At 35.5% G+C, this 461,373-nt stretch carries 465 protein-coding genes, 1 tRNA gene, 11 pseudogenes, 6 riboswitches and 6 other annotated features (2 of these 489 only partly in view); of the genes and pseudogenes, 156 read left to right on the top strand and 321 right to left on the bottom strand.

The features are described 5' to 3' along the window. On the top strand, positions 1–222 hold the 3' end of the coding sequence (gene mprF / locus AC3EMB_RS07720) for a bifunctional lysylphosphatidylglycerol flippase/synthetase MprF (RefSeq protein WP_000010853.1). Its footprint begins 2,358 nt before the window's first position; only the last 222 of its 2,580 coding nucleotides appear in the window; its start codon lies beyond the left edge, outside the window; it ends in the stop codon at positions 220–222. A 4-nt stretch (positions 223–226) separates the two neighbouring features. On the opposite strand, the gene AC3EMB_RS07715 is transcribed toward mprF, so the two are convergent. Continuing rightward, positions 227–1,015 carry a hypothetical protein gene (locus AC3EMB_RS07715; RefSeq protein WP_000232602.1) on the bottom strand — a complete coding sequence of 263 codons (789 nt, stop codon included), beginning with the start codon at positions 1,013–1,015 and terminating at the stop codon, positions 227–229. Between the two features lie 176 nt (positions 1,016–1,191). Between AC3EMB_RS07715 and deoD the strand changes: the two genes are divergently transcribed. From deoD to AC3EMB_RS07695, 4 genes are all read left to right on the top strand, one after another. After that, positions 1,192–1,899: a purine-nucleoside phosphorylase gene (gene deoD, locus AC3EMB_RS07710; RefSeq protein WP_000110707.1), complete on the top strand. Its 708-nt coding sequence runs from the start codon at positions 1,192–1,194 to the stop codon at positions 1,897–1,899. Between the two features lie 309 nt (positions 1,900–2,208). Then, the gene (locus AC3EMB_RS07705; protein WP_069355308.1) at positions 2,209–4,023 is read left to right on the top strand and encodes a sensor histidine kinase; all 1,815 of its coding nucleotides are present in this window, start codon (positions 2,209–2,211) and stop codon (positions 4,021–4,023) included. Positions 4,024–4,130: 107 nt separating this feature from the next. Next, positions 4,131–4,661, top strand: a complete 531-nt coding sequence (locus AC3EMB_RS07700) for a tyrosine-type recombinase/integrase (protein WP_000806236.1) — start codon at positions 4,131–4,133, stop codon at positions 4,659–4,661. 121 nt (positions 4,662–4,782) lie between these two features. Further along, positions 4,783–4,977: a DUF3924 domain-containing protein gene (locus AC3EMB_RS07695; protein ID WP_001094860.1), complete on the top strand. Its 195-nt coding sequence runs from the start codon at positions 4,783–4,785 to the stop codon at positions 4,975–4,977. A 214-nt stretch (positions 4,978–5,191) separates the two neighbouring features. On the opposite strand, the gene AC3EMB_RS07690 is transcribed toward AC3EMB_RS07695, so the two are convergent. Then, on the bottom strand, positions 5,192–6,037 hold the full coding sequence (locus tag AC3EMB_RS07690) for a DUF72 domain-containing protein (protein WP_053564898.1): 846 nt from the start codon (positions 6,035–6,037) through the stop codon (positions 5,192–5,194). Between the two features lie 139 nt (positions 6,038–6,176). On the opposite strand from AC3EMB_RS07690, the gene AC3EMB_RS07685 reads away from it, so the two are divergent. The 3 genes from AC3EMB_RS07685 (at position 6,177) to AC3EMB_RS07675 (ending at position 10,141) form a co-directional block, all read left to right on the top strand. Next, complete coding sequence (locus tag AC3EMB_RS07685; RefSeq protein WP_053564899.1) at positions 6,177–7,442, top strand: ATP-binding protein; 1,266 nt, start codon at positions 6,177–6,179, stop codon at positions 7,440–7,442. 248 nt (positions 7,443–7,690) lie between these two features. Then, positions 7,691–9,517, top strand: coding sequence for a Gly-Xaa-Xaa repeat protein (locus AC3EMB_RS07680; RefSeq protein ID WP_488517610.1), 1,827 nt, complete (start codon positions 7,691–7,693; stop codon positions 9,515–9,517). A gap of 195 nt (positions 9,518–9,712) precedes the next feature. Then, positions 9,713–10,141: a hypothetical protein gene (locus tag AC3EMB_RS07675; RefSeq protein WP_064531936.1), complete on the top strand. Its 429-nt coding sequence runs from the start codon at positions 9,713–9,715 to the stop codon at positions 10,139–10,141. Positions 10,142–10,220: 79 nt separating this feature from the next. Here AC3EMB_RS07675 and AC3EMB_RS07670 read toward each other — a convergent pair whose 3' ends face one another. Next, positions 10,221–12,263 carry a transglycosylase domain-containing protein gene (locus AC3EMB_RS07670; RefSeq protein WP_088022038.1) on the bottom strand — a complete coding sequence of 681 codons (2,043 nt, stop codon included), beginning with the start codon at positions 12,261–12,263 and terminating at the stop codon, positions 10,221–10,223. A gap of 311 nt (positions 12,264–12,574) precedes the next feature. Here AC3EMB_RS07670 and AC3EMB_RS07665 point away from each other — a divergent pair, with 311 nt between their 5' ends. The 3 genes from AC3EMB_RS07665 to AC3EMB_RS07655 all read left to right on the top strand — a co-directional run bounded on the left by AC3EMB_RS07665 (position 12,575) and on the right by AC3EMB_RS07655 (position 15,123). Beyond that, entirely contained in the window at positions 12,575–13,195 is a 621-nt protein-coding gene (locus AC3EMB_RS07665; protein ID WP_000231445.1) for a DUF47 domain-containing protein, read from the top strand. 11 nt (positions 13,196–13,206) lie between these two features. After that, positions 13,207–14,205, top strand: a complete 999-nt coding sequence (locus AC3EMB_RS07660) for an inorganic phosphate transporter (protein WP_000380276.1) — start codon at positions 13,207–13,209, stop codon at positions 14,203–14,205. Positions 14,206–14,322: 117 nt separating this feature from the next. After that, on the top strand, positions 14,323–15,123 hold the full coding sequence (locus AC3EMB_RS07655) for a sulfite exporter TauE/SafE family protein (protein WP_053564902.1): 801 nt from the start codon (positions 14,323–14,325) through the stop codon (positions 15,121–15,123). Positions 15,124–15,416: 293 nt separating this feature from the next. Here AC3EMB_RS07655 and AC3EMB_RS07650 read toward each other — a convergent pair whose 3' ends face one another. After that, on the bottom strand, positions 15,417–15,644 hold the full coding sequence (locus AC3EMB_RS07650) for a hypothetical protein (RefSeq protein WP_000883009.1): 228 nt from the start codon (positions 15,642–15,644) through the stop codon (positions 15,417–15,419). Positions 15,645–15,814: 170 nt separating this feature from the next. On the opposite strand from AC3EMB_RS07650, the gene AC3EMB_RS07645 reads away from it, so the two are divergent. Next, the gene (locus AC3EMB_RS07645; protein ID WP_000600585.1) at positions 15,815–16,327 is read left to right on the top strand and encodes a Crp/Fnr family transcriptional regulator; all 513 of its coding nucleotides are present in this window, start codon (positions 15,815–15,817) and stop codon (positions 16,325–16,327) included. A 32-nt stretch (positions 16,328–16,359) separates the two neighbouring features. Here AC3EMB_RS07645 and hmpA read toward each other — a convergent pair whose 3' ends face one another. From hmpA to AC3EMB_RS07630, 3 genes are all read right to left on the bottom strand, one after another. Further along, the gene (hmpA, locus tag AC3EMB_RS07640; RefSeq protein WP_069355305.1) at positions 16,360–17,568 is read right to left on the bottom strand and encodes an NO-inducible flavohemoprotein; all 1,209 of its coding nucleotides are present in this window, start codon (positions 17,566–17,568) and stop codon (positions 16,360–16,362) included. 159 nt (positions 17,569–17,727) lie between these two features. Next, positions 17,728–18,246 carry a hypothetical protein gene (locus AC3EMB_RS07635; RefSeq protein ID WP_053564903.1) on the bottom strand — a complete coding sequence of 173 codons (519 nt, stop codon included), beginning with the start codon at positions 18,244–18,246 and terminating at the stop codon, positions 17,728–17,730. Positions 18,247–18,360: 114 nt separating this feature from the next. Then, complete coding sequence (locus tag AC3EMB_RS07630; RefSeq protein ID WP_064531931.1) at positions 18,361–19,458, bottom strand: site-2 protease family protein; 1,098 nt, start codon at positions 19,456–19,458, stop codon at positions 18,361–18,363. A gap of 150 nt (positions 19,459–19,608) precedes the next feature. On the opposite strand from AC3EMB_RS07630, the gene AC3EMB_RS07625 reads away from it, so the two are divergent. Then, positions 19,609–19,806 (top strand): hypothetical protein, encoded by a 198-nt coding sequence (locus AC3EMB_RS07625; RefSeq protein ID WP_488517609.1) that lies wholly within the window; start codon positions 19,609–19,611, stop codon positions 19,804–19,806. Positions 19,807–20,003: 197 nt separating this feature from the next. On the opposite strand, the gene AC3EMB_RS07620 is transcribed toward AC3EMB_RS07625, so the two are convergent. Further along, the gene (locus AC3EMB_RS07620) at positions 20,004–20,855 is read right to left on the bottom strand and encodes a YhfM domain-containing protein (RefSeq protein ID WP_053564905.1); all 852 of its coding nucleotides are present in this window, start codon (positions 20,853–20,855) and stop codon (positions 20,004–20,006) included. 108 nt (positions 20,856–20,963) lie between these two features. Here AC3EMB_RS07620 and AC3EMB_RS07615 point away from each other — a divergent pair, with 108 nt between their 5' ends. Then, positions 20,964–21,740, top strand: a complete 777-nt coding sequence (locus AC3EMB_RS07615) for a class I SAM-dependent methyltransferase (protein WP_488517608.1) — start codon at positions 20,964–20,966, stop codon at positions 21,738–21,740. A gap of 40 nt (positions 21,741–21,780) precedes the next feature. On the opposite strand, the gene AC3EMB_RS07610 is transcribed toward AC3EMB_RS07615, so the two are convergent. Beyond that, the gene (locus AC3EMB_RS07610) at positions 21,781–21,990 is read right to left on the bottom strand and encodes a hypothetical protein (protein WP_000880630.1); all 210 of its coding nucleotides are present in this window, start codon (positions 21,988–21,990) and stop codon (positions 21,781–21,783) included. A gap of 272 nt (positions 21,991–22,262) precedes the next feature. Continuing rightward, positions 22,263–22,521: a binding site (T-box leader), on the top strand. A gap of 56 nt (positions 22,522–22,577) precedes the next feature. Between AC3EMB_RS07610 and brnQ3 the strand changes: the two genes are divergently transcribed. Continuing rightward, a complete protein-coding gene (gene brnQ3, locus AC3EMB_RS07605; RefSeq protein ID WP_488517607.1) occupies positions 22,578–23,933 on the top strand; it encodes a branched-chain amino acid transport system II carrier protein BrnQ3 in 1,356 nt (451 codons plus the stop codon). 24 nt (positions 23,934–23,957) lie between these two features. On the opposite strand, the gene AC3EMB_RS07600 is transcribed toward brnQ3, so the two are convergent. The 9 genes from AC3EMB_RS07600 to gltP form a co-directional block, all read right to left on the bottom strand. Further along, positions 23,958–24,296, bottom strand: coding sequence for a DUF3922 domain-containing protein (locus tag AC3EMB_RS07600; RefSeq protein ID WP_072939635.1), 339 nt, complete (start codon positions 24,294–24,296; stop codon positions 23,958–23,960). 81 nt (positions 24,297–24,377) lie between these two features. After that, entirely contained in the window at positions 24,378–25,010 is a 633-nt protein-coding gene (locus AC3EMB_RS07595; protein WP_000598707.1) for a response regulator, read from the bottom strand. Further along, positions 25,007–26,062: a sensor histidine kinase gene (locus AC3EMB_RS07590; RefSeq protein ID WP_000744326.1), complete on the bottom strand. Its 1,056-nt coding sequence runs from the start codon at positions 26,060–26,062 to the stop codon at positions 25,007–25,009. Before AC3EMB_RS07590 ends, AC3EMB_RS07595 begins: the two co-directional genes overlap by 4 nt. After that, entirely contained in the window at positions 26,062–26,802 is a 741-nt protein-coding gene (gene liaF, locus AC3EMB_RS07585; protein WP_000716094.1) for a cell wall-active antibiotics response protein LiaF, read from the bottom strand. Before liaF ends, AC3EMB_RS07590 begins: the two co-directional genes overlap by 1 nt. A gap of 106 nt (positions 26,803–26,908) precedes the next feature. After that, a complete protein-coding gene (locus tag AC3EMB_RS07580; RefSeq protein ID WP_000814127.1) occupies positions 26,909–27,571 on the bottom strand; it encodes a PspA/IM30 family protein in 663 nt (220 codons plus the stop codon). Between the two features lie 47 nt (positions 27,572–27,618). Next, positions 27,619–27,975: a lmo0954 family membrane protein gene (locus tag AC3EMB_RS07575; protein WP_000808640.1), complete on the bottom strand. Its 357-nt coding sequence runs from the start codon at positions 27,973–27,975 to the stop codon at positions 27,619–27,621. 182 nt (positions 27,976–28,157) lie between these two features. Continuing rightward, positions 28,158–29,474 carry a Na+/H+ antiporter NhaC family protein gene (locus tag AC3EMB_RS07570; protein ID WP_000665496.1) on the bottom strand — a complete coding sequence of 439 codons (1,317 nt, stop codon included), beginning with the start codon at positions 29,472–29,474 and terminating at the stop codon, positions 28,158–28,160. Positions 29,475–29,568: 94 nt separating this feature from the next. Then, a riboswitch (SAM riboswitch) is annotated at positions 29,569–29,674 on the bottom strand. Positions 29,675–29,794: 120 nt separating this feature from the next. After that, the gene (locus tag AC3EMB_RS07565; protein ID WP_000824654.1) at positions 29,795–30,313 is read right to left on the bottom strand and encodes a ribonuclease FAU-1 family protein; all 519 of its coding nucleotides are present in this window, start codon (positions 30,311–30,313) and stop codon (positions 29,795–29,797) included. A gap of 68 nt (positions 30,314–30,381) precedes the next feature. Further along, positions 30,382–31,656, bottom strand: a complete 1,275-nt coding sequence (gene gltP, locus AC3EMB_RS07560) for a glutamate/aspartate:proton symporter GltP (protein WP_000821126.1) — start codon at positions 31,654–31,656, stop codon at positions 30,382–30,384. 495 nt (positions 31,657–32,151) lie between these two features. On the opposite strand from gltP, the gene AC3EMB_RS07555 reads away from it, so the two are divergent. Both AC3EMB_RS07555 and AC3EMB_RS07550 read left to right on the top strand, forming a co-directional pair. Next, entirely contained in the window at positions 32,152–33,426 is a 1,275-nt protein-coding gene (locus tag AC3EMB_RS07555; protein ID WP_088022042.1) for a murein hydrolase activator EnvC family protein, read from the top strand. 101 nt (positions 33,427–33,527) lie between these two features. Beyond that, the gene (locus AC3EMB_RS07550; RefSeq protein WP_001095997.1) at positions 33,528–33,686 is read left to right on the top strand and encodes a hypothetical protein; all 159 of its coding nucleotides are present in this window, start codon (positions 33,528–33,530) and stop codon (positions 33,684–33,686) included. A gap of 27 nt (positions 33,687–33,713) precedes the next feature. Here the strand turns inward: AC3EMB_RS07550 and AC3EMB_RS07545 are convergent, their stop codons facing one another. The 12 genes from AC3EMB_RS07545 to AC3EMB_RS07490 form a co-directional block, all read right to left on the bottom strand. After that, positions 33,714–35,069, bottom strand: a complete 1,356-nt coding sequence (locus AC3EMB_RS07545; RefSeq protein WP_000665433.1) for a sodium-dependent transporter — start codon at positions 35,067–35,069, stop codon at positions 33,714–33,716. 111 nt (positions 35,070–35,180) lie between these two features. Continuing rightward, positions 35,181–35,429 (bottom strand) — a binding site (T-box leader). Between the two features lie 64 nt (positions 35,430–35,493). Next, positions 35,494–36,108 (bottom strand): NAD(P)-binding protein, encoded by a 615-nt coding sequence (locus AC3EMB_RS07540; protein ID WP_053564909.1) that lies wholly within the window; start codon positions 36,106–36,108, stop codon positions 35,494–35,496. After that, entirely contained in the window at positions 36,083–36,838 is a 756-nt protein-coding gene (locus tag AC3EMB_RS07535) for a sirohydrochlorin chelatase (protein ID WP_000648881.1), read from the bottom strand. The genes AC3EMB_RS07540 and AC3EMB_RS07535 overlap by 26 nt, the downstream gene beginning before the upstream one ends. A 1-nt stretch (position 36,839) precedes the next feature. Then, positions 36,840–37,616 (bottom strand): uroporphyrinogen-III C-methyltransferase, encoded by a 777-nt coding sequence (cobA, locus tag AC3EMB_RS07530; protein ID WP_000521256.1) that lies wholly within the window; start codon positions 37,614–37,616, stop codon positions 36,840–36,842. Positions 37,617–37,700: 84 nt separating this feature from the next. After that, positions 37,701–37,901 carry a DUF3906 family protein gene (locus AC3EMB_RS07525; RefSeq protein ID WP_000366918.1) on the bottom strand — a complete coding sequence of 67 codons (201 nt, stop codon included), beginning with the start codon at positions 37,899–37,901 and terminating at the stop codon, positions 37,701–37,703. Between the two features lie 10 nt (positions 37,902–37,911). Then, positions 37,912–39,534: a nitrite/sulfite reductase gene (locus AC3EMB_RS07520; protein WP_000119611.1), complete on the bottom strand. Its 1,623-nt coding sequence runs from the start codon at positions 39,532–39,534 to the stop codon at positions 37,912–37,914. A gap of 148 nt (positions 39,535–39,682) precedes the next feature. Continuing rightward, positions 39,683–40,294: an adenylyl-sulfate kinase gene (gene cysC, locus AC3EMB_RS07515; protein ID WP_029441817.1), complete on the bottom strand. Its 612-nt coding sequence runs from the start codon at positions 40,292–40,294 to the stop codon at positions 39,683–39,685. Positions 40,295–40,306: 12 nt separating this feature from the next. Further along, complete coding sequence (gene sat / locus AC3EMB_RS07510) at positions 40,307–41,443, bottom strand: sulfate adenylyltransferase (RefSeq protein WP_064531921.1); 1,137 nt, start codon at positions 41,441–41,443, stop codon at positions 40,307–40,309. A gap of 38 nt (positions 41,444–41,481) precedes the next feature. Continuing rightward, complete coding sequence (locus AC3EMB_RS07505) at positions 41,482–42,186, bottom strand: phosphoadenylyl-sulfate reductase (RefSeq protein WP_098852291.1); 705 nt, start codon at positions 42,184–42,186, stop codon at positions 41,482–41,484. A gap of 87 nt (positions 42,187–42,273) precedes the next feature. Further along, positions 42,274–42,417 (bottom strand): YezD family protein, encoded by a 144-nt coding sequence (locus AC3EMB_RS07500; RefSeq protein WP_000538896.1) that lies wholly within the window; start codon positions 42,415–42,417, stop codon positions 42,274–42,276. A gap of 72 nt (positions 42,418–42,489) precedes the next feature. Then, positions 42,490–42,598: riboswitch (SAM riboswitch) on the bottom strand. 115 nt (positions 42,599–42,713) lie between these two features. Then, positions 42,714–44,030, bottom strand: coding sequence for a diaminopimelate decarboxylase (lysA, locus tag AC3EMB_RS07495; RefSeq protein WP_254488933.1), 1,317 nt, complete (start codon positions 44,028–44,030; stop codon positions 42,714–42,716). Between the two features lie 180 nt (positions 44,031–44,210). Further along, positions 44,211–44,392: riboswitch (Lysine riboswitch) on the bottom strand. An 89-nt stretch (positions 44,393–44,481) separates the two neighbouring features. Further along, positions 44,482–44,877, bottom strand: a complete 396-nt coding sequence (locus AC3EMB_RS07490; protein ID WP_001228820.1) for a DUF3888 domain-containing protein — start codon at positions 44,875–44,877, stop codon at positions 44,482–44,484. Between the two features lie 254 nt (positions 44,878–45,131). Here AC3EMB_RS07490 and AC3EMB_RS07485 point away from each other — a divergent pair, with 254 nt between their 5' ends. Both AC3EMB_RS07485 and pssA read left to right on the top strand, forming a co-directional pair. Next, entirely contained in the window at positions 45,132–47,018 is a 1,887-nt protein-coding gene (locus AC3EMB_RS07485) for an LTA synthase family protein (protein ID WP_454500523.1), read from the top strand. A gap of 188 nt (positions 47,019–47,206) precedes the next feature. Then, on the top strand, positions 47,207–47,908 hold the full coding sequence (gene pssA / locus AC3EMB_RS07480; RefSeq protein ID WP_000285417.1) for a CDP-diacylglycerol--serine O-phosphatidyltransferase: 702 nt from the start codon (positions 47,207–47,209) through the stop codon (positions 47,906–47,908). A 30-nt stretch (positions 47,909–47,938) separates the two neighbouring features. On the opposite strand, the gene AC3EMB_RS07475 is transcribed toward pssA, so the two are convergent. The 20 genes from AC3EMB_RS07475 to ilvE form a co-directional block, all read right to left on the bottom strand. Further along, positions 47,939–48,910, bottom strand: coding sequence for an NAD(P)-dependent oxidoreductase (locus tag AC3EMB_RS07475; protein ID WP_053564912.1), 972 nt, complete (start codon positions 48,908–48,910; stop codon positions 47,939–47,941). A 144-nt stretch (positions 48,911–49,054) separates the two neighbouring features. Further along, on the bottom strand, positions 49,055–49,222 hold the full coding sequence (locus AC3EMB_RS07470) for a DUF4025 domain-containing protein (protein ID WP_095691170.1): 168 nt from the start codon (positions 49,220–49,222) through the stop codon (positions 49,055–49,057). A 68-nt stretch (positions 49,223–49,290) separates the two neighbouring features. Beyond that, positions 49,291–50,307, bottom strand: a complete 1,017-nt coding sequence (locus AC3EMB_RS07465; RefSeq protein ID WP_000861843.1) for a histidinol phosphate phosphatase domain-containing protein — start codon at positions 50,305–50,307, stop codon at positions 49,291–49,293. A gap of 12 nt (positions 50,308–50,319) precedes the next feature. Continuing rightward, a complete protein-coding gene (gene hisE, locus AC3EMB_RS07460; RefSeq protein ID WP_000426355.1) occupies positions 50,320–50,643 on the bottom strand; it encodes a phosphoribosyl-ATP diphosphatase in 324 nt (107 codons plus the stop codon). A gap of 10 nt (positions 50,644–50,653) precedes the next feature. Beyond that, positions 50,654–50,959, bottom strand: coding sequence for a phosphoribosyl-AMP cyclohydrolase (gene hisI / locus AC3EMB_RS07455; RefSeq protein ID WP_000803964.1), 306 nt, complete (start codon positions 50,957–50,959; stop codon positions 50,654–50,656). After that, a complete protein-coding gene (gene hisF, locus AC3EMB_RS07450) occupies positions 50,956–51,714 on the bottom strand; it encodes an imidazoleglycerol phosphate synthase cyclase subunit (RefSeq protein WP_023521478.1) in 759 nt (252 codons plus the stop codon). Before hisF ends, hisI begins: the two co-directional genes overlap by 4 nt. Continuing rightward, positions 51,708–52,427: a 1-(5-phosphoribosyl)-5-[(5-phosphoribosylamino)methylideneamino]imidazole-4-carboxamide isomerase gene (gene hisA / locus AC3EMB_RS07445; protein ID WP_000402295.1), complete on the bottom strand. Its 720-nt coding sequence runs from the start codon at positions 52,425–52,427 to the stop codon at positions 51,708–51,710. Before hisA ends, hisF begins: the two co-directional genes overlap by 7 nt. Then, positions 52,400–53,029, bottom strand: coding sequence for an imidazole glycerol phosphate synthase subunit HisH (gene hisH, locus AC3EMB_RS07440; RefSeq protein WP_053564913.1), 630 nt, complete (start codon positions 53,027–53,029; stop codon positions 52,400–52,402). Before hisH ends, hisA begins: the two co-directional genes overlap by 28 nt. After that, positions 53,030–53,614, bottom strand: coding sequence for an imidazoleglycerol-phosphate dehydratase HisB (gene hisB, locus AC3EMB_RS07435; RefSeq protein WP_053564914.1), 585 nt, complete (start codon positions 53,612–53,614; stop codon positions 53,030–53,032). Next, on the bottom strand, positions 53,614–54,903 hold the full coding sequence (gene hisD / locus AC3EMB_RS07430) for a histidinol dehydrogenase (protein ID WP_000692518.1): 1,290 nt from the start codon (positions 54,901–54,903) through the stop codon (positions 53,614–53,616). Before hisD ends, hisB begins: the two co-directional genes overlap by 1 nt. 11 nt (positions 54,904–54,914) lie before the next feature. Next, a complete protein-coding gene (hisG, locus tag AC3EMB_RS07425; RefSeq protein ID WP_029441809.1) occupies positions 54,915–55,550 on the bottom strand; it encodes an ATP phosphoribosyltransferase in 636 nt (211 codons plus the stop codon). Continuing rightward, a complete protein-coding gene (locus tag AC3EMB_RS07420; RefSeq protein WP_000170292.1) occupies positions 55,526–56,788 on the bottom strand; it encodes an ATP phosphoribosyltransferase regulatory subunit in 1,263 nt (420 codons plus the stop codon). Before AC3EMB_RS07420 ends, hisG begins: the two co-directional genes overlap by 25 nt. A 310-nt stretch (positions 56,789–57,098) precedes the next feature. After that, on the bottom strand, positions 57,099–57,680 hold the full coding sequence (gene leuD, locus AC3EMB_RS07415; protein ID WP_000433187.1) for a 3-isopropylmalate dehydratase small subunit: 582 nt from the start codon (positions 57,678–57,680) through the stop codon (positions 57,099–57,101). After that, positions 57,658–59,052, bottom strand: a complete 1,395-nt coding sequence (gene leuC, locus AC3EMB_RS07410; RefSeq protein ID WP_488517606.1) for a 3-isopropylmalate dehydratase large subunit — start codon at positions 59,050–59,052, stop codon at positions 57,658–57,660. The genes leuD and leuC overlap by 23 nt, the downstream gene beginning before the upstream one ends. Continuing rightward, positions 59,052–60,116, bottom strand: coding sequence for a 3-isopropylmalate dehydrogenase (gene leuB, locus AC3EMB_RS07405; RefSeq protein ID WP_053564917.1), 1,065 nt, complete (start codon positions 60,114–60,116; stop codon positions 59,052–59,054). The genes leuC and leuB overlap by 1 nt, the downstream gene beginning before the upstream one ends. A gap of 77 nt (positions 60,117–60,193) precedes the next feature. Further along, the gene (leuA, locus tag AC3EMB_RS07400) at positions 60,194–61,714 is read right to left on the bottom strand and encodes a 2-isopropylmalate synthase (RefSeq protein WP_000809597.1); all 1,521 of its coding nucleotides are present in this window, start codon (positions 61,712–61,714) and stop codon (positions 60,194–60,196) included. A 1-nt stretch (position 61,715) separates the two neighbouring features. Then, positions 61,716–62,726: a ketol-acid reductoisomerase gene (gene ilvC, locus AC3EMB_RS07395; protein WP_001151744.1), complete on the bottom strand. Its 1,011-nt coding sequence runs from the start codon at positions 62,724–62,726 to the stop codon at positions 61,716–61,718. A 26-nt stretch (positions 62,727–62,752) separates the two neighbouring features. Continuing rightward, entirely contained in the window at positions 62,753–63,262 is a 510-nt protein-coding gene (gene ilvN, locus AC3EMB_RS07390; protein WP_000822952.1) for an acetolactate synthase small subunit, read from the bottom strand. Beyond that, positions 63,259–64,959: an acetolactate synthase large subunit gene (gene ilvB, locus AC3EMB_RS07385; RefSeq protein ID WP_098678625.1), complete on the bottom strand. Its 1,701-nt coding sequence runs from the start codon at positions 64,957–64,959 to the stop codon at positions 63,259–63,261. Before ilvB ends, ilvN begins: the two co-directional genes overlap by 4 nt. Positions 64,960–65,031: 72 nt before the next feature. Continuing rightward, positions 65,032–65,259, bottom strand: a binding site (T-box leader). Between the two features lie 15 nt (positions 65,260–65,274). After that, complete coding sequence (gene ilvE, locus AC3EMB_RS07380) at positions 65,275–66,171, bottom strand: branched-chain-amino-acid transaminase (RefSeq protein ID WP_001005486.1); 897 nt, start codon at positions 66,169–66,171, stop codon at positions 65,275–65,277. 414 nt (positions 66,172–66,585) lie between these two features. Here ilvE and AC3EMB_RS07375 point away from each other — a divergent pair, with 414 nt between their 5' ends. Further along, positions 66,586–66,825, top strand: coding sequence for a DUF3911 family protein (locus tag AC3EMB_RS07375; RefSeq protein WP_064531907.1), 240 nt, complete (start codon positions 66,586–66,588; stop codon positions 66,823–66,825). Between the two features lie 82 nt (positions 66,826–66,907). Continuing rightward, entirely contained in the window at positions 66,908–67,147 is a 240-nt protein-coding gene (locus tag AC3EMB_RS07370; protein ID WP_000101021.1) for a YkuS family protein, read from the top strand. A gap of 352 nt (positions 67,148–67,499) precedes the next feature. Here AC3EMB_RS07370 and AC3EMB_RS07365 read toward each other — a convergent pair whose 3' ends face one another. Both AC3EMB_RS07365 and ytfJ read right to left on the bottom strand, forming a co-directional pair. Then, a complete protein-coding gene (locus tag AC3EMB_RS07365; RefSeq protein ID WP_000608227.1) occupies positions 67,500–67,589 on the bottom strand; it encodes a hypothetical protein in 90 nt (29 codons plus the stop codon). 108 nt (positions 67,590–67,697) lie between these two features. Beyond that, complete coding sequence (gene ytfJ, locus AC3EMB_RS07360; RefSeq protein WP_002093915.1) at positions 67,698–68,165, bottom strand: GerW family sporulation protein; 468 nt, start codon at positions 68,163–68,165, stop codon at positions 67,698–67,700. A 128-nt stretch (positions 68,166–68,293) separates the two neighbouring features. Between ytfJ and AC3EMB_RS07355 the strand changes: the two genes are divergently transcribed. Continuing rightward, a complete protein-coding gene (locus AC3EMB_RS07355) occupies positions 68,294–68,668 on the top strand; it encodes a hypothetical protein (RefSeq protein ID WP_000136546.1) in 375 nt (124 codons plus the stop codon). A gap of 35 nt (positions 68,669–68,703) precedes the next feature. On the opposite strand, the gene AC3EMB_RS07350 is transcribed toward AC3EMB_RS07355, so the two are convergent. Beyond that, on the bottom strand, positions 68,704–70,047 hold the full coding sequence (locus AC3EMB_RS07350; protein ID WP_064531905.1) for a TrkH family potassium uptake protein: 1,344 nt from the start codon (positions 70,045–70,047) through the stop codon (positions 68,704–68,706). A 1,187-nt stretch (positions 70,048–71,234) separates the two neighbouring features. Between AC3EMB_RS07350 and AC3EMB_RS07345 the strand changes: the two genes are divergently transcribed. Continuing rightward, positions 71,235–72,470, top strand: a complete 1,236-nt coding sequence (locus AC3EMB_RS07345; protein WP_488517605.1) for a dicarboxylate/amino acid:cation symporter — start codon at positions 71,235–71,237, stop codon at positions 72,468–72,470. A 445-nt stretch (positions 72,471–72,915) separates the two neighbouring features. On the opposite strand, the gene AC3EMB_RS07340 is transcribed toward AC3EMB_RS07345, so the two are convergent. The 3 genes from AC3EMB_RS07340 to AC3EMB_RS07330 form a co-directional block, all read right to left on the bottom strand. Beyond that, positions 72,916–73,926: a phosphotransferase enzyme family protein gene (locus AC3EMB_RS07340; RefSeq protein WP_488517604.1), complete on the bottom strand. Its 1,011-nt coding sequence runs from the start codon at positions 73,924–73,926 to the stop codon at positions 72,916–72,918. Between the two features lie 264 nt (positions 73,927–74,190). Further along, positions 74,191–74,676, bottom strand: coding sequence for an 8-oxo-dGTP diphosphatase (locus AC3EMB_RS07335; protein WP_199689238.1), 486 nt, complete (start codon positions 74,674–74,676; stop codon positions 74,191–74,193). 437 nt (positions 74,677–75,113) lie between these two features. Then, positions 75,114–76,544 carry an IS4 family transposase gene (locus AC3EMB_RS07330; RefSeq protein WP_488517603.1) on the bottom strand — a complete coding sequence of 477 codons (1,431 nt, stop codon included), beginning with the start codon at positions 76,542–76,544 and terminating at the stop codon, positions 75,114–75,116. A gap of 191 nt (positions 76,545–76,735) precedes the next feature. Here AC3EMB_RS07330 and AC3EMB_RS07325 point away from each other — a divergent pair, with 191 nt between their 5' ends. The 4 genes from AC3EMB_RS07325 (at position 76,736) to AC3EMB_RS07310 (ending at position 80,707) form a co-directional block, all read left to right on the top strand. Then, on the top strand, positions 76,736–77,089 hold the full coding sequence (locus tag AC3EMB_RS07325) for a PadR family transcriptional regulator (RefSeq protein WP_144465344.1): 354 nt from the start codon (positions 76,736–76,738) through the stop codon (positions 77,087–77,089). Then, a complete protein-coding gene (locus tag AC3EMB_RS07320; protein ID WP_186313191.1) occupies positions 77,073–77,744 on the top strand; it encodes a permease prefix domain 1-containing protein in 672 nt (223 codons plus the stop codon). The genes AC3EMB_RS07325 and AC3EMB_RS07320 overlap by 17 nt, the downstream gene beginning before the upstream one ends. Beyond that, positions 77,741–78,292, top strand: coding sequence for a hypothetical protein (locus AC3EMB_RS07315; protein ID WP_144465343.1), 552 nt, complete (start codon positions 77,741–77,743; stop codon positions 78,290–78,292). Before AC3EMB_RS07320 ends, AC3EMB_RS07315 begins: the two co-directional genes overlap by 4 nt. Before the next feature lie 486 nt (positions 78,293–78,778). Then, a complete protein-coding gene (locus AC3EMB_RS07310) occupies positions 78,779–80,707 on the top strand; it encodes an AAA family ATPase (protein ID WP_488517602.1) in 1,929 nt (642 codons plus the stop codon). A gap of 315 nt (positions 80,708–81,022) precedes the next feature. Here AC3EMB_RS07310 and AC3EMB_RS07305 read toward each other — a convergent pair whose 3' ends face one another. The 6 genes and pseudogenes from AC3EMB_RS07305 to AC3EMB_RS07280 all read right to left on the bottom strand — a co-directional run bounded on the left by AC3EMB_RS07305 (position 81,023) and on the right by AC3EMB_RS07280 (position 86,677). Beyond that, on the bottom strand, positions 81,023–81,679 hold the full coding sequence (locus AC3EMB_RS07305; protein ID WP_488517601.1) for a uridine kinase family protein: 657 nt from the start codon (positions 81,677–81,679) through the stop codon (positions 81,023–81,025). Positions 81,680–81,936: 257 nt separating this feature from the next. Then, positions 81,937–82,332, bottom strand: a complete 396-nt coding sequence (locus tag AC3EMB_RS07300) for a DUF6262 family protein (RefSeq protein ID WP_322471184.1) — start codon at positions 82,330–82,332, stop codon at positions 81,937–81,939. Beyond that, positions 82,325–84,463 (bottom strand): annotated as a pseudogene (locus tag AC3EMB_RS07295) (tyrosine-type recombinase/integrase). Before AC3EMB_RS07295 ends, AC3EMB_RS07300 begins: the two are co-directional and overlap by 8 nt. An 83-nt stretch (positions 84,464–84,546) precedes the next feature. Next, positions 84,547–85,701 carry a tyrosine-type recombinase/integrase gene (locus AC3EMB_RS07290; RefSeq protein ID WP_488517600.1) on the bottom strand — a complete coding sequence of 385 codons (1,155 nt, stop codon included), beginning with the start codon at positions 85,699–85,701 and terminating at the stop codon, positions 84,547–84,549. A gap of 245 nt (positions 85,702–85,946) precedes the next feature. After that, entirely contained in the window at positions 85,947–86,102 is a 156-nt protein-coding gene (locus AC3EMB_RS07285) for a hypothetical protein (protein ID WP_000184928.1), read from the bottom strand. Between the two features lie 155 nt (positions 86,103–86,257). Further along, the gene (locus AC3EMB_RS07280; protein WP_000081434.1) at positions 86,258–86,677 is read right to left on the bottom strand and encodes a MarR family winged helix-turn-helix transcriptional regulator; all 420 of its coding nucleotides are present in this window, start codon (positions 86,675–86,677) and stop codon (positions 86,258–86,260) included. A gap of 161 nt (positions 86,678–86,838) precedes the next feature. Between AC3EMB_RS07280 and AC3EMB_RS07275 the strand changes: the two genes are divergently transcribed. Both AC3EMB_RS07275 and AC3EMB_RS07270 read left to right on the top strand, forming a co-directional pair. Continuing rightward, a complete protein-coding gene (locus AC3EMB_RS07275) occupies positions 86,839–87,270 on the top strand; it encodes a YrvL family regulatory protein (protein ID WP_095691173.1) in 432 nt (143 codons plus the stop codon). 33 nt (positions 87,271–87,303) lie between these two features. Further along, positions 87,304–87,891, top strand: a complete 588-nt coding sequence (locus tag AC3EMB_RS07270) for a thioredoxin family protein (RefSeq protein WP_002040836.1) — start codon at positions 87,304–87,306, stop codon at positions 87,889–87,891. 31 nt (positions 87,892–87,922) lie between these two features. Here the strand turns inward: AC3EMB_RS07270 and uppP are convergent, their stop codons facing one another. Beyond that, positions 87,923–88,714 (bottom strand): bacitracin resistance undecaprenyl-diphosphatase, encoded by a 792-nt coding sequence (gene uppP / locus AC3EMB_RS07265; protein WP_000796253.1) that lies wholly within the window; start codon positions 88,712–88,714, stop codon positions 87,923–87,925. 186 nt (positions 88,715–88,900) lie between these two features. Between uppP and AC3EMB_RS07260 the strand changes: the two genes are divergently transcribed. The 3 genes from AC3EMB_RS07260 to AC3EMB_RS07250 all read left to right on the top strand — a co-directional run bounded on the left by AC3EMB_RS07260 (position 88,901) and on the right by AC3EMB_RS07250 (position 90,677). Continuing rightward, on the top strand, positions 88,901–90,259 hold the full coding sequence (locus tag AC3EMB_RS07260) for an MATE family efflux transporter (RefSeq protein WP_029441800.1): 1,359 nt from the start codon (positions 88,901–88,903) through the stop codon (positions 90,257–90,259). A gap of 76 nt (positions 90,260–90,335) precedes the next feature. Next, positions 90,336–90,509, top strand: a complete 174-nt coding sequence (locus tag AC3EMB_RS07255) for a hypothetical protein (RefSeq protein WP_000341062.1) — start codon at positions 90,336–90,338, stop codon at positions 90,507–90,509. Between the two features lie 18 nt (positions 90,510–90,527). Next, positions 90,528–90,677, top strand: a complete 150-nt coding sequence (locus AC3EMB_RS07250) for a hypothetical protein (RefSeq protein ID WP_000744623.1) — start codon at positions 90,528–90,530, stop codon at positions 90,675–90,677. Positions 90,678–90,758: 81 nt separating this feature from the next. Here AC3EMB_RS07250 and AC3EMB_RS07245 read toward each other — a convergent pair whose 3' ends face one another. After that, positions 90,759–91,277: a hypothetical protein gene (locus AC3EMB_RS07245; protein WP_029441798.1), complete on the bottom strand. Its 519-nt coding sequence runs from the start codon at positions 91,275–91,277 to the stop codon at positions 90,759–90,761. An 84-nt stretch (positions 91,278–91,361) separates the two neighbouring features. Between AC3EMB_RS07245 and AC3EMB_RS07240 the strand changes: the two genes are divergently transcribed. After that, a complete protein-coding gene (locus AC3EMB_RS07240; protein WP_366986910.1) occupies positions 91,362–92,264 on the top strand; it encodes an aminoglycoside phosphotransferase family protein in 903 nt (300 codons plus the stop codon). A gap of 2 nt (positions 92,265–92,266) precedes the next feature. Here the strand turns inward: AC3EMB_RS07240 and AC3EMB_RS07235 are convergent, their stop codons facing one another. The 5 genes from AC3EMB_RS07235 to AC3EMB_RS07215 form a co-directional block, all read right to left on the bottom strand. Continuing rightward, positions 92,267–92,428 (bottom strand): hypothetical protein, encoded by a 162-nt coding sequence (locus AC3EMB_RS07235; protein WP_000651086.1) that lies wholly within the window; start codon positions 92,426–92,428, stop codon positions 92,267–92,269. 152 nt (positions 92,429–92,580) lie between these two features. Continuing rightward, on the bottom strand, positions 92,581–93,354 hold the full coding sequence (locus AC3EMB_RS07230; protein WP_000544579.1) for a hypothetical protein: 774 nt from the start codon (positions 93,352–93,354) through the stop codon (positions 92,581–92,583). Between the two features lie 24 nt (positions 93,355–93,378). Then, positions 93,379–93,825, bottom strand: coding sequence for a flavodoxin (locus AC3EMB_RS07225; RefSeq protein WP_000041153.1), 447 nt, complete (start codon positions 93,823–93,825; stop codon positions 93,379–93,381). Next, complete coding sequence (locus tag AC3EMB_RS07220; RefSeq protein WP_000929009.1) at positions 93,818–93,994, bottom strand: hypothetical protein; 177 nt, start codon at positions 93,992–93,994, stop codon at positions 93,818–93,820. The genes AC3EMB_RS07225 and AC3EMB_RS07220 overlap by 8 nt, the downstream gene beginning before the upstream one ends. 224 nt (positions 93,995–94,218) lie before the next feature. Continuing rightward, positions 94,219–95,388, bottom strand: a complete 1,170-nt coding sequence (locus tag AC3EMB_RS07215; RefSeq protein WP_053564927.1) for an amidohydrolase — start codon at positions 95,386–95,388, stop codon at positions 94,219–94,221. Between the two features lie 337 nt (positions 95,389–95,725). Between AC3EMB_RS07215 and AC3EMB_RS07210 the strand changes: the two genes are divergently transcribed. From AC3EMB_RS07210 to dltD, 5 genes are all read left to right on the top strand, one after another. Beyond that, positions 95,726–95,872 (top strand): teichoic acid D-Ala incorporation-associated protein DltX, encoded by a 147-nt coding sequence (locus AC3EMB_RS07210; RefSeq protein ID WP_000440293.1) that lies wholly within the window; start codon positions 95,726–95,728, stop codon positions 95,870–95,872. 12 nt (positions 95,873–95,884) lie between these two features. Further along, positions 95,885–97,399, top strand: coding sequence for a D-alanine--poly(phosphoribitol) ligase subunit DltA (gene dltA, locus AC3EMB_RS07205; RefSeq protein WP_053564928.1), 1,515 nt, complete (start codon positions 95,885–95,887; stop codon positions 97,397–97,399). Next, positions 97,396–98,571 carry a D-alanyl-lipoteichoic acid biosynthesis protein DltB gene (dltB, locus tag AC3EMB_RS07200; protein WP_089170677.1) on the top strand — a complete coding sequence of 392 codons (1,176 nt, stop codon included), beginning with the start codon at positions 97,396–97,398 and terminating at the stop codon, positions 98,569–98,571. Before dltA ends, dltB begins: the two co-directional genes overlap by 4 nt. Before the next feature lie 68 nt (positions 98,572–98,639). After that, entirely contained in the window at positions 98,640–98,879 is a 240-nt protein-coding gene (gene dltC, locus AC3EMB_RS07195) for a D-alanine--poly(phosphoribitol) ligase subunit DltC (RefSeq protein WP_000807310.1), read from the top strand. Beyond that, positions 98,876–100,051 (top strand): D-alanyl-lipoteichoic acid biosynthesis protein DltD, encoded by a 1,176-nt coding sequence (gene dltD, locus AC3EMB_RS07190; RefSeq protein ID WP_089170676.1) that lies wholly within the window; start codon positions 98,876–98,878, stop codon positions 100,049–100,051. The genes dltC and dltD overlap by 4 nt, the downstream gene beginning before the upstream one ends. Positions 100,052–100,072: 21 nt before the next feature. Here the strand turns inward: dltD and AC3EMB_RS07185 are convergent, their stop codons facing one another. Beyond that, the gene (locus tag AC3EMB_RS07185) at positions 100,073–101,161 is read right to left on the bottom strand and encodes an NAD(P)H-dependent flavin oxidoreductase (RefSeq protein ID WP_488517599.1); all 1,089 of its coding nucleotides are present in this window, start codon (positions 101,159–101,161) and stop codon (positions 100,073–100,075) included. Positions 101,162–101,276: 115 nt separating this feature from the next. Here AC3EMB_RS07185 and AC3EMB_RS07180 point away from each other — a divergent pair, with 115 nt between their 5' ends. After that, a complete protein-coding gene (locus tag AC3EMB_RS07180; protein WP_098680115.1) occupies positions 101,277–102,197 on the top strand; it encodes a S66 peptidase family protein in 921 nt (306 codons plus the stop codon). Positions 102,198–102,230: 33 nt separating this feature from the next. Here the strand turns inward: AC3EMB_RS07180 and AC3EMB_RS07175 are convergent, their stop codons facing one another. The 3 genes from AC3EMB_RS07175 to AC3EMB_RS07165 form a co-directional block, all read right to left on the bottom strand. Further along, complete coding sequence (locus AC3EMB_RS07175) at positions 102,231–102,629, bottom strand: SseB family protein (protein ID WP_000435265.1); 399 nt, start codon at positions 102,627–102,629, stop codon at positions 102,231–102,233. 86 nt (positions 102,630–102,715) lie between these two features. Further along, positions 102,716–103,270, bottom strand: coding sequence for a cysteine hydrolase family protein (locus tag AC3EMB_RS07170; RefSeq protein ID WP_000184436.1), 555 nt, complete (start codon positions 103,268–103,270; stop codon positions 102,716–102,718). A 10-nt stretch (positions 103,271–103,280) separates the two neighbouring features. Next, positions 103,281–103,691 carry a carboxymuconolactone decarboxylase family protein gene (locus AC3EMB_RS07165; RefSeq protein WP_016082359.1) on the bottom strand — a complete coding sequence of 137 codons (411 nt, stop codon included), beginning with the start codon at positions 103,689–103,691 and terminating at the stop codon, positions 103,281–103,283. Positions 103,692–103,817: 126 nt separating this feature from the next. Here AC3EMB_RS07165 and AC3EMB_RS07160 point away from each other — a divergent pair, with 126 nt between their 5' ends. Beyond that, positions 103,818–104,270, top strand: coding sequence for an Lrp/AsnC family transcriptional regulator (locus AC3EMB_RS07160; RefSeq protein ID WP_001175498.1), 453 nt, complete (start codon positions 103,818–103,820; stop codon positions 104,268–104,270). Positions 104,271–104,370: 100 nt separating this feature from the next. Then, positions 104,371–104,553 (top strand): DUF3913 family protein, encoded by a 183-nt coding sequence (locus tag AC3EMB_RS07155; protein ID WP_000707107.1) that lies wholly within the window; start codon positions 104,371–104,373, stop codon positions 104,551–104,553. A 28-nt stretch (positions 104,554–104,581) separates the two neighbouring features. Here AC3EMB_RS07155 and AC3EMB_RS07150 read toward each other — a convergent pair whose 3' ends face one another. From AC3EMB_RS07150 to AC3EMB_RS07100, 11 genes are all read right to left on the bottom strand, one after another. After that, a complete protein-coding gene (locus AC3EMB_RS07150) occupies positions 104,582–105,595 on the bottom strand; it encodes a CPBP family intramembrane glutamic endopeptidase (protein WP_098250411.1) in 1,014 nt (337 codons plus the stop codon). A 201-nt stretch (positions 105,596–105,796) separates the two neighbouring features. After that, positions 105,797–106,573 carry an ABC transporter permease gene (locus AC3EMB_RS07145; protein WP_366988327.1) on the bottom strand — a complete coding sequence of 259 codons (777 nt, stop codon included), beginning with the start codon at positions 106,571–106,573 and terminating at the stop codon, positions 105,797–105,799. Continuing rightward, positions 106,573–107,475 carry an ABC transporter ATP-binding protein gene (locus tag AC3EMB_RS07140; RefSeq protein WP_069355280.1) on the bottom strand — a complete coding sequence of 301 codons (903 nt, stop codon included), beginning with the start codon at positions 107,473–107,475 and terminating at the stop codon, positions 106,573–106,575. Before AC3EMB_RS07140 ends, AC3EMB_RS07145 begins: the two co-directional genes overlap by 1 nt. 14 nt (positions 107,476–107,489) lie before the next feature. Then, on the bottom strand, positions 107,490–108,272 hold the full coding sequence (locus tag AC3EMB_RS07135) for a hypothetical protein (protein ID WP_048538168.1): 783 nt from the start codon (positions 108,270–108,272) through the stop codon (positions 107,490–107,492). Next, positions 108,269–108,967: an ABC transporter ATP-binding protein gene (locus AC3EMB_RS07130; RefSeq protein WP_000137741.1), complete on the bottom strand. Its 699-nt coding sequence runs from the start codon at positions 108,965–108,967 to the stop codon at positions 108,269–108,271. The genes AC3EMB_RS07135 and AC3EMB_RS07130 overlap by 4 nt, the downstream gene beginning before the upstream one ends. Next, a complete protein-coding gene (locus AC3EMB_RS07125; RefSeq protein ID WP_000687512.1) occupies positions 108,964–109,344 on the bottom strand; it encodes a GntR family transcriptional regulator in 381 nt (126 codons plus the stop codon). The genes AC3EMB_RS07130 and AC3EMB_RS07125 overlap by 4 nt, the downstream gene beginning before the upstream one ends. 216 nt (positions 109,345–109,560) lie before the next feature. Further along, on the bottom strand, positions 109,561–110,529 hold the full coding sequence (gene nrdF / locus AC3EMB_RS07120) for a class 1b ribonucleoside-diphosphate reductase subunit beta (RefSeq protein WP_001203029.1): 969 nt from the start codon (positions 110,527–110,529) through the stop codon (positions 109,561–109,563). Between the two features lie 81 nt (positions 110,530–110,610). Beyond that, positions 110,611–112,695, bottom strand: coding sequence for a class 1b ribonucleoside-diphosphate reductase subunit alpha (nrdE, locus tag AC3EMB_RS07115; protein WP_366987033.1), 2,085 nt, complete (start codon positions 112,693–112,695; stop codon positions 110,611–110,613). Then, entirely contained in the window at positions 112,682–113,041 is a 360-nt protein-coding gene (gene nrdI, locus AC3EMB_RS07110) for a class Ib ribonucleoside-diphosphate reductase assembly flavoprotein NrdI (protein WP_000959447.1), read from the bottom strand. Before nrdI ends, nrdE begins: the two co-directional genes overlap by 14 nt. Positions 113,042–113,496: 455 nt before the next feature. Beyond that, positions 113,497–113,814, bottom strand: coding sequence for a hypothetical protein (locus AC3EMB_RS07105; protein ID WP_000502199.1), 318 nt, complete (start codon positions 113,812–113,814; stop codon positions 113,497–113,499). A gap of 99 nt (positions 113,815–113,913) precedes the next feature. Continuing rightward, a complete protein-coding gene (locus AC3EMB_RS07100; protein WP_000356686.1) occupies positions 113,914–114,108 on the bottom strand; it encodes a hypothetical protein in 195 nt (64 codons plus the stop codon). 334 nt (positions 114,109–114,442) lie between these two features. On the opposite strand from AC3EMB_RS07100, the gene AC3EMB_RS07095 reads away from it, so the two are divergent. Beyond that, positions 114,443–115,021, top strand: a complete 579-nt coding sequence (locus AC3EMB_RS07095; RefSeq protein WP_000619547.1) for a GNAT family N-acetyltransferase — start codon at positions 114,443–114,445, stop codon at positions 115,019–115,021. Positions 115,022–115,056: 35 nt separating this feature from the next. Here AC3EMB_RS07095 and AC3EMB_RS07090 read toward each other — a convergent pair whose 3' ends face one another. Further along, positions 115,057–115,659, bottom strand: coding sequence for a histidine phosphatase family protein (locus AC3EMB_RS07090; protein WP_423098415.1), 603 nt, complete (start codon positions 115,657–115,659; stop codon positions 115,057–115,059). An 88-nt stretch (positions 115,660–115,747) separates the two neighbouring features. Further along, positions 115,748–115,903 carry a hypothetical protein gene (locus AC3EMB_RS07085; protein WP_176545674.1) on the bottom strand — a complete coding sequence of 52 codons (156 nt, stop codon included), beginning with the start codon at positions 115,901–115,903 and terminating at the stop codon, positions 115,748–115,750. A gap of 261 nt (positions 115,904–116,164) precedes the next feature. On the opposite strand from AC3EMB_RS07085, the gene AC3EMB_RS07080 reads away from it, so the two are divergent. Further along, complete coding sequence (locus tag AC3EMB_RS07080) at positions 116,165–116,350, top strand: YkvS family protein (RefSeq protein WP_001165082.1); 186 nt, start codon at positions 116,165–116,167, stop codon at positions 116,348–116,350. Positions 116,351–116,398: 48 nt separating this feature from the next. On the opposite strand, the gene queF is transcribed toward AC3EMB_RS07080, so the two are convergent. The 4 genes from queF to queC are packed head-to-tail and all read right to left on the bottom strand — an operon-like array spanning position 116,399 to position 118,777. Then, positions 116,399–116,896, bottom strand: coding sequence for a preQ(1) synthase (queF, locus tag AC3EMB_RS07075; protein WP_001986050.1), 498 nt, complete (start codon positions 116,894–116,896; stop codon positions 116,399–116,401). An 18-nt stretch (positions 116,897–116,914) separates the two neighbouring features. After that, positions 116,915–117,631 (bottom strand): 7-carboxy-7-deazaguanine synthase QueE, encoded by a 717-nt coding sequence (gene queE / locus AC3EMB_RS07070; protein WP_000036299.1) that lies wholly within the window; start codon positions 117,629–117,631, stop codon positions 116,915–116,917. Continuing rightward, positions 117,624–118,115, bottom strand: coding sequence for a 6-carboxytetrahydropterin synthase QueD (queD, locus tag AC3EMB_RS07065; protein ID WP_088022503.1), 492 nt, complete (start codon positions 118,113–118,115; stop codon positions 117,624–117,626). The genes queE and queD overlap by 8 nt, the downstream gene beginning before the upstream one ends. Continuing rightward, entirely contained in the window at positions 118,115–118,777 is a 663-nt protein-coding gene (gene queC, locus AC3EMB_RS07060) for a 7-cyano-7-deazaguanine synthase QueC (RefSeq protein WP_000711595.1), read from the bottom strand. Before queC ends, queD begins: the two co-directional genes overlap by 1 nt. Before the next feature lie 93 nt (positions 118,778–118,870). After that, a riboswitch (PreQ1 riboswitch) is annotated at positions 118,871–118,914 on the bottom strand. 206 nt (positions 118,915–119,120) lie between these two features. On the opposite strand from queC, the gene kinB reads away from it, so the two are divergent. Further along, a complete protein-coding gene (gene kinB / locus AC3EMB_RS07055) occupies positions 119,121–120,329 on the top strand; it encodes a sporulation sensor histidine kinase KinB (protein ID WP_488517598.1) in 1,209 nt (402 codons plus the stop codon). A gap of 11 nt (positions 120,330–120,340) precedes the next feature. Here kinB and AC3EMB_RS07050 read toward each other — a convergent pair whose 3' ends face one another. The 4 genes from AC3EMB_RS07050 to AC3EMB_RS07035 all read right to left on the bottom strand — a co-directional run bounded on the left by AC3EMB_RS07050 (position 120,341) and on the right by AC3EMB_RS07035 (position 123,533). Beyond that, positions 120,341–120,457, bottom strand: a complete 117-nt coding sequence (locus tag AC3EMB_RS07050) for a DUF6254 family protein (protein ID WP_000038355.1) — start codon at positions 120,455–120,457, stop codon at positions 120,341–120,343. Positions 120,458–120,559: 102 nt separating this feature from the next. Next, the gene (locus AC3EMB_RS07045) at positions 120,560–121,093 is read right to left on the bottom strand and encodes a DinB family protein (RefSeq protein ID WP_000941977.1); all 534 of its coding nucleotides are present in this window, start codon (positions 121,091–121,093) and stop codon (positions 120,560–120,562) included. A gap of 139 nt (positions 121,094–121,232) precedes the next feature. After that, positions 121,233–122,927 carry a M3 family oligoendopeptidase gene (locus AC3EMB_RS07040; RefSeq protein WP_063546912.1) on the bottom strand — a complete coding sequence of 565 codons (1,695 nt, stop codon included), beginning with the start codon at positions 122,925–122,927 and terminating at the stop codon, positions 121,233–121,235. 159 nt (positions 122,928–123,086) lie between these two features. Then, the gene (locus AC3EMB_RS07035; protein ID WP_000203336.1) at positions 123,087–123,533 is read right to left on the bottom strand and encodes a MarR family winged helix-turn-helix transcriptional regulator; all 447 of its coding nucleotides are present in this window, start codon (positions 123,531–123,533) and stop codon (positions 123,087–123,089) included. A gap of 195 nt (positions 123,534–123,728) precedes the next feature. Between AC3EMB_RS07035 and AC3EMB_RS07030 the strand changes: the two genes are divergently transcribed. After that, a complete protein-coding gene (locus AC3EMB_RS07030) occupies positions 123,729–125,225 on the top strand; it encodes a DUF3149 domain-containing protein (RefSeq protein ID WP_069355275.1) in 1,497 nt (498 codons plus the stop codon). 29 nt (positions 125,226–125,254) lie between these two features. Here AC3EMB_RS07030 and AC3EMB_RS07025 read toward each other — a convergent pair whose 3' ends face one another. Next, positions 125,255–125,536, bottom strand: a complete 282-nt coding sequence (locus AC3EMB_RS07025) for an aspartyl-phosphate phosphatase Spo0E family protein (protein ID WP_000495527.1) — start codon at positions 125,534–125,536, stop codon at positions 125,255–125,257. Positions 125,537–126,016: 480 nt separating this feature from the next. On the opposite strand from AC3EMB_RS07025, the gene AC3EMB_RS07020 reads away from it, so the two are divergent. Further along, positions 126,017–126,787, top strand: a complete 771-nt coding sequence (locus AC3EMB_RS07020; protein WP_001234111.1) for a divergent polysaccharide deacetylase family protein — start codon at positions 126,017–126,019, stop codon at positions 126,785–126,787. Positions 126,788–126,947: 160 nt separating this feature from the next. On the opposite strand, the gene cbpA is transcribed toward AC3EMB_RS07020, so the two are convergent. From cbpA to AC3EMB_RS06965, 11 genes are all read right to left on the bottom strand, one after another. Then, a complete protein-coding gene (cbpA, locus tag AC3EMB_RS07015; protein WP_053564936.1) occupies positions 126,948–127,571 on the bottom strand; it encodes a cyclic di-AMP binding protein CbpA in 624 nt (207 codons plus the stop codon). A gap of 126 nt (positions 127,572–127,697) precedes the next feature. Further along, the gene (locus AC3EMB_RS07010) at positions 127,698–128,327 is read right to left on the bottom strand and encodes a class II aldolase/adducin family protein (protein ID WP_053564937.1); all 630 of its coding nucleotides are present in this window, start codon (positions 128,325–128,327) and stop codon (positions 127,698–127,700) included. Between the two features lie 298 nt (positions 128,328–128,625). Continuing rightward, positions 128,626–130,926, bottom strand: coding sequence for an NEAT domain-containing leucine-rich repeat protein (locus tag AC3EMB_RS07005; protein WP_075718821.1), 2,301 nt, complete (start codon positions 130,924–130,926; stop codon positions 128,626–128,628). Between the two features lie 420 nt (positions 130,927–131,346). Beyond that, a complete protein-coding gene (locus AC3EMB_RS07000) occupies positions 131,347–132,129 on the bottom strand; it encodes a DeoR/GlpR family DNA-binding transcription regulator (protein ID WP_000117666.1) in 783 nt (260 codons plus the stop codon). A gap of 40 nt (positions 132,130–132,169) precedes the next feature. Next, the gene (locus AC3EMB_RS06995) at positions 132,170–133,354 is read right to left on the bottom strand and encodes a saccharopine dehydrogenase family protein (RefSeq protein WP_075718817.1); all 1,185 of its coding nucleotides are present in this window, start codon (positions 133,352–133,354) and stop codon (positions 132,170–132,172) included. After that, positions 133,351–134,448: a 2-aminoethylphosphonate--pyruvate transaminase gene (phnW, locus tag AC3EMB_RS06990; protein WP_366987686.1), complete on the bottom strand. Its 1,098-nt coding sequence runs from the start codon at positions 134,446–134,448 to the stop codon at positions 133,351–133,353. Before phnW ends, AC3EMB_RS06995 begins: the two co-directional genes overlap by 4 nt. A gap of 15 nt (positions 134,449–134,463) precedes the next feature. After that, positions 134,464–135,258, bottom strand: coding sequence for a phosphonoacetaldehyde hydrolase (gene phnX / locus AC3EMB_RS06985; RefSeq protein WP_053564941.1), 795 nt, complete (start codon positions 135,256–135,258; stop codon positions 134,464–134,466). 21 nt (positions 135,259–135,279) lie between these two features. After that, the gene (locus tag AC3EMB_RS06980; RefSeq protein ID WP_423117937.1) at positions 135,280–137,037 is read right to left on the bottom strand and encodes a putative 2-aminoethylphosphonate ABC transporter permease subunit; all 1,758 of its coding nucleotides are present in this window, start codon (positions 137,035–137,037) and stop codon (positions 135,280–135,282) included. After that, positions 137,038–138,039 (bottom strand): putative 2-aminoethylphosphonate ABC transporter ATP-binding protein, encoded by a 1,002-nt coding sequence (locus tag AC3EMB_RS06975; protein WP_000006196.1) that lies wholly within the window; start codon positions 138,037–138,039, stop codon positions 137,038–137,040. It lies immediately after the preceding gene. Between the two features lie 19 nt (positions 138,040–138,058). After that, on the bottom strand, positions 138,059–139,135 hold the full coding sequence (locus AC3EMB_RS06970; RefSeq protein ID WP_000750893.1) for a putative 2-aminoethylphosphonate ABC transporter substrate-binding protein: 1,077 nt from the start codon (positions 139,133–139,135) through the stop codon (positions 138,059–138,061). Positions 139,136–139,363: 228 nt separating this feature from the next. Next, entirely contained in the window at positions 139,364–139,516 is a 153-nt protein-coding gene (locus tag AC3EMB_RS06965) for a hypothetical protein (protein WP_000240799.1), read from the bottom strand. A 148-nt stretch (positions 139,517–139,664) separates the two neighbouring features. Between AC3EMB_RS06965 and AC3EMB_RS06960 the strand changes: the two genes are divergently transcribed. Further along, positions 139,665–140,000, top strand: coding sequence for a DUF3905 domain-containing protein (locus AC3EMB_RS06960; RefSeq protein WP_000726028.1), 336 nt, complete (start codon positions 139,665–139,667; stop codon positions 139,998–140,000). Between the two features lie 38 nt (positions 140,001–140,038). Here AC3EMB_RS06960 and AC3EMB_RS06955 read toward each other — a convergent pair whose 3' ends face one another. From AC3EMB_RS06955 to phaR, 5 genes are all read right to left on the bottom strand, one after another. Further along, positions 140,039–141,388: a TrkH family potassium uptake protein gene (locus tag AC3EMB_RS06955; RefSeq protein ID WP_001204706.1), complete on the bottom strand. Its 1,350-nt coding sequence runs from the start codon at positions 141,386–141,388 to the stop codon at positions 140,039–140,041. Between the two features lie 23 nt (positions 141,389–141,411). Beyond that, positions 141,412–142,605: an NAD(P)/FAD-dependent oxidoreductase gene (locus tag AC3EMB_RS06950; protein WP_000772526.1), complete on the bottom strand. Its 1,194-nt coding sequence runs from the start codon at positions 142,603–142,605 to the stop codon at positions 141,412–141,414. 94 nt (positions 142,606–142,699) lie between these two features. Then, on the bottom strand, positions 142,700–143,785 hold the full coding sequence (phaC, locus tag AC3EMB_RS06945; RefSeq protein ID WP_000206336.1) for a class III poly(R)-hydroxyalkanoic acid synthase subunit PhaC: 1,086 nt from the start codon (positions 143,783–143,785) through the stop codon (positions 142,700–142,702). A gap of 83 nt (positions 143,786–143,868) precedes the next feature. After that, positions 143,869–144,612, bottom strand: coding sequence for an acetoacetyl-CoA reductase (locus AC3EMB_RS06940; protein ID WP_000250407.1), 744 nt, complete (start codon positions 144,610–144,612; stop codon positions 143,869–143,871). A 150-nt stretch (positions 144,613–144,762) separates the two neighbouring features. Next, complete coding sequence (gene phaR / locus AC3EMB_RS06935) at positions 144,763–145,245, bottom strand: polyhydroxyalkanoic acid synthase subunit PhaR (RefSeq protein ID WP_000566941.1); 483 nt, start codon at positions 145,243–145,245, stop codon at positions 144,763–144,765. A 198-nt stretch (positions 145,246–145,443) separates the two neighbouring features. Here phaR and phaQ point away from each other — a divergent pair, with 198 nt between their 5' ends. The 7 genes from phaQ to AC3EMB_RS06900 all read left to right on the top strand — a co-directional run bounded on the left by phaQ (position 145,444) and on the right by AC3EMB_RS06900 (position 150,919). Next, positions 145,444–145,896, top strand: coding sequence for a poly-beta-hydroxybutyrate-responsive repressor (phaQ, locus tag AC3EMB_RS06930; RefSeq protein WP_000939954.1), 453 nt, complete (start codon positions 145,444–145,446; stop codon positions 145,894–145,896). Positions 145,897–145,938: 42 nt separating this feature from the next. Next, positions 145,939–146,463, top strand: coding sequence for a polyhydroxyalkanoic acid inclusion protein PhaP (phaP, locus tag AC3EMB_RS06925; RefSeq protein ID WP_000448592.1), 525 nt, complete (start codon positions 145,939–145,941; stop codon positions 146,461–146,463). A 101-nt stretch (positions 146,464–146,564) separates the two neighbouring features. Further along, the gene (locus AC3EMB_RS06920; RefSeq protein ID WP_001067916.1) at positions 146,565–147,008 is read left to right on the top strand and encodes a MaoC family dehydratase; all 444 of its coding nucleotides are present in this window, start codon (positions 146,565–146,567) and stop codon (positions 147,006–147,008) included. 148 nt (positions 147,009–147,156) lie between these two features. Beyond that, positions 147,157–147,342, top strand: coding sequence for an alpha/beta-type small acid-soluble spore protein (locus AC3EMB_RS06915; RefSeq protein WP_000241212.1), 186 nt, complete (start codon positions 147,157–147,159; stop codon positions 147,340–147,342). 114 nt (positions 147,343–147,456) lie between these two features. Next, entirely contained in the window at positions 147,457–148,776 is a 1,320-nt protein-coding gene (locus AC3EMB_RS06910) for a TrkH family potassium uptake protein (RefSeq protein ID WP_000822356.1), read from the top strand. A gap of 38 nt (positions 148,777–148,814) precedes the next feature. Continuing rightward, a riboswitch (yybP-ykoY riboswitch) is annotated at positions 148,815–148,980 on the top strand. Positions 148,981–149,070: 90 nt separating this feature from the next. After that, positions 149,071–149,865 (top strand): TerC family protein, encoded by a 795-nt coding sequence (locus AC3EMB_RS06905; protein WP_000383326.1) that lies wholly within the window; start codon positions 149,071–149,073, stop codon positions 149,863–149,865. Positions 149,866–150,067: 202 nt separating this feature from the next. Further along, a complete protein-coding gene (locus AC3EMB_RS06900) occupies positions 150,068–150,919 on the top strand; it encodes a formate/nitrite transporter family protein (protein ID WP_366987245.1) in 852 nt (283 codons plus the stop codon). Between the two features lie 27 nt (positions 150,920–150,946). Here the strand turns inward: AC3EMB_RS06900 and AC3EMB_RS06895 are convergent, their stop codons facing one another. The 9 genes from AC3EMB_RS06895 to AC3EMB_RS06855 form a co-directional block, all read right to left on the bottom strand. Then, positions 150,947–151,258 carry a cyclic-phosphate processing receiver domain-containing protein gene (locus AC3EMB_RS06895; RefSeq protein ID WP_001103762.1) on the bottom strand — a complete coding sequence of 104 codons (312 nt, stop codon included), beginning with the start codon at positions 151,256–151,258 and terminating at the stop codon, positions 150,947–150,949. A 14-nt stretch (positions 151,259–151,272) separates the two neighbouring features. Next, positions 151,273–151,995 carry a prepilin peptidase gene (locus AC3EMB_RS06890; RefSeq protein WP_454500534.1) on the bottom strand — a complete coding sequence of 241 codons (723 nt, stop codon included), beginning with the start codon at positions 151,993–151,995 and terminating at the stop codon, positions 151,273–151,275. A 112-nt stretch (positions 151,996–152,107) separates the two neighbouring features. Continuing rightward, positions 152,108–152,818, bottom strand: a complete 711-nt coding sequence (locus AC3EMB_RS06885) for a LutC/YkgG family protein (RefSeq protein WP_423098385.1) — start codon at positions 152,816–152,818, stop codon at positions 152,108–152,110. Further along, positions 152,818–154,239 (bottom strand): LutB/LldF family L-lactate oxidation iron-sulfur protein, encoded by a 1,422-nt coding sequence (locus AC3EMB_RS06880; RefSeq protein WP_000061930.1) that lies wholly within the window; start codon positions 154,237–154,239, stop codon positions 152,818–152,820. The genes AC3EMB_RS06885 and AC3EMB_RS06880 overlap by 1 nt, the downstream gene beginning before the upstream one ends. Before the next feature lie 16 nt (positions 154,240–154,255). Beyond that, entirely contained in the window at positions 154,256–154,975 is a 720-nt protein-coding gene (locus tag AC3EMB_RS06875) for a (Fe-S)-binding protein (RefSeq protein WP_000869147.1), read from the bottom strand. Between the two features lie 168 nt (positions 154,976–155,143). Beyond that, complete coding sequence (locus tag AC3EMB_RS06870) at positions 155,144–155,833, bottom strand: FadR/GntR family transcriptional regulator (protein ID WP_254904515.1); 690 nt, start codon at positions 155,831–155,833, stop codon at positions 155,144–155,146. A 382-nt stretch (positions 155,834–156,215) separates the two neighbouring features. Further along, positions 156,216–157,616 (bottom strand): sensor histidine kinase, encoded by a 1,401-nt coding sequence (locus AC3EMB_RS06865; protein ID WP_053564942.1) that lies wholly within the window; start codon positions 157,614–157,616, stop codon positions 156,216–156,218. Between the two features lie 3 nt (positions 157,617–157,619). Then, the gene (locus AC3EMB_RS06860; protein ID WP_001046397.1) at positions 157,620–158,291 is read right to left on the bottom strand and encodes a response regulator transcription factor; all 672 of its coding nucleotides are present in this window, start codon (positions 158,289–158,291) and stop codon (positions 157,620–157,622) included. Then, on the bottom strand, positions 158,284–159,258 hold the full coding sequence (locus AC3EMB_RS06855) for a YncE family protein (RefSeq protein WP_078401488.1): 975 nt from the start codon (positions 159,256–159,258) through the stop codon (positions 158,284–158,286). The genes AC3EMB_RS06860 and AC3EMB_RS06855 overlap by 8 nt, the downstream gene beginning before the upstream one ends. 136 nt (positions 159,259–159,394) lie before the next feature. Here AC3EMB_RS06855 and AC3EMB_RS06850 point away from each other — a divergent pair, with 136 nt between their 5' ends. From AC3EMB_RS06850 to AC3EMB_RS06835, 4 genes are all read left to right on the top strand, one after another. Next, complete coding sequence (locus AC3EMB_RS06850) at positions 159,395–160,510, top strand: CdaR family transcriptional regulator (RefSeq protein WP_000898640.1); 1,116 nt, start codon at positions 159,395–159,397, stop codon at positions 160,508–160,510. A gap of 117 nt (positions 160,511–160,627) precedes the next feature. Next, positions 160,628–162,040 (top strand): glycolate oxidase subunit GlcD, encoded by a 1,413-nt coding sequence (gene glcD, locus AC3EMB_RS06845; protein WP_000890756.1) that lies wholly within the window; start codon positions 160,628–160,630, stop codon positions 162,038–162,040. Beyond that, positions 162,037–163,365: a (Fe-S)-binding protein gene (locus AC3EMB_RS06840; protein WP_000209624.1), complete on the top strand. Its 1,329-nt coding sequence runs from the start codon at positions 162,037–162,039 to the stop codon at positions 163,363–163,365. The genes glcD and AC3EMB_RS06840 overlap by 4 nt, the downstream gene beginning before the upstream one ends. 465 nt (positions 163,366–163,830) lie before the next feature. After that, a complete protein-coding gene (locus AC3EMB_RS06835; protein ID WP_053564947.1) occupies positions 163,831–164,658 on the top strand; it encodes a CAP domain-containing protein in 828 nt (275 codons plus the stop codon). A gap of 40 nt (positions 164,659–164,698) precedes the next feature. Here the strand turns inward: AC3EMB_RS06835 and AC3EMB_RS06830 are convergent, their stop codons facing one another. The 11 genes from AC3EMB_RS06830 to inhA1 all read right to left on the bottom strand — a co-directional run bounded on the left by AC3EMB_RS06830 (position 164,699) and on the right by inhA1 (position 177,839). Continuing rightward, complete coding sequence (locus AC3EMB_RS06830) at positions 164,699–165,304, bottom strand: DUF1648 domain-containing protein (protein ID WP_000599010.1); 606 nt, start codon at positions 165,302–165,304, stop codon at positions 164,699–164,701. Between the two features lie 91 nt (positions 165,305–165,395). Then, positions 165,396–166,319, bottom strand: a complete 924-nt coding sequence (locus tag AC3EMB_RS06825; RefSeq protein WP_488517597.1) for an RluA family pseudouridine synthase — start codon at positions 166,317–166,319, stop codon at positions 165,396–165,398. Positions 166,320–166,419: 100 nt separating this feature from the next. After that, positions 166,420–166,836, bottom strand: a complete 417-nt coding sequence (locus AC3EMB_RS06820; protein ID WP_000490302.1) for a hypothetical protein — start codon at positions 166,834–166,836, stop codon at positions 166,420–166,422. 102 nt (positions 166,837–166,938) lie between these two features. Then, positions 166,939–169,131, bottom strand: coding sequence for an MMPL family transporter (locus AC3EMB_RS06815; protein WP_423098375.1), 2,193 nt, complete (start codon positions 169,129–169,131; stop codon positions 166,939–166,941). A 111-nt stretch (positions 169,132–169,242) separates the two neighbouring features. Further along, entirely contained in the window at positions 169,243–169,890 is a 648-nt protein-coding gene (locus AC3EMB_RS06810; RefSeq protein WP_053564950.1) for a phosphatase PAP2 family protein, read from the bottom strand. Between the two features lie 59 nt (positions 169,891–169,949). Continuing rightward, on the bottom strand, positions 169,950–170,999 hold the full coding sequence (gene potD / locus AC3EMB_RS06805) for a spermidine/putrescine ABC transporter substrate-binding protein PotD (protein ID WP_000772490.1): 1,050 nt from the start codon (positions 170,997–170,999) through the stop codon (positions 169,950–169,952). A gap of 38 nt (positions 171,000–171,037) precedes the next feature. Then, positions 171,038–171,838 carry a spermidine/putrescine ABC transporter permease PotC gene (gene potC, locus AC3EMB_RS06800; protein ID WP_000714190.1) on the bottom strand — a complete coding sequence of 267 codons (801 nt, stop codon included), beginning with the start codon at positions 171,836–171,838 and terminating at the stop codon, positions 171,038–171,040. A 6-nt stretch (positions 171,839–171,844) separates the two neighbouring features. Then, complete coding sequence (gene potB, locus AC3EMB_RS06795; protein WP_000715500.1) at positions 171,845–172,693, bottom strand: spermidine/putrescine ABC transporter permease PotB; 849 nt, start codon at positions 172,691–172,693, stop codon at positions 171,845–171,847. Beyond that, on the bottom strand, positions 172,690–173,673 hold the full coding sequence (potA, locus tag AC3EMB_RS06790) for a spermidine/putrescine ABC transporter ATP-binding protein PotA (RefSeq protein ID WP_000720333.1): 984 nt from the start codon (positions 173,671–173,673) through the stop codon (positions 172,690–172,692). Before potA ends, potB begins: the two co-directional genes overlap by 4 nt. 239 nt (positions 173,674–173,912) lie before the next feature. Next, a complete protein-coding gene (locus AC3EMB_RS06785) occupies positions 173,913–175,280 on the bottom strand; it encodes an aldehyde dehydrogenase (RefSeq protein WP_416474741.1) in 1,368 nt (455 codons plus the stop codon). A 171-nt stretch (positions 175,281–175,451) separates the two neighbouring features. Then, a complete protein-coding gene (inhA1, locus tag AC3EMB_RS06780) occupies positions 175,452–177,839 on the bottom strand; it encodes a M6 family metalloprotease immune inhibitor InhA1 (RefSeq protein WP_089170655.1) in 2,388 nt (795 codons plus the stop codon). Between the two features lie 342 nt (positions 177,840–178,181). Between inhA1 and AC3EMB_RS06775 the strand changes: the two genes are divergently transcribed. Continuing rightward, entirely contained in the window at positions 178,182–178,316 is a 135-nt protein-coding gene (locus AC3EMB_RS06775) for an anti-repressor SinI family protein (protein ID WP_000276219.1), read from the top strand. 79 nt (positions 178,317–178,395) lie between these two features. Next, positions 178,396–178,719 carry a helix-turn-helix domain-containing protein gene (locus AC3EMB_RS06770; protein ID WP_000578866.1) on the top strand — a complete coding sequence of 108 codons (324 nt, stop codon included), beginning with the start codon at positions 178,396–178,398 and terminating at the stop codon, positions 178,717–178,719. A 72-nt stretch (positions 178,720–178,791) separates the two neighbouring features. Here AC3EMB_RS06770 and calY read toward each other — a convergent pair whose 3' ends face one another. The 6 genes from calY to AC3EMB_RS06740 all read right to left on the bottom strand — a co-directional run bounded on the left by calY (position 178,792) and on the right by AC3EMB_RS06740 (position 183,820). Beyond that, positions 178,792–179,385, bottom strand: coding sequence for a biofilm matrix protein CalY (gene calY / locus AC3EMB_RS06765; RefSeq protein WP_000053713.1), 594 nt, complete (start codon positions 179,383–179,385; stop codon positions 178,792–178,794). A gap of 385 nt (positions 179,386–179,770) precedes the next feature. Beyond that, positions 179,771–180,595: a DUF4047 domain-containing protein gene (locus tag AC3EMB_RS06760; RefSeq protein WP_488517596.1), complete on the bottom strand. Its 825-nt coding sequence runs from the start codon at positions 180,593–180,595 to the stop codon at positions 179,771–179,773. A 134-nt stretch (positions 180,596–180,729) separates the two neighbouring features. Continuing rightward, positions 180,730–181,317: a CalY family protein gene (locus AC3EMB_RS06755; protein ID WP_000172852.1), complete on the bottom strand. Its 588-nt coding sequence runs from the start codon at positions 181,315–181,317 to the stop codon at positions 180,730–180,732. A gap of 64 nt (positions 181,318–181,381) precedes the next feature. Then, positions 181,382–181,951, bottom strand: a complete 570-nt coding sequence (gene sipW / locus AC3EMB_RS06750; protein ID WP_000767792.1) for a signal peptidase I SipW — start codon at positions 181,949–181,951, stop codon at positions 181,382–181,384. 202 nt (positions 181,952–182,153) lie between these two features. Next, the gene (locus AC3EMB_RS06745) at positions 182,154–183,440 is read right to left on the bottom strand and encodes a D-alanyl-D-alanine carboxypeptidase family protein (RefSeq protein ID WP_088024907.1); all 1,287 of its coding nucleotides are present in this window, start codon (positions 183,438–183,440) and stop codon (positions 182,154–182,156) included. A gap of 152 nt (positions 183,441–183,592) precedes the next feature. Continuing rightward, positions 183,593–183,820, bottom strand: coding sequence for a hypothetical protein (locus AC3EMB_RS06740; protein WP_000251856.1), 228 nt, complete (start codon positions 183,818–183,820; stop codon positions 183,593–183,595). A gap of 521 nt (positions 183,821–184,341) precedes the next feature. Here AC3EMB_RS06740 and AC3EMB_RS06735 point away from each other — a divergent pair. From AC3EMB_RS06735 to AC3EMB_RS06720, 4 genes are all read left to right on the top strand, one after another. Beyond that, a complete protein-coding gene (locus AC3EMB_RS06735; RefSeq protein ID WP_366986939.1) occupies positions 184,342–185,097 on the top strand; it encodes a class I SAM-dependent methyltransferase in 756 nt (251 codons plus the stop codon). 167 nt (positions 185,098–185,264) lie between these two features. Continuing rightward, on the top strand, positions 185,265–185,486 hold the full coding sequence (locus AC3EMB_RS06730; protein ID WP_000090211.1) for a hypothetical protein: 222 nt from the start codon (positions 185,265–185,267) through the stop codon (positions 185,484–185,486). A 607-nt stretch (positions 185,487–186,093) separates the two neighbouring features. Further along, entirely contained in the window at positions 186,094–186,561 is a 468-nt protein-coding gene (locus AC3EMB_RS06725; protein WP_069355251.1) for a hypothetical protein, read from the top strand. A 269-nt stretch (positions 186,562–186,830) separates the two neighbouring features. Then, positions 186,831–186,903: transfer RNA gene (locus tag AC3EMB_RS06720), tRNA-Val, on the top strand. A gap of 64 nt (positions 186,904–186,967) precedes the next feature. Here the strand turns inward: AC3EMB_RS06720 and AC3EMB_RS06715 are convergent. From AC3EMB_RS06715 to AC3EMB_RS06685, 7 genes and pseudogenes are all read right to left on the bottom strand, one after another. Next, the gene (locus AC3EMB_RS06715; protein WP_001169496.1) at positions 186,968–187,564 is read right to left on the bottom strand and encodes a DUF4878 domain-containing protein; all 597 of its coding nucleotides are present in this window, start codon (positions 187,562–187,564) and stop codon (positions 186,968–186,970) included. A gap of 158 nt (positions 187,565–187,722) precedes the next feature. Next, entirely contained in the window at positions 187,723–188,268 is a 546-nt protein-coding gene (locus tag AC3EMB_RS06710; protein WP_366986936.1) for a hypothetical protein, read from the bottom strand. Positions 188,269–188,349: 81 nt separating this feature from the next. After that, a pseudogene (locus AC3EMB_RS06705) lies at positions 188,350–188,598 on the bottom strand (hypothetical protein). 16 nt (positions 188,599–188,614) lie between these two features. After that, on the bottom strand, positions 188,615–188,977 hold the full coding sequence (locus tag AC3EMB_RS06700) for a hypothetical protein (protein WP_053564974.1): 363 nt from the start codon (positions 188,975–188,977) through the stop codon (positions 188,615–188,617). Positions 188,978–189,109: 132 nt separating this feature from the next. After that, complete coding sequence (locus AC3EMB_RS06695; RefSeq protein WP_001178302.1) at positions 189,110–189,292, bottom strand: DUF3976 domain-containing protein; 183 nt, start codon at positions 189,290–189,292, stop codon at positions 189,110–189,112. A gap of 28 nt (positions 189,293–189,320) precedes the next feature. Continuing rightward, on the bottom strand, positions 189,321–189,698 hold the full coding sequence (locus tag AC3EMB_RS06690; RefSeq protein ID WP_048564894.1) for a hypothetical protein: 378 nt from the start codon (positions 189,696–189,698) through the stop codon (positions 189,321–189,323). 2 nt (positions 189,699–189,700) lie between these two features. Beyond that, positions 189,701–189,910 (bottom strand): helix-turn-helix transcriptional regulator, encoded by a 210-nt coding sequence (locus tag AC3EMB_RS06685; protein ID WP_000428506.1) that lies wholly within the window; start codon positions 189,908–189,910, stop codon positions 189,701–189,703. Between the two features lie 823 nt (positions 189,911–190,733). Here AC3EMB_RS06685 and odhA point away from each other — a divergent pair. The 6 genes from odhA to AC3EMB_RS06655 all read left to right on the top strand — a co-directional run bounded on the left by odhA (position 190,734) and on the right by AC3EMB_RS06655 (position 201,223). Continuing rightward, a complete protein-coding gene (gene odhA, locus AC3EMB_RS06680) occupies positions 190,734–193,601 on the top strand; it encodes a 2-oxoglutarate dehydrogenase E1 component (protein WP_075718293.1) in 2,868 nt (955 codons plus the stop codon). A 133-nt stretch (positions 193,602–193,734) separates the two neighbouring features. Beyond that, on the top strand, positions 193,735–194,994 hold the full coding sequence (gene odhB, locus AC3EMB_RS06675; RefSeq protein ID WP_098533787.1) for a 2-oxoglutarate dehydrogenase complex dihydrolipoyllysine-residue succinyltransferase: 1,260 nt from the start codon (positions 193,735–193,737) through the stop codon (positions 194,992–194,994). A gap of 123 nt (positions 194,995–195,117) precedes the next feature. Further along, entirely contained in the window at positions 195,118–197,037 is a 1,920-nt protein-coding gene (locus AC3EMB_RS06670; protein WP_488517595.1) for a putative thiazole-containing bacteriocin maturation protein, read from the top strand. Beyond that, entirely contained in the window at positions 197,034–198,983 is a 1,950-nt protein-coding gene (locus tag AC3EMB_RS06665; protein WP_000615607.1) for a TOMM precursor leader peptide-binding protein, read from the top strand. Before AC3EMB_RS06670 ends, AC3EMB_RS06665 begins: the two co-directional genes overlap by 4 nt. Before the next feature lie 15 nt (positions 198,984–198,998). Then, complete coding sequence (locus tag AC3EMB_RS06660) at positions 198,999–200,540, top strand: SagB family peptide dehydrogenase (protein WP_488517594.1); 1,542 nt, start codon at positions 198,999–199,001, stop codon at positions 200,538–200,540. Between the two features lie 92 nt (positions 200,541–200,632). Next, positions 200,633–201,223 (top strand): class I SAM-dependent methyltransferase, encoded by a 591-nt coding sequence (locus AC3EMB_RS06655; RefSeq protein WP_488517593.1) that lies wholly within the window; start codon positions 200,633–200,635, stop codon positions 201,221–201,223. A 30-nt stretch (positions 201,224–201,253) separates the two neighbouring features. On the opposite strand, the gene AC3EMB_RS06650 is transcribed toward AC3EMB_RS06655, so the two are convergent. The 3 genes from AC3EMB_RS06650 to AC3EMB_RS06640 all read right to left on the bottom strand — a co-directional run bounded on the left by AC3EMB_RS06650 (position 201,254) and on the right by AC3EMB_RS06640 (position 203,784). Then, positions 201,254–201,664: a DUF3908 family protein gene (locus tag AC3EMB_RS06650; RefSeq protein WP_000996782.1), complete on the bottom strand. Its 411-nt coding sequence runs from the start codon at positions 201,662–201,664 to the stop codon at positions 201,254–201,256. Between the two features lie 196 nt (positions 201,665–201,860). Beyond that, a complete protein-coding gene (locus AC3EMB_RS06645; protein ID WP_097994907.1) occupies positions 201,861–202,349 on the bottom strand; it encodes a GNAT family N-acetyltransferase in 489 nt (162 codons plus the stop codon). 100 nt (positions 202,350–202,449) lie between these two features. Beyond that, positions 202,450–203,784, bottom strand: coding sequence for a CoA-disulfide reductase (locus AC3EMB_RS06640; RefSeq protein WP_048568779.1), 1,335 nt, complete (start codon positions 203,782–203,784; stop codon positions 202,450–202,452). A 200-nt stretch (positions 203,785–203,984) separates the two neighbouring features. Here AC3EMB_RS06640 and AC3EMB_RS06635 point away from each other — a divergent pair, with 200 nt between their 5' ends. Then, positions 203,985–204,407 carry a hypothetical protein gene (locus AC3EMB_RS06635; protein WP_000332420.1) on the top strand — a complete coding sequence of 141 codons (423 nt, stop codon included), beginning with the start codon at positions 203,985–203,987 and terminating at the stop codon, positions 204,405–204,407. Positions 204,408–204,453: 46 nt separating this feature from the next. Here AC3EMB_RS06635 and AC3EMB_RS06630 read toward each other — a convergent pair whose 3' ends face one another. Both AC3EMB_RS06630 and AC3EMB_RS06625 read right to left on the bottom strand, forming a co-directional pair. Beyond that, the gene (locus tag AC3EMB_RS06630) at positions 204,454–205,689 is read right to left on the bottom strand and encodes a TcaA 3rd/4th domain-containing protein (protein WP_098644955.1); all 1,236 of its coding nucleotides are present in this window, start codon (positions 205,687–205,689) and stop codon (positions 204,454–204,456) included. A gap of 19 nt (positions 205,690–205,708) precedes the next feature. Then, positions 205,709–206,494: a zinc ribbon domain-containing protein gene (locus tag AC3EMB_RS06625; RefSeq protein WP_000650099.1), complete on the bottom strand. Its 786-nt coding sequence runs from the start codon at positions 206,492–206,494 to the stop codon at positions 205,709–205,711. A 196-nt stretch (positions 206,495–206,690) separates the two neighbouring features. Between AC3EMB_RS06625 and AC3EMB_RS06620 the strand changes: the two genes are divergently transcribed. Continuing rightward, a complete protein-coding gene (locus tag AC3EMB_RS06620; protein ID WP_135238328.1) occupies positions 206,691–207,524 on the top strand; it encodes a hypothetical protein in 834 nt (277 codons plus the stop codon). Positions 207,525–207,538: 14 nt separating this feature from the next. On the opposite strand, the gene AC3EMB_RS06615 is transcribed toward AC3EMB_RS06620, so the two are convergent. The 10 genes from AC3EMB_RS06615 to trpE form a co-directional block, all read right to left on the bottom strand. After that, positions 207,539–208,222, bottom strand: coding sequence for a DUF2278 family protein (locus AC3EMB_RS06615; RefSeq protein ID WP_001128613.1), 684 nt, complete (start codon positions 208,220–208,222; stop codon positions 207,539–207,541). Positions 208,223–208,312: 90 nt separating this feature from the next. Beyond that, positions 208,313–209,812, bottom strand: coding sequence for an L-lactate permease (locus AC3EMB_RS06610; protein WP_044584232.1), 1,500 nt, complete (start codon positions 209,810–209,812; stop codon positions 208,313–208,315). A 114-nt stretch (positions 209,813–209,926) separates the two neighbouring features. After that, positions 209,927–210,286 (bottom strand): DUF4029 domain-containing protein, encoded by a 360-nt coding sequence (locus AC3EMB_RS06605; RefSeq protein ID WP_000946131.1) that lies wholly within the window; start codon positions 210,284–210,286, stop codon positions 209,927–209,929. Between the two features lie 73 nt (positions 210,287–210,359). Then, positions 210,360–211,136 (bottom strand): tryptophan synthase subunit alpha, encoded by a 777-nt coding sequence (gene trpA / locus AC3EMB_RS06600; RefSeq protein ID WP_048568776.1) that lies wholly within the window; start codon positions 211,134–211,136, stop codon positions 210,360–210,362. Between the two features lie 3 nt (positions 211,137–211,139). Then, positions 211,140–212,333, bottom strand: coding sequence for a tryptophan synthase subunit beta (trpB, locus tag AC3EMB_RS06595; RefSeq protein ID WP_001105015.1), 1,194 nt, complete (start codon positions 212,331–212,333; stop codon positions 211,140–211,142). Continuing rightward, positions 212,330–212,944, bottom strand: a complete 615-nt coding sequence (locus AC3EMB_RS06590) for a phosphoribosylanthranilate isomerase (RefSeq protein ID WP_061662860.1) — start codon at positions 212,942–212,944, stop codon at positions 212,330–212,332. The genes trpB and AC3EMB_RS06590 overlap by 4 nt, the downstream gene beginning before the upstream one ends. Next, positions 212,941–213,702, bottom strand: coding sequence for an indole-3-glycerol phosphate synthase TrpC (gene trpC / locus AC3EMB_RS06585; protein WP_000536696.1), 762 nt, complete (start codon positions 213,700–213,702; stop codon positions 212,941–212,943). Before trpC ends, AC3EMB_RS06590 begins: the two co-directional genes overlap by 4 nt. A gap of 1 nt (position 213,703) precedes the next feature. Continuing rightward, on the bottom strand, positions 213,704–214,729 hold the full coding sequence (gene trpD / locus AC3EMB_RS06580; protein ID WP_087948072.1) for an anthranilate phosphoribosyltransferase: 1,026 nt from the start codon (positions 214,727–214,729) through the stop codon (positions 213,704–213,706). Then, positions 214,726–215,313 (bottom strand): aminodeoxychorismate/anthranilate synthase component II, encoded by a 588-nt coding sequence (locus AC3EMB_RS06575; RefSeq protein WP_025967017.1) that lies wholly within the window; start codon positions 215,311–215,313, stop codon positions 214,726–214,728. Before AC3EMB_RS06575 ends, trpD begins: the two co-directional genes overlap by 4 nt. Continuing rightward, the gene (gene trpE / locus AC3EMB_RS06570) at positions 215,310–216,728 is read right to left on the bottom strand and encodes an anthranilate synthase component I (protein WP_033667026.1); all 1,419 of its coding nucleotides are present in this window, start codon (positions 216,726–216,728) and stop codon (positions 215,310–215,312) included. Before trpE ends, AC3EMB_RS06575 begins: the two co-directional genes overlap by 4 nt. Positions 216,729–216,780: 52 nt before the next feature. Next, positions 216,781–217,025, bottom strand: a binding site (T-box leader). A 42-nt stretch (positions 217,026–217,067) separates the two neighbouring features. Next, positions 217,068–217,305, bottom strand: a binding site (T-box leader). 453 nt (positions 217,306–217,758) lie between these two features. Between trpE and putP the strand changes: the two genes are divergently transcribed. The 3 genes from putP to AC3EMB_RS06555 all read left to right on the top strand — a co-directional run bounded on the left by putP (position 217,759) and on the right by AC3EMB_RS06555 (position 220,661). Further along, positions 217,759–219,237: a sodium/proline symporter PutP gene (gene putP, locus AC3EMB_RS06565; RefSeq protein WP_000107211.1), complete on the top strand. Its 1,479-nt coding sequence runs from the start codon at positions 217,759–217,761 to the stop codon at positions 219,235–219,237. A gap of 155 nt (positions 219,238–219,392) precedes the next feature. Continuing rightward, a complete protein-coding gene (locus AC3EMB_RS06560) occupies positions 219,393–219,791 on the top strand; it encodes an Ig-like domain-containing protein (RefSeq protein WP_000878734.1) in 399 nt (132 codons plus the stop codon). Positions 219,792–219,992: 201 nt separating this feature from the next. Then, positions 219,993–220,661, top strand: a complete 669-nt coding sequence (locus AC3EMB_RS06555) for a DUF4386 domain-containing protein (protein WP_488517592.1) — start codon at positions 219,993–219,995, stop codon at positions 220,659–220,661. Here the strand turns inward: AC3EMB_RS06555 and AC3EMB_RS06550 are convergent. Both AC3EMB_RS06550 and AC3EMB_RS06545 read right to left on the bottom strand, forming a co-directional pair. Further along, the gene (locus tag AC3EMB_RS06550) at positions 220,654–221,226 is read right to left on the bottom strand and encodes a Crp/Fnr family transcriptional regulator (RefSeq protein ID WP_070757200.1); all 573 of its coding nucleotides are present in this window, start codon (positions 221,224–221,226) and stop codon (positions 220,654–220,656) included. The two genes, AC3EMB_RS06555 and AC3EMB_RS06550, sit on opposite strands and share 8 nt — an antisense overlap. Before the next feature lie 76 nt (positions 221,227–221,302). Next, complete coding sequence (locus tag AC3EMB_RS06545) at positions 221,303–222,214, bottom strand: DMT family transporter (RefSeq protein ID WP_000806941.1); 912 nt, start codon at positions 222,212–222,214, stop codon at positions 221,303–221,305. A gap of 203 nt (positions 222,215–222,417) precedes the next feature. Here AC3EMB_RS06545 and AC3EMB_RS06540 point away from each other — a divergent pair, with 203 nt between their 5' ends. The 6 genes from AC3EMB_RS06540 to exsF all read left to right on the top strand — a co-directional run bounded on the left by AC3EMB_RS06540 (position 222,418) and on the right by exsF (position 227,633). Further along, positions 222,418–223,149, top strand: coding sequence for an alpha/beta hydrolase (locus AC3EMB_RS06540; RefSeq protein ID WP_000084013.1), 732 nt, complete (start codon positions 222,418–222,420; stop codon positions 223,147–223,149). A 93-nt stretch (positions 223,150–223,242) separates the two neighbouring features. Beyond that, entirely contained in the window at positions 223,243–223,761 is a 519-nt protein-coding gene (locus AC3EMB_RS06535) for a YjcG family protein (protein ID WP_000765863.1), read from the top strand. 1 nt (position 223,762) lies between these two features. Then, positions 223,763–224,185, top strand: coding sequence for a GNAT family N-acetyltransferase (locus AC3EMB_RS06530; RefSeq protein WP_000543307.1), 423 nt, complete (start codon positions 223,763–223,765; stop codon positions 224,183–224,185). A gap of 100 nt (positions 224,186–224,285) precedes the next feature. Continuing rightward, positions 224,286–226,352: an ATP-dependent helicase gene (locus tag AC3EMB_RS06525; RefSeq protein ID WP_000191204.1), complete on the top strand. Its 2,067-nt coding sequence runs from the start codon at positions 224,286–224,288 to the stop codon at positions 226,350–226,352. A 142-nt stretch (positions 226,353–226,494) separates the two neighbouring features. After that, a complete protein-coding gene (gene cotY / locus AC3EMB_RS06520; RefSeq protein WP_001277719.1) occupies positions 226,495–226,962 on the top strand; it encodes a spore coat protein CotY in 468 nt (155 codons plus the stop codon). 167 nt (positions 226,963–227,129) lie between these two features. Then, positions 227,130–227,633 carry an exosporium protein ExsF gene (exsF, locus tag AC3EMB_RS06515; protein ID WP_000492943.1) on the top strand — a complete coding sequence of 168 codons (504 nt, stop codon included), beginning with the start codon at positions 227,130–227,132 and terminating at the stop codon, positions 227,631–227,633. A 75-nt stretch (positions 227,634–227,708) separates the two neighbouring features. Here exsF and AC3EMB_RS06510 read toward each other — a convergent pair whose 3' ends face one another. Further along, positions 227,709–227,894 carry a hypothetical protein gene (locus AC3EMB_RS06510; RefSeq protein ID WP_021727509.1) on the bottom strand — a complete coding sequence of 62 codons (186 nt, stop codon included), beginning with the start codon at positions 227,892–227,894 and terminating at the stop codon, positions 227,709–227,711. 101 nt (positions 227,895–227,995) lie between these two features. Further along, positions 227,996–228,355 carry a DUF1360 domain-containing protein gene (locus AC3EMB_RS06505; RefSeq protein ID WP_000899664.1) on the bottom strand — a complete coding sequence of 120 codons (360 nt, stop codon included), beginning with the start codon at positions 228,353–228,355 and terminating at the stop codon, positions 227,996–227,998. A gap of 125 nt (positions 228,356–228,480) precedes the next feature. Here AC3EMB_RS06505 and exsY point away from each other — a divergent pair, with 125 nt between their 5' ends. Continuing rightward, on the top strand, positions 228,481–228,945 hold the full coding sequence (gene exsY, locus AC3EMB_RS06500; RefSeq protein ID WP_001277743.1) for an exosporium assembly protein ExsY: 465 nt from the start codon (positions 228,481–228,483) through the stop codon (positions 228,943–228,945). Positions 228,946–228,993: 48 nt separating this feature from the next. On the opposite strand, the gene AC3EMB_RS06495 is transcribed toward exsY, so the two are convergent. From AC3EMB_RS06495 to AC3EMB_RS06450, 10 genes are all read right to left on the bottom strand, one after another. Next, the gene (locus AC3EMB_RS06495) at positions 228,994–229,536 is read right to left on the bottom strand and encodes a spore coat CotO family protein (protein ID WP_002196304.1); all 543 of its coding nucleotides are present in this window, start codon (positions 229,534–229,536) and stop codon (positions 228,994–228,996) included. A gap of 141 nt (positions 229,537–229,677) precedes the next feature. Further along, on the bottom strand, positions 229,678–230,448 hold the full coding sequence (fabI, locus tag AC3EMB_RS06490) for an enoyl-ACP reductase FabI (protein ID WP_000421885.1): 771 nt from the start codon (positions 230,446–230,448) through the stop codon (positions 229,678–229,680). Positions 230,449–230,556: 108 nt separating this feature from the next. Further along, on the bottom strand, positions 230,557–231,411 hold the full coding sequence (rfbD, locus tag AC3EMB_RS06485) for a dTDP-4-dehydrorhamnose reductase (protein WP_048568771.1): 855 nt from the start codon (positions 231,409–231,411) through the stop codon (positions 230,557–230,559). A 15-nt stretch (positions 231,412–231,426) separates the two neighbouring features. Further along, the gene (gene rfbB, locus AC3EMB_RS06480) at positions 231,427–232,395 is read right to left on the bottom strand and encodes a dTDP-glucose 4,6-dehydratase (RefSeq protein WP_001024163.1); all 969 of its coding nucleotides are present in this window, start codon (positions 232,393–232,395) and stop codon (positions 231,427–231,429) included. 15 nt (positions 232,396–232,410) lie between these two features. Continuing rightward, a complete protein-coding gene (rfbC, locus tag AC3EMB_RS06475) occupies positions 232,411–232,956 on the bottom strand; it encodes a dTDP-4-dehydrorhamnose 3,5-epimerase (RefSeq protein WP_000869415.1) in 546 nt (181 codons plus the stop codon). A gap of 8 nt (positions 232,957–232,964) precedes the next feature. Then, the gene (locus AC3EMB_RS06470; protein ID WP_000676160.1) at positions 232,965–233,702 is read right to left on the bottom strand and encodes a sugar phosphate nucleotidyltransferase; all 738 of its coding nucleotides are present in this window, start codon (positions 233,700–233,702) and stop codon (positions 232,965–232,967) included. 14 nt (positions 233,703–233,716) lie between these two features. Further along, positions 233,717–234,397 (bottom strand): glycosyltransferase family protein, encoded by a 681-nt coding sequence (locus AC3EMB_RS06465; protein ID WP_000651529.1) that lies wholly within the window; start codon positions 234,395–234,397, stop codon positions 233,717–233,719. A 14-nt stretch (positions 234,398–234,411) separates the two neighbouring features. Next, positions 234,412–235,098, bottom strand: coding sequence for a glycosyltransferase family protein (locus AC3EMB_RS06460; protein WP_001271187.1), 687 nt, complete (start codon positions 235,096–235,098; stop codon positions 234,412–234,414). Next, a complete protein-coding gene (locus AC3EMB_RS06455; RefSeq protein WP_053513441.1) occupies positions 235,095–235,784 on the bottom strand; it encodes a class I SAM-dependent methyltransferase in 690 nt (229 codons plus the stop codon). The genes AC3EMB_RS06460 and AC3EMB_RS06455 overlap by 4 nt, the downstream gene beginning before the upstream one ends. Positions 235,785–235,995: 211 nt before the next feature. Further along, positions 235,996–237,093 carry a glycosyltransferase gene (locus tag AC3EMB_RS06450; RefSeq protein ID WP_000932913.1) on the bottom strand — a complete coding sequence of 366 codons (1,098 nt, stop codon included), beginning with the start codon at positions 237,091–237,093 and terminating at the stop codon, positions 235,996–235,998. 165 nt (positions 237,094–237,258) lie between these two features. On the opposite strand from AC3EMB_RS06450, the gene AC3EMB_RS06445 reads away from it, so the two are divergent. From AC3EMB_RS06445 to AC3EMB_RS06415, 7 genes are all read left to right on the top strand, one after another. Continuing rightward, positions 237,259–238,164 carry a BclA C-terminal domain-containing protein gene (locus AC3EMB_RS06445; protein ID WP_070183672.1) on the top strand — a complete coding sequence of 302 codons (906 nt, stop codon included), beginning with the start codon at positions 237,259–237,261 and terminating at the stop codon, positions 238,162–238,164. Positions 238,165–238,286: 122 nt separating this feature from the next. Continuing rightward, a complete protein-coding gene (locus tag AC3EMB_RS06440) occupies positions 238,287–239,132 on the top strand; it encodes a TylF/MycF family methyltransferase (protein ID WP_000444386.1) in 846 nt (281 codons plus the stop codon). Between the two features lie 183 nt (positions 239,133–239,315). Beyond that, a complete protein-coding gene (locus AC3EMB_RS06435) occupies positions 239,316–240,068 on the top strand; it encodes a class I SAM-dependent methyltransferase (RefSeq protein WP_098279295.1) in 753 nt (250 codons plus the stop codon). 13 nt (positions 240,069–240,081) lie between these two features. Continuing rightward, positions 240,082–241,008 carry a glycosyltransferase family 2 protein gene (locus AC3EMB_RS06430; RefSeq protein WP_087876123.1) on the top strand — a complete coding sequence of 309 codons (927 nt, stop codon included), beginning with the start codon at positions 240,082–240,084 and terminating at the stop codon, positions 241,006–241,008. 238 nt (positions 241,009–241,246) lie between these two features. Beyond that, positions 241,247–242,407, top strand: coding sequence for an FtsW/RodA/SpoVE family cell cycle protein (locus AC3EMB_RS06425; RefSeq protein WP_000654700.1), 1,161 nt, complete (start codon positions 241,247–241,249; stop codon positions 242,405–242,407). Between the two features lie 76 nt (positions 242,408–242,483). Beyond that, on the top strand, positions 242,484–243,224 hold the full coding sequence (gene prpE / locus AC3EMB_RS06420) for a bis(5'-nucleosyl)-tetraphosphatase PrpE (RefSeq protein WP_000872701.1): 741 nt from the start codon (positions 242,484–242,486) through the stop codon (positions 243,222–243,224). 123 nt (positions 243,225–243,347) lie between these two features. After that, complete coding sequence (locus tag AC3EMB_RS06415; RefSeq protein WP_053565013.1) at positions 243,348–244,736, top strand: peptidase G2 autoproteolytic cleavage domain-containing protein; 1,389 nt, start codon at positions 243,348–243,350, stop codon at positions 244,734–244,736. 48 nt (positions 244,737–244,784) lie between these two features. On the opposite strand, the gene AC3EMB_RS06410 is transcribed toward AC3EMB_RS06415, so the two are convergent. From AC3EMB_RS06410 to AC3EMB_RS06395, 4 genes are read right to left on the bottom strand one after another with little or no spacing between them, the layout of a single operon-like run. Next, the gene (locus AC3EMB_RS06410; protein ID WP_366986572.1) at positions 244,785–245,678 is read right to left on the bottom strand and encodes an RluA family pseudouridine synthase; all 894 of its coding nucleotides are present in this window, start codon (positions 245,676–245,678) and stop codon (positions 244,785–244,787) included. A gap of 14 nt (positions 245,679–245,692) precedes the next feature. After that, a complete protein-coding gene (locus tag AC3EMB_RS06405; RefSeq protein WP_000673190.1) occupies positions 245,693–246,490 on the bottom strand; it encodes an NAD kinase in 798 nt (265 codons plus the stop codon). 18 nt (positions 246,491–246,508) lie between these two features. After that, positions 246,509–247,147 (bottom strand): GTP diphosphokinase, encoded by a 639-nt coding sequence (yjbM, locus tag AC3EMB_RS06400; RefSeq protein ID WP_001081482.1) that lies wholly within the window; start codon positions 247,145–247,147, stop codon positions 246,509–246,511. 30 nt (positions 247,148–247,177) lie between these two features. Further along, a complete protein-coding gene (locus tag AC3EMB_RS06395) occupies positions 247,178–247,549 on the bottom strand; it encodes a UPF0738 family protein (RefSeq protein WP_001180005.1) in 372 nt (123 codons plus the stop codon). Positions 247,550–247,693: 144 nt separating this feature from the next. Between AC3EMB_RS06395 and AC3EMB_RS06390 the strand changes: the two genes are divergently transcribed. The 4 genes from AC3EMB_RS06390 (at position 247,694) to AC3EMB_RS06375 (ending at position 250,135) form a co-directional block, all read left to right on the top strand. After that, on the top strand, positions 247,694–248,272 hold the full coding sequence (locus AC3EMB_RS06390) for a CYTH domain-containing protein (protein WP_000191118.1): 579 nt from the start codon (positions 247,694–247,696) through the stop codon (positions 248,270–248,272). A 168-nt stretch (positions 248,273–248,440) separates the two neighbouring features. Beyond that, positions 248,441–248,839, top strand: a complete 399-nt coding sequence (locus tag AC3EMB_RS06385) for a globin domain-containing protein (protein WP_000043386.1) — start codon at positions 248,441–248,443, stop codon at positions 248,837–248,839. Next, entirely contained in the window at positions 248,839–249,732 is an 894-nt protein-coding gene (locus tag AC3EMB_RS06380; RefSeq protein ID WP_053565015.1) for a ClpXP adapter SpxH family protein, read from the top strand. Before AC3EMB_RS06385 ends, AC3EMB_RS06380 begins: the two co-directional genes overlap by 1 nt. Before the next feature lie 229 nt (positions 249,733–249,961). Next, entirely contained in the window at positions 249,962–250,135 is a 174-nt protein-coding gene (locus tag AC3EMB_RS06375) for a hypothetical protein (protein WP_000750354.1), read from the top strand. 130 nt (positions 250,136–250,265) lie between these two features. Here AC3EMB_RS06375 and pepF read toward each other — a convergent pair whose 3' ends face one another. The 4 genes from pepF to mecA form a co-directional block, all read right to left on the bottom strand. Further along, a complete protein-coding gene (gene pepF, locus AC3EMB_RS06370; protein ID WP_366987347.1) occupies positions 250,266–252,092 on the bottom strand; it encodes an oligoendopeptidase F in 1,827 nt (608 codons plus the stop codon). A gap of 50 nt (positions 252,093–252,142) precedes the next feature. Beyond that, positions 252,143–253,387, bottom strand: coding sequence for a competence protein CoiA (locus tag AC3EMB_RS06365; protein WP_000612280.1), 1,245 nt, complete (start codon positions 253,385–253,387; stop codon positions 252,143–252,145). Positions 253,388–253,467: 80 nt separating this feature from the next. Further along, positions 253,468–255,012 carry a cardiolipin synthase gene (locus AC3EMB_RS06360; protein ID WP_000799191.1) on the bottom strand — a complete coding sequence of 515 codons (1,545 nt, stop codon included), beginning with the start codon at positions 255,010–255,012 and terminating at the stop codon, positions 253,468–253,470. A gap of 72 nt (positions 255,013–255,084) precedes the next feature. Continuing rightward, a complete protein-coding gene (gene mecA, locus AC3EMB_RS06355) occupies positions 255,085–255,768 on the bottom strand; it encodes an adaptor protein MecA (RefSeq protein ID WP_000350715.1) in 684 nt (227 codons plus the stop codon). Between the two features lie 345 nt (positions 255,769–256,113). Here mecA and AC3EMB_RS06350 point away from each other — a divergent pair, with 345 nt between their 5' ends. Continuing rightward, the gene (locus AC3EMB_RS06350) at positions 256,114–256,788 is read left to right on the top strand and encodes a TerC family protein (protein ID WP_069355211.1); all 675 of its coding nucleotides are present in this window, start codon (positions 256,114–256,116) and stop codon (positions 256,786–256,788) included. Between the two features lie 49 nt (positions 256,789–256,837). On the opposite strand, the gene spx is transcribed toward AC3EMB_RS06350, so the two are convergent. Then, a complete protein-coding gene (gene spx, locus AC3EMB_RS06345; protein WP_000258267.1) occupies positions 256,838–257,233 on the bottom strand; it encodes a transcriptional regulator Spx in 396 nt (131 codons plus the stop codon). A gap of 593 nt (positions 257,234–257,826) precedes the next feature. Here spx and AC3EMB_RS06340 point away from each other — a divergent pair. Then, positions 257,827–258,030, top strand: a complete 204-nt coding sequence (locus AC3EMB_RS06340; protein WP_000559971.1) for a hypothetical protein — start codon at positions 257,827–257,829, stop codon at positions 258,028–258,030. Between the two features lie 29 nt (positions 258,031–258,059). Here the strand turns inward: AC3EMB_RS06340 and AC3EMB_RS06335 are convergent, their stop codons facing one another. Next, on the bottom strand, positions 258,060–259,706 hold the full coding sequence (locus AC3EMB_RS06335) for a peptide ABC transporter substrate-binding protein (RefSeq protein WP_423098292.1): 1,647 nt from the start codon (positions 259,704–259,706) through the stop codon (positions 258,060–258,062). A 352-nt stretch (positions 259,707–260,058) separates the two neighbouring features. On the opposite strand from AC3EMB_RS06335, the gene AC3EMB_RS06330 reads away from it, so the two are divergent. After that, the gene (locus tag AC3EMB_RS06330) at positions 260,059–261,504 is read left to right on the top strand and encodes an MATE family efflux transporter (protein WP_003291568.1); all 1,446 of its coding nucleotides are present in this window, start codon (positions 260,059–260,061) and stop codon (positions 261,502–261,504) included. Positions 261,505–261,621: 117 nt separating this feature from the next. On the opposite strand, the gene AC3EMB_RS06325 is transcribed toward AC3EMB_RS06330, so the two are convergent. The 5 genes from AC3EMB_RS06325 to AC3EMB_RS06305 form a co-directional block, all read right to left on the bottom strand. Then, a complete protein-coding gene (locus tag AC3EMB_RS06325; RefSeq protein ID WP_016082471.1) occupies positions 261,622–262,557 on the bottom strand; it encodes an ABC transporter ATP-binding protein in 936 nt (311 codons plus the stop codon). Further along, positions 262,550–263,593, bottom strand: a complete 1,044-nt coding sequence (locus AC3EMB_RS06320) for an ABC transporter ATP-binding protein (protein ID WP_000854346.1) — start codon at positions 263,591–263,593, stop codon at positions 262,550–262,552. The genes AC3EMB_RS06325 and AC3EMB_RS06320 overlap by 8 nt, the downstream gene beginning before the upstream one ends. An 18-nt stretch (positions 263,594–263,611) precedes the next feature. After that, positions 263,612–264,628 carry an oligopeptide ABC transporter permease gene (opp3C, locus tag AC3EMB_RS06315; protein WP_000974103.1) on the bottom strand — a complete coding sequence of 339 codons (1,017 nt, stop codon included), beginning with the start codon at positions 264,626–264,628 and terminating at the stop codon, positions 263,612–263,614. Beyond that, positions 264,625–265,554: an oligopeptide ABC transporter permease gene (gene opp3b, locus AC3EMB_RS06310; protein WP_000534166.1), complete on the bottom strand. Its 930-nt coding sequence runs from the start codon at positions 265,552–265,554 to the stop codon at positions 264,625–264,627. Before opp3b ends, opp3C begins: the two co-directional genes overlap by 4 nt. 127 nt (positions 265,555–265,681) lie before the next feature. Further along, the gene (locus AC3EMB_RS06305; RefSeq protein ID WP_053565022.1) at positions 265,682–267,313 is read right to left on the bottom strand and encodes a peptide ABC transporter substrate-binding protein; all 1,632 of its coding nucleotides are present in this window, start codon (positions 267,311–267,313) and stop codon (positions 265,682–265,684) included. A 319-nt stretch (positions 267,314–267,632) separates the two neighbouring features. On the opposite strand from AC3EMB_RS06305, the gene AC3EMB_RS06300 reads away from it, so the two are divergent. Together AC3EMB_RS06300 and trpS are read left to right on the top strand one after the other, a co-directional pair. Then, entirely contained in the window at positions 267,633–268,013 is a 381-nt protein-coding gene (locus AC3EMB_RS06300; protein ID WP_001044985.1) for a DUF3899 domain-containing protein, read from the top strand. Positions 268,014–268,118: 105 nt separating this feature from the next. Beyond that, positions 268,119–268,335: a binding site (T-box leader), on the top strand. 75 nt (positions 268,336–268,410) lie between these two features. Continuing rightward, the gene (trpS, locus tag AC3EMB_RS06295; protein ID WP_063546790.1) at positions 268,411–269,400 is read left to right on the top strand and encodes a tryptophan--tRNA ligase; all 990 of its coding nucleotides are present in this window, start codon (positions 268,411–268,413) and stop codon (positions 269,398–269,400) included. A gap of 71 nt (positions 269,401–269,471) precedes the next feature. Here trpS and AC3EMB_RS06290 read toward each other — a convergent pair whose 3' ends face one another. The 7 genes from AC3EMB_RS06290 to AC3EMB_RS06260 all read right to left on the bottom strand — a co-directional run bounded on the left by AC3EMB_RS06290 (position 269,472) and on the right by AC3EMB_RS06260 (position 275,718). Continuing rightward, positions 269,472–270,218, bottom strand: coding sequence for a YjbA family protein (locus AC3EMB_RS06290; protein ID WP_000966129.1), 747 nt, complete (start codon positions 270,216–270,218; stop codon positions 269,472–269,474). Between the two features lie 144 nt (positions 270,219–270,362). Further along, the gene (locus tag AC3EMB_RS06285) at positions 270,363–271,151 is read right to left on the bottom strand and encodes a DUF2268 domain-containing putative Zn-dependent protease (RefSeq protein WP_053565023.1); all 789 of its coding nucleotides are present in this window, start codon (positions 271,149–271,151) and stop codon (positions 270,363–270,365) included. Between the two features lie 106 nt (positions 271,152–271,257). After that, entirely contained in the window at positions 271,258–272,496 is a 1,239-nt protein-coding gene (gene fabF, locus AC3EMB_RS06280) for a beta-ketoacyl-ACP synthase II (protein WP_488517591.1), read from the bottom strand. Between the two features lie 31 nt (positions 272,497–272,527). Next, complete coding sequence (fabH, locus tag AC3EMB_RS06275) at positions 272,528–273,460, bottom strand: beta-ketoacyl-ACP synthase III (protein WP_001100533.1); 933 nt, start codon at positions 273,458–273,460, stop codon at positions 272,528–272,530. A gap of 390 nt (positions 273,461–273,850) precedes the next feature. After that, entirely contained in the window at positions 273,851–274,027 is a 177-nt protein-coding gene (locus AC3EMB_RS06270) for a ComZ family protein (protein WP_001986215.1), read from the bottom strand. Positions 274,028–274,081: 54 nt separating this feature from the next. Beyond that, positions 274,082–274,954 (bottom strand): NAD-dependent epimerase/dehydratase family protein, encoded by an 873-nt coding sequence (locus AC3EMB_RS06265; RefSeq protein WP_488517590.1) that lies wholly within the window; start codon positions 274,952–274,954, stop codon positions 274,082–274,084. Positions 274,955–274,983: 29 nt separating this feature from the next. After that, positions 274,984–275,718 (bottom strand): lipase family protein, encoded by a 735-nt coding sequence (locus tag AC3EMB_RS06260; RefSeq protein WP_000028712.1) that lies wholly within the window; start codon positions 275,716–275,718, stop codon positions 274,984–274,986. Positions 275,719–275,874: 156 nt separating this feature from the next. Here AC3EMB_RS06260 and AC3EMB_RS06255 point away from each other — a divergent pair, with 156 nt between their 5' ends. After that, positions 275,875–276,057: a YjzD family protein gene (locus AC3EMB_RS06255; protein WP_001211116.1), complete on the top strand. Its 183-nt coding sequence runs from the start codon at positions 275,875–275,877 to the stop codon at positions 276,055–276,057. Positions 276,058–276,095: 38 nt separating this feature from the next. On the opposite strand, the gene clpB is transcribed toward AC3EMB_RS06255, so the two are convergent. Next, on the bottom strand, positions 276,096–278,696 hold the full coding sequence (clpB, locus tag AC3EMB_RS06250; protein WP_488517589.1) for an ATP-dependent chaperone ClpB: 2,601 nt from the start codon (positions 278,694–278,696) through the stop codon (positions 276,096–276,098). A 210-nt stretch (positions 278,697–278,906) separates the two neighbouring features. Continuing rightward, the gene (locus AC3EMB_RS06245; RefSeq protein ID WP_488517588.1) at positions 278,907–279,086 is read right to left on the bottom strand and encodes a YjzC family protein; all 180 of its coding nucleotides are present in this window, start codon (positions 279,084–279,086) and stop codon (positions 278,907–278,909) included. A gap of 492 nt (positions 279,087–279,578) precedes the next feature. Between AC3EMB_RS06245 and AC3EMB_RS06240 the strand changes: the two genes are divergently transcribed. The 3 genes from AC3EMB_RS06240 (at position 279,579) to AC3EMB_RS06230 (ending at position 280,832) form a co-directional block, all read left to right on the top strand. Further along, positions 279,579–280,388: a Cof-type HAD-IIB family hydrolase gene (locus AC3EMB_RS06240; RefSeq protein WP_001041231.1), complete on the top strand. Its 810-nt coding sequence runs from the start codon at positions 279,579–279,581 to the stop codon at positions 280,386–280,388. A gap of 105 nt (positions 280,389–280,493) precedes the next feature. Beyond that, positions 280,494–280,634, top strand: a complete 141-nt coding sequence (locus AC3EMB_RS06235; RefSeq protein WP_000516816.1) for a hypothetical protein — start codon at positions 280,494–280,496, stop codon at positions 280,632–280,634. Continuing rightward, complete coding sequence (locus AC3EMB_RS06230; protein ID WP_000527408.1) at positions 280,635–280,832, top strand: DUF3813 domain-containing protein; 198 nt, start codon at positions 280,635–280,637, stop codon at positions 280,830–280,832. Positions 280,833–280,857: 25 nt separating this feature from the next. Here the strand turns inward: AC3EMB_RS06230 and AC3EMB_RS06225 are convergent, their stop codons facing one another. Next, positions 280,858–281,715, bottom strand: coding sequence for a YitT family protein (locus AC3EMB_RS06225; RefSeq protein WP_000364431.1), 858 nt, complete (start codon positions 281,713–281,715; stop codon positions 280,858–280,860). Between the two features lie 100 nt (positions 281,716–281,815). On the opposite strand from AC3EMB_RS06225, the gene AC3EMB_RS06220 reads away from it, so the two are divergent. Together AC3EMB_RS06220 and prsA (AC3EMB_RS06215) are read left to right on the top strand one after the other, a co-directional pair. Beyond that, positions 281,816–281,947 (top strand): DUF3941 domain-containing protein, encoded by a 132-nt coding sequence (locus AC3EMB_RS06220; protein WP_001120851.1) that lies wholly within the window; start codon positions 281,816–281,818, stop codon positions 281,945–281,947. A gap of 128 nt (positions 281,948–282,075) precedes the next feature. Beyond that, positions 282,076–282,933, top strand: a complete 858-nt coding sequence (prsA, locus tag AC3EMB_RS06215; protein ID WP_069355207.1) for a peptidylprolyl isomerase PrsA — start codon at positions 282,076–282,078, stop codon at positions 282,931–282,933. Positions 282,934–282,972: 39 nt separating this feature from the next. On the opposite strand, the gene AC3EMB_RS06210 is transcribed toward prsA (AC3EMB_RS06215), so the two are convergent. The 9 genes and pseudogenes from AC3EMB_RS06210 to AC3EMB_RS06170 all read right to left on the bottom strand — a co-directional run bounded on the left by AC3EMB_RS06210 (position 282,973) and on the right by AC3EMB_RS06170 (position 294,547). Continuing rightward, entirely contained in the window at positions 282,973–283,236 is a 264-nt protein-coding gene (locus AC3EMB_RS06210; RefSeq protein WP_488517587.1) for a hypothetical protein, read from the bottom strand. Positions 283,237–283,363: 127 nt separating this feature from the next. Continuing rightward, on the bottom strand, positions 283,364–283,606 hold the full coding sequence (locus tag AC3EMB_RS06205; RefSeq protein WP_488517586.1) for a hypothetical protein: 243 nt from the start codon (positions 283,604–283,606) through the stop codon (positions 283,364–283,366). Between the two features lie 9 nt (positions 283,607–283,615). Beyond that, positions 283,616–284,274: pseudogene (locus tag AC3EMB_RS06200) on the bottom strand (RHS repeat domain-containing protein). A 120-nt stretch (positions 284,275–284,394) separates the two neighbouring features. Next, entirely contained in the window at positions 284,395–284,736 is a 342-nt protein-coding gene (locus AC3EMB_RS06195) for a hypothetical protein (RefSeq protein ID WP_000241493.1), read from the bottom strand. Continuing rightward, positions 284,730–285,614: pseudogene (locus tag AC3EMB_RS06190) on the bottom strand (RHS repeat domain-containing protein); the annotation flags it as partial. The gene AC3EMB_RS06195 and the pseudogene AC3EMB_RS06190, both read right to left, overlap by 7 nt. 525 nt (positions 285,615–286,139) lie before the next feature. Continuing rightward, positions 286,140–286,280: a hypothetical protein gene (locus AC3EMB_RS06185; protein ID WP_229699485.1), complete on the bottom strand. Its 141-nt coding sequence runs from the start codon at positions 286,278–286,280 to the stop codon at positions 286,140–286,142. A gap of 182 nt (positions 286,281–286,462) precedes the next feature. Next, positions 286,463–286,705, bottom strand: coding sequence for a hypothetical protein (locus tag AC3EMB_RS06180; protein ID WP_000426143.1), 243 nt, complete (start codon positions 286,703–286,705; stop codon positions 286,463–286,465). A gap of 9 nt (positions 286,706–286,714) precedes the next feature. Next, entirely contained in the window at positions 286,715–293,407 is a 6,693-nt protein-coding gene (locus tag AC3EMB_RS06175; protein WP_488517585.1) for a DNRLRE domain-containing protein, read from the bottom strand. A gap of 285 nt (positions 293,408–293,692) precedes the next feature. Further along, positions 293,693–294,547 carry a CvfB family protein gene (locus tag AC3EMB_RS06170; protein WP_078400953.1) on the bottom strand — a complete coding sequence of 285 codons (855 nt, stop codon included), beginning with the start codon at positions 294,545–294,547 and terminating at the stop codon, positions 293,693–293,695. Between the two features lie 230 nt (positions 294,548–294,777). On the opposite strand from AC3EMB_RS06170, the gene AC3EMB_RS06165 reads away from it, so the two are divergent. Next, entirely contained in the window at positions 294,778–295,269 is a 492-nt protein-coding gene (locus tag AC3EMB_RS06165; RefSeq protein ID WP_001040146.1) for a YajQ family cyclic di-GMP-binding protein, read from the top strand. 767 nt (positions 295,270–296,036) lie between these two features. Here AC3EMB_RS06165 and AC3EMB_RS06160 read toward each other — a convergent pair. Next, complete coding sequence (locus AC3EMB_RS06160; protein WP_000397875.1) at positions 296,037–296,933, bottom strand: helix-turn-helix domain-containing protein; 897 nt, start codon at positions 296,931–296,933, stop codon at positions 296,037–296,039. A 226-nt stretch (positions 296,934–297,159) separates the two neighbouring features. Next, positions 297,160–298,461 carry an alpha-amylase family glycosyl hydrolase gene (locus tag AC3EMB_RS06155; RefSeq protein WP_078400954.1) on the bottom strand — a complete coding sequence of 434 codons (1,302 nt, stop codon included), beginning with the start codon at positions 298,459–298,461 and terminating at the stop codon, positions 297,160–297,162. A gap of 213 nt (positions 298,462–298,674) precedes the next feature. Here AC3EMB_RS06155 and AC3EMB_RS06150 point away from each other — a divergent pair, with 213 nt between their 5' ends. After that, positions 298,675–299,907, top strand: coding sequence for an ammonium transporter (locus tag AC3EMB_RS06150; protein ID WP_001055850.1), 1,233 nt, complete (start codon positions 298,675–298,677; stop codon positions 299,905–299,907). A 270-nt stretch (positions 299,908–300,177) separates the two neighbouring features. On the opposite strand, the gene katB is transcribed toward AC3EMB_RS06150, so the two are convergent. From katB to asnB, 3 genes are all read right to left on the bottom strand, one after another. Further along, complete coding sequence (gene katB / locus AC3EMB_RS06145; protein ID WP_001069184.1) at positions 300,178–301,644, bottom strand: catalase KatB; 1,467 nt, start codon at positions 301,642–301,644, stop codon at positions 300,178–300,180. Positions 301,645–301,703: 59 nt separating this feature from the next. Further along, on the bottom strand, positions 301,704–302,663 hold the full coding sequence (gene hemH / locus AC3EMB_RS06140) for a ferrochelatase (RefSeq protein ID WP_406651865.1): 960 nt from the start codon (positions 302,661–302,663) through the stop codon (positions 301,704–301,706). Positions 302,664–302,849: 186 nt separating this feature from the next. Further along, positions 302,850–304,697 (bottom strand): asparagine synthase (glutamine-hydrolyzing), encoded by a 1,848-nt coding sequence (asnB, locus tag AC3EMB_RS06135; protein ID WP_000333991.1) that lies wholly within the window; start codon positions 304,695–304,697, stop codon positions 302,850–302,852. 238 nt (positions 304,698–304,935) lie between these two features. Here asnB and AC3EMB_RS06130 point away from each other — a divergent pair, with 238 nt between their 5' ends. Then, positions 304,936–305,490 (top strand): DUF2777 domain-containing protein, encoded by a 555-nt coding sequence (locus AC3EMB_RS06130; protein WP_078400957.1) that lies wholly within the window; start codon positions 304,936–304,938, stop codon positions 305,488–305,490. A gap of 59 nt (positions 305,491–305,549) precedes the next feature. On the opposite strand, the gene AC3EMB_RS06125 is transcribed toward AC3EMB_RS06130, so the two are convergent. Continuing rightward, on the bottom strand, positions 305,550–305,915 hold the full coding sequence (locus AC3EMB_RS06125) for a YisL family protein (protein ID WP_000233494.1): 366 nt from the start codon (positions 305,913–305,915) through the stop codon (positions 305,550–305,552). 150 nt (positions 305,916–306,065) lie between these two features. On the opposite strand from AC3EMB_RS06125, the gene rocD reads away from it, so the two are divergent. Continuing rightward, complete coding sequence (gene rocD, locus AC3EMB_RS06120; protein ID WP_000616660.1) at positions 306,066–307,256, top strand: ornithine aminotransferase; 1,191 nt, start codon at positions 306,066–306,068, stop codon at positions 307,254–307,256. Between the two features lie 110 nt (positions 307,257–307,366). After that, positions 307,367–307,648, top strand: coding sequence for a hypothetical protein (locus tag AC3EMB_RS06115; RefSeq protein WP_000926859.1), 282 nt, complete (start codon positions 307,367–307,369; stop codon positions 307,646–307,648). 34 nt (positions 307,649–307,682) lie between these two features. On the opposite strand, the gene AC3EMB_RS06110 is transcribed toward AC3EMB_RS06115, so the two are convergent. Beyond that, positions 307,683–308,582 carry a fumarylacetoacetate hydrolase family protein gene (locus tag AC3EMB_RS06110; protein WP_064532885.1) on the bottom strand — a complete coding sequence of 300 codons (900 nt, stop codon included), beginning with the start codon at positions 308,580–308,582 and terminating at the stop codon, positions 307,683–307,685. A gap of 247 nt (positions 308,583–308,829) precedes the next feature. On the opposite strand from AC3EMB_RS06110, the gene AC3EMB_RS06105 reads away from it, so the two are divergent. The 7 genes from AC3EMB_RS06105 (at position 308,830) to gerPF (ending at position 311,091) form a co-directional block, all read left to right on the top strand. After that, positions 308,830–309,009 carry an aspartyl-phosphate phosphatase Spo0E family protein gene (locus tag AC3EMB_RS06105; protein WP_000462857.1) on the top strand — a complete coding sequence of 60 codons (180 nt, stop codon included), beginning with the start codon at positions 308,830–308,832 and terminating at the stop codon, positions 309,007–309,009. Positions 309,010–309,105: 96 nt separating this feature from the next. Then, positions 309,106–309,327 carry a spore germination protein GerPA gene (gerPA, locus tag AC3EMB_RS06100; RefSeq protein WP_001111187.1) on the top strand — a complete coding sequence of 74 codons (222 nt, stop codon included), beginning with the start codon at positions 309,106–309,108 and terminating at the stop codon, positions 309,325–309,327. A gap of 14 nt (positions 309,328–309,341) precedes the next feature. Then, positions 309,342–309,548 (top strand): spore germination protein GerPB, encoded by a 207-nt coding sequence (gene gerPB / locus AC3EMB_RS06095; protein WP_001012508.1) that lies wholly within the window; start codon positions 309,342–309,344, stop codon positions 309,546–309,548. Positions 309,549–309,615: 67 nt separating this feature from the next. Beyond that, entirely contained in the window at positions 309,616–310,230 is a 615-nt protein-coding gene (gerPC, locus tag AC3EMB_RS06090) for a spore germination protein GerPC (protein WP_089170592.1), read from the top strand. 6 nt (positions 310,231–310,236) lie between these two features. Then, positions 310,237–310,431 (top strand): spore germination protein GerPD, encoded by a 195-nt coding sequence (gerPD, locus tag AC3EMB_RS06085; RefSeq protein ID WP_001052807.1) that lies wholly within the window; start codon positions 310,237–310,239, stop codon positions 310,429–310,431. Between the two features lie 15 nt (positions 310,432–310,446). After that, a complete protein-coding gene (locus AC3EMB_RS06080) occupies positions 310,447–310,833 on the top strand; it encodes a spore germination protein GerPE (RefSeq protein WP_095691237.1) in 387 nt (128 codons plus the stop codon). Between the two features lie 42 nt (positions 310,834–310,875). After that, positions 310,876–311,091 carry a spore germination protein GerPF gene (gene gerPF, locus AC3EMB_RS06075; protein ID WP_001141570.1) on the top strand — a complete coding sequence of 72 codons (216 nt, stop codon included), beginning with the start codon at positions 310,876–310,878 and terminating at the stop codon, positions 311,089–311,091. Positions 311,092–311,227: 136 nt separating this feature from the next. Here gerPF and AC3EMB_RS06070 read toward each other — a convergent pair whose 3' ends face one another. The 6 genes from AC3EMB_RS06070 to AC3EMB_RS06045 form a co-directional block, all read right to left on the bottom strand. Next, positions 311,228–311,506, bottom strand: a complete 279-nt coding sequence (locus AC3EMB_RS06070; RefSeq protein WP_488517584.1) for an RNA polymerase alpha subunit C-terminal domain-containing protein — start codon at positions 311,504–311,506, stop codon at positions 311,228–311,230. Positions 311,507–311,529: 23 nt separating this feature from the next. Next, positions 311,530–315,255: a helicase-exonuclease AddAB subunit AddA gene (gene addA, locus AC3EMB_RS06065; protein ID WP_488517583.1), complete on the bottom strand. Its 3,726-nt coding sequence runs from the start codon at positions 315,253–315,255 to the stop codon at positions 311,530–311,532. Then, a complete protein-coding gene (gene addB, locus AC3EMB_RS06060) occupies positions 315,252–318,767 on the bottom strand; it encodes a helicase-exonuclease AddAB subunit AddB (RefSeq protein WP_406651857.1) in 3,516 nt (1,171 codons plus the stop codon). Before addB ends, addA begins: the two co-directional genes overlap by 4 nt. Positions 318,768–318,883: 116 nt before the next feature. Further along, positions 318,884–319,447 carry a signal peptidase I gene (lepB, locus tag AC3EMB_RS06055; protein ID WP_000751897.1) on the bottom strand — a complete coding sequence of 188 codons (564 nt, stop codon included), beginning with the start codon at positions 319,445–319,447 and terminating at the stop codon, positions 318,884–318,886. Between the two features lie 56 nt (positions 319,448–319,503). Continuing rightward, positions 319,504–320,097 carry a TVP38/TMEM64 family protein gene (locus tag AC3EMB_RS06050; protein ID WP_071714132.1) on the bottom strand — a complete coding sequence of 198 codons (594 nt, stop codon included), beginning with the start codon at positions 320,095–320,097 and terminating at the stop codon, positions 319,504–319,506. 435 nt (positions 320,098–320,532) lie between these two features. Continuing rightward, positions 320,533–321,114, bottom strand: coding sequence for a competence protein ComK (locus tag AC3EMB_RS06045; protein WP_000444443.1), 582 nt, complete (start codon positions 321,112–321,114; stop codon positions 320,533–320,535). Positions 321,115–321,398: 284 nt separating this feature from the next. Here AC3EMB_RS06045 and AC3EMB_RS06040 point away from each other — a divergent pair, with 284 nt between their 5' ends. Further along, positions 321,399–321,584, top strand: a complete 186-nt coding sequence (locus tag AC3EMB_RS06040) for a hypothetical protein (RefSeq protein ID WP_000391373.1) — start codon at positions 321,399–321,401, stop codon at positions 321,582–321,584. A gap of 347 nt (positions 321,585–321,931) precedes the next feature. Then, positions 321,932–322,084 (top strand): hypothetical protein, encoded by a 153-nt coding sequence (locus tag AC3EMB_RS06035; protein ID WP_071740672.1) that lies wholly within the window; start codon positions 321,932–321,934, stop codon positions 322,082–322,084. Between the two features lie 249 nt (positions 322,085–322,333). Here AC3EMB_RS06035 and cspA read toward each other — a convergent pair whose 3' ends face one another. After that, positions 322,334–322,537: an RNA chaperone/antiterminator CspA gene (gene cspA / locus AC3EMB_RS06030; RefSeq protein WP_000301522.1), complete on the bottom strand. Its 204-nt coding sequence runs from the start codon at positions 322,535–322,537 to the stop codon at positions 322,334–322,336. Between the two features lie 282 nt (positions 322,538–322,819). On the opposite strand from cspA, the gene AC3EMB_RS06025 reads away from it, so the two are divergent. Together AC3EMB_RS06025 and AC3EMB_RS06020 are read left to right on the top strand one after the other, a co-directional pair. Further along, entirely contained in the window at positions 322,820–323,314 is a 495-nt protein-coding gene (locus tag AC3EMB_RS06025; RefSeq protein ID WP_098125803.1) for a DUF6584 family protein, read from the top strand. Positions 323,315–323,333: 19 nt separating this feature from the next. Further along, positions 323,334–324,125: a phosphotransferase gene (locus AC3EMB_RS06020; protein WP_366986332.1), complete on the top strand. Its 792-nt coding sequence runs from the start codon at positions 323,334–323,336 to the stop codon at positions 324,123–324,125. 108 nt (positions 324,126–324,233) lie between these two features. Here AC3EMB_RS06020 and aceA read toward each other — a convergent pair whose 3' ends face one another. The 11 genes and pseudogenes from aceA to AC3EMB_RS05965 all read right to left on the bottom strand — a co-directional run bounded on the left by aceA (position 324,234) and on the right by AC3EMB_RS05965 (position 334,436). Further along, complete coding sequence (aceA, locus tag AC3EMB_RS06015) at positions 324,234–325,511, bottom strand: isocitrate lyase (protein ID WP_082188049.1); 1,278 nt, start codon at positions 325,509–325,511, stop codon at positions 324,234–324,236. 23 nt (positions 325,512–325,534) lie between these two features. Further along, a complete protein-coding gene (gene aceB, locus AC3EMB_RS06010) occupies positions 325,535–327,124 on the bottom strand; it encodes a malate synthase A (RefSeq protein ID WP_053565044.1) in 1,590 nt (529 codons plus the stop codon). A gap of 219 nt (positions 327,125–327,343) precedes the next feature. Further along, positions 327,344–328,111, bottom strand: a complete 768-nt coding sequence (locus tag AC3EMB_RS06005) for an S-layer homology domain-containing protein (RefSeq protein WP_141241103.1) — start codon at positions 328,109–328,111, stop codon at positions 327,344–327,346. Between the two features lie 138 nt (positions 328,112–328,249). Beyond that, entirely contained in the window at positions 328,250–328,906 is a 657-nt protein-coding gene (locus tag AC3EMB_RS06000) for an S-layer homology domain-containing protein (RefSeq protein WP_141241104.1), read from the bottom strand. A gap of 281 nt (positions 328,907–329,187) precedes the next feature. Then, a pseudogene (locus tag AC3EMB_RS05995) lies at positions 329,188–329,468 on the bottom strand (EamA family transporter); the annotation flags it as partial. Between the two features lie 59 nt (positions 329,469–329,527). Further along, positions 329,528–330,319: a methyl-accepting chemotaxis protein gene (locus tag AC3EMB_RS05990; RefSeq protein WP_404978265.1), complete on the bottom strand. Its 792-nt coding sequence runs from the start codon at positions 330,317–330,319 to the stop codon at positions 329,528–329,530. A 156-nt stretch (positions 330,320–330,475) separates the two neighbouring features. Continuing rightward, a pseudogene (locus tag AC3EMB_RS05985) lies at positions 330,476–331,255 on the bottom strand (MCP four helix bundle domain-containing protein); the annotation flags it as partial. A gap of 134 nt (positions 331,256–331,389) precedes the next feature. Then, complete coding sequence (locus AC3EMB_RS05980) at positions 331,390–332,658, bottom strand: M48 family metallopeptidase (RefSeq protein ID WP_001233315.1); 1,269 nt, start codon at positions 332,656–332,658, stop codon at positions 331,390–331,392. A gap of 240 nt (positions 332,659–332,898) precedes the next feature. After that, positions 332,899–333,198 (bottom strand): DUF2101 family protein, encoded by a 300-nt coding sequence (locus tag AC3EMB_RS05975; RefSeq protein ID WP_016082517.1) that lies wholly within the window; start codon positions 333,196–333,198, stop codon positions 332,899–332,901. A gap of 31 nt (positions 333,199–333,229) precedes the next feature. Further along, positions 333,230–333,586 (bottom strand): annotated as a pseudogene (locus AC3EMB_RS05970) (hypothetical protein). Between the two features lies 1 nt (position 333,587). Beyond that, positions 333,588–334,436: a CPBP family intramembrane glutamic endopeptidase gene (locus AC3EMB_RS05965; protein WP_141241105.1), complete on the bottom strand. Its 849-nt coding sequence runs from the start codon at positions 334,434–334,436 to the stop codon at positions 333,588–333,590. Positions 334,437–334,576: 140 nt separating this feature from the next. Here AC3EMB_RS05965 and AC3EMB_RS05960 point away from each other — a divergent pair, with 140 nt between their 5' ends. Both AC3EMB_RS05960 and AC3EMB_RS05955 read left to right on the top strand, forming a co-directional pair. Then, positions 334,577–335,281, top strand: coding sequence for a response regulator transcription factor (locus AC3EMB_RS05960; RefSeq protein WP_095691248.1), 705 nt, complete (start codon positions 334,577–334,579; stop codon positions 335,279–335,281). Positions 335,282–335,290: 9 nt separating this feature from the next. Continuing rightward, positions 335,291–337,033: a sensor histidine kinase gene (locus AC3EMB_RS05955; RefSeq protein ID WP_488517582.1), complete on the top strand. Its 1,743-nt coding sequence runs from the start codon at positions 335,291–335,293 to the stop codon at positions 337,031–337,033. 251 nt (positions 337,034–337,284) lie between these two features. Here AC3EMB_RS05955 and AC3EMB_RS05950 read toward each other — a convergent pair whose 3' ends face one another. Further along, entirely contained in the window at positions 337,285–337,650 is a 366-nt protein-coding gene (locus AC3EMB_RS05950) for a VOC family protein (RefSeq protein WP_000473644.1), read from the bottom strand. Positions 337,651–337,710: 60 nt separating this feature from the next. Next, positions 337,711–338,613 (bottom strand): AraC family transcriptional regulator, encoded by a 903-nt coding sequence (locus AC3EMB_RS05945; RefSeq protein WP_000446842.1) that lies wholly within the window; start codon positions 338,611–338,613, stop codon positions 337,711–337,713. Between the two features lie 118 nt (positions 338,614–338,731). Between AC3EMB_RS05945 and AC3EMB_RS05940 the strand changes: the two genes are divergently transcribed. Then, positions 338,732–339,235, top strand: coding sequence for an RNA polymerase sigma factor (locus AC3EMB_RS05940; RefSeq protein ID WP_254489016.1), 504 nt, complete (start codon positions 338,732–338,734; stop codon positions 339,233–339,235). 5 nt (positions 339,236–339,240) lie between these two features. Next, positions 339,241–340,359, top strand: coding sequence for an anti-sigma factor (locus AC3EMB_RS05935; RefSeq protein ID WP_106822821.1), 1,119 nt, complete (start codon positions 339,241–339,243; stop codon positions 340,357–340,359). A gap of 42 nt (positions 340,360–340,401) precedes the next feature. On the opposite strand, the gene AC3EMB_RS05930 is transcribed toward AC3EMB_RS05935, so the two are convergent. Then, positions 340,402–341,781, bottom strand: coding sequence for an MFS transporter (locus AC3EMB_RS05930; protein WP_488517581.1), 1,380 nt, complete (start codon positions 341,779–341,781; stop codon positions 340,402–340,404). A gap of 135 nt (positions 341,782–341,916) precedes the next feature. On the opposite strand from AC3EMB_RS05930, the gene AC3EMB_RS05925 reads away from it, so the two are divergent. Further along, complete coding sequence (locus AC3EMB_RS05925) at positions 341,917–342,249, top strand: winged helix-turn-helix transcriptional regulator (RefSeq protein WP_064532861.1); 333 nt, start codon at positions 341,917–341,919, stop codon at positions 342,247–342,249. Between the two features lie 39 nt (positions 342,250–342,288). Here AC3EMB_RS05925 and AC3EMB_RS05920 read toward each other — a convergent pair whose 3' ends face one another. Then, positions 342,289–343,266 (bottom strand): HD domain-containing protein, encoded by a 978-nt coding sequence (locus AC3EMB_RS05920; protein ID WP_488517580.1) that lies wholly within the window; start codon positions 343,264–343,266, stop codon positions 342,289–342,291. A 274-nt stretch (positions 343,267–343,540) separates the two neighbouring features. Between AC3EMB_RS05920 and AC3EMB_RS05915 the strand changes: the two genes are divergently transcribed. Next, on the top strand, positions 343,541–344,431 hold the full coding sequence (locus AC3EMB_RS05915) for a CPBP family intramembrane glutamic endopeptidase (protein WP_078400913.1): 891 nt from the start codon (positions 343,541–343,543) through the stop codon (positions 344,429–344,431). 72 nt (positions 344,432–344,503) lie between these two features. Here the strand turns inward: AC3EMB_RS05915 and AC3EMB_RS05910 are convergent, their stop codons facing one another. Next, complete coding sequence (locus tag AC3EMB_RS05910) at positions 344,504–345,610, bottom strand: metallophosphoesterase (RefSeq protein ID WP_050842827.1); 1,107 nt, start codon at positions 345,608–345,610, stop codon at positions 344,504–344,506. 34 nt (positions 345,611–345,644) lie between these two features. On the opposite strand from AC3EMB_RS05910, the pseudogene AC3EMB_RS05905 reads away from it, so the two are divergent. After that, positions 345,645–345,758 (top strand): annotated as a pseudogene (locus AC3EMB_RS05905) (TetR family transcriptional regulator); the annotation flags it as partial. Between the two features lie 143 nt (positions 345,759–345,901). Beyond that, a complete protein-coding gene (gene cytK2 / locus AC3EMB_RS05900; RefSeq protein ID WP_423098280.1) occupies positions 345,902–346,912 on the top strand; it encodes a beta-channel forming cytolysin CytK2 in 1,011 nt (336 codons plus the stop codon). 43 nt (positions 346,913–346,955) lie between these two features. On the opposite strand, the gene AC3EMB_RS05895 is transcribed toward cytK2, so the two are convergent. The 18 genes and pseudogenes from AC3EMB_RS05895 to AC3EMB_RS05810 form a co-directional block, all read right to left on the bottom strand. Continuing rightward, positions 346,956–347,210, bottom strand: coding sequence for a DUF7660 family protein (locus tag AC3EMB_RS05895; RefSeq protein ID WP_197242073.1), 255 nt, complete (start codon positions 347,208–347,210; stop codon positions 346,956–346,958). An 83-nt stretch (positions 347,211–347,293) separates the two neighbouring features. Further along, the gene (locus AC3EMB_RS05890; protein ID WP_488517579.1) at positions 347,294–347,968 is read right to left on the bottom strand and encodes a hypothetical protein; all 675 of its coding nucleotides are present in this window, start codon (positions 347,966–347,968) and stop codon (positions 347,294–347,296) included. 116 nt (positions 347,969–348,084) lie between these two features. Then, positions 348,085–348,549, bottom strand: a complete 465-nt coding sequence (locus AC3EMB_RS05885) for a DUF6882 domain-containing protein (RefSeq protein WP_197242071.1) — start codon at positions 348,547–348,549, stop codon at positions 348,085–348,087. A gap of 267 nt (positions 348,550–348,816) precedes the next feature. Beyond that, positions 348,817–349,134 carry a ribonuclease E inhibitor RraB gene (locus tag AC3EMB_RS05880; protein WP_197242070.1) on the bottom strand — a complete coding sequence of 106 codons (318 nt, stop codon included), beginning with the start codon at positions 349,132–349,134 and terminating at the stop codon, positions 348,817–348,819. 75 nt (positions 349,135–349,209) lie between these two features. Continuing rightward, the gene (locus tag AC3EMB_RS05875; protein WP_088022527.1) at positions 349,210–349,650 is read right to left on the bottom strand and encodes a DUF7832 domain-containing protein; all 441 of its coding nucleotides are present in this window, start codon (positions 349,648–349,650) and stop codon (positions 349,210–349,212) included. A 138-nt stretch (positions 349,651–349,788) separates the two neighbouring features. Then, a pseudogene (locus tag AC3EMB_RS05870) lies at positions 349,789–350,154 on the bottom strand (type IV secretion protein Rhs); the annotation flags it as partial. 141 nt (positions 350,155–350,295) lie between these two features. Beyond that, entirely contained in the window at positions 350,296–350,541 is a 246-nt protein-coding gene (locus tag AC3EMB_RS05865; protein WP_197242069.1) for a protoheme IX farnesyltransferase, read from the bottom strand. A 299-nt stretch (positions 350,542–350,840) separates the two neighbouring features. Next, positions 350,841–351,071 carry a hypothetical protein gene (locus tag AC3EMB_RS05860; protein WP_242806133.1) on the bottom strand — a complete coding sequence of 77 codons (231 nt, stop codon included), beginning with the start codon at positions 351,069–351,071 and terminating at the stop codon, positions 350,841–350,843. A gap of 154 nt (positions 351,072–351,225) precedes the next feature. Further along, complete coding sequence (locus tag AC3EMB_RS05855) at positions 351,226–357,936, bottom strand: DNRLRE domain-containing protein (protein WP_488517578.1); 6,711 nt, start codon at positions 357,934–357,936, stop codon at positions 351,226–351,228. A 475-nt stretch (positions 357,937–358,411) separates the two neighbouring features. Further along, entirely contained in the window at positions 358,412–359,485 is a 1,074-nt protein-coding gene (locus AC3EMB_RS05850; protein ID WP_098251299.1) for a sulfate/molybdate ABC transporter ATP-binding protein, read from the bottom strand. 13 nt (positions 359,486–359,498) lie between these two features. Next, positions 359,499–360,356 carry a sulfate ABC transporter permease subunit CysW gene (gene cysW, locus AC3EMB_RS05845; RefSeq protein WP_000433826.1) on the bottom strand — a complete coding sequence of 286 codons (858 nt, stop codon included), beginning with the start codon at positions 360,354–360,356 and terminating at the stop codon, positions 359,499–359,501. Positions 360,357–360,367: 11 nt separating this feature from the next. Then, positions 360,368–361,195 carry a sulfate ABC transporter permease subunit CysT gene (cysT, locus tag AC3EMB_RS05840; protein ID WP_001227879.1) on the bottom strand — a complete coding sequence of 276 codons (828 nt, stop codon included), beginning with the start codon at positions 361,193–361,195 and terminating at the stop codon, positions 360,368–360,370. Positions 361,196–361,229: 34 nt separating this feature from the next. Further along, positions 361,230–362,285: a sulfate ABC transporter substrate-binding protein gene (locus AC3EMB_RS05835; RefSeq protein WP_029442088.1), complete on the bottom strand. Its 1,056-nt coding sequence runs from the start codon at positions 362,283–362,285 to the stop codon at positions 361,230–361,232. A 174-nt stretch (positions 362,286–362,459) separates the two neighbouring features. Continuing rightward, positions 362,460–362,636 (bottom strand): hypothetical protein, encoded by a 177-nt coding sequence (locus tag AC3EMB_RS05830; protein WP_002195255.1) that lies wholly within the window; start codon positions 362,634–362,636, stop codon positions 362,460–362,462. A gap of 167 nt (positions 362,637–362,803) precedes the next feature. After that, a complete protein-coding gene (locus tag AC3EMB_RS05825) occupies positions 362,804–364,336 on the bottom strand; it encodes a fatty acid--CoA ligase family protein (protein WP_053565058.1) in 1,533 nt (510 codons plus the stop codon). A 161-nt stretch (positions 364,337–364,497) separates the two neighbouring features. After that, positions 364,498–364,926 carry a hypothetical protein gene (locus tag AC3EMB_RS05820; RefSeq protein WP_366987535.1) on the bottom strand — a complete coding sequence of 143 codons (429 nt, stop codon included), beginning with the start codon at positions 364,924–364,926 and terminating at the stop codon, positions 364,498–364,500. A gap of 139 nt (positions 364,927–365,065) precedes the next feature. Next, the gene (gene lplA / locus AC3EMB_RS05815; protein ID WP_029442085.1) at positions 365,066–366,055 is read right to left on the bottom strand and encodes a lipoate--protein ligase; all 990 of its coding nucleotides are present in this window, start codon (positions 366,053–366,055) and stop codon (positions 365,066–365,068) included. A gap of 9 nt (positions 366,056–366,064) precedes the next feature. Then, positions 366,065–366,799, bottom strand: a complete 735-nt coding sequence (locus AC3EMB_RS05810; RefSeq protein WP_000784690.1) for an MBL fold metallo-hydrolase — start codon at positions 366,797–366,799, stop codon at positions 366,065–366,067. 203 nt (positions 366,800–367,002) lie between these two features. Between AC3EMB_RS05810 and yhfH the strand changes: the two genes are divergently transcribed. Continuing rightward, positions 367,003–367,131 (top strand): protein YhfH, encoded by a 129-nt coding sequence (gene yhfH / locus AC3EMB_RS05805; RefSeq protein WP_000567010.1) that lies wholly within the window; start codon positions 367,003–367,005, stop codon positions 367,129–367,131. 39 nt (positions 367,132–367,170) lie between these two features. Here the strand turns inward: yhfH and AC3EMB_RS05800 are convergent, their stop codons facing one another. Both AC3EMB_RS05800 and AC3EMB_RS05795 read right to left on the bottom strand, forming a co-directional pair. After that, positions 367,171–368,184 (bottom strand): LacI family DNA-binding transcriptional regulator, encoded by a 1,014-nt coding sequence (locus AC3EMB_RS05800; protein WP_327905037.1) that lies wholly within the window; start codon positions 368,182–368,184, stop codon positions 367,171–367,173. A 194-nt stretch (positions 368,185–368,378) separates the two neighbouring features. After that, on the bottom strand, positions 368,379–368,888 hold the full coding sequence (locus AC3EMB_RS05795) for a GNAT family N-acetyltransferase (protein ID WP_053565060.1): 510 nt from the start codon (positions 368,886–368,888) through the stop codon (positions 368,379–368,381). Between the two features lie 133 nt (positions 368,889–369,021). On the opposite strand from AC3EMB_RS05795, the gene AC3EMB_RS05790 reads away from it, so the two are divergent. Then, the gene (locus AC3EMB_RS05790; protein WP_053565061.1) at positions 369,022–369,375 is read left to right on the top strand and encodes a PH domain-containing protein; all 354 of its coding nucleotides are present in this window, start codon (positions 369,022–369,024) and stop codon (positions 369,373–369,375) included. 26 nt (positions 369,376–369,401) lie between these two features. Here the strand turns inward: AC3EMB_RS05790 and AC3EMB_RS05785 are convergent, their stop codons facing one another. The 6 genes from AC3EMB_RS05785 to AC3EMB_RS05760 all read right to left on the bottom strand — a co-directional run bounded on the left by AC3EMB_RS05785 (position 369,402) and on the right by AC3EMB_RS05760 (position 376,515). Then, the gene (locus AC3EMB_RS05785) at positions 369,402–369,707 is read right to left on the bottom strand and encodes a DUF2087 domain-containing protein (RefSeq protein WP_016513156.1); all 306 of its coding nucleotides are present in this window, start codon (positions 369,705–369,707) and stop codon (positions 369,402–369,404) included. 34 nt (positions 369,708–369,741) lie between these two features. After that, entirely contained in the window at positions 369,742–369,957 is a 216-nt protein-coding gene (locus AC3EMB_RS05780) for a hypothetical protein (protein WP_071731576.1), read from the bottom strand. Positions 369,958–370,099: 142 nt separating this feature from the next. After that, entirely contained in the window at positions 370,100–373,099 is a 3,000-nt protein-coding gene (locus AC3EMB_RS05775) for a YhgE/Pip family protein (RefSeq protein WP_488517577.1), read from the bottom strand. Between the two features lie 218 nt (positions 373,100–373,317). Continuing rightward, positions 373,318–373,890 (bottom strand): TetR/AcrR family transcriptional regulator, encoded by a 573-nt coding sequence (locus tag AC3EMB_RS05770; protein ID WP_000963378.1) that lies wholly within the window; start codon positions 373,888–373,890, stop codon positions 373,318–373,320. A 271-nt stretch (positions 373,891–374,161) separates the two neighbouring features. After that, the gene (locus AC3EMB_RS05765) at positions 374,162–376,111 is read right to left on the bottom strand and encodes a M56 family metallopeptidase (RefSeq protein ID WP_423117985.1); all 1,950 of its coding nucleotides are present in this window, start codon (positions 376,109–376,111) and stop codon (positions 374,162–374,164) included. Between the two features lie 2 nt (positions 376,112–376,113). Further along, positions 376,114–376,515, bottom strand: coding sequence for a BlaI/MecI/CopY family transcriptional regulator (locus AC3EMB_RS05760; protein ID WP_000184503.1), 402 nt, complete (start codon positions 376,513–376,515; stop codon positions 376,114–376,116). A 229-nt stretch (positions 376,516–376,744) separates the two neighbouring features. Between AC3EMB_RS05760 and AC3EMB_RS05755 the strand changes: the two genes are divergently transcribed. Then, positions 376,745–377,599 carry a hypothetical protein gene (locus tag AC3EMB_RS05755; RefSeq protein ID WP_423117986.1) on the top strand — a complete coding sequence of 285 codons (855 nt, stop codon included), beginning with the start codon at positions 376,745–376,747 and terminating at the stop codon, positions 377,597–377,599. A gap of 85 nt (positions 377,600–377,684) precedes the next feature. Here AC3EMB_RS05755 and AC3EMB_RS05750 read toward each other — a convergent pair whose 3' ends face one another. Both AC3EMB_RS05750 and AC3EMB_RS05745 read right to left on the bottom strand, forming a co-directional pair. Beyond that, positions 377,685–377,984 carry a hypothetical protein gene (locus tag AC3EMB_RS05750; protein ID WP_423117987.1) on the bottom strand — a complete coding sequence of 100 codons (300 nt, stop codon included), beginning with the start codon at positions 377,982–377,984 and terminating at the stop codon, positions 377,685–377,687. Positions 377,985–378,115: 131 nt separating this feature from the next. Next, positions 378,116–380,482, bottom strand: a complete 2,367-nt coding sequence (locus AC3EMB_RS05745) for a DUF6359 domain-containing protein (RefSeq protein WP_488517576.1) — start codon at positions 380,480–380,482, stop codon at positions 378,116–378,118. A 241-nt stretch (positions 380,483–380,723) separates the two neighbouring features. On the opposite strand from AC3EMB_RS05745, the gene AC3EMB_RS05740 reads away from it, so the two are divergent. Further along, complete coding sequence (locus AC3EMB_RS05740; protein ID WP_488517575.1) at positions 380,724–382,076, top strand: DUF4026 domain-containing protein; 1,353 nt, start codon at positions 380,724–380,726, stop codon at positions 382,074–382,076. A 56-nt stretch (positions 382,077–382,132) separates the two neighbouring features. Here AC3EMB_RS05740 and hemY read toward each other — a convergent pair whose 3' ends face one another. The 4 genes from hemY to AC3EMB_RS05720 all read right to left on the bottom strand — a co-directional run bounded on the left by hemY (position 382,133) and on the right by AC3EMB_RS05720 (position 387,865). Further along, positions 382,133–383,554: a protoporphyrinogen oxidase gene (hemY, locus tag AC3EMB_RS05735; RefSeq protein ID WP_488517574.1), complete on the bottom strand. Its 1,422-nt coding sequence runs from the start codon at positions 383,552–383,554 to the stop codon at positions 382,133–382,135. Positions 383,555–383,573: 19 nt separating this feature from the next. Further along, the gene (gene hemH, locus AC3EMB_RS05730) at positions 383,574–384,509 is read right to left on the bottom strand and encodes a ferrochelatase (protein ID WP_182812439.1); all 936 of its coding nucleotides are present in this window, start codon (positions 384,507–384,509) and stop codon (positions 383,574–383,576) included. Positions 384,510–384,523: 14 nt separating this feature from the next. Continuing rightward, positions 384,524–385,570, bottom strand: coding sequence for a uroporphyrinogen decarboxylase (gene hemE / locus AC3EMB_RS05725; protein WP_065482486.1), 1,047 nt, complete (start codon positions 385,568–385,570; stop codon positions 384,524–384,526). A 177-nt stretch (positions 385,571–385,747) separates the two neighbouring features. Beyond that, positions 385,748–387,865, bottom strand: a complete 2,118-nt coding sequence (locus AC3EMB_RS05720) for a transglycosylase domain-containing protein (RefSeq protein ID WP_144465814.1) — start codon at positions 387,863–387,865, stop codon at positions 385,748–385,750. Positions 387,866–387,992: 127 nt separating this feature from the next. Here AC3EMB_RS05720 and hmoB point away from each other — a divergent pair, with 127 nt between their 5' ends. Further along, complete coding sequence (hmoB, locus tag AC3EMB_RS05715; protein WP_000644097.1) at positions 387,993–388,490, top strand: heme-degrading monooxygenase HmoB; 498 nt, start codon at positions 387,993–387,995, stop codon at positions 388,488–388,490. A 211-nt stretch (positions 388,491–388,701) separates the two neighbouring features. Here the strand turns inward: hmoB and AC3EMB_RS05710 are convergent, their stop codons facing one another. The 8 genes from AC3EMB_RS05710 to AC3EMB_RS05675 form a co-directional block, all read right to left on the bottom strand. Further along, entirely contained in the window at positions 388,702–390,120 is a 1,419-nt protein-coding gene (locus AC3EMB_RS05710) for a PH domain-containing protein (protein ID WP_488517573.1), read from the bottom strand. After that, positions 390,113–390,589 (bottom strand): PH domain-containing protein, encoded by a 477-nt coding sequence (locus AC3EMB_RS05705; protein ID WP_488517572.1) that lies wholly within the window; start codon positions 390,587–390,589, stop codon positions 390,113–390,115. The genes AC3EMB_RS05710 and AC3EMB_RS05705 overlap by 8 nt, the downstream gene beginning before the upstream one ends. Positions 390,590–390,815: 226 nt before the next feature. Beyond that, a complete protein-coding gene (locus AC3EMB_RS05700; protein WP_488517571.1) occupies positions 390,816–391,757 on the bottom strand; it encodes a DMT family transporter in 942 nt (313 codons plus the stop codon). Positions 391,758–391,845: 88 nt separating this feature from the next. Next, complete coding sequence (locus AC3EMB_RS05695; protein WP_001208940.1) at positions 391,846–392,592, bottom strand: SDR family NAD(P)-dependent oxidoreductase; 747 nt, start codon at positions 392,590–392,592, stop codon at positions 391,846–391,848. Next, a complete protein-coding gene (locus AC3EMB_RS05690) occupies positions 392,589–393,326 on the bottom strand; it encodes a 2OG-Fe dioxygenase family protein (protein WP_023521378.1) in 738 nt (245 codons plus the stop codon). The genes AC3EMB_RS05695 and AC3EMB_RS05690 overlap by 4 nt, the downstream gene beginning before the upstream one ends. Before the next feature lie 478 nt (positions 393,327–393,804). Further along, the gene (locus AC3EMB_RS05685; RefSeq protein ID WP_144465817.1) at positions 393,805–394,773 is read right to left on the bottom strand and encodes a hypothetical protein; all 969 of its coding nucleotides are present in this window, start codon (positions 394,771–394,773) and stop codon (positions 393,805–393,807) included. Positions 394,774–395,558: 785 nt separating this feature from the next. After that, complete coding sequence (locus tag AC3EMB_RS05680) at positions 395,559–403,748, bottom strand: SpaA isopeptide-forming pilin-related protein (RefSeq protein ID WP_488517570.1); 8,190 nt, start codon at positions 403,746–403,748, stop codon at positions 395,559–395,561. 60 nt (positions 403,749–403,808) lie between these two features. Then, a riboswitch (cyclic di-GMP riboswitch) is annotated at positions 403,809–403,901 on the bottom strand. A gap of 172 nt (positions 403,902–404,073) precedes the next feature. Beyond that, positions 404,074–404,610, bottom strand: a complete 537-nt coding sequence (locus AC3EMB_RS05675) for a TetR/AcrR family transcriptional regulator (RefSeq protein ID WP_000028013.1) — start codon at positions 404,608–404,610, stop codon at positions 404,074–404,076. Between the two features lie 331 nt (positions 404,611–404,941). Here AC3EMB_RS05675 and AC3EMB_RS05670 point away from each other — a divergent pair. Further along, positions 404,942–405,324: pseudogene (locus AC3EMB_RS05670) on the top strand (hypothetical protein). Positions 405,325–405,397: 73 nt separating this feature from the next. Here the strand turns inward: AC3EMB_RS05670 and AC3EMB_RS05665 are convergent. The 9 genes from AC3EMB_RS05665 to AC3EMB_RS05625 form a co-directional block, all read right to left on the bottom strand. Next, a complete protein-coding gene (locus AC3EMB_RS05665) occupies positions 405,398–405,664 on the bottom strand; it encodes a CPCC family cysteine-rich protein (RefSeq protein WP_488517569.1) in 267 nt (88 codons plus the stop codon). Further along, positions 405,661–406,104: a hypothetical protein gene (locus AC3EMB_RS05660; protein WP_078400421.1), complete on the bottom strand. Its 444-nt coding sequence runs from the start codon at positions 406,102–406,104 to the stop codon at positions 405,661–405,663. Before AC3EMB_RS05660 ends, AC3EMB_RS05665 begins: the two co-directional genes overlap by 4 nt. 179 nt (positions 406,105–406,283) lie before the next feature. Next, positions 406,284–406,937 carry a DUF975 family protein gene (locus AC3EMB_RS05655; protein WP_488517568.1) on the bottom strand — a complete coding sequence of 218 codons (654 nt, stop codon included), beginning with the start codon at positions 406,935–406,937 and terminating at the stop codon, positions 406,284–406,286. Between the two features lie 199 nt (positions 406,938–407,136). Continuing rightward, positions 407,137–408,588 (bottom strand): PH domain-containing protein, encoded by a 1,452-nt coding sequence (locus AC3EMB_RS05650; RefSeq protein ID WP_488517567.1) that lies wholly within the window; start codon positions 408,586–408,588, stop codon positions 407,137–407,139. After that, the gene (locus AC3EMB_RS05645; RefSeq protein ID WP_000371358.1) at positions 408,581–409,057 is read right to left on the bottom strand and encodes a PH domain-containing protein; all 477 of its coding nucleotides are present in this window, start codon (positions 409,055–409,057) and stop codon (positions 408,581–408,583) included. Before AC3EMB_RS05645 ends, AC3EMB_RS05650 begins: the two co-directional genes overlap by 8 nt. Positions 409,058–409,136: 79 nt before the next feature. Next, positions 409,137–409,304: a hypothetical protein gene (locus tag AC3EMB_RS05640; RefSeq protein ID WP_000783808.1), complete on the bottom strand. Its 168-nt coding sequence runs from the start codon at positions 409,302–409,304 to the stop codon at positions 409,137–409,139. 2 nt (positions 409,305–409,306) lie between these two features. Continuing rightward, entirely contained in the window at positions 409,307–409,888 is a 582-nt protein-coding gene (locus AC3EMB_RS05635; RefSeq protein ID WP_016082590.1) for a TetR/AcrR family transcriptional regulator, read from the bottom strand. 201 nt (positions 409,889–410,089) lie between these two features. Further along, the gene (locus tag AC3EMB_RS05630) at positions 410,090–410,386 is read right to left on the bottom strand and encodes a hypothetical protein (protein WP_001137435.1); all 297 of its coding nucleotides are present in this window, start codon (positions 410,384–410,386) and stop codon (positions 410,090–410,092) included. Between the two features lie 14 nt (positions 410,387–410,400). Next, positions 410,401–411,645, bottom strand: a complete 1,245-nt coding sequence (locus tag AC3EMB_RS05625; protein WP_488517566.1) for a lipase family protein — start codon at positions 411,643–411,645, stop codon at positions 410,401–410,403. Between the two features lie 133 nt (positions 411,646–411,778). Here AC3EMB_RS05625 and AC3EMB_RS05620 point away from each other — a divergent pair, with 133 nt between their 5' ends. From AC3EMB_RS05620 to AC3EMB_RS05610, 3 genes are all read left to right on the top strand, one after another. After that, entirely contained in the window at positions 411,779–412,021 is a 243-nt protein-coding gene (locus AC3EMB_RS05620; RefSeq protein WP_223259179.1) for a hypothetical protein, read from the top strand. 302 nt (positions 412,022–412,323) lie between these two features. Beyond that, a complete protein-coding gene (locus tag AC3EMB_RS05615; protein WP_488517565.1) occupies positions 412,324–412,644 on the top strand; it encodes a DUF1433 domain-containing protein in 321 nt (106 codons plus the stop codon). A 110-nt stretch (positions 412,645–412,754) separates the two neighbouring features. Then, positions 412,755–413,075 carry a hypothetical protein gene (locus AC3EMB_RS05610; protein ID WP_488517564.1) on the top strand — a complete coding sequence of 107 codons (321 nt, stop codon included), beginning with the start codon at positions 412,755–412,757 and terminating at the stop codon, positions 413,073–413,075. A gap of 129 nt (positions 413,076–413,204) precedes the next feature. Here AC3EMB_RS05610 and AC3EMB_RS05605 read toward each other — a convergent pair. Continuing rightward, positions 413,205–413,492, bottom strand: a pseudogene (locus AC3EMB_RS05605) (lipase family protein); the annotation flags it as partial. Positions 413,493–413,605: 113 nt separating this feature from the next. Here AC3EMB_RS05605 and AC3EMB_RS05600 point away from each other — a divergent pair. Beyond that, positions 413,606–413,929 (top strand): hypothetical protein, encoded by a 324-nt coding sequence (locus AC3EMB_RS05600; RefSeq protein ID WP_001220548.1) that lies wholly within the window; start codon positions 413,606–413,608, stop codon positions 413,927–413,929. A 538-nt stretch (positions 413,930–414,467) separates the two neighbouring features. Continuing rightward, a complete protein-coding gene (locus AC3EMB_RS05595; protein ID WP_488517563.1) occupies positions 414,468–414,779 on the top strand; it encodes a DUF1433 domain-containing protein in 312 nt (103 codons plus the stop codon). Between the two features lie 111 nt (positions 414,780–414,890). Here AC3EMB_RS05595 and ecsC read toward each other — a convergent pair whose 3' ends face one another. Genes ecsC through ecsA form a run of 3 tightly spaced genes read right to left on the bottom strand, consistent with a single transcriptional unit; the run spans position 414,891 to position 417,559 of the window. Further along, positions 414,891–415,598 carry an ecs operon protein EcsC gene (gene ecsC, locus AC3EMB_RS05590; RefSeq protein ID WP_000634129.1) on the bottom strand — a complete coding sequence of 236 codons (708 nt, stop codon included), beginning with the start codon at positions 415,596–415,598 and terminating at the stop codon, positions 414,891–414,893. Positions 415,599–415,611: 13 nt separating this feature from the next. After that, on the bottom strand, positions 415,612–416,823 hold the full coding sequence (ecsB, locus tag AC3EMB_RS05585; protein WP_488517562.1) for an ABC transporter permease EcsB: 1,212 nt from the start codon (positions 416,821–416,823) through the stop codon (positions 415,612–415,614). Then, positions 416,816–417,559 carry an ABC transporter ATP-binding protein EcsA gene (ecsA, locus tag AC3EMB_RS05580; protein ID WP_001292598.1) on the bottom strand — a complete coding sequence of 248 codons (744 nt, stop codon included), beginning with the start codon at positions 417,557–417,559 and terminating at the stop codon, positions 416,816–416,818. Before ecsA ends, ecsB begins: the two co-directional genes overlap by 8 nt. Positions 417,560–418,120: 561 nt before the next feature. Between ecsA and AC3EMB_RS05575 the strand changes: the two genes are divergently transcribed. From AC3EMB_RS05575 to AC3EMB_RS05565, 3 genes are all read left to right on the top strand, one after another. Next, positions 418,121–418,555, top strand: coding sequence for an HIT family protein (locus AC3EMB_RS05575; protein ID WP_001016835.1), 435 nt, complete (start codon positions 418,121–418,123; stop codon positions 418,553–418,555). A 180-nt stretch (positions 418,556–418,735) separates the two neighbouring features. Beyond that, a complete protein-coding gene (locus AC3EMB_RS05570; protein ID WP_000030302.1) occupies positions 418,736–419,098 on the top strand; it encodes a YtxH domain-containing protein in 363 nt (120 codons plus the stop codon). 298 nt (positions 419,099–419,396) lie between these two features. Beyond that, a complete protein-coding gene (locus AC3EMB_RS05565) occupies positions 419,397–419,954 on the top strand; it encodes an HTH-type transcriptional regulator Hpr (RefSeq protein ID WP_000834924.1) in 558 nt (185 codons plus the stop codon). 5 nt (positions 419,955–419,959) lie between these two features. Here the strand turns inward: AC3EMB_RS05565 and AC3EMB_RS05560 are convergent, their stop codons facing one another. Beyond that, positions 419,960–420,295: a DUF1878 family protein gene (locus tag AC3EMB_RS05560; protein WP_000383655.1), complete on the bottom strand. Its 336-nt coding sequence runs from the start codon at positions 420,293–420,295 to the stop codon at positions 419,960–419,962. Positions 420,296–420,410: 115 nt separating this feature from the next. On the opposite strand from AC3EMB_RS05560, the gene AC3EMB_RS05555 reads away from it, so the two are divergent. Together AC3EMB_RS05555 and prsA (AC3EMB_RS05550) are read left to right on the top strand one after the other, a co-directional pair. Beyond that, positions 420,411–420,605, top strand: coding sequence for a hypothetical protein (locus AC3EMB_RS05555; RefSeq protein ID WP_000172690.1), 195 nt, complete (start codon positions 420,411–420,413; stop codon positions 420,603–420,605). 424 nt (positions 420,606–421,029) lie between these two features. After that, a complete protein-coding gene (gene prsA / locus AC3EMB_RS05550; RefSeq protein ID WP_000710064.1) occupies positions 421,030–421,899 on the top strand; it encodes a peptidylprolyl isomerase PrsA in 870 nt (289 codons plus the stop codon). A 203-nt stretch (positions 421,900–422,102) separates the two neighbouring features. Here prsA (AC3EMB_RS05550) and AC3EMB_RS05545 read toward each other — a convergent pair whose 3' ends face one another. Further along, the gene (locus AC3EMB_RS05545; RefSeq protein WP_000417115.1) at positions 422,103–422,348 is read right to left on the bottom strand and encodes a hypothetical protein; all 246 of its coding nucleotides are present in this window, start codon (positions 422,346–422,348) and stop codon (positions 422,103–422,105) included. Positions 422,349–422,626: 278 nt separating this feature from the next. Here AC3EMB_RS05545 and helD point away from each other — a divergent pair, with 278 nt between their 5' ends. Continuing rightward, a complete protein-coding gene (gene helD / locus AC3EMB_RS05540) occupies positions 422,627–424,963 on the top strand; it encodes an RNA polymerase recycling motor HelD (RefSeq protein ID WP_488517561.1) in 2,337 nt (778 codons plus the stop codon). Positions 424,964–424,969: 6 nt separating this feature from the next. Here helD and AC3EMB_RS05535 read toward each other — a convergent pair whose 3' ends face one another. Genes AC3EMB_RS05535 through AC3EMB_RS05525 form a run of 3 tightly spaced genes read right to left on the bottom strand, consistent with a single transcriptional unit; the run spans position 424,970 to position 427,175 of the window. Then, positions 424,970–426,223, bottom strand: coding sequence for an FtsW/RodA/SpoVE family cell cycle protein (locus AC3EMB_RS05535; protein ID WP_488517560.1), 1,254 nt, complete (start codon positions 426,221–426,223; stop codon positions 424,970–424,972). A gap of 6 nt (positions 426,224–426,229) precedes the next feature. Continuing rightward, complete coding sequence (locus AC3EMB_RS05530; RefSeq protein WP_016124238.1) at positions 426,230–426,637, bottom strand: PadR family transcriptional regulator; 408 nt, start codon at positions 426,635–426,637, stop codon at positions 426,230–426,232. Positions 426,638–426,641: 4 nt separating this feature from the next. After that, a complete protein-coding gene (locus tag AC3EMB_RS05525; RefSeq protein WP_488517559.1) occupies positions 426,642–427,175 on the bottom strand; it encodes a sigma-70 family RNA polymerase sigma factor in 534 nt (177 codons plus the stop codon). A 613-nt stretch (positions 427,176–427,788) separates the two neighbouring features. Between AC3EMB_RS05525 and AC3EMB_RS05520 the strand changes: the two genes are divergently transcribed. Next, the gene (locus AC3EMB_RS05520; RefSeq protein ID WP_000561154.1) at positions 427,789–427,953 is read left to right on the top strand and encodes a hypothetical protein; all 165 of its coding nucleotides are present in this window, start codon (positions 427,789–427,791) and stop codon (positions 427,951–427,953) included. A 441-nt stretch (positions 427,954–428,394) separates the two neighbouring features. On the opposite strand, the gene AC3EMB_RS05515 is transcribed toward AC3EMB_RS05520, so the two are convergent. The 15 genes from AC3EMB_RS05515 to AC3EMB_RS05445 all read right to left on the bottom strand — a co-directional run bounded on the left by AC3EMB_RS05515 (position 428,395) and on the right by AC3EMB_RS05445 (position 442,406). Next, on the bottom strand, positions 428,395–429,171 hold the full coding sequence (locus tag AC3EMB_RS05515; protein ID WP_016082602.1) for a VanZ family protein: 777 nt from the start codon (positions 429,169–429,171) through the stop codon (positions 428,395–428,397). Beyond that, the gene (locus AC3EMB_RS05510) at positions 429,164–429,496 is read right to left on the bottom strand and encodes a PadR family transcriptional regulator (RefSeq protein ID WP_000356630.1); all 333 of its coding nucleotides are present in this window, start codon (positions 429,494–429,496) and stop codon (positions 429,164–429,166) included. Before AC3EMB_RS05510 ends, AC3EMB_RS05515 begins: the two co-directional genes overlap by 8 nt. A gap of 121 nt (positions 429,497–429,617) precedes the next feature. After that, a complete protein-coding gene (glpD, locus tag AC3EMB_RS05505; protein ID WP_029442064.1) occupies positions 429,618–431,300 on the bottom strand; it encodes an aerobic glycerol-3-phosphate dehydrogenase in 1,683 nt (560 codons plus the stop codon). A 133-nt stretch (positions 431,301–431,433) separates the two neighbouring features. Next, on the bottom strand, positions 431,434–432,924 hold the full coding sequence (gene glpK / locus AC3EMB_RS05500) for a glycerol kinase GlpK (RefSeq protein ID WP_063546700.1): 1,491 nt from the start codon (positions 432,922–432,924) through the stop codon (positions 431,434–431,436). A 13-nt stretch (positions 432,925–432,937) separates the two neighbouring features. Beyond that, a complete protein-coding gene (gene glpF, locus AC3EMB_RS05495; RefSeq protein ID WP_001272200.1) occupies positions 432,938–433,759 on the bottom strand; it encodes a glycerol uptake facilitator protein GlpF in 822 nt (273 codons plus the stop codon). A 227-nt stretch (positions 433,760–433,986) separates the two neighbouring features. Further along, positions 433,987–434,547 (bottom strand): glycerol uptake operon antiterminator GlpP, encoded by a 561-nt coding sequence (gene glpP, locus AC3EMB_RS05490; RefSeq protein WP_000394286.1) that lies wholly within the window; start codon positions 434,545–434,547, stop codon positions 433,987–433,989. Positions 434,548–434,644: 97 nt separating this feature from the next. Further along, positions 434,645–435,094 (bottom strand): helix-turn-helix domain-containing protein, encoded by a 450-nt coding sequence (locus AC3EMB_RS05485; RefSeq protein ID WP_488517558.1) that lies wholly within the window; start codon positions 435,092–435,094, stop codon positions 434,645–434,647. Between the two features lie 383 nt (positions 435,095–435,477). After that, positions 435,478–436,674 carry an oxalate decarboxylase family bicupin gene (locus AC3EMB_RS05480; protein ID WP_488517557.1) on the bottom strand — a complete coding sequence of 399 codons (1,197 nt, stop codon included), beginning with the start codon at positions 436,672–436,674 and terminating at the stop codon, positions 435,478–435,480. Between the two features lie 339 nt (positions 436,675–437,013). After that, positions 437,014–437,244: a hypothetical protein gene (locus tag AC3EMB_RS05475; protein WP_001093032.1), complete on the bottom strand. Its 231-nt coding sequence runs from the start codon at positions 437,242–437,244 to the stop codon at positions 437,014–437,016. A gap of 215 nt (positions 437,245–437,459) precedes the next feature. After that, a complete protein-coding gene (locus tag AC3EMB_RS05470; protein ID WP_000449223.1) occupies positions 437,460–437,660 on the bottom strand; it encodes a sporulation YhaL family protein in 201 nt (66 codons plus the stop codon). 78 nt (positions 437,661–437,738) lie between these two features. Beyond that, entirely contained in the window at positions 437,739–438,611 is an 873-nt protein-coding gene (locus tag AC3EMB_RS05465; RefSeq protein ID WP_070179910.1) for an alpha/beta fold hydrolase, read from the bottom strand. 241 nt (positions 438,612–438,852) lie between these two features. Further along, positions 438,853–439,101 carry a hypothetical protein gene (locus AC3EMB_RS05460; protein WP_098126494.1) on the bottom strand — a complete coding sequence of 83 codons (249 nt, stop codon included), beginning with the start codon at positions 439,099–439,101 and terminating at the stop codon, positions 438,853–438,855. After that, positions 439,101–440,189 (bottom strand): response regulator aspartate phosphatase, encoded by a 1,089-nt coding sequence (locus AC3EMB_RS05455; protein WP_095691291.1) that lies wholly within the window; start codon positions 440,187–440,189, stop codon positions 439,101–439,103. Before AC3EMB_RS05455 ends, AC3EMB_RS05460 begins: the two co-directional genes overlap by 1 nt. 251 nt (positions 440,190–440,440) lie before the next feature. Beyond that, a complete protein-coding gene (locus tag AC3EMB_RS05450; protein ID WP_053565091.1) occupies positions 440,441–441,418 on the bottom strand; it encodes a ring-cleaving dioxygenase in 978 nt (325 codons plus the stop codon). Between the two features lie 43 nt (positions 441,419–441,461). After that, positions 441,462–442,406, bottom strand: coding sequence for a ring-cleaving dioxygenase (locus AC3EMB_RS05445; protein WP_340784551.1), 945 nt, complete (start codon positions 442,404–442,406; stop codon positions 441,462–441,464). Between the two features lie 946 nt (positions 442,407–443,352). Here AC3EMB_RS05445 and AC3EMB_RS05440 point away from each other — a divergent pair. Beyond that, positions 443,353–443,979, top strand: a complete 627-nt coding sequence (locus AC3EMB_RS05440; protein ID WP_000433006.1) for a LysE family translocator — start codon at positions 443,353–443,355, stop codon at positions 443,977–443,979. Between the two features lie 308 nt (positions 443,980–444,287). Here AC3EMB_RS05440 and AC3EMB_RS05435 read toward each other — a convergent pair whose 3' ends face one another. The 4 genes from AC3EMB_RS05435 to AC3EMB_RS05420 all read right to left on the bottom strand — a co-directional run bounded on the left by AC3EMB_RS05435 (position 444,288) and on the right by AC3EMB_RS05420 (position 450,070). Then, entirely contained in the window at positions 444,288–444,620 is a 333-nt protein-coding gene (locus tag AC3EMB_RS05435) for a DUF1904 family protein (protein ID WP_406654524.1), read from the bottom strand. 301 nt (positions 444,621–444,921) lie between these two features. Next, the gene (gene yhaM / locus AC3EMB_RS05430) at positions 444,922–445,866 is read right to left on the bottom strand and encodes a 3'-5' exoribonuclease YhaM (RefSeq protein ID WP_000726652.1); all 945 of its coding nucleotides are present in this window, start codon (positions 445,864–445,866) and stop codon (positions 444,922–444,924) included. Between the two features lie 41 nt (positions 445,867–445,907). Continuing rightward, positions 445,908–448,832 (bottom strand): ATP-binding protein, encoded by a 2,925-nt coding sequence (locus tag AC3EMB_RS05425; protein WP_488517556.1) that lies wholly within the window; start codon positions 448,830–448,832, stop codon positions 445,908–445,910. Next, on the bottom strand, positions 448,829–450,070 hold the full coding sequence (locus tag AC3EMB_RS05420; protein ID WP_366988022.1) for a metallophosphoesterase family protein: 1,242 nt from the start codon (positions 450,068–450,070) through the stop codon (positions 448,829–448,831). Before AC3EMB_RS05420 ends, AC3EMB_RS05425 begins: the two co-directional genes overlap by 4 nt. 208 nt (positions 450,071–450,278) lie before the next feature. Between AC3EMB_RS05420 and AC3EMB_RS05415 the strand changes: the two genes are divergently transcribed. After that, positions 450,279–450,464, top strand: coding sequence for a YhzD family protein (locus AC3EMB_RS05415; protein ID WP_000539552.1), 186 nt, complete (start codon positions 450,279–450,281; stop codon positions 450,462–450,464). A gap of 26 nt (positions 450,465–450,490) precedes the next feature. Here AC3EMB_RS05415 and AC3EMB_RS05410 read toward each other — a convergent pair whose 3' ends face one another. Further along, positions 450,491–450,853 (bottom strand): hypothetical protein, encoded by a 363-nt coding sequence (locus AC3EMB_RS05410; RefSeq protein ID WP_131260106.1) that lies wholly within the window; start codon positions 450,851–450,853, stop codon positions 450,491–450,493. Positions 450,854–451,007: 154 nt separating this feature from the next. Between AC3EMB_RS05410 and AC3EMB_RS05405 the strand changes: the two genes are divergently transcribed. Next, the gene (locus AC3EMB_RS05405) at positions 451,008–451,148 is read left to right on the top strand and encodes a YflJ family protein (protein WP_000273536.1); all 141 of its coding nucleotides are present in this window, start codon (positions 451,008–451,010) and stop codon (positions 451,146–451,148) included. A gap of 59 nt (positions 451,149–451,207) precedes the next feature. Here AC3EMB_RS05405 and bsh read toward each other — a convergent pair whose 3' ends face one another. Beyond that, the gene (gene bsh / locus AC3EMB_RS05400) at positions 451,208–452,194 is read right to left on the bottom strand and encodes a choloylglycine hydrolase (protein WP_071731871.1); all 987 of its coding nucleotides are present in this window, start codon (positions 452,192–452,194) and stop codon (positions 451,208–451,210) included. A 149-nt stretch (positions 452,195–452,343) separates the two neighbouring features. Between bsh and AC3EMB_RS05395 the strand changes: the two genes are divergently transcribed. From AC3EMB_RS05395 to AC3EMB_RS05380, 4 genes are all read left to right on the top strand, one after another. Continuing rightward, a complete protein-coding gene (locus AC3EMB_RS05395) occupies positions 452,344–453,315 on the top strand; it encodes a zinc-dependent alcohol dehydrogenase family protein (RefSeq protein ID WP_488517555.1) in 972 nt (323 codons plus the stop codon). Between the two features lie 510 nt (positions 453,316–453,825). After that, on the top strand, positions 453,826–453,954 hold the full coding sequence (locus AC3EMB_RS05390) for a hypothetical protein (RefSeq protein WP_488517554.1): 129 nt from the start codon (positions 453,826–453,828) through the stop codon (positions 453,952–453,954). After that, positions 453,954–455,084, top strand: coding sequence for an RNA-guided endonuclease InsQ/TnpB family protein (locus AC3EMB_RS05385; RefSeq protein WP_488517553.1), 1,131 nt, complete (start codon positions 453,954–453,956; stop codon positions 455,082–455,084). Before AC3EMB_RS05390 ends, AC3EMB_RS05385 begins: the two co-directional genes overlap by 1 nt. Before the next feature lie 284 nt (positions 455,085–455,368). Then, on the top strand, positions 455,369–455,674 hold the full coding sequence (locus AC3EMB_RS05380; protein WP_071731868.1) for a hypothetical protein: 306 nt from the start codon (positions 455,369–455,371) through the stop codon (positions 455,672–455,674). Between the two features lie 95 nt (positions 455,675–455,769). Here AC3EMB_RS05380 and AC3EMB_RS05375 read toward each other — a convergent pair whose 3' ends face one another. From AC3EMB_RS05375 to AC3EMB_RS05355, 5 genes are all read right to left on the bottom strand, one after another. Next, complete coding sequence (locus AC3EMB_RS05375) at positions 455,770–455,916, bottom strand: hypothetical protein (RefSeq protein WP_166504393.1); 147 nt, start codon at positions 455,914–455,916, stop codon at positions 455,770–455,772. Positions 455,917–456,268: 352 nt separating this feature from the next. Continuing rightward, positions 456,269–456,580 carry a YbjQ family protein gene (locus tag AC3EMB_RS05370; protein ID WP_000637511.1) on the bottom strand — a complete coding sequence of 104 codons (312 nt, stop codon included), beginning with the start codon at positions 456,578–456,580 and terminating at the stop codon, positions 456,269–456,271. A 142-nt stretch (positions 456,581–456,722) separates the two neighbouring features. Next, a complete protein-coding gene (locus AC3EMB_RS05365) occupies positions 456,723–456,926 on the bottom strand; it encodes a DUF4028 family protein (RefSeq protein ID WP_004403363.1) in 204 nt (67 codons plus the stop codon). A 139-nt stretch (positions 456,927–457,065) separates the two neighbouring features. Continuing rightward, positions 457,066–457,596, bottom strand: coding sequence for a general stress protein (locus AC3EMB_RS05360; protein WP_088362527.1), 531 nt, complete (start codon positions 457,594–457,596; stop codon positions 457,066–457,068). 36 nt (positions 457,597–457,632) lie between these two features. Then, positions 457,633–457,773, bottom strand: coding sequence for a hypothetical protein (locus tag AC3EMB_RS05355; protein WP_001004571.1), 141 nt, complete (start codon positions 457,771–457,773; stop codon positions 457,633–457,635). A 236-nt stretch (positions 457,774–458,009) separates the two neighbouring features. Between AC3EMB_RS05355 and AC3EMB_RS05350 the strand changes: the two genes are divergently transcribed. From AC3EMB_RS05350 to AC3EMB_RS05340, 3 genes are all read left to right on the top strand, one after another. Then, positions 458,010–458,261 carry a hypothetical protein gene (locus AC3EMB_RS05350; protein WP_000991350.1) on the top strand — a complete coding sequence of 84 codons (252 nt, stop codon included), beginning with the start codon at positions 458,010–458,012 and terminating at the stop codon, positions 458,259–458,261. Positions 458,262–458,465: 204 nt separating this feature from the next. Beyond that, a complete protein-coding gene (locus AC3EMB_RS05345; RefSeq protein WP_488517552.1) occupies positions 458,466–461,156 on the top strand; it encodes an ATP-binding protein in 2,691 nt (896 codons plus the stop codon). A 16-nt stretch (positions 461,157–461,172) separates the two neighbouring features. Continuing rightward, positions 461,173–461,373: the 5' portion of a CheR family methyltransferase gene (locus tag AC3EMB_RS05340; RefSeq protein WP_000429043.1), read on the top strand. 657 nt of this gene lie beyond the right edge of the window; the window shows 201 of its 858 coding nt (coding positions 1–201); it begins with the start codon at positions 461,173–461,175; the stop codon falls past the right edge of the window.

Genomic DNA, 461,373 nt, shown 5'->3' with positions numbered 1-461,373 from the left:
TCAAATGTTGGTTTATCCACACAGTCTTTCTGGTCTGAACGAGTGGCTGCTGCAATCTTTAATAACGTTCGTTATACGTATAGTTTCAGCGGATTACGCCATTTTAAAGAAAAATATAAACCAGCATGGAGCGGTAAATATTTAGCATTTAGGAAGAATCATTCTTTACCAATTACAATGCTCTCTGTAACAAAATTAATAGGAAAAAGAAAAAACAGCTAAATTCTTAGCTGTTTTTTCTTTTTTGAACTTGTACAATAAATTCTTTTTCATACTTCTTACCATTTATATAGAAATTCCCCCACATTTTATACGTGCCCTCGGCAGGAAATGTAATCCGGTATTGTAATTGCTCATCCGTATCTACAGGCATAGCGTATAAAAAGTTCTCCTTCGTTTCATCCACGATATAGAGTGACTCTACTTCTCCTCTCTCTGAATGTAATTTCAATTTTTCACCCTTTTTCGCTTGAAACTGAAATGTTAACGTAACTGGTTCATTCGGATGTAATGCGCCAAATAAAAGAGAAACTTCATACTCTCCTATTTTTTTTGTAAGTACACTGTCGATTGGAAATTTCACTTTTTTCTTATTGTTCTCCTCTTTCGTTCTACCAAAATCTTTCCTAGCGAATGACTCTACGGACTTATTTTTATCTTCGTATAAAAATATTGTATATTCTTCGTCTTTCGCTATTTTGGAAGATAACTTATATGACCCGTTCCCTGCAAATGTAGGTTTAATTTGTTGTATGTGTTTTAACTGTCCATCTACAATCACTGCCCGAATTTGATCATTTACACCACGAATTTCATTATTCTTTTTGTTTAACAACTGAAATACAATATCTACTTTCTCATTTCCCTTTCCATTTGACACATCCCACTTTACTTCCTGAACATCTCCTACAGTCTCTTCGTTTTCTTGATATTTTTTTATGTAAAATCCTCCTGCCACAATAAGTACTAACGCAATAAGTCCAATGACAAGATTTTTCAAAACATCACCTACCATTTTTATTGTCTCTGTTCATACAAAACTTCTTAAGGTATATATTCTAGATTATGATTTATGAAATCCTCCTATTTTGCACATATTACAAATAATAAAAAGATTTTAATTGAAAGGATTCGTAGTGTATAATGCAAATGATATTGATTTCTATCAATACATTATAAGGAGGACTTTTCATGAGTGTACATATCGAAGCAAAACAAGGCGAAATCGCTGAATCTATTCTATTACCTGGTGATCCATTACGTGCAAAATATATCGCTGAAACATTTCTAGAGGATGTTACTTGCTATAATAACGTACGTGGTATGTTAGGTTTCACTGGAACTTATAAAGGAAAACGTGTATCTGTTCAAGGTACAGGTATGGGTGTTCCTTCTATTTCTATTTATGTAAACGAATTAATCCAAAGCTACGGAGTTAAAAATTTAATTCGCGTTGGAACTTGCGGTGCAATTCAAAAAGATGTAAAAGTTCGTGATGTTATTATCGCAATGACGGCTTGTACTGATTCTAATATGAACCGTTTAACATTCCCAGGATTTGATTTTGCACCAGCTGCAAACTTTGATCTTTTAAAGAAAGCTTACGATGCTGGAACTGAAAAAGGATTACACGTTCGTGTCGGTAACGTTTTAACAGCAGATGTGTTTTATCGTGAAAGCATGGACATGGTTAAAAAACTTGGAGATTACGGTGTATTAGCAGTAGAAATGGAAACAACTGCTCTTTACACATTAGCAGCGAAATACGGTGTAAATGCATTATCTGTATTAACAGTTAGCGATCACATCTTCACTGGCGAAGAAACAACATCTGAAGAGCGTCAAACTACATTTAACGAAATGATTGAAATCGCTTTAGATGCAGCAATTCAACAATAATACACTAAAGAACTTGTCATACGTCTGGCGAGTTCTTTTTATGTGACTTTTTATAAATAACTATTTTATAAAGAGACAGATTTCTCCCCTCTACTTTCTTGTAACGTTTGTTATAATAAAGTGAAACTTTAATCAGTGGGGATTTTTCCCATTCTCCATTGATTATTAGTTGAACCAATCAGGATTTTACGGGCAGTTGATCTCCCGCCTAACTCCCTTGTATTTGCCGAATTTTGAAGTAGGAGTCTTATTACCTGTTAAGGCGGGATAAAGAAATCATTTACAGTATTTCTCATAAGAGGTGACGCAGTGAAAAACAGAAGTATCGTCTTTAAACTATTTTTATTAACATCAACTTTATTTACAATAATATTCCTACTTTTTTTCCTAGGACAATCTCTATTTTTAGAGAAATTTTATATTAATAAAAAAGTAAAAACAGTTCAAACTGCTTTTGAAAAATTCGTAGATAATTATGACAAAAGTGATAAAAGTTATGAGAAAGTTAGAAAACTAAAACAAGAATTTCATGATAAAACAAATGCCGATATGCAGTTTTTGGATTCTAACGGTATTATTAAAAGTGATAACAATTACTATATCGATGTATTTAATCCCAACAATAATAAACAGTATTCCATTCCACTCAATAATCTTTTAACACCAGAAGAATATAATAAATTCGAAAATTTAGGTTTAAAAAAAGATGTAATAATTAATGTTGATGGAGTCGTACAAGAGAATAATATAATCACACCACAAAAATTAGGAACGAATTATAATCAATGGCAAAACGAACATTTCTATTCGGATTTTCAGTCAATTAATGGTAATCCTTCCAAAAATAGACTTACAAGCCGATACAAATCTACAACTCGCATCGTCTTTACAGGTGTTATAACTAAGTTACAGCTCCCATCAAAAGCTGAGGTTCGTCTTGCAAATGATATTGAAACATTACAAGCCGTTCAATATTTTGCAGATATTATTAGAGATGGCACTTCTAACTCGAACCAATTAAACACGTTCATATTAGATGGTGGCGAAAATATAAAAAATAGTATCTTTGTAAAACCGATTATAGAAAACGGAAAGATTACAGAATATGCTTTTGCGATAGCATCTTTGCAGCCCGTTAATGAAGCGATGCTCGTTTTAAAAGACTATTATGTTTATGCCTTAATCATCGTGTTTCTCGTTATTATTTTGTTATCCTTCTACTACTCAAAAATCATTGTTAAGCCATTAATTAAAATAAATCGTGTTACAAAAAAAATGGCTAATTTTGATTTCAGCGAGAAATTACCTGTTACAGCTGACGATGAAATTGGCGGGCTTTCTGGCAGTATCAATACATTATCTGTAAATTTAAAAGATCGAATCGATCGATTAAATGTCGCTAATACAAAGTTACAACAAGATATTGAACGTGAACGTCAATTAGAAAAAACAAGAAAAGAATTCATTTCTGGCGTGTCACACGAATTAAAAACACCACTGAGTGTAATTAGAAGTTTTGCAGAAGGAATTAAAGATGGTGTTAGTAAGGATACTTCGTATTATACTGATGTTATTTTAGAAGAAACAGAAAATATGAACAGGCTGATTGTTGAAATGTTAGAATTAGCAAAGTTGGAATCTGGTACTTACAAACTAGATATGACGACGTTCTCAATCGGTGAATTAACGCAACAAGTCTACACAAAATTATTATTTAGCATGGAAGAAAAACATTTACAAGTGAATGTCGATGCAGACCCTTCTATACTTGTTAAAGCAAATCGTAGCCGTATTGAGCAAGTAGTTGTGAACTTACTAAGTAATGCAATCCGTTATACGCCAGATGGAGAAAAAATACAAGTCTCTATTATAGAAGCAGAAGATACCGTAAAAGTCGAAATCGAAAATACAGGAAACCCTATCCCTGAAGAAAGTCTTGAAAAAATTTGGGATCGCTTCTATCGTCTAGATGCATCACGTAGCCGTCACACTGGAGGTACCGGTCTCGGATTATCTATTGTTAAAAACATTTTAGACCTCCATCATGCCGAATACGGTGTGTATAATACGACTAACAGTGTTGTATTCTATTTCAATTTACAAAAAGTAAAAGAAGTCAAATAATTTGTCTTAATTTCACTAGGAGTTCACATGAAATTCACACTCTCCCTTTATAGTAAGAAACAAGTTAATCCTTTCCTTTACACATATAAAAGAGGAGAGTGCGTGAAATGAAACAAGCAGGACAACCTATTCAAAATGAAAAACAATTAGAAACTATCAAAAATATACTTTTACAATCTTCGAAACGTGATGGCTTATTATTCGTATTAGCTGTAAATTCTGGCTTAAAAGTAAGTGAAATCTTACAATTAAAAGTTAGTGATGTAATCGATGAAAATGAAAATGTTCGCCATTCCATTTTATTTTACAATGAAAAAGTGAAGAAACATAAATGGTTTGCTGTAAATGAAGACTTACAGCACGCAATCGAAGACTACATGAAAGAACGTAAAACTTGGAAACGTAATGAACCATTGCTAAAATCTCAAAAAGGAACAAAATCTATTACGAGACAACATGCATGGTACATTTTAAACAAAGCTGCAAAAGAAGTTGGATTAGAAGGGATTAGCTCACATACACTTCGAAAAACTTGGGGTTATTGTGCATACAAATCAGGTGTTGATATTGCATTTTTACAACACTTCTTTGATCACAGTACTCCATCAAAAACTTTAAAGTATATCGGTATTGCTTAATAACTCTTATACATAAAAAAGGTTACCATTTGAAAATTTGGTAACCTTTTTTATATTTCATATTCTCTTTTCTTGTCTCTCCTATACTGTAGTGGTACTCTAATACTAAGGGGGAGAAATTATGAACACACTTACAATTGAATTACCAAAAGAAACGGCTGAAAAACTTGATTTATTAAAACAAGCTTATGAAAAGAAAACAGGTGCTTCTATCTCTGAGAGCACTCTCGTTCAAACACTTATCTCAAAAGAATTTATCCAGGCGATAACTCCTTTTGATTTACAACAATTTGTCAACGGAAAAGAACAGCATTAATGCTGTTCTTTTTTTATCTCTATTTAAAATATACAAAGTTTTTTATATATTTTTAGAAAAACCATTGACAATGATAATGATAACCATTATCATTTATTACGAAGCCAACAATTGATGAATCAACCAAACGCTCAGTAACATTGTTACCCCTCTTTTTCATATAGAAAGGCACTGTACATTCCCCCTGTTTGTACAGTGCCTTTCTTGTTTATTATCATTCAAAAAAATTTAATTGCTCCGGCTTCGGCTCACCATATGTAATGTTCATCATTTTCATAAGCTGTTTCGCATTATCTGCTGCATCCCCACCTGAATTGTTGTTAAACAGTACGTATATATCCTTTGTTTTCTTTTTTAATTGCTCTAGTCGTTCAACCCATTCTTCCAGTTCTTTATTGTTGTAGCGATATAAACAGCGAACCGCTCTCCAATTTTCCCCTTTATCAAGCCAACCATGAACATTTCGACCGTGAAAACGTATTAATGCCATGTCTGAATTCGTAACCTCTAACACGAGTGGCACAGAACCTATCCCAGCCTGTGGTTCATCACAAATTGTATGAACCCATTTCTCCTGTTCTAGAAACTGTAACGTCTTATCTATCATTTCTGGATAAAACCATGTTTGATTTCGAAATTCTATTGCACATGGTAAACCTTCCATTTTTTCTTTCGTATATCGAAGAAAATCTACATTTTTCTTTTTGCAATCAAACCATGGTGGATATTGAAATAAAATTGTTTTTAATTTATCAGCTTCTAATAAAGGAAGAATAGACTGTTTATACACATCAAACATCTCATCGAACGTAGAAAAAGGAATTTCACCTTTCATATGTCCTGTCATTCCTTGATACGCTTTTACGACAAAAGAAAAATCTTTCGGCGTTTCCATTGCCCATTTTATATAATTTCGTGCAGGTTGCATCGCGTAAAATGAACTATCCACTTCCACAATAGGAAAATACTCGCTATATGTTCGTAATTTATTTCTATTTTCATAGGAATCTATGTATAAAGAATTATGATCTCCCCATCCTGTCACTCCAATGAACAGCACATATATCCCTCCCTTTTTAACTTCATCTTCTATTCACTTTCCAAACACTTTGCATCATGTAGCCTTTTCTTTAAGAGTATCCTTATAAAAATATGATATACTATATGGAAGAATTTTTAAAATGAGGGGTTATTTATTTATGCTTCCAAACGATGCTACTGTATCTCATGAAAAACGAATTGAAGAACTAGAAAATAAAGTACGTTTTTATGAAGAACTTGTGAATCAATTACCACATCATTTCACATACAAAAATCCACATATTGGTTTACGAATAAAGAAAACCAGAACAACTCATTCCATTCAAGAAATACCAAAAGAAAATAAAGAAGCTAATTTTCAACTTACTTGTGATTCATTATTTTTATTTGAACAACTTGAAAAACACTTTGTTCATATTTTTGATGCCTTTTCACATCATGTAACCTTTGTCGATAGTAAAGGGAATATTACTTTATGTAATCAAGTTGCCGCAGATGATTTCGGTGTAATACGTAATGATATTATTGGAAAACCAATTCAACAATTACTAAACTTGCCGGAAGAAAAAATTAAAGCAATTGAAACATTAAGAACGGGAACAGAAATATATAATGAAGAAGTTTTAGACAAAAATTACGGTATTATAAATAACCGAATTATTCGTGATTATAACGGTGAGATTTTTAGAGTTATTAGTGTCTTTCATTATTTAAATACAGAACGTGATGCAGAGAAGTTTTCGTTAGCAGGGCGAATCGCAGCTGGAATTGCACACGAAGTACGAAATCCTCTTACAACAGTACGAGGATACTTACAATTTTTACAAGAAAGCGTTTCTACATCAAATCAAGAGTTATTTAAAAACTTGCTTATCCCTGAATTAGATCGTGCAAATAATATTATTACAAAATTTTTAGCTGTTTCAAAAACACGGGAATTTACAAGAGAACCGTTTCCGATCAATACATTTTTACGTGACTATATTCAACAGTTACTAGCTAGTGAAGTCTCCTTGCATAACATTTCAATTGATTATAACTTCTCTAATGAATTAGATGATATTTTAGTCAATATTGATCGACATGAACTTGTTCAAGTGTTTTTAAATCTATTTCAAAATGCCGTCGATGCTCAAGGCGACAAACCTCTTTCTATTCAAATCACTAGTTATCGCCTTGATAACTTCGTTCGGATTACTTTCACAGATAATGGAATTGGTATTCCTCCAGCTATTCAAGAATATATCTTTGATCCATTCTTCTCAACGAAGGATTCGGGAACAGGACTAGGCTTGTCAGTAACAAAAAAAATCATCCAAAATCATAACGGTACGCTCAAAATGACTAGTGCTCCAGACGGTACAACCTTCACTATTTCTATTCCGATTTTACCTAAAGTAAATCGTGAAGCAATTAACTTATAAAATAATAATGCTGTTCTATGAACTCCCTTTAATTGTTAAGCAAACACTAACAATTAAAGGGAGTTTTTTTATGCTAATTTATTCTCTTTAAAACATATAGATTTTTCTCTACTTTTTTATTATTCGTGTTAGGTAGGTAAACTTCTTATTTTTTGAGAAATAGTAGTTTGTCCATCACGAATTTAATTTGAATTTCATTTTAATATATAGTAACGACTATTTATTCTATGAAAGAAAGGAATGAAAAGATGAACAATAAAAATAAAGGAAAAGTATTTTATGGTAATGATTGTTGCGAAGTAAGAGCATGTAGCCATATTAACATCTCTAAGTCAGAACTTACAGAATTTGTTAGACTTCTTCAAGCTCTTGGTCAAGCTATTCAAGCTGTCTTCCAAAACCCTTCTCAAAATAATATTGATAATCTGATTAACGTCTTAAATAATCTCCAACGATTCCTCAATTGCTTAAATTTGTCTCCTGCACAAAAACAAATTGCAAATTCTATTATCGCTAATCTGTTAACTATTTTAAGAACAACACCTTTTTCATGTGGGGCATTATACGTTGAACTACAAAGCCTGCTTAATTATTTATTGTATATCGCTAAGTTATTCAAAATTGATTGCTGTGCTATCGATAATCTCGTTAAACTCATTTCAGAAATTCAAGCTATCTTAGTTCAATATGGATCTGGTTGCCTAGGTGGAGGAACTACTGGTGCTACGGGGGCTACTGGTGCTACTGGACCTCAAGGCGCTACTGGACCTCAAGGACCGGCGGGCGCTCAAGGCGCTACTGGGGCTCAAGGTCCGGCTGGGGCTCAAGGCGCTACTGGGGCTCAAGGACCTCAAGGTGCTCAGGGACCAGCAGGTGCTCAAGGGGCTACTGGACCTCAAGGTGCTCAAGGTATTCAAGGGCCAGCAGGCGCTACGGGGGCTACTGGCGCTCAAGGGCCAGCGGGCGCTACTGGGGCTACTGGCGCTCAAGGGCCAGCAGGCGCTACTGGGGCTACTGGCGCTCAAGGCGTTCAAGGGCCAGCAGGCGCTACTGGGGCTACTGGCGCTCAAGGCGCTCAAGGCGCTCAAGGGCCAGCAGGCGCTACGGGGGCTACTGGCGCTCAAGGTATTCAAGGGCCAGCAGGCGCTACGGGGGCTACTGGCGCTCAAGGCGTTCAAGGGCCAGCAGGCGCTACGGGGGCTACTGGCGCTCAAGGCGTTCAAGGGCCAGCAGGCGCTACGGGGGCTACTGGCGCTACGGGGGCTACTGGCGCTCAAGGCGTTCAAGGGCCAGCAGGCGCTACTGGGGCTCAAGGTGCTCAAGGCGTTCAAGGGCCAGCAGGCGCTACGGGGGCTACTGGCGCTCAAGGCGTTCAAGGGCCAGCAGGCGCTACTGGCGCTCAAGGCGTTCAAGGCGTTCAAGGGCCAGCAGGCGCTACTGGCGCTCAAGGCGTTCAAGGCGTTCAAGGGCCAGCGGGCGCTACTGGGGCTCAAGGTGCTCAAGGCGTTCAAGGGCCAGCAGGCGCTACTGGCGCTACTGGGGCTCAAGGTGCTCAAGGGCCAGCAGGCGCTACTGGGGCTACTGGCGCTCAAGGTGCTCAAGGTGCTCAAGGGCCAGCAGGCGCTACTGGGGCTACTGGCGCTCAAGGTGCTACGGGGGCTACTGGACCAGCGGGTACTCCGATTCCTATAACTACAGCTGTCTTAGGTAACACAAATGCACAAACAGTATCACCAGGAAGCAATATACAATTCAATGAAACATTCGAATTAACAAACCTCTCCTTTAACGGCTCTGATACTCTAACTGTTTTAGAAACTGGTGTATACGATATTAACTTCTCCGCATCTACAACATTCCCAGGCTCTTCACCATTTGGTTTCGGTCTTTCATTTAATGGCCAACCACCTAGTCGTAATTTTTCAACTAACGTTATCGGTAGTGCGGTTTCTTTCTCAACGATTATTACTTTAACAGCTGGTACAACAATCTCTGTACAACCTACAGCAAATACTATCTCTATTCCAAATACAGGTGAAACAACTGCAGTACTAACCGTCTTCCGAATTTACTAATTTTCGTCAAATAATCATATTTATAGTTATATGTTTAATTGATTGTCTATTAAATCTCTCTTTTAATAAAAAGGAGCACTTATTTGGGAGGATAAGTGCTCCTTCTTTACGTTTCTTTACCTCAAATTTACTCTATCTTAATCCTCATTTTGTATGATAAATAATGAAGTCAAAGATATGAAAGAGGGATGAAAAATGAGAGTTATGTCACTGATACGCATTTGGATTGCTCTTATGGTATGCATTATTTTATGTGTAGGATTTTTTTTAACTCTAAAATACTCCACTATTTCAAAAGCAGAGAGAAAAACAGTTCCATACAAACTTTTGTATACGAAACAAAACGACATCCCTTATTCCAATTCCACAAATAATGAAAAAAAAGTTATAAAAGGAATGCTTATTACGAAAGCTTCTAATTACGAAACTCTACTTCATATTGCTGAAACGATTAAAGATCAGTATACAAATAAAGGAATTGATGAAATCACGCTGTCTATCCATAATGAAAATAATGGTAGTTATGAAGAAGAATTACCTTACGAACCGATTAGTAAAGGAACAATAATCGTCACATACGATTCTCAATCCTTTGGCAGTACGAACATTACTCTTAATGAATAGTAGCATTTATCTCACTCATTATGAGCTCACTTTATTTTTCACACGAGAAAGAGGCGAATAATGAAATTCGCCTCTTTTTTTACCATAATGATGGAATCCACTCTTTCACTTTATCAAACCACTCTTGCTGTTCTTTTTTCCTTTGTTGCTCTTCTTCTTGCCTTTTCTTTTCTTCTTCTTTTCTTCGCTTTTCTTCTTCAATTGTTTGCAATTGTTTTTTATAGTCCGCCTCAGATATTAACGACAATTGGAACGCTTTTTGGGCTGGGTTTGCATTTGCTTTTTTCATGATATCCCGGAACATCGTCGTTGTAATTTGGCTACCACCCGGAACATAATGCTCGCTATCTGTTTTGTCATATCCTACCCAAATCGCACCTACTAAATCTGGTGTGTATCCTACAAACCAAGAGTCCTTTGCCCCTACGCTCGGACCATTTACAAGTTGAGTAGTCCCTGTCTTCCCTGCTGTATCAACATTATTAACTTTCGCTTTTTCACCTGTTCCCTTTTCTACAACACCTTTTAATAAATACGTCATCTTTTGAGCGATTTTCTCACTCGTCACTCGTGTCTCTTTCTTATACCATTTCCCTATTATTTCCCCTTCAGCATTTTGAACTTCTCTAATTGCATGAGCCTCTACTTGAACCCCATCATTAGCAAATGTACTATATGCTTGGGCCATTACAAATGGTGATGTCCCTACATGCATCCCACCTAAAGCAATTGGATACGTACGGTCTTCTGGTACTAATGGAATACCAAATCGCTCTAAAGATTTCAATCCTTTATCTAATCCTATTTGTTCTAATAGCCACACAGCAGAAACATTATACGATTTTGCTACCGCTTCATACATTGTCACATTACCATGAAAAGCCTGATCACTATTTTTAGGTTCATATTCTTTAATATGAAATGGTTCATCCTTTAATATATCGTATACCTCATACCCTTGTTCTAAAGCGGGTACATATACAGCTAGAGGCTTTAATGTTGAACCTGGCTGTCTTTTTAATTGCGTAGCATGATTAAATTGTAAAAACTGATATGGTCCTCTCCCCCCAACTAAAGCTGGAACACCGCCTGTTTTGGGATTTATAAGGACTACACCCGTTTGCATAAGTTGATCTGAGCCACTATCTTTGAAATAACTATCATTATTCACAACATCTTCTACAGCTTGTTGTTTTTTCGGATCCAGCTCAGTATAAATACGATAACCACCTGCTAAAATTTCATTTTGTGTTAATTCATACTTATCCATCGCTTCCCTAACTATATAATCTACATATTGGGAGTATTTACCTTTATATTTATCATCAACCCCACGTTTTAATACAAGTCCTGACTCTTTTTCTTTATTGTATTGCTCTTCAGAAATATATCCTTGTTCCTTCATTAAACTTAATACGACATTACGTCGTTCAATTGATTTATTAAAGTTTTTATAAGGCGAATACGCAGACGGCGCTTTAATTAAGCCCGCGATCGTTGCAGCTTCTGAAATTGATAAATCTTTTACCTCTTTATCAAAATAAGATTTAGCTGCCCTCTTTATCCCCCAAGCACCTTCCCCAAAATAAATTTGATTCATATACATTTCAATAATTTCATCTTTTGTATAAGTACGTTCTATTTTTTTCGTTAAAAAGTATTCCTTTATTTTACGAGAAAATGTACGATCTTGTGTCAGAAATACATTCTTCGCAAGCTGCTGTGTAATTGTACTTCCCCCTGCTACAACTTCTCCTGCTGTAATATTTTTAAAAACTGCACTTATAATTCCACTATAATAAATACCATGATGGTTAAAAAATTCCTTATCTTCTACTGCAACAATTGCCTGAACCATAATATCAGGAATATCTTTTCTTTTAACACCTTCTGTTTTCGAAGAAGCTAATTTAGTTGCGACCTCATTATTTGCATCATAAATTAAAGTCGGTTGTGGAACAGCTTGTTTTAATTCAGATATGTCTTGAATGGAAATTATTATATTTACAGCAATAAATAGAGTAACGAGTACACTTCCCAATACAATTAATGAATTACGAAGTTTCTTCCTCTTATTGAACCACTCAAGCATTTTTTTAAAATGAGTGTTCTTCAATTTCATTCGTTCACTTCCTTCATTTATTTACACTCTTCTTTTTAAAAGGAAGAATATACCGCCTTTTAAATTTATTATAATAACGTAGTCATTCCTATAGTGTAAAGCTTTTCTTTTACATTCATACTTTTTGCAAGAAAAGGACATTCTACAAGTAAGATATTCACTATTGGATATTAATATTATTAATAGAACAACGAGAGTTATGTTAAGTTTTTGTAAACTTTTCGATAAAATGTTTTAAAAAACGACAGTTTTTTGTTAGAATTGATTAGCCAATATATTTTACATATATTACTTTTGTGGGGGTAACAATAATGGTCTTTAAATCAAAAAAAGATAAATTTTCTGAAATGTTAATGAATGTTTCCGAAAATTTAAAAGAAGGCGCGCAATTTTTCGTGGAGTATAAAATTAAAAATGCTAGCGATTTAAAAGAGTTTTCTATGCGCATGAAAGAGTATGAGTCAAAAGGTGACTCATTTATTCACGAAATCATTATGGAGTTAAACAAAGCGTTTATTACTCCGATTGAACGTGAGGACATCCTACAACTTGCAATGAGTATGGATGATGTATTAGACGGATTAGATCACAGTGCTGGTCTGTTCGAAATGTATTCTATTACAGAAGCTGATGAATACATGATTAAATTCGTAGAAGCAATTAATCAATGTGCAATTGAAATTGCAAATTCTGTTGAACTACTGTCTAAAAAGAAGTTAGTCGACATTCGTACGAACGCAATCAAGATTAAGGATTACGAATCACAATGCGATGATATTCGTCGTCATGCGATTAAGCACTTATTCTCTCGTGAGAAAGATCCGATTAAGATTATTCAATTTAAAGAGATTTACGAAGAGCTTGAAGAAGTAGCTGATAGCTGTCAAAGCGTTGCAAACGTATTAGAAACAATTATTATGAAGAACGCGTAAGGAGTTTGATCATGGATACACTCTTGATACTGACCGTTTTAGTAGTCATTTGCGCTTTAGCTTTTGACTTTATCAATGGATTTCACGATACAGCAAACGCTATTGCAACGGCTGTTTCAACGAAAGCTCTAAAGCCTAGACATGCAATTATTATGGCAGCTATTATGAACTTTTTAGGTGCAATGACATTTACAGGTGTAGCAAAAACGATTACAAAAGATATCGTTGACCCATTTGCTTTACAAAATGGTTCTCTTGTAATTTTAGCTGCTTTACTTGCGGCGATAGCATGGAACTTAATTACTTGGTACTACGGTATCCCAAGTAGTTCTTCGCATGCAATTATTGGCTCAATCGCAGGTGCAGCCATTGCTGCTGCTGGTATTAGCTCATTAAACCTTAAAGGATTCATTAAAATTCTTGAAGCTTTAATCATTTCACCAATTATCGCTTTCGTTATTGGTTATATCGTATACAGTATTTTTAAAGTGGTCTTTAAAAACTTTAACTTAACGAAAACGAACAAAAACTTCCGTATATTCCAGATTTTCACTGCAGCATTACAAGCCTATACACACGGTACGAATGATGCACAAAAAGCAATGGGAATCATTACGATGGCTCTTATGGCTAATAACTATCATACTTCTAGCGATATTCCGTTCTGGGTACAATTATCTTGTGCTATCGCAATGGGGCTTGGTACTTCTGTCGGTGGATGGAAAATTATTAAAACTGTCGGTGGACAAATTATGAAAATTCGTCCTGTAAATGGTGTAGCTGCCGATTTATCATCATCACTTGTTATTTTCGGTGCAACATTCATTCACTTACCGGTTAGTACGACGCACGTTATCTCTTCTTCTATTTTAGGGGTTGGTGCTTCTCACCGTGTGAAAGGGGTAAAATGGGGAACTGCAAAACGTATGTTAATTACATGGGTTATTACACTTCCTATTTCAGCTTCTTTAGCTGCTCTATTTTACTACCTATTACATTTTGTTTTCTAATCAAAAGTCGTCTTCCTTATTTTTCTAGGAAGACGACTTTTTTGTGAACAAGCCTATTTCTCATTAAAAAGCGTGTATAATAATTGGTGGATAAGTTATTTAGAGGAGTTGGCAATTTTGGAATACATCATGTTACTTTTCATCGGACTAATCGCCGGGACAGTCGGCAGCCTAGTTGGGCTTGGAGGCGGAATTATTATTGTTCCGTTATTAATTGGATTACACAGTTTATCACCACAACTTGCAGTAGGGACTTCTATGGTAACAGTCGTTTTTACAGGGCTATCTTCCACCCTTACTTATATGAAGCATAAACGAGTAGATTATAAAAGTGGACTTATTTTATTTATCGGAAGCGGCCCTGGTGGTATTATCGGGTCATGGGCAAATAAATTTTTAAACCAAGACACATTTTCTTTATACTTTGGGGTTTTCCTTATATTCGTCTCAATTCTACTTATGCTTCGAGACAAATTAAAACCTCTTTCCCTCTCAAATACGTCTGTAATTAAGCGTTCTTTTACAGATAATGATGGAAATACTGTACACTACCAATTCCCACCGTTTCTTGCTATCTTTATTGCCTTTATAGTTGGGTTTATATCTGGGTTATTTGGAATTGGTGGCGGTGCCTTACTTGTTCCAGCAATGATGCTTCTTTTTGCATTCCCAGCACATATTGCAGTAGCAACTTCAATGTTCATCGTATTTCTATCAGCAATTGTAAGTTCTGCAACTCACATCTCACTTGGAAATGTCAGCTGGATTTATGCATTAATCCTTATTCCTGGTGCATGGATCGGCGGAAAAATCGGGGCTTACATTAATACAAAACTAAGTGGTAACGCCGTAATTAATTTATTACGTATTACGTTAATTATTCTTGGAACTAGATTAATCATTATTTCCCTTTTATAACGTATTCTTTTTAGAATGCGTTTTTCTTATACACATGAATATAAAAATCCTCCGAGGAGAACAAATAAAATTAAACAAACACATAATAACATATAATTTGAAATATGTACTTTCTTCAAGTTGACCACTCCTATAACTGCGACTGTTATCTTTATGATAGCGAAAAAATAGTTCACTTGCAGTTACAGAGTGCTAACAATGCAAAATCAATTATTACAAATTTTATCCTTATATTTCATTTCTTTGTATATTCTATCGATTTAATAAAAAAAGATGTCATATTGACATCTTTTTTAGTGAAGAAGTGACCATCCCATAAAGTCTTCATGTACTTGGCACGCCCTCTTATCATTTCGATCATATAATTCAGCATAACTATCTGTTTCTTCATCATAAGCCATCGTATAAATAATTTGGCCGTCTACTTCAACGGATAAAACGACTCCACCTTTCATCTCTTCTACATGAATGATAGCATTCGCCGGAATTCTCATATCCGTCATTCTCATCGCATCTAACAATATACTAAACCCCCTACAGCGTATTCATTGCTAGTACTATTACACACTAAATAGTATACTACTGTAATAGCATACATTTCGTCAATGAAATTGCTGTTGAAATAGCATATTGTCTATATACATATACGCTAAAATAGAAGAAATAGAAACATATTAATGGGGGGCTAACATTGATTCTACACAAAGGAGATGTACTATTCCGTCAAGGCGAGGACGGTCCTTTATACTTTATAAAAACAGGCTTATTAAAAGTAGTTCGGCTAGAGGAAGACGGAACACCATTTTTATTCAACATTATCGTTCCAGGTGAAACGATACCTCATCATTCTTTGATTTCACCGAAAGAATATCACGGTACAGCTATCGCTTTAATAAAAACAGAAGTTGAACCGATCACTAGTAGTGAATGGTATGAGAGACTTCAAGCAAATCCCGAATCATATGCCAACATCGCTATGCAATTGCAATCTAAATTAAGAATGATGCAACAACGAATTGATCAATTGACAACCGTCTCTCCGAAAGAACGTCTTCATCGTTTACAAGAATGGTTCACATTATATTTAGGTGACATTCCTATATATGAAATATTAACACAAACTGAAATTGGTCAACTGATAGGCATACGCCGTGAAACAGTTAACCGTTTATTACGAGAACAAATAAAAAACGAGGTAAAATAAATACCTCGTTTTTTTGTTTATTCTCATTCGTCTTATTGTAAGCTTGTTGCTGGGCCGAAAAATTCATAATGAATATGCTCTTGTTTCACACCTAAATCAGTTAGTGCAGCATTTATATGCTTCATAAATGCTACTGGACCACAAAAATAAAATTCTGCTTCAGTTGTCGGAATAATAGTTTTTAACCATTCGCTTTCAACGAAACCTTCTTTATCAAAGTTCTTCATTTCTATATCTTTTTCAGTCGGTGCAGAATAACAAGTATATGCTTTAACTTGTTCATATTCATTTTCTACTGCCTTAACGTGTTCTTTCATTGCATGTGTATTACTATTTATTGCTGCATGAACAAAATATACATTACGTTTTGAATCTTGTTCAATTAACGTATTTAACATACTCATCATCGGTGTAATCCCTACTCCACCACTAATTAGTACAACTGGTAATGTTGAATCCATATTTAACACGAAATCTCCCGCTGGTGCACTTACTGGTAAAACATCTCCTTCTTTTACATGTTCATGTAAGTAATTAGACACTTTACCGTCTGGTGTATCTACACCTTTTTCTTTCTTTACACTAATACGATAATATTCTTTCCCAGGTGCATCGGATAAACTGTATTGACGATTATGTGTATATGTCTCACCTTCAATATTGATTTGAACCGTTACATATTGACCTGGGATGAATGAAGAAACTTTCCCTCCATCTTCAGGTTTCAAATAAAATGACGTAATAACATCGCTTTCCTTCACTTTTTTAACAATCACAAAGTTGCGGAAGTCTTTCCATCCACCTTCTTTATGTGCAGCTTCTTCATACATCTCTGCTTCAATGCTAATAAATGCATCAGCAATGACACCATATGCTTCTCCCCATGCATTTAAAACTTCATCAGGTGCACCTGCGACTTCTTTAATGGCACGTAGTAAACATGTACCTACAATCGGATAATGCTCAGCTTTAATACCTAAACTTCTATGCTTATGACCAATTTGTTTTACAACTGGAATAATTGCTTCTAAATTATCAATGTACGTTGCAGCTGCATAAACAGCATTCGCTAACGCTTGTTGTTGTCTTCCCTTTTTCTGATTCGTATGGTTAAAAATATTCAATAACTCCGGATGTTCTGAAAATAAAATTTGATAAAATCTCGTTGTAATTTCAACGCCTTTTTCTTGTAATAATGGTACTGTTGACTTTACGATTTCAATTGTTTTTGCACTTAACATTGTATCCCACTCCTCTATTTCCTTAACTGTTTTTAGTTTAACTGAATCTTATAATGCAGATTGTGATTTTAATCACTATTAACACGTTGTTTTTGTGAATAATATATGAACATTGCATTTACAAAAGAAAATAAGCTAACTAGAATTCTAGCTAGCTTATTATTTTGTTTGTATAGCTTGTTCAATTACCTTTCTATCTTTCCCATCACCAAACTCCGTATACCCCCAGATATTCGTTTCACCTCTATATTTATTTACGATAATATCCAAATCATGATATACACGGTGGGCATACACTACATACTCAATATTTTGAAGTTCCACACCTTTTTTTACAATTTCATAGCTTCTATTTACATCGCGTTTTATTTTTTCATTCTTTATTTCCGTATGTATATTTTTTAAAGATGGTTCTTGTTGTTGAAACCATTGCTTAAATTGCTTCCAATCCCCGTCTGTATAATTCTCTGCTTTACCATAATTTAAGAAATTATTATAGCTTTCATGTGTCATTCGAATAAAATCTAGCACTTTTGTCTCTTCTTGCACATCTTCTACTTGAGCTATTGTATTTACCTCAGCAGGCTTATTCGCATAATGTAACAGCACTTTCATAAGACTATAACTCGCAATGATCATTACGATAATAATCCCGAATACACTTAACAATTTCTTCATATACAGAACTCCTTCTCTACTAAAGATATTACAATGTATGACTATACTTGTAACATTCTCTCGTAGAAATATAATTCCTGTATTAATTCTTCCTATCATTTCGACAATATTTTTCTACACATTTCGTCTTGGCAAATGCTCCTGTAAAACAATATAACCTTCATAAGCTGTATAACCAAGTATAGCTATTAATCCGATATAACAAGCAAATACTGTCCATTTCGTTTTCGTATCCACTTTATAATAGTTTTCTTGTTGTTCCTTTTCTGTTTTCCATTCATTTAATTTTCTTTCTGACGCTTCAAATGCTTCTCTTATGTGAATAGTATACTCATCTATTTCATCTTCATATGGAACATAATCTAACGGTTCAAACTTCGGTAAAAGATACTCTAACACTTCCATTTTTTGAAGTTCACCTATTTGTAACTCTTTTTCCCGTTCACTTTGTCTTAATGCATTCATCTCATGATGCATCATGTATATAGTCCGATGTACAGCTCCAGTTTCTTTTAATTCCTCTTCAAGCCTAGCAACATATTCTTTCATTCCATCAATTTTATGCCCTAATTCCTTAATCGGCTCATCTCTCTTTATCACTCTGTATAATTCCATACAACCGATAATAACAATAAATCCTCCCAAAATACTTTTAAAGTAAATTGAATAGCCAAGTAATAAAATAAGGCCTGCTCCCCAAATTTTAGTACTGACAACTGAAATAATTCGCCCACCATCTAGCGGCGAAACAGGAATTAAATTAAAGAAATTAATCATACTTCCAAGCAAAATAACAAGCGCCCAAAACGGCTCTTGCGTCATTATATAAAGTGGGATCGCTGGTAAAAATGAAAGAAGTCCGAAAAGCGGCCCCATATAGGCGATGTAAGCTTCATCTTTCGCATTTTTCGGCATCTCTTTCATTCCAATAAGGGCCCCCATAAACGGAATAAAGATTGCTGGCGATGTTGGGATCCCCTTTCTTTTCGCAGCCCATAAATGGCCCATTTCATGAACAAACAACAAATAAATGAGCGCCACTCCAAATTTCCAACCATATAGAACTGCGTATGCGCCAAGCGATAGAAACATACTAAATACCGTTGAAAACTTTGCTAATTTAAATATTGCAAATACCCACTTTAACTTAGACAGTAAAAATAGACCTATCGCAACAATAATTCCCCATAATCCTTTTTTATTATTTTTCATATTCCTCTCCTTTATCTCTCATTAATGAATCATATTCATTCATCAAAGCTTGTTCTTTTCTCTATTATGACATATTTTTTTCTATTGTTAGAAATAATGTTTATTTAATCCATTTTTAGCCAAAAATATAAATAAAGGAGGTATATACGAATGAATTTACAATCTCTCATAATAAGTGTTTTATCATTTTTAGCTTCAACTCTTATTTTTTATACAGTGAGCTATGTATTATTATTAGATTGGTTGCCATATCACTTACTTATCACTCTTATCATTCTTTCCGCTCTTATGATTTCATTTCTTATTACACGAAAATCAATGAATGAGCCATCTGCAAAAGCAAAATAATAGAGAGGGTGTTCTTCCCCCCTCTCTATTATCATTTCCTAGGAAAGGCTACATACAATTTCAATTCAGCTACAGCCAATAAGGATCTTATCTCAAAATTCAGTTGGAACAAAGAAGTTAAGCGGGAATCAACGCCGAATTGGCAAAGACTATTAATCAACGAAAAATGAGCATCCTCTGCCGATTAAAGTCTCACTTTATCTTTGAAAATTCATTTTTTCACCATACTCTTTAACGATTTGAATTATATTTTGAAACACGCCTATTTTTTCTTTTTCACTGTTTAATATTTTCAAATCATACTTTTCGTAATATGTTTCTAATGATTTTAATTGTGATTCTGAAGCACCTTTTATCGGAACAGTAGCATGCAATTCATATTGCTTATACCCTTCCTTTACTTTTTCACCTAAAATCATTTCACTCTCTTTTGCTCCAATTAATTTTTGAACTTTTTCTGGGAAAGTGAGTTGCAAATAATACTCTCGTTCCTTCACTAACTTGTTATATAGTGATTGTGAAATCGTATACCGTACCATATAATTCACGTTTTGATCGCCCGCTTTAATATGAAACGCAGTAATCTGCAAATCTTTTTTTGTTACTTCCGTTAAAGGACCTACCTGCATCTCATCTTCTTTTTGTTCTGAAACATTTGGAAATATAGCCAAAAGCTTTTCCGTATCTTTTTCATTCAACATATACATAGCTTTCTTATATTGCACCCATCCTCGTCTATCTTCTCCCCTTAACCATGCATAATAAGTTTCTTTTTTCCCATCTCTACTAATTTGTATTTCATATTCAGGTTCACCGAAGCTTCCGGTTATTTCTTGTTTCTCAGCTTTATCCAAAATGTCTATTACTAACTTCGCTTCTGATTCCTGCAACTTTTTCTCTTTATGTTTTTTTTGTATAACGGTTACCCCAATTGTTTCTTTCACTTCATTCACCGTCTCTTCTACTTTTTTTGTTTCTTTTTTTTGCTCAGCTTGACCACAAGCTGCTAGTAACATAACAAATAACAACAATACATATTTCCCTTTCAAATTAATCCTCCTTTTACGATAAGAAATTCTTATAATCTTCATACATAAAACAAAAACGTGACATCCTATTAAATAAGTTATACTAATCATTGAAAGGAGGTCTTTATCATGTCCATTAATTTTCATGATCCAAATAATAAATACACATACGCAACAAGAAACGCTCATATTTCTTGGGCTGAAATGGTAAAAAACATTACAGACATACAAAACAAGCAAATAATTGATATTGGCTGCGGTGGCGGGATTTATACGAAAGAACTTGCTCTTATGGGAGCCAAAAATGTTGTGGGACTTGATTTTTCAAAAGAAATATTACAAGCTGCAAAAGAAAATTGCGGCAACATTCCAAATATTTCTTTCATCCACGGTAATGCACATAATATCCCATACCCTAATGAAACATTCGACATAGTTATTTCTCGTGCAGTTATTCATCATTTACAAGACATTCCTACATTTTTATGTGAAGCTTCTCGTATATTAAATAAAAACGGTGTACTTATTTTACAAGATCGAACGATTGAAGATTGTACAGTTCCAGGAAGTCCCGAACACATTCGTGGATATTTTTTCTCTATATTTCCAAAACTCATTGAAATAGAGTCAAAAAGACGTCCAAAAACCAACACGATACAGAAAGAATTACAAAAACATTCTCTTCACGTGCTTCCCACACAAACACAATGGGAAGTACGAAAAATACATGATTCTGTAGAAGCATTACTACAAGATTTATCTCCTCGAACAGGTCGATCCATTCTATATGAGTTAACAGATGATGAACTTTCTCAACTTCTACAACATATACAGACCGCATTACAAAACGTCTCTCCTATTATTGAAAGAGATCGATGGACAATTTGGAGCGCCATGAAGTTGTAAGGAAGGAAGCCTCACAAAATAATGTGAGGCTTCCTTTCTTTCATAATCTAATTTTGCAACACTCTTGATATCCTCCACTTCTGGCCTGTGCACTTCCACACTTCGGACATACTAAATATCTAGACTGATTTGTCAACAAACTACCTTTTTGAAAGAGTAAAACTTCTGCTTGTTTAAACGAACGCGAATAATATAACCACATAAAACCAATTATAGCAATAATGCCAAATAATACTCCCATCGCAAGCATTTCAGTCACCTCTTTTGGTTTGTTCTTTCCAGCAAGTGGATTGTTGTAATATTCTCTGTAAATTCAAATAATCCCTTCTTTACTCCTATAAATATCAACTTTCTCTATAAATTTTACAATTCTCCACAAATTTTTACTCCCATTTTACAATTCATTATTCCTTTTGCAACAACGAATATTACTTTCGATATTTCCGTATATAAATATATCTTTCAAAAAACATATTGACTTTCTAAAAAAAACATGCAACAATACTGTCAGAATACTTGAATAAAAATTCATTGACGAGAACGAGTACGTTATAGAACTGTTCCCCAGAGAGTTGGCGATTTGCTGAAAGCCAACGTTCAGTGCGTAACCGAAAATCATCTCCGAGAAGTAGAACCGAATGTTACAGTAAGTTCTTACCGGCCGTCCCCCGTTACAAGGAACACGTATCATGTTGTACGTTGCAAAGCCGTATACATATAGATTTATTTCTACATGTGTAAATTAGGGTGGTATCGCGGGTAAATATAACTCGTCCCTTTCTTTAGGGACGAGTTTTTTGTGTTCTTACAAATGAATTTAAAAAAGGAGGAAAAACAATGAACACTGTATCAAAAAAACATATTTTTTTGACGGGTCTTATGCTATTTTCTTTATTTTTTGGGGCAGGTAATTTAATTTTCCCTCCCATGCTTGGACAAAACGCAGGTGAAAATTTTTGGCCAGCAATGATTGGATTTTTACTAACAGGAGTTGGCTTACCACTACTAACTGTTATCGCAATTTCTCTATCAGGAAATGGGATGCAGCAACTTGCAAGTCATGTCCATCCATTATTCGGAATTTTCTTTACAGTAGTTGTATACATTGCCATCGGTCCATCCATGGGCATCCCACGTGTTGCAAATGTTGCTTATGAAATGGGTGTTAGTTCTTTCTTACCAGAAACAATCCGCTCTAGCAGCCTAGTGCTATTTGTATATACAATCATATTCTTTACTTTCGTATTTTGGCTGAGCTTAAATCCATCTAAACTTGTCGATCGTATTGGAAATATATTAACACCTATTTTATTAATCTCAATTTTCTTATTGTTTGTTAAAAGTGTCTTTACACCACTTGGGCAATCAGGACCAGCTATGCAAGAGTATCAAACTTCTCCAATCTTCAAAGGCTTTATGGAAGGGTACTTAACAATGGACACCATTTCAGCACTTGCATTTGGAATTATCGTTGTAAATGCAATTCGCTCTAAAGGTGTGAATGATCGTAAGTCCATTGCCATCGCCACAGCAAAAGCAGGGCTTATTGCCGCTACAGGACTCGTACTTGTATATGGTGCACTCGGCTGGCTGGGGGCAACTAGTGTCTCTCTCGGATATGCAAAAAATGGTGGACAGCTACTTACTGTTATCGTACAACAATTATTCGGTCCGTATGGTTTGCTCCTATTATCTCTTATCGTTACACTCGCTTGTTTAACGACATGCGTTGGACTCGTATCTGCGTGCAGCCAATATTTTTCAACATTATTGACTACATTTTCATACAAAACATTCGCGAGTATCATTTGCGCATTAGGATTATTAGTTGCCAACTTAGGTTTAACGAAAATTATCGCAATCTCTGTTCCAATTCTACTTGTTGTGTATCCAATTGCGATTGTACTCGTACTACTATCGTTACTTCATAAATACTTCGGTGGATATCGCTCTGTTTATGTATGTGCTTTAATCGGATCAGCTGTAGTGAGCGTATTTGATGGATTAAAACAAGGTGGTATTTCAGTTTCATTCATCACACCATATTTTGAATTTATCCCTTTATATAATGAAGGAATCGGTTGGCTAATACCAGCATTAGCAGGAGCTCTTCTTGGCCTTACAATCGCTAAGTTAAGCGGTACGAAAAAAGTTCCATTACTAATCGAATCTAACGAAGTAAAAGCCTCCTAAAAAAACTCCCAAAAGGGAGTTTTTTTACATTTGATAAGCAGTATGATTAAAACTGCTTATTTTATAAGCTTTCGTATAATATTCAATATTTGTATCAACTGTTTCTACCTTGACAACATCATAGCGCTCTTCTTGCTTTACTAAAAATAAATAGTATTCCTCTGTTGCCTCAATAATCGCAATTTTATCTGTTTCAACATTATATTGTTCACAAAGTGCTTGTAATGCGTTCACATACTCCCCTAATTTTTTAGACTTATCCATTCCGAATATAGTTTGAACTAACATATACATTCTCCCCTTTATATGTACTGTTAACACCTTAATGATAACGCTTACATTATTTATCGTCAATAAAAACATTCGATGGTTTTAACGCCAAATCTATATTGTAGCGAGCCAATAATCAGCGAGGAATTCCCCGCCAATTAAAGCTTCACTTTATCACTTCGTTAATTGATGCCTAAATGCATAAATAACTGCCTGAGTACGATCACTTACATTCAATTTATTTAATATGTTACTCACATGTGTCTTTACCGTTTTCAGTGCAATAAATAACTCGTCCGCAATCTCTTGATTACTTTTTCCCTCTGCAATTAATAACAAAATCTCAAACTCTCTTTCCGTTAAGTCATCATGCAAAGGTTGCTCTTTCTTTTGACGCATACGGGACATCATTTTCCCGGTAACTTTCGGCTCTAATACTGTTTCTCCATCATAAGTAGCTCGTACAGCATCGGCAATATCACTTGCTCTTGATGTTTTTAATAAGTAACTGGTCGCACCAGCCTCAATAACAGGGTACAATTTTTCGTCATCTAAAAAGCTTGTTACAACTACAATTTTTGCTTCTGGCCATTCTTGAATAATAGCACGTGTTGCTTCGACGCCATCCATCTCATCCATAACAAGGTCCATTAAAATAATATCCGGTCTTAATTGCAATGCTAATTCTGATCCTTTTCGTCCATTCTCAGCTTCCCCTACTACTTCAATATCTGGCTGTGTAGATAAATATGCCGATACACCCATACGAACCATTTCATGATCATCGACAAGCAATACTTTTATCATACTTCTCCCCCTCTCTCAATCATAATCGGTACTTTTACTTCTATTTGTGTACCTTTGGCCGGGAAACTAAGCACCTTGAGTGTCCCACCAATTTCATGAACACGCTCTTGCATCGATCTTAGGCCATATGAACCTGCCTTATTAACGCCTACTTCAAACCCAACGCCGTCATCAATAATTTTTAAAATCGCATATTGATCAATTTTTCGAAGGCGCACTTCTGTTTTCTTTGCCTTCGCGTGTCGCAACGTGTTTGATAACGCTTCTTGCACAATACGGAATAAATGATCTTCTACACCTTTTTTTAATTCTATTGGCTCAATAAGCCATTCAATTTTCATATGTTGTTTTCGCGATAATTCCGTTAATAATTCCTCTATACCTTCTGTCAGTTTCTTACCTTCCAATTGTACAGGACGTAAATGAAGGAGCAATGCTCTCATTTCTGATTGAGCATTTACAACCATATTTTCAACAAGTTGTAATTGTTTTTTTGTCACATCTGGAAATTCAGTTATTTGTTCATTAATCGCTGACATCATCATCGACATTGCGAAAAGCTGCTGACTTACTGAATCATGCAACTCCCTTGCTAAACGATGCCTTTCTTGAGAAATCGCTTCTTGTCTCATCTCTTCATTCCAATGAGCTCGTTCATTCGTTACTTTTTGAAAGAGTCCAGCTTGCTCCTCTAATCGACGAGCCAAAACGATTACTTTTCGTTCCACTTCATGAAATTCATCATCTGCAGTAAACGAAACATCGCTCGGAAAATTCCCTCGCTCTACTTCAAATAGAAACGTATTTAATCCTTGTATACGCTGCTCTATATAGTAACCGATTGCATATCCTACAATTCCCCCGATAAGTAAACTTGTAGTCATAATAAACAAGCCAATTGGAACAGAAGCGATGGATTCCTTCCATAATAAATCATACACTTGTTGCTCGCTTTTCCATACATATACAATTGTACAAATGAGTGCGATACTAACTGAGGACAACATAGAATAACGAATATACATCCACGAAATATTTTTTTGTTTCTTCATTATACTTTCCTCACTTCCGTGTCGCCTACGACAAGCGAAGAAATAATTTTAATACGACGAGGAGCCTCTTTATACTGCTCTGTTCTAAATGTAACATTGCGGTTAAACCCTGTCTCTTCATGACCTGGCAAGAGCACACGTCCGACAATAACAGAATGATTTAAAGAAAGTTCAATATCATATGGCACATATAAACGAATATTACCAACGACACCCCGAATAACAATTACCGTTTCCCCTTCTGGAATCATAGCAGTAGTTAAATCTATTTCCACATCACAAGCACCGTATTGAACATTAATATCCTCAAGTTCATAAATATGATCCATCATTCGTACATTGCCTACAAACATATTTTTCAAATATGGTTCTGTACGATATATTTGCTTCTCTTCGTCTATAATCCCTTTTTCTTTAATTTCAACCTTCATCGCTTTTTGCTGATGCCCTTGTTGAATCAATTGATAACCAATTAAAGCTAAACAAGCAAATACGACAAGAACAAATGCTGCTGATGAAAATAAGAAGAATAAAAATACGATACCACCAACAAATAAAAATACATTTCCCCGTACATAACGATTCTTTTTACGATAATGCCTTCCAAACATAAGCATAATAAATGCAAAAATGAGACCACCTGGTTCAAAATGTCCAAGTATCATATCAAGAAAAAGACCGAATCCAAATATGATGAGGAGCATCCCCATTAATTGTGTCTTTGAAAAATGTTTCTTCATTTCAGCTCCCCCCTTCTTGTCACATATACATAGAAGAAAAGGCATTGCTTTCCAACACCTTTTCTCCTATCACTATATCATAAGCCTGTTTTATAATATACTACTATTATTTTGTTAACTCTTTCGTTAACGATACATCATTCTTTTCTTTCATTTCACGCTCAAGTTTTGCAATTTTCATATCAAATGTGTCACGCTCATGTTCTTCATTCATACGAGTTTCTAAGTCACGAATGTGATCTTCAATTTCTTCAAATCGTAAGAACGGATTATTTTCATCCATTTTATGCATCGCAGTATTCATACGACGATTTGCATGTGCCATATTTTCACGTGCCATTAGTTCCATACGCTTTGCGTGCATTTCTTTTAATTTATTTTTCATTTCAGAAAGACGACGCTCTAACTCATCAATTTGCTCTACAACACCTGCATACATTTCTTCTAATCGAGTTACTTGCCCTTCATAATAAGCTACCTCTTCTAACGCACGTTCGTGCAATTGTAATTCGCCTGCTTCTTGAGCAATGATAGCTTGCTTTGATCTTTTGTTAACGAAATAACGTGCTTGCTCAAGCTCACGAGCAAAGTTAGATTTTAATGTTTTATGACGTTCAATTAACTTCTCAATTTTTGTTATTTCACGCTCACTATCACGTAAATATTGGTTTAACATCGCAATTGGATTTTTTCTTTCCTTCTCATCTAACACGTTATGAAAATCAGCTAAAATTGCATCGCGTACACGTCCGAATAAAGATTGTTTCATTATAAATCTTCCTCTCTTCTACTTTATTTATAATTTGATTTATTGTTTTAGTTTTTCATTAATTTGTTCCACTCATCTTCAAAGTTGCTATATGGTTTAGAACTTTCTGGAGCAGATTCAACAACTACATCTTTTTCTTTTTTCCACTCGCGGTATCCGTAGTATAAAACCACTAAAGCAGCGATACCGATTAATGCTGGTGAATGAGAAAGCGCAATGGATAAACCGATTAAACCAACAATACCCCAAGCTAACTTTCCAAAAAATGACTTAGCTCGCACAAATGATTTATAGCTCCAATATACAACTCCTGCTCCGATTGCGAATCCTACAATACCAGCAAGACTACCAAGAGCAATTAAAGCCAAAATACCGGCTGCGATAAACGCTAGAAATTGTTTCATCTTGTGCTTGCCTCCCTTCGATTTGATACTCTTATCTTAACTATTTTTTCATCTTTCCATAACGAGCTTAAGAACCGTTTTTAACTCAGACTTAAGACCGAGTCATATTCAGCCCTTTACGCAAAAAAACGTGCAGAGTTTATTCTCTGCACGTTTTTTTAATTACTAACATTCATATTAAATTAAGCTGTTTTATGATACTCTTTTTTCTCAGCTACTTTCGAAAATCTTGGAAATCCAATTAAAATAGAAACAATCCCACATACTCCAACTAAGATTGGATAAAATGCATATGGCAATAATTCAACCGGAGATAACGCTGCAAATCCTGCTGCCGTTAACATTTGGGCACCGTACGGAATTAATCCTTGTACACAACATGAGAAAAGATCTAATACACTCGCTGATTTACGAGGGTCTATTTCATATTGATCTGCAATATTTTTTGCAAGCGGGCCTGTAAAGATAATCGAAATCGTATTATTCGCTGTACACATATTCGTCATACTTACTAAACCAGCAATACCAAATTCTGCACCTTTTTTCGAACGAATATTACGTGTTAATACATTCATTAAATATTGAATACCACCATTATATTGGATTAATTCAACCATACCGCCAATTAATATAGCAAGTAATACTAACTCCATCATACCGCCCATTCCAGTCGTTACACTTTTAAAGAAACTTTCTAACGTGTAACTTCCATCTATAAGACCGATAACACCAGATAATACAGTTCCACCAGTTAATACAATAAGTACATTCCAGCCAAGTAGCGCTGTAATAAGTACTCCTGCGTACGGTAAAATCTTTATCCAATCAAAGCTATGTGCTTTAATTTGCGTGTCACTTCCTGAAGTAACTATTACTAATAATACAATTGTAATAATAGCCGCTGGTAACACAATTAAAAAATTCGTTTTAAACTTATCTTTCATTTCTGTTCCTTGTGAACGAACAGCTGCGATTGTTGTATCTGAAATAAATGATAAATTATCACCAAACATCGCTCCCCCAACAACAGTAGCCATTGCAAGCGCAATTGAGATATCAGTTTGACCACTAATACCTACAGCAATCGGCGCTAATGCTGCAATTGTTCCCATTGAAGTTCCCATTGCTAATGAAATAAATGCACCAATAACAAAGATTCCAGCTACGATAAATCCTGGCGGTAAAATAGTTAACGCTAAATTAACAGTTGAGTCTACTCCGCCCATTCCTTTAGCCGTTTCAGAAAATGCACCTGCAAGCACAAAAATTAATACCATAATCATAATATCCGGATTTCCTGCACCTTTAGCGAACCGCTCGACTTTCACATTAAAACTTTCTTTACGATTCATCACTAAAGCGACTCCTACAGCAATTGAAATTGCTACAAGTATCGGCAATTTATAGAAATCACCTGTAATAATTCCAGAACCAATAAATAGCGCCAAAAATATCCCAAGTGGTAATAAAGCTAAACCATTTCCTCTCGTTTCTTTCAAAGTACCATCTCTCCCTAGTTTCAACCTTTTTCTAATGAATAACAAAAGACCTCTTCCGATGAGAAGAGGTCTTATACATCTATAAGAAACGCTCTTCTCATCTTTCAAGCACATGCTTGCTGGATTTGGCACAGCACTCTGAAATCGAGTCCGCTGCCGAGGCATCGTAGGGCCAGTCCCTCCGCCTCTCTTTATAAGAAGGTTTCATATTTATTTTTTAATAATAATTTCTTCCCTAACTTTACTCGCTTACAAAACAAAAGTCAATTATTTTTTGTATAGATTTTTTTGGTAATTATACAAAAATTTGAATACAATAATCATTTTAACTTTTCGATTTCTTCTTCCAATATTGAAATCCAATAAAATTCACTATTTTTTATTGCTGCTAATATCCATTTCGTAGTGTACCAAGCTAACTCATACTCTTCCTTCGTGACATCGCCACTTTTATAAGCATCCTCTAGCTCCTCTTCATCTAATACATACACCTTACCGCTAGGTAATAATACTACATCTAAATATAAATCATCAAAATACGGTAAACCACGATCGTCTATTTCATATTCTTTCGTCACATCAATATAATATTGCACTAAATTGTGCCTATCATCTAACATAGCTGTAATCGCAAAGTTCTTTCCATTAATGAAATATTGAACCCACGTATACCCATCACTTGCAATACAAATTTCTTTACCATCATATTCTTTACAACTAGGCTCTCTCACCTTTTTTATATCCAGTATTCCGAGCATTCCCTCTTCCACTTGCTTAAGCCTATAACTCTTTTCTATTAGTCTTTTCCACGAAGAACCGTCACCATATTTACGTTTCATTATGTATACTCCTCTTCTATATACAGAAAAGCTCCCACATATTATGTGAGAGCTTGTTCATATTATAATTAAGCAGCTTGACCCTTTTCAGAAATCTCTTTTAAATAAGCTTGTCCTTTTTCAGCGTCATATTGACCTTCCCACTTAGACATAACTACAGCTGCTAAAGAGTTTCCTACAACGTTAACTGCTGTACGAGCCATATCTAAAATACGGTCAATACCAGCAATGAACGCTAAACCTTCAGGTGGAATACCTACTGTACCAAGTGTCGCTAATAATACAACGAATGATACGCCCGGTACACCTGCGATACCTTTTGATGTAACCATTAATACAAGTAATAATGTAATTTGTTGTGTAATAGATAAATCAATACCGTACATTTGCGCCAAGAAAATAGCCGCAATTGCTTGATATAAAGTTGATCCATCTAAGTTAAATGAATAACCTGTCGGAATAACGAAAGATGTAATTGCTTTCGGACAACCGAATTTCTCCATTTTCTCCATGATTTTTGGTAAAACTGTTTCTGAGCTTGCTGTAGAATACGCTAAGATCAGCTCGTCTTTTAAAATCTTAAAGAATTGGAAAATGTTAATTCCAAATATTTTCGCTGTAAGTCCTAAGACAACTACGACGAAGAAGATCATTGCCCCATATACGACAATTAGCAATTTCCCTAATGGAATTAATGAAGCAAGACCAAATGTAGAAACTGTAACACCAATTAGTGCAAACACACCAAATGGTGCAAATTTCATAACTTGGTTTGTTACATAAAACATTGCGTCAGCTACACCTTGGAAAAATTGAAGAACTGGTCTTCCTCTTTCACCAATTGCTGCTACACCTAAACCAAATAGTACAGAGAAGAAGATAATAGCAAGCATATCTCCGTCAGCCAATGACTTCATAATGTTTGTTGGAACAATATTTACAAACGTATCTGCAAATGAATGACTTTGTACTTGCTCTGTCGTATGTGTATATTTCGAAATATCTGTCTTTGTTAACTGCTCCATATTTACGCCTTTTCCTGGTTGGAAAATATTCGCTATTAATAGACCAACAATAATTGCAATTGTTGTAATAATTTCAAAGTAAATAATTGTTTTTCCGCCTAGTCGACCTAGTTTTTTAACATCGCCAACACCAGCAACCCCAACAACAATACTTGCTACAACAATCGGTACAACGATCATTTTAATTAATCGGATGAAAATATCACCAATTGGTTGTAAGTACTTCACAACAGCTGGATTATCAAAGAAAATCGCCCCAACCGCAATACCAAGCGCAAGCCCTATTAATATTTGCCATGCAAGTCCTATTCTTTTCATATTTGTTGTAACCCCCTCTTCGATGTGTCACTCTATCTCTCATTCTATCTCTATAAAACTAAGAAATTAAGAGTATTACATATTATTCGACAATTCACTACATTTTGTCCCTGTTAAAAATCATAAATCAAAATTTAAAATCTGACAACAAAATAACTTTGCCCGAATGCAAATAATTTTCTTGACAAAAAATAAACCCATGTTAGAAAACCTCACATGAGAACGATTCCTTACTAGTGTTTTATTAGCTTTCTAAGTACTATTTCACCCCATAAAAACTATTACTTTCCTCCTGTATTTTACAGATAAATCCCAAAATATACCTTTATTACAGCCATAAATAAAATGTAAGTACTATGACAATTAAAGTTGAAAAATGATAAATTCCGACAAAACTTAGCAATTTTATAAAGTTTTCTTTACATTATGATTACAACGATAGACACTCTTCTTCTTATGATATATAACATTCATAGGGAAAGGAGTCAGACAACTATGAAAAAGAAATTTGCAGCGTTTAGTGTTTTAGCAGCAGGAACGATTTTTGCTTCCCCGTTACTTTCACCCGTATACGCTGAAACAAATCAAGATAAATTATCTAACATTCAATCTGAATTAGAAGGCAAACAAAGTGACTTACAAAATAAATCAGTCGAGAAAGAACAAATAGAAAAAGAAATTCAAGAATTACAGAAGAAAATCGATGAATTAACTACTTCTATTAATAAAAACGAGGCTGAATTAAACGATACAAAAAAAGAAATTAGCAAAACACAACAAGTAATTACTGACAAAAAGAAACATATAGAACAATTACAAACAAACATAGATACACGTCAGGAAGTTATTAAACAACGATTACAATCTATGCAAGAAAAACCGCGTACAAATATCATTACAGAAGTATTAACAAACTCTACAAACATTGCTGATCTTGTTGATAATATGTACTCCGTAAGTTTAATATTAAACAACGATACAGATATTGTAAAAAAACAAACATCTGATCAAAATGCTGTAACTACAGAAAAAGAAGCTGTTGAGAAAAAAGAACAACAACTGAAAGAATCTGAGCAAAAACTAGAACAAAAACAACAAGAATTACAAAATAACCAACAGCAGCAACAGACTCTTATTAACGATCTACATACGAAAGTAGCAAAAGTAGATTCAGAGATTGAAGGATTAGAAGAATCCAAAGGCATTTTAGAAAATCAACGTCAAGCTGTGCAAAAAGCAATTGAAGAAGAAAAACGGGCCGAAGAAGCTCGTAAAGCGGAAGAAGCTCGCCAGGCAGAAGAGGCTCGCAAACAACAAGCTACTAAATCTGCTCAAGCAACTCAAGCAGCTCCAACACCACACGATACAAACATGGGTGGCTTTATCAAACCAGCAGCTGGATCAAAAACTTCCGGATTTGGTGTACGTTCTTTAGATAACCATAAAGGAATTGACATCGCTGCTTCGGGAACGGTTCCAATTATCGCTGCTGCAGATGGCGTTGTTATTCGCTCAGAATTATCATCTAGTTACGGAAACGTAGTGTATTTATCTCACCGTATAAACGGAAAAACATATACGACAGTATATGCTCATATGAATAGCCGTTCTGTATCGAATGGACAAACTGTAAAACAAGGCGATCAGCTTGGATTTATGGGGAACACGGGCCAATCATACGGACAACATTTACACTTCGAACTTCATCTTGGAGAATGGAATGTCGGCAAGACAAACGCAGTCGACCCATCTCCTTATATCGGATTATAAAAAACCTCGGTACCTACCGAGGTTTTTTATTTACACTTCACACAATATAGGCATTCTACATAGACTATAACTAAATGCCTATAGTTTACGAGGTGATCAATATGAATACGCAATTACAACAAAAAATAGAAGAAGCTAGAGCGACATTTATCGGCCGGATATTTACATTTGGCGGATCAGTTTTATTTTTAATCGGTTCATTCCTCGCAGTCACCACAGCCTATAAAGCGTATAATCGTCTATTACATTCAACAACATAAAAAAAGACGGGAGATCCCCGCCTTTTTTTATGCAAACATTTTAAATACACCTATCACATTTAAAAATACAATTATTACAGTTATCGGAATGACATAACGAAGTAAGAAGAACCAAATGTTAAATAACGTTTTCCCCTTCGTTTCCGTCACTTCTAATTCTTTCATCAATAACTCTTTACTCATTTTATTTGGTACAAATAATGAAATAGCTAGTACTCCTAACGGCAGCAATACGTTACTTACCGAAAAGTCGACTAAATCAAAGAATGTTTTCCCAAATATTTTCACGTCACTCATAATCCCAAATGATAACGCTGATGGAATACCGACTGCAAAAATAAGAATACCAATTAATAATGATGCTGACGGACGCTTCTTCTCATTACCTTTCGCAACAGATGCTACTACAATTTCAAGCATTGAAATTGCTGATGTTAAAGTCGCAAAGAAGAATAAAATTAAAAACATAATAAAGAAAAATTGACCAAATGGTATTTTTGCAAATACTGCTGGAAGGACGATAAACAGTAATCCCGGTCCTTCAGTCGGTTTAACTCCTAATGCGAAAATCGCTGGGAAAATTGCTAATCCTGCAAGTACTGTAACAAAAACAGTTAAACTTACAATAGATGTTGCCGATTTCGCTAAATGTTCCTCTTTCTTTAAATACGAACTATACGTTACCATTACCGAGGCACCTACAGTTAGCGAGAAGAAAGATTGTCCCATCGCATATAAAATTGTATCTGCTGTAAGCTTTGAAAAATCTGGTTTTAAGAAGAACTCTACTCCAGCAAAAGCACCATCGAGTGTTAACGCACGAACAATAATCGCAATAAATAAAATAAATAATAGCGGCATCATGTACTTACTTGCCTTTTCTATACCTTTCTCTACACCTTTACTTACAACAAAAATCGTACAAAGCATAAAGATAAATTGCGCTCCAATCGCACTTAACGGATTTGAAATCGTTTCACCGAACAATTGTCCATAATCAGCTACTCCATTCCAGAAACTTCCTGTCACACTATAATATAAATAAAGTAAAATCCATCCACCTACAACACTATAAAAAGATAGTACACTAAAACAAGTAACAACTCCCATACGACCAATCCAAGGATATAATTTGCTATTTGGCACTAGTACTTTATAAGCTGTAACCGCCTCTTTTTGCGTGCTACGTCCAATAACAAACTCCGCTATTAGAAGAGGCATACCTATAAATAAAGTTAGCAGTAAAAATACAAGGAAGAATGCGCCTCCCCCGCCATTACCTGCAACATATGGAAATTTCCATATCGCACCAAGACCTACTGCGGCTCCGGCTGCTGCGAGTACAAAGCCTATTTTCGACGTCCATTGCTGTGTTTCTTTCATCATAAATTCTCCTTTTCTGAATATTTAAACTTTTGTTAATTATACACTTTCATTTCATACTCGCACACCTCCTTTAGAAAATAAAAAAGTCCCCTACACGCAAATATGCATGTAGAGGACGATATATGTAATGTAAATACCGTGGTACCACCTCAATTGGATTGATAAATCCCACTTGTTCAAGTACAGGAATAATTCCGATACTCTATCCTTTTAACGGCGGAACCCGGGTTGCCTACTACAATGTTCAACATACCTCTCGCAAGCCCATTCTGTATAATTTATCGTACCGGGCTCCCACCTAACCCCAGCTCTCTGAACGCATCAAATATACGTACTCTTCTTGCTCATCGATTTCATCTATTGAAGTTACTTGTGATTATAAATTATATTTTTATATTTGTAAAGCGCACTTTATCTTTTATTATTTTAAAACCTTTCCCTCTAATTCTCGCAAAAAACTTTCTCTTTCTCTCTCGTTTTGCACATATACTGATTTCAACACTTCTTGGAGTAATATATTTCGTTCTCTCTTTTCTAACTGTAAATCTTTTAACTTCACCCTTACTTCATATAAAAAATCTAAATACGATTCATATGTCTCATCATATTTATTTGCAATCTCATCTCGAATTTTTTTTGCGAGCTTTGGGCTCGCTCCCCCAGTAGAAACTGCTATATTAAGCAAACCATGATGAATCGCTGCTGGAAAGTGAACATTACCACTTTCCGGATTTGTAATAACATTTACTAATTGATTCTCTGCGGCATCTTCAGCAACTTGTTCATTTAATATTGAATCACTACTCGCTGCAACAACTAAAAAAGCATTTTTAATATCACTTTTTTCATATTCTCTTTGATACCAACGAATTTTCTTTTCTTCCACAAGTTTTACTAAATTCGCATCTAATTCTGGACTGATCACAACTATATCCGCACCTTGTTTGAGTAAAGGAATAATTTTAAATCCTGCAACTTTTCCCCCACCAATAACAACAACGCGTTTCTCATTAACTCGCACTGTAAGTGGATACATACTGATCTCCTTTCAATAACTCCGTCGTTTTCTGAATTAACATATCTTGTAACGCTTCATTCTTCCCTAAATATGGACTGATTTTAATCTCTTCCAATGCATATTGGCGCACTTCTTTCTCAATATGTTTCATAAGTAAACCTGTAAATAACAAATAAGGTAGCACAACGATGTTCTCCACTTCCCGTTCTACAACTTCCTTCAATTTCCTCTCAAATTTCGGCTCCGCAGCCGCTAAATAACAAACCTCAACTTTTTTAATTTTCTCCTCAGCTTGAAATAAAGAGGCGATCCATTTTATATCTTGTAATACTTCAGGATCACTACTTCCTCTTGCAACGAGCAGAAGGGTCACTTCAGCCTTCCCTTCCTTTTCAATACCACTTCCGTTATATACTGATTTGATAAGTGTTTCTGATACACCAAACGGATTACCATAAGTCACTTTAACATTCGGATATTGATTCTTGAGCTTTACCAATTCAAATGGAATATCTTTCTTCACATGACCTGCCGCTAATAAAAAAACAGGGATGGCAATAATCTCCGTGGCCCCACGCTTCACACATGTACGAAAACCATCTTCAATAGAAGGATTCGCTAACTCTAAAAAACAAACTTCTTGAATATTCGCTTCTATACGACTCATACACGATGTAATAAATTGAATCGCCTCTTCTTTCGCTGTCTTCAAACGACTTCCATGACATATATATAAGACGGCTTTCATTTTACAACACTCCACTTACTTGATAAGCATTTTCCGTTTGCTTCTCAAACCAATGGATTTTTTCTCTAAAACGGACAACTTCTCCAATTACAATCATGCTCGGATTTTGAATTTGCTCTTTTTTCGCAACATCTACAATTGTTCCTAATGTCCCAACAACTGTACGTTGCATAGACGTCGTCCCCTGCTCAATAATAGCAGCTGGCGTACTTTTATCTTTTCCATGCTTCATAAGTTGCTCACATATGTAGGGCAAATTACTAACCCCCATATATATCGCTAAAGTCTCTACACCTTTCGCTAAACTTTCCCATTTCACTTCTTCTTCAGCACCTTCTTTCCTATGCCCAGTCACAATAGCAAAACTTGCACTTGCATCACGGTGCGTCACTGGAATACCAGCATAAGCAGGTGCAGCTATTCCAGATGAAATACCTGGGACGATTTCAAATGGTACACCTTGCTTTGCTAATGCTTCCGCTTCTTCTCCCCCTCTACCAAATACAAATGGATCGCCGCCCTTAAGCCTCGTTACTACTTTCCCTTTTTTCGCATACTTAATAAGAAATGTATTAATTGTTTCTTGCTTCATCGTGTGATAATTCGGGAGTTTCCCGCAATAAATTAAATCCGCGTCAGGCTTTGCGTGTGAAAGCAGCTCTTTATTCACAAGGCGATCGTATAAAATAACATCTGCCTTCTCAATACATTTCAACCCTTTAACAGTAATTAAATCTGGATCGCCAGGACCCGCTCCAACAATATAAACCTTCCCCATCATCTCTCCTCATTTCTACTATTAAAATGAAACTTCCATTCGTATATAAGAATGGAAGTTTTTATTTTTTCGTATTACTAATCTCTACTCATGAATAACAAATGCTGCACCTTTTCGAATCTTCTTTTTTTCAAACAAAGAAATCTCTTTTACCTCTGGCAACGGTAAAAAATGTTTTTCAAGCTCAATCTCCGCAAGCTTAAATGCCTGTTCTTCACTTTGAGCAACAACAACAATCGGAACAATATCACTCACTAATACAGCTTCAAATCGATATAAATCCATATTGTCCCCCCTAAGACGCTATGACTTCTTCTAACACGTTATTTAACGCTATTTGTAATGTGTCTACACCAACACGACCTACAAAATCATAAAATGTTTCGGCTGGTAATTTATTCTCTTTGAAATAACTTATAAATGATGCGAGTACATCAGGTAAATCCTCGCCATCTATTTTTCCTTTTAACTTTTGATTGTAGGCACCGCCATCTAACAACGTTCCACCTACATATATCTCAAATGCTTCAACAATTCCCTTTTCCTTCGTTTTCATTTTCACCCCTTGTAACCCAATGTCAGCAATTTGACGTTGACCACATGAATTCGGGCAGCCTACCATATGAATTCGAACTGGAACATCGAGTGCAATTTGTGTATCTAAGTATTCTGCAATTTTTCGTAATCTTTCTTTCGTTTCTACTAATGCAAGATTACAATATTCAATACCGGTACATGAAACCGCATGACCAATAAATGATTTTGGGCTTGCAGATATCGCTTCAAACAACGGTTCACTAAGTAATCCTTTTACATTTTCCGGAGGAACGTTCGGAATAATGAAATTTTGTGAATTACATGTACGAATTTGTCCATTTCCATATTGCTTTGCGATTCTTGCAATCTCAAACATTTCTTCTGCATGTAAACGACCTACCGGTACATTAAAACCTACATATTTTAATCCCTCTTGTTTTTGGTCTTGAACACCATAAAAATAGCCTGCATTCCATCCTTTGAGTGCACTTTCCCCTTTACTTTGTAAAGGCCCTGTATACTCTATTAGTTTCTCTTTAAATTTCTCTGCTCCCCAGTCCGCAACAAGAAATTTCAAACGGGCTAAATGACGTTTCTCACGATATCCAAAATCACGGAATATAGTAGCAATCGCAATTGCCACTGCCTTCACTTCTTCTGGTAAAACGAACACATCTAATTCATCAGCTAAATATGGACGGGCTGATAATCCTCCGCCTACTTTTATATGAAAACCAACTTTTTTCTCACCATCTATTTCTTTCGTAGCAGGTGTAAATGCAACACAGTTAATCTCTGCGTTTGCTGAGTTATAAATATTAGAACTAATAGACATTTTAAATTTACGTGGCAAATTAGAAAACTCTTCATTATGTTGGAAATAGTCATATACCTCTTTCACAATATGTGTCGTATCAAATAGTTCATTTGCATCAATTCCAGCAAGCGGATTACCTGTAATATTCCGCGTTATATCACCACAAGCCCCCGCTGAAGATAATCCAACTCTTGCTAATCTTTTAAAAATATCTGGTATTTGCTGAATTTCTAACCAGTGAAACTGAATCGCCTGTCTCGTAGTAATATCTATTACATCACGTCCATAATCCTCAGCGATAGAAGCAAGTACTTCTGCCTGCGCATTTGTAATAATCCCTGACGGAATATTTACCCGCATCATAAAATAACCAGCTTCTTTTGGACGTTGTAAATACAATCCCGCCCATTTAAAGGCATCCCACTCTTCTTTCGGAATAGATTCAAATCCATTTTCCGCATAGTAAGGAATATCATTAAAAATTTCTAATCCATCTTTTTCTAATTTATTTTTCTCCGTTTGATTTAGTTTTTCATTGTTAGCCCATACTTTTTCATAACTCATTTTTAAATCCCCCTATATAAAGTGAAACTTTAATCAGTAGAGTTTTGTTCATCCCACGCTGATTATTAGCCTTAACCAATCGGGTATTTACGGGCAGCCCGACCCCCACCTAACTTCCTTGCCCCAATCGAACTTTGAGGTAGGAATTTTACTTCCCGGCAAATAGCGGGATAAAACTACGCTCTTGTAAGTACTTCACGATTTGTTCTGCACATTCTTCAATAGAATATTTGTGCGTTTCTACAATTAATTCTGCTTGCTCTGGCTCTTCATAAGGCGAATCAATACCTGTGAAATCCTTAATATCACCTTTTCTTGCCTTTTTATAAAGCCCTTTCGGATCACGTTTCTCACACTCTTCAATCGGACACTTCACAAAAATTTCAATAAATTCATCTGCCGCTAATAAATCTCTTACTTGTTTGCGGTCTACTCGAAATGGTGAAATAAATGCTGTAAGGACAACTGTTCCTTGATCTACAAATAACTTTGCCACTTCGCCAATACGTCTTATATTTTCCATGCGATCACTTTCAGAAAATCCTAAGTCTTTATTTAAACCGTGGCGAATGTTATCCCCATCCAGCACATAATTTCCAATATTCTTTTCAAACAGTTTACGAGCGACCGCATTCGCTACTGTAGATTTACCCGAAGCTGATAAACCAGTAAACCAAATTACAAAACTGTGATGTCCATTCTTCACTCTTCTCTCATCTTTTGAAACCGAAGCTGTATGCCAAGTAATATTCGTATCCATCTCGTTCTCTCCCTATTCTGTTACTACTTCTTTTTTTAAACCTTTAATTAGCACTTCTACTACTTCTTTACGACTAAATGTACTTGGCGGAATCTCACCGTTTCTTAATAATTCTCTTACTTTCGTACCTGATAAAATAACATGATCTTCTTTTCCGTGCGGACATGTTTTTGTTGAAGCCATCGCTTCACATTTCGTGCAGTAAAAACTATGTTCAAAGAATAGTGGTGTAATGCCTAACTCTTCTATCGTAAAATTCGTGAAGATTTCTTGCGCTTCGTATGTTCCGTAATAATCTCCTACTCCGGCATGATCACGTCCTACAATAAAGTGGGTACATCCAAAATTCTTTCTTACTAACGCATGAAATATCGCTTCTCTTGGTCCTGCGTAACGCATTGCAGCAGGAAATACACTTAAAAAGACACGATTTTTCGGATAATAGTTTTGAAGGAGTACTTCATAGCTTTCCATTCTTACATCAGCAGGAATATCATCCGATTTCGTTTCTCCAACGAGTGGATTTAAAAAGAGACCATCTACAATTTCAAGAGCAGATTTTTGAATATACTCATGGGCACGATGTACCGGGTTTCTCGTTTGAAATCCGACTACTGTTTTCCACCCACGTTTTTTAAATTCTTCTCTCGTTTCAATTGGGTCTAAATGATAAGAAGGAAATTGATTATTTTCAAAGCGTTTTGTTAGAATAATAGTTCCTCCAACGTAAACGTTTGGTCGTTCATATAATTTTTTCACTCCTGGATGAGCCTCATCCGTTGTTTTATATACAAGTAACGCTTCTTTTTCTTTATCTGGTACGAAAATATCTTCTATTTTAATAGCACCATATATATTTCCATTGTTGACAAGCTTTACTTCCTCTCCGGTCTTCAGGCTTTCTGCGACTTCTTCTGTTACCGGTAATGTAATTGGTATACTCCACACACTACCATTTGCTAAACGAAGCGTTTCTACGACTGAATCATAATCTTCCTTCCCCAAAAAACCAGTAAGCGGGCTATATCCACCTGTCGCCAATAGTTCTAAATCACTTAAAGCAATGTTGTCTAATTTAATTTCTTTTTCAATTTGTGATATATCATATGTCTCATCTATACGGTTTACTAATTCGTTTACTGTGCTCATTTTCTATATCCCCTCTTAGCTTTATTTCAAGATTCATCTTATTGATAATGAAGACCACATTCGGTTTTCACTTTCCCAGCCCATCTACCATCTCTTGAATCGCCACCATCCCCTACAGGTAAAGTACATTTCTCACACCCAATACTTGGATAGCCAACATCATGCAACGGGTTATACGGCAAGCTATGTTTGTATACATATCGCCAAACTTCTTTCCACGTCCAATGAATAAGTGGACAAACTTTAATAGATTGAAAACGATGATCTTGATTTATAAACTTTGTATGCTTACGTGTTTCTGATTGTTCCCTTCTTAAGCCCGATATCCATGCTTTTTCCACGACTAATGATTTTTCTAAAGGTGAAATTTTTCTAATCTTACAACAAAGATTCGGATTGCTCTCCCACAGTTTTTCACCATGCAACTTCGCCTGTTCATCAAGTGTAAGTTCTGGCTGCTTTTCTATAATATTCAATGAAGGAAATCGTTCCCTCACTCTTTGAATTAATTCATATGTTTCTTGAAAATGAACATTTGTATCCAAAAATACAACTTTAGCAGATGGATTTACTTGGTTTATAAGGTGCAGCAATACCATACCTTCCACCCCAAAGCTACATGCGTAGACGATTTCATCTTTATACTCTTCATAAGCCCAATTTAATACTGATAAAGCGCCTTTTGTTTCATCTTCTTCCGAAAACGAAACAACATTTTCTTCCCACGTTTCATACGTCAACATGTTTTTTCCCCCTGTAAAAGCAAAAAGACGGTTTTAACCTAATGAAAATAGGTTAAAACCGCCTCTAGTTTTTCTAGTCAGCGCTTTTCACTTTAAACGTACTTTTTCACTTTTCTCTAACTGAATTACTTTTCCATCTTGCACAACAATTGTAATTGAGCCATATTTCATATCAGCAAGCATCGCTTCAATCTTCTCGGATACTTCATCAAAATGTTCCCGTACACCCACGCGAACAGCCCCCCTTTTTATTCATAAAAAAAATCTTTCCCATTTCGAAAAGACTGTTCGGTAATATATTTTACCTTATCTTTCAAAATGGATTCCATTTTGCTGGATTTAGCACCTTGCTTTCTATAAGCAGGTTGCCGAGCTTCTTCGGGCCAGTTCCCTCCGCTTCTCTTGATAAGCTTTGTATTTGTATTTTATCACAATTCTGATTTTTTTCAATCCTAGTTTTCCGATATATTTTAATTATTTTATTTTACAAAAAAGGAATTGCCCATCCGAACAACCCCTTTTTCTATTTAAACAAGCTCTTTAATACGTATGCGATCGTTCCCAATAATATTTTCATATGTTTCGCGTTCCACAACTACTTGCGATGTTCCGCCTTTTGCAAAGACAACGGCTGGTCTTCGAATCCGATTGTAATTATTCGCCATCGAGTACCCGTAGGCTCCTGTACAGGAAACTGCTAGTAAATCAGCAGAAGCGACTTTCGGTAAATGAATATCCCAAATCAACATATCTCCGCTCTCACAACATTTCCCCGCAATCGAAACGAGTTCCTCATTCTCATCATTCCCTCGATTCGCTAACATTGCTTCATAACGCGCACTATATAAAGCAGGTCTTAAATTATCTGTCATTCCACCATCGACTGATACATATTTCCGAATACCAGGAATATCTTTCACAGATCCAACTGTATAAATTGTTGTCCCAGCATCACCTACAATGCTACGGCCTGGTTCAATCCATATTTCTGGCAATGGATATTCACATACAGTAAATTGTTCTCTCACTGCACTTGTTACAGCTCGCACATATGTCTCAAGAGTTAACGGTGTATCCGACTCTGTGTAGCGTATTCCAAATCCCCCGCCTACATTTAACACTTTTACTACATAGTTTGTTTGCTCTCTCACTTCTTCTAAAAATTGGCGAAGAACTTCAATCGCTCGAACAAAGCCAGCTGTTTCAAATATTTGCGATCCGATATGTGAATGAATCCCTAGCACATTATAATTGGATTTTTGTAAAGCAAATCCAATTGCCTGTATCGCTTGACCGTTTGAAACGCCAAATCCAAATTTCGAATCATCTTGGCCTGTTGTAATATATTCATGTGTGTGCGCCTCTACTCCAGGCGTTACACGAATTAATATGTTCACAAACTTTCCATGTTGCATCGCTAAATCGTGTAAAACTTCTAATTCAAAGAAATTATCTACGACAAAACAACCGATATTCGCCTGAAGAGCCATCACTATCTCTTCTTCTGTTTTATTATTTCCATGAAAATGAATACGTGATGCTGGAAATCCTGCTTGGAGCGCAGTATATAATTCTCCTCCAGAAACAACGTCTAATGACATATTCTCTTCACGAGCTACTCGGCACATCTCCATGCACAAGAACGCCTTGCTTGCATATGCTACTTGATAAGAGAAACCACTTTCTTTAAAAGCACGATGAAATGCTCGGCATTTTCCTCGAATAGACTCTTCATCGTATACATAAAGTGGTGTTCCGTATTGCTTTGCTAGCTGCGTCGTATCGCACCCTCCAATTTCTAAGTGTCCTTGCCCATTAATTCGGCTTGTGCCGTGTAAATACATTTAAATTCCTCCCTTATTTCCTCTAAAACTCATAACCCCAATCTTCTATTCATTGCAGCACGCTTTTAGATAGACAAAAAACGCGCGGAACAATGTTCACACGCGTTTCTTATTAGGAAAAATATATATTGAAAAAATAAACGAGTTGTTATCTCCTCAAAATAAGAAACCGCATCAACATCTCCAAATAGCTCTCCATAAAATAAATCTTATGACAGTACTACATTTATTCAATGTAGTCCCAATATATGAATAAGATGGTTATTCTTATATTTCGGCAATAGTCCCTTTCAGCCTATGATCACAGATTCCATGAAATCTCCCATAGCTTACTCTTTCCTATCGCGGCCTCTACCTTTGAGAGTAGATGAGGTAAGTCTATTTAATTTTCAAACATCTAATTGTTGCTATTAACAATACCAAAGGACCATTTTATTTGTCAAACAATTTTTTATATTGTTTTTTTACAGTTTAATTTTGTATCATTTGGTAAGCGCTTTACTGAAATCTTTGTCACTTCCCATTCGCCTTCTTCGTTATTAAATGTAATCGTTACCTTCTCAAATGGGGGAGCAATTTTCCCAGCAACACGTTCATACTTTGTCACTTCAATACTTGCTTGAAATAAATATGTACCGCTATACACTTTTTTTAAACTAATAATTTTAGGACATTGATACGGTTTCAAACTTCCATATTGTTTTTCAATTGCTTTATTTATTTTTGGAAATAAAACAGAATAAAGTGCATCTTCCATAAGAGGTGCATCATATTGAGCTATTGACACACTCGGTGAGGTAAAAAGTATAACACTACTACATGCTATAAAATATAATAATTTTCGCATTATAACCTCCGTATTATCACGCGATTCTTTCTGCGTACGATAATTATCATACATAGAAATTCTGTTTTATTGTCTCCCACCACTCTTTTTCTACTCGATTATTATAAAAAAGCCCACAACTCTCTTTTATTTTCGTATAATGATACTCATAGTATAATAATCATAATAACAAAGGACTGTTCGTATATATAAAATGAGTCGTTAAGCAAACTGACTCACAAGAACTGTCATGCTTTTTAGGAGAGGAGTATATTATGCTACAACATCTGTTTCCAAAACTGCGATTTGCACTCGTTGCAGTCGTTTTACTATGGATTAAAACATATATTGTGTACAAGCTAGCATTTGATATTAAAATTGATAATTTCTTTGAAGAATTCATGCTTTTTATTAATCCACTAGCTGCGTTACTTTTATTTTTCGGCTTAGCTTTACTTGCATCTAAGCACCGAAACCGAATTATAATTGGAATCAGTTTTATACTGTCATTTATTTTATTTGGAAACGCAATGTTTTATGGGTTCTATAACGATTTCGTTACTTTCCCGGTTTTATTCCAAACAAACAATATGGCTGATTTAGGGACAAGTATAAAAGAACTCTTTACGTACAAAACATTACTTTTATTTGCAGATGCAATTATTTTAATGTTTATTTCGCGTAAATTCCCATCATTTGGCGACAAAACACCACTTTCCCGCTCAGAGAAGCGAACTTTCTTTAGCGGTGTAACAGCTTTATTAGCACTACAAATTGTTGTATCAGTTATTTATAAACCACAAATGTTCTCGCGCTCATTTGACCGTCAAACTGTCGTAAAGAATTTAGGTTTATACACATATCATCTATTTGATATTACACTTCAATCCAAGTCTTCAGCTGAGCGTGTATTTGCAAGTGGGGATGGATTTTCTGAAATCAAAAACTATACAGACTCAAAAGACAAACAAGTTGATAAAAACTTATTTGGAGCTGCAAAAGGTAAAAATGTAATTTTAATTTCAATGGAATCTACACAAAGCTTTGTTATTAATAAAAAAATAAATGGAAAAGAAATTACCCCATTTTTAAATGAATTTATTAAGGATAGTTTCTATTTCGATAACTTCTATCATCAAACTGGACAAGGCAAAACTTCTGATGCTGAATTTATCGTTGAAAACTCACTTTATCCGCTAGATCGTGGTTCTGTATTCTTTACTCATGCAACAAACGAATACACAGCGACACCAGAACAATTAAAGAAATACGGATATTCTTCTGCCGTCTTCCATTCAAATGATAAAACGTTTTGGAATCGGGATGTAATGTATCCTGCGCTTGGATATGATCGTTACTTTAATTTAAATGATTACGCAGGAACGGAACAAATGTCTGTCGGTTGGGGATTAAAAGATAAACAGTTCTTTGAACAATCTATTCCAAAGTTAAAATCTTTACCGCAACCGTTCTATACAAAATTTATTACATTAACAAATCATTTTCCGTTTCTTCTAAATCCGGAAGACCAATATGTTGATGAATTCAACTCAGAAAGTGGTGTTGTAAACCGCTACTTCCCAACTGTTCGTTACACAGATGAAGCTCTTAAATTATTTATTAAACAATTAAAAGAAGAAGGACTGTATGATAATTCCGTTATTGTCATTTATGGTGATCATTATGGTATTTCCGAAAATCATAACGCAGCTATGGCACAGTTCCTAGGAAAAGATACTATTACACCATTCGATTCTATGCAATTACAACGAGTTCCTCTTATTATTCATGTGCCTGGTCAAGAAGGAAAAGTTGTTTCTAAAGTATCTGGTCAAATTGATATTAAACCAACGCTCCTTCATTTACTTGGTATTAAAACAAATAAATCCGTTGAATTTGGAACTGACTTATTTATTAAAGAAAAAGACCCGCTTATGGTAATGCGTGATGGTAGCTTTGTTTCTGAAGAGTATGTTTATACAAAAAATATGTGCTACAAAAGAAGTACGGGTGAAGAAGCTGATATGACGCTATGTCAGCCGTATATTGAAAAAACAAAAACAGAATTAAAACTCTCCGATAAATTAATTTATGGAGATTTATTACGTTTCGATCCTAATAATCAATATAAAACTGGAACGATGACAACGAAATTTGAATAGTAAAGGAAGCAACTTTATACAAGTTGCTTCCTCTTTTTATTTTCACTTAATTTTTAAATCATCCTTCTATGAAATCTTTCACAAATTGGTAATTTCTTTCGTATGAGGAATAAATTTATGGTATGATAAAATAAGTAAACTTTCATACACTAATTAAGAATTTATTACAGAAAGCAAGGGATCAGATTTTGTATAGAGCAGCTATTCCAAACTTATTTACGCTCGGAAATTTATATAGCGGATTTTTATCAATCGGCTATGCATCTTTAGGATATTATAAATCAGCTGCTATTTTAGTACTTATCGGGATGATGTTAGATAGTCTTGATGGTCGTGTTGCTCGTTTATTACGTGTTGATTCACAAATGGGAAAAGAGCTCGACTCGCTTGCAGATGTCGTAACATTTGGTGCAGCACCTGCTGTTTTAATGTATTACACATCTTTCTCAAACTACGGAATCATCGGATTATACATAGCGGGATTATTCCCTCTTTTCGGAGCATATCGTTTAGCACGATTTAATGTAACACCATCTTCTACTTCAATGAAATATTTCACTGGAGTACCGATTACAGCAGCGGGAGGGCTTGTTGCTTTCTTAACATTATTTTCACATACCATTCCAAAAATCGTTCTTATTACCGTATTTGTAACGTTCGCATTTTTAATGGTGAGCCGCATTCGTATCCCAAGTTTAAAAGATGTACCAATTCCACGATATAGCATCATTATTACACTATTTTTAGTTGGAATCATTATTACAATGTATCAAACAGGATTTGGCAATTTTTCTGTTTTCTTATTCATTGCCATTCCACTATATATTTTGTACATGTTATCTCAATTCATTAGACAAAGACCGTCTAAAAAAGCGAATAAAGAAAAATAAGAAAACCTTCCGAGTCCGGAAGGTTTCTTTTTATTTTGTGACTAATACCTTTTGATTTACAGGTGTTACTGGCTCTTCGCCGTTTAATACAGCTAAAATATTTCTGACAGCCATTTCAGCCATCGCATCACGAGTTTCAAACGTTGCATTCCCTACGTGTGGAGCAAGTACTACATTCTTTAACTCTTTTAGCTCTTCTGTAATTTTCGGTTCAAATTCAAACACATCAAGAGCTGCCCCTTCAATTTCATTCGTTTTTAATGCATAAGCAAGTGCTGCTTCATTCATAATTGGTCCACGTGAAGCATTTACAATATACGCTGTTTTCTTCATCATTTTAAACTGCTCTTCATCAATCATATGATGTAATTTCGGATTATAAGCACAGTTAATTGTAATAAAATCTGCTGTTTGTAATAATTTTTCCAACGTCACATACGTTGCTCCCAGTTCACTTTCAGCTTCAAACTTACGATTTGGCCCTGTATATAAAACATCCATTCCAAATGCTTTCGCACGTTTTGCAACAGCCTTCCCGATTTCTCCAAGACCAATAATTCCGATTGTCTTACCGTGGACTTCTCGTCCTAAGAAAAATAACGGTGCCCACCCGTTAAATCCAGTCGTACGACATAACGTATCCCCTTCAGGAATTCTACGCGCCGCTGCTAAAAGAAGTGCAAATGTTAATTCTGCAGTCGCTTCCGTTGATACTTTCGGTGTATTCGTAACTGCAATTCCTTTTTCACCCGCATACGTGTAATCAATATTGTCGTAACCAGCACCATAGTTTGCAACAATCTTTAAATGAGACGCTGCATCAATAACTTCTTTTGGCACCTTTGTCGAAAGTAAACTTAACAATGCATCTTTATCTTTTACACGCTCTGTTAATTCATCTATAGAAATTAATTCCTCTTTATCGTACATTTCTACATCATGATCTTTTAATAGTTCTAATCCAATTTCCGGAATTTTTCCCGCTACTAATATTTTTGCCACTACTAACACCTCTTCTATAGAAAATAAGATATCTCTTATATTTCATTGTAAGAAATCCACATATAAAAACCAAGGAATTTGATTATAGTTTTGAAAATCGACACTTTTCCATGAAAAAAGAGGAGATGCAACTCTCCCCTCTTCTTACGCTTTTTCCTGCGATTCTTTTCCGAGCTTCACATCAATAGTTCCTTCTGCAACCGTATCGCTAATTTGCTCCTCAATAACCGATTGAGATGCAGAATTCGTTTCAGAAGTATAAGCTTGTTGCTGTGCAACTTGTACATTTTGTTTATTTTGTTGTTTCGCCATTTCTTACCCTCCTTTTCATTCTTTCTTATTTTGAACAAAAAGGGTGGTTTTCATCAAAAAATTGCGTTTCATTTTGAATTTGTTACTTCTTCTTCAAGCGACCTCATTACTCTTGCTCGCTTCGTAAATGTTGCAACCTGAGTAACACCGTGCGCTCGTAATGTTTGTACATTCTCTTGTACATAGTTCCCTAAATCATTTGGATAATGGGCATCCGAAGAAATCGTAATTGGAACACCATACTTAGCTAATACTTGTAAATATAGTGGACTTGGGCACATTTCACGAACAGGATAACGATAGTACAATCCTGCATTTATTTCTGTTGCCGTATTCGTTTCTACTAACGCACAGGCAATTTCCTCATAATAAGAAAGCTGTTCATTCTCATCCAATCGATAATTAAATACCTTTATATTATCTAGATGAGCGATAATATCAAATAACTCGGTACGAATCGCACTCTCAACTGTTTTAAAAAACGTATCGTATAATGCGCGTAGGTCATGCACCTCAAAATATTCTTTCGTATCTGGATTATCAAATCCCCAGCCATTTAGAAAATGAACGGAGCCAATTACATAATCAAAGTCTCCTAGCGCTAATAATTCTTTTAACTCTCCTTCACAACCAATAAAATAATCCGCTTCAATTCCAAGTTTAAGTGTGACACCTCTTTTACTCCATCGTTCTTTCGCCTCTTCAATTGCCTTTGTAAAATCATACAGTGAAACTACCCTTACTTGATCTAACCATTCTTTCTGTATACGACCGAGCTTAGAATCACTAATATCTACATATTTTTCATAATATCCTTTCGCTTCATGAAAACGATATAGATGATCAACAATTCCCACTTCTTTTATTCCTTTTCGCACAGCTTCTTCTAAATATAGATCTATCCATTCTGTTGTAAATGGCCCTTCCTTCACACGTTTTTGCAAACGCTCTTGTGTTTTCATAAGCCAATCCATAGAATGCCTTTCTTGAAGCGGTTCATAACATTCCAACGCTTCATTTATTTTAGCAAGCCATCCTATTGAATACGGTCCTTCTTCTAAGTGAAGATGATAATCTACTTTCATATACATTCCCCCTTATAATGTATCTATTTCCCTTCTATCCCCAACTCTCGAAAGCTTTCCATTTCGTTCTTTCACCTCTCGCATGACATCTTCCAATGCGATATTTTTTTCAGCTAATAAAACGAAACAGTGATAAAATACATCAACCATTTCTTTCACTACTTCTTCTTTATCATTATTTTTACATGCGATAATTACTTCAGCACACTCTTCACCAATTTTCTTTAAAATTTTATCTTCTCCTTTTGAAAATAAATAATTTGTATACGATTCAGGAAGTGGGCTTTCCTTTCGTTCTTCAATTGTTTTATACAGCAACTTAAAGGCATTTTCCATATGTATCCCCCTATATAATTTGATAGTGAAAACATGTCTTCTCCCCCGTATGACAAGCAGGTCCTACTTGTTTCACATTCACAACAATTGAATCTTGATCACAATCTAAGTATAGAGATTGCACATATTGAACATTCCCTGATGTTTCTCCCTTATTCCATAACGACTGCCTCGAACGAGAGTAAAACCATGTTCTTTTCGTCTCTAACGTTTTTTCATATGCTTCTTCATTCATATAAGCTAGCATTAAAACTTCTTTCGTACCTTCTTCGATGACAATTGCCGGTATTAATCCTTTTGAAAAATTAGGTTTCATAACCGCACCTCAACATTTGCATCTCTTAATTTTCGCTTTACACTCTGCACTGTCGCCTCACCATAATGAAAGATGGATGCCGCTAATGCTGCATCAACTGTTGTCTTTTGAAAAACTTCTATAATGTGATCCGTATGACCACAGCCTCCTGATGCGATGACTGGAATGGAAACACTTTTTGAAATTTCTTCTGTTAAACGAAGATCATATCCACTTTTCGTTCCATCTGCATCCATACTCGTTAACAAAATTTCACCCGCCCCGAGCTTAACAACACGCTTCGCCCATTCTATGGCATCCATTCCTGTGTCAACTCTTCCGCCGTTGACGTATACGTTCCATTTATCTTCTGCTACTTTTCTAGCGTCAATTGCCACGACAATACATTGTGATCCAAAGTGTTCTGCGCCCTCTTCGATTAGCTTCGGATTTCGCACTGCCGCTGAGTTTATTGAAACTTTGTCTGCTCCAGCTCTTAGTAAATTGTACATATCTTTCACACTTGAAATCCCCCCGCCAACCGTAAGAGGAATAAATACTTTAGCTGCTGTTTTTTCTACAACATCTATAATCGTTTTTCTTCCTTCATGAGTCGCTGTAATATCTAAAAATACGATTTCATCTGCCCCTGCCACGTTATATGCTTCAGCTATTTCAACCGGATCACCGACATCTTGTAATCCTATAAAATTTACACCCTTTACGACTCGCCCTTCTTTCACATCTAGACATGGAATAATTCGTTTCGCTAACATAACTTCGTTACCTGTAACACTTCTTCTAAATCAATCGTTTTCTCGTAAAGCGCCTTTCCAATTATGACACCATATATATTCATATCATTTAACTTTTTCACATCTTGAATAGATGCCACTCCTCCAGAGGCAATGAGACGAATGCCCACACTTTTTTGAAGTAACGCCAATTGTTCAAAATTTGGCCCTGCAAGCGTCCCGTCTTTCGAAATGTCTGTAAACACAATCGTTTGAACATCTAAACTTTCCATTTGTTTCGCTAAACTAATATAAGAAATTTCAGACAGATCAAGCCAACCTCTCGTTGCTACGAAGCCATTTTTCGCATCAATTCCAACAATGATTTTCTCTTTATATAGACGAACTGCTTCCTCTAAAAATGACTTATCATAAAGAGCTGCTGTTCCTAAAATCACTTTTTCTACACCTACTGACAATAACTTCTCCACCGCTACAAGTGAACGAATTCCTCCTCCCACTTGCACAGGAATACGTACCGCCTTACAGATTTTTTCAATGACGGGCAAATTTAAAGACTCGCCAGCAATTGCACCGTCTAAATCAACAATGTGTAGTATTTCCGCTCCAAGCTTTTCAAATATGATTGCCTGCGCTACCGGATCTTCATTCATCACCGTTTCTTTACTAAACTCTCCTTGATAAAGTCTAACGCATCGTCCTTCTTTTAAATCGATAGCTGGGAAGATTTCCATGCTTCTACCACCCCTTGAAAATTTTTTAATATTTGCATGCCAATTTCACCACTTTTTTCTGGATGAAACTGTGCACCAAATACATTTCCTTTCGCTACAAACCCTGGTACTTGCATTCCATAATCACTTACTCCGCATACAATTTCATCTGGACAATCCGCGTAATATGAGTGAACATAATAAACGAAAGAACCATCCACTAATCCATTCCAAAGCGGAAATTCTCTTTCCTTCCTTAATTCATTCCATCCCATATGAGGAATTTTATACGAAACTTTTAACTTACGAATTTCCCCTGGTAGTAAACCTAACCCGCTACAATCTTTTAGTTCCTCACTTCGTTCAAATAAAAGCTGCATGCCCAAACATATACCGAGGAGAGGTTTTCCTATATCACAAACCTCTTTTAGTACACACACTAAATCTCTTTCTTCTAATACGTCCATCGCTTTCGGAAATGCACCTACTCCCGGTAAAATCACGCCATCGCTTCTCAATATCTCTTCTTTATCACTCGTTACAATGTACTCTGCCCCAATATATTTTAACGCTTGCTCTACACTGCGAATATTCCCCATTCCATAATCTATAATGGCAATCAATTACAACATCCCTTTCGTTGAATTTACACCAGTAATGTTGGCATTTTTTTCGACCGCTTCTCTAAGCGCTCTACCAAAAGCTTTAAATACTGCTTCAATTTTGTGATGCGTATTACTTCCGTATAGAACGCGCGCATGTAATGTAATATTGGCAGCATGTGCAACTGCTCTAAAAAATTCTTCCGTCAATTCTGTATCAAAATCCCCAAGCTTCGGATTTGTTAATTCCCCTTGAAATACACAATATGAGCGTCCACTTATATCAATTGCGACAAATCCTAAAGATTCATCCATCGGTACGTACGCTGAACCGTAACGATTAATTCCCTCTTTGTTTTGCAATGCTTCTTTCAAGCAATTTCCGAGTACAATTCCAACATCTTCAACGGTGTGATGTGCATCGACAAATGCATCCCCTTCTGCTTCAACTTGCAATCCAAATCTTCCATGTCTAGCAAATAAAGTAAGCATATGATCGAAAAAACCAACCCCTGTTTGAATAGATACATTTGTACTTTCATCAAGCTGCAAATTTAATTTAATTTTTGTTTCTGTCGTCTCACGTACTTGACTGGACTGACGCATTATTTTTCCTCCTCAAACCTTATTTGGATTGCTCTCGCATGTGCATGTAACCCTTCTTTATTTGCAAGCTCTACAATGTGATGCTGTACATTTTTTAATGCTTCCTCCGTATAAGAAATAAAACTTGATTTTTTCACGAAATCATCGACTGATAACGGAGAAAAAAATCTTGCCGTTCCGCTCGTTGGTAATACATGATTCGGTCCCGCTAAATAATCCCCGAGCGGTTCAGGTGCATATGACCCAAGGAAAATAGAACCTGCATGTTTCACATAATCTAGAGCATTCATCGGTTCTTTTATATGTAACTCTAAATGTTCTGGAGCAATTTCATTTGATAACTTTAGTGCCTCCTCTAAAGAAGGAACGATAAAGATGGCTCCATTTCTATTTATTGATTCACGTGCAATTTCACTTCTTGGTAACATTTCTAACTGTCTTTCTATCTCTTTTTCTACTTCTTTAGCTAGTTCCATATTCGTTGTAATACAAATCGCCGTTGCTCTCTCATCATGCTCTGCTTGCGATAATAAATCCGCTGCGATATATTTTGCATTACCTGTTTCATCCGCGACAACTACAATTTCTGATGGACCAGCAATCATATCAATATTTACTATTCCGTATACTTCTCGCTTCGCTAGAGCGACATACAAATTTCCCGGTCCAACTATTTTATCCACTTTCGGAATCGATTCCGTCCCGTATGCTAAAGCAGCAATTGCTTGCGCGCCACCTATCGTATAAATTTCATCTACTCCCGCAAGATTTGCAGCAGCTAATATATGCGGATCAATTCCTCCTTTCCTCGGCGGTGTTACCATTACAATCTTTTTCACACCTGCGAGTTTCGCCGGCAATACATTCATTAATACTGAAGAAGGATATGAGGCTGTCCCACCCGGTACATATACACCTACATTTTCTAACGGCCGAATGAGTTGCCCTCTAATTATGCCTTTACTTTCACAATCGAATATTGAGTGCTTCTTTTGCTTTTCGTGATACGAAACAATGTTTTTCTTCGCCTCTTTTAAAGCTTCTAAAAATGAATTCGTTACAAACATACTCGCTTGCTGTATTTCTTCTTCACTTACACGAAAATCTTTCATCTCTACACCATCAAACTTTTTTGTATAGAAAGATAAAGCTTCATCTTTCCCTTCCCTTACATTTCTAATGATTTCTCTTACACTTCTTTGAACAGTTTCTTCTATTATATTAGCGTTTTCTCTTAGCACTTTTACTTTAGATAATGCCTCCTTAAAGTCTTCATAAATGATTTTCATTTTAAGTCCTCCTATTTCCCTGATAAGATTTCTTGCTCCATCATATTTATAATACTGAATATTTCGTCTTTTTTAGTTTTTAAGGCTGCCTTATTTACAATCATCCGAGCCGATATAGAGTGCATTTCCTCAAATACAATAAGTCCATTCTCTTGTAATGTTTTTCCTGTTTCAACAATATCTACAATCGCATCTGCCAATCCAAGAAGAGGAGCGATTTCTACAGAACCTTCTATTTTAATTATTTCTACATCCTCTCCCTTATCATGAAAATAAGTAGAAGTAATATGCGGGTATTTCGTAGCAATTCTTTTCTTCCGGTAACTCTTCGGATTATACGTAGGAATAGAAGCAACACAAAACTTACAAATCCCCACTCCTAAATCCAGCATTTCATAAATATCTTTCTCGTTTTCCATTAAAATATCTTTTCCAACGATCCCAATATCAGCTACCCCATGTTCTACATAAGTAGCAACATCAACCGCTTTTACTAAAATAAATGAAACATTTGTATTTTTACTTTGAAATACAAGCTTCCGACCTTTATTTTTGAGATCGGAACAATCAATTCCAATCTGCTCAAAAAGTGGAATGACATGTTTTTCTAACCTTCCTTTCGTTAACGCAATTTGAATGTTACGCATGAAGCCTCTCCTTCTTTCTGGACTACCCATTTCTCATTCCATACATATTCCACTAAATATTCATTCTTTGCCTCAACGACCGTTCCTATTTTATTTTTTCTTGCAAATTGAAAGGTATCGCTTAAATTAGAGAATAGAGATAACCAAGCATTTTTCCCATCCTTTCGAAGTAAATTTCGTAACCTTTCTGCTTCCGCTAATCTATTTAACTCATAATGAATCACAATATCAATTTGATTTCGTTCATATGGTTCTTGCTGCTCTTGCAGGGCCTTCACAATTTGATTTACTTGTACCGCGAGTCCAACAGCTGGCAGCATTTCTCCAAAATTCCCAATTAGCTCATCGTATCTTCCGCCACTAACGATTTCTTCTCCAATTTCATATATATATCCTTTGAAAATAACACCCGTATAGTAATCTAAGTGTTGAATCATGCCCAAATCAATTGATATGTAAGAACCATATCCTAACGTTTCAATTGTTTCATACATTTCTTTTACTCTTGCAATTGCCATTTTCATTTCATTACTTGAAGCAAGCTTTTCTGCCTCCTCAATAACTTCTAAATTTCCAAATAGCCTTGGTAATTTCTCAAGTAATCTTACTGTCTCATCGCATCGATCTAATTTCTTTTCTCCGATAAAATTTGAGAGGGCAGCATAATTTTTACTTTCTATATACGTTCTAAGTACCCTTTCTTCTTCATCATGGATGGAGAGCTTTTTTACAATACATTTATATAACTGTACTTGCCCAATCTCAATTGTAAAAGATTGCACCTTCAACTTTTGAAGTGCTTGAATGACACTTATTACACATTCAATTTCAGCTCTTACATTATCAATCCCGATAACTTCAATACCACTTTGTACGATTTCATTATATTTTCCAGAATGGGATTCATTCGCTCGAAATACATTCCCGCTATACGTCACTTTAAGTGGCGTATCCCATCTCTGTGTTCCAATCACTCTTGCTAAAGGAATTGTCATATCTGGACGTAAAACGATAATCCTTCCCTTTTCATCAAAAAATTTATACATCTTCTCTTCATCTATCGGTCTATTTTGAAATGCAAAAACATCATAAAATTCAATTGTAGGTGTTCTTATTTCCTCATAACCTCTCTCTAAAAAAGTAAGCCTTAATTTTTGCTCCACTTCTTCAATTAACGTACATTCTTCGAATAAATAATCTCTCGTTCCATTCGGGTTCGCCCGTTTCCATTTTGTCATCTAAATTTTCACACCTTTCCCCTTCTAATGTATGCCTATTTCATTCACCTAAGCCGAAAATAAAAAGAGCCTTGTAGACAAAATACCTACAAGGCTCTTCAGTAGAGTGTAGGTACAACGGGAATAACCCTTGTACCTACACGTTTTCACGCTAGGTTCAAGGGTTTCATGTATGATGATGTAGTTGTGTAAGCATTGTAATAGATTTTATTGTATTCATAATACTTACTCCCTTTCTCCTCTGATTTTCACATAGTATATAACAGTTAATTTTGAATGTAAATACATTTTTAATATTCCGTCACTTTTTTTAATGTAAAGCCACTTTTCTTTCATACTCTTTTATTTCTTGTTCATATTGCATTGTAATACTAATTTCATCTAAACCATTCAATAACTTCTCTTTCCACATTTTCTCGATTGTAAAATGGAATCTGTGCATATTCGTTATAATTATTTCATTTTCTAAATCAACTGTGATTTGTTCCCTCGCATCTGTTTTTGCAAGTTGTTCACGCATATCTTTGTCCATTACAATCGGTAACATGCCATTCTTCATACAATTCATATAAAAGATATCGGCAAATCCTCCAGCGATAATAACGCGGAAACCATAATCAGCAAGCGCCCATGGAGCATGTTCTCTAGAAGAGCCACATCCAAAATTATCACCTGTGATTAATATGCTGGCTCCTTTTCTTTCTTGCGCATTAAGCGGGAAATTAGGGTTTTCTTGGCGATTATTATCATATCGCCACTCATCAAATAAAAACTTCCCAAACCCAGTTCTTTCAATTCTCTTTAAATATTGCTTCGGAATAATTTGATCTGTATCAATGTTATCATTCATCAGTACTGCGGCAGTACCTTTATGAATACGAAATGGCTCCATCATAACTCTCCTTTCTAATATCAACAAAATGACCATGTAACGCAGCCGCTGCCGCCATTGCCGGGCTAACTAAATGCGTTCGTGCTCCCTTTCCTTGTCTTCCTTCAAAATTGCGATTTGACGTAGAGGCACAATGTTCTCCTTCAGGCACTTGATCTGGATTCATACCTAGACACATTGAGCATCCGGGCTCTCTCCATTCAAATCCAGCTTCTTCAAATATGTGATGTAATCCTTTATGCATCGCTGCTTCTCTTACCCTTTGAGATCCAGGTACAACAAGTGCTCGCACACCTTCTTTTACTTTTTTACCTTTCACGACAGATGCAGCAATTTCTAAATCAGAAAGCCTAGAATTTGTACAAGATCCAATGAAAACATGTTGAACTGGAATGTCATACGTACTTTGTCCGGGACTCAACCCCATATAAGAAAACGCTCTTTCGTCATTTGCATCATGCTTTTCTGGCAATTTCTCATTAATCCGAACACCCATACTAGGATTTGTTCCCCACGTAACGTACGGCGCTAAATCCATAACATCTACTAGAATATGTAAATCATAAGCTGCATCTAAATCTGTATAAAGTTCTGACCATTTTTCCTTAATAGATTCATAGTCTTTCGGCGCATATTTACGCCCTTTTACGTAAGCAACCGTTTTTTCATCTGGTGCAATAATGCCAGCCTTTGCTCCCCCTTCAATTGCCATATTGCAAAGCGTCATCCTCTCTTCCATATCCATAGCATGAATGGTCTCTCCGTAAAATTCCATTACGTAACCTGTTCCAACTGCTACTCCGTACTTTGAAAGAAGGTGTAAAATAATATCTTTCGCATAAACACCTTGCGGTAACTTTCCTTTTAACTCAATGCCCATCGCTTTCGGCTTTCGTTGCCATAACGTTTGCGTTGCCAATACATGTTCCACTTCACTCGTACCAATACCAAACGCTAGTGCGCCAAAAGCACCGTGTGTTGCTGTATGACTATCACCACAAACAATCGTTTTTCCTGGCTGTGTGAGTCCAAGTTCTGGTCCTATAACATGAACGATCCCTTGCTCTTCATCTCCGATATCCGCTAATGGCACCTGAAATTGTTTACAGTTTTCCCGAAGTGTATCTAGTTGCTGCTTCGCAATGCGGTCGGTAATATTCCAAACATCTTTCGTTGGAATATTATGATCCATCGTTGCAAATGTTAAATCTGGTCTGCGGACTGTTCGATTTGTAAGCCGCAAGCCTTCAAAGGCTTGCGGTGACGTTACTTCATGAACAAGATGTAGATCGATATATAATAAATCCAATCCATTTTCATTTGTCGCAACTACATGTCTTTCCCAAAGCTTATCTAGTAACCTTTTCCCCATTATCTTCCTCTCCCTACTAACGCTTGCTCTTCCATTTCTTGAATAACTGCCTTTGTAAATGAAGTTGTCGTTTCAGTCCCCCCGATATCTGCTGTACATTTTCCAGATTTAAGGACTGCAGAAACTGCTTCTTCAATTGCACATCCTTCTCTCGTTAATCCGAACGATTGCCCAAGCATCATTGCAACAGAACGCATCATCGCAATTGGATTCGCCTTATTTTTCCCCGCAATATCCGGTGCTGATCCGTGAATAGGCTCGTATAATGAAGGCCCCTTTTCAGCGTGACTTGCTGATGGAAGCATTCCTAATGATCCAGCTAATACTGAAGCCTCATCACTTAAAATATCACCAAATAAATTTTCCGTTACAATAACGTCAAATCTTCCTGGATTCCGAATTAATTCCATAGCCGCTGCATCTACTAAAATGTGTTCTACTTCCACATTTGGGTAGCGAAGTGCTACTTCTTCTGTCACATTTCTCCATAGTTTACTAGACTCTAAAACATTCGCTTTATCAATAGATGTTACTTTTTTCTTCCGCTTATTTGCTAATTGAAAGGCATACGAAACGATACGTTCAATTTCATGTCGATGATACGTAAGTGTATCTGTCGCCACTTCTTCCGTTCGCTCTTTCGGATAAGAAAAATAAATTCCGCCTGTTAATTCACGAACGACAACGAAATCAATTTCATCAGCATTTTTTAATGGTGATAAATGTGCAGTTGCACTTTCTACCGTTACAGGGCGAACATTCGCAAATACACCGAGTCCTTTTCTTAATGCTAATAATCCTTTCTCAGGCCTTTCTTTCGCACTATCCCACCTTGGTCCACCTACTGCTCCAAGTAAAACCGCATCACTCGCTAAACAGGCGGCAAGTGTTCGCTGTGGTAATGGTTGCCCAGTTAAATCGATAGCAACACCACCAAAGTACTCATCTTGCAAATGAAAATGATGTCCATATAGCCTTTCTACCATATGCAATACTTCCTTCGCACTTTCCATAACTTCTGGACCAACACCATCACCAGCTAAACAAACGATACGTTTTTCCATTTTTAACACTCCTTTTAACTAAATTTTCAGAACCTTGATTTGATAGGTGAGGAAAGCTTCTCTCACCTATCAAATATTTATTTCACAAGCGCTATAAGAGATTTTAATTTCCCTGCTGCATGGACATAAGCTCTCGCCGACGCTTCCAATACGTCTTGCGCAACTCCGAAACCTGATATTTGGTGACTACCTTCTTTTAATTCAACATGAACGTGAGCAAGTGCATCTTGACCTTGTGTAATAGATTGTATGCGATAATCTGCCAATTCACATTCTAATCCTAAAATTCTTTGAATCGCATTGTATATCGCTTCAATACTACCAGAACCAGTGGCTGCATCTTCATATACATTTCCTTCCTCATCCTTCAGCACAACTGTTGCGCATTGTGTACTATTTGATACGAAATGCACTTGTAATTGCGTAATGTTATATTGCTGGGCTGCAAATGCTGCTTCACCAAGCATAATTGCGCGTAAATCTTCCTCAGTAATTTCCTTTTTACGATCCGCCAATTTTTTAAATGCTTCGAATGCCGCATCTCGCTCTTCATTTGTAAATTCATAACCAAGCTCTTTCATTTTTTCCGTAAACGCATGACGGCCAGAATGTTTCCCAAGTACAAAGAGATTTTGAGATTCTCCTATAAGCGCTGGTTCGATAATTTCATAAGTTGTTACTTCTTTTAGAACCCCATCTTGGTGGATGCCTGATTCATGAGCAAATGCATTCGCTCCAACGATTGCTTTATTTTTCGGTACAACCATACCCGTTAACCTGCTTACTAATGTACTCGTTGCCTTAATCTCTTTTAAAGTCATCGAAGGTTCTGCTTTATAAAAATCTTTTCTAATATGAAGAGCAACCGCAACTTCTTCTAACGCTGCATTCCCTGCTCTTTCTCCAATGCCATTAATCGTTCCTTCTACTTGCACTGCTCCGCCTTCAACCGCAGCTAACGAATTTGCTACTGCCATACCAAGATCGTCGTGACAATGACAAGAAAAAATCGCTTTTTCATATGATGGAACGGATTCTTGTAAGTATCTAAAAAGAGAATAATATTCTTCCGGATTCGTATATCCAACTGTATCCGGAATATTAATTACATTCGCTCCTGCGCGAATCGCAGTTTCTACTGCTTCAGCTAAAAATGCTCTCGATGTTCTTGTCGCATCTTCTGCAGAAAATTGTACTGTCGGAAATAATGATTTTCCAAGCGTAACCGAACGATGAATACTATTTAACACATCTTCTTTTGACATACAAAGTTTATATTTCATATGAATATCACTCGTAGCTAGAAATACGTGTAGACGAGGAGATACAGCACCTTTCACAGCTTCATATGCTCTTCGAATGTCACTTTCTTTCGCTCTAGCTAAACTCATAACCGTAGCATTTTGAATTGTATTCGCGATGCGTTTTACCGATTGGAAGTCACCTTCGGAAGCTGCCGCGAATCCAGCTTCCATTACATGAATACCAAGCCTCTCTAATTGCCTAGCAATTTGTAACTTCTCTTGTTCATTTAAATTTACTCCTGGTGATTGTTCGCCATCACGAAGCGTTGTATCCATGAACAAAATCTGCTTCATATTATTTAATCCCTACCTTTACTCGCGGCTGTACGAAAGGCATCATTTCACGTAATTTACGTCCTACTACTTCGATTTCATGTTCATTCTCTTTCTCATTTGTCGCGTGGAAATTTGGTCTTCCTGCTTTATGCTCTGCAATCCAGCCTCTTGCAAATGTACCATCTTGAATTTCTGCTAATACTGCCCCCATCGCTTTCTTCGTATCTTCAGTAACAACGCGTGGTCCTGATACGAAGTCTCCCCACTGCGCTGTATCTGAAACTGAATATCTCATATTTTCAAGTCCACCTTCATACATAAGGTCAACGATTAGCTTCAGTTCATGTAAACATTCAAAATATGCAAGTTCAGGCTGGTATCCCGCATCAACTAACGTTTCAAATCCTGCTTTTACAAGTGCAGTCACTCCGCCGCAGAGTACAGCTTGCTCTCCAAATAAATCTGTTTCTGTTTCTTCTTTAAACGTCGTTTCTAATACACCAGCTCTCGTTGCTCCAATTCCGTCAGCATAAGAAAGTGCTTTTTCAGTCGCAACTCCTGTTGCATCTTGATATACTGCAAATAATGCAGGAACAGCCCCTCCCTCGGTGAACGTACGGCGTACGAGATGCCCCGGTCCTTTTGGCGCTACTAGAAATACATCTACATTAGCTGGTGGTTTTACTTGATCAAAGTGAACATTAAATCCATGTGCGAACACGAGAGAGTTTCCAGCCTGTAAATTTGGTGCAATTTCAGCTTCATATACTTCTGGTTGTAATTCATCAGGTAATAGAATCATTACTACATCAGCTTTTTCCGCTGCTTCTGCTACTGTATATACAGAAAACCCATCTTCATTCGCTTTATCCCAAGACTTACCTTTTCTTAAACCTACTACTACATCAAATCCGTTATCACGTAAATTTTGCGCATGCGCATGACCTTGCGAGCCATATCCGATGATTGCTACTTTCTTTTCCTTTAATACATTTACTGTTACATCTTTCTCATAATAAACTTTTGCCATTTTCATTTCCCCCTATATTTAAATGATTATTGAATTAACATAACTTGCTTATCTTGTTTTTTCATACTACGTGTAAATGCTGTTACACCTGTTCTAGCAATTTCTTTTAAACCGTATGGACGAAGTAATTCAATTAACGCTTCTACTTTATCTTGCGTACCTGTTACTTGCACAACTATGGAATCCTTCCCAACATCTATTACAGCGGCTCGAAATGGTTCAATTAAACTATATAATTCTGCCCTCGCTACAGAAGTTGCTACTTTAATAAGAGCAAGCTCTCTAGCAATCATTGCTTCTTCTGTAATATCTGATACTTTCAGAACATCGATTTGCTTATGAAGTTGTTTAATTAACTGCTCAACTTGCTGTTCACTTTCAACGTGTACAACAATCGTCATTCGCGATATATCTGATGATTCTGTATGACCTACTGAAATACTTTCAATATTAAAATGTCTTCGTGTCATAACCCCTGTAATTCTGTTTAACACACCACTTTGATTTCGAACTGTCGCTGTAACAATTCTCTTCACCCTTTTTCCACTCCCTCCATTTGGTGAACACCTTTTCCTGGTGCAACCATCGGCATAACCTTCTCTGATTGAAGTACACGACAATCGATTACGACTGGCTCTTGTAATTCGATCGCATGCTGGATTTGCTTCTTTGCAAGAAGTGGATCGTCAATACGAACACCTTTTATACCATACGCATTCGCAAGAGCGACGAAATCTGGTTGGCATGGCAATAAAGAATGTGAATATCTTTGATTGTAAAATTCATCTTGCCATTGTCTTACCATTCCTAAAGCTTCATTATTTAAAATAAATACTTTAACGGGTAAAGCGTGTTCTTTTAATACACTTAATTCTTGCAGAGTCATTTGAAACCCAGCATCACCAACAATTGCAATAACTAATTCTTCAGGCTTTGCAATTTGCGCACCGATTGCTGCTGGAAATCCGAACCCCATCGTTCCTAATCCGCCAGAAGTTACCCATTTATCTGGATTTTTCAACGGATAGTATTGTGCTGCCCACATTTGATGTTGCCCAACGTCTGTTGTTACAATCGCTTCTCCTTTCGTGATTTCATATAGCATATCAATCGCGTATTGAGGTTTAATACTTTCAGAATTTCGTTTATAAGAGAATGGGTACTTTTCTTTTCTACTCTTTAATAAAGAGAGCCATTCATGATGATTTTCTTTCTTTCCTTCTGATTGAAGCAATACTTCTAACGCCCGCTTAGCACTTGCAACAATAGGAATCTCTGTTGACACATTTTTCCCGATTTCTGCTGGATCAATATCGATATGTGCAACAGTCGCCCCTTTAGCAAAAAAAGCTAAATTCCCAGTAAGACGATCGTCAAATCTCGCACCTATATTAATGAGTAAGTCGCATTCATATAACGCCATATTGGCTGTGTAAGAACCGTGCATTCCCCCCATCCCTAGAAATAGCCCATCATCTGGCGGAAAACCACCAAGTCCAAGTAACGTATGCACAACAGGGATTTCATATTTACGGGCAAAACTTGTCAATTCTTTCGAAGCTTTCGCATGCAGTATACCTGCTCCAGCTAAAATTAACGGTTTTTTTGCGGTTTCAATTGCTTGTAGTAATTTGTTTATTTGAAGTAGATTCGGTTCATAATTAGGGTTATATCCTGGTAAATCCATTTGTACATTGCTACATCGCTCACCTTTCTCGACTACCATATCTTTCGGAAGGTCAATAACGACTGGTCCTGGTCTTCCTGTTTTAGCAATATGAAATGCTTCTTTAATAATTCGAGGTAAATCTGAGGCCTTTCGCACTTGATAGTTATGTTTTGTCACTGGCATCGTAAGTCCCATAATATCCGCCTCTTGAAAAGCATCGCTCCCAATTAACGTTGTTGCTACTTGGCCTGTAAATACAACAAGTGGCAATGAATCAATCATCGCATCCGCTAGACCCGTAATTACATTTGTAGCACCTGGTCCACTCGTTGCAATTACAACCCCTGGGTTCCCTGTAATTCTGGCATACCCTTCAGCAGCGTGAATTGCCCCTTGCTCATGCCTTGTTAAAATATGCGGAATTTCACAATCATACAGTGCATCATAGAGAGGTAAAACGGCACCACCCGGATAACCGAAAATCACTTTTACGCCTTCCTTTTCTAGCGCTTCTAACAATAGCTGTGCACCAGTTGCCAGTTTCTCTTCCGTTTTTGAAGACATTGTTCTTATAAGCCCCCTTTTTTAAACTTTTATACAATAAAAAAATCCTACGTCCACACTCCAGCTATGTGCTGAAGGGACGAAAGATTTCGCGGTACCACCCTTCTTTGCAAGAATACTCTTGCCTCAGTGATCCATAAATGGATCTAGCTAATAACGGAGCTACCGTCTAAGCCTAGACAAATGCTTTAGCTTAGCACTCAAGGGCGATGTTCGTCGACGTGAACCATCGGTTTTCAGCAACCACCGACTCTCTGTGAGGCTTCACAATCAACTACTCCTCCCTATCAACGCTTTCTTATGTTAAAAAAGTTGTTATCCAACTTTATTTTCTTCGTAAATTTTCTCTCCATCTTCTACAACTAACTTACGAAACTCTTCTAATAAACGGTTCGTATGTGGACCTGTTTGCCCTAAGCCAATCGTTCTACCATCTACTGTCGTAACAGCAATAACTTCAGCAGCTGTTCCTGTTAAAAACACTTCATCAGCTACATATACATCATGTCTTGTAAATAACTCTTCTCTTACGTCATATCCAAGTTTTTCGCCGATTTCTAAAATGGCGTTTCGTGTAATACCTTCTAACGCTCCAGCAGAACTTGGTGGTGTAATTAATTTATTTCCTTTAACAATAAACACGTTATCTCCTGAGCCTTCAGCTACATATCCTTGATCATTTAACATAAGTGCTTCTTGTACTCCAGCTAATTTCGCTTCAATACGAACTAAAATATTGTTTAAGTAATTTAAAGATTTTACTTGAGGGGATAAAACATCGGGACGATTTCGGCGCGTTGCAACTGTTACAACTGGAATCCCTTTCTCATAATATTCTTGTGGGAATAAAGATAATTGTTCTGCAATTACTACTACATTCGGCTTCTTACATGAATCGGGATCCAATCCAAGATTTCCTGCTCCTCTTGATACAACAAGGCGAATGTATCCATTAGATAATTTATTTTGTCGAATCGTCTCAACAACAATATTTGTTACTTCATCTAATGAATATGGAATTTCTAAAAGGATTGATTTTGCTGATTCATACAACCGGACAAGATGCTCTCTCAAACGGAAAACATTACCGCTATAAACTCTAATTCCTTCAAACACTCCATCGCCATATAAATAGCCATGATCATATACTGAAACTTTTGCCTCATCTTTTGGAACAAATTCTCCATTTAAGAAAATCCATTGCTCATTCACTAGAAGCGCCTCCTATGTTCTATGAATTTTTTATTGTTTCCTAGTTTACTCTCCTTTCTAAATAAATCAAGTGAATTTTTAGAAAATTTATAATTTTTAATCGTACGTACTTCTTTACTTATATTGATTTAACAACATTGTTAACGTTTACAAAAAGTCAAAAAATTTTTTTCGCCAATTTCCACTAAAAAAATATTTGTTTAAAAGAAGGATTTTCATCAATTGATACGAATCTATTGTATTCAATAAACGGACGTCCGATTTTATAAATCCGGGAATATATAACGACTTTTGCTGAAAAAGGGGGGAAATAACAAAAATAGCGCTGTCTAAAAATAACATTCATATTTTTCATTTCGTAATCATAATCCTATTTTTAAAAAACAATTTGTCAAAATGAAGGAGGAAATAAATATGGCGTGTGTACAAATTAAAGGAACAAGACAAGAGGTAGTAGAAATGCTGCAATTATTTGATCTAATGGATACGAAAGGTTTTTGTAAATTCGATAATTACGTAGAGGTAGAACCAAATACGCAAGAACATAATCATTTTACTGCTTCAATCGACATCCATTCAAATACTTCTTCTGCCCAAGATACATTAAACGATCAATTCGTTAGTCAAATGCTTACTGGCGTATATAACGACTAAACAAAGATTTACTTCCTACCGTCTTTTCATAAATGCAGTGAACTTGAGCATACTAGCAATTAGATGGTAGGAGGTGAGAATTATGGCTAGAATTGGCGTTGAAAACTCATTAACAGACGTTCAACAAGCTCTTCAGCAACAAGGTCATGAAGTTGTTACACTTAACTCAGAACAGGATGCACAAGGGTGTGATTGTTGCGTTGTAACTGGGCAAGATTCTAATGTGATGGGCATTGCAGATGCATCAATTAAAGGATCAGTCATTACAGCTCACGGTTTAACAACGGATGAAATTTGTCAACAAGTTGAAAGTCGCACTTAAAAAATGAAAGAGGACTCCTTTTAAAAGGAGTCCTCTTTTTTATATTCACCTAACGGGAAAGTAACATATACTGGATGAAAGCCCTACCTCTCTCTCATCATTACGGTTCCACTGACCGCTCCTTGATTCACTAGTATACATATATAGCTTACAAATACAATTTATAGGGTTTGTTCACAAAAGTTGTTGATAAAATTACCCGATCTTTCGCAAACTTTTCGTATTGCATTCATAAGAGATATTTACTTTACACTAGCTGTAACCGAGACACGAATTAAAATTCTAACACCAATACAATAGCTTGTCAATATTTTTCCGCAAATTAAAAACAGACATTAACGGTTTGTCTGTTTTAGAATGGAGCTTTTTCTTTTATTACATATACAACAAAGCCGCTTACTAACATAAATAAGCCAACTACTAAGTTTTTGATATTAATCATAAATTCCTCTCCCTTATTTCACACATCATATATATTTACATTTCAATTATTCCGATCATCCTAAAGCGCACTTTTTCTAATATATCATAATTCCTAAAAAATGCAAGTTCACTTTTGACGACCATTCACAAATTTATCTACAGTGCTTGGTACAGTATTTAAAGCCTTTTCAATTAAATGTGTACTGCTGTTGAGATGTAATACTTGCACCCCATTAGAACCAACTACTAAAAAAGCTACTGGACTAATAGAAACCCCAGCCCCGCTTCCTCCTCCAAATGGATGCCCTTGCTTGTTCTCTTTATGCTGATTTTGCCCACCGTTATGTTTTTCAGTAATGAAACCCCCTTTAAAATCACTTCCACCAGCTCCAAAACCAAAAGCCACTTGAGATACTGTTAATACAACGTTTCCGTCAGCTGTTGAAACCGGGCTCCCAACAATTGTATTTACATCTACCATCTCTTTTAAATTTGTCATTGCCGTTTTCATTAAATTTTCAATTGGATGTTCCATTATGTATTGCACCCTTTCCTCATTATTCCTTTTTATACTTTCCAAAATAGAGGAAGTCATACTAACTTTTCCTATTTCAAGAAAACATTTTCCTCCTTTTAATAGATATTACTGCCCGTTAATGCGGGATAAAAAAGAAAAAGAGATACATACTACTATTGAACCTTGTTATGAAAGGAGCCATGACTTTGACTGAGAAATTTGATGATTATAAAAGAAGAGATAGAATAGATAGTGATTATAGTGACTATAAAGAAGAGTATGCCGCTGAGGTTGCACCACAACGCATTGATTATGATTACGATGATAAAGACGATAAAGATGTTGTAAAATCGTCCGCTGCTGGATCAACTGCTGGTTTTATCGCTCTTGCGCTATCTATCTTATCGCTATTTACATTCCCAACACTATTTGGTCTTGTTTCTGTTTTACTCGGTATTTACGCTTATAATCGCGGAGCTACTGTAACTGGCGGTATCGCTGCAGTTGTCGGTGGGATTGCTGCACTTATCGCAATTTTATTCCGAGTAGCACTTATTGGTTTATTGTTCTCCCTTTTCTAAAAAAGAAAAAGGTATCTCGCTTAACGCGGGATACCTTATCCTGTAAACACATCTTCCGATGGATATTTTATTTTTTGTTTTGCTGGTCGCGCTAAAGAGAACACAAGTGTTAATGGTCCAATTAATCCGCAGAACATAACAAACATAATAATACATTTTCCGAATGCCGATAGCTTTGCAGTAATTCCCATCGTTAATCCGACTGTACCAAACGCTGATATTGTCTCAAATAATAATTGAATAAAGCTGAAGTTTTCTGTAAGCATTAATATAAATACCGCTGCCAAAATAAGTATTTGACTGGCAACAGCAATCGCTAAGGCCCTCGTTACTGTCGACATTTTAATTGTACGCTGAAATAAAACAATTTCCTCCTTTTTTCTAAAGAAAGAAAGGACAGATGTAATTAAGATAACAAACGTTGTTAATTTAATTCCTCCACCTGTTGATACACTTCCTGCACCAATAAACATTAAAATCATCGTAAATAATATAGATGATTCTTCCATACCTCCATAGTCAACCGTATTAAATCCAGCTGTCCGCGGGGTAATACCTTGAAAGAAGGAAGCCCATAGTTTTTCATTTAAAGATAAATTCCCTAACGTCTTCACATTATTATATTCCAATACAAAAATTACAATCATTGCTATAACATTTAGCACTACTGTTCCAATAATCATTATTTTTGAGTGAAGTGATAATTTTCGAAAACTGCGACTATACCATATATCAATTAATACGGTAAAACCGAGTCCACCTATTACAATTAAAGAGCAAATCCCAATATTAATAATGGGATCTCCTACATATCTTGTTAAATTATCTGGCCATAAAGCAAAGCCTGCATTATTATAAGATGCAATTACATGAAAAATACTATAGTATAAACCTTTTCCAAAACCAAACTCTGGAATAAAGCGAAACGATAAAAAGATGACCCCAATAAGCTCAATACAAATCGAAAATATAAAGACACGCTTTACTAATTTTACAAGACCACCTATATTTGTTTGATTAAACGCTTCTCCAATTAATAAACGATGGCGTAATCCGATTTTTTTGCCTAATACCCAAACAATTAAAATGGCAATTGTCATAAGACCTAGACCACCTGTTTGAATTAAAAACATAATAACAATTTCGCCAAACATCGTAAATGTACTTGCTGTATCCACTACTCCCAAACCAGTTACGGTCGCTGCTGACGTTGCTGTAAAGAAAGCATCTACCCAACTAATATGTGCTTTCGTTGCGAATGGTAACTTTAATAACAAACCGCCAACCACAATTAAGCAGAAAAAACCTAACGCTAATATTTGTGGTGGGTTTAATCGTATAAGACGATTATACAGCCCTTGTTTTTTTGTTACTTCCATATCACTAACTCCCTTATTAAAGTGAAGCTTTCCCCTCATAAATAAAAAGCTTTTTAAAAGCCCTTAAAGAATTGGGACAAACCTTATATTCTTATAATATAGTTGAGCATAATCCTTTTTTTCATAGATTACAACTTTTATTTATATTCAGACTTCTTTTTTCTTTTATGCTGGAAAACTATATATCCTAACTCAATATTGCTAGCAATAACAATTTCATATGTACTATTTTTCAAATCCCCATATCTTTCACTCTATGTTCACATAGAGGTCACATTCACCTTTTATAGTATATGTATCGAAGCTGTTCCTCCCTAATTTATAAGACATTCCCCAGTGTCTTTGAATAGCTTCCATCCCTAATTAAATTGACATAAATTGTCCCCTTCCCTTGACCATCTTATATGTGATGGTCTTATTTTTTTGTCTTTCTATCTTTTATTTAAAACTTCCTCTCTCTTTCACTCGATGTTCACACAGAGGTCACATCCACCTTTTATAGTATATATATCGAAGCTGTTCCTCCCTAATTTATAAGACATTCCCCAGTGTCTTTGAATAGCTTCCATCCCTAATTAAATTGACATAAATTGTCCCCTTCCCTTGACCATCTTATGTGATGGTCTTATTTTTTTGTCTTTCTATCTTTTATTTAAAACTTCCTCTCTCTTTCACTCGATGTTCACACAGAGGTCACATCTACCTTTTATAGTATATGTATCGAAGTTGTTCCTCCCTAATTTATAAGACATTCCCCAGTGTCTTTGAACAGCTTCCATCCCTAATTAAATTGACATAAATTGTCCCCTTCCTTGACCATCTTATAAATGATGGTCTTATTTTTTTGTCTTTCTATCTTTTATTTAAAACTCCCTCTCTCTTTCACCCTATGTTCACATGAGAGTCACACCTATCTTTTATAGTATATGTATCGAAGTTGTTCCTCCCTAATTTATAAGACATTCCCCAGTGTCTTAAAGCAACTTCCATCCCTAATTAAATTGACATAAATTGTCCCCTTCCCTTGACCATCCTATGTGATGGTCTATTTTATTTTCCAAACACAAAATCAATCTATCTGTACTTAAATAAAAACCTAAAAATTCAGAAAATATTGTCAAATTAGGGATTTTTTCGGTATAATTACTTTAGGAAGGAATTTCGCAAAAACAAAAGGGGGGATTTTATTGAAACAAACAAAAGCAATCTTAATCGCATTATTTCTAGGTCTAGTTGTTGGACTCACTCTAAATTTAGCCGCTCCATCTATCTTTGAGCCACTAAATCAATATGTGTTCAACCCAATTGGTCAATTGTTTATTCGACTTATTAAAATGCTAGTTGTTCCTGTTGTGTTCATTTCTATCGTACTTGGTGCTGCCGGCCTTGGAGATCCGAAACAACTTGGAAGAATCGGTTTAAAATCAATTTCATTCTTTCTCGTAACAACTGCGGTTGCCATCTCTATAGCGGTTACATTTGCACTTATTATAAAACCAGGAGCTGGCGGTAATTTTAAAACAGAAGGTCTTAAGTATGAAGGTGCAAAAACTGAAACATCTTTCGTCGACACATTGCTAAATATCGTACCAGATAACCCAGCAAAAGCGATGGCTGACGGAAACATGTTACAAATCATTGCCTTTGCCGTATTGATTGGACTCGGTATAGCTATTTTAGGAAAACGAGTTCAAGGTATCCATTCATTACTTGAACAGGGCAACGAATTAATGATGTATCTCGTTAATCTCGTTATGAAATTAGCCCCAATTGGAACATTCGGTTTGCTCGCTTCATCCGTTGGTAAAATGGGGCTTGCAGGCGTCGCTGCGATGTTCAAGTATATGATTGTCGTTATGTTAGTACTCATTATTCACGGGGTCTTTGTATATGGTGGCTTATTAAAGGTATTAGCAAAAGAAAGTATTGTTCGTTTCTTTAAACATTTCGGACCAGTAATGGCAATTGGATTTAGTACATCTAGCTCTAATGCATCGCTTCCATTTGCAATGAAAACAGCACAAGATAAGCTTGGCGTTCCAAAAGCGATAAGCTCATTTGTACAACCACTAGGGGCAACTATTAATATGGATGGTACTGCCATTATGCAAGGGGTAGCAACTGTATTTATCGCTCAAGTATACGGAGTTGAACTTACATTACCGCAATTAGCTATGGTCGTATTAACCGCTGTACTAGCTAGTATCGGTACTGCTGGTGTACCAGGTGTTGGACTTGTAATGCTTACAATGGTTTTAAATCAAGTAAATCTACCAGTACAAGGTATCGCTTTAATTATCGGTATTGACCGTATTCTAGATATGTCTAGAACAGCTGTAAACATTTCTGGGGATGCAATTTGCGCAATGATTGTCGCAAAATCAGAAGAAAAATATAATACTGATCAATCGGCAGCATCGTAAATCAAAAAAGGAGTGATTATTTTTATATTTAGGTCATAGATGTTAAACTCAATAAAATCAAAGGTAGAAACATATTTGATATGTACAAAATGTTACTATCTTTTTATTATCGGGGTATCGCCACACACCCTTAAGTTGATGGATGTGGGGTAATTAAGAAGCTTAGGTTGATAGCGATGGGGGGTCTGCCACATGCCCACCAATTTAAGCAAACAAATCCACCCCTAACGAAAAAATGAGCTTTTTATTACAAATTAGTACAAAATTTCGTTCTGGGGGTAGTTGTATTTTGTTAGCTTGATAGCGATGGGGTACTGCCAGCATTTCGGAAAAAAACAACGTTAAGCAAAAAAATACAATAAGCTGTCTATATGGACAGCTTATTTACATAAAATTCGAAGTGGGAAGTCAATTACGTGGTAGCATCAACTTATGTTTAGTTCAACTAATTGGTCAAAATTAATGATAAAAGTTTTTCGCCTCGTTGTTTATAAGTCTCTATATGTTTTTTTAGTATGACATTATTATTCGTTTCTAAAATTTCAGTTGTTTTCTTAACAAAATTCCAATTAATACAACCTGATAGCCATATAAGTGAAGATAGTCGATGATAATCTTTTTTACTTAAAAAATCATCAGAATTGTAACCTTTTAAAAAAGAGTTAGCGACTTTAGGTGACATTTCATGAGAATTAATCCCATTTGTTCTAGAATACCATTTTATTAACCATGCTAAGCCTTCAGTTCTATCACTGTATCCAATTGATTCAAAATCGACAATTCCTAATACCCTCTTATTTTCATTCCAGAGGATGTTAAGTGGATTTAAATCTGAGTGTAGGATAAAATCAAATCGTTTCGTATTCGCTTTTTTTATATGATGTTCAGTTATTTCAAGGTATTCCTCTATCATTTTTGAATTTTCTAATGATAGGTTGAGTGTTTTAACTTTATTACGGAGATTGTTAGTAAATTGAGAATACCCAACAAGATGTGATTTTTTTGGGAATATGGAACTCTTATATATACTTGAAATGTCATGAAATCTTCTTGCCACTTTTCCAAATTCCTCTGCAATATACTCATCACAATGAGTGATATGTTGACCTTCAATCCATTCAAACAATATAAAACGATAAACTTCATTTTTCCATTCAACAGTAGTAAATGGTTCATCTTCTGATATTTGGAATAAACGCATGAATGGGACTTTATTATTTACAAGGAATCGACAAAACTTTGTTTGTTCATATAATATTTCATTAGTAATCTCTCCAAATACATTATTAGGTGATCGATTATATCTAATAAACCTTGCGGAATATGGTATTCCATCTACAACAATTTTATAGTGTAAATCACTGTTCCAACTGTTTATATGTAACTCTTTTTCAATAACCAATGTTTTGTTTCCTATACAATAGGGAATGAGAGCCTTTTTTATTAATTGTTCCATTGGTTTTTACGTCTCCTTAGTATAAGTAAAATTACATTAAATCTAGTAGTATTCACCTGATTCTTATTTTTCAAAAGATTGGGATGAGCGACTTAAAACTTTCACTCTGCAATAAAACGATTAAAAGATTTAGTCTAATTCATCTATTGGTACTTTAATTGATCGCCTAATATAAAAGTCGGTTCCTTAATGTACAGGAACCGACTTTTTTTAAGAGAAAATTTACTTAGCTTACAAAATTTCCGAAATGTTGGCGGTACTCCATTAAGTTCTAGTAATTTTGATATCTACTTGCTTATCCAAATCGTCATCCCATAGTCGTTGAATTTCAAAGGTTCCGGGTTCAAGGTACAAATTTAATCTTTCTTTAAACCAGTCTTGCATAGGTAAATTTAAAACTTCATCAATAGATATCCAAAGTAATTCTCCTTCTGGAGGATTTTCAAGTAGTTCTCCTTTAAATGCATCTGTCCAATAGTTAAATACCATATATCTGACATTGGCTTTAGGATTAACATATTCATCTAATCCCTTAAATATTAAGTTTGAAACAGTTAGTCCGGTTTCTTCTTTGACTTCCCTTGCAGCTCCTTCTACTATGCTTTCAGGAAATTCTATTTTTCCACCTGGTGCTAGATACCCAGGGAATCCTAAATGATTTGGCCGGTTTATAAGTAAGATTTTATCTCCATTTTGAATCATACACATTGTATAAATTCTGTGTTCTACACTATTCCAATTTACTGACATGATCTATGTCCATCCCCTTTTTCATTTTAACATATCCAAATTATAACAAATATTTATAAGATGTTTGTTTTGATTTAAAAATGTATATTCTATACATGACCAGTTAACATAACGTCCTATTATCGGTAGCAAGGAAAAAGGGGAATCCTTAATCTCAGAAGGAATACCCTGTTTTATTTTCTATAAAACTATTCATCTTTTTATACATTCCTATTATGGCACGGTTTTAGGTTTCTTGTTTATTACTGGATTAGTCGAAAAACTGTATAAAATCTTGTATATCCTTAGCGTGGGTTTTTTCCGAAATGCTGGCGGTACCCCATGCCCATCAAGCTAACTAAATAAATTACTAGGTACGAATTGATCCTTGTTTCAAAACTAGCAAGTGATAAAAAAGTAGGCATGCTAAAGAAGCCTATTAAAACGCGATTTTTTCGCTAGGCAGCTTGTCTATGCTTCACTGTCGTTTTATACACAATCCCTAGAATATCAAAGACGGTCATCTTTTTATACCGATGACATTTACGACCGTTCTTTTTGAGCAGTTGATAAAGGCGATGCAGAATTTTTAAAAGTTCTTCTGTGCCAACGGCTATCGCTTGAAACAGTAATGGAAAGTAATCTTTAATCATATAAATCGCTTTGTATTCACTCAGCTCCTGCTTTTTCTTTTCAAACAGAAACTGACGCATTTGAAACATCGTAGAAGAACAGAGGAGAATGCCGATGAGTTGTCCATATAAATGGCACTCTAGGCGTTCTCTTTTTATATTTTGACATTCATTAATTTCAAAGAATGATTTCCACGTTTTAAACAAAATTTCAATCTGCCAACGAAGTGAATATAATGAATGCACGTAGTTCGTCGGTACTTCTTCTAGTGACGTATTCGTGATATATACATTCATGCACATTAAACGTTTACTTTTATCCTTCATGATAATGCCTTTTTTCTTTTCACGTATCGCTTGGTTTTTCAGACGTGTTTGTGTTTGATCATCGGTTAAACGATGGATAATGACACGTGCTGGAAGTTTCTGATTTTGGCCAATGTATGCCTCGGGGATTTCCATCGTTTCACCAGGGATTAGACCAGACAGCATTTGTGTCATATCAAGCTGGATGTATTCTGTTTGCTTTTTTAACGTACCATTATTGAAGTATTCTGGTTCAGGGTTCTTGATATAAATGCGTGTATTCAACTTCAACCGCGAGATATAGTAAGCCTCTTTATCATGAATGGCTTGTAAGTCTCCTAAATCGAAGTAACCAAGATCACGTAAACACAAATCGCCTGCTTCTACGGTTTTAAGACAGATGGTACCATATGTTTTATCATTATTTTTTCCTGGTCCAAGCTGCACGTTAAGGAATTGGCCATTAAGTAAATCATATTCCAATTGGATTTTCACGCCTGCCTTATTACTACTCCCACCTGAACCTTGATAGTCAGTGGCGAATTGATCAGGCAGTTGAAACACTGTTGCATCTAGAATACGGATACGATTGAAAGTAGAGATTATATGTGCAGAAAGTGAGTGATTTGAACAGAGTTTTTGTGTGAGAAGAGAAGTAAAAACTTCTCGAAGAAATGCGACAGCTGCTGGATTAAAGCGTTGATTCAGTCCTTCTGGACTTATGAGTGTAGCTGTATTTGCATAAAGCTGACTACATAATTGAGTGAGAGAATCACTTGCTACATGTTGACTAATCCAAATACATAAAGCAGCCAAATCGCGTGCGCCATACTTACTTTTACGTTTTACAAATCCTGTCTCCTGTGCGAATTGTTGAAGAACATATGGAGATAGGTATTGCTGTAGTTCTTCAGCGAATAAATGAAACCCATTTTGAATCGATAGATTCATAAAAGAACGCCATCCTTTCTGTATATTTCTACAAAAAGAATAGCGTTTTTTTCACTTTGTGAATACAAATCCGCTTTAGTTTGATAGAGATGTGGCATGGCTCCTTTATAAACACATTCTACTATTTGTAAAATATTACTTTGACAGACAAAGTAATATTTCGTATTATATACTATAAGAGGTGATATATAATGAGTGTTATATCTACAGACTTAATCCGTGGGCATACGGACATGATCATCTTAAATGTTCTTCGTCAAGGTGATAGTTATGGATATGAAATATACAAAAGGATTATTGAATTAAGTGACAATCAATACGAATTAAAGGAAGCTACTTTATATACAGCTTTTCGTCGATTAGAGAAAGAAGGTCACATCTCTTCCTATTGGGGAGACGAAACTCAAGGGGGAAGACGAAAATATTACCACATAACAGAATCCGGTATAGATTTTTACAAAAATGGTAAAAAAGAGTGGAACATTGCGAAAGAGATTATAGATCGTCTAATTAAAGGAGAGATTACAGATGTTAATGAGAACTAGAAAATTAGATGAAAGAATACAGGATTACATCGATAAACAGTTTATAGATGTAAAAGGAACACAACAACTTTTTGATATGAAGGAAGAATTATTTATAAATCTAAAAGAACGAATTTCAGATATGATTAAAGAGGGTTATACAGAAGAAGACGCATTTAAAAAAGGAGTCATTTCAATCGGGGATTTAAGTGACTTAGTGGAAGAAATGCAATTGTATGGTCAAGATGAAATGAAACAATCTATTGACTCTAAAGAAGCAATGCATATTTCAACAAAAGGATTGATTGGTGGAATATTATTATTTCTTTTTGGGATATTCGCATCCTCAATAGCAACTCATTTACTTGGATCGCAATTGTTTTGGGTTACCTCTTGTCTTTTCACTGTTCCAGGTATGTTGTTGATTATTTATAGTTTATTAATAAAAGAGACACGTAAACGTTATGCAATGAATAAAACTCGTGCTAGACGTCATATTTTAGCAATCGGAACTTTTCTGTATGGTTTGTGTATATCGATTATAGTTTACTCACTTCCACTAGAACTTGTTGCACTAGTCTTATTCATGGTATCTATTTTGATTAGTCTGGCTATCCTTTTACCTCTTCTATTGACTGGAAGAAGTCGCTTAAAAATAGGAGGATATAGGGGATGAATGGATTCAAACGCAAGTCCCTTAGATTTTCCACTATCGGTATAGGTATTGTTTTGGGATTAGGAGGACTAGGACTTTTTCTCACCAATAAAGGTTTAATATCAATTGGTCAAGATAAGATTCATAAACAAGCCGTTAAAAATTCAATCAATTTTAAAGAAGTTGACACGTTTTTGTTGACTACCCATGTACCAGAGGGGCATGAAGCAATTTGGAATCAATTGCAACAGTATGAAAAACAAAAAGATTCTCGTATCAGCATGGTAAGTTTAATAGACACAAGACTTCAACAAACACGAGAAATAAATACAAAAACCTACAGTCCTTTCTTTTATGTATCAAATTATTCAGAAAGCAAAGTTCCTATTAAGGTCACATTATATAAATATCATGAGGTCAAGTATGAAAAGATATTGCAACCAGGTGACATGTTTGCAAGAAACGAACAACTAGGTCGAGGTAACTATAGTCTAATACTAGAATGTATTGGTCAGGGTTATTGTAAAGGTAAAGGAGCTATAACTACTGGAGATATCAATTGGGATTAGGAAGAAACTAAATTACAACCATTAAGCAGTAAGTCAATAACCGGTTCCTTAACGTACAAGGTACCGGTTAATTTGTGTCTAAACGTACAATTTTCCCGAAATAATATGGTAGCCCTATGCCCATCGACTTAAAGATTTTGTAGCACCCCAAAATGAAAAATTCATATTTTCATGGGTGTCCATGAGAATTGAACTCATTTTTTTTGTTTTGGGGTAATTTTGAGTTCTTAAGTTGATGGCAATGGGGTACCGCCACATTGCCATCAACCTAAGAAAACAGGTGACCCCCAAAACGATAAATAGGTTTTTTCGTTACAAAAAAGCCTAAAAATTTCGTTTTTGGGGTGTAATAAAACTTTAGCTTGATGGGCATGTGGCGGGATCTCATATTAATAACAAATAATTATTATTAATTCTTTAATCCTTATTTTTCCTGTATAATTTATTTATGGTAATAATCTGATGATAAAGGGGATAAGGATTAATATGAAGTTGCATTCTATTTGTATTGAAGGTTTTCGTAGACATACTAAAACTGAAATTTTATTTTCAGACACTACTTTTTTGATAGGATCTAATAATGTTGGTAAAAGTTCAATTTTAAAAGCTTTAGATTATTTACTGACTGATAAGAAAAAAATTTCAGAGCATGATTATTTCTGTATTTTAAATGAAAATAAAGAAAATCAAAGATTAACGGATGAAGTTGTAATTACTGCTGAATTTAGAAACGTACCCATTGAAGCCGTGGAATGGAAAGGATTTAATAGACAACGCTTATTTGAGTATGATGTCCCTGAAGATTCTAATGAAACAGGCTTAAAAATCTATTATCGTAAAACATATAAATTAGGATCTCAGGCTCCTATAATAGAAATGCAACAATATAAACTTGAATTGAAAGCACAATTTTTAAATTGTAGTAAAGTTCAAGATTACATAGATGCTGGTTTGAGTGAAGAAGATGCTGAAAAATATTTCATTGGAAAAACTAAAAACCAAAAAATTACAGGTAGTGTGTTAAAAGATTTAGAAGATATTGCTCCCGAAGAGTTGTTTGATATTAATAAAAGTGAAACGATATGGTTTGAAAATCCAGGAGGGATTTCTGGGAATGTATTAACTAAATTACCTAAATTTTTGTTAATACCTGATCAAGCTAAAACTGAGGAACTTTCAGGGAACAAAGGTGCTTTGATAACAACATTGAATAGTTTATTTGAAGATGTAAGAAATTCATCTTCAAATTTCGAGAAAGCGCAATATTATTTAGAGGAATTAGCAAAAGAATTAGATCCTAAAGATGAAGAAAGTGAATTTGCTCAAATGCTTTCTGGATTGAATAAAGTGGTTGGTGATGTATTTCCAGAGACAACTTTTCTTGCTCAAGCAAATCTTTCTAATCCTGATGAAGTTATAACTCCTAAATTTGATATTCAATTAGGAAGTAATGTAAATACTAGTGTTGATAATCAAGGTGCTGGTGTTATTAGATCTTCAATTTTTGCGATGTTAAGATATAGAAGTATGAGGGAAAATAAGCTTAAACGTCAAAATAAAGAGTATGTGAGACCTTTATTAATTGCTTTTGAAGAACCAGAGATTTATTTACATCCTAAAGCTTCTCAACAAATGAGAGATACTATTTATGAATTGTCATCTGATCTTAATAATCAAATTGTGGCGACTACTCACTCTCCTTATATGATCGATTTAAGTAAAAACTCGTCTCAAGTTTTAAATTCTCTTTCTACAGTAACATCAAAGTATAAAGGAACGGATTTCTTCATAGATGAAGTAATAGCAAATCCTTTTAATGTAGGTCAAGCATTTAAAGAATTAGTAAACGATGATAAAAGTTATGTTAAAATGCTACTAAAAGTTGATGATAGTATTGCGAAAGTATTTTTTGCAAAAAATGTTTTGATTATAGAAGGTGATACTGAGGAAATTGTTATTAAAGAAACTATTTCAAGAATGCCTGAGGAATTAAAAAAAATATTTTCATATGATTGGGAGATTGTAAAAGCTAGAGGTAAGGCAATAATTATTTCTCTAGTGAAATATCTGAGAGCTTTAGGAATTAATCCTTATGTTATTCATGATAGGGATATTAATACACCAAGGGCATCTCAATTTAATGATCCTATACTTGAAGCTTTGGGTGATGAAAATAAGCATAAGAGAATAATGTTAGAAGAGTGTATAGAGGATATTTTAGGATATGATTCACCAAGTCGTGATAAACCCGTTAAAGCCTATAAACATATTACTGAAAATTGGGATGATAACTGGGATGGTGTAAATTCACAGTGGAAAAATATAATCGGAGGACTATTAATTCCTAGTGTCCAAAGTGAAGCATTCAAGGAAGTTGCTAGTACCATAGAAGGTTTCTTTGAGAAACAGGAATGACTATTAAGTCATTCCTGTTTGTTTTTTGGCGGTATCAAGTTAAGAAGCACATTCTTCACCAAAAATCATAAAATGAACTTCGGTGCTATAAAAAATTCCATTTAGTGTAAAGTAATAAAAAAGTTATTGAATATTGCCGCCAAAAATACAATAGCCCTCTGTCTATGTAAATGGCAGAGGGCTATTAAAATCATTTGAAAATCTAGTTGTTTCATAGAGAATAGATTTTTGATTGAATAATAATGTTGCTTCATTTGAGAGCCAAATAATGAAAATGAACCCTCATAATTAACATAACAAATAGGGTATTTGCATTTAAACTGCATAAAACTCAAATGTATTTTTTTCTAGACATATTGCTTCATCAGAATTTTTGATAATAATATCAAAACGTTGACTGTATGGATGCATAAACACTTTATACTGAATCCGACGTTCTTCATGAGACTGCCTTAAATAATTGATATCGGCTCCCCTTTCAGCAATATCGCGGCTAGACCTTCTCATTAATTCCGTTTCATCATCTGTATAGAAGTAAATTTTTAAATCAAATAAATCGGGATTAATAAATGCGACACACATTCCTTCTACAATCGTCACTTTCTTTTTTGAAGAAATCAACTCGCTTTTCATATAATGCGTATCTATCGTATAAAAATCTAAGCCAGCTCTTACCATCTGAACATCTCTTTCTAAAGCAGACAAATGATGCGCTGATGGATGACAAGCCGTCATTTTATAATGATGATTTTCTTTTTGGTATGTATAGTGAATAATCGCATGCTTTCGTATGTCCGAACTAACAATATATGGATCTGTATTAATATAATTCACTTCATTTTGATTTAGTAGGTCTACAAGCATATTAGCAAACGTTGTTTTTCCAGCAGCGCCATGCCCTGAAACACCAATAACAACCTGTTCATTAGTCCTACTAACCCAATTTATGATTTCTTGCAATAACTTATCCATCCTTCTCCCCCTTTTACTAATATACTGCCCTTATTTTAATTAGTTGAATAATGAAATATTCCCTTATCTCATTATACATGAAATGAAAAAATGGTATGATTGTCCATCATACCATCTCAATTTTTAAACAACTATATTATCTTTTAAATAACTTCATTATTTTTTTAACATCTTTATTATTTGTGAACATTTAGGGGGTACTTTAAAATCTTAGCTTGATGGGCATGTGGTGATTTCCAAATATGTGTGACCTTACTTTATAACTCCAAAAAATAATCAGTAAGCTTTTCATTTTCTCTTTCACGTAATCGCTTATTTTCCTCTTCGAGATCTTTTTTTCTTTTTTCCAGCTTTTCAATCTTTCTTTTAAGAGATGCAATTATGGCATTTTGATTGCTTTCATCTCGTTTAATTCTAGAGTCTACAAATGCTTTTTCTTGTTGATTCCGTAAGAATTTAATGCGTTCTTTAAGTTCTGGATGATTATAAAGCGTAGCTTTACTTACACCAGCTTCTTCTGCCACACTGTTAAAGTTAATTGCCTTAGAAATCTTTGTTAGGCGTTTAATAGCTTCCTCAACTTTGACTTTTGTTGTTTGTTTTCTTTTTTCGTGTAGTCGCCTCAATTGCTCTTCACGGTTAAAATTATCCACGTTTAACACCTTTCCTTTTCTTGCCCTCTAACTGTCTCTTCACACGTTCAAAACGTCCAAAAATGACATTTCCGTTTTTAATCGTATCGTAAATGTTTTTGTATCTTTCTAAGTTCTTTTCGTTGGCTTCGACCATATCTTGGCGACCATATTGCTTTGAAACTTCAATTATTTTAGTTGTACTTTCTATATGTAGTTCATATTTTTTTATATCAAAGCTTGTCATACCAACTGCTAAGTCAAAACAAGGTTTTCCATCGTTTGCTGTAAGGCAAGGGGGCTCTACTGCTAATGGACAATTACCATTAACTCGAGCCCGACACGTTCCATAAGGATTATCCAATGCATTTAGTTTCTCGTCTTTCCACATCATATCCATAATATTTTCCGGAATATCCTGAGTCTCCGATACCTGATGAATTTCACCATTCAAATCAAAGCTAAAAACGCCTTTTTTAACAATGTCTTCAAAAGCCTTACGCTTTGTGTCGTCTAATAAACGGGCATATCGCAATGTCATTTCGGGTGATGCGTGTGCTAATAATTCCTGGACGGTTAAAATATCAGCTCCACCATTTAACATCTTTACTGCGTAAGTATGTCTAAATTGATGATTTTTAAAGTGAAAAACATTCCCCATTTCATCAGTTATATTCTTTTCGATTATTAGTTGGTTAATTTTATCTTGCACCCACGACTGACTATACGGCTTTCCCTTACGGCGGCCACTATACCGAACGAAAATGTATTTATCAGGGTTATTGTCATCATTGCTGCGCTCCTTGGAATTATGGATTAAAACGGCAACTATATCTGCTAATTGTTCATCAATAGGTACTTTATGGTCTTTTACATAGGTTTTTTCAATATTCGCCACAATCCAATATTTACTATTTAACCTATCCAAAGAATCTTGAGTCAAACCAAGTGTATCACCAATACGCAACCCGGTTTTATAGGCTACCCAAACGATGGGCTGAACATCTGGATGAAGATCGTTAATGTGCGTAAATAATTGCTCCAGTACATAATCAGGAATGTAATCAATATCATCATCGGATTTCTTATCTAATTTTGGATAATCCTCGGAATAAATTAGTCTAGAAATGGATTTCTTAGGTGCAATACTGTATTCAAAACGTTGGGTATCCTGTAAAAAGGTGTGAACTAAAGTTAGATTTGTAATTATATGTCCCTTTGGATTAGCGTCTTTAGTTTTTAAATTATTTTTTGCATGATAATGAAGATACTCTAAATAGTTCTCGATATGTTTTCTTGTAAGAGTATTTAGATTACTCCAGTTAGGTTCTAGTTGACTGATAAAATTTAGAAATTTCGAAACAAATTTCACATAATTCATAGCTGAATTCCACGAAAATTTCTTTCCGCCTAGTAATCTAGTTTTAATATATTTTTTTAAATGCTGTTTAAAAATATCATTATGAATAGTTGTAAAATCCAAATAATAATGAGAACTAGAAGTAATATATGAGATCCCATACTTCTTATGTAACACCCTGACATCCCATCTATCTTTTTCCAATTCTTCCCGTGTATCTGTCAGATAAAGTAATTTCTTATACATATTTCGCAAGAAGTTTGCTTGTGATGATTTAAATTTATACTCAACACCATTCTTGCGATTTTTGCTTGATGCAGAAGTTTTAACGCCGTTATTATCCAACCACCAAATCCACTCTTTCTCAGCTTTCTCAATATTTAAATCAAGTAGGGAATGTAGTTGGGCGTGTTTTTTATTTAGAAATTGAATGAATTTTTTTAAAACCGCGTTGTAGTGTCTAAATATAGTGCTTAAACTTCACTCATCTTTAAAAAGGTAACAATAGAATACAAATTTTAACTCTTGGGATATTGTAATGCGCTCAGTAGTGAACCTTATGTTTTTACCTGTCCCCTTATATTTATTAAAGCGTTCTTCGAAGCCAGGAATTTGACCAATATCATTCATGTTCCATATATCATTGATAAGAAAATAATCATCTTTCACAAGCCTTCTTCTTACTGTTCCATCGCTAGATATTTCCTTCACCTCGTAAGAGGCGAGAGTAGAATTGATTAAGTCCCAATATTCACTTTGCGGAATTAGGTGATTTGCTATATTTTTTTTCAAAGCTTTTCCTCCTACCACACTCGTCTAATTTCAAATTAAAAAGGAAACGCTTCGTCAGGAATACCTAAGGCAAAGTCGTCCTTTTAGTTATCTATTTTGGGTCCAATTTCAAAAGCGTGAGCTGCCTTTTCCCAATCCTCTCGGATTTCATCATCAGAAGGGTGAACATATAGATTAATCGTTGTTTGGACTTGCGAATGTCCCAAACGCTCTTGCACCATTTTAATGTTTTTCGTTTCGAGATAGTAAATAGTTCCGTGAGTATGACGAAATAAATGTGGGGTTATATGAATGCCTGTTTTTCTCTCAATCTCTTTAAACGTAGCATATACATCCGAATAGGTCATTGGTTCACCAGGATTCTTCCCCCAAAGCTTCACAAAAACAAAGTTATGGTCCAGGTTATAGTCATCAACCACTTCATACAAATAGTCATCATATAAGTCCATTAGTGACTGAGAAACTTCTAATTTCCGGGACCCTGTTTTTAACTTACTGCCATTAGGTAATTCCCCTCTATCTTTCAAATTGAGCTTATGTTTTCTTTGTTTGGCATCAAATTGAAAATCTTCAAGGAATAAAGAGAGAGCTTCGCCAATACGTAAACCTGTTTCAAAAAGCAAAAGAACCAGAAATCGATCTCTAATATTCGTAGTTGAATGGTAGATGGTTTCAACTTGTTCTTTTGTAAATATCTTCATTTTTTCTTTGGGTTCTTTTAATTTAAGGATGTTTTTGGAGTAGGGTTTCCCCTCGTTGACGTGATGTAAAAAACTCTTGTATCCATTTGCACCAGCACCAGTAAACATATTTTTCATTAGCTTTTCAACTATATCTGAATCGATTAGCTCGCTACGATACAAATAGTCATAAAAGTTGGTTACGGCACTGATGTAGTTGTTTACTGTTTTCTCAGTAAGTTGTTTGGGTTCTTTTTCTTTATTTTGTTTTTTGGGTGCTTTGTAAGGTATGACCTTGTTGTTCCTATAAGGATTTCTAAGCCAGGCCACATAGTTAGACAGAATCTCAAAATTGACTTGTTGGTAATCAATTTTTATTTGTTGTAAGTATGTAAAATAGTGCTTTAAAGCCGTACAGTAGGTCTTTAAAGTATTGCTTTTACTCTCATTGTTATAGAGATGTTTCATATACTTAGCTACTGATACAACAGGTACTCCATCAGAATTCAGTAAAATGTAAGCCTTTCTATTACCAATGGGTATTTCTTGAACCCTCATTAAAACACTCTCCCATCCTTTGTCTATCTTTAAGAGCACCTCTGATTATTTTTTTAGGTCCTCGTAACGAGGCTTTTTCCTCTTCCCAAAACCAAACAAACAATTCAAATTACATATCTATATTAGACTGATTAAACTAAATATTCAATCTTTATTTAATTCATTCATTATGTAAATAAAAAAGGATAATAAGCCCTCATAATGGACTAACTATCCTGTAATTTATTATCTAAATTTAAATATATTCACTCCTTTTTTGATTTACTCCCTTTTTTAGAACGATATTCTTTCCCTTTATTATCATTACCAGTTTCAAATTCAGTGCTAAATTCCTGATTAAACTGGCCAGACTTTGGTGATCCTTGATTACCGCTCCCTTTACTACCGTTACGATTCGTCATATTTCTCCCTCCCTTCCTTGTATTAGTAGTATGGCGCTCTATCTTTTTTCATACACATTTTATTTTTTAACATCTATTACACACGAAAGAAGACCTTCCATATATAAGGAAGATCTTCTCTTTCATCACGTAAGCGTTTTCTTGTTTATAATCACTTAAATAAGTTTTTTGGAAATCGAAATCATTACATTCATTTCATCTTCTGAAAGTGTAGAGAATCTTTCTTGTAAATATTGTTTTTTCGCATCTTCCATTTTCGCAACTAAATCTTTCCCTTGTTCTGTAATCTCTAAATACACAACTCGGCGATCTGATGTAGAACGTGAACGAGTTACAAAACCTTTATTAATTAATTTTTCTGTAACAGCTGTAATATGACTATTCGACACATTTAATTCATTTGCTACACGCGATACCATTTCTTTATTCGTACGATTTAATATTCTCAGGACGATGAATTCATTCCACGGTATGTAACCACCGAATATTTTTCCGATATCATTACGCAATGTGCGAAACATAGCAAACACATTTGTCGATAGTTCTTCCATTAATTGCTCTCGATTTTGAGACAACTTTGACAGCTCCTTTTATTTCATTTAGTTAAATAAAAACCTTATTAATAATTTTACATGAAATCTTACTTTTTGTCACCTTATTTTCCCATAATTCGTAGTTTTTTAATATGTATTTCATGATAAAATGAAGTTAACTTCCAGAAAAAGGGGGTAATTTAATGCATGAGGAGGAGAAATTCTCAAATCTCAGCCTAAAAGATAAAACGATTATCATTAGTATTATCGCTCTTTTTCTCATTATAATTTTTGCATTTATATTTTTTATATATGTAGGAATCTTTCAAATTACAGGTATAGAGTATAGTTCACGTACTGCGTTACTTCTCTTTTTTTTATTAATCACTTTCTTAGACAGTATTACATTTTTCATCTTCAGTTTCTTCAAAGCGCTGCTATATCCACTGACACAAAACATGCCAAATTGGATTTCTATTACTCTTTTCTCATTCATTGAAATTACACTAGATTGGTTCGTCATTCATACTGCTGATGATTGGATAGAAAGCGTACAAATGTCCAACATAGCTGAATTATGTGTCGTACTATTCTTTTTCCTCTTAAATAAATTATTAAGTGACGAGAAAGAGTAAGAATACAAGCTTTTCTATATAAAAATTGGTACAATGAAAGCAAATCTTACTAAAGAGGTGTTAATTATGAACTTACAACAATGGGCTGATAAAGGTATGTCCTTTGATACATATGTGAATGAAATGCAAGTAAACCAATACGAGCTACTACACATTTACAATAACTTTTTAATTCCAAATGAATTACTTCCTGTATTAGAAGAACGTCAAAATGACGGCTGGCGTGTTATCGTATTAACTGCTGATTGGTGTGGCGATGCTCTTTTATGCGTACCTGTTATGAAACGAATTTCTGAAGTTGCAAATATTGAAATGAGTTTATTAATTCGCGACGAAAACTTAGAATTAATGGATCAATATTTAACAAATGGAACAGCACGTGCGATTCCAATCTTTATTTTCATTGATAAAGATGGAAATGAACAAGCCGTCTTTGGACCACGCGCTCCAAAAGTACAAGAATTAGTAACTTCAATGCGCGCTACATTACCTGAAAAAGAAGATCCAACATTCGAAGAAAAACAAAAAGAAATGTATGCTAATTTCCGTGCTACATTAGCTGATGATACTTCTCTTTGGGAGCATGTAATGGAAAATATGGTGGAAAAAATAGTAAAATAAAAAAACCTGCCGAGCTCGGCAGGTTTTTTTATTACATAATGAAGAAATAGAATACCGCAGCTAAAATGAAACGATAATAAGCGAACGGTGTTAGTTTCACACGAGATAATAATTTCAAGAATGAAACAATTGCAAGCATCGCAACAACGAATGCAGTTACAAATCCTGTTACAAATAGTGTTATATCTGCTGAGCTTAATACATCCCAGCTTTTAATTAAATCTAATCCACTTGCAGCTACCATCATCGGTACCGCTAAAATGAACGTATATTCAGCTGCCGCTGTATGCGACACGCGAGCTAATAAACCACCACTGATTGTAGAACCAGAACGAGAGAATCCTGGCCAAAGAGCTAAACATTGAAACATTCCAATTGTAAATGCCTGTTTATATGTGATTTCATCTAACGTTCTTGCTGTACTTGGTTTTGAAAACTTCTCAGCAACAATCATTAAAATACCACCGGCTACTAAGCTAATAACAACTGGTCCTGGACCAAATAAAACCTCTTTAATAGTGCTATGGAATAATACGCCAAGTATCCCGGCAGGAATCATCCCGATAATAATATGTAATAAATTTAACGATGGTCCGTCTGTTACTTTACCTATTCCAACTAACGACCATAGACGCTTCCAAAATATAACAACAACTGCTAAAATCGATCCCAATTGGATAACAACTTCAAAAACTTTCGCTCTCTCATCGTCAAATCCAATTAAATGTCCTGTTAAAATCATATGTCCTGTTGATGATACTGGTAGAAACTCTGTTAACCCTTCAACAGCACCCATGATTAAACCAATTAACCAATCAGCCACAAGTAGTGCCTCCTTAATAACAAATAATATGTAATTTTTTCACACCTTATCATAATACCTTATCCCTTTTCAAAGTGCATCCTTTTTTTATTGGTTTCATATGTTGTAGGCGCGTATTTCTTTTCTAATCTTTGATTAAATTGTATGATAGTAAGAGTTTGTTTTTTTATATGGAAAGGGGATTTTATGAAAGAAACTACTTCATTTTCACAAAAGTTAAAGCAATTTGTATTACTATTTTTTCCGATTTTCGTAACGCAAATGTCATTATTTGCGATGAGTTTTTTTGATACAACAATGTCAGGACATGCAAGTCCAACTGATTTAGCAGGTGTTGCAATTGGAACAAGTATATGGCTTCCAGTTAGTACGGGATTAACAGGAATTTTAATGGCTACTACTCCCATTGTTGCACAACTCGTCGGATCCAAGAAAAAAAAGGACGTTCCCCACGTTGTCATACAAGCAGTTTATTTAGCAATTTGTGCTAGCTTCGTTGTTATCCTCATCGGTTTCTTCGTCGTTTCACCTATTTTAAACGGCATGCGCTTAGAAGAACCTGTGGAACGAATTGCAGCTCAATTTTTAAGTATTATCGCAATAGGAATTATACCTTTATTCACTTACACTGTTTTACGTGGATTTATTGATGCATTAGGAAAAACTCGCACAACGATGATTATTACATTACTATCATTACCAATTAACGTAATATTAAATTACCTATTAATTTTTGGTAACTTCGGTTTCCCAAAGCTTGGTGGTGTCGGAGCAGCAATTGCTTCCACTGCAACATATTGGTGCATTTTAATTATTACAGTCATTATTATTCAGACGAAAGAGCCTTTTGCCTCTTTCAACATTTTCAAACAATTATATCGCCCTTCTCTTTCGAGTTGGACAACATTCTTAAAGCTTGGCGTTCCTATCGGATTTGCTATCTTTTTTGAAACGAGTATTTTCGCTGCGGTAACGCTCATGATGAGTAATTTTAGTACGACAACTATTGCAGCTCACCAAGCAGCTATGAACTTTGCTTCCTTGTTATATATGACTCCGCTAAGTTTAGCAATGGCAATGACTATTGCAGTCGGATTCGAAGTTGGAGCAAAACGTTACGATAATGCAAAACAATACGGACTGATTGGAATTGGATTAGCCCTTGCCTTTGCTTTATTATATTCAATTCTTCTCTACTTCTTTGATAATCAAATTGCTTCTATTTATACGACAGATGCAAAAGTTCATCATTTAGCAAAAGAATTTCTTATCTTTGCGATTTTATTTCAAATTTCAGATGCAATTGCAACCCCTGTACAAGGAGCTCTGCGTGGGTATAAAGATGTAAATGTTGCTCTAATTATGACTTTAATTGCTTATTGGATAATAGGTCTACCACTAGGTTACATATTAGCAACATATACAGAATGGGCCGCAAAAGGTTATTGGATCGGTCTTATTATCGGTCTAGCATTTGGCGCTGCCTTCCTCCTTATCCGTCTCTTTCAAGTACAACGAAAATATACAACACAAAACAGCCGCTAATAATAAAGCGGCTGTTTTCTTTATGCATATTTTTTCTTGTAACGTATAATATAATGAAAAAGAAAGGTGGGTACATATGGACGACAAAGAAAAAAAGCAATCATTCGATGAAGAATTTGCCCCTGAAATTTCACCTGGATATCGGCAAGATGTACATAAGCCACCTAAATATAAAAACACTTCGTTTTTAATGGGTATTACCATTTTCGCCGCTGTATTACTCATACTTATCATTTTCGTTTATTTTTGATGAAAGGTGGCCTATTATATGAAGAAACAAAATTCCAATCGTTCCAAAAGAACTGTTAAAACACAAAAAGGATATGCAGGCGATTCTGTTCATACACTTAAACAAGTGGAGCAAGGAAATTTATATATTGCTCAAAAAGAACTTGGTCAACAAAATGAAAATCTTTAAAGGTCCTTGATTCCTTGAGGGCCTTTTTATTCCGCATTAAGTAGTACACCCCCAAATGATCTATTGAGCAATGAATTTCCTTTATTGTACGCGCTGCTTTTGTTCTAGCACCATAAATATATTATTAACCTTTACAATTTTCACTTCATAATTCAATTTCATTTCGCTTCTCTTACCATTTTCAGTACCCGCAACGTACGCTACAGCTTGATAGAGAAAACTCTCATCTGTCTCTTCACGTATCTCCTCGTTTGTAAATTTATACTCTAAATCTTGAAAACGATTGGGATAATAATTTTCTATTAATTGTTCATACCCTCTATTTAAAAATAGTTCTTCACCTTTTCGTTTCACATCTTCTTTATTATTAAACTCAAACACGGATAGTTGCTCGGTCACAAAATGCTCTCCTACCTTTTTCATTTCATTATGAGTTAAATTTTCTATACTTTTGTTCTTTAATTCCTTATTTAACTCGTACTGATCAATCGGTTTAAAGGTAGCAAAAACCTCCTCTTTATATGACCAAAACAATACAAAAGCGATACATAGAGAAATGATTAACAGTCTTTTTTTCGTAATACTCCCGCCCTTCTTCATAATGATAGCTATATTTTAACATATAGAAAGAAAATTCTGATATCATAAAGTATGAATAACTTAACTCAGAAACGAGGAACAATTATGGACTCTTACAAACATTATATAAAAGAAGCTTTGCCTAATCTTTCTATACATTCATATAAACAAAATGAAGAAGGTTGGGATAATGTAGCAATTATAGTAAATGATGAGCTACTGTTTCGTTTCCCGCGAAAACATGAATATGCAATGCGAATTCCGTTAGAAAAAGAACTATGCACACTTCTCTCTTGTTCACTACATGAAATTAAAGTTCCAAAGTATCACCTATTCTATAAAAAGGAGACTGATGCTATTCCGCTTTGTAGTTACTATACTCTCATTCATGGTAAACCTTTAAAAACAGAAATAGTTACTACACTAGAAAAACAAGAACGAAAAGCACTTATTACACAATTAGCAACTTTCCTTGCTGCTCTACATAGTATTCCTCTAAAAAGTGTTACAGCGTTAGGATTCCCTATTGAAAAAACACTTACCTACTGGAAAGAGCTACAAACTAAATTAAATCAGTATGTTACTAACAATCTTACTTCGTTCCAGAAATCAGCCTTAAATCGTTTATTCGAGAATTTCTTTGCCTGTCTAGCTACATCTAAATTTCAAAATACAATCATTCACGCTGATTTTACACATCATCACATTTTATTTAACAAGCAGAACAAACGCATTTCAGGTGTTATCGATTTTGGTGATGCGCAAATTGGCGATCCTGCTTTTGATTTTGCAGGACTATATTATGATTTCGGACATGAGTTTACTACATCTGTATATGAACAGTACAGTACACTTATTTCTCATCATGATCCATTACTCATTCACCGCATTACTACCTTTTATCAATATAGTCCTTTACTACATAATATTATTTATAACTTTGAATCAGAGAATGAACTCGAATTCATTACAAGTACAGAACAACTAAAAACGATATTACAGGGATGAGATTACATTCTCTCCCTATATACTCTCTCCTCATACATCATTAACTTTTTATCCATTTCAACAATAACTTTATACAATTGAAATGCCTGTAAGATTTGCAGTTGAATTTCAAAAGGAGCATTTTGTTCTTTTAACCATTGAAATACTTTCGTTTCATCTTTCATTGATTATTCCTCCCTTTATCCCGCTATTTGCCGGTAGCCCGATTGACCCCCACTGATTAAAGTTTCACTTTATTAAAATCTGCTACAAATATACCGTAAATGATGAAAAGCTTTTCATGTCAATAACAAAAAAGGATGCAAAGTTGCATCCTTTAATGAACTATATTTTTCTTCTGTTTCGCTTCTTTCTTTACTTCTTCCCCTTGGCATTCACTACGAAACGCACAACTTATACACTCAGAACGAAAATGACGCTCTGTATAGTGCTCAGGTTGCTGTAACATTTCTTTCATTCTAGATAAATCAGCCATTCCAGTTATAATATCTTCCTGTTTCGGAATGTACTCATACTTAGTTCCTTCTATTAAATTAATAACTTCAATTTTTCCTGGAAGAACGCCGAAAGCTTTATAACTGAATACTGTCATTAGCTTCTGACAAAGAGCAAGCATTTCCTCATCCGCATCGACAACATACTTTTTAATTACAAACGACTCAGCATTCCACTCACCAACTTCAAATGTCAATGACATGTGGACACCTAACTCTTCCATATATGTTTGAAACTTCTCGTATAAAAACAATGGTGGTGTCTGACTATCATCCCTTTCAACAAACTGTAATAAGTGATCCGTTAGCTTCGCTAATACAATATAGTACTCCGTCTTCGAAGCAAACATATTAATCCTTACTTTTTTCCAATACTTTTCTATTAATATTAAAAGTACAATCTTCGTTTGTTGACCCGCAGGTAGCGTGTAATACTCGTTAATAATTTGATTCACAATCATTTGCGCTATTTGTTGCCATTCAAATGAAGAAGGTTCTCTTCTTTTTATATGACGAAAATAAAATTTATGCGGACACCGCATAAAATCATACAAATGATAATCTGTCATCGTTTTGATTGAGATTTTCTCATGCACTTGCTCTTCAGCTCCCTTCTGCCATTAAGAAAGGTGTTTTACAAATTCAGCTCCAAACTGTAAACATTTTTCTACATCTTCATCTTCTGGCGTTAATTCTACTTTTAGTCCTTCTAACACAACTGCTGCTCCGCGCTCTTGTAGCTTTTCTATTAAAATATCAACCGCCACTCCGTATTTCGGATAAGCCGAATCACATGATCCGAATACTGCCGCTTTTTTCCCAGTTAAATCAATAGAATCCATTGCATCATAAAAATCTAAGAAATCATCAGGAAGATCACCATCTCCCCATGTGTATGCACCTAAAATAATTCCATCATACTGTTCCAATATAGAAGCTTCTGGTGAATCCATAATATCAATAACTTCAATTTCATTTTCTGTTTCACGAATTACGCCGGCAATATGGTCAGCCATTTCCTCTGTATTTCCACTCATACTTGCAAAAATCATTACTAACTTACTCAACTGAACCTCTCCCTTTACTTTGTATCTCTTTTTCTGTTTGAATGCTCTTCTTCTCATCTACATATTCAGACCGAATTACATTTCGTTGCCATTCCATATGCTGATCAACATCTTTATTTTTATCTTTTAATCCCCTCCGTAGAAGGTGAAATTTTTTTCTCATTAACATGTCGCATCCATCCTATTGATAATAATTATCAATTTCAACTATATTTAGATTAATTGACATTGATTATCAATGTCAACAACTATTTTTAAAAAAATGATTAAAATGTACAAGCTTGTCCGTTAGCTATTCATATACTATAAATGAGCATAGTTCTTTCTCAGCCCTCTCTGACGGAAAGAAATAAAAGCAACTGCGATAGAGCGCAGTTGCCTTTTTTTGTTTTTCTATGATTTTAGTAATCTTATAGTAGTCTCTAAGAATAGCTCCACTCCACAAATTAATGCTGATTCATCCACGTCAAATTTCGGATGATGATGTGGATAACAAGTATATATATTTTCATTACCTGTTCCTAATTTAATGAAACAACCGGGCGCTTTTCTTAAATATGCTGAAAAATCTTCCCCACCCATAGAAGGTTCAAGCTTCACAACACGCTCATTCCCAAACAAATGTAGTGCACTTTCTTCTACTATTTTCGTAATATATTCATCATTAATAACCGGATCATATCCATATCGATACGTATATGTATACGATCCTCCATGTGCTTCTGTAATTCCTTTCACAATTTTTTCGATTTTCCCTTCTGCTTCCACCCTCAATGCTTGATTAAATGAACGAACAGTTCCCATTAAAGTTGCTGTACTAGGAATAATATTGTCAGCCACTCCCCCATGAAACTGCGTAACTGAAAGGACTCTTTGCATGAAAGCACTTGTATTTCTAGATACGATATGTTGTAGATTTGTAATAATCTGCGCTCCGATAGCGATAGGATCTATCGTTTCTTCTGGCCGCGCCGCATGCCCTCCTTTGCCTTGGATCTCAACTGTAAATACGTCTGGTGCTGCCATCATCGGTCCATATACAATTCCTACATTCCCACTTTCCAAGCCAGACATAACATGTAAACCTATTACATAATCAACACCGTCCATAACACCCGCCTCGACCATTTCTTGTCCACCACCAGGGTATACTTCTTCTGCATGCTGAAAGAATAGACGAATTTCTCCTACAAACTCTTCCTTCATATTATTAAGCACCTCTGCAGTACTTAATAATATAGCTGCGTGAGCATCGTGCCCACATGCATGCATCATTCCTTTATTCACAGATGTATAAGATTTACTTGTCTCCTCTTGAATTGGCAAAGCATCTATATCAGCTCGAATCGCAATTACTTTCCCTTGCTTCACCCCCCTTTTGATTGCTAGTACACTATACTTCGTCGGTCTCGTTACTTCAAAAGAAGAAAATGAGCATAATGTATCATATATAAATTGCGAAGTTTCTTTTTCATGAAATGATAATTCCGGATACTTATGAAAATGCCTTCTCCATTTCACGATATTTTCTTCCGAAATTAGACTCTTCCACACTCTATTCATGATAATTTCCTCCTTTTCAAAAGAACTAGAAATTTTAAATTTTACTCCGTCTTAAATGATTAATAAAAACAAATACTGCATTTTTACGTATTCTTATAGTCCACTTTTATGTATTCACACAATCCACTTTCTATTTACATGTCAAACCCATTACAAATTCATGCTGAATGTAATATAATTGCTAAGTTAGGGATTTTCTTTTTTAGTATTTAGTGCTAATATCAGAAAAGAGCCTTTTGACTTATTTTTACCTAAAATGTGGGATTTTGTTTTTTTCACAATAATGTAGGACATGATACCTACAAAGAGCTATTATTTCATTAAGAGAGGGAAAGACATGGAAAGATTAAAAGAGATATGGTCTCGACCACTCACACAATGGGTTGCAAAGACGGTTTATTATCTTGCAATTTTATTTGCATTACTTTGGTTGTATGGATTCCATGATACAAACACAAGTACATTTATTTACAATGAATTCTAGGGTGGGAACGTTATGAAGTTATTAGAACAAATTGAAAAGTGGGCTGCAGAAACGCCTGATCAAACCGCTTTTGTTTGGCGAGATGCGAAAATTACGTACAAACAATTAAAGGAAGATTCTGATGCGTTAGCACATTGGATTTCTTCTGAGTATCCAGACGATCGTTCACCAATTATGGTGTATGGCCATATGCAACCTGAAATGATTATTAACTTTTTAGGATGTGTAAAAGCTGGACATGCTTACATTCCTGTAGATTTATCTATCCCAGCTGATCGTGTACAACGTATTGCTGAAAATTCTGGTGCGAAATTACTTTTATCGGCAACAGCAGTAACTGTAACTGATTTACCAGTTCGCATCGTAAGTGAAGACAACTTAAAAGATATTTTCTTTACTCATAAAGGGAACACTCCAAATCCTGAACATGCGGTAAAAGGTGATGAGAACTTCTACATTATTTACACATCAGGAAGCACAGGTAATCCGAAAGGGGTTCAGATTACTTATAACTGCCTTGTTAGCTTTACAAAATGGGCTGTAGAAGATTTCAACTTACAAACAGGGCAAGTATTCTTAAACCAAGCACCTTTCTCATTCGATTTATCTGTTATGGATATTTACCCATCATTAGTAACAGGTGGTACGCTTTGGGCAATCGATAAAGATATGATTGCGCGTCCAAAAGACTTGTTTGCTTCTTTAGAGCAATCGGATATACAAGTATGGACTTCCACACCTTCTTTCGCAGAGATGTGTTTAATGGAAGCATCTTTCTCTGAGAATATGCTACCAAACATGAAAACATTCTTATTCTGCGGTGAAGTGTTACCAAATGAAGTAGCTAGAAAATTAATTGAGCGTTTCCCAAATGCAACAATTATGAATACGTACGGTCCAACAGAAGCTACTGTCGCTGTAACAGGTATTCACGTGACAGAAGAAGTACTTGATCAATACAAATCACTTCCAGTTGGCTACTGTAAATCAGACTGTCGCCTTCTTATTATGAAAGAAGATGGTACGATTGCACCTGATGGTGAAAAAGGCGAAATCGTAATTGTCGGTCCAAGCGTAAGCGTTGGATATTTAGGAAGCCCTGAATTAACAGAAAAAGCATTTACTATGATTGACGGTGAGCGCGCCTATAAAACAGGCGATGCTGGCTATGTTGAAAATGGTCTTCTATTCTATAATGGTCGTCTTGATTTCCAAATTAAGCTGCATGGTTATCGAATGGAATTAGAAGAAATTGAGCATCACCTTCGTGCGTGTTCTTACGTAGAAGGTGCAGTTATCGTTCCAATTAAAAAAGGTGAGAAATACGATTATTTATTAGCGGTTGTTGTTCCTGGAGAACATTCGTTTGAAAAAGAATTCAAATTAACATCTGCAATCAAAAAAGAACTCAATGAGCGATTACCAAACTACATGATTCCACGTAAATTCATGTATCAATCTTCTATTCCAATGACACCAAATGGAAAGGTAGATCGCAAAAAATTATTGAGTGAGGTTACAGCATGACCGCATATGGATCATTTTATTTTTTCGCTATAGTGGGCATTTTATTAATACCTACTATCATAGCTGGATTAAAAGGTAAAATGTTGCGTAAATATAATGCCGTTTTAACATTAGTCATGCTTGCTATTATCTTCTCAGATAAACCAAAGCAAGCAATGATGTTAGCTGCATTTATTATTTGGCAATATGTCCTTATTAAAGGCTATTTAATTTTAAGAAAACAAAATAATAGTACATTCACATTTTGCATAGCTGTTATTTTATCGATTTTGCCTCTTATTTTGGCAAAAATCGCACCATTTGCATCGTTATTACCTGAGTTAAAACTTGTTGTTTTTCTAGGTATATCTTACGTAACATTCAGAGCAGTTCAAATGGTATTTGAAGTTCGTGATGGTTTAATTAAAGAGCTTTCTTTCTTTAACTTCTGGGAATTCGTTTTATTCTTCCCTGCGATTTCAACAGGACCTATCGATCGTTACCGAAGATTCCAAAAAGATATTCAAAAGCCACCTAGCGCTGAAGAATATCAAAATTTACTATATACAGGACTAAATCGTATTTTCCAAGGTTTCTTGTATAAATTTATTATTGCTTACTTAATAAAGCAATATTGTATGGATCCAGCATTCGCTCAACACGATACAATCTTTTCAAATATGATTTACATGTATAGCTATAGCTTATATCTATTCTTTGATTTTGCTGGTTATAGCTCTTTTGTAATTGGTGTAAGTTATATGATGGGAATTAAAACGCCAGAAAACTTTAATAAGCCATTCCTTAGTCGTAATATTAAAGACTTCTGGAACCGCTGGCACATGAGTTTATCATTCTGGTTCCGTGATTTTATTTACATGCGTTTCGTCTTTTTTGCAACGAAGAAAAAGTTAATTAAGAACCGTTACACAATTTCGTATATCGGTGCATTTTTAAACTTTTTCATTATGGGAATTTGGCATATCCAAGGAAGCGCTGTTGCGCAGTATGTTATTTATGGTCTATATCATGCCGCACTGTTTATTTTATTCGATATTTTCGAACGAAAAAACAAGAAGCATAAGTTTTGGCCCAACAATAAATTCACACGCATCCTTGCGATTGTAATTACGTTCCACGTTGTATGTTTCGGTTTCCTAATCTTCTCTGGACACCTTAACAGATACTTTTAATGCACCCTTCTTATTCCATTAAGAAGTTGCACATATAATATATTTCGGATATAAAGGAGATTTTAAAAATGGCAGAATTCAAAGAGCAAGTATTAGATATTTTAGAAGAAGTATGTGAAAACGATATTGTGAAAGAAAACTTAGATGTTCAATTATTTGAAGAAGGTATCCTTGATTCTTTCGCTGTAGTATCTTTATTAGTTGAATTCCAAGAGCGTTTAGATATTGAAGTTTCTATTTCTGATTTTGACCGTGACGAGTGGGCTACACCAAACATGGTTATTAAAAAGTTGGAAGAAATCCGATGAACAAAGCAAAATTTGGTCCGATGCTTTTAGCATTGGCCCTTTTTGCTGTATTCTTACTTATTCCAACGCGCTTTCTACTTCCACTTTTAAGTGATGAAAAAGTAGAACAAGCTGCTACTTCTTTAAAAGAAGAAAAAATTCAAAGTATGATTTTACAGCAAAAGATGTTAGCAGATCCAAAATATCTTCCGATGTACGGTTCATCGGAATTCGCACGTATGGATGCTTTCCATCCATCTAATTATTTTAAAGTAAAGCCTGAAGGATTTACGCCATTCCTTCTTGGACGCGGCGGAACACAAGACCTTGTACATGTGTTAAACTTCGCATCTACAATGGATCAATTGAAAGATAAGAAAATGGTATTCGTTCTTTCTCCGCAATGGTTTGTACCACAAGGTATTGACGAGACGCACTTTGCACCTAACTTTTCAAAACAACAAGGTTACCACTTCATTTTCAACAATGATTTAAAACCTGAAATGAAAAAACAAATTGCAAAGCGTTTATTAAACTTTGAGATTGTAAAAAAAGAAACTTTATTAAAAATTTCGCTTGAAGGTATCGCTTATGATGATACGAAGTATAAAGTAAAAGCACTTGCTGCTAAACCTTTCGCTTATATTTATCGTAACATTTTAGATCGTAAAGATTTATTTACAGCTATGTTTAATATTAAACCGCACAAAGAAAAGCTTGATCCTTCATTAAAACAAATGAACTGGGAAGAGGCTCGTAAACATGCGGATCAAACAGGTGCAGTAGAATCTGGATCTAATGAATACGGTATTGAAGATGATTATTTCAATAGCAAAATTAAGAAAAAATTAAAGCAACGTGAAGGTTACTTAAAAAATGATTCTTATGACCAATCGCCAGAATATGAAGATTTACAAATTGTACTTGATTTATTAAAACAATCTGGTGCAAAACCACTCTTCATTTCTGTTCCTGTAAAAGGTCCTTGGTACGACTACGCTGGCTTCCCGAAAGAACGCCGCGAAGCATACTATAAGAAAGTTCATGAGCAAATTGAAAAAGCTGGTTATCCAATTGCCGACTTCTCAAATCATGAATACGATAAATACTTCTTAAAAGATCATATGCACTTAGGTTGGAAAGGCTGGGTTTACATCGACGAAGCCATCCAACAATTTTATAAAGCAAACTAATGAAAAGACCGCTTGAATTACTCAAGTGGTCTTTTTGTATATATTTTGTAATTGCTCGATTGCATTCCCCGCTTCTTTCATAACTCGCTCCACTACATGCTGAGCTGATTCGATTCGTGCCAACGATGCTGCCTGTCCTGCCCAAAGTGACATATATTCTTCCTTATTTTGCTTCGCTGCCTCTTGGCGTATTTTAGAAGTTAATACGTTTTGCACTGGATACATCGGAAGCCCTTCTTCTTTTCCTTCATGTCTCTCTATAAATTCATTCCGGATACCCCGTGCATATTTCCCGGAAAACGCACGAGTTACCGTTGTGCTCGTATCTGTACTATGTAAAACCGCTTCTTTATACACATCGTGCGTAACACTCTCTTCACTTGTTAAAAAGGCCGATCCCATTTGAACACCTTCTGCTCCTAGTGCCAATGCCGCAACAAGCCCTTGTCCGTTCATTACACCACCTGCTGCGACAATTGGGATATGCGGAGCAGCTTCTACTAACTGAGGTACTAACGCAAAAGTACCAATCATAGCATCTCGTTCTTTCCCAATAAACGTTCCTCTATGCCCTCCTGCTTCGCTACCTTGTCCGATAATAATATCTACTCCTAGCTCAGCAAGTACTTTCGCTTCCTTCACATGGGTAGCTGTTCCGATAACTTTTATTCCACTTCTTTTTAAAGCATTTATTTCTTCTTTTTCTAACGTTTGAAATGCAAAACTAACGACCGGTACTTTTTCATCTAATAGCACTTGTAATTGTTCCTTATAGCTTTTTGGAAGCTTTAACGTCCCCTCTACTTCTATACCTAATTCTCTATTCACTCCACTTAGTAATACTTTCGCCTCATTTATCTTCTCTTCTTCTATTTGTATCTCTTTCGTTACAAGTAAATTAACACCGAAAGGCTTATCTGTTAGTTCTCTTATTCTATAAATCGCTTCACGAATTTGTTCTGGGCTCATATAGCCCGCTCCAAGCGTCCCTAATCCTCCGCTATTACTTACTGCTGCAACAAGTTCTGGCGTCGTAATCGTGCCTGCCATACCGGCTTGAACGACGGGATACTCAATTTTTAATATGTCTGTTACTCGACTTGTAAACATCATTTTCCCTCCTATTTCCTTTATATCTTCTTTATTTGATAAGCTTTCCCCTGCTTTTGCAAGGGTTGGACCTCAAATGAAGCGAATATATTGAAAGAGAAGGAGGCTGAGCTTAATGATTTATCCAAATGCATTAAAACAAGGTGATACAGTAATGATTATTGCACCATCTGGTCCACCTACAATCGAAAATGTATTAAAAGGTGTGAATGTATTACAAGAGATGGGGTTATCCGTAATAATCGGGAAGAGTGTTTACGAGAAATATGGATTTTTAGCCGGAAGTGATCAAGTTCGGCTTGACGATATACATGAAGCATTTACAAATAATGAAGTGAAGGCAATTTTTTGTGCACGAGGTGGTTATGGAAGTGCTCGTCTTCTTCCTCACATTCAATATGAAGTTATTAGGCAGAATCAAAAAATCTTTTGGGGATATAGCGACATTACAGCTTTACATACTGCTTTTTCACGTTATGCAAAGCTTATAACATTTCATGGTCCGATGATTGAAGAACTAGGAAAAGGTATTGATTCCCTATCTTTATCCTCTTTTAATCAGCTATTCCATCCGTATTCAACCATTTTATCTGCATCAGAATGTATCGTACCTAGCTCTCACAGTACAGTTACAAGTACGTTAGTTGGAGGAAATTTAGCTGTGTTAACAAGTATAATTGGTTCGCCCTACGAGATAAATACGGACAATACACTTTTATTACTTGAAGACATTGGTGAAGAACCGTACCGCATTGACCGTATGTTAAATCAGCTACTTTTATCTGGAAAGTTTAATGAATGCAGGGGCGTTATTTTCACAAGTTGTCACGACTGCACTCCTTCAAAGCCATCTCAATCATTGCAAACAATATTATATGAATATTTCGCGCCATATCATATACCTGTCCTATTCGATTTACCAATTGGACATATAAGTCCAAACATCGGTATTCCACTTGGAGCTACAGCGACAATAAACACGAATAATAAAACAGTCTCTATTTCTTCTGGTATAGCCACTTCATATTCAAATTAAAAAGTAAAAGGAAAAGCGATTACGCTTTTCCTTTTACTTATAATAATTAAAAATTCGTCCAGATGCGATATCTGCAATTTCTTCTGGAATAAATGTTTTACTTATATCAGTGCCAACATTTAATACAGCTGTAGCATCTTTCTCAATGCTACCAAATAACTCTTTCCCACGTATCGTAATAAGGGGCGTTCCTTCTGGCAACACATCTTTTACAAATTCCATTTGTGTAAAGAACGGAACGATCCATCTACCTTCTCCTTGGAAATGACGCAAACGAAGTATTCCTTCTGTTGCCCCGTCCTCTGCTTCTAGTGAACCAGCAACATAAAACTCAGTAGATAAGAGCAATTCATAAAATTCCTTTTGCTTCTGTTTATCATCCCCTGCTACAACAAGTACCTCTTCTAATTTCTTTACTGAAATTTGCTCCATATGATGCCACCCCTATTTTCAAAATGATTGTACTTAGATTATACGAAATATTCTTATTTTTTTCTACATAATTCGCAATTATTTTCTTAAAATAATTTTAACACTTCTTTTGTCGTCACAATCGTAGCAAACTCTTCATGTAAATTTACAAGTGTCATATTGTGAATATCTTCTGCACTATACTCTTTACCATCTAAACCTATACGGTTAAAAGTAGCCGTTGCATCACTCACTAAATATGTTGTAAATCCTAAATTCCCTGCCATTCGTGTCGTAGTTTCCACGCAATGATTTGTCGTTAATCCTACAACCACTACTGCATTACATTTGTTCTTTCTTAATTGCTCTTCTAAATTTGTCCCAATGAACGCGCTGTTAACGAATTTCTGAATAACCACTTCACCAAGTAGTGGTTGCACTTCTTCTTTAAAGTTTACCGTTTCCGCTCTCTCATAAAACATTGACTGAGCATTTTCTTTATTTACATGTTGAATATGAAAAACTGGTCGTTTCCTTTTTCTCCATTCTTCTAACAAAATTCTCATGTTTTCTTCAGCAAAAATATTATTTCTCTCACCCCAATCAGGTAATTGAAATGCCTTTTGTACATCGATTATGATAAGTGCTATTTGATTTGTCATCATTTCCCCCTTAATTTGGCTGTAATTGAAATAGAAAACCAAGTTGTTGTGACGCGGTAATAAAGCAAACATAGGCGCAAAGCTCTACAATTTCTTTTTCTGTCCAATATTGTTTTAAAGCGTGAAACATAGTATCATCTATTGCTTTTCGGTCATGAACAAATGTATGCGCAAAAGTAACGGCTACACCAATCTCCTCTGCCTTTTGCACATCATCAGGTCTTCCCTTTGCCATACAGTACGGACATTCATTCCCATACGCTAATGTTCTTCTCACTTGCTCCTTCAACTCTGCTGAAAGAGTTCCTTTATTGTACAGTGTATCTTCTAACTTACTCCACGAGTGTAATATATCCGAATTATGCCCTAATAACTTTTGAAACTTTGTATCTCCTACATTTGATAATGAAATTCTCTCCATCATTTCCCCTCCTATTTCCTTCTGTTTTATTGTAAAATAAATAACGTTCACTTTACATTTCATATGAATCTTAATTTATATTTTTCCTTTACAAAAATCATTATTTTACTGGAGGTATATTTACAAATGCAACTAGACCGTGTTGATCGAAAAATTTTAAATGAATTATATAATGATAGTCGCCTTTCTATGCGTGAATTGGCGAAACGAGTAAACTTATCTGCTCCGTCTACTGCAGAACGTGTTCGTAAACTTGAAAGTGAAGGCGTTATTCAAAAATATACAATCGATATCGACTATAAAAAAGCAGGACTAGTTTTAGATTGTATTTTAGAAATCACTTTAAAAAATGGTGATACAACACGTATGCAACAGTTTATTCAGTCTTATCCATCTGCAAGTTTTTGTTACCGAGTAACAGGAAGCTTATGCTACATTGTAAAAATTTCTGTTCCTTCACTCGTTGAACTTGAAGAATTTATCAATGATGTTTCTTCATATGCAACGACAGTTTCTCATATCGTATTATCAGAAGTATCTCTTACTCCTGATATTGAACATATCTTCCCAGAAGATTAATTTATTTTTATTCATAAATTATAAAAAAACCCCTTACAATAAGAATAAAAATAATATATTATGTATTAAAATACATAAAATTCGAGAAAGGGGCTTTACATTGAAAATCTGGTTTTATGAAAAAACGGCACAATTAGATGACTTGCTTGGTATTTGGGACAATGTTCCGACCATCCCGCGAATTGGTGAAAAAGTGGAGATTTTAAAGACAGTCCGCACTGTTACAGATATTAAATATGTCAAGAACGGTAATAATTTTCGTGTAGAAATTATTACAAATTAAAAAGTAGCTCCTAAGAGCTACTTTTTAATTATCTATTATGTGCTTTCTTTATAACGATTTTATCTTCTTCTACAGCTACTGTTACATAATCATTTTCTTCTAACCGAAGCTTATTTACAGCCTCATCTGGTAACTCTATGGCCATCAATCTATCGGTTACGATCACTTGACTATACACTTCATTTTCTTGTGATGAATTCACTACTTTTGGCTCATTTATAAAACGTACTGGTGGCACGCCAACTTCTTTTACTGTACGCCATTGTTTCCAAACATACGGAATTAACCATAGTAATCCAACAACTGTAAGACCGATACCAATCCATAAATTACTTTGCGCTTGTAATTCAGTAATTGAGATTGTACCACTTTCTTCTCCACCGAAAAATTGCATACTTGTTGCAATCAAATTATTTAGAGCGTGCACAGCTATATTCGTCCATATATTTTTTGTCTTTATGTATAAAAGACACATAACGACACCAAACATGAACGCACCAATAACATCAAAATGTCCTAGGCCAAAAATAATTGAAGATATAATTACAGCTTTTTTAATTCCCCATTTATGAGCCATTCGCTGTAAGAAAAATCCCCTAAAAATAACCTCTTCCATAATAGGTGCTAACACACATGCTGAAATGAAAGTAAATATCGTCATATATACGTTACTCGTATTAATAACATTTCCGTCTTCTAGCATAGTAACTAAGAAATTCGGTAACGTATGTGCTAATATGTAAAATTGAATCTGAGATATGCCAACTGAAAAAATCATCCCCATTATCGTTGCTAATACAATTAATCCCCAAGATAAACGTCCTGGCTTATCAAAAAAACTGTTAAATACAATATTATTTTTATTTGTTTTTACGTATAGCCAAAGTAACGGAAATACAAAAAATACAGTTATTTGTGAAATAACCTCCATCGTATTCTCAGAAACATTTGCTAGACCTAATGGTATCATTATAAGGAACACCCCTATAATCATCCATCCAAAAAAGCTACGTAGCCTTATACGTGAAAATGCATAGTGCATATAGAACACCTCCAAAGATAGTAAAAGTAAATGGTCGGATAACTACATTATAATATGAATATAGTTGAAACTCTTCCTATTTTTCTCAATTACTTTCAAACAACATAGCTCTTAAAATACCATATCGCTGTTCTTCAAGTTCAATCCAAGTGAAATTTATGTAATAAAAATCCCCGTTTTTACAAGCGGGGATTTCTTTTATTATAATACGTCACGTTTTTGGAATAATGCACTTGATGCTACAAGTAACACAACAAAGTATGCAGCTACAAGTAATAATGAAGTTGTAAACGTAAATTCTGTAAATGTTGGTTCCATTCCACCATTGATTAATTTATTACTATCGTAAGCTCTTAAATCCAAATGGTTGAATACTACAAACTTCGCTACACCTTTTGCAAACATTATTAATACCATATTAATTGCACCTTGTAAGAAGAATAGGAACATCGTAATAATTAATGGTAATACAGATTTTCTAAAGACATTTGCTAGGAAAAATGCAAGTGTTGCAAAAAAGAACGGTGAAAGTAGTTGATATACAGTGGACTTCATAACGATTCCTAATGTTAATTCTGTTTTACTACCATCCATTACAATACCGCCAATAATCATTGCAATTAGCATACCAGCTAATACGATAAATAACATTGCTAATAACACTGTAATATATTTAGAAAATAAAACTGCAAGTCTTTTTCTTGGACGGATTAACAATTGTTTAATTGTACCTTTTTGGAACTCATCAGTAAGAGTACGGGCAGCAAGTGTAATCCCAAAAATCGTTGTAAATAAAACAATTAAGCCAATCTCTGAGTTTGCATAATCTAAATATGATCCCTTAAACTCATCACCTTTTCCCCACTTCAACATTGCTAAAGTACCTAAAATTTCGAGTGCCGCAATGACACCCATTAAAATATACATACCTTTTTTCGCATGCAACTTTAAAAATTCATTTTGAATTAATTTAAACATTACGCTTTCACTCCCCCAGTAATCGCTAAGAACTCATCCTCTAACGTTTTATTTTGAACAGTAACTCCGTATACAAGCACATCAGCATGAACAAGTTTTTTTACAAGTTGCGGAATGTTGTCTTTTGTTACAGATGCTACAATTACATTCCCTTTTGCTTTACCTTTAATGATTTCATTTGCTTTCTGAACTTCATCTACTTCAAACGCTACAACGACTGCCTCATCATGTTTCACTTTTTCATGTAAGTTGTACTCTTGTACAAACTCACCTTGTTTAATAATAACGACGCGATCACACATTAATTCAATTTCACTCAATAAGTGACTTGATACGATTACAGCAATATTCTCTTCTTTCGCTAAACGTTGTAAATAATCACGAATTTGGCGAATACCAGCTGGATCTAATCCATTTGTCGGTTCATCTAAAATTAAGATTTTCGGCTGATGCAGTAATGCCTGTGCAATTCCTAAACGTTGTTTCATACCAAGTGAATATGTTTTCACCTTTTTATGAATCGCATGCTCTAACTCAACAAGCTTTACAATCTCAGCAATGCGCTCTTTACTAATTGGTGTAATGGCCATGTTCGCAAAATGCTTTAAGTTTTGCATTCCTGTCATATAATCATATAGTTCAGGATTTTCTACAATCGCTCCAATTTGCTCTAGTGCCTTTTCACGCTCCGAGCGAATACTATGTCCACAAATTATAATATCGCCCTCTGTCATTGAAATAAGACCTGTCATCATACGGATTGTCGTCGTCTTACCGCTACCGTTCGGTCCAAGGAATCCGTATACTTCTCCTTCACGAACCTCAAATGATAAACCACGAATAATTTCCGTTCCACCAATCTTTTTTCGAACATTCTCTAACTTTACTACTACGTTTCCCAATGCTGATTCCTCCTTTAGACTTCTAGTTTTTTATCGATAATATAAGCAATTACATATATTATTAGAGCACTAACCATTACCATGAAACTTATATTAAAAATGTTAAATCCATTTTCTTGAAACATATTAATAAACAGACTCTTGCTTTCACCATGATATTCTACTCTTCGCAATACTTGGAAAGCTGGAGCTAATTTTCCTAGCAAGGTTGTCGCTAAAGTAATCGCTATATTTATTACTAGGAAAATAATAACGATTAGTATATTTTGCGCCTTTTTCTTTTTCGTAAGTAACTTTACTAGAGTAATTACTAATATGATTTGTAAAACACTAAACAAAAACTCAAATAAATCGCTTATCGTATATATTAAATTATTAATTATGCCTACTTGCATAATCTCTTTTGCTTCTACATATACAGAAGTCGTAGGAAAAGCTAATACATAACTTACATAGAAAAGAATTCCACATATCCCATACCATATAGCCATTGCGATAAATGAGAAAATAAGCATAGAAATTACATATTGTTTCCCAGATATTGCTGTAAGTCGTAACATTGGATTAGTTAGTAAGCGTGAATATGATTTCATTGTTTGTATAAACATATAAACAATATAAAAGAAAAATATAATCATAATGATTCCAAATATACCCTCTTGTCTACTGATAGCCGCATCACTTTTTCTTACAATCATTTGTGAAAATAACACAGCTTCAATTAGTACAAAGAATAAAAAAGTAACAATATATCTTTTCTTATTTACATTCCATAAATAGGAAAGTACTGAATTCACTTACTAAACACCTCCTTAAACAATTCATGAACTGCTTTTCCTCTCTGAAAACGAATTTCTTCTACATTTTCATATAGAACCATTTCTCCATCTTTTAAAAAGATCACTTCATCAAAAATATTTTCAATTTCATTTATTAAGTGAGTGGAAATTAATATCGTACAATCTTCCCTATAGAACTGTAGAATTAAATCCAATACATGTTCTCTAGAAAGAGGATCAATCCCGCCCAATGGCTCATCCAGTACATATAGCTTCGCTTTTCGAGAAAACGTTAAAATAATCTGCAGCTTCTCAACCATACCTTTTGACAATGCTGTAATTTTTTCTTCTAACGGTATTTTAAATTCTGCAATCGTATCTACCGCTTTTTGAATATCGAAGTCTTTATAAAAATCTCGGTAGAAAAATAAAGCGTCTTTTACAGTCATCCAATCATCAAAGATTGGCTTATCGGACATAAATGAAACAATTTCTTTCGTCTGTAACCCTACCTTTTTACCGTCTATTGTAATACTACCTTCAGAAGGGTGTTGCAAGCCTGCAATCATTTTCAATAACGTCGTTTTCCCGCTCCCGTTATCTCCAACAAGCCCAACGATTTTCCCTTCCGTAATCTCTATGTTTAATTCACGGATCACTGCTTTTAATCCGTATCTCTTCCATAAGTTTTCTATTTTCAATAGCTCTGTCATTGGCTCTCCTCCCTCTTATCATGTAATGAAGAACGAAGAATTGTAAGAATTTCTTCTTCTGAAAAACCTAAATTGTCCATTCCATCTATAAAAGAATGAAGCAATTCTTTCGCCATCTCTTTTCGCAGCTCCATAATTTTCTCCCCTTCATTCGTTACATACCGTCCCATTCCTCTACGTGTGACAACAACTCCATCCCGTTCTAGCTCTTGAAATGTACGCTGAATCGTATTTGGATTCACTTGTAATTCACTCGCTAATTCACGGACAGAGGGAATTTTATCACCAGGTAATAAATGTCCTGTTACGATCTCTTTTTTTATGTATTCCATTACCTGAATGTAAATTGGTGTATTTGGAGAAAACTCTATTTTCATTTCTTCCCTCCTTTTGTATTAGTGTACTAGTTAAATAATACACCGATACAAAAAGTTTGTAAATACCCATTTAATTACAAAAAAGTTCTATCCGTTAAACGAATAGAACTTCCCAAATATAAATCGCTATACAAAAATAATAGTGTTATGTAAACAAAATTATAAAGAAAAACTGTCTTATCAATGAATAAGACAGTTTTTCTTTATAATCCTATATTAAAAGTTAAACACGAAGTCATCGTCAGCTAACTTTTCAACGTTCGTTGCTTTTACGTAACCATTTCCTTTTACAGAGAAGAAATCATGGTTTTTCGTATCTGTACGTAAACCATTTAAAACGATTGGGTTAATTTCTTCTTCTTCAAACTTCGGCTCAAGTCCTAAGTTCATAAGCCCTTTATTCGCATTGTAACGAACGAAACGATTTACATCTTCTACAAGACCGATAGAAGTGTAAATTTCTTCTGTATAGGCCATTTCAATTTCATATAGTTCCATTAATAACTCTTGTGTTTCTTTTTGCACTTCTTGTTGCTCTTCTGCAGAAAGTTCTGCGAAGATTTGTTGTGCTAAAATACCGACGAATACGCCGTGTATTGACTCATCACGAATTATCAAGTTGATAATCTCACCACTTGCTGTTAGTTTTCCTTGACCAGCTAAGTAAAGTGGATAGAAGAATCCGCTATAGAATAAGTAACTTTCTAAGAACACACTTGCTACCATTGCCATGTATAACTCTTTTTTTGTTACTTCAGGCTTTAATAAACGACGATAGTAACTAGTAATAATACCAGCTTTTTTCTCAAGTAACGGATGATTGTCTACCCAGTCAAAAATATCATCAATCTCTTCTTCTGTAGCTAATGTTGTGAAAATGTGACTATAACTTTTCGCATGTACTTCTTCCATAGCTCCCATGAAAGCTAATACACTTTTCGCTTGTAAATTTTCAAGATGAACCAGTACAAGTGGCATTCCTTCGCCACCTTGTTTCGTATCTAAAAGTGTTAAACCACCTAATACACGCTTATAAGCAATTTGCTCTTCTTTCGATAATTGCACCCAAGTATTTTTGTCAGACGAAACCGCAATTTCTTCTTCTGTCCAAAACTGAGCGATGTTTTGCTTCCAAAACATTAAACTAAAATCATCTTCTTTTTTGTTCCAGTTTACCGCACGCATTAAATCGCCCCTTCTCTAAATATGATAACTAAGCATGAGCAGGGTTCAGAAAACCCTGCTCATCATGTCTCACTTTTTATATTAAACGGTACAAGCCACACACTCTTCCACGCTTAATTTACGTGTTCTCGTATAATACAGACTCTTTAAGCCTTTTTTATGTGCATAGATGTAGTAACGTGCTAATTCACGTGTTGAAATATCACTATTAACGTAAAGAATTGTACTAATTCCTTGGTCAATATGTTCTTGAATTTCTGCGATTAAATCAATTAATTTAAACTGATTCATATCGTAAGAAGATTTATAGTACCAGAACGTATCTTTTGATAAATACGGCATTGGATAATATGTTGTCGCATTCGCATATGTTCTTGATTCGATTTGACTTACGATCGGCATTACGCTTGAAGTTGCATTTTGAACGTAACTGATTGATTGTGTTGGAGCAATGGCAAGACGATATGAGTTGTATAAACCATTCTTTTGCACTTGCTCTTTTAAACTTGTCCAATCTTCTTTTGTTGGAATATGAATTCCTTCAAATAGTTGCTGAACTTTTTCAGTTACTGGGCTGTAATCTGTCGTTTCATACTTTTCGAAGTATGTGCCATTCGCATAATCAGATTTATCGAAGTCCTTAAATGTCTCGCCTTTTTCTGTAGCGATTTCCATACTTTTCTCAATAGAGTAGTAATTTAACATCATAAAGAATGTACGAGCGAATTCTTTCGCTTCTGCACTTTCATAAGCGATTTTATTTTTTGCTAAATATCCGTGTAAGTTCATTGCTCCAAGTCCAACTGAATGAAGCTCGTCATTTGCTTTTTTCACGGTTGGTGCATTCGGAATGATTGTCATATCAGAAACAGCTGTTAAAGCTTCCATTCCTGCATGAACCGCTTCACGAATTTCTTTATTTTCCATTACGTTTACGATATTTAACGATCCTAAGTTACAGTTAATATCACGACGGATAATGTCATCTGTACCGTAATCATTTATTTCTGAAGTTTCTTGAAGCTGGAAGATTTCTGTACATAAGTTCGACATCTTCACAGTTCCAATATCCTTCAATGGATGTTGATTATTTGCATTTGATTTAAACATTAAGTATGGGTAACCAGACTCAAGCTGAATCATAGCGATTTTAATAAGCATATCACGTGCACTAATATCTAGTGGCTTCTTCTTCACTTTGGGATTGCTCATTAATTCATCGTACATTTCATCAATATCAATATCATCTAAATGCTTGCCATATTCTTTATAAACCGTATAAGGTGCGAAAACATGGAAAGGTTCATTTTTCTCAGCAAGCTCAAAGAACTTACTTGGAACGATAATTCCGATTGATAGAGACTGAATACGGCTCTTCTCATCGGCATTTATTTTTTTTGTATCAAGGAATTCAATAATATCCCAATGGAAAATGTTTAAATATACTGCACCGGCACCTTTTCGTTGGCCAAGTTGATTCGCATATGAAAACGAATCTTCAAGCAATTTCATAACAGGTACTACACCACTTGCAGCGTTGTCGATACCTTTAATTTGCTCACCACGTGCGCGTAGCTTAGATAAGTTTAAAGCTACTCCCCCGCCGATTTTCGATAATTGCATCGCAGTATTAATGTTAAAGCCGATCGAATTTAAGCTATCGTCCATCTCTAACAAGAAACAAGACACCATTTCTCCTCTTCTGCTTCTTCCCGCATTTAAAAAGGTTGGTGTCGCTGGTTGGTAGTTTTGTTTTACAATCATGCTTGCGAATTGTCTTGCCTTCGAAACATCACCGCGTCCTAAGTATAATGAAACAATTGCTACACGATCTTCATAGCTTTCTAAGTATTGTTTTTGATCATTCGTTTTTAACGCATAATCTTTGTAGAACTTAGATGCTGCCATATAAGATTGGAACTCGAAGTTTTCACCATAAGCGATGCTATATACTTCCTCTACTTCCTCCAAGCTATACTCGTCCAGAACGTTGTAATAGTAATCATGTTCTTTCATATACTCCATTCGCTCTGCCACGCTATTAAAAGGAACGGTATTCTCTCTAGCTTCTTCCATAAAGACTTCTAATGCCTCTTTATCTTTATGAAGCTGATAAAAACCGTCCTGCATTTGCGTGATTTCATTATTCAGTTCAATGTGTCGCAATCTCCCGCACCCTTTCCTTAAAATATTCTACATCGTTATTTGTTCCAGATAACTCAAATTTTGATACAATAGGCACTTCATATTTAGTAGAAATCTTGTCAGCACTTGCACCGAACATGTCTCCCCAGTTACGATTGCCGCTTGCAGATACGCCTTTTAATTTTTCATTATTGCGCTCTAAAAAGTCTAAAACACGTTCTGGTACATTGCCAAAACCTGTTGTATACGTAATAAGAATAAAGTCTTCATCTATTACTAGATCTTCATCAATTTGAACGGCCGGCATATTTAATTTGTGAATGAAACGCTTCACGTTTCCTGTCATAGAATCATATGCAACTAACATTTCCGACCCTCCCTCTCAAATCTATATTCTCTATATATTGTATTACGTTTCAAAATAAGACACAAGATATATGTATAAATTCTTTCTTTTTTTAACTTTTACTTTTCGACATGATAGCCGTTTTTTTTCAATACAATGACTATGAAACAACATTCTAAAACTCATGTCAATAAAGTGCTTTTCAAAAAAGTTGTCAACGAATTTAACCTTATTTTTAAAAAAGTTAACAATATATTTTGTCATAAAACGGTAGATGCTGAAGAAATATATTTCTCCAGCATCACGCAAAAAAGAACAGATATAAAACGATAATCTGCTCTAAAAAACGATTACATTTATCAAATTTACCTTATTAAATATATTATACATATACTTTCGTCTCTCGTTACATACTAAAAGATAACTATTATAGAAAAAGATTATTATTATGGAACTTCAATTTATTTATGAAAAGTTTATTCAGAGTGCTCAATACGCAAAATATCTTTTACAAATATGTGATGTGGATTTTCATCTTTATCAAGCATTGTACATACAGGAGCCTCTTCATCAAAGTATACAATCATTCCTTCTACATACTGATATGTATGTTGAACTTGTACAGTTACTTTAATTTCTATCGCTTCTTCATATGCTCTTTTTATTTTCTGAAGCATTTTTGCTGAACATTTTCGTTTCTCTGGATACATAACCATTCCCATAAATCTATTGCCGGCTCTATCTTTCCACATATAATCCCAATGTGGTAAAATGCCTTGTTTAAAATCGCCCATAATTCCCCTCTCCTTTATCTTTTATTTATCCCGCATTAAACGTCCAGTTGGTGAAGGTTACTAATCAGTGAGGGATGCCCTGCTGATCAAAATTCCCCTTTATGAACGTGGCGTTTCTGAATATGTATAAATCACTTGCCCGCCTCGCTGTGCGTTACCAATGAAATGCTTAAAGTCTTCTCTATTTACAACAACTTCTCTGAACGTATAAAATACATCTTTCGTAACAACATACTCCGTTATTTCACCATTTTTCAGCTGATCTAAAATTGTATTTGCTAATTCTTTATCCATGTATTTCACCTCTCTGCAATATTTTATTCTATCGTATATTCTATAGGTCAACAACTGTAAAATTATCCCGCTATTTGCGGGTAGTCCGATTGGTGTTGACTACTAATCAGTCGTGGAATGAACAAAAAATCTTACTGATTAACATTTCACTTTATCTTGTTGTTATGCCATGATTTTATTTTCGTTATTTCGCAAACAATATCGTTTTACTATATGTCCACTAAATATCATATACTAACATAGCTACTTCTCTATATCAAACATTTCGGCATTCAATTATGCAAAGTTCCATACCACTATGCTACAATATACAAATAGAACTAGGAGGGATACTATGATTCGGAAAGCAAAAAAGACAGATGCAATGGCAATAGCTCCTTTATTGTATAATGCTCTGCATGAAATTGCTGAAAAAATCACAGGTAGCACAGTTGAAGCAGAAGTATTACTAGGACTTGAGACATGGTTCTCAAAAGAAAATAACCGTCTGAGCTACGAAAACTGTTTTATTTATGAACAAGACGAGAGTGCAGTTGGAATTATTGTCGCTTATCACGGTAGTGAAGCAACACAGCTTGACGCACCAATTGTACATCACTTAAGAGAATTACATAAAGATGAATCGATTACGTTAGAAAAAGAAGCTGAGCTTGATGAGTATTACATTGATACATTATCAGTTTCAAGTGCACACGGTGGAAAAGGTATTGGTTCTAAATTAATTGAAGCTGCCGAAATCTATGCAACTGAAAAAGGGCATGAAAAAATCGCTTTACTTGTTAATTTAGAAAACACACGCGCCTATTCACTATACGAAAAGTTAGGTTATAAAAAAGATGAAATTGTTATGCTAGTAGGCGAACCTTATGCTCATCTCGTAAAACCATTAAACGTCAAAATTTCTATATCTTAAAAAGAAAGCACACGATTTATATAAATCGTGTGCTTTTATGTTAAATTCGTATTTAATATATTTCCATCCATCGCCTCGTGAAACGTATATGTTGTACATCCCCATGGCTTTCTATGCAAAATAGGAGAACCAGACCATCCCATTGCCCTCAGCTCCGTTCCAATCATCGAATTAAAATAATTATGACCTACAAGAGCAATACTTCCATGTACGAGAGCATAACGATGTAACAGGTAAGCCGCTTGCCTTGCCCTCTCTCTTACTTCCTTATAAGACTCAACATCTTTATGGTAGCCAAGTATCCATAATGTGCGCCCAATGAACATCCATACCTTAATTGTGCATTTCAACCACTTCGGAGCAAAAAAGTATGAAGGAACTTCAGCTTCTCTAAAAAGAGAGTTTTGCATAAAAGATAAAGAATCCGTTAATTCAGCTGCTGATTGTACAGCACGCCTTTGATCACTTGTTAAGACAAATTTCGCTGCTTCAATTGCCTCTATTGTTTCTATCGGCATTTTAGCTTTTTGTATCATTGACTCGGAATCATACTGTTTCATCCATTCGTGAAATGAATTAATTGTCATCGGTTCTCTTATACAACCTAAACAACCATGACGAATAAAAGAAATCTTCATTCTTTTCACTCTCCATTCATCACTTACGAACTCTATTATGCACTAGTTCTAAACATCATACCACGCAAGAAAAGAAAGTCATATACCTTTACATCTCCCCACCACTATCATGCGGTATCGAAGCATGGATACCATCCATCCCATCAAAATATGTACTCGTATCATATTGACGAATCTTTTTTAAATGCATATAAGAAAATAAAAATAAAATTAAAGCTATAACACTCCCCACAAATTCAAACATCATTTTACCGCCTCTAATTTCTCCCACTTCAGCAGGTTATTCTACTTTTTCATTATACCTCGATATAAAGATTCCCGCATTTTTGCTATTTTTTTCAAATAACATGGATTTTCTACATATTTTCTTACAAAAAGTGAATATTTTTCGAATTTTTACTTTGGAAACATTTACAAAGTAGGAAATATGGTTCAAAATAGGAGGAAATAAAAAAAACCCAAATTTATTCTTTTTTTGGGAAAACTGTAACAAGGAGAGTTGCTTATGCAGATCGCAGAAACTGGAGATATCATCGAATTTAAAGGTGGAATGCAAGGCCGTGTTCAAAAAGTAAATCAAAACTCTGTTATTGTTGATATAACAATTATGAAGAATTTTAGAGAACTAGATATGGAACCTCTTACAGTTGTAAGTCATAAAAACTATACTGTCATTAATCAAAATGCATAATATAATAGAAAGAAAGGGCCTGTATAGTATACAGGCCCTTTCTTTCTATTAACGATTATCAATTGTTTCCGGATATAGATCGTGGTTCATCATGCGGTAGTCAGCCATTTGTTCATACTTCGTCCCTGGGCGACCGTAGTTGCAGTATGGATCAATTGAAATGCCACCACGTGGTGTGAATTTCCCCCATACCTCAATGTAACGTGGATCCATTAATTTAATTAAATCGTTCATAATAACGTTCATGCAATCTTCGTGGAAATCACCATGATTGCGGAAACTAAATAAATACAACTTTAAAGATTTACTCTCTACCATTTTTTGCTCTGGAATATAGCTAATATAAATTGTTGCAAAATCTGGTTGTCCTGTTTTCGGACATAAACTTGTAAATTCAGGACAATTGAATTTTACAAAATAATCACGGTTTGGATGATTATTATCAAATACCTCTAATATTTCTGGGCTATATTCAAATAAATATTTTGTATTTTGATTTCCTAATAATGTTACATCTTTTAAATCTTCATCTAATCTTCCAGTCATTTTAAACATCCCTTCTCGTTATACGCCGCGTTTATTTCCCCATACTAACGCATGAAGCTGAGGCAATACTTTTGCATCATTCATCTCTTTACAATTTACAGCTTTATCAATCAGCCACTCATACTTATCTAATAATTTTTTAATAAGCATCGCATCATCCACTGTTTTTGTATCATCGTTTCCTACTTGCAGGAAAAATGGTACACCTGGATAACGTTCGTGCATCTTAACTGCATATTCAAAATCATGATCATCGAATACTACTACTTTTAAACTAATATCTTTTCCTGCTAGTTTCTGAATAATAGCATCTAACTTCTGAAAATCTGTTTTCATCGTCGAACTTGGTGGTTTTGGAGAAATTGTTACCTCATCAATTTGAAGTAACCAATCTTGCCATTTACTCCCTTGCGTTTCAATTGCCGTTCGCATTCCATTTTCTTTTAATATTGAAAGAAGAAACTCAATATTTTTCAGTAATGCCGGATTTCCACCTGAAATCGTAACATGAGAAAAATTTTCTCCTCCAATTGCAACAAGCTCATCCCAAATATCTTCTGGTGTCATCTGTCTAATTTGATCTTTAGCTGATCCATCCCACGTAAAAGCAGAATCACACCAAGCACAGCTATAATCACAACCAGCTGTACGGATAAACATTGTCTTTTGCCCTACAACCATTCCTTCACCTTGAATAGTCGGACCGAATATTTCTAAGACAGGGATTTTACTCATCAAGCATCCACTCCCGTCTTACTTCCGCATAACTAGTCGGCGTCTCAAATAGACGAACAAATTCAACGCGAGCTCCTTTATATTCGTTCAATCGATTCTCTTTTGTTAGTGCTTCTGCCATCTTTTCATAAATCCAAACGACCATATTTTCAGCAGTCGTATTCATTGCAGGTAACGTTTCGTTTAAATAACGATGATCTAAATAAATTTCGATTTCATTCTTCCAAATTTCTTTTATATCTCCAAAGTCAATTGCAAGACCTATTTCATTTACATATCCACTAATTCCAAATACAACTTTATATGTGTGACCATGTAAGTTTTTACATTTCCCTTCATAACAGTGTAAATGGTGTGCTGCATCAAATGTAAATTCCTTGCTGACCATTACTCTTTTATTATGGTATTTGAGTTGTTTACGCTGAATATCCTTGTCCATTTTTTGCAAATTCTCTACGATGCGAAATCCAAAAAAGTTATCCATTAGTTGTTCGCTCCTTCGCGTTCTTGTAGGTACGTATCTAATCCTGCTTTACGAAGTTGACATGCTGGACATTCACCGCAACCATCACCAATGATTCCGTTATAACATGTTAATGTTTTTTCCCGAACAAACTCAAATGCTCCAAGTTCATCTGATAATTTCCATGTTTCAGCTTTATCAATCCACATAAGTGGCGTGTGAATGACAAACGGGTAATCCATAGATAAATTTAAAGTAACGTTTAACGATTTCACAAACACGTCACGGCAGTCTGGATAACCACTGAAATCAGTTTCACATACACCCGTTACAATATGACGTGCTCCAACTTGTTTTGCCAATACAGCAGCAAATGATAGGAAGAGTAAATTTCGTCCATCTACAAATGTCGACGGCAATTCACCTTCTTCATGTGTAATCTCCATATCCGTTCTCGTTAACGCATTTGGAGCAAGTTGATTTAATAGACTCATATCTAGTACCGTATGCTTTATTCCTAGCTCTTTTGCAATTTCCGCTGCACAATCAATTTCTAGCTTATGACGTTGATTGTAATTAAATGTTACAGCTTCTACCTCTGCAAACTGCTCTATTGCCCAAAATAAACATGTCGTACTATCTTGTCCTCCACTAAAAACAACAACTGCTTTTTCTTTTTTCATTTCACTCATTCTCCTTCTCTACTATAAATAAGAAGAAAGAACGTTCTTGAACTGTCACAATAAAAAAACAAAACAATACCTAAGGATATTGTTGTTTCCATAGTTTTTTATAGAGGGAGTTCGCGAACCTCTCCCGCGCGGTGCACGGAATTTCTTCTTTCATTGACACAGCTTATTGTAACATATTGTATACTAGCGTAAAAATTTCTGATTTTTCCGCTATTTATCATTTCATTTCTTTCATTTTATAGTATGATTAATTTAATATAAGAAGAGAGGAGGCATCCCACTGAAATCCTTTATTATTTATCTCTTTTTAAATATATTATTCATCCTGATTACAATGCTCGTATATCATTTATTTTGGAATCAAAAAGGGAAACGCTCTCCTAAATTAAATTCAGCTATATTCATTGTACTCTGTTGCCTCGCTACCGTACTCTGTATTACATTTGCAGCAAAAACAAATAATGGTTTTCAATTTGATATGCGCCATATTGTATTAATTGTCGGTACATTAACGGGAGGGCCTATTGCTGGTGGTTCTATCTTAGTTGTATTAAACATATATCGCTTATTATTAGGTGGGATCGGTGTTTTCCCATCTCTTATCGGTTCTGTTCTTCTATTTATTGTTCTACTATTAACATATAAATTTTTCAATCGAACTTCTAATCGTATAAAAATAACACTTGCTATTATCTACAGTCTCACATACGGATTTAGTTGGATACCCTTCTTCCTTTCAAAGGTTACAAATAAGACTGATTATATACCGCATATTATTGTGTATGAGTTATGTTCAATGCTTGGTACGATTCTAATTTTATATTTACTACACATATTACAAACTCAAGTTCGTCTCCAAAACGAACTTATAAATGCTGAAAAATTTCATTTAATTGGTGAAATGGCAGCGTCTATCTCTCATGAAATTCGCAATCCATTAACTTCAACAAAAGGGTTTTTACAACTGTTACAATCAGAGACATGCACTGAGCAGGAACGAAAATTATATATCGACATTGCCATTAACGGCATTGAACAAGCAAATCATGTTCTTACAGATTATTTAACCTTTGCTAAACCAAGCATTGAAAAAGAACAAACATTACAGTTAGAAGAAGAATTACTACATGCATTGTCGTTAATTACACCGCTTGCTAATTTAACAAATGTACGTACTCATTATATAAAGCAAAGCACTTCTTTTTTTATCGCTGGAGAAAAGCAAAAACTAAATCAATGTTTATTAAATATTTTAAAAAATTGCATTGAGGCTATGCCAAAAGGCGGTGATCTTTATTTCACATTAGTTCCTGATCATAAGCATATTCAGTTATATATAAAAGATACAGGAGTCGGTATGGATTCAGAACAAGTAAAACGTCTTGGCTCGCCTTTCTATTCAACGAAAGAAAAAGGCACTGGACTTGGAATGATGGTCGTATTCAGTGTTGTTCAAGCTATGAATGGAAAAATTGATATTATAAGTGAAAAAGGAATCGGTACAACCTTTTTATTAACTTTTCCACTCATACAAAAAACGTGATGAAATAATCATCACGTTTTTTCTGTTCCTTCAACTAATTCAGCAAAAGCTTTCACTTTTCCGTGCGGTTGTTGATTTTCTTTACGCGCTTTCCAGGCGCGCTCTTCTTCTCGCTTCTTCTTAGACATATTTTTTCAACTCCTTCTTTTCTTTCTCCATGTAGTATTCCAAAATAAGAAAGAAAACTATGCACGTATCAAAAAAAGAAGTGGTTTCCCACTTCTTCCACTTTAGCGCTGCAAAATTGCATGTTTCGCCTCTTTTAATTGCGTAAGATGTCTTTGTTCATGCAAATCAAGAAATTGAACCCATTGATACAAATTCAGATCATTAAAAACAGGATGCTTTAATCCATTTTCAAATAGATCTTTTTCATCTATAACACTATGAAGCGCATGTAATAGTTCTTGTCGTGAATGTTCTAGTAATTGAATTCCTTGCTGTTTTTTCATTAAAGTTTCTGTTGGTTGCATTTGCTGAGGAGCTTCTCGTTTATGTGTGCGATCAAGCGTAAGTTGGAGGTCTTTAAATGGAGTCATGTTTCTTTCATTTTTTTGTAAAGCATATACAAGGGCAGACGTGACAGATTGTTCAACTAAATGCAAGTGGTGTAAAATTTGAATAATACTCCATTTATCACGGCGTGGCTTTACATTCACTTCTGTATCATTTAACATTTCAATTTCTGATAATAGCGTGCTTCGAGTAGACTGTAATGAGCTTACTAAACTTTCTAAACTCACATCCATATTAGATTGAAGCATACTTCTTTCCCCCCTTTTTGTTGGTGAAAAGAGGTGCTCCTTATTAGAAACACCTCTTTAGTATTCTGAATTTTCTTTTATTATCTCATCATTTTCCCATTATGTCGATGTTAAACATGTGAAAAAAAGCGCATGTTTTTTACAATTTTGTGTCGTCAATCGCATGTAACCATGCTTCAATTTCTGTAATAACACTTTTCACACAGCCTTCAGCAAATGGTGATGTTAAATTTGCAACTTCTACTAATTCTAAGAACGATTTACTTCCACCTTGTTGGCACAGATTCACATAATCTTCCCATGCCTCTTGTCTATTATCTCTTGCACGTTTCCAAAATTGTAGCGCACAAATTTGAGCAAGCGTGTAATCAATATAATAGAAAGGTGAGCTATAAATATGCCCTTGACGTTGCCAAAAACCACCGCGCTCTAAATAATCATTATCCTCATAATCACGATGCGGTAAATATTTCTTCTCTATGTTACGCCACGCTGTCTTACGCTCTTCAGGTGATGCTTCAGGATTTTCATATACATAATGTTGATATTCATCAACAGATACACCATAAGGTAAAAACAGAAGTGCTGAACTTAAGTGAGAGAAGTAATATTTATCTGCATCTTCTTCAAAGAATAGCTTCATCCATGGCCATGTAAAGAATTCCATACTCATAGAGTGGATTTCACATGCCTCATATGTTGGCCAATTATATTCTGGAATTTCAAATTTACGACTTTCATATACTTGGAAAGCATGACCTGCTTCATGTGTTAATACATCAATGTCACCAGATGTTCCATTAAAGTTTGAGAAAATAAACGGCGCTTTATAATTCTCAATATATGTACAATATCCGCCACCAGCTTTTCCTTTTTTCGCAACTAAATCTAATAAATCGTTATCTAGCATGAAATTGAAAAATTCATCTGTTTCAGCCGATAACTCTTTATACATCGTCTTTCCATGATCAACAATCCAATCCGCATCTCCTTTTGGAGTTGGGTTACCTGTAGCAAACTCAAAGTTTTCGTCGTAATAAGCTAACTTCTCTACACCGATACGTGCTTGTTGTCGCTTTCTTAATTCCGTTGTAACGGGAACGATATAATCCAGCACTTGCTGACGGTAATTAGCCACCATCTCCGCATTATAATCTGTACGGTACATTCTTGCATATCCAAGTTCAACAAAGGTTTTGAAACCTAAAGATTTTGCGATTTTCGTTCTCACTTTAACAAGCTCATCATAAATACGATCTAGTTCTTCCTCATTTCCAGCTAAAAATCCGTAGTATGCTTCACTTGCTGCTTTACGTTCGCTTCTTTCTTTTCCTTGCATAAACGGAATCAATTGCGATAACGTTCTTTCTTCTCCAGCAAAGTCAATTTTTGCAGATGCTAATAACTGTGTATATTGCGACGATAATTTATTTTCTAATTGTAAATCTTTCACGACTTCATCTGAATATGTTTTTAAATCACATTCTGCTAGAGCAAATAATTGTTTTCCATAATACGCCTCTAATTCTTCACGAAATGGAGAATTAATAAGTGCCTTATAATATTTTGTACCATATCCTTGTACAACTGGAGAGAATTCATCAAAGAAATCCTGCTCCTCCTTATAAAAAGTATCCGTCGTATCAACAGAATGGCGAATGTAACAAAGGTTTCCCATTGTACCAAAATCGTTGCGAATTTCATTAATTGAATGAATGACTTGTTTTTGTTCTTCTACAGTTTTTGCGTTATCAAACTTCTCTAAAGCAACAGTAAATTTCTCTTTTAACTCTTCAATATTTGGGCGTTTATATTCATAGTCTTTAAATGACATGAACGAGCCTCCTCTCCATTACATACCTTTATTATAATTCAATACGTATTCTCGAATTCCCTCTTAATTTTCAACAAAATTCGGCAGTGACTACTCTGAGTTCATTGCAAATAAAAAAGCCCTGGATTTATTTATCCAAAGCTCCTTTGGAACATATTATTATTTTTCATACTTCCCAATTTTTTTTAATAGATCAAGTAATTCATCTTTTTCATCTTTCGTTAACATTTCAAAAGACTGATGTATAACTTTCTCATGCCCCGGAAAAATAGAAGCAATAAAGTTCTCGCCAGACTCAGTTAATTGCGCGTAAATAACACGTCTGTCATTCGGACATGGGATTCTCTTTACTAATCCCTTTTTCTCCAGCTTATCTACAACATATGTAATGCTGCCACTGGCTATTAAAATGCGCTCACCAATTTGCTGGAGTGGTTGACCGCCTTTATGATATAGCAGTTCTAATACAGCAAATTCAGTTGGATTTAATCCGTTACTTTGTATAGATTTATTTGTAGTATCCATAACAGAACGATGTACACGAGATAATGCAATAAATACTTTTAAAGATTGAGAAATATCTTCTCGTTCATTATTTGATGTCATACAACTTTCAACCCTTCACTTAAATTCTCACCAATAAAAAGAAAATGCCACTTCATACTTCATGTGAATTCCGAATGAGCATTCACTCATCCATTTCCTCTCCCCTAATATATTAAGAATCATTCTTGAATAAAAACATGACAATTTTAACATAGTTTATATATAATGATAATAAAAAAAGAAGGAGTACCACATTTGAAAGTCAAATTCCAAAGCATAATTATATATATATTGCTTGTTATCCTACCGACAATAGGGATTGGTGCTACATTTTATTCGTATCATACATATAAAATGAAACAGGAAAACAAATTATCCGCTCATACAGTTCTCTTTTTATATAGAGATTATTTAGATCATCATCTTGGTGAAGCAATTTCTGCTTTAGACATGCTTGCAAAAGTTGTAGGCACCGAGACTGGTAATATAAACGGCATTAAACAAATTGTACATGATACAGATGGGAACGATGCACGCTTTTCTGGTTTATATTACGCTACACCAGAAGGGGTCATTACAATCGCATCTGAAGATGAATCAAAGCCTATAGATGTTTCAGACCGTAAATATATTCAAGACGTGCTACAAACTAAAAAAACCACTGTATCATCAGTCATTACTGATCGCGTTCTTGGACATAAAGCTATTATGATTGCTACCCCCATATTCAATAAACAGAAAGAGCTCTCAGGATTATTATTAGCTAGTTTACGCTTTGATTACATTTCATCTTCTTTAAATGCCATTAAACCACAATACCATTTTGAGGTAACTGATAAACATGATGTAGTTTTTCTAACCGATGATAATAACGACACAAGTGATACGCATTCTAATATGCTTACTACCCCACTCCAAAAATTAAATTGGAAGGTCTCTGTTTCTCCATTACCTATTCATCAGAAAACCTTATACCAGTGGGTTGCAATAGAGTGTATCGCTACTTTATTTTTAATGTCTATTTTATTTTTACTTGCTCAATATATGTTGTTAAAACGTCAAACAAAACTTGAAAGACAACAAAACGAACTACAGAAAATTGAATTAGTTGGAACTTTTGCAGCAAGTACAGCACATGAAATCCGTAATCCTCTTACTGGAATTAAAGGACTCGTCGCTCTATTAAAAGAGAAATATAAAGATGAACAAGATCAGTTCTACTTTTCCGTAATTGAACAAGAAATAGAGCGAATCAATGAAATTGTAAGTGAATTTCTTATTCTCGGAAAGCCAACCGCCATCATCGAACAAACATATGATGTAAGAACAATTCTAAATGAGGTAGCATTAATTATTCAATCTGAGGCGAATTTACATAACATTGTATTCCATTTACATTTGCCAGACCATCCCGTTCATATCCGTTGTTCGAAAGACCATATGAAACAAGTGGTTTTAAACATTACAAAAAATGCAATTGAGGCTATGACTTCTAGTGATAAACTAACCATTGTAGTAAAAAACAATGAAACACATGCACAATTGCAGATTATAGATACTGGGAAAGGGATTCCACAACATATTCAAAAACACCTCTTTCATCCGTTCTTTACTAATAAAGATACTGGAACAGGTCTTGGACTTGTCATATGTAAACGAATTGTAGAGATGTATAATGGGCATATTTTTATTGACAGTACAGAAAACGAAGGAACGACAGTTCATATCGAAATTCCGTTACACATAGTATAATTATCCTTATCCTATAAGGGTAATTATACTTATTTCATAAAACCAGCGACAAGCATTCGCCAAAAATTATTTGATTTTCCTTCATACCCGATTTGGAAAATAGGTATTTTTATAATTGAAAACCATTTCGGTGTTTGTTTTTCTTTATAACACTGATATTGTAAAATAAGCTTGTCCAATTCTTGACTAACTTGAATTGTCTCCTTACTATTTAGCCCACTTGTTAATCCTAGTTGAATCATTTCTTCACGTTTCATATGAATATCACGTGAAAGCTTTTCTAATGTGTACTTCCTTTTTACAGTAAACATCCATATCCCCCTTATTATACTTCCATGCTCTCAAGTTCACTTCTCCATTGACTTTTTTAACTACTTAATCATATGCAAATTTGAAGAATCAGAAAATTTAACATTTTCTCCCTGTAATTTACAAATCTTTACCCTCACTTTGAGAATTATTACAAATTATTCTATCTTTGTAAATACATTCGCAATAATAGACATTTTTTTCATCTTTTTTTTTTACAAATTCTACGTAAACCGGGGATTCTTAATTTTCCACCTACTTTTCTTCGACATTTTTTGTTTAATTTATATAAAAAAGCAAAACATAATGATGATTGATAAAGTGAAACTTTCATCAGTGTTTTTTGTTCAGCCCCACTGATTATTAGCATTCATCAATCGGGCGTTTATTGGCAGTGAATCTCCCACCTATCCAGCCCAATGTTGAGGTGGGAGTCTTACTACCCACAAATAGCGGGATAACAAGAGAAAGGAAATATTTATATGCGAAAATATACGATTGCATTATTCATCATTGTTTTGTTTTTACCGTCCTTCTTATTTCCTATTCAAGCAACTGCTCATACGAATAAAGTTGCTATTGTCATTGATGATTTCGGCAATAATATGAAGGGGACTAATCAAATGTTGTCACTTCCAATTCCACTAACTGTTGCTGTTATGCCTTTTCTTCCTTCCACAAAAGAAGATGCAATAGCTGCCCATAAGAAAGGCCATGAAGTTATTATACATATGCCAATGGAACCTATTAAAGGTAAAAAAGAATGGCTTGGGCCGAAAGCCATTACAACCGATTTAAGCGATGAAGAAATAAACAACCGACTTGAACAAGCGATTCAAGAAGTTCCGCATGCAATTGGAATGAACAATCATATGGGGTCAAAAGTAACAGCGGATGAAAGAATTGTTCGCCTTATACTTGCTGCTTGTAAAAAACACGGTTTATTTTACTTAGATAGTAAAACGAATCCTAAGAGTGTCGTCCCAAAAATCGGAAAAGAATTAGGAGTTCCTATTATTGAAAACCAACTATTTTTTGATGATGTGTATACAGCAGGACATATTTCAAAACAAGCCCAATTACTCATCAAAAAAATTCAAGAAAAACCCATTATGGTAGCTATCGGGCATGTGGGCCCCCCAGGTGAAATTACATCACGCGTTATTGAAACTTCTATCCCTAAAATTCGTGAGCATGCAGACTTTATTTTTTTATCTGATCTAGCATTATCCCCGCCTCCTGTTTCAAAATAAAGTTCATTACTCACATATAACCAGCCCTCACCAATCGGGCTTTTACGGGAAGCCCCCCATTGCTTTCACTGAATTTTGAGGTGGGGATCTTACCGCCCACAAATAACGGGACAAAAAAGTACCTATCTGTATATAACAGATAGGTACTTTTCTTTTTAACTTAAATATAATCTACATGACTCACTCTGAATCCTTTTTTCTCTATTTTTCCGATTAATTGCTTTAATCTTGTTTCATCTAACTCATCTGATATATTTACAATAACCCGACGGATATATTGATCACCGTTATCGAGTGTAAACAAACCACCGATATTATATGCTTTTAACAATGTCCCAAGCTCTTTAATCGTCCCCTTACAATCTTGTGTTGCAATTGTTAATATATAACCACCTGTTCGCATACCAAATGAATCTTCAATAACATCAAATATATTCGAATGCGTTAACATACCGACAAATTCATTATAATCATTTAGCACGGCTAAAAACGGAAGCCGACGAATTACATAAAAGGCTCTGAAGAAGGAATCCTTTTCAAAAATAAATGCATTGGAATTGTCAAGCATATCTCCTGCACTTACATGATCTAATCCGCTATTGCATTTTTTTTCTAATAAATCTACTTTATAAATAATCCCCGTGAATTTCTTCTCATCTTCTGCTAATACCGGGATGGCTCGAAATCCCGTTTCGTTCATCATTTGCAGTGCCTCTTCACCAGAATCATTTATTTTGCAAAATGTTACTTGCTGCTTTGGCAGAAAATGATATTTAACTCGCAAAATATGTTCCTCCTTACATGTCAACATGTAATCTATATATAATAAGGAGACCTATATTTTATGAGTGAAATTATTTTTAAAACGCTTTCATTTATTTGTTAACTTGTATCCATATCACATACATTTTTATATAACAGAGCTCCTTGCGCCCTTAATCATTAATAACTTTACATGATAGTTCATTAAATATTCTATACCCTCTAGCCATTTTTTCGATTCTTCTGGCGTTTTCCCCCACACAATCATGCCGTAATTATGAACAAGAACTACTCCTCCACCTTCAATGAAATTCGGAACATTACTTTCTAATAAATCAGCGAATTTTTTTTCATCTTCTACAATTGGAATTGTCATTTCTGTTATACCTTCTTTTCCGAAAACACGCTCCACACTGCGTTTATCGAACGTTACTTCTCCTTCTTCTCCATATAACTCTGATATTAAATGACTATCTACAGTCTGCACTTGTAAAATACATCCTGCACTACTTTTTTTATAAATATCTGCATGCATAAATGACTCTGCAGCTGGTTTTTCTTCATTTTCAAATACTGACTCGCACATGCAATTTACGACAATAAAATCTTCTTCCGAAAATAGCCCTTTATCTCTTCCCTCAACATTTACTAAGAATGTTAACGGCTCTTTTGACGTACATAGCGATAAACTAATTTTGGTACCATAAAACCAATCACGAAGTGCCAATTCAGATTTCACATCTTTTAATTCATTCCATTTCTTCAGAAAAAATAACATTTCGTCACCCCCGGCATAATATTGATATAAGGTTCGAATCCTTTCTATGTAAAAGGAATATTTTTTGATTATTCTAAAAATTTAATTGAATTATCACATGAGAACGCTTTTTTGTCAATATAGTTTCGTGGTTCTTCTTTAAAATAGGCTATTCATATGTCTATACTCCTATCTATTTCCTATTTCATTTTGCACATAAAAAAATACGCTATTCTTTAATTAAAGAATAGCGTATTTTCCTCATTTTTTATCCCGCTATTTACCGGGCAGTAAGACCCCCACTGATTAAAGTTTCACTTTATTTCTTTATTGCATTATATAAAAACTGTGCGTATTGTTCACGTGTTACGAAATTATCTCCTAAAAAGTTCCCTTCCCCGTCACCTTTTGATATTTTATTATCTACTAAAGCTTTCACATATCCTTTCGCCCAATGGCCATTTGGTATATCTTTAAAGTTCTCTGCACTATTTTCATTTTCTTTTAACTGAAATACTCTTTGTAGTACTACTGACATTTCATATCGAGTTAATACTCCATCTGGACGGAATGTATCATTTCCATACCCTGTCATAATCCCAGCTTGAACTACTGCATCAATAGCCGTTTCATACATATTTCCTTTCGTATCTGTAAATGTCGTTTTTGGTTTTAGATTATTTTCTAATTTTAAGTACCTTTGTATTAGAAGTGCTACTTGTCCACGAGTAATGTTATCCCCAAATCCAAATTCACCATTTCCATAGCCTATAAATAACTTTTCTTTCGCTAAGTAATTAATTGCTTCTTCTGACCAATGTCCTTTTGGTACATCTTTAAATTCTATCACTTCTGTTTTCTCATCTTCTTTAGATGTATTACCGTCTTTACTTTCTACTACATTTTGAATAACAGATCCTGTAAAGAAGATTCCTGTATCCGCGAATGGATCTTTCACACCAAATTCATATACTTTCTCACCCGGTGTACTCCATTTCACTACACCATTACTATACGTACCGTTATCGCTCTTCAGACGGATTTTCGTAGAAACCTCACCATCTTTTTCATATATAGGTACTTTTACTTCTTTATTTACTTCTGTTTCCTCTAAAAATACTTTTTGATTTTGGACATTAATATAAGCCGTCTTACTTAGTTCTATAACTGGTCGGACATCACGGATTTCATTTGCAACAAAACTTAGAAATACTAATTTTTTCAAATTGCTCACTGGTGATAAGTCTGAAATATAATTCGCTTCTAAATCAAGCTTTTGTAAGTTTACTAGACTTGATAATGGCGTAATATCCTTTAACTCATTGTTAGGTAAGTGTAATTGTTTTAACTGTGTCATCTTACTTAGAGGAGTAACATCTTTTATTTCATTTTTCCCGATCCACAATTCTTCTAATTGCTTCATTTGCTCAATGCCGGATAAATCTTTAACTTTATTACGTGTTAATACTAAATCTGTTAAAGGTAATGAATATAACGCTTTAATATCTTCAATTTGATTACCTGCTAAAGTTAAGTATGTTACATTTTTCAAAGCGCTTAATGGAGCAACGTTCGTAATTTTATTATTTGCTAAATTCAAGTAATCTAGTTGTTCCATTTTCGCTAATGCTGTTACATCTTCTATTTGGTTGCCTGATAGATATAAACTTTTTACATTTTTCATTTCAGTTAGTGGTGCAACGTTTGTAATTTTATTATTACTTAAATCAAGAGATTCTAAATTATCCATCTTAACAAGTGGCGTTACATCTGCAAATTCATTACCACGCAAAGCTAAATGATTTAATTGCTTTAAGTTCGCAAAGAACGACGGGTCTTTTATCTTCGCATTCGCAACTGTTAAAGATTTTAAATTTGGCATATATTTTAATGCACTATAATCAAGTATCTCATTTGTATTTAAAAATAAATCCTTTACTTGTAATAACTCTTCTTTCGTAATTGGTGTATTTAAATCTTTTCTATTAAATACTTTTTTATTCACAAGTTCTCTTAATTTGTTATCTGTTATCATATTTTGATTATCAACTGGATTATCCGTTTCCCTATTGCCTGAATTAGAGTTATCATCTGGTTTCTCTGTTTCTTTGTTACCTACAGTTGGATCTTTAATTTCAAATTGAACTTGATATTTGTGATCATATCCAATAGCTGGAATAAGTATATGCATTTGCATATTGTGCTTCTTCTCAAACTCGCCAATTTCAAATTGGACTACTTTCGTTCCGTTCTTCCTCTTATCTTCTGACAAAACCTTCACATCATGAAATACACCAGGCTGGTTTCTATCTTCTATTCTAAGATATTGAAAATAATCGCTATCTTGCATTGTTACAGTGACAATTTTTTTACCAGCTGCAATCGTTACTTTAGGATCTTTTATATATTGAGAAACCATAGATGGCTCGTCTTTTTGGTCCTTATATATTTTAATTTCAGTATCATACGTGCGATCACTCGCTGCTGCTACCGATTGATTTGCTTCAACTTTTAATGCCGCTAATGCTGGAGTAGAATACGTAGCAAATGGAATTGCTAATGTTGTCGCTACTACTAGCGCCTTCATATAATTTTTTTTCAAAATAATATCCCCTATCATATACAATTTTTATAATTGATAACCCTTATCAATTACCCACAAATAAATGATAATGAATCTCATTATCATTGTCAATGAGAATATTACATTAAATTTATATTTTTAAAGATAAAAAATAAAAAGCCCTTTATTCAAAGGGCTTTTTTACCTATCGTATGAAGAATTTCACTTTTTTCCTTCTCATTGATGACACCAATTTTTTGCAAAATATTCGCGTACAATACAAGTTTATTATATATTCGTTCTGACATGTTCTCCCTTCTTTCCTTCGACCAACTTTTTTTGTATTGGTAAATTATATGAAAGAGATGAGAAAATGTGTCCATTTTTTGCATAAATGCAAATCTTTTATTTTACGATTTGCAGACAATAAAACTCCCTCCTAAAAATTAGGCGGGAGTTTAGGTACTTTCACTTTATTTAACAAACTGTCCACTGAATATTATGCTTCATAAGTTCTTCTTCAAAACTATATGGCATTTTTTTATCACAAATTACATGTTGAATACGTGAAAATGCTGCTATACGATAATTCCCTTTCACGCCTACCTTCGTATGATCACATAAAATATATGTCTTCTCAGCTAATTTCATCATCGCCTCTGACAATTTCGCTTTCTCTAATTCAAAGCTGGAAACTCCAAAACTAGGTAATAACCCATCAATCGAAACGAACGCTTTATGAAAATGGAATTGCTGTATTACTTGCTGAGAAATAGACCCTGATACACGCGAATGCTTTGGAGATACTTTTCCACCTATAAATAAAACTTCACCGTGAAACATCTTTTTATTAATAGAAGAAATTAATTGTGTTGCGACTGGAAATGAACTTGTTACAATCGTTAAGTTTTTACGATGAACAAGGTATGGAACCATTTGAAGCGGTGTACTTCCATCATCAATTGCAATGACATCACCATCTTCTACAAATGTCGCTGCTTTATAACCAATTCTTTTCTTCTCTTCTATATGTAGCATTTCTCTTTCTAACATTGGCGCCTCTACCCCAGCGCCTGGAAGTTGAACAGCTCCACCATACACTTTCTTCAGCTTCTTTTCACGATCTAATTCTTCTAAATAACGACGAATCGTTTCTGTTGATACAGCAAATTCTCTCGCTAATTCTGAAACCTTTACTTTTCCTTTAAATTCTACCTTTTCAAGAATGGTTCGCTTTCTTTCTTCTCCTACTACAGACATAGCTTCACCTCATTTATATCTCCCTCATAAACTTCCTTACTTATACAAAGTTATAATTTTCTTTGTAAGTAGAAACTTCTTCATGAATATGAATACCGCGCTTTGCTAGCTCATCAAAAATTAATTGTGGATTTTCAAAAGCTTCTTCAGGCGTAACAACGCCCACCCTATTTACATTTCCAGTTGCAATTAACTCTGCGGCAATCCCAAATGGAATACCGACGTTTCTCGTATACGCTCTTAATTTTTCCCATCCTACAACAGAACCATCAGATAACGGATGTGTATGATATAACACATGTCTTTGCTTCTCATTATTTTTCATACCTATTACTTCTACATGAAGTGCATAACCATAAAGCTCTGTTTCTTGTCCTTCTTTCGATTGCAATAAATACTGCGAAATACAATCCATAATGCCTATTTCTTTCCCGTTTATTTCAATCTGATCATTACGCAATATGCCGTAATCATATAAAGCACGTACAAGTTGCATATTTTGCTTCGGCCAAGTTCCTCTCGTCTCTATCAGTTTGACACCTTTATTTTCTAGTGCCTTTGCTAACGTAATCGTTTCAGAATGCGGAATGATATACTGCGTTTCCTTACCATAAGGCGCTGGCAATTCTATTTCTCTCGGACGCGCAAACGGAAGTACTTGTTTAAATTCACCATCTTCATACACTGTACGCGATGGTAAATGTGGATCATATTCATATGTCGTTGTCTCTGTAATTGAAGCAGAAAAAGCAATCGGACGATACGAACCGTGACTTACGCGGACAGACTCTACAGTATCCAGTTGATTTGCTGCATGCATTGCCATCATTTGCGTTACACCTGGCGTCATGCCAAACCCAGGCAAACATGTTTTTTCATTTTGAACAAATATAGCATGCGATTCATTTTCTTCACCAAATCCATTTAAGTTCACACCGTGGCAGCCTGCTTCTGCAATACAGCGAGTCGACAATCCGTTTAGCTTTATCGTCGTACCATCCAATACAATGTCATAACCTTTCATTTTTGCAACCGTATCCTCGTGATTCGTTACATCTACTTTTACAAAATCAACACGAGGATCGTTGAGCCATTCTACTACTTTACGGCCTTCTTCCTCGTTAAAATCGGCTACAGTAATCGTCTCAAAAGATGAAAATTGAACTAAATCCAAAATAGCTTCACGACAAATTTTACCTGCTCCACCTAAACAAAATACTTTCACGCAATAACAGCTCCTTTAGCAATACTATCAACTAAGCGATTAATATCTTCTTCATGTACATCACCTATATTTCCAATCCGGAACGTATCTACTTTCGAAATTTTCCCAGGGTAAATAACAAATCCATAGCATTTTAATTCGTTATATAACTGTTGAAACTCGAACTCCCCTTTTGGATAAATGAAAGATGTAATAATAGGAGATTGATATTTCTCATCTACTAGTGGCTTAAATCCGATTTCTCCCATTCTATTCACTAGTAGTTTTTGATTGTTGTAATATCGATTGTAACGCGCTCTTACTCCACCCTCTTTTTCTAGTTCAAGTAGTGCTTGATAAAAAGCATGTACAACATGTGTAGGTGAAGTAAAACGCCATTTCCCATTTTGTTTTTCCATCGTTTCCCATTGATCATATAAATCAAGAGATAAAGAGCGTCCTTGCCCTTTACACTTCAATAATTCATCACGTTTTGCGATTACAAATCCGAATCCAGGAACCCCTTGAATACACTTATTCGCACTACTAATTAAAAAATCAATTTGTAAATCAGCAATGTCTATTTCAATCCCGCCGAAACTACTCATCGCATCAACAATTGTAACCTTTCCATACTGCTTTCCTAATCTACATACATCTACAATTGGATTTATAATGCCTGTCGTTGTTTCACAATGAACAACTGCAATATGCGTAATCTCTTTATCTTCTTGCAATAACTTTTCTACTTCTACAATATTAGTAGGTTCCCACTCTTCTGTTTGGCTGACCACTACATCAATCTGTAACATCTCTGCCATTTGCACAATGCGCTTACCGTACGCACCATTTGTACAAACGAGCAGCTTCCCATTTGTCGGAATAACAGAGCCAATTACCGCTTCAACTGAAAACGTACCGCTTCCTTGCATTAACACTGTTGTATATTTCTCTTCTTCCTTCGTCGCTAGCGATACAAGTTTAGCTCTTACTTCTTGCACCATCGTATTATATTCAACATCCCACGTACACCAATCGTATAGCATAACTTCTTTTACTGATTTTGTTGTCGTTAATGGTCCTGGTGTTAATAATAAGTAGTGATTTTCATTCATGATCCCGTACCCCTTTTATGAAATAATAAGTTCTTGTTTCTCGATATGTTCCATTACGTTTTCGAGCTCCTGCATCGTTTCAATCGTAAAATGAGCCCCATTTTCAACAAACCGATTACGAACTATTTCTATTTTTTCACGAAGCTCTACCGAATCCATACTCTCCACTTCCTCTTCCGTTAAACCGAGCTCACTACTTCCAAGAATTACACCAACTGTCCACATTCCAGCATTTCTACCTTCTTTCATATCTGATACTGTGTCCCCTACTTTTATCATATGGTTCATCGGATACACACCAAGTTCCATTGCATTTTTATAGCACATCCATGGATATGGGCGGCCTGCTGGAACATCATCTGGCGTAACAAGAAAATCAGGTTTATATCCTTGTAACGCTGCTTCCTTTGCTACAATATCTATCATTTCTCTCGTATAACCAGTTGTTGAACCGATTTTAATGCCTCTCTCACGTAAAGAAGCGATTACTTCTTTTACCCCATCAATCGGCTTAGCATAATTTGGCAAAATAGAAAAGAGAATTTCTTCAAACTCTTCATACATCTCATAAATGTCTGCTTCTGTTGGTAAGTGACCAAAGACACGCTTCCACTCATCCGCAATACGAGGCATTTCTGTTAGTGCCCTTACATGATCTATTTTTAATAATCCCATTGGCTTACGTGCTTCTTCTGCTGTAATTTCAACGCCGCGTTTATGAAAAATCTTCATGAATACTTCTAGTGGTGCAAAGCATCCGTAATCAACCGTCGTACCTGCCCAATCAAAAATAACTGCTTCAATTTTCATTCTGTCCATCACCCTTCTTACTTATCTTTTTTGCCATTGTGAAGTTCGGTTACGAAGTGCTTTCGTTCCCCATTCATATACAACTCTCACTACAATATTTGTAACAACAATAAGTACACTCATTGCAGCTGCTGGCGCTACATTTCCTGCATCATCCATATTTACGATTGATACGGCAGCTAGTTTAAAATCAGCTGCATATAGGAACACAACTGCCGATACAGTTACCATTGAATTTACGAAGTAGTACATTACCATTTCTAAAATTGCTGGTAAACACATTGGTACTGTTACTCGGAAGAATGTTTTATAAAACGGAATACCCATCGACTGCGAAACAAGCTCAAACTCTCGGTCTAATTTCTTTAAGGCAGTCGTTGCCGTAACAAATGTTACAGAATAAAAATGAATGATATTTACTAGTACTAATACAGCAATTGTTCCGTATAAAGAATGAAACGGATTCGTTACTGATAGTCCAAGAATTTGAATCGTTGGTTGACTAAAGAAAAAGACATATCCTAATCCGAGTACTAAACCTGGTATCGCTAACGGCACTATAGAGAAAAAGTAACCTGTTTTTCTGAAAAATTGTAGCTGGTCTATTTTCTCAATTGCATATGCGAATACAAATGTTAAGATCGCCCCAATAACTGCTGTAACTGCTGAAACAATTACGCTATTTTTAAATGCTTCAAGTCCATCTCCTGTTAAACTTGAAAATTTAAAATGCTCAAATGTAAAACTCATATTATATGGCCATACTTTCACACTTGCAGCAATACCAACTGCAACAAATAATAGAATGATCATAAGGGTAATCACACTACAATATATGAATGAGATTACATCTCTTTTCTTATTAGCTATTATTCTGTATGGTACTGCTTTTGAAGATAAGAAATTCGCCTGCTTTCTTTGCGTAATACGATCAACTACAAATGCGAATATAGCTGGGATTAATAAAATCATTCCGACAGTTGCACCCATCGGCATATTTTGCTGTCCAATTACTTGTTTGTATACGTCAGTAGCAAGCACATTATATTGCCCACCAACAATTTTTGGTGCCCCAAAATCAGTAAAACTAAGTGTAAACACAACAAACATTGCACTAATTAATCCGTACTTTACACTAGGTAAAGTAACCGTGAAAAATTGCTTTGTTTTACTGGCTCCTAACATATTAGAAGCTTCATATAAACGATAATCAGATCCTTGAAAGGCAATTAGCAATATGAGAAAGGCTTGCGGAAATGTATACATAACTTCAGCTATTACAATTCCTACTGGTCCATATAAAGGGATTTGTATACCTTCAAATAAACCAAACATTCCTTTCGTTACTAGCCCTTGATTACCAAATAAATATGTAAGTGCTATACCGTGCATCATCGTTGGTGCAAACAATGGTAATAACGCTACATACTGAAATACGCGCTTTCCAAAAACATTCGTACGGGCAATTGCATATGCGTAAACGAATGCGATTGCAACTGAAATAATTGTTGTTGCGCCCGAAATCCATACTGTATTTTGTAAAGACTGCACTAAAGTTGGTGTTGTGAAATATTTACTGAAATTCGCTAAACCAATGAAAACTCCATCTTTATTATAAAAAGCTTGTGTAAATAGTTGTAATAGCGGTAATACAAGTATGATAAGGAAGGAAAGAATCATACCGATAATTACGAGCCTTTGGATCCATTCCTCTTTCCCTATACTTCTCTTAATCTTTTTTTTCGTACTTTCTACCTTATAGTTTTCTAACATCTCCATCTATACAATGACCTTCTTTCCATATGACAACATATGATTTTCTGAGAAAGAGATTTGAATCGGCTTTCCTTTTCTAATAGCCGTTGCTTCTACTTCTGATGCTAATATATCCACTACAATTTTCTCATTATAAAGGTGTGTGTTTTCTTCTACGACTCGCACTTCCGTCCGATATACAGATCCGCGAAATTCCATACTTTCCACAACTGTTTTAATACCGTCCTTTTGTACAATTGTTACATGTTCAGGACGAATTGCATGTTCTTCGTTATTTTTCGAAAAGAAATTAATAGAACCAATAAAATCTGCCACAAACGGATTGGCTGGTCTTTGATAAATCTCCTCTGGTGTTCCAATCTGCATAATTTCCGCATGATTCATTACAACAATTTTATCAGCCATCGTTAATGCCTCTTCTTGATCATGCGTTACCATAATCGTCGTTATTCCTATTTTCTCTTGCAAATCACGCATTTCCCTACGTAATTTTTCACGCACTTTTGCATCTAAAGCTGATAACGGCTCATCGAGTAATAAAATATCTGGAGACAGAGCGAGCGCACGTGCAAGTGCTACTCGCTGCTGTTGTCCACCAGACATTTGAGCAGGATATTTATCTTTTACATTCAGCAAATCTACAAGTTTTAACGCATCTAGCGCTTTCTCTTTCACTTCTGCTTTCCCATATTTTTTTGTCTTTAAGCCGTATTCAATATTTTCAAGTGCTGTTAAATTCGGAAATAAAGCATACGATTGGAAAACCATTCCGAAGTTTCTCTTCCCAGGAGGCAATGCTGTAATATCTTTTCCATTCACAGCTATACTGCCAGTCGTTGGTTCCTCTAGTCCCGCTAAAATGCGAAGCAACGTCGTTTTCCCACAGCCACTCGGGCCTAATAAACAAACAAACTCATTTTTGTTCACAGTAAAAGAAATATCTTTTAACGCTGTAAATGCATCAAACTGTTTTTGAATGTGTTGAATTGATAAATATTCGCTCATTTTTCTCTCTCCCACTCACTTACTTTTTCGGTTCTGCTTTTTGGCCAAACTCTTTTTCCCATTTTTCTAAAATTTTGTCACGATTTTCTGCTGCCCATTTAAAGTCATTCTTTTTATATAATTTTTCAGTAACATCTTTCGGGAATCCCTCTGGAAGTTTATAATCATTTTTAATTGTCGCAAATCCATTTTTCTCAAAGTATAACTTCATTACATCATCAGTAATTGCCCAATCTAAAAATGCTTGTGCTAATTTATCATTTTTCGCATTATCTTTCTTAATAAGTGCGTTCGCTTCTACTTCCCACCCTAATCCTTCTTTCGGCAGTACAACTTCAACTGGTGCACCTTTTTGTTTCTCTTTTAAAGCACTATAAACCATTGATACACCGACTGGATATTCACCTGCTCCTGCTAATTTCGCTGGTTTTGATCCTGAATGCGTATAACTTGCCATATTATCATGAAGTTTCTTCATGTAATCCCAGCCTTTATCTTCACCCATGATTTGTAGCCATGCAGAAACTGTTAAAAATCCTGTTCCAGATGATGCTGGATGTGGCATAACAAGTGTTCCTTTATACTCTGGTTTCGTTAAATCTTCATATGATTCTGGCATCGGTAAATTTTTCTTCTTTAACTCTTCTTTATTTACAGCAATCCCCGTCATAAATGCAGTATTTCCTACCCATTTTTCAGGTTGCTTATCATCTTTAAATTGTGGAAGAACACGATCTGCTCCTTTTGGAGAGTATCCTTTTAACATATCTTTTTTATCTAAAGCTAATAGACTTGATGCCGCAGTTCCCCATACAACATCTGCTTGTGTATTTTTCCCTTCAGCTAGCAATTTCGCAGTAATAACTCCTGTTGAATCACGTACAATGTTCAATTTCACATCAGGATATTTCTTTTTAAAGGAATCAAGATAAATTGGTACAAGCTCTTCTTCAATTGCTGTGTAAACAGTTAATGATCCAGATAATTTGTCATCTTTCACTTTCGCTCCAGCACTTTCTTCCTTCTTTGCACCACACCCCATTAATAACGAAAATACCATTCCAGTCGCTACAGCTTTAAAGATTGTTTTTTTCACTGTTTCTCTCTCCTTTTACAAATCTTATGTACAACTCAAATATAAACAACTAGTGTAAAAGCAGTATTAAACCAACATTAATCTTTTGTTTGTTGTTTGTTTTTGTGTAATACGTTGCTACTTCTATGTTTTTTCGCATTTTTCTGCTAATAGAAAACACTAAATTTACAAATAATTAAAAAAACCTTTATAATCCCACAAAAAAATGAGGCGTTTGTAAAAAACGCCTCATTTTTGTTTCCCTTTTTTTGAATTACGATTAGCATACTTTGCGCTATTTTCTCCTTCATACTCTAATGCAAATTCTGCATCTGGTAAGCTTTCTTTCGGAGTTTTATTATTATTAATTGCCGCATTTTGTTTCACTTTTCTTTTTACCAATACATTCACCTGCTCTCAAGAAATCACTTTCTACTCTAGTTTGAAACAACTTAAAATAATTATTACTGGCAAGTGTTAACAAGTACATAAGGGGCGTTAGATGGAAATACTACATATGAAGAAATCATTATAAAAAGGAGCGATAATTTTGAAGAAAAAAGAAAAGATTCAATCACCAATTTTAGACGAAACGCTCCCGCATCAAATGAATTTTCCATCTTTTAAAGGAACAGGAAAAACGATGCAACAACCTTTTGTGAATCAATATAATGTTGTAATTGGAGACAGTAAATATAATTCCGAGAACAGTCCGCTTAACAATTGGAGTGATGAAGTAGATCCTGCCATTATGGCTGGCGATGAGTGGATCCATCCGACAAATGATATTGGGTGGATTTCAGAAGAAAATCAAGAGTTACTAAAAAACGAAGTGGATAATAAAAATGAAGCTTTTATGCATCCACAATTTGGCATTAACGACTAAAAAACCATTCTACCTAACGTAGGTAGAATGGTTTCATACTATCCAATAATAATCCGCTCTTTCGGGTATTTATAGCGAGGTGGTTGTTCCCTTCCACCACTAGCTAAAATAAATGTTAAAATACCAACGCGTCCGATAAACATAAGCACAATGAGTACAAGTTTCCCAACAGTTGTTAAATCAGGCGTAACACCTGTTGATAGTCCCGTCGTTCCGAAAGCAGAACAAACTTCAACAATTAAGCTCATAAGCGGTACATTTTCCGTAATAGATAAAATGAATAGCGCAGTAGCACATAACAAAATCCCCATCGTCATAACGACAGATGCTTTTAGTACATCCTCTTCATGTAGCTGACGTTTGAAGACTCTAACTGTTCTACCGCCCCTTGCAAAGGTGTATAGTGACAATATACTAACAGCAAATGTAGTTGTACGTATTCCGCCCCCAACCGAACTGGGAGATGCCCCTATAAACATTAATATACTCATAAATAAAAGCGTCGGTTGTGACAATTCACGTATATCCATCGTAGCAAGTCCACCACTTCGCGTCGTCACAGATTGGAATAATGTATAAAATACCGTTTCATGCCATGACTTTCCTACTAAAAAGTGATTTCTCTCCAGTAAAAAAATCATAATTGTACCAACAACAACGAGTGCAAAAAATGTTGTTGTCGTCAATTTTGTAAATAATGAAAAACGAAATAATTGTTGTCCTCTTTTACTAAGGAATTGTTTCACTTCCATTAGCACAGGGAAACCAATCGCTCCTAAAATAATTAGTAACATATGGATCATTTGAACAATATAATCTTTTTTATACGGAATTAACGATTGTCCTGTTAAATCAAATCCACCGTTCGTAGTCGCACTAACTGCTGCAAAGAAACCGTGAAAATAAGCTTCTTGCCAAGTCGGAAAGTAAAGTAAAAATCTTGTACCTAATAGGATTGCTCCAATAAGTTCTATCGAAATAATTACAATTAAAATAGAACGCATCAATTCTACAAGACCCGATAAATTTCCTTGATTATGGTCTGCCATAATTAATCTTCTTCTTTGCAAACCAATCTTTTTCCCCGTAATAATCCAAACAAATGTACCAAGCGCCATAATTCCTAAGCCGCCTAATTGTAAAATAAGGGCTAAAACAATAATTCCTGCTGTAGTAAACGTATCTGAAATCGTAATAACAGACAGCCCCGTAACACTTACCGCACTAACCGATGTAAAAAGGGCATCTATAAATGTCCATTTCACACCAGGTTTCGTAACAAACGGTAAACTAAGCAAGATTACCGATACAACTACTGCTAATAAATAAAATAAAACAATGAGTTGTACTGGACGTAATTTTTGTAAAAACTTTTTTATATCTCTCATTCCATCACTTCGCTACCTTTTTTCTATCGATTAAATAAAGAAAAATCTTCCCTTTCTTTATTTGTAAATAACTGTTCAAATAATTTGGCAAAGACCATTCCATATACAGTTCCATTACCTCCATACGGCAATGCGTAAAATAAATTATGTATCTTTTCGTCTTCTTTTAAAATGGGGAGACCATCATGAGTACCACCAAATGCGGCTGCCCAATAGTAGTCTGCCTGTATATTTTTATACTGCGGGAACATCTCTTTTACAATATTAATAAGGATATCACGCTTATGCAATAATTTCGTATCACCGATTGTTTGAATTTGCATCGCTTCATCTAATCCGCCTACAATAATGCGGTTTCGATACGTTCGAAAATATAAGTAAGGCCGTTCCGTTTCCCAAATTAACGATCGCTCATGCCAGCCTTCAAACTGATCTATTTCATTTGTTACAATTGCATAAGAAGTTTCTACTGTTGTATTTTTTTCTTTCTTTCCAAAAAGCGCTTCATAACCTGTCGCCATAATAATATTCTTTGCTACAATTTGATTTCCTGTTTTCGTGTAACAAATTAAATCATTTTGGCGTTTTTTTATATGTATTGCCTCTGTATGTTCATATATATTAGCTCCTATTTGGTTTGCTTTATGCAAAAAACTATGCGCTAATAAATACGGATTCACCTCAGCATCACCTTGCGTATATAACGCTGCTTGTTTTGCAAAAGAATAACGTTTCTTAATATCAGCTTCTGTAAAATATTCAACTGGAAATCCATAATTCTGTAACGTATTATATTCCTCTTGTAAAAATGAGACATCCTCACTTTTACTTGCATAATATAAACTATTTCGCGGAATAAAATGGGGATCAATATCAAGAGTCGGTATAACCTCTTCCATTGTTCTTAGCGCTTCATAACAAAGCTTATATGCTCGTACCCCTTTTTCTTTACCAAATGTATGGATAAGGGAGGTTAACGATTTATCATGAAGGAATTGTAGTAAACCTGTATTAGCAGCTGTGCTACCACACCCAATTGCTCTTTTTTCAATAAGCGTAACACTCATGCCAATTTTCGCTAACGAATGCGCTATATGAGCACCAGCTTCGCCGCTTCCGACTACGAGCACATCACATATCATATCATTTTCTAACAGTGGATAACAAGGTACAGAAACTCCTGTATTCCAAAACAACTTACCGTTCATAAGTTTCATAATTATACTCCTAAAATATAAGTTTCTCCTTTCTATGTTTTGTTATTTTCCATAAAAAAATCCAACTAACATAGGCTAGTTGGATTTTTTATTTTTAATTAGAACGCTCTTCAAGCCAATTTCCAATCGTCGGATATGTTTGTTTTACAGCTGTTCCACCGTAAACGATAGACATATGCCCTGTCGGTAAACATACATATTGTTTATCTGTGCTAGAAATATGGTCTAGTAATGCTTCTACTTGACATGGCAAAGCGATATGATCACGTTTCCCGGAAATATTTAAGACATTCGCCTTAATATTTGCAAGGTCTACCTTTTGTCCGCGAATAACGAGTTCACCCTTAACCAGTTTATTATTTTGATAAAAATCACGAATCCACTGTCTGTATGATTCACCTGGGAACGGAATACCATCACCAACCCACTTTTGAACCAATCTCCAGCTTTCGACGAAGCGCTCATTCTCTGAACGATCTACTAAAGCAACATATGGACCGACAAAGTTCGTAATTGGTTTTAACATTTTGTTTCCGAAATCAATCATTTCTGGCGGAATATTTCCAAATGTATCAACCGCTTTATCTAAATTGAAGTATTTCTCATCTAACAAAGGACCATACAATCCTGTTTCAGAGAAATCAAAAGGACTTGTCATGAAAATTAAATTACGAATTGGCATGTGCGGATGAAGTGCTGCATAAATAGAAGTTAGCGTTCCACCCATGCAATAACCAAGTAAAGAAATCTCGTCCGATTTTGCAGTTCGCATTACTTTTTTTACTGCTTTTGCAATATAATCAAACACGAAATCATCAAATTTCAAATGACTATCTTCTAAACCAAATGTGCCCCAATCAAGCATATACACATCAAAACCACGATCCACTAGATATTCCACTAAACTATTTCCAGGAGTTAAATCCATAATATATGGTTTATTAATAAGAGCATATATTAACAGAATTGGAACTCTTTGTGTTTTTTCTTGTTTTGGAATGTAGCGATAAAGCTTCGTCTTATTCTTCGTCCAAATAACCTCTTTCGGCGTTAATCCTACTTGCGGCTCTGGTTCACGTAATAAAATTTCACTCGCCCTTTTCACTCGGCGGTATGCTTTTCGGTACTCTTCTGGGTATAGCTCTAATTGCTTTTCCCATTCTGTTGCGAATGTAGTCATTTTTTTATCTCCTTTTTGGTCGATTTCCTTCTTAAAAAAAGAAGTGCATTCCTGCTATGGATATGCACTTTTTTCTTACTTCATTACATATATAATCCGCCGTTAATGTTTAATTGCTGACCTGTGATATACGCACCGTCACGGCATAGGTATACTACACCTTTTGCAATTTCATCAGCTTGACCAAAACGTTTTTTCGGGATTTTTGCAACGATTTTTTGACGTACTTCTTCTGGCACTTCTGCTACCATTTCAGTATCAATAAATCCTGGGCAAATTGCATTTACAGTGACATTTGTTTTTGCAAGTTCTAACGCTAATGATTTTGTAAATCCTAACATACCCGCTTTTGCTGCTGAGTAGTTTGTTTGGCCAAATCCACCTGCTTGACCAATAATAGAAGAAATGCTAATAATTCTTCCTTCTTCCGCTTCCGTTATGTATGGAAGAACCGCGCTTGTCGTATTAAATACGCTACTTAAATTCACGTCAATTACGCGCTCCCAATCTTCACGATTTAACTTTTTGAATGTACGATCTCTTGTAATACCAGCATTATTAACAAGAATATCAACTTTACCAAAATGATTCACAGCTTCTTCTACAAGTCGGTTTGCATCTTCTACTTTTGAAACATCCGCTTGCACTGCATAAACGTCATGTCCGTCTTTTCCTAGTTCATTTACTAAGTTTTCAGCTGCTTCTTTACTGCTATTATAGTTAATAACAACTTTAGCGCCCTCTTGTGCTAAAGCTACTGTAATTGCTTTTCCAATCCCTTTTGCTCCACCTGTTACGATTGCTACTTTGCCATTTAATTGAACCATTTCTTTTCCCCCTTAAATGAATTTGTGAACGATTGTTATGAATCATTTTGGTACTCATACTGTAGAGTCCCTATATAATTATGTTTCGCCGTTTACATGTGAAAAGAGATTCTCCCTCTCTCTTTTTCCTGTTATAAACAAGCGCTTTTATCATTTTTTATTTTCCGGCTTATTCGCAGGCTTTATCTCTTCTTTTACAGGTACTTGTAGTTTAGCTAGTACTGCATTTTGCTTTTCTAGCAATTCTAAAATTTGATCTACTTTTGTTTCAAGCGTACGAATATCTTGTTTCACTTTTGTCACATCACGCTTTAATGTAGGAGCTTGTCCTAAAGAATCTACTTTCTCCTCTAGAAACTCCTCAATATTATCTACTTTATTTTCTAAGTTAATAACAAGCGTAGCCACTCTTGCGATATCCTCTTTCGTCGGCACATTTACTTGTTCTAAATAGTTTTTTGTCGTATCATTTAATGCTTTTTGATAAAACAAATTCAAATCTAGAACGCTGCCCATCCAAGCAGAATATTCTTCTGTTTTAATTGTTTCATTGAGCGCTTTTCCCCAAAATGTTTCGGTTTGTTCATAAGCATTTTTCCATGCTTGTAGTGGATCGAATTTTTGATCAATCACTTTACCTACACTCCCTTTTTCTTTTTTGAAACAATTCAACCTATTCACTATTTTCTAATATTCTGAATAAAACTTCAAGTCTATATTTTATTTTTTTCTATTTTCTAACAAATGTGTTGACTTTAAAAACAGATAGGTGTAAATTGCACTTATAAGCAAAAAATTCCATCTAACTGATTCATGAGGTGATGCACAATCATGCTACAAAATGAACCAGAACAACGCGAAAGTTTGGAGAACAACCAAGCGAAACAACCAAACTCCATGCCAAAAAACTTCTTAGTTCCCTTCTTACTTCTCTGTCTAAAAGACTGGAGTCTTCATGGTTACAAACTTATTCAAATGCTAATGGATATCGGCTTTTCTTCTGTTGACCAAGGTAATGTTTATAGAACACTACGCAAATTAGAAAAAGAAAACCTTATTTCTTCTACTTGGGATACAAGCGATGGAGGGCCGGCAAAAAGAATTTATTCTTTAACTGAATATGGAGAGCAATATTTAACAACATGTGCGACTTCTTTTGAACATTATCAAAATATGTTGCGGACGTTTTTCACGTTATACACCAATGCATTCTTTCCATTTTCTACTTCTCCAGAAAAGGATGAAAAGGATTCTTCATCTTCACCTGGTGGTACAGCAGAGTAATCTGCGTTCACAATATGCAAAAAAACATTTGGGGGTCAAACAATGGAAACTAAACCATACGAATTAGTCGATGCATTTTGGAAAAACTGGTCTCAATCACTTTCCCTTTTTTCTTCAGCTGGGAAACAATTAGAGCAACTTACTTTAGAAACATTAAAACAACAACAAGACGCTTTGCATAAATTAACATCAGGAGTAGATGAACTAGAAAAAGAACTACAACAAATCACTGCTCAGTTCAATAACCAATATACAGATTACGTGAAACAATTAACTGGTAACTCCTTAAATGATCAAATTAACGAGTGGCAAGACAAGTGGAAAGAACTTTCTGCTCATATGCAGCAGCTTACTGTTTCTCCTACAAAAACATCTTTGTCAATTCTGACACAAACAAGCGGTCAATTTGAAGAAACAACAAAACAATTTATTGAGCAACAACAATTACAACGTGAAGAGGCTCAAAAACAGTTAGAGGGTTTTTTGGAAGAGTTCAAGTCAAAACAGTTGGAACTCGCAAAAAAGTTCGAGGAAAACTCAAAAAATCTATTTACTTCCATCAAGTAAGAAAAATGTGGGAGCTAACTGCAGCACAAACAAAACTCTTTCTTCCTCCTACTACATCAAGATGGCTAACATTTTTCGATATGGAAAAGAAGGAGGACAAAATGAATCCATTTCAAGAAGCACAAACTGTTCCGGAGCTTCGTTATGATGAGATTCAAGTCGGTGATCAAGCATCCCTTACAAAAACAATTACAGATGAAGATGTTATCAATTTTGCAAAATTGACTGGAGATGTGAATCCTATTCACATTTTAGATTCTTTTGCAAAAACGACAATGTTTAAAGAACGTATTGCTCACGGTATGCTCGTTTCGAGTTTTATTTCTACTATCCTTGGAACGAAACTCCCAGGCAAAAATACGATTTATTTATCCCAAAATGTTTCATTCCGTGCCCCTGTCAAAATCGGTGATACACTTCGTGTTGTGGCAGAGGTTATTAAGAAGCGTGACGATAAAAAAATCATTACGTTGCAAACAAACATATATAATCAATCAGATGATATTGTCGTGGAAGGAACAGCGACAATACTAAAAAAAGAGTAGCAAAGTTGCTACTCTTTTTTTCTATCCAAGAACTTCTAATCGCACCGATTACTTCCGCGTATGAGTATGTCATTTCCACATAAAATAACGTTACCAGTTTAGATAAGAACTTAGCTGAACTGGACTACTCATAAGGATGTGTATCAACATGGTAAAAACAAACAAATTATTAGTTCCAGGTGCAGAACAAGCGCTTGAACAATTTAAATATGAAATTGCACAAGAATTTGGTGTAAGCTTAGGTTCTAATACAGCATCTCGTTCTAACGGTTCAGTTGGCGGTGAAGTAACAAAACGTCTTGTTGCTTTAGCTCAACAACAATTACGTGGATAATTATATAACATATGGCTTAGAGGCAGATATTATCTGCCTCTTTCTATTTTCAACATACATAATAGTGCTTTTTCACATACTAATCAAAGCAAAACGAAAGGAGCAATATGTGACATGAAACGGATTAATATTAGCATGAGCCCTCCCCGCGTTCTTACTTTATCTTTTATTGTATTATCAGTTGTCGGCACATGCTTATTAAAACTGCCAATTGCTACGACAACGTCCATTTCATGGCTCGATGCCTTATTTACAACCGTTTCCGCTTGTACTGTTACTGGGCTTGGTGTTGTGGATACTGGAAAAGTGTTTACTTTATTTGGACAATGTGTCATTTTAACGCTTATACAAGTTGGCGGGCTTGGCATTATGAGCTTTGCGGTCTTAATTGCTATTATGCTCGGAAGAAAAATCGGTCTTCAAAACCGTATTTTATTACAACAAGCATTAAATCAAACGAATATCGGCGGCGTTATCCGTCTTGCCAAAGCATTATTTTTATTCTCTTTTACAGTCGAATGTATCGCTACTTTAATTCTTTCTTTTGAATGGGTACCCAAATATGGGGTTGCCAAAGGGATCTATTATAGTTTTTTCCATTCAATCTCAGCCTTTAACAATGCTGGTTTTTCTGTGTGGAGCGATAATTTAATGTCCCATTCTCATAGCATTCTTGTCAATTTCGTCATTTCCTCTCTCATCATTTTAGGTGGAATTGGTTTTACAGTAATTGTAGACATAAAAAGAAAGAAAAACTTTAAAAACCTTACACTACATTCAAAACTTATGCTCACTTCTACTCTAATCGTCAACATTATTGCTACCCTTTTTATTTTTATATTCGAGTTCCATAACTCCCTTTCTATGAGAGGTTTTACCCCATTTGAAGAAGGAATGGCCTCTTATTTTCAAGCAATTTCAACACGAACTGCCGGGTTTAATACTGTTGATATTTCTACATTGTCAAAACCTTCCCTCCTATTAATGATGCTCCTTATGTTTATTGGTGCTGGTAGTGCTTCAACGGGTGGTGGGATTAAGTTAACAACATTTTTAATCATATTTTTTGGCGTATTTAAATTTTTACAAGAACAAGAGGATATTGTCGTATTTAAAAAATCCATTAAAGATACTCTCATTGTCAAATCATTAACCATTACTATTATTTCCATTTCATTTATCTTTTTTGCTATTTTAATTTTGAGTATTACTGAGCGAGTTCCTCTATTGATGAGTGCTTTCGAAGTATTTTCAGCATTCGGGACTGTTGGCCTCAGTATGAACTTAACACCCCACTTAACTATAATCGGAAAAGCTATTATTATCTTTATGATGTTTTTTGGGAAAATGGGGCCTTTAACATTGGCTTTTTCATTTGCTCGTAAAAAGAACCGGAAAATAAAATATCCTAATGAAGATATTTTAACAGGTTGACAACCGTATCAATTATCCATATAATGAGAATACAATAACATATCTCCAAAGGGGAGTAGCGTCCAAGAATATTTCTTGGAAACAAAGTCGTCATTACGTAGAACTTAGTTCTTCCGGCTTTGTTGGCATTTTTATTACATATGTCTAGCAAGACCTTTGCCTATTAACGGCAGAGGTCTTTTTTGTATTCATTTCCAAATTCTTCCAAAGTTAATAGGCAGGAGTATGGGGAAACTAAATAGTGGGGAAATTCTTCACTTATTTAGAACTTATAGAGATGAGAGGAGAATGTACATGGATGTATCATTATTATTGGAGTATGGTTGGGTATTACTCATCCTAATTGCACTTGAAGGGATTTTAGCGGCTGATAACGCTCTTGTTCTTGCAATTATGGTAAAACATTTACCAGAAGAAAAACGAAAGAAAGCACTATTTTACGGATTAGCGGGGGCATTTGTTTTCCGATTTGGATCGTTATTTATGATTTCGTTCTTAGTCGATGTATGGCAAGTGCAAGCAATCGGTGCCATCTACCTTATGTTTATCGCTGGTAATCACTTATTTAAAACATATGTTAAAAAGAATACAGATGAAGAAACAGAAGAAAAAGAAGCAAAGAAAAAACAAGAGAACTTCTGGTGGACTGTATTTAAAGTTGAAGTTGCTGATATCGCCTTCGCAGTTGATTCAATTTTAGCTGCCGTTGCACTAGCAATGACTTTACCAAAAACAGGATTAGGTACAATTGGTAGTCTAGATACAGGGCAATTCGTTGTTATCTTTGTAGGTGGACTTATCGGATTAATCATTATGCGATTTGCAGCAACTGCATTCGTACAAATCTTAAAACGTAAACCAGGACTTGAAACTGCAGCATTCTTAATTGTAGGTTGGGTTGGTGTGAAGCTAGCAGTTTATACATTAGCACACCCTGCATTAAATGTAATTCCACATTCATTCCCAGAATCCACTCCGTGGAAGCTTACATTCTGGATTGTATTAGTCGGAATCGCAGTTGGTGGTTGGTTCTTCTCAAAAGAAGTAGAAGTAAAAGTAGAAAAGAATTTAGACGAAAAAGCGCTGTAATTACAGCGCTTTTTCTTTTTCCTTTCTTCCTCTCAATGTCCAGAAAAAATTCCATTATACTATCTTTTGTAAACGTTTTCTTAACGTATGTATGTCCTTTTTGTGAAACATTGCACAAACTTATTGAAAGTGAGAACAATTCCATGTACTTTATTCATATAAGGAGTATTTATAGAAGATTTACTAAAGGAGCGTATTACTCATGCTAGAACAAGGACTAGATTATGTTGTCAAACTGGCTAAAAGCAAAAAGAAAATGCTAGATACAAACCCAATGCAATATTTCATTCGTGCTGCACTTGCGGGTATTTATATCGGTTTTATTATTGTACTATGTTTTAAATTAGGTAACTTTTTTCACATTGCAGATTCACCAGCAACTTATTTAACTGCTTCTATGTTTTTCGGGATTGCTCTCGTACTTATTATATATGGCGGTGCTGAATTGTTTACTGGAAACACAATGTACTTTACTGTAGCAACTTTAAGAAAAGAAACAACGATTTCTGATACACTTCGTAACTGGGTTGCTTGTTATGCAGGTAACTTAGCCGGCGCGTTATTCTTTGCCTTACTATTTTACGCAACTGGAATTTTTGAAGCAATTGATCACGGTCACCTAATGAATAAAGTCGTTGAAGGAAAGATGAACACACCTACAATGCAGTTATTCTTTAAAGCCATTTTATGTAACTGGCTCGTATGTCTTGCTTGCTTCTTACCATCTCAGGTTAAAGGCGACACGGCAAAAATAATGGTCATGATGCTACTTGTTTTCACATTCTTCTTATCTGGTTACGAACATAGTATTGCAAACTTGTCACTCTTTGCTTTATCTTTAGTTTCACCACATCCTGAGACAATTTCTTTTTCAGGTGCTATTCATAACTTAATTCCTGTTACAATCGGTAACATTATTGGCGGATCAGTATTTGTCGGTATGGTATACCACTACTTAACAAAAAAAACACCTGAAGTTCAACAGGAAGAAACTGAAATCGCAGCAGCTCAACAAGAAGAGATTATTCCTTTACAAGCACATATGAAACATTAAAAACTCCAAAGTTTTACTTTGGAGTTTTTAGCTTCCCACGTATTTAACAACAAGGTGAGGATTAATTTCTCCTTCTTCCTTTCCCTTATCCATTCTCTGTTTCATCTTGTGCATACCGATGACATCATTCGTATGAAGGTGAATTTCATTTACATATAACCCCTCTGTACAAAAAGCTTCTACAAAATCCAGTCCATTTTTTGCTCCCCATCCCATATTAAAATCAAGGGAAAGAATATTCACATCATAATCCCGAACCATTTGCAAAGCACATTCTACTGTAGTTGCGGGCACATACCCGAACGGGCAACTTCTTTGATCATCCATATATACGTTCATTTTCTATTCCCTCTCTAATTTGAATATACGGCCAATACATAACATATTGCCCCAAGACTAATAAAAGGACCAAATGGAATTGGTTTTCGTACTTCTATACGTTTTAATACGATACCCACCCCAAAGAAACAAAGACTGAAACAAGATGCTAAAAATAAAATGATAAAAACGCCTTTCACTCCTACTATAAACCCAAGTAACGAAAGTAGTTTTATATCACCTCCGCCAAGCCCTTCTGGATATATCTTTTTCATGCAATATAACAAAATGAATATAACACCACTACCAACTATACTATCTGTCCAAGTAACTAATTGTACAAAAACACTTTCAAGAATGAGTAAAACGGCAAACGAAATTAAAATACAATCAGGAATTAACATATATAAGTAATCTGTAACTGAAATAATAAGAAGTAGCGAAAAAAGGGATAAAATGATAATAAGCTCTCGTTCTATTCCAATCATATACACGGTAAGAAGAAATATACTTCCTGTTATACATTCAAATGCTACATACATAATTGGAATTTTCCTCTTACAATTCGTACAACATCCTCTTTGTATATAAAATGAAATGATGGGGATTAGTTCTTTTGGCCTTAGCACATATTTGCAATAATAACAATGTGAACGCGGGGTAATAATAGACGCACCTAATGGAACCCTCATCGCAACTAGCATAAAAAAAGAACCAAACACCATCCCTGCTAACAGTGCATATAAATAAGTGAACATCCCTTCCTCTCCTTTCCCAAAAAACATAGCAAAAAAAGGAGAGAACTTCTACTTCATATTATCCTTTATTCTACTAAAAAGCAGGCCATTTTCTGGCCTGCTTTCCCCTCTTTTATACGATGAAATATACTGCTTTTAATGGTCCATGTACTCCGACAACAAGATTCATCTCAATGTCAGCCGAGTTACTTGGCCCTGTAATAAAGTTAATACAAGATGCCGCTCTCTCCCCATTTTCTACGCGTAAGTTCATATCCTGAACTGCTTGTGTAATACGAGGCACAAGTGTTCCACGTGGAATAATAGCAAAATATACAGTCGGTAAAAAGTGTAAAGAACGTCCTTGCCCTTTATGACTTTGTACAACAATTGTACCAGATTCAGCTAATGTATAATCACTAAATGCAATACCAATATTCGCTTTTTCAGCTAAACGCATATTTTCGTCTTTTCTCTCTGGATCCCATACGTTTACTTCAACGTCTCGCTTTGGAAGTTCTTCTTTAAATAAAGATGTTAAACCATATGCATCAAAACGCTCATCTGCTGATAATAAAATAGGTCCACCGCCGTTTTCCATGATTACTTTTTGAAGGTCTTCACCTAATCGGTCATTTGTCGTTTCTACTACAGTTGTATGAATGTTTGTACATTGCTTTTTAAACACTTCTAGTAATTCTTCTTGTGAACAATCTTTTAACGTTTCTATATTCACATTACTTTTCCATACTGGTCGCTCTATACCTTCTGTTTTACGCGCGCGCCCAAGTTCTTTTGCAATGTTATCTAGAAAGGCATCACGGTTTTGAATTAATCCTGTCATTATTTATCCCCGCCTTTCTTATGATCTTTATACCAATCACGGAATCGCTCTTTACTTGGAGCTGGGAATTCCCGAATATCCGTCCAGTTTTTAAGTGGTCCAACACCTTTTGATACACGATTACCAGATGTAAATGGACTCATTGCCGCTGGTGCCATTTTTGACCCCATTTTATATAAAGCAGCTGAAGAAGCACCCATACTAAACATTTTCATCGCTAGTTTTTCTGCAAGTGGTGCACGACCTTCTTGCTCAACAATAACTTGACGATGTTTTAATAATAAATCATGCAATGGAATTTTTACTGGACAAGCTTCTGTACATGCTCCGCATAAACTAGATGCATAAGGAAGCTCTTTGTAATCATCATATCCACCTAGAAGCGGTGTTAATACCGCACCGATTGGTCCTGAGTAAATCGATCCATATGAATGTCCACCAACGTGACGATATACAGGACATACATTAACACAAGCAGCGCAACGAATACATTGTAATACTGAACGGAATTCAGATCCCAGAATTTGAGAGCGACCATTATCAACAACAACTAAATGGAATTCTTCAGGTCCATCAACTTCCTCTTCTTGAATTGGTCCTGCTACTGTTACATAACTTGTTAATTTTTGACCTACTGCACTACGACATAGTAAACCAACTAAAACATCTAATTCTTCCATTGTCGGAACCATACGTTCCATACCCATTACCGCAATTTGTGTTTTCGGAATTGACATAACAAGATCTGCATTACCTTCATTCGTTACTAAACAAAGAGAGCCAGTATTTGCAACAGCAAAATTACAACCAGTTACACCAATTTCTGCATCCATAAATTTCTCACGAAGTTGTTTACGAACAAACTTTGTCATTTCATACGGGTCATCAGAATTTTCATAGCCTAGCTTTTCTTTAAATACATCGCGAATTTGCGTTCTATTTTTATGAAGTGCAGGTGCAATAATATGTGAAGGTGGATCGTTATCTACTTGCAAGATATACTCTCCTAAGTCACTCTCTAACACTTCACAGCCAATCTCTTCAAGCGCATGATTCATACTGATTTCTTCTGTTACCATCGACTTTGATTTTACTACTTTTTTCGCTTGTTTCTTTTTGGCAACGTCTTGAATATACTTTGCTGCTTCCTCTTTCGTCTTCGCAAAGTACACGTGTCCGCCTCTTTTTGATACATTTTCACTTAACTGCATTAAATAATAATCAAGATTTTCTAACGTATGTTGACGAATTTGTTCACCTAGTTCTCGCCACTCTTCCCAGTTTCCTAATTCATCTGCGGCTTTTAAGCGATTCGTATATAAACGCGTTTGTGCAGAAGAAACTGCTCCGCGCATAAACGAATCTTGAATTCCATCACCAACGCGATCATTAAATTTTTTCTCACTGATTTTCATAGACATAGCTTATGTTCCCCCTTCATGAGCGACTATTCAGTACCTCAGCAATATGCATTACTTTTACTTCTTTTCCTAAACGCTCAATACGTCCGCCAATGTTTAACAAACACCCACAATCTGCACCGATTAAATAATCTGCACCTGTTTCCATTACACTATCTACTTTTTCGTCTACCATTTGCTCAGAAATTGGAGTCATCTTAACTGAAAACGTTCCCCCAAACCCGCAACAATTTTGCACGTTTGGTAAATCTCTCACAGTTAATCCTTTTACATTTGATAATAAAATTCCTGGTGCTTCTTTTATTCCGAGCATACGTGTCATATGACATGATTTATGAATAGTAGCTATCCCTGGTAAACTTGCACCAACATCTGTAACTTTTAAAACATCTACAATAAACTGTGTAAATTCATAGGTTTTATCAGCAACTTTTTGTGCACGTTTAGCCCACTTTGGATCATCTTTGAAAACATGCGGATACTCATGAAACATTGTCGCACACGAACCAGATGGCGTAACGATATATTCTGCATCTTCGAAAGTTTCAATCATATGTTTCATCGCTTCTTTTGCTGCTTCTACATGGCCACTATTATAAGCAGGCTGGCCACAACAAACTTGTGCTTCTGGAAATTCAATTTCACAACCTAAACGCTCCAACACTTCAACTGTTGCTTTGCCGACATTTGTTTCGAACATATCGACTAAACAAGTAACAAATAAAGTAACTTTCATAACTATTACTCCCCCTTTTTACAACTTCGCCAACAAACATATGGTCATCAGATGACCGAGTAGAGAAGAAATAGGCTCAACCATGGCCTATCCTCTCCCTCTTCTAAAGAAAACGCTTACTTAATCTTTCTCTATTTTATCAGAAAATTAAATTTTTAAAAGATTAAATTACGAATTTATATCGTTTTTACCTGTGACAATATGTTCTACATTTGTTAAATGATCTAGCATTGCTTGCTGCGCTAATTCTACATCTTGTTTTAACACCGCATCATATATAACTTGATGCTCTTCTATAAGTCGTTCTGATGTCGTTTGTTCACCATATAAAATAATGCGTCTTGATTCACCAATCGTTTCAGCAATCATCTCTGAAACATGATTCATGAGTTCAAGCAAAATGTTATTATGCGAAGACTCTGCAATTCCCATATGGAATTGAAAATCGGCTTTTTCGCCAGCCTTTTCATCTCCAATGCTCTTTGCCATTTCATCTAACCAATGTTTCATATTTTGTAAATTATCTTCCGTACGTTTTGCCGCCGCTACTCGAACTGCCCCCACTTCAAGCACCTTTCGTACTTCTAATAAATTCAAAATATCTTCTTTCTTCATTAATAATCTATTGTTTAATGATTTCGTTAATGAAGAAGAATCGAAGTTCTTCACATATGTACCTTCTCCTTGTTTCATCTCAATTAAGCCCATCGCTCTTAGCGCACTTAGCGCTTCACGAACAGCAGATCTACCAACTTGAAACTGCTCAGCTAATTGATGCACAGGGAGTAGTTTGTCACCAGGTTTTAACGTACCATTTTTAATCATTGTTAAAATAGCTTCAGATACTTCTTCGTAAATTTTTTTCGGTTTAATAGATTTGTACTCCAGTTAAATCACCTCAGTATCTTCCAAACAACAATTGAAACGATTTATAAGAACTTTGCATCATAACTATTTTAGACCGAATTGATAAGAAGTACAAATGTTTTGTTCATAAAATAGTCAAGTTTTCGATATTTATTACATATTAATTTATATTTTTACGTATAAAGTGAAACTTTAATCAGTAGGGGTTTTGTTCATCCCCCACTGATTATTAGCCCTCACCAATCGGGCTTTTACGGACAGCAGGGCCTCCACCTAACTTCTTTGCTTCCGTTGAATTTTGAGGTGAGGGTCTTACTGTCCGGCAAATAGCGGGATAAATATTTTCTTCAATATAAAGAACATGTCCTAAAAATTAGAACATGCCCCCCTCATCCTGTACATTCAGTTTAATAATAACCGTTGTTCCCTTATCTTTTTCACTTTCAATTTTCCACTGTCCACCATGTATATGAACAATTTGTTTCACAATAGCAAGGCCTAAACCTGTTCCACCGTGTTGACGACTTCTCGCTTTATCAACTCGGTAAAAGCGTTCCCCAAGATTCTCCAAATGCTCTATATCAATGCCAATTCCTGTATCTTTTATTTTCAATTCACAGTAATCATCGATTTGCTCTAAAGTTATAACGATATTTCCGTTTTGATTTGTATACCGTATCGCATTATCTAACACATTATGAAGCACTTGTTGCATACGATCCTCATCAATCATGACAATGATCTCTGGATTTAAATTGGTTGAAATATGAAGTTCCTTTTCTATAAACTTAATCTCATACGTATCTAATACGTCTTCAATCAGCTGTGAAAAAACGATAGGTTGCTTCTTTAACGGAAAGTGCTCACCTTCTAATTGTGCTAAGTCTAACAAGTCATGAACGAGACGCTGCATACGACCTGCTTCTTTATGAATTAGCTGCGTTACTTTTTCCTGCTGCGGTCCCTTGGCAACGCCATCTAAAATAGCCTCGCTATACCCTTTTATATAACTAAGTGGTGTTCTAAGTTCATGCGAAACATTTGCTAAAAATTCCTTACGCTTTACATCTTCTGTTTCTAATGAATTGGCCATTTTATTAAATGCTTTTCCTAGTCGTCCAATCTCATCCTCTGAAGAAACTGTAATCCGCTCCGAGAAATCTCCCGTAGCCAAATGATTTGCAACCCGTTCCATTTGCGAAAGTGGCTTCGTAATTGCAATTATAATTTTTCTTCCAACCCATATCGTAATTAAAATCATAGCAATTGCTAACGGTGCTAAAATAAGACCCATATCATAGATTAAATCTTTTATACTTTTTAAAGGAATATACGAATAGACAATTCCGACTAATTTTTTATTTTCCAATACAGGGATGACAACCCCCATAATATTACGGTCAAAATGTTCTTCATATCCTATTTTTGTCACAGTTTTCCCATCTAATAGCGTTTGCCTATCTCCTTCACTTATAAGGGAATGATGATGCACATCAAAAGGCAAACATGCACTTAAATCACGCGGATTAGACACGAAAATAACGTCTGAACTAGATATTTGATCAAACGATCTTACTTTCTCTTCAAAAGTTGATATTCCTTCGTGCTTATCATATTGGGCAGCAAGATTTTTTCCTTCCATTACTAATGAACCTTTTAAATTATCAACGTATAGTTTTTCATACGAGTATAAAGATACGAAATAAAGAAAGGACACTGTTACACATACTGCACATACTACTGTAAGCCAAAGTTTTTGTACCATTGTAAACATACGTTACACCTCAAATTTATAGCCTACACCCCAAACAGTTTGAATGTAGTTTCCACTTTCTCCAAGCTTCAAGCGCATCGTTTTCACGTGCGTATCTACTGTTCTTGTACTTCCGGCATAATCATATCCCCATACCTTTTCAAGTAATTGCTCCCGGCTAAATACTTGTCCTGTATGCTGGCAAAGAAAATATAGTAAATCAAACTCTTTTACAGTAAGAGAAATCGACTCACCATCCGCCTCGATTCTTCTACTTTTTTCATTGATAAGAATTGGTCCAAATTGAATCTCTTCTTGCTGTTCTTGCTTTGTATATCTTCTTAGCACAGCTTCCATACGGGCAACTAATTCACCAGGACTAAACGGTTTTACAATATAGTCATCTGCTCCCATACGTAAGCCGTTCACCCTATTCCACTCTTCACCTTTTGCGGTTAAAAATATAATCGGCACATCTGACGTTTTTCTAATTTCTTTACAAACTGAAAGTCCATCCATTTCTGGCATCATTATATCTAATACAACGAAATCATAATGATCCGTTTCTAGTTTTTTAAGAGCCTCTTTTCCATTCTCAGCTTCTCCCCACTCATATCCAAAGTTATCCAAATACATTCCAACAAGCTGCCTCATATCACTTTCATCATCTACAACTAGCACTCTATATTTATTCATTTTCCTTCCCTTCCCTCTCTAAGAGTTGAAACGGTCCTTTTCCGACTTTAATTGTTTGTTTTATTTTCAAATTCTTCATATCCATAACGCACACTTCATCACTATCATAACTGGCTACATATCCTTCTGCTCCGCTCTCCAAAAATGCAAATGGATTCGACCCTACTTCTACAGAAGCTATTTCTTTATATGTGCTAATATCAAACTTTCTAAGTGTATTCGATCCATGACTGAGTGCATATACGTACTTACTATCCTTCGTTATATTCACAGGCATAAATGGAGCGTGTAAAGAACGCACCATTTCTCCACTCTGTAAAGAATACACTAACACTTTCTCATTTACTTGATTTCCATCACCATGTCCGCCAATCCATATTTCTTTCCCATCAGGACTAATCGTCGCTCCTGTTGATGCTGGCGGAATCATAAAGGATTGAATAACTTCTTTTTTCTTCGTATCAATTGTCGTTAGTTTCGTATCATAAAAGTTTAGTACAGATAACCGATTATGATACTCTACCATCGTTATAGGCCCTTTTCCTGTTGAAACATTTCCTGTCTCTTTCCCATTTATCGTAAAGAACCTTACCTTTTGAGCATTTTGATCAGCAGCAAATAATTGTTTTTTATCTGCTGATACGACCACATTTACAATGCCTTTTCCAGTTTTATATTTTTCCACTTGCCTTCCTTCCGTTAGTGAATATACATACATATATTCTAATTGCTTACCGTATACAAGTATTTCCTCACCATTTGGAAGCAGTGTGATTCCGGCCATTGGCTCATTTAGTTCCCATGTCGTGATTAACTTTTTATCTTTTTTATCAATAAAACTAATACTGCCTTCTTTTATATTCGTTGTTATAATAACATTTTTATCTTTAGCAATTGGTGTATATGAACTTCCTTGACACCCTACTAATAGAAATAAAAAACAGAGAAGAAAAACATACTTTCTCAAAAGATTCCCTCCATCTTCGGATGATTTCGTTATAATTGTAAAATAACAAATAAATGTGTGGAAAGTGTGAAATTTTCCTTTCTTACTCAATTTACATATATAATGTACAATAAATAGAATTTGAGGTGTGTCAATTATGCTATTTCCTGATTTAGCGAATAAAATTGTACGAGAAGTACGCAGACTAATTACAGAAAATATTATTATCATTAATATAGAAGGCGTTATTATCGCAAGTACAGATACAGAAAGAATTGGTCAATTTCATGAAGGTGCACTCCGCTGCGCCAAACAAAAGAAAACCGTCATCATTACAAAAGAAGATGAAAGGCGATTGCAAGGTGTAAAGGCTGGGATGAATCTTCCTTTATTATTTCATGATGAAGTAATTGGTGTCATTGGAATTACAGGAGAACCTGAAAATATTTCACGCTACGGCGAAATATTGCGTAAGATGACCGAATTATTAATTCATGAAAACTACTTTTTAGAGCAACTAGAACTTGAGCACCGTTCTTATGAAGCTTTCGTCTTTGATTGGCTTCAAAATACAGAGTGGTCCCCGAGTTTTCTTGATCGCGCCAAAACACTTGGCATTGATTTATATAAGAAAAAACAACTTATTTTGTTTTCTATTGGCAAAAATGACACGATGCTCCAGCGTAAAATATGGCAACACATACGTAATATTTTAACAAAAGAGCATCTATTTGTTCGTTGGGGAAATGATCGTTTTATTTTATTTACAGCAACGAGCTCCAAAGAGCAAACTTATCAATTTTTAAAACGGTTAAAACAAGACTGCGAAACTTTATTTTCTATTCCTTTATATATCGGGATTGGACAAACAGTTACCTCAAACAATATGAACATATGTTACGAACAAGCATTACGCGCTCTTTCTGTATCATTGGAAACGAAAAAAATTGTATTTAATGAAGATTTACGTTTAGAAATGTGTTTACAAGATATTTCTGCCGAAACGCGTGAACAATTTCTAGAGCGTACCATCGAAAACTTATTATCATTTCCTGAGCTTATGCATACTTTGCGCTTATTTATCGATTATAACCAATCTTATAAACAGACGGCTAAACAATTACATATACACATTAACACATTACATTACAGGCTAAAAAAGATTGAAGAACATACAGGACTTGATCCAAAACAATTCAAAGACTTAAACGTTTTATACTTCGCACTCCTCCTATTAGATGATCATACAAAAAAGAACGATAAAACAGATTAATCTTTAGATGATTATACATAGAAAGAATCCCTCCACTTTTTTATCATTATAATGAAAGCACTGTTACCACGTTGTTTATTATAACTAAACACGTTAACAGTTTGAGGGGGATTTCCAATGTTAGAAAAACAAATTATTCATTCATTCGTATCTATTGTTGGCGAAGATAATGTAGATACATCCAATATGGGGCGTTTAACTTATAGTTATGATGCCACTCCAAACTTCCAAGCAATGCCTGATGCAGTCATTGCTCCTCGTAATACAAATGAAGTAGCTGAAGTGTTAAAAGTATGTAACACTCACAAAATTCCTGTGTATGTGCGCGGGTCTGGAACAAATCTTTGCGCAGGAACATGTCCACTTGAAGGCGGTATCGTCCTTATTTTCCGCCATATGAACAATATTTTAGAAATTGATGAAGAAAACTTAACAATTACTGTACAAGCTGGTGTCATTACACTTGATATTATTAAAGCGGTAGAAGAAAAAGGTTTATTTTATCCACCAGATCCAAGCTCGATGAAAATTTCTACAATCGGCGGTAATATTAATGAAAACTCAGGTGGATTACGCGGTTTGAAATACGGCGTAACACGTGATTATGTAATGGGGCTTGAACTTGTCTTACCAAATGGCGATATTATTCGCACTGGTGGTAAATTAGCAAAAGATGTAGCTGGTTACGATTTAACTCGGTTATTTATCGGTTCTGAAGGAACACTTGGCGTGGTAACAGAAGCTATATTAAAACTTGTTCCTATGCCTGAAACAAAGAAAACAATGCTTGCACTATATGAAGATATTAATGAAGCTGCACGTGCTGTTTCTTCTATTATTGCAAATAAAATCATTCCAGCAACACTGGAGTTCTTAGACCAACCGACAATTGAAGTAGTAGAAGAGTTTGCGCAAATCGGTTTACCAACTGACGTAAAAGCAATTTTATTAATCGAACAAGACGGCCCGCCCGAAGTAGTCAATCGAGATATTGAAAACATGGCTAACGTTTGCCGCTCTATGAATGCAGTTGATGTTCGCATTGCAAAAGATGAAACAGAAGCAGATGCGCTTCGTACTGCTCGCCGTAGTGCTCTATCAGCGCTCGCACGATTAAAACCTACTACAATATTAGAAGATGCGACTGTACCACGTTCACAAATCGCTCCAATGGTTGAAGCTATTAATGCCATTGCAAAAAAATATAATATTCCTATTTGTACGTTTGGACACGCTGGTGATGGTAACTTACATCCAACTTGTATGACAGATGCTCGTAATGCAGAAGAAATGCACCGAGCTGAACAAGCTTTTGCTGAAATATTTGCGAAAGCAATTGAACTTGGTGGCACAATTACTGGTGAACATGGTGTTGGTGCAATGAAAGCTCCATATTTAGAAATGAAATTAGGTAAAGAAGGTATTGCAGCTATGCAAGGAATAAAGCAAGCTTTCGATCCAAACAACATTATGAACCCTGGAAAAATGTTCGCGAAAGACACTCGAAAAAGAGTGGTGGTTGAGCGATGACCACATTAAATAAAGAAAATATTCAAAAAGAATTTAAAGAACGATTAAGTGAAGATGAGCTACTTAACTGTATGCGATGCGGTTTTTGTTTACCTACTTGTCCTACCTACATTCAATCCGGATATAAAGAGTCACATTCACCACGCGGACGTATCGCATTAATGAAAGCAGTCGTTGATGGTTTAATCGAACCAGATGAAGATGTTGAAAATACATTAAACGTTTGTCTTGGTTGCCGTGCTTGTGAGCCTGTTTGTCCATCTGGTGTAAATTATGGACATTTATTAGAAGAGGCTCGAGATATTATTAATCAAAATAAAAAATTCTCAATGCCAGTGAAAGCTGTTCGAAAAGTCGTTTTTGAAGGATTATTCCCCCATCAAAATCGAATGCGAACATTAACCGGACTAATCGGATTTTATCAACGTTCTGGTTTACAAACGCTAACACATAAAACAGGTATTATGAAGTTATTCCCTGAAACACTTGCAACGATGGATCTCGTTTTACCAAAAGTCCCTAAAATGAAAGCAATGAAAGATCGTCCTTCATTTTTACCTGCAGAAAGTACAAAGAAAAAACAAGTTGCATTCTTCGCAGGCTGTTTAATGGATACGATGTTTTTAGAAACAAATAACGCAACGATGAAACTTCTTCAATTAGCTGGTTGTGATATTGTTATTCCGAAAACACAAAGTTGCTGCGGTGCATTGCATGGACATGCTGGTGAAAAGAGTGGAGCAAAAGAATTAGCAAAGCGAAATATAAAAGCATTCGAAGATTTAAACATCGACTATATTATTACGAATGCAGGAGGTTGCGGAGCTTACCTCGTAGACTATGATTATCTTTTAAAGGATGATCCGGATTGGGCTGAACGTGCTAAGCAGTTTGTTTCTAAGATTAAAGATATTACTGCTATACTAGTAGAACTAGACTTCCATAAGCGAACTGACTTACGACTCACGCCGCAGGTTATTACGTATCAAGACTCTTGTCATTTACGCAATGTTATGCGCACATCTTCTGAACCTCGTATGTTACTAGAGGCTATCCAAGGTGCAACATATCGAGAAATGAAAGATGCGGACCGCTGCTGTGGCTCTGCTGGTATTTACAATATTGTTCATTCAGAGTTATCAATGGAATTTCTAGATTACAAAATGGACCGTGTGCATGAAACAGACGCAGCAACCATTGTTACTGCAAATCCAGGTTGTTTATTACAAATGAAATTGGGCATTGAGCGAGAAGGGCTTTCTCATAAAATGAGAGGAATTCACATTGTGGATTTATTATTAGAAGCAATTGAAACTAACTCGTAATAACTCGTAACATACGTAATAATAGGAAAACGGCTATCTCCTTCGTCTATGTAAAGAGATAGCCGCTTTTTTGTCTGCTACAACATTAAAAATATGTTACTTTATTATAAAAAAGAACAACAGAAACATTACAGTTTTGTAAAAATCAATCCATTATATTCCTCAAAAAATCGCTCAAACCATTGATACAATAGGATTCTTCATTTTCTATTTAGGTAACTTTATCCAAAAATCCCCTCTTAAAACCAAGTATAAAAACACTATAAATTCCTTTTATACTCTATATTTCTCTTATTTTTGCTCCCTTCTTCTCTTAGGATAAATTAGGTAATTTTAAAGTCTATGAATTTTTTTCCATCTTTTTTCTCGCAAATTGTATGCTACGATGAATTTGTCAGTCAGACAGGCTGTCAAAAACAAATCGTGTGAAAACAAATTAAAACTTTATATAGGGGGACACACATCATGAAAAAGCGTGTTTTATTATCTGTAGCTGCTGCAACAGCTCTTACTTTAGGAGTATCTTCTCTAGATGCACAAGCTGCAACAGTACAACCATCTAACATAAAGGTTCAAAATATTCAGCATTCAAAAATGATGATGAAGCAAATGAGCCAACAAGAACTACAAGCATTCTTACAATCTATGGGAGTTGAATCATTAGCACAATGGCAACAAGGAAACTTCCAACCAAACTGCTTCATTCCTGGTCAACAACCTACTGAAAATGTTGTAACTGAGCAACCAACAGCTAAGCCAGAAACTCAAAAGCCTGCTGAGCAAAAACCTGCCGAGCAAAAGCCTGCTGAAGAAGTTCAAAAACCAGAAGCTCAAAAGCCTGCTGAAAACAACAATACGCAAAAACCTGCTGAACAAAAACCAGCTGAGCAAAAGCCTGCTGAAGAAGCAAAATCTTTAAGCGAGTTCGAACAACGTGTTGTTGAATTAACAAACGCCGAGCGTGCAAAACAAGGTTTACCAGCACTAAAAATCGATACTGAATTAAGCAAAGTAGCACGTATTAAGTCTGAAGACATGCAAAAAAACAACTACTTTGATCATAACAGCCCTACATACGGGTCTCCGTTTGACATGATGAAGAAATTTGGTATTTCTTATACATCTGCAGGTGAAAACATCGCTCAAGGCCAACGTACACCTGAAGAAGTGGTACAAGCTTGGATGAACAGCGCTGGACACCGTGCAAACATCTTAAATAACGGCTTCACTCACATCGGTGTTGGTTATGTAGAAAGCGGCAACTACTGGACACAACAATTTATTACAAAGTAAATAGATTAAAAGAGTCTTCTCATAATGAGAAGACTCTTTTTTAAGTTTCATAACTTTCTATTATATATGAATAGAAAATATATAACATAAATAGCATAGATCCACAGCTTATTACACTAAGCAATACATAAAATCCCCACTCTAAGTTCAAAAACAATGAAAACAATATGCCACATGCCATCACTTGAAAAATCCGTCTACTTACTAAACGAATTTTTTGTAATTTAATTGGGTCTTTTTCTTTGCCTTTTATTTTCTTAAATTCTTTACTCAGCATAAAAAGAAACATACTAATCCCAATCGTTAATCCTGTTTGAAAGGATATCAAATCCTCAAAATTAATAAAGAGGATAAGCATATGAATAAACAACATAAATAACGTAATTTTCTTTATAAATCCGTCTATAATACCATGCTCTCTTTCATTAAACTTAAATATATTATGTGAAATAATATACAAAAATCCATATGAAAAAATAATAAAACAAGGAATAAATGCTACAACAACTTGTTTACTCATAAACTCGTTTGGCTCACCATTTACATTCCAATGTACTGCCATACGAGTTGGTAAATAGGGATAGAGACATAGAGTAACTAAAAGACAAGCGAAAAATATTCCAAGTACATACTTATATTTGATCAAGTGATTCTCACCTCTCTTTTCTCTTAACGGCTTCGCTCCTTTTAGAGAAATCCCTGCAAAAATCTACTTTTTTCAAATTAAAACTTATACTTTACGCATTTTCTTTTTGAAATTCTCTTATTTCATTATCTAACTTTGTAGGAAACGGCACATCAACTTCAATCGCTTCTTTCGTAATTGGATGCAAGAAATTTATCTTCATCGCATGCAATGCTTGACTGGACATATATTTTGTTTGTCCACCATATAATACATCCCCAACTAGTGGATTACCATTATGGCTCATATGAACACGAATTTGATGCGTTCTACCCGTTTCTAATTGTAACGTTACGAAAGTCGTGTTTTGCTTCTTAAAATACTTTTCTACTTTATAATATGTGATAGCTTGGTCACCTTTTGGAGAAATACGACGCCTTGTAGCATGATGGCGATCCCTTCCAATAGCAGCATCAATCGTTCCTTGTTTCTTCTTTACTTTCCCTTCAACGAGCGCTGCGTACGTCCTTTTAATTTTTCGTTCCATTAATAAACGATCCATAATTGCACCAGCAATTCTATGCTTAGCAAATACGACACCACCTGTCGTATCTTTATCTAAACGATGAATATGACGCACCTTCGTCTCTAAACCTTGCATTTGAAAATGCAAAGCAACAAGATTTGCAAGCGTCCCGGTTCCACCTTTTTCAGCAGGATGTGTGTCCATTTTCTCTGGTTTATTTACGATGAGTACGTGATCATCTTCGTATACTACATGCAATTCACCATATTCTGGATTCACACCGTACTCTTCCTCCGCAAACATATGAACTTGTAACTTATCGTTCTCTTTTAAAAGCTCGTTCCATCTTCTTTGTTCTCCGTTAACCGTAACACCTTTTTCCATACGAAGCTGATGTAATAGCTTTTTCGGTATTTCCCATTCTACTTTTAATACCGATTCAATACTTATACCATTCCATTTAGCTGGAACGGTAATTTCACACCATTCGCCCTTTTTCTTTGTTTCCATACTGTTTATCACCTTATTTCTATTGATTCTCTCATTGTAACGGAAAACACACTTTGGTGCACCGTCAAAAATAGAGGACAGTCTTATAATAGACTGCCCCTCAAGCTCTAAGTCTTTTCATTTCTAACAATACTTCTTCAGCTTTTTGTTCATATGATAAATCTTTAAAGAAATCCGCCAACCTTTTATAGTCATTGTAAGCATCTAATAAATCGTCCATCCTTTCTATTTTCATCACTTGTTGTTTTTGTTTCATTTTTACTGGATAACGATAACCTGATACTTCTTGTATTTTGTAATACTCATCCTCTACTTGAACGACCTTTACAAGTTCTTCCTCCTCTGCATCCATCGTATACCCGTCAAATTCTCTAAGTAGTTCATAAATGATATGAGTCCATTCATCTTTTGGATAAAATCCCTTTTCTAACCGATAACCGACAATGCGATACATATGCCCATCGTTTTCTGCAAACTGTACTGTATCATTTAACTTAAACTTAAAATAACGAAACATTGCCTTCACCTACTTGTATGTAATGTTCTTATCACATACTATTTGCAAAATGTAGGTCTTGCTATTCATAAAAAAATGCTCATCAATATGATGAGCATTTTTTTACGATGATTTTTCTCGTTTTTTTCGAAATGGTAACCACCAATTCCAGTCTCCAAATAACTTCATTAAGCTTGGAACGAGCATAAGACGAATAATTGTTGCATCAAGAAATATTGCTAATGCCACGCCAAGCCCCATCTGCTTTACTGGTAAAATATCAGTAAATGCGAATGCACCCGTTACAACAATCATAATTAATGCAGCTGATGTAATGATTCTACTTGTTGAAACGAGCCCTTCTAACGTTGCTTGATCGTTATCTCCTGTTTCTTCATAGAGCTCGTGAATACGTGAAATAAGAAATACTTCATAATCCATACTAAGCCCAAATACGAGGCCAAAAATGAAGATTGGTAAGACAAACAGAACCGGACTCGCTTCTAAACCGAAATGACCACCTTCAAATAACCAAACAACAAGTCCAATGGTTGCACTCAAACTAAGTATATTCATAATAATTGCCTTAATTGGAATGAGTATAGATCGGAATGCAAATAATAATATAACAAAGGTCGATCCAAATATAACAGACATACCAATTACAACTTTATCTTTAATTTCATCTTCTAATTCTTGTTGAAACGTCGTCATTCCGCCTAGATAATACGTAACATTCGTTTCTTTATAGTTCTTTTTAAAGTCACGCACCCACTGTTTTGCAGTCTCTGTACGTGGTTTTGTTTTCAAAAAAACTTCTATCGTCGTCTTATTCCCTTTTGTGTATGCTTCAAATACAGGAGTTAGTTTTGCTGCTTCTGGCGACTGCAATATTCCAGCAACTTGATCTGCTTTCATTCCAGTTAACCCGTCGTATAAACTTCTTACTTCATGTACTTTTTTATCATCTTTTAACTTTTGAACGACTTCTTCTATCTTTTGTAGACTTTCTTTTTCTTTCATATCTTTTTTCGTCTCTACAACTAACGTAACATCAGCGTGTGTTTTGACAGTTTTATTAAATGCTTCTTCATACTTTTCATATGCAATCCTTGTATCACTCTTTTCAGGTAAAGCTTCAACACTAGGGAACTGCAAATTAGCTGTACGTAACGGTAATAAGCAAATAACAATAAATGTTGTAACAACAACAATCATTGCAATTGGATGTTTCATCACAAATTGTGCAAATTTACGCCATGCTTTTGCCGGCGTATGTGCTACTTGATTCTTTTTTAATATTTTTTTACCGATTAACGATAATAACGCTGGAAGAAGTGTGAGTGAGAATAAAATACTCATAATCACAACAATCATTCCGCTAATTGCGACAGATTGAATATAATCTATCTTAAAGAAAAACAAACCGGATAACCCAACAAATACGCATAATCCTGAAAATACAATTGCACGTCCTGCCGTCTGATATGTAATTGCTATCGCTTCTTTTACCGTTCGTTTAGCAACTTCCTCTCGAAAACGGTTCACAAATAATAGCGCAAAATCAATAGATAGTGCAAGTCCAATCATCGGTGCAACGTTTAACACGAAAATAGATAGTTCTTTATCCACACCGATGAAATACAATATACCCATCGTGCTAATAACACTAAGCGCTCCATTCAAAATCGGTAAAATTGATGCCAAAAGGCTACCAAACGAAAATAGTAATACAAGAAACGCAATTGGTAATCCAATCATTTCTGCTACTTTTAAATCATTTTGCGTTCTTTCATTAATCTCTTGATTAATTTTCGGAAATCCTGTAGGTGTTACTTTTAATGCTACATTACTTTCTTTCTCAATCTCATTAGCAAATTGTAATGTCTTTTCCATTCTTTCTTTATTTGTTTTCCCGGAAAATAAAATTGTCGCATAACCGATGTCATCTTGTAGCATTTCTTTATTTTGGATTGGGTGATGGAAAGATTCATAGTTCTCTTTCTCTTGAACATTCTTTACAATTTCATCTATTCGCTTTTTAAATTCCTCATGCGAAGCATCTTTATTTTTCTCAAAAACGAGCAGAAGCGTATCTTGAGACTTCTTAAAATCTTTATCTAAAATTTCTTTTGTTTTTTGATAGTCGCCTTCCGTTTGGAAACCGTCACCACCTAATACTCCCGGTAGCTTTGGAGCAAAAATCCCAAGTGCGATTGCAAGCAACAGTAACGCTACAATTACTGTATAACGAAATTGATACAAAAAAGCTCCTAACTTCCCCCACTTATCAACTTTATGAACATTTGTCTTCACACATTTTCACCTACTTTAAATAATTCAATTGTCACTTATACTGTATCATATCTTTATACAAACAAAAAACGCCTAGGAACACTATAATGATAGTTTTTCCAGGCGTTTTTTCTATCTCTCTTTATTAAGCCCCAATCTCTCAGTAAGTAAACGATGATAGTAAATAGCGATAACTAACAAAATACCACCTACGCAGTAACCAGCTAAAATATCAGTTGGGTAATGTACATTTAAAATGACTCTACTTAATCCAATCGATAGGATTACTATACCCATCAAAATCGTTATGACACATTTCCCAGCTATGCTTTTCAAATTAGCAGCAATGATATAAGCAAGAAATCCAAATGTCATAATCGATAGCATTGCATGTCCACTAGGAAAACTATATCCAAGTGCATCTAACGCTTCATTTAATGACGGACGTTCTCTCTTTACAATCTCTTTTATCCCTTTATTCACAAGATGTGTTATTAAAATCCCCATTGGATACACAATCATCGCAGCATAATAACGCTTCTTCCAAAAAACAAGCAAACTTATAACGAGCGTAGCAGCTATCCCAATTGCTGACCCCAATTTTGTAAAGTACGAGAAAAATGTAAGGGAACTTTCCGTTTGTAGCCCTTTTACTAATCCGCGGACATATGTATCCATTACTGTAACGCCACCTGCATGTACGCGCCAAGCAACAATACTAAATACAGCAAATAATAAACCGATACATATTACCTCATACTGATGTAACTTCTTCTTCAAACGATTTCCTCCTACTATGAAAAAATGCGATTTCTACTTTAGAAACCGCATTTTCTTACTTATTTACCTTTTGTTTTTAGCTCTGTCCAGTAACGATCATAGTCTTTTAACTTATCGTCTACATCAACAAGCCATTCTGTACGATCTAACTCTTCTTTCGTTAAGAAAATCATGTGATTATCACGGTATTCTTTACTATGAAGAGGATGAGCTTTTTCATTTGGATTACTGTAACCAATTGACTCATAGTTTTTCACACTTACTTTTTCATCAAGTAAGTAGTTCATAAACTTCTCAGCAAGCTCTTTATGTTTTGCACCTTTTGGAATTGCTAACGTATCAGCCCAAATTGTGCCACCTTCTTTTGGTACAACGTATTCTACATCTTTATTATCTTTTGCGATAAATGCTGCATCTCCAGACCAAACTGTTCCGATCCAAGCATCTTCTGTAATGAATTTTTGTTTAATGTTATCTGTATCAAATGCTAATAAGTTTGGAAGCAGCTTCTTTAAATCATCTGCTGCTGTCTTTAACTCTGCATCTTCTTTTGTACTGTTTGAGAACCCGTGCTTCTTAAGACCCACTCCTAATACTTCACGAGAATCGTTTAATAACGTTACATGTCCTTTATATTTCTCATTCCATAAGTCAGCCCAGCTTGTAGGTGCTTCTTTCACATACTTTTTATTGTATGCAATCCCTGTTACACCCCAAGTGTACACTAAAGAATATTTATTCTCTGGATCAAACGCAGGTGTTTTGAAATTAGAAACCATGTTTTCGATATTTGGGATATTCTTTTTATCTAACGGCGCTAATAAATCCATTTTTGCCATTGTTTTAACCATGTAATCAGATGGTTGAATTAAATCATACTTTGCGCCACCAGCTTGTAATTTCGCAAGCATTTCTTCGTTACTTGCGTACTTATCATAGTTAATTTTCACATTATACTTCTTTTCAAAATCTCTTAGCACTTGCTCATCAAAATTGTCAGCCCAGCTATAAATATTTAATTCTTCTTTCTTTTCACCACAACCAGCAAGCACACCAGCAACAAGGCTAAAGCTAATTGCTGCGCCAGCTATTCTTTTCATTAATTTCATCGGTTTATTACCCCCTCGTACTTTCTATATCGTTCGTATTATAAAGGAAGGTGTCCTCCAGAGTTTTCTTCACCATCTGCACCTTTGTTACGGAAGATTTCAGATAGAACCATTAATCCTACGATAGCAACAATTAAAATTGTAGAAAGAGCATTAATTTCTGGTGATACTCCGCGCTTAACCATACTGTAAATGTATAATGGCAATGTTGTTGATCCTGGTCCTGATACGAAGAAACTAATTACAAAATCATCAATTGATAATGTGAATGTTAATAATGCTGCTGAAATAACTCCCGGTGCAATTGCTGGGAACGTTACAAAACGAAACGTTTGCCAAGGCGTTGCTCCTAAATCATTTGCAGCTTCTTCTAAGTCACGTCCCATACTTGAAAGACGCGCAGCTAAAATAACAACAACAAACGAAATACTAAATGTAATATGTGCAATAATAATCGTTGTTTGTCCAAGTTCCATTCCTAGCTGACTGAAAAGAATTAGTAAAGATAATCCCATTAAAATATCAGGAATTAAAATTGGTAAATATACAAGGCCATTAATAGCCCCTTCGAAACGATATTTATAACGATGTAAAGCAATCGCAAAGAATACACCAAGTACCGTTGTCACAATCGTTGTTATAACTGCAATCGTAATACTATTTACAAATGCATCAATAACATCTTGTTTTTGAAATAAATCTGTATACCAATGGAATGTAAAACCTTCCCACTCCGCATTAATGCGAGAGTCGTTGAAAGAATAGACCATTAAAACCATCATTGGAAAATACAAGAATAACAAAATTAACCAAGAATAAGAAACTAAAAACTTCTTCATCTTTGCCTATTCCCCTCCGTTCTCATTATATTTATATACTTTCGTTGCACGATAATATAAGTAAATTAACAGAACAGAGAATAGAACAACGATAATCGATAACGCAGATCCAAACGGCCAGTCACGTGCACCTAAGAATTGGTTTTGAATAACGTTTCCGATTAATGCTACTTTCGATCCGCCCATCACGTCTGATACAACAAACATTCCGATAGAAGAAACGAATACTAAAATAGAACCAGTCGCAATTCCTGACATTGTCATCGGCACTGTTATATTCCAAAATGCCTTTATTGGTGTTGCTCCTAAATCATAAGCCGCTTCTAGCTTACGCTTATCCAGCTGCTCAATTGCTGCATACACTGGTAAAATCATAAATGGTAATAAAGAATAGACCATTCCGAGTATTACAGAAGGCGTATTATATAATAAATTTAACGGTTCACTAATAATGCCGAGTTTTAATAACAACGTATTCACAAGACCTTGTGAACGTAAAATAACAATCCATGCGTATGAACGAACAAGAAAGTTAATCCAAAACGGGATCGTTGCCAATAATAAAAGAATAGAACGATATTTGCGGTCAACAATTGTAATTGTATACGCAAATGGATAACCAATTAATAAACATATTACTGTAGTAATAACTGCAATCTTAACAGTTTCCCATAACGTTCCTAAGTACAATGGATCAAACACACGGGATATATTCTCCAGCGTAAATTGCATTTCTACTGTCCCGTAAGCTCCGCGCTGCATGAAGGCGAATCCTAATACGAATACGAGCGGGATTAGGAAGAAAATTAACAGCCACGCGACTGTAGGTAGTGCGAGTAATTTCCCTTTTTTCAATTTAAGGTCACCTCGTCCTCTTGCTCCCAGCCTACATATACATTATCTCCAATGCTCCACTGCGCTGCCTCTTCAGCAGTTTGATATGCCATTAGTAATTCTGATGTTTTCTCATCACGTACATAAAGCTTCTCCATATTTCCGACAAACTCGATATCTTCAATATGTCCAAGATGGTATTCTTTTAAAATTGGTTCTTCAACCGAACGTACTTTCACATTTTCAGGGCGAATTGCTACATAGCCTTCCCCATTTTTCACAATATTATTTTCACCGATGAATGTCGCAACGAACAATGTTTTCGGCTTATTATAAATTTCTTTCGGCGTTCCAATTTGTTCGATATGTCCTTTATTCATAACGACGATACGATCGCTCATGCTCATTGCTTCTTCTTGATCGTGCGTTACGTATATAAACGTAATTCCTAAATTACGTTGTAAGTTTTTCAATTCACGTTGCAAGTCTTTTCGTAACTTAAAGTCAAGCGCTCCAAGTGGCTCATCTAATAGTAATACACGCGGATTATTTACAATCGCTCTTGCAATTGCAACACGCTGCTGTTGTCCACCAGAAAGCTTAGCAGGTTTACGATTACGGAACTCAAGTAACTGCGTTAAACGCATTGCCTCTTCAGCACGCTCTTTCTGCTCTGCTGCTGATACCTTCTGCATTTTCATACCAAAACAAATATTCTTCTCTACTGTCATATGTGGGAATAGTGCGTAATGTTGGAACACTAGGTTCATATGACGCTTATATGGCGGCAAATCGTTAATTCTTTCATCATCTAATAAAAGATTCCCTTTAGTTGGAGTTTCAAATCCTGCGATCATACGAAGTAAAGTCGTTTTCCCGCAGCCACTCGGCCCTAAAATTGTTAAAAACTCTCCCTCTTTAATATCTAAAGAAAGAGGTGGGATAATCACTTGATTTCCAAAATGTTTTTCAACTGCTTCAACTTTAATAATCTTTTTCATTTTCCCGTCCTATCTACCTTAAATTTTAAATTTTTATATTCATGAATAAATATTTATGTTCTATAGACTATTTTTTGTTTCGATCCAAACAAAAATGGTTATTTAGCAAGCGTTCGTTTCTATTCTTTATGTAGTATGTTTGATTCATTTTCGCATGATACATAACGTCGAACAGAAAAACCCCTTCCATTGCGAAGGGGCTATTATCATACGGCTACGCCTACTGATAAACACCATCATCATTTTAACAACTTTCGTATGAATTTTAAAGCACTTTTTGTAGAAGAGTAACGAATTTTCATGTCGAATGCTGTAGATTGGGCTAAAATGCTTTTATAATGTGAAAAAGTCCGAAAACTTTCTTCCCCATGATAACCCCCTAATCCACTACTTCCAACACCCCCAAAAGGTAAATATGGCGTGGCAAGATGGTAGACAACATCATTAATACAGCCTCCACCATATGAAATATTACTCGTCACTTTCTTTTGTACTTCTTTATCTTCCGAAAATACATATAACGCTAACGGCTTCGGATGTTGCTGGATTGTGCCAATTACATCTTCTATATTGTCGTACTCTATGATTGGTAAAATCGGACCAAAAATTTCATCTTCCATAACAGCATCTTGCCATGTAACATCCGCTAGTACTGTCGGTTCAATATGTAATGTATCTTTCTCATAGTTTCCACCAATTACGACTTGACCATCTTGTAAAAATCCACATAATCGTTCAAAATGACGCTCACTTACAATACGCACATAATTTTCATTTTGCAAAGGTTCTTTACTATACTGCTCTGTGATTTCATGTCGCAGTGCCTCAACTAGCTGTTCTTTCACGGAAGAATGCACGTACATATAATCAGGCGCTACACATGTCTGCCCTGCATTTAAAAACTTACCCCAAACAATTCTTCTTGCTGTCATCTCTATCTTTGCATCTTTATGTACAATACAAGGACTTTTCCCGCCAAGTTCTAACGTAAGCGGCGTCAACTGTTTCGCTGCTGCTTCCATTACAACTTTTCCAACGCCAACACTACCAGTAAAGAAAATATAATCAATTGGTTCCCTCAGCAAAGATGTACTCTCTTCAACGCCACCTTCTACTACCGCTACAAGCTCTTCTGGGAATAATTCACCTAACATTCTCTTAAGCACTTTTGAAACGCTTGGCGTTAACTCTGACGGCTTTAAAACGATTGTATTTCCAGCTGCAAGTGCTCCTACAAGTGGTGCAATTGCTAATTGAAAAGGATAGTTCCACGGTGCAATAATAAGCGTCACACCATACGGCTCTGGCACTACTTTTCCTTTTGATCCAAAATGAGTGAGTGCTGTTCGAACTCGCTTCGGTTTACTCCACGATGACATATGTTTCAATTGAAAGGAAATTTCTTTTAATACATATCCAACTTCCGTTGTAAACGACTCGTGAACTGACTTATTTAAATCTAATTTCAACGCCTGAAATATTTCTTCTTCAAAATGCTGAATGCCTTCATAAAGCTTCTTCAAATTATTCTTTCTTATTTCGATGCTTCTCGTATGCCCTTTTAAAAAATATTCCTTTTGCCTACTTACAATAGAGGAAATACTCATTCACTCACCTTCTCCCACTATTTTTATCCAATTCTTTCATTATTTATATAGACTTCATATATAACAAATTTCTATTCTTAAAGTTACATTATATATGACTTTTTCAGCTATATAAAATTCATTGCTCACAAAAAAACTACCGAAAGAAAATCTCTCGGTAGTTTTACTGTATTAACGATATAAACGAACAGCACCTGCAGAATTATCATCAGCTTGTCCTACTACTTCAAATTTCAAACCAAGCTTCGGTAAAATACGTCCTGCATCTGGAATCTGTTGATTAATATACGTTTTAGAATCATCAAACTTCGGTACGCCTGCTAAGCCATCATACGTAAATGTTCCACGCGTTGGAGATACAACTTTCCAAGCTGGCGTTTTGTCGAATGAGAACGCAGCATCAGCGATTTGGAATCGTGTACTGCTCTTAACTGTTGGTTTACCATTTAAAGTACCAACAATTGCTTCTGGATGAGAATCAACAACACCAAGGAAACCGTGTCCTGGATGTACACCAACCCAGTTATCTGTATAAGCTGAATCTGCATACCATACAACCATACCAGTGTTAAATACTGGACCGCGAGCAAATTTCAACGCGTTATCTGCCCCAGCATAGTTTCTCCACTCAACATAGTAGTTATGTTTTTTCTTTTCTGTTCCGTTAGATACAACGAAACCATCTAATTTTAATTGTGGTGTACCTTCTGCATCATCAGAGAATACTACTTTACCATCTACTGTTAATGAAGCATTATCAAGAGCGAATCCATTTAATGCTAAACCACCATCAGTAATGTAATCAAATGTTAATTTTACTTTCTTGCCTTTGAATTGACTTAAATCATATGATTTGTCAATCCATTTTCCATTTGTCGAATCTGCATTTCCACTAGTTGCTTTCTCGCCAAGTCTTTCAATTAACGTTTGTTTACCATCTTCTGTTACAGCGTGTACTTCAAGGAAATCATAACCTGCTTCAATCTCATATAATGACTTGAAATCAAATTTTGCATTCGTTGCATTCGTTAAATCAAACAACGGTGTTTCCATCTTCGTATGAAGATCGTCACCTTTTGTGCTGTAATAATATTGTTTACCAAATGCTGGCTCAATTGTTTTAACATCTTTATCTGGTAAGTTAACACGAATCATACCTGGTCGATCTGATTTCGTAACACTTTGATCCAAATATGTCGCTAGACCGATACCTTTATTTAATTTCTCGTAATCTACTTCTACGATATTTGCCCAGTTACCACCAATTGTTTTTTGGAAAAACTCTTTATTTTGTGGTGAGAAACTCGTTGGCGTCGTTCCAGCGATTTTACCAGCCCAGCTTCCGCCACTCATAATAGACCAAGCTTCAATCGGCTCACCTTGACCACTATATTGTGTATCGTACTCATCTGGAAGACCTAAATCGTGACCATATTCATGTGCGAATACACCAACCGCTCCATCTTCTGGTTCAATTGTGTAGTCGAATGCTGCCATCTTTCCGCCCCAATATGGAACTTTCGCTTGTGTACCTTCAATTGGGAATGGCTTTGGTCCAACTGTCCAACGGTGCGACCAAATTGCATCATCGCCTAATTTACCACCGCCTGCTTCTTGTCCAACACCCGCATGAATAATCATTAAGTGATCGATTAAACCATCTGGTTGATTTTTATTTCCATCACCATTTACATCGTATTGATCAAATTGATCGAACTCTGATAAATCAATACCACTATCTACAGCTGCTTTTAATGCATCTTTTACTAAATCACGTGGTCCTTTTGGTCCTTTATTATCATGACCTGTCGCACCATCTGCACCGTAATCAGCAGCTTTACCAGGAACTGTTAACCATTTTGTAACTGTTCCGTCTACTGTATAACTACCGCCAGATTGCTCTTCGTAATATTGTTTAAACGTTTCGATTTTGCTTCCATCATCTAATGCGAATGGCTCATTACCGAATAACATTTTTTCATAATGTTCTTTATTAAAATCGTTAGAATACATATATCCAGGCTCTTTGTCGATATTATTATGTTTAAAGTCAGCGTACTCTACAAGTAAAACGAGTACTTTGTCTTTACGAACTTCACCGTTATAGTCTTTTTGTTTTGCTGGAGAAGTTGGCACTTTACCATTTAGTCCGCCTTTAACTGGGCCTGACGCTGCAGGTGCCCCTGTTGCTGGTTCATTTAATTTTTCTTTCGTGTCTGCTTTCGCATCTTTTACTTTCTTTAAAAAGTCGGATGCATCTTTCGTAAGCTGGTCCCCATTTGCTGCTTCTTTCCCAGGATTTTCACCCTTTTTGTTCTCTACATACTTTTCGACTGCTTTCTTTGTTTCTGTCTCTGAAGCCTTCGAATCAATTACCCCACGTTTTTTTAGCGCATCTGCTAAACGTTCTTCCGGAATTAAATGATCATCCACTGGGCTCGTAGCTGTTTTATTCACAGGCGTTTCAGCATATGCAGATTGAGTGCCAGCTCCGAATGAAAGGCCTAATACAGCTGTCAAAGCGATTGATGACAAAACTTTGAACGGTTTCTTGTTCATCCCATATTTCCTCCCCTAATAAATAATATGTATTACAAATTGAATTTTATTAAAAATTCAATATTTTTTCAATATTTAGTCATATTATGTAATGTTTTTAATATATTTGTAAAAATTTCATAGTTAGCATACGAATATATCACAATTCAACAATGTTTTCTGAAAATATTGAAAGTTTTTATCGAACAATTTATAATTTCCATAGAGGGAGTTTAATGGGGATTTTATCTTTGTTTCATCTACACAATATTTGATAATTCACTATATAAAACACAAAATCCGATTGCATTATCATGTATTTTGTAGCAGCAATTATGACCGATAATTAGGGAGGAATTACATTTGTACAAAGATAAGACAGACGCACTGGATCAAGAATGGATTGATTTAATACTTGAAGCTCTAGATGCTGGTATCGCCATGCAAGACATCGAGCAATTTTTCCAACGTATGAAGCCATCCAGTCAGGCTCAATAGGTTTGTTCTTTTTAACGAAGTTTATGTTATAATAATGACATCATAAGACAACTACATATTGATAGAAAGGTGCGCAAATATGATTGGAGAACGTATAAAACGCCTTCGTTTACAAAAAGGGATTTCATTAACTGAACTTGCCGAAAAAGCTGGCGTTGCTAAATCTTACATTAGTTCTATAGAACGAAATTTACAAAAAAACCCTTCCATTCAGTTTCTTGAAAAGATCGCAGCAGTTCTACAAATTCCAGTTGATACTTTACTTCATGATGAAAAAACAAAGGAAACTAACCTAGACTCCGAATGGACACAACTCGTTAAAGATGCAATGAACTCTGGTGTCTCCAAAGAACAATTTCGTGAATTTCTTGAATTTACAAAGTGGAAGCAAAATCAAAAATAATAATAGAAAGAAGTGCTTACAACCAGCACTTCTTTTTCTTTATAAAAAAAAAGCGGGAATACCCGCTTTTTTTTATTTTTCTTCCCCAGCTTCTTGGTTAGCATTGAATGTCCATTCTAAATTCAATGTATCACCTTGGAAGATATTTTGGTCTTTTCCGTCATCTACAAATTCAAATTGCACCCATAGATAATCCTCTGTACCAGCTGCTAATCCACCCTTTTCTCCCCACTCAGGAGCAAAGATGTCTTTAGCTAAAAGATCTGGATCAACTTTTTGTAAGTCTGCTAAAGTTGTTTCGTATACAGGCTCACTTTGTTTATCCCAGTTCCAAAGGAATTTTACTTTAACGTGCTTACCAAAGTCTTCACCAGCATTATCACCTTTTGCATCTTTAACAGTATACTTTGTTGCTAATTTAACGTCTTTAATAGTTAACGAACCGCTGTTTTGTAATAAGAACTCTTTCTTAACAGAATCCCCTGGTTTTAAATCTTTAATATCTACAAGCGTCTTAGGGTTTAATGTAAGGTCTAACGTCCCAGCTGCAAATGTATTGTTTGATACTTCTTTATCGCTAAAGAATGCAAATGTTCCTCCACCAATTAAAGCTAACCCCAATGCTGCTGATGCAACTCCCATACCTAATTTCTTTTTCAGACTCACAATCAATTCCCCCTAGCTTTTTTTTATATTTTTATCACTTATTTTTCAATAAGAGATGTAAAGAAAACTATATTAGCTTAGCTAATATGTGTTCTTTTTTAAAAACCTTATGTTCATTATAACGAACAAACCTATATAAACACAACACATATTTATTAATATTTTCAGTTATTTTTATTTCTCAATATTATTTAGACTTTTCAGAAAAACGAATGATAATTTATATCTTTTTTCACACTCAAATCATTTAATACTATAAGAAAAAGCAAAACAAAGAGGTGAGGGCTAACTTTCCCTCACACTCGTATAAATATTACTAGTCTTGCTTATTCGTTCACACCCTCTTACACCACATTCTTGTTTTCTGGCTGTTTCACTAAAGCAGTTACTCCGCTTTCTTCTGCTCTTCTACTTTCTTTTGTTCTTCTACTTTCTTCTGTTCTTCTGCTTTCTTCTGTTCTTCTACTTTCTTTTGTTCTTCTGCTTTCTTCTGTTCTTCTACTTTCTTCTGTTCTTCTGCTTTCTTCTGTTCTTCTGCTTTCTTCTGTTCTTCTGCTTTCTTCTGTTCTTCTACTTTCTTCTGTTCTTCTACTTTCTTCTGTTCTTCTACTTTCTTCTGTTCTTCTACTTTCTTCTGTTCTTCTACTTTCTTTTGTCCTTCCGCTTCAATTGCAACGTTTAATTGTTGCTGAAGAGCCTGAATTTGCTCATCAATAGCTTTCAAGCTAATTTCTTTCTCAATATAGTCACGTTTCTCTTTGATACTGCGAAAGCCTTCATTTACATATACGGACACTTGCTGCATCGACTCATCTTTATTTACCTTTAATTCTTCTTGTATTTGATTGTAAGGAGCTTCTATTTCAGTATATACATTTTGCAGAGCTTCCTTCTCAGCAACAATTTTCTCACGCCCTTGTTGCCATACAGAAATCGCCTGTTTTATTTCTTCAATAGAAGTTGCTTTCGATTTTCCCTTCATCGTTCCATACTCACGCTCAATAAACTGTTTATGTTTCTCAGATTGCTCTTTTAACGTATTAACTGTTTTCGGAAATATAATTGCTGTAGAAAGCGTCGCTTCTACTTTCGTTTCATGAATGAACGCCGCTTCTGTATGAGTCATAATTTGAGATCCTAAATAAAACGTAATAGAACACATACACGGCAATATAAGCATCTTTTTAAAATTACGCGGTCTTTTCAGCATCTTAATCTCTCCCATCGAACATTACGTTCTTTATACAGAACATTATCTATATTATAGTAAAGAACTATTAAAATTGATAGACAAATACTAGAAAAATAGAAAAAGGGCTATCCATGTGATAGCCCTTTTTGTTATTATCTTTCTTCACCTGCTGTTTGTTGTGCATCAAACGTCCAATTTAATTGTAACTTATCGCCTTGGAATTGATTTTGATCTTTTCCATTATCAACGAACTCAAATTTCACTTTGAATTTATCAGATTTACCTGCTGAAATACCTTTTTCATCCCAGAACCAAGCCGATAAATCATTATCTACAGCTGTAAGTGTGTCACCTTTTAATTTATCTAAAGTAGTTTGTTTCACAATTGTCTCATGCTTATCTACATTTTTTAAGAATGTTACTTTAATATGTTTACCAAAATCATCTTTATTATCTTTCTTTACATCTTCTACATTATAATCTGTTTTCAGTAAAACCTTTTTAATATCTAAAGATCCTTTATTTTCCAGTTTAAATTCTTTTTCAATTGTATCCCCAGGTTTTAAATTCGATACGTTAACAACTGTTGATGGATTTAATGCTAAATCCAGTGTCCCAGCCGCAAATGTATTGTTTGACACTTCTTTATCACTGAAAAATGCAAATGTTCCTCCACCAACTAACGCTGCTCCTAGTACTGCTGATGTAATACCCATTCCTAATTTTTTCTTTAAAGTCATGTCCATATCCCCTTAATATATATATATTTGTTAACTTCCTAAACGGAAAGTATAACCAAACGAACTAGACGGATTGTTCTACTTTTTTATCTTTCTTTTCTCCGTCAATGCTACGAATAGCCCCAAAAATAGAAATCGCGGAATATCCAAGTAAAAAGACTCCTGGAATAATAAGAAGTAATGCTGCTCCCGCTTTTGAATTCGCATAATTCAGTAAATAACCAACGTACGGAACTGTAATATCTGCATACTTTCCAACTACATTTTCTGCAAGTACTGGCTCTAAATCTGGTCCGTTGTTGTTATCCCCTTTTGTTTCATACATTACTTTTCCATTTGTATCTTTCACACCGATAATACGGTGAGTGATAATTTTTTGATCTTTCTCTTTAAAGGTAATAACATCACCTTTTTGATATTTAGAACCATCTTTGTTTGGTTCTATTGCAATGATTGATCCCGTTAAAAACGTCGGCTCCATTGATCCTGAAAGAACGCTCTTAAATTGATATCCCATCACTGTCGGATCACCACCGCTTGCTTTTGAAGAAATAACTACAAAAGCTAAAAAAACCATCAATGCAAATAAAACAAATGAGATCGCGTTGCTAATTATCTTCCATATTAATTTCATCGTCTCTCTCCCTCTCCGTTGTTTTATATTATTTGAAGTATGCAATGTTCATTTACCCTCGTTCTTTAACAAGAACACAAGTAAATGATATAACGAACTTTAAGTTATTGCAATAAGAAAATTTACAATTATTAGTTAAATATCTTTTTAGCATATAAAAAAGACTGTGACAAAATCTCTCCACAGCCTTTTTACTACTACGTTATTTTTCTTCTGTTTTCATTCCTTTTGTATTTCGGCGTAGTACTACATATAAAATGGCTCCAAATAGTACAAGGGCGCCTATCCCAACACTTATTACTTTCACATCTAACTCTTTTTCTTCAGATGCAATTGTATCTTTTTTAGGCATCGTAAAAGTGACATCTTCTGTCGAAAGAACGTTTACCGTCGCAATTGTTTGATTATTTTTCGTAATATCAACTGCACCAACTACCTCACCACGATGTATTCCTTTATGATATAAAGATTCTTTATCTAATGAAGCCGCCCGGAAAATAGTTTTCACATTTTTCCCTTCATCTTTCTTAAGCATAAGCTCCGCACTTTGTTCCAACTCAGAATTAACATCTTTATTTAAATATGTTGTTTTTTGATGCCAATTATGTTTATCCAGCACCATTTGCTTCGTAAATTGACCGAAAGAATATTCCGCCATCTGCTTCAAATCTTCATAAATTTCAGGTCTTTGAGAAGCCATTACTACGCTTATAATACGGTTTCCATCTTTCTCATTTAATAAAACAAGTGTATTACGCGCTTCATTCGTAAACCCTGTCTTACCGCCAATGCTATATGGATTTTCAAAAAAATTAGATTTATTAAAAATAGACACCGTCTGCCTAGACGTCGTAACTGTCGTTCTTTTCGTATTCATCGCTTGTAAAATTTCAGGATACTTTTGCACACCCTTCGTAATCATAGCCATATCATACGGCGTCGTATAATGGTTCGGATCATGCAGTCCATTCGGTGTTACAAAGTGGCTATCTTTCGCCCCTAATTGCTTCGCTTTCTCATTCATCATATTAGCGAAATTCTCAACACTCCCGCCAATCCGCTCCGCAATCGCATACGACACATCATTCGCACTCAGCACCATTAAAATCATAAGCGCAGTATTTCTATTAATTGTCTCTCCAGGTTGAAACTCAATTTGATAATTACTCTTCTCTTGATCTAATGCTAATTGTGAAAATGTAAATTGATCCTCTGGCTTTGTATGCTCCATGAGTAAAATCGCTGTTAACACCTTCGTCGTACTAGCAGGATATGCTCGGTGATATGCGTTTTTGTCATACAAAACATCTCCTGTTTTCGCATCAATTGTCGTTGCAAACTGACTAAAAACATTCGGTCCTTCTGCAGGTGGTGGTGCAACTTGTTCTGGATTTACTCCAATATTCGTCTCAGCACGCAATGTCATAGGTGTCAACAAAAACAAACAAATAACTGTAATAAAAACCAAAATTTTCTTAAAATTTACCATATGACTCTCCCTTTTCCATTTACTCCTCTAACAAAATAAGAAATCTACCAATCATATGTAATTTGTATTAAACTGGAAGAATTTTCACTATTTTTTACTATATCATATTTTTACGATAAAGAACATAAATATACAATAAAAATAAGAAGGAATTACTCTTTCTTATCCTTCTCATCTATCAACGAATCTATTAACTTTTGACTAGCTTCCTCGGGCGTAATCTCATCGGTTATCCCCATAAACGACCAACCTTTAGAATCGACCCACTCAACAAACTCTTGTAAAAATTCATCATGTGTAACATCCACATCAAGAATCGAGCCATTAATCGAAATCGTTCTATTTTTAGACACGCGCATCTTGAACGTTTTTCTTACCATTACAACTTTTCTCCCTCTACTTCTGAATATTTATAAAGTGAAACTTTCATCAACCCTCACCAATCGGACTTTTACGGCCATCCCAATCCCAACCTAACTTCTTTACTTTTGCTAAATTTCGAGGTAAGGGATCTTACTGCCCGCAAATAGCGAGATAAAATAATCATGTATCTCTGTTATACATGATTTTCAGTAAATTGTAAAAAGGATATATTGGCCAATTTAAATAGCAAAAATGAAAATCTCTTACCTACGTAAACGTAATACGACATACAATCGCTCATAAATTATTAAATAAATCCATAAAAATATACACTTTAAAACATAATTGAGTAAGCCATTCTAGTCTTTTGGAAGATATTATCTAAAATAGTATACTAAACGGATAAAGGATATTTGAATAAAGAAACTGAGGCTTTCTATTTAGCTGGACTCTTAAGTTGTAGACTTAGAGACTGATGCCGGAATTCATATTTAATTTCTATTTCTGTACATAATATCGTAAGAAAGAAGGTAGTACTGTGAAAACAACAGAAAATTTTACTGACAGGGCCGATATATATGCAAAATATCGCCCTAGTTATCCTAATGAATATATTGATTACTTGCTTTCAGCTAACCAACTGAAAGGGAATCGGATTGTAGCTGATATTGGTTCAGGTACGGGGATATTTAGCCGCCAGCTGCTTGAAAGTGGTTTACATGTTATTGGAGTTGAACCAAATGATGATATGAGGAAGATCGCTGAGCAATCGTTAAAACTATATTCTCGTTTTCAATCCATAAAAGCAACTGCTGAACATACCACTTTAAAAGAAAATAGTGTAGATTTAGTAACTGTTGCCCAAGCATTTCATTGGTTTAATAAAGAGGCTTTCAAAATCGAATGCCAACGAATTTTAAAACAAAAAGCAAATGTTGCTCTTGTTTGGAATAGTAGAGATTTAACTAGTCCACTTATTAAAGAGAACGCAGAAATTTGCCAGAAAACCTGTCCAAACTTTAAAGGATTTAGCGGTGGAATAGATGAAACTCCAGAAGTATTTAATAGCTTTTTTAAGGATGGAAAGTATGAGTTTAAAGAATATCAAAATGATTTACTTTTTGATTATGAAGGGTTTTTGGGAAGGAATTTATCAGCATCTTATGCTCCGAAAGAAAATGACGAACAGTATAAAAATTTTATTTTTCTCCTATCAGAGCTATTCGAAAAACACAGTAAAAATGGAAAAATTATTCTCCCGAATTTAACGCGAAGTTATCTAGGCAATGTATAAACAGCCTGATACAAAGAGACTTTGATCGAAATTAAAACAAGCCTAGCCCCTTCCTGAATGTAGAACGTGGTTAGGCTTGTTTTGCATTTTACCACATCAAATTCAAATGACTTTCGTACAATAAAGTAGAATATATTAGAAAACACCTTAAACTGAGGAGGAACTCAATGGCGCGTTGTACGTATTGTAAAACGAAATGGAAAGTAAAAGATGTATGGTCAATACTCTTGGCATTTGAAAAAGATTGTCCGTATTGTTTTGGGAGGCAATATCTATCAAAGAAAACAGTGAACGCTATGCCAGAACTTATAAGCTTACCTTTACACTTCTTGTTCCCTTTTCTTGTTGATTTGAGTGATGAAGGTCCTTTGGATTGGTATCGGAAATAATATAACCTCTACATCCAAAGACTACTTTCTACTAAATTCGCTTCTCATCATTATCCCTTCATACATTACTCTCATAATCGCTTATACTTTCCCTTTTGAAGATCCCGTAGCTCAGCAGAAAGGGCGTCCCCTGAACAAATTTTATCAATTATGACTAAAAAAACAGTGATATATGTATACTGTTAAACATAAAAAATTAGCATTAGGTTCCAATTAAATATTAATTGAAACCAACCACTACTTGTATTCTGTAATTCAGAATACAAGTAGTGGTTTTTATTATGCATTTTTGCATACAGGATTATTTTCTCTTGTAAATAGATAATAATGGTATATAATAAAACCAATGTTTTACCAATAAAAGGTAATAAAAAGTAGTGGGATAAGCAATTAACCAAAACGTATTAACAGATTTGTTCTATGTAAATCATGATACATATATGGAATCAAAACTATGAAATTTTATGTAGAGATTAGATTACTACAAGATGAAAGATTCATAGCGAATGCACTCGAGGAAAAAAGTGTTCGATTAGATTAACGTTATAAAACTACTTAATGTGATATCTATGGAACGAATTGAAAATATACTTAGGGGGAATTTTAAGTGAAAGCATTTGGTAAAGTATTATTAACAGGAGCTTTAGCTTTAGGCGGTTTAACAGCTATGAACATTGATACACCGAAGGCAAATGCTGACGGAGCAAGCGAGTTCTGTCGTTATATTTGTGGTCCTAGCGAAACGTTGAATGGTGTTACAGTTCAAGTACACGCTACAGAATATAGCTTCGGTCAAAACGTAATTGCAAGAATTACAAATGAACGAGCTGAAGATATTCATTACAATGTCAGCATCGAGAAAAAATATGGCGATAACTGGGGAGAATATGATACTTTCTTCCATTGGCAAAATCAATGGGTTCCAGCTGGAAGTAATGATGAAATTTCTACTTTCACAGGATATGGCGAAAACATTTCAGACAATGGAACATATCGCTATAAAGTTGAAGTTGTAAGTGCTGACGGTTCTGTAGATACAATTTACACAGCAGGAATGACAGTTACAGGACGATAACTCATGAACGAGCCCCATTATTTATGATTGTATTCTTGAAAATATCATTGATAATCGCGGTGATATTATTATTAAAATAAGCTCTTCGGGGCTTATTTTTTATATAAAAATTGGAATGATTATATCCAGAAAATTAAATCTTTACACCATTAAAGTTTGTTGTTATTATAGGAATACATTAAATGTTACAATATTCAATAAATTATACAAATCCTTCGATTACACGAATGAAATGAAAACACATTGCTGATCGTAATATTTATAGTTGGGATCCCGTAGCTCAGCAGGGAGAGCGCCACCTTGACAGGGTGGAGGTCGTGAGTTCGAGCCTCTCCGGGGTCATATAAAAAAGAGACACCATATCAACCTTCTACGTGATATAGTGTCTCTTTTTTATCTAATTCAATTACTTCCCACCAAACATCTTCTCCAAAGACTTCGCATTTGCAAACAATACTTCTTTCAAGTTATCGTCAGCAACAATTTTATAGTCGCCATCTTTGTCTTTCTTTAAGTTCAAGGTAACTTCGCGAGTTGCCATTGCTGCATCTTTATCTGCTAAGTTTTTGACGATAGTTGAGGTCATTGTTTTTTCGATAGCTTTTTCAGATTGTTCTTTGTCTTCACTAAAGGCACTAGCGAACGCCATTGGCATAACTTCTCCCACTGCTTTTGTTACAGCAACGGATAGATCAGCAGATGTAATTTTTACTTTCACTTCTGCTTTGTCATCCTTTTTCGATACTTCTTCTAGCTTTTCAAATTTAAAGTTCTTTGTAATTGCACTTAGCATTGCTTTTGCCTCAGCATCATCTGTTTTTTCATTTAGTTTATTAAATTCTTTGTCACTCTCAACAAATGTACGAGCCTTTTCTACATCACCTTTTTGTATCGCTGTTAAAAATTCTTCTGTAGTATCTTTCGGATTTGCACACCCTGCTAAAACACCTGCTGTTAATCCTACTACCATCATTAATAGCAATAATCTCTTTATCTTTTGCACGCTCATTCTCCTCTTATCTTTTCTAGTAAGTCAGCATCATACAATATTATGAAACTGACATTACAAACATTTTTTAGTATAGCATTTATATGATTCGTTTTCTATTAATTCCCAAAAGATAAAGGGCCTTGCAGCATTCCTACAAGGTCCCTCTTCTATCAATCTGTATCCGTAGCACAAATGAACCACATTTTCTGTTCCCTACTATCTAACACCATCCAAGTAACATCCCACGCAACATCGTAAAACCAATCTGTCCAAGAGCGATAGCTTTCGAACACTTTAATATCTTCGTATCGATCTTGGAACATATATTGACATACATTGACTGCTAATTGTTTTGCGATAACTGGTCGTTCCTTAAACCCTTCATATGCTCCGCCCCACAAAATTTGCGCAGCAATGCTACCATCAAGCATAACTGCCAGCTGCTCTTTAAAACGAAACTTATATTTGTCTGATGTATGTATTTTTAACTCTTCTAAGTTATTGATTATATCTAAAGAGTTGAAGATTCTTCTAAAGAAGTGCTCATGTCCATCTTTCGAATGTAGTATTTCTTTAAAAAAATTTTCGTTATGCACTTTAAAACAGCTTATTATTGCTCCACCAATTAAGTTTTGTTCCTTAAACGTGTTTATAAGTTGCTCAACAGATGAGTCATTCGTGTCTATTTTTTCAAACGTTCCCTCTTTCCATCTCATAACGCCCACTACTCTCTATTAAAAATTTGTTTCTTCATTATAAATAGCAAAATAAAAACCAGCAACTTTAAGGTTGCTGGCTTAGCTCTTATTCATATTCGAAAAAACAATAACAACTGCTCCAAACAAATAATGCCCTACTACCATCCACATACTCCAATCAAAAATCATAAGCAATAACCAAAGTGATATATTCATAGCAGCAAATAATAAATATAAAATCTCTCTTTTGTATCGCTCCTCTATTCATCAAAATGTAAACAGCACCGATAGGAGGAAAAAGACAAATATTTTTCTTAACACCCACGGATACGAAATTACTGTCTGCATATGAATCTCCTTTTCATCATAATACTTGCTTCAACATCGGCCTCACTACCCTATATTTATCACTATAAGCTTCCTTTATGATTAAAGGCGGGTAATCACTTTTTTCTTCCTCAATCATTGTGAATACTTCTGTTTTCTCTTGTAATGTATTAGGTTCTTTATTTTTAGTAGGTTTTTTACTTGTTTTAATTTTCTTTGTTACTTCGCCAAGTTTTTGCCCAACTTCTTCTATTTTGGCAGGTTCATTTGTAACATAGTATTCTTGTTCGTCCGATACTAATATAGGTGGCACTTGTTCTCTTTTGTTACATATTATATAAGTAGTACTAGCTACAAGTAGTAGACAAGTTAATAAATAGAAGATAGTTTTTTTATTCATATACTACACTCCTTATCTATCATTTCATTGGATTATATAATATAAGTCATTTACAGTAAATGGATTTAGTGGTAATTTTTAGGTTTAAAAATAAAGAAAAACCTTACCGAAGTAAGGTTCCGTTTTTACATTCTATAGTGACTGACTTATTAAAACGATCATTACAATAATCGCTATAAACATAACAACTAAACAGCCGATCATTTTATAAAATCCTCGTTTCGTTAACGTCCCGCCTTGAACGTCTTTACGAATAAATAAGAATACAGCTAAAAATAATACAAGCCCAATGCCAAAAGCATACATCATTTGCATATGTTAATCTTCCTTTCTCTCTTCCATCTTAATATCTTTTTGCCAAAACAACAAATGAGATAAAGACGGTACTCATTGTAAGTGCCATAAGTATATTCAATAATTCAGTAGCAGATAGTGTAAGTATTTTTAAGTTTAAGCCGATAGAGAAAAGAAGATAATATGCTGTTAATGCAAAAAAGGTTACAAACATTCCTTTATAACGAATAAGTTTCATTCGCTCGTCTTTTTCTTTAAATTGCGGGTGTAAGTAGCTTAGACAGAAACTCATAATCATCATTCCAAGCAATGGATACGTTATAGCTGGTGGTGCAGAATGCGTCATTATACCTGTTAATATCATAAATCCACTCATAAATAGAAAAATAACACCCATAATTACAAAGTACTTTTGTGAATAATTCATCCCTATTCCCCCTCTTCTTTTCCTTCATAAATAAATACATGTTCTATCGTTGTCTGAAATGTTTTCGCTATTTCAAATGCTAGCGGAAGTGATGGATCGTATTTCCCTTTTTCAATTGAGATAATGGTTTGTCTGGAAACCCCGAGTTTCTCAGCCAGTTTTTCTTGAGATAGTCCAAATTTCTTTCGGTATTCGACCATTTTATTTTCCAAGGAAATTTCTCCCTCCTCCCATATATCGAGTATATATGTAAAGTAAACTTTACGTCAAGGTTCCTTTACATTCATCCTAATCATTTTTCACTCTATTTATATAGAAGAAACTTGTTCGATTTCAGCACGTCTATTTTGTAATAAAACATGGAACACTGTATGTAATCGTTACTATATTTCCTCCTCACCTTTTTTTAAATTTAATATCTTCATATTTGTTTTATCCTTTTAAAATATTTCATTCTCTTCTTTATTAGATGAAATGTGTTATTGGTTTTACGGTGTTTTTTGGCATATTTATAGAAACTAACGGGTTATGAACCATTTTTTATGTTTAACAACTTTTTTTGTAGAAATCCTTCATTTTCCTTTCGATAGTTAACACTATCGAAATAAAGTTTACGCTAAATTCATAATTTTTTATTTTTTATACTATATTCCGTTATATTGTTGTATAATATCTATGAAAGCGCTTATTATTTCAATATACATAATTCAAACTAAATTTTATCAAAACATTCTAACTATTATACCTATATTTAAATGCAACAATTATAGCTATTAGTATAGGCATACCAAATATATCCACCCCATTTTTCTGTAAAATTACTTTATAAAGTGAAAGATTAACTTGGGTGATAAGTTATTGTGAATGTTTTTTTACAAAACAGATAAGTAATAGTGTTTGGTATTATGTAAATTATTGTAATAACATAAGAGTAAAGAAAACATTTACATTGATTATTGATTCATTACTTATTGAAAAAGAGCAAAATGCACCTTTGTATGGAAAAGGATTATATGCATTGGGAGGTTTAAACAAATGACGAGGAAGAATACAACGACAAACCCTTGGGCCAAGTTCCACGGTCCGAACCTTGGTTATGTTATTGAGCAGTATGATCTTTACGTAACTGGAGCAGGTTCTGTTGATCCGGAATTACAAGAGCTTTTTGAAATTTTTGGAGCTCCTTCGTTTCAAGATGATGTCGTAACAGGGGACAACACAGCAACACATTTTTCTCCTCAAAACACAGGTAACATTGAAAAGATTCTTAAAGTCGTTCAACTTGTTGAGCAAATTCGTTCTTTCGGGCATACGTTGGCTCACATTAACCCGATGGAAGATGCTGCAAATGGACAATCACTTCTTGAGAAAGCAATGAGTGAACTGAGCGATGCTGACTTGAAAGCGATTCCAGCGAAAACAGTATGGCAAGATGCACCAGAAGGTATTCACACTGCACTTGATGTAATTCATAGATTAAAAGACGTTTATACAAAATCTTTAGCTTATGAATTTTCTCATATACAAGATAGTGAAGAACGCGCGTGGTTGCATCAAATGGTGGAATCAAATTCATTGCGTCAACCACTATCAAATAAAAAACGAACTGCTCTTTTAAAACGTTTAACAGCTGTTGAAGGTTTCGAGCAATTCTTGCATAAAACATTCGTTGGGCAAAAACGTTTCTCTATCGAGGGCGTTGATATGCTTGTACCTGTTTTAGATGAAATTGTTCTAGAAGGTGCTAAGAACGGCGTAGAGGATGTCATGATTGGTATGGCTCACCGCGGTCGTCTAAGCGTACTTGCTCACGTATTAGAAAAACCATATAGTCACATGTTTGCTGAGTTCAAACATGCAAAAATAGAAGGCGCAGTAGCCAATTCTGGCTGGACTGGCGACGTAAAATACCACCTAGGTAGAGAACAAGTCGTTAGTAACGAAGAAGTTAGCACTCGCGTGACATTAGCAAATAACCCGAGTCATCTTGAGTTCGTGAATCCTGTAGTAGAAGGTTTCGCACGTGCTGCTCAAGAGAATCGTAAAAAATCTGGTCTTCCAGATCAAGATACTTCAAAATCATTCGTAATTTTAGTTCATGGTGATGCTGCATTCCCTGGTCAAGGTATTGTATCTGAAACGTTGAACTTAAGCAGATTGAACGCGTATCAAACAGGCGGAACGATTCATGTTATCGCAAACAATGCAGTTGGTTTTACGACTGATAGCTATGATTCTCGTTCTACGAAATATTCAAGTGACCTTGCAAAAGGTTTCGATATTCCAATTGTTCACGTAAACGCTGATGATCCGGAAGCTTGTCTTGCTGCTGCTAACCTTGCGATTCAATATCGCATGTTGTTCAAAAAAGACTTCTTAATCGATTTAATTGGTTACCGCCGCTACGGTCATAACGAAATGGATGACCCAGCAGTTACGCAACCACAAGTGTACAAAAAAATTAAAAATCACCCAACTGTAAGAGCAATTTACGCAGATCAATTACAAACTGCTGGTGTTCTAAATGCAGATGAAGTTGAAACAATTACACAGTTTATACAAGAGCAATTAAAATCCGACTATGCACAAGTACCACCAGCTGATACGGGTGATGCAACAATTCACGTTAAAGTGCCAGATGTTGTTGCAAAAGGTATTCAACCAATCGATACTGGTATTGAACTTGACTCACTTCGTGCAATTAATGAAGGTCTACTATCTTGGCCAGAAGGATTTAACGTATATCCAAAAGTGAAGAAAATTCTTGAGCGCCGTAAAGATGCTCTTGAAGAGAACGGTAAAATTGAATGGGCACTTGCTGAATCATTAGCATTCGCTTCTATTTTACAAGAAGGTACGCCAATTCGTTTAACTGGTCAAGATTCACAGCGTGGTACATTCGCACACCGTCATATCGTATTACACGATACTGATACAAACGAAACATATTCACCATTACACCGCTTACCAAACATTAATGCTTCGTTCTCTGTTCATAACAGTCCGTTATCAGAGGCTGCTGTTGTTGGTTACGAATATGGTTATAACGTATTCGCTCCAGAAACTCTTGTTATGTGGGAAGCGCAATATGGTGACTTCTCAAATACTGCGCAAGCATTATTTGATCAATATGTTTCAGCTGGAAGAGCAAAATGGGGTCAAAAATCTGGTTTAGTTCTTCTATTACCACACGGTTATGAAGGTCAAGGACCAGAGCACTCTAGTGCACGTCCAGAGCGTTTCTTACAGTTAGCTGCTGAGAATAACTGGACAGTTGCAAACTTAACGAGCGCGGCACAATACTTCCATATCCTGCGTCGTCAAGCATCTATCTTAGGAACAGAAGCTGTTCGACCATTAGTACTGATGACGCCGAAGAGTTTATTACGTCACCCACTTACCCTTTCAACTGCTAATCAGTTAAGCGAAGGACGATTCCAACCTGCTTTAGAACAAGAAAACCTTGGTATGAAACCAAATAAAGTAAAACGTCTTGTTTTAAGTACAGGTAAAATGGCGATTGACTTAGCAGCAGAAATCGAGTCTGGTAAACATGAGTACAACTTAGACGAAGTTCATGTCGTTCGTATTGAGCAATTGTACCCATTCCCTGCTGAGAAAGTTCAATCTATTATTAAACGCTTTAAAAACTTAGAAGAAATCATTTGGGTTCAAGAAGAACCTCGTAATATGGGCGCATGGCATTACATGGCTCCAATTCTGTTCGAACTTGCTGGAGATAAAGTGAAAACAGGTTACATTGGACGTCCTGATCGCTCTAGTCCATCTGGAGGCGATCCATTCGCTCACAAAGCTGAGCAAGAACTAATTGTTGCACATGCTTTAGATGTGAAGTATAACTTCCGTCAAGATAAACAAGAAATTGAAGTTTACAGCAACTAAAAAGTAACAATGAAGGTTTCTAGCTTGTTCCTTGGGCAGAATATCTGCCCAAGGCCAGGCTAACAAATGGAGATTACCGAAGACAAAAGAAGAAAAAACACACCGTTAGGCAAATAAGGGGAGGACATTTAAAATGATCGAAATTAAAGTACCTGAGCTTGCAGAATCTATTACCGAAGGAACTATTTCACAATGGCTTATCAACGTAGGCGACAAAGTTGAGAAAGGTGGCAGCGTTGTTGAGCTTGAAACTGATAAAGTCAATGTAGAAATCATTGCAGAAGATTCAGGTATTGTATCGAAGTTACTAGGCGAACCTGGGGATACAGTTGAAGTTGGCGCAACTATCGCAATTTTAGATGCTAATGGAGCACCAGTTGCAGTAAGTACACCTGCTCCAGCTACTGAGCAACCAAAACAAGAAACAGCTGAAGCACCGAAAGCTGCGGCTCCAAATGCTGAACAAACTACGGGTCTACAAGGCTTACCAAATACGAACCGTCCTATCGCATCACCAGCTGCTAGAAAAATGGCTCGTGAATTAGGAATCGACTTAAACGACGTACGTAGCACAGATCCACTTGGACGCGTGAGACCACATGATGTACAAGCTCATGCTGCAGCACCAAAAGAAGCACCAGCTGCTCCAAAGAGCCCAGCTCCTGCTCCAGTTGCAAAAACTGAATTCGAAAAACCAGTTGAGCGCGTGAAAATGTCCCGCCGCCGTCAAACAATTGCAAAACGTCTTGTAGAAGTTCAACAAACATCTGCAATGTTAACAACATTTAACGAAGTTGATATGAGCGCGATCATGGAATTACGTAAAGAACGCAAAGATGCTTTCGAGAAAAAACATGATGTACGTCTTGGCTTCATGTCATTCTTCACAAAAGCAGTTGTTGCAGCATTAAAACAATTCCCATTATTAAATGCTGAAATTCAAGGTGACGAGCTTATCATCAAAAAATTCTATGATATCGGTATTGCAGTAGCAGCTCCAGATGGATTAGTTGTTCCAGTTGTACGCGATGCTAACCAATTAAACTTCGCTGAAATCGAAAGTGAAATTCGTAATTTAGGTATGAAAGCACGCGATAACAAACTTTCATTAAAAGAACTACAAGGTGGTACATTTACAATTACAAACGGTGGTGTATTCGGTTCTCTAATGTCAACACCAATCCTAAATAGCCCTCAAGTTGGTATTTTAGGAATGCATAAAATCCAAGTACGCCCAGTTGCAATTGATAACGAGCGTATGGAAAACCGCCCAATGATGTACATTGCTTTATCTTACGATCACCGTATTGTTGATGGTAAAGAAGCAGTTAGCTTCCTTGTTGCTGTTAAAGATATGCTTGAAGATCCAAAATCATTATTATTAGAAGGTTGATAGATTAAAATCTATCAAAGGCTGTAGAATAAATCATTCTACAGCCTTTTTTTATTGTGTTCATACGGGACAAATTTCATGACATAAAGTAATAATGTATGCCTAAACGTAAGGAGGATTAAAATGAATAACCTTCCAATTCATGCAAAACTTAAAGTAAATAAGGATACTTTTTTCCTTCCCGATTCAAATGGGGGTGTCTATTTTCGAAATAACGCCAGTTCATTTCGCATGGACGGTGATGGAATTTATGACTGGATTGAAAAATTAATGCCAATGTTTAACGGTAATTATTCTTTAGCAGAAATAACTGATGGACTCCCTCTCCCCTATCAAAATCGTGTATTTGAAATTGGAGAGGTTTTATATGAAAATGGTTTCGTTCGTGATGTAAATCAAGATGCACCTCATGAATTAAACAGTACATTACTCGACAGATATGCTTCACAAATTGAATTTTTAGAAGCTGATTCTCATTCAGGTGCTTTAAAATTCGAAACGTACCGCGGGGCAAATGTACTTGTACTTGGTTCTGGGGATATGCTTACTTCCTTAGTTTCTTCTTTGTTAGAATCTGGTTTACCTACATTTCATTACCTCGTTACAGATCGGGATGAAACAAACTATGACAGAATACATGAGCTAATAGAACGTGCATATGAAGTTGATAACAGTGTACTTGTTCAAGAAATCGATACTACAATTGACCGTCCCTTGCATGAAGTATTCGAACCTTTTGATTGGATTTTATATGTTTCCCAAAATGGAGACATTGATGGTTTACAAACAGTTCACACTATTTGTAGAGAAACGAAAAAGAATTTCATACCAGCTATTTGTTTATCTACACTCGGTATAGCTGGGCCTGTCGTAACGGAAAATCGTGATGAATGCTGGGAATCCGCATGGCATCGACTACATGAAACGAATTTACAAAATGAAAATTCATCTGATTCCTTCTCACCAATTACATCTGCCATGTTAGCAAATGTAATCGTTTTTGAATTGTTTAAACATGTCGCGGATGATTCATATCGTGAAAAAGAATCACAATTCTTTTTATTAAACTATGAAACACTTGAAGGAACGTGGCATCCTTTTATAAAACACCCTCTTGCAACTGATGAAAGTTTTACAATTGATACGATAGAAAATATTTCTGAAAAACTTGAGCATCGGTATGGCCAACATACTTCAACTGATGTATTCCGCTTTTTCGATTCATTAACTTCTAAAGAAGCCGGTATATTCCATGTATGGGATGAACAAGATTCATATCAATTACCATTATCACAATGCTATATTCAAGTAGCTACTCCACTATCAGATGGCCCAGCTCCCCTTCTGCCTCTTATGACTCGTAGTGGATTGACTCATAATGAAGCACGCCGAGAAGCTGGTTTAACAGGAATTGAAACATATGTAGCAGAAATCATTCACCGCCTTATTCCTGAACATAACAATATCGGTATCGGTGCTGGAGAAACGATGACAGAAGGATTTTACCGGGCACTACAACAACATTTAAACAATAAACTGTATGAGCGGCAGTCACATATTCTAGAGGAACTTACAACTGTTGATTTAATTGATATTCAAGATAAACATTGTAGATTTTATTACGATGCTCTCTCTACAATCCATGAAACACCTAAAATCGCAATGAGTGAAGAGATTCTCAGTTTTCCAGTCGTTTGGGTTGGTATAAATGATAGATGGTACGGTGCATCTAATATTAATATGACGTTAGCGTTACGAAACGCACTACAACTATCACTCTTTCACGTTCAAAATGAAGAAATTCCTTACAGAGCTAATATCTTGCCTGAATCCTCTATTATTTTATATGACACGGATTCTTTTAGAGTGGAAATACAAGCGGAAGAAGAAATTCCAAGTGTGCAATCTTTACAGCTTGCCTTACAGCATTTAGAAGAACATAATTTTTATCCCTTCGTGTTCGATTTAGCAATCGAACCATTTTTGAAAGAAAACCTAGACGGTGTGTATGGGGTATTAATTGCAAAGGAGGACGGTTTATGATTCAAAATATATTGCTTATAGGAGATGGCCTTCTTGCAGACTATGTACATGATCAATTATGCAAACAATATTCCATCATTCGTCAGCAGACCCTTACAGAAGAACTTCCTGAAAATATTCATCTCGCTCTCGTATTACATGACGGATCTCCTTCTACTATTCATCATGATGCCGAACTTATTTTTCGCTCAAATCATATTCCATGGCTTCGTGGTTTCACTTCATTTGGCGAAGGTATTATCGGTCCTTACATTCATCCTCTTACGCCTGGATGTTCCCATTGTTCTGATGGACGCCGTTTTATCGCTGGCTTTGATCAAAAAGAAATGTGGGAACTACAGCGGAAATATGCCTTTAAAGCAGATAATGTAACGAGACGTGACGTACGTGCCACCCAAAATGGAATGTTGCAAATGTGCCATCTTATTTGCGCAGAAACAGGAAAAATATTAACTCATAACCATTCTTCTTTAGAAAATGAACTTATTTTACTAAACTTACAAACATTACAATGTACGCGGCATTCTTTTCTTCCAGATCCTCTCTGTCCTGTATGTAGTAATTTACCTGATGATACTGCGGATGCGGCGGAAGTTTCTTTACAACCGAGTTTAAAAGTAAGCACCGAAACGTATCGCTGCCGTTCCATTCATGAGCTAAACACATTTTTAACGAGAGACTATTTAGATTATCGGGTCGGTATGTTGAACGGAAAAATGCAGCATTCTGTATTACCATTCGCTGACGTCATTATAAACATGCCATTAATGTTCGGAAATGAAGGTGTTGCGGGACGAACTCATTCATTTGCAGTGAGTGAAGCAACTGCTATTTTAGAAGGTTTAGAACGATATTGCGGTATGTCGCCTCGAGGGAAAAAGACAAATGTGCATGGTAGTTTTCATGATTTAGAGGAACATGCACTAAATCCCCTCACACTCGGTGTCCATACAAATGAACATTACAATCGTGATAACTTTCCATTCAAGCCGTTTGATCCTGATTATGAGCAAAACTGGGTATGGGGATATTCTTTATCACAAAACAGACCGCTTTTAGTTCCTGAATCAATTGCTTATTATAGCCTCGGTCATCGAGATGCTTTCGTGTATGAAACATCAAATGGATGTGCAATTGGCGGTAGTTTAGAAGAAGCGATTTTTCACGGCATTTTAGAAATTGTAGAGCGTGATGCCTTCTTACTCACTTGGTATGCCGAATTACCTCTTCCCCGCCTGGATCTTAATTCAGCAAATGATACAGAATTACAATTAATGATTCAGCGGTTACGTACGATTACCGGATATGAATTACACGCTTTTAACGCGACGATGGAACACGGCATTCCTAGCTTATGGGTAATTGCAAAAAATACGCGTGAAAATGGAATGAACGTTGTTTGTGCAGGAGGCGCTCATTTAGATCCTATTCGAGCCTTAAAAAGCGCCATTCAAGAAATAGCAGGCATGTTACTTATAACAGACGATGAGCTCGAGCACAAAAGAGAATACTACGAAAAATGCTTACAAGATCCTTATTTCGTTAATAAAATGGAAGACCATAGTATGCTGTATGGATTGAAAGAAACAGAAGAACGTCTTCACTTCCTTTTACGGGAAGATGCACCGGTGCAAACGTTCCAAGAAATGAATGTATCACAATCATTTGATATGGATTTAACATCCGATCTCCACCAACTTTTAAATCGTTTGCATCAATCTAATCTTGAAATAATCGTTGTAGATCAAACCGTTCCCCTCATAGAAAAGAATGGATTACATTGTGTAAAAGTTATTATTCCAGGCATGCTACCGATGACGTTTGGTCACCATCTTACTCGAGTTACAGGACTGGACCGGGTATATACCGTACCGATGACACTTGGATATACAGACGAACCTTTAACGAATGAAAGATTAAATCCACATCCACATCCGTTTCCATAGTAAAGGAGGGATTTCATGCAGCTAGATACTTTTTTACATCATCTCCATTTCTCTATCGATGAAATTATGCCGAATCATGAGGTGGACTGGAAAGACGCACCGCTTCCTTATAAATTATATCGAAATTTACCTACCATCCCGCTCTCCTTAGAAATCCCATTATCTTTACCGAACTCTTCTACTACACCTACTTTAGATGAGATTGGTCACTACCTTTGGTATTCATTTGGTGTAACACAATTATGTCAGCTAAATAGCGAGAGAAATGTATTACGAAGATCTATTCCTTCGGGTGGTGCTTTATATCCGAATGAATTGTATATCTATTTAAAGATTGACGATTATCCAGACGGCATTTACCATTATGACGCCGCGCATCACCGACTTATTTTACTTCGCGAAGGAAATTTCGATTCTTATTTGGCAGACGCACTCGGTAATCGCTGTAATATACATGATTGTTTCGGTGCTGCATTCGTATCCACTATGTTTTGGAAAAATTTCTTTAAATACAATAACTTTTCATATCGACTTCAAGGATTAGATAGCGGGGTTCTCATTGGACAATTGCTAGAATGTGCAAAACAGTTCGGTTATACGAACGGCGTATACTTTCAATTTCTAGACCGTGCACTGAACCATTTACTCGGATTGTCAGAAGGTGAAGAAAGTGTGTATGCCGTTATTCCTTTAAGTACAGAACCAGAAACTAATTGGTTTCACAATAATTACCGTGAAAATAAAATAGTTACTTCTCATGAGTTGTTGCAACAAATTCCGCCGCTCGCACATGAACATTTCGTTCGCTCAAAACATGTAGGTGAATATCCGATGATAACAAAAATAAATGAAGCTTCTATGATCGAATCGACAGCACACTTCCAAACGCTACATCATGAAGAGCACTATCAACATAATACGTACGCTGTACAGCTACCGAAAGTAGAACGGTTATCGTATGATTTCCTACAACTTTGTAAAAAACGATATTCTCCTGATGCGGACTTTATTTTAACGAAATGGGATGCAGCCGAGCTCGCTACTTTACTACAAGAAGCGAGCCTCTCCTTCCCCTATTACAACGACCTTGACGGTAAGTATACAAATGAAAATGCACGCGTCTCCTTATATGGATGTTTTTATAACGTGAAAAATATTGAAAACGGAGCTTACGCTTATAACAGTAAAACACATTTCATACAACCAATTCGGTATGGAGACCTTCGCTACCCACTTCAGTCTAGTATGACGATGGATAACGTAAACCTTTTTCAAGTACCACTTTGCTTACATGTAGTCGGACAGAAAGATTACTATACACGTGCATTAGGCTATAGAGGATATCGCATTCACCAAATGGAAGCTGGTATCCTCGTTCATAAACTCGTTTTTGCAGCGACCGCTATGGGGATGGGCGGGCATCCTTTACTTAGTTTTGATACAAATGCATGTGATCAATTGTACGGAATAGATGCTGGGAATGAAACATCTCTTATTCAAGTTCCAGTTGGGGCATATCGGGCGCGGAATTGGTTAAAAGGGGCTTTGCATAGTTAGAAGTACGCCGTCTATCGGCGTGCTTTTTTTAAAGGATTTAATTTATAAAAAGCGAAATGAGTATATATTCTTACATAAAAGGAGAATTTAACTTGAGCATTTTACAACGGTTAATTCAGCAAGCAAAAAATCCTAGCGGAACAATTGGTTCCTCCATGCTTTGTATTATGAACGCTGCACATACGAGATTAATAAATTGGGCATTGCAGAAAGTACATATAAAGACAGATGCAGTCGTATTAGACATCGGCTGTGGTGGAGGCAAAACCATACACACTCTTTCAAAACGAACTCCACTTAGGGAAATATATGGAATTGATTACTCCGATCAAGCTGTGAAAAATTCTATACAGACGAATGCAAAAGATGTTCAAAAACAAAAAGTAATTGTTCAACAAGCAAGCGTTTCTTCTATTCCACATCATACGAACTTCTTCGATCTCATTACCGCCTTTCAAACTCATTATTTTTGGCCTGATGTTGAACAAGATATAAAAGAAGTATTTCGCGTCTTAAAACCGGACGGCTCCTTTTTATTAGTAGCTGAAACTTTCAAAATTCAATATCATATGAAGAATTTTAACACGACCGAAGAACTAATAAATCTCTTTTATAAAACAGGATTTACAAGTGTACAATGTTACGAAGAAAGAGGTTGTCTTTGCGTAATAGGAATTAAATAAAAAGCAGACCTCAAAGGGTCTGCTTTTTCACTAGATTAACTTAAAAATACTCTTAATTTGTCTAGCAAATAACCAATTTTTCGTACCGTAGTTATCATTTAAACTATCTAAATTGATAGATTGTCCGTTAGCAAACTTTAATTCTAACGTAGTATTTTTGTCATTTGTTTTTAAGTTACTATTTGTAATGGCATCATACTTTAATTTTTCAATCTCAACATATTCGTCTTTTTCTTGTCCAATCACGACATGGTCTTGGAAGAAGAAAAAGACTTCTACTTTTTTACCGAAACAAAATACATTTTTCGTATAAATTAATGTCGCGTTATCAAGTCCGACACATACTTCTTTCATTTCTTCCACAACGTGTCCAAAGTCTTCTTCATGTCTTGCATTTGATTCAGCAATCCATTCTTCGATTGTTTTCATATTAATTGCCATACTGCGCCCCCTGGTTCGTTCATTGCTTCGTTTAAAAAATAAATACTATATGAAAATATAAGCGATACGTAATATGTTTTCAAGGGGAAACGGTATATTCAAAATAAAGTGAAACTTTAATCAGTGGGGTCTTACTGTCCGCAAATAGCGGGATAAAGTTAAATTTCAAAGTAATATAAAAGGAAAACCAATTTCATTAAATTTTAAACGTTTGAACGAGACATTCTTCATCATCAATTAACTGCTCTCTCTCATCAAATTCTATGTTCAGTTTTTTATATACTTTCTTCCAAAACGACACTGCTGGTACATTTTTTAGAAGTTCGATAACGAAATATTGTCCTCTTTTCTCTTCTAGTAAATTCTCAACAGCTTGTTTACCTATTCCTTTTCCTTTATATTGATTCAATATGAAAATATCATTAATACCAAAATCATTTTCCTTCTTCAAAAACGGACGTTCCAGTAGTAATAAGAATCCTACAATACTATGATCAACTTTTATAAAATACGGCGTGATTCCGTCATTTTTCCAAAACATATGCAAATCTTTGTATCCAAAAAAACCATCGGCTCCGATAGTTATATTCATAGTGAACTTAGAAAGATCATGAAGATATAATGCGTACAAATTACGTAATATTTCTTTTTCTGATTCTTGAACTTTTTGAAGTGCTACAATCATAAAAAAACTCCCCTTCCTCATATGTAACTATTTCCTGATCCTCTTCATTCGACAAAAATGATAATTCCCCTTTAACAAAAAAATAGCACTTTAAAAAGTGCTATTCTGCTCTCCTTGCCGCTTGTTGAATTGGGTCCCACACGCTGTTATATGGTGGTGCATAACTTAAGTCGACGTCTTCTAAATCATGAATGCTCATTTTATTGAAAAGCGCCATCGCAATCACATCAATACGTTTATCTACGCCTTCTTCTCCAATTACTTGCCCGCCCAATAATTGTTTCGTATCGGAGCGATATAGTAATTTCAAGTAAAGTGGTTTTGCATTTGGATAATAGCCCGCCATATTTGTAGAATCTACTTTGACCGTTTTATACGGAATGTGTAGCCCTTTCGCTTCTTTTTCATTTAAGCCTGTTCTTGCGAGTGTCAAATCCATAAATTTAATAATGCCTGTGCCTAACGTACCTTTAAAAGCTCTTCGTTTATCAAGCATATTCAGTCCAGCAAGTCGCCCTTGCTTATTGGCTGTCGTTCCGAGCGGGATATGATCATGAATTTCCTTTATAACGTGGTAATGTGTTGCGCAATCACCGGCTGCATATACGTCTTGCACATTCGTTTGCATATATGCATTTACTTCGATTGCTCCTTTATGATTCTTACGTATATTTGTCCCTTCAAGAAAATCAGTATTCGGCTTCACTCCAACCGACACTAAAACAAGATCTGCTTTATACGTACCTTTATCCGTTTCGATTGCTTCTACTCGTTCATTTCCTTTAAATGCTTTTACATTTTCATTCGTTAAAATTTCAATATTGTGTTTATCTGCTTCTTTATGTATATATTCAGCCATATCTGCATCATAAATCGTACCGATATGATCATTTCGCTCAATCATTCTTACTTTCTTACCAAGTTCGACGAATGTTTCTGCCATCTCTAGTCCGATTGCACCACCGCCAATAATCGTTACATCTTCAACTTTATTCGTTTCTAACGTTTTTAATATGCGCTCAGCATCAGGAATTGTTTTTAAAAGATGAACGCCTTGTAATTCCCGTCCTTCCCATTCTGGCATAACAGGACGCACTCCAGTCGCAATTAATAATCGATCATATGGAAATTCAAAGACATCCTTCGTCTTCGTATGCTCTGCGTACACCATTTTCTTTTCCGTATCTACTTTCGTTACTTCATGACGCACTTTCGCATCAATTCCATATTTCTCACGAAACGTCTTTACGTTGCGCGCGATTAACTTTTCAGTTGAAGCGATAGCACCACTAATGACATACGGTAATCCACACTGAGCGTACGAATAAATTTCACCTTTTTCTAAAGTTACAACATTTGCATCTTCATCGTTTCTAACAATTTGCATCGCTGCACTCATACCAGCTGCATCTCCGCCAATAATGACATAGTTCACTTTACCACTCCTTCTTTTTTACATACTCTTTACGTTTTCCATATTTTATAGAAATAACACCTACTTCCATTGTAAAGAAAGAGAATTTCATCTTCAAATTTTGTGCACAAACTTATGTATGAATAGGTACCTGTCGTGTCTTATAAACAACATGTTTAATATCCTATAACAGTAACCAGTTGAAAGTAGGTGAAACATACATGTGCGCCGGCCTTCTAGTCCAGCTTCCAGAGGAACCGATAGAACCGAAACCCGCCCTCCCGCTTGAACAGGAGTTTACCGTTAGTGTAACTTTATACAGTGCTCGTGCTTGGTTATCTGACAATGACACTTTCTCACAAACTATTTGGAAAGCTACCCGCTTCGCTTCTGCATCACATGCTCGCAAGGCCATCTTTCCAGTCGGTACTGTTAAAATTTTAAATTTTTCTGACGATACAATAACAGTTACTGCATCCTCAGAATCAGATGATGCTCTTAAAATAATCGTCCCTCCTCATTCTGAAGCTGCTTTAACGTCTAGTTCTTTATCTGATGTGCAAGCCAGTACATCAGGAGGGGCAAGTAAAGTCACATTTCTCTTTCATATCTTTTTCTCTAGGGAACCTCGTCCAGCCAAATAACGATAGAAAAGGTACAGCAATATACACTGTACCTTTTTCACGCGCTCTATTCTCCTGATTTGATTAGTTCAATATTATAAGTTTCGATATCTGTTAACTTTCCTGTAAAATAAGGATTTTCTCTATACCAAGACTGTTTTGCGAAATACACTTGCATATCTTTCGTTTGAAAAATATGTCCATGCCTTGCATATATTTCATTTCTAGCAATTTTCAACTGCTCTTTCGATAAATATGTTAAATCTGCGCTCGTTAATTTTCGAATATCACTATCAGGAAAGATGAAACCATTATATACATACTCAGTCGCGGGCGTTGGAGTAACATTATAAACAACTGGTTTTTCTGTACTTTTCTTTTGAAATGGAAGATTATAAGACGAAAGTGCCGTTACCGTCTCTACTTTTGTCGTTTCCCGTCCACTTTCTCCATTTCGTTCTAAATAAATCGTCGCACTTCCATCAGTCGCTACAGGCCCCCATGTAATTTCTTCTCCTGCCAGCGCTGTAACTGGTTTTTGATTTACGTACAATGTTGCACCAGGCGCGTTCGTTTGAACTGTAATATATTGACCTTGCAACGTTAAATCTACCGTTACGTTATTTTGGCTTTGTTTCATAAGTACAACCTTTTCCTCACGCGATAGTTTTACGTAGTCATTTTTATACTCTGATTGAAACACTTGATTTCCCGGAAGAAATGGCCCATATTGCTTCTCAAACTTTTTGTCATCTGTCTTATCAATTTCTTTTCCGTTCATTTTTAACGATACGTCTTTTTCATTTGTAAGCAAAGTTGTATAGTACGTCTTCGCTTTCAATTTATATCGATCAAATATAAAGAAATACTTTCCGTCTTTCGTTAATGAAAAATCAGCTTTTTCTATTCCGTCCCGTTGTTTTTCACCTTGTCTCAAATATTGTTTTAATTCATTCACGTAAGATGGATTTTCTTTTATATATGAAAATAGAGGCGTTACGCTCTCTCTCGTTATCATAACCGATGGATCATCTGCCGTAACGATCTCAGCTAATTTCTCTCCGTCCCTCTCTTGTAAAATCGTAATCATCCGGTCTACTTGTGCCACCTGCGTATAATACGACGATCCGTACAAATACAATCCAATAATCGCTATAACAAATAGCGCTAACAGTGTAATGCCAACTTTTACACCACCGCTCATGTTCTTCTTTACTACAGAACGTCCCCTCTTCGTCCCGCAGTTTTGACAAAATTGCACACTATCTTCAAACTGAACTCCGCACTTTGTACATACATTCATCCAGTCAACCACCTTTTCATTAGAAGCCAGTTATTCCCTGTGTTAAGGCTTGAATTATCGTGCTAATGTAAGACCAAAGTACAATGAATGTTGCAATTCCAATTAAAACATTTGCAATAATAAGTGTGTAAACGAGATCTAATCCACCATTGTCTAGCTTTAATACGGCTACAGTTATACTAATCCCTATATAAGTTGCAGCTACCGATAATAATATCGGTAAGAAAAAGATTAATAAGAAACTAAAAAGAAAAGAAAGGACTAATATGACAATAGTCGGCGTCGCTATCGTTCCCCATATACCAAATACTTCAAGAAACGAAAAAGATGATTTCATCATCTTGCCACTTACAAAAATAATAAATCCGACAAATAAAGTTAAAATTAATAAAAAGAAAAAGACCGTTATAGATTCTCCAAAAAACGTGGGAGTAGATATATCTGGTGCAAATGTTCTCGTAACTGCTGATGCTGCACTCATCATTCTATAAAAAATACATGCTCCTAAAAAACAAATAAGAACAAGACTTACAATTCCATTTCGCACTTCAATAGCGCCGCTTTTCATAATCGCTGTCGGTGCTTGTAATGCATGTTTAAAAAATTGAAAATAGCCGCTCGCAAACCGCTTCGCTTGCTCTACCGTTTCATTTGGCCGAGCTTCCTTTGCTTGTGCCGCACGTGCTTGTTCCGACCCTTCTTCTTGACCACTACTTGCCACTACCTCTTCCGTTAACGAATGTCCACAATTCCCGCAAAATTTTGCCTCCGCTGCATTTTCTGTATGACATGACGGACATTTCATTCTCTTATCCCTCCTTAAGCATATACCATATAGGGTGTTACAAATTCAATATATGACTTTGGACATAAAACATGACTACAAGAAAAAGATTCTGAAATCCTTCTTCCGAAAGAAAATATATGTGCTAGTAATCTTGAAAAAAAATGCTATTATGAAACAGAATAAATAATATTTTTAACAGATTGGATGACTGGCAATGGAATTGGTAAACTCAATTTTTCAAATACTCCTTACAAGCGTAATCCAATTATTATCTTTAATTGGCGTTATCATTGTAATTGGATTTCTATTAGGCTATTTAGAATCTCTCACACGGATGTATTGGTCGAGAGCTTTTGGACGAAAAGGATTCCTATTAACGGCTTGGATCGGTGTTCCTATTCACGAACTTGGACATGCCATTATGTGCGTGCTGTTCCGTCATAAGATTGTAGCAACGCAGTTCTTCCCGACAGATACAAGTCAAGGGGCTTTAGGTTACGTACAACATCAATACAATCAAAAAAGTGTGTATCAACGGATTGGAAATTTCTTCATCGGCATTGGGCCTATTATTTCTGGTATTACTGCACTAATCCTTTTAATGCGCTATTTCGTACCGAATTCATATTTCTTATTTAATACAACTCTCGAAAAAACAATCGCTTCTACTTCTATTAATATAGAAATGGTTCAAAACATGCTCTTGTCGACGTTTGTATTATTGAAAAGCTTATTTACAATCGGCAATTTATTGAATCCTTCCTTTTGGTTATTTTTATTTATCGCCATTTGCATTTCCGCACATATCGCTTTAAGTAAACCAGATATTAAAGGATCAATAGACGGTGTTATCGTCATGTTTATCGTGTTATTTTTATTCAACATAATAGCAGGACTGTTTCAATACGACAGTAATCAGCTAATTGGACAGGTTATGAAATATAATATGTATCTCATTGCGTTTTCTAGTGTGGCACTGCTGTTCTCTTGTCTTTCTACACTCGTTAGTTTTTCGTTTTATAAAATAAGAAGAGGGCGTTCTTTTTGAACGCCCTCTTCTTATTAATTATTCCCCTTATAATCACAATGCTCAACCGGAACGCGAGCATGCCCTTCTTCATCGGTACACCATGACTGTGATTGGAATGCAAGAAAGATACCAATCCATTCTTCTTCCTTTTCGAAGTGAATGAGTATTCCTCCGTCTTGCCATATGCCATCATCACCTTGCCATTTTTCTACATTCCCTTGATTCATATGAATATCATGTATACCGTTTCCTGGTTTGAAATGAAAATAGGAATCTGGTGTATTTTCTTCTGGTCCCCATCTTTCACCAAACGCGTAAATAATTGCTTTTTCTTCTATTGCTCGTTTTATATAACGTTCTATTTTTTCATTTAAATCATTATCTGCTCCTGCTTTTTCGGGAGGCAAAGGAATCATTTGATTTGAGTCAAATAGATTTCCTCTTACATAATCTAAAGCTACTTTCGGTTCATTGTTTTTTATTTCTGTAAAACCGAATGGTAATGTCGGTAAAATATGAATCGCCTCTGACTTAATATTGTTACTCGCAAAATATAAAACTTCTGACGGATAGCTTTGCGATTTTACGTTAATTGCAATACGATAATTTACTCCTGTCTCGCCCTGTAAATGAACTTGATAATGAGGTGTTTTCCCTTTTCCAATCTTTGATTGTATAACTGTACCTTTTAACACACCGTAGTTTTTTAGGGGCATACATTTCATCTCCTATTCATTTAGTAGAAGCTATTCATATTTAAATCATTATCCACTCATAAAAAAAATCCTCCTATGTTAGGAGGATTTTTAATTTCTCAACATATACCAAACAATAACTTCTACCACTACAAGCAAAACCGCACCAAAGATCATTAACGTCGTCTTCTTTAATAGTTCATTTTCACGGTAAGGGATATTACATAAGTAAGCACCTAGTGTAATCCGTGATGGACAAGCAATTGTCGCTACTGATGATGCGGTGTTTTGAAGTGTTGTGACATATTGCCACGGGAGTGCTACGTTTTGTGCGGTTTGCATTTGTAGTTTTATAAACATTGCATTTGATCCTGCGTTACTACCTGTTAAAAATCCACCAATAGCGCCAATAAACGGGGCAACGAAAACGAAAAAATTTCCAAACGTTTCACCAGCGGTTTTTGCAAGTAATAAATGCATACCAGATGCACCCATTAGTTCTGAAATGGCGATAAACATTGTCGTCGTAATCGCAAATGGAATCCATTGTTTTATCGTTTGCGAGAGTGATTGTTTAATAATATGAGATGGTATCCGGAAGAAAATAATAGTAAATAAGCAAGTCATACCGAGCCAAAATCCTGGTGAATACAGCATTTCTAATTTGTAAGAGTATGATTTTAAATCAAGGACTGCATATGATCTGAACAAATCATGTAATGCTGGAACGAGGCGAGAAAGTAAAATACAAACTGTTAGAAATATATAAGGGCTAATAATTTTTATAATGGATACTTCTCTCTCCGTTGCAGCCGCATGTTCTGTTATAAGATTTTGCCCACTTTTTCCTTTTAATTTAATGATAAAAAAGCCAAAGGTAATCGTAACGATAGAACTTAATATCCCGGCTAGTTCAACACTTACGTACGCATTAGAAAGATAGATTCCGAGAGAAAATAATAGAAAGAACCCTACTCCTTCTTTCCACTTTTCTATAACCGCTTGCCAGCCGCCAACAACGTGTAAAGAAAGAATAACGAAGTAAGCAAACATCGGAATACTTAATAGCGCTGTATTTGTGCCAAGTGTTGTAAGAGGCATATTTATTAGCTGCGAACCGATAATCGTACCAGTTGCCATTGCGCCCCATGAACTAGCTAGTAAGCCGATGAATGAGAGTAGTACAGCTTGAAATGGTTTATATCCTAGTGAAAGAAAAATAGGTGCTGCAACCATGAAGCCAATACCGAATCCACTTACTGATTCAATAAGCGGGCAAATGCCAAAACACATAAGCAGCATTTGTAATAAGCGATCCTGAGTAACTGCTTCTAGAAAACGTGCTACTTGATCGATGTACCCCATTTTGTTCATGAGGTGAAATAAAAAAATACCGAAAAATAAAACGTACCCGACAATAAAACAAATTAACCATCCTTTAATCGTTGCGTGCACAGTTTCACTTATCCCTAATTGAAACATTGGCGAGAGTAAAACGATTCCAACAGACACAGCATAAGAAATTAACGAGGACCTTAATGACGTTTGTTTAAATAAAAATAAACAAATGAAAATCATCATAATTGGGATAAGTGCCAACAATATGGCCATGTTATCATCTCATTTCGTTTAAAATACAATTTTTAACTATTATATAACAGATACTATAATTTTCAATTGTTTTTACAACAGATTCAAAAAAGGAACCAAACGGCTCCTTTTCATTCACTCCCATTTTCTATTATCCTGAAAAACTGTCTGCTTTCCGACTATTTCTTTCAACACAACAAACACAATGTAAGTACATATTGCTTGCAATATAATATTCCAAAATTTCATTAATGTAAATGAATGAATCCGTAGAAATAATTCGTTTAATAATACAATCGAAACGATACTAAATAATTCTATACTAATCGAAAATAGACATATTTCTAAAATAGACTGTTCTTGAATGCGATTTAAGTTGGAAAAGATGAATACATACCCTAAAAATAGAGCCATTAACTCTATTTTCGTCATGCTAATGAGCCAAGCGTATAGCGGTACAGTTAAGAATAGATATAGTAGTTTACGTCTTAGCATGCCTTCTCACCCTCTAAATTATATGTATTTTCTGTATATTTTAACATTTATTACGCAAAACAAAAAGAAGAGACTACGCCTCTTCTTTTTGTTTTGTTGCATATATTAATTCACATATTTCTTCTTGCTTTTCATTTTCTAAAAGCTCAATGATCTTACTTCCAACGACAACTCCGTCGCATATTGTAACCATTTCTTCTACATGTTCTTTTGTTGAGATGCCAAATCCAGCGACTACTGGTAAGTTGACGTGTGATTTTACTTTTTCTAAGTAACTATGAATCTCCTCTTTAAAGTTTTGACGTACTCCCGTTACGCCCGCTACTGTAACAGCATAAACGAACCCTTCTGATTCACTCGTAATTTTTTCAATTCTTTCAATAGGACTCGTTACGGTAACGAGTGGAATGAGCGCAATGTTTGCCTCTCGAAGTAACGGCGCAATAATATTTTGTTCTTCATACGGTAAGTCTGGAACGATAATACCATCCACACCGGCCTCTAAGCACTTCTCTACAAATCGTTCTTTTCCGAATGCAAGTACTGGATTTAAATATGTCATGAGTACAAACGGAATTTGCACTTCTTTCCTTACCTCTATTAATGCTTGAAAAATACCTTTTACTGTTACACCGCTATCTAGCGCTCGTTTCCCTGCTCTTTGAATCGTTGGACCGTCTGCGACTGGATCCGAAAAAGGAATGCCGATTTCAACGATGCTCGCTCCTGCTTCATCTAAAAAACGAATTCTTTCTTTTAATTTTTCAAGACCACCATCTCCGCCCATTACATACGGAATAAATGCTTTCTTACCATTTTCAAACGCTGCTTTAATTTTTTCTACTCCCATTTTTTACACCTCTTCCATATAACGTTTTATACTCTCTACATCTTTATCACCACGGCCAGATAAACAAATAACAAGTCCTTCATCTTCCTTCATTTTCGGAGCTAATTTTAATGCATATGCGACAGCATGTGAACTTTCTAGCGCCGGGATAATGCCTTCTTTTTTCGTTAATAATTGAAATGCTTCTAATGCTTCTTCGTCTGTTATCGAATGATAAGAAACGCGGCCAATATCTTTTAGCAAGCTATGTTCTGGACCAACACCTGGATAATCAAGTCCTGCTGAAATAGAGTGTGCTTCTTGAATTTGTCCTTCTTCGTTTTGCAGAAGATACATCATTGATCCGTGTAAAACCCCAACGCTTCCTTTCGTTAAAGTTGCTGCATGTTTTTCTGTATGAACGCCTTTTCCAGCTGCTTCTACGCCGTAAAGAGCAACTTCTTCATCGTGTACGAACGGATAAAACATCCCCATTGCATTACTACCACCTCCAATACAAGCAACGACTGCTTCTGGTAACTTTCCTTCTAACGCCTCATATTGTTTTTTCGTTTCATTTCCAATTACACTTTGGAAATCACGTACAATTTGCGGGAATGGATGTGGTCCGAGAACAGATCCCATAATGTAGTGCGTATCATGCACATGTGAAACCCAGTAACGAAGCGCCTCGTTTACCGCATCTTTTAATGTACCACTACCTGCCGCTACACTTTCTACTTTCGCTCCGAGTAATTCCATTCGGAACACATTTAATTTTTGACGTCTTACATCTTCTTCTCCCATAAAAATGACGCATTCTAATCCGAGAAGAGCACATACAGTAGCTGTTGCCACTCCGTGTTGTCCAGCTCCTGTTTCAGCGACAACTTTTTTCTTGCCCATTCGCACTGCAAGTAGTGCCTGACCGATTGTATTGTTAATTTTATGAGCTCCTGTATGATTCAAATCTTCACGTTTTAAATAAATCTTTGCACCTCCGCAATACTTCGTCAGATTTTCAGCGAAATAAAGCGGTGTTTCTCTTCCGACGTACGTTTTTAAATAATGATTTAATTCCTTTTGAAATGCCTCATCTTGCATCGCTTCTTTATATGCTTCTTCTAGTTCTAGTACAGATTGCATTAACGTTTCTGGAACGTATCGTCCTCCGTATATACCGTAATGTCCTTTTTCATCTGGATATGCGTAGTTCATTTGGAACACTCCTTCGCTTTTATAATAAATTGTTTTATTTTCTCTACATCTTTCTTTCCTTCTGTCTCTACTCCGCTGCTCACATCGACCATATAAGGCCGAACAGTTCGAATTGCTTCTTCTATATTAAGAGCGTTTAATCCACCAGCTAATATCGTTTTCTTTCGCAATTCTTTTGGCATATGCCCAAGTAGTTCCCATGAAAATGTCTTTCCATTTCCTCCATGAAACTTTTCTTTCGGGCTATCAAATAATATATAATCCGTTTCATACCCTTGAGCGTTTTTCATATCACTTTCTGAAGTTACTCCTAGTGATTTTATAGACAGAATATTCAATCTTCTGATTTGATAATTATCTTCATCTCCATGTAGTTGTACATGTGTTAACCCGCACTCATCTGCAATTTTCTGGATCACTTCTACTGATTCATTTACGAAAACACCGATTTTTAACACGTTGGCTGGAAGCTCCTGAATGATTTCTTCCGCTCTCTTTGGAGTGATTTTCCGCTTACTTTCTGCAAAAACAAATCCGAGTGCATCTGCGCCGTATTCGCAAGCACGTTTTGCTGTTTCCATATCAGTGATGCCGCAAATTTTCACTTTCATATATTCACCTTACAGTCTTCAAAAAAGTTACTAATAGAAGATGATGTCATAAGTGCCTCTCCAATTAATACACCTTTTGCTCCTGCTTTTTTAACACGAATAATATCCTCTTTTAAATGAATCCCGCTTTCACTAATCCAAAGTAGTTTCTCCTCATTCAATCTTTTTCCAAGCTTTTCAGTTTGGCTTAAATCTACTTCGAACGTTTTTAAATTACGATTATTAATGCCAATAACGTGCGGATTTAATACAATCGCAGTTTCTAATTCCTGTTCATCATGAACTTCAACAATCGCTTCCAATCCTTTTTCTAACACGTAGCTATACAACTCTTTTAACTTCTCTTTCGTTAACGCTGCTACAATTAGTAAAATAATATCTGCTCCCGCTTCATACGCTCTATCGATTTGAATCTTATCGATTATGAAATCTTTACATAAAAGCGGAATGTTACTTTCTTCTCTTGCTGTTTGTAAATCGTGAAACGATCCTTTAAAAAATTGACCATCTGTTAAAACAGAAACTGCTCCTGCACCACATTTCTCATATGTTCCCACTTGTTTTCGTACGTCAACGTGTAAATTGATATCTCCTTTTGATGGTGATGCTCGCTTTACTTCTGCAATGACAGTAAACTGCTGTAACGCTTCTACAAGTGAATGTGCCTTTCTTTTTGTTTTTACTGGTGTATATATTTCATATAACTCCGCAACTTCCTTTTTCTTCTGTTCTACAATTTTATCTAAAATCGTCCCCACTTTAGTTCACCCTTTCTAATTTTTCGTTGCTTGCTGCAATTAATAAGTTTAATTTGGTTAATGCTTTTCCAGAGTCGATGCTATGTGCCGCGAGTTTAATTCCTTCTTCAATCGTTTCCGTTTTTCCATTTGCGAAAAGAGCTAGACCTGCATTTAATAAAACGGTATCGCGGTAAACACTCTTTTCTCCGCTCAATACTTCAAGCGTAATCTTTGCATTTTCTTTTGAATTCCCCCCTCTAATTTCTTCATTTTTCACTCTTGAAAAACCATACTTTTCTGGATCAATACTCATTTCTACTATTTCATTATCTTTTAAAAGGACTACGTGATTTTCCCCTTGTAATGATGCTTCATCTAAAAAACCACTTCCATTTACGACAAGCGCTTGTTTCCGGCCTAACTTTTGTAATACTTGTGCAACTGGTAATAACATATCTCGTTTATAAATACCGACAAATTGTGTTTCTAAATTCACTGGATTTGTTAAAGGGCCAATTAAGTTAAAGATCGTCGGCACGTTTAACTCTTTTCTTATTTTCATAATGCGCCTTAGTGCTGGATGCATCGCTGGTGCAAATAAAAATGCAATACCTACATGCTCTAGTAAATAATCAATTTCGTTTGGCGTACTACTAATATTTACACCTAGTTCTTCTAATAAGTCTGCACTTCCTGTTTTACTAGAAACAGCACGATTACCATGTTTTGCAACCTTTACACCTGCTCCTGCCAGTACGAATGCTGATGTTGTGCTAATATTAAACGTTTGAGCACCATCGCCACCCGTCCCGCAATTATCCATTGCTCCTTGTATATGGTTCGAAAACGGCAATGCCTTTTCGCGAAGAGCTCGAACGAGACCGTATATTTCTTCTGCAGTTTCACCTTTCGCTTTCAGTAAGACTAAGAAAGCTGCAATTTCACTTTCTAATATGTTTTCACTTAATAAAAGTAATCCTGCTTTATACATTTCCTCTTCTGTTAAATGTTGACCCTCAACTAATTTACGAAGATAGTTATTCATACTCTTTCCTCCTCTTTTACTTCTGTTAAAAAGGCACGTATTAACTTTCCGCCTTCTTCTGTTGCGATTGATTCCGGATGAAACTGTAATCCGAAGAGCGGATAATAATTGTGACGGACTGCCATTATTTCTCCGTCGTCCATCGCTGTCGCTAATATGTCAAAACACTCTGGCAAGCTCGTTTGCTCTGCAACAAGGGAATGATAGCGCATCGCCGTTAGCGGCTGTGTAGCGTATGAAAAGATTGACATTCCGTTATGTTTCACACGCGATGTTTTTCCATGTTTAATACGTTCTGCTCTAACAATGTCTCCTCCAAATGCAGCTATGATCGCTTGGTGGCCAAGACAAATCCCTAATATGGGAACGTTCTTATAAAAATGACGGATGACGTCGATACAAACGCCAGCATCCTCTGGTTTTCCTGGTCCTGGTGAAAGTACAATTCCTCTTGGATTCATCTCTTCTAACTGTTCTATCGTTATTTCATCATTTCTTACAACTACAATTTCTTCTTCATGTTCGCCTAACAGTTGATACAAGTTATATGTGAACGAATCGTAATTATCGATAAGTACAATCATTTCATTACCTCCAAAAGCGCTCTCGCTTTATTTAATGTTTCTTCATATTCAGCTACTGGATCTGAATCGTAAACGACTCCTGCTCCTGCCTGAACGTATGCTTTTTCATCCTTTACGACCATCGTTCGAATAGCGAGCGCCATATCAAGATTTCCTGAAAAACTAACGTATCCAACTGCACCAGCGTATACATTTCTTTTTTCATTCTCTAGTTCATTTATAATTTCCATCGCTCTAATTTTCGGAGCTCCAGAAACCGTCCCTGCTGGTAAGCAATACGCTAACGCATCAAATCCACCCATTTGTTTTCGCAATGTTCCGTAAACTTCAGATACAATGTGCATAACGTGAGAATATTTTTCTACTTTCATATATTTATCTATCGTAACCGAGCCGATTTCGCTCACTCTACCAATATCGTTTCGCCCAAGATCTACAAGCATCATATGCTCTGCTCGCTCTTTCTCATTGCCTAACAGTTCTTTTGCGATTTCCTCGTCTTCCCTCTTCGTTTTCCCCCTCGGCCTTGTACCAGCAATTGGATTCGTCATCACTTTATCCTCCCTTACTGATAGTAAACTTTCCGGCGAAGAACCGAGTACAACATAATCTTGAAAATCGATATAGAACATATATGGTGATGGATTTGCAATTCGAAGTTTTCGGTATAACCCGAATGGATCCCCAATACATTCACTTTGTAAACGCTGTGATAGTACGACTTGGAATATGTCTCCCGCTCTTATATATTCTTTCGCAATTTCTACCATCTCACAAAACTCTTTTTCCGTTATAGAAGAAGTGAATGATAATGGGGATTGTATTGCATTTACTTCAGCTTCTTCTCCTTGTAGCACTTCCTCTTTGTATACTCGTAGCCTTTCGTATACTTCCTCATAATCTGTTGAATCATCTTCCCTGCATACATATACAAACGACAACTTTTGGCGTAAATGATCGTAAACGATAAACTCACGATATAGTAAAAGGTGTACTTCCGGAATATTTAATGGGTCGTGTAAATCCGCTCCAATGTTTTCATACTGTCGAATGACATCATATCCAATATAACCAACTGCTCCTCCGCAAAATGGAAATGGACTGTCTACTTGTGATGGTACGATTACTTCTTCTAACACTTGCAGTACGTTACCTTGTAACTTTTCTGCCCGGCCGTAAATCGTTCGTTCCACTTCCGTACCAACGCTTTTCACTTCTCCATAAGGATTACATCCTAAGTAAGAATAACGCCCTTTATCTTGATGAAGCTGTGAACTTTCTAATAAGAATTTCTTCTTCCCTTTCATACGTCTATATAAAGAAATTGGCGTAATGCTATCTCCTTCTTCTTCAGTGATTACTAAAAATGTCTTTCTCTCTCTTTTTTGTTTTATAAATTCTTCTTTCGTCATCATGTCCTTCACCTCACCCTGAAAAATAAAAAAGTCCCCTACATATCGAAAATATGTAGAGGACGATAAATATACCGCGGTACCACCTCGTGTTGGATGCAAAAGCATCCCGCTTTGTTCAGGTACAAATTTTATACCTTATCCTTGTAACGGCGGAACCCGGGTTGCCTACTAAAAATAATTGTTCAGCATACCTCTCGTAAGCCCATTCCGTATATGGCACCGTACCGGGCTCCCACCTATTCCCGGCTCTCTGTAACGTCTCCAATATACGTACTCTTCTTACTTAAACGATTTCATTTATTTAATTTTTTATACACAAAAAGGGAGTACTCATCCTATAGAAAGGACGGGTACTCCCGTGGTGCCACCTTAATTCGTTACAAATGTAACGCACTTTACCGTATCAAAAACAATACGTGTCTCTTGTATCGATGAGATCATGTCGCCAAAGCCTACTTCTTTCGTTTCGGTTTGGAAGCTCCGAAGCCCATTCCACATCAATTCCATACTGATTCGCACCAACCATCAGCTCTCTGACATGTTCATCATGTGTACTCTTCTTCATCAACGCTTGCATTTTTTTAAGTTGCACTCATTATAGACCTGACTTTTTTCACAAGTCAATACTTTTTTAAAAATTTTATTTTTCTTTCCTTTCAATATTATATTGACAAAACAACCTCTTTTTATGTAAATATAATAAATACTCTATTAAAAATAAGGTTTTTTGTATGAATATTATATATTAAAAAAGTAAAATGACATCAAAAAACGCTTACATTTCTGAAAATTCGTATTTCTATATGGATTTTTCAGAATAATCATGATAGATTATAAAGTGAAACTTTAATCAGTAGAGGGTGTTCATCCCCACTGATTATTAGTTGAATCAATCGGGCATTAACGGACAGTTGATCTCCCACCTAACTTCCTTGCCCAGCCAATTTTAAGGTGGGAGTTTTGCTGCCCGTTAATGCGGGATAAATATGCATAACGCATCAAAAGACCTGACAAAAGAAAGGGGAACTACATGAGTACGCAGATGTTAACTTTAACTTCTATCTCTATTTACATGCTCGGGATGTTAGTAATCGGCTATTTCGCCTACAAACGAACGTCCAACTTAACAGATTATATGCTTGGCGGGCGTACACTAGGCCCCGCAGTAACAGCATTAAGTGCTGGAGCATCCGATATGAGTGGTTGGCTTTTAATGGGATTACCCGGTGCAATGTTTAGCGTTGGATTAAGTAGTAGTTGGATTGCGATCGGCCTAACACTAGGCGCATACGCAAACTGGCTTTATGTCGCTCCTCGCTTACGTACCTACTCAGAAATTGCAAATAACTCTATTACTATTCCAGAATTTTTGGAACACCGTTTCCACGACAAATCTCATATGCTACGCTTAGTATCCGGACTTGTTATTATGATTTTCTTTACTTTTTATGTAGCTTCAGGATTAGTTTCAGGCGCTGTATTATTTGAAAATTCATTTGGCATGAACTATCATGTTGGATTATTCATTGTTGCAGGCGTTGTTGTCGCTTACACATTATTTGGTGGTTTCTTAGCAGTAAGTTGGACAGACTTCGTACAAGGAATCATTATGGTGGTCGCTCTTATTCTTGTTCCTATCGTAACAATTATGAATTCGAACGGACTTGGACCTGCATTTGATACAATTCGATCTGTAGATCCAACACGTCTAGATATTTTTAAAGGTGCCTCTACTTTAGGAATGATTTCTCTATTCGCATGGGGCCTTGGTTATGTCGGACAACCTCATATTATCGTACGCTTTATGGCAATTTCTTCTGTAAAAGAACTTAAAAGTGCACGAAGAATTGGTATGAGCTGGATGATTTTCTCTGTTGTTGGAGCTATGTTTACTGGTCTTATTGGTATTGCTTACTATTCACAACAAGAGTTGACATTATCTAATCCAGAGACAATTTTCCTTGAACTTGGGAAAATTTTATTCCATCCACTTATTACTGGATTTTTATTAGCAGCCATTCTAGCAGCGATTATGAGTACAATTTCATCACAGCTACTCGTTACTTCTAGTGCTGTAACTGAAGATTTATATCGTACATTCTTCAAACGTTCTGCATCTGATAAAGAACTTGTATTTGTCGGTCGTATGGCTGTACTTGTTATTGCATTAGTTGGGTGCGCATTAGCGTTTAAACAAAATGATACGATTTTAGCTCTTGTTGGATACGCTTGGGCTGGATTTGGTTCTTCATTCGGACCTGCTATTTTATTAAGCTTATATTGGAAACGTATGACGAAGTGGGGCGCACTTGCCGGTATGATTTCTGGTGCCGCTACTGTTATTATATGGACTCAATTCAAATTCTTAAAAGATTTCTTATATGAAATGATTCCAGGTTTCGCTATTAGTTTACTAGCCATCGTAATTGTTAGTTTACTAACACAACCTTCAAAAGAAGTTAAAGAGCAATTTGAGGATTTCGAAAAACAACATCGTCATAATTTATAAAAAAATCTCTGCTGTTATCATAACAGCAGAGATTTTTTACAGTTCGACAATCTTTTTATCAAATTTAACAAATTCTTTATGTTTCGTTAAATTTAACATAACACTACTCCTTTATAGTATGAGTATCAGCACTTATACAGAAAGGGGACTCCAACATGTTAGCAGCTTTCCAGCAACAACAAACACGAAAATTTTCACCTATCACAAATACTTCTGCGTCTTGTTTAAACATGCAACCTAACCCGCCTAAAATTTCAATTGCTCCTTCTGTTATTTCAGTCATCGGTGTTCATATGGAAAAACATAAATTAAAAATAAAAACGGGACAAAACATTGTGTTATCAGCTTCTATTTTACCAATACAAGCAACGAATAAAGAGCTTATTTGGTCAAATATGAATTCTGATATCATCACCATATATCCAAAAGGTGACACCGTGACGATTACTGGAAAAAGTGCAGGTAAAGCAGTCGTAATTGTCACAACTGCTGAAGGCAAATTTCGTGACCTATGTGTCATTCATGTACAACCTTATATGACAAATCCAAAGTAAAAGAGTGGCTTCGTAGCCACTCTTTTACTTGATTTCAATATTTGAGTTTTTACTTTTTACAAGGTTAATAAAAAATTGGATATAACCATACATTTTTTTTGATGGAAATTCTACTAAACTTTCCCCGTCTTGATTTAAGTCAATGAATCTCCTTCTCTTCCCTATTACAATGAAAACAATATTAGAAAAGGAGGACATATTATGACTGAACGAAAGTACGCCTTATTTGCTAGCACATCTCTTCTTGTTATGGCATTCATTGCATTTTTCTCTTACGGTTTTGTTCATGGAAACCTCGTTATACAAGGAGATGCGAGTACAACATTCCATAATATCCAAACTTCAAATTCACTTTTCAAAGCGGAAGTTTTTGGGTGGATTATCATTTTTATCACTGATATTGTCGCTGCGTGGGCTCTTTATTTCTTTCTAAAACCAATTAATACTAGCCTCTCATTACTAGCCGCTTTGCTTCGTCTTATGTATACAGCTATACTTGGGATTGCTATATTCAATCTAATATTGGCATTATTGCTTTCAAAAAATACAATTGCAAATCCAGAAACATATACAATGTTGTTTCTCAGTGCATTCGAATACATTTGGTCTGTAGGATTGATCATTTTTGGATTGCATCTTTTCGTTTTAGGCTATGTAGCTTTTCTCTCTAAACAGATACCAAAGTTTATTAGTAAACTGCTGTTCATTGCTGCTACCGGTTATATGCTAATTCACGTCATGAATACAATGTTTACACAATACGATACAATGATTTCACTCATACAATCACTATTCCAATTACCTATGATTGCAGGTGAATTAGGACTTGCGATATGGCTACTATTGAAAGGTGGTAAACACTCTAATTAAGCCGTTTCTTAATTCTACTTAATGATTCTGGTGTCATGCCAAGATAGCTTGCTAGCTGATATTGTGGAACGCGATGAATTAAATACGGGCGTTTTCGTAACAATGTTTTATATCGCTCTTCTGGTGTCGATGAGATAAATACAGCAAGTTCATCTTGTACTTCACCGAAATTGTACTCGATCATTTTACGCGTCATTTCTTCTAATTGTGAATACTTATTATACATGTCCTTTTCACTATGTAGATCACCAACAACTACAGTACAATCTTCTAAACACGTTAACGTATATGATGAAGATTTATCTTGTTTATGATGGTTGAAATTCGAAATTGCCTGTTCTTCTGTATAAAAATTTGATGTAACTTCTTTCCCTGCTTCATCTATACTATGTTGCCTAACGCATCCTTTTAATACAAAATAACATTTTAACGGAACATTTCCTTGTCTTAGGAGCACTGTTCCTTTTTTATATTCTTCAATTTGTAATTCCCTGAGGATCATTTGCTGCTCTTCTTCACTTAGTGTTGTAAATCTATTCATATACTTCTTTAATATCTCTTCCATTTTCCTCCCCCTTCTACGCCCGCATTTCTATAAAACAAAAAGAGAAGTATCATAACTTCTCTTTTCTTCCCTAACACTATAATTCCTGTGTATACACTGGCTCGTTTACGACATTTTTTGCTGTTCGCTTTTGTTGCTGCATTAAGAAAACAGATACACCAAACAATACGAGCATGCTACCGATCATTTGCATTGCATTTAATTTTTCTCCAAGTAAGAAGAACGCAAGTATAGATGCTCCAACAGGTTCTCCTAAAATACTCATTGAAATTGTCGTTGCATTTACATAATTTAATAGCCAGTTATTAATTACATGTGACACTGTCGGCACAACCGCAAGTAAAAGAAAAACAGTCCAATCCCACTTCGTATAACCTGTAAAGGGTACTTGTAATATAACATTATAAATCCCCATAAAAAGACCTGCGAACGCAAAGACTGTAAAGCTATAAATCCAGTGCGATACTTTCTTCACTGTCGTTTGCCCGATAAATAAATAACCGACAACCGCTATTACACTTAGAAAGGATAATATGTCACCATAAATTGCTTGCTTACTTAAACCTAAATCTCCCCAACCAATGCACATTACTCCTAAAATAGCGATTCCCATCGTTGCAATGGCTGAATATGTTGTTCTTTCTTTAAATAGAAAAAAACCTCCAACTAAAGATACGATTGGTTGAAGTGCCAAAATAATTGTTGAACTAGCAACTGTTGTATGCTTTAAAGATTCAAACCATAAAAGAAAATGCAGTGCTAAAAAGAAACCAGATCCAATTAAAAAGCCCCAATCTTTCATTTGAATCCTATTAAATTCTTCTCTTTTTTTCCATACGATAGGCAGCATAATAAGTACGATAATCCATAAGCGGTACATACTTAATATTGAAGATGGTGCTGAGGACATCTTTACAAAAACTGCTGCAAAGGAAATGGCAATTATAGAAATTGCTAATGGTAGTGCGATTGATTTTTCTTGTTTCAAATCCTGTCTCCCCTCTCACCTGTCAAAAATCCCACTTCATTATATCCGTTTTCTTTCGCAACTTAAATACTAATTTTTTAGATTCTTCGTACCATTATGGTAAAATAGAAATTAAGGCACCAATTAGTGAATATTTTTTTCCTTTTCACTACAAGAGTCGCTCTTACAATCGTTACAGTAAATTTTTATTTAGGGGGATCTACATGAGTCAAACAATAGGGAGAATTGAAGAAATTTCATTTTATAGCGCATCACTTCAAGAAGATGTTACACTTCTCGTTTATTTACCAGTAAATTACACACCACTGCACAAACATACAGTTGTAATTGCACAAGATGGTAGAGATTATTTTCAGCTTGGTAAAGCGCACCGTGTAATTGAGCGCCTTCGTGAAACCGAAGAAATTGACCGTACAATTATTGTCGGTATTCCATATAAAAATGTACATGATCGTAAAGAAAAATATTTCCCAAATGAAGTAAAAAATGCTGCATATATTCGTTTCCTTGCTCATGAACTTGCACCATATATTGATGAAAATTATCCAACGTACCAAATGGGAAAAGGTCGTGTTTTAATTGGTGATTCTCTTGGCGGAACAGTTTCCTTTATGACTGCACTTATGTATCCGCATACATTCGGTAAAGTCGTTATGCAATCACCATTTGTGGATGAGACAGTGATGAACTTAGCAAAAGAATTCAAAGATCCACAGGCGTTAGAACTGTATCACGTCATCGGTACAGAAGAAACGGCTGTAAAGCGTACTGATGGACAAGTATCTGATTTCGTAGGGCCGAACCGTGAGTTAAATACGCTTCTTACAGATAGAAACTTCATCACGCATTATGAGGAATTTGAAGGTAATCATACTTGGAAATATTGGCAGACTGATTTACCGAAAGCCTTCTCTCATATTCTATCAATGAAATAATAGAGAGCAGTATTCAGAATAATTTGATATAATAGATAAAGAGATTTATTTATCTCAAAATCTAACTAGACTTACAAAGGGAGGAATTGGAACATGAAATTAGGCATTGTAATTTTTCCATCTAAAATGATTCAAGATAAAGCGAACGGATTGCGTAAACGTTATGACCCGCACTACGCATTAGTTCCGCCACATATTACATTGAAAACACCCTTTGAGGCGCAAGATGAACAATTAGAGTCGATTGTAAACGAGTTACATACAATCGCAAGTAAAACGAACCCTTTCACCCTTCATGTTGGGAAAGTTGGTTCATTCGCACCTGTTAATAACGTCCTTTACTTTAAAGTAGAAAAAACACCTGAACTTACTTTCTTAAATGAAGAAATGCATAGCGGGTTATTCACGCAAGAACGCGAATATGCTTTCGTACCTCATTTAACAATCGGACAAGGCTTATCAGATGCAGAGCATGCTGATGTGTTGGGCCGATTACGTATGAAAGATTTCTATTACGAACAACCAATTGATCGTTTCCATCTTCTATATCAATTAGAAAATGGAACATGGACTGTACACGAAACATTCCGTCTTGGAAAGGGGAACAACTAATTTGCACGCACAGATTGTACAAACGGACGAACAACTAAGAGATGCATTCTCTGTACGTAAACAAGTGTTTGTAAATGAACAACGTGTCTCTGCTGAAGAAGAGTACGATGAGTTTGAAGAAACTTCAACACACGTTGTTATATATGACAATGATGTTCCAGTTGGTGCTGGACGTTTTCGCACCCTTGATGGTATAGGAAAAATGGAACGCATTTGCGTGCTAAATTCCCATCGCAAAAAAGGGATTGGAAAAATTGTTATGGATTCTCTTGAAGCGTATGCAAAAGAAAATTCGCTACCGAAATTGAAACTTCACGCTCAAACACATGCCGAAGATTTCTATAAAAAACTTGGATATGTAACAAGTTCTGATGTATTTATGGAAGCGAATATCCCGCACGTCGTAATGATAAAAGAATTGTAATTTGAAAGCAGGAGGTGATCCCTCCTGTTTTTTTACATTGCTATTTTCTTTTTCTTCCGCTAAAGTTAAATGTTGATGCTATAGTTTTGAAGGTGAACATATGACACAAGAAAAATTTTCACAAAAATCGTTAACACACGCTGATATTCCGCGTGCGACATATCATATTCCGAAAACATCTACCCATTTAATTATGGAAGAAGATGTAGATGCGGCTTATTTCCGCGCTCTTGAACAACAAAATGTTTTTTTAAACGAAAAACAATTAGAAGCCGTGCGCACAACAGAAGGTCCTGTTCTTACACTAGCTGGTGCCGGAAGCGGGAAAACATCTGTTTTAACAACTCGCGTTGGTTATTTAGTAAATGTAAAACAAGTTCATCCACGAAATATTTTATTACTTACATTTACACAAAAAGCAGCTGAAGAAATACGAAGTCGTGTTGCGAAGTTACCAGGTATGAATCATGCAGCAAGTAGCTACGTAGTTGCTGGTACATTCCACTCTGTTTTCTTAAAATTACTTCGTAGTCAAGGTTATAATCAGCAAATTTTAGCAAATGAAAAACATAAACAAATTATGATAAAGAAAATCTTAAAAGAATTGCGTTTAAAAGACGATTATGATGCTGAAACGATGCTCGCGATGATTTCACTTGAGAAAAACAAATTAAATCGTCCGAAAGATGTAAAAGCGAAAACACCAGTCGAACAAGAATTTAAAGAAGTATACGAACGTTTTGAAGAGGTAAAACAAAGATACAATTATATTGATTTCGATGACATCTTATTGGAAACATATTATATGTTAGAAAATAATGCTCCTTTACTAACTCAATTACAACAACGTTTTCACTACATTGAAGTAGATGAGTTTCAAGATACATCGTATGCACAATATGAAATCGTAAAATTGTTAGCCACGCCAAGAAATAATTTATTTATCGCAGGTGATGACGACCAGGCGATATACGGCTGGCGAGGAGCAAGTCACCAAATTATTTTATCTTTTCCAAAAGAATTTGATAACACAACAATCATTGCACTAAATACGAATTATCGATCCAATCCCTTTATCGTCGGGCTTGGAAATGAAGTTATAAAATTAAATCAAGAACGTTTTGATAAAGAGCTATACTCTGTTCGTGAGGAAGGTGTACAACCTTTTTATGCAAGACCTGCTACGACTCTTGATGAAGCAAATCAAATTTTGCAGCTTATTCAAGAAAAAGTAGAGAGTGGTGAACGTAACTTTAAAGATTTTTGTTTACTGTATCGCACACATTCTGTAAGTCGTTCGTTACTTGATCAGCTTACCATTCATAAAATCCCGTTTATTAAACACGGAGCGAGCCAATCATTTTATGAACATTCTTTAATTAAGCCTGTATTAGATCATTTAAGACTCGTGATTGAGCCGTTTCGACTAGAATCACTTTCAAACATATTGCCGACGATGTATATCGGACGTGATGATTGTATTTCATTTATTGAACGTGAACAATGGAAATATGGTGAGGGGCGCTTCCCTTCTCTTCTTCATTTCTTACTATTAAATCCAAGCTTAAAACCTTTTCAAGTGAAAAAGGTAAATGAGCGCATCGATTTTATTAAGTTTATTAAAGAATTAGAACCGAAAAAAGCATTAAAAGAAATCATTCATGGTAAAGGAAAATATTTAGAGTACTTACAAAGTAACGATCGTTCTTCCTTTACAATGCATAAAGACATACAAGAAGAAATGTTGGAAGAATTAATGGAGTCTGCAACTCGTTTCACCGATATTCCAGCTTATTTACAATTTATCGACGAGGCGATTCAAGGTCAAAAAGAAATGGAAGCATTAAAAACAATGCCGCAAAAAGATGCCGTTTCACTTATGTCAATTCATAACGCAAAAGGCCTTGAATTTCCATGTGTCTTTTTACTTGGAGCGAGTGATGGAATCCTGCCTCATACTTCTTCTTTAAAAGATGCAAATGATCGTGTTACGGAAACTTCTGAAGCGTTAGAAGAAGAACGCCGATTACTTTATGTTGCCATTACACGTGCGAAAGAAGAACTTTACATTTCTTCTCCGCAATTTTTCAGAGGAAAGAAATTAGATATATCTCGTTTTTTATATACTGTGCGAAAAGATTTACCTGAAAAGACATCCACTAAATAAGGATGTCTTTTTTTATATCACGTTATGTACATCCCTCCTATATAAATTCCTTGTTTTTATCGTGAGAATTAACGTAATATCAGCCATATCCCACTCATATTGTAATAGTGTATGTCAGAACTCACGAGAAGGAGTGAACATAATGAGCTGCAATTGTAATGAAGATCATCAACATGAGTGTGATTTCAACTGTGTATCGAATGTTGTTCGTTTTATACATGAACTACAAGAATGTGCAACGACAACATGTGGATCTGGTTGCGAAGTTCCATTTTTAGGTGCACATAACAATGCATCAGTAGCGAATACACGTCCTTTTATTTTATACACAAAAACTGGAGAACCTTTTGAAGCATTTGCACCATCTTCAAGCCTTACTAGCTGCCGATCTCCTATTTTCCGCGTAGAAAGTATAGATGATGATGACTGTGCTGTATTGCGTGTATTAACTGTAGTTTTAGGTGATGGTACCGCTGTACCACCTGGTGACGACCCAATCTGTACGTTTTTAGCTGTACCAAATGCAAGACTAATATCAACCTCCACTTGCATTACTGTTGATTTAAGTTGCTTCTGCGCTATTCAATGCTTACGTGATGTTTCTATTTAAAACTAAATAATGAGTTAAGCATGGATTGGGTGGCAGAGTATTCTGCCACCCAATCCATGCTTAAAGAGTATTCTTATGTAAATTTCTTAAAATTGGGAACTTGTCTAGAACATAGAACCTGTCCTTTTCATTAACTGAAAGTAGAAACAGATAAAGGAGTGAAAAACATGTTCTCTTCTGATTGCGAATTTACTAAAATCGATTGTGAGGCGAAGCCAGCTAGTACACTACCTGCCTTTGGTTTTGCTTTCAACGCGTCTGCACCTCAGTTTGCTTCACTATTTACACCACTATTATTACCTAGCGTAAGTCCAAACCCAAATATTACTGTTCCTGTAATAAATGATACAGTAAGTGTCGGAGATGGCATTCGAATTCTACGAGCTGGTATTTATCAAATTAGTTATACATTAACAATTAGTCTTGATAACGTACCTACTGCACCAGAAGCTGGTCGTTTCTTCTTATCATTAAATACACCAGCTAACATTATTCCTGGATCAGGTACAGCAGTTCGTTCTAACGTTATTGGTACTGGTGAAGTAGACGTATCCAGCGGTGTTATTCTTATTAACTTAAATCCTGGTGACTTAATTCAAATTGTGCCAGTTCAGTTAATTGGAACTGTAGACATTCGTGCTGCAGCATTAACAGTTGCACAAATTAGCTAGTAAAAAGCGGTATTTCTTATACAGAAATACCGCTTTTTATATATAATAAAAAACACTCACAGTAGCATGAGTGTTTCATTCTTCATATTGTTTTATTGTGTTCTTCTTTTTCCCACAATTGCAGCCCTTTTTCTTCACAAATCCTTGTTGTTGTAATTGTTCTTGATATGCCTGTTGTTGTGCTTGGTGTTGTTGCTGTATATGATACCACTGCTGCAGGTCATATGAATTCTGCCTTAGATTATTGCTCACAGCAAACATCTCCTCTACTGTCAATTCTGTCTATTTACTATATGAACAACTCTTTATTTCCGTTCCCTCATTCTTTTAAACTCCGCTTTTTCTCGTATTATGAAAATATATTATTCTCCCATAAAATATCCTGTAATTGTTTCAATGATTGCTGCCGCTCCTGCAATAGCTAATAATGCAAGTAACGGTTCCGCAACGATAGGGATCCAATTATATAAGACTAATAAAAAAGCACTAACCCATACACCTGTACACCAATAACAGCTTAATAATTCGCCAATCCACTTTCTTAATCCATTACCTTTCACTTTTGTAAACGTTGATACACTTCCATCCGGCTCCGTAATCTCTAATTCATCAATAAATGGTCTTCGCAAAAAGGCTGTAATTTTATCATAAACAATTAAACGAGTGAGCCTAAAAGCAGCTAACGCAAAAATAAAAAATAAAAGCCAGCTTGTAAACAGCATAATTCCACCTACCCTTATCCTCTTTCGCCTATTTAAAAAAAAAGGTCTTGAGATTGTGACCAAATCTCCTCGACTCCAATATCTTATTAATGTAAATACAAACAAGAAGATAAGGAGTGACATTAATGAGTTGTAACGAAAATAAACACCATGGCTCTTCTCATTGTGTAGTTGACGTTGTAAAATTCATCAATGAATTACAAGATTGTTCTACAACAACATGTGGATCTGGTTGTGAAATCCCATTTTTAGGTGCACACAATACTGCATCAGTAGCAAATACACGCCCTTTTATTTTATACACAAAAACTGGAGAACCTTTTGAAGCATTTGCACCATCTTCAAGCCTTACTAGCTGCCGATCTCCAATTTTCCGTGTGGAAAGTGTAGATGATGATAGCTGTGCTGTGCTACGTGTATTAACTGTAGTATTAGGTGACGGTACTCCGGTACCACCTGGTGACGATCCAATTTGTACGTTTTTAGCTGTACCAAATGCAAGATTAATATCTACAACTACTTGCATTACTGTTGATTTAAGCTGTTTCTGTGCGATTCAATGCTTACGCGACGTTTCTATCGTAAAGTAAACTAAAAAACTATTGGGGTGGTAGAAGCTTTCTACCACCTTTACATATTTAAAAACCGGCCATACTAATCGATTGGATATCATCTATAGACAACCTAATATCTCTCATACTATTTTGCGGCATAATAGATACAATGCCATGACGATACGATATGATTGATCCAACATATGAGACTGTAGCTGTTTTTATTCTGCATCTTACTTTCGGAATGTAATGAGGGCGGTTTAGTAAAAAATGAATTTTTTCATCATTATTCATATCCTTAAATGATTTATTATACGGGACAGTTCTTACTGGTTCTGGTTCTTGCTCTTCTTGTTCTATGTGTTCTTCTTTTTCTTCTTCTATTTTTTCTTCCACTTGCTGCTCTTCTTGTTGTTCTTGTTCTATTACCTCTTCCACAGCACTTCTTACAATATTTTCTTGTCTATTACTTTTCTCTTTTTGATCTTCATTTTCAAAGTTTGTCAGGATAATTCTTTTTATTTTCGGTGCAGCAAGTTCTAAACTTACTTGCGTGATATATAACAACGGTTTTCCAACTGTTGAACTTTTATTTTTATTCTTCACACTCGTCCCTCCCACTTCCATACGTAGCTGAATAAATCGTGTACTATTATAGTTATATTCATCACATGGTAAGAACTTTCGTTAAAAATCGTTCTTTCTAAGAACAAATAAAAAGGACAATCTCAGCATTTAGAGATTGTCCTTTAAAAATTAATATTATATTTATCCTAGGATATGATACCCTGAATCAACATGAATGTTTTCTCCTGTTACACCGCGTGCTAAATCACTGAATAAGAATACTGCTGTATCCCCAACTTCTTCTGGAGTTGTTGTACGACGAAGTGGTGCGCGCTCCTCAATTTCTCTTAAGATTGAGTTGAAATCGCCTACACCTTTTGCAGATAACGTACGAATTGGTCCTGCAGAAATAGCGTTAACACGAATACCGTGTTGACCTAAATCGTTCGCTAAATATTTCACGCTCGCTTCTAATGAAGCTTTCGCAACACCCATAACGTTATAATTTTTCACAACGCGCTCGCCGCCAAGGTATGTTAATGTTAAAATATTTCCGCCTTCTGTCATTACTTTCTTCGCTTCTCTTGCTACAGCTGTTAAAGAGAATGCGCTAATATTTTGTGCAAGTAAAAATCCATCGCGAGAAGTATCTACAAATTCACCTTTTAAGTCATCGCGATTTGCAAAAGCAATACAATGTGCTACACCGTGAATAGTACCTACTTCTTGTTTAATTGTTTCAAAGCAAGCTGTAAGTTCCTCATCATTCGTTACATCACAAGGTAATACAAGTGATTCTTGTCCTTCTAATGTGTCCGCTAATTCACGAACGTTTCTTTCTAAACGTTCTCCTGCATATGTGAATATTAATTTTGCACCTGCATTATGCAAAGAGCGAGCTATTCCCCATGCAATACTTCTTTGGTTCGCAACGCCCATAACAACAAATGTTTTCCCTTGTAATAGTTCCATGATATATCCTCCCAGAAATACTTATACTTGTTATTAGTACCTGATACTATAATTATAGTACCATAAAACCGCTTAAAGGCAAACAAAAAAGTCATTAACAGAAATTTGTTAATGACTTTTGGTTTCTATAAAAAACCGCTCTAATCCTTCTTCCCAAGACGGCATTTGTGAAAAACCATTTAATCTTAGCATGTTATGTTGAAAAATAGAATATTTGGGCCTCGCAGCTGCAGCCCCGAATTCTTCCGTTGAAACAGGTAATACATTCACTTTCATATTGGCGTACGAAAATATCTTTTGTGCAAATTCAAACCAAGAGCATGAACCACTGTTTGATACGTGGTATGTACCGTATAAAGAAGTATGAATGAGCTTATTAATAACCATATTTAAATCCGCCACATACGTAGGAGAGCCAACTTGATCCGCTACAACGGATATTTCATCTCTTTCTTTTCCTAATCGCATCATCGTTTTCACGAAATTATTTCCATATTTACCATATAGCCACGATGTGCGAACGATAAAATATTTATTATGTAACTCTTTGACGAACTGCTCCCCCGCATACTTAGAGGCCCCATATATATTTATCGGCGCTGGACTATGAAATTCGTCGTATCCATCTGGTCTGGCACCTTGAAATACATAATCAGTACTAATATAAACTAGCTTCGCCCCTACTAATTGTGAAGCAACCGCTACATTTCGAGCTCCGATTGCATTTATTCTATACGCAAAATCCTGTTCTTTCTCCGCATGATCTACTTTCGTATAGGCAGCACAATGAATAATTATATGTGGTTTTATTTCTTGTACCACTTGTTGTATTCGGGATATATTTGTCACATCTAATAACTTTTTATCAAATGGATATATATCATATTCTTCAGAGTCTAACTCTTCAAATAGTTGCTTTCCTAATTGACCGTTTGCTCCTGTTATGATAACCCTCTCTTTCATTTAACATGCCCCTTACTAATCTTTTAGTGGTTTCCACCATTCCTTATTCTTTTCATACCATTTCACCGTCTCTTGTAATCCTTGTTCAAACGTGTATTTCGGTTCCCAATCAAATTCATTCTTCATTTTCTCTGCATCAATCGCATAACGACGATCGTGGCCTAAACGATCTGTAACATATTCAATGTCTTTTTTTGTTTTTCCTAAAAGAGTAATAATTTGTTCCACAACTTCTACATTTGTTTTTTCATTATTTCCACCTATATTATATACTTCTCCTACACGTCCCTTATGCAGAACAACATCAATCGCACTGCAATGATCCGTTACATGTAACCAATCTCTTACATTTAAACCATCACCATATAACGGTAGTTTTTTTCCTTCTAGTGCATTCGTAACCATTAATGGAATTAATTTTTCAGGATACTGGTACGGTCCATAATTGTTAGAACAACGCGTTACTATAACCGGTAATTGATATGTTTTATAGTAAGATAGAGCTATCATGTCCGCGCTCGCCTTACTTGAAGAATATGGACTATTTGGAGCTAACGGCGTTTTCTCTGTGAACTTCCCTGTTTTTCCTAAAGAGCCATACACTTCATCCGTTGATACTTGCACAAGTTTTATATGCGAATATTTTTTAACTAGTTCTAATAAAGTGACCGTCCCAATTACATTTGTATCATAAAAAGGAATCGGATTTTCAATACTACGGTCCACATGTGATTCGGCTGCAAAATTTACAATCACTTGTACGTTTCGCTCTTTTATAACGTGTTCTAATAGCTCTCCATTTTGAATTTCTCCCTTTACAAAAGAGTAATTCGGGTGATCCAGAAGAGATTTTACGTTATTTAAATTCCCGCTATATGTTAAGGCATCGTAATTAATAATTTTATATGTTTCATAACTTTGTAGCATGTAATGAACGAAATTACTTCCAATAAATCCAGCCCCACCTGTTACTAATATATTCATAAACAACGCTCCTACTTAAAAACTATCTTCATATTCCTCTAATAATGGTAATATCTGATCCTTATCGGACAATATAGGATCGGTTACTGGCCAAGGAATTGCTAAATCTTTATCTTCCCAAAGTAATCCTGAGTCATGCTCTGCGCTATAATATTCATCTACTTTATACATAACGATAGTATGCGGAACAAGCGTGCAAAATCCATGCGCAAACCCTTTTGGCACTAGTAATTGCCGATGGTTATCTGCACTTAAAATATATCCTTTCCATTGTTTAAATGTTGGTGATTTTTTTCGTAAATCAACGATAACATCATAAATTGCCCCTTGCATAACTTGAATGAGTTTCGTTTGTGCTTTCGGTTTTTTTTGAAAGTGCAGTCCCCGAATCGTTCCTGCCTTAGCCGAATAAGATACGTTATCCTGTACAAATGAATACGTTATCCCTAATGTTTCTAGCACCTGCTTATTATAACTCTCTGAAAAAAAGCCACGCTCGTCTCCAAACAACCTCGGTTCTAACAATTTTGCATCGGTAAAATTTGTTTCTACAACTTTCATATTCTCACCTATTCTCCGTTAAACTGTTTCCCAAAATTAATATCACGCGCTAACGTATTCGCCTTTTGAAGCGAAGCATGAGTTCCCGCATCAGTCCACCAGCCGCTCATTTCATTATAAGTAAGTACCCCTCGTTTTAAATACCAATTATTTATATCTGTAATTTCAAGTTCTCCCCGTGCAGAAGGTTTTAATTCTTTAATATAAGAAAAGACTTTCGAATCATACAAATAAATTCCCGTAACCGCATAAGAACTTTTCGGCTCTTTCGGCTTTTCTTCAATTTCAACTATTTTTCGGTTTTGAATATGTGCTACGCCAAATCTTTCGGGATCTTCTACAGATTGCAATAGCACTTTCGCACCTTCTTTTTGATTTGCAAACTCTTCAACATACGGAAGAATATCATCTGAAAAAATATTATCCCCTAATATAACTACCATACGATCATTCCCGACGAAATCTTCACAAAGCCCTAACGCCTGTGCGATCCCGCCCGCTTTATCTTGCACACGATACGTAAAGGACACTCCAAATTCATGACCACTCCCTAAAAAGCTAACAACATCCCCCATATGCTCTTTACCCGTAATAATCATAATATCTGTAATATCGCATTGTTTTAGCTTATATACCGCATGATAAATCATCGGATACCGACCAACAGGAAGTAAATGTTTATTCGTTACTTTCGTTATTGGATATAATCTCGATCCAGTACCACCTGCTAAAATAATTCCTTTCACTTTGCATCTCTCCTTTATGATGGAGATAATATATCTTTGTAATGTTCTACAAACACTTTCCGGTACTTCTCATATGTATCCGCATCAAACTCATCCCCGTTGTAATGAATACACCATAAATTTGCTTGATTTGGGATACCGATTAAATAACCAGCCCTTTGAAACTCTAAAGACTGTGACACATCATAAAAGTGAAACCCTTGAAACAAATCTTCTCGCCACGGAATATCATACTGCGTTGCCATGAATAAACCATCAATTGCCTGAACTGACAAAAATGGTTGATTACCATAAAAAACCTGATCTAAATTTAATAATTGATAATTCCGTCTTCTATACTCAATCACTTTCCCTACTAAATTTTTTCCTTCCCACCATATCCCGTTATTCGGTAAAAACTGAGCCCCAGCGACTCCTATTAAACCAAGCTTTTCATTTTCTTTAAAAAGAGATATAAGTGTAGAAAACATGTCTCGATTAATAAGATATGTATCTTGATGTATATACACTTTGTATTTCGCTGGATATGAAAGGGCTCGGTTGTATGCACTTGCCATACTTTGCGCATCTCGTATCGGAAAAATTTGCACGACATAACCAGAGGGAACAAAAATGTTTCTTATTTGGCTCTCACATTGTTTGAAAAGCTCCTCATTATTTACACAAACAACGACTAATATTGTATGATCTTTCATTTTTGTCCCCCCTTTTATTCTTCCTTATTTACATCTGACATATAGTGTTCCACAAATATTTTCCGATACTTTTCATAGTTCGTCATATTCACATCAAAATGATAATGGATACACCAAGCATCGCGCTGTACAGGTACACCGACTGTATATCCTGCTTTTTTAAATTCAAATGATTGGGATACATCATAAAAATCAAATCCGTCAAATAAGTCTTCTCGCCACGGAACATCATATTGTGTCGCCATTAATAAACCATCAATACATTCTACAGGAATAAATGTTTTTGATTCATGATACGGTTGTTCTAAACTTGCCATATAAAACAAATCATTCATATAACCAATGACTTTTCCTACAATTCCACGCCCTTCGTTCCATACGCCAGTCGGAGGAACATATTGCGCTCCAACCATCCCAATCATCCCAAGGTTTTCATGTTCCTCAAATAATTGAAGTAATCCGTATAAAAAAGCCCTATTTATAATAAAAACATCTTGATGTAAATACACTTTATACTTCGCTGGATGCGAAATGGCTTGATTGTATCCACTCGTCATACTTTTCGCATTTCGAATCGGCATAAATTGGACAATATACCCTGGCGGTACTAACAATTGCAATATATGTCGCACGCAGTTTGCATACAATTTCCGATCATTTATGCATGTAACAAATAATATTGTTTTGTCTGCAGCACTCATAATTGTGATTTTTCAGCTTCAATAATATACTGAAATACAACTGTCTCAGCCATGAAGCCACTTCCAAGACGATATTTTTTACAAATTCCATATAACTCCTCAATAAGCGACTCATACATTTTATGATCAACATATACACGATCTACTTTACTAATTGAATATCCTGCTTTTAAAAACATTCTTAGCATTTCATTGAATGTAAAGAAACGAATATGTGTTTTATCTAATAAACCATATTCTGTATACGTCCAATTTCCAGCAAGTAAGGGAGCTAATACTGAAATATGAGCAACGTTTGGTATACTTGCTAAAATCACACCATTTTGCTTTATATATGGCTTAACCTTTTCAATCACAGCCCACGGATCAAATAAATGCTCTAATACATCCCCAAATAGGACGCAATCAAATTGCCCCTCCTCATAAGGAAGATCTATTTTTTCTATATCCCCTAAAATAACATGATCTAGTCTTTCCTTCGCTTTTTCTGCCGCCTCTGGAAATGCCTCTATTCCTGATACACGTGTACCGTTTTCTTTAATAGCTGCTCCCAATGCACCGCTCGAGCAACCAATATCAAGAACTTCTTTCCATTCCTTTTTTATATGCTTTAATAAATTCGGATTCGCTGCATTATAATAATGCTCGGATTTTTCTTCATATAAAGAACTTTTTTCGCGATTCATTTCACACACTCCTTATGCAAATTGAATTAGAAATATAAATCTCATATGAATTCTATAAAGTGCAGATTTTGTTCATCCCCCAATGATTATTAGCCCGCAAATAGCAGTATAAAATCTTTTATTTATATTGGTTACGTTACTGATACTCTAATATATAACCAATCTATTAGAGTTAGAATAGCGATAAATCATTTCTAAAAAACGAAACCTATTACACTTTATATGGTTTATCAAAAACTCCCCGAAAATATTTACGGTTATATTCAATTGCAGCATTATTCGGAACATAAGAAGCTGCTAATTCATTGTAATAATACGCTTTATCCTGCTCCCCTAACCTGCTATAACAAATACACATTTGTAAATAGGGTAGCCATGTGTAGCTAGCTGGACTATGGAAAGGACTTTCCGTTGCCATTGGTACTTCCGTAGCAAGTTTAAACCAAAATATCGCTTCATTATATTTTTCTTGTTCCATATATATATATCCTATTCTTGTACAATTCTCTCCTCTAGGGACGTCATACCGAAACGACTTCACACAAGATTCGATTGCCTTCTCCCACATTCCTAGCTTTGCATAGCAATCTCCTAATTTACCACATGCATAAATTTTCTCTTCATACCATCCTTCGTCTTGATTAAGAAATGTTTCATATAGAAGAACTGCATCATCATATTTTTGGTTATCCGTAGATTCATTTGCGTAATAAAATAAATCTCTCGGACTTAATTCTTCACCTGCCGCTACAGTATTTTGAAAAATTTTCAAATTACGATTTGTTACTTTTTTTTCTTTTTTATGTGTAATAGCAACATTACTACTAAAAACCTCACCAGAAATAGCTAAATACTCATGAACCTTTCCAAACCATTGAAATTGTTTTTCACGCTTTACAAGTCGATTTCTTTTTGTACAATATAAAGGTTTCCCGTTAGAATCCATTGCAAGATGATAAGGCATCGAAACAGCATCAATTTTAGGATCTAATTCTCTTTTTAAAAGTTTCAATGCTTCTTGAGCATCTTCTAATAAGACATCATCTGCATCTAGCCACAATATATACTCTTGCGTCGCTTTTGAAAAAGAAAAATTTCTTGCTGCTGCAAAATCATCAATCCACTGGAAATCATATATGTTAGAAGTGTATTTCTCTACGATTTCTTTCGTTCGATCGACGGAACCTGTATCAACTACTATAATTTCATCCACAATTTTTTCAACTGTTTCTAAACAACGGGCTATTGTCTCCTCCTCATCTCGAACAATCATACATAAACTAATTGTAATTCCTTGCTTGTTCAACATAATCACCCTCTTCCAAATCAATCATATGTTATACATATACTAAACTTTCCATTTTTTTAAATTGTTCAAGTAGTTTAAGATTTCTTTTCAATAATTCAAATGTCCGTGTCATTTTCTTTCGGTTTTGCATCTACTATATAATGAACGCTTTATGGAGGTGAATTTATGTCAAATAATAATTATTCAAATGGATTAAATCCCGATGAATCTTTATCAGCTAGTGCATTTGACCCTAATCTTGTAGGACCTACATTACCACCGATACCACCGTTTACCCTTCCGACTGGGCCGACCGGGCCGACTGGACCTACGGGACCTACGGGGCCGACTGTACCTACCGGGCCAACTGGACCGACTGGACCTACTGGGCCAACTGGACCGACTGGACCTACAGGACCTACTGGACCTACTGGTGGCACTGGGACTACTGGACCTACGGGGCCGACTGGTGGCACTGGGACTACTGGACCTACGGGGCCGACTGGTGACACTGGGGCTACTGGACCTACGGGGCCGACTGGTGGCACTGGGACTACTGGACCTACGGGGCCGACTGGTGACACTGGGGCTACTGGACCTACAGGGCCGACTGGTGACACTGGGGCTACTGGACCTACGGGGCCGACTGGGGCTACTGGACCGACTGGACCTACGGGACCATCTGGACTAGGGCTTCCAGCAGGATTGTATGCATTTAACTCCGCTGGGATTTCTTTGGATATTGGACTTAATGCTCCAGTACCATTTAATACTGTTGGATCTCAGTTTGGTACAGCAATTTCTCAATTAGATCCTGATACTTTCGTAATTAGTCAAACTGGATTCTATAAAATTACCGTTATCGTATACACTGCAGCAGTAAGTCTATTAGGAGGACTTACAATCCAAGTAAATGGGGTATCTGTTCCAGGTACTGGGGCCACTTTAATCTCAGTTGGAGCACCTATCGTTGTTCAAGCAATTACGCAAATTACGACAACTCCATCATTAATTGAAGTAATCGTTACAGGGCTTGGGCTATCATTAGCTGTTGGTACAAATGCATCTATTATTATTGAAAAAATCGCTTAATTTTTTACTTAGCAGTAAAACTGATATCAGTTTTACTGCTTTTTCAATTTCAAATTCAATCATGAAACATTCGCTATCTACATAATCATATTGTTGTATGACATTTTGCAGGAGGCACAAATATGGAAAGTAAATCTGCTGTTCAGCTTTATCTCGAATTGCTAAAGAAGACCATTTTATTTGAAATATGGTTAGAATATGAGGCATACTTACCCGCATCTCTACATATTTCAAAAGAACTAGAATTCGAGCCAGTTACAGTCCCCCTCCCTTTATTCATTAAGCAATATGCTGAAAACCATAACTTAAAAATTGTAAAACCAAATGTTTCAAAAAGTGAACGCCATGATGGAATGGATTGGCCAAGAGCAGCACATAGCATGATCGGTCGAGAACGTATGAACCAATTACAAGAGGCAATGGAAACCGTTGTTCGTGAAAATATAGAGGGAGATTTTATTGAAACAGGTGTATGGCGCGGAGGATCGTGCATTTTTATGAATGGTTTTTTACAAGCAAACAACATTACGAATCGTAATGTGTGGGTCGCTGATTCATTTGAAGGTTTGCCAGCACCGAATCTAGAACAATATCCAAAAGATTACGGTGATTATTTGCACACATTCGATTACTTACGCGTCTCTTTAGAACAAGTACAAGAGAATTTCAAAAAATATGATTTACTAAATGATCAAGTGAAATTTTTAAAAGGCTGGTTTAAAGATACTTTACCAACAGCACCAATTGAAAAAATAGCAATTGCACGGCTTGATGGTGATATGTACGAATCCACAATGGATGGTCTCGTGAACTTATATGATAAAGTTTCTAAAGGTGGCTATATAATTATCGATGACTACGGGCTACCGCCATGCGCTGAGGCTGTGACAGACTTTAGAAACCAACGAAATTTAAAAGCCCCTATTACTAAAATTGATGTATTTGGCGTTTATTGGAGAAAAGAATAAAAAAGATTTAATCTATAGGAGATTTCATTTTCACTCATCCTTCTCTCACTTCTAATCCAATTAAGTATTCTTTTTCGGAATCTCCTTACATATAACAATTGTTTTCCTGTGTTCTCTCAATACAAATTGAAAATTTTATTAATAGATTTACTGCATCTTCTCATACAAGAAAGGGGTATACTCATGAGTGAACTTAACAAAGAAATGACTTTACTCCCCCCTCCTGAACTCGTCCAATATGTAGGTGGCGACTTCAAAAAAGTTGGAAAAGAGTTCCTAAAGCATTTTATTCAAATTGGCGCTTTAAAACCAAATGAAAAAGTATTAGATGTAGGCTGCGGCGTCGGTCGAATGGCTGTACCATTATTGAATTACTTAAATGATGATGGAGCGTATTATGGATTTGATTTGTTTAAAGATGGAATTACTTGGTGTCAAAATAACATTTCAATTATGCGTAATAATTTTCACTTTGAACATGTTGACATATACAATCAATTCTATAATCCAGAAGGAAAAGAAGATGCCTCTCAATATCGTTTCCCCTATGAAGACGGGACATTCGATTTTATCTTTTTAACTTCTGTATTTACGCATCTTCTCCCAAAAGAATTAGAACATTACGTATCTGAAATTGTACGTGTATTAAAAAAAGACGGGAGATGTTTCATTACATTCTTTCTTATAAATCCTGAATCGTCCTATTATTTAAATGCAGGACAAAGTACATTAGGTTTTTATCATCGAATCGAAAATTGCTACGTTGTAAATAAAGATATTCCGAATTTCGCAGTTGCTTATCCTGAGACAGATATTTGCAATCTATTGAATAAGTACGGCCTAGAAATAATCAATAAGCCGCATTACGGTTTATGGTGCGGCAGACATGAATATACAAGTTACCAAGATATTGTTCTTACAAAAAAAAGCTTCTGAAAGGAAGTTATGTATGATGAATGAAAAAAATCCACCTCTCGTTTCCATCCTTATTCCCACTTATAATCGGCCTCATTATTTCAAAATTGCTCTAGAAAGTGCATTGGCACAAACTTATTCTAATATTGAAATCATCATCGGAGATGATAGTACAAATGATGAAACAGCAACTTTAGTACGCGAACAATACTTACCAAATTATAAAAATATAACATACATTCGAAATATCCCTACTCTAGGACAATTTCACAATGACCTTATGCTCATAGAAAAATCAAATGGTGAGTATATAAATTTTTTAATGGACGATGACGTGTTTTATAAGCATAAAATACAAAAAATGATGACCTATTTTGAGCAAGATCCCAATAAAAATCTTGCTCTTGTTACTTCTTATCGAGTACGCATTGATGATCATGGAAATCTAATAGGTGATTCCCATCCAACACAAAGGTTATATAGTGAAGACACCCCATTAAACGGGATATTTTTAGGTAATTGGATGTTAAAGGGTGGACACAACATTATCGGTGAGCCTACAACTACCTTGTTCCGAAAGGAATTGCTCACTGAACCTTTTGGCACCCTTAAAGAGCGACAATATTCTTGTAGTGTTGATATGGCCTCATGGATTTCTTTACTTTCTAAAGGAAATGCAATATACATTTCTGAGCCTTTAAGTCAATTTCGCTACCATGCTGGACAACAAATACACAATAAGCTCCTTCAAGGTTGTGAAGATTTCACACACCTCGTTATAACAGCAAAAGAATATGGCTTTTTACAAAATACTACAGACTATAGAGCAGCTCTACTTAGTGCTTACCAATGGTGTAAAAGTTCCTTAAAATACTATCTTCATCAACTAGATATTTTTCCTGACGCACATGTACGTCTTTCCCATTGTTTGGATATAATTATTAAAGAGTTAAACAATTAAACTACTCTGCAAAATTAAAAGTGTATGGACTATATGTGAATCATTCGTATAGTTCATACATTCTTTCTCATACTATAAAGTGAAACTTTAATCAGCTCTCACCAATCGGGCTTTTACGGGCAGTTGATCCCCCACCTAACTTCTTCGCTTTCGCTGAATTTTGAGGTAGGGGTCTTACTGCCCATTAATGCGGGATAAAATCCATTACTATAAAGAGCAGTAGAAAGGAATACCTACATTGAAAGATCCAAATTCTCAATATCAAATAGACTACGTATTACTATTTATTTTATTTGCCATTGGGATTGTTAGTTGTTGTGCTATTGCAAGTGCGCAAGCCTCTTTACCGCCATTTTTACAAAACGTCAATTTTGTACTAAAGCAAATCCAATGGTATTTCATTGGATTTATAGCCATTGGTGTTATTATGATTATCGACTTCGATCGTTATCAAAAAATTGCTTGGTATTTGTACAGCTTTGCAATGGTACTACTTATTGGACTAGAACTTCAAGTACCAGGTGCCGTTACAATTAAAGGCGCTACCGCTTGGTACAGGCTCCCAGGCATCGGAAATTTTCAGCCTTCTGAAATTATGAAATTATTTTTAATTATCGTCATTGGACGAATTATAGCAAACCATAATGAGAAATATTTTTCCCAAACAATACATGACGATTTTTTACTACTTGGAAAAATATTTGCAACAAGTTTGCCACCACTACTACTCATCGCAAAGGAACCAGATTTAGGAAATACAATGGTCATTTCAGCGATGCTTGCAGCAATGATACTAGTTTCTGGCATACGATGGCGTTTTATCTTCGGATTAGTTTCAGCTACTTTCGTTGCTGGAACTACATTAATATATATTTTTTTTACTCACACAGATTTCTTTAAAGCACACATTTTAAAAGAATATCAATTAAATCGCTTCTACGGATGGTTAGCACCTTACAAATATGATGCACAAGGCTATCAATTAAGACAAGCATTCTTAGCGACTGGATCCGGAGAAATGCAAGGAAAAGGGTGGGAAAATGGACAAGTATATTTTCCAGAACCACATACAGATTTTATTTTCACTAATGTCGCTGAACAATTTGGATTTCTAGGCGCAAGTGTCATTATTTCTCTTTTTTTCTTACTCATTTTTCGAATGATTCATATTGCTTTAGAAAGTAATGATCCTTTCGGTAGTTACATTTGCGCTGGTACAATCGGAATGTTTACTTTCCAAGTATTCCAAAATATCGGGATGACAATCGGATTACTTCCCATTACAGGGATAACATTACCTCTTATGAGCTACGGAGGAAGTTCACTGCTTACATACATGATTGCGATTGGATTCATTTTAAATGTTCGCTCAAGAACGAAAATCTTTATGTTTAAATGAACAACACAAAAACGCTATATTTTTATCTCTATCCTTTTTTAGATATACTAATGAAAAATACGATGGAGGTTTAAATATGAAATATGACATTATAGGAGATATTCATGGATGCTTCCAAGAGTTTCAAAATTTAACAGAGAAGCTAGGATATAACTGGAGTAGCGGTCTACCGGTTCACCCTGACCAACGTAAACTTGCATTCGTTGGCGACATTACAGACCGTGGTCCTCATTCATTACGTATGATCGAAATTGTATGGGAACTTGTCATACATAAAAAAGAAGCTTATTACGCTCCTGGAAATCACTGTAATAAACTATATCGATTTTTCCTTGGACGTAATGTAACAGTCGCTCACGGACTTGAAACAACTGTTGCTGAATATGAAGCACTTCCTTCTCGTAAGCAAAACATTATAAAAGAAAAGTTTACCACTCTTTATGAACAATCACCGCTCTACCACATACTAGATGAAAAAAGAGTAATCGTATGTCACGCTGGTATTCGGCAAGATTACATAGGAAGACGAGATAAAAAAGTACAAACCTTTGTATTATATGGCGATATTACAGGAGAAAAGCATGCCGATGGCTCACCTGTCCGTCGTGATTGGGCGCAAGAATACAAGGGGCAAGCTTGGATTGTATATGGACATACACCAGTAGCAGAACCTCGATTCGTCAATCAGACAGTCAATATTGATACTGGTGCTGTATTTGGTGGCAAATTAACCGGATTACGTTATCCTGAAATGGAGACTATCTCTGTCCCTTCTTCGTTACCTTTTGTCGCTGAGAAATTCCGTCCAATTTCATAACTACCTTACTTAGCATTATTTAGGCAGATATCATATAAAACTAGGTAAAGTAATTAAAAAAAGATGCAATAAAGTGCATCTTTTTTTAATTACCCTACATATAATGTCGCAGGAGGTGACAGAATGAAGAAAAAATCTTCTAAACAAAAAAGAAAATTTCCCCCTTTATATCTGCCCATGTACGGAATTAACAACTGGTGTAGTATTCGAGCTGCAGCGATAGAAGAACTGGAAGAACAAGAGTCATCAAAAAAAAGCAAAGTAAAACCAACATATGTCTCTTTAGAAAATGCTGTGATGAGCCGCATAATCGATCGTAAAAAAATAAAGATGCAACAAAAAAATAAACAGCTCTCAAATCAAGATGAACAGGTACTACATTCTAACCAAACAGAAGAAAAGGCGGAAGAAAATATTTCTGTAGCAATAAATAAAAAAGTGGAACCAGAAATTCCAGCTGCTATTATAAACAAAGTAAAAAAAATAAAAGAAGCATTAGCTTCATCGAATGATATACAAACTGAAAAACCACTCATAATTGAGACACCTACACCTGAAAATACAAAAGTTAAAAGGGGCGGCCGATATGCATATGCGGAGGGGCTTCACTCTCATGCGGAAGGCATGGCAGCACATGCGGAAGGCTTATTAACGCACGCAAAAGGTTCTTTCTCTCATGCAGAAGGATCAAACTCAAAAGCAACTGGACATAGTTCGCATAGTGAGGGAAGTGAAACGACAGCAGGCGGTGCTTATTCTCATGCGGAGGGTAAACAGACGATTGCTTTAGGCGAAGCAGCACACGCAGAAGGAACCGCAACTATCGCTAACGGATCCTCTTCTCATGCGGAAGGTCATCATACATCAACAGCTCATTTTGCAGGTAGCCATATTATGGGGCGCTTCGGCACTGCAGAAGAAGCTTATTCTTGGTTTATTGCAAATGGTGTAAACGACACCGACCATAATATCGGTGCTAAATGGCTTGCCCATAATGGAGAAATGTACATTGAGGGCGCGTCTTACAATGCAAGCGGAACGGATTTTGCACAAATGTTTGAAACAGAAGGTCATAAACCTATTGATGTCGGTTATTTCGTTACATTTAGTAGCGAAGAAAAAATTCGGATAGCTACTTCACACGATTCGTTCATTTTAGGAATATCTAGTGCAACCCCTGCACTTATAGGAAATAGCGGGGCTTTAAGTTGGCAAAAACGCTATAAAACAGATAACTTTGGGAAACGCCAATATGTATGGACGGAAACAGAAGAAATACAACCTCTTTTAAATACAGAATGGGATCCAGCTTGCAAATATGTAGCAAGAAAAGATCGCACCGAGTGGCTTCCTGTCGGATTAATTGGGCAAATGTTAGTACGTGATGACAGCACTTGCGAAACTCATGGATATTGTCGTCCAAATGACAATGGCATTGCTACAAAAGCCGAAAGTGGATTTTTCGTTATAAAGCGTACGGGTGAAAACCAAATTTTAATATTATTCCGCTAAGAAAAAAGGGAACAAAATTCTTTATAATATAAGAATTTTGTTCCCTTTTTAAGCATTCCTAAGTAGCTCTTGCATATCGCTTGGAATTTTTATAGTGAAAGACATTTCTTTCTCTAAAATAGGATGATAAAACGTCAAAGATTTACTATGAAGTGCTTGCCGTTTCATTTCATCCCTTCTTCCTCCATATAAGTTATCACCAAGTAATGGATGTCCTATATGAGCCATATGCACACGAATTTGATGCGTTCTTCCTGTCTCAAGCTCCAGCGCTACATGTGTCTTATCATATGTACTATCAATTACTTTAAAATGAGTAACCGCCCTTTGTCCATCCTCACAAACCGTTCGCTCAATAATGCTATCAGATTTCCGACCAATTGGTGCATCAATCATTCCTTCTCGTTCTACCATCTCACCGTGAACAATTGCTTCATACGTTCGTTTCACAGATTTTTGTTGATGCTGCTTAGATAAAAGATGATGCACAAAACGATTTTTTGCAATAAGCATAAGCCCTGAAGTATCACGATCTAACCGTGTTACAATGTGCACTGTACTTGCAAGATGCTGCTTATCATAATGAGATAAAATCGCATTGGCAACACTCCCTGTCGGATGTTCTCTAGATGGAATCGTTGACATGTTCGCCTCTTTATCAATGATAAGAATCGCATCATCTTCATATACAATGCATAAAGGGATATCTTCTGCCATCATCCCTTCACTTCTTTCCTCGACTGGAAAAAAGACACTTAATTCTTCACCAGCGCGCAACTGATGACGAACACTCGCATGTTGACTATTTACTTCAATTGCCCCGCCGTGAAACTTTATATCCGTTAAAGCGGCTTTAGAAATACCTTTCGTTTTCAAAAATTCCCTAACTAAAGTTCCCTCTTCAGTCAGCCCTATATCCCATTTCAATGTAAATCTTTTCAAATATATAACCCTTTCTATTTATCTGCAACAAACGAGTCACGAACTCGTTTCCAGAACGGGAACGGGCGGAAACGAACAAATCGTACTTTCTCGTTTGCGACACGATACTGGATTGATTTCACATCTTGATGGACCATTGTTAAATGATCCACTGTAATTTGTAAGTTCATTCCTGCAGCCGGCTTTAACACACATGTATGATGCTTCGGCAATACGAGTGGCGATCCTACAGTACGAAACACACGATTGTTAATGGACGCCATTTCTGCAATTTGAATCGCTTCAATAGATGGGTGAATAATTGCTCCGCCAAGTGCTTTATTATACGCAGTACTTCCTGAAGGAGTAGAAATACAAAGGCCGTCCCCGCGGAATGTTTCAAAATATTCTCCGCGTATTTCTACTTCTGTTACTAATGTACCTTCTGCACTTTTTACAGTCGCCTCATTCATCGCTAAATACTGTGACTCTTTACTTCCATTCACATAGCGAATAATAACTTCTAAAAGCGGATATTCCACCACTTGGAATGGTGTTTTTGCAATCGCAATTACTAATTTCTCTACTTCTGTCGGTAACCAATCTGCATAGAAACCTAAATGTCCTGTATGTACACCAACAAATGCTGTTTCATCCAATCGATTATAATAACGATGAAACGCATACAAAAGCGTTCCATCTCCCCCAACAGAAATTACAATATCGGGTTCCTTTTCATCCATTATAAATCCAAAATCTAGCAAGTACTCTTTCATCGTGCTTGCCAGTGTATCTGATGATTGATCTCCCTTTGACATAATTGTAAATTTCATCGCCCAACACCCTTTAGTTTATGATTCGGAATCTTTCGTTTCTTGCTTTCTTGAAAAAGCCTTTTGCGCTTCTTGAATTTCAAGACGAATAGAAGACATTTCTTCATCTAATAAAAACGCCGCTTCAGCTGCACGTTGCAAGCGTATTTTAATATCTTCAGGAAAACGTCCACTATATTTATAATTTAAAGAATGCTCAATTGTTGCCCAAAAGTTCATTGCTAGCGTGCGTATTTGGATTTCTACCAATACTTTTTGTTCACCCTGAATCGTTTGAACAGGATAACTAATGACAACATGATAAGAACGATAACCGCTATCTTTCTTTTGCGTGACATAATCACGTTCTTCCACGATTTCAAAGTCATTTCGTTTTCGAAGATATTCTACAACAGGCTTAATCTCATCAACAAATTGACACATCATTCTAAGCCCAGCAATATCCTGCATATCTTCTCTCAATCGGTCTAGCGGTACATTTCTCTTCTCCGCTTTATCAATAATACTTGCAACCGACTTTACCCTTCCTGTTACAAACTCAATTGGAGAATGCTCTGTTAACATTGCAAATTGAGTACGCATTCCTTTTAGTTTCACTTTCAGCTCTGCCACCGCTTGGTGGTAAGGTGCTAAAAATTCTTCCCAATTTCGATTCATTTCAACCACCACCAAAATCAATCCATTTGCTTATAGAAATACTTTTTCTACAGCAGTTACTAATTCTTCTCCGTAATTTGCATTACCTTCAATATTTTCAACTAAATATTCTACTTCTTCTTTTAATCCTTCTAATTCCATTTCAATGTCATTCACGCTAACGAACATAACCACATCGTTATTCATCGCTTCATGCATTGCTTCCCAGCATGTATGCGGAATACTTACATAAATGAAAGATGATTCATTTTCTAAGATATATAAAAATGATAAATTGTCTGAGTCTACAAGTACGTGATTACGTGCACTTAACTCCTTTACCTCTATTTCACTATTTTCCGCACAAAAAATAAGAGCATTCTCTCTCTTTTCTACGCTCTTAACTTGGATTTTATTTTGCATGCTCTAACTCCTCCATCTCAACTTCCTGTCTTACTTAACAGTATTATTGTATCATAACATGGACGCAAACAAATAAAACATTGAACCAAATTTATGAAAAAGCGATAATGTGTACAGAATTATTTTTCAAAAGGAGATTATACAATGACACAAGAAATTGAAATTGAATTCAAAAATATCGTTACAAAAGAAGAATTCGATACATTATGTAAATCGTTTTCTATTGAAGCATTTACGAAACAAGTGAATCACTACTTTGAAACACCTGACTTCTCGTTAAAAGAAGCTGGCTCTGCACTTCGTATTCGTCATAAAGGAGAAACTTATACGTTAACGTTGAAACAACCTGCAGAAATCGGTTTATTAGAAACGCATCAAGTCGTAACAGAAGACGAAGCAAAAATGATGATGGAATCAAACACAATCATTCAAGGAGCAGTAGTAGATCAATTACACAAATTACAAATTCCTGTTTCTGCTTTAACATATATGGGTAGTTTAACAACAGAAAGAGCAGAAACATTATTTAAAGGCGGAACGCTTGTCTTTGATCATAGTTTCTATTACAATCACGATGATTATGAAATTGAATTTGAAGTACAAGATGAAGAAACAGGAAAAGCTGCATTTATTCATTTATTAACGCAACATAACATACCTGTTCGCCATACAAATAACAAAGTAAAACGCTTTTTCCTTGCCAAACAAAACAAAGCACGCTAAAGTGAAAATTCCACTAGTGAATATGTTTCACTAGTGGATACATCTCACTAAAAAAGTTTACACCCGTAGAATAAGCAAAGAATCTTTGAGAAGGCTGTTTATTTGCCCTCTCGAACATTCCATTGCTACAATAGATATACATTTCATGGAAAAAGGAGTTTATAAAGGATGAGCAAGCAACCGATGACACCATTTGAAGCAATTGGCGGTGAACAATGCATTGCAATATTAGTAGATACATTTTATTCCTATGTCAGTAAACACCCTGACTTATCTCCCATCTTCCCGGAAGATTTAACAGAAACCGCTAGGAAGCAGAAGCAATTTTTAACACAATATTTAGGTGGTCCTAATTTGTACACTGAAGAACATGGTCATCCTATGTTAAGAGCACGCCATCTTCCGTTTGAGATTACTCCAAAACGAGCAGAGGCTTGGCTATCATGCATGGAGCAAGCAATGGATGATACTGGAGTGCATGGTCATATAAGAGAGTTTGTCTTTGAACGTTTAGCATTAACCGCTCAGCATATGGTTAATACTCCAAACGAAACAGGTGAAGTGTAATGGATAAGCAGGAAGCAAAGCATATAAATATGCCATCTCCTTCCGCATGTGAGCATAAGTCTGTAGAAGCATATTTATTTATTGATCCACTTTGTAAAGATTGCTGGGAAATTGAGCCTTTTATTATTAAACTATGGCTTGAATACGGGAAATACTTCTCTATTCGTCATATCGTAACAGGAAAAGTGGATGGAACGAACGCTTCCTCACACAAATGGAATAAACCTGCTAATATTCGATTTGTGTGGGAAAAGACAACAAGTTTACAAGGTTTTTCATGCGATGGAAAGGTACATATGCAAGAAGCATCGTCAACACCATATTTAGTTTCGATGGCAATTAAGGCAGCGGAGTTGCAAGGCCGAAAAGCAGGTTCGAAGTTTTTGCGAAAACTCCAAGAATACATTTTCCTTGAAAATGTATCAAGCCCTGACTGCGAACTATTACTTGCATGTGCGAAAGATAGCAATATTGATGTAGAAGAATTTAAAAAAGATCTACATTCTGCTAGTGCAAAAAAAGCTTTCCAATGTGACTTGAAATTCACGAATGAAATGCATATTACAGAAATACCCTCCCTCGTCTTTTTTCATGCGAACTCAGATGAAGAAGGTATTAAAATCGCTGGAAATTATTCCTACGATGTATACGTACAATTATTGAAAGAACTTGTAAAATGTGAAATTGAGCCAGAACCATTACCACCTTTAGAAGTGCTACTAGAAGCAACACAATTTATATCTTCAAAAGAAGTAGCATTTATTTATGACTGTCCGCAACAAGAAATTGAGCGCGAACTTAAAAAATTACAACTGAAACGAAAAGTACAAATGATAGAAGTAAAATGCGAACGTTATTGGAAATGGATAGCAAAAGAAAAAGACCTGGTGTAAACACCAGGTCTTCTTCTTTACGGCTTATAAAAATATTAAAGGGGATGGGAGAAATTTTCACGTTCAAACAAAGGGGTATATGTTTGTATGTGAATTCGTTCACGCTTATTATATTACAAGATTCGACGTCAGATGACAACCCCTTTTGTCGAATTTCACACTTTTGTCACATTCTAAACGTTTTCATTTTTGAATAAGCTATAAAAAAGGTCATTTAGGGGGTTTATTTATGAAAAAATCTTATATTGCTCTTCTCTTTCTAGCTGTCATCGTTTCTTTTTTCTTGTACATCCTCTCTCTACTACAAGCTTTTCCTAAAATTATTGCCTTGCCTCTTTTATTCGGAATCATTGTTATCACTCTTTCTTATTTCAATCATAAAAAACGATTCAAAGGGTTTTAATTTCAAAAATCAGCCGTAAAACTATCCTTTCAGTTAGAAAAAACAAAGAAATTCACCTTGTTTTTTCGACATATATCGACATTTAATCTATTCAAAAAAAGACGAGGATACAATCCCTCGTCTTTTTTCATTACTTTTCTTCAAATAATAATGCTTCTAATTCATTTAATTTCTCTTCAAATACTTGTAGTGCCTCTTTTACTGGTTCAGGAGATGCCATATCTACTCCTGCTTTTTTCAGCACTTCAATTGGATAATCAGAGCTTCCTGCTTTTAAGAACTCGTTAATATAACGTTCTACTGCTGGTTGTCCTTCTTCTAAAATCTGTTTAGATAGAGCTGTCGCTGCACTAAATCCTGTTGCGTATTGATATACGTAATAGTTGTAGTAGAAGTGTGGAATACGAGACCATTCTAAACCAATCTCTTCGTCGATTACTAAAGCGTCACCGAAATATTTCTTATTTAAATCATAGTAGATTTCCGTTAGCATATCTGGCGTAACAGCATGTCCTTCTTGTACTTTCTTATGAATAATATGTTCAAACTCTGCAAACATCGTTTGACGGAATACAGTACCACGGAACCCTTCTAAATAATGATTTAATAAATATAGACGCTCTTTCTTATCTTCTGTCGTTTTTAATAAATAATCATTTAGAAGCGCTTCATTACAAGTTGATGCCACTTCTGCTACAAAGATGGAATAATCACCATATACGTGCGGTTGTGTTTTTCTTGTATAGTAACTATGCACCGAATGACCAAACTCATGAGCAAGTGTAAATAAGTTATTTACATTATCATGCCAGTTCATTAAAATATACGGATTTGTTCCATATGCACCAGATGAGTATGCCCCGCTTCGTTTTCCTTTATTCTCATACACATCTACCCAGCGATTTTCATATGCCTCTTTCAAAATATCAACATATTCATCACCAAGTACGTTTAAAGATTTTAATAAAAGGTCTTGTGCTTCTTCGTATTTCACATTCATTTTCACTTCTGGTACAAGTGGTGTATATAAATCATACATATGAAGCTCATCAAGTCCTAATGCACGCTTACGAATATCGATGTAACGGTGTAATAAATGTAAGTTGTCATTTACCGTTTCAACGAGTTGATCGTATACTGCTTCCGGAATATTATTATTGCTCAGTGCAGCTTGGCGAGCAGAATCATATTTACGAACACGCGCATTGAAATTATTACGTTTTACTGCTCCACTTAACGTACTTGCGAATGTATTTTTAAATTTCCCATACGTTTCATATACAGCTTTAAATGCATCTTCGCGAACACGAGGATCATCACTTTCTAAAAACTGAATGTAACGGCCATGTGTAATTTCTATTTCTTCTCCGTCTTCACCTTTAATAGATGGGAACTTTAAATCCGCGTTATTCAACATACCGAATGTATTGCTTGACGAACTCATTACTTCAGATGCTTCCGCTAATAAAGCCTCCTCAGCTTCTGATAATACGTGCGGGCGTTGACGTGTAATTTCTTCTAATGCATGTTCATATACACTTAAATCTCTATTTTCCTTCAAGAATGTTTGCAGTGTATCTGCTGAAATCGATAAAATTTCAGGCACAATATACGCTGTGCTACTAGATACTTGTGAATATAAATTTGTTGCACGATCATTTAATGCTTGATATACAGAGTTTGTTGTATCTTGATCGTAACGCATATGAGCATATGTATATAGCTTACCTAATCGCATTGAAATTTCATCTTCATATTGCAATGCCTCAAGTAAATTGTCCGCAGAGTCACCAAGTTTCCCTTTAAATTCAGTTAACTTCGGTAATAGCTCTTTAATAGCCTGGAATTCTTTTTCCCATTCTGCATCCGTTTGGAAAATATCTTCTAATCGCCACGTACTTGCTTCTTCAATCTCGTTGCGATCTGGTAATGCTTTCGTTTTGTTTTGTTCAGACATTCTTTAAGCCCTCCTTTAAATATCTCTACTTAAGTACAATTCGTTTTTTCTTATGTAATTCCTTCACAATCATTCTTTATTATATCCCCTTTTCCTCCTCTCATGTTAAAATTTGCCTCAAATAAAGATAGCGCATGTATTAAGCAAATCTCATCATGTTTCATAATTTCCTCCTCTGTTTTTAACATCACTACATCCCTTATTTTTCGGTACGTATAACTTCCCGCTTTATGCAATACACCTATATAGCATAAAAATGTCATATATTCAGTAACTGCCACTTTCCATGTGTGCTGTGAAAAGTACGGAAGTATCCGCCTTTTCGTATACCTTTTTACATAACTACACACATATTGAAGAGAAATACACTCTCCTACTGCAAGCCCCCCTATACACTTCATATATAGAAAAGCTTGCCATATAAATGGGTTTGTTTGAAAAGCAAATCCAGAAGGGAGTGGAACACCAATTTCAGAAGGAAAACTCGCTGGGGTACATTTAAATTGATATAAGAGGCGTAATAATGACTTATAATTATAATTCCAAATCGGCAGGGCATTTTTGCGGAAGTAGTTCTTTCTCTTCTTCCACTCTTCCCTTAGTATCTCTTTCTCGAAAGGAACGGGAGAAAAAAGCATTTCAAAAGTAGTTTTATCGATTGGTAAATATACAGTATGCGCGAAAAAGATGTTTGTAGAAAATGGAGTGACAAATGCACATTTCATAAATGATTTCTCTTTCGAACAGAAGAAAATAAGAAATGGTTGAGGATAAGATTGTAAGGAGAAAGCCATAAGTGAGGAGAATTTCATCCAATATGCAGATTGCTTTTTCAATTGATTTCCACCAACGATCCAAATGACCTGTATACCAGCTCGCCAATATGAATAGGTTCTTTTGTACAGCTGTTCTATAGCAAGGTTTGCACATTGGTATTCAATTGCAATTTTTCTGCCCGCCCTCTCTACAAAAATATCTGGTCGTTGCTTAATTTCCGGAAGGTAGTACTCTATATCCACCTGAAAGTTTTGACGTTTGAACCATCTATATAACAATTCTTTACCGTGCATATGATACGTTGATTCCGCTTCATAAAAGGCAAGACATGAATCCACTTTTTTATGAGCAAAATGCCAACTTTTTTGTTTCCCTAATTTCATTTGCACTTCCTTTCCACAAGCTACACAAAAGAATCGTTCCTGTTGGCGCATACGGCGCAAAAGCTCTTCATTACAATTATAGAGTAAATGAATTTTTTCTCCGTTTTCTCTTTTAGCTATAAATATCGGAATCACACCCTTTCAGCTCCTTATATTCTACAATTTATTACAAATTCCTTTTAAAAAAGAGATGTCCCAATTTCGGACATCTCTTTTTATAATAATGGCGATAATAACCGGTACGTTGATTCAACAATTCGTCTATGCAGACGCCTTTTATGAAAACGATCGACGTGAATTTCACTGGATTCTTCTAAATCGTCTTTAAAGTCTTGAACAAGTCTTTTAATGCTATCTGTATCATATAAAAAGGCATTTACTTCAAAATTCAAATGAAAACTTCTCATATCCATATTAGCTGTCCCAATTGAAGCTAAATCAGAATCAACGATGACAATTTTACTATGAAGAAAACCTTTTTCGTATTCATATATCTTTACTCCTGCGTCTAAAAGCTCTGGGAAGTACGATCTCGATGCGTAAAAGACAGTGCGCTTATCAGGTTTACTCGGCATCAACAAACGGACATCAATACCAGCAAGTGCAGCAACCTTTAATGCGGATAAAATATCATCATCCGGAATAAAATACGGCGTTGCAATCCAAATAGATTTCCGAGCAGAAGCGATCATTGCGAAATATAAATGCTTAATCGTTTCCCACTTATTATCGGGGCCGCCTGCAACTAGCTGCACTCCTCCCCAATGATCACCCTCAACTGCTTTTGCTTGTAAATATTCAGGAGCTAGCACAGCCTCTCCAGTCATATAAAACCAATCTTGAAGGAAAATAAGCTGTAAACTTTGAACCGCTTCACCACGTAAATACAAATGCGTGTCTCGCCAAAAGCCAAAATATTTACTTTTTCCTAAATACTCATCACCGATATTTAATCCGCCTACAAACCCTTCGTTCCCATCAATCACAACAATTTTCCTATGATTTCGATAATTAATCTTATCGTTTAAAATCGGAAAGCGCACAGGAAAGAACGGAATCATTTCTACACCTGCATCGTTTAATTCTTCAATATACGATTTCGATAACTTAAAACTTCCAACCGCATCATATAAAAAGCGAACAACAACGCCCTCTTTTGATTTTTGTATTAAAATATCTTTAATTTCTGTTCCTAATTTATCATCACGCACAATGTAATATTCCATATGAATGTGATGTTTCGCTCGTTTTAACCCATTTAAAATGGCCTGAAACGTTTCATCTCCATTTGTTAATGTCCTCGTTTCAGTTTGAAATGAAATATTTAAAGCACCTAATCGATCCGCTAAACGAAATAACAGTTCTTGATGCTTATGATTGCGTAAAATTCGTTCTTCGTAATCTTCATGCCCTTTATATTGTAAAAACGCCTGTTCATCAAGTAACGCCTTCTTTTGAAACATTCTTTTTCTCCGAAAATTTTGCCCAAATAATAAATAAGCAAAGAAGCCAAATACCGGAAAAATCCCTAACACAATTAACCATGTAAGTGTTTTAGATGGATGGCGATTTTCTAAGAAAATAACGCAACCAATTAAAAACGCAGATACTGTAAATAAAATACTAATAATACCTAAAATCGAAACATCTTTTATCCCAATCACATCTGAATAAAATGCTACATCAATAAACATACGTAACGAAACAAATAATGCGAACAATAGCAGGATAAAGAAAATCAGCTTTAACGTATTTTTCATCTCTTACCTCCTAACTAAGAAAGCTTTCCTATTCTTCATATAAAAAGCCGATTTCATACTACAGAAATCGGCCTACGTTTTAGCAGGAAAATTATTGCGAATCGTTTCAAGCGCATGCTCTTTCACAATTTGTTTTCCATACTCACTTACACGATGAATTGTTAAAGTTGATTCTTCCCCATATTCTAAAACAATACTTAAAATACGATCGATTTCTTCTTCATCATGTAGCACTTCATCGAATTCCACATATACATAATAGCGGTCCTCAAATGAATACAGCTCATCTTTTATATCTTCAAAGATAAGACGATGACTTAATGAAATGACATCTTCAAAATCATTAAATTTAATTAAAAAGCCAAACGTACCATCTTCATTAAAGTTTGTTCCTGTTTGTTCTTCTACCTCTTCGACTAACTCTTGTTGGAATAATGATTCAATGCCTTCATCTAGAGGAATATCTATAATTTTGTCTACCCCTATCGGTAGTTCCAGCTTTTGCCCATCCTTTGAAAGCTCTGCTTTCGTGACAAGTACTTCAATCCCTTTATCGACTGCTTGCACTTGGATCCATAACGGCCCATCAATAAAGAAATCGTCATGATCACGAGCTTCGTCCATCATCTCCCAAAAGAGCTCTTCACTTCGTTCGCGATCATACCAAATTTCTTCACGATTAAATCCTCTATCCTCTATATCAATGTACGTAATAAAAAATTTCATCGTATGATCATTAATTCTTTCAATATCCAAAATACAACTCTCCCTTCCTGCTTAGAATTGTTATGAAGGGATTCCCCACTCATATGACAAATCAATAGATTCTTGTACTCTCATTTTATGATAAGATTCTCCAGAATGGAAATAAAATCGATTTATTTTACAAAAATAGTTATATGCCTATCTTTACTCGATCAACTACATAAATATATTATTATAGCGATTTCTTACTTACAAAAAATTTGGACATACATTTCCACATTCCCCCGTACACTGTAATAAGGTGAAACTTCTATTAGAAGAGATTATTTAACAACAACTTTCTTCATCACATACATACAGTTCGCTTATTAAAACATCATAAATGGAGGCAGACGAATGGACTTAGAGTTTTTAACATCCGTACTAATGATTGTCGGTATCGATGTTGTATTAGGTGGTGACAATGCAATCGTCATCGCACTAGCTAGCCGAAATTTACCTGAATCGAAACGAAATAAAGCTATTTTGATCGGTACTCTTTTAGCAATCGTACTAAGAATTGTCCTTACTATACTAGCTGTCTATTTACTCGACATTCCATTTCTACAATTGATTGGCGGGGTTTTACTTACATTAATTGCAGTCAATTTATTAACTGATGATAGCAATGACCTTTCTGCCATTCAAGGAAAAACAACTTTATTTCAAGCTGTGCGGACAATTGTTTTCGCGGATCTCGTTATGGGGTTTGATAATGTTATTGCCATTGCTGGTGCAGCTCACGGGAGATTTTTACTCGTCATAATCGGCTTACTCATTTCTATCCCTATTATTATTTGGGGCAGTAAACTTATTTTAATACTTATGGAACGATTTCCATTCCTCATTTATTGTGGTGCAGCAATTCTTGCCTATACTGCAGGGAAAATGGTTACACATGAAGACAGACTTGCAATCTTTTTTCATAACAACCCAAGTTTCACCGCAAGCATTCCTTATTTGTTCATTTTCACTATTTTATGCATCGGCTTTATCGTAAAACAAGTTCGATTACGCAATGTGAAACATTAAAAAAAACCTTCTACTATATAATAGGTAGAAGGTTTTCATATTATTATAATTAATTTACAAGACGTTGTGCTTCACGTAATTGGAACGTTCTTACTGTACGTGGTAAGAAACGACGAATTTCGTCTTCGTTGTAACCAACTTGAAGGCGTTTCTCGTCAATCATAATTGGACGACGTAAAATTCCTGGATAGTCACGAATCATCTTATATAAATCTTGAAGTGGTAAAGACTCTAAGTTTACATTCAATTCTTGGAAAACTTTCGAACGAGTAGAAATAATCTCATCCGTTCCGCTTTCTGTCATACGTAAAATCTCTTTAATTTCCTCAATCGTTAATGGATCTGAGAAGATATTACGTTCTGTATAGGGAATATGATTTTCCTCTAGCCATAATTTCGCCTTTCTACAAGACGTACAGCTTGGAGAACTATATAATGTTACCATACAAAGCTCACTCTCCTTAAAGAGTACAAATTCTGTACTAAATACAGTTTTAATTTCTAACTTCAGCAATTTTTCGCGATAACTTGTCTTATTGAAAAGTACAAAAATCGCATTTCATGTAAGCAACAACTTATAATAAACAACAATTACTTTTAATAAGTAACTTCTATAATCATTATACAATAGATTTTGCAAGAAATATACAGCAAATTTCCTGCTAGTTGAGAAAACTCTTCCGTGTATTCCACTGCTATGTAACATGATTACGCTCAATTTAGCTGTACTTGAACAATAACCTTCAACCCCTTTAATACTCACTTCCTCTAAATTTTTCATATAATATATAGTTATTTATCTATAATCTTCCCTATGAAAAAGAGAACGTTTTCTTACTTTTTCCTGATAAATCAATTAAGAAATGTAAGACTATATAAATGAGAATAAAAAGGAACGTTTGTTCTCATTTTAACAAACATTCTCCCTCCTGTCTACACGATTTCTAAAGTAAATTAAATATTTTTCTGACATTTCTTTCTTTTTTATTTTTTATCTCATACAATAAACATACAGACAGGCAAAGGGGGAGTTTGCAAATGATTGCTTTTTTTATTGATTTTATTACGGTTGCTGCCCTCATCATCGGAATAACAGCATTGATTGGTGTCATTACAAATAGCATCGGTGAAAAGCTCTTTGGTGGAAAAGAAAAAATGAAGTTTGTTAACAAGAGTTTGGATGTACAATCTGGCTGGAACCAAGTTGGCGGAAAAGGCATTTATAAAAAACGCACGTATTAAAAAAAAGCAGGTGGTTAGCCTGCTTTTTTTTATTTTCCTACGGTTGCCCACTTAAAGCTTAAATCTCCGCCATATTTATGGTTGTACATATCTTTAATTGTTTCTCTTTGTAAGTATGCTCTACCACGTTGATATACTGGAACGATTGCAGCGTCATCAAGTAACATTTTTTCTGCTTCTAATAAGTTCTTCCAACGAGCATTTACATCGCTTCCATCTTTTTTCGCCTTCATAATGATTTCATCGTATTTCGGATTAGAGTACTTCATCTTATTTTGTGACCCATCTGTTACAAACATATCAAGATATGTAATTGGATCTGGGAAGTCCGCACTCCATCCAGAGAATGACATGACATAATCACCCGCATCTTCTAATTTTAGTTTTTGTGCGAATGGTTGTTGTTTAATTTTTACTGTTAAACCTGGTAAATTCTTTTCTAATTCACCTTTTAAATATTCACCAGTTTTCTTTGATAACTCTACATCTTCATTTAATAATTCTAATTCGATTTCATTTTTACCAAGTTCTTTTTTACCAGCTTCCCAATATTTCTTCGCTTCTTTCACGTTCGGTTTTACAATATCCCCGTTTACAGCACGGAAATCTTTTTTATCTGGTCCTTTAATGAAGTTATCAGGAATTAATCCTGTTGCTGGCTTAGAACCGTTATTTAATAATGTATCCACGAATGGCTTACGGTCAAAAGCAAGTGAAATTGCTTTACGAATATTTTTATTTGCTAAAGCTGGATCTTTTTGATTTAAACGTAGGAAGAATACAGATGTATCTTCTACTGTTTGGAAATCTGGTTTTCCTTTATATTTATCGATAAACTCCGCTAATAACGACGCTCGATCAATTGCATTTGTTTCATATAAGTTAATTGGCGTAGATGTATCTTTTACAATATTAAAGTTTACTTCTTCAATCTTCACTTCTTTATTGTCCCAATATGATGGGTTCTTTGTCATTTTAAAGCTACGTTCATGCTGCCAATCGCTTAATGTAAATGGTCCGTTATAAAGTGTAGTATTTGCTTCTAAACCAAACTTTGCACCTTGCTCTTTAACAAATTTCTCATTCACAGGATAAAAGATTGGATATACCATTAAATCTACAAGATATGGAATGGAATTGTCTAATTCAACTTCTAATGTGTAATCATCAATTGCTTTTACACCTAGTTGATCAGGACTCATCTCTTTTTTATTAATTTTCTCTGCATTTTTTATATCGTACATAATATAAGCTGATTTCGCAGCTGTATCTGGATTAATCGCTCTTTGCCATGCGTATACGAAATCTTTCGCTGTCACAGGCTCACCGTTTGACCATTTCGCGTCTTCACGTAACTTAAACGTATACTTTTTACCGTCTTCTGACTTTTTAAATTCCTTCGCTACACCTGGAACTAGCTTATCATCTTTTCCTAAAATGTATAAGCCTTCCATCGTATTGTTCATTACTCTTGAAGAAACTGCGTCAGCTGATAATGCTGTGTCCATCGTTGGAATTTCTTGTGTTTCAATTAAGTTAATAACTTGCTTCGCACCGCTTTTCCCGCTATCCCCTTTTGCGTTTGCTTGCGGTTCATCTTTTTGATAGCTACATGCCCCTAACATCATGCTCATCGCTACTGTTGATGCTACAAAAACTGGTATCTTTTTTTTCATACTTCCACCCTCCAAAAAAATGTTAGCCCTTTCATTTTCAAACAGAAAGAAATATATATATGTTCTAATAATTCATATTATACACACAAATATATTTTTTGTATATTTATATTTCTATTTCATTAAAATTTCCTGTTAAAAAATAAATCTTTGTAAACGTTTCATATTGCTGATTATTATTACTAAAGTGTTAAAAACAATATTTTTTATACTTTTCTAAATTATCAGAGAAAAATAAATTTTATATTTTATAATACTTTATGTATAATTATCCCAACCTTTTTAACATAAAATAGCAGTCCCTTCATATTAAAAATATGTAGGCTAAAATGAGTGCAAAGGATAAGAAAGTATGTTACGATACATTTTGCTAAAAATAGATATCGGTAAAGAGGGGACGGACATGACAGCAATTCAGGAAAAAAATGGGCCGACAGAGAAATTAAGTTTATTCTTATTAACATGGCCTATTTTTCTAGAAGTTTTTCTTTTTATGTTGATGGGGATCGCTGATACTTTCATGTTAAGTGCATTATCAGACGATGCTGTATCTGGGGTTGGTGCAGCGAATCAATATCTCCATATTGCGATTTTGGTATTAGAAGTCATCGGGAACGGCGCTGCTATCGTTGTATCTCAATACCTCGGTTCCAGACGCTTTATGGAAGCATCTAAAATATCAGCATTAGCCGTCACATTAAATTTAATAGTTGGGCTCGTTATAAGCGCTGGTTTTCTTTTATTTTCGAAACATATGATGCTCGCAATGAACTTACAAGGCGATGTACTAACGTATGCGCAAAACTACTTATCTATCGTCGGAGGAGCTATCTTCCTGCAAGCTATCATTAACTCATTAGCCGCAATTATCCGTGTACACGGTTTCACAAAGCAAGCGATGTTTATTTCACTCGGAATGAATATTATTCATATCGCTGGAAACTACGTACTCATTTTCGGGAAATTTGGTTTCCCTGAGCTCGGTGTACAAGGGGCTGCAATTTCTTCCGCTATCAGTCGATTGATCGCACTTATTGTTTTCTTCTGGTTACTATACCGCGTTATGGAATATCGCGTGAAATTACAATATTACTTCACTTTATCCAAAGAATACATTGGGAAAATTTTAAAAATCGGTATTCCATCTGCATTTGAACAAGTGATGTATCAAGCTTGTCAAATCGTCTTCCTTTATTACGCAACGTACTTAGGAACGGAATCATTAGCTGCTAGACAATACGCTACTAACATTTCCATGTTCACTTATTTATTTGCAATTGCGATTGGTATGGGAACAGCCATTATTATTGGCCGCCTTGTTGGTGGTGGCGAAAAGGATGAAGCATACGAACGCTTATGGAAAAGTGTAAAATGGGCGATTGGTGTAACTCTATGTATGGTCGCTCTCGTTATTACATTCCGTACACAATTAATGGGACTGTTTACAGATAATCCGCACATTATCGGGTTAGGCGCAAGTGTTCTTTTACTAAGTGTACTACTTGAAACGGGACGTACGATGAATATCGTCATCATTAATTCGCTTCGTGCAGCTGGTGATGCAAAATATCCTGTTTTAATCGGTGCATTCTCTATGGTGTTAATGAGTTTACCACTAGGTTACTTTTTCGCCTTTCATTTAGATATGGGGCTCGTTGGTATTTGGCTAGCGATCGCCATCGACGAATGGACGCGTGCCATTATTATGTTCTTCCGCTGGAAAAGCAGGGCGTGGGAACGTTACGCACTTGTGAAACCAGAAGAGCAAGACGAGATTGGTTCTGTTCAGGCACAGTAGTACTTGTTTGATCCTGATGTATTTATTAATAAATGCAATTTATATCGACTTACCGACAACTCATTTATATAGTATAGAAAAAAGCCATCCTTCCTTAATGGAAGAATGGCTTTTTTATTATTGATAAATCTCTTTATATTTCTTATACTCTGCTTCAGAACATAGTACGAAATGTCCTGGGCGAATTTCACGCATTGTTGGCACTTCGCTACCGTAATCATGCTGCGATGGATCGTATACGATACGTTTACGATTGCGCTCATAATCTGGATCTGGTAGCGGAATTGCTGATAATAGTGATTTCGTATATGGATGAACTGGATTCGCATATAACTCTTCACTTGTTGTTAGCTCAACGATTTGACCACGGTACATTACACCGATGCGGTCACTAATGTATTTTACCATTGATAAATCATGGGCAATGAATAAGTATGTTAGACCTTTTTCTTTTTGTAGCTTTTTCAGTAAGTTTACAACTTGCGCCTGAATCGATACGTCAAGTGCTGAGATCGGCTCATCCGCAATGATAAATTCTGGTTCTACAGCAAGCGCTCGAGCGATACCGATACGCTGACGTTGTCCGCCTGAGAATTCGTGCGGGAAACGGTTCGCGTGCTCTTTGTTTAAACCAACTGTGTTTAATAGTTCATGAACACGGTCCATGCGCTCTTTTTTGCTTTTCGCTAATCCGTGAATATCAATACCTTCTGCGATAATATCCCCTACTGTCATACGAGGATTTAATGATGCGTATGGATCTTGGAAAATCATTTGCATTTTACGGTTGAATTTCTTCAATTCTGCGCGTGATTTCTTACCATGTACATTTTCACCATCGAACAATACTTCACCAGCAGTTGCATCATATAAACGAATAATCGTTCTTCCAGTAGTTGATTTACCACAACCTGATTCTCCTACAAGACCAAATGTTTCTCCGCGGTAAATATCAAATGAAATATCATTAACCGCTTTGACAACACCACCACTCACGTCGAAGTGCTGCTTTACATTTTTTACTTCAATTAATTTCTCACGTTGTTTAGTCATGTTGTTCACCTGCTTTCATTTGAAGAATACGTTTTTCAACGACTGCCGGCGGTTTTACTTCTGGAGCTTGCTCGTGAAGTAACCAAGTTGCCGCATAGTGTGTATCACTTACTTTAAATAAAGGTGGGTCCATTTCAAAATCAATTTTTAGTGCCTGTGGATTACGTGGTGCAAAAGCATCACCCTTTGGCGGCTTCAATAAATCCGGAGGCGTTCCAGGAATTGCGTATAACTCTTCCTCTGAGCCATCTAAACTTGGCATAGATGCGATTAAGCCCCAAGTATATGGATGTTTCGGATTATAGAAAATTTCATCTACAGTTCCAATTTCAACAACTTTACCAGCGTACATAACTGCCACTCGGTCAGCAACGTTTGCTACTACACCTAAGTCATGTGTAATGAAAATAATTGCCGCTTCTGTTTTTTGCTGAATGTCTTTCATAAGTTCTAAAATTTGTGCCTGAATCGTAACGTCTAGCGCTGTTGTCGGCTCATCGGCAATTAATAATTTCGGGTTACACGCTAACGCCATTGCAATAACTACACGCTGTCTCATACCACCTGAGAATTGGTGAGGATATTGTTTTAAACGAGCTTCTGGATTTGGAATACCTACAAGGTCGATTAATTCTAAAGCAACTTTACGTGCGTCTGCTTTACTCATCCCTTGGTGTTTAATAAGGCCTTCCATAATTTGATTTCCAATTGTCATCGTTGGGTTTAATGATGTCATTGGATCCTGGAAAATCATCGCGATATCTTTACCACGTACTTGCTGCATTTCTTTTTCTGTTAATTTCGTTAAGTCACGACCTTCAAATACGATCTCACCATTTTTAATGCGTCCAGGAGGATTCGGAATTAATCCCATTAACGCTTTAGAAGTAACTGATTTCCCTGAACCAGATTCTCCTACAATCGCCAATGTCTCTCCTTTTTTCAAATCAAAAGTAACGCCGCGTACAGCTTGTACTTCACCTGCATGTGTATCAAAGGAGACTTGTAAATCTTTTACCTCTAACAATGTTTTCATCTTTGCCTCTCCCCTCTTTTACTTACGCATTTTTGGATCTAACGCGTCGCGTAATCCGTCTGCCATTAAGTTAAACGCTAAAATTAATATACTGATGACAACCGCAGGGATGAACATCATATGCGGATACGTTTGAATAGATTTATAACCATCATTTACAAGAGAACCTAGTGACGCAAATGGTGGCTGAATTCCTAAACCGATGAAACTTAAGAACGCTTCACCAAACACCGCTGATGGAATTGTAAACATTGTCATTACGATAATAGGTCCCATTACGTTTGGAATTAAATGTTTCACAATTAATTGTGTATTTGTTGCACCTAATGTACGAGATGCTAATACATATTCTTGGTTTTTTAATTTCAGGATTTGTCCACGAACGATACGCGACATCCCTATCCAACCTGTAATTGCCATTGCGAGTGTAATTGACCATATACCAGATCCCATAATGATTACCATTAAGATAACGATGATTAAGTATGGAATACCGTTAATAATCTCCATAATACGTTGCATAATATTATCTACTCTGCCGCCATAAAACGCTGAAATACCTCCGTATGCAACCCCAATTACTAAGTCAATTGCTGCTGCTAAAAGAGCGATATATAATGATACGCGTGTACCTTCCCATGTTCTTGTCCATAAATCACGACCAAGATCATCTGTACCAAACCAGAAGTACTCTTTAATATCACGTTTTTCATATTGGTCAACACCATATTGATCTGTACCGTCAAATGGTAACCAATGAACATTTTCAATAACAGGAATTTTCGGTGGCATTTTCGCACGACCTAAATCTTGCTCTTTATACGAGTGTTTACTTACCATCGGGCCAAAAATCGCTAGTAATATAATAAGGCTTAATAATACGAAACCAATCATCGCACCTTTATGTTGGAACAAACGTCTTCTTACATCTTGCCAAAACGTTAAGCTTGGACGGGCAATGACTTCATTATCAACATTATTTTGATTGGCTTGTTGAAATAAATCTGGAGATAATTTTTGTACATCTTTCATCATTTTTTCCCTCCCGCTAAACGAATACGAGGATCAATAATTCCGTATAAAATATCGACAATGAAAATAACTAAAATGAAGATCGCACTATAGAAAATCGTAGTTCCCATAATAACTGTATAGTCATTCACTGTAATAGATTTAACGAATTGTTCCCCAAGTCCTGGTACAGCATAAATTTGCTCGATAACAAGTGTTCCTGTAATTAATGCCGCAACCATTGGTCCTAAAATTGTTACTACTGGAATTAATGCGTTACGAAGTGCGTGTTTGACAATGATAACGCCTTGGCTAATTCCTTTCGCTTTTGCTGTTAAAATGTAATCGGCTTGCATAACTTCAATTAATTCTGCACGAGAGAAACGTGCGATTGTTGCAATAACTGCCATCGATAAAGCAATTGTAGGCATTACTGTAAACTCTGGTCCTTTCCAGAACGCTACTGGGAACCAACCAAGTTTTACCCCTACGAAATATTGTAGTAAAGCGGCGAATACGAATGATGGTACCGACATCCCGAGTACGGAAATAATTGTCGCTCCATAATCGACCCATGTATTGTTACGAAGTGCCGCAACGATTCCTAAAATTAAACCGATAAATGTTCCTAATATAATCGCTTGTAAACCAAGCTGTGCTGATGGTCCAATGCGATCCACAATCATATCTGTTACTGGACGGTTATCATATTGGAATGATACCCCTAAATCACCTTTTGCTAAGTTACCTAAGTAACGTGCGTATTGAACTGGTACCGGATCATTTAAACCATATTTTTCCAGAATGATTTCTTTTTGTGCCGGTGATAGCTTCTCCTGGTTTTTAAGCGGAGAACCCGGAAGTAATTTCATCAAAAAGAAAGTCAGCGTAGTAATTAAAAATAATGTCAAAGCCATGTACACGAAACGTTTTAATACATAACGTCCCATAGTCAAGCACCTCCCCGTTTTTCTCAAAAGCAATAAGATAGTTTAAAATATTCTTACTTTTATTTTTTTAAAATAAGAGCATATGCCCATCATAGGCATATACCCTTATTCATGATGGAAACCATTTTTAATTTTTGAGTTCAACCCACTTATAGCTAAATTCTCCGCCATATTTATGTTCTAATAGGCCAGTAATTGAGCCACGTTGTAAATATGCTTTTCCAGGTTGATATACTGGAGCAATCGCAGCATCTTCAAGCAGTTGTTTTTCCGCTTTTAATAGTGCATCCCAGCGAGCTTGTACATCAACTTCTGTTTTTGCTTTTTTAATTAAATCATCATACGCTGAATTTGCGTAATTTACTTTGTTTTGCGCATTACCTGTTGTATACATTTCAAGGAATGACATTGGATCCATATAATCTGGACTCCATCCTGCATACGACATCGCATAATCTCCACTTGCTTCAAGTTTTAATTTTTGTGCAAATGGCTGCATTTTTGTCGGAACTGTTAGACCTGGTAAGTTCTTTTCAAATTGGCCTTTTAAATACTCTCCGATTTTTTTAGCATCATCAGTATCAAAGTTTAATAGCTCTAACTCTACTTTCTCTACACCAAGTTCTTTTTTACCAGCTTCCCAATATTTTTGAGCTTCTTTAATATCCTCTTTTATAAGCTTTCCGTTCTCTTCACGGAAGTCTTTTCCATTCGGACCTTTTGCTAAGCCTTTCGGAACAAAACCATATATCCCCTCTGAACCATCGTTTAAGATAACTTTTCCGATATTTTCACGTTCAAAGGACATTGCAATTGCTTTTCGGATATTTTTATTTGCTAAAAATTTATTCTTTTCATTTAAGCGAATAAATTGTGTAGATGGCCTCTTAATCGTTTTGAAATCAGCATCTGATTTGTATTTATCTACAAACTCTGATGTTAACACTACACGATCAATTGCTTTCGTTTCATATAAATTTATAGCAGTTGAACGATCCTTAACAATATTGAAGTTTATTTCTTCAAGTTTTACTTCTTTATTTTCCCAATACGTTGGATTTTTCTTAAGTTGGAAGCTTTGTTCATGCTTCCATTCATTTAATACGAATGGACCATTATAAAGTGTCGTATTGGATTCTAATCCAAATTTTGCTCCTTGTTCTGTTACAAACTTCTCATTCAAAGGATACAATGTTGGATAGACTGTTAAACTTACAAAATAAGGAACAGGGTTATCTAATTCCACTTCAAGTGTATGATCATCAATTGCCTTTACACCAAGTTCTTCAATTGGTAATTCTTTTTTGTTAACTTTCTCCGCATTTTTAACATCAAATAGTATGTAAGCAAACTTGGCACCCGTATTTGAATCTACAGCTCTTCTCCAAGAATAAACGAAGTCTTTCGCTGTTACAGGTTCACCATTAGACCATTTCGCATCTTCACGTAATTTAAATACATACTTTTTGCCATCCTCTGATTTCTCATAAGATTTTGCGACACCTGGAACAAGTTTATCATCTTTCCCCAGACGATATAATCCCTCCATTGTATTATTCATGATGTTAGAAGATGTTGCATCTGTTGATAATGTCGTATCCATAGTTGGAATTTCAGCTGTTTCGGTTAAATTTAACACTTGTTTGTTTGAGGATTTTTCTTTTGCGCCTGCTTTATTGTCCTCTTTTTGGTAACTACAAGCCCCTAGCATACTGACTGTCAACGTCGATGCAACTAATAACGGTATCTTTTTCTTCATGTTGTGTTGCCTCCCCTACTTGCACTTCCTGTACCCTCACTTGTTAAAAAGTAGAATTGAAAGAATAATCTCCAAGTTTCTACAATTTTCATTATACATATAATATAACAATTGTGAATATAGTTTTTTGTTTTTTTGTTAAAATTTTTAATAAAATGTTTATATTTTTATTTTTTTGTAAAGGGATACGTTAACATTGATACCATCATCTTGAAATCAGACCTTTAATTGCGTATAATTTTCAAAAAATTAATTCTAGTACATATTATAGCTTTTATAGTATAATAATTCTAGTAATATTTTGACGGGGGGGAACATTTTGAATAAAGTTTTTTTTCATACTTGTATACTAATTTTCATAGCGATAATCGCTTCTAGTATTGGCGCATTCCTCATTTCATCGCAATTTTTGTTGAATTTTGTCAACATCTTGTTTTATATTGCACTGTTTTTTATTCTTATCGGCGGTTTTTTATACATATTTCAAAATGGTTTTTTCAATGTAACCATTTACGCATTCCAAAGAGTATTTGGTACGAATAAAAAGATTGACTCTTTAATTGAAGAAGTCGAGGAACCTACAGATAAGAAAGAACGTATTTATAAAACATATTCATTCAAATGGACATATCCAATTTGTATTACAGGTATCGTTCTTGGGTTGTTCTCGACCCTTATTAGCTTTACTATTTTGATGTAGTTTGCAAACACTATCCCATATGATATAATAATCAGCAAAACATTTTGTTATAAAACTTTAGTTCTTTCATATTAAAAGAGCTCAAGTAACAATAAATAAATTTATATGTATGCGATGATAAAGAAGAGTACATATTGAGGCAATTTCAGAGAGCTTGTGGTCGGTGTGAACAAGTAATTGTACAGTATGGAATGGGCTTTTGAGCACCAAACCGAACCGAAAGTAGTAGGCTTTGGCGTTATATCCAAACGTTATTATGGATTAGAGAGATTTCACAGTAGTGAAATAATTAGGGTGGTACCGCGGTCCATTCGTCCCTATAGTTTTTGGGATGAATGGGCTTTTTTGTTTGCCTTCTCTTCCCCCATCACGCATTCAATTTTAGGAGGAATTACTTATGTCAGTTATCTTTTCTGGTATTCAGCCAAGTGGAACGATTACACTTGGAAACTATTTAGGAGCCATGAAGCAGTTTACAGAGCTTCAAAATGAACACGACTGTTATTTCTGTATTGTAAACCAACATGCGATTACAGTACCTCAAGATCCCGTACAACTTCGTAAAAACATCCGCAGTCTTGCTGCACTTTATGTGGCATGTGGCATTGACCCTGAAAAAGCTACTTTATTTGTACAATCAGAAGTACCAGCACACGCTCAACTAGGTTGGATCATGCAATCTGTTGCTTACGTTGGAGAATTAGAGCGTATGACGCAATATAAAGATAAAGCTTCTGGTAGAGATTCAGTTCCAGCTGGATTACTTACGTATCCACCATTAATGGCTGCTGATATTTTACTTTACAATACTGAAATCGTGCCGGTTGGTGATGATCAAAAGCAACATATCGAATTAACACGTGACCTAGCAGAGCGTTTCAACAAACGTTACCGTGAAATCTTTACAATGCCTGAAATTCGTATTCCAAAAGTAGGAGCTCGCGTTATGTCATTAACAGAACCTACGAAAAAAATGAGCAAATCTGATCCGAATCCAAAATCAATGATTAGTATGCTTGATGAGCCAAAAACAATTGAAAAGAAAATTAAGAGTGCTGTTACTGACTCTGAAGGTATTGTGAAATTTGATAAAGAAAACAAACCTGGTATCTCTAACTTATTAACAATCTACTCTTCATTCTCTGGAAAAACAGTTGAAGAAATTGAAGCAATGTACGAAGGAAAAGGATACGGCGACTTCAAAGGCGACCTAGCGCAAGTAGTCGTAGAAGCAATTCGTCCAATCCAAGACAAATATAACGAACTAATCAACTCACCAGAACTAGACGAAATTCTAGACAAAGGTGCAGAAAAAGCAAACCGCGTTGCATTCAAACAACTACGCAAAGTAGAAAATGCAATGGGGTTAAGTAGAAAACGTAGGTAACATATAAAGCGAAGGGCTAGGAGCCGGAGCTAGATTACTACAAAATTAAAAAACCGCCAATTGGCGGTTTTTTAATTTACCTTTTGCTCATTTTCCATTTCCCATAACTTTTCAAAAAATGGCTGTCCTTTTACGAGACGCTCGCATAATTGTTCATGTTTCTCAGACCAGCCAGCTTTCGCTTCATCATACAGTCTAGCCCAAATATCCTCGAACTCCATATGTTGAACCGTTCCATATGCTGATGGATCCCACTCTGTGTACCAATAGCGAATCTCCGCTGTATTTTTCGTTGTATGTAATTGATCTAACGCCATAAATAATAATTGTTTCAGCTGTCTTTCTTTACGAGTCAAGCCATTCATAATGAAAGGCGATGGTGATAAAATGTGGTGTTCTTTTTCTGTTTCTTCTACTTGGAACTCATACTTTTCTGCTTGTACGTTTTCTACCATCTCATATACCATCTGCTCTTGGCGTGGTATAAGTCTGCTTTTGCGAATTGGTACATTGTAACCAATTGTGTCAATCGCAATAATCCCTTTTCCATCTGTAACAACAAAGCAATACTCTTGCTGCAAACGTTCATGATTTTTACGAATATAAGCCTTATGATGTACGTCTTCCAGCATTTTTTGCGGAAGCTCTAACAATTCGTTCTCGATGTAATGATATAATGTGGCATCTACTTTTAATAATGGCACTTGATCTAATAGCTCAATCGTATCATCTTTCCGCCATTCGTAAAAATGACAAACGTTATACCCATTCTCTTCACCTTCAAACCAATTTACCCATACATCATGTAGATATAACATTCACTACCCCTCACTTCACTACTGTTTGTACCAATCATTATGTTCATTTTTGCTTAACTTTATTCCACTTGAGGAAATATATTCTAATTATTATTTTTTCTTCTATTAATACTAAAAAAAACAGGAAATAGAGCCCCTGTTTTTTTATATATGAAATGTATTTGCTTTATTCAATATTTCTTTTGCATCTATAGATAATAAAGAAAGTGTATCTTCTCCTTCCAAAGTTACACAATCTTTGACAATATGAAATCCAAGCGCATAGCCAAGCATCTTCGGATAAGAGTGAAAGCCATTTAATAAGATGTCATGTTCCCTTGTTCCTCGTTTTATACTTATTCTTTCATGTACAACATTTTTCCAATAATAAATAGCCTCTTCTTTTGAAAGATACGCCGTCCACGGTGCATTGTTTTTTTCTGAATATCTTTCCGTCACTGCTTGCTCAGCTAGCCCTTCCATAATCATTGTATCAAGTAATGTATATTCTGTTTCTTTCGTCTCAATTTGATGTAACCTGCATATGTGATGGTATTCATGCGCCAATAACACTTTTAATTCTTCTACCGAATTCCGTCCACATACGAATAAGAAAATAACATGACGCATAGATAATCCAGCCCTACCGTTATACTCTTCTTGCACAGTTCGATTATAGGAATCTGATAATAAAATAAAGACAGGGACATCCGGACCTTTCAACCAATTTTTCAATTTATCATACTCCAGGCTCAACTCTTTCCATATTTCCTTTTCCTCTAATTCTTTAATTTCCTTTTCCCCGCGCATGATCGGGCGATACATCCCTTTTGAAATTAAAAAGCGATACAACCTTTCTTTTGGCAACGGAATATACTTCGTAAATTTCTCACAAAGTTTTTCTGGCCGTCCATAATATAAATGTAGCCATTCAGCTGTTTCAACAATCCCCATCTTTATCCCTCCTTTTTCTTATGTATATGCTACAGGAGAAAAAGACGTAAAAATAAATAAGGAGTTTTTTCGCAATATAATGCGGAAAAACTCCTTATTTTATCTATTATTTATACGATTTAAATACTAACACTGCGTTATGACCACCGAATCCTAATGAGTTACTTAATACTGCATTTACTTCTTGATGTCTCGCTTGATTCGGTACGTAATCTAAGTCACATTCTGGATCTGGTGTCTCATAGTTAATTGTTGGAGGAATTACTCCGTCTGTAATTGATTTAATAGAGAAAATCGCTTCAACAGCACCAGCTGCTCCTAATAAGTGACCTGTCATTGATTTCGTTGAGCTAATTGCTACTTTATACGCGTGCTCACCGAAAGTTTCTTTAATTGCCATCGTTTCATATTTTTCATTCGCATCCGTACTTGTACCATGCGCATTAATGTAATCAATATCTTCTGGCTGTAGGCCTGCATCAGCTAAAGCTTGACGCATTGCACGCACTCCGCCTTCACCACCAGGAGCAGGCATTGTAATATGGAATGCATCACCAGTTGCACCGTAACCAGCGATTTCCGCGTAAATTTGAGCACCGCGCGCTAATGCGTGCTCTAATTCTTCAAGAATTAGAATACCTGAGCCTTCACCCATTACGAAACCGCTACGGTTTTTATCAAATGGACGGCAAGCCGTTGCTGGGTCTTCATTAAATGTTAATGCTTTCGCTGAGCTAAATCCTGCGAATGCCATACTTGTTAGCGGTGCTTCTGCTCCGCCTGTAATCATTGCATCAGCATCACCACGCTGAATTGCTTTAAATGCATCACCAATTGAGTTTGCACCAGATGCACAAGCCGTTACAGAACAAGTGTTAATTCCTTTTGCTCCTGTTGCGATTGATACTTGACCTGCTGCCATATCTGGAATCATCATCGGCACGAAGAATGGGCTCACGCGGCGTGGGCCTTTCTCAGTAAAAATCTTAAATTGTTCTTCGTATGTTTCCATACCGCCAATACCAGATCCAATCCATACACCAATTCGAGGTCCGTTTTCTTCTGTAATTTCAAGCTTTGCATCTGCAACTGCCATTTTCGCTGCTGCTACTGCATATTGTGTAAAGCGATCCATACGGCGCGCTTCTTTTTTATCAATATATTTCTCGACTTCAAAGTCGTTAATTTCCGCTGCTACTTTTGCTGGAAATAGTTCTGGATCAATTCTTGTAAGTCGCCCGATTCCAGATACACCCTTTTTAATGTTTTCCCATGCTGTTTCAACATCTGTTCCGACCGGTGTAACAGCTCCTAGTCCTGTAATTACGACCCTCTTTTTTTCCATACAAAATACACTCCTTTTTTTCTCTCAGTCCTTATTTACCCCAACGAAGAGCAACTGCTCCCCATGTTAATCCGCCGCCAAAACCAACAAGTATAATTAAATCACCGTCTTGAATACGTCCGTTTTGCAATTCCTCTACCATTGCAATCGGAATTGAAGAAGCTGATGTATTACCGAACTTCTCAATTGTCATACTCATTTTTTCTTGTGGTAAATTTAACCTCTCTCTTGCAGATTCCATAATACGAATGTTTGCTTGATGCGGTACTAAGAAATCCACATCTTCTTTCGTAAGACCAGCTTTATCTAAAACACGAAGACAAGATTCACCAAGTTGACGAACGGCAAATTTAAAGACTTCTCTGCCATTCATCATAACATACTCGTCTTGATATAGATGCTTACCGCCGCTTCCGTCTGCTCCTAATTCGAAAGATAGAACGCCTCTTCCTTCTGAAACTGCTCCCATTACGATAGCACCGGCTCCGTCTCCAAATAATACCGCTGTATTTCGATCATTCCAGTCTACAATTTTAGATAGCTTATCACTACCAACTACTAATACGTTTTTATAAGTCCCCGTTTGAATAAATTGCTGCGCTGTAATCATTCCGTACATAAAACCAGCGCATGCTGCACCTACATCCATTGCAGCTGCATGTTTCGCTCCAATCGCTTCTTGAATGACACAAGCCACTGCTGGAAACGCACGATCTGGTGTTACTGTCGCCACTAAAATAAGATCGATATCTTCTCCGCTAACCCCTGCATCTTCAAGTGCTTTTTTTGCAGCCTCTACGGCCATATATGAAGTATCTATTGTATCATCGGCAATGCGTCTTTCTGCAATTCCCGTTCTCGTACGAATCCATTCATCGGATGTATCCATTATTTTTTCTAAATCGTGATTTGTGACTACTTTTTCTGGCACATATCTTCCGATCCCTAAAATGCCCACGTTCACATCGCAGCCCTCCGTTTTATATCAATTATTATGACTTGGTACTAATTTTAAAACATAAATGTATTTTTGTCTAGAATATATTTCGCATAAAACAGAAAGCTAACGCATTATCCACTTTATTTTTCATTAAAAGAAACAGAATCATACCTTTTCGTGTTTCATTCCAAATAAAAAGGCCCGAACCGCTTCTACTCACGATTCGAGCCTCTCCTCCATCAAAAAAGAAGAATTTTATTCTTTATCTGCTTTTCTTCTAAACTAGAGAGTTCTCTTCACTACTTTTCCTTTATCCTATTCATATCTCTGGTTTTCCCCCAGGCGAGAATAAAAAAGGCCCTGACCGCTTCTATCCACGGTTCGGGCCTCTCTTCCATCTTAAAAAGATGCTTTTTATTCTTTATCTGCTTTCCCAAGCTCATAAGCTTCGTTCATAACTTTCATTAACAACTCTAACACCGGCTGTGCTTTCTCCATATCAAGTGCAATTCCATTATCATCTAAAATTGCCTTTGCTTCCGGTAAATGCTTCATTGCGATTTGTAAAAACTGCATGCTTTTTTCGTTCATATTATGCTCTTCCTCTCCATTAAAACTTTCACATACAATAGTGTAACACGCGTACTACCCTTCGTATAACTCTTTATATTTTTTCATGTGTGCCAGTTGCTTATTTAAACCGTATTCTAACGGAGTATTTCTTTTTATTGAAATTACCTCGATAGCCTCATCTCTTACTTCGTTATTATTTTTATTTACTTTATCATCCGCGCGTAAAAGATTCATACCTTTTTCCCATAATGACTGTTTACCACTAAGTAAATTGTATATACCAAGATGCGCCCCGTTCGTTCCATTTTCCCATAAGTATTCACATACATCTTCAATGTAAAGCAAATCACTTCCTTTTTCCTCACTCGTACAACGGCACTCTTTCTCGTCTAATTCTGATAAAATGAGCTGATGATACATCATAAAGGATGGTTGCCACGGTCCATATAATGTTGGAACTCGAAATACACTATATTGTAAATTCCCTTTTTTCAATCCTTCTTCTACTTTCAAAAATAGTCGCTTATTTTCGGATTCATCCGTACTGCCTACTTCAATAGAAGAAATTAAATTTAACTTCACTTTTTGTTCTTCACACATTCTTATAATTCGCTTTAAATATTGTAATATGACTCTTTCATTCCGAAATCCACTTTGCTGATTTGGCTCATATAAGCAAAAGTAAACAGTATCGAATCTCTCTTCCTCAACCGATCTCCATCCATCTTCATCTCTTATCGAATAATACGTAAATAATGCATTTCGCCCAATTAATAATAACTTCTCTTCATTAATTTTCGTCATACTATCAAATTCATCAAAATCAAGACCATATACTTCCACTTCTTCTGCAATCATTTTATTTACAAGGTGATAACCTACAAACGTAAGTGCACCTACAATTAGCACGCGTTCCATACCACCAACCCTTTCCCTCTGAAACAAATAGCTCCTCATTTATGTATATGGGAGCTTCATAATTCTTCTTCATATTTTTTAAAGAAATCGGTCGTTTGCCTAACCATTTTATATTTCACATCTTGCAGATGGAACAAGACAGAAGTATCACATTGATTTAGTTGCCTCATTTTCTCATATCTACGCAACTGCTGTTTTCTTCCTCTTTTTTCTTGTGTTGATACGAAAATTTTAACAGGTACACAAGATGGAAGAAGCGTAAATGATTTCTTATTTATTTTTGATTCTAATTCTTCTTCTTTGGCATCATACGCCAAACTTAATTCCTTCACGAGTCTCTTGTAAAAAAACTTATGCTCTTTCTCAAACTCCACATATTCTGGTAAATCTAAACACGGATTTAACATAATGACAGAGCGTATACACTCAGGGTATTTGTTCATCATTTCGAGTGCTACAAGTGCTCCCATACCATCTGCCATAATGTGCATTTTCGCATTCAATGTCTCTTTTCTCAACACAACGTCATATAAACGTTTCGCTAGACGAACAGATTGGTCGTTTCCCCAATGTCTTCCGTATAAATTAGAGGAAAAGACCGTGTAGCCTTGCTCAATAAGGCCATGTAAAAAATAAGATCTACCCGCATGCTGTGTCCATAAACTTGTACCATTCTCAATAAAGTAGTTATAATCACCGAGGAGCATAACAGAAAATCCATTTGGCTTCTCCGGTAAATAAATGACACATGGTTCTTTTTCTAAGTAAAAAAAACGTTCCGTAATACTCATTTTTCCCCCGCCTTATTTTCTAAACATATAAAACCACTCTTTTATAATGTATGAACGGAATGCAAATTTGCGTTGAAAAATCTACAAATATTTTTCTATATTCTTTTTTCAATTGTGTTACAATAAGGACAGATTGAACGAATAGAGGTGTAAAATATGCGTTTCATTTGGGCATTAATTTGGTCGTTCTTACTTGTACATATGATGAGCTATGTAATCGGCTCTATGACTGGCGGTACATACGACTTTAACCAAGCGTCTATTTTCTCAGTTGTTCTTGCTGTATTAGTACTCGCAATTTCAGCTGCAATTCCAAACGAGCCAGTAGAACAACACTAAAAAAAGAGTCCGGATTTTATCCGAACTCTTTTTTATTTTCATTTCACATGAACGACTAATTCGTTATTTTCTACATCAACAACTACGTGACTATTGTCTGTAATTGTTCCTGCAATTAATTCTCTTGCTAATTTCGTTTCCACTTGACGTTGTACGTATCGTTTTAATGGACGAGCTCCGTACATTGGGTCGAAACCAGCTTCTACAACAAATTCTTTTGCTGCATCTGTTAATTCTACTGTAATGTGACGGTCAGCTAGACGGCCTTGTAGTTCTTTTACAATTTTATCAACAATGCCTTTAATTTCATTCGTTGTAAGAGGTTTGAATAAAATAATTTCATCAACACGGTTTAAAAATTCAGGGCGGAAATGTCCTCTTAATTGCCCCATTACAAGGTCTCTTGATTCCTCTTTAATCGAACCATCTTCTTCTAATCCCTCTAGTAAATGAGCAGATCCAATATTTGAAGTCATAATAATAACTGTGTTTTTAAAGTCTACTGTTCTTCCTTGTGAATCTGTAATGCGTCCATCATCTAACATTTGTAATAAAATGTTGAATACTTCTGGATGTGCTTTTTCGATTTCGTCTAACAAAATAACTGAATATGGTTTACGTCTTACCGCTTCTGTTAATTGACCGCCCTCTTCATATCCTACATATCCAGGAGGCGCACCAATTAAGCGTGACACAGCGTGTTTCTCCATATACTCAGACATGTCAATACGAATCATTTGCTCTTCACTATCGAATAAAGACTGCGCTAACGTTTTTGCAAGTTCTGTTTTACCAACACCCGTAGGGCCTAAGAAAATGAAGGAACCAATTGGACGATTCGGGTCTTTAATACCAGCGCGTGCACGAAGAACCGCGTCTGATACTAGGCTTACTGCTTCCTCTTGTCCGATGACACGCTCTGATAAGATTTGCTCTAAGCGTAGTAATTTCTCACGTTCGCCTTCAACAAGTTTAGCAACAGGAATACCAGTCCAGCGTGAAACAATATCTGCAATTTCTTCTTCACTTACTTCCTCACGTAATAAACGATTTTCTTCTTTATTATGCACGCCCATTTCTTCCGCTTCTTTTAATTCTTTTTCGATTGCAGGAATTTTCCCGTGACGAAGTTCGGCTGCTTTATTTAAATCGTAATTACCTTCTGCTTCTTCTAATTCACGGCGCAGACGTTCTAAATGTTCACGTAAGTCACGAACTTTGTGAATGTCTTCTTTTTCTTTCTCCCATTTCGCTCTCATACCACTTGCAACTTCTTTTAAATCCGATAATTCACGTTGCAATGTTTTTAGACGCTCTTGGCTACCACGATCCGTTTCTTTTCCAAGAGCCGCTTCTTCAATTTCCAGCTGCATAATACGACGCGTTACTTCATCTAATTCTGTCGGCATAGAATCGATTTCTGTACGAATTGTTGCGCACGCTTCATCAACAAGGTCAATCGCTTTATCCGGTAAGAAGCGATCTGAAATATATCGATCTGATAAAACTGACGCTGCTACAATCGCACGGTCATGAATATTTACACCGTGATAAATTTCAAAGCGTTCTTTTAATCCACGTAATATGGAAATCGTATCTTCAACAGTTGGTTCTTCTGCTAATACTTGTTGGAAACGTCTTTCTAGTGCTGGATCTTTTTCAATATATTTACGATATTCATCTAATGTTGTCGCCCCGATACAATGCAGTTCACCACGAGCAAGCATCGGTTTTAACATATTTCCTGCATCCATCGCACCTTCTGTTTTACCAGCTCCAACGATTGTATGAAGTTCATCAATGAATAATAAAATGCGTCCTTCACTCTTTTTAATTTCATTTAATACAGCTTGCAGACGCTCTTCGAACTCACCACGGAATTTCGCGCCTGCTACGAGCGCACTCATATCTAACGCAAAAATCGTTCTATCTTTCAATCCTTCAGGTACATCCTTTTTCACAATACGCTGTGCTAATCCTTCAACGATTGCTGTTTTACCAACACCTGGCTCACCAATTAAAACAGGATTGTTTTTCGTTTTACGTGAAAGAATGCGGATAACGCGTCGAATTTCACTATCTCGGCCGATAACAGGATCAATTTTCCCGGCTCTCACTTCTGCCACTAAATCACGGCCATATTTTTCTAACGCTTCATAAGTTGCTTCTGGATTTTGACTAGTCACTCTTTGATTCCCCCGAACTGTCATTAAAGACTGTAATAAGTTATCTTTCGTAATATGCAATGTTGTAAATAATTGATTTATATCGCCTTTTTCTTCAGAAAAAGCAAGTAATACATGTTCTACTGAAATGTAATCATCCTGCAGTTTTTCTGCTTCTTTCCCTGCTCTTACAAGCAGTTGTTGCAGAGCGCTCGTTACATACAATTTTCCAACTTCTGCACCGCTTCCCGTTACAGAAGGTTTCTTTTTAATTAAGCTTTCAGCGCCTTGCTTTAACGCTTCTATATCAACATTCATTTTTTGAAATATACGTACTGCTAATCCATCTTGCTCTTCTAATAATGCAAGTAATAGATGAACAGTATCCACCTCTTGGTGATGATGAGATACCGCTAAAGATTGGGCACTCATAATCGCCTCTTGTGTTTTTGTTGTCATTTGATTTAAGTCCATCTTTACAGCCCTCCAAAAGTTTGACTTTCTTTGACCTTTGATTTGATTATACGCCAACTGACTTTTTTATACAATAATTTTGCCTATGTATTTTCAAACTTATTATTGGAAAAAGAAAAAGGAAGCATTCATTATATTGTTTTAAAAGTACGGTAAATGAAATTATAATGTGTAACGACAAAAAAGCCGCAATAACGATTGCGGCTTCTGTTACGGTTTTCTTTTATATGTCCACTGACGGTTATGATTCGTATTATCTGGAAACTTTTCACCGGCAGTTAATTGTATCATTTGCGGATTTTTCACCATACTTCCCGTTTCACCAATTTCTACATAAATACCATCATTCGGCGCTTTTTGTCCAGAACGAAACCTGCGATTTTGTCCCATTTTCATTCTCCTTCCATGACGTCTTTGCCTCATTAGTATATCCATTTTAAAAGAAAGGTTTTCTGTCATGTTTAGGAAACAGTACTACATCTCGTCCTTGTACATATATATGAATGATACAAGCGTAAGCAGGGATTTCTTTCCTACTTGTAGAAAAAAAAAGAAACCAACCTACTCTAGGCTAGTTTCAAAGGAGAGTCAAACATATACGAGAAGATTACATGTTCATTATAAGTCTCATCACACGAGCAATGTAACCCTTTTCACAATTTGTACATAATGAAAGAAACATTGTTTGAACTTTCTAAAAAGATGTTGACTTTTCTTAATTTCCAACGATAAATAGTAGACACCGCAGCACTTTGAGACGTAAGATGGATATATAGTGAAATTTCCATCTATGGTGATTTCACCGAGTCTAACCTCTTATTTCTGCATATTAAAAACGGAAATACAGATAGATACAAAAAAATTATTATAAGAGGTGAAATTATGAACAAACAACATTTAATCGCATTAGACTTAGACGGTACTTTATTAACAGACAACAAAATAATTTCCACTCGAACGAAACATACAATTGCAAAAGCAAAGGAACAGGGACATATTGTTGTTATTTCAACAGGACGTCCATTCCGTGCTAGTTATGATTACTATAAAGAACTTGCTCTTAACACACCTATCGTAAACTTTAACGGTGCTTACGTACATCATCCTCTTGATTCAAGCTGGGGAACACATCACTCTCCTCTTGAGCTAGCAACAGCGCAAGAAATTGTACGAGCTTGCTTTGATTTCGGCGTAAAAAATATATACGCGGAAGTAATGGACGATGTGTATGTTCGTGAAATTGATGAAGATAAAAAACATATTTTCGAATTCGGCTCTCCTAAGATTTTTACGGGAGACTTATTAAATATTTTAAACGATCATCCAACTTGCTTATTAATTGATGCACATGACGAGCATTCCACTGCAATTCGTCAACATTTAACGGATATGCACGCGGAAGTAATCGATCATAGAAAATGGGGCGCACCTTGGCCGATTATTGAGATTGTGAAAAGCGGATTAAATAAAGCGGTTGGATTACAAAAAATTTCTAGTCATTACAACATTCCACAAGAGCGAATTATCGCTTTCGGTGACGAAGATAATGATTTTGAAATGATTGAATTTGCTGGTCACGGCATCGCAATGGGGAATGCCATCCCTGAATTAAAATCACTCGCAAACCATACGACGTTAACGAACGAAGAAGATGGTATCGCTTTATATTTAGAAGAGGTTCTTGGGTTGTAATCTAAAAATTCCCTACTTATAGTTTCCTACCAAATGTCCATACTATAAGTAGACGCAAGAGACATCGCGTCGATTGTTTTCAGCTAAATAAAGGGGGTTTTTCGAATGGGTAAAAAGAACAAATCAAAGCGTTTTATCCAACAAGGAGCCGATGCTGTTATGAAGCATGATGCAAGATTCCCGTACAGAGGTACATTAGCTGAGGCAGAAAAGGCAAGAAGTAACTCTTCTTTTGGAGGGGTTTAAATGGGGAACTTACTATTCCAACAAGCTAGAGATGCTGTTGAAAATGCCGTATCTTGTTCAAGCGGTACTGAGCAACAAGATCTCGTATATAGAGCAAAAAATGCTTTGCAATCCGCTTACGCAAACTCTTCAACTGCTGAAAAAGTTCAGCTCCGTGAAATGCAAGAGCAATTGCAAAACATTACGAATGTACATTAAAAAAGAGGACCAACTTCGGTCCTCTTTAATCTTTCCGAAACAATCCGAACACCCCAACTGTTTGCAGTATATTTGTAAATGCACCTGGGTCCACTTGTTTAATAATCCTTTCCAATTCGTATAACTCGTAACGGGTAATAACCATCATTAACATTTCTTTATTTTCATTCGTATAAGCACCTGTTGCTGGTATCGTTGTAATTCCTCTTACTAATCGCGAGTGAATCGCCTTTCTTACGTCCGCCCCATTCTTCGTAACAATTAATGCTGTAATCTTTACATGACGAGTATGAATTGCATCAATAATTCTCGTCGATACATATAAAGTCACTAACGTATATAACGCTTTTTCCCATCCATATACATAGCCAGCAGCGATAATGATAATTGCATTAAAAAAGAAAAAGTATGTACCGACAGGCTTATCTTTTATTTTTGATAAAATCATAGCGATAATATCTAATCCACCTGTAGAAGCACCCCACTTTAAAGCAATCCCTACTCCAATTGCCGAAATAATCCCGCCAAAAATCGCATTTAATATGATATCATTCGAAACCGCTCTAACAGGGATGATTTCTAGAAACAAAGTCATAAATATAACACAAAGAAAACTAAAAAAGGTGAAGGCCTTTCCAACCTTTTTCCACGCTAAAATAACGACAGGAATATTAAATAAGCTAAACAATACTCCCGTAGATATGTGAATCGATAAAAAATCACCTAATATTTGTGATAATAATTGAGACAATCCAGCAAAGCCGCTCGCATACACTTTCGCTGGCGTTAAAAATAAATTCATCCCAATCGCGTTTAATAAACCTGCGATGATTACAACGATTAACTTCTTTATAAGTTCAGTATAATTCAACTTCAAATCCATTTCGAATCCACCTTTACCCTTCATAAATGCACCGCTATACATAGTCTTTACGAAAAAGGAAATGATAAACGTACAACGTTTAGAAATGGAGTTGATACATATGCCACATACGAGTGATAACGACAAAAAAGCACGCGATAATAATGCAAAACGCACACAAAAAAATGAGCAAGAGCAAAAAAATATTCAGCAAGGTAAACGTGCATACTCTAAAAAGACCGATCACCTTTGATCCCATCGTACATCAACAATTATGTTGATGTACTTTTTTACATTTTAAAGGAAAAAACATTAAAAATTCACTTCATGTTCACTTCTATATTCTACAATAGCGATAACATATTCGGATGAGGTGTTGGCATGAGAGGGAAACATATTTTCATTATTACTGCACTAATAAGTATATTGATGCTATCTGCTTGCGGACAAAAAAACGGCTCAGCTACAGTCGCCACAGCAACAGACTCGACTGTTACGAAGGACGACTTCGAAAAACAATTGAAAGATCGTTACGGAAAAGACATGCTATACGAAATGATGGCACAAGACGTCATCACAAAAAAATATAAAGTACCTGATGAAGAGGTAAATAAAGAAGTAGAAAAAGTAAAAAAACAATATGGAGATCAATTCAAAAAAGTATTAGAAAACAATCGTTTAAAAGATGAAGAGGATTTCAAAAATCAAATTAAGTTCAAACTTGCTATGAATGAAGCGATTAAGAAAAGCATTACAGAAAAAGACGTAAAAGATCACTATAAGCCAGAAATTAAAGCGAGTCACATTTTAGTAAGTGACGAAAATGAAGCGAAAGAAATAAAGAGTAAACTAGATGCTGGTGCTTCATTTGAAGAATTAGCAAAACAAGAATCACAAGATCTACTATCAAAAGATAAAGGTGGAGACCTTGGATACTTCAATTCAGGTACAATGGCTCCTGAATTCGAAACCGCTGCCTACAAACTAAATGTTGGACAAATTAGCAATCCCGTAAAATCATCAAACGGTTATCACGTTATTAAATTAACTGATAAAAAAGATCTAAAACCTTACGATGAGGTAAAAAACTCTATTCGCAAAAACTTAGAGGAAGAACGTACTGCTGATCCTGCATTCAGCCAAAAATTATTACAAGAGGAATTAAAAAAGGCGAATATTAAAATAAATGATGGTGATTTGAAAGATACATTTACTCTTGTTTCACCGCAAGGAAATTAAAAAAGCACAACCTTATCTTTTTACATAAGGTTGTGCTTTTTAATCTTTCATCAATATTTTCAACTTTTTCTTCAAGCTTTTATAATGCCAATTGATGTGATCTAATTCTATCTCCACTTCAATTAGCGCATCTATTAAGTCTTCTTTAGATTGCTGAGAGTTTATAATATTTTCAAGCAATTTTTCAAAACTTTTACTACTCTCATATATATCATTTAAATCCACCGCTAATATTTCGCGTTCTTTTTCAGTGGATAATACGGAAAGTCGTTTTATTAATTTTTCTAGTACATTATCTTTCATTATCATAACTCCCTTTTCCTCATGGATTGGTTCTATTACCGTCATAGAAGAATAAATAATTTTAAATAAAAAAGTGTATCTCAAAATCAAACTATTTGTTTAGGTTTTGAAATACACCGAATAGACTTTACTTTTCTTTTTCAAAAATACCAGCCAAGATAAAACTAATCCCCAGAAAAATTACAATTATCACGTTAATTGTATAACCCAAGAACGACATATACGAGGTAAAAATTACTAGAATTGTATATATGAGACCTACTACTAACACCATTGTAGCTCGATAGTTTTTCCTTTTTAACATAATCACCAATAATGCTACAATAAAAACAACATTATATATACCAATCATTATATGTATCGTCTCCATTTTACTAATCTATCTCCTTCTTTTCTTAGAATTAGTTTTTTTCGGTCTATACTCCGTATACCCTTTTTTATATCCTTTATAATATCCATCTACATAAACTACCAAGTCCGGGATCAGCCCTATTCCCCCAACAGCTTTACTGCCAACAAAAAATGCTCCTTTAACCGCTGATTTCACTGTATTTTTTATGATTTGCTGCTTTTGAACGTGCTGTCCCGGCGATAAATTTGCGATTTGTTTTTTCGAGTTACTTCTAGATGATTTCCATTCATTGTAATCGGGTCATCTTCATCACCCGGATCAGGATCCACCGATAAGAACACACCATGCTCTGGTTGATAGTATCTTGCAATCAAGTAATACATCCCGATTTCTTTATCATACATGTATCCCGCATATCCAAATGGATTGTCCGCTGCGATACCTTTCGTATCGTTCTTTACTACGTTACCCCATGAATCATATTCATAGCTTGCAACTATTTGTCCATCTTTGTCGGTCATTGCTATTACGTCACCGCGCGGGTTGTAGTGGTAGTATACCGATTGATCTTGTATTTTCATTGCTAGGCGGACACCGTCTTTGTTGTAAACGTATATGCCCCATCCTAACTTTCTATCTGTAAAAAACTTTGCAACAGAGCCATCTGCTTCATTCCATGTGTATATAAAAGGAAGAAGACATTTTCTCGCCTCTTCCCTTAATTTTATAATCTATTAATGTTTCAATTTGCTCTGTTTCCATTCGTGTTAATCCATAGGCCAATAATAAATTCAAGAGAAAACTATTTACTTACGCAAAAGCACATCTATATCTTCCTTGAATTTCAAAATACAAATTATTAATAAAACAAGTAAAGTAGCTATATTAAGAACATTAAAGATATACCAAAAAAACAACACTCCTATCAGTACATCAGATATAAATCCTTCCCTGACATTTTTTAAATATTGATTGAATTTTTTTGAAGACAGCATAACTTTCTCTAGTATAAATATGGTAATGCCAGCAAGAAAGAAGACTATCTTTTTCAAATCCGAAGGCTGATCTACTAAAACATAAGCTACTATATATATAAATAGCAAATCAATAATTCTGAACCTTTTAAGCATATTATTCACTTTTACCATTTGGCTTTCTTCCATTTCCCTTTTGATTTACCTTCGTCATATTTTAAATACCACTGTTTAGAATTCAATTTTTTTCTATAAGTTAAAGTAATTTTAGTACCCGGTTCTGGGACTGGCTTTATAAATTTTTCCCCAACATAATAGCCCCCTACTATCTCTAAACTCTTCTGTCGACTTGGAGCTTTTATATATTTTAAACCAATGTTCTTAACTACATTACCAGCATTAAAACTGACAACTGCTCTCGCAATTTGTCCTGAATAATAATTAAATTTAGTTTGCTTATAACTTCTTTGGTAATATTCATGCTTACCTTTTTTCCAATATTTATATCCACTTACAACTTTTTTTGCCTTATCCCCATCCGGATCCACCATCATCACCGGATTATTATCCGCATACGTATACCCATTCTGCGTTACTGGATCATCCTCATCACCTGAATCTGGATCCACCGATAAGAACACACCATGATCTGGGTTATAGTATCTCGCAATCAAGTAATACATACCAACTTCTCTATCATACATGTATCCCGCATATCCAAATGGACTGTCCGCTGCGATTCCTTTCGCTTCGCTCTTTAGGACGTTCCCCCATGCATCATATTCATAGCTTGCGACTATTTGTCCATCCTTGTCGGTCATTGCTATTACGTCACCGCGCGGGTTGTAGTGGTAGTATACCGATTGACCTTGGATTTTCATTGCTAGGCGGACGCCGTCTTTGTTGTAAACGTATTGTCGGAGGACTTTTCCGTTCCCGTCTGTTTCGTATAGCGGGTTAATGCTGTCACCATCGTAGAAGTAACGGGTTACTTGTCCGTTTACGTTCTTTTCACCTTTTCTCGTTAAGGCAACAAGTTGATCTATCTCGTCCTATATAAGTAAGGACATAAAGTTATGTCCCTACTTACTATCATCGTACTTCCAATCAACTACACAATTTCTATTAATAAAAGAAATCACCTAGTTTTATAAAACACAAATGAGCAACAAACAGCCAGCGCAAAAAAGAATAAAATCAAAATTTTAATACCCCAACTTAAAAAGTTAAAATATGGAGTGAAGATTATAACTATTATATATACGAGCCATATTACTGTAATAGTAAACGGAATGTATTCTCTTGATTTTAAGAACATTATTGACAAATATAAAATCCAACCTATCCCTATAATCCATGTAATAATTGCTCCACCTTCAATAAAAATCATCTCCTATCTTCTGAGGGTTATAATTTTTATAGGCTTTTATACACCTTGATTCATAAAGAAGCTTCCTACATCTCCATCATCTTACCTCAATGAAATAGAACATAATGGACACTATTATAAAAGATAATCCAAATATCAATAAACGGATCTATATAGAAATTGATGATAGAGGCGTAAAATACAATACTTAGAGAACAACAAATGGGATGAAAAACATAGCTAATGAATACACCTTACTCCGAATAATAAACTCAATAAACTTTACTCCGAAAAAGGCCATTACCATGATTCCATACACCCATATTAATCGCTCATCGAATTCATTCATCCTGTCACTCCTCTTTAAATCCCTTTCCGAAACCTATAAACATCTAGCATCCAGCTAATTCGCCTTACATAAACTTTCTTACTGTCGCCATAGTAGAAGGAAGGTGTTATTTTAAATAAAAAAGTGTATCCCAAAATTAAACTAACTGTTTAAATTTTGAGATACACTGAATCAACTTTACTTTATTTTTCTTTTTCAAACATACTAGCTAATATTCCACTAATCATCAAAGAGATCACTATTAATACATTCATTGTATTACTAAAGAACGATCTATATGGAGTAAAGGTTGCTATGAATATATATATTAGACTCACTACTAACACCGTTACCACTTTATATTGTTTCTTTTTTAACATAATCGCTAATACAACTAAAATTAAAACAACATTATATACACCAATAAATATCTGTGTCATCTCCATATTACTAATCTACTTCCTCCTTTTTTTAGAATTAGTTTTTTTCGGTCTATACTCCGTATATCCTTTTTTATATCCTTTATAATATCCATCTACATAAACTACCAAGTCCGGGATCAGCCCTATTCCTCCAACAGCTTTACTACCAACAAAAAACGCTCCTTTAGCCGCTGATTTCACTGTATTTTTTATGATTTGCTGTTTTGCAACACGCTGTCCAGGAGATAAGTTTGCAATTTTCTTTTTTGAGTTATTTTTAGATGTTTTCCATCCAAAAGCCCAGCCGACACCAAAAGTAAATGCCTTATTCAATCCATTTCCCATTCCAACAAATCCTGCATAACTATCTCTTACCGCAACCAACCCAGACTTAACTCCCTTAACATGTGCATATGCTGTCCGATTATTATGATACGGCATCGGCGTCGTACCCCAAAAGCGATATGCCCAATGCCCATCCGGATCCACCATCATCACCGGATTATTATCACCATACGTATACCCATTCTGCGTCACTGGATCATCACTATCACCCGGATCTGGATCCACCGATAAGAACACACCATGGTCTGGGTTATAGTATCTCGCGATCAAGTAATACATACCAATCTCTTTATCATACATGTATCCCGCATATCCGAATGGGTTGTCTGCTGCGATTCCTTTTGCTTCGCTCTTTAAGACGTTACCCCATGCATCATATTCATAGCTTGCGACTATTTGTCCATCCTTGTCGGTCATTGCTATTACGTCACCGCGCGGGTTGTAGTGGTAGTATACCGATTGATCTTGTATTTTCATTGCTAGGCGGACACCGTCTTTGTTGTAAACGTATTGTCGGAGGACTTTTCCGTTCCCGTCTGTTTCGTATAGCGGGTTAATGCTGTCACCATCGTAGAAGTAACGGGTTACTTGTCCGTTTACGTTTTTTTCAATACGACGGTTTTCGTTGTCGTATTTATATGTTGCGAACGGTTTGCCTTCCCCTTTTTTCGTTACAGCAACAAGTTGGTCTGCTTCGTTCCATGTGTATGTGTATTTCCCATCAGATGTACGGTTACCATTTGCGTCATACGTTAACGATTCGTTTCCGAATTTTAGAAGTTGATTTCCTTCGTTAAATGTTGCGATTACTGATTTCGTTTCTTTTCCATTCTCTGTTACTTTCACACTCGTACGATTGCCAAATCCATCATACATGTAGTCTCTAACTGTTCCATTTGGTGTAGATTCTTTTAATAATTGATTAATTGGATCATAAACATAATTTGTTTCCGTTATTTTCCCATCAAGACTTTCATGTTTAATCTTCGTACGGTTTCCTGTTTTGTCATACTCATATTTCTCTAATAGTAGCATTTGCTTTGGTGTTGCAATAGCTAAATCCGATAGTTTCCCTGTTTGGTCATAATTATACGTTGCACTAGCATCATTCGGTGCGATATACGTACGTACGTGGCCGTTCTCATCATAATGGAAATTATAATGTGCCCACATTTCATCCCAAACAGATGTGTTTTGATCTAAAGCATTATATTCATATTTTATTTTACTGTTATACCCACCGTGTGTAATTGACTGTTCTTTTAACTTTTCGGTTTTGCTATTTGCTTTATCATGATATGCCCAATCAATTTTCCCACCTCGGCTATCCGTTATACTCGTGATCCGATCTGCTGTATCATATGTTTTGCTTTTTTCAACCCCATTTACATGATCTTTCACTTTCGTTTCTTGTCCATTAGCATCGCGTTCGAATGTAAAGGCATCTTTTCCATTTCGCTTTTCACCCATAATGCGATCCGCTGTATCATAACTCCATTCAATCAGTGAGCCATTTGGCATTTTCGTTTTTGTCTTATTTGCATTTGCATCATATTCATATTCAATGCGACGATTTAACGCATCGATATACGTTGTAATTTTATTATCTACATCATACTCATATTTGTGTGTTTGTGTTTTCCCACCAAACATTATAGATTTTTCAGTTGTATTGCCATTATGATCATAATTATAACCAACAGAAGTTCCATTTTTTAATGTCACTTTTTTAAGTTGATTATCTTTATTGTAATCGAAAGATTTTGTATTCCCTCTCTCATCGGTTTCTGACTTTTTATTTCCGACTCCATCATAAGAAAAGGCTATTTTATTTCCTTCTTCATCATACGAAGCTGTTACATTTCCATCGTTGTCATATTCATTTTTGACAAGCACATTCCCTTCTAATAACCGAATATCATCAAACCATACTTTTCCTTTGTTTTCATTTCTAAATAACAAATAAGTATCGATATGTTTAATCGGCTTTGTCGCTGGAATGAATACCGCACTACGATTCCAATCATTCGTTCCATTCGGAAACATAGCTGTAAAATTGGCAGTACTACCATCTTGATACGTTACATCTGCTCGTACTGCATAATCTTTCGATAATTTTTCTCCTGCACTATTTTCTACTTTCTCGGATTTTGACATAGCAGTTAAAGTTAAGTTTTGTGCTTGTTTTTGATTTAGTACAACACGACTTTGGTAACTAATGTCCTTTTGATTATATTGTAATTTTTCTAATACAATAGAAGAACCACCATGAAATCCTTCTGTTGCTATATCTTTTCGATTACAATTTTCTGGACAATTTCTAGTCCAATTCGGAACAGATCCAGTTTCCGAATACTCTTCAAAACTACTATTTACAATTGGATTAAAACTAGATGATACATCTCCTTTTTCAAGCTGCAACTTATCAAACCAAGCTGCTCCACTTACAGATTCTCTTTCATGTTCAATGACTAAATGTATTTTTGCTTTACTTGCCTTATCTGTCGTTTTAAACGTCAATTGACGATTCGACCATCCATTTTCTGATTTTAAATTATTTGAGCGATTGTCGGACCAATCCGTTCCACCAGTCGGATTTCCATTTTCATCTAAGAACATGACATTAAAATAGGCATCTGCATTTTTCAGTGTAGTTTTCACCATACCCGTTAATGTATAGTTCGTACTAGGTTCTACTTCTACTTCCTGTGCTATTGCTGTATATCCCCAAGAACTAGCACCAGTTATTTGCGCAGTTAACTTCAATGAACCTGAGCCACCAAGCCCTCCCGGTGCTCCTTCCGCATCCTTTGTCATAGAGCCCTTACTATCTTTATTCACCATTGTCCAATTTTGTAATGTGTCCATTTCAAAGCTTGGATTTTTTAGAAGGTTTCCTCCTACACCAATATTTTTACTCGTTTGAATGACATTCCCAAATTTATCATACTGTTTTACTTCAGCTGTTTCGGAGGCATGATTTGTTTCTGAAACAGCTGCATTTGCTTGTTGATACGCTATAGTAGTTTTCCGATCTTCTACATCTGTCGCTTTAATAACATCATTATTTTTATTATATTCAAACTTTTCAGTCCCTGTTGGGTCTGTTACAGAAGTCACATTACCATTGTTATCATATGTGACTGTTTCCACTTGATTTTTAGGCGTTGTCGTTTTCTCCAAGTGATTCGCTTTATATTCATATGTTGTCGTTAACTTTAAATGCTCTGCATCTACAACTATTTTTGCTGGATTACCAGCTTGATTATAGCTATGCACCGTTTTACGAGCTTTAGCATCCGTCAACGTTACCTCTTTAGCTGCATCGTTATAAGATAATACAGATTCCTTTCCTAGCGGGTCTGTTACCTTTACTAATTTATTATTTTCATACGTATATGTCGTTTTATATGGTTTTGTTTCCGTATGTTTCGGATCAAACGTATAACGTAGTTTTCCATTCTCATAGCCATAACGATACTTCTTTCCTTCTGGTGTCGTAGATCCTACTAACTGATCATTTTCGTATTCGAACGTTACAGTGCTATTTTCTGGCCCTATAAATTGAGAAACAAATTTCCCTGTATACGTAATAGTAATAGTACGTCCTGATGCATCTGTAATCTTAATCGGCCTTTGATTTGTATCATATTCATACTTCACAACATTTCCAAAGCTATCTTTCTCTTGTTGTACTTTTCCTTGCTTTGAAAATGTTATAACGGATTGATCTTTATCTTTTAATTCAAATCCATCAGCTATTTTCTTTACTTCCAAATGAACACCATTAGGTGCTTGATATTGATTATCACCTGTTTTAGTAAATAGTAATGTGGATTTGTCTCTCGTTGTATATAAAATATTTCCAGAAGATTCTTCTTTCATCACTTCTTCTAATGAACTATGCCAGCCTTTCCCGAATAAACCAGTTCCGGTATCTTGACTATTATACGTTCGATCAATAGATACATTTGGGCCTTTTCCAGACAGATTAAAATCCGTCTCATCCATAACAAAATTCCCATTAATAGCAGTAACCTTTCCACCAATTACATTCACTGCTGCCCAATAATCTTTCGTGCCAAGCCAAGAAACGTCATTCGAAAAAGTTGGTGTAAACTCTTGTGAAATTTCACTTTCTGCATGACCCGCTTTACTATACGCTGTTACTCGGAACCAATAGTTTTTGGAACCACCATATATACCACCAGAATTGCGGTAGACTGGAGATGGATCTAGCGAAAGCTCATTTCCTTTTTGGTCATGATGAAGTTGATATTTCCCACTAGAAATTTCCGCTTCTGTCGGCCAAATATTTTGTCCTTGCGTTGTCCATGTTGTTGTATTACCAACATCAAATGCTTCATAGTCTTTCCCGTTATAAATCCATACTTTATAACCACTTGCCTCTGGAACAGGATCCCACTTTACTGATACATATCCTGTATTACTACCTGGCCCATTTGTATAAGCTGATCCAGCTGGCCTCTTTACTTGTTCTAGCGGAACATAGGAAACTGTTTCATCAGACAACGGACTATCACCGTATGGATATTCCGCTACGATTCGAATCCAGTACCCACGAGCTGAACTATAATCCCCATATGGGCTACCTGCCAAATAAGCATTTTTGTACATTGGGCCAGGGCTTACGGAAAAATCCGTCCCCTTTCCATCTTTATGAAACTCAAATTTCCCTGCATTTATTTCATCTTGTGTAGGGAAGATTTTCTTATCTTTCGTACTCCAACTTGTTACATTTCCGACAGGAATATATTCATAGTCATATCCATTAAAAATGGCAACTTTATATCCTTTTGCACCTTGAACTGCGTCCCATTGTATATTGAAATGCCCTGCTTCACTTCCAGTTCCATTCGAATACGCTTGTACCCTCGGTTTATTCAATTTTTCATATGAATAATTAACCGCTAAATATGGCGCATTCGAACCATTTTGAGCTGCGACAAACTTCTTCCAATGCGTCTGTCCATTTCCGTTAGCATGTAATTTGAAGCCGTAATTCGGTCTCGTTCCATCTACCCACGCTTTTACTGTATTTGTTACATTAAATTGCGCCCACTTCCCGCGACCTACATTTGCTTGAGCAATATTATTTGATCCTGGCTTATTACTCCAATTAATATTAGAAACATTCCAATTTCCCGTTACTTCATCAAGCCATACACCATTTGGGCTATCTCCGTAATAATGCCATATAGCATACGTATGAAATGTTGCACTTTGAATTGTTGCACCTTTTAAATTAGAAATATCAGATTTAATAAAAGCATCATTTGTGCCTGTTCCTGCATTAAAATAACCGACTTTTAACGTATATGCCTTTTGTCCTTCATCCCATAAACTACCGCCTGAATAATTAATATTAGGATCTGCACTTGATGCATACGCATTTTCAAATCCCCTTACCGTAACCGAAGGATCTATAAAAACAGGATACTTACGTTCGGCTGATTCTAACCATTTTGGATCTGCAGTAACTGTTAAATTGTATTTCTTCCCCCCAGCAGGAGTTATCTCATATTTCACATTTTGAGATGTAACAGCTTCTCCGGATTCTTGATTAATATTTGAGTCAGCCATATAAGGCTTTGGTAGTACAAATACATTCTCCTTTTTTTCATTTTGAAAAATAATAGAACCATCTTCTTTTAAACTCGGCTGTAAATCTGTCTGTAATTCGAATGAAAAAATGTGATGCCCTGTATATTGATGGAGTACAAAGTCTTCCTTTACATTTTCATTAAATGTTGTACTTTTTAAATCAATACTTGGAAAAATCCCTTTATACCATACTGTATTCTCTTCATGCGACGCTGTAACAGCTGTCGGTTTTAATTCACCCTTTTCACCACGTGCGCCTGTCAGTTCATACTGAATCGTATGTCCATCCACTTCGAATTGAACATACTTTCCATCCTTTACTACTTTCTCAAACTTCGGCTTTAATGCTGTATTTTCTGTTACGATTTTTTTATCTGGTGATTCTACTAAATTAGTAGAAACCTCTTCTAATTTCCCATTCTTTTCTGCATGAATTGGTTCAGTATATATTTTTTTAGTAAACGTACCATCTTGATTATCAAAAACCTTTTCTGTCTCCGTCCGTTCTTCTACAACTTCAGTCGGCTTAGCTTTTGCATTGGCATTTTTTTGTTTTATCTGATCTGGATGTGGAGCTGGTAATTCCTTCTCGTCTTTCTGTTCTACTTGTGGACTTGGTTCTGAATTTGGCGACGGTGTAAACGGCGGTGCCGTTTCCGCCAGTCCATTCATCGGTATAGAAGTAACAATTAATGCAACTACCATAAGCTGTATGAAGTACCTATACCATTTTTTCTTAACTTGCTTCTTTTCCATACATTCACCCCTAATTCGCATCGGTTTTATTCTTACAATTAACAATTTAAAGAATTTTCCGAGGGGGTTCAACATAAAAATGACAATATTGTGACATTTTTTCTAAAAATGTATATTTTCCGACAATTTACCATTTTATATTCCTTTTTCCTTATAAATACAGTAAAATATTTGTAGATTAAACGTTTTATTACACTTTATTTACTTTTTATCTACTTTATAATAAAAAAGAACTATCTCTTCTCTTAAAAATTCAGAGAAAGAATAGTTCTTTTTTCATTTACTTTATTTCTTAAAGTAAGTCCAGCCTTCTTCTTGGTAAACCTTTTCTTCTTTCATCAACTTACCAAGTGCGCGCTTAAATGCAGCTTTACTCATGTTAAAGCGTTCTTTAATATCTTCTGGATGGCTCTTATCCCAAAACGGCATTGCTCCGCCTCGTTCTTCCATATATGCATAAATTACTGCAGCATCGTCTTCCATTCCTTCTTCTTTACGAGGAAGAAGTGAAATGTTAATTGTACCATCATCTTTCACGTCAATAATACGGCCCGTTACACGCTCACCGATGCGGACTTGTTCTTTTCTTTCTGTATGGTGTAAGAAAGCACGGAAATGCTCATCAGTTAGTATGAATGAACCAACTTGAAGCGAACGATATACACGTCCATTTACGTTTTTATTACGCATAGATGGCGTTGCATCTACGATAATTTCTTGCATATCACTGTCTCTTGCCGGAAGAGCAATTAAACGCTCACGATTCGTTAATTTTAACGTACAATATAATTCGTCTCCAACTTCTGGCCATACCGGCATATAAATTGGGAATTCATCAGCTGGAATTAGTATATCTTTTGACACACCAATATCAACAAACACACCTAAACTAGGAATAACTTCTACAACCTTTACCCAGTTCCAATCATAAGTTGTAATAATCGGTTCCTTCATTGTTGCTGAAATACGATTTTGGTGATCAAGGTATAAGAATACATCAATCGTATCGCCTTCTTCAATTTCTCCAGCTACTTCGTTTTTATGTAGGAAAATTTCTTCTTCTTCATTCCCAACCATATATCCGATTTCCGTTTCGCGTAAAACAGTTACCTGTTCAATCGATCCTATTTGCAAATACATATTTTTTAATTCCCTTCTATATATATAAAATTATCTTTTTTATCATTCCAAACAAAAGTTAATTATAACATGATTTTTCCTGTATTTGTCCAACTGCCCAAAATTCACTATAATAAAATGAGGTTCCATGAATATAAGTACGAAAACACTTAAGTCTAGACTCGTTTTCAGCTATACTTTAGTATGTACAGTACATAACAAGATTAGAAATTTATTTGGAGGTGCTAACTATGGCAAAAGATAGTTCTTTTGACATCGTTTCGAAAGTAGAATTACCTGAAGTAACAAACGCAATTAATATCGCATTAAAAGAAATCCAAAACCGATATGACTTTAAAGGAAGTAAAAGTGATATTAAATTAGAAAAAGAAGTACTAGTTTTAACTTCTGACGACGAGTTCAAATTAGACCAAGTAAAAGACGTTTTAATTTCTAAACTTGTAAAACGTAACGTTCCAATTAAGAACTTAGATTACGGAAAAGTTGAAGCTGCAACTGGCAACACTGTTCGCCAACGTGCAACACTTCAACAAGGTATCGATAAAGATAACGCTAAAAAAATTAACAACATCATTAAAGAAATGAAATTAAAAGTAAAAACACAAGTACAAGACGATCAAGTACGTGTTACAGCGAAAAGCCGTGATGACTTACAAGCCGTAATCGCAGCTGTTCGTAGCGCTGATTTACCAATCGACGTACAGTTCATTAACTACCGCTAAAAAGAAAACTCCTCTTAATTAGAGGAGTTTTCTTTTTGTCTTGTAGAGACAATATTACAAGAACAAACCATAGAAAAAAGGGTATGTGCGGTAAAAATCGCTAAGTAAATTGAAAATAAGGAAAAGACACCTTAAGACGTTTTCCCTTCGATTTGAATTACTTTTCTTAGTAATTACATCCTAGGCCAAAGTCATCTTAAAAATTGCTATAACTCATAATTCCTCTCCTCGCCAAAACGTAACAATTTATGAGTATAAGAATATTTTCCAACCTTTAATGTAATGTAAAATTAATAAGTATTTAAAAAAATGTTAATAAAAAAAGAGTTAGAAGTGGTTATTTGAAGAAATTAATATTATGGTTTTTATTGGCCACATTCTCCCTAAATACTGTAGGATGTTCTAATAATACGAATACACTAACGGATAAGTCTAACTGTATCAACAAAGCTTGGTACAAAAAAAATATGTCATGTAATCATTTAAAAAACATTAAATAGTTAATGATAAAGGTCATAAAAAAAAGACACCTCAAAGTGCCTTCCTCCGACTTGAATCATCTCAATCTTAACAATATTTGGATGTAATTAAAAAGAAGCATAAATTGTTAAGAAAGATGCAGACTTCAAAATAAAAAGTACACTAAGTAAACTCTTATTCAAAAATTTATATTAAACACTAATATTTTAGAAGCAAGTTTATAAGTGTAAAACCTACAGGGATTTCCCCTGTAGGTTTTATTATATTTCAAGTGATTTCCAAATGTATTATGAGTGGCTTTTTTCAGTTTGGTTTTCAAAATATTTTTCTTTAACCATTTTTATCAGATTTTCTTTTTCTGTTAGTTCAAATATAAATAATGCTTTTTTCATGTTATTTGCAATATCTTCTTCATTCTGTTGTTTAAATCTTAATAAATTCCATCCTTTTAAATAGTAAAGTTCACCTAATAAGTATAGAGTATTTAGATTAATAGCTAATTTGATGCCCTTATCAATGTATTTTACCGCTTCTTCATATTGATAGGTCATACCTAAACATTTCGCTAAATTAAAAATGATTTTTAATTTAATCGCTTTATCTCTCGGAAAATCTAACTTATTAAAATTAGTTAAACATCTTCCTAATATAGTAATACTTTTATCATATTCTTTATTTTCCGCATAAAATATAGACATTGTCTGCATAATATCTATTTCTCTTTCTGATAAAAAATCAACATTGGTTAAAGTTAGTTTTAATGCATTATTTAAAAGCTTTAAAGCAGTTTTTATGGATCTGTTCACCTCAAATACAGCAATTGCTTCATGCCATAGGAGAAATTGTTTATCTTCTTTTGCCTGAAAATTTTTTTCATCTTTCTCTTTTTTCACGATTTCATAAAGTTCTTTATATTGTTTTTGCTTTAAGCAATCTTTTATTACACATTTTACATTTTCTACATATTTCAACTTTTTGTTTTGAGTTAATGCAAATATATTATTTGGGTCAATACCAAGTCTTTCTGATAATTGATATAACAATATACTAGATGGATAAATCATACCTTTTTCTATTTTGCTAATTTGACTTTGCGAACATATTCCATGACATAATTCGGATTGTGATATATTTTTTTTAATTCTAAGCTCTTTAATGGTAATACCCAAATCGTAAAATTCCATTTTCCCACCTACTATTTAGTACTATATTAGTATAAGAGTATTCTCTAACTTTTAATGTAATGTAAAATTAATATAGTTGCAATTATTGTTTGTTTCAAAGGTCTTTCTCTATCCGTATTGACACAAAAACAGGCTAGGAAGAAGACTTTCTCCCTAACCTGGCCCCACCGAACAAACTTACAAATCCAATAAGAAGACATGAACATAGAGTGCGTAACTTCTCATCTCATCTACGTTTCCTTTTAACTGCAATTAAAAACGCAATAAATAATACATTCACACCAACGATTAAGGAGATAAATAACCAATTCACACCTGTTTCTCTGTTAACTTTATACACGTTTGATTCTTCACGCTTTAAAACGAGATAAAATTTTCCGTTTTCCTCTCTTATAATTTCATCCTGCAACAATCCTCTTAACTCTTGTTTTTCACCAATTGCACTTGCAGGTAAGGAGACTTTTTGTGTTTCTTTCGTATTATTAATTGCTACTAAAGTTACTTCATCTTTATATTTTCGTTTTAGTATGCTCATCCCGCTCTTATCATACAGAAGCTCAAACGTACCGCGTCGTAAAGACGGTCTCGCCTGCCTAAGTTCACCTAGTTTTGTTATGTGCTGCATAAATTTTTCGTCTGACTTAAAATCCATTAATCGTCTATTATCGGGTACACTTCCTCCATCTAATGCAATTTCAGTTCCGTAATAAAAATTCGGAATCCCAGGTGATGTTAACAAATATGTAAGCGCCAGTTTTAAACGTGATGGCGGATAATACATATTTTCTTTTGCAATACGCGCATATCTTTTTGTTTCTTGATCATCTAAAAACGTAACAAATTCCCCTTCTTTTTTACTCACATCGTATAACGATTTCACCGATACATCCGCTTTGGAAAACGATTCTACTATTTTTTCGTTGTATTCGCTATCCTCCTTTGTCATAATACGAAAATCTTTCTTTATCACTTGCATATCTTTTTGCGCGTTATCCCAAAAGGAACGCGGCTTTTTTTCACTATGTATAACATAGCTTCCGTCTAAATCAACTTCTTTTATCCACCATTTCATTGCGTCAATTACCTGTTGTTCGTTTTCTCCAAGCGGAAATTGAAATACAACTTTCATTCCTTTTGCCTGAGCTTCTTTTACAAGTTCTTTCACATCATTTTCTGTCCCGAAATGTTCATTTACCTTTTTAAAATTTCGCACGTCTAATCCATCGTACTTTCCACTTTCAAAAAGTGGCGAAAGCATAACGGTAGTAAAACCCATTTCTTTTATGTAATCCAACCTTTTTATAATTCCTCTTATATCCCCGCCTTGATACCCTTCTAAATTACCAACTTCTAACTGTTTGTCATTTTTCGGTTCTCCATTATTGAAGCGATCAATCATAATGGAATAGATAACTTCGTCTCGCCACTCTCTTTTTTCGTCTGCAAAAGTATGTATTGGTACAAACAAAACAACAGCTAAGCAAAAACAAATGAATAGTTTCCTAGTCCGTATTTTTCCCACACGCATCCCCCAAGTTTTTTAATTGTAAGAATATTATACCAATTTTCTGAATGAAACGCATATGTCGATTTCAACCCTCACAAAATAATACATGTTAGATTTCCTAACATCATGTATATAATTTTCTGAATTTTTAGTTGATTTTTAGTTTAATTTCGAATATGATATGAAACATAACAAAATGATGTTATTTTTTCTAACATTACAGGAGGGAAAATCATGAATATGGGAGATACGGTTTTTATGTTTGTAACGACAGTAATGGTCATGTTAATGACACCAGGATTGGCACTTTTTTATGGAGGTATGGTTCGCAGCAAAAATGTACTCAGTACAACGATGCATAGTTATAGCGCAATGGCTATCGTTTCGATTCAATGGATTGTTATCGGCTATTCTTTATCATTCGGACCAGATTGGCACGGGATTATCGGTACACTTGATTGGTTCGGGCTAAACGGAGTTACCTACGCACCAAATCCAGACTACTCATCTACTATTCCTCACAATTTATTCATGATGTTTCAACTCATGTTCGCCATTTTAACTCCAGCTTTAATTTCAGGTGCATTCGCTGAAAGAATGCGATTTTCTGCCTTTCTTATTTTTATCCTTCTATGGACAACGATCGTTTACAATCCTGTCGCTCATTGGGTATGGGGCGTCGGCGGGTGGCTAAGGGAACTTGGGGCACTAGACTTCGCTGGCGGAAACGTCGTTCACATCACTTCCGGAGTTGCTGGTCTTGTATTAGCTATTTTCCTTGGAAAACGAAAAAACATAAATGGTTCTTCTCCTCACCATTTGCCATTTACAATGTTAGGCGCAGGCTTATTATGGTTTGGCTGGTTCGGTTTTAACGTCGGCAGCGCATTATCCTTAAACGACGTAGCTTTAACTGCATTTATTAATACAAATATAGCCGCTGCTGCCTCCGCTCTAACTTGGATGCTTTCTGAATGGTTCTTCCAATCAAAACCGACTGCGATGGGAGCTGCTTGCGGAGTTGTTTCTGGTCTAGTCGCTATTACACCAGCTTGCGGGTTCGTTACACCTTTCTCCGCTCTTCTTATCGGAGCAATTGGTGGTATATTATGCTTTGGCGCCGTTTTCTTCTTAAAAACAAAATTCGGGTATGACGATACACTTGATGCCTTTGGATGCCACGGCATCGGAGGAACTTGGGGCGGTATTGCAACAGGACTATTTGCAACCACTACCATAAACGGAGATGGTGCAAACGGATTATTTTATGGAAATGCCGCTTTACTGTTTAAACAACTGGTAGCAATTGGAGCAACATATGCATTCACAATAATAATGACTTATGCCATTATTAAAGTTATTAACTTCTTCCTCCCTGTTCGGGTAGATGAGCACGAGGAACATATGGGACTTGATATTTCGATGCATGGTGAGAAAGCTTATGAACATGCAGAGCGAGCAAACTAAAAAAGAGATGCAATCTATTAGTAATAGATTGCATCTCTTTTTTGCGCACCGGGCAAAATACCCCACCTAGTATAACCGGAAATATATTAACGGTTTTTTGGATATATCAACGATTTTTCAAATATATCGATTGTTTCTTTCAATATATCAACGTTTCGACACAAGATATCGATTTACCAACAAATTCCGACATAACGAAACTGAAGAATACCCGCGTGTAACTTTACACATAAAAAAGACGACCGTTTCATAACAGTCGTCTTTTCCTATTTATTTCGGAGCATTTCCTACATATTGCGTAATATCAACATTTAATGCCTGCGCTAAACGCATACCGTATTCTTGATCTGCACGGAAGAAGTTACAAACAGCTAATAATTTTGTGCGTTCATTTACGTCTTTTAGATCATTTGTTAAGTTTGCAATTAAGTTATCTTGCTCTTCTTTAGAGAATGAACGGTAACGCTCACCTGCTTGTTTGAAGTCATTTGGTTTCTCGATTTTTTCACGAGATACATAGCCTTCTACTTTCATAGTTGAATCGCGGTAAGCTTTGTCTTCAACCGGATTCTCTGCATGACGGCTCGGTTCGTAGTTGATTGTAGATGGGTTTTGATTTACTTGCATCGCACCATCACGTTGTTGATTATGAACAGCTGCGTATGGGCAGTTTACAGGAATTTGTAAGTAATTTGCACCAAGACGATAACGCTGTGTATCTGGGTAAGAGAATAAACGACCTTGTAATAATTTATCTTCCGATGGCTCAATACCATTTACAGTTGCACTTGGAGAGAACGCTACTTGTTCTACTTCTGCAAAGAAATTTTTCGGATTACGATTTAACGTCATCGTCCCTACTTCCATTAATGGGAAGCGATCTTCTGGCCATACTTTCGTTGGATCTAATGGATCAAAGTCTAAAGAGTCCATTTCATCTAATTGCATAACTTGTACGTGTAAATCCCATTTCGGGTGATTTCCTTTTTCGATTGCGTCGAACAAGTCACGAGTTGCATGATTGAAGTCTTTCCCTTGTACTTCTTGCACTTCTTTCGCATTTAAGTTACGTACACCTTGCTGTGGTTTCCAGTGGTATTTAATGTAAACAATTTTACCTTCTTCATTAATCCATTTAAATGAATGGACGCCGAAACCTTCCATTTCACGATAACTTGCTGGTGTACCGTAATCAGAAAATACCCATGTCATCATGTGTGTAGATTCTGGAGTTAACGTCATGAAATCCCAGTAACGATCTGGCGTTTGAATATTCGTATCAGGTGCTGGTTTTAAAGAATGTACCATATCAGGGAATTTAATTGCATCACGAATGAAGAAAACCGGTAAATGATTACCTACGATATCGTAGTTTCCTTCTTCTGTATAAAATTTAACAGCGAACCCACGTGGGTCACGTGCTGTTTCAGGAGAACCTTGACCATGAATAACCGTTGAAAAACGAACAAATACAGGCGTTTCAGTTCCTTCATTTTGTAAAAATGCCGCTTTCGTATATTGCTTCATACTATTTTTCGTTACGAATACACCGTGAGCACCTGCACCACGTGCATGCACAACACGCTCCGGAATACGTTCACGATCAAAGTGCGCAAGTTTTTCTACTAAATGATAGTCTTCTAATAATACTGGTCCACGACGACCAGCTGTACGAGAATTTTGGTTATCTCCAACTGGAGCACCTTGGTTTGTTGTTAAGCGATTATTTGGATTCATCTAGGGGGATCCTCCTCTTTCTTTCATAGTAATTATTATTTATTTAAAATTATTATAAACTAATTATTATTCAAAACTAAACCTTTGTCAACTATTTCCTTCACTTTTTTTGAAACAATTTCAGCCAAACAGTCGATAAATGCAGATTGTGCATTCGGCATACTTGGTCTAAAATATTTGGCATTTAATTCATCATTTACAACTTTACATTCATAATCGTTGTCATATAAAACTTCTAAATGCTCCGCTACAAAACCAACTGGGCAATATACGAAAGATTCGTACCCATGCTCTGCATATAAATCTTTCGTTAAATCTTGCACATCTGGACCAATCCATGGATCAGGAGTATTCCCAGCACTTTGCCAACCGATTGTATAGTTTTGAATATTTGCAGCTTCTGCAATTAAATCTGCCGTATGCTTTAGTTGTTCTACATATGGGTCTCCTGCTGCAATAATCTTTTCTGGCAAACTATGCGCTGAGAAAATTACGACTGCTTTCTCTTTATCATCAATTTCTGTAAACGTTTCTTTTATTTGGTCTGCCCAATACGAAATAAATTTCGGTTCATCATACCATTGTTCAATTGGTTCAATAACAGGACCACCGATTTCTTTCGAAAGACGAATAGCACGATCATTATACGCTTTAATGCTAAATGTAGAATAGTGCGGTGCTAATACGATACTAATCGCCTGCTCAATTCCATCTCGCTTCATTTCCTCTACAGCATCTTCTATAAATGGCGCAGTATGTTTTAAACCTAAGTAACAAGTAAATTCATACTCTGTAAATATGTTATTCATTGAATCTGTTAATTTATGCGCCTGCTCTTTCGTAATTTTTGCAAGCGGCGAAATTCCACCAATCGCTTTATAGCGCCCAATTAAATCTTCAAGCGCTTCTTCTGACGGCTTACGCCCGTGACGGATATGTGTATAATATGCCTCTACATCGTCTAATGATTCTGGTGTTCCATACGCCATTACGAGTAAACCTATTTTTTTCTTTGTCATCTATATAACACCTCAATTTTATAAATGAGAATCCTTTTCAGAACGTTTGTTTCCAATTATAACAAGCAATAATAAATACGTCAAAATAATAATTCTAATTAAGTATTATTTATAAGGTGATTTTGAATTTTATATGACAATTTATTTAATAAAAAGCGACTTACATAAGTGTAAGCCGCTTTTCCCTTATTCCTTAATATTTACCCCATATTCTTTAAACCAAACGTGAATTTGTGCTAAATGAGCTAAAAGCTGTGGCCCAGTCATCAATTGACCAAACCATGGTGTTTGAAATGCACTGCCACCAGACTGAATTAATCCGTTCAACTGCTCTTTATCAAACAATTCGTGTAAAATTGAACCTTTATCCGTTAATAGATTTTGAAGCCATACTGTTACTGCTTTTGTATAGTGTGGATTGTGCGTTTTCGGATAAGGGCTCTTCTTTCTATATAAGATGTCATGTGGAAGTACATCTTCTAACGCTTTACGTAATAGACCTTTTTCGCGGTTTTTATACATTTTCATTTCCCAAGGAATATTCCACGCATATTCGACAAGGCGATGATCTGCAAATGGAACACGTACTTCTAAACTTGCCCCCATACTCATGCGGTCTTTTCTGTCTAATAATGTTGTCATAAACCATACCATATTTAAATAAAATAATTGGCGTCTTTTTGCTTCTAGCGGACTTTCTCCCTCTAAAATAGGAACTTCTTGAATCGACTCTTCATAGCGCCTTTGTACATATTGTTGTAAATTTAATTTATTTCTCCATTCTTTCTTTAGCAGTTGTTCACGTGCTTCTGTAGAGCGCATCCACGGAAAGGCACTCGATTGTAAATCATCTTCTCTATAAAACCACGGATATCCACCAAATATTTCATCTGCACATTCCCCAGATAAACCGACGACAAAATCTTGTTTAATTTCGCGGCAAAACCATAATAATGACGAATCGATATCTGCCATACCAGGCAAATCACGAACGAGTACTGCTTCAGTTAAATACTCTGCTAATTTTTCATTCGAAATGACGCAGCGATGATGGGTTGTTTGAAATGTCTCAGTCATTAAATTAATAAACGGAGCATCTGAATTTGGCTGGAACGCATTCGCTTTAAAGTATTTGTCATTATCTTCGTAATCAATAGAATACGTGTGTAATTGCCCTTTTCCTGATCTCTCGTATTCTTTCGCTGCGATAGCTGTAATAGCGCTCGAATCTACACCACCTGATAAAAAAGTACATAGTGGCACATCAGAAACAAGCTGTCTTGTAATGGCATCTTGTAATAAAAAGCGCGTTTTCTCTACTGTTTCTTCAAAAGAGTCTTCATGTTTTTTACTTTCTACATTCCAATATCTCCATATACATAAACCGTTCTTTGAAAATGTCATCGCATGACCTGGACGTAATTCTTTTATACCAGCATAAATACCATGGCCAGGCGTTCTTGACGGTCCGAGGCCGAATATTTCGGATAACCCTTCTAACGTTACTTCCGCCTTCACATCTGGATGAGCCAGTATCGCTTTTAACTCTGAACCAAATAGTAATCGCCCACTATCATATTTATAAAATAGAGGTTTTACACCTAGTCGATCTCGCGCAATAAATACTTGTTCTTTCTGTTCATCCCATACAGCAAACGCATATATACCGTTTAAATGATCGACACATTCTTCTTTCCATTCAATATAAGAAGCTAATAATACTTCTGTATCAGAATGACCTTTGAACGTATATCCTCTTCTTAATAATTCCTTTCGAATGTCTTCTGTGTTATAAAGTTCACCGTTATAGCAAATGGCGTAATTCGTTTCATCTTTTAAACAAGTCATCGGTTGTTTACCACCCTCAGGATCCACAACGATTAAACGTTTATGCCCAAATGCGACATTGCCTTTAATCCAAACTTTATTATCATCCGGACCACGTTTCGCTAACGTCTCAGCCATCTTCGTAACGACATCTCTTTCTCCTTCTAATGAGCGTTTATAATCCACCCACCCTGTAATCCCGCACATATAAATCATCCTTCCATCTTATTTCTTTTCTTGAACGTGCAGTAATCCCCACCCTAAGAGTGCGGATCAAAAAATGGAAAACTTGACAATAACCTACTATCCACATATGGAATAGCATTTTCACTCAGTAAAACGTGTTTTATTGTATGCCCACCTATGTCTAGATGTGTCTAGTTATAAAGAATGCACGAACTGTCTATAACAGGAATAACTACTTTTCATAAAGGAGAAATCATGTATGATACAACGTAACCATATTTTATATAACCAGCCCCGCGCTCATACAGTCGGTAATGTAGAATATATAAACAATGAATGGGTATTCTTTGATGATGAAAATGATGAAGCATTTTTATTAGAAGATATTGCCGAAGATGGTTTTGAGATTTTATATAACAACAACTGGCTACCAGCTCGTTTCTATGAACAAGATATATTACAAATCGCTAACGAACAGCACCACCTGCAAAACGGGGAAATGATACGTATTCGAAAAAAATTACTTCTTAGCTATAATGAATGGCTCGAGGAATTACCTGACTCTGTGTTCACATTATTAACCGAATCATTGCAATCACTTCACTACTCTTTATATGATTGCATGTATTGTCATAATTATTTATCTTTCTTACCGAAAGAGGAGTCACGCGAAGGAGTAAATATTCTTTTGTTTGATAACGAAGAGATAATCTGTACACTACAGCATCATTTCGTCCGTCACACTACATCCAATAAAAACATGTTCCGTTTTACGAAAGTAAATGGAGAAGAGTTACATATCGATGCGACATAAAAAGTAAAAACCACCTTAGCTCCCAAGTCTTTGAGATTATAAGGTGGCTTTATTTTTTATTAGAATACTTTCCAGCCAATCGGTAATTTCAGCCCAAGGTAAAATACTGCTACTAGCGCAACAATAAATAAGCCCCAAACCGCCCCTGTTGGTTTGTTTTTGCTCATTTTCACAAGAACCATTTCCATTCCACCGATAACTAAAATACCAGCTAACATTTTTAAGCCATACCACATGTGCATGCTACCTGTTGCTGTCTTCACAATACTCATGTACAACATGAAGCCTGTCACAATAATAATGATATACATTAGGCGAAGCCCCATATGTACACCTTTCCCTTTTCTTCCTGCTGAATAAAGTGAATACGCAACGAAGAATAAAATTAAACCTAACGCCCATGCTGTAATATGCATATGTACCATCGTATCCCTTACCTCCTCTTTTCACACTTTTTCACTCTATATGATAACATGTTCATTTATTTTCAGGAAATGTTTCGCTTTTTTACATTTAAATGCTATAATATTTAGAGTATTTACAAACTTCTTGTAATAACAAAAGGGGGAACAATCATGATTCAAACTAAGGATATTATCGAACTTACAGACACATATGGAGCAAATAACTATCACCCACTTCCAATCGTTATTTCTAAAGCAGAAGGTGTTTGGGTAGAAGATCCTGAAGGAAACCGCTATATGGACTTATTAAGTGCATATTCTGCAGTAAACCAAGGTCATCGTCACCCGAAAATTATTAACGCTTTAATTGACCAAGCTAATCGTGTTACGTTAACTTCTCGTGCTTTCCATAGCGATCAATTAGGTCCTTGGTACGAAAAAGTTGCGAAACTAACTAATAAAGAAATGGTACTTCCAATGAATACAGGTGCTGAAGCTGTTGAAACTGCAATTAAAACAGTTCGTCGCTGGGCTTATGATGTGAAGAAAGTAGAAGCAAACCGTGCTGAAATCATCGTTTGTGAAGATAACTTCCACGGACGTACAATGGGTTCTGTTTCTATGTCTTCAAATGAAGAGTACAAGCGTGGATTTGGTCCAATGCTTCCTGGCATCGTTGTAATTCCTTACGGTGATTTAGAAGCATTAAAAGCCGCAATTACACCAAACACAGCAGCATTCATTTTAGAGCCAATTCAAGGTGAAGCAGGAATTAACATCCCACCAGCTGGTTACTTAAAAGAAGCTCTTGAAGTATGTAAAAAAGAAAACGTTTTATTCGTAGCAGATGAAATCCAAACAGGCTTAGGCCGTACTGGTAAAGTATTCGCTTGTGACTGGGACGATGTAACTCCTGACATGTACATACTTGGTAAAGCACTTGGCGGCGGTGTGTTCCCGATCTCTTGTGTTGCAGCAAACCGCGACATTTTAGGTGTATTTGAGCCAGGTTCTCATGGTTCTACATTCGGCGGTAACCCACTTGCATGTGCTGTTTCTATCGCAGCTCTTGAAGTTTTAGAAGAAGAAAAATTAACAGAGCGTTCTCTTCAATTAGGAGAAAAATTAGTTGGGCAATTAAAAGAAATTGATAACCCAATGATCACTGAAGTTCGCGGTAAAGGTTTATTCATCGGTATCGAATTAAACGAGCCAGCTCGTCCTTACTGTGAACAACTAAAAGCAGCTGGTCTACTATGTAAAGAAACACACGAAAACGTAATTCGTATCGCACCACCTCTAGTAATCTCTGAAGAAGATTTAGAGTGGGCATTCCAAAAAATTAAAGCTGTATTATCGTAATAATAGAGAGGTTGTCCAACATGTTGGGACAACCTCTTTCTTTTTATATTGATTTATACTAAAATGAAATTGTAATTTTCTGTATTTTAAATTCATAAAGGAGGTGCGATATGCTACTAAGATATGGTAAACATATTAACTATTTAGCTACAGCTTTTATTTTAGTTACATTCTTTAGTTTCCTACTTTCCACAACATGGCTTCATTACTCAACTCCTACTACACTCACACTACTGAAAGCATCATTTTGGACTGCTGTTATTCTTACTATTATTGGATTTGGACGAGAAAAAAGTGCACTTGCGGTTATATTATTTGGCATTTGTACACTTGCATTAATTGGTCTTTACACTTTTGCCGTTATAGATTATCTCTATAATCCGAGACCATAGAAAAGAGCTATCTTTATACAAGATAGCTCTTTTCTCATTTCACTACATTTCGCAAAGTACCAATTCTTTCCACTGTAATGACCACTTCATCACCAGCATGTAAAAACCTCGGTGGTGTAAAACCTTTTCCGACACCAGCCGGCGTTCCTGTTGCGATAATATCGCCTGGTTCTAAAGTCATTCCTTTGCTTATCGTTGAAATAATTTCTTCTATTGAAAAAATCATTTTATTTGTGTTGGAAGTTTGCCTTACTTCTCCATTTACTACCGTTTCAATGTGTAATGCATTCGGCGTTTCAACCACCGATTTATGAATTAAATAAGGTCCCATCGGACAAAATGTATCGAAGCTTTTCCCAAGGAAAAACTGTTTATGTTTTCTTTGAATGTCTCGAGCTGTTACATCATTTATAATCGTATAACCAAAAACATGCTCAAGCGCTTTTTCTTTTTTAATTTGCTTCCCTCGCTTACCAATAATGATAGCTAGTTCTCCTTCGTAATCTAGTTCGTCCGTTGCATGAGGGTGACCATTAATTTGCTCATTTATGCCAATAACTGTTGTTGGTGCTTTCGTAAAGATCATTATATTTTCTGGAATAGACTCTACTCCGCCCATTTCTACCGCATGCTCACGATAGTTTTTTCCAACGCACAAAATATTCTTTCTTGGCCTTGGAATCGGCGCTAATATTTTCACCTCTGTTAACGGATAATACGCCGCTTCCCCGTTCTCTTTTGCCCAATTTACAATTTCACATACTTTCTCAAAGCATTCAGTCCCTCTTTCAATACACTCTAACATTGTAATAGGGATTGTAACCTTTTCCCCTTTTTGTCTTTGCGCTTCTCTTAAGTGTAATACCTTTTCTTCTTCTTCATCCACAATACCTACAAATACCTTTTCTTCTTTCTTCGCCGTTACAAAACGCAATATTTCCACTCTCCATCCTAAAACTCATGCCCTTTAATTGTATTCGCATCCGCAAGAAAAAAACCTTCTCATGCACGCTAATTTTTACAATATTCTTCTCGCATCTTATTCGTTACTTATTCATTATTTAGCATAAAATGTAGAAATTTTACTTTTTTTAGCGAAGGCATTTCTTTTTTATGAATTTTTTGTATAATATGTACTACATATATACTAAAAATTTCATTTAGAGATGGAGCCGATTTCAATGTTTGAGCAAGCTATTGAAAAAAAACGTGAAAAAATGATCTATTTTGCTGAACGCTATGGAATGACTTCTCAAAGAACAGTGGATTGTAGCCAAGAACTGGACAGGCTCTTAAATGTAATTTGTCATGTACATACGGATTTACACCCTACTCAAACGTTCAACACACACACGCAATAACGCGTGTGTTTCTTTTATTTCAAAAAAACACACATTTTATTGGAAACGCCCATACAATAGTAGAAAAGAAAATTTTAAAAACGAAGGGTGTTTTGTATGCCAGCTATGGTCGGACATATTCGTATCGTCAATATTGGATCAAGTGGTATTTTTCATATTGGAGATGTATTTGCGATTAGGCCTATTAGTTACTCACGTGCTTTCGCCGGGGCCGGCTCTTTCAACGTTGGAGATAATGTTTCTGTCTACAATTATCAAAGTGCAACGACTGTCAACGATTCAGATGTAATCGATCAAGCGATAATTGGCTCAACTTAAAGGAGGCAATTGAATTGAATTTTTATGTAAACCAAAGTATCATCATCAACAGTATTAAAATTGATAGCATCACAACCTCTTCTGTATTCCAAATTGGTACTGCCGGAAGTATTAAAGCCCTATCTAAATTTTCAAATACAGGCGGATTTACGGAGCCACTTCGCCCATTACAGGCAAAAGGACAAATTATTTCTATCAAACCATCAACTAGTTCTTCTTAAGACATCCTTGTCATAAATATATAGCAGGAATATTTTTACCCTCCCTATTGAAAAGGAGGTTTCACAAATGAATCAAGATATATATACTTACTTACACCAACTTCAACAAGCTCTTCAAACACAACAAGCAGCCATCCTGAATTTAGAAAATCAAGTGCGACAACTCCAAGAAGAGCTTAACGAATTAAAAAATCGCCCCTCCTCTTCTGTAGGAAAAGTGGAATACAAATTCGATCAATTAAAAGTCGAAAACTTAAATGGTACTTTAAATATTGGTTTAAATCCATTTTCAGCAAAAGGACAACAAATTGAAGATTTTCAAGTGGATACAGAAACATTGAAGGTAAATCCTGAAACCGAAACAAACCCAGACTTTTATCAAGGTATCCTTCAAGAAATGCATCGATACTTAGATGAAGAAGCATATAATCGTATTCTACATTTTGAACAAGAAGAGAGAACACCGCTTGATGAAATGTATCGACAAATGATGGTGGATGACATAAAAAAACAGATGGAGCATCGACTCCCTTATTATTTATCACAAGTTCAATCATATGAAGGTATTTCAACAGATCCAGATTATTTACGAGATATCATTATTCAGGCAATGAAACAAGATATTGACAAAGCCTTTCTCTCCTTTATTCAGCACATACCTGGAAATTTCCGAAAGGAGTAAGTATGTATGAACCTTAACGTTGTAAACCGTGAGTTAAAAGTCGGACAGATTAAAATGAACGGTGTATCATCGTCCGCACTCTTTTTAATTGGAGATGCAAATCTCCTCATTCTATCTTCTATTCTCGATACACCATTTGAAACAGTTACAGAGGGGCCATTTGTACCATTAGTAACAGATGTCCCTCCTACTCCAGGTTAAGGAGACTGAGAAATTATGTTGCATCATGTGTCCATTGTACAAAATGTTTCTATTATTTCTTTAGGGATTAGTGCCGTATTTCAAGTTGGAGATGCAAACCAAATGGAACTAAAAAGTAGAGCTATTGCCGTCCACCGTGAAATTCCTTGTTATATACGGGGAGAAGGTCGCTTTGATGCTTTTGAAATCTTTACAGATGAACACATTACAATACCAAAACGAACGACAGATGTAAAATTAAATGTTGTAAATGAATGCCCTTTTATTGAAGTGAATAACGTTGAATTGCGGACACTTTTAAATTCTGGTTGCTTTCAAATTGGAAATGTTGATTATGGTTTTAATAACTCTCGTATTATGCAAATCCGCCAATATATTACGGATGAACCTTCCGCACAATAATTCATATAGTAATTAAAAAGCTTAGTAAAGTAGGTGGATGGTATGCCTTCGGTTGTAGGAAATCTCGTCGTTCAAAACAGTAACGGCTCTTTCAACTTAGGAGATTTTTATAACGTGTCTCCGAAAGAAAACACGAAAGCCTATAACGGATCTGGAGCTTCCAATGTTGGGTTTGTTGTGAATACGTTTAGCGGCGTTAGTGCAACAAATACGTTTGATTCTGATGTGGCGGATCAAGATCAGATTGGAACAGCGTAAAAAAAGTAGGAGATATTCTCCTACTTTTTTCTTTTATCTAATTCAAATTATTAGAATGAAATTTTAATCAGCAAGAGCTTTACTGTTCACAAATAGTAGTATAAACAAGTAAGGAGTGAAGAGGCACTATTTCATTTTATTTAAATGATAATCCGCTCTCCTCCAAAGCCCTCCTAAGCTTCGGCAAAGACGCAGGTCCCATACCATGCAGTTTTAATATTTCTTTTTCACTATATTTTGAGAGTTCTTCTACAGTTTGAATTCCGTGGTGCTCTAATGCTCTTCTTGCTGGTGCTGAAAGAAGAGAGAGAAAACCTTCTTTTGGTTTTCTCTCTTTCTCACAGGTTGGGCAAGTTGGACAATCGCTACTTTTATAATACTCGTGTCCCTGTTCACAAGTTCTTAACGTTGTCATTTTTTATAGCCCCTTTCTGTCGTCTATCCTTCAATATTTACAACGTGATTCCCATCAAAGAAGTATAAACATTTCTCTTTGACAGGATGTTGTAAGCTTTTCTCAAGTGCTTTTGCATATAACGAAAGTTGCACTTTATATCGATCTTCTAAAATTGGTTTTGCTTGTTCGAATCCGCCTGGGAATTTCCCTTCAATCGTATCTGTTTTGAAGTCGATTAACGTAATGCCATCTTCCTCTTCAATCATGCAGTCGATAACCCCTTGGACAAGAATCGTTTCTTCACTCTTCCCTTGCCAATCTTGATATGCTTCTTCTGCTGCAAGCATCATCGTAAATGGTACTTCACGCTCTACACTTTTTGCCGCTAATACCCTTTTACCTAAGTCACTGTCAAAGAATGAAATTACTTTTTCAATTGCTATTTCTTCCGCCTGCTCGAATGTTAATAATTCCTTATTTACCATTCCTGCGATTTGTTCATGTAGCGTTTCGGCCGTAATCGGTTTCTTCAAATCTACATGCTGCATAACGGCATGGACTGCTGTTCCACGCTCTGCGTACGTTAACCCTTTTTTCTCCATAAAGCGCGGACGTGTTTTAATTGGTGCACGTAGTTTTTTAATAAAGGCGTTATCGCTACCTTCTTCAGATTGATAATTTCTCTTTATTTCTGTAACAGATTGCTTCGCACGATGAGATGTCGCATCCTCATATCCGTACTTCCACATTAATCTGTCGTACACTTCTTCTTTCCGTTCACTTTGCAGGGGAACAGCCTTTTTTTCACGAAGCGCTTCTAACAATTCTTGTTTCTCTTCTTGAACTGGCTCTGGTGCAAGTAGCGTGTTACCGTCCACAACTTCTACTTTCCAGCTAGTGTCATACCCGTAAATTTCATCCGGAATGCTTCCTTGTCCTAATTCAAGAAGCATTTCACTATCACGATGCCTATATAATGAAGGTGCAATCCAGTCTAAATAACAAGACGCTCCGGCACGTATGTGATCTGGTAATAACCATTCATTATGTTCCCTCGCATCAAGCCATTTTTCCATTTCCTTATTTGCATCCTTAACTGTTCCGATTAAAATTAACTTCTCTTTCGCACGCGTTAACGCTACATATAATACACGCATTTCTTCCGCGATTAATTCCATTTTCATTTTGCGTTTAATTGCAAGTTGCGATAATGTCGTATATTTAATTCGTTTACGCGGATCGATAAATTGTGAACCGAAACCGAAATCTTTATGCAGTAAGAAACGCTTCATTAAGTCTTGTGTATTAAAACGACGACCGAGTCCAGCTACAAATACGACCGGGAACTCTAGCCCTTTACTTTTATGAATCGTCATAATTCGAACGACGTCTTCTTGTTCACCGAGAGCTCTTGCCGTACCCATATCATCACCGCGTTCTAAAATACGTTCAATAAAACGCAAGAAGCGGAATAATCCTCTAAATGATGTTGCTTCATATTGTCTTGCACGGTCATATAGTACGCGTAAGTTTGCTTGTCTTTGCTTTCCTGCTGGTAAACCGCCAACGAAGTCGTAATAACCTGTCTCACCGTACACTTTCCAAATTAAATCAGAAAGGGATTGTTGACGGGCAAATTCACGCCATCCTTGCAGTAAATTATAAAACCACTCTAATTTATCATGAAGTTCTTGCTCCTCTTCAAGCGGTGCTCCTTTTAAGAACGAGCTCATTACTTCATAAAATGACCCTTTCTTCCCATGAGCACGAAGCGTCGCAAGGTCTTCATCATTTAGTCCCACAATCGGTGAACGAAGTACAGCTGCAAGCGGGATATCTTGCATCGGATTATCAATAACGCGGAATACGTTCATCATAATATTTACTTCTGTCGCTTCAAAATAACCAGTCGCAAGGTCAGCATATACTGGAATTCCTTGCAATTTTAACTCTTCCATAATTTGCGGCGCCCACGGCATCGAGCGGAGTAAAATAACGAAATCACGGTATTGTACAGGGCGCATACTATCCGTTTTACGATCATACACTTCATAACCTGAATCAACCATCGCTTTAATACGCTGCGCCATAAGACGAGCTTCTAGCTGTGCTTTTTCGACTTCTGCACCTTCTTCTCCATCCATTACTTCTTCTTCCGTTTGCTGAATACATAATAGCTCTGCCGCTACATCTTCACCTTCTGGATAGCTAGCACCTAGCTTTAATTCAGCGTCAGCATCGTAATCGATTTCCCCAACTTCTTCGCCCATAATTTGTTTGAAGATGAAGTTCGTTCCTGCTAGCACTTCATGACGACTACGGAAATTTTTCGCTAAGTCAATCTTCATTCCGCCGCCCGATCCTTCTTGCGTAAAGCGTTTATACTTTCCTAGGAATAAGCCTGGTTCGGCTAGTCGGAAACGATAAATTGACTGCTTTACGTCGCCAACCATGAACAAGTTTCCTTCACTCTCAGAATCTTTCGTTACGAATTTAATAATGGATTCCTGTACAAAGTTCGTATCTTGATATTCATCGACTAACACTTCAGCAAATTTATTACGATATTGAAGCGCTACTGCTGAAGGATTCATTTCACCATTTTCACTTTGTTCACTTAAAATTTGTAAACAGAAATGCTCTAAATCTGTGAAATCGACCATTCCTTTGTCTCGCTTCATCGCTTGGAAACGTTCTGTAAATACTTTTACAAGTTGAACAAGCTTTTCTAATACTGGGTGCATATCTTGAAAATCTCGTAAACAACTTTCAGGTTTGCGGCTAAATAACTCTTCCTGTAATTTCTTCACTTCATCTTTCGCTTTATTACGAAGAGAGTCTACTTGTTTTACAACCTCTTCATTGTAATCACTTTTCTTAATACGCTTTAACGTTTGCCATGATACGTTTTGCATCGCTTCATACAAACTTGTCCACGACTCACGAGCAGCTGATGATAGCGTTCCAAGTAAAGCTACATCTGCTTGCAGGGTTTCAATGCGAGGCGCTGGACCGTCAGGAAGCATTGCGAGTTCAGTTGCCTTACGAATATGCTGTTCCGCTGTTTCAAGCTGGAATTTCACATCTTCTAATAAATAAGAAGCATATACTAAATCCTCAATTGTCTTTCCTTCTACGTCATATGCTTCTACTAATTTATCAAGCCATTTTTCCGGATTTGGATGCGCTCTTGATTCTGTATGAAGCGCTAAAATCATACGTTGTAAGTCATCATCACTACGGTCACTCGTATAACGATCAACGAGTTCAAAGAATATCGTATTATCTTCGATGCCATACTCTTCTTCTAATATGTCATCTAGCACTTCTTCTTTTAACAATTCATTTTCTGTTTGATTCGCAATACGGAAACGAGGATCAACATCAAGCATGTAGTAATATCCTCTAATTACTTGTAAACAGAATGAGTGAATTGTTGAAATGGAAGCTTTATTTAATAGGCTCAGCTGCTTTCTTACGTGTTGAGAGCCTGGTTCATCAATTAATACCTTTTCTAACGCTTCTCCGATTCGGTTTTTCATCTCTTGTGCTGCTGCATTCGTAAATGTTACAACGAGCAGGCGGTCGACATCGACTGGGTTCTCTTCATTAATAATCTTTTTAATAATACGTTCAACTAATACTGCTGTTTTACCTGATCCAGCTGCAGCCGCAACTAAAATATCACGTCCGTTCGCTACAACAGCTTTCCACTGGTCATCTGTCCATTGACTACCTTCTGGTTTTTTAGGCCAATTTTCTATCATTCTCCGCCAACCTCCTCTCTTATTTTCTCCATCGCTTCGCTATCTTTCATATCTTTTAACGATCGGAACTGATTATCTTCAAGTGACTCATCAAATTGACAAACAGATTTGAAGTTACAGAACGTACATGCTGCTTTATTCCCCATTTTATAAGGAGCAATATCGATAACACCTTCTGTAATATCTTTTCCGATATTTTCAAACGTATGGTGTACATATTTTTGCAGTACGTTAAACTCTTGCTCACTTGCAATACTTGAACGCGCACTAAAGCTTCCGTCTTTTTTCAGGCCAGCAGAAATAATATCTGAGCTTCCTGTTGAAAGTTTGTTATCCATTAAACGAACAACGTCAGCATCTCCTAATACGAGTCCTTTCATTTTAAATTTCTTTAAAATTTCTTTTTCAATTTCAGCTTCAGATGCGTCACCTTTCATCTCAACGATTGGGTTATGAATATGGAAATACAATACACCAGCTGGTGATGCTGCGTGGCCTTTTTTCATCCACGTCTGTGCATTCGAAGTAACAACATCTAAATACGTTAACATTTGAAGTGCTAATCCGTAATACACTTCCGTTAAATCTAACGCTTTTGAACTTGATTTATAATCAATAATACGTAAGAACGTCCCGTTTTCATCTTCTGCCTTATCAACACGGTCAATACGGCCGACTACTTCCATCTTCACACCATTTGGTAATGAGAATTCCATCGGCGGAAGTGACCCTGTACCTCCCATACCGAACGGCACCTCTAAATCAACTGGTACGAATCCGCTTGACTTCGCATGTTCACGAAGAATGATTGACGTACGGAAAATGATTTGTTGTAGTTTTTGTTTTAAATAGAAATGACGGTTTGAGCTTAATAAAATTTGTCGTTGTAATAACGGCGCAATTTCTTCTATTACTAAAACAGAAAGATGCTCACACTCTTTTATGGATAAATCCGCCCAAGTACGGTTTTCACGCAATAACTTGTCCGCAATTTTCTTTAATGCCGCATGGAATAATTCGCCGATGTCTGGCGCATCAAGCTTGAAAATATCACGCTCTCTAAGCGATAAACCGTGCTGCGCAAAATGAGCGTATGCACAACGATTAAATAGTTCCATACGAGAGACGCTTCCTTTAATTATATCTCCGTATAAATCTCTACTTACTGCTGTACTTAGTTTCTTCGCACGATTTCGGTAGAATAAACTTGATAAGACGCGGCTACTTTTTTGTTTCCATTCATCTGAAGTTACGTAGAAATTATATACGTCCCACCAAAAGTCTAAATTCCCTTCAAATCCGTATCGCTTCCACGTTTGTAGTTGCTGCATAACGTAAGATAACGTTACTTCTGGCGTTGCTACATATGAAATTTGTTCTGAACGTGATAAATCATTTACGTCATTCGTAATAAATGAATCTTTCACATTAGGGAACATTCTTTTTATTTTCTTAATAAAGCTAGACGCAAGTAACGTCTTTCCTTCTTCATCTGCAAGCGGGCATGAAATGTATAACTTCTCAGATGCTCTCGTTACCATTTGATACATAACGAACTGTTCTTCTAACAAAGTTTGTCTCGTCGTTGGTGCTAATTCAATCCCTGCCGCACCAAGAACTTCTCTTTCCTCATCAGAAAGCATACCTTCATCCATAGGTGCTGCTGGAATGACACCCTCATTTACACCTATAATAAACGTTGCTCTCACATCAGATAATCTGGAGTGATCAATATTAGCAATTAACACTTGGTCTAATGAAGGCGGAATGTTAGCAAATTGAAGTGCCTCAAGACCTGTCGACATAACGTCAGTAAACATAGAAAGAGACATTTTCTCTTCCCCAAGCATCTCTACAAATGTATCAAGAAGGCTCATTACTTCTTCCCATACTTGTTCATGATCTGTCGCAAATAAGAAATCTCCACTTTCTTCTGCACGTATACGTAATTCTTCTAGTTTCTTCGGAACATCCAGTTCTTCTAAAAACAAGTAAACTGCTTCACACATTTGCATAACTGTTCCTGCACGCTTTAACCTTTTTTGCATGCGAATAACAGGTGTTCTTACAACGTCACGTAGCCTATTTATTTTCTCTTCCATTTCACGTTCACTGTCTGTAATCATCCCGTTCGTATCATCAAGAGAACGATAACGGCGATACATCCATGGATCTTCAGCAGTCCATCTCTTTCCTTGTACACCGTACGCTAAACAGTAATTTTCAAATTCATCCATTTCTTCACGCATCGCTTCTTTTCTTACGTCTAATGGATATAAAAGCTCTGTTTTCACGCAACGGAACACCGCATCATAACGCCAATTCCCACTAATAATCTCGAGTGCAGAACGAATACATTCTACCAATGGGTGGTGTGACATCGGGCGCTTTTCATCGATGAAGTGCGGGATATTGTAATCTGTAAATAACGTTCGCATCACATCGTAATAACTTTCCCCATTACGAAGAAGCACTGCAATATCTCGGTAACGATATTTTTCGTCCGCAACAAGTTTACGAATTTCACGAGCAACACCTTCTACCTCCGCTCGTAAATTCGCAGCTGTACTAATCGTTACACTCGCTTCACCGTTAAATTTTTCATTCGGACGCGCTTCATAATGAGCTTCTAAATGCGCTAATGCTGGAGAATGAAAACGCGGCTGTTCCATAAGTGGAATTGTTTTTTCAATTTCTATTTTCTCTTCACGCGCTACTTGTTTTATTTTTTCATACGTTAACGTCGTTTCATAAAATAAATCGAGTTCATTTACTGGCTGTGCTAACGTTTTTTCATCTATCGTTAACGTGATCGTAACTCTCGCTCCGCAAATCATAAGCTGTCTTACAATCTCTAACTCTTGCGGGGAGAATGAATGAAATCCATCTATATAAATTTCCGCACCATTTACATATTCAGACTGCGGAAGCTTTTCCACTAGCAATTGCAGGTAGTCTTCTGAATCTAAGTATTTTCCAATTAAAGCACGTTCAAAATCATCGTATAGTAACTGTAAATCATACACTTTATTCGCTAGTAACTTTTGTTCGGCACTGCTACTATGCGCATCTAATTGTTGCCACATTTCATATACGTTAGATGGCGTTACATTGTAACGTTTAAACTCTGCAATCATACTGCCAAGATGTTCAAAGAAACCATTTTGCTCCGCTGCTTTTTGGAACACCGATAATCCATCTTTACGAGACTCTACAATTTTACGGAGTAACATATGTACACCAGCTTCATCAATATGAAGACGACTCGCTCCGCCAACTTCTTGCAGCACCTTCCACGCTAATCGTGAAAAACTAAAAACTTGTGCCCGAATAGAACCTCTTACATCCTCACTTCCAATTAACGCCTGCTGCGTCTGGAATGTCATCTGTTCTGGCACAAGATATAATATTGTTTTCCCTCTCGGGCGCTGTTTTAACTCTTCTTGCACTTCACGTAAACAAAGTGTACTTTTTCCACTTCCCGCTCTACCAATCACAAATCGAAGTGACATGTAACCCCACCTTTCACTTACATAACGAACGTTAGTTTGCTACTATAATTGTATTATAGTACACGAAAAAAGACAAACTGAGTTGTTTGTCTTTTCTATACTTCTACTTCATTATATCAACCTTTTGAAAAATTCGTTTGTACCTCTTGAATTGGCCAATATCGCAAATCAACTTTACCGACGACTGTATCAGCTTTTACAAAGCCAAAGTGTCTACTATCCCAGCTCCCGAGCCGGTTATCACCTACTACAAAAATAAACCCGGGTGGCACCAGCTTTTCTTTCGTTAACTCTTCTAATGTAAAGTCGCCTGTTAGTTGCCTTCCATTTATCTCTTTCTTATACTTCTCTAGATACGGCTCATCAATAAATTGTCCATTTATATATAACTTATCATGCTTATATTCAATATGATCTCCAGGTAAACCGATAATTCGCTTTACATAGTCCTCTTTTTTATTCGCATGAAACACCACAACGTCAAATCTGTTCAAGTCCCCAACTTGATAACTCACCTTATTTACAACTAGCATATTGCCATCTTGCAATGTCGGCATCATTGACTTCCCCTCTACAACATACGTTGAAAAGAAAAACGTTCGAAAAAATACAGCTAATAATACACCAATTAAAATTGTTCGTATCCACTCTATGCCTTCTTTTTTCAAAGTTTTCTTCATCTGCTTCTCCCCTTATCCTTTAATACTGAAGCTTTCCTTTACAAAGAAGACTATTCTTAATGTAGTTCTAATTTTACTTCAATTTTCTTACCGACATACCATAAAATAAAAATACCAATCGCTACAATGACTGATTTCACCGGATTATGGATAAATGACATTAAATCATGACCGATATACGTTAAAATAAAAATCATCACAAGTTTTCCGAATGCTAACGCTAGTCCAAACTGTTTTACACTAATTCGGGATAAACCAGCGACAACATTTATTAGCGCTGACGGTGTAAACGGAAAACAAAATATAACAAAAATCGGTGCGAATCCTTTCCTTTCAATCCACCCCATTGCTTTTCGTACTCTCTCATGCTTATTTACAAACGAAAAGAAACGGCTGCGGCCAAAATGGCGGATGATGAAAAAGACAAGTAATGCACCCATTACTGATCCAATCCATGAATAAAGAAAACCGAGCCAAAAGCCAAATGCAACAGCATTCGCCAGTACAAATACGATAAGCGGTAATGCTGGAATCAACGCCTCTATCATCGGTAAACCAATACCAAGAAGTGGTCCGAACGCTTTATAACTCTCAACAATATGATCCATATTTTCTGGTGAAAAATACTCTTTGATTGTCTGAAAATCCATTCTACACTTTACCCCTTTACTCTAAATACTATCCCTACTGTATCATCGCTTATATGAAAGAGGAAATGGTAGATACGACATATGGAGATGCATTTATTAAAGTTTCCATATCTTTCATAAGAATTCCTTCATTATTTAGCTATGATAATCTATCAATATTCGACAGGACATGTCGTTCGTTTTGTTATTTAGATGGTTTTCCGATTTTTATCGGTAAATGAAATTACACTGGTGATTTTCTAAATATAACAATTACAACTCGGTTTTTCTAATATATCGCCTTACCTACAAAGACTGATAAGGTGAAACTTTAATCAGTGGGGATTTTGTTGATCCCCCGCTTAACTTCTTTGCTTTCGCTGAATTTTGAGGCGGGGGTCTTACTGCCCACAAATAACAGGATAAACAAAAAAGAATGGGGATTCCCCCATCCTTTCACACTTCGCCTTCCTTCACAAAATACACACTCTCATAAGCGGGTCTTAATGTTGATTCCTCTTTTTTATCAACCTCTTTAAAACAAGGATTCCCTTGTTTTTTCCTACGATCTTCATATTCAGTACGTAATTTCGCTGTACGATTTTGTTGATTTTCAAAACTAGTTTTTGATATCTCTAATTTCACAGCAAAGCCATTTATAAATCTAATAATAAGATTTCCATCTTTTAATTCTTTATTACTTTCAATATAAAAATGAGACAACCAAGCGCACTCTTTTCTAGAGTAAGAATAGGTAGGGAAAAAATAAAGTTGATCTGCTGGACTAATCGCAATCGGTGCTTTATGTGTAATATGAGTTAACTCTTTCGTTCCTTCTTTTCTGCCTAAGAAACTAGAGCCATGCTTGCGGCAACTTCTTTCTATAATATCTAGAGGTTTTTGAAATACGAAAAAAGAATCATTCATTTCAACGACTCGCGTAACAATTTTCTTTTCACTTAGAATAACAGGAAGTAAGGCCATCGTATTTTTCGTTACAACATAATTTTCGACATAGCGTTCCACTTTACTTTCCATACTCCATTATCTCCTTTTTTCCATTTATATTAGCAGCTGCATATATAATTTTAGCATCTATGAAAAGGAAATAGCTTACAAGTTCCGCTTTTTTACATTTTCTTATCATTTATCAAACATTTGTTAAATGATAAAATCACGATATAGTAATGATTTAATTTTAAAGTTATAAAAACAGCATTTATAATACCTATAAATATTTATTATCCCTTCCTATTTTCACATCATGAAAACAATTAACTTTGCTATAATTAAAATATAAATCCAATATATGGAGGGCCACTATGGAAGAAAAAGAAATCCAACCATCAATTCAAATGAAAAATAGTAGCGTCATTATCGTGAAAAACTCAGCTAGTATTATATTTGGTTTATTCTTCATTCTGCTATTCTTTGCTAAACCGTTTCGTAAATCAAAATGTCCAGAATGTAAAAAACGTGAGAAGAAAAAATCAGGGCAAGAACAATAAAAGGCCTTCCTTTATGGAATGCCTTTTTACATTTGTAGTATCATTTTATTTATTCTTCTTCACCCTAAAAAAAACTATATTTTCTTCCAAGGTTCTCTACATCTTTTTTGATTTGTAATATGATCCTTATCTAAAACATGAGAAAAAGTATTTGTACTTGTTACTCGCTTTTAATTTTTATTAAACACTTCAAATTTGTACACCTTTATCCATCACTAACAATTCGTTAATTAGTTAACTTTATAATATAAGTTTTGTATATAATGTCATTCAAAAACACAATATATATAAGTGGCTATTTATAATTACATTGCTTTTTATCGAATTCCAAAAAGGAGCTGTATACTATGGACAAAGAAAATCTATTAAGCCAGCAGGTTAATAGCATCCCCTCAGATGCTCTGAATACCCCTAGTAAGGAACAAGAACAACTGTTAGAAACATCATCTCAAAACGTACAAAATTCCAACAACAACACTAACAAAAAAGATGTTACTTAAGGTCCATCTGGAAAAGATTTCCCCATTTCAACAGAGAATACAAATTTATAGTTATTTACTATCATACGCAGCAAATGCTCTTGCTGAACTAATTCCTCTACAGAAACTAATACGCATTCCAGATAATTTTTCACCCGTTGTAACATAGAAAAAGAGATTTAGATATAAAAACAGGCTCTGAAAAAACTTTCCCCACAACAAAAAAAAGGATGGCATTAGCCATCCTTTTTTCCATCATCAACTATAAAATTATAGTTTGATTACGTTTTTAGCTTGAGGTCCACGGTTACCTTCTTCGATTTCGAAGCTAACTTTTTGGCCTTCTTCTAGAGATTTGAAACCTTCAGTTTCGATTGCAGAGAAGTGTACGAATACGTCGTTTTCGCCTGGAACTTCGATGAAACCGAAGCCTTTTTCGTTGTTAAACCATTTTACTTGTCCTGTTACTGCCATGATTATTTCCTCCTAAGAAAATACAAATTTAATTTTTTTAGTCTTCCTGTCTAAAAAAAGAATCCACACATTATCAAATACGAAACATAAACTAGTTCTCACATACTTTTTCTCGTTCGTTTTCAGCACTTGATAACATATGGATTGCTTAATTTAACTATTCAACTGACATCATCATAGCACATTAAAATAAAATGTACAATCTTTTTCGAAAATAGAATTTCTAATTTTTAGTATTTCTTATAAAATATAATTATCTCTATTCCAAATAAGGAGGAGTTTATGACCAATAAAATTCCTAGAAAAACATTAAAAAGAATTGAAGAGGATATTGAAAATAATAATCTTGGAAAAGCAAGAGATAGATTGCATGGCCTCATCTTTACATACCCAAATGAATTACATCTTCGAAAAAAACTCGGAGATATTTATTATACATTACAATATCCAGAAATGGCTGGACGTTACTGGTATCTAGAGGAGCATAAAACAGATATTATGCATGAATCATGTTTATTATTTGAAAAATCAATGGGAAATAATCCTCATCATATTGCACGTGCTTTAAAGTTTAAAGGCGATTCTAACCATATAAAAGGTTTGTATAAAGATCAACCTTTATCTTCAGTGCAGAAGAAAGTAGCAGAGGAGTTAATTTATGAGTATAAAGAAACATGGCAAGATAAGCTAGTTCCTTTTGGCTGTCTAGCATTCCTTGCTTGCCTTCTCTTTTCTGCCATTGTTGGTCTATTTACTATTTGGAATTGGATTTTTTAATCACAGGGGGAATTTTCACATGTCAAACTACGCTAAAGAAGAAAGGCTAACAGGGGGAAACGTCTCAAACGTATATCGTTCTGAAAATACTGTTCGGCGAGAGTTAAAGCCGGGCGGTGAAAAGATTCATAAGCTATTGCAACATTTAGAAAACAAAGGATTTCATTATGCTCCAAAGTTTTTAGGTGTAGATGAAAAGGATAGAGAGATTTTATCCTTTATTGAAGGAGAAGCTGGCAATTATCCTTTAAAAGAATATATGCGATCTAATGATGTATTAAAAGAAATCGCAAAGATACTTCGCCTTTACCATGATGCTGTAAGTGATTTTCCGTTATTAGATGATTGGAAACCGATGGATCACACTCCAAATAACATTGAGGTTTTATGTCACAATGATTTTGCCATATATAACATTATTTTTAATAATGAGAAGCCAGTAGGGATTATTGATTTCGATGTTGCTGCTCCTGGTCCAAGACTATGGGATATCGCTTATACACTCTATACTTGTGTGCCTTTAAGTAGAGTGTATTATACAGAATCCGGTGAAGCCGTTCATTATGACTCATCGCAACATGCAGATCGCATTAAAGAGAGAATGAATTTGTTCGTTCAGTCCTATGATAAAAATATGGATGAAGATTACTTAGGAATGGTGTTGCTTCGATTAGAAGGGTTATGTACATATATGAAACGAAAAGCGCAAGAAGGCGACTTGAATTTCCAAAGAATGATTGATGAAGGACATCTAGAGCATTATGAGCAAGATATGAAGTTTATTCGTGATCATAAGGCTGAGTGGAGTTGATTTAGTAATAAAGAAAAGGAAGTATCATTTTTGCCGATAAATCGATATCTCTTTTCGAATCGTTCACAAACTAACAAGGGGCACCTTTCAAAAAGGTGCCCCTTCCTTTTATTTCGTAAACTGTGCTTCTTCTGTAGATCCTTTTAACGCTGTCGTTGATGAAGTTCCGCCTGTAATCACTTGTGCAACTTCATCAAAGTAACCTGTTCCTACTTCGCGTTGATGACGTGTTGCAGAGTAGCCGTGTTTTTCAGCTGCGAATTCTGCTTGTTGTAGTTCAGAGTATGCTGCCATGCCGCGCTCTTTATAGCCACGTGCTAGTTCAAACATACCGTAATTTAATGAATGGAATCCAGCAAGTGTTACGAATTGGAACTTGTAACCGTAAGATGCGATTTCCTTTTGGAAGCTTGCAATTGTTTTTTCATCTAGTTTTTGTTTCCAGTTGAATGAAGGTGAGCAGTTATATGCAAGTAGCTTCCCTGGATGCTCCTTATGAATTGCGTCCGCAAATCGTTTTGCATCTTCTAAATTTGGTTCTGACGTTTCACACCAAACGAGGTCTGCGTACGGTGCATACGCTAAACCGCGCGCAATTGCTTGATCAAGACCTGCATTCGTACGGTAAAACCCTTCTGGTGTTCTTTCTCCTGTAATAAATGCTTTATCAACAGGATCGATATCGCTCGTAATTAAATCAGCTGCATCCGCATCTGTTCTTGCAACGATAATTGTCGGCACTCCCATTACATCTGCTGCAAGACGTGCAGAAATTAAATTGCGTACTGCTGTTTGCGTTGGTAGTAGTACTTTTCCGCCTAAATGGCCACATTTTTTCTCTGAAGATAATTGATCTTCAAAATGCACACCTGATGCACCTGCTTCAATCATACCTTTCATCAGTTCGAATACGTTTAATTGTCCGCCAAATCCAGCTTCTGCATCTGCTACAATCGGTACGAAATAGTCTGTATCATCACTTCCTTCCATATGCTGAATTTGATCCGCACGTTGAAGCGTTTGATTAATTCGTTTTACTACAGCAGGTACGCTGTTCGCTGGATATAAACTTTGGTCTGGATACATATGTCCAGAAAGGTTTGCATCAGCTGCTACTTGCCAACCACTTAAGTAAATCGCTTGTAACCCAGCTTTTACTTGTTGCATCGCTTGGTTTCCTGTTAATGCGCCAAGTGCGTTAATATAGTCTTCTGTATGAAGCGATGTCCAAAGCTTCTCAGCACCGCGACGCGCTAACGTATGTTCAATATCAATTGACCCGCGCAGGCGAATTACATCTTCTGCCGAATATGGACGTGTGATCCCTTTCCAACGCTCATCTAATTCCCAGCTTTCTTGTAACTTCTCGATTCTTTCGTTTTTCATTTGTTCCATCCCCTTTTCATTTTTTATAAAATTTCATAACCCGGTAATGTTAAAAATGGTACGAATTCATCATTTCGAACGAGATCTGTAAACAACGTTGTCGCCTCTTGGAATCTCCCTTTCTTAAAGGCTTCCTTACCAATCTCTCTTTCTATTTTTGCTAATTCTTCTTCTTTTAGCTCTTCCATTAATTCAAGCGTAATATTACGACCATCATTTAGTTTTCCACCTTCATGACGAATCCATTGCCATACTTGTGCTCTTGAAATTTCAGCAGTTGCCGCATCTTCCATTAAGTTATAAATGGGTGCTGCTCCCCGTCCGCTTAACCAAGATGCAATATATTGAATACCTACACTAATATTCATGCGAAGGCCCTCTTCTGTAATCGTTCCCACCGGTACCTCTAGTAAATCGTTTTCTGTTACACATATTTCTTCACGTTTTCTAAAAATTTGATTTGGTGTTTTCATAATGTGATTAAACACTTCCATTGCAACCGGTACAAGTCCAGGGTGGGCAACCCAAGTCCCGTCATGACCGTCTAAAGCTTCGCGTTCCTTATCAGCACGCACTTTTTCAAAAGCTGCTTCATTTGCTTCTGGATTATTTTTAATCGGAATTTGTGCCGCCATTCCTCCAATTGCTGGTGCATTACGGCGGTGACATGTTTGAATTACTTTCAAAGAATACGAACGCATAAATGGCGCCGTCATCGTGACTTGTGCTCTATCTGGTAGTAAGAATTTATTATGATTACGGAAACTCTTTAAAAAGCTAAAAATATAATCCCATCTTCCGCAGTTTAAGCCAGCAGAATGATCTTTTAGCTCATATAAAATTTCATCCATTTCAAACGAAGCGTGAATCGTTTCCAGTAACACAGTTGCTTTAATCGTTCCATTTGGAATGCCGATATATTTTTGAGCAAATACGAATACATCATTCCATAATCTCGCTTCTAAATAACTTTCCATTTTTGGTAAGTAAAAGTATGGGCCGCTTCCTTTTGCTAAAAGAGCTTTCGCATTATGGAAAAAGTACAAGCCGAAATCTACTAAGCTACCCGACATATTCTTCCCATCAACTTGCATATGCTTTTCCTCTAAATGCCATCCTCTTGGACGTACAATGAGTACAGCTGTTTTCTCATTTAATCTATATTCTTTCCCTTTATCATTTTTATGTGAAATCGTTCCCTTTACTGCATCTCGTAAGTTGATTTGACCTTCAACTGCATTTTCCCAAGTTGGTGAATTCGAATCTTCAAAATCCGCCATAAAAAGATGCGCTCCTGAATTTAAAGCGTTAATGACCATCTTTCTATCTACCGGTCCAGTAATCTCTACGCGGCGATCCTCTAAGTCTTTTGGCAGCTTGGCAATTGTCCAATCCGCTTCACGTATGTGTTTTGTTTCTTCTAGAAACTTCGGAAACTCCCCTGCATCAATTCTTTTTTGTTTTTCTACACGTTTTTGTAAAAGTTCTATGCGGCGCTCATTAAAATTCTCATGTAGTTCCTTCAAAAAACTAAGCACCTCAGGTGTCAATATTTCGTTGTACGCTGGTAACATTTCTCCAACGAGTGTAACCCGTGAAGTTTGCGTCGACATATTAGCATCCCCTTCTTAAACTGTTTTATAACAGATTTGATTTCATGTTTTATATTATATAACAAATCTTCAGAAAAGGAAGTTTTTTTTGAAAATTCATTTCGTTTTTTTTCAAAACGCCATTCTTTCGCGCTTTATTTCATACAAAAAAGGCCGCTGTTATACAACAACGACCTTTTTGTATTATTTTTAAATTTCACTTTGACTAGTTAAACTTTATTACTGCCCTTGTTCCATATCATGCAATATTGCTCTATGTAAAAACTGTGCGTATTGTTCTCTCGTTACCTTCATAGACGGACCGAATTTACCTTCTCCGATTCCCATTGTAATACCATTTGTTTGTACTGCACTAATTGCATTCGTTGCCCATGAATTTGCTGAAACATCATTAAAGTTATGAGATCCCTTGGCCTGTAAGTCAAAAGCATTCGTAAGAACTTGTGCCATTTCCGCACGCGTTAACGTCGCCTTCGGTCTAAAGTTTCCATTCTCGTCTCCCTGGAAAATTCCCATTTCCGTTAAAGCCAATATCTCCTCGATAAAGCTTGTTGAATTTTCATCAATATCTCCATATGGGTTTTCATATTCATCTTGTTCTTCCATATCAAACACACGGTAAATTAAAGCTGCAACTTGCTCACGTGTTACATTATCCCCAAAACCGAATATTCCATCGCCATATCCCAAAATAATTTCTTGTTCCGCTAATTCATGAATTGCCTCATATGCCCAATGTCCTTTTGGTACATCTTTAAATACAATTGTATTTGTTTTTTGCAACGGTGCACTTTCCGCTTTTACACTGTTACTCTCTGCTGAGAATAACACCCCACCCATAATTGTTAATGCTGTAGCTGTTTTTAATAATTTTTTGCTCATCAAATTATCTCCCCAATATGTATATGTTTTTTTAAAAATATACAGAATAAATGGTATAGCGACAATATATTTTTCGACACATTTCGTGACGGTTTTGTGAATCATATTACACATCATGTCTTTTTTATGGGGTTGATTATAAAGCTTATGTATAACATTAAAAATACAAATAAACGAATAATAATTCTTTTTTAAACAAACAAAAAAGCACAAATATTTCTATTTGTGCTTTCATATTTCACTCTATTTCCAATCCTCTTTCAAATGATAATTAATAATCGCATTATTAATAAACTGAGCATATTGTTCTCTAGGTACAGGGCGATTTAATTCATACATGCCATTCCCAGTTCCTCTCACAACATTATTAGATTGTAACGCACTAATTGCCTCTTCTGCCCAGTGGCCTTTTGGAATATCTTTAAATGTATGTTTTTGTTTCGTTTCAAAATTAAATGCTCGTTTTAAAATGACAGCCATTTCCGCTCTAGAGATTGGTGCTTTCGGCCTAAAATTCCCTTGGCCATCCCCTGAAAAAACACCACGTTTTGTTAACGCCAAAATTTCCTTTTTAAAAGTTGTTGTACTATCAGAAACATCTTTATATGGATTCGCTGCTGGCCCTTCTTCTTTTATCTCAAGTGTTCTGTAAATAGTCCCAGCTACTTGTTCACGTGTTATAAGATCACCAACACCATACTTTCCGTTTCCATACCCTAATATAATTTTATGATATGCTAAATCCATAATAGCATCATATGCCCAAAATCCGTATGGAACATCTTCAAACACAATCATTTGTGGATACTCTTCCGCTTTTACAGGCGTCACATTCGTCCCTGCAAATATACCTCCTGCCATTGTCGCAATCATCATTACACCCAATATTTTTTTCTTCATTATCCTCTCTCCCTATTTCATTCAAATAAAATGAATTTCATTGTTTCAGGAGTACTCTTTTTTGGTGAATGTAAGATAAAATGCAAATCTTCTAGAAGAAATATTTCCACTACCTTTCTGCTTTATGCCTCCTTCTTTCTTTTTCAAAAAGGAAGTTGTCACCTCTAAGGTGTTATGTACTAAAACATTCTACAATCTCTTTATAAACTCCTTTTCACTTTACAACTTCCCTTTATTGGCGCGTAAATGAAATACCTAATGGAGGTTACTATATTCATGATTTATATTTCAGAGTTAGCATTCCCCTTCACTGATAACTCGCCTTCTCTTCCCTCGCGAAAAGTTAGTGCCATCCCTACAAATATAAGGATAATCCTTATTACTTGCATCTAAATCCGGTCTAATAGTTTGGCAACAGCAGGATCTAAAAACACTAATACAGAAATAATTCTCATCGATAAACCTCTTAAACTGTCAAAAAACAAGTAATATACAAATCTAGTATGTATAAATCATCGCCTTGAAAATGCCCGAAGTCTATGAATAGTAGCAATAAAAAAAGCATCCTTTTTTATTAAAAGAGGATGCTTTTTTTATATTTATTAACACTCAAATATGCTACTACTTTTGAAGAGTAAATTGGGCAACTATTTGTTTTAATTTTCCTGCTGCGTTATGCATATGTTCAATTGAAACCGAAATCTCTTGAACAGATTTTTCTTGCTGTTGAATAGACTCTTTTACCCTATCAGTTCGGTCAGATGATCTTTGGGAAATTTGAGCCATGTCTTCTGCAGAAGCCGAGATTTCCTCACTACTCGCTGCAATTTCATCTGTAGACATAGATACCGTTTGAATTTGCTCAGATACTTGTTGTACTTTTTCTGTAATTGTTCCAAATACTTTTTCTGTGTGCATTACTACTTGTGTACCTGCCTGTACCTCATTATCTACTTTCCCCATCATATGTACCGTATGGTTCGTTGTTCCCATAACTTGAGTAATAAGATTCTCAATTTGTTTTGCAGAATCACTAGATTGTTCTGCTAATTTCCGCACTTCATCTGCCACAATTGCAAATCCTCTACCACTTTCACCAGCACGTGCAGCCTCAATTGCGGCGTTTAATGCTAATAAGTTAATCTGAGAGGTAATACCTTGCATTACATCAATGATTTTAACAATTTCTTCTGATTGTTCTTTCATAGTCTCTACTTGTTTCACACCGCTATGTACCGAATTTTGGATTGTATCCATCTGTTGAATCATTTGTTTCATTAATTTGTTACCACTCTCTGCATCTAATGCTGATTGAGCAGATAATTCATTTACAGAGGATGATGTATTGACTATACTCTGCATTCCTTGTGTCAACTCTTCCATCGCACCCGCAGTTTGTTCCATTGCTTGCATTTGACTCTCTGCACCATTTGCGACTTCTTCAATATCCATAGTGATTTTTTTTGCTGCACTACTAGATACTTCTGACGCAGATGCTACTCCGTCTGCATATTGGAATAGAAGCTGAATATTATTCTCTACTTCTTGCATATTTGTTCTTAGCCCTGCAATCATCTCATTAAAATTACTTACTAATACACCTAATTCATCCTTAGCAGTATAATCACCATGTACAGTTAAATCTCCTTCTTTCGCTCTTTCCATCATACGACTAACCGTTTGTAAAGGTGCAACTATAAGCTTACTAATAATATAACTTACTATACATATAACGATTGTAGTAACTACTACAAGAATGATAAAGGTAATAACGGATCGATCAATCATTTTTTGAGAATCTTTAAACACTTGATCAGCTAAGTTTGAAACATACGATTCTAGATCCACTGCATAACCAGCTAACTCTACTCCCTTTGGTTTTAAGTTTTTTTGAAATTCGTTTACCATTTGAGATTCATTTGTTACCTTCGCTTTGTCAAACAACTTCTTGTATGTCTCCATATAACTTGGCAAAGATTTCTTCATCTTTTGAAACAACTCATCCTCTTGCTTACTTAAATTAACGCCATCATCATATTCTTTTAATAAAGAATCATATTTTTTAAGATCCTTTTCAATATTATCAATTATTCCCTCTTTATTTACCAATTCATTTTGTGACGCCGTAATTAATTCTAGTAAGTTATATTCTAGTGAATTTTGTGTACGAAGCATTCCTTCTAATAAAATTGCGGAATTTTGATAATCATCTACTACAACCTCTGTATCGTGCTTAATCTTATTAATGGAATTAATTGCTACACTGCTCATAATTACCATACCTAAAACTGCTAATGAAATAAGCGCTAATAATTTATATTTCACTTTTAAATTTTGTAAAAAATACATTTTTTCACCTTTATTCCTTTATATATAGATTTTTAGAATTTTATAGCTTATTATTTACAAAATCGCAATAAAAAGCAATGATAAATATTCCCAATATGAAACTTATATCTCTATAAAAAAAAGTAGCATAATAGCTACTCCTTTTTTCTTTGTTTCTCATATTGTTCAAATGCATGAATTCTTTCAAAAATTGGTGGATGCGTGTATAAGAAAAACTTCACTAACGCAGGCGGATTTACTTGGCTTAAACTTGTTTTTGATAAATATTGAAAAGTTTTCACACCAGATTTCCCATCCTTCGTCATATTTAAAGCATATTGATCTGCCGCTCTTTCTTCTATACGTGAAACATAGTTTGTTGCTGGTTGTACTGCAAATGAGAGTATAGAAGAAATTAAGAAAAATAAAGGTAAAATGGAGAAACATGCCACTTTTGAAATTTGCAATGTATCTCCCCATTTGCGAATACACATATTTATAATACGACTAATTAAAAACATACCTATAAACGATAGCAATACATAACTTGCAACGCCAAAATATATATGCTTCATAACATAATGCCCCATTTCATGAGCCATGATAAATAAAATCTCTTTATCTTTTAACTGCTTAAGCGTTGTATCCCACATTACAATACGGGCGTTAGGGCCAATTCCTGTTACGTAAGCATTTAATGCATTCGTTTTTTCTGACATATTTACTTCATATACGTGCTTAGCAGGAATGTCCGCTTTGTCTGCTATCGCTAAAATTTTCGTTTCTAATTCTTTATTTTTCAGCGTCGAAAAGTCGTTATACAGTGGGTCAATAACGACAGGCTGTATGAATGTTAAAAAGATTGTAAATGGAACAGAGAGCGCCCACCCTGCTAGCCACCATCTCTTCGGAAATTTACGGATAAGCCATAATAGAACGGTCACTACAATTAACATAGTCGCATAACTTTCCCAAAAACCGATAACATGATCTTTAATCCAGCTTTGTGTGCTTTGCGTTGAAATGCCGTAATCAACGGACACTTTCCGGCCAATCCATTGCATCGGTAAGGCAAGCACTGTTGTCAGTAATGATAAATAAAAGAAATAAATCGCAACTTGCAAGACACTTATTTTAGTCGTTTCCTTCGACCATTTCTCAAACTTTCTTGAAATACCTAGCACAAGTACAAACAATAAAATAATCCATTCAAGAGGCGTCGCTAAAAAGTATAGTAAATTTTTCACGCGCGAATAATCTTGGCTTAGCGTAAGCTCTCTCGCACTCATAAACGTTTCTGGATCTGCACTTGTTCCTTTATACATGTCCGGAATAAGTTCATGATTCCATCCAAATAAATACCAATATATAAGTAACGCAAATCCAACGTACAAAAAAAGCGACCAACCAATAACCTTCCTCACGCTATTCCCTCCTCTATGCTGCCTGTCTATTATTATTGTAAGTTCGTACACGCTAAATTAGAACAAGCTTATTATGTGAATTGCTCGAAATCCTTTTATTTACATAAAAAAACTCTTCTACATAAGAAGAGTTTTACCTATCTTTAAACACTTTCTTTAGTTCATAATCCGGAATAAGGATCGCACGTACAAACCAACACACGTACCCTACTTGCTTTTTAGATAACATAAAAAGCCTCTTTAAGGAAGTACATCTATTAATAAATTAAAATCTTGTAAAGAGAAAGAACTATATTTCATAATACCTTGTACAGCTAAAAGTAAAACAAGACCGATAACACACATATAATTAACGCTTTCTTCATTCTTTTTTTCAGTAACCACTCCACCACTTATACATAAAATCCCTAGCAAATGAAGCGCTAAATACATGAAAAAGTAAGCTTCCTCCCAGCGCAAAATAACATTCACTGTCGTTATTAACACTAGACTAAGTAAAATCAAATAAAAAAACTTATTTGATGATATCGTTTCATTCATATAATTTTATACATCCCTTTCAAATTTCGAATTAATGATGTTTCAAAGCTATAAAGTAAATGATTGTTTTTATACCATAAAACAAAAGGAAAGCCACCATTACTTTCTCGAATACTTTATGAATCCACATATACTTCTCTTCATTCTTTCTGAAGATGCGCTTCATCATTTCTTCTACAATTAGACCAAATATTAGTAAAACCCCGAACACAATAAGAAGAGAAATAATATTTTCTTTTAAATGAGTACTAGAAAATAAGTACTACTCTGGAAACACAATCGTATCTACTACAGGTTGAAGCCAATGACAAACGCTTTTATCACACATATCTGTAATAGACGTAGCATCTATAATGTCTTTTAATATTTTTTCAACCGTCTTCTTCATCTCATTTACTCCCCACTATATCTGAAAAGCTCTTTTCCTGCTCTGCATATATAACTGGCACTTCTTTACTCCAATATTTACGATTAACAAATAAAAAGATAAGTACTAAGTTTAATCCTGTTATAAAAATAATAAGTCCAGGAAAGAATGTCGTGTAATTTGAGAAATCAGCAAAACTCATAATTTTTTCTCTACTTATTAAAAAAGACGCACCCATTACAAATGCATTGTTTAACATATGTATTGCAATTGGCATGAGTAAACTTTTCGTACGAATATATACGATTGATAATACGATGCTGAATATGGCTGCACCGAGGAAATCAACATGTAACAACGCAAACAATATTGCTACAACGATGGTCGCTATGCTCGTTCCCCATTTTGTTGCAAAACGTTGAAGTAAAAATCCGCGAAAAACAAACTCCCCGATAATTGGTGCGATGAATACGACCCTAATGACTTGATATACATATCCCCCAGTACTATCTATAATCGGTTCATGCAGGGCATTCATAATAAAGTCCGGTGTAATCCATGCAAAACTATACATATACAAAATAAGATACCCGTAACTAAACATGCACAACATAACCGTAATGTATAAAACTTGCACCAAGTTAAATGTTTCATTTTTATTAACAAACAATGAAAATGAAATGCGATGCTTTCTATACTCATAAAAAATCCATACGATCGGAAGGATATAGAATATAAGGATATTTATAAAAGAAGAATTTTGTATATGAAATATACTTGTTAGCAAATCGCCACTACTTCTCGCTATTAAAATTAATAGTGAAAATACAATTAAAAAATATCTAGCTCGCATCACTTGAAACGGATTCACACTCATCTCCTCCCCTATGTTACTTTTATCATATCATTTGATTCTTAATTTTTTGCGAAAGAAAACCTTAAAATTTCCTTAAAAATTCCATAAGTTACAAAATGATGATATGATATTCGAGAAAATTAGGAGGGATTTTTATGTACCAAGCAAATATTTTACTTGTTGATGATGAAACAGCAATTTTACAATTACTAACTACCATTCTTGAAAAAGAAGGTTTTTCTCATATTACAACTGCAACATCAGCTGAACTAGCTTTATCTCTAACTAAGCAAAACAATTACGATTTAATTATTTTAGATGTAATGCTTCCTGGACAATCCGGTTTTGATATTTGTCCAATCATTCGCCAACAAACAGATTGTCCAATTTTCTTCCTATCAGCAAAAGCATCTGATTTAGATAAAATATCCGGATTTTCATACGGTGCGGATGATTATATTACGAAGCCCTTTAATCCATTAGAAGTAGTAGCACGTATGAAAGCACAGCTTCGGAGACATATGAAACAAACCGTACCACACGAACAAAAATCACACTCGATTTCATTTGGAAGATTTGAAATTGATCAGCACTCTGCAGAACTGACAGTGGATGGTCACATTGTCGAATGTTCCGCTCAACTCTTTCAACTACTACTCTTCTTTTGCGAGAATCCAAACTACGTATTTTCGAAAGAGGAAATATACGAAAAAGTTTGGGGAGCACCTGCCTATAATGGCGATGACAACACTGTTATGGTCCACATTCGAAAACTACGTGAAAAAATTGAACACGATCCAAGTAAACCAGAATATATAAAAACCGTTCGCGGGCTTGGTTATAAGTTCGTTACAAAGTAGGGTGACGATATGAATTTTAATAAACGACTTATTATTCAATTTATCATGCAACACGTTTTTGTTTTAGTTACATTACTTATCGCTGTAGTTGCTGCTTTTACTTATTTAATTTTTCTTCTTACTAGTACTTTATACGAACCTAATATTCCAGATTCTGATAGTTTTACAATTTCAAGATACATCTCTTCAGAAGATGGGCATATTTCGTTACAATCTGAAGTGCAAGATTTAATAAAGGAGAAAAATGATTGGCTCCAAGTTGTAGATGAAAACGGAAAAATCCTCTACCACTTTAATACACCAAATGATGTTCCGAATGCTTATACGAAGACATCTTTAGTCGCATATATACAACATCATATCGAAAGTAATTATAAATTTACATATTGGGAAATTGAATTAGAAGAAAAGAAAGTACTTGTTATTTATGGTGGTATGTTAAAAAGCAATGCGTTACTGACAGCAATTCAAAAGAATCACTCCTCTTTAACGATGGATTCGTTTACATTAACAGATCAAGAAAAACAGTTACTGTCTAAAGAAAAAGCAGCACTTCAAATATTTAATCAAAATGGCGAAGAGGTTTTTGCCTATCCAGCTGGAAAGAAAAAAACATTTTCAGCAATACAAATCGCCCTTAATGAAAAAGAACCGTGGAATCATAAAGAAAACACGTCTAGCTTTTACGATGCAAATAGTGGCAACCTTCTCGTTGTGACTGCGAAAAATGATCACTACTATCCAGATGACGAAATTGAAGATGTATTTACTAAGAAGTTTCTCATCGGATGCGGATTAATCCTTCTTATCGTATTTGTTTATTTAGTCATTCTTTCTATTTGGTACGGTAATAAATTCGGGAAACCGTTATTACATGCGATGCGCTGGCTTAAAAATATCGCTGGTGGAAAGTATGAAGAACCCATTAGTAAAAAAGGAAAACCTGTCAGGTTCCGGCGATCTGGTAAAGAAAAATGGTCATTCCGTTTGTTTAGAGATGTAACAAGTTCACTAGAACACCTTTCTATTACACTCAAAAAAAACGATGCGATGAGGCAAGTACTTCAGCAAACACGAGAAGAATGGATTACCGGTCTAACGCATGATTTAAAAACACCACTTAGCTCTATATATGGCTACGCATTATTACTCGAATCGAATCAATATAACTGGACTGATCGTGATATTCAGCAATTTGGTAGTGTTATGAAAGAGAAATCTCAATATATGACGACATTAATTGATGATTTAAGCTTAACGTATCAATTAAAAAATAACAGCCTTCCTGCCCAACACGTAAACGTTGAAATCAATCAGTTCGTTCAAAAAGTATTATTGCAATTTATTAACAATCCAACACTCCAAAATCAAAATATTGAATTCGTACCGAGCTCAAATAAAATTCAATATTTCATTGAAGAAAAATGGTTCCAGCGTATTATCGAAAACTTACTCGTAAATGCTGTAAAACATAATAACGAAACAACTACTGTCATCGTAAAATTATCACAAAACGCTAATTCCTTTACACTCTCCATTTCAGATGACGGAAAAGGAATGGATGAAAAAACGAAAGAACTTCTATTTGAACGATATTACCGCGGAACAAACACAGAAGAAAGCAACATCGGAACTGGACTTGGCCTAGCCATTACAAAACAGCTCGTTCATGCTCATAACGGGACAATTTCCGTTGATAGTGCACTCGGAAAAGGAACGACGATTATTCTTGTATTTCCGTTTCGTTCGTAGGAAAGACGCTATGTGGCGTCTTTTTTTCTTTTCTGGGAGAATTTTTCGGTAATTGAAATTATGTGGATCGTTTTTTTGAGGTGTTTTAGCGGTATATGAAATTATATCAGCGCAACTCGAATTATATCAGCGATTTTCTAGATATATCGACTTACCGAAAAAAACGACAATACTAACCTACTTCCTCTACTACTATACAAATTAAAAATAACCCTTCATAACTCACTATGAAAGGTCACTCCATATTTCAGCTATTTCCCTACTAACACAAACACATTCTCATCAGGTGCTTCCATTACTGCAACATGTCCTGATTCTGTTGGAAATGGTTCGCGAATCCATTTTACATCTTTATTATCTTTTAAACTTTCATACGTTTGTTGTACATCTTCTACTAATACTTCGACTTCCGTAAAATTAATATCCGGATGATTGCTTATTACTAACTCTGAACTTTTCTCATCTGGAAACTTCAATCCTATTAACGTCCAAATAACCCCTTCTTCTAGTTCTCTTTCTATCATCCAGTTTTGCTTCATTCCCATTTCTTTATAGAAAGAAACTGATCTTTCTATATCTTTCGTATGTATAGATACACATTCTAGTTTTTTGAACATTTTCCCATTTCCCCTTTTATGAAAAAGCGAACCATCTCCCAACGATTCGCTCTTACCCTATTATTTTTTCTTCACCGGTATCCAAAGCTCTACTTGTGCAAACTCACTCTTATCTTCGTGGCAACGCTCATCGTACAGTTCAAACTCCGTAACACCGCAATGTTCATATCCTGAATGCGGGAACCATTCTGAGAATACTGCATTCCAAGTTTGGTGAATAGACGATACCATTTCTTCATGAGGAACTTTCGGCGTTGTAAATACTGCATATGTTGCTGCCGGGAAAGTACGCTTCGCAATTTCATTTGGTACATTTTCAAAGTCTGTAACTTCCATTCCGATAATGTAAGTGAAGTCCCCTGTTTCTAAATTAAAATCAGTACATAATCCAAGCTCTACCCATTGGCTCGTATCTTTACGATTGGGAATTGTTGTCCCAAGATCTTTTTGTAAATATTCTTGCCAAAATACTGGAATGTCTTGATGGTTTTTCCCTTCTTTACTTGTCGTCTTCAATTCATAACCCGCCACTAAAAATTCTGGTTTATTTACAATACGATATTCCATTTGTATGCCCCCTAAATACGGATTTAATTTTCTTTGCTTTACATTCACTCTGTAATACATCGGTGTTTCGATTTCTTGTTTTCGATATTCACTCGGTGTCATTTGAAATAATTTTTTAAAGGCTCTCGTGAACGTTTCGTGAGATTGAAAGCCATGTTCAAACGCGATATCAATAACTTTTTCATCCGTATGAGAAAGTTGATAAGCTGCCCGGGCTAACCTCCTCTTTCGAACATACTCCATTACTGTATCACCTACTAATGCCTGAAATACACGATGAAAATGCGACTCAGAAAAACCTGCAATGCGAGCTAAATTACGCAGCGTTTGTTTTTCCATTACATCTTCCTCAATATAATCAATTGACCTTTGAATTTGTGTTTCATAGCTTTCCATCTCTGTTCACCCGCCTTATATGTATTATGATAAAAGAGAACGCAATCCAATTCTTGACGTTTTTTACTATAATTCCATAAAAAATTGTAACTTTTTTATATGTATTTCGTTGTTATGTATGAAGGGAGGGAAATTAGTGAAACGCAAACAATCATTAGAAGACATTTATTCAGATCATATGCATGATTTATTTCGCTATCTTCTCTCCCTAACCGGAGATTCTCATTTTGCTGAAGATCTCATGCAGGAAACCTTTTACCGCATGCTCGTCCATATTGATTATTATAAAGGCGAAGAAATTAGGCCGTGGTTATTTACAATAGCCTACAACGCCTTTATCGATTGGTATCGAAAAGAAAAAAAATATAAAACAACTACAGTGGAAGAATTCCATTTACCAAACATGCCAAGTACAGAACATGAATATTTCGTAAAATTTGAGATTGCTAGTTGGTTAGAAAGTTTATCTTCTCTTCCGCTCGAAAGACGAAATGTCCTGCTACTACGAGATTACTATGGATTCTCCTATAAGGAAATAGCAGAAATGACCGGTCTCTCATTAGCGAAAGTGAAAATTGAATTACACCGCGGACGGAAAGAAGCGAGAAACATAGAGGAGTGATACAGATGGGTTGTGCAGCATTTAATAAACTATGGGAGAAGTACGAAAAAGGAACACTCACACGTGATGAACAAGAAGAATTAGAAAATCATATAGAGACTTGTGAGGAATGTGAAGTGTATTTGGATGAATTGCTTACGAAGAGTGCACCGATCAAGAAAAGACTACCACCACAAAATCTTAATGTCCCATTTTGGAAAATAAAATGGAAACAGCGTTGGCAAACTGTTAGTTTTGTTCTTGCGGTTTGTATAGCAATCTATTTTGCCGATCATTTTTCATCTTCTCTTTACTTCAATAATATGAAAAAGTTAGCTGAAGTAAATGAGATTCCAGCACTCGCACTAGAAGCAACAATTCCAAATATTCGTTCCACTGGAGGCAGTACAAAAATCAAACCCTTTTTCCGTACAGAAAATGAAATGAATTTAGTTAAAACTGTCGGCAAAAAAGAAGTTCAATTCGGTACAGTAACAACGAAAAGCTTCTTATCGTCTGTAACTGTTACAAATAAATCTTGGGCAAACAAATTGAATTACTCTAAACTTTCCTTTGTTCATCCGAAAATAAAGCAAGGTGATCATTTGAAAGAACCATCTAAAAAAGTGTGGGATACACTTGCAAAAGTACATGAGGGAACCGTTGCAGAAGTAGCGATATCTTTTGACAAACTTTACACTTTACAAGAATTAGAATCTATTCTATATAGCACATTTGAAGCACAAGAAATGCCACCAACTCCTGTATGGTACGCTTTAGACACAGGACAAGAGAGAATAGATGAGGAAGATTTCATCCTACATGGCGGAGAGGTTATCGGATTTCCAGAACATATAAACCTCCCTGATAGTGAAGCAGAACGACCGAAGACAAAAGAAGATGAAGTACTCGAAATGATGCGCATTCTTTCTGAGCATAAAAAAACTGTAAGTAAAACTACTTGGACTCTTGAAAAAGAGCTGAACTTAGATAAGCGTTATGAGTATGTAAAAGAGAACGGTGTAAAAGTATACGGAATTGTTATTACTGGCCCGTCGAAAGAGTTATTAAAATTACAAAACTCCCCGCACGTACGTTATGCGACTCTTGGAGATATTGAGATTTGGAATTGGTTTGACCAGTAATGTGAAACAAGTAGAGCATCTAGAAGTGATGCTCTACTTGTTTTATTCCCTCTCCACAAACTTCCAAACTAAAAATGCTGCACATAGATAGGAAAGCCCAATAACTAAAAAACTATAGCTTGCCCCTCTGTACCAATTCGATGATTCATTTAAAATGATTCCCATAATCGCTATACCGACTAATGCACCAATTTGACGATTTACATTTAAAGTTGCTCCAGCCATATTGCCATTTTCACGACCGGCAGATTTCATTACAATTGTAGTCATGGCAGGTACTGCTATACCGATTCCAAGATTAACAACACTGTAAATGAGTGCAATTCCTATATAACTCACATTTTTCACTAGAAACATTAATAATACAGATCCTATACTAGCTATAAATAACGCTATGAATAATAGCAAGTTTGAGCCAAACTTAGTCACCATTTTTGCAAATAATAAATTTCCAATAACAAATACACTCATCATCGGCAATAGTTGTAATCCTGCTACAAATGGACTTGCTCCGTATGCTTTTTGTAAAAAGAGTCCAAACATAAATATTCCGCCAAATAAAGCAAAGTTTATTAGAAACCCAACTATATTCGCTGAGGTAAACGTCTCGTTTTGGAACAACACTCTTGGCACAACCGAGTTTTTTGACTTTCGTTCTGCATAAACAAAGAGAATTGCGGTTAATACCGTCCCTACTATTCCTCCTAAAATTTGAGACGAGGACCATCCATAACTTGGACCTTCAATTAGAGTAAACGCCAATAATGTTATTGCAATTATACCGATTAAATGATTCGCTACATTTATTTTCTCCTTTTCCGGTAAAACATTTGGAATAATTACAAAAGCCACTACAATACCAATCATCCCAATTGGAAGGTTTATAATAAAAATGCTTCGCCAACCAAATGTATTTACTAAAAGGCCACCAATAAAAGGACCCGTACCAGAAGCAATGGATACAATTGCCGACCATATACCAAACATTTTAGCTCTCTTCTTTTCATCCGGGAATGATACTACTAATAAACTAAGTGAACTTGGCATAAATAAAGCCGCTCCAACACCTTGAATTACCCGCCCCATAACAAGAATGTTCCCAGTTGTAGCAATCACACATAAAAGAGATGCGAACACAAAAATAATTAAACCAATCATATATATTTTTTTTGCTCCAAATCGATTGGCTAATGCCCCCCCAGCCAATAATAATGCCGCAAAAGATAAAATATATCCGTCGACAATCCATGTCGAACTATACAATGCCAGTCCTAATGTTTCTTGAATATTCACCACTGCAACATTTACTACTGTTACATCTAACGTTGCCATAATAAATCCCATTGCCAAAGCGATTAAAATGATAATACCCGATTTCTCTTTTGTTTGAACATCTGAATTTCTACTAGCCACCCCACCCACTTGCTAACTCCCCTTTCAAAAATTAGTAATTTACCTATATATTCCTTTAGAACTATAATAAAGAAAGTACTTTAATTATAAAAGTACTGATTTTTTATATAGTACCTATACTTTTATATAGTAAGGAGTGTTTATATGGAAAATAAAAACGATGAAATTTTATTGAAATGTCCCATTGAAAAAACAATGTCTGTAATAGGTGGAAAGTGGACTTTCTTAATTTTAAGAGATTTGTTCTATAGTCCTAAACGTTTTGCTGAGCTTGAAAGACGTCTAAGTGGCATTAGCCCACGCACACTCTCTCTTCGCTTAAAAGAACTTGAACAAGAAAATATTATAAAGAGAAAAATCTATTCAACTATGCCACCTCACGTGGAATATTCACTAACAAAAAAAGGCGAAACACTCCGTCCTATTTTTGACGCGATGAAGGACTGGGGAAATGAGTGGAAAATATTAGATGAATAAAAAGAAGGTATCATCTTATGTGATGATACCTTCTTTTTGCTAATCCGCAATCACTTTCACATACATCCCTCTCACCGCTTTTTCATAAGCGCCCCCACTCATCTTCCTTATGTTTTCTGACACAACAGACGATAGAACAACTTCACCTTCTCGAAGTAACGGCGGATCAATGAGACGAACTTTATTTTTCTTATGTAGATCATAATCGTTTCTATCTTCTTTTACTTTTACATTTTGATGAACTTTGCTTAATAAAGCTTCTACTTCGGGGTCATTACATTGCTGCAATTTCGAAATAAGCTCCTCATCTTCAAGAAGAAAATCATCTGCATGAATAATCCTTTTATGAAGAGCTACCTTTAACGTTTTCGCTAACATATCATTTCCGTAAATATTCATTGGTTCCATAAAGAAATCGATTACTTCTTTGTAATACGTTTCTGTAAACCATTCCGCTATTTCGATATTTTGAAGAACCATTTTCCCCTCTACTTCGATGACATCCTCTAAAAAACTATGAACTTCTTCTAAAGAAATATACCCATATGTATACATATCTCGTAACGTATAATCCACTCGATCTGCGCATAATTCTGGCGCTGACCTTTCTAGTAATGTCCACTTCGAATCATCTAATAAAATATCTTCATAGTTATAACCATGCTTCGCAAGGATCGCTGGAATTTCTGATTTTTTCACAACAGAACTAAATATCTCTTCATGATAACTTTCATCTTCATTATCAAAAACATAATCAATCACGTGGGAAAAAGCAGTATGTGATATGTCATGCAGTAAACCAGCAATCTGTTCTTCTACTGAACCACCTAGTTTTTTCACTAATAACATAACACCCACTGAATGCTCAAAACGAGTTACATTCCATTTCTCGTTCATTAAGTAACTTGCGCCTGCTTGATGAATTCCCTTTAGTCTTTGCATAGGCTTACTTAAAAATAATTCTTCTAGCACTGCATCCACTTCAAATTTTCCGTATAGTACATCTGATATGATCACTTACAATCCCCCTTTTCAAGCAAAGTCTTTTTATATTATCTCTTTTTTGAAGAAGCGTAAATATACTATTCTGCAATTTGAATATAAACGTTTTGTTTTTATAAAAAACAGGTCCTCTTATTCTTATCAAATTTAATCAAAAAAAGAAAACATTTCCACGACTCCTCTTTTTTGTTTTAATAGATTTATACATACATATTTATTAAAGAAAAAAGCAGCGAATAGAGTCAATTAGAAACTGACTTACAATTATAATATGAAAGGTCGAATAACTATGGACAGTTATTTTCCAAAATCGGGGAAGTTAATTGGCGGTATCATTATGCTTATTATCTTGCTTTCATCTCTTTGGCTTATATGGATTGGAGAAACGAACATTCGTTACAGTGGAGATCATAAGGGCACAATCCCTTTTTGGTACAAGTGGATCCCTGTTATTGTCGGTATACTCCTTGTCCATTTCCTACCATTTCATCATAAAAACTATAATCCCCTTCAACAATTTGAACCAAGGCGCATCATAATTCAAACTGCTATCTTATTCTTAAGCGGCTCCCTCTTCACGATTTGTCTTCTCACCACGAACTTTGAAGGAATGGCATTACAATTGTGGTTTATGATATTTAAAATTATTTTATTATTATTCACTCCATTAATGCTGCTTTTGTTTTATAAAAATAACCCCGAAAAAGAACGACCAAAATCAGTAAAATTAACAGGGGATATTAGATGGCATCAGTTTACACCACTTATTGTCATTATAATCTGGGGTTACTTCAACTTCTTTTCTATATTCTCTACACCATTTGTTTCAATGAAAATGGAACCGACGATTTTAATGACCATTTTACTTGTAGGGTTTCTTATAAATAGTGTACTTGAAGAGATTTTTTATAGAGTTTGGTTGCAAACACGTTTGGAATTATTACTAGGTACTTGGCCGGCTATTCTTCTTACATCATTGTTATGGGCAAGCTGGCATATCGCATTACATGGCTCTGGTCATTGGGATATTGATACAGCTACAGTCATTGTGAACCTTGGTATCGTAGGTCTATTCCTTGGATATTTGTGGGCGCGTTATCGTAAGGTATGGGTAATTATTATTGTTCATGGATTAATTAATGCACATCCACAACAACTAATTGAGATTATATTTAAGTAAAGAGCGCGATTGAGAAATAAAAAATAAAAGGGATTATACATGATTAATATGTATAATCCCTTTTATTTAACCTTATTCAAACGTAACTTCTACCTGCACAATCTCCGACCTACTACCAAGTCTAAGCGGTGGTCCCCAAAATCCAAATCCAGAAGAAACAATTGCGTGGAACGCGCCTTTTTGTGCGTATCCCCAGTCTAGCTCGTACATTCTTCTCGTTACAATATGATTGGGCGCCATTTGTCCGCGGTGCGTATGACCGGATAACAATAAGTCTACACCAGCATCCGCTGCCTGTTTCAACTCAAATGGCTGATGATCCATTGCGATAACTGGCATGGATTTATCCACTGTACTCATAAGTTTTTCAAAGCTTTGGCGATCTCGCTCTGTTTTATCTCTTCTTCCAACGAGATAGAAATCATCTTCAATGGTGATTACTTCATCTAAAAGAATACGAATATCAATCTTATCCATCTCTTGTAAAAACTCTGGAACCGCTCTGCCGTAGTATTCATGGTTTCCTAATACGCCATATACACCTAATGGTGCTTTCATTTGTTTCATGATTGGTCCCATATTCTTTTGAATGAACACACCTGGATGATCATCGATAATATCACCTGGCAGCAAAATAATATCAGGTTCCATCTCATTTACATGACGAACAAGTCTTTTTAAATGTGAAACGCCAGACAGTTTACCGAAATGCATATCAGAAGCCATCGCAATGCGTAAACTTTTACGCCCCTCTACTTTTTTCGGTATGTGCACTTCGTACTTTCTTACTACCGGACTATACGCATTAAATACTCCGTACGCAAAGATAAAGATAAATGCAGCTATCACAGCCGCCCCTGTCCAAATAATTGCTGCTTCTTTCTCCACTGAAAACTGTAAAAGAAAGACCATAATATCAGCTAATGGCAACAACATAAGTGCATATTGTATAACCGCAAACCAAATCGAACCTATCGTTCGCAGAAATGGCAGAAACTTAAACACTTGCACGAGAATGTACGCATATGAAATAAATGCGACTATGAAAGCATAATATCCCCAAGATTCCCAGCCAAATACCGCATGAAGCCAAACCCATCCGTTCCAGCCGATGTAAAACATAAGTAGTGTGTATATAATTAATATGGTAAATATATTGAGATAACGAAGATTCTTCACAGCCAGCCTCCTTATTGATTTCTTCTATTATAACTTGTTATGCACTTATAACGTAAATATTAAGCACTTCAATCTTCCCAATAAAAACATTGGTAAACATATCGTCTTAAAATTTTTAGGAACGGCTGTAATGGGCATTTTAGAGTCTTAAGTGTTGGATGAAATTCTATTATCTTTATCCTTCAAAACTCACCTATGCAATTATGCATATACATCTATTCCGTTTTATTTTTATGTTACGATATGAATGAAATACGACATATATCGACAAAGATAAAAGGAAGTGATTGTATGAAACGTTCTAAAACATATTTAAAATGTTTAGCATTATCCGCTGTTTTTGCTAGTAGCGCTGTAACTCTTTCAACACCTGCTGCTTATGCTCAAACAACATCACAAGTTGTAACAGATATCGGACAAAACGCAAAAACACATACGAGCTATAATACATTTAATAATGATCAAGCTGATAATATGACAATGTCTTTAAAGGTAACTTTTATCGATGACCCAAGCGCTGATAAACAGATTGCCGTTATTAATACAACTGGTAGTTTTCTAAAAGCAAATCCTACTATAAGTGATGCACCTATTGATAACTACCCAATCCCTGGTGCTAGTGCAACATTACGTTATCCTTCACAATATGATGTTGCATTTAACCTTCAAGATAACAGCGCTCGTTTCTTTAACGTAGCACCTACAAATGCTGTAGAAGAAACGACTGTAACATCTAGTGTATCTTATCAACTTGGTGGTTCTGTTAAAGCTTCTGTAACGCCTAATGGCCCTAGCGGTGAGGCTGGTGCAACTGGTCAAGTCACTTGGTCTGACTCTGTAAGCTATAAACAAACTAGTTATAAAACAAATTTAATTGACCAAACAAACAAAAACGTAAAATGGAACGTATTCTTTAACGGATATAACAATCAAAACTGGGGTATTTACACACGTGACTCCTATCATTCTTTATATGGAAACCAACTGTTCATGTACTCTCGCACATACCTATATGAATCCGATGCAAAAGGTAATTTAATACCGATGGATCAACTTCCAGCATTAACAAATAGCGGTTTCTCTCCTGGTATGATTGCTGTTGTTATCTCTGAAAAAAATACAGATCAATCTAACTTACAAGTCGCTTATACAAAACACGCCGATGATTACCAACTTCGTCCAGGCTTCACATTCGGAACTGCAAACTGGGTTGGAAACAACGTAAAAGACGTTGATCAAAAAACATTTAATAAATTGTTCACACTAGATTGGAAGAATAAAAAATTGGTAGAGCAAAAATAAGTAAAAAAAAACGAAGGGACTATTTAGACTCTTCGTTTTTTACTTATTCATAATAAGATCCCGCGAGTAATACCGTCGCTATGAAATTCCATGATATATTTTTAGGCATCTCTTTACCTTTATTTTGAAAAGCACCATCACAATCATTTAGCCATGCTTCCTTTGATTCTAAATAATCTTCTAATGTTATATTCTCCCACTCATCTTTATTTTCTTTGAAATCTTTTTGAAAATAAAATAGGAATTCTACTAATTTTTCTTTTGAATCTACACCATTAGCCAACTCATAAATATCCATATTATTACTCCTTTCAAATACAAGTAAAATCCTCGATCTCTTCAACACAAAAACATTCTTTTTTATAAAATGCTATCTTGTTATTAAAGATAGATTTCTTCTTTCCAACTACTGGATTTAGAATTGACTACTATTAAATTTTCACTTTCCCATTTTAATGTCCCTAAGAATCTAGAATATACCATTTCGTTACCTACCTCTTCCACCAATAGTTGATCTCGAATCTTTAATCCCTTTTCATCATACACTTCACATCGTAGCTGGAAACCTTTAACACGATGAATTCCTTTTAATATCGCTATCTTCTTACGGCTTGGACTTTTCTTAGGTGTCTTTCCAACTAAAAATATTCCTTCATAGTTTTGCTTCACAATTTCATCTAAAGATTCCTCTATATACCCTTTAACAACAGATGATGAAAAAGTAGAGTTTTCTTCAAGTCCAGGGACAACATATTGGCGTACTAATTTGCAAAACTCTTTGTATTTCTCTTCAACTAAATTTAATGCTAAAAAGTCCATAAAATCATATGGAACATATATACGAATTTCACCCGAAGCTCTATTCACTTCATATGAAATATCAGTGTTTTCGTTAGCTAAACAAAAGACAGTTACTTTTTCAATCTCTCTTAATCCCATCTCAAACTCGCTAACTTTCTTTGAGAAAATTAGCTCAAAAATTCTAATTTCATGTACAAGCAAATAATGTTTTTTAGGACGTTTTTTTTTCCAATCGTAAAACTTTACTTCAAGCAATATAATCCCCCTTACATTTATCACCATGGTATTCGGTCACTATAATACCTTTTATTAATTTATTAAACTGTACTCCTTTTTCATTCTACCTTATCTATATTTTTAATATCCTCTACTCACAATGCACGCGGTGACATAACAGCCATAAATACATCACTTCTCTCACCTGGTGCCATATACATTCCTTCTGCATCTAAATATTCAATAGAAAAAGCTGCTAGCTCATACGCCATTTCTTGATCGCATTCAAAAAGTGGATTTATAAAAACCTCACTTCCTGTAATGTTTTGTAAATCTTTCAAACAGTTAGACTTACTTCTTGCATAATCAGCCACATTCTCATTAGCCCAAGACCACATCCAACTGTTACTCTTTCCAGACCAAGACCCTATAAAAACAACACTAAATTCAAGTAACACTTGACCATTTTTTTTAACCTGTAATATACATCGATCTTGATCATACCAATACTCATCAAAGTTATAGATATTATAATCCGAAATGAATTTTTGTTGTTTACTTTCTAATTTGTCATAACACATAACAAGATAATTCTCGAATTGTTCATCCGTCATTGCCAATTATCACACGCTCCCTTCATTCAAGATCTCCACTACAAACAATATATCTTATATCTTACTCTCTCAAAACCTATATAAAGTGAAACTTTAATTAGTCCTTACCAATCGGGCTTTTACCGGTAGCCCCCCGCCCACATATCATATACCTTTCTACCACTAAGATATCTTAATATATACAAAGAAAGAAGAACTTATATAAGCCCTTCTTTCCATAAATAGTTTCTTTACTCCGTCTAATTTATTTTATCACGATAAATAAATTCAACATTATACAAATGCACCCCAACCATCTGTATATCCACCAAACTCTTCACCCAGTTTATTCAATTCCTTTTGCATCTCTACAATATCCTCATAAATTAAGAACATTTCTTTAGAACAAGTACATGTCCAATCTTCAAATTCTTCATTATAATCTAATTCACCATTTAAGCCCAGCGCTTGTAGTCTGCCAATTATTTTTTCTCCATTACCTTGATCAGGAATTGCAATAAAGAAATCTAGTATATGTTTTTTATTAAAATCTATCCCTTGCTTGTATAACATATTTAACACTTGTCCATCTTCATCTTTTGGGAATTTCATTATTTCTCCCCTTTTCTACAGCATATAATAAACCTTCATTTGGAACAAAAAATATTCCATTACTTAAAGTCCTCTTTACCCGTTATTTTTAAGTTTTTTCCATTCTGTATACCTAATATCGATCACTTCTTTTAATTTAAAGTAATTTTCCCAAGTATCTTGCACTTGATATAATGTATCACACTCTAAAAATACATCATCATAATCATCTAAATATAAACCTTTTTCAAAATCAAAATAATCTATTGCAAATTGATTCCCTTCATCATCTAACATGTCATCGCTTAAAACCCCATCCCAGAACATATAAACTTGAGTTCCAGTCATTTTTCTAAGCTTAAATTTATTAATTTCCTCTTCGGTCTCTTCTAAAAATTCATCACTAAATAAATTATTATCAATAACCCAACCTAAGAACATTCCAGTATGTACAAATGCTTGCTCCATCGGTAATTCTTGTGGGAAATCTCCTTCATAATGATATTTAGCTTTATCGTAAATTATTGTTTGGAACAAAATTCTCACTCCTATTCCACATAATATAATTGAACTCAAATAAATTAAATTAATAAAAAGCGTCTCTCTAGCATTTTATAATAATACTTCTTTTTCATCATCCGAATAATAATTCTGAACCATTTAATTTATAAAAATAAATAATTCTTTGATACACTCTTTAAAATAGAAGTAGCGTGTTACTTGACCATTCACACTCTTTTCAATACGACGATTATTCTCATCGTATTTATAAGTCACAAATGCATTGCTCTCACCTTGCTTTGTGATAGCTACAAGTTGGTCATCTTCATTCCATGTATACTTGTACTTTCCATCTGATGTACGATTGCCATTCGCATCATACGTGTATGATTCATTTCCGAATTTGACAAGCTGATTCCCCTCGTTAAATTGTGCTTCAATTGTTGTCGTTTTGTTAAGTCTCTTTGTTGTTACAGATGTACGGTTTCCAAGTCCATCATATGTGTATGATTTACTTGTTTCGTTTGGTAAGATTTCATTTGAAATTTAATTCATTGAATCACGAACCAAAAAGAAAGAAGAGCCTCTTTAAACTCTTCTTTCTTTTTAAATCCTTATATTATCATCAATAATTATTCTCTTCTGAGTCTCTCAAATACTTACACACTAACTTATAATAAATTATAATCTAAAATAACTATATACATCATAAAAAATCGAATATAATATAGCTGCTCCTACACCAATTGAAAATATCTTAAATAAATAAAAACTGAAAGACAATACAATTGGGAATGGTGTTAATAAAGAAAATAACAGTGAGTTAACACGCTGCTTTTTAAAAGTTTCTTTATCTATTATAATTCCAAAAATTACAATTCCACAAGCTATAAAAAAACACAATACCATAAAAAACATATCTTCCATATATCTCTCCTACTTTATTTTTATTTTTTAAAGGGCCTTATCCATTAAATCAAAATATATTTTCATTCCAATCTCTTTATCATACATGTATCCCGTATATTCAAATGAATTACCTGTTGCGATACCTTTTGCGTCATTTTTTAATATGTTCCTCCACGCATCATATTTGTATACACTACAACCAAAACAACGATTCAGGAATTGATGAGGAAAAACACATAAAAAGTGCATCCGAATTGTTGGATGCACTTTCTCTGCATTATACTCGCATAACTATATTTTTCTAGACTACACGTTTTTTACGCAAATCCCCCAGTAAATAATAAATACAAGAATACAATACCTACTCCTATCATAAAGGCTCTAAATAAATAATAACTTATAGTTAGAAGGATTGAAAATGCGCCTGTGAAACTAAAGAGTGCCATAAACGTACGATTTTCTTTATAACTCTCTTTATCTATTTTAAATCCTCCCCATATAAAAAGAATACCCATTACAAAAATAAATACATCAACAATAAAATCCACTATAATTAAGCATCTCCTTTCTATATATTGAAATTTTTAGCAAGTTGAACTATACGAAAAAAATCCCCCATACTATCAATCTAGTATACTTGCAAATAATTTTTCTACTTCTGTAACTGATAACATTTGAACCATAATCCTATTTAAAACCAAACTATTTTTTTCTTTTTTTTGAACTTTGATTTTTTTGAGATGTTTTTTTCTTTGGGCCCTTTTTTTTCTTAGAACTGTTTTCATGATAAGTAGTTGCATAATTTAGTGCCATATAACCTTTATTTCCAGTCATAGAATACGCAAGATCTCTTGCTAGACCTTTTCCACTATAATCCCTACTAGAATTTGCTACTGCATACCCAGCAACCCCTGTATGTAGACTAAGGAATGCTTTACTCTTTCTTCCTAATCCAGCAACGTACGCTAATCTACCACCTGTTCCACCAATAACTCCTCCAATAACACCGCGACCTGTGGTTTTAGCTAACTCCCATTTGTTTATACCTTTTAATGTTTTGTGCTTTTTATAATAAGCTATGAGATATGAACCTCCGTTAACAGCGCCACCTACCAATCCAGAAACAGCCCACCAAGGTAGAGGGAAATGTCCATCTGGATCCACTTTCATCACCGGATTATTATCCGCATACGTATACCCATTCATTGTAACCGGATCATCTTCATCACCTGGATCAGGATCCACCGATAAGAACACACCATGCTCTGGATTATAGTATCTCGCAATTAAGTAATACATCCCAATTTCTTTATCATACATGTATCCCGCATATCCAAATGGATTATCTGCTGCGATACCTTTCGTGTCGCTCTTTAATACGTTACCCCACGAATCGTACTCATATGTTGCTACAACTTCTCTATTTTGATCTGTCATCGCAACGACATCACCACGAGGGTTATAGTGATAGTATAACGTTTGTCCTTTTGACTTCATTGCTAGACGCGCGCCACTTGTTGAGTATACATATTGACGAAGTACATTTCCACTACCATCTGTCTCATATAACGGATTAATGCTATCTCCATCATAGAAATAACGTGTTACTTGACCATTTATATTCTTTTCAATGCGGCGATTATTTTCATCATATTTATACGTTGCGAATGCATCACTCTCACCTTGTTTTGTGATAGCTATAATTTGGTCATGTTCATTCCATGTATACTTGTACTTTCCGTCTGATGTACGATTACCATTCGCATCATACGTCAGATATTCCTCTCCGAATTTAACAAGCTGATTCCCCTCGTTAAATTGCGCTTCAATTGTTGTCGTTTTGTTAAATCTCTTTGTTGTTACAGATGTACGGTTACCAAAACCATCATATGTGTATGTTTTTGTTCCCCTTAATAATGGGAACACTTCTTTCGTCAGCTGATTATTCGCATCATATTCATATTGAGTCTGCGTTATTCTTCCAGTTGTTGGAGACTCATGTTTAATTGTAGTACGGTTACCCGCTTGGTCATATTCATATCGTTCCGATAGAATAATACCACTCGATGTACCTACTACTAAATCTTTAATTTTATTCGCATGGTCATAGTTAAAGGTAGAACCTGAACCATTTCCGGCTGTATACGTACGAACATTTCCTTGATCGTCATAATCAAAGCGATACGTTTGAGAACCGTCTGTCACACGAATGTTTTGATCTAGCGTGTTGTAGTCATACGATACTTTATTTGTGTATCCACCTTGCGTTACTGTTTGTTCTTTTAACTTTTCTGTCTTACTGTTTGCTTTGTCGTGATATGCCCAGTCAATTTTCCCGCCACGGCTATCTGCTGTACTTGTGACACGGTCTGCCTTGTCGTATGTTTTCGTGCGTTCTCCCCCGTTGACATGGTCTTTTACTTTCGTAACTTGTCCATTTTGGTCACGTTCCAATGTAAATGAATCTTTTCCGTTGCGCTTTTCACCAACGACGCGATCTGCTGTATCATATACAGATTCTAAAATAGAGCCGTTTGGCATTGTTGTTTTAATCTTGTTTGCATTTTCATCGTACATATTTTCAATACGACGGTTTAACGCATCGATATACACCGTGTTTTTATTATCTACATCATATTCATATTTGTGTGTCTGTGTCTTCCCGCCAAACATGACAGATTTCTCTGTTGTATTTCCATTATGATCATAACGATAATTTACAGAGGTACCATTTTTCAAAGTAACCTTCGTTAATAGATTATCTTTATTGTAATCATATAGTTTGGTATTTCCTTTTTCATCTGTCTCGCTCTTTTTATTTCCTGATGTATCATATGTGAAGGTGTTTTTCTGTCCTTCTTCATCATACGCAGCAACAACATTTCCATCGTTGTCGTACTCATTTTTTATAAGAGCGTTTCCTTCTAATAGGCGTATATCATCAAACCAAACTTTTCCTTTATTCTCTCTTCTAAAGAGCAGATAAACTTCCATACGTTTAATTGGTTTAGTGGCAGGGATTACAACCGCACTACGATTCCAATCATTTGTCCCACTTGGGAATTTCGCTTGGAAATTTTCCCCACTACCATCTTGATAATGTACATCCGCCCAAATAGAGTAATCTCGAGAGAGTTTGTCTGGTGCAGTATTTTCTACATTTACTGATTTAGACATTCCTGTTAGCGTAATTGGTTCTGCTTTTTTCTGATTTATAGTGATATGCTTGCCATATCCTACATCTGAACCACCATATTGGCTACGCTCTAATACAATAGATGAATGTCCCGTAAAGCTCTCTTGCTGAGAAACATCTTTCGGATCACAACTTGTTCCATCTCCTCGAATCCAACCTGGCATACAGCCATTTCCCGCCATATTTTCTAAACTACTATTTTCAATTGGGTTAAAGCTAGAAGAAACTTCACCTTTTTCTAGTTGAATCTTATCAAACCAGACAGAACCACTCGTAGCAGAACCGCCATTTTCTACTTGTAAATAGATTTGTACTTTTCTCGTTTGTTCTGTTGTTTTAAAAGTAACTTGACGATTAACCCAATCCCTCGTTCCTTGAACTTTATTGTGACGAGTATCATGCCATCCACCATCTACACCAGCACCGTTTTCATTTAATAACTGTACATTGAAGAAAGCAGCACCATTGGCTAAATCCGTTTTCATCATACCACTTAACGTATACGTTGTATTTGGTTCTAACGTTACTTCTTGAATTGCAGCAATATAGCCCCAATCATTATTCGTTGCTTTTGTTGAAATTTTAAGTGATGATTCTCCGCCCAGACCACCTGGTGCCGGTGTTGCATCTTTTGTAATAGATCCGGAATTATTCGCATTTACTGGTACCCATTTTTCCGTACCATTCATTTCAAAGCTTGGATTTTGAATCAGGTTTTCTCCTGTTCCCAACTCTCTAGTTGTCGCAATTGGATTTCCAAACTGATCATACTGCATGAAAGATGATGTATTTGCTGCTTGGTCTGTTTCAGATACTTCTGTGTTTGCTCCTTTATAAGCAACAGTTGTTTCACGATTTTCATTATCTGTCGCTTTTATAAGCCCGTTGTCTTTATTGTACTCAAACTTTTCTGTTCCCATTTCATCAGTAACAGAAGTTACATTCCCATTACCATCATAGGTCGCTGTTTCTGTTTGATTTTTAGGAGTTGTTGTTTTTACTAGGTTATTTGCATTATATTCATACGTTGTCGTTAAATTTAGACGTCCGGAATCTTCAACTGTTTTGACTGGGTTTCCAGCATCGTTATACGTATAAACAGTTTTACGCCCTTTAGGATTCGTTAATGTAACTTCCTTCGAATCTGTATTATATGCTAATGTCGTAGCTTTTCCTAATGGATCCATTACTTTTACTAATCTATTATTCTCGTATGCATATGATGTTTTATATGGTTTGGTATCTGTATGTTGAGGATCATAAATAGATGTTAGTAATCCATTATCATATCCGTATTTATATACTTTTCCTTCTGGTGTTGTAGAAGAAACGAGTAAATCTCCATCATATTTAAATGTAATCGTTTTGCTATCTGGGCCGATTACTCTTGCTGCTTTTTTATTATTCCCATCATATTGTACGACTAACTCTTTACCAGAAGCGTTCTTTACTTTTGATAAACGAGATTCACCATCATACGCATACGTCGTCGTGTTTCCATATTTATCTTTTGTATACTCAATACGCCCCTGTGCATCCCCAGATTTATAGAAAGTAACAGTTTGATCTTTATCTTTTATTTCATACCCGCCTGATACTTGTTTAATTTCCAAATATACACCGGTAGGGGCTTGGTACGTATTATCTCCTGTTCTAGTAAAAGTAATATTCGCACCGTCAGCAGAAATTAAAAGTAAGTTTCCATTTCCGTCGGCCCAAATTCTTTCCTCTAATCCACTCGACCAACCCGTACCAAATAAACCTACCTTTTTACTTTGACTATTATATGTTCTTTCTACTGATACATCCGGTCCGCGCCCTGATAACGTAATATCTTTCTCACTCATAATAAAGTTACCATTTGTAGCATTCACTTTACCATTTAGTACCGGAATAGATGCCCAATAATCAAACATACCCATAAATCCAAAGTCTTGAGAGAATTTAGGTACAAATTCATGAGAAATTTCACTTTCAGCATGCCCTACTTTACTATACGCTGTTACGCGGAACCAATAATTTTTAAAACCTGTATATTGACCACCTGAATTCTTATACACAGGTGATGGATCTACCGCTAATTCTGTTCCTTTTTTATCATGATGAAGTAAATATTGGCCTTTCGCTATTTCATCTTTCGTTGGCCAAATTTTCTCGTTTTGTGTTGTCCAATTTGTCTTATCTCCTACGTCGAAAGCCTCATAATCTTTCCCGTTATATACCCAAACTTTATAACCTGATGCTGCTGGAACTGCATCCCACTTTAATGTGACATATCCCGTTTCCTTATCTGTCGCATTAATATAAGCTGAACCATCTGGCTTTTTCACTTGTTCTAATGGAATAAATGGAACTATTTCATCTGAAAGTGGACTATCCCCAAACGGATACTCTGCTACAATACGAAACCAGTAGCTACTTCTTCCGCTATAATCCCCATACGGACCGCCTGCTTGATAAGCATTTTTATATATTTGTCCTGGGTTAGTAGGTGCTTCTGCCCCTTTTCCGTCATCATGTATCCAGTATCGTCCTTGTGCAATCTCTTCTGGCGTCGGGAATATTTTTTTATCTTTCGTCGTCCAGCTTGTCACATTCCCAACAGGAATATATTCATAATCATATCCATTAAAAATGGCAATATTATAACCTGTTGCTCCTGGAACTGCATCCCATTGTAGATTGAAGTGACCTGAACCACTCCCACTCCCATTTGAATAAGCTTGCACCTTTGGCATATTCGGTTTCGCATATGAATATTTCACTTCCAAGTACGGTGCATTTTCTCCATTTTCAGCTGCAATAAACTTTTTCCAATGGCTTTGCCCGTTTCCATTTGCATGTAGCTTAAACCCGTTGTTTGGTCTCGCGCCATCTACCCATGCTTTCACTGTATTCGTTACATTGAACTGGGCCCATTTTCCGCGTCCCACATCAGTTTGTGCAATGTTATTAGAACCTGGTTTATTATTCCAGTTCACTCCACCAACATTCCATCCACCTGTTACTTCATCTAACCAAACACCATTCGGTTGATTTCCATAATAATGCCAAGCTGCATAGGCGTGGAATGTTGCACCTTCAATCTTTGCACCTTTTAAATTTGAAACATTCGGTTTAACAAATGCAAAGTTTGTTCCAGTTGATCCATCATAATACCCAACTTTTAACGTATACGCATTTTGACCTGAATCCCACAGTTTTCCTCCTGAATAATTGACAGTTGGATAGGCGCTTGCAGCGTATGCATTTTCAAAGTTACCTAGTTCAACAGAAGGATCTACATATACTGGATATTTCCGCTCTGGTGCCTGTAACCACTGCGGGTCTGCAGTAACAGTTAATGTAAATGTTCTTTCAGCTGTCTTCTCAATATTGTAACGAACCGCATCTGACGTTACAGCCTCACCTGATTGTTGATCCACATTTGAATCATTCATATACGGCTTCGGTAATGTGAAGACTTTTTCTTTTTTCTCATTTTGGAAGTCGATTGAACCATCTTCCTGTAAGCTCGGTGTTAAATCTGTTTCTAATGCAAATGTAAAAATATGATGTCCTGTATATTCACGTAATACAAAATCTTCTTTTACATTTTCGTTAAACGTCGTGCTCTTTAAATCAATATTTGGGAAGATCCCTTTATACCATACTTTATTATTTTCATGTGTCGCAGTGACCGGTGCTGGCTTCACTTCACCTTTTTCACCATTTGCACTTATTAATTTGTACTGAATATTATGATTTTTCACTTTGAATTGAACGTACTTTCCATCTTGTGCTGTTTTCTCGAATTCTGGTTCTAATGTTGTATTTTCCGTTACAATTTTTGCGTTAGGTGCTTCTACTAATTTCGGTGAAACCTCTTCTAACTTTCCATTCTTTTCAATATGAATTGGTTCCGTATATACCCTTTTTGTATACGTACCATCATTATTGTCAAAAACTTTCTCTGTCTCTGTTCTTTCTTCTACAATCTCAGTCGGACTCGCCTGCACTCTAGCTTTGTTCTTCTTTAATTGATCTGGATGTGGATCCGGTAGCTCGATTTCCTCTTTCTTTTCCACTTCCGGACTTTGTTCTGAATTTGGAGATGGTGTAAACGGTGGTGCTGTTTCCGCCAATCCATTCAGTGGTATGGAAGTAACAATTAATGCAACTACGATAAGTTGGATTACGTACCTATACCATTTCTTCTTAACTTGCTTCTTTTCCATACATTCACCCCTGATTCGCATCGGTTAATTTTATACAATAACGAATCTAATGAATTTTAGAATAAAACTCAATTGAAAAAATGTAAGATTTTCAAAAAAGATACCAATTACGAATTTTTTTCAACAATTAACTTGTTATTATTACATAATTCGACAAAATGAATTATAATATCAAATTATACGGATTAATAATTAACAAAGTGTAATATCTACCTAATTTATTATGATTAAATAATGGATTAACAAGAAAATCATTCCAAAAATCAGTATTCACAACCTAATTTAACAAAAAAGAATTATCCCATGAAAGAGATTGAATCTGCGTCAAACCTTCAACCATATTTCATATAAGACTACGCTATCACAGCAAACAAAAAAAGGTGCTCAAAAGATATATTTTGAGACACCCTTCTGTTATTAATAAGTTGTTAATATAGTCGTTTTTCATTGTTAATTCTAATTAATGTTAACGCTCTTAAATCACAAAATCCTCCGGAATAAACACTTTCACTTCTTTCGGCTGTACGTATACGAAATCACCCGCTTGAATGCTGAGATGCTTGAACTGTTCTTTACTTATTTCTGCTTCTAAGTACTCATCTGTTCCATCTCGTTTTAATTCTACATATACGACAGGTCCGACTGCGTGAGAATAAGATACTTTTGCCGGGATTGCATCTACGCTTTGTTTCGTACGAGAGATTGATAAGTCATGCGGCCTTACGTAGGCTATTCCGTCTACGTTGGAAACGTGCTTATGCTCTGGTGCTTCTAGTTCGATCGATCCTACATTTAGCTTTCCTTTATGAACGCGGCCGTGAAATAAATTTACATTTCCTAAAAAGTCATATACAAACGGACTTGCTGGGTTTTCATATACTTCTTCCGGTGTTCCCATTTGTTCAATGCAGCCTTCATTCATTACAACGATGCGGTCTGCAACGTCTAACGCTTCTTCTTGATCATGTGTTACGAATACGCTCGTAATTTGAAATTCGTCATGTAATTTTCGGAGCCATCTGCGTAATTCTTTTCTCACCTTCGCATCGAGTGCACCGAACGGTTCATCAAGTAATAAAATTTTCGGTTCGACTGCAAGTGCCCGGGCTAGTGCAATACGTTGACGTTGTCCACCAGATAATTGCGCTGGATAACGTTTAGCAAAGCCATCCATTTTTACGAGCTTTAATAATTCTGTTACCTTTTCTTCTATCGCTTCTGCTGACGGTCTTAAGCTTTTCTTTCTTACTTTTAAACCGAAAGCGACATTCTCAAATACATTCATATGCTTAAAGAGCGCATAGTGCTGGAAGACGAAACCGACTTGCCTGTTTTTCACGTGAATGTCTGTTAGATCTTCCCCATCAAATGAAATAGAGCCTCCATCCGCTTCTTCTAATCCTGCAATAATGCGTAATAACGTCGTTTTCCCAGAACCTGACGGGCCTAATAAGGCAACAAGTTCACCTTTTGGAATATCCAAATGAATGTCTGTTAGTGCTTGAAATGTACCATATTGCTTTGATACACCTTGAATTTGAATACTCACCGTAATCCCCCTCTTATTGTCGTTTTTCCATTCGCCATTCAATCCAGTTTTTTATAACGAGTGTAAACACTGCAATTAATGACATTAACGTCGCTACTGCAAATGCTGCTGAAAATTGATATTCATTGTACAAAATTTCAATATGAAGCGGCATCGTGTTTGTAATACCACGCACGTGACCTGATACGACAGAAACGGCTCCAAACTCACCGATAGCACGGGCATTACATAGAATCATGCCGTATAAAAGCCCCCATTTTATATTTGGAAGCGTAACGCGCCAAAACATTTTCCAGCCACTTGCGCCAAGTGATAAAGCTGCCTCTTCTTCACTTTTCCCTTGCGCCTGCATAATGGGAATTAATTCACGTGCAACGAACGGGAAGGTTACAAAGATTGTTGCGATAATAATGCCTGGTACAGAGAAAATGAGTTTCACTCCATGTTCAAGTAACCATTCGCCAAGAGCACCCCTCGGTGTGAAAAGTAAAACGAATACTAATCCTGCGATAACTGGTGACACAGCAAACGGCAGTTCAATAAGAGAGAGTAATACTTGTTTTCCTTTAAACTGAAACTTTGTAATAAGCCATGCGGCCGCTACCCCAAATATCGTATTAAGCGGCACAACGATTAACGCAACGAGAAGCGTTAATCTAATTGCTGAAAATGCTTCTTGATCTGTAATAGCGGCAATGTATACATCCATCCCTCTTTCAAAGGCTTTTAGAAAAATAGTTATGAGTGGCAGTAATAGAAAGAGAGATAAAAATAAAACTGTAATCGTAATTAATATGCCTGGTACAAGCTTAGATTCTTTTTTAGCTGATACGCTTTTTACTATTTTCTTTTCTAATAATGTTGGTTCCATTTTCTCTCCTCCTATTCACTTTTTAGTTCATGCCTTCTACTCCAGCTTTGAATCATATTAATAAGAAGAAGGAAAAGGAGAGAAATAATAAGCATCACGGTCGCTACAGCTGTTGCCCCCGCATAATCATATTGTTCTAGTTTCGTCATAATCATCAGTGGCGCAATTTCTGTTTTCATCGGCATATTACCTGCGATGAAAACGACAGATCCGTATTCTCCTAATGCTCTTGCAAATGCGAGTGAAAAACCTGCAAGAAGAGCGGGAAAGATCTCTGGTAAAATGATTTTCACAAATATTTGTAAGCGGGATGCACCTAAACTCGAAGCTGCCTCTTCTACTTCTTTATCAATATTTTGCAGCACTGGTTGCACCATTCGAACGACAAATGGTAAACCGATAAAAGTAAGCGCAACGATAATTCCGAGTGGTGTAAAAGCTACTTTTATATGAAACAGACTAAATATTTTCCCAATCCATCCATTTTCCGCATAAAGCGTTGTGAGTGTAATACCAGCTACAGCTGTCGGAAGTGCAAACGGTAAATCAATAAGTCCATCTAATAGACGTTTCCCTGGAAATTTGTAGCGTACGAGCACCCAAGCTATTAATAAACCGAAAATGGCATTTACAATAGCAGCTGCAAATGAAGTTGTAAAACTAACTTGATAGGAATGCAACACACGCTCGTTCGTTATAACCCCAGCGAACTTCTTCCAACCTAACTGTGAAGTTTGAATAAATACGATAGAAAGTGGTATAAGTACGAATAAACTCATGTACAACATTGTAAATCCAAGCGATAATCCAAACCCTGGTAAAACACGTTTCTTCCTCATCCTCTTTCACCTCATCCCCCTTTAGCAGTACGCATTATTTTTGATAAATTTTATCGAATACGCCGCCGTCATTAAAGTGTTTCTCCTGTGCTTTTTTCCAACCACCAAATAGTTCATCTACAGTAAATAATTGAACTTTCGGAAATTGGGATGCATATTTTTCTGCTACTTTTTCATTGCGCGGACGATAAAAGTTTTTCGCCGCAATTTCCTGTCCTTTTTCTGAGTACAAATATTCAAGATACCCTTCTGCTACTTTTTTCGTTCCTTTTTTATCAACGACTTTATCTACAACCGCTACTGGTGGTTCTGCAAGTACACTAATAGAAGGGGTTACAATTTCAAATTTATCTTTTCCAAGCTCTTTTTGAGATAATAACGCTTCATTTTCCCATGCGATTAATACGTCACCAATTCCTTTTTCAACAAATGTTGTCGTTGCTCCGCGCGCTCCTGAATCTAATACTTCTACGTTTTTATAAATTTGGCTAACAAACTCTTTCGCCTTATCTTCACTATTATTATATTTTTTCAGTGCGTATCCCCACGCCGCTAAATAGTTCCAACGTGCCCCGCCTGATGTTTTTGGGTTTGGTGTAATGACAGACACACCTTTTTTCGTTAAATCATCCCAGTCTTTAATTCCTTTCGGGTTTCCTTTTCGAACAAGAAATACAATTGTTGACGTGTACGGAGTGGAATTATTCGCAAGTCTCTTCTGCCAATCTTCTGCTAATTGTTTTTTCTTACTAATCGCATCAATATCATAAGCAAGTGCTAGTGTAACAACGTCTGCTTCTAAGCCATCAATAACAGAGCGCGCTTGACTTCCAGATCCCCCGTGTGATTGTTTTACATTTACTGTTTGCCCATGCTTCTCTTTCCAATACTTCGCAAAATCTTTATTGAAATCTTGATATAACTCCCTCGTTGGATCATACGAAACATTTAAAAGCTCAACTGTTTGTTTATCTCCACTTCCTTCAGAATTACTAGTGGATGTTGCCGAACCACACCCTGATAAAAGTACAACTGCTGATAATAAAACACCTGTACTTTTCATAAACGCTGTCTTACCCCACTTTTTCATCGTTAAGTCCCCCTAGTTTATACAATAGAAAAAGGCACACAATATATTCACAAACGTGAACATTGTGCGCCTTCAGTTTATCTGATTAGCTTCTAATGTATTGTATTCGATTTCTTTTCATTTTAATTCTGTAATTCATATGTGTCAACTTGGAATTTGGATTTTCTTACTAAACTAAAATATTGGCATACTTCGAGCCCAATGATTTTTCAAATCAGCAAATTCTTTTGGTAACTTACTATTTCCATTCCATTCTAATTTATATGCATTTACTAACACCGTAGCCATTGATTCACGGTTCATTACTCCATTTTGATTAAAATTACCGTTCTTATCATTTTCAGAGTTCATCCATAATTTCACAAATAAGATATTACACTCGCCGTAAGCGTTAATCCCTTCTGTTCTATGTATATCTCCTCCTTGTTGGTCATATGAAGCTTTAAATATATGGCACCACAGCTTAATCAATGCACAAAAAAATGAGGCAACCACCTTCAAAGATGGTTGCCTCATTTTTACACTTGCATCGCTTTCTCTCTCAATGCTCTTCTTAACAACTTACCAGTCGTATTCTTCGGTAATTCTATTAAAAACTCAATGCTTTTCGGCACTTTATATTTCGCTAAATGTAACGTACAGTAATGCATTAGTTCTTCTTCTGTTACGTTCGTTTGTTTCAGAACGACGTAAGCTCGCACTGCTTCTCCTAAGTTTTCATCAGGAACACCGATTACGACAACTTCCGCTACTGATTCGTGCGTATATAATACTTCTTCTACTTCACGAGGGTATACGTTATAACCGCCAACTAGGACGATATCTTTTTTACGATCAACGATATAGAAGTAACCTTCTTCATCCATTTTCGCCAAGTCACCTGTATATAGCCAGCCGTCTTTCAATGTCGCAGCTGTATCTTCTGGTGCATTATAGTATCCTTTCATAACGTTAGGTCCGCGAACGATTAATTCACCGACTGCGCCGACAGGTACTTCTTCCCCAAGTTCATTTACAATTTTATTTTCTACATGCCAAATATTTGTGCCAATCGACCCTGGTTTACGAGGACGATCTAGCGGATTGAAACAAGTAACTGGTGATGCTTCTGATAAACCGTATCCTTCTGAAACAATAACGTTAAAACGTTTTTCAAAGTTTTGCAGAAGAGCAACAGGCATCGATGCACCACCGGAAATACAAAGGCGAAGCGTCTTCACATCTTCTGCGCTTGCTTCTTCAAATAAATATAAATAATTGTACATCGTCGGTACGCCAGCAAAAATCGTTGGTTCGTACGTGCGACAAATACGGAATACTTCTTTCGGACTAAATTTCGGTAACATTAAAATTGTTGCCCCGTTCACAATCGGTGCATTTACCGCAACTGTTAAACAGAACACATGGAACATTGGCAGTGCCGCAACGACGCGATCGTCAGCAGTAAATTGTAAATAAGACGCAACATCGTTCGCATTACTATATAAATTTTTATGTGTTAACATAGCGCCTTTCGGTTTTCCAGTTGTACCTGAAGTGTATAGGATAACCGCTACATCTTCTTCATCTAGTTCAGGGCCTTCGTATTGTAAGTCTCCAGCCCCCACAAAACTAGTAAACGTTTTCATTTTTTCGGTTTCTGTATGGTTAAAATCTGATGAGGTTTCGCATATGATGATGTTTTCTAATGAAGGAAGTCTTGTTGTAAGAGATTGTATAACAGGTAGAAGGACGTCGAGTACGATGATTGTTTTTACATCTCCATTTTGTAAAATATAATGCATTTCGTCTGCTGTATAAATTGGATTAACTGGAATAACAGTTGCTCCGGCTTTCATTGTTCCGTATAAACCGACCAAAAAATGTGGTGAGTTCCCAACAACTAATGCGACATTGTCCCCTTTTCCAATGCCCATTTCTGCTAAATTGCTAGAAAACCTTGTGACCATTTTGTTTAATTGGTCATATGAGACCGACTGATCCATAAATATATAAGCCGGTTTATCCCCCTTCTTTTTTGCCGTTTCAGCCAAAGATTGAACGAGATTCACAAAAACCCCACCTTTATAAAATTTAGAATATTTAAAAATTCTAAATTAATTATATTAAAAGAAAATTAAAGTGGCAAGTGATATTCTATTAACTGCATATAGACAGATCACCTTCTCTTGGTTTACTTTGGAAAGATAAGGGAATTTTATTCGCAAGTAATTTATGAAACTAGACCAGAAATCATTTTAGGATAATATGCATTCATCTTTTCTCTAAGTTTATTAAGTTCCTCTTTATTTAAGTTCGTATACTCTCCATACAAATTCAAAACGTCCGCTCCATTTTCATGAAAATACACGGTAACATATAACGTCGGTAACCCTTTATTGTTTTCATCTATTGATAAGACGACATCTGGCGTTTTATTAACAGTGCTGAATGTTTCATTTCTTTTCCATTCCTTATTTTGAAACCTGTCCTGTATATCCTGTATCTTCCGTTTGTTATCTGTATGCGTAAAATATATAACATTATCCCGCGCTGGCTTTCCGATAGATAAAAGGGTACGACTTGAGGAAGTTTCACTGTTACACGCTGCAATCCCAATGAAGAATCCGAGCAATATTACAATGTGTATGACCCTTTTCATATCAATCCGCCTCCTTTTCATATATATATTCCTTTATAAGAGGCAGATGTCCTGTAAGTATACATTTTGTGGTAAATGGAATTATATCGACAAAACTATAAAAAGAAAGAGGCTGCCTTTATGGCACCCTCCCTCATTTTTAGAAGAATAAATGTAAGAAATCTTCTGTTGTAATGTTACCGAAGTAGCGTGCGATATCTACGCCTTCTAAAGCTGCAGTGAATGCATCTTTATCGAACTGAATGCCTGTTAGACGCTCTTCAATATCATGAACATCTAGTGAACCAAAGAAGTCGCCGTAAATTTTACATTCTGTTACTGTTCCTTTTTTCACTTCAAGACGAACATCAACTTGTCCAACTGGGAAGCGGTGTGAATGTTGTAAGTTGAACTTCGGTGATTTTCCGTAGTTCCAATCCCAATTTTGGTAACGTTCTTCAGAAAGTTTGTGGATCTCTTTCCAATCATTTTCTGTTAATTCGTACGTTGGGATTTCTGTTTCTCCTTCGAAAATTGTTTCTAGAAGAAGTTGTCTGAACTCTTCTGTCGTCATTTCTTCGTTTAGAAACTCTGTAATGTTCGCAACGCGGCTACGGATTGATTTAATTCCTTTTGATTGAATCTTATCCATTTTTACTTTTAATGCTGATACGACGTGATCGATTTCAGAGTCAAATAGTAACGTACCGTGACTGAACATACGACCTTTCGTTGAGAACTGCGCGTTACCTGAAATTTTTCTACCTTCAGCTAAAATGTCGTTACGACCACTTAGTTCTGCATTTACGCCTAATTTACCAAGCGCTTTCGTTACAGGCTCAGTAAATTTTTTGAAGTTGCTGAAACTGTCTCCATCATCTTTCGTAATAAAACTGAAGTTTAAGTTTCCTAAGTCATGATATACTGCGCCTCCGCCTGATAGACGACGAACGACATGAATACCTTTTTCTTTTACGTAATCTGCATTAATTTCTTCTACTGTGTTTTGGTTTTTACCAATGATAATCGAAGGCTCATTAATGTAGAACAGTAAATATGTTTCGTTAATATCTAAATTTTTCACACAATATTCTTCAATCGCTAAGTTTATTCTAGGATCTGTAATTCCTTTATTATCAATAAATAACATCGTATCACCTCATGAGTTCCATACGTAGCCACTATGCGCTAGCGTAATATGGCCACTGAAAATTTGTTTTGCTTCTGTTACTAAATCAGATGGGTTGCCTGTATGCGGTAAGTGCGTTAATAAAAGTTCTTTTACATTCGCATCTTTTGCAATACTTGCTACTTCTGTACTATTCATATGCCCTGCTTTTGCAGCCTCTTGATGTGCATACATATTACACTCACAAATGAAAAGGTCAGCATCTTTTGTGAATGGAATGAATTCAGGAATATAACTTGAATCAGCGCTGTATACTACAGCATCATCTCCAGCTGTAATACGCATCGCAAAGCATGTAACAGGATGAACAGTTTTTAAGAACGAAATCGAGAACGGTCCAACTTGAAGTGTTTCTTCTGGATTGTACGCGATTCCTTTCGTATGTGGTTCATGTGTTAAAGAATGGAATCCATTCTCGTCAAACGTATGACCGTATATTGGTAATTCCGGTAATTGCCTTGTTGTCGCACTCGTAATTAATCTCGCATATTGCAATACCCCAATGTCCGCAACATGATCGTGATGATAGTGTGACAGTACAACTGCATCTATATGAGATGGTGTTATATATTTTTGAAGCTGTGCTAGTACACCACTACCACAGTCTACAAGTAAACGAAAACCATCGTGTTCAAACAAATACCCCGACGTTGCTTCTCCCGCTTCTGGAAAGCCGCCCCAAAAGCCGACAACAGTCATTTTCATATGTATCCATCCTTTCTAAAACCGAGTAGGAATGCAGTTTTTCTCCGTACTTGAGAAAGTTTTTTACTTACATCCTACATTGTTAACTATAATCCATTTCCTAAACTTTTTCATTAATTTTCAATTTTGTTATAAAACAGTTGTTGACTTTTATTTTTTGTACTAATACAATAATAGTAAGAAATGGAAATGGAGGGATTGACATGATCGATCAACCAATGGAGTTTTTCAGAAATTTACCGACGAAAACTTGTGCGCACTGTGGGAAAGAAATTGATGAGCAACACGAAGCATACCATAACAAATGTGACGATTGCGTTCACGAAGAATAGTAGTTTGTGAACATAAAAAAACCTAGCAGACATAGTCTACTAGGCTAATAACATCTTATCCTTCATCGTTGAACCTTTCACCAAGAGCTCCAGTTCAAACTCATACAATTCTTTTTTTCGATAATTTTTCGTATGGATTTTATCCATCATCAGGTCGACAACTTTTCGGGCCATTTCATCAATTGGCTGTTCAATTGTCGTAATACCTGGTTCTGTAATCTGCGATAATATTTGATTATCAAAACCGATAACAGCGAGATCATCTGGAATGCTCCAGTTATGGCGTTTCGCCTCTGAGATAATTCCAGCTGCTACCTCATCGCCTCCTGCCAAAATCGCGGTAGGATTTTTTTTGTCCTTCAATACTTCATGGAATATTCGTTTTCCATCTTCCCAAGAGAAAGCGTTTTCAAGAAAGTCAATCGCTTCTACTTGGCGGCTCTTCTCAGTTATTGCACGTAAAAAGCCCATTTTTCGCTGCTGGCTAACGACTTTGGTTTCGTTACCACGGCAAAAAATAAGATTACGATATCCTTGATCTAACACATGCTTCGCAGCTATGTATGCTCCTTGCGCATGATCAAACTTCACTGTTGGAATATTTGCTTCCTCAATATATTCATTACACAACACGATTGGACCGTGCTGTAAGTATGGCTCTACATCTTCCCACGGATTTTCTAGTGAACATAGAATAATCCCATCTACTTGTTTCGTAGATAATAATTGTAAATACTCCATCTCTTTTTCCGGTAAATATCTTGTTTGACAAATAATCAGTTTATATTTATGTTCAGAAGCAGCAATCTCGATTGCTTCAATAAATCTACTGAAGAAAGGATTTGTAACCCTTGGAACTAGCACCGCAATTGTTTCCGTTTTTTGTTTACGAAGCCTTCTCGCCGCAGAATTAGGAACGAAGCCTAAATGCTTCATTGCTAATTGAACCCTTTTTTTCTTCTCATCTGAAACATATGGATGATTATTAATCACCCTAGAAACCGTTGTCCTTGATAACCCCGCTAATTTCGCCACGTCCTCTATAGTCGACACGAAATTCTCCCCCTTTGCATGAAAACGTTTTCTTAAATTGATTATATAGTATATTATTGGAAACTGCAATATCGGTTGTTATGATTTTACTATATTAATATTATACATAGGAAAAAGTCTGTTAATGCAGGGGCAATATACTACTTTTAGAAATTTACGTTATGTACATTCCTTTTCTTAATACCATATATCCTTTATTCAATATAAAACCCCATCAATACGTCATCTCCATATGATCCATCTTCATACTTTATTTGCTTTCTTTGTCTTCCTTCTTCTACAAAACCCATACGTTTGTACACTTTAATTGCCCGATCATTAACAGAAACTACACCTAAGCAAATTTTCTCTAAACCTTTCTGCCCTTTAGCCCAACTAATAAGAAATTCAATTAATTTCGTGCCGATGCCTTGATTACAATACGCCTCTTTAATCCCCATTCCCATTGTGCCTGCGTGTTGTAATCGTTCTAGTTCATATCGGGTGAAAAGTAAAAAGCCAACTACCTTCCTATCTACTTCATACACGATATAAAGATTACCTTTCTCATTGCTTTTCCGTATCTTTTCTCTTTCTGCATTACTATCATTCGGTAACTTCTGTGGGGATACTATGAAAAATTTTGTAGTAGTTTCCGATAATATAATTTCTTTTCTAATATTCATAATTGCTTCTGCATCAGTCTCTTTTACTAACCGTATCATTGAATCACCTCGTACTTTTTCTTTTTAAAAATAATATTAAAACTATAAAACGTCCAATATGCAATATTACATATTGAGAATCTTTTTACTCTTGATACAATATTCATACATCAAAATAAAAGGAATGTATGCAATGAATCCAATCTTAACAGCTGCAAAACAACTATTACATAAAGAAGAAAAGGTTTTATCTACTTTAAAATGTTCACTTACTGGCTATATGATTACGCATAAAGTCCCGTATCCTGGCATGTTACTTGCTACTAATAGAAGACTTCTCTTTTTTAGCCAATATAAAAACACATTCATTGCCGAATTTGATTATGAAAAAATATTATCCGTAGAAACGAAGAGAAGAATCTTTGACAAAAAAATAATATTTTACTATGAAGATGAATATATAACGCTTGGATACATTACAAGTTCGAATGTTGAAGCGTTCATAGACTTACTACAAAGAAACAGCAAGACTAGCACAGGCTTATAATCAGCGGGGATCCCCTCGCTGATTCATTATTTTAACTCCTCCCACTTCGTCCAAACTTCTCTCCCGTTTATACGGTACATATTATCCTCTCTATCCATAAACCCCTGTACAATAAATTCACGTCTAATTGTACAAAAATCATCATGATATTGTTTTATAAATGTATTAATTTCTTTTTCTGTATATTGATTTTCAGCATTTAACTTGCTAACTAAATGCTCCAACAATACTAGTTTTTTCTTCTTTTGACCTGGAATCGATTTTAAACGATCCTCTTTATCGAAAAAGTTACGAATGGTCGTATCGCGGAATTTCATTTCACTTTCAGTCATTTTTTATCCTCCATCAGTTTTTATACAATAAAATTTATCGTTTATCTTTACTATCCTTCTTCATTCTTTCACTTACAACATCCATAAAGTAATATCCACTAATTAGCACATAGTAAAATAAAAGTATCCCTAGTATATCTTTCATACTCGTATATTCTTTTTTCTGAAACAAGATAGGTGAAAGAGAGAAAACGAGAAAGAAGATTAATGGATATAAGATAAAATAGTAAGTAGGATTGCCTCTCATCATATCAACTCCTCTACCCTATGTTTCTCTGTAAATTGTTGTAATTCCTTTTCTTTCGTTTCTATAGCTTTTAGAAAGATTTATAGATGAACTAAGGAAAAAATGCCCTCTATTAAAATAAAAAAGCACCAAAAAGGTGCTTTTTTTACGCTTCAACCGATTGATTTTCAGCAACATTTTTAAATTGTCGTTTGTGCATCAAAGTTAAGGAGGCGATTGTTCCAAGTGATAATACAACGATAAAGATCATGAGCATTCCTATGTTTTGCCACATGAAGTTAAAGTCTCCACTCGATACGACTGCTTTCAATCCTGATACAGAGTATGTCATCGGTAACCAAGCATTGAATGGTTGTAAAAACTTCGGAATCAACTCTAGTGGGAATGTTCCAGCACTTGTTGTAAGCTGCATAATTAATGTAATGATGGCGATAAAACGACCTGCATCACCAAAAGCTGTTACTAAACATTGAATTAATGCGATAAACGCTAAACTTGTAATGATACTAAAGAGTATGAAGTATGGAATGCTTTGTACTTCTACACCCAATCCGAACAGTAATATAACATCTGCTACTATCGCTTGAATAATACCGACTGATAGTAACACGCCGAACTTACTAACAAACCAACTAAATCCTGATTTCGGAACACCAACTGTATCGCGTAATGGGTATACGATAGATAATAATAATGCCCCAACAAATAAACCGAGTGATAAGAAATACGGCGTAAATCCAGTTCCATAGTTTGGAACTTCCGCTATTTTTTCCGTCTTCACTTTTACAGGACTTGCAAACATATCATACGTTTTATCCGTTCCTTTTACTTCACCAGTTTTCTCTGCTCCTTCGCCAAGTTTCTCTGCAAGTTCACCTGAGCCGTCATTTACTTTTACGAGACCATCTGTTACTTTTCCTGAGCCATCTGCTAGTTTATTTACGCCGTCGATTAGCTGGGTTGAGCCATTTGACATTTTATTTATGCCACCATTTAGAGTACCTAAGCCCGTTGTTACTTGACCAGATCCATCTGCTAATTGATTTACGCCACCTGCCATTTGGTTTGCTCCTACAGATAATGTTCCTAAACCATCTGTTACTTGACCCGAACCATCTGCTAATTTAGATACTCCTACAGATAATGTTCCTAAACCACCTGTTACTTGACCCGAACCATCCGCTAATTTCGTTACGCCTACAGATAATGTTCCTAAACCGCCTGTTACTTGACCCGAACCATCTGCTAATTTGGATACTCCTACAGATAATGTTCCTAAACCGTCTGTTACTTGACCCGAACCATCTGCTAATTGATTTACTCCTGCAGATAATTGGCCTAATCCTGCTGTCACTTTTCCAGATCCGCTTTGGAGTTGCGTTACTCCATCAATTAATTGAACTGATCCATCTTTTAATTTATAGGCACCTATTTTTGCATTATCTAATCCCTCACCAAATCCATGAAACTTACTAACAAATTCATTTTGTGCGTTCGTTAGTTTCTCAATACCACCTGCCAGAGTTTTTATCCCTGCTGGGTTTGGTAATTTGTTTTGCAATCCATTTGTTGTTTGATGTATTTCGACTTTTACTTGTTTTACTTCTTCATTTAATTTATTTGTTCCACCTGCTACTCCGGCAGCTTTTTGCTGAACTGTCGCTGTACTTTTTACAGCACTTGTTATGAATGGTTGTAACTGCTCTTGATATTCTTTTGGTAAACTTTCAATTTGCTTTTGTAAATTCGCTACCTCTTGCGCTGCTTTTTTAGCATCTCCGGCTGTTGATTGTGTAAGTTCATTTAACTGATTTACATTCGCCCCAGCTCCATCTATTTTCTCATTTACTGTACTCAATATAGAAGGAACTTTCGACTGCATTTCCTCTAAGCCTGCAGCAGACTTTTGTACGTTACTATTTAAATCTTGCAATCCCTTTTGAATTTCTCGAGACCCTTTTTCTAATTGACTTTGCCCTTCAACAAGTTTTCCCATACCATTTGATAGGTCAGTTGTTCCTATTTTTAATTCATCGGATTTACTTACTAATTTGTTCAAGCCACCGGTCACTTTCTCAGATCCATCACGCAATTCACCCGTTTTACTATTTAACGTATTTAAACCATCTGTTACTTTGCCCGAGCCGTCTACTAATTTCCCGATACCTGTATTACTATTTAATGCATGTAAACCATCTGTTACTTTGCCTGATCCATCTACTAGTTTCCCAATACCTGCATTGCTATTTAATACATGTAAACCATCTGTTACTTTGCCTGATCCATCTACTAATTTTCCGATACCTGCATTGCTATTTAATACGTGTAAACCATCTGTTACTTTGCCTGACCCATCTACTAATTTCCCAATACCTATCTGCATTTCACCTGTTTTGCTATTTAACGTATTTAAACCATTTGTTACTTTGCCTGATCCATCTACTAATTTATTAGATCCATCTGCTAATTTCTGAACTCCATCCTTCATCTCCCCAGATTTCCCTTGAAGTGTATGAAGGCCATCCGTCACTTTACTTGAACCATCATGTAATTCACTTGATCCGTCATGTAGTTTATTCGCCCCTTCCGCTCCATCTGCTAATCCTTTTGAGACGTCTTTAATAGAATCAAACATTTTCTCTGCATATGTTTTCGTTAACGTGCTTGATACTTCAATTTTAATCTTTTCAATAGCTGTTCCTCCAATTTGTGAAGATAAGAAGTTTAAGCTTTCGTTTGGAATGTACTCTAAATTTAATGGCTTTGGATTATCTTTTAGTAACGTTGTAGCGTTACTTGAGAAGTCATCTGGAATGCGCACTAACATGTAATACTTTCTACCTTCCATTCCTTTCTTTGCTTCTTTTTCACTTACGAACTCCCATTTAAAACTTTTATTATCTTTTAAATTATCAACGAGCCCTTTTCCGACCTCAATTGGTTTCCCATCAAATACTGCGCCTTTATCTAAATTGACTACTGCAACTGGTAAGTCATCTAACTGTTTATACGGATCCCAAAAGGCCCACAAAAACATCCCTGCATATAAAATCGGTACGAATAAGACCGCAATAATTGGAATTAATATTTTTTTACTTTTTATAATTTCCGTGAACTCTTTCCGAAGTAACTGATTCCCTTTCATAATTTCTCCCCCTTTTATAAATGACCAAAATGTTCATATAGTCATTTTTACCCAAACAAAAAGGCTATACTTGTTCATACATATGCCTTATCCCCGAATTTATTACTATGCAACTTTTTCTCATTATGATTATAATTTTTCTATATCCCCCCCTTAACTTAAATATATGACCACATTGTTCATTCGGTCATTTCTTTTATAAAATTAAAAGGATTATCTTAGTTTGACAATCCTTTTAGTAAATAAAGTTCAAATAACTCTGCAATTTTTTCTTTTTCTAGCGGTTCATGATTTTTTTCCCAATCAAAAATAAGCGATACATATAGACGAAGCATAATAAATGCTGTAATTTCTGGATCACATTTGCTAATTTCACCTTTTTCAATCGCAATCTTTAAATACGATTGAATAACAGAAACGATTTCCACATCAACTTGTTGCATAACTTCTTGTACTTCTTTCGTTCCCATATCGCGCTCTTCTTGAATTAATTTAATCATGAGCTGATGTTCTTTTCTAAATTCCAAGATGCTATATAATGCTCTATGTACATTTTCAAAAAATGAAACATCTGAACGAATTGCATTTTCTGCAACTTGCTTCATTTCTGTAATTAAATTAGAAATAATTTCACCAAATAGCTCTTCTTTATTTTTGAAAAAAGTATAAATCGTTCCTTTTCCTACATTCGCTAACTTCGCTACTTGATCCATCGTTGTTGCTTTATAACCGAACGCTGAAAAAGACTTTGTTGCAGCTTCAATAATAGAACGTTTTCGATCTATCGCCACATTGTCACCTCCAAAAATGACCAATTGGATAATATAGTCAATCAGTACATCTTTGATATTACCACACGCTTACATTCTATACAAGTTCTCTTTTTATTATTTCCAGTATAAAAGATTTCAGTCAAGTTATATCATACTGTCCATAGTGTATCAAAAAGTATACTTGTATGGAAAGCTAGAATATATTCATAATAATTGCTGGCTAGATCCCACTAGAAATTTAATAAAATAGACAGTGTTCTTAAAACTAAAAGTTTAAGAACACTGTCTATTATTTTGACATAGAAAGTAATATTTTCTCCATTTCTTTCTTAGTTAGCTCATCATCGATTATCTCTTCGTATATCTTTGTATCTCTTGTAAAAATATCATTCACTATGACAATCTGATACTCACTATTCTTTCCTTGTTCTGGTACAAACATTTTGAGCCCTTTTAACTTACCCTCTCCATGAGAAGATTTATTATAGACCATTCCTTTCCCGTCTAAACTATAACTTTCTAGATTCTCTACTCCAGGCATCATATAGTGTAGCGGATCCTTACCACCATTAACATTACCATCCATATACATCCTTGACTGGTAAATTGTAAAACCATATTTTCCTTTTGTATATTCTGATTTAATAACTAATTCTACATCTCTTCCAAAATATGAGTCAGCCCATTCTCTCTTTAATTCATAACCTTCAGGTATATAAGTCGGCTGCTTAATTTGATACGGTACATGTTCTTTCGCTTCTTCTATAGTATATGTTAAAGACTTCTCCACCCTTTCCGAAAGTGGAACTAATTTCTTCTCAATACTAGCTAATCTTTCTTGATCAGCTTTATTCAAACGTTCACGTTTAAATTCCTTTGTATCTCTATCATAATTCTCAGGTACTTTTTTATTAACCATTGCTTTTTTATGAATTTCTTTAGCTTCTTTAAATAATTGAACATACTGCTCAAATTCTTCTTTTGTAAAATTCTTTTCTGCCAAATACAAAAAATCTGTATCCCTTTTATATGACTTTATTGACATACCCCATTCTCTACTTGCATTCTCTGGTGTACCTAATACTGTTTCTATCGCTTTTTCAAAAGCTGCTTTAGATTGCTTTTTTTCTACAACTTTTTCTTCCTGTCTTTCATCTCCCTCAGTTATCTTTGCATTTAATAAAAATCCGCCTGCTATAGCTGCTATCGCAATAATCCCAAGTAAAGAAAGACGATACGATTTCTTTTGGAATTTTTTAATCATAACGATTCTCCTTTTTAGTGTTCGTTTATTTCTACTTAAATTTGCTAGGCTTGGTACTTGATAGGAATAATGTTCTAAAAGGGTAATAATTGTATGACCGTATGCAATTTGTTCCTCTTTATCTATAAAAGTAAGTGCATATGCATCACATGCCAATTCTTGATCTTCTCGCATACAAAAATAGGCGTACCAAAGAATTGGATTGAACCAATTTAATAGGATTAAACTGTACATAATCCAATTTACAGCTACATCTTTTCTCTTAATATGAGCTAACTCATGGTAAAAGACATATTGTAATTGTTGCTCATTTAATACTTTCATATGTTTTTTTGATAGTAATACTTTTGGGCGGAAGAAACTAAACACAGTTGGACTTGCAATTTTTCCTGCTAAACGTAAGGAAACTGCCTTCTTCACTTTCATAGACTGCTTACAGCGATCAAACACTGTAATGACCTGTTCATCCGTAATATCCGGTTGTTTCTTTATGTACGAATATAACCGTCTATTTGTAAGAAACGTGATGGCTGCTAATATGATTACCCCAGCTAGCCACACATACAAAGCAAGTTTGTATAAAGAAAATGTAGTCTGTTTTTCCGAACTGACTTCTACTTCCGGTTCGCTAGTTTTTGTCACCATTTTAGGATTTGATTCCAATTCCACTTTACGGTCGCTTTCTATGTTCACTATATTCTCAGTAGCTGGCATATTTTTTGGAATAACTTCCGATACACTAGAACTATAGGAAAGTAATGAGTAAATGCTATAAGAGCTATCTGGCGACCATGGTAAAAGGAGTCTTATCATTAATACGATCCACAACATATATTGCCACCGGGGTGTTAATTTATTTCTAAATAGAACTTTTATACATAAAATAAATCCAACTAATATGCTGGCCATAAGTGACGTTTCTATAAGCCAATCAAAAAAATGAGGAAGATATACATTTATAAGCGTGTCTATCATTTTTATCGATCCTTCCTCTTATTCTCCTCTGTCTTCTCATCTAAAATGCGTTTTAATTCATTAATATCTTCTGAAGACAATTTTTCCTCTTTTAAAAAATTAACAAGTAACGGCTTAAACGCTGCACCGCAAAAACGCTTTAGTAAAGATTTCGTTTCCACTTGCAAATAATTATCTTGTGATACTAACGGATAATAAGCATACATTCGCCCTTTATCTTGATGGTAAGAAACGGCTTCCTTTTGTACTAATCGATTAATTAATGTGCGGATTGTTTTCGGTTTCCAGTCCATTGCATCTTCCAGTTCTTCTATAATTTCATTCGCTGTTTGTGGAGAATTCGACCAAAGTACTTTCATAATTTCTAATTCCGCTTCAGATATTTTAGGTAATTGATTTGTCATCGTATGTTTCACTCCTAAGTATTACATTTGTAATCTACAATTAAGATTACAAATGTAATACTTAATTGTCAACCATATTTTAGAAAAATTAATTTCAGCTAAACCTTACTTCACAACAACAAAATTCCTCTTTTTCAAATAATCAAATAAAAAAACAAGAAAATCTTTACAATTAATAGTAATATAGAAAATAGACAAGTTTATCAAAACAGTGGAGGCTTTTTCAGTCATGATGCGTGCGCTTCGTTTAAATATAAAGCAAGCTTTTTGTAATCGTGTTTCTTTAATTATTATGTTTAGTGGACTAGCTCTTATTTTTATTTACCATTATTATTATGTAATTCGTTACATTGGGGATGGAACGGATGCCTTTGTAACAACAGCTTTTAAATGGATTGGATTTCGCGACAATGAAATGGATGTTTATTTATTATTAATGCCCGTTATTGCTAGTTTCCCCTTTAGTACAAGTTACAATTCGGATAAATCAGATGGTTTTAAACCGTTTGTAAGTAAAGGGATTTCTTTGTTCCCTTATTCAGTAACGAAATATATCGTTACATTCTTTTGTGGCGGATTTCTTTATACATTTCCATTCATCTTATCGTTATTATTTTGCAAATTAACCATTCCAGACGGAGAACCGACTGCTGGTTCAGGCATTATAAATGATAATGGGATGTTTGCAAACTTATATTACGAATCTCCCCTCACTTACATTGCTGTATATATCGGAATTAATTTTTTATTTGCAGGTTTAATGGCCCTTTTAGGACTTGCAGCATCTGCGTGGTCACAAAAGGACTATATGGCGATTCTTTTCCCATTTGCAGTTGCCTCCATTCCATACGTCCTGCTAAATACGATATTCCCTACAATAGGCGGAGCGCCTTTTCATTTATATGACCCAAAACAACCGTTGCATGGCATGTCTCCGTATATTTTAACGATGCAATGCACTTTCTTCCTCCTCGTTAGCTTAATCATGTATATACAAGGAGTAAAACGTGATAGAAAAAAATATAGAAGAAGGTTGCAAAGAAGAGAGCGGTGTAGAAAGGCGTTTCAAGTAATTTCAGACTAAATCATTGAACGAATAAGAGCGTAATTCCCTAAGTTAACATAGAGAATTACGCTCTTATTATCATTACATATAATCATCCTCCCCTTTACGGTGTACCTGCCAATCCCCATAAGATAACGAACACCGCAAAATAAATCGCTTTAATCGCTACTACTAAACATAATGAAACAATTGCATATTTACTTAATTCTCTTCTTGCACCTATTAAAGTAAAAATAACCGCCAAACTAAATGTTATATAAGAAGCTGTTATATTAATTAAGTTATACGTAATATCTAGATTGCTTGTAAGTCCTGTTACATCAGCTACAAACTGAAGCATGACGATCGTACTAAAAAAAATTGCAAGCTGATTCATTAACTTTCCATTTATTTGTAACTGCATTGATGTCCCCCTTTAAAAAACTAAATATTCAATCAATTTTATCATTAGATTACAAAAAAAGGAATCATCTCTTTATACTATTCTATAACAATGAAAAAAAAGAACGCTTAGTCACCTAAGCGTTCCTTTCTTTAAGAAGCTTTCTTCAAATCAATTTGAGCAAGTACTGGGTCATGGTCGCTTACACGTCCGTGCTCTTTCATTATGTTTGAGTTTAAGTGCACTGGATCTACAATTGTGTGCGGTGCGATATTATTTGTTACTAAAATATGATCTAACACTTGTGCATTTCCTTCGTGAATGTACGTGTAACGATTCTCTTTTGGCACTGTGTTTAACATATCTTTTAAGATTGTTCCCTCTAGTGTTTTTAGTGGTTTAGAGAATTCGAAATCGTTCATATCACCTAACACGACAACTGGTGCATTCGTATTCTTTTTCTGAATTCCTTGCACGAAATGATTTACTTCTTGTGCTAACTGAATTCGTTTGTCTTCACTTTTTAATACGAGCGGCTGCACTTTTCCAAATGGCGTTGCATCTCCTAGTTTTGAGTTTAAGTGATTTGCAACGACAACAATGTTTTGTCCTTGGAACGTAAATTCTGCCGCTAACGGTTTACGGGTACTTTCAAATAATGGATTTTCGTCTCCAATACGAGCAACATTTTTATCAAGTAACTTTGGTACCGTCGCTAATTTCACGCGTGATGGATTATAGAAGAAGCCGACGCGAATATTCGCTCCTGGTGCTCCTCCGTCTTGATTATTGTTTGGAGCGATTTCTACATACTCATACTTCGGTCCACGAATTTCTAGGACTGCATCAATGATACGTTTTGCGCTTAATGACGCATCTGTTGTACCGTCATTAATTGATCCGTTATTATCTTGCATTTCCTCTACACCGATAATATCTGGCATTTTTAAGTTGTATTTAATAGAATACGCTAACGCTTTTACCTTTTCATCTGTTGTTTCTTTTTTATTCGCTGAGAAGTTTTCAATGTTATATGTAGCAACCGTTAACTTATCAAGACGTGGCTGAATATTTGCGCCTACTTGCTTAAATCCACCATCCACTACAGCTGGCAGTTCTGTTATTGGCGAAATACGGAAAGAACCGTAATCATATCCTACTACCCCTGTTATATCTCCAGTGAAAGTATCTCCTACTTTTGCTACATAATCGCGAGGTACTTTTACAGAAAGACGCTCTGGGTTTAATTGATTTTCATCTAATAGAGGTGTCCCATATTGTGTTACTATTTTATCTCCACCATTTTTTACTGTTACATATAAATTCCCGTTTTTCTGAGGTGTAATAATTTTTGGTGTTGGCATCGTAACACGCATACCTTCTATACTTTCATAGAAGTCGATTGCATCTTCATTTGGATCAAATAAACCAAATGCATCATTATCAATAATCTGGTCCGGGATTTTCACACCGTTTTCTCCAAGTACAATCGGTGCTGGTAAAGTTTGATTTTTTGCGATTACAGCAACGCGACTCGCCTTAATTTCTGTCGTCGTTAAGTCTGTTTCAAATCGCTCTGCATATCCTGGTCCAACATATTCTTCTACTACTCCATCAACTTGAATAAGATCCCCTACTGCTACATTCGCATCTTTTTTATATACGTAAATACCTTCTGAAGTAGCTGGATCATTATCCGGCTGATTATCTTCTATATAAAAGCCGTTTTTATCAAGCGCTGTGACAACGCCTTCCACATTGTTTACTTTCTTCCCGTTGTAAGGAGACATATGTGATTTTCCTTGAATGTCATGAATACGAACCTGTTCATTATTTACGATAATAAATGAAAATGTCGAAATTGCTGAAGAAGTAAGTCCTTCTTTTTCTGCGATTGCTTTCACTACACTATTTTCATTCACTATAATTTGTCCATTATAACGAACGCTTTTATTAGTAGGATTAGAGCCATCTAACGTATAGTAGATTGTTGCGCCTTCTGTATTCGTCGTTAATGTTACCGCTGTTCCTTTAGCAACTTCTCCGCCGTTCGGTGAAGCTACTACATCGCTAACACGGTTTTGTCCTTCACCTTGAAACTTATAAGCTGTTACTGATTTTAGACCTGGGTTACTAAAATATAATTCAAGAGTCCCAGTCAAACTAACTTTCTTCCCGATATTTTCAGGGTGATCTTTTACATTCACTGCCGTTCTCACATCACCTTTTGGCAACTGAACGGGCATGATTTTGTCTGGATTCGTTTCGTTTGGTGAATCTGCAATTGCTACGTTTGTATCATCAAACTTAGCTGGATCCTTCGTATATTTAGAAGAACTTTGCGTATATCCAACAATATATCCTTCCACAATCCCCTTCGTTTTCCCTTGCTGCTTAAATACTTGAATTGCTTTTTCTACTGACATAGAAGCAGTTTCTTCTGCTTGCGCTAAAGTTCCAGTAAATGAAAGCAATAGCAAGAATGATAAAAAGACGCTTAACAATTTCTTCACAGCCATTTTCCTCTCCCTATTTCATATTTCCTCAGCATTTCTATCATAACAAATGATTCGTTATATAGAACTATATTTCGACAAATTTTACAAAAGATTTATTTAATTTACAAGCTTTCAAACTATAATACAAAATAATAATTTTACACCTTCTACAAATGCACTCTATAATGTTAGGGAGAGAAAACAGAAAATATCGACATTTGATTGGCATGTAAAATGGATTCATTTGAATAGGAGTGATTGGATGGAAGTGCAAACAGAAACATACCGCGCAGCTATGAATGGAACATTAGAACGTCATTTTTCAGATATGATTGCTGTTATACCAACTAGAATTACAATTGAGCAGTTAAAACACCGACTAGAAATTATCGCTACTAAAGTTGATGAGTTAAAAATTGTTTATAGTGATGAGACAAGCCTTATTGTTGAATTACATATGGGTGAAACAGTCATACCGTATGAACTGCATATTGATGAGGCGAACGACCCAGAAGAATATAAAATGTACAATAGACAAGATTCTACAATTGTAGATCGTAATTTTGAAGATGTGGCTTTCGGCACTGAAATTTTCACTCGTACGCTATTTGTAGGCGATGTACTGGACTGCTTTTTCCAGCAGTTACAGTTTTTATGGAATCTCGCCCCAGATTTGTTATTTGTAATCGATTCAAGTGCAGCAATGAAAGTGATATCTAGAAGCTATATTGAATATCACGTTGAAAATGAATTATTACCTGACATTCCTGACTTGTACGTTATTCATTCTGTTTATGAAGACGATAAAGATGATGAGCCTACGCAATATTGGTTTCATACACATGGTCTTTTAAGAGCAGGCGTAACTGAAATAGAGTTAATTATTCCAAATCGCATTTCTTCCTACTACGGCATTGGCGATTTCTTTCAAACATTTGCTAATAATGCCGTTGAGAATGGACAAGTCCCTATGAATGAGCCTATCGTTATCGCGCATAGTCAGCAAGGTTCTATACATACAGTCGCTGTTCCGTGGGAAAAAGGATTATCTTATATAGGGCATAAAACGAGTATGGACCAATTATCTTCAATCGAGGATGAGGAAGTGAAACTACAACCAATAGATGCACAAAATACATTCTTAGGCGGAATGGATGCCCGAGATGAATACCATCAATCTCCATCCGTTCTCTTATTCAAATTTAATACTTCAGAAGAATATATTGAAAGTTTTTTCAAAGAACACGAGGAAGCTACAGGGCTCATGTTCTATAAAACAAATAGTGAAACGGCTCGTATGGCTTACAATGCGAAAAATACTTTCGGGTATTTCAGCAACATTTTTCATATTGAACAATCAAATGAAGATTTTCGTTTCCTTGCTAAGTTTGGTGTCTCCTACGAAGAAGGAAAAAGTGAACATATGTGGTTTGAAATGCAAAACATTACGGAAGATTTCATTCAAGGAATACTCATTAATGAACCATATTTTATAAAAGATATGAGTGAAGGAAATAGTTATCATTTAGATTTTGATAACTTAACAGAGTGGGTTATTTATGCAGGAGATGCCGTTATAAAGCCAAATAACTTATATATGTTTATTGGCGAATAAATATTTTATATAATAAACGAAACGCCTTCAATATGATTGAAGGCGTTTCTTATAGTTTATTGTGCGATTAATTCAGCATCTATTACTTTCTCCAAATGAGATAATACACGCTTTGCAGCTTCCTCACCTTGATTAATACAATCTGGAAGTCCAGCACCAGCATAGGAGCTACCTGCCAAGTATATACCTGGCAACTCTTTCTCCATAAATGTTGTGAGCTTTTTCATTCGCTCGTTATGGCCTACAGTATATTGAGGCATCGCTTCTTTCCAGCGACTTACGATTGTAAACTCTGGATCCTCTGTAATATCCATCGTCTTTCGTAAATCTTCTAGTACGAGCTGAACGAGTTCTTCTTCAGTTTGTTCTACAACCGCTTCATCACCAGCACGTCCAACGTAACAGCGAAGGAGTGTTTTTCCTTCTGGCGTTGTATGTGGCCATTTTTTATGCGTCCACGTACATGCTGTAATCGTGTAATCGCTATTTCGTGATACGACAAATCCTGTACCATTAATATCGCGCTGGATTGCAGATTTTTGGAAAGCAAGTGCGACATTGGCAACGGATGTGGATGGAATATTACGGAAGAAACGAAACTGCTTGTACTGAGCAAACATGGACGGCAATACTTTATGCGAAGTTGCCACTACGATGGCGTCCGCTTCTATTTCTTTTCCGTTACTAAGAGTAATCGTATAACCATCACCCTGTTTTGCAATTTTTTCAATGCGAGTTCCCTTTATTATCGTACCTTCATGCATCTTTGCTTCGAGAGATTCTACGATAGATTCTAAACCTGTTTTCACTGTTTGGAAGATTCCCTTTTTCGGTTCTGCTTTCTCTTCTTTCGGGGCGAGCGTACGCATACCGAGTGAAATACTGCGATGTTTCTGCTCAATTTGATACATTTGCGGAAATGTTGACATTAAGCTCATTTCATCAATATCCCCTGCATAAATACCCGATAGTAACGGTTCTATTAAGTTTTCAACCACTTCGTTTCCAAGACGATGTCTGAAAAATTGTCCGAGTGATTGGTCAGATACTGGCTTTGACCTCGGCATTAATAGATCAAAACCAGCTCTTAGTTTACCAATTGGGGAGAACAGCCCGGAAAATAGAAACGGCGTAATTTGCGTTGGAATTCCCATCATTAATCCATTCGGCATTTTATGTAACCGATTGTTTACGAGGATAAATGATTGACCGGCTTGATTATTTACAAGTTCATCGCCGAGACCTAATTCTTTCACTAATCTAGCTGCACTTTCTTTTCGTGCTAAGAAAGAATCCGGTCCGCGCTCAATTGTAAATCCATCTTTTCGAACGGTTTGAATTTTTCCGCCAAGTTTACCCGATGCTTCTATAAGTAATGTATCAATCGGCAAGTTTTTTTCATGAATATTTTTTTGTAAGTTATACATTGCTGTTAATCCAGTGATGCCTCCGCCGACGATCACAACTTTTTTCCTCAAGCAGGCTCCCCCTTTCTTCTTACAGTACAGATTCTTTTTTCTTTAATACAACATCTGTTAAAGAGTCAATAAATGCGTCCGATGCATTTGGCATTTCTGGACGATAATATTTCGCACCAATTTCATCCGTTACAACTTTACACTCAAAGTCGTTGTCATATAAAACTTCTAAATGTTCCGCAACAAATCCAACTGGTGCATATACGAATGAAGTATAACCGTGCTTTTCATTTAGTTCTCTCGTTAAATCTTGTACATCTGGACCAATCCAAGGATCTGGTGTGTTTCCTGCACTTTGCCAGCCTACTGCATAGTTTGCTACTTCAGCTCCGCGCGCGATATAGTCCGCTGTTTCATTTAATTGATCTGGATATGGATCGCCCATTGCAATAATTTTCTCTGGTAAGCTATGTGCAGATACGATTAATACTGCTTTTTCACGCTCTGCATCTGACATACCGTTATATATACCCTTCACTGCATCGACCCAGTACTGGATGAATTTCGGCTCTTTATACCAGCTATCAATGCCATGAATTGTTAAGTTTCCAAGTTTCTCAGCTTCTTCTTGTGCTCGTCCAACGTATGATTTCACGCTAAACGTAGAATAGTGAGGTGCAAGAACAAGTGCGATTGCATCTTGTATTCCGTCGTTATGCATATCTTTCACCGCATCTTCAATAAACGGTTCAATATGTTTTAAGCCAAGATACATATGGTACTCTACTTCATCTTGTACTTCATTTAAACGCTTCTCTAACTTCTTAGCTTGCTCTAATGTAATAGTAGCTAAAGGAGAAATACCACCAATTGCACGGTAACGCTCTGTTAAATCTTCCAGCATTTCAGGACTTGGCTTTCTTCCTCTGCGAATATGTGTATAGTAACGTTCAATATCTTCTTCTTTATATGGCGTTCCGTATGCCATTACAAGCAAACCAATTTTCTTTTTCATACAGCAATTCTCCTTTACTTCGCTAACTGCCCTTTAGAGTATTCATGAATAAATGTAGTTAAACGTTTTAATGTATCCGGATTTACTTCTGGAAATACACCGTGACCTAAGTTAAAGATATAACCCGGCTGTTTCATCCCTTGATCTAAAATACCTTTTACATGTTCTTCAATAACAGACCATGGTGCAAGTAAGAATGAAGGGTCCATATTACCTTGTACCGCCTTATGAACGCCACGTGCACGTGCTTCTTCAATCGGTAAGCGCCAGTCTAAGCCGACTACATCAAGCGGTAAGTCGTGCCACTCATTCACTAAGTGTGCAGCTCCTACGCCGTGCATAATCATCGGTACACCCATCTTACGAACTTCTGCAAAAATACGCTCCATTGCTGGTTTAATAAATACGCGATAATCTGCTACATTTACTGTTCCAACCCAAGAATCGAAAATTTGAACTGCTTTTGCTCCTGCTTTAATTTGCGCTTTTAAATATGTAATAACCATATCTGCTAGTTTATCCATTAAAGCGAACCAAGCTTTTGGCTCTGCATACATGAACGCTTTCGTATTATGGTAGTTACGAGATGGACCGCCTTCAATCATATAGCTCGCTAATGTAAATGGAGCTCCTGAAAAACCGATTAACGGTACGTCTAACATTTCTGTCGTTAATAAACGAATTGTATCTAGTATGTACGGTACGTCATCTTCTGGATTGATTTCCCCTAGTTTTTCTACGTCTTGTAAAGAACGGATTGGATTATCGATAACTGGGCCAATACCTGATTTAATTTCTACGTCCACACCAATTGCAGGTAGTGGTGACATAATATCTTTATAAAGAATTGCTGCGTCTACGTTATATTGATCAACCGGCAATTTTGTAACGTAAGCACATAACTCTGGATTGTGTGTAATTTCAAATAAAGAATACTTTTCTTTAATCTTTCTATATTCCGGCTGTGAACGACCTGCTTGACGCATATACCATGCTGGTACATAATCGGTACGTTCCCCCCTACATGCTTTTAAAAATGTCTCATTTATAGTTCTTACCAAGACCGTTGCTCCCTTCCTTACCAATGCTTCGAATACGTTCGATATTTATCTTTTTTTACTATACAGCTTGTAAAAACAAAATGCATAATATTATGTACGTTGTTCATTAAATTGACACAAACACTCTTAAAAACGCTTACTATTTTCACAACATTCTTATTATAACACAGAGAAAAACTATGGTTTAGCTACTTTTGACTTTTCTCCTTCGCGATTCGTTTGTGTATTATATGGTACAACGTAAAAGCTCGGTTTTGAAAATATGTTAACGAACTTTTCCTCATATTCTCCAGCACCGTTTACAGTGCTAACATGCGTATGAATTCCATTCTCCACTCTATAGATTCGGTACATAATTCTGTTATCTGGAAGTGGCGTCCAGCTTAATTTTGCTTTAAATAAACCGAAAGGACTAAATGATAGTTTCATTTTTACATCTTCAATTCTTCGCAGCCGAATCGGAGCACCGATTGTTTCCACACCTTCAGGCTTCATAAACTTCTCTTTATGTTCTACATTAGCCTTCGTTAAAATTTTCTTAAATAATTTTGTCGCAGATGCACTTTCTCCTTGCAACTGATGCTCCTTATCCGTACGGTCATAACCAATCCAAACAGCGCCTACTAAGTTCGGTGTATAGCCGACGAACCACATATCTCTTGCTCCCTTATCGTCATTTGGCAATGAAGTTGTACCTGTTTTCCCAGCTAACGCACCGTTATATACACCAACTCTCGCTGTTCCTTCCTTCACAACCCCTTCTAACATTTTCGTCATATACCATGCTGTCTGCTTCGAGAAGATTTTCGTCTCTACTTTTGGAGATTCCCCAATGACTGCACCGTGTCTATTTAATACTTTATCAATAACGTGTGGCTCGATAATATTTCCATTTGCTAAAAATGAACGATACATTTTTACAAGATCAAATGTTGAAACGCCATTTTTCAATCCGCCAAGCGCTGTACTTAAACCAGCATCTGCAATATAGACATTTCCTTTTTCTAAATACTGCTTTCCTTCTTCTACCCCTAACTCATTTAATAAAGAAACTGCTGGTACGTTTGCCGACTCTAAAATCGCATCATACATCGTCATTTCTTTTGAATACTCATGATTATAATTTCGAGGTTCATACCCTTCAAAAGAATTTCTTTCATTTGTTAATAAAGAATACGGATTATACTTTTTCGTTTCTAGTGCTGGTGCATAAACGATAAGTGGTTTTAAAACAGATCCCGGCTGCCTTTTGGCAAAAACACGATTAAATCCTCTCGGGACGTACTTTCTTCCCCCAATCGCCGCTTTAATCCCTCCCGTACGATTATCCATTAATAAAAATGCACCTTGAGCCCCCTCTTCTTTCCCAGGAAAATTCCTTGCATCTTGAAACTGGTTATACGCTACCTTTTGAATTTTTTCATCCATTGGTACGACAAACGTATATCCCCCTCGGAGTACTTCTTGATGAGACAATCCGTATAAACGGGCGGCTTCATCTATGACCATATCAATATACGGCATATATGCAAGCTCATTCTCATCTAAATTTTTATATAGAGCAATTGTCTTCCCTTGATAACGAACGCTTTCTTCTGCAGTCAAATAGCCTTGTTTATGCATAAGTGACAACACTAGATCGCGGCGTTCCTTACTCTTCTCTGCAGAGTAGTACGGTGAATATCCGTTTGGTGACTTCGGAAGGCCTGCAAGCATTGCCCCTTCCTCTACTGTTAAATCCTCAACATTTTTATTAAAATACAACTTTGCTGCCGCTTGAATACCGTAAGCCCCATGACCAAAATAAATATGATTCATATACATTTCAAGAATTTGTTGCTTCGTATATTTTTGCTCTAATTGAAGAGAAATTGCGACTTCCTTCAATTTGCGCGTAAATGTTTTTTCACGAGTTAAAAAGACATTTTTAGCGAGTTGCTGCGTAATGGTACTACCGCCCTCTACCTTTTCTCCAGCTAACGTATCTTTATAAAGAGCCCGGAATATAGACGGATAATCAATTCCTTGATGCTCATAAAAACGGGAATCTTCCACCGCAACAAACGCTTGCTGCACATACTTCGGAATTTGCTCGACTGGTACGAGTTCCCTATTTTCTACGTATAATTTCGTAATTTCTTTTCCTTTCTGGTCAACAATACGTGATGAAGAGTGGAAAACGAGCTGCTTTTCATCCATCATATAGCCACCAGCTAACACGATAAGTTTATAGAGTACAATTGCTACTACAAACGTTGCGACGCCGCCTAATAAAGTCCACTTTACTTTCTTCATACATCGTCCTTCTTTCCAAATGATGGTACATTTATTATTTGAAAAAGAAGTATCTTTATGTATATAATCTTCGAAGTTTTTTAAGAGAGTTGATATAATAGAAACAAACTATTAAGGGGGCATTAAAATGAAGGCGATTATTTCATACGAAACACCTCTAGAACAATCACATTTCACTGCAAAAAATGATGAGAAAAATATGTTTTATAAAGAAAATACAGAAGAATCTGTAGAAGGCTCACTTCAGTATGACGTACTAGATGCTGTCGGTGAATTTAAAGGACAATCTGGCTATATCGTTTGTAACAACATTTCTGTCACAGACGAAGGTCGCCCAGTATTTGAAAACCGCTTTAAAAACCGCGCAGGCCTTATTGAAAACGAACCAGGATTCCAAGCGATCCGTGTTTTACGCCCATTAAGTAACGATACATATGTCATCTTAACGATGTGGGAAACAGAGCAAAACTTTAAAGACTGGACAGAATCACGTTCATTCGAAAATGCTCATAAAAAACGTCCCACACAAGCAGAAGGACAAGCTCCAGCGCATCCACATGCGGAACAGCAAAAGAGTATTTTCTCTCGTCCTTCTTTTGTGACTACTTTTGATGTGTTAGTTTAATTAAAAAGTAATACAACACTAGCAGTACGTGAAATTATATTAACGATTTTTCGAATATATCTATCACATCTTGAAATATATCAACGATTTTTCGAATATATCTATCACATCTTGAAATATATCAACGATTTTTCGAATATATCTATCACATCTTGAAATATATCAACGATTCGACTAAAGATATCCATTTAATAAGAAAAAGGAAACACCATTACACACCGGTGTTTCCTTTTTCTTTGTACCAATTATATATACGAAGTGTGTCCTCTTTTCGCATGTGCTTCACTTTATAACGATGCCCCGCTACCGATACGACAGCTGTACATAACTCGTCTTTCTTTTGAAAATACGATTGATTGTACCCCACTGCTTGAACATGTCTTCTACGCATGATTCCTGTATATTTCGCAAGACCTCTGTATACCATTGTTAATTGGTTTTCTTTCATCATATAACCGCTGCTAGTATAACGAGCGTATGCGAGTATTGTAAATGCGATACATAGCGGGATAAGAGTGAACAATGCAATATACTGTTTAAAATATATACTTGCACCGGCAATTGGCACAGCGAGCACAGCACTTGTAATCCAGCCCATGATGATGTAACGGCGCAATGCCGCTTTCGGTAAATGAACGATTTCCTCCTCCATTTCATACGGCAACTGTAAATATGCGAGTAACTGCTGCACATTTTTTTTCTTCATAAAAGGATGTAGCATCACTTCATTCCCAGCGGATTCTATACTTTGAATGACTTCTACTTCGACAGAACAATACCCGATAGGCTGGCGAAGTATTCCTTCTTTCACAGTAATTGCTTGAATGCGGTGTAATTTTAACACAAACTCTTTCTTATCAAATAACCCTTGTACGATTCGAATTTCATTTCCGTTTCGCTCAATTTTAAAGTTTGCATATTTTAACGCATAGCCCGCTGTTGAAATAATCCAAGAAATTGCCATTAAAATTGCGGCCATAACGATTAATTCATATACACCGTTATCCATCACATACGCTTCCACTTTATTGATGAGCCATTCTGGTAGAAATTGATTAAACTCTGTGTAAAGGATTACTAACATAGAAAACACTAATCCAAATCTACCAGATGTAATAGATGCGAATAAAATTTCTTTCGCTGTTAACTGATAAACTGTCTTACTACCTTCTCCCGCAGGCACCTCTTCAGCCACAACGCTTCTTTCTCTATGTAATAAAGCAATTAGTCCCTTCGCTTCATCTTCTTTAATACCAGCTAACATCACTTCTGGCTCACTACCGCCGCCTGCAACTTCTATATTTAATTTTGTAAGTCCAAGTATTTGATAAATGATGTTAGAAGATGTACTAACATTTTGCACACGTTCTTTATTTAAGTAGCTTTCTTTCTTAACAAACACACCATGCTTTATATGTAAAATATTATTTTCAACCCAATACACCTTGAAATACCATTTTATAGCTGAGAAAATAGCCATAATAAATAATAAGGCCAAGAGAACAAGATGAAATAAATACCAAGGTTCCACTTCACCATCTGAGCGAAATAGAACAAGCAAAATAAAAGGCAACAAACTCGCAACCCTAATACCTAACAATATCGTGATCGGATGTTGCCTCTTATACATCCTCATCACTCACTTTCGCAAGTTCTCCAATTTGTCTTTTCAGCTGTTCTGCTTCTTCTTTCGTTAAACCTGGAATACTATGAGACGTTGCGGCTGTTGAAATGTGTAATTCTGCTAAATTATACTTTCTCATAATCGGACCTTGCTCAATCGTTACGTGCTGCACACGGATCATCGGAATAAGTACGCGTTTTACAACGAACATTCCCTTTTGAATCTCAATCTCTTCTTCATTTAATCTGTAACTATAATAGCGCTGACGTAAATTTGGAAACACAAAATAATCAAGTGGAATAAATATAATGGATCCTGTTACTAAAAGTCCAAACAACCAGCCCCACCAGTTAAAGTTAATCATAAAAAAGAAATACGCAATTACGACTGTTAGTATAACTGCCGCCCCAATTAAAGCGTGAATCCTCCACACTTTCAGCATATTAGAATGAATCTCCCTTTCTAACGGCTGCATCTCATCACTCCAATTCTATGAATTTATTACTTATATATTATCAAAAAACAAGGTTTTATATACAATTTTGTAAATTTATAGTCAAATAAAAATAGTTGAATCAAAAGCATATTAAAAAACATACCTCAGTTTTTAAAATTACATATTATAAATATGAATTATATTGAACCAAATAAACCCTGCATGATTCATGCAAGGTTTATCGTTTTATACACAATATATTTCATTATTGTTGAGATATACTAGCATCGCTTTCAATTCGCTTTTCTTTTTGGCTCATTTTTTTATCTTTAGATTTTTTTAATGTTAAAGTCATGCCAATAAAAATAAAAAGAATTCCTGTTATTTGCATTAAAGTTGGACGGAATCCAGTAAGTACAGTATCTAATAATATTGCCACTGCCGGATCTAAAAAAACTAATATTGAGATTGTTTTTGTAGATAAATGGCGTAAACTATCAAAAAACAGATAATACACTATCCCTGTGTGAATAAAACCAGTAGCTATAATATATGTCCAATTACTTTGAGTGAGGCCACTAAAAGCATCTAAATCTATAAATGGTATTAAAAGAAATATCCCCAAGAATGTTTGTAAAAATGTCATTGCATACGCACTCATTTTGTTAATCCCTTTACCAAATAAAGTTGTAAATGCATAAAAGAGAGCTGCAAGAAATCCCCATATCATACCTGAAGACATTAATGAACCGAAAGAGAAGCTTCCATCGATACCAGCAATTAATAAAGCTCCCACAAAACACACAATTATTGAAATGATAGATATTAATGTTAATTTTTCTTTAAAGACGATACTTCCAATTAACAGTACAATTACTGGTGCAAGATGATAAACTGAGATAGCAATTGTAACTGACATATTTTCAAAGGCTTTAAATAAGAAAACCCAATTAAATACTAAGAAAAAACCACATATTAAAACTTGAATAACTTCTTTTCGTTCCCATTTATCTTGTTTATATTGCCCTGTAAGCAACCAACATACACTTAAAAATATTGTCGCAAAAATACACCTTACAAACACTAATTCAAACGAAGGTAAGTTTGTTTGAACAGAAAAAAATCCAACTGATCCAAAGATAACCATTGATGCTATCATCTTTAAGGCCGGTACCGTTTTCTCTTGCTTAAAACTTTTTTGAAGCAAATTAATCCCCCTCCAATAAAAACTCGGTTTATAGTGAGAAAAACACCAGCCTAAAAAAGGACAGGTGCTTTTCCTCAAAAACACTCAATTACAAATTTTTCCCTGCAGTCCAACCACCATCAATTACAAAATTAGAACCAGTAATAAAGCGGGCCTGATCAGAAATCAAGTACTCAATACATGAAACAATATCCTGCGGCAATCCCCAAGTATCTAAAGATTGATTACTTTTTATCATAGACATCAAGGCTTTATTACTAAAGTATTCTTCTGTAAGTTCAGTTCTAATAACACCGGGAGAAATGCTATTTACTCTTATATTTTGCTTCCCAAATTCCATAGCCATCTGTTTAGTCAATCCGATTAAGGCATGCTTTGATGCCACATAAGCAGCTCGCTCTGGTTCAGCCATTAATCCAGAAACCGATGCTATATTCACAATACAACCTTTTATTTTCGATTCACACCATCGCTTAGCTACTTCCCTAGAAAGGATAAATGGGGCTACTAAATTTACATCAATTACTTTTTTAAACATATCATCGGATAAATGTAAAACAGGTGTTATCTCTCGAATACCAGCTGCATTTATTAATATATCAGGAGAAAGCTTTTCTAAATCTAATTGAGTAAAAAGATTATGAATCGCTTCGCTATTACTTAAATCAATTTGCACTACTTTCAAAGGCATATCTGTTTTCATATAATCTATTAAGTTATTATTATTAATATCAAGAGCTATTACATGAAATGATTTTTCTAAAAAGTATTTTATACAAGCATGACCTATACCGCTATTGGCTCCAGAAATCATAATTATTTTATTCTCTCTCATTTTGTCTCCTTATAAGAAAATGTTACTAATAAAATATCACGAAAAGCCTCCGTACTACATTCTGTTCCAAGTGGCGTTACGGCATGGAAGACCTTTTGTCCAAATACTAAAGTTTCTAACGGCTCCTTCAAACTTATAAACTGATTAATTTCCCGAGGAGAATTAGCTATTAAATTATCTCCACCAATAGCTGTATTACTTAAATTCATAAGGTGTAAAAACACTACTGGTTCATCATCTTTATGTAACCAAATAGGTGAACTAAAAGATGGTCTTTCTTTAGTAGCTTTATATCTTACTTGATGTAAACCTATAATTAAGTCTTTACTTGTATCTATTATATTTGTTTTAAATGCAAATTCAGTATCGAAACGCACCATATTTTGAATTAAAGGATTACATAAAAAGCTATCATTTATGCTATTAAACTGTCTAACTTTCCCGCCATCATCATAGTTATATTCTTTAGATTGGAAGTAATCATTACTATTATCTAAAATATAATCTGGTGAATCAACATACTTTATATACCTTGAATAAGATCTAGCACGGCATTCACCGTACGCATCATCTTCCAAATTATAATAATCTAACTGTGCTTGTGTTAATAAGCGATGATTCTCTTCCTCTTGTAAAAAGATTTCATTTGAGATTTCAAGGAATCCTTTAGATTCAAATTCATGTACCTTTTCTTCTATGCTAAATCCACTCATTTTACTAAGAACAAACGTCATTATAAAAACCTCCACACTATTGTATTTTTCTATCTCACCCTATGTTAGAAATGCAATAAGTAACCGAGATTCTTGCTTAATAAAATTAAAAATTATGATATTCAATTAATACACCAAATGAAATATATGTAATCCATTAACACTATCTCTTAAGCAATATTATATATCCTTTTGGATATTTTTTCTAATTATCTGAATATTTATCAACATTAGTCTTAATATTCAAAATTAAAGAAATGGATTTTTCAGAAAGATAAAACTGCGAGTATTACAATTACTTATGTATATAACTTTTTTAAAAATTATATTTTAAATATAGCTAGTTTTTTATAAAATTTTTGATATAATTACATACGGGAAAAGGGAAGAATTTTGTCTTCCCTTGTGTTTTTATTTGCATCTAGTACTTTTGCTAGATGCTTTTTTTTATGCTAAAAAAGGTATCCTCAAATACTTTGAGGATACCTTTTCCATCAATTTAGTGCAGTTCAATAATTGTACCATCTTCGAATACTTTGAATACTCCAGTAAATCCTGGTCCAGCTGCGCCTTCTATTTTATATGTCGTACGCACTCTAATTTGATAATATTTCTTTCCATTCTCTACTTGCGTATTCTCTAGCGTGTAATCATAGTCTTCTTTATATTCATTTTTAATATATTCTTTAGCTTTCTCAAAAGTAAATGCATTTTGATTTTTTTCTGCCTCTACCTTCTGATTCTTTTCTGTCTCAGTTTTTTGGTTCTTTTCAGTCGCTACCTTTTGATTTTTTTCTGTCTCTGCTTTTTGATTCTTTTCAGTCGCTACCTTTTGATTTTTTTCTGTCTCTGCTTTTTGATTCTTTTCTGTTGCTACCTTTTGAGTCGTTACTGCAGTGTTTTTTTGTGCCTTCGCTGGTGCTTCACTTTTTGCATTTTTTTCTTCTTCATTAATTTTAGTAACTAATCCTACCGCTTTTTTATTATATTCTTCAAGTTTCTTGTTATCTTTTGTTTCTGCAACTAGCTTATTTAATATATCTTTTGCTTCTGCATAATTTTTCTTACTTATTAACTCTTCACTTTTCGTCAGTTGCTCGCTATACTTCTTTTTTTGTTCTAAGATGGCTAGTAATGCTGTTCGTTCTTCCTTTGCTTGTTTTATAAGCGTAGTATTTCCATTCTTCATGTTCTCTACTTTTTCAAATGACTTGATTGATTCTTCTATCTTTGTTTCTTCTTTTAACTTTACAGCTTCAATCATTACTTTCGTTTGTTCTACTAGAACTTTTGCATCTGAATCATCTTTTTTCTCATCTAGCGCTTGTTCAAATGATGATAAGGCATTTTTATATTCTTTATTTGTTAACGCGGTCTTTCCTTCATCCATTGCTTTTTCAAAATTACCATTACTACATCCAGCTAACATTAAAAACGTAAGTCCAATTACCATTAATAACTTTTTCATTTTCTCTCCTCCTATATATCCCTAAAACAATAACAGCATATGTATAAAAGTCTGTGTAGTAATTAGACTGAAAGTAAATATGTACTACGTTGTGTGTGGGAAAGGAAGTACATTTCATTTACTATCATTACTTAAAACCCCTAAATAGTTGGTTTCTTCTTCTTTTAAGACAGAAAGGATTTTTAATAATGTGCGTAAAGATCTCACCAGGCCCTTTACTACACACACTCTTATACACATAGAAAAACTATTTTTAGGTTGCTATTTTTTTAACTTTACATATTCTCGATTGATCGGATACGAACCTCATTTTGTAACATAACGAAAGACAAAAGAAAACAAACTGTAACATACGTTATCGTTAGTAATCTTTCTGTAACACAAATGTAACATAATGTTTTTGAACATACAATAGTTTTTTTTACATTATTTTCCCCTATCTACATTTTAAGGTGCTACTACAGTGCTAAAACGATTTTCATCTCTCACCTGCTATTGGACTATCATCCTTTGAGTACTTTAGGAAATAGACTTCTTTCCTAAAGTACTCAAATTAATTACAAAGATAACTCTTTTTTCATCCAAACATTAAGAAGGCCTTTAATCTTTTACTTTCACATTAAATATATATAACTAACTTTTTTGATATAGCCACATTAAGAAAATAGGGTAAACTTTGTATTCCTTTTTGTTTTTATTTGTATCGAGTTCTTTTGCTAAATACCTTTTTTATGTCAAATAAAAAAGGTATCCTCAAATACTTTGAGGATACCTTTTCACCTTTATTATCTCTGCTGTTTTCTACCTAATACGAGTAACCCAAAACTCATCATTACAAGAAGTGCTCCCATATATGGTTCCACAGGCATTTTCTGCCCTGTCTTCGGTAATTCTTTTTCAGGCTTTTCTGGATTTGGTGTTCCAGGTTTCTCTGGATCTGGTGTTCCAGGCTTTTCTGGATTTGGTGTTCCAGGTTTCTCTGGATTTGGTGTTCCAGGCTTTTCTGGATTCGGTGTTCCAGGCTTTTCTGGATTCGGTGTTCCAGGTTTTTCTGGATCTGGTGTTCCAGGTTTCTCCGGATCTGGTGTTCCAGGCTTTTCTGGATCTGGTGTTTCTGGACCTGGTGGTGCTAAATGATTCAATTTGTTTAATACTTCTAATTGAACTGCATTTATCATTCCATTTGTAATTTCAAATGGAATTGGATTAGTTAATTTTTCATATCCTTTTGGTGCTTCTACTTCTACTAGTGTGTAGTTACCTACAGATAGATCTGCGATTTTTGCCTTTCCATCTTTATCTGTTGTTACTTTCACTACTACTTTTCCCTTGTCATCATGGACTTCAAACACAGCTCCTGATAAGACTTCCTTGCTTTCAGCGGCCATTTTTGTAATCTCCACTGAACCTTTGTCTAACTTTTCATTCTCTACTTTCAATGATAAGACTTTTGTCATACCTTTTTTAATTTCGAATGATACTGGTTCCGTTAACTTCTTGTAACCTGGTAAGCTCTTCGTCTCTACTAATTTGTATTTTCCTACTGATAGATCTGAAACGTTTGCTTTTCCTTCTTTATCTGTCGTTACTTCTGTTACTACTTTGCCTTGCTCATCTTGTACTTCGAAGACTACGCCTTCTAATACTTTTTGGCTATCTTTATCTACTTTTGTTACTTCTACATTTCCCTTGTCTAACATTTCATTTTCTACTGTTAAAGCAAGAGATTTTGTCATGCCTTTTTCAATTTGGAAAGTAATCGGATCTACCAATTGCTTATATCCTTTTGGTGCTTTTACTTCTACTAACTTGTATGTTCCAACTGATAAATTATTAACTTGTACTTGTCCTTTTTTATCTGTCGTTATTTTAGCAACTACTTGCCCTGCTTCATCTTGAATCTCAAATACAGCATCAGCTAAAGCATCTTTCGTTTCTTTGTCTACTTTTGTAATTTCTACATTTCCTACATCCACTAATTCATTTTCTACAGTCAATTGTAATGCTGTAACTCTACCTTTTTCAATTTCGAATGAAACTGGCTTTTCTAGTGGTTTGTATCCTGCCGGTGTTTCTACTTCTACTAACTCATACTTTCCAATAGATAAATCTGAAACGTTTGCTTTTCCTTCTTTATCCGTTGTTACTTTTGCAACTACTTTTCCTTTTGAATCACGTACTTCAAATACAACATTTTCTAATGGTGCTTTACTGTCTTTATCTATTTTTGTAATTTCTACATTCCCCGTATCTACCATTTCATTTTCTACAGTGAACGTTAAAGATTTTGTCATACCTTTTTTAATTTCAAATGGTACAGGCTTTTCTAATTTTTTGTAGCCTGGTAAACTCTCTACTTCTACTAACTTGTACTTTCCTACTGATAAATCTGCAACTGTTGCTTTTCCAGCTTTATCTGTCGTTACTTTCGTTACCACCTTGCCTTTGTCGTCTTGAACTTCAAAGACTACATCTGCTAAAGGTGCCTTATTATCTTTATCTATTTTTGTAATTTCTACATTCCCCGTATCTACCATTTCATTTTCTATTTTTAATGATAGAACTTCTGTCATGCCTTTTTTGATTTCGAATGATACTGGCTCTGTTAATTTTTTGTAGCCTGGTAAGCTTTCTTTCTCTACTAATTTGTACTTTCCTACAGATAAGTCTGAGATTTTTGCTTTACCATTTTTATCTGTTGTTACTTCCGTTACTACTTTACCTTGTTCGTCTTGTACTTCGAAAACTACGCCTTCTAATACTTTTTGACTATCTTTATCTACTTTTGTGATTTCTACTGAACCTTTGTCTAACTGTTCATTCTCTACTTTTAATGATAAGACTTCTGTCATACCCTTTTTAATTTCGAATGATACTGGCTCTGTTAGCTTTTTGTAGCCTGGTAAGCTTTCTACTTCTACTAGTTTGTAATTTCCTACAGATAGATCTGAAATTTTTACTTTTCCTTCTTTATCTGTTTTTACTTTCGTTACTACTTTGCCTTTTTCATCTTGCACTTCGAATGTTACGCCTTCTAATGCCTTCTGGCTGTCTTTGTCCACTTTTGTAATTTCTACTGAACCTTTATCTAACTGTTCATTCTCTACTTTTAGTGATAAGACTTCTGTCATGCCTTTTTTAATTTCAAACGATACTGGTTTTGCTAATTTTTTATATCCTGGTAAGCTTTCTACCTCTACTAGCTTATATTTCCCTACTGATAAATCGGAAACGTTTGCTTTTCCTTCTTTATCTGTCGTTACTTTTGTTACTACTTTATCTTTTTCATCTTGCACTTCGAATGTTACGCCCGCTAATACTGCGCCACTTTCTTTGTCCACTTTTGTAATCTCTACTGAACCTTTATCTAACAGCTCGTTCTCTACTTTCAATGATAAAACTTTCGTCATACCTTTTTTGATTTCGAATGATACTGGTTCCGTTAACTTTTTGTAACCTGGTAAGCTCTTCGTCTCTACTAATTTGTATTTTCCTACTGATAGATCTGAAACGTTTGCTTTTCCATCTTTATCTATCGTTACTTCTGTTACTACTTTGCCTTTGTCGTCTTGAACTTCGAAGACTACGCCTTCTAATACTTTTTGGCTATCTTTATCTACTTTTGTAATTTCTACTGAACCTTTGTCTAACTGTTCATTCTCTACTTTTAATGATAAGACTTCTGTCATACCCTTTTTAATTTCGAATGATACTGGCTCTGTTAGCTTTTTGTAGCCTGGTAAGCTTTCTACTTCTACTAGTTTGTAATTTCCTACAGATAGATCTGAAATTTTCGCTTTTCCTTCTTTATCTGTTTTTACTTTCGTTACTACTTTGCCTTTTTCATCTTGCACTTCGAATGTTACGCCTTCTAATGCCTTCTGGCTGTCTTTGTCCACTTTTGTAATTTCTACTGAACCTTTATCTAACTGTTCATTCTCTACTTTTAGTGATAAGACTTCTGTCATGCCTTTTTTAATTTCAAACGATACTGGTTTCGCTAGTTTTTTATATCCTGGTAAGCTCTCTACCTCTACTAGCTTATATTTTCCTACTGATAAATCTGAAATTGTTGCTTTTCCTTCTTTATCTGTCGTTACTTTTGTTACTACTTTATCTTTTTCATCTTGCACTTCGAATGTTACGCCCGCTAATACTGCGCCACTTTCTTTGTCTACTTTTGTAATCTCTACTGAACCTTTATCTAACAGCTCGTTCTCTACTTTCAATGATAAAACTTTCGTCATACCTTTTTTAATTTCGAATGATACTGGTTCCGTTAACTTCTTGTAACCTGGTAAGCTCTTCGTCTCTACTAATTTGTATTTTCCTACTGATAGATCTGAAACGTTTGCTTTTCCATCTTTATCTGTCGTTACTTCTGTTACTACTTTGCCTTTGTCGTCTTGAACTTCGAAGACTACGCCTTCTAATACTTTTTGACTATCTTTATCTACTTTTGTTACTTCCACATTTCCCTTGTCTAACATTTCGTTTTCTACTGTTAAAGCAAGAGATTTTGTCATGCCTTTTTCAATTTGGAAAGTAATCGGATCTACTAATTGTTTATACCCTTTTGGTGCCTTTACTTCTACTAACTTGTATGTGCCGACTGATAAATTAGTAACTTGTGCTTGTCCTTTTTTATCTGTCGTTATTTTAGCGACTACTTGTCCTGCTGCATCTTGAATCTCAAATACTGCATCAGCTAAAGCATCTTTATTTTCTTTATCTACTTTTGTAATTTCTACATTTCCTGTATCCACTAATTCATTTTCTACTGTTAGCTTTAGCGCTGTTACTCTACCCTTTTCAATTTCGAATGAAACTGGCTTTTCTAGTGGTTTGTATCCTGCCGGTGTTTCTACTTCCACCAACTCATACTTCCCAATAGGTAAATCTGAAACGTTTGCTTTTCCTTCTTTATCCGTCGTTACTTTCGCAACTACTTTTCCTTTTGAATCACGTACTTCAAATACAACATTTTCTAATGGAGCTTTACTATCTTTATCTATTTTTGTTATCTCTACATTCCCTGTATTCACCATTTCATTTTCTACTTTTAATGATAGAACCTCGGTCATGCCTTTTTTGATTTCAAATGATACTGGTTTTTCTAGTTTTTTATAACCAGGCAAACTTTCTACCTCTACTAATTCATACTTTCCTACAGGTAAATCTGAAACATTTGCTTTTCCATCTTTATCTGTCGTTACTTTTGTAACTTCATTACCCTTTTCATCTTGGATGATGAATATTACTCCCGCTAACGGTGCTTTATTATCTTTATCTATCTTTGTTATCTCTACATTTCCCGTATCTACCATTTCATTTTCTATTTTTAATGATAGAACTTCAGTCATGCCTTTTTTGATTTCAAATAATACTGGATCTGTTAGTTTCTTATAGCCTGGTAAACTTTCTTTCTCTACTAATTTGTACTTTCCTACTGATAAATCTGAGATTTTTGCTTTACCATCTTTATCTGTTTTTACTTCCTTTACTACTGTTCCAGCTTCATCTTGCACTTCAAAGACTACGCCTTTTAATGCTTTTTTGTTGTCTTTATCTACTTTTGTAATTTCTACTGAACCTTTATCTAACTGTTCATTTTCTACTTTCAATGATAGGACTGTTGTCATACCTTTTGTAATTTCGAATGATACTGGTTCTGTTAGCTTTTTGTAGCCAGGTAAACTTTTCGTCTCTACTAATTTGTACTTTCCTACTGATAAATCTGAGATTTTTGCTTTTCCTTCTTTATCCGTCGTTACTTTCGCAACTACTTTTCCTTTTGAATCACGTACTTCAAATACAACATTTTCTAATGGAGCTTTACTATCTTTATCTATTTTTGTTATCTCTACATTCCCTGTATTCACCATTTCATTTTCTACTTTTAATGATAGAACCTCGGTCATGCCTTTTTTGATTTCAAATGATACTGGTTTTTCTAGTTTTTTATAACCAGGCAAACTTTCTACCTCTACTAATTCATACTTTCCTACAGGTAAATCTGAAACATTTGCTTTTCCATCTTTATCTGTCGTTACTTTTGTAACTTCATTACCCTTTTCATCTTGGATGATGAATATTACTCCCGCTAACGGTGCTTTATTATCTTTATCTATCTTTGTTATCTCTACATTTCCCGTATCTACCATTTCATTTTCTATTTTTAATGATAGAACTTCAGTCATGCCTTTTTTGATTTCAAATAATACTGGATCTGTTAGTTTCTTATAGCCTGGTAAACTTTCTTTCTCTACTAATTTGTACTTTCCTACTGATAAATCTGAGATTTTTGCTTTACCATCTTTATCTGTTTTTACTTCCTTTACTACTGTTCCAGCTTCATCTTGCACTTCAAAGACTACGCCTTTTAATGCTTTTTTGTTGTCTTTATCTACTTTTGTAATTTCTACTGAACCTTTATCTAACTGTTCATTTTCTACTTTCAATGATAGGACTGTTGTCATACCTTTTGTAATTTCGAATGATACTGGTTCTGTTAGCTTTTTGTAGCCAGGTAAACTTTTCGTCTCTACTAATTTGTACTTTCCTACTGATAAATCTGAGATTTTTGCTTTACCATCTTTATCTGTTTTTACTTCTGTTACTACTTTGCCTTGCTCATCTTGCACTTCGAAGACTACGCCTTCTAATACTTTTTGACTATCTTTATCTATTTTTGTAATTTCTACTGAGCCTTTGTCTAACTGCTCATTTTCTACTTTTATTACTAAAGCTTTTGTCATACCTTTTGTAATTTCAAATAGTACTGGTTCTGCTAGATTTTTGTAACCTGGTAAGCTTTTCGTCTCTACTAATTTGTACTTTCCTACTGATAGATCTGAAACGTTTGCTTTTCCTTCTTTATCTGTTACTACTTTTCTTACTACGCCATCTTTCTCATCTTGGACTTCAAATTCGACACCGGCTAATACTGCCCCGTTTTCTTTGTCCACTTTTGTAATTTCTATATTACCTTTGTCTACCATTGCATTTTCCACTTGTATTGGGAATATGCCGTCCCCTGTTACATTTACTTCGAACTCTGTTTCTTTTAATTGGTAGCCTTCAGGTGCTTTTGTTTCTTTTAAAATATATTTTCCTGGTGCTAACGGTTTAGAGATTGCCTTACCATCTTTATCTGTAACAATATGTTCGACTACTACACCGTCTTTTACTATATCAAACTCTGCATTTGCTAATGGTTTATCACCATTTTCCGAATCAATTTTCTTTACTTCAATTTGACCCTTTTGCATAGTATTTTTAATTTCAATTGTTTTTGTTTCTCCAGCTTGAAGTGTAACCTCTACTGGACTTGTTAATTTTTGATATCCTTCTGGTGCTACTGTTTCATATACTTTATACGTCCCAGGAGCTAAAGTTTGAGGTACTGAAAAACCTTTTTCGTCCGTTTTCAGTTTTGCAACAACTTCATTTGCACTATTTCGGACTTCAAATTCGGCAGCTTTTAACCCTTTGTTCGGATTCTCAGAATCTATTTTATGAAGCGATACTGTACCATCTTTTGGAGCTTCAGGCGGCGTAATAGTTACTTCTTTTGATGTTAAAGTTTTATCATCAAAATGTAATTCCGCTTTATTAGGAATCTTCTTATCTACGTAAGAAGATAAGTCTGCATTATTTTTGATTTTCGCCTTGATACTGAGATTAATTATCTGGTCTTCATACGACTTATAGTCAAAACTCTCACCAAACGTAAATGTTACTTCACTTCTTTGTTTATCTATATTTAACGTTCCTTTAGAAGTAATATCTTGGCCATTTTGATCATACACTTTTGCCTCTAATACTTCTAAAACATCTTCTAAATCATCACTAATTACCATAGATGTGTATTTAGGAGGATCGTTCGGTATGTGTGTACCAACTTGGTATTGAATAACTTGATCCATTTTTGTTAACTGCTCATTCTCTACAAGCTTGCCATTCTCATCAACTATATTTTTTTCAATGCTAGGTGGATTATTGTCACCTGAACCGGATCCTCCCCCACCACTTACAAATACTTGTCCTACTTTTTCTTCAGTTTTAATATTTTTACCTTCTAATTTCACAGTATTTTTATGAGGCTTCGCAGCAGGATTTGTAACCTTTGTTTTATATCTTAAAATATAGCCTTTTGAACTGTCTGGAAACTCAATTGTAAATCCAGCCTTTGTTGCATTAATTTTAATGTTAGATAAATCTGCTGGCTTAATATTTGTTGGTGCATAACCATCTTCAAATACAGCCTCTTCTAATACTACGCTGTCTGTAATTAACTCATGTCCAGGTCCTAATGTATCTGTTAATTTAAGATCTTGCATTTCTGTTCCAGTTGCATTTACATATACAAGCCAATCAGCAATCGAAGGATCTTCTTGATTATAAGAACCCCATTTCAATAGATTATCTGTATTGGGCTGTGGCTTCGGTCTCTCTGTCGTATTACTTACATTTACTTCTTTATTAACGATTTGACCATCAACGTTAAATTCTAATGGAATTTCTTTAACACCATCATATGCTTCTAAACCAAAGTAGAATTCTACGAATAAAGAACCTTTAATGTTATTCTTTCCTTCTACGTAATCACCCATAGTACACGTTAATAGACCCTTTTTCATCTCACATGTACCAACTGTTTTTCCTTCAGCATCTTTTAAAGGAAAACTCATATTCATAAGGTCTTTTCGAAACTCTTTTGGCATATCAATTGTGAATTGATCTCCACTTTTTATTTTTTCTTTAGCTGACCACTTCACTTCTACTTTCATACCATCTGAGGCTTGATACGGTTCAGATGTCGTGCCATCAGTACGGGAAATATTAATTTCGTCCACTGGACTTTTCATCACAGCAGCTTGAATAACTGGAGCCCACACATTCAGCACTGAAAATAATACTAGAAAAACTAATGAAACCATTGAAATATGCCTTTTAGTACTTTTCATTTGCATAGTTCCCTCCTATTTTTTTATATTTATATAACAAAAAAAGACCGTCCGGTTGCATCAAAAATGTGCAACCAGACGATCTTAGTAACCAATATGTATTACCGTAGACTCTAAGCTTTGCGGCCTATCCTTTCGAATAGTGTGCTAAAAATATCTTTTATTCTTTTTTTGTTTCATTTTCCTCTTAAACCAAATATTACTATACCGTCTGGACGGTTATAATTCAATACTCTATAAAATTGTTCTATTTTTCTAATAAAAAAAACAATTCACCACTACATTAAATAAGTAATGGTGAATTGTTTTCGCATTATATAGTTCGTATATTCTATTTATATGAATTACTAATAAGAGCTTGAATCACTTTTTCTCTTAACTCGGGGCTTAGTCTGCCAACCCCTAAATATTCCGAATACCATAATCCATCTGCTGCTAATCTAATAATTGTTGCACAAACTGAATCTATCTCATCGTTTTCTATATTCTTTTGCAGTTGCTGAAATGATTGTTGTAATGGCTCAAGTAATTCAGGTTTTAACATGAATGCTGCCATCATACTACTAGACAACTCTTCTGTTCTTCTCTCATTACTTAATCTTTCCTCTACAAAAGAGCGAACCCATCTCCCTTTCCTCTCTGAGTCTTCCGCTACTTTATTGTAAATAGCGCCCTCATTATCCTCTATCCCTCTGACTATCATACCTTCTATTAAAGCTTCTTTATTTGCAAAGTGATACAATAATCCACCTTTACTTACACCCGCCTCTTTTGCCACTGCTTCTAAGGTTAATTTAGCAACCCCTTTACATTGCACAATTTGAGAAGCGGCCGCCAAAATCTTTTGCCGCGTTATGCTGATACTCATTCCTTTTTAAAACCCCATTTCTACTAAATTTATATAAATACGAATCTTATTTTTAATATTGTTGATTACTACTAAGTATTTTCTTTATACAACAAAAGCTGCATTACCTTTGAATTTTTAGTTACTTATTCTATTAAAAATTTCCATATCATTCAATATGATAACATCAAATACATAACATTGACTATACATCTATACTTTTATATTCATCGAAAATATATCCATAAACACGAAATGTATAAAAATTGATTATCCTTATACATCTAATCTATAATTTAAAGAGGTTTATATTTTCATAAAAATAAAGTGAAATTTTATAAGGATGATTCCATTGAAAAAATTTTCTATTAGTTATTTAATATGCTTACTGTTTTTTCTATCATTGTGAATGTTTTACAGTATACAAGCGTTCCAAATTATGCGGATTCATGGGGGCCGATTTGGGTATCTATTATTATGCTTTCAATTCTTGGAAGTATTCCTGTTCTTATCGCTTGTTTAATAGGCGAATTTTGTTATAGAAAAATAAAAGGAAGTCACGAATTAAAAATCGGTATTCCTTTATTTATAGTGTTAGGTATTTCCTACAATCATTTCTTCTTTATGTTGTTTAACGACCGATATTTTCTATCCTTTAATTTAGAAGCCTTTTTGGAAACAGGCCTACTTATTACGTTATCATCTTTATTATTTTACCTTATAAGACGCCGTTAATTCTTTCATCATTACATAAAAAAATGTTATTACTCTTGTTACATCGAGTAATAACATTTTTATTTAAATCTATTTAACTAATTTGCTTCCAACTAGTATCCTTCACATCTTCGCTAGTCGGCTTTCTAACTGATTTCACAAAACATTCCTCGCAAGCACCAAGTGCAATGAAGTTTTTCTGTGCTTGTCTTAACGAGACTTCATTTGCCCCGCCTTCAAAGTCAGGATCGTTAAACTGTACCTCATCATCTTCCCAGTAACATATATTACAAATTTCATATGTACCTGGTGGTTCTTCTTCTATTGTTCTATACCCGCAGCACGGACATGTATATTTCATTCCGTTACTCCATTATTCATTTCTTTTTTCTCCCATATATTCCGGCCCATAAAGAATGTAACAGCGCAAATCATAGTTATTACCATGAAAGTAGTATTAGAATCCTCATATGTAGTTGGAATTCCAATCGTTACAGAAACAATACTAAAAGCTAAAAGTAAATATAATAATAAAGATAGAATATAGCTTAGTTTAAATCGTAAAATGATACCTCTAAACAATAGCTCACCAAGTAGACAGCCACCTAAAATGATAGGTACTCCGAAATATAATGTAAGGACTCCCATTTGCGCAGTAGATTGAATTATCTTACCGATTATGTTCGGCGAAACCAGCTCACTATTGTTTCCCATCCTATCATATAAATCAAGTGCCGTTACTGAAATAAAGAAACTTAATATAGAAAACGAATACGGTATTAAAAATTTGCTCACTCTCATTCACCTCACTTTTTTTGTTTCACATATATTATTCATTACTTTCACAAAAAAAATAGCCCTCTATGCTAAAACATAGAGGGCATAATTTTTATATAAAAACCTATACCTTATCCTGAAATCCCCCTAAACAGAACATCTAAACTATCTGTGCCCTATATTCTTTAGGGGATAGGTGGTTATTAGAAAGTAGTGCCTTCTTTTTTATAATATTCTTTTGAAATCTCTTCATAAAATGCGGCTGATGTCGCGTAGAAATACGGTGCTAACCATAAGAAACCGATTCCTATAGTAAGAATACTTAATATGAACCAGCCTAAGAAACTTAAGCATAGTAAAAAGTAATCCATTTTATGTCCATTCATCATATGACGACTCTCAGTAATCGCTTGATTCGCTGTATATTCTGGATGATCATTCAAAATAAAATACGTCATAGAATAAGAAAATGATTTAATAATACCTGGAATAATAAGAAGCAATGTCCATAGAGTCAAGTATACATACATTAGTAAATATGTTAAAAACGACTTCATCAACTTACTTCCATCGCTAAACCATCTAAATATATGACCAATGCGAGCATCAGTCCCACGAATTGCATTTAAAACAAGATAATAGGCACCTATTGTTAATGGACCAATAACAATCATTACTATAATACTTACTGTAAGTGAATCACTTGCCTCTTCCCAACCCCAAAATACCGAGAAAATACCTGTTGTTAGCATTTCAACAGCTCCAATAAGGATTCCAATTAATAAAGTTGCCCCTACCGCTAATCCCCATCTTCCTTTTAATGCATCAAGTGCTTCTCTTTTCAACTGACTTATCATATATAACCTCCTAATACTATTTGTATTTTAGTATACCATTTATATCAAAAATTCCACATATTTTCCTAAAACAGAAGCATACTCCTTTTTGCATACGTATTGATACATGTGTGCTGTAGTTGTACTAATATATGGATTAAACGACTCTTTTCCCTATAACAAAAAAGCTTGCCCTTCAGAATAGGCAAGCTTTCTCAAATTATTCCTCACTCATTCTCTTCTTATACCAATCCTGCATTCTCTCCGCGTCTTCTACTCTCGTATGCTCTATTTTATAACTAGATGATGCACTAGAAAACTTATACGTACATAAATCCGCTCGGCGCTGGAAATATGATTGTGTCTTCTCCATTGATTGGACATGTCTTCTTCTAATAAGTCCTGTATATTTTCCGACGCTACGATAGACAAGTGTAATTTGTTCTCCGTTAACACTGTAACCATTTGTTTTAAATGTTGCGTATCCAAGTGTAAAGATAAGGATTGCGAGCGGAATTAATGCCCACATGATGAAGTGCTTTTCAGAGTATATACTTATTCCAAGAAGCGGGATTGCTAGCATTGCGAAGAAAATGAAACTATCAATGAGATAGCGGCGTAATGCTGCTTTTGGTAATGCAATAATGTTTGCATTCAGTTCGTATGGTAATTGTAAATGGGCGAGTAACTGTTGTACTCGATCTTTTCGAATGATTGGGTGCAGTGTAACCTTTTCTTTTTCGTCACCCATTCCTTTACTTTGAATGACTTCTACTTGCACAGCACAATAACCGAATGGTTGGCGTAAAATACTTTCTTTTATCGTAATACCTTGAATACGATGCAATTTTAGTACGAGCTCTTTTTTCTCAAGCAATCCTTGCGAAATGCGGACTTCGTCATTTCTTCGATTCACTGTGAAATCGCCATGTTTTAACGCGTAACCGATTGTAGATATAATCCAAGAAAGAACGAGTAACATGGCTACCATGAAAATCCAGCCATATATATCATGTTCCATTACATACGACTTTACGCCATTCTCTATCCATTTCGGAATGTACTCATCTACTTGGTGAAAGACGAAAAAGATTAAAGAGAATAATAGTCCAAATTGACCAGATGTAACAGATGCTAATAAAATCTCTTTCCAAGTTAATTTATATTCTGTCGTTTGTTTTTCCTCTGTAACAATTGCTTTTTCTACTGTATTTTCTGCTGCTTCGTCTAACGTTTTTTCTGCTTTCACTTCTGGAGTTGGCTCATTTAGCAAAGCAATAAGCTCCGCCGCTTCTTCTGCCGTAATACCAGCTAAGCTAACTTCTGCTTCATCGCCCCCACCAGCTGTTTCAATCTGAATTTTCTTTAAACCGAGCATTTGATAGAGCACGTTAGAACTTGTATTAATCGTTTGAACACGTTCTTTATTTAAGTAGCTCTCCTTTTTCACGAAGAGACCTTTTTTCACATGTAATACGTTATTTTCAACCCAATATGTTGTGTAATACCATTTTTCAAATGCTGAAAAAACGGTGAGTAAACCAAATGCTGCGGGAATTAAATACCAAAACGGGAATTTTCCGTTTAAGCTAAACATGAAAATAATGAGTGGTATAAAATCTGTTATTTTTAATTCTAATAACATCGTGATTGGATGCTGCCTCTTATACATCCTCATCACTCACTTTCGCTAATTCTGCGATTTTCGTTTTCAACATTTCTGCTTCATACATCGTTAAGCCTGGGATGCTATGAGAAGTTGCTGCTGTTGAAATGTGTAATTCTGCTAAGCCATATTTTCTCATAATTGGTCCTTGTTCAATCGTTACGTGCTGCACACGAATCATCGGTACTAATACGCGCTTTACGACAAAAAGACCATGCTGAATTTCAAGCTCTTCTTCATTTAGTTGGTAGCTGTAATAACGTTGACGTAGTTTCGGGAATAAGAAGTACGAAAATGGTGCGAACACAACTGTCAGCCCAATCATTACATACAAAATCCACGCCCACCAATCAAACTTTATCATGAGGAAAAGGTAAGCTAAAATGACGAGTATACCGATCCCTTCTTCAATTACAGCACGAACTTTCCACACCTTGACCATGTCAGGGTGAATTTCATTTTTCAATGGATCCATGTAACCACTCCAAATCTAGTAATCTAATATATGAATACTCTTAATCTACATTTTACATAACTTTACAGAAAATTGAAATTTAATCTTCTTTCTTCTCAGGAATAAAATATCCGAACCAAAGTAACCAAATGAAACCGATTAACTTCATCCAACTTCCATCCGCTTGAAAAGCTTCAATCATACCTGGTATTTTATAAATCCCAATAAATCCAAGAAAACCGAGCCACCAGTTTTTTTGCATTTTCATCTTTACTCCTCCTTCATGACATTTTTCACATTTCGAATCCAAATTTCTTTATACTTTAAATGGAATCCCATGAGCATATAGTTGCTCATATTATCGATCACAAGCGCTAGCGTATGAGCATTTTCTTCCGTTTCATGTTGTGACACAACACCCAGTCTCGCGCCTTTCTTCAATAAATCGTGGAAACCATGTAAGAAATCCTCTTGTATTTCAAATAAACGTTTCTGGTACTTTTCATTTCGCGATGCAGTTACGATAAATTCATTGATAACGCGTAGTATTCCTTCTTGCCCTTCATACTCAGAGAGCATATGTAAACCATCTGCGATTAGCTTTTCTGCAAAGTTTTCTTTCGTATACTGCTCTTTATCGAAGTAATTTGCAAAATGATAATCAGAAAAAATCTCTTCAAATAAAAAATCAACTAACGCTTCTTTAGAAGAAAAATGATAGTAAATAGCCGGTTTTGAAATACCTACCTCTTTCGCAATCATGGAAAGACTCATCTTCTCAATGCCGTGTTCTGCCATAAGTTTAAATGATGCCTCTACAATGTTCTGCGATGTTTGTAAATTCTTCGTCATACTGTACCTCACTTATTTTTACTTACCGGTCGGTAAGTAAATTGTAAAATAAAAAATTATCGTTTGCAAGTTTGATTCAAACCTGTATATTACTTTTTCAATCTACATTACGGATCTAGGATCATATTCCTTAATAATGACTACAATAATCTTGAATCCAGTTAAACTACAAAAAGCACCTTTGTGAGTGCTTCTTGTAATTTAATATTTAGGACCCATATAATCATAGCTTTGGTCCAGCGCTTTTAATAAATCAATCGCACCCTTTAACTCTCTTTTATCAGACTCTAATTCTTCCATCCTTCTTTCGATATCTTTTTTAAAAGATTCTAAATCGCTAATGGCTTTTTTCCCTACTCCAAGTTGCGACCAGCTTGATAAGAGTAAATTATGTACATTACTTACAACTCTTTTATTATGATTTAAGTCTTGAATCATATGGTCAAATTGTTGTAAAGCTTGGTTCAATGCTTCTTCATTTAAGTAAATTCTCGGCATCTTAATCTTCTCCCTTAATATTGTTGATCAGTCTTCTTATAATCATCGGCTTTCTTCTCAATAAAATCTGAAATTTCCGTTGCTGTTCGTATGTACCAAAAACTTAAATGCTCTACATGTGCACGTATATTATTTACTTTAGCTTCTACCCGTCTACTTTCAGCCGTTTCTAATAATGTCATCATATTAGAAATTAACCTCGGTACTCTATCTTGAAATTCTTGCGCGTTTCGCTTCATATCTCTTACAGCTTGTTCTAAATTCTCTACCACTACACGAATCTCTCCCCCGCCTAATAACGCGCCTGGTGAATCATAAACTCTTTCATTCGTGTCTACATTTAACAAGTATTTATTTGATAAAGACCCATTCTCTCCAAATTGGAAGTTTTGATCTGTTTGATAATGATAACCAGGGCCACTTATCGAATTTAAAAATCGAGTAACATCCATCCCAAGCTTTTGCTGTAATGATAGCTTTGACATTTCTTCTTTCGAAATTGGTGGGGTTACCGCATAAGTAGATCCTATATGACTTTCATATGCACCAAATGGTCCATAGCCAATTGAATCATTTCCGTGAACAACACTTACAATTCTATTATTAAACTCACCATTATTTGCTCTTTCTTGTAAATCAGGCGGTAACAAATGTTTTGCACTCGGCGCATTCCATGACATACATCTTACATTGTCATTAGATGCCGCTGCATATTCCGCTAAAGCTCCCCCTAACGAATGACCCGTCGTATATATCTCCACATCATCCCTGCCCTTATATGTATCCGTTACTTGTTTCATGACCCTTTCAGCTTGTTCAAATTGATTATGTGTTTCCCAGCGCTCATTCTCTTCATTCCAATATTTCTTTGAACCTGCATTCTCAGTTCCTGCTACAGGAGGTGCTGCTGGTTCATGAACACCTTCTCGTAATACAAAATGATTCGTATCCGTTTTCAAATCCTTCATACCTTCCCCTGGTTTCATCGGAATGCCTAAAGAGTTTTTCTCTATAATTTTATCCCCTTCTGTACCTCGGAAAGCTACCATAACTTGCTTTTTGCCATCGACATCTCGTTCAAAGACTACTGCGTCCATTCCGGTTTGTTTGTCGTGGAATGTTTCTCCTACTTTCCATGTCTGTAAAACTTTTTTTTGATCTGTATAATCCTTTATCTCATAATTTTTACCTAAATCATTCCTATATGCTCCTTTTGCCAAATCATAATAAGTTTGATCTAAAACTGCACTTTCTTTCATTCTTTCACTCCTATAATAAATAGTTTATTCTAATTATATAGTTTATCATTAGGAGAGGGTGATTTTTTTGAAAAAAAAGGGATTTTTATTAATAATAATTATAATTATATTTTTTATTGGAGGGTTTATGTATATGAACAAACAAGAGAACAATGAAGAAATAGCATTAAAAGAAAAAGCGACAAAGATCGCAATCCAACATTTTAAAGAGGATAAAAAACTAGATGTTACAGTGACAAAAGTCGAATTCGGCCCTGCAGATTTTGGAGTAATTTTTGTATCGGGTCATGTAACCAATAATCCAAATCGTAAAATAACTGCAGATATAAATTATAGAGATAAATATAGGGTTGAAAGTATTAGTTATGATGACTGAAAATAATATGAAAATAAAGTATATTTTTGTTGGCCCTTTGTATTAATTCCAATTATTTCATATGTATATAAAGGATGAGATCAATATTCAATAAGCTCAACTTCTAACGTTAAAAATTTAGAAGCAATGTATCAAACTTTTGGGCACCTAACAATAAGGTGTCTATTTTTATTTTCAAAAGGAGCCCCTCAAATAATTCTTAAAAACCTAGATTGATTTGAACCTATTAAAACATTTTAAAGTTTCTCTTCTGCAACATTTGATATATCCCTAATTTAGGAACCAATGATTGGAGGAGAATTATGTTGCATAAAAGATTGTTTTTATATTTAGTTTTCATTTTCATTATTACTACCTTAGGAGGCTGTAATAATGAAAATAATACCGAGGAAGAAATCATTAATAAAGCAAAAGAAGAAACCATTCAATATTTCAAAAAAACAGAGGGCTTAGATGTATCAATTACAGATCATGAATTTGGACCAAAAGACTTTCAAACTATCTCTATATCAGGCTATGTGACTAATGATAAAACGAAAGAATTTACTGCTTCAGTTGAATACGCAAATAATTATCATATAGGCACTATTTCAACTACCAAAAATTTAGAGCTTAAAAACTAATAATTGGGGCACTTTAGAGTGCCTTTTCTTTATGCTTCACCACACAATGTTCTGTGAATATAAAATTTAGTGAAGAGGAATATAACGCACTATTAATGGAGTGATTATTCGTGAAAAAATATAGTATAAGGTTATTCATTATTTTTACACTTATCCTTTTAGGAGGATGTACTATAGATCAAAAGAATGAGGAACAACAAATTGTTAATAAAGCAAAAGCAACAACCATTCAATATTTTAAAGAAAAACATAATTTAGATGTAGTAATTACAGGGCATAGCTTTCCTCCAAATGATTTTCAAACTGTATTTATAGATGGTTATGTTAAGGATGATAAAAGTAAAGAATTCTCAGTAGATGTAGAATTTGGTAATGGGGAATATAGGGTAGGTTCTATATCTCGTTCTGAAAACTTTAAATTAAATTATTAATAATAAATCTAAAAAATTTAATAATACTTAAGATTAATATAATATATAGTGTTTGGTTACCAAGTCTATCAAAGACACTTTATGGTGTCTTTTTTACGTAAAATATTTTAGCGTATAAATTTTTTTATTAACAAAATGATTTATATCTGTTTTTAAATCCTTCATACCTTCCCCTGGTTTCATCGGAATGCCTAAAGAGTTTTTCTCTATAATTTTATCCCCTTCTGTTCCTCGGAAAGATACCCTAACTTGCTTTTTCCCATCGACATCTCGTTCAAAGACTACTGCGTCCATTCCGGTTTGTTTGTCGTGGAATGTTTCACGGACCTTCCATGTTTGTAAAGTATCATCATTCGCATTATTCACTGTAATTTCATTTCTTAACTCTTTATCTGATTTATACGCATCTTTAGCCATTCGATAAAAGCTTAAATCTAACACTTCTTGTGTATTTTTGCTATCCAAAGTATTCTCTCCTCGGGATATTTAGTATATTCTAAATTATAGAACAACATCAACGGAGGGTAAACATGAGAATTAAAATCCGAAAATTTACCTTTTTTGTCTTTTTTATCTTTGTAAGTACAATAATTGGGGGATGTAATATGCAGGAAAATAATAAAGAAAAACAAATAGTAGATAAAGCAACAGAAAAAACAATTAATTACTTTAAAGAGAAACAAAATTTAGATGTAACTATTACTGATTACAGGTTCCCTTCTAATGATCTAGAATCAGTCTTCATAACTGGTCATATCAAAGATGATGAAAGCAAGGAATTCACTGCTACAATAGATTACAATAATAATTATAATGTTGGTTCTGTTTCAACGAATTTTTCTCTAAAAAAATAATACAATATGGATAAAAAAATGAGGAAATAGCATTAAAAGAAAAAGCAAAAAAGATCGCAATCCAACATTTTAAAGAAGATAAAAAGCTAGGTGTCACAGTGACAAGAGTGGAATTCGCCCCCTCAGATTTTTGGGTGATTTTTGTATCAGGTCATGTAACAAATAATCCAAACCGTAAAATAACTGCAGATATAAATTATAAAAATAAGGTTGAAAGTATTAGTTATGATGACTGAAATTAATATGAAAATAAAGTATATTTTTGTTGGCCCTTTATATTCATTCCAATTATTGAATATGTATATAAAGGATGATATCAATATTCAATAAGCTCAACTTCTAACGTTAAAAATTTAGAAGCAATGTATCAAACTTTTGGGCACCTAACAATAAGGTGTCTATTTTTATTTTCAAAAGGAGCCCCTCAAATAATTCTTAAAAACCTAGATTGATTTGAACCTATTAAAACATTTTAAAGTTTCTCTTCTGCAACATTTGATATATCCCTAATTTAGGAACCAATGATTGGAGGAGAATTATGTTGCATAAAAGATTTTTTTATTTAGTTTTCATTATTACTACCTTAGGAGGCTGTAATAATGAAAATAATACCGAGGAAGAAATCATTAATAAAGCAAAAGAAACAACCATTCAGTATTTTAAAGAAAAAGAAAATCTAGATGTAGAGATTACTAAACATAAATTTGCCCCAAAGGACTTTCAAAGTGTTTGGATTTCAGGACATGTTAAAGATGATAAAAATAAAACATTCTCGGCAGCTGTTGAATACGCTAATGATTATCACATCGGTTCCATTTCCACATCTGAAGGTTTTGATTTAAAACAATAAATCTAACGGTTTCACTTCAACATAACTAGTTAAGTTTGTTTCTTTCATTCAGGAGTGTTCCTTATAAAAAATAAAAAGCATCCTAAATCACAATTTTAGGATGCTTTCTTGTTAATCCTTATTCAGCAATCGCATACGATAACAATTCATCGTTACTTCTCCAAGTCGTTGCAGTAATTGATAGTTTGCATATGCACCGACCGGGGCACCGATTATGGGTACGAGCTGAAGCATTTTTGCTAAATCGATATAGTCTCGGTACTCTGTTTGAAACTTTTCCCAGTCCATATGATTTTCTTGTTCTGTATCCCACGTTTCGATTGCTTTCCATATTTCTTTTCGGTGGTCGTCACTTGAAAAGGCAAGCTGGAAAACGTGAAGGATAAAAAGGCGCTCTTCTTTGTCGCTCGTATCAAATCCGTACAATGTTGCTGCATCGAATAAAAATTTAATTTTAATGCCGAGCAACAGCGGAAAGTCAGCAAGGCCAAGGAGAATACCGCCTGCTCCCGTCCCCGCTCCTTCTGCCGCTGCTATTTTTTTATACTCATCCATTTTTTTACGTACTTCATCATCTCGTCTTTGCAACGACCAGTTCGTCTCTTTTAATTTCGGCTTTATAAAGTTTGATCCGGCACTAATTGTTTGCACCATCATCCGAATCGTTTCTGTTAATACTTTTTGTACTTTCGCCGGAATAAGCTGTTGTACTTTCGTCTGCACTTTCTTTGAGAACCGTGTCATCATAGAAGAATCTTTCATGAATGTAGCTTTCCACTGCTCCAGTTCTTTTATAACCTTTTCTTCATATGTAATCATAGGTTCATTCCCTTCAATTTAAACGCTCAATACGTTTTGCCCCGTATTGATAAACGAAACCGATACTAAATAGTATGCTTACGACTAGTAAAATTCCCGTCATCATGAAATCTTTCGTAGCAAGTGCAAATATAATTGTAAATATAACGCTACCTGTAATAAGAATTGCATTTAATAAAGTAAGAAAATCTTTCTTCTTCTCTTCTCCCCCGACCGGATACAAATCAAGCCAAATCTTCATGCGGTGATGCTTCCATAAAGTTAATAGCTGATAACCGATTAAGTATAGGAAGATAAGGCTTACGATAAATCGTCCATATAAAAACGGAATGAAGTAAAGAATAACTCCGCCAAGAGCGAGCAGGCGCACATATAAGCCGAAATAGTTACCAGATCGTAAAAACGTTCTCGTATATAAGTATAAATAGGTACGCTTTTCGCCTATCATCGCCAGAATGAAATCAAGCCATTTTCTACGTGCTACTCTCTCTTTTAGTGCTGGTACATCAACGAACATATTCGCGATGCGGTACAGCAGCATCATCTTCTTACCTTCTTCAGAAATTAAATACTCCCAGTTTAGCGGCTTTCCTTTCACCATTTGATGCAGCATCACAAGGTATAACACCATGAGAAGGACGATTCCGCCAATAAACATAACGGAAGTACGCTCTACAAGGAAGTATACAAATAAGCCGTTTAAAATAAAACGAATGAACCAATCTGCTCTTTGTATATTTTGGTCTGTTAAAAATGACTTTTCCCACGCGACGAATAAGTTCCACGCTTTTACAATGACAAACGCGAGCACAATCCATATGTAAGCCGCTCCTGTTTGCTTCATTTGCTGGAAATATAACGGGGCAAGCGCTGCCGCTACGATTGCGATTATGTATAACTGAATCATAAACGTAAAAAGAAATGCCTTTGTGAAGTAAGGTTTTAACTTTTGTTCAACTGGCAGTAAGTAAACGAGATCCGCTTCTTTTAATAACGTTTGGATTGATCCAGCCGTTATTACGAGCCCAAGCAACACTGCCATAACGAGCGCCGCTGGAAACGAAGGTGTTAACGTTTGTAACCATTGCTGATAATAATACGCTCCTGCGCCGATGATGAATACGAAAATAAATTTTAAATGATCATTAAATACGTATTTACTATATGTACGAACTTCTTGTAGAAAGTGACGAAATCGCTCTTTCCATAACGCTGTGCTATTCATAATCTTCTTCCTTTGTTAGCGCGATGTAAATATCATCTAACGTTGCACCTGGCATATTAAACTGTGATTGCAGCTCAGATAACGTTCCCTTCGCTCTTACTTCACCTTGATGCAGAATAATGAACGAATCACAATAACGCTCTGCCGTCGCTAAAATATGTGTGCTCATTAAAATACCGGCTCCACTCTTTTTCATTTGATCCATCATTTGAAGAAGAGATTGAATTGCTAACGGATCTAATCCAACGAAAGGTTCGTCTACTATGTAAAGAGATGGCTCAACTAAAAACGCGCTCATAATCATTACTTTTTGTTTCATCCCTTTTGAGAAATGAGATGGAAACCATTTTAAACGATTTTTCATGCGAAATTCATGTAATAGTTGTCCTACACGTTCTTCATATTGTTTTTCATCAACGCCGTACGCCATCGCTGTTAATTTCAAATGCTCTTCTAACGTTAATTCATCATATAATACCGGCGTTTCTGGAATGAATGAAAAGCTAGAACGGTACGCTGTCATATCATCACGAATTGTTTTCCCATTAATTGTGACAGTTCCTTTTTTCGGTTCCATTAAACCGATAATATGTTTAATCGTCGTACTTTTACCAGCTCCATTTAAACCGATTAAGCCGACAAGTTCGCCTTTATTAACAGAGAACGAAACATCTTTTAATACAGGTCGTTTCGTATATCCTCCTGTAACATTTTCTACACGCAATAACTCGCTCATACGACACCACTTTCTTCATTAGTATTCATTCTATATTCATCTTACCAAAAATTATGCTGTACTACATAGTATCCATGTACTCAAAAAAAAATTTAAATTTATTAGCATATATTTTCCCGAAAGCGGACATCATAATTAGTGAAGAAGGAACACATTGAAAAAGCGACCACCAATTGATGAGTACAACAACATAGTTAAGTCATCATGAAATGGGGTGTCCATGTTGGACAATGAAATTTACACATAACCAGATTATTTGTTTCATTTTCGAAACGGGGTGTCTCTGAAAGAGCATATACTGTTTTAAAAAATAAACAATTTCATTTTAAAAAAGATTGCAATTCATTTCACTTGAAAATGGGGTGTCTACGGCAGAAACTTTAGCCGATTTACCGTGCATTTCTTAAATAAATGAGGTGTCTGCGAAACGTAAATTACGATAATGCTTTTTCAATCCCTCTTCAGAAAACAGGAAGCTGAGTCAGCTTCCTGTTTTTCGTGTTTGTTCTCTTATGTAATTATGGTAAAATACGGCTAAGGATATTTGAAAGGATGAGATCAATGAATCATACAGCAGACAATTGTATTTTTTGTAAAATCATTGACGGGCAAATCCCTTGCTCAAAAGTATACGAAGATGAACATGTGCTTGCATTTTTAGATATTAGTCAAGTAACAAAAGGACATACTCTTGTTATTCCGAAAGTTCACAAACAAGACATTTTTGCGTTAACGCCAGAAATCGCATCACACATTTTTTCTGTCGTTCCAAAAATCGCAAATGCGATTAAAGCAGAGTTTAATCCAGTTGGCTTTAACCTACTTAACAATAACGGTGAAAAAGCTGGACAAACTGTGTTCCACTTCCACCTTCATTTAATTCCACGCTACGGTGAAAAAGATGGTTTCGGTGCTGTTTGGAAATCACACCAAAATGAATACACTATGGAAAATTTACAAAACATCGCAAGTACAATTGCAAATAGTGTGAAATAATGACACTATAAGAAGGCGTAATACATAACAAGCCACTTCCCTGAAGTCATCAAATTCCGCATGGCTTGTTTCTTCACTTAAAATGCTCAGGGATGATTGTTTGTGCATAGCACATATAAGAAAGATATGCATATTGTTTTACATCATGAATACGAACAAAAAATAAGGAGGTCTCCTTTTATGTCAAAAGCTAAATCCTTTATTACAGGTGTTATTTGCGGGGGAGCAGTTGCTGGACTAGCCGTTCTTTTCTCAACTCCTTCTTCTGGTAAAGACATGCGCGGCAAGTTAAAAGAAAAAGGAAATGATATTAAAAAGACTTTAGCTGATATTACAGCTGATACGAAATTATTAAAGCGTCAAATTGTTGAAACTGCTTCAGAAGGTAAAGAAGTGTTTCAAGAACTAAAAGATGACATGCAAGACACGCTTTCTAACTGGAAACAAGATATTTCTCAAAACAAGCGCCATATTGAGAAAGAAATTTTGGACATCCAAAAGTCAATTGAGAAACTACAAGAAGCTGTTCCAGAAAAAGCGTAAACAAATTCCTGCTTAGTTTTTTGCATATAACAAATATTTTTTATATAAATTGACCTTGACACGGCATATCGTATAGATATGCCGTGTTTTTATGCATTTACAATATATGTTATCAATTAACATGTAAGGACAACGCATGTATTCACGACTCATAAAACGCTTCCATAGTTATGCATGATTTGTATAGAATGTCATTTTGTTAAAAAATTTTCACAATTCTTACAAAAAGACTTTATTAATTTTTATTTTACTGGCATAATAGATAGTAATGAAAAAGAATGTTAAAGTGGGTGAGTAAATGAAAAGTGGAGAAAAAGATTACTCGGTAAAAGAAGCGATGATTTTCAGCCAACGCATTGCTCAATTATCGAAAGCGTTATGGAAATGTGTAGAGAAAGATTGGCAGCAGTGGATTAAACCTTACGATTTAAATATTAATGAACATCATATTTTAACAATCGCTTATCATTTAAAAGGGGCTTCTATTTCTGAGATTGCTAAGTTTGGAGTTATGCATGTATCAACAGCGTTTAACTTCTCGAAAAAGCTGGAAGAACGCGGCTATCTTGTATTCTCAAAAAAGGAAGATGATAAACGAAATACGTACATTGAAATTACAGACAAAGGGGAAGAATTACTACTTCGCTTAATGGAGGAGTATGATCCTGAAAATAATTCAGTGTTTAATGGGGCTCTTGCACTTCGTAATTTTTATGGGAAGTTCCCAGAAAATATCGAACTGATTGCAATCCTGCGTAATATTTACGGACAAGACTTTATCGATATTTTTGAGAAATCATTAGAAGATATTGAAGAGAACTTTACAGAATCCGATCAAAAGTTAGTTAAGAAATAATCTATTTATTTTTTCGCAATCATGCTTAAGAATTCATTCATAAGCGGCTTAAATAAACCTTGTTTTGCTAGCGCTTCCGCAGTTTCGTGTACTTCGAGCTGATGTGGAAGCGCTTTTTCAAATTGATCTAACAGCGCATCGAACAAAAGAAGCCCTTCTGCTTTCTCCACTACATATTGCTCGTTCAGTTTTTCACAAAGATTTAGTATACGTTCAATATCTTTTTTACGAGCTTTTTTCTTTATGATCAAAGAATAAAATGGACACTTCTCTTCATCAATCATTTTAAATAGTAGGTCTACGTAGTATTCAGCTTGTTCTAATCTTCTAACAACGTCCATTTTCTCCCTCACTTTCTAACACAAAGTCTTCTATTTCTGAATTTTGTAACACGAACAAAATATCGTGTGATACAATATATGTATATGTATTTTAGCCAAAAGGAGGTCTCGCCTCATGACACTTATAACAGTTGTTTTTGTCGCATTCGCACTTCTTGTTATATTTTACACGAATTTCATGACACATACACTGTGTGAACGAAAACAAATAGCTGCGAGCCGCCAGCCCGGTGTCTTTCGGGTTATTAATGTATGTATAACAATTTTATTAATTTCTAGTTATATAGAAATTATATTTCATGGAAAGTGAGGAAGGAAAGCCCCTTCCTCACTTTTTTCCTCTATAAGCAAATTATACCTACAATAACCAATAAAATAAACAGTACAAGTAATAAAATAAGTTGAGAATTCATCCCCATCCCCTCCTCTATTCTGTATATGCGGCATACGCCCAATATGGCACACTTTCAAAATCTGACACGTACTGGTTAATTTTTCTTTATCAATATGAAAACGCGTCGAAATATGATATATTAAATTTTGTACATATTGCTTATACTATAGAACAAAACATTCATCAAAACTTTATCCTCAGCCACGGTAAGCCCTGTTAAGCGCGCTTTACCAATACAAAAAAGCAAAAGTATCAGTGAGACTTAATCGGGCTCTTATGAATTTAAAATTCATCGGTGTAGGATAAATTAAAAATACATAATAGTAGGAGTGTTTATCGAATGAAGAAAGCTATGCTTGCCTTAGCCGCAACAAGTGTAATCGCATTATCAGCATGTGGAACATCATCATCAGACAAAATCGTTACATCTAAAGCTGGTGACATTACAAAAGAAGAATTCTACGATCAAATGAAGACACAAGCTGGTAAACAAGTACTAAACAACATGGTTATGGAAAAAGTACTTATTAAAAACTACAAAGTTGAAGACAAAGATGTAGACAAAAAGTTCGATGAAATGAAAAAACAATACGGTGATCAATTCGATACCCTAATGAAACAACAAGGTATTAAAGAAGAAACTATAAAAAATAGTGTACGTGCTCAATTAGCTCAAGAAAAAGCGGTTGAACAATCGATTACTGATAAAGATGTAAAAGCAAAATTCGAGGATTATAAAAAGGAAATTAAAGCAAGTCATATCCTTGTAAAAGATGAAGAAACTGCTAAAAAAGTGAAAGATGAACTTGCTCAAGGTAAATCTTTCGAAGAATTAGCAAAACAATACTCTGAAGATACAGGTTCAAAAGAAAAAGGTGGCGACTTAGGATTCTTCGGACCAGGGAAAATGGTAAAAGAATTTGAAGAAGCAGCTCAAAAGTTGAAAAAAGGTGAAGTAAGCGAACCTGTAAAAACACAATTTGGTTACCATATTATTAAAGTAACTGATAATCACGCAGATGCTACTTTCGATAAAGCAAAAGCTGATATTAAAAAATCACTAGCTCAAGAAAAAACGCAAGATGCTCAATTCATGAACGATCTTATGATGAAAGAAATCAAAAAAGCTGACGTAAAAGTTGACGATAAAGATTTAAAAGATCTTTTCAAAGAGCCAAAAGCTGACGATAAAAAAGACGAAAAGAAATAATGAAAAGCTCGGGCTAAGCCCGAGCTTTTTTATGTCCCCTCTTCCAGGGGGAAATTGTATACAGATTGGGTAAATGAAATTACATGATTGACTCTTCGATTCTATAGAAAGGATAATGTCTTTTTCATTTTATGGATAGTGTAAAATCTTAGTTAGTTTTACACTATCTTCGTTACCGAAAGTTTATTTTGTCATTCGTTTAACTAAAACCATCTTTTATGCATTTCACTTAAAAACATTTCTGTGATTCTAAATCCTGAACTTTCCCCTATAATAGAGTCAATCCCACAATGCGGACAAACTGCTGTGTTATCATCATCCCACCACTCTGTAATTTTTTCTGGATGGAAAATTTCTAAACAATAGAAACAACCACATATAACATCCTTTTCTAAGTGCTTTCTATTACGAGAACAAAAACGATGTGCTTCCTCAAAATATTTTTCCATCAGTATCCCCCTATTCCTGATTGTTTCTATACTTTACTTAGATCATCCTCGATAAAATCGCAACTCTTTCTTACAGAAAAACAAAAAATCCCTTGATTCACAACGCGTGGAACCAAGGGTTTATCTCATCATTATTGATTAAATTAAGAAACTATGTTAAATTAGTACAGAAACACGTTTTCTAAAATACACAGAACGTATTTATCCGTATCTTAATTGTACAACAAAACCTTTCTTCAGTCAACCTCTATTTTTCACTTTTAAAGGAGTGCTTACGTATGAACAAAAAACTTGATCTAGAGCAAAAACGATTGGATACCGTAATCGAAACGATTACGCAGCAAATTGATAAGCTGGAAAACGAAACTGGCAGACGCCGGGCAGAAGTAATCAACATCCGTAAACACTTCTGGGATGACGTTAAAGTGAATACAGATACTTTTGACGATTACCTTGAAACAGTTATCAACTTAAGACAACAAGCTCAGTCACTAGCTGTTACACAAATCACCCATAAACACACCTTTAATCGACTTGCCGCGCTGCGACGTATGCAAAAAGCACCTTACTTCGGACGCATCGATTTCACTGAAGAAGGCGAACCTGCCGCAGAACAAATCTATATCGGTGTTTCTACCCTTACTGATGCAAGCGGAGAAAACTTTCTTATTTATGACTGGCGCGCCCCAATTTCAAGTGTTTATTACGACTATCCACCAGGACCGGCTGAATACAACACACCAGGCGGCGTAATTCGCGGTAATGTGGAGAAAAAATTACAATACATTATTCAAAATGGCGAGATTGATTCCATGTTCGATACGAGCCTCACAATTGGTGATGAAATTCTGCAACAAGCGCTCGGAAAAGGTACAAACAAACATATGCAGAGCATCGTCGCTACAATTCAGCGTGAGCAAAATGAAATTATCCGTCACGATGAAGGCCGACTCCTTATCGTTCAAGGGGCTGCTGGTAGTGGTAAAACATCAGCTGCCCTGCAGCGAATCGCCTACTTACTATATAAATATCGCGAATGGCTAAAAGCGGATCAAATTATTCTCTTCTCCCCTAACTCTATGTTCAATAGCTACGTATCTAACGTACTACCTGAACTCGGTGAAGAAAATATGCAGCAAGTAACATTCCAAGAATATTTAAACCATAGACTAAGTAAGTCATTTGATGTGGAAGATCCTTACGAACAATTAGAATATATGCTAACTGAAACAAATAGCGCAAATTACAAAATTAGAAATGCGAGCATCCGATTTAAAGCATCCACTCAATTTTTCGAAATGATTAAAGCGTACAGACAATCTCTTGAAACTTCAGGCATGCTATTTAGAGGAATGAAATTTAGAGGGAAACTAATCGCCTCAGCTAAAGAAATTACAGAGCAATTTTACAATACTGACTCCTCCCTCCGCTTCCATAGTCGAATTGAGAAGTTAACGGATTGGCTAAATAAACAAATAGATGCACTTGAAAAAGCAGAACTGAAAAAGCCTTGGGTAGAAGAAGAAATTGAATTACTTAGTAAAGATGAATATCAAAAGGCTTATAAATACTTGCAGAAAAAAGGCGAGTTTGACGACAACTCTTTTAATGACTATGAGAAAGAAACGAAAGTCCTGGGACGTATGATTGTCCGCAAAAAATTGAAGCCGCTTCGTAAAGGCGTTCAAACACTGCGCTTCATCAATTTCACAGGAATCTATAAACAACTCTTCACAGATGCATCATGGGTTACTGGAGAAAAACCAAAAGAATGGGATGACATTTGCTCTCTAACGGTGAACATGCTTGATGAAGGAAAGCTATATTACGAGGATGCGACTCCATTTTTACTTTTAAAAGAATTAATTGAAGGCTTCCAAACGAACAGATCGATTAAACACGTACTCGTAGATGAAGCGCAAGATTATTCTCCGTTTCAGTTCGAGTTCTTAAAACGTCTCTTCCCTGCTGCAAGAATGACGGTACTCGGAGACTTTAACCAAGCGATATTTGCCCATGCGAGTGAGGCAGTGAATTTCAATACACTTACTAGCTTATACGGACCAGATGAAACGAACGGTATTAACTTAACTCGTAGCTACCGCTCAACAAAACCGATTATTGAATTTACACGTGCTCTCGTACCGGAAGGGAAGAACATTCACGCCTTTGAACGCGACGGCGAGAAACCTACAGTAACGAAAGTAGCTGATTACAGCGAACTGCACGAGCATATTACTACAAAAGTTACCGAACTAAAAAAACAAAATCACAATACAATCGCAATTATATGTAAATCCGCAACTGAAAGCGCCGCTGCATACGAAGCACTCCGTCATATCGAGAATATTAAACTCGTGAAGAGTAACTCAGCCGAGTATGAGCAAGGTATTGTCGTGATCCCTGCTTATTTAGCGAAGGGTATTGAATTTGACGCTGTTATTATTTATGATGCTTCTGAAGATGTATACAGTGATGAGAGCGTACGTAGATTGTTCTACACTGCTTGTACGCGCGCGATGCATGAGTTGCAACTTTATAGTGTTGGCGAGGTTAGTCCTTTTGTGCTTGGGGCTGATTCGGATAGTTTTGAGCTTATAACGAAAACACCTTGATAATCATCAAGGTGTTTTTCTCATTCTAAAAGGAATATCTTTACGTCGATATACACTTAACACAATTCCCATTATAAATGCATGAAACAGAGTTGGTATCAATCCGTAGCTAATAAAAGGTAATGATATAGAAACACGTGGTAATATCCCGAGGGTCATGCCAACGTTACAAATAAAATGGATTACAAAAAGAGTCACTCCGCCAACGAGAAGCAATTTACCATAACCATCATTTATTTTATAAGCTATGTTCATTATTCTTACTGCAAAAAGAGAAAGAATCACGACAAGAACTAGCGCAAGTACATATCCATAATAGTAAGTCAAACTTGCAAATACAAAATCAGTATGGGCAGCACGGATAGACTTTATATTTCCATATGTACCAAACCAACCTGCTGAAGACATTGCCTCTCGTAAACGTAAATCCCATTGATCATGCGCTGGATTTATAAATCCTAAAATTCTAGCTATCCGGTATTCTTTTACCGCAGACCAGGAAAATAGATCCCTAACAATAAAGGGTAAAATCGGTAAAATCGTAATAAGCCATGCCGTGTTCTTTCCTAACTTACTCCACCAAATCATAACGAATACCATCGTAATATAGATGAAAATTGGTAAAAGAATTGATGTAGTTGAAAATAGATATAAAGAAAATACGTACAACATGAGAAGATGCATAAACTTTAACCTACTATTATTGAAAAAAGAAGCCCAAGCTAGAAAGAAGAATGGCATCGTCATTAAACAGTCAATTTTGATGGGGCCAATTTTTATTATCGCTTCCCCAATCACGTAATCAGTCGGAAAACATTTTATCATTAACAAGATAAGTACGCCAATTGTATAAAACAGCCACCCAAGTTTCTCTAATCTCCGATAATCAAGTAGCATCATCCCCATAGCTGTTACAACACCGAGAATAACAAATATCACCTTATTCATGAATAAGTCAGCATGTCCAAAAGTTATAATCGGCAAAAACCCTAGCCCCATCGCAGCCACTAATAAACCAATTAAGAACCAATCAACCTTTGGCTTATACAGTTTGTTCAGTTCTTCGCCAAGTTTGACCGGACTTCCCATTTGCTCAACAGCTTTATCTTCAGCAACTTCCTCACTTAACCCTTTATCCATCCACATATTCTTCGTCTGTTTCAAGTGAAAATCTAGTTCCGTTGCTACTAAGTCCTTCGCTTCTTTTGATTTAATATGGTTCGTAACTTCTTTTAAAAAACGCTCTCCTTTTTTGTTCATTTTTTCTCACCCCTGTACTAAGCCTTTTAATATAAATCGTGCCTTCGTAGCATTTTTCTCTGCCTTTCGCAGCATCTTGTTTCCTTTATCATTTAATTGATAATATTTAGCTCCCGCATGATCCCAGCTAGATTGGATAAAGCGATTCTGTTCTAGACGATGCAATAAAGTGTATAGAGATCCTTCATCACCTTCGAATTTTTGAATTCCTCTCCCCCGCAGTAACTGCATCAATTCATAACCTGTTTTTTCATTCATAAGAAGTTGCAACACTGCTAAAAGGATATCTTCTTCCTTTTCAGACGATTGCTTAATTTTTTCGCGCACCTGCTTTTGGTGCTGATCAGAAAAACTCAAATGTTTAAACGTTGTGTTCTCCATTGATTTTCGCAAACCTTTTAATCGATCTTCCATTTGATTATTCCTCCAATCCTTTCTTCAAAAGCTCCTTCGCTTTTTTCAGTCTCGTTTTTATCGTGTTTTCCTTCACTTCTATTACCGTAGCAACCTCTTTAATTGATAATTCCTCATAATAAAATAGATAAATCACTTCTCGATATTTTATCGGTAAACTCATTACTGCAGAAGCCAGTTCACGATCCTCCGCATTTTGAATGACAGTTTGTTCCACACTTTCTTTTTGACTCTCCATATACGTAAAGTCATCCTCTGTCACGATAACTTTTTTGTTATACCAACTTTTTAAATAGTCCTTACAATGATTGATTGCAATTCTCCATAACCATGTTTTCAAATTCGAATTCCCTTTATATGTATGAAGAGATTTATAGCATTTCACAAATATATCTTGCGTTAAATCCTCCGCAACCTCTTTATTATTCACATACGAATACACAAGCTGCAGGACTTCTTGTCCATACTTGTTCATTATTTCGTCGATAAGGTCCTCCTTATCTTCTATTTCAAACGCTTCTATCGTTAATTCACCCACATCATTTCCTCCTTCCCATATATTAGACGACGCACTGTATGGAAAAGTTTTATAAATGTATAAAAAAATACGATTGGCAATCACATTTTTTATAAAGCACTTCCTCAGTAAATTACATATAATAAACCGAATAGTCGTTACAATGCATTCACCTAAAGAGCGTCTTTCTCCCAAGGCGCTCCTTAAGTTTACAATAAGGATTTTGTCTTAGTTTTATATCATCAAGATTCCCCTCATCGCTAAATTAAAAAGAGAACCGATTTAATCGAGTCCTCCTTCTTTCTAACGCTCACTTAAAAAATCTAATATATCATGGCCATACAAAGATGAATCGATAATATCAAAACTAATATATTCTTCATACAAGTGTAGTATTTAAACTTCTATACATAACGCAATTGCATGAAAACCTTAACTTGTAGGAAACTCATAAACAGGTTATATATGATAAACCACAATTTACACAACCACCATTTAAAACTAGAGCTTTTTATCCATATGTCTTGTTCCCTATTTTAAAACATAATACAATTAAAATGTAACTTAATAAGCTATAACTAGTAGGTGTGGCAATCATCTCTTCCATTTTGAAAAAAAGGGGGGAGGTGATAATATGATCGCGATGTTTGTAATTAAATTAGTGTATGGTATCCTAACCGGAGCTGGCGTTGTCATCGGTAGAAGATACGTCGGTCCATGGCTAATTTCTGTATACAAAAAAGCGAGAACCACCCTGCTTCGTGGAAAAGGTAAGGGCGGTTCTCGGCTAAAACGTTAATGTAATTGTCTTATAACCGCACCTACTACCACCACAATAGCAAGTTAGGTTACAAAGGCAGAAGTTTCTCAGGCTTCTGTCTTTTTTATTTTATGCAAAATTCACACTAAATACTCTATCATCATTGTAACACATTTTATTTATTTTTAGTCAAGAGAAAAAATCACCTAAAGGCTCCCCTTCAGGTGGTTCTCTATTTTACGCTAACGCAGCTGCCTGCTCTTGTTGATCTAGACTTTTTCTAGTTCAGCTGTGCCGCTCTCATCATTTATAGCACCAATAAAGACGGATTATGGCCCCGCTTCATAACAGTAGGATTAAACAAGGAACAACACCTATTACGAATATAAAAAATCCTCTCACTACATAGTACCTATGTTTTCAGCGATACTCTATTACCATCAAATTAAATTTGTATAATTTAAACTACAGAATAGCGAGCTAATTTTCAAATATCTTCTTTCGCATAACCCTAAATTTATTATCCATTTGCATTATGATTATAAATAAAAGATATCCTACCGACGCACCGAGCATATTTATAGCAATCCGCCACACATCAAAAACATCAGACAAAGTTAGTAAATGTAATATCTCCCAAACAAGAAAGGTCATAACATACCACTTACGAGCTTTCTTATAGTTAGTCACTTTATTAATCAGCACTGGAACGAAAAATCCGAATGGAACTACTAATATTATATGTTGTAAAACGCTTAACCAATAAGTTGAGTTTCCCCAAGGACCTGGATGTGCAATAAAATCTTTAACTTGCCAAAGTGTTATTCCAAAAAGTTGTAATAACGTTTCTAAATCAGATATATGTAAAAATTGCTGCCAAAATTCAATGGGATGATAGACAGTCCCACCACCTGTTAAACTGCGAACAGAGTCAAATGTAGAAGTTGAAATAAACGTTCCTAAAAAGACAATAAAACAAATGATTATATAAGGAATACATAAAACTTTTGATAACACCTTTAATGGCCTAGGAACTTCGTATACCGATTTATTAATCTCTACGCCAATAACTTTTGATTCTCCAAAACTTTGAATCGCTTTATAAATCGCTTCTTTTTCATTCATACCTTGTTCCATATATTCTTCTTTCAAGCTGTTCAAGTGATCATACATTTCTAGAAATAACTCATCCTGTTCAATATCACTAAGTTCTGAATAGGCTAAAATAGACTTAATATACTCATCAAATTCACTCATAAATAACTCCTTTCTGACAAGCTTGAATTAATGCTGTTACACTTTCCCAAGAGTTCACTTTCTTCTGCAATTCTTTTTTCCCTTTATCTGTAATAGTATAGAATTTCCTTTTCATCCCATTCTCAGATTCATTCCAATAAGATTCAAGAAACTCCTTTTTCTCTAATCTCTTTAAAGCAGGATACAAAGTTCCCTGTCCCATACTATACAAATCTTCACTTGCATCCTTTAAACTTTGAGCTATTTCGTATCCGTATGTATCACGTTTTGCAATGATAGAAAGCAATAAAATATCTATACTTCCCTTCAAGATTTCTTTATCCAACAATACCACCACCTTATATACATCGTATAACAACATATGTCGTTACGCAATATAGTTAGAAGAATATTCCATAAAAAAAGAAAAAACCACCTAAAGACTTCCCTTCAGGTGGTTCTCTATTTTATGCTAACGCAGCTGCCTGTTCTTGTTGATCTACAGGAATTACAGCGTCTGTTAATGCTTTTTCTAGTTCAGCTGTATATTTCATTTGTTCTTCTTTGCTCCAGCCTAGTTTCGCAGCCATATAGTTGATTACTGCTTCTTTCCACTCGTATACCCAGTGGATGTTGAAGAATACAGCGCCTCTGCGGCGTACGAAGAAGTCAACTGGTTTTGCTGTCATTTCGTAATCCATTGCGTATACAAGCGGGATTAGAACGTCAAGCGGCATGTTGTATTCTTTCGCTTCTTCTTTATGTTTTTTCGCTAAGTCGAACAGTACATCAACGTTAGAGCCGTAGAATTTCGCGAACTCTTCTGCTTGTACTTTCGTTAAACCAGATTTCGTACCTTCGTCTGCTTTTTTCGCAACGAATGCTGGGAATCCGTGTGAACCATCTACATGCCCACCAGAGATCGGCATATGTTTCGTGTCGCTCTTCGGATATGCGCTATGACCTTCTTTTTGTAGTAAGTTCGTTACGTAATCTACTACCATTTCAGCCATTTTACGGTATCCTGTTAATTTACCACCTGCGATTGTAATTAAACCAGATTCAGAAGTCCAAATTTCATCTTTACGAGAAATTTCAGATGCATTCTTACCTTCTTCATAAATTAACGGACGTACACCAGCCCAGCTTGATTCAATGTCTTTCTCTGTAATTTTCACGCTTGGGAACATGTAGTTAATCGCATTAATGATATATGTGCGATCTTCTGTTGTCATTTGTGGTACAGCTGCGTCTTTATCATAGAACGTATCCGTTGTACCTACGTATGTTTTTCCGCCGCGAGGAATCGCGAACACCATACGTTTATCTGGTGTATCGAAGTAAATTGCTTGCCCGAGTGGGAAACGTTTTTGATCAATTACTAAGTGAACACCTTTTGATAACTGAAGTACTTTTCCTTTTTTCGAGTTATCTTTTTCACGAAGTGTATCTACCCAAGGACCAGCTGCGTTTACAATTTTCTTACCGTAAACTTCATATACTTCACCGTCTAGTAAATCGATTACACGTACACCGCATACTTTTCCATCTTTATATAAGAAACTGTCTACTTTTGCGTAGTTAACAGCTTTCGCACCATGCTCAATCGCTTCTTTCATTACTTCAATTGTAAGACGCGCATCATCTGTACGATATTCTACGTAGTAACCGCCGCCTTTTAATCCTTCTTTTTTCACAAGAGGCTCTTTATTTAATGTTTCTTCACGGTTAAACATCTTTCTGCGCTCGCTTCGTTTTACACCTGCTAAGAAGTCGTATACACGAAGACCAATTGATGTACTAAATGATCCGAACGTACCGCCTGTATGGAACGGAAGTAACATCCACTCTGGTGTTGTTACATGGGGACCGTTCTCATATACGATCGCACGCTCTTTACCCACCTCTGCTACCATTTTCACTTCAAGTTGTTTTAAATAACGTAGACCACCGTGTACAAGCTTCGTTGAACGACTTGATGTACCTGCTGCAAAGTCCTGCATTTCAAACACAATTGTTGATAACCCGCGTGTTGCTCCATCTAATGCAATACCAGAACCAGTAATACCTCCACCAATTACGATCACATCTAACTCTTGTTTATTTACTCCGTTTAATACGTCTTTACGTTGTTTACTTGAAAATTTCATGGTAATTCCTCCCTTTGATAACGAAAAAAGAGACCACAAACTCCGCTATAGATTTCGCCTCTATAGCGCGTTGTGGTCTCTCCAAATCTCCTACCGAATTATTAACTTGTCACCATTATAACACTGTTTATGATTATTTGAAAGCTTTTGTTGCTTCAATTGCTTTTTTCCATCCAGCATATAGCTCTTCGCTTGTTTCCGCTTCCATAGTTGGTTCAAAGCGTTTGTCCATATGCCACTGTGATTTAATTTCATCTTGGTTTTTCCAATATCCAACCGCAAGACCAGCTAAGTATGCTGCACCTAAAGCTGTCGTTTCGTTGATCACTGGACGCTCTACAGGAACATCTAAAATATCACTTTGGAACTTCATTAAGAAGTTATTTTTAACTGCTCCGCCATCAACGCGTAATGTTTTCAGTTTAATACCTGAATCTGCTTCCATTGCGCATAATACATCTTTCGTTTGGTAAGCTAAAGATTCTAGCGTTGCACGAATGAAATGCTCTTTCGTCGTACCGCGTGTTACACCAAACATAGCGCCGCGTACTTCACTATCCCAATAAGGTGTTCCTAGTCCAACGAATGCTGGTACAACGTATACACCGTCAGTTGATTCAACGCGAGAGGCATATACTTCACTCTCACTTGCATCTTTAAACATGCGCATTCCGTCACGTAACCACTGAATCGCAGAACCTGCTACGAAAATACTTCCTTCTAATGCGTAGTTCACTTTACCATCTATTCCCCATGCAATTGTTGTTAATAGACCGTGCTCAGAAGCTACTGCTTTTTCACCTGTGTTCATTAACATAAAGCAACCAGTTCCGTAAGTGTTCTTCGCCATACCTTCACCGAAACAAGCTTGTCCAAATAAAGCTGCTTGTTGGTCACCAGCTACACCTGCAATCGGTACATTTTGACCGAAGAAGTGGTAATCAATTGTTTCTCCATATATTTCAGATGATGGACGTACTTCTGGAAGCATACTCTTTGGTACTGTTAACATGTCTAGAAGCTCATCATCCCACTGTAAGTCGTGAATGTTAAACATTAACGTACGTGATGCGTTTGAGTAATCTGTTACGTGTGCTTTACCACCAGATAGTTTCCATACAAGCCATGAATCAATTGTTCCGAATAATAGATCCCCGTTTTCTGCTTTCTCTCTTGCACCTTCAACGTTATCTAAAATCCACTTTACTTTCGTTCCAGAGAAGTATGCATCAATTAAAAGACCTGTTTTTTCGCGAACCATTTCGCTATAACCTTTTTCTTTTAACTCATCACAAATTTCAGCTGTTTGGCGAGATTGCCATACGATTGCGTTGTAAATTGGTTTACTAGTTGTTTTATCCCATACAACCGTTGTTTCACGTTGGTTCGTAATACCGATACCAGCGATTTGTTCTGGTTTTACATCTGCTTCGCTTAAGCAAGTTGCGATAACTGCTAAAATAGATCCCCAAATTTCTTGTGCATTATGCTCTACCCAGCCCGGCTTTGGAAAATGTTGTGTAAACTCTTTTTGAGCTGAATGAACAATTTCACCTTTTTTATTGAATAAAATTGCACGTGAGCTTGTTGTTCCTTGGTCTAATGAAAGAATATATTTTTTCATATCGGTTTCCCCCTTATGCTACTTTTCTACTATTTGTATTGCTTCCGCTTTTTTTACTTGTCATATAAGAGATTGCTAGTACAATCACAGTTGCGATAATCACATAAATAAGTGCTGAATTTTGTTTTCCTTCAAATACAACTTGATGGAATAAACCTGCAAGTGATCCACCTAAAATTGGACCTACTACTGGAATCCATGCATACTTCCAGTTTGAACCGCCTTTTCCTGCAATCGGAAGGAAGAAGTGTGCGATACGCGGACCTAAATCACGTGCTGGGTTAATTGCGTATCCTGTTGTCCCACCTAATGATAAACCAATACTTACAATTAAGAAACCTACGATAAATGGATTTAATCCATCTGCAAATTTATTTGCACCAATTGCTAATATACCAAATACTAAAACGAATGTTCCAATCATTTCACTTAAAAGGTTTGCAAATGTGTTCGGAATTGCTGGACCTGTTGCAAATACGCCTAACTTTGTTCCTGGATCTTCTGTTTCTTTCCAGTGTGGTAAGTAATGTAAATATACGATAACTGCCCCGATAATTGCCCCAATCATTTGTGCTACGATATAACCTGGTACGTCACTCCATGGGAACGCTCCCTTAAATGCTAGTCCTATCGTTAAAGCTGGATTCAAATGTGCCCCACTAATTGATCCAACCGCATACGCTGCAACCGCTACTGCTAAGCCCCAGCCCATTGTAATAACAATCCAACCAGAATCTTTCGCAAACGACTTCTTTAAACTTACACCAGCACAAACGCCGCCACCAAGTACGATTAACAACGCAGTCCCTATTAACTCTCCTAAAAATGCTGACATAGTATCCCTCCACAATCAATTTAAACGCTTCCAAATGTGATAGAGGTAAAATGAATGGCCATTCGTTTTTGTAAAAAGAAAAAGACCCACAGCTTGCACGCTTCTATATAAATTTATATAGAAACAATGAAATGTGGATCTCTACTTTTCTCCGTCACGTTTATTAACTTGTCTATAATGTTAACCTCTTATGAAAGCGGTGTCAACAGAATTTTTTCACATTTTCGTCACTTTTTTTGGTAATGTTTCCATAGTTCGCGTTTTGACGTCGTAATCGCTGTCGCACCAGCGTTTAAAGCTCTTTCCACATCTTCTACAGTACGAATAAAACCACCTGCTAAAATCGGTACACCTGTACGCTCTTTCACTTCAGCGATAATATCCGTCATTGCTCCTGGAAGCACCTCAATATAATCCGGTTTTGTCTTATCTAAAAGATTGCAGCTCTTCTCCATCGCACTCGAATCGATTAAAAAGATGCGTTGTATTGCCACAACACCTTTTTGCTTCGCCTTCATAATAACGCTCGCCTTTGTCGAAAGTAACCCGTACGGTCTAAACTCCTGACATAAATATTCCGTCGCATGCCCATCACTCTGCAAACCATGAATTAAATCCACATGTAAAAACACCTTTTTACAATATTGCTTCGCAAGCGATATAACACTCTTCAATTGACCGACATGAATATCTAAAATAACGATATATTCATACGAACTATGTAATAGCTTTTCCAAATCTTTAATTTGCCTCACTGCCGGCAAAATCTTCTGTTCATGAAATTCCATTCTAAATGTCCCCTTCTTTATGTCATCCTATCCTTTATAGTACACAATTTAAGTGAAAAGAACAGCCAGTGTTGGGGATTTCTTTCAAATCTTTCCTCTATTTATATATTTTCTTCAACTTATCGGAACCTATACCACCTATAATCATGAATACAAGGGGCAAAAGATTCATTACATATGGCGCATCTGCTACAATTGTAATACTTGCTCCAGCAAACTTATTTAGCATCCACACAACGATTTTGATAAGAAACAAAAATACTCCTATCATAAATAGACTATCAAAAAACACCTTCCATTTTGGATACGCCAATTGCTTACTATCTTCAATTATTTTCTGCGTCAATTCTTCATCACTCCTTAGCAGTTCATCAATTGTAATACCGAACAGATCACTTAAATGAATAATAATTTCAATGCTCGGATAGTTCTTTCCCGTCTCCCATTTCGAAACAGATTGCCTGCTCACATGAAGTTTTTCAGCCAAATCATTTTGCGACCAATTTCTTTTTTCCCTTTCTTCTTTTAAACGCTCACTAAAAATCATACTGTGTTTATCACCTCTCTATGCCCATTATGTTCAAATAAATGATGAAGAGTAAAGCGAGTTATTGTTGCATTTCCTGCACAACTTATACGTTACAGCTTATAATGGCGCTCTTTTATATGTATTTTCCCTATACTATGCTCCAATAATAATTTCCCGAACAATAATACAAGGGACGGATACTAATAAAGTGAAACTTTAATCAGCCCTCACTAATCGGGCTTTTACGGACAGCCCGCGCCCCACCTAACTTCTTTGATTCCGCTGAATTTTGAGGTGGGTCTTACTGCCCGGCAAATAGCGGGATAAAGACTAGATTAGGTATAAAAAATACGCCATCCCTTCTTATCAGTCTCCAGAAAGAATAACGCAAATTTTCATTTTTACTCATCATTTTTCGGACTATATGAAAACCCCGGATATTTCACAACAGGCAATTTCTCTTTACGCAGAGAATCCATTACTTGCGGCCCAACATGTATATTACTCTCCACTATTTCTTTAGGAGTCAGTGCCATCCATTGATTTAACGATACATCTTCAAAACGATTGCTTCTGAACATCTCTAAAAACCATAATGTTTCGTCACCTGTATTTTGGATATAATGCCCCGTCGCAAATGGTACATATCCGACATCACCAGCTCTATAATCAAATGTTCGAGCTGTACCATTTCCAAGAAACACCGTCATTCTCGCTTGCCCGGTAAGATAATATTGCCATTCATCATTATTCGGGTGCCAATGAAGTTCTCTCATTCCACCAGGCTCAACCTCAACGAGCGCTGCTGCGATCGTTTTTGAAATAGGGAAATTTGTAGAATCTACAATTCGAACGCTACCACCAGGCGTCTTAATCGGCTTTTGTTTTAACAATTCATGTTTAAATGTTAAAGGAACTTCTCCTTTCGGTGATTGAACTTCCTGACTTTCAAGCGAACCTGGTACCTCTCCCTGATAAATATACACTTGCTCTGAAGGAATGGAATGAAAAGCACTTTCCGGCACTCCGAAGTTAGCCGATAGCACTTCTTTCGGCGTATGTGCAAACCAATCAGAAATAGCTAAAGTAGATAAATCTGAAAAATGCCCATCATCGAAAACGAGTAGAAATTCACAATGTTCCAATCCTTGAATGGAATGCGGAATACCAGGTGGAAAATACCAAAGATCACCTGGTCCAACATCAGCAATAAAATTCCGTCCATTTTGATCAACAGCCGTTATGCGTGCCCGTCCTAAAAGCATATACGCCCATTCTGCTTCTTTATGCCAATGTAGTTCTCGTACTCCACCGGCCGTTAAACTCATATTTACTCCGGCAATCGTCGTCGAAACCGGTAGTTCCCGAGCAGTAATCTCCCGAGACCACCCGCCTTGTTTCAAAATCATAGAAGTGTCCGAGAATGAAAACTTCAAGTTAGGAACTAACCCTGCATCCGTTATAGGCGGAACAAGCATATTCGGATTTTGAATATCCCGCATAACATTACGAGGTCCATAATCAATCGCACCTGCTCCGTCGCTGCGGATTGGTTGTGGCACATTCCTTCCTGCTTCATTAACAGTACGTTTCTTCATGATTACACTCCTTTTTCATCCGGTTATGAAGTAAAAATCCTCCATCATAGTGTATGAATTGGGCTTTAGATGGTTACTTTTACTATAGATTCGGCAATTTTCGCTCTAACAGTCTACTACCCATTACTATTTAAAACAGAAGATGGACAACAAAGACTTTAAGTAAAAAAAGTCTTTCCTTTGTCATACTGATTACACCCTTTTTTAGAGGGCCAATATTAACACTCTCTTTTTAAAATTCCATATCAAAATCCCTTATATTATTAACAGCGACAAAAAGGAATACCATTCTATCCAAATAGAACAGCATTCCTTTTTATAAACAGTATTTAAAAATTATTATTTAAGGTATTTCCCCAAATCATCTAAGTTTCTCGTATGATTTAGAATGATTACATACTCAACTTCAACTTCTGTTACTACCATTTCTAGTACTTGATGGACTTCAATATAATCATTTTCATATTCTTTTGCCGAAGATACAATCTCTTCTAAGGTTCTTACAAATGTTTCAGCACTCCAGTCTTTTGTTGACAACGCCACATAGGTTTGAAATTTTTTTGTATTCATGTTAGTTCTTATCTCCTCCAACAACAATAAAACTATATATTTAATATTTTAAATATAAAATACCCTCAAGCAAATATCAATTTTTTCATTTAATAAGTCTTCAATTTTAAAATGACAGCTAACAAACGAAACCTATACTTTTCTCTTATACAAATATTTAACATAATAAAAAAGAAGAGAAATACAATATATTTCTCTTCTTTAAACGTAATCTATTAAAGCAATACCGAATCTTTATCACTATCCTGATTACGTTTCTCGCGCTCTTCTTCTAAGCGCTTCATATACACTTCGCCTTCTTTTTCAATAAACTCATTATCCATATCTTGCTCTTTTTTCGAAGTATATAAAACCATGTAGCCACTTAGTACAATCCCGACAATCACAAGATACACCCACCATGGTAAAGTTTCCAAATCACTTCATTCCTTTCCTTAGACAAGCCTTATTAGTTTCACTCTATGAGGAAAGAAGTGGATTTATACCTAAAAATTTTATTGTGGATGCTTCGCGAAAAATGCTTGTACATATTCCATAAACTCAATTGGTTCCTGACGAAACGGTGCGTGGTATCCTTTTTCAATAATATGAAACGTACTATTCGCAAATAACCCATGATACAGTTCACCATTTTTCCAAGAAACACTCTTATCATGTCGTCCCCATATAATTAAAGTCGGTACCTTAATTTTATCAGCTTCCATCGCAATGCGGCGCTCTCTCATTTTCGTAAGCTGATCATAATGCTCTTTATCATCACGGCTATTTTTTACTTCATTTTTATTATACTTCGTAATCTCAGTTACAGTTTGTAAGTCCGTCGATAGCGGTGGTACTTCATAACTTTCTTTTTGCTGGAAAGACTCTATCCCTGTAGCATCCGCCAAGATGAGATGCGTCACTGCATCCGGATATAAATACGCTAAATTAAGGGACATCTCTCCGCCCATTGAATGGCCGAGCACCGCAAACTGATCGTATCCGAGCTTCTTCATTAACTTATAATATAAATTCACTTGCGCAGGAAACGAATACTGAAAATCAACCGGCTTAGAAGAACGCCCAAACCCTAAAATATCAACCGCAATAATCGTATGGTCTCGCGCTAGTTCCGGATAAATATCACTAAACCCATCAGAAGAACCACCAAACCCATGCAGCATAAGTAAAGGAGGTTTCCCCTCACCAATTTGTTTAAAATAAATCGTCTGCCCATCAATTTGCGCCATACTCTCTTTCGTATTCAGCTTCATCATAACAGTATCTTTCACTTCTCCAACCTTCGCAATCGGCTTATCGACGAAATTACAAACAATTAACAAAACGAGCACAATACCGCTAATCATATAAAACTTAAACCGTTTCAAAGTTCCCGTCTCCTTTCTCTTGTTGCTATTTAAAAGTTTTTACATTTTTTGGTTATTTTATGTTCTCTTTTTAATTGTAACTGAAATGGTTACAATTATACTAAAAAAATATAACTCATTTCTATTACTAATGGTTATTCTGTAACTATTATAGTTACATATTTAAAGTAAGTCAATTCTTTTCTCTACATGGCCTGAAAATAGAAAAAGGGACTTCATGTTGAAGTCCCGTTCTTTGTTATTATAGTTGACTTACTCCGCCGCCGTCGCCTCTATTATCTGCTGGTGCTCCGCCTGTTTCGCCAATGTTAACGTAGTCTGGTCTTGCTGGTGCTCCACCCGTGTCTCCCTTATTAAAGCTAACATATTTTAGTCTTGCCGGTGCTCCGCCTGTGTCTCCCTTATTAAGAGCAATAGTATTAAAATCGTGGGAACCTAAAACTGAAAAAGTAAATGCAAATCCAATTAATGCTAATACAATTTTTTTCATTATTTTAACGCCCCTTTTGCCACCTGTTTTTTCCTTGATTCATTACTCATGCGATAATATTTACTAGCCTTTTCATGATTGTTTATATTATAAAATTGATCTGCTAAGCGTTCTGTATATTCCTGAATACAGTCAAACAATTCTTCTCTTTCAAAGTAAGAAACTCCCGCTATAACAGCCTCCTCTAATGCATCAACATTTGTATTCATTACATTTAAAACCATGAATCGGTATTGATATTCTTGATTCTTCAACTGATTACAAATATGTAATCCTTTACTTATTATGACACTAGCTTTTTCAAATTCATTTATTTTTAAATATTCATCAGCTTCCAAGTACAGTGCTCTAAAATGATTAGGGGCTTTCTTTGTTACTTCGGATAAATGCCGAATTGCTAATTCTGATAAATTCTGATTTGCATATAGCAACCCTAAGTTATTTCTAACCATTAAAATATATTTTTCATGGTCAATTTGTTGAAAAATATTTAGTGAATGATTAAATATCTCCTCCGCTAACTCAAATTGATTTAAATCAACATAGCATAACCCCAATATATTCTCACATAAAGCCAAATTAATCTCATATCCTGGTTGCTTCGTAAAATCTTCTTTTGCCTTTTTCAAGTAATCAATCGCATTGATTTGTTGATAAGAATGATAATAGAAATTCCCCATCCGATAATGAAACTCCGCATGTTCTATCGGATCGGCAATATATTTCAATAACTTCTCAGCTTGCTCATACTGTTCTTTCGCTTCGTTATAATTTGAAATTAATGTGCAATGAAACCCTTTAAAAAAGTGATAGTAATAAGCTAGAAAACCTTCTATTGGAATTTCGAAAGATTCCACTTTATCAAAACTATCTTCTCTAACCCCAATCCAATCAACTAATGCATCATATCTAAAATTCAACAACGCATGATAAAGCAATACATCCTGATCCACATCCAACCCACTAATCTTACTTTCAATCTCCTCTTTCATTTCCGTAGCCTTCTCTATATTTTGCTGCAACATTACACGATACCAATCATCTAAAGAATGTTTCATTTGCTCCCTTGTTACTACATCTGCTCCCATACACTCGCATCCCCTTTTCTCCAAAATTACAAAATTAGGATTTTTATACAATTATCAAAATTGTATATTACCACTCCTTTTCTATGTATTGAAAAATAATTATCAGAAAATTTAATATTTTAATTATACCAAAGTTTTCCTTTTTGATGACTTGAGAAACAATTGTCAGAAAACTTAATAGAACAAATAAAAAAGCAAGCAGTTCCAGCACTTCGCTAAAACTACTTGCTCTCCTACTTACTATCTCTATTTTACTCTTTAATAAATTCCTTCGTACTTCTCACTGTATCAATTGGACGAACTAATTTTTCAATTTCTTCACGTTTTGGCTCTAGGAATGGAGGTAAAGATAATTTTTCGCCAAGCGTTTCGTATGACTCATCTCCCATAAATCCTGGGCCATCTGTTGCAAATTCAAATAAGATTTGTGGTGCAACTCTTGCGTATAATGATTCGAAGAAGTGACGGTTTACATAGCCAGATGAAGGAAGTCCTACGCTACTGATTCTCTCAATCCATTCTTCTAATACAGCGCGATCTTCTACGCGGAATGCCGCATGGTGCACTGTACCAAAACCTTGTTGTGCTTCAGGAAGAACTGTATTATGTTCTACAATAACAGATGCACCGTTTCCGCCTTTGTTCACTTCAAATAAATAGAATTCCCCTTCTTGCGCAACCTCTTTAAATAATAGAACTTTTTCTAACACTTCTTTGAAGAAGCTAAAGTTTGCAATACGGATAAATACAGGTCCTAAACCAGTGATTGCATATTCTAATGGTACTGGCCCGTTTTGCCACGGTGTACCTGATTCGATTCCTTTATCAAGTTCATCTGAGATTAATTGATATTGTTGGTCATCAAAGTCAACGAAAGAAAGAGTTTTCTTACCAAATTGCTCTTTAATTCCTGTATGTTCTACTTCAAGACGGTCAAAGCGTTTCACCCAATACTCTAATGCTGCATCAGTCGGAACACGGAATGAAGTTTTTGAAATTTCATTTGTACCGTGTACTCCTTTCGGAACACCTGGGAAATCAAAGAATGTCATATCTGTTCCTGCACTACCTTTATCATCTGCAAAGAATAAATGATACGTTTGAATATCATCTTGGTTTACTGTTTTCTTAACTAAACGCATTCCTAAAACGTGAGTGAAAAACTCATAGTTCTTTTCTGCACTACTTGTAATCGCTGTAACGTGGTGAATTCCTTTTAATTGGTTCATTTTATATTCCTCCAATGTTTTTTAATTTATATTTTCTCTCCTATTACTTCTCTTCAATAGGTGCTAAATTCGCTTCAATCTCTGCACGCTGATCTTCTAAGAACGGTGGTAAATCAAGTTTTTCTCCTAAATGTTCCACATCTCCATCAACTGTAAATCCTGGTCCATCTGTCGCAATTTCAAAAAGGATTCCGTTTGATTCACGGAAATATAAGCTTTTAAAGTAGAAACGGTCGATGATTCCTGAAGACTGGAAGCCTCTTTGTTTCACCTGTTCTTCCCAATAGGCAAGCTCTGCATCGTTTTTCACGCGAATTGCTAAATGGTGAATGCTCCCTCGGCCCGGCTTTTCAGTAGGTCCATCTAAATATTTCACAACGATTTCTCCAAAAGCCTCTCCTTTAATGGATTGAAAAATTGCTTCCTCTTCGCTACGGCTAACCTCTGTATAACCAAACATTTCTGTAAGTGTACTCGCCATTTTATCAAGTCTACGAACCGTCATTTCCACAGAACCCATTCCTTGAATTTGATGCTTTGCAGGAACTTCTGATTTCTCCCAAGTTTCCCAGTGCTCTACTTTTTCCCCGTTTGAAACGAGTAGTACTAAGCGAAGACCTTCAGCATCCTCAAATTGCAAAGCAGGACGATTTGCATATGTTGTCATTTCACTATGTTTCACATCAAATTTTTCAAAGCGTTCTTTCCAGTAATGCAAGCTATCCTCTGAAGGAACAAGTAATCCAATTCGAGTAATCGCATTCGTACCGCGATATGTTCTTCCTACTAATGGAATTTCAAAAAATGATAATTCCGTACCTGGACTTCCTGTTTTATCTCCATAAAATAAGTGGTACATTGACGGATCATCTTGGTTTACTGTCATTTTCACACGACGCAAGCCAAGCACGTTTTTATAAAAGTGATTATTTTCATTTGCATTTTTCGTAACCATTGAAATGTGATGATGCCCTTTAATTTTATACATTGGTTATTCCTCCGTTTCGTTTTACTAGTCAAGTGATAACTAAAAAAATAACATTTCCCACAACTAATATGGTTTTTAGCTTTTCAATTTATTCTTAATTATGTTTTTGTAAATTCATCTTAGTTTTTACTGTATAAGTTACTTTGTTTTTTAATCGAAAACAACTGAGTGTATGTTTTTCATATGACTCAATCGCTTTCGTTACTATCACTTTACACCTCAAGTGATTGAAAAGCAAGTGAAAAGTCTCGAATTCAAGATTTTTTTGTTAAATAACATTTAGGGTGTAAAATCATTAATTTCTGGATAGCGTCACATCACTATCAAGCTAAAGACTTAAAGCTCTCCATGCACATCAAGCTAACAAGAATACACTACCCCAAAACGATAAAAATGAACTTCGTTGCTATAAAAGACAACTTTTTTGTTCCGAGGGAATTATAGAATTTTATATCTTTACAATTATTTATGGGGAGTTAATTCATTTTTTTCAAGAATAAGTAATTTCTTAAATAGAAGTTCACGTACCTCTTCCTTATGATAATTAATTTTTGTTGATTGATAAGAAATTTAATGAATGATTATTCGAATATGCTTTCGTAAATGTTAAATGTAGTTTTTGGATAATGTTTGGTCAAGTTGATACTAATACCCTCGATAAACGAAAGAAAATTAAGAGTGTTCCGAGAAAAAGTAATTAAAAAACGCTCTTAATTTATTTAATTGAGTTATCATTTTATTCAAAAATCTGATTATTTATATAATTGACATTCTATTAAAACGCTCATTTACAGAAGAACATTATTCAAGTGAAGCCCTCTATAATTCAATTACAACTCCTTGAAAGTTTATGATACTATCCTGATCACACTTTTTATATTTAATGTTTTAAGGAAAAAAGCTATACTATAAGCGAAACTAAAAATCAGAAAGGAAATACCAGAACATGGAAAATTATATGCTATTTATCCTTACAGCACTCCTTATTATAATGATGCCTGGTCCCGGTTTTGCTTTAGTTACAAAAAACACTATCTCTCATGGTAGAAATGGTGGGATAAAGACCGTCTTAGGAACGGTATCTGGAATGATGATTCATACAATAATGGCTACACTAGGGCTCTCTGCTATCTTAATGAAATTTGCTATGCTATTTACATTAATAAAATATGCTGGGGCATTTTATTTAATTTATTTAGCTGTAAAGTCAATTAAAAGTGCCTTTTCTAAAAAAGAAGATATGTCAGGTTCAGTGGAAATAAACTCTAAGGATATTGGAACGGTTAAAAGTTTTAGACAAGGATTTACCACGGCAATCTTAAACCCAAAAACGGCTGTATTTTTCCTTAGTTTTCTACCCCAATTTATTGTGAGTAATCAAAGTCATTTCTTCCAATTTCTTTTGTTGGGATTCACATTTACGACTTTGACAGCAATATGGTATTTACTTTATATCTCTCTAATACGTCAATTAAGAACTTTTTTAAGAAAAGAAAAGGTGAACCGTACAATAGAGGGTATTACTGGCACAGTATTATTAGTATTTGGAGTTAGGCTATTTTTCCAAAAATAAATATGTAATAGAGAGAGTTTAAAACTTTCTGTTTTTCCAATAAATGAATCAATATAAAAAGTATGGCTTTCAAACAGTAAAAAAGTGAACAAACGGGTGTGTTTGTGGAATAAGCTTCAATAAAATAACCAAACTTTTTATAAAGAAGTGAATCGATTATATTAAAATTGATATAAAGGCGTTATCCTTTCCTATGATTTCTCAGAAAGAATAACGCCTTTCTCTTTTTAGAGGGTATTTTGTCTAGTTAGCTTGATAGCGATGTGGTTCTATCCCTTATAAATGTTACAAAAACATTTATAATAGCTCTAACTTGCACAATGCTTCCCGTTAATATAATACGCTGATTCTGTGAAAACCGTAAATACAACCTCTACTTCTGGAAGTCCAAAATCCATTACATATGTAGTAATGGCCTTGGCAAATCGATTACGAATTTCCTGTCCACGCTCGAACCATTTCACTTCAATAAGAGGAAACGCTTCTATTTCTTCTCCATTGAATATAAACGTAGAACTTGGTAGTTCCAACGTAAAATTATCCGTACCACACTCACAAATCTCTGCGAGCTCTTCTACTAATGGCTTGCTTATGTGTTTTAATTGTTCAGTAGTAATTCCACGAAACACAATATGCGGCATGTAAATCCCTCCTTTAGATAGTTTTATATTTGCCCACATCATAGCACAATTCTCCCACCTTTTAACAAAAATAGATGCTAAACAAGTTTCAACTCTTATTTTTAGGCCTGTTATACAGGCTGAAGCGATTCTAAGTATCTGCCATATTAAAGTTGATATGCTCCCATTCTAGTGGTGAGATATGTTTTAATCGTTCTTCGTTAATCCCATGCGTACTTCTTAACTATTTCATTTAATTTTTAATAAAGAAAACAGCCTCACTAAGCTTTTAAAACTTAATGAGGCCACTTTATTCACACTTTTAATTATGGAACGTCGGTTTATAGAACGAACGATTATCAAGTGCGAAGACACGCTCTGTGTATTCACCTGGTTTTGTACGTCCTAATGCGCGGTCCATCATGTTCATTTTTGCATCTAAGTTATCGATGTAATGCAGAATTTCTGCTTCTTTTACTAATGGTGGTTTTGGGCTACCCCATTCCGCTTTTCCGTGATGAGAAAGGACGATGTGTTGAAGAATTAATACTTCTTCTGCATCGATTTGCAATTCGTCTGCTGCTTTACCGATTTCGTTCACCATGATAGAAATGTGTCCTAGTAAGTTTCCTTCTAACGTATACGTTGTAGAAATTGGGCCAGATAGTTCAATTACTTTACCAAGGTCATGTAAAATAACGCCTGCATATAGTAAGTCTTTATCTAATGATGGGTATAGATTTGAAATAGCTTTCGCTAAATCTAGCATCGATACGACGTGATAAGCTAGTCCAGATACGAACTCGTGATGGTTCTTTGTCGCTGCTGGATATTCTAAAAATTCGTTTTGATGCTTATTTAACAAATGTCTTGTTAGACGTTGAATGTTCGGATTTCTCATTTCAAATATGTATTGTGTAATTTTCTCAACCATATCTTCTTTTTTCACTGGTGCTTTTTCTACGAAATCCGAGATGTCTGTTACTTCATTTTCATTCGCAACACGGATTTGTTTCACACGTAATTGAATACGTCCTTTGTAGTTTAAAATATCACCAGCTACTTTAACGATTGTTTCTGCTACATATTGTTTCTCAACTTCTGGTGATACGTCCCATAGCTTCGCTTCAATATCTCCACTTGGATCTTGTAAGATTACTGTTAAAAATGGCTTTCCATTACTTGCTAGACCTTTTGTCGCTGTTTTAATTAACAAGAAAACATCGACTTGTTCACCAACTTCATATTCTGCAATTTTCTTTTTCATTCGAATTCCTCCACCAAATCAGTTACTTTTAGTATAGCATATCACAACTCATTTTCTTTACGCTTATGCGTTAATTTTACAATCTGTTTTTCTGTAAAATACGCGAGTAAATGCGCATGACATGTAAAGAAGATGACTTGTCTATCTTTTGCGATTTCCTTTATTAGTTCAATCGTTCGATCCGTCCTTACCGCATCAAAGTGCACGAAACTATCATCAATAATAAATGGGTAATCATGTTCAAATGTTTTCGCAAGTGCAAATCTCAGCGCTAAATATAACTGCTCCGCTGTCGCTTGGCTTAGTTCATGACTGTAAAAACGTATACCGTCGTTACGTTCAACAATGAACGGCTCCGCCTCTGACGGTGAAAAGATTTTACTATAGCGTCCGCCCGTTAAATAGACGAAATACTCTTCTGATTTTTGTAAAATACGAGGCAGATGCACTTCATGATAATATTGCTTCGTTTTCGTTAACACCGTTTTTGCGGCCGCATAAGCAGCCCATTTCTTCACTTGTTCACGCAATTGCGCTTTTTTCATTTCCCATTCATGCATTAAATCTCCGTACGTACTACCTTCTTCTAAATTCGCAATTTCCATACGATGTTTCGCGATGCGCTCTGTCAGTTCTTTCTCTTGCGCCAGACAGTTTTGTACGACTGTAATTTCTCTCTTTAATTTCTCTTCATAACCGTCAGCTTCGTAATGTTCAGCTAATGATAAACTCTTTAAACGCTGTTCTAACAGATCAATTTGCGGTAATAAACGCACTACTTGTTTCTCAGCATCTTCACGTTTTTCCGCTAGTTTACCTGCTTCTAAAAACATCTCTTCATCTGTAGCATCTGCAATATGCCATAAACTGTCTCGTTCTACTAGCAATTGCTTTAATTGTTCTTGCATAAACTCATATTCTTCTTGCCATTCCGCCAGTTTCTCTTTCAGCTGCTTACAAGTTTGTCTCTTCTCTTTCTCATTTTGCATAAGCCTTTGTGCCCCGTGTAGCTTACTATACTCCGCACTACCGATAACAGCTTCTAGTTTCTGTTCAAAATGCGAAATCATTTCATATAATGAAGATTTTCGCGTACCTTGCTTATCTAATTCACGATATAATTGCTGCATTTTTTCAATACGCTCAAACGCTGGCAATATGTGTGCATACGTATAAAATTCTGGGAACATATAGCGCGTTTTATATGCATCTACTTGTTCTCCCGCCTGGAACGTTTCTCTCTCCCATTCCTCATACGATGAAACGACTTTATCGTAAGCTCGCTCCATTTGCTGCAATTTATAAGACTCACGCTCAAATAGCTTCCGAACCTCTTCATCTTTTTCTAACTGATAGCGCACAGACAGCGCTTCTTCACTTTGTCTCCCGCCAGCACTTTGCTGAAGAGTAAGAAGCTCTTCTTGTAATCCACTTGACGGATCTTTATATAAAACAAGGGCAAGAACAATCCCTACAAAAACAATAACACTAATAAATAAGAGCGGGCGGTTATCAATAAATAAACTCGTGAATAAAACAAGCGTGTTAATAAGAAGTAACAGAAGACAAACTCTTTGCCACTGCTTTTTCTTTTGCATAGCTGCTCCTGCTTTTTCCTCATACTTGCGCTTCATTCTCTCTGCGCCCATACCGATAAACGCCGCATCTTGGAACGATTTCTCTTTCTCAACTAACGTATTTCGCTCTTCATCCACTAACATTTGTTTCTGAATCTGTCTTATATTTTCTTCTTGTTCTTCTAATTGCTCTTGCGCTACTTTAAAACGATCATCAAGCTGTGCTTTTTGCGTTTCTAATTCGCGCGCCTTTTGCACTGTTTGCGTAATCAGCTCTTTCGTTGCCAAACTCATATCAAACGAAAGGACTGTTTCTTTTTCAAAAGTAGCACCGATTTGTTGCTCTAGCTCTGCGATTTCTTCTTTTATATTCGCAACATTCCCGCTCATATCACGCATTTCTTGGCGTGCATTTTCATACGACAAATGCTGCATACGAAGTTCTTCTACATAACTTTCTTTTTGTAAAAACTCTTCATCTATTTGAATCGAGTCAATTTCCGATTGCACCGTCTCTATTTTCTTATGGAGCGAATCAACTTGTAACCTAAGCGGCTCCATCTTCGCCTTAATTGCTTCATAGCGCGCCGTTCCTTTTACAGGAAACTGCCCTTTTTCATTTTCTAACACTTTCTCATGCGCACGCTTTTCAATAACGAGTGGCTCAAGCGCTGCTAATATTTCATAATCTTGCTTTCGCTTTTCTGCATTCTCTTTTTCCACGCGAACAGAAGCAAGCTTCTCTTCACTTTCTTTTAACTGCTCCACTTGTTTTTCATACGTGCCAATTTTTCCTTGCCACTCTTTCATCTTCTCTTCAAGCTTCTTCATCTCTTGCAGTGACACGTTAATTTCCGGTTTACGCCCACTCGGTTTAAAGCGTTGATCCATTTCTTTTTCTAGCTTTTTATCTAACTGTAATAGCGCATCGCTTCCGACTGCACTTGCCGAAAATAAATAATTGCCAATATCCGCTTCGCCGAGCTGATGAATATTTTGAAGACCATGCATATCAAATGAAAAGACCGATTCAAATAAACTTTCATTCACCCCGCTTAATATATTGTTTAAAATCTCCTCGCCGCCCGTTTTCCCGTCTTCAAAATAAACGGTTACCTCGCCAGCTGCCGTCTTTGGCAATCGTTCAATTTTCAAACGGCCGTACTGCTCTGTTTGCACAGTCAGCGCACCGCCATACTTCCCGCCTTCTTTCGGCTCATAACGGCGCTGTCCTCTCGTCGGAAAACCGAACAAAATACTTTTCATAAACGAGCGAATTGTCGATTTCCCCGCTTCGTTTTCACCGTATAGTACCGTCAGCAAGGAAAGATCCATTTCCACATTTTCTAATTTTCCGTACCCATAAATATGGAGTTTTTCAATTCTCATTTTTTATCCCTCTCTTGCTGGAATAATTGTTCTAAAATAATATTTTCTGCTTCCTTTTGAATCTCTTTCTTCTCGTCTTCTGTAAAAGATTCAATACTATTACGCGCTACAGGAGATGTCCAAATGGTGCGCAACACGCCGTCCATATTTGTGAAAGCTTCTAGCTCCTTTAGCACACTACCGACGAAATGATTTTCCGCTTTCAAACGTTCGATTTCCGCAAAAGAAACCGTCTCATTTTTCCACTTCATTGCATATACGAAATCTTTTCGCTCTTCGCCAGATGCTAAAATGTGAAAAATCTCTTCCACACGCTTTTCGTCACGCAAATAAGGAGAAAGTGGGCCCTGCCCTGTGAATACGACAGTTAAAAGCGTCCCTTCCTCTTCTCTTCGGCACTCATTCATCGCAGTTGACATGCTCGTCATAAGTTCATCAACAGTTTCAAGTCCATCAATACAAACTTCGATCTCATCCCATACAACATCTGCCGTATGGAAAAATGAGCAATGCGTTCCTTGTTTCGTAAGTTCAATAAGGTACGCACCCTTCTCACCTGTTTCCTTACGATGACGACCTTGTATGTTCCCTGGATAAATAATGTATGGCTCTTCTGATAAAATTTCACGTTTATGTATATGGCCAAGAGCCCAATAATCAAACTGTTTTTCTTTCAACTCACGAATTTGAAACGGTGCATAGCGATTATGCTCTGCATCTCCTTCCACACTTCCGTGAAGCATGCCAATATGAAAAGGCGCATCACTCATTTTCGTATACTGCGCTGTCATATTATCCGTTACCGCTTGCTGCAAATAACTAAACCCATAAATAGAAGCTAATAGCTCACCATTTTTATAAAATGATTTCTCTTCTACATAAGGCTCAGTAAATACATGAATATTTTCCGGAAACTCAATTGCTGCCCAGCTTCCCCCTAAATGATCATGGTTACCGTGAATAATAAAAACAGGGATATCGTACTGCGAAAGTCTCTTCATTTGCTCACGCACAAACACTTGCGCCCTCAAACTTCTCGTCTCCGCATCATACAAATCCCCAGCTAGTAATACGAAATCAACGCGCTCTTGAATCGCTTTATCAACAATACGCTCAAATGATTCAAACGTACTTTGCTTCATTCTCTCCCAAACAGACTGCGCAACATTCATCTCCATTCCTTTAAACGGACTATCCAAATGCAAATCAGCCGCATGTATAAACTTTACTTGTTTCACAAATAACGATCCTTTCTATCTTTCAAAAGTTTCATTTTATTAAAATTAACATCGCTGAAAACTAATAATCATCGAGAATGAAAATATTCTCGATGATTAAAGTTTCATTCTATTTTACCACGCAATGTCATATATTTCTTTGCATATTGTAGCGTTTTATGTCAAAATAATTATAAGATTCTGATTTTAATTATTGGAGGGAATTTTCATGGGAGTATACGTTCTAACAGTCTTTGAAAAAGATGGTTCAAAAGCATTAGACGAATCATTCGAGGCGGCAACTGAAAAAGAAGCGAAAGCAAAAGGTGAATCTATTTTACAAGAAAAAGGATTGTATGAAAAAACACATCGCTGTACATCTACTGCAGGTAAGCTCGTTTTATTCCAGCGCTAAAAAAAGAAGCGTCATCCGCTTCTTTTTCACTCTACTATATCTTCGTCACACCACGTAAACACCACATCTAGAATGCGATTACCAATACGTACGCGTTTATTCCATTTACCTGTTTGGATCTGATGTTGCAATTCAGCTTTCATCTTTTCCGTCCAGTCGTGAATCGTTTCACTACCGTCGTACGGATATACGTCTGGAAACTCTTCCTGCAGTAGATGCAAGCTCTCTGCATCAAAATGAAAATGGAAGAAGTAGTTTGCTGTAAGCGATGGTTCTTGCAATCGTAAAAAATGATCATCAATTTGCTTTCTATTTCTATAGAAAGTAAAGATATTCACTTTACCGCTAGTAATTTGGTCAATTTGAATTTCGTGCTTCTCTATAATCACGTCTTGTCCACCTCGTTGTATACTATCTTTAGTATATATGTCTTTTGCAACAAAGTTAACCATTTTCGCGCGAAATTCATTTCCTTCATTATATTACCTGTACCTCCATATGCAATCAGAACAAATAAAAACAAAGTTGAAGGGGAGCGATCACATGTATTTCGGAAGCAAAGGTTGGTATGTAAAAGAACTTAAAAAATTAGGTATCCGTACTTATGAAGGTAAAAAACTAGAATCGTATCGTACGCATGTGTTATCTAGTTTACTTGAGAGAATGAAGAAAGCTTCGGCTTAATAGAAAAACACCTCCCGAATTCGCATACTAAGTATGCAAATTCAATGGAGGTGTTTTTATCAGTTTTCATAAAAGATTTTTTGCTTCCGCTGGAACGGATACGTTTTAATCTCAGCTGTATCTAAATCTTCATTGAATAAATGAATGGCTATAATTTGTCTACAATCGTAAGTATGGTAATAATATGTTCCAGACTCCATACACATTGCACTTGTATAGATCGTATTATCTAATATACCGTCTTCTGTTATTACTGCCCCCTTAGGAACCTCACAATTTGATAAGATATGAAAAATAGCCGATATCCCCTCTTCTTCGTTCTCTATACTTTGAATGTTTTGTTTGCCATATGCTGCCCGTACAAATCTTGATGGCGGGGTGAAATCTCCAGGAAGTCCCATCGTTCCTGAACCTTGGCCAAAAGCACTTAATGGTACATCTCCCCACTCAGTTGGCGCAAATGGCTGCGATTTAAGTCCAATATATTGTCTTAAATTTTGTAAATGCCAATTAAACTCCGGACTATTAGTCATTACTCCTATTGGATTGTCATACACTTTTATTCCATCAACTGTCGGCTCAAGTACAATACACGCTCCCGATTTATCTGCTAAAATCCAATGTAGCGGTGGCGTAATTCCTAAAACTGGTAATGGCACATCTATAAAGGCAATGTTATCAATATATTTTCTTAATTCTTCAACAGAATTGAACTGCGTGAGGCTCCAAGTCACAAAATCAAATGGCGCTACATTCGTTTTATTGCTATCTATATGATTACTATAAGTGGCAAATCCTGGGAAATAGAGAGTTGCACATGTCATACCAGTTTCATTTACTCCGTCCGCCATCATGACCCTTCCTCCAAAATTAATTCCCATTCCGACAACAGCCTTTTTCGCTCGGATCGTTTCACCAGTTATATTGTTCCACTGATAACGCCGAGGAATGATTATTACTTCTTGATTCATATCTAATGTGAAATCCATTGTTCTCGCAAAAAGATGTTGGAAATTTTTAGTTTGTAACGTCAAACTAGTACACATGAAGAAATCCCCCCATTTTATAGTTATATACACATTTTATAAAATTCTGATAAATACGTAAATTAAAAACCCTATTTATCACTAACAAAATAACCACCCTAACCAAAAATGCTATAATAAACCCAATGAAACTAAGGGGGCAAATTACTTTGCTTGGAACATGCATTCAATTTCATAAGTTTGGCAATCCAAAAGACGTATTACAAGTTGAATATAAAAATATAGAACCACTGAAAGATAATGAAGTTTTCGTCCGTATGCTAGTTAGACCGATTAATCCATCTGACTTAATTCCAATAACCGGAGCGTACGCTCATAGAATTCCGTTACCTAACATACCTGGTTATGAAGGTGTTGGTATTGTAGAAGATGTAGGCGCTTTTGTTTCTAGAGAGCTTATCGATAAACGTGTGTTACCTTTACGCGGGGAAGGTACTTGGCAAGAATATGTGAAAACATCAGCCGATTTTGTAGTCCCTATTCCTGATTCCATTGATGATTTTACAGCGGCACAAATGTATATTAATCCACTTACTGCGTGGGTTACATGTACGGAAACGCTAAACTTAAAACGGAATGACGTTTTATTAGTAAATGCTTGCGGATCCGCTATTGGCCATCTATTTGCACAGTTATCTCAAATTTTAAACTTCCGATTCATTGCGGTGACAAGAAATAATAAACATACAGAGAAATTACTTCAGCTTGGCGCTCATCATGTAATAGATACTTCCACTGCCCCGCTTTATGAAACAGTTATGGAGTTAACAAACGGGATCGGTGCGGATGCTGCAATTGATTCTATCGGGGGACCGGATGGAAATGAATTAGCTTTTTCCTTAAGGCCAAACGGACACTTTTTAACGATAGGTCTTCTATCGGGCGTACAAGTAAACTGGGCAGAGATTGTCACGAAAGCAAAAGTGCACGCGAACATATTTCATTTACGACATTGGAATAAAGATGTGTCCGCATACAAATGGCAGGAGACGTTTCGTCATTTAATTCACTTAGTAGAAAATAAGCAATTACGTTTTATGAAAGTACATTCTACATATGACTTAGCGGATGTGAAAGCGGCGGTTGATGTTGTACAGTCCACTGAGAAATCGAAAGGGTAACTAACTGTTACGATTTATTTAACCAATTATAACGAAAGTTAATTAAATATATCAGTAAGCCCTGCTAGTCAAGTGATTGGCTAGTAGTGAGGGTTAACTGCGGGCAATCCCTAAAGCTGATTGAACTACAACGTGGCTAGAAATAGTGAGCGTGAATGTCGCGAAAGCAGAAAAAATCAATCAGATTGTGCAAGGTTAAATCCTAAACACTAGAACAATGGGTCTTCCGCCTCGAATCATCTAAGTCAAAAGTGATAAGATGAACGTTCAACGACTATCTCGTATAACTGACGAGAGTACATCACAAGCCTATGGTGGTGGAAAAATCCTCTATCTCTAAGTAGATAAACATATAGTCTGCGCTCATGTGAAAACATGAGAAGTTCATAAGAGAACTGGCTAAGGAATTGCGCCCTTAGTTGAACAAGATAAATTTTATTGAATCTATCAAACTTCATTGATTTTATCGAACGTACGTGCTATGTTTGGTTCGATGAGGTGAGAATAATAATGAAATTTTCACGAGTTAGTCAAGTATCGGAATTAGCAGGTTTGCATCCGAGTGGTCTCAGGAGAATGCTGGTGGAACACGCTACGATTCAGAAGAACAAATCTTTCATTAAAGGAGTTACATTCTGATGATATTGGCGAAGAAAGTTAGACTGATTCCAACGCCTGAACAAGAAAAAGTGCTTAGAAACCATGCTGGTGCTGCAAGATTTGCTTATAACTATTGTAAAAGAATAAGTGATAGATATTATAAGCTATTTGGAAAATCTGTTTCACAGTTAGCTTTACAGAAACGATTTACAAAGATCAAGAAGCGAAAGAAATATGAGTGGTTAAAAGACATTAATGCACAAGTTCCTAAACAGGCTTCAAGAGATTTTGATGCGGCGAGAAAAAATTCGTTCAAAAAGTACAAAAATGGTTCTCACACTTCTTATAAATCCAAAAAAGATGTAATCCAAGGATTTTATGCTAATTATGAAAGACTGATTATAGGAAAGAAAGTAGTTCACATTCAGTCTATTGGAGAAGTGAAAACAAGCCAACAACTACCAAGAAATAAAAAACCATCCAATCCAAGAGTTACCTTTGATGGTCGTCACTGGTGGATGAGTGTAGGGTTCCAAGAAGACTTTGAATTACAAGAACTAACGAATGAGTCGATTGGTGTGGATGTTGGTTTAAAAGAGCTTTTTGTAGCTTCTAATGGTATAAAAGAACGAAATATAAACAAAGATGCCAAGGTTAAAAAACTTTTGAAAAGGAAAAAGTCAGCACAAAGAGATATGTCTAGGAGATTTAAAAAAGGTGTGAAAATTCAATCTGCTGGATATGAAAAAGCGAAAGCTGAGCACCTGCGGTTATCTAGAAAAATTACGAATATCCGAAATAACCATATCCATCAAGCAACAGCTAAATTGGTGAAAACCAAACCAATGAGAATTGTTGTGGAAGACTTATCTATTTCAAACCTGTTTAAAAACAAAAAACTATCGAGAGCATTTTCATTTCAAAAATTAAACTTCTTCTTTCAATGTTTATCATACAAGTGCGAGAAGTATGGCATTGCGTATGTAAAAGCTGATAAATGGTTCGCTTCAAGCAAGATTTGTTCATGTTGCGGAGTTAAATACGACCATTCAGTTCAACCAGAAGGACAGTGGAGTTTAAAGATTCGTGAGTGGCGTTGTGCTTCATGTAATAGCCATCACGATAGGGATGTAAATGCTGCGATAAATTTATCAAGATGGGTAAAATAAATGCTTGATAATAGGAGGTAACGATACTGCCTCGTGTGGAGTGTTATACCCCTCGTCCCTTTGGGGCTGCGAGAACACTTTGAAGCACTAACTTGTGTAAATTTGATTGAATTGTATAGATTTAGTTAAGTTTATCGTATCGGAAAGTGTTTTTGACGAGTTATTAAATGCAAAAGAAGAAGTCTTTTGCATTTACCTTTTAAATAGACTAGATAGTACGTTTAGCAGTCTATAATTGTAATTTTTTGGTACAATTATATTGAAAGGTAAAAGGAGCTTCTAACATGTGGTTCATTTCGGCAATTTGGCCTATTATACTAGTCGGGGGAATTGTAGTATTTGTAATAAAAAGATTGGAACATAAATATAAGCACGGCAAATTGGGTAAGAAAAAATCAAAAGAGACTCAACTGTTATTAGACAGTTTCATACCTATAGGAATGCTTGTCGGCTGTATAATTGGTTTGATTTTCGGCATGTTTTCCCCAGATTTCTCACTACTTTCAATTAGTTTAGGATCCGGAATAGGCTATTTATTTGGTTTTTTTGCCTATAAATTTTATAGCAAGACAGGAAACAACCTCTCATAATCCAAAAAGAATAAGCGGAACAGTACATAGTAGTCATATACAATATGTACTGTCCTTTATTTTTGTATCAACACTATCACCTTACCTTTCGCCTACTATACACCTTTTTTATTGATTTTCCTCTCCTCCACCTTTTGCATATCCGCTTTTTTATTTTCATTGGATCTATATCCAAAGTAAAGTAGCGCACATGTAATAATAGAACCTACAATGTATCCTAAAAAACATCCTAACCAAAACATAAAAATTGCCCCCAATCCATTATAAATTTTATGTAGTAGACATCTGTAAAACGTTCTCAGTACCTCCGTTTTTTATTACAGATTGGAAAATTCCCTTAACCATTCCATCCATGAACATTCTGTCTTCTCTATTTTGATTATTATCTATAAAGTTATTTATACCACTAATTCTTCCATCATCTCAAATAACAACTTTATTATTTATTATAAAGTTTGCACTCACACTACATATATGTAGCATCACTGTCTCTTTTTCATTTTACCCTTGCAACTGGAGTTTACTTCTACAACTTAAAAACAAAAAACCCCCTCAAAGCATAAACTTCAAGGGGTGAGCCTGTTTTTTATTTACTTATATACGTACAGCTGTACCACTTACAGCAACCATTAACATTCCATCACGAACTACTTCGTAATCTACGTCAACACCAACGATAGCGTTCGCACCTTTTTGTTTTGCAAGTTCTTTCATTTCGTCCATTGCGATATCACGAGCTTCTTTTAGCTTACTTTCATAAGAACCAGCACGACCACCGACAACATCACGAACAGAAGCGAATAAATCGCGGACAATATTTGCACCCATAATAGCTTCACCATTTACAATATCGATATACTCAATTATTTCTTTACCTTGAATTCCAGACGTTGTTGTTACAATCATGACTGACACTCTCCTAATAAGTTGTAGTTTTAATTAGCTTTCTTATGTCTTTATTATGACACGGAACAAACAACTAATCTATTGAATTACCTTACAGGAATGTGACAGTTTTGTAAGAATGAAACGCGCATTATGTTTCATTTTAATAAAGCGCTTTAAAATTAGGATACATAAACGACTCTTTATTTTCTTTCCAGTCCTTTTCTACTTCTTTGAAAGTTGGTCGTCCTAATTTTTCATTGTTCTCATGTTTACGAAACCATTTCTTCACATACTGGTCTCCATTTTTATTTTGAACTGTGCAAAGGAAACTATTACTACTATCCTTTAATATTTTTACAATCACGAATAGACACCTCTTCCCTTTTAAATAACAGAATAGAACTTGATCTTTTACTATAAGCCCTTCCTCTCTTATAGTCATACGACTCCTCGGCCGCGCCAAAGTTGTAAGATCAAAAAACGATATTCACTTTGTTTACATTTTATTTAAAGAAATCAGAGTTATAAGCATTATGCTTATCAAATATTTTATAGATTTCTAACTTATCATCTAATTTTGCATCTACTAAAATTAATATATTTCCATCGTAAATATATTCTTCATACTTTTTAGCATGTTCTTCTGGAATTCCTAACCCTATAAATGCTCCTATTAAACTTCCAGCTCCTCCGCCAATACCAGCTCCTCCAATAGCTGCTGCGATTGGTCCTGCTGCTACAATTGGACCCATTCCAGAAACGGCAAGTATACCAAGACCTGTTAATAAACCACCGAGTCCGCCTGCTACTCCTCCAGCTACAAGCCCTGTCGCTGAAAAGATATCTGCTTTATGTGCAGTTTCGCTATTCACTTTTTCACCCGATTTTTCTTCCAGATGTTCAATTTCCTTTTGATCTTTCGCAATAGCTGAAATGTTATCTGCTGAGTATCCTTTTTCATTTAATTCATTAATAACGAGTGCCGCATCATCAATTGTTCTAAAAACACCTACTATTTTTCTATCTACATTCATAACTATTAACCTCCTAAAGTTTTATATAATGTATCTTTATTTTTCTTCATTTCTGTATACACTAATCTTCTTATTAACATAACCATTTACGAAAAAAGCGAATAGTAAAAGCACTACAAGTGAACTACTTAACAAGTAAATTAAATCAAATGTAATATTAATCATCATTTCATTCATGTATACCAGGCTCCTTTTTATTTAAAGTAAAAGTATATTTTGATAGACTAATCTACTAAACATAGACATCTTACAATTCATCTTCAGTTAATCTCTTTGTAGTATATGTATACCCTTCCTAACCTTTTCTAAACGTAAAAAACTATAATTATATTTTTTCTTATTTATATGTTTAACATTTTTTTAAACGGGTATGTTTATATTGTTATGCTTACTATATGGAAAGGAATATTACGATGAACGCCATTCACTCTACTACTATTTCTTATAATGAAACACCTACAATAACGCAGATTCATCATTTTTATGCTTTAATGACAACATTTCAAGCTAATTTGTTTATAAGTAAACATGGAACAATGACATCAATCAAAAATTTAAGCACTCTAGTATCCTTTTTCCTTACTGTAAAAAAGAAAGATCTTATATTATTTATTTTTGAAGGAATAGATGCAAAAAGAGCTTTAAGAACACTCTTCCCTTCTTAGAATGTTTGTTATCCTCTATTCCCTCGTCTACTACCTTTCATATATGTTTTTATATTTCAAAATGATTTCCTCTATTAAAAAAGAACCCCCTAATACAATAGGGGGATTTCTAGTTTGACCTTATGAAAACTGATATAATATATATTACGTTTTTCATTCTTTAAAATAGAAAAGTTTTAATAACCTTGAAGGTAGGAATTTTTAATGAACTCGAAAGCAAAATTTAGTATTCGCTACAAAATTATGGCTGGTTATTTAGTTATCATTTTGTTCTTACTTGTTTCTTTCATTATGTTAAACAATGAGATTTCCAGCTTACAAAAATCTCGTAATTTTATTATTGATCACGATTTTAAAGTTCTCAATTTAACGAATCAAGTGGAGAAAGAGTTACTAACAATTGAAAATAAAGCGAAAGGGTTTATCATTTCTAATAACCCTAATTACGTGCAGTCCCTTAACTCTGCGGAAAAGGATTACGAAAAACATTATCAAGATCTTTTTTCTTTATTAGAGGATAACCCCTCTCAGCAAGAAAAATTAAAACAGATTAACGAAAACATTACTAGTTGGATTAATAAAGAGATTCACCCACTCATTACAAATAATAATAGTAATAATGTACAAACAATTGACACGACTCAAATTCAGTCATTACAGTCGCAGCTAACTAACTTTCGGAGCACTGAGGAGCAACTAACGAAAAAAAGAGCTGCACAATTAGATATTGAAAATAATAAATTAGAGATTTGGTTATACAGTTTATTATTCTTACTTTCTTTTATTTCCATTATCGTTTCACTCTATATTTCGAATTCCATTACAAAAACGATTAAAAATGTAATTCAAGCTATTAAATCAATTTCTTCTAAAGAAAAAATTACGGAAAGAATTCATGTAAATACACATGATGAAATAAAAGATCTTGCTCATACAACGAACCACTTACTGGACGAAATATCGAAAAGAGAGTGGTTACAAACTGAGCTTGCAGAATTAATTTTAATGTATCAAGGTGTATCTTCTATTGAGATGTTAGGTAAAAAAATTCTTAGTGGAATTATACAAAAAACGCAAACTTCTTGCGGTGCATTTTATGTACGTGAAGAATATGAAGAAACTGTCTACTATGTGAAAAAAGCTTCTTTCGCCGATCAAGGTGCTGATATTGGAAAACAATCCATTAAAATGGGTGAAGGTTTCATTGGACAGTCTGCCTTAGAAAAGAAAAGTTTTATTCTCAGGGATATACCCGAAGAGTTTCGTTATGTCACTAGCGGAGTATTAGAAATACGTCCTAAAAATCTACTAGTCATCCCTATCTTATTTGAGGATGAGGTGATTGCAGTAATGGAGTTAGTAAGTGTAACTGAGATTTCAGACTTACATCAAGATTTAATTCAACAAACTATTGATAATCTAGGTTTAACAATCCATAGCATTATAGGACGTATGCGAATTCAAACTCTTTTACATGAATCACAAGCAATGACAGAAGAGTTACAAGTTCAATCAGAAGAATTACAAACGCAAGCGGAAGAACTACAAATGCAAGCGGAAGAATTACGAACAACGAATGAACAATTAGAGTCTAGAACTGAAGAAGCTGAACAAAAGACAGCTGACTTACAAATTACCAAATCAGAATTAGAAGAAAAAGCAAGCGAGTTGTTACGCAGCTCAAAATACAAATCTGAGTTCCTAGCAAATATGTCACATGAATTACGCACACCGTTAAATAGTATTTTACTATTATCTGAAATGTTAAGAGAAAATCATGATAATCATTTATCGGATGATGAAATTGAACTAGCAACTGTCATTCATTCATCAGGGAAAGACTTACTTACTTTAATTAATGACATACTAGATTTATCTAAAGTAGAAGCAGGCAAACTAGACATCATTTTTGAAGCAACGAACATAAGTGACATGGCAGCCAATATGCATCAAAACTTTTTACATATAGCTGCACAAAAAAATGTCGAATTTACTATTGAAGACAGTGATACGATTCCTGATCTGTTTTATACAGATGCAAAACGGATTGAGCAAATTATTAAAAACTTATTATCCAATGCATTTAAATTCACGGAAAAAGGATCCGTTTCTTTACATTTCGATTCAATAGAAACAACCAATTTAAGTCATGATATGCAGTCTATAAGTAAAGATTGGATTACAATTTCAGTAAAAGATACTGGTATTGGTATCGCTAAAGAACAGCATCAACTTATTTTCGAAGCCTTTCAACAGGCAGATGGAGCAACGATTCGAAAGTATGGTGGTACAGGACTAGGTTTATCTATTTGTAAAGAGTTTGCTAGATTGTTAGGTGGTTGGATTACGTTAGAGAGTAATGTAGGAGAAGGTAGTACTTTCACAGTATATATTCCTAACCTTCCAAATGGATTACATGATATACAGTTCTCCAATTTAGAAGTCGCAGCAACGATAGAAGATGTTATTCCTGCTGAAGTTGTTGAAGAAACTATCGTTACTACCGAAACAAATAACGTCTTCCAAGAGAAAACAATTTTAATTGTCGATGATGATCATCGAAATATATTTGCGTTACAAAATGCATTAAAAAAACAAAACGCCAACATTATTACTGCCCAAAACGGCATAGAGTGTTTAGAAATACTAAAAAGCAATACAAATATTGACCTTATTTTAATGGATATTATGATGCCTAATATGGACGGTTATGAAACGATGGAAAATATCCGAATGAACTTAGGGTTACATGAAATACCTATTATCGCATTAACTGCTAAAGCAATGCCAAATGATAAGGAAAAATGTTTATCTGCTGGCGCTTCAGATTATATAAGTAAACCATTAAACCTACATCAACTCTATTCGGTAATGAGTGTATGGTTAATAAAATAAGTGAGGTTTAGTTGGAGTGGAAAATAAGTATTATAATTTTGATCCATCAGTAGATACGGATGAGCGCACGAACTTAGAAATTGAATTACTATTGGAAGCGGTATTTAAACTATCAGGATTTGATTTTCGCCAATATGCTCGCACATCTATTTATAGAAGGATTTGTAATCGAATGCAGCTCTCTAATATCCCAACCATTTCAAAATTAATTGAAAAA

The sequence above is a fragment of the Bacillus sp. LQ16 genome (genome assembly GCF_057784645.1).
This window is presented reverse-complemented; position numbering and strand designations above follow the sequence as displayed.

What these genes read in the sequence shown, in the direction of transcription:
- AC3EMB_RS07715 (WP_000232602.1), bottom strand. Translation starts at nt 1,015, where the DNA reads ATGGTAGGTGATGTTTTGAAAAATCTTGTCATTGGACTTATTGCGTTA.
- deoD (WP_000110707.1), top strand. Translation starts at nt 1,192, where the DNA reads ATGAGTGTACATATCGAAGCAAAACAAGGCGAAATCGCTGAATCTATT.
- AC3EMB_RS07700 (WP_000806236.1), top strand. Translation starts at nt 4,131, where the DNA reads ATGAAACAAGCAGGACAACCTATTCAAAATGAAAAACAATTAGAAACT.
- AC3EMB_RS07695 (WP_001094860.1), top strand. Translation starts at nt 4,783, where the DNA reads ATGAACACACTTACAATTGAATTACCAAAAGAAACGGCTGAAAAACTT.
- AC3EMB_RS07685 (WP_053564899.1), top strand. Translation starts at nt 6,177, where the DNA reads ATGCTTCCAAACGATGCTACTGTATCTCATGAAAAACGAATTGAAGAA.
- AC3EMB_RS07680 (WP_488517610.1), top strand. Translation starts at nt 7,691, where the DNA reads ATGAACAATAAAAATAAAGGAAAAGTATTTTATGGTAATGATTGTTGC.
- AC3EMB_RS07675 (WP_064531936.1), top strand. Translation starts at nt 9,713, where the DNA reads ATGAGAGTTATGTCACTGATACGCATTTGGATTGCTCTTATGGTATGC.
- AC3EMB_RS07670 (WP_088022038.1), bottom strand. Translation starts at nt 12,263, where the DNA reads ATGAAATTGAAGAACACTCATTTTAAAAAAATGCTTGAGTGGTTCAAT.
- AC3EMB_RS07665 (WP_000231445.1), top strand. Translation starts at nt 12,575, where the DNA reads ATGGTCTTTAAATCAAAAAAAGATAAATTTTCTGAAATGTTAATGAAT.
- AC3EMB_RS07660 (WP_000380276.1), top strand. Translation starts at nt 13,207, where the DNA reads ATGGATACACTCTTGATACTGACCGTTTTAGTAGTCATTTGCGCTTTA.
- hmpA (WP_069355305.1), bottom strand. Translation starts at nt 17,568, where the DNA reads ATGTTAAGTGCAAAAACAATTGAAATCGTAAAGTCAACAGTACCATTA.
- AC3EMB_RS07635 (WP_053564903.1), bottom strand. Translation starts at nt 18,246, where the DNA reads ATGAAGAAATTGTTAAGTGTATTCGGGATTATTATCGTAATGATCATT.
- AC3EMB_RS07630 (WP_064531931.1), bottom strand. Translation starts at nt 19,458, where the DNA reads ATGAAAAATAATAAAAAAGGATTATGGGGAATTATTGTTGCGATAGGT.
- AC3EMB_RS07625 (WP_488517609.1), top strand. Translation starts at nt 19,609, where the DNA reads ATGAATTTACAATCTCTCATAATAAGTGTTTTATCATTTTTAGCTTCA.
- AC3EMB_RS07615 (WP_488517608.1), top strand. Translation starts at nt 20,964, where the DNA reads ATGTCCATTAATTTTCATGATCCAAATAATAAATACACATACGCAACA.
- AC3EMB_RS07610 (WP_000880630.1), bottom strand. Translation starts at nt 21,990, where the DNA reads ATGCTTGCGATGGGAGTATTATTTGGCATTATTGCTATAATTGGTTTT.
- brnQ3 (WP_488517607.1), top strand. Translation starts at nt 22,578, where the DNA reads ATGAACACTGTATCAAAAAAACATATTTTTTTGACGGGTCTTATGCTA.
- AC3EMB_RS07600 (WP_072939635.1), bottom strand. Translation starts at nt 24,296, where the DNA reads ATGTTTTTATTGACGATAAATAATGTAAGCGTTATCATTAAGGTGTTA.
- AC3EMB_RS07595 (WP_000598707.1), bottom strand. Translation starts at nt 25,010, where the DNA reads ATGATAAAAGTATTGCTTGTCGATGATCATGAAATGGTTCGTATGGGT.
- AC3EMB_RS07590 (WP_000744326.1), bottom strand. Translation starts at nt 26,062, where the DNA reads ATGAAGAAACAAAAAAATATTTCGTGGATGTATATTCGTTATTCTATG.
- liaF (WP_000716094.1), bottom strand. Translation starts at nt 26,802, where the DNA reads ATGAAGAAACATTTTTCAAAGACACAATTAATGGGGATGCTCCTCATC.
- AC3EMB_RS07580 (WP_000814127.1), bottom strand. Translation starts at nt 27,571, where the DNA reads ATGAAACAATCTTTATTCGGACGTGTACGCGATGCAATTTTAGCTGAT.
- AC3EMB_RS07575 (WP_000808640.1), bottom strand. Translation starts at nt 27,975, where the DNA reads ATGAAACAATTTCTAGCGTTTATCGCAGCCGGTATTTTGGCTTTAATT.
- AC3EMB_RS07565 (WP_000824654.1), bottom strand. Translation starts at nt 30,313, where the DNA reads ATGAAACGTAAATATGGTGACGGTTCTTCGTGGAAAAGACTAATAGAA.
- gltP (WP_000821126.1), bottom strand. Translation starts at nt 31,656, where the DNA reads ATGAAAAGAATAGGACTTGCATGGCAAATATTAATAGGGCTTGCGCTT.
- AC3EMB_RS07555 (WP_088022042.1), top strand. Translation starts at nt 32,152, where the DNA reads ATGAAAAAGAAATTTGCAGCGTTTAGTGTTTTAGCAGCAGGAACGATT.
- AC3EMB_RS07550 (WP_001095997.1), top strand. Translation starts at nt 33,528, where the DNA reads ATGAATACGCAATTACAACAAAAAATAGAAGAAGCTAGAGCGACATTT.
- AC3EMB_RS07545 (WP_000665433.1), bottom strand. Translation starts at nt 35,069, where the DNA reads ATGAAAGAAACACAGCAATGGACGTCGAAAATAGGCTTTGTACTCGCA.
- AC3EMB_RS07540 (WP_053564909.1), bottom strand. Translation starts at nt 36,108, where the DNA reads ATGTATCCACTTACAGTGCGAGTTAATGAGAAACGCGTTGTTGTTATT.
- AC3EMB_RS07535 (WP_000648881.1), bottom strand. Translation starts at nt 36,838, where the DNA reads ATGAAAGCCGTCTTATATATATGTCATGGAAGTCGTTTGAAGACAGCG.
- cobA (WP_000521256.1), bottom strand. Translation starts at nt 37,616, where the DNA reads ATGGGGAAGGTTTATATTGTTGGAGCGGGTCCTGGCGATCCAGATTTA.
- AC3EMB_RS07525 (WP_000366918.1), bottom strand. Translation starts at nt 37,901, where the DNA reads ATGGATTTATATCGATTTGAAGCTGTATTAGTGAGTGATATTGTTCCG.
- AC3EMB_RS07520 (WP_000119611.1), bottom strand. Translation starts at nt 39,534, where the DNA reads ATGAGTTATGAAAAAGTATGGGCTAACAATGAAAAACTAAATCAAACG.
- cysC (WP_029441817.1), bottom strand. Translation starts at nt 40,294, where the DNA reads ATGGATACGAATATTACTTGGCATACAGCTTCGGTTTCAAAAGATGAG.
- sat (WP_064531921.1), bottom strand. Translation starts at nt 41,443, where the DNA reads ATGAGCACAGTAAACGAATTAGTAAACCGTATAGATGAGACATATGAT.
- AC3EMB_RS07505 (WP_098852291.1), bottom strand. Translation starts at nt 42,186, where the DNA reads ATGTTGACGTATGAAACGTGGGAAGAAAATGTTGTTTCGTTTTCGGAA.
- lysA (WP_254488933.1), bottom strand. Translation starts at nt 44,030, where the DNA reads ATGTATTTACACGGCACAAGCCGAATTAATGGGCAAGGACACTTAGAA.
- AC3EMB_RS07490 (WP_001228820.1), bottom strand. Translation starts at nt 44,877, where the DNA reads ATGCGAAAATTATTATATTTTATAGCATGTAGTAGTGTTATACTTTTT.
- AC3EMB_RS07485 (WP_454500523.1), top strand. Translation starts at nt 45,132, where the DNA reads ATGCTACAACATCTGTTTCCAAAACTGCGATTTGCACTCGTTGCAGTC.
- AC3EMB_RS07470 (WP_095691170.1), bottom strand. Translation starts at nt 49,222, where the DNA reads ATGGCGAAACAACAAAATAAACAAAATGTACAAGTTGCACAGCAACAA.
- AC3EMB_RS07465 (WP_000861843.1), bottom strand. Translation starts at nt 50,307, where the DNA reads ATGAAAGTAGATTATCATCTTCACTTAGAAGAAGGACCGTATTCAATA.
- hisE (WP_000426355.1), bottom strand. Translation starts at nt 50,643, where the DNA reads ATGGAAAATGCCTTTAAGTTGCTGTATAAAACAATTGAAGAACGAAAG.
- hisI (WP_000803964.1), bottom strand. Translation starts at nt 50,959, where the DNA reads ATGAAACCTAATTTTTCAAAAGGATTAATACCGGCAATTGTCATCGAA.
- hisF (WP_023521478.1), bottom strand. Translation starts at nt 51,714, where the DNA reads ATGTTAGCGAAACGAATTATTCCATGTCTAGATGTGAAAGAAGGGCGA.
- hisA (WP_000402295.1), bottom strand. Translation starts at nt 52,427, where the DNA reads ATGGAAATCTTCCCAGCTATCGATTTAAAAGAAGGACGATGCGTTAGA.
- hisB (WP_053564914.1), bottom strand. Translation starts at nt 53,614, where the DNA reads ATGCGTCAGTCCAGTCAAGTACGTGAGACGACAGAAACAAAAATTAAA.
- hisD (WP_000692518.1), bottom strand. Translation starts at nt 54,903, where the DNA reads ATGAAAATCATTTATGAAGACTTTAAGGAGGCATTATCTAAAGTAAAA.
- hisG (WP_029441809.1), bottom strand. Translation starts at nt 55,550, where the DNA reads ATGCGTAACATTCAAATTGCGTTAACGAAAGGAAGGTTAGAAAAACAT.
- AC3EMB_RS07420 (WP_000170292.1), bottom strand. Translation starts at nt 56,788, where the DNA reads ATGACAAAATGGAAACGGGCGAACCCGAATGGAACGAGAGATTATTTA.
- leuD (WP_000433187.1), bottom strand. Translation starts at nt 57,680, where the DNA reads ATGGAGCCATTTCGTATTCATAAAGGTACTGCCGCAGTACTGATGAAT.
- leuC (WP_488517606.1), bottom strand. Translation starts at nt 59,052, where the DNA reads ATGGGGAAAAGGTTACTAGATAAGCTTTGGGAAAGACATGTAGTTGCG.
- leuB (WP_053564917.1), bottom strand. Translation starts at nt 60,116, where the DNA reads ATGGAAAAACGTATCGTTTGTTTAGCTGGTGATGGTGTTGGTCCAGAA.
- leuA (WP_000809597.1), bottom strand. Translation starts at nt 61,714, where the DNA reads ATGAAGCAGATTTTGTTCATGGATACAACGCTTCGTGATGGCGAACAA.
- ilvC (WP_001151744.1), bottom strand. Translation starts at nt 62,726, where the DNA reads ATGGCAAAAGTTTATTATGAGAAAGATGTAACAGTAAATGTATTAAAG.
- ilvB (WP_098678625.1), bottom strand. Translation starts at nt 64,959, where the DNA reads ATGTCTTCAAAAACGGAAGAGAAACTGGCAACTGGTGCACAGCTATTG.
- AC3EMB_RS07375 (WP_064531907.1), top strand. Translation starts at nt 66,586, where the DNA reads ATGGCGTGTGTACAAATTAAAGGAACAAGACAAGAGGTAGTAGAAATG.
- AC3EMB_RS07370 (WP_000101021.1), top strand. Translation starts at nt 66,908, where the DNA reads ATGGCTAGAATTGGCGTTGAAAACTCATTAACAGACGTTCAACAAGCT.
- AC3EMB_RS07365 (WP_000608227.1), bottom strand. Translation starts at nt 67,589, where the DNA reads ATGATTAATATCAAAAACTTAGTAGTTGGCTTATTTATGTTAGTAAGC.
- ytfJ (WP_002093915.1), bottom strand. Translation starts at nt 68,165, where the DNA reads ATGACTTCCTCTATTTTGGAAAGTATAAAAAGGAATAATGAGGAAAGG.
- AC3EMB_RS07350 (WP_064531905.1), bottom strand. Translation starts at nt 70,047, where the DNA reads ATGGAAGTAACAAAAAAACAAGGGCTGTATAATCGTCTTATACGATTA.
- AC3EMB_RS07340 (WP_488517604.1), bottom strand. Translation starts at nt 73,926, where the DNA reads ATGGAACAATTAATAAAAAAGGCTCTCATTCCCTATTGTATAGGAAAC.
- AC3EMB_RS07335 (WP_199689238.1), bottom strand. Translation starts at nt 74,676, where the DNA reads ATGTCAGTAAATTGGAATAGTGTAGAACACAGAATTTATACAATGTGT.
- AC3EMB_RS07330 (WP_488517603.1), bottom strand. Translation starts at nt 76,544, where the DNA reads ATGAATCTATCGATTCAAAATGGGTTTCATTTATTCGCTGAAGAACTA.
- AC3EMB_RS07325 (WP_144465344.1), top strand. Translation starts at nt 76,736, where the DNA reads ATGAGTGTTATATCTACAGACTTAATCCGTGGGCATACGGACATGATC.
- AC3EMB_RS07320 (WP_186313191.1), top strand. Translation starts at nt 77,073, where the DNA reads ATGTTAATGAGAACTAGAAAATTAGATGAAAGAATACAGGATTACATC.
- AC3EMB_RS07315 (WP_144465343.1), top strand. Translation starts at nt 77,741, where the DNA reads ATGAATGGATTCAAACGCAAGTCCCTTAGATTTTCCACTATCGGTATA.
- AC3EMB_RS07310 (WP_488517602.1), top strand. Translation starts at nt 78,779, where the DNA reads ATGAAGTTGCATTCTATTTGTATTGAAGGTTTTCGTAGACATACTAAA.
- AC3EMB_RS07305 (WP_488517601.1), bottom strand. Translation starts at nt 81,679, where the DNA reads ATGGATAAGTTATTGCAAGAAATCATAAATTGGGTTAGTAGGACTAAT.
- AC3EMB_RS07290 (WP_488517600.1), bottom strand. Translation starts at nt 85,701, where the DNA reads ATGAGGGTTCAAGAAATACCCATTGGTAATAGAAAGGCTTACATTTTA.
- AC3EMB_RS07285 (WP_000184928.1), bottom strand. Translation starts at nt 86,102, where the DNA reads ATGACGAATCGTAACGGTAGTAAAGGGAGCGGTAATCAAGGATCACCA.
- AC3EMB_RS07275 (WP_095691173.1), top strand. Translation starts at nt 86,839, where the DNA reads ATGCATGAGGAGGAGAAATTCTCAAATCTCAGCCTAAAAGATAAAACG.
- AC3EMB_RS07270 (WP_002040836.1), top strand. Translation starts at nt 87,304, where the DNA reads ATGAAAGCAAATCTTACTAAAGAGGTGTTAATTATGAACTTACAACAA.
- AC3EMB_RS07260 (WP_029441800.1), top strand. Translation starts at nt 88,901, where the DNA reads ATGAAAGAAACTACTTCATTTTCACAAAAGTTAAAGCAATTTGTATTA.
- AC3EMB_RS07255 (WP_000341062.1), top strand. Translation starts at nt 90,336, where the DNA reads ATGGACGACAAAGAAAAAAAGCAATCATTCGATGAAGAATTTGCCCCT.
- AC3EMB_RS07250 (WP_000744623.1), top strand. Translation starts at nt 90,528, where the DNA reads ATGAAGAAACAAAATTCCAATCGTTCCAAAAGAACTGTTAAAACACAA.
- AC3EMB_RS07245 (WP_029441798.1), bottom strand. Translation starts at nt 91,277, where the DNA reads ATGAAGAAGGGCGGGAGTATTACGAAAAAAAGACTGTTAATCATTTCT.
- AC3EMB_RS07240 (WP_366986910.1), top strand. Translation starts at nt 91,362, where the DNA reads ATGGACTCTTACAAACATTATATAAAAGAAGCTTTGCCTAATCTTTCT.
- AC3EMB_RS07235 (WP_000651086.1), bottom strand. Translation starts at nt 92,428, where the DNA reads ATGAAAGATGAAACGAAAGTATTTCAATGGTTAAAAGAACAAAATGCT.
- AC3EMB_RS07220 (WP_000929009.1), bottom strand. Translation starts at nt 93,994, where the DNA reads ATGTTAATGAGAAAAAAATTTCACCTTCTACGGAGGGGATTAAAAGAT.
- AC3EMB_RS07215 (WP_053564927.1), bottom strand. Translation starts at nt 95,388, where the DNA reads ATGAATAGAGTGTGGAAGAGTCTAATTTCGGAAGAAAATATCGTGAAA.
- AC3EMB_RS07210 (WP_000440293.1), top strand. Translation starts at nt 95,726, where the DNA reads ATGGAAAGATTAAAAGAGATATGGTCTCGACCACTCACACAATGGGTT.
- dltA (WP_053564928.1), top strand. Translation starts at nt 95,885, where the DNA reads ATGAAGTTATTAGAACAAATTGAAAAGTGGGCTGCAGAAACGCCTGAT.
- dltB (WP_089170677.1), top strand. Translation starts at nt 97,396, where the DNA reads ATGACCGCATATGGATCATTTTATTTTTTCGCTATAGTGGGCATTTTA.
- dltC (WP_000807310.1), top strand. Translation starts at nt 98,640, where the DNA reads ATGGCAGAATTCAAAGAGCAAGTATTAGATATTTTAGAAGAAGTATGT.
- dltD (WP_089170676.1), top strand. Translation starts at nt 98,876, where the DNA reads ATGAACAAAGCAAAATTTGGTCCGATGCTTTTAGCATTGGCCCTTTTT.
- AC3EMB_RS07185 (WP_488517599.1), bottom strand. Translation starts at nt 101,161, where the DNA reads ATGTTTACAAGTCGAGTAACAGACATATTAAAAATTGAGTATCCCGTC.
- AC3EMB_RS07180 (WP_098680115.1), top strand. Translation starts at nt 101,277, where the DNA reads ATGATTTATCCAAATGCATTAAAACAAGGTGATACAGTAATGATTATT.
- AC3EMB_RS07175 (WP_000435265.1), bottom strand. Translation starts at nt 102,629, where the DNA reads ATGGAGCAAATTTCAGTAAAGAAATTAGAAGAGGTACTTGTTGTAGCA.
- AC3EMB_RS07170 (WP_000184436.1), bottom strand. Translation starts at nt 103,270, where the DNA reads ATGACAAATCAAATAGCACTTATCATAATCGATGTACAAAAGGCATTT.
- AC3EMB_RS07165 (WP_016082359.1), bottom strand. Translation starts at nt 103,691, where the DNA reads ATGGAGAGAATTTCATTATCAAATGTAGGAGATACAAAGTTTCAAAAG.
- AC3EMB_RS07160 (WP_001175498.1), top strand. Translation starts at nt 103,818, where the DNA reads ATGCAACTAGACCGTGTTGATCGAAAAATTTTAAATGAATTATATAAT.
- AC3EMB_RS07150 (WP_098250411.1), bottom strand. Translation starts at nt 105,595, where the DNA reads ATGCACTATGCATTTTCACGTATAAGGCTACGTAGCTTTTTTGGATGG.
- AC3EMB_RS07145 (WP_366988327.1), bottom strand. Translation starts at nt 106,573, where the DNA reads ATGTTTAAATTAATTCAAAATGAATTTTTAAAGTTGCATGCGAAAAAA.
- AC3EMB_RS07130 (WP_000137741.1), bottom strand. Translation starts at nt 108,967, where the DNA reads ATGACAGAGCTATTGAAAATAGAAAACTTATGGAAGAGATACGGATTA.
- AC3EMB_RS07125 (WP_000687512.1), bottom strand. Translation starts at nt 109,344, where the DNA reads ATGAAAATAGAGTTTTCTCCAAATACACCAATTTACATTCAGGTAATG.
- nrdF (WP_001203029.1), bottom strand. Translation starts at nt 110,529, where the DNA reads ATGCGTGCGGTAAACTGGAACAAAAAAGAAGATGATTTTAGTTTAATG.
- nrdI (WP_000959447.1), bottom strand. Translation starts at nt 113,041, where the DNA reads ATGTTAGTTGCATATGATTCTATGACAGGAAACGTGAAGCGTTTCATT.
- AC3EMB_RS07105 (WP_000502199.1), bottom strand. Translation starts at nt 113,814, where the DNA reads ATGGGCGATTTTAAACAAGGCATTTTACCACATTGGGATTATATGTGG.
- AC3EMB_RS07100 (WP_000356686.1), bottom strand. Translation starts at nt 114,108, where the DNA reads ATGGATAAAGAATTAGCAAATACAATTTTAGATCAGCTGAAAAATGGT.
- AC3EMB_RS07095 (WP_000619547.1), top strand. Translation starts at nt 114,443, where the DNA reads ATGATTCGGAAAGCAAAAAAGACAGATGCAATGGCAATAGCTCCTTTA.
- AC3EMB_RS07090 (WP_423098415.1), bottom strand. Translation starts at nt 115,659, where the DNA reads ATGAAGATTTCTTTTATTCGTCATGGTTGTTTAGGTTGTATAAGAGAA.
- AC3EMB_RS07085 (WP_176545674.1), bottom strand. Translation starts at nt 115,903, where the DNA reads ATGTTTGAATTTGTGGGGAGTGTTATAGCTTTAATTTTATTTTTATTT.
- AC3EMB_RS07080 (WP_001165082.1), top strand. Translation starts at nt 116,165, where the DNA reads ATGCAGATCGCAGAAACTGGAGATATCATCGAATTTAAAGGTGGAATG.
- queF (WP_001986050.1), bottom strand. Translation starts at nt 116,896, where the DNA reads ATGACTGGAAGATTAGATGAAGATTTAAAAGATGTAACATTATTAGGA.
- queE (WP_000036299.1), bottom strand. Translation starts at nt 117,631, where the DNA reads ATGAGTAAAATCCCTGTCTTAGAAATATTCGGTCCGACTATTCAAGGT.
- queD (WP_088022503.1), bottom strand. Translation starts at nt 118,115, where the DNA reads ATGGATAACTTTTTTGGATTTCGCATCGTAGAGAATTTGCAAAAAATG.
- queC (WP_000711595.1), bottom strand. Translation starts at nt 118,777, where the DNA reads ATGAAAAAAGAAAAAGCAGTTGTTGTTTTTAGTGGAGGACAAGATAGT.
- kinB (WP_488517598.1), top strand. Translation starts at nt 119,121, where the DNA reads ATGCTCGTATATCATTTATTTTGGAATCAAAAAGGGAAACGCTCTCCT.
- AC3EMB_RS07050 (WP_000038355.1), bottom strand. Translation starts at nt 120,457, where the DNA reads ATGTCTAAGAAGAAGCGAGAAGAAGAGCGCGCCTGGAAAGCGCGTAAA.
- AC3EMB_RS07045 (WP_000941977.1), bottom strand. Translation starts at nt 121,093, where the DNA reads ATGCTTCAATCTAATATGGATGTGAGTTTAGAAAGTTTAGTAAGCTCA.
- AC3EMB_RS07040 (WP_063546912.1), bottom strand. Translation starts at nt 122,927, where the DNA reads ATGTCATTTAAAGACTATGAATATAAACGCCCAAATATTGAAGAGTTA.
- AC3EMB_RS07035 (WP_000203336.1), bottom strand. Translation starts at nt 123,533, where the DNA reads ATGACATCAAATAATGAACGAGAAGATATTTCTCAATCTTTAAAAGTA.
- AC3EMB_RS07025 (WP_000495527.1), bottom strand. Translation starts at nt 125,536, where the DNA reads ATGTTTACTGTAAAAAGGAAGTACACATTAGAAAAGCTTTCACGTGAT.
- AC3EMB_RS07020 (WP_001234111.1), top strand. Translation starts at nt 126,017, where the DNA reads ATGCGAAAATATACGATTGCATTATTCATCATTGTTTTGTTTTTACCG.
- AC3EMB_RS07010 (WP_053564937.1), bottom strand. Translation starts at nt 128,327, where the DNA reads ATGTTATTTTTTCTGAAGAAATGGAATGAATTAAAAGATGTGAAATCT.
- AC3EMB_RS07005 (WP_075718821.1), bottom strand. Translation starts at nt 130,926, where the DNA reads ATGATAGGGGATATTATTTTGAAAAAAAATTATATGAAGGCGCTAGTA.
- AC3EMB_RS07000 (WP_000117666.1), bottom strand. Translation starts at nt 132,129, where the DNA reads ATGTCTGTAGTAGGAGAAGAAAGAAAGCGAACCATTCTTGAAAAGGTA.
- phnW (WP_366987686.1), bottom strand. Translation starts at nt 134,448, where the DNA reads ATGAATGAAAATCACTACTTATTATTAACACCAGGACCATTAACGACA.
- phnX (WP_053564941.1), bottom strand. Translation starts at nt 135,258, where the DNA reads ATGAAAATTGAAGCAGTTATTTTTGATTGGGCAGGTACGACGGTTGAT.
- AC3EMB_RS06980 (WP_423117937.1), bottom strand. Translation starts at nt 137,037, where the DNA reads ATGGAGATGTTAGAAAACTATAAGGTAGAAAGTACGAAAAAAAAGATT.
- AC3EMB_RS06975 (WP_000006196.1), bottom strand. Translation starts at nt 138,039, where the DNA reads ATGAGCGAATATTTATCAATTCAACACATTCAAAAACAGTTTGATGCA.
- AC3EMB_RS06955 (WP_001204706.1), bottom strand. Translation starts at nt 141,388, where the DNA reads ATGAGAGATATAAAAAAGTTTTTACAAAAATTACGTCCAGTACAACTC.
- AC3EMB_RS06950 (WP_000772526.1), bottom strand. Translation starts at nt 142,605, where the DNA reads ATGAAACTTATGAACGGTAAGTTGTTTTGGAATACAGGAGTTTCTGTA.
- phaC (WP_000206336.1), bottom strand. Translation starts at nt 143,785, where the DNA reads ATGACTACATTCGCAACAGAATGGGAAAAGCAATTAGAGCTATACCCA.
- AC3EMB_RS06940 (WP_000250407.1), bottom strand. Translation starts at nt 144,612, where the DNA reads ATGGTTCAATTAAATGGCAAAGTAGCAATCGTAACAGGTGGAGCAAAA.
- phaQ (WP_000939954.1), top strand. Translation starts at nt 145,444, where the DNA reads ATGCTACAAAATGAACCAGAACAACGCGAAAGTTTGGAGAACAACCAA.
- phaP (WP_000448592.1), top strand. Translation starts at nt 145,939, where the DNA reads ATGGAAACTAAACCATACGAATTAGTCGATGCATTTTGGAAAAACTGG.
- AC3EMB_RS06920 (WP_001067916.1), top strand. Translation starts at nt 146,565, where the DNA reads ATGAATCCATTTCAAGAAGCACAAACTGTTCCGGAGCTTCGTTATGAT.
- AC3EMB_RS06915 (WP_000241212.1), top strand. Translation starts at nt 147,157, where the DNA reads ATGGTAAAAACAAACAAATTATTAGTTCCAGGTGCAGAACAAGCGCTT.
- AC3EMB_RS06910 (WP_000822356.1), top strand. Translation starts at nt 147,457, where the DNA reads ATGAAACGGATTAATATTAGCATGAGCCCTCCCCGCGTTCTTACTTTA.
- AC3EMB_RS06905 (WP_000383326.1), top strand. Translation starts at nt 149,071, where the DNA reads ATGGATGTATCATTATTATTGGAGTATGGTTGGGTATTACTCATCCTA.
- AC3EMB_RS06900 (WP_366987245.1), top strand. Translation starts at nt 150,068, where the DNA reads ATGCTAGAACAAGGACTAGATTATGTTGTCAAACTGGCTAAAAGCAAA.
- AC3EMB_RS06895 (WP_001103762.1), bottom strand. Translation starts at nt 151,258, where the DNA reads ATGAACGTATATATGGATGATCAAAGAAGTTGCCCGTTCGGGTATGTG.
- AC3EMB_RS06890 (WP_454500534.1), bottom strand. Translation starts at nt 151,995, where the DNA reads ATGTTCACTTATTTATATGCACTGTTAGCAGGGATGGTGTTTGGTTCT.
- AC3EMB_RS06885 (WP_423098385.1), bottom strand. Translation starts at nt 152,818, where the DNA reads ATGACAGGATTAATTCAAAACCGTGATGCCTTTCTAGATAACATTGCA.
- AC3EMB_RS06880 (WP_000061930.1), bottom strand. Translation starts at nt 154,239, where the DNA reads ATGTCTATGAAAATCAGTGAGAAAAAATTTAATGATCGCGTTGGTGAT.
- AC3EMB_RS06875 (WP_000869147.1), bottom strand. Translation starts at nt 154,975, where the DNA reads ATGAAAGTTACTTTATTTGTTACTTGTTTAGTCGATATGTTCGAAACA.
- AC3EMB_RS06865 (WP_053564942.1), bottom strand. Translation starts at nt 157,616, where the DNA reads ATGTTTACAATGGTACAAAAACTTTGGCTTACAGTAGTATGTGCAGTA.
- AC3EMB_RS06860 (WP_001046397.1), bottom strand. Translation starts at nt 158,291, where the DNA reads ATGAATAAATATAGAGTGCTAGTTGTAGATGATGAAAGTGATATGAGG.
- AC3EMB_RS06850 (WP_000898640.1), top strand. Translation starts at nt 159,395, where the DNA reads ATGCTATTTCCTGATTTAGCGAATAAAATTGTACGAGAAGTACGCAGA.
- glcD (WP_000890756.1), top strand. Translation starts at nt 160,628, where the DNA reads ATGTTAGAAAAACAAATTATTCATTCATTCGTATCTATTGTTGGCGAA.
- AC3EMB_RS06840 (WP_000209624.1), top strand. Translation starts at nt 162,037, where the DNA reads ATGACCACATTAAATAAAGAAAATATTCAAAAAGAATTTAAAGAACGA.
- AC3EMB_RS06835 (WP_053564947.1), top strand. Translation starts at nt 163,831, where the DNA reads ATGAAAAAGCGTGTTTTATTATCTGTAGCTGCTGCAACAGCTCTTACT.
- AC3EMB_RS06825 (WP_488517597.1), bottom strand. Translation starts at nt 166,319, where the DNA reads ATGGAAACAAAGAAAAAGGGCGAATGGTGTGAAATTACCGTTCCAGCT.
- AC3EMB_RS06820 (WP_000490302.1), bottom strand. Translation starts at nt 166,836, where the DNA reads ATGTTTCGTTATTTTAAGTTTAAGTTAAATGATACAGTACAGTTTGCA.
- potD (WP_000772490.1), bottom strand. Translation starts at nt 170,999, where the DNA reads ATGAAATTAATGAAAAGAATAGCTGGCGCAGCAATTAGCTTTAGCCTT.
- potC (WP_000714190.1), bottom strand. Translation starts at nt 171,838, where the DNA reads ATGAAGAAGTTTTTAGTTTCTTATTCTTGGTTAATTTTGTTATTCTTG.
- potA (WP_000720333.1), bottom strand. Translation starts at nt 173,673, where the DNA reads ATGAAAAAGATTATTAAAGTTGAAGCAGTTGAAAAACATTTTGGAAAT.
- AC3EMB_RS06785 (WP_416474741.1), bottom strand. Translation starts at nt 175,280, where the DNA reads ATGAGTATTTCCTCTATTGTAAGTAGGCAAAAGGAATATTTTTTAAAA.
- inhA1 (WP_089170655.1), bottom strand. Translation starts at nt 177,839, where the DNA reads ATGAACAAGAAACCGTTCAAAGTTTTGTCATCAATCGCTTTGACAGCT.
- AC3EMB_RS06770 (WP_000578866.1), top strand. Translation starts at nt 178,396, where the DNA reads ATGATTGGAGAACGTATAAAACGCCTTCGTTTACAAAAAGGGATTTCA.
- AC3EMB_RS06760 (WP_488517596.1), bottom strand. Translation starts at nt 180,595, where the DNA reads ATGCTGAAAAGACCGCGTAATTTTAAAAAGATGCTTATATTGCCGTGT.
- AC3EMB_RS06755 (WP_000172852.1), bottom strand. Translation starts at nt 181,317, where the DNA reads ATGACTTTAAAGAAAAAATTAGGAATGGGTATTACATCAGCAGTACTA.
- sipW (WP_000767792.1), bottom strand. Translation starts at nt 181,951, where the DNA reads ATGAAATTAATATGGAAGATAATTAGCAACGCGATCTCATTTGTTTTA.
- AC3EMB_RS06745 (WP_088024907.1), bottom strand. Translation starts at nt 183,440, where the DNA reads ATGGTAAATTTTAAGAAAATTTTGGTTTTTATTACAGTTATTTGTTTG.
- AC3EMB_RS06740 (WP_000251856.1), bottom strand. Translation starts at nt 183,820, where the DNA reads ATGGTAAGAAAAACGTTCAAGATGCGCGTGTCTAAAAATAGAACGATT.
- AC3EMB_RS06730 (WP_000090211.1), top strand. Translation starts at nt 185,265, where the DNA reads ATGGCGCGTTGTACGTATTGTAAAACGAAATGGAAAGTAAAAGATGTA.
- AC3EMB_RS06710 (WP_366986936.1), bottom strand. Translation starts at nt 188,268, where the DNA reads ATGAGATGGAAAGAGGGAACGTTTGAAAAAATAGACACGAATGACTCA.
- AC3EMB_RS06700 (WP_053564974.1), bottom strand. Translation starts at nt 188,977, where the DNA reads ATGAATAAAAAAACTATCTTCTATTTATTAACTTGTCTACTACTTGTA.
- AC3EMB_RS06695 (WP_001178302.1), bottom strand. Translation starts at nt 189,292, where the DNA reads ATGCAAATGATGTATGCTTTTGGCATTGGGCTTGTATTATTTTTAGCT.
- AC3EMB_RS06690 (WP_048564894.1), bottom strand. Translation starts at nt 189,698, where the DNA reads ATGAATTATTCACAAAAGTACTTTGTAATTATGGGTGTTATTTTTCTA.
- odhA (WP_075718293.1), top strand. Translation starts at nt 190,734, where the DNA reads ATGACGAGGAAGAATACAACGACAAACCCTTGGGCCAAGTTCCACGGT.
- odhB (WP_098533787.1), top strand. Translation starts at nt 193,735, where the DNA reads ATGATCGAAATTAAAGTACCTGAGCTTGCAGAATCTATTACCGAAGGA.
- AC3EMB_RS06670 (WP_488517595.1), top strand. Translation starts at nt 195,118, where the DNA reads ATGAATAACCTTCCAATTCATGCAAAACTTAAAGTAAATAAGGATACT.
- AC3EMB_RS06665 (WP_000615607.1), top strand. Translation starts at nt 197,034, where the DNA reads ATGATTCAAAATATATTGCTTATAGGAGATGGCCTTCTTGCAGACTAT.
- AC3EMB_RS06660 (WP_488517594.1), top strand. Translation starts at nt 198,999, where the DNA reads ATGCAGCTAGATACTTTTTTACATCATCTCCATTTCTCTATCGATGAA.
- AC3EMB_RS06650 (WP_000996782.1), bottom strand. Translation starts at nt 201,664, where the DNA reads ATGGCAATTAATATGAAAACAATCGAAGAATGGATTGCTGAATCAAAT.
- AC3EMB_RS06645 (WP_097994907.1), bottom strand. Translation starts at nt 202,349, where the DNA reads ATGATTGTAGCACTTCAAAAAGTTCAAGAATCAGAAAAAGAAATATTA.
- AC3EMB_RS06635 (WP_000332420.1), top strand. Translation starts at nt 203,985, where the DNA reads ATGTGCGCCGGCCTTCTAGTCCAGCTTCCAGAGGAACCGATAGAACCG.
- AC3EMB_RS06630 (WP_098644955.1), bottom strand. Translation starts at nt 205,689, where the DNA reads ATGAATGTATGTACAAAGTGCGGAGTTCAGTTTGAAGATAGTGTGCAA.
- AC3EMB_RS06625 (WP_000650099.1), bottom strand. Translation starts at nt 206,494, where the DNA reads ATGAAATGTCCGTCATGTCATACAGAAAATGCAGCGGAGGCAAAATTT.
- AC3EMB_RS06620 (WP_135238328.1), top strand. Translation starts at nt 206,691, where the DNA reads ATGGAATTGGTAAACTCAATTTTTCAAATACTCCTTACAAGCGTAATC.
- AC3EMB_RS06615 (WP_001128613.1), bottom strand. Translation starts at nt 208,222, where the DNA reads ATGCCCCTAAAAAACTACGGTGTGTTAAAAGGTACAGTTATACAATCA.
- AC3EMB_RS06610 (WP_044584232.1), bottom strand. Translation starts at nt 209,812, where the DNA reads ATGGCCATATTGTTGGCACTTATCCCAATTATGATGATTTTCATTTGT.
- AC3EMB_RS06605 (WP_000946131.1), bottom strand. Translation starts at nt 210,286, where the DNA reads ATGCTAAGACGTAAACTACTATATCTATTCTTAACTGTACCGCTATAC.
- trpA (WP_048568776.1), bottom strand. Translation starts at nt 211,136, where the DNA reads ATGGGAGTAGAAAAAATTAAAGCAGCGTTTGAAAATGGTAAGAAAGCA.
- trpB (WP_001105015.1), bottom strand. Translation starts at nt 212,333, where the DNA reads ATGAACTACGCATATCCAGATGAAAAAGGACATTACGGTATATACGGA.
- AC3EMB_RS06590 (WP_061662860.1), bottom strand. Translation starts at nt 212,944, where the DNA reads ATGAAAGTGAAAATTTGCGGCATCACTGATATGGAAACAGCAAAACGT.
- trpD (WP_087948072.1), bottom strand. Translation starts at nt 214,729, where the DNA reads ATGAATAACTATCTTCGTAAATTAGTTGAGGGTCAACATTTAACAGAA.
- AC3EMB_RS06575 (WP_025967017.1), bottom strand. Translation starts at nt 215,313, where the DNA reads ATGATTGTACTTATCGATAATTACGATTCGTTCACATATAACTTGTAT.
- trpE (WP_033667026.1), bottom strand. Translation starts at nt 216,728, where the DNA reads ATGATGACGAAAGAAGAATTTATAAAACAAAAAAGAGAGAGAAAGACA.
- putP (WP_000107211.1), top strand. Translation starts at nt 217,759, where the DNA reads ATGAGTACGCAGATGTTAACTTTAACTTCTATCTCTATTTACATGCTC.
- AC3EMB_RS06560 (WP_000878734.1), top strand. Translation starts at nt 219,393, where the DNA reads ATGTTAGCAGCTTTCCAGCAACAACAAACACGAAAATTTTCACCTATC.
- AC3EMB_RS06555 (WP_488517592.1), top strand. Translation starts at nt 219,993, where the DNA reads ATGACTGAACGAAAGTACGCCTTATTTGCTAGCACATCTCTTCTTGTT.
- AC3EMB_RS06550 (WP_070757200.1), bottom strand. Translation starts at nt 221,226, where the DNA reads ATGGAAGAGATATTAAAGAAGTATATGAATAGATTTACAACACTAAGT.
- AC3EMB_RS06540 (WP_000084013.1), top strand. Translation starts at nt 222,418, where the DNA reads ATGAGTCAAACAATAGGGAGAATTGAAGAAATTTCATTTTATAGCGCA.
- AC3EMB_RS06535 (WP_000765863.1), top strand. Translation starts at nt 223,243, where the DNA reads ATGAAATTAGGCATTGTAATTTTTCCATCTAAAATGATTCAAGATAAA.
- AC3EMB_RS06525 (WP_000191204.1), top strand. Translation starts at nt 224,286, where the DNA reads ATGACACAAGAAAAATTTTCACAAAAATCGTTAACACACGCTGATATT.
- cotY (WP_001277719.1), top strand. Translation starts at nt 226,495, where the DNA reads ATGAGCTGCAATTGTAATGAAGATCATCAACATGAGTGTGATTTCAAC.
- exsF (WP_000492943.1), top strand. Translation starts at nt 227,130, where the DNA reads ATGTTCTCTTCTGATTGCGAATTTACTAAAATCGATTGTGAGGCGAAG.
- AC3EMB_RS06510 (WP_021727509.1), bottom strand. Translation starts at nt 227,894, where the DNA reads ATGTTTGCTGTGAGCAATAATCTAAGGCAGAATTCATATGACCTGCAG.
- AC3EMB_RS06505 (WP_000899664.1), bottom strand. Translation starts at nt 228,355, where the DNA reads ATGCTGTTTACAAGCTGGCTTTTATTTTTTATTTTTGCGTTAGCTGCT.
- exsY (WP_001277743.1), top strand. Translation starts at nt 228,481, where the DNA reads ATGAGTTGTAACGAAAATAAACACCATGGCTCTTCTCATTGTGTAGTT.
- AC3EMB_RS06495 (WP_002196304.1), bottom strand. Translation starts at nt 229,536, where the DNA reads ATGGAAGTGGGAGGGACGAGTGTGAAGAATAAAAATAAAAGTTCAACA.
- fabI (WP_000421885.1), bottom strand. Translation starts at nt 230,448, where the DNA reads ATGGAACTATTACAAGGGAAAACATTTGTTGTTATGGGCGTTGCGAAC.
- rfbD (WP_048568771.1), bottom strand. Translation starts at nt 231,411, where the DNA reads ATGAAAGAGAGGGTTATCATAACAGGAGCAAACGGTCAATTAGGAAAG.
- rfbB (WP_001024163.1), bottom strand. Translation starts at nt 232,395, where the DNA reads ATGAATATATTAGTAACAGGTGGGGCTGGATTTATTGGAAGTAATTTC.
- rfbC (WP_000869415.1), bottom strand. Translation starts at nt 232,956, where the DNA reads ATGAAAGTTGTAGAAACAAATTTTACCGATGCAAAATTGTTAGAACCG.
- AC3EMB_RS06465 (WP_000651529.1), bottom strand. Translation starts at nt 234,397, where the DNA reads ATGAAAGATCATACAATATTAGTCGTTGTTTGTGTAAATAATGAGGAG.
- AC3EMB_RS06460 (WP_001271187.1), bottom strand. Translation starts at nt 235,098, where the DNA reads ATGAGTGCTGCAGACAAAACAATATTATTTGTTACATGCATAAATGAT.
- AC3EMB_RS06455 (WP_053513441.1), bottom strand. Translation starts at nt 235,784, where the DNA reads ATGAATCGCGAAAAAAGTTCTTTATATGAAGAAAAATCCGAGCATTAT.
- AC3EMB_RS06450 (WP_000932913.1), bottom strand. Translation starts at nt 237,093, where the DNA reads ATGTTGAACAAGCAAGGAATTACAATTAGTTTATGTATGATTGTTCGA.
- AC3EMB_RS06445 (WP_070183672.1), top strand. Translation starts at nt 237,259, where the DNA reads ATGTCAAATAATAATTATTCAAATGGATTAAATCCCGATGAATCTTTA.
- AC3EMB_RS06440 (WP_000444386.1), top strand. Translation starts at nt 238,287, where the DNA reads ATGGAAAGTAAATCTGCTGTTCAGCTTTATCTCGAATTGCTAAAGAAG.
- AC3EMB_RS06435 (WP_098279295.1), top strand. Translation starts at nt 239,316, where the DNA reads ATGAGTGAACTTAACAAAGAAATGACTTTACTCCCCCCTCCTGAACTC.
- AC3EMB_RS06430 (WP_087876123.1), top strand. Translation starts at nt 240,082, where the DNA reads ATGATGAATGAAAAAAATCCACCTCTCGTTTCCATCCTTATTCCCACT.
- prpE (WP_000872701.1), top strand. Translation starts at nt 242,484, where the DNA reads ATGAAATATGACATTATAGGAGATATTCATGGATGCTTCCAAGAGTTT.
- AC3EMB_RS06415 (WP_053565013.1), top strand. Translation starts at nt 243,348, where the DNA reads ATGAAGAAAAAATCTTCTAAACAAAAAAGAAAATTTCCCCCTTTATAT.
- AC3EMB_RS06405 (WP_000673190.1), bottom strand. Translation starts at nt 246,490, where the DNA reads ATGAAATTTACAATTATGTCAAAGGGAGATCAATCATCAGATACACTG.
- yjbM (WP_001081482.1), bottom strand. Translation starts at nt 247,147, where the DNA reads ATGAATCGAAATTGGGAAGAATTTTTAGCACCTTACCACCAAGCGGTG.
- AC3EMB_RS06395 (WP_001180005.1), bottom strand. Translation starts at nt 247,549, where the DNA reads ATGCAAAATAAAATCCAAGTTAAGAGCGTAGAAAAGAGAGAGAATGCT.
- AC3EMB_RS06390 (WP_000191118.1), top strand. Translation starts at nt 247,694, where the DNA reads ATGACACAAGAAATTGAAATTGAATTCAAAAATATCGTTACAAAAGAA.
- AC3EMB_RS06385 (WP_000043386.1), top strand. Translation starts at nt 248,441, where the DNA reads ATGAGCAAGCAACCGATGACACCATTTGAAGCAATTGGCGGTGAACAA.
- AC3EMB_RS06380 (WP_053565015.1), top strand. Translation starts at nt 248,839, where the DNA reads ATGGATAAGCAGGAAGCAAAGCATATAAATATGCCATCTCCTTCCGCA.
- AC3EMB_RS06375 (WP_000750354.1), top strand. Translation starts at nt 249,962, where the DNA reads ATGAAAAAATCTTATATTGCTCTTCTCTTTCTAGCTGTCATCGTTTCT.
- pepF (WP_366987347.1), bottom strand. Translation starts at nt 252,092, where the DNA reads ATGTCTGAACAAAACAAAACGAAAGCATTACCAGATCGCAACGAGATT.
- AC3EMB_RS06360 (WP_000799191.1), bottom strand. Translation starts at nt 255,012, where the DNA reads ATGAAAAATACGTTAAAGCTGATTTTCTTTATCCTGCTATTGTTCGCA.
- AC3EMB_RS06350 (WP_069355211.1), top strand. Translation starts at nt 256,114, where the DNA reads ATGGACTTAGAGTTTTTAACATCCGTACTAATGATTGTCGGTATCGAT.
- spx (WP_000258267.1), bottom strand. Translation starts at nt 257,233, where the DNA reads ATGGTAACATTATATAGTTCTCCAAGCTGTACGTCTTGTAGAAAGGCG.
- AC3EMB_RS06340 (WP_000559971.1), top strand. Translation starts at nt 257,827, where the DNA reads ATGATTGCTTTTTTTATTGATTTTATTACGGTTGCTGCCCTCATCATC.
- AC3EMB_RS06335 (WP_423098292.1), bottom strand. Translation starts at nt 259,706, where the DNA reads ATGAAAAAAAAGATACCAGTTTTTGTAGCATCAACAGTAGCGATGAGC.
- AC3EMB_RS06330 (WP_003291568.1), top strand. Translation starts at nt 260,059, where the DNA reads ATGTTACGATACATTTTGCTAAAAATAGATATCGGTAAAGAGGGGACG.
- AC3EMB_RS06325 (WP_016082471.1), bottom strand. Translation starts at nt 262,557, where the DNA reads ATGACTAAACAACGTGAGAAATTAATTGAAGTAAAAAATGTAAAGCAG.
- AC3EMB_RS06320 (WP_000854346.1), bottom strand. Translation starts at nt 263,593, where the DNA reads ATGAAAACATTGTTAGAGGTAAAAGATTTACAAGTCTCCTTTGATACA.
- opp3C (WP_000974103.1), bottom strand. Translation starts at nt 264,628, where the DNA reads ATGATGAAAGATGTACAAAAATTATCTCCAGATTTATTTCAACAAGCC.
- opp3b (WP_000534166.1), bottom strand. Translation starts at nt 265,554, where the DNA reads ATGGGACGTTATGTATTAAAACGTTTCGTGTACATGGCTTTGACATTA.
- AC3EMB_RS06305 (WP_053565022.1), bottom strand. Translation starts at nt 267,313, where the DNA reads ATGAAGAAAAAGATACCGTTATTAGTTGCATCGACGTTGACAGTCAGT.
- trpS (WP_063546790.1), top strand. Translation starts at nt 268,411, where the DNA reads ATGTCAGTTATCTTTTCTGGTATTCAGCCAAGTGGAACGATTACACTT.
- AC3EMB_RS06290 (WP_000966129.1), bottom strand. Translation starts at nt 270,218, where the DNA reads ATGTTATATCTACATGATGTATGGGTAAATTGGTTTGAAGGTGAAGAG.
- AC3EMB_RS06285 (WP_053565023.1), bottom strand. Translation starts at nt 271,151, where the DNA reads ATGGGGATTGTTGAAACAGCTGAATGGCTACATTTATATTATGGACGG.
- fabF (WP_488517591.1), bottom strand. Translation starts at nt 272,496, where the DNA reads ATGGAAAAAAAGAGGGTCGTAATTACAGGACTAGGAGCTGTTACACCG.
- AC3EMB_RS06270 (WP_001986215.1), bottom strand. Translation starts at nt 274,027, where the DNA reads ATGAACGAAAAAAGCATGCAGTTTTTACAAATCGCAATGAAGCATTTA.
- AC3EMB_RS06260 (WP_000028712.1), bottom strand. Translation starts at nt 275,718, where the DNA reads ATGAGTATTACGGAACGTTTTTTTTACTTAGAAAAAGAACCATGTGTC.
- AC3EMB_RS06255 (WP_001211116.1), top strand. Translation starts at nt 275,875, where the DNA reads ATGCGTTTCATTTGGGCATTAATTTGGTCGTTCTTACTTGTACATATG.
- clpB (WP_488517589.1), bottom strand. Translation starts at nt 278,696, where the DNA reads ATGGACTTAAATCAAATGACAACAAAAACACAAGAGGCGATTATGAGT.
- AC3EMB_RS06245 (WP_488517588.1), bottom strand. Translation starts at nt 279,086, where the DNA reads ATGGGACAAAATCGCAGGTTTCGTTCTGGACAAAAAGCGCCGAATGAT.
- AC3EMB_RS06240 (WP_001041231.1), top strand. Translation starts at nt 279,579, where the DNA reads ATGAACAAACAACATTTAATCGCATTAGACTTAGACGGTACTTTATTA.
- AC3EMB_RS06235 (WP_000516816.1), top strand. Translation starts at nt 280,494, where the DNA reads ATGGGTAAAAAGAACAAATCAAAGCGTTTTATCCAACAAGGAGCCGAT.
- AC3EMB_RS06230 (WP_000527408.1), top strand. Translation starts at nt 280,635, where the DNA reads ATGGGGAACTTACTATTCCAACAAGCTAGAGATGCTGTTGAAAATGCC.
- AC3EMB_RS06225 (WP_000364431.1), bottom strand. Translation starts at nt 281,715, where the DNA reads ATGGATTTGAAGTTGAATTATACTGAACTTATAAAGAAGTTAATCGTT.
- AC3EMB_RS06220 (WP_001120851.1), top strand. Translation starts at nt 281,816, where the DNA reads ATGCCACATACGAGTGATAACGACAAAAAAGCACGCGATAATAATGCA.
- prsA (WP_069355207.1), top strand. Translation starts at nt 282,076, where the DNA reads ATGAGAGGGAAACATATTTTCATTATTACTGCACTAATAAGTATATTG.
- AC3EMB_RS06210 (WP_488517587.1), bottom strand. Translation starts at nt 283,236, where the DNA reads ATGAAAGATAATGTACTAGAAAAATTAATAAAACGACTTTCCGTATTA.
- AC3EMB_RS06205 (WP_488517586.1), bottom strand. Translation starts at nt 283,606, where the DNA reads ATGGAGACGATACATATAATGATTGGTATATATAATGTTGTTTTTATT.
- AC3EMB_RS06195 (WP_000241493.1), bottom strand. Translation starts at nt 284,736, where the DNA reads ATGGTAAAAGTGAATAATATGCTTAAAAGGTTCAGAATTATTGATTTG.
- AC3EMB_RS06185 (WP_229699485.1), bottom strand. Translation starts at nt 286,280, where the DNA reads ATGAATGAATTCGATGAGCGATTAATATGGGTGTATGGAATCATGGTA.
- AC3EMB_RS06180 (WP_000426143.1), bottom strand. Translation starts at nt 286,705, where the DNA reads ATGGAGATGACACAGATATTTATTGGTGTATATAATGTTGTTTTAATT.
- AC3EMB_RS06175 (WP_488517585.1), bottom strand. Translation starts at nt 293,407, where the DNA reads ATGGAAAAGAAGCAAGTTAAGAAAAAATGGTATAGGTACTTCATACAG.
- AC3EMB_RS06170 (WP_078400953.1), bottom strand. Translation starts at nt 294,547, where the DNA reads ATGTATTTGCAAATAGGATCGATTGAACAGGTAACTGTTTTACGCGAA.
- AC3EMB_RS06165 (WP_001040146.1), top strand. Translation starts at nt 294,778, where the DNA reads ATGGCAAAAGATAGTTCTTTTGACATCGTTTCGAAAGTAGAATTACCT.
- AC3EMB_RS06160 (WP_000397875.1), bottom strand. Translation starts at nt 296,933, where the DNA reads ATGGAATTTTACGATTTGGGTATTACCATTAAAGAGCTTAGAATTAAA.
- AC3EMB_RS06155 (WP_078400954.1), bottom strand. Translation starts at nt 298,461, where the DNA reads ATGCGTGTGGGAAAAATACGGACTAGGAAACTATTCATTTGTTTTTGC.
- AC3EMB_RS06150 (WP_001055850.1), top strand. Translation starts at nt 298,675, where the DNA reads ATGAATATGGGAGATACGGTTTTTATGTTTGTAACGACAGTAATGGTC.
- katB (WP_001069184.1), bottom strand. Translation starts at nt 301,644, where the DNA reads ATGAATCCAAATAATCGCTTAACAACAAACCAAGGTGCTCCAGTTGGA.
- hemH (WP_406651865.1), bottom strand. Translation starts at nt 302,663, where the DNA reads ATGACAAAGAAAAAAATAGGTTTACTCGTAATGGCGTATGGAACACCA.
- asnB (WP_000333991.1), bottom strand. Translation starts at nt 304,697, where the DNA reads ATGTGCGGGATTACAGGGTGGGTGGATTATAAACGCTCATTAGAAGGA.
- AC3EMB_RS06130 (WP_078400957.1), top strand. Translation starts at nt 304,936, where the DNA reads ATGATACAACGTAACCATATTTTATATAACCAGCCCCGCGCTCATACA.
- AC3EMB_RS06125 (WP_000233494.1), bottom strand. Translation starts at nt 305,915, where the DNA reads ATGGTACATATGCATATTACAGCATGGGCGTTAGGTTTAATTTTATTC.
- rocD (WP_000616660.1), top strand. Translation starts at nt 306,066, where the DNA reads ATGATTCAAACTAAGGATATTATCGAACTTACAGACACATATGGAGCA.
- AC3EMB_RS06115 (WP_000926859.1), top strand. Translation starts at nt 307,367, where the DNA reads ATGCTACTAAGATATGGTAAACATATTAACTATTTAGCTACAGCTTTT.
- AC3EMB_RS06105 (WP_000462857.1), top strand. Translation starts at nt 308,830, where the DNA reads ATGTTTGAGCAAGCTATTGAAAAAAAACGTGAAAAAATGATCTATTTT.
- gerPA (WP_001111187.1), top strand. Translation starts at nt 309,106, where the DNA reads ATGCCAGCTATGGTCGGACATATTCGTATCGTCAATATTGGATCAAGT.
- gerPC (WP_089170592.1), top strand. Translation starts at nt 309,616, where the DNA reads ATGAATCAAGATATATATACTTACTTACACCAACTTCAACAAGCTCTT.
- gerPD (WP_001052807.1), top strand. Translation starts at nt 310,237, where the DNA reads ATGAACCTTAACGTTGTAAACCGTGAGTTAAAAGTCGGACAGATTAAA.
- AC3EMB_RS06080 (WP_095691237.1), top strand. Translation starts at nt 310,447, where the DNA reads ATGTTGCATCATGTGTCCATTGTACAAAATGTTTCTATTATTTCTTTA.
- gerPF (WP_001141570.1), top strand. Translation starts at nt 310,876, where the DNA reads ATGCCTTCGGTTGTAGGAAATCTCGTCGTTCAAAACAGTAACGGCTCT.
- AC3EMB_RS06070 (WP_488517584.1), bottom strand. Translation starts at nt 311,506, where the DNA reads ATGACAACGTTAAGAACTTGTGAACAGGGACACGAGTATTATAAAAGT.
- addA (WP_488517583.1), bottom strand. Translation starts at nt 315,255, where the DNA reads ATGATAGAAAATTGGCCTAAAAAACCAGAAGGTAGTCAATGGACAGAT.
- addB (WP_406651857.1), bottom strand. Translation starts at nt 318,767, where the DNA reads ATGTCACTTCGATTTGTGATTGGTAGAGCGGGAAGTGGAAAAAGTACA.
- lepB (WP_000751897.1), bottom strand. Translation starts at nt 319,447, where the DNA reads ATGAAGAAAACTTTGAAAAAAGAAGGCATAGAGTGGATACGAACAATT.
- AC3EMB_RS06050 (WP_071714132.1), bottom strand. Translation starts at nt 320,097, where the DNA reads ATGGATTTTCAGACAATCAAAGAGTATTTTTCACCAGAAAATATGGAT.
- AC3EMB_RS06045 (WP_000444443.1), bottom strand. Translation starts at nt 321,114, where the DNA reads ATGGAAAGTAAAGTGGAACGCTATGTCGAAAATTATGTTGTAACGAAA.
- AC3EMB_RS06040 (WP_000391373.1), top strand. Translation starts at nt 321,399, where the DNA reads ATGGAAGAAAAAGAAATCCAACCATCAATTCAAATGAAAAATAGTAGC.
- AC3EMB_RS06035 (WP_071740672.1), top strand. Translation starts at nt 321,932, where the DNA reads ATGGACAAAGAAAATCTATTAAGCCAGCAGGTTAATAGCATCCCCTCA.
- cspA (WP_000301522.1), bottom strand. Translation starts at nt 322,537, where the DNA reads ATGGCAGTAACAGGACAAGTAAAATGGTTTAACAACGAAAAAGGCTTC.
- AC3EMB_RS06025 (WP_098125803.1), top strand. Translation starts at nt 322,820, where the DNA reads ATGACCAATAAAATTCCTAGAAAAACATTAAAAAGAATTGAAGAGGAT.
- AC3EMB_RS06020 (WP_366986332.1), top strand. Translation starts at nt 323,334, where the DNA reads ATGTCAAACTACGCTAAAGAAGAAAGGCTAACAGGGGGAAACGTCTCA.
- aceA (WP_082188049.1), bottom strand. Translation starts at nt 325,511, where the DNA reads ATGAAAAACGAAAGAATCGAGAAGTTACAAGAAAGCTGGGAATTAGAT.
- aceB (WP_053565044.1), bottom strand. Translation starts at nt 327,124, where the DNA reads ATGTCGACGCAAACTTCACGGGTTACACTCGTTGGAGAAATGTTACCA.
- AC3EMB_RS06005 (WP_141241103.1), bottom strand. Translation starts at nt 328,111, where the DNA reads ATGATTCACAAAACCGTCACGAAATGTGTCGAAAAATATATTGTCGCT.
- AC3EMB_RS06000 (WP_141241104.1), bottom strand. Translation starts at nt 328,906, where the DNA reads ATGAAGAAAAAAATATTGGGTGTAATGATGATTGCGACAATGGCAGGA.
- AC3EMB_RS05990 (WP_404978265.1), bottom strand. Translation starts at nt 330,319, where the DNA reads ATGCAAGCAATGGAACAAACTGCGGGTGCGATGGAAGAGTTGACACAA.
- AC3EMB_RS05975 (WP_016082517.1), bottom strand. Translation starts at nt 333,198, where the DNA reads ATGAATGAAACGATATCATCAAATAAGTTTTTTTATTTGATTTTACTT.
- AC3EMB_RS05960 (WP_095691248.1), top strand. Translation starts at nt 334,577, where the DNA reads ATGTACCAAGCAAATATTTTACTTGTTGATGATGAAACAGCAATTTTA.
- AC3EMB_RS05955 (WP_488517582.1), top strand. Translation starts at nt 335,291, where the DNA reads ATGAATTTTAATAAACGACTTATTATTCAATTTATCATGCAACACGTT.
- AC3EMB_RS05950 (WP_000473644.1), bottom strand. Translation starts at nt 337,650, where the DNA reads ATGTTCAAAAAACTAGAATGTGTATCTATACATACGAAAGATATAGAA.
- AC3EMB_RS05945 (WP_000446842.1), bottom strand. Translation starts at nt 338,613, where the DNA reads ATGGAAAGCTATGAAACACAAATTCAAAGGTCAATTGATTATATTGAG.
- AC3EMB_RS05940 (WP_254489016.1), top strand. Translation starts at nt 338,732, where the DNA reads ATGAAGGGAGGGAAATTAGTGAAACGCAAACAATCATTAGAAGACATT.
- AC3EMB_RS05935 (WP_106822821.1), top strand. Translation starts at nt 339,241, where the DNA reads ATGGGTTGTGCAGCATTTAATAAACTATGGGAGAAGTACGAAAAAGGA.
- AC3EMB_RS05925 (WP_064532861.1), top strand. Translation starts at nt 341,917, where the DNA reads ATGGAAAATAAAAACGATGAAATTTTATTGAAATGTCCCATTGAAAAA.
- AC3EMB_RS05915 (WP_078400913.1), top strand. Translation starts at nt 343,541, where the DNA reads ATGGACAGTTATTTTCCAAAATCGGGGAAGTTAATTGGCGGTATCATT.
- cytK2 (WP_423098280.1), top strand. Translation starts at nt 345,902, where the DNA reads ATGAAACGTTCTAAAACATATTTAAAATGTTTAGCATTATCCGCTGTT.
- AC3EMB_RS05895 (WP_197242073.1), bottom strand. Translation starts at nt 347,210, where the DNA reads ATGGATATTTATGAGTTGGCTAATGGTGTAGATTCAAAAGAAAAATTA.
- AC3EMB_RS05880 (WP_197242070.1), bottom strand. Translation starts at nt 349,134, where the DNA reads ATGAAATTCCCAAAAGATGAAGATGGACAAGTGTTAAATATGTTATAC.
- AC3EMB_RS05865 (WP_197242069.1), bottom strand. Translation starts at nt 350,541, where the DNA reads ATGGAAGATATGTTTTTTATGGTATTGTGTTTTTTTATAGCTTGTGGA.
- AC3EMB_RS05855 (WP_488517578.1), bottom strand. Translation starts at nt 357,936, where the DNA reads ATGGAAAAGAAGCAAGTTAAGAAGAAATGGTATAGGTACGTAATCCAA.
- cysW (WP_000433826.1), bottom strand. Translation starts at nt 360,356, where the DNA reads ATGGAACCAACATTATTAGAAAAGAAAATAGTAAAAAGCGTATCAGCT.
- cysT (WP_001227879.1), bottom strand. Translation starts at nt 361,195, where the DNA reads ATGAGGAAGAAACGTGTTTTACCAGGGTTTGGATTATCGCTTGGATTT.
- AC3EMB_RS05835 (WP_029442088.1), bottom strand. Translation starts at nt 362,285, where the DNA reads ATGAAAAAGTGGGGTAAGACAGCGTTTATGAAAAGTACAGGTGTTTTA.
- AC3EMB_RS05830 (WP_002195255.1), bottom strand. Translation starts at nt 362,636, where the DNA reads ATGAACTCTGAAAATGATAAGAACGGTAATTTTAATCAAAATGGAGTA.
- AC3EMB_RS05820 (WP_366987535.1), bottom strand. Translation starts at nt 364,926, where the DNA reads ATGAAAAGGGTCATACACATTGTAATATTGCTCGGATTCTTCATTGGG.
- lplA (WP_029442085.1), bottom strand. Translation starts at nt 366,055, where the DNA reads ATGTTATTTATTGATAATAAAGGAATTACAGATCCTAGAATAAACTTA.
- AC3EMB_RS05810 (WP_000784690.1), bottom strand. Translation starts at nt 366,799, where the DNA reads ATGAAAATGACTGTTGTCGGCTTTTGGGGCGGCTTTCCAGAAGCGGGA.
- yhfH (WP_000567010.1), top strand. Translation starts at nt 367,003, where the DNA reads ATGATCGATCAACCAATGGAGTTTTTCAGAAATTTACCGACGAAAACT.
- AC3EMB_RS05795 (WP_053565060.1), bottom strand. Translation starts at nt 368,888, where the DNA reads ATGATACGGTTAGTAAAAGAGACTGATGCAGAAGCAATTATGAATATT.
- AC3EMB_RS05790 (WP_053565061.1), top strand. Translation starts at nt 369,022, where the DNA reads ATGAATCCAATCTTAACAGCTGCAAAACAACTATTACATAAAGAAGAA.
- AC3EMB_RS05785 (WP_016513156.1), bottom strand. Translation starts at nt 369,707, where the DNA reads ATGACTGAAAGTGAAATGAAATTCCGCGATACGACCATTCGTAACTTT.
- AC3EMB_RS05780 (WP_071731576.1), bottom strand. Translation starts at nt 369,957, where the DNA reads ATGATGAGAGGCAATCCTACTTACTATTTTATCTTATATCCATTAATC.
- AC3EMB_RS05775 (WP_488517577.1), bottom strand. Translation starts at nt 373,099, where the DNA reads ATGAAAGGGAATCAGTTACTTCGGAAAGAGTTCACGGAAATTATAAAA.
- AC3EMB_RS05765 (WP_423117985.1), bottom strand. Translation starts at nt 376,111, where the DNA reads ATGATAGACACGCTTATAAATGTATATCTTCCTCATTTTTTTGATTGG.
- AC3EMB_RS05760 (WP_000184503.1), bottom strand. Translation starts at nt 376,515, where the DNA reads ATGACAAATCAATTACCTAAAATATCTGAAGCGGAATTAGAAATTATG.
- AC3EMB_RS05755 (WP_423117986.1), top strand. Translation starts at nt 376,745, where the DNA reads ATGATGCGTGCGCTTCGTTTAAATATAAAGCAAGCTTTTTGTAATCGT.
- AC3EMB_RS05750 (WP_423117987.1), bottom strand. Translation starts at nt 377,984, where the DNA reads ATGCAGTTACAAATAAATGGAAAGTTAATGAATCAGCTTGCAATTTTT.
- AC3EMB_RS05745 (WP_488517576.1), bottom strand. Translation starts at nt 380,482, where the DNA reads ATGGCTGTGAAGAAATTGTTAAGCGTCTTTTTATCATTCTTGCTATTG.
- AC3EMB_RS05740 (WP_488517575.1), top strand. Translation starts at nt 380,724, where the DNA reads ATGGAAGTGCAAACAGAAACATACCGCGCAGCTATGAATGGAACATTA.
- hemH (WP_182812439.1), bottom strand. Translation starts at nt 384,509, where the DNA reads ATGAAAAAGAAAATTGGTTTGCTTGTAATGGCATACGGAACGCCATAT.
- AC3EMB_RS05720 (WP_144465814.1), bottom strand. Translation starts at nt 387,865, where the DNA reads ATGAAGAAAGTAAAGTGGACTTTATTAGGCGGCGTCGCAACGTTTGTA.
- hmoB (WP_000644097.1), top strand. Translation starts at nt 387,993, where the DNA reads ATGAAGGCGATTATTTCATACGAAACACCTCTAGAACAATCACATTTC.
- AC3EMB_RS05710 (WP_488517573.1), bottom strand. Translation starts at nt 390,120, where the DNA reads ATGTATAAGAGGCAACATCCGATCACGATATTGTTAGGTATTAGGGTT.
- AC3EMB_RS05705 (WP_488517572.1), bottom strand. Translation starts at nt 390,589, where the DNA reads ATGCAGCCGTTAGAAAGGGAGATTCATTCTAATATGCTGAAAGTGTGG.
- AC3EMB_RS05695 (WP_001208940.1), bottom strand. Translation starts at nt 392,592, where the DNA reads ATGAGAGAGAATAAAATAATTATGATTTCTGGAGCCAATAGCGGTATA.
- AC3EMB_RS05690 (WP_023521378.1), bottom strand. Translation starts at nt 393,326, where the DNA reads ATGACGTTTGTTCTTAGTAAAATGAGTGGATTTAGCATAGAAGAAAAG.
- AC3EMB_RS05685 (WP_144465817.1), bottom strand. Translation starts at nt 394,773, where the DNA reads ATGAAAAAGTTATTAATGGTAATTGGACTTACGTTTTTAATGTTAGCT.
- AC3EMB_RS05680 (WP_488517570.1), bottom strand. Translation starts at nt 403,748, where the DNA reads ATGCAAATGAAAAGTACTAAAAGGCATATTTCAATGGTTTCATTAGTT.
- AC3EMB_RS05675 (WP_000028013.1), bottom strand. Translation starts at nt 404,610, where the DNA reads ATGAGTATCAGCATAACGCGGCAAAAGATTTTGGCGGCCGCTTCTCAA.
- AC3EMB_RS05665 (WP_488517569.1), bottom strand. Translation starts at nt 405,664, where the DNA reads ATGAAATATACATGTCCGTGCTGCGGGTATAGAACAATAGAAGAAGAA.
- AC3EMB_RS05660 (WP_078400421.1), bottom strand. Translation starts at nt 406,104, where the DNA reads ATGAGAGTGAGCAAATTTTTAATACCGTATTCGTTTTCTATATTAAGT.
- AC3EMB_RS05655 (WP_488517568.1), bottom strand. Translation starts at nt 406,937, where the DNA reads ATGATAAGTCAGTTGAAAAGAGAAGCACTTGATGCATTAAAAGGAAGA.
- AC3EMB_RS05650 (WP_488517567.1), bottom strand. Translation starts at nt 408,588, where the DNA reads ATGTATAAGAGGCAGCATCCAATCACGATGTTATTAGAATTAAAAATA.
- AC3EMB_RS05645 (WP_000371358.1), bottom strand. Translation starts at nt 409,057, where the DNA reads ATGGATCCATTGAAAAATGAAATTCACCCTGACATGGTCAAGGTGTGG.
- AC3EMB_RS05640 (WP_000783808.1), bottom strand. Translation starts at nt 409,304, where the DNA reads ATGAAAATGCAAAAAAACTGGTGGCTCGGTTTTCTTGGATTTATTGGG.
- AC3EMB_RS05635 (WP_016082590.1), bottom strand. Translation starts at nt 409,888, where the DNA reads ATGACGAAGAATTTACAAACATCGCAGAACATTGTAGAGGCATCATTT.
- AC3EMB_RS05630 (WP_001137435.1), bottom strand. Translation starts at nt 410,386, where the DNA reads ATGCCGAGAATTTACTTAAATGAAGAAGCATTGAACCAAGCTTTACAA.
- AC3EMB_RS05625 (WP_488517566.1), bottom strand. Translation starts at nt 411,645, where the DNA reads ATGAAAGAAAGTGCAGTTTTAGATCAAACTTATTATGATTTGGCAAAA.
- AC3EMB_RS05620 (WP_223259179.1), top strand. Translation starts at nt 411,779, where the DNA reads ATGAACAAACAAGAGAACAATGAAGAAATAGCATTAAAAGAAAAAGCG.
- AC3EMB_RS05615 (WP_488517565.1), top strand. Translation starts at nt 412,324, where the DNA reads ATGTTGCATAAAAGATTGTTTTTATATTTAGTTTTCATTTTCATTATT.
- AC3EMB_RS05600 (WP_001220548.1), top strand. Translation starts at nt 413,606, where the DNA reads ATGAGAATTAAAATCCGAAAATTTACCTTTTTTGTCTTTTTTATCTTT.
- AC3EMB_RS05595 (WP_488517563.1), top strand. Translation starts at nt 414,468, where the DNA reads ATGTTGCATAAAAGATTTTTTTATTTAGTTTTCATTATTACTACCTTA.
- ecsC (WP_000634129.1), bottom strand. Translation starts at nt 415,598, where the DNA reads ATGATTACATATGAAGAAAAGGTTATAAAAGAACTGGAGCAGTGGAAA.
- ecsB (WP_488517562.1), bottom strand. Translation starts at nt 416,823, where the DNA reads ATGAATAGCACAGCGTTATGGAAAGAGCGATTTCGTCACTTTCTACAA.
- ecsA (WP_001292598.1), bottom strand. Translation starts at nt 417,559, where the DNA reads ATGAGCGAGTTATTGCGTGTAGAAAATGTTACAGGAGGATATACGAAA.
- AC3EMB_RS05575 (WP_001016835.1), top strand. Translation starts at nt 418,121, where the DNA reads ATGAATCATACAGCAGACAATTGTATTTTTTGTAAAATCATTGACGGG.
- AC3EMB_RS05570 (WP_000030302.1), top strand. Translation starts at nt 418,736, where the DNA reads ATGTCAAAAGCTAAATCCTTTATTACAGGTGTTATTTGCGGGGGAGCA.
- AC3EMB_RS05565 (WP_000834924.1), top strand. Translation starts at nt 419,397, where the DNA reads ATGAAAAGTGGAGAAAAAGATTACTCGGTAAAAGAAGCGATGATTTTC.
- AC3EMB_RS05560 (WP_000383655.1), bottom strand. Translation starts at nt 420,295, where the DNA reads ATGGACGTTGTTAGAAGATTAGAACAAGCTGAATACTACGTAGACCTA.
- AC3EMB_RS05555 (WP_000172690.1), top strand. Translation starts at nt 420,411, where the DNA reads ATGACACTTATAACAGTTGTTTTTGTCGCATTCGCACTTCTTGTTATA.
- prsA (WP_000710064.1), top strand. Translation starts at nt 421,030, where the DNA reads ATGAAGAAAGCTATGCTTGCCTTAGCCGCAACAAGTGTAATCGCATTA.
- AC3EMB_RS05545 (WP_000417115.1), bottom strand. Translation starts at nt 422,348, where the DNA reads ATGGAAAAATATTTTGAGGAAGCACATCGTTTTTGTTCTCGTAATAGA.
- helD (WP_488517561.1), top strand. Translation starts at nt 422,627, where the DNA reads ATGAACAAAAAACTTGATCTAGAGCAAAAACGATTGGATACCGTAATC.
- AC3EMB_RS05535 (WP_488517560.1), bottom strand. Translation starts at nt 426,223, where the DNA reads ATGAACAAAAAAGGAGAGCGTTTTTTAAAAGAAGTTACGAACCATATT.
- AC3EMB_RS05530 (WP_016124238.1), bottom strand. Translation starts at nt 426,637, where the DNA reads ATGGAAGATCGATTAAAAGGTTTGCGAAAATCAATGGAGAACACAACG.
- AC3EMB_RS05520 (WP_000561154.1), top strand. Translation starts at nt 427,789, where the DNA reads ATGATCGCGATGTTTGTAATTAAATTAGTGTATGGTATCCTAACCGGA.
- AC3EMB_RS05515 (WP_016082602.1), bottom strand. Translation starts at nt 429,171, where the DNA reads ATGAGTGAATTTGATGAGTATATTAAGTCTATTTTAGCCTATTCAGAA.
- glpD (WP_029442064.1), bottom strand. Translation starts at nt 431,300, where the DNA reads ATGAAATTTTCAAGTAAACAACGTAAAGACGTATTAAACGGAGTAAAT.
- glpK (WP_063546700.1), bottom strand. Translation starts at nt 432,924, where the DNA reads ATGAAAAAATATATTCTTTCATTAGACCAAGGAACAACAAGCTCACGT.
- glpF (WP_001272200.1), bottom strand. Translation starts at nt 433,759, where the DNA reads ATGTCAGCATTTTTAGGAGAGTTAATAGGGACTGCGTTGTTAATCGTA.
- glpP (WP_000394286.1), bottom strand. Translation starts at nt 434,547, where the DNA reads ATGGAATTTCATGAACAGAAGATTTTGCCGGCAGTGAGGCAAATTAAA.
- AC3EMB_RS05485 (WP_488517558.1), bottom strand. Translation starts at nt 435,094, where the DNA reads ATGATTTTTAGTGAGCGTTTAAAAGAAGAAAGGGAAAAAAGAAATTGG.
- AC3EMB_RS05480 (WP_488517557.1), bottom strand. Translation starts at nt 436,674, where the DNA reads ATGAAGAAACGTACTGTTAATGAAGCAGGAAGGAATGTGCCACAACCA.
- AC3EMB_RS05475 (WP_001093032.1), bottom strand. Translation starts at nt 437,244, where the DNA reads ATGAATACAAAAAAATTTCAAACCTATGTGGCGTTGTCAACAAAAGAC.
- AC3EMB_RS05460 (WP_098126494.1), bottom strand. Translation starts at nt 439,101, where the DNA reads ATGAAAAAAATTGTATTAGCATTAATTGGATTTGCATTTACTTTTTCA.
- AC3EMB_RS05455 (WP_095691291.1), bottom strand. Translation starts at nt 440,189, where the DNA reads ATGGGAGCAGATGTAGTAACAAGGGAGCAAATGAAACATTCTTTAGAT.
- AC3EMB_RS05450 (WP_053565091.1), bottom strand. Translation starts at nt 441,418, where the DNA reads ATGAACCAATTAAAAGGAATTCACCACGTTACAGCGATTACAAGTAGT.
- AC3EMB_RS05445 (WP_340784551.1), bottom strand. Translation starts at nt 442,406, where the DNA reads ATGTATAAAATTAAAGGGCATCATCACATTTCAATGGTTACGAAAAAT.
- AC3EMB_RS05440 (WP_000433006.1), top strand. Translation starts at nt 443,353, where the DNA reads ATGGAAAATTATATGCTATTTATCCTTACAGCACTCCTTATTATAATG.
- AC3EMB_RS05435 (WP_406654524.1), bottom strand. Translation starts at nt 444,620, where the DNA reads ATGCCGCATATTGTGTTTCGTGGAATTACTACTGAACAATTAAAACAC.
- yhaM (WP_000726652.1), bottom strand. Translation starts at nt 445,866, where the DNA reads ATGAAAAAGAAAATTGCAGAATATGAAGTTGGTGAACAAGTCGATGTT.
- AC3EMB_RS05425 (WP_488517556.1), bottom strand. Translation starts at nt 448,832, where the DNA reads ATGAGAATTGAAAAACTCCATATTTATGGGTACGGAAAATTAGAAAAT.
- AC3EMB_RS05415 (WP_000539552.1), top strand. Translation starts at nt 450,279, where the DNA reads ATGGGAGTATACGTTCTAACAGTCTTTGAAAAAGATGGTTCAAAAGCA.
- AC3EMB_RS05405 (WP_000273536.1), top strand. Translation starts at nt 451,008, where the DNA reads ATGTATTTCGGAAGCAAAGGTTGGTATGTAAAAGAACTTAAAAAATTA.
- bsh (WP_071731871.1), bottom strand. Translation starts at nt 452,194, where the DNA reads ATGTGTACTAGTTTGACGTTACAAACTAAAAATTTCCAACATCTTTTT.
- AC3EMB_RS05390 (WP_488517554.1), top strand. Translation starts at nt 453,826, where the DNA reads ATGAAATTTTCACGAGTTAGTCAAGTATCGGAATTAGCAGGTTTGCAT.
- AC3EMB_RS05385 (WP_488517553.1), top strand. Translation starts at nt 453,954, where the DNA reads ATGATATTGGCGAAGAAAGTTAGACTGATTCCAACGCCTGAACAAGAA.
- AC3EMB_RS05380 (WP_071731868.1), top strand. Translation starts at nt 455,369, where the DNA reads ATGTGGTTCATTTCGGCAATTTGGCCTATTATACTAGTCGGGGGAATT.
- AC3EMB_RS05375 (WP_166504393.1), bottom strand. Translation starts at nt 455,916, where the DNA reads ATGTTTTGGTTAGGATGTTTTTTAGGATACATTGTAGGTTCTATTATT.
- AC3EMB_RS05370 (WP_000637511.1), bottom strand. Translation starts at nt 456,580, where the DNA reads ATGATTGTAACAACAACGTCTGGAATTCAAGGTAAAGAAATAATTGAG.
- AC3EMB_RS05360 (WP_088362527.1), bottom strand. Translation starts at nt 457,596, where the DNA reads ATGAATGTAGATAGAAAAATAGTAGGTGTTTTTAGAACAATTGATGAT.
- AC3EMB_RS05355 (WP_001004571.1), bottom strand. Translation starts at nt 457,773, where the DNA reads ATGAATGAAATGATGATTAATATTACATTTGATTTAATTTACTTGTTA.
- AC3EMB_RS05350 (WP_000991350.1), top strand. Translation starts at nt 458,010, where the DNA reads ATGAACGCCATTCACTCTACTACTATTTCTTATAATGAAACACCTACA.
- AC3EMB_RS05345 (WP_488517552.1), top strand. Translation starts at nt 458,466, where the DNA reads ATGAACTCGAAAGCAAAATTTAGTATTCGCTACAAAATTATGGCTGGT.